General features: G+C 69.2%; 433 protein-coding genes, 11 tRNA genes, 7 pseudogenes and 2 riboswitches (1 of these 453 cut by a window edge). Of the genes and pseudogenes, 291 read left to right on the top strand and 160 right to left on the bottom strand.

Features of this window, described 5'->3' with window-relative positions; all coding sequences use genetic code 11:
* Together BJY20_RS06940 and BJY20_RS06935 are read left to right on the top strand one after the other, a co-directional pair.
* Nucleotides 1-374, top strand: the final stretch of a protein-coding gene (locus BJY20_RS06940) for a CDP-alcohol phosphatidyltransferase family protein (RefSeq protein WP_185990852.1). The gene continues 445 nt to the left of window position 1, outside the view; only the last 374 of its 819 coding nucleotides appear in the window; its start codon lies off the left edge, out of view; its stop codon occupies nt 372-374.
* Between the two features lie 85 nt (nt 375-459).
* Nucleotides 460-1,641, top strand: a complete 1,182-nt coding sequence (locus BJY20_RS06935; protein WP_185990851.1) for a hypothetical protein — start codon at nt 460-462, stop codon at nt 1,639-1,641.
* Between the two features lie 65 nt (nt 1,642-1,706).
* Here BJY20_RS06935 and BJY20_RS06930 read toward each other — a convergent pair whose 3' ends face one another.
* Nucleotides 1,707-5,105, bottom strand: a complete 3,399-nt coding sequence (locus tag BJY20_RS06930; RefSeq protein WP_246297125.1) for a CDP-glycerol glycerophosphotransferase family protein — start codon at nt 5,103-5,105, stop codon at nt 1,707-1,709.
* Between the two features lie 108 nt (nt 5,106-5,213).
* Nucleotides 5,214-6,782, bottom strand: coding sequence for a Stealth CR1 domain-containing protein (locus BJY20_RS06925; RefSeq protein ID WP_185990850.1), 1,569 nt, complete (start codon nt 6,780-6,782; stop codon nt 5,214-5,216).
* 301 nt (nt 6,783-7,083) lie between these two features.
* On the opposite strand from BJY20_RS06925, the gene BJY20_RS06920 reads away from it, so the two are divergent.
* A complete protein-coding gene (locus tag BJY20_RS06920; protein ID WP_185990849.1) occupies nt 7,084-9,693 on the top strand; it encodes a glycosyltransferase in 2,610 nt (869 codons plus the stop codon).
* Between the two features lie 44 nt (nt 9,694-9,737).
* A complete protein-coding gene (locus tag BJY20_RS06915) occupies nt 9,738-10,943 on the top strand; it encodes a hypothetical protein (protein WP_185990848.1) in 1,206 nt (401 codons plus the stop codon).
* 23 nt (nt 10,944-10,966) lie between these two features.
* Here the strand turns inward: BJY20_RS06915 and BJY20_RS06910 are convergent, their stop codons facing one another.
* Entirely contained in the window at nt 10,967-11,836 is an 870-nt protein-coding gene (locus tag BJY20_RS06910; RefSeq protein WP_185990847.1) for a glycosyltransferase family 2 protein, read from the bottom strand.
* A gap of 136 nt (nt 11,837-11,972) precedes the next feature.
* Between BJY20_RS06910 and BJY20_RS06905 the strand changes: the two genes are divergently transcribed.
* On the top strand, nt 11,973-12,434 hold the full coding sequence (locus BJY20_RS06905) for an FAD synthase family protein (RefSeq protein WP_185990846.1): 462 nt from the start codon (nt 11,973-11,975) through the stop codon (nt 12,432-12,434).
* A gap of 64 nt (nt 12,435-12,498) precedes the next feature.
* A complete protein-coding gene (locus BJY20_RS06900) occupies nt 12,499-14,424 on the top strand; it encodes a glycosyltransferase (RefSeq protein ID WP_185990845.1) in 1,926 nt (641 codons plus the stop codon).
* 69 nt (nt 14,425-14,493) lie between these two features.
* On the opposite strand, the gene BJY20_RS06895 is transcribed toward BJY20_RS06900, so the two are convergent.
* The 5 genes from BJY20_RS06895 to BJY20_RS06875 all read right to left on the bottom strand — a co-directional run bounded on the left by BJY20_RS06895 (nt 14,494) and on the right by BJY20_RS06875 (nt 17,402).
* Nucleotides 14,494-14,570 (bottom strand) — tRNA-Phe (locus BJY20_RS06895).
* 26 nt (nt 14,571-14,596) lie between these two features.
* Nucleotides 14,597-14,670 (bottom strand) — tRNA-Asp (locus tag BJY20_RS06890).
* 33 nt (nt 14,671-14,703) lie between these two features.
* Nucleotides 14,704-14,776, bottom strand: a tRNA-Glu gene (locus BJY20_RS06885).
* A gap of 135 nt (nt 14,777-14,911) precedes the next feature.
* Nucleotides 14,912-15,961, bottom strand: a complete 1,050-nt coding sequence (locus tag BJY20_RS06880; protein WP_185990844.1) for a PHP domain-containing protein — start codon at nt 15,959-15,961, stop codon at nt 14,912-14,914.
* Nucleotides 15,962-15,965: 4 nt separating this feature from the next.
* The gene (locus tag BJY20_RS06875) at nt 15,966-17,402 is read right to left on the bottom strand and encodes a GuaB1 family IMP dehydrogenase-related protein (protein ID WP_185990843.1); all 1,437 of its coding nucleotides are present in this window, start codon (nt 17,400-17,402) and stop codon (nt 15,966-15,968) included.
* Nucleotides 17,403-17,443: 41 nt separating this feature from the next.
* Here BJY20_RS06875 and BJY20_RS06870 point away from each other — a divergent pair, with 41 nt between their 5' ends.
* Nucleotides 17,444-18,700: a DUF445 domain-containing protein gene (locus BJY20_RS06870; protein WP_343062805.1), complete on the top strand. Its 1,257-nt coding sequence runs from the start codon at nt 17,444-17,446 to the stop codon at nt 18,698-18,700.
* Nucleotides 18,701-18,747: 47 nt separating this feature from the next.
* On the opposite strand, the gene BJY20_RS06865 is transcribed toward BJY20_RS06870, so the two are convergent.
* The 6 genes from BJY20_RS06865 to BJY20_RS06840 form a co-directional block, all read right to left on the bottom strand.
* On the bottom strand, nt 18,748-19,872 hold the full coding sequence (locus BJY20_RS06865) for an acyltransferase family protein (protein WP_185990842.1): 1,125 nt from the start codon (nt 19,870-19,872) through the stop codon (nt 18,748-18,750).
* A gap of 84 nt (nt 19,873-19,956) precedes the next feature.
* Entirely contained in the window at nt 19,957-21,213 is a 1,257-nt protein-coding gene (locus BJY20_RS06860) for an NAD(P)/FAD-dependent oxidoreductase (protein ID WP_185990841.1), read from the bottom strand.
* 145 nt (nt 21,214-21,358) lie between these two features.
* Entirely contained in the window at nt 21,359-23,023 is a 1,665-nt protein-coding gene (locus BJY20_RS06855) for an MDR family MFS transporter (protein WP_185990840.1), read from the bottom strand.
* On the bottom strand, nt 23,020-23,484 hold the full coding sequence (locus BJY20_RS06850; RefSeq protein ID WP_185990839.1) for a MarR family winged helix-turn-helix transcriptional regulator: 465 nt from the start codon (nt 23,482-23,484) through the stop codon (nt 23,020-23,022). The genes BJY20_RS06855 and BJY20_RS06850 overlap by 4 nt, the downstream gene beginning before the upstream one ends.
* Before the next feature lie 257 nt (nt 23,485-23,741).
* Nucleotides 23,742-24,263 (bottom strand): RDD family protein, encoded by a 522-nt coding sequence (locus BJY20_RS06845; protein WP_185990838.1) that lies wholly within the window; start codon nt 24,261-24,263, stop codon nt 23,742-23,744.
* 238 nt (nt 24,264-24,501) lie between these two features.
* Entirely contained in the window at nt 24,502-25,524 is a 1,023-nt protein-coding gene (locus BJY20_RS06840) for an MsnO8 family LLM class oxidoreductase (protein WP_185990837.1), read from the bottom strand.
* A 105-nt stretch (nt 25,525-25,629) separates the two neighbouring features.
* Between BJY20_RS06840 and BJY20_RS06835 the strand changes: the two genes are divergently transcribed.
* From BJY20_RS06835 to BJY20_RS06815, 5 genes are all read left to right on the top strand, one after another.
* On the top strand, nt 25,630-26,115 hold the full coding sequence (locus BJY20_RS06835) for a MarR family winged helix-turn-helix transcriptional regulator (protein ID WP_246297124.1): 486 nt from the start codon (nt 25,630-25,632) through the stop codon (nt 26,113-26,115).
* A complete protein-coding gene (locus BJY20_RS06830) occupies nt 26,112-26,606 on the top strand; it encodes a flavin reductase family protein (protein WP_185990835.1) in 495 nt (164 codons plus the stop codon). The genes BJY20_RS06835 and BJY20_RS06830 overlap by 4 nt, the downstream gene beginning before the upstream one ends.
* Nucleotides 26,607-26,783: 177 nt before the next feature.
* Nucleotides 26,784-26,856: transfer RNA gene (locus BJY20_RS06825), tRNA-Lys, on the top strand.
* An 85-nt stretch (nt 26,857-26,941) separates the two neighbouring features.
* Complete coding sequence (locus tag BJY20_RS06820; protein ID WP_185990834.1) at nt 26,942-28,144, top strand: MarP family serine protease; 1,203 nt, start codon at nt 26,942-26,944, stop codon at nt 28,142-28,144.
* A gap of 60 nt (nt 28,145-28,204) precedes the next feature.
* Entirely contained in the window at nt 28,205-28,879 is a 675-nt protein-coding gene (locus BJY20_RS06815) for a histidine phosphatase family protein (RefSeq protein WP_185990833.1), read from the top strand.
* Between the two features lie 38 nt (nt 28,880-28,917).
* Here the strand turns inward: BJY20_RS06815 and BJY20_RS06810 are convergent, their stop codons facing one another.
* The gene (locus tag BJY20_RS06810; protein WP_185990832.1) at nt 28,918-30,633 is read right to left on the bottom strand and encodes a S8 family serine peptidase; all 1,716 of its coding nucleotides are present in this window, start codon (nt 30,631-30,633) and stop codon (nt 28,918-28,920) included.
* Nucleotides 30,634-30,710: 77 nt separating this feature from the next.
* Nucleotides 30,711-30,886, top strand: a riboswitch (cobalamin riboswitch).
* Nucleotides 30,887-30,929: 43 nt separating this feature from the next.
* Between BJY20_RS06810 and BJY20_RS06805 the strand changes: the two genes are divergently transcribed.
* The 5 genes from BJY20_RS06805 to BJY20_RS06785 all read left to right on the top strand — a co-directional run bounded on the left by BJY20_RS06805 (nt 30,930) and on the right by BJY20_RS06785 (nt 35,047).
* Complete coding sequence (locus tag BJY20_RS06805) at nt 30,930-31,766, top strand: hypothetical protein (RefSeq protein WP_185990831.1); 837 nt, start codon at nt 30,930-30,932, stop codon at nt 31,764-31,766.
* A 55-nt stretch (nt 31,767-31,821) separates the two neighbouring features.
* Nucleotides 31,822-32,547, top strand: coding sequence for an enoyl-CoA hydratase-related protein (locus BJY20_RS06800; protein ID WP_185990830.1), 726 nt, complete (start codon nt 31,822-31,824; stop codon nt 32,545-32,547).
* Nucleotides 32,548-32,550: 3 nt separating this feature from the next.
* Nucleotides 32,551-33,153, top strand: coding sequence for a hypothetical protein (locus BJY20_RS06795; RefSeq protein WP_185990829.1), 603 nt, complete (start codon nt 32,551-32,553; stop codon nt 33,151-33,153).
* A 224-nt stretch (nt 33,154-33,377) separates the two neighbouring features.
* Nucleotides 33,378-34,037 (top strand): DUF47 domain-containing protein, encoded by a 660-nt coding sequence (locus BJY20_RS06790; protein WP_343062804.1) that lies wholly within the window; start codon nt 33,378-33,380, stop codon nt 34,035-34,037.
* Nucleotides 34,038-34,042: 5 nt separating this feature from the next.
* The gene (locus BJY20_RS06785) at nt 34,043-35,047 is read left to right on the top strand and encodes an inorganic phosphate transporter (RefSeq protein WP_343062803.1); all 1,005 of its coding nucleotides are present in this window, start codon (nt 34,043-34,045) and stop codon (nt 35,045-35,047) included.
* 86 nt (nt 35,048-35,133) lie between these two features.
* Here the strand turns inward: BJY20_RS06785 and pstB are convergent, their stop codons facing one another.
* From pstB to BJY20_RS06745, 8 genes are all read right to left on the bottom strand, one after another.
* Nucleotides 35,134-35,913, bottom strand: a complete 780-nt coding sequence (pstB, locus tag BJY20_RS06780) for a phosphate ABC transporter ATP-binding protein PstB (protein WP_185990828.1) — start codon at nt 35,911-35,913, stop codon at nt 35,134-35,136.
* 30 nt (nt 35,914-35,943) lie between these two features.
* Nucleotides 35,944-37,038, bottom strand: a complete 1,095-nt coding sequence (gene pstA / locus BJY20_RS06775; RefSeq protein ID WP_185990827.1) for a phosphate ABC transporter permease PstA — start codon at nt 37,036-37,038, stop codon at nt 35,944-35,946.
* Nucleotides 37,038-37,985: a phosphate ABC transporter permease subunit PstC gene (gene pstC / locus BJY20_RS06770; RefSeq protein ID WP_185990826.1), complete on the bottom strand. Its 948-nt coding sequence runs from the start codon at nt 37,983-37,985 to the stop codon at nt 37,038-37,040. The genes pstA and pstC overlap by 1 nt, the downstream gene beginning before the upstream one ends.
* 92 nt (nt 37,986-38,077) lie before the next feature.
* Complete coding sequence (pstS, locus tag BJY20_RS06765; protein WP_343062802.1) at nt 38,078-39,190, bottom strand: phosphate ABC transporter substrate-binding protein PstS; 1,113 nt, start codon at nt 39,188-39,190, stop codon at nt 38,078-38,080.
* A gap of 216 nt (nt 39,191-39,406) precedes the next feature.
* Nucleotides 39,407-40,366: an NUDIX domain-containing protein gene (locus tag BJY20_RS06760; protein ID WP_185990825.1), complete on the bottom strand. Its 960-nt coding sequence runs from the start codon at nt 40,364-40,366 to the stop codon at nt 39,407-39,409.
* Nucleotide 40,367: 1 nt separating this feature from the next.
* Entirely contained in the window at nt 40,368-42,650 is a 2,283-nt protein-coding gene (locus BJY20_RS06755; protein WP_185990824.1) for an RNA degradosome polyphosphate kinase, read from the bottom strand.
* 8 nt (nt 42,651-42,658) lie between these two features.
* A complete protein-coding gene (gene mshD, locus BJY20_RS06750) occupies nt 42,659-43,564 on the bottom strand; it encodes a mycothiol synthase (protein ID WP_185990823.1) in 906 nt (301 codons plus the stop codon).
* Nucleotides 43,561-44,271: a winged helix-turn-helix transcriptional regulator gene (locus BJY20_RS06745; RefSeq protein WP_185990822.1), complete on the bottom strand. Its 711-nt coding sequence runs from the start codon at nt 44,269-44,271 to the stop codon at nt 43,561-43,563. The genes mshD and BJY20_RS06745 overlap by 4 nt, the downstream gene beginning before the upstream one ends.
* A gap of 44 nt (nt 44,272-44,315) precedes the next feature.
* On the opposite strand from BJY20_RS06745, the gene BJY20_RS06740 reads away from it, so the two are divergent.
* Nucleotides 44,316-45,152: a hypothetical protein gene (locus BJY20_RS06740; protein ID WP_185990821.1), complete on the top strand. Its 837-nt coding sequence runs from the start codon at nt 44,316-44,318 to the stop codon at nt 45,150-45,152.
* A 22-nt stretch (nt 45,153-45,174) separates the two neighbouring features.
* Nucleotides 45,175-45,669: a heme-binding beta-barrel domain-containing protein gene (locus BJY20_RS06735; protein WP_185990820.1), complete on the top strand. Its 495-nt coding sequence runs from the start codon at nt 45,175-45,177 to the stop codon at nt 45,667-45,669.
* A 135-nt stretch (nt 45,670-45,804) separates the two neighbouring features.
* On the opposite strand, the gene BJY20_RS06730 is transcribed toward BJY20_RS06735, so the two are convergent.
* On the bottom strand, nt 45,805-46,812 hold the full coding sequence (locus BJY20_RS06730) for an LCP family protein (RefSeq protein ID WP_185990819.1): 1,008 nt from the start codon (nt 46,810-46,812) through the stop codon (nt 45,805-45,807).
* Between the two features lie 121 nt (nt 46,813-46,933).
* On the opposite strand from BJY20_RS06730, the gene BJY20_RS06725 reads away from it, so the two are divergent.
* The 8 genes from BJY20_RS06725 (at nt 46,934) to BJY20_RS06690 (ending at nt 52,094) form a co-directional block, all read left to right on the top strand.
* A complete protein-coding gene (locus BJY20_RS06725) occupies nt 46,934-47,371 on the top strand; it encodes a Fur family transcriptional regulator (protein ID WP_185990818.1) in 438 nt (145 codons plus the stop codon).
* Entirely contained in the window at nt 47,368-48,387 is a 1,020-nt protein-coding gene (ygfZ, locus tag BJY20_RS06720) for a CAF17-like 4Fe-4S cluster assembly/insertion protein YgfZ (protein ID WP_185990817.1), read from the top strand. Before BJY20_RS06725 ends, ygfZ begins: the two co-directional genes overlap by 4 nt.
* 180 nt (nt 48,388-48,567) lie before the next feature.
* The gene (locus BJY20_RS06715; RefSeq protein ID WP_185990816.1) at nt 48,568-49,209 is read left to right on the top strand and encodes a helix-turn-helix domain-containing protein; all 642 of its coding nucleotides are present in this window, start codon (nt 48,568-48,570) and stop codon (nt 49,207-49,209) included.
* Nucleotides 49,206-49,832, top strand: coding sequence for a hypothetical protein (locus BJY20_RS06710; protein WP_185990815.1), 627 nt, complete (start codon nt 49,206-49,208; stop codon nt 49,830-49,832). The genes BJY20_RS06715 and BJY20_RS06710 overlap by 4 nt, the downstream gene beginning before the upstream one ends.
* A gap of 132 nt (nt 49,833-49,964) precedes the next feature.
* Nucleotides 49,965-50,951: an asparaginase gene (locus tag BJY20_RS06705; protein ID WP_185990814.1), complete on the top strand. Its 987-nt coding sequence runs from the start codon at nt 49,965-49,967 to the stop codon at nt 50,949-50,951.
* On the top strand, nt 50,948-51,376 hold the full coding sequence (gene dtd / locus BJY20_RS06700) for a D-aminoacyl-tRNA deacylase (protein ID WP_185990813.1): 429 nt from the start codon (nt 50,948-50,950) through the stop codon (nt 51,374-51,376). Before BJY20_RS06705 ends, dtd begins: the two co-directional genes overlap by 4 nt.
* A gap of 9 nt (nt 51,377-51,385) precedes the next feature.
* Nucleotides 51,386-51,682, top strand: a complete 297-nt coding sequence (locus BJY20_RS06695) for a DUF2516 family protein (RefSeq protein WP_185990812.1) — start codon at nt 51,386-51,388, stop codon at nt 51,680-51,682.
* A gap of 46 nt (nt 51,683-51,728) precedes the next feature.
* The gene (locus tag BJY20_RS06690) at nt 51,729-52,094 is read left to right on the top strand and encodes a phosphomannose isomerase type II C-terminal cupin domain (protein WP_343062801.1); all 366 of its coding nucleotides are present in this window, start codon (nt 51,729-51,731) and stop codon (nt 52,092-52,094) included.
* On the opposite strand, the gene BJY20_RS06685 is transcribed toward BJY20_RS06690, so the two are convergent.
* Complete coding sequence (locus BJY20_RS06685) at nt 52,082-52,909, bottom strand: class I SAM-dependent methyltransferase (protein ID WP_185990810.1); 828 nt, start codon at nt 52,907-52,909, stop codon at nt 52,082-52,084. The two genes, BJY20_RS06690 and BJY20_RS06685, sit on opposite strands and share 13 nt — an antisense overlap.
* 70 nt (nt 52,910-52,979) lie before the next feature.
* Between BJY20_RS06685 and mshA the strand changes: the two genes are divergently transcribed.
* The 3 genes from mshA (at nt 52,980) to BJY20_RS06670 (ending at nt 55,582) form a co-directional block, all read left to right on the top strand.
* The gene (gene mshA / locus BJY20_RS06680) at nt 52,980-54,251 is read left to right on the top strand and encodes a D-inositol-3-phosphate glycosyltransferase (RefSeq protein ID WP_343062800.1); all 1,272 of its coding nucleotides are present in this window, start codon (nt 52,980-52,982) and stop codon (nt 54,249-54,251) included.
* Complete coding sequence (locus tag BJY20_RS06675; RefSeq protein WP_185990809.1) at nt 54,248-54,742, top strand: type III secretion system chaperone family protein; 495 nt, start codon at nt 54,248-54,250, stop codon at nt 54,740-54,742. Before mshA ends, BJY20_RS06675 begins: the two co-directional genes overlap by 4 nt.
* Nucleotides 54,743-54,850: 108 nt before the next feature.
* On the top strand, nt 54,851-55,582 hold the full coding sequence (locus BJY20_RS06670) for a phosphoglyceromutase (RefSeq protein WP_185990808.1): 732 nt from the start codon (nt 54,851-54,853) through the stop codon (nt 55,580-55,582).
* Nucleotides 55,583-55,588: 6 nt separating this feature from the next.
* On the opposite strand, the gene phoU is transcribed toward BJY20_RS06670, so the two are convergent.
* The gene (phoU, locus tag BJY20_RS06665; RefSeq protein ID WP_185990807.1) at nt 55,589-56,269 is read right to left on the bottom strand and encodes a phosphate signaling complex protein PhoU; all 681 of its coding nucleotides are present in this window, start codon (nt 56,267-56,269) and stop codon (nt 55,589-55,591) included.
* 152 nt (nt 56,270-56,421) lie between these two features.
* Here phoU and BJY20_RS06660 point away from each other — a divergent pair, with 152 nt between their 5' ends.
* On the top strand, nt 56,422-57,600 hold the full coding sequence (locus BJY20_RS06660) for an ATP-binding protein (protein ID WP_185990806.1): 1,179 nt from the start codon (nt 56,422-56,424) through the stop codon (nt 57,598-57,600).
* Nucleotides 57,597-58,277 carry a response regulator transcription factor gene (locus BJY20_RS06655; protein ID WP_185990805.1) on the top strand — a complete coding sequence of 227 codons (681 nt, stop codon included), beginning with the start codon at nt 57,597-57,599 and terminating at the stop codon, nt 58,275-58,277. The genes BJY20_RS06660 and BJY20_RS06655 overlap by 4 nt, the downstream gene beginning before the upstream one ends.
* An 86-nt stretch (nt 58,278-58,363) precedes the next feature.
* Here the strand turns inward: BJY20_RS06655 and BJY20_RS06650 are convergent, their stop codons facing one another.
* The gene (locus BJY20_RS06650) at nt 58,364-58,828 is read right to left on the bottom strand and encodes a hypothetical protein (RefSeq protein WP_185990804.1); all 465 of its coding nucleotides are present in this window, start codon (nt 58,826-58,828) and stop codon (nt 58,364-58,366) included.
* A 157-nt stretch (nt 58,829-58,985) separates the two neighbouring features.
* Between BJY20_RS06650 and BJY20_RS06645 the strand changes: the two genes are divergently transcribed.
* Complete coding sequence (locus BJY20_RS06645; protein ID WP_185990803.1) at nt 58,986-59,468, top strand: CarD family transcriptional regulator; 483 nt, start codon at nt 58,986-58,988, stop codon at nt 59,466-59,468.
* 68 nt (nt 59,469-59,536) lie between these two features.
* Nucleotides 59,537-60,202, top strand: a complete 666-nt coding sequence (ispD, locus tag BJY20_RS06640; protein WP_343062799.1) for a 2-C-methyl-D-erythritol 4-phosphate cytidylyltransferase — start codon at nt 59,537-59,539, stop codon at nt 60,200-60,202.
* Here the strand turns inward: ispD and BJY20_RS06635 are convergent.
* Nucleotides 60,144-61,241 carry an NAD(P)-binding domain-containing protein gene (locus BJY20_RS06635; protein WP_185992495.1) on the bottom strand — a complete coding sequence of 366 codons (1,098 nt, stop codon included), beginning with the start codon at nt 61,239-61,241 and terminating at the stop codon, nt 60,144-60,146. The two genes, ispD and BJY20_RS06635, sit on opposite strands and share 59 nt — an antisense overlap.
* 54 nt (nt 61,242-61,295) lie before the next feature.
* Here BJY20_RS06635 and ispF point away from each other — a divergent pair, with 54 nt between their 5' ends.
* On the top strand, nt 61,296-61,790 hold the full coding sequence (ispF, locus tag BJY20_RS06630) for a 2-C-methyl-D-erythritol 2,4-cyclodiphosphate synthase (protein WP_185990801.1): 495 nt from the start codon (nt 61,296-61,298) through the stop codon (nt 61,788-61,790).
* Between the two features lie 58 nt (nt 61,791-61,848).
* Here the strand turns inward: ispF and BJY20_RS06625 are convergent, their stop codons facing one another.
* Genes BJY20_RS06625 through BJY20_RS16430 form a run of 3 tightly spaced genes read right to left on the bottom strand, consistent with a single transcriptional unit; the run spans nt 61,849 to nt 65,581 of the window.
* Nucleotides 61,849-63,258, bottom strand: coding sequence for a YlbE family protein (locus tag BJY20_RS06625; RefSeq protein WP_185990800.1), 1,410 nt, complete (start codon nt 63,256-63,258; stop codon nt 61,849-61,851).
* Nucleotides 63,255-64,760: an AllF/FdrA family protein gene (locus BJY20_RS06620; protein ID WP_185990799.1), complete on the bottom strand. Its 1,506-nt coding sequence runs from the start codon at nt 64,758-64,760 to the stop codon at nt 63,255-63,257. The genes BJY20_RS06625 and BJY20_RS06620 overlap by 4 nt, the downstream gene beginning before the upstream one ends.
* Nucleotides 64,757-65,581 carry an oxamate carbamoyltransferase subunit AllH family protein gene (locus tag BJY20_RS16430; RefSeq protein WP_185990798.1) on the bottom strand — a complete coding sequence of 275 codons (825 nt, stop codon included), beginning with the start codon at nt 65,579-65,581 and terminating at the stop codon, nt 64,757-64,759. The genes BJY20_RS06620 and BJY20_RS16430 overlap by 4 nt, the downstream gene beginning before the upstream one ends.
* Nucleotides 65,582-65,680: 99 nt before the next feature.
* Here BJY20_RS16430 and BJY20_RS06610 point away from each other — a divergent pair, with 99 nt between their 5' ends.
* The 19 genes from BJY20_RS06610 to BJY20_RS06520 all read left to right on the top strand — a co-directional run bounded on the left by BJY20_RS06610 (nt 65,681) and on the right by BJY20_RS06520 (nt 89,971).
* Nucleotides 65,681-67,342: a PucR family transcriptional regulator gene (locus BJY20_RS06610; RefSeq protein ID WP_343062798.1), complete on the top strand. Its 1,662-nt coding sequence runs from the start codon at nt 65,681-65,683 to the stop codon at nt 67,340-67,342.
* Nucleotides 67,343-67,509: 167 nt separating this feature from the next.
* A complete protein-coding gene (locus tag BJY20_RS06605; RefSeq protein WP_185990796.1) occupies nt 67,510-68,508 on the top strand; it encodes a BMP family protein in 999 nt (332 codons plus the stop codon).
* Between the two features lie 3 nt (nt 68,509-68,511).
* Nucleotides 68,512-70,089 carry an ABC transporter ATP-binding protein gene (locus BJY20_RS06600; protein ID WP_185990795.1) on the top strand — a complete coding sequence of 526 codons (1,578 nt, stop codon included), beginning with the start codon at nt 68,512-68,514 and terminating at the stop codon, nt 70,087-70,089.
* A 77-nt stretch (nt 70,090-70,166) separates the two neighbouring features.
* Complete coding sequence (locus tag BJY20_RS06595; protein WP_221935256.1) at nt 70,167-71,192, top strand: ABC transporter permease subunit; 1,026 nt, start codon at nt 70,167-70,169, stop codon at nt 71,190-71,192.
* Nucleotides 71,189-72,121 (top strand): ABC transporter permease, encoded by a 933-nt coding sequence (locus BJY20_RS06590; RefSeq protein ID WP_185990793.1) that lies wholly within the window; start codon nt 71,189-71,191, stop codon nt 72,119-72,121. Before BJY20_RS06595 ends, BJY20_RS06590 begins: the two co-directional genes overlap by 4 nt.
* Nucleotides 72,122-72,411: 290 nt before the next feature.
* On the top strand, nt 72,412-73,740 hold the full coding sequence (locus BJY20_RS06585) for a uracil-xanthine permease family protein (RefSeq protein WP_246297122.1): 1,329 nt from the start codon (nt 72,412-72,414) through the stop codon (nt 73,738-73,740).
* A complete protein-coding gene (locus BJY20_RS06580) occupies nt 73,737-74,624 on the top strand; it encodes an FAD binding domain-containing protein (protein ID WP_185990791.1) in 888 nt (295 codons plus the stop codon). Before BJY20_RS06585 ends, BJY20_RS06580 begins: the two co-directional genes overlap by 4 nt.
* Nucleotides 74,621-75,133 carry a (2Fe-2S)-binding protein gene (locus BJY20_RS06575; protein WP_185990790.1) on the top strand — a complete coding sequence of 171 codons (513 nt, stop codon included), beginning with the start codon at nt 74,621-74,623 and terminating at the stop codon, nt 75,131-75,133. The genes BJY20_RS06580 and BJY20_RS06575 overlap by 4 nt, the downstream gene beginning before the upstream one ends.
* Nucleotides 75,130-77,535 carry an aerobic carbon-monoxide dehydrogenase large subunit gene (gene cutA, locus BJY20_RS06570; protein ID WP_185990789.1) on the top strand — a complete coding sequence of 802 codons (2,406 nt, stop codon included), beginning with the start codon at nt 75,130-75,132 and terminating at the stop codon, nt 77,533-77,535. The genes BJY20_RS06575 and cutA overlap by 4 nt, the downstream gene beginning before the upstream one ends.
* Nucleotides 77,532-78,185 (top strand): SRPBCC domain-containing protein, encoded by a 654-nt coding sequence (locus tag BJY20_RS06565; protein WP_185990788.1) that lies wholly within the window; start codon nt 77,532-77,534, stop codon nt 78,183-78,185. Before cutA ends, BJY20_RS06565 begins: the two co-directional genes overlap by 4 nt.
* Before the next feature lie 14 nt (nt 78,186-78,199).
* Nucleotides 78,200-79,615, top strand: coding sequence for an amidase (locus tag BJY20_RS06560; RefSeq protein WP_185990787.1), 1,416 nt, complete (start codon nt 78,200-78,202; stop codon nt 79,613-79,615).
* Between the two features lie 110 nt (nt 79,616-79,725).
* On the top strand, nt 79,726-81,822 hold the full coding sequence (locus BJY20_RS06555; RefSeq protein ID WP_185990786.1) for a hydantoinase/oxoprolinase family protein: 2,097 nt from the start codon (nt 79,726-79,728) through the stop codon (nt 81,820-81,822).
* The gene (locus BJY20_RS06550) at nt 81,819-83,759 is read left to right on the top strand and encodes a hydantoinase B/oxoprolinase family protein (protein ID WP_185990785.1); all 1,941 of its coding nucleotides are present in this window, start codon (nt 81,819-81,821) and stop codon (nt 83,757-83,759) included. The genes BJY20_RS06555 and BJY20_RS06550 overlap by 4 nt, the downstream gene beginning before the upstream one ends.
* Nucleotides 83,759-84,553 carry an SDR family oxidoreductase gene (locus BJY20_RS06545; RefSeq protein WP_185990784.1) on the top strand — a complete coding sequence of 265 codons (795 nt, stop codon included), beginning with the start codon at nt 83,759-83,761 and terminating at the stop codon, nt 84,551-84,553. The genes BJY20_RS06550 and BJY20_RS06545 overlap by 1 nt, the downstream gene beginning before the upstream one ends.
* Nucleotides 84,554-84,636: 83 nt before the next feature.
* A complete protein-coding gene (locus BJY20_RS06540) occupies nt 84,637-85,575 on the top strand; it encodes a carbamate kinase (protein ID WP_185990783.1) in 939 nt (312 codons plus the stop codon).
* A 41-nt stretch (nt 85,576-85,616) separates the two neighbouring features.
* Nucleotides 85,617-86,723, top strand: coding sequence for a barbiturase (gene bar / locus BJY20_RS06535; RefSeq protein WP_185990782.1), 1,107 nt, complete (start codon nt 85,617-85,619; stop codon nt 86,721-86,723).
* Between the two features lie 6 nt (nt 86,724-86,729).
* Nucleotides 86,730-87,941, top strand: coding sequence for a CaiB/BaiF CoA transferase family protein (locus tag BJY20_RS06530; RefSeq protein ID WP_343062797.1), 1,212 nt, complete (start codon nt 86,730-86,732; stop codon nt 87,939-87,941).
* Between the two features lie 29 nt (nt 87,942-87,970).
* Nucleotides 87,971-88,849: an AAA family ATPase gene (locus BJY20_RS06525; protein ID WP_185990781.1), complete on the top strand. Its 879-nt coding sequence runs from the start codon at nt 87,971-87,973 to the stop codon at nt 88,847-88,849.
* Between the two features lie 6 nt (nt 88,850-88,855).
* Nucleotides 88,856-89,971, top strand: coding sequence for a VWA domain-containing protein (locus BJY20_RS06520; protein WP_185990780.1), 1,116 nt, complete (start codon nt 88,856-88,858; stop codon nt 89,969-89,971).
* A 12-nt stretch (nt 89,972-89,983) separates the two neighbouring features.
* On the opposite strand, the gene BJY20_RS06515 is transcribed toward BJY20_RS06520, so the two are convergent.
* The 3 genes from BJY20_RS06515 to BJY20_RS06505 all read right to left on the bottom strand — a co-directional run bounded on the left by BJY20_RS06515 (nt 89,984) and on the right by BJY20_RS06505 (nt 92,573).
* Nucleotides 89,984-91,417 carry a carboxyl transferase domain-containing protein gene (locus BJY20_RS06515; RefSeq protein WP_185990779.1) on the bottom strand — a complete coding sequence of 478 codons (1,434 nt, stop codon included), beginning with the start codon at nt 91,415-91,417 and terminating at the stop codon, nt 89,984-89,986.
* Between the two features lie 102 nt (nt 91,418-91,519).
* The gene (locus BJY20_RS06510) at nt 91,520-92,224 is read right to left on the bottom strand and encodes a type 1 glutamine amidotransferase (RefSeq protein WP_185990778.1); all 705 of its coding nucleotides are present in this window, start codon (nt 92,222-92,224) and stop codon (nt 91,520-91,522) included.
* Nucleotides 92,225-92,234: 10 nt separating this feature from the next.
* Nucleotides 92,235-92,573 (bottom strand): transcriptional regulator, encoded by a 339-nt coding sequence (locus BJY20_RS06505; RefSeq protein WP_185990777.1) that lies wholly within the window; start codon nt 92,571-92,573, stop codon nt 92,235-92,237.
* Nucleotides 92,574-92,737: 164 nt separating this feature from the next.
* Between BJY20_RS06505 and BJY20_RS06500 the strand changes: the two genes are divergently transcribed.
* Together BJY20_RS06500 and BJY20_RS06495 are read left to right on the top strand one after the other, a co-directional pair.
* Nucleotides 92,738-93,823 carry an S-(hydroxymethyl)mycothiol dehydrogenase gene (locus BJY20_RS06500; protein ID WP_185990776.1) on the top strand — a complete coding sequence of 362 codons (1,086 nt, stop codon included), beginning with the start codon at nt 92,738-92,740 and terminating at the stop codon, nt 93,821-93,823.
* A complete protein-coding gene (locus BJY20_RS06495) occupies nt 93,823-94,458 on the top strand; it encodes an MBL fold metallo-hydrolase (RefSeq protein ID WP_185990775.1) in 636 nt (211 codons plus the stop codon). Before BJY20_RS06500 ends, BJY20_RS06495 begins: the two co-directional genes overlap by 1 nt.
* Before the next feature lie 6 nt (nt 94,459-94,464).
* Here BJY20_RS06495 and BJY20_RS06490 read toward each other — a convergent pair whose 3' ends face one another.
* On the bottom strand, nt 94,465-94,920 hold the full coding sequence (locus tag BJY20_RS06490; RefSeq protein WP_185990774.1) for a hypothetical protein: 456 nt from the start codon (nt 94,918-94,920) through the stop codon (nt 94,465-94,467).
* A 43-nt stretch (nt 94,921-94,963) separates the two neighbouring features.
* Between BJY20_RS06490 and cysS the strand changes: the two genes are divergently transcribed.
* The 3 genes from cysS to BJY20_RS06475 all read left to right on the top strand — a co-directional run bounded on the left by cysS (nt 94,964) and on the right by BJY20_RS06475 (nt 97,977).
* The gene (cysS, locus tag BJY20_RS06485) at nt 94,964-96,394 is read left to right on the top strand and encodes a cysteine--tRNA ligase (protein ID WP_185990773.1); all 1,431 of its coding nucleotides are present in this window, start codon (nt 94,964-94,966) and stop codon (nt 96,392-96,394) included.
* On the top strand, nt 96,394-97,338 hold the full coding sequence (gene rlmB, locus BJY20_RS06480) for a 23S rRNA (guanosine(2251)-2'-O)-methyltransferase RlmB (RefSeq protein ID WP_185990772.1): 945 nt from the start codon (nt 96,394-96,396) through the stop codon (nt 97,336-97,338). Before cysS ends, rlmB begins: the two co-directional genes overlap by 1 nt.
* A gap of 81 nt (nt 97,339-97,419) precedes the next feature.
* Nucleotides 97,420-97,977, top strand: coding sequence for a hypothetical protein (locus BJY20_RS06475; protein WP_185990771.1), 558 nt, complete (start codon nt 97,420-97,422; stop codon nt 97,975-97,977).
* Nucleotides 97,978-98,069: 92 nt separating this feature from the next.
* On the opposite strand, the gene BJY20_RS06470 is transcribed toward BJY20_RS06475, so the two are convergent.
* Genes BJY20_RS06470 through BJY20_RS06455 form a run of 4 tightly spaced genes read right to left on the bottom strand, consistent with a single transcriptional unit; the run spans nt 98,070 to nt 102,123 of the window.
* Nucleotides 98,070-98,627, bottom strand: coding sequence for an RDD family protein (locus BJY20_RS06470; RefSeq protein ID WP_185990770.1), 558 nt, complete (start codon nt 98,625-98,627; stop codon nt 98,070-98,072).
* Nucleotides 98,624-99,871, bottom strand: a complete 1,248-nt coding sequence (locus BJY20_RS06465; protein WP_185990769.1) for a DUF4032 domain-containing protein — start codon at nt 99,869-99,871, stop codon at nt 98,624-98,626. The genes BJY20_RS06470 and BJY20_RS06465 overlap by 4 nt, the downstream gene beginning before the upstream one ends.
* An 11-nt stretch (nt 99,872-99,882) precedes the next feature.
* Nucleotides 99,883-100,638, bottom strand: coding sequence for a trehalose-phosphatase (gene otsB, locus BJY20_RS06460; RefSeq protein WP_185990768.1), 756 nt, complete (start codon nt 100,636-100,638; stop codon nt 99,883-99,885).
* Nucleotides 100,639-102,123, bottom strand: coding sequence for an alpha,alpha-trehalose-phosphate synthase (UDP-forming) (locus BJY20_RS06455; RefSeq protein WP_185990767.1), 1,485 nt, complete (start codon nt 102,121-102,123; stop codon nt 100,639-100,641). It lies immediately after the preceding gene.
* Nucleotides 102,124-102,170: 47 nt separating this feature from the next.
* Between BJY20_RS06455 and BJY20_RS06450 the strand changes: the two genes are divergently transcribed.
* The 6 genes from BJY20_RS06450 (at nt 102,171) to BJY20_RS06425 (ending at nt 108,440) form a co-directional block, all read left to right on the top strand.
* Nucleotides 102,171-102,599 carry a CBS domain-containing protein gene (locus BJY20_RS06450; RefSeq protein ID WP_185990766.1) on the top strand — a complete coding sequence of 143 codons (429 nt, stop codon included), beginning with the start codon at nt 102,171-102,173 and terminating at the stop codon, nt 102,597-102,599.
* A gap of 69 nt (nt 102,600-102,668) precedes the next feature.
* The gene (locus BJY20_RS06445; protein ID WP_185990765.1) at nt 102,669-104,366 is read left to right on the top strand and encodes a serine/threonine-protein kinase; all 1,698 of its coding nucleotides are present in this window, start codon (nt 102,669-102,671) and stop codon (nt 104,364-104,366) included.
* The gene (locus tag BJY20_RS06440; RefSeq protein ID WP_185990764.1) at nt 104,363-106,165 is read left to right on the top strand and encodes a threonine/serine exporter family protein; all 1,803 of its coding nucleotides are present in this window, start codon (nt 104,363-104,365) and stop codon (nt 106,163-106,165) included. Before BJY20_RS06445 ends, BJY20_RS06440 begins: the two co-directional genes overlap by 4 nt.
* Nucleotides 106,166-106,296: 131 nt before the next feature.
* Nucleotides 106,297-107,076, top strand: a complete 780-nt coding sequence (locus BJY20_RS06435) for a transglycosylase family protein (RefSeq protein WP_185990763.1) — start codon at nt 106,297-106,299, stop codon at nt 107,074-107,076.
* A gap of 503 nt (nt 107,077-107,579) precedes the next feature.
* On the top strand, nt 107,580-108,296 hold the full coding sequence (locus BJY20_RS06430) for a transglycosylase family protein (RefSeq protein WP_185990762.1): 717 nt from the start codon (nt 107,580-107,582) through the stop codon (nt 108,294-108,296).
* A 71-nt stretch (nt 108,297-108,367) separates the two neighbouring features.
* Nucleotides 108,368-108,440 (top strand) — tRNA-Thr (locus BJY20_RS06425).
* Nucleotides 108,441-108,460: 20 nt separating this feature from the next.
* On the opposite strand, the gene BJY20_RS16425 is transcribed toward BJY20_RS06425, so the two are convergent.
* The 8 genes from BJY20_RS16425 to BJY20_RS06385 form a co-directional block, all read right to left on the bottom strand.
* A complete protein-coding gene (locus BJY20_RS16425) occupies nt 108,461-109,627 on the bottom strand; it encodes a tyrosine-type recombinase/integrase (protein ID WP_185990761.1) in 1,167 nt (388 codons plus the stop codon).
* 57 nt (nt 109,628-109,684) lie between these two features.
* Complete coding sequence (locus tag BJY20_RS06415) at nt 109,685-109,870, bottom strand: helix-turn-helix transcriptional regulator (protein WP_185990760.1); 186 nt, start codon at nt 109,868-109,870, stop codon at nt 109,685-109,687.
* Nucleotides 109,871-109,902: 32 nt separating this feature from the next.
* Nucleotides 109,903-111,396 (bottom strand): replication initiator, encoded by a 1,494-nt coding sequence (locus BJY20_RS06410; protein WP_185990759.1) that lies wholly within the window; start codon nt 111,394-111,396, stop codon nt 109,903-109,905.
* Entirely contained in the window at nt 111,383-111,793 is a 411-nt protein-coding gene (locus BJY20_RS06405) for a WhiB family transcriptional regulator (protein WP_185990758.1), read from the bottom strand. Before BJY20_RS06405 ends, BJY20_RS06410 begins: the two co-directional genes overlap by 14 nt.
* Nucleotides 111,790-113,226: an FtsK/SpoIIIE domain-containing protein gene (locus BJY20_RS06400; RefSeq protein ID WP_185990757.1), complete on the bottom strand. Its 1,437-nt coding sequence runs from the start codon at nt 113,224-113,226 to the stop codon at nt 111,790-111,792. The genes BJY20_RS06405 and BJY20_RS06400 overlap by 4 nt, the downstream gene beginning before the upstream one ends.
* A complete protein-coding gene (locus BJY20_RS06395) occupies nt 113,219-113,458 on the bottom strand; it encodes a hypothetical protein (protein WP_185990756.1) in 240 nt (79 codons plus the stop codon). The genes BJY20_RS06400 and BJY20_RS06395 overlap by 8 nt, the downstream gene beginning before the upstream one ends.
* Nucleotides 113,459-113,471: 13 nt before the next feature.
* Nucleotides 113,472-113,900, bottom strand: a complete 429-nt coding sequence (locus BJY20_RS06390; RefSeq protein ID WP_185990755.1) for a plasmid replication, integration and excision activator — start codon at nt 113,898-113,900, stop codon at nt 113,472-113,474.
* 93 nt (nt 113,901-113,993) lie between these two features.
* Nucleotides 113,994-114,734, bottom strand: coding sequence for a GntR family transcriptional regulator (locus tag BJY20_RS06385; RefSeq protein WP_185990754.1), 741 nt, complete (start codon nt 114,732-114,734; stop codon nt 113,994-113,996).
* 70 nt (nt 114,735-114,804) lie between these two features.
* Between BJY20_RS06385 and BJY20_RS06380 the strand changes: the two genes are divergently transcribed.
* The 3 genes from BJY20_RS06380 to BJY20_RS06370 all read left to right on the top strand — a co-directional run bounded on the left by BJY20_RS06380 (nt 114,805) and on the right by BJY20_RS06370 (nt 119,434).
* Nucleotides 114,805-115,878 carry a DUF1152 domain-containing protein gene (locus BJY20_RS06380; protein ID WP_185990753.1) on the top strand — a complete coding sequence of 358 codons (1,074 nt, stop codon included), beginning with the start codon at nt 114,805-114,807 and terminating at the stop codon, nt 115,876-115,878.
* A 56-nt stretch (nt 115,879-115,934) separates the two neighbouring features.
* Entirely contained in the window at nt 115,935-116,714 is a 780-nt protein-coding gene (locus tag BJY20_RS06375) for a restriction endonuclease (RefSeq protein ID WP_185990752.1), read from the top strand.
* Nucleotides 116,715-117,205: 491 nt separating this feature from the next.
* On the top strand, nt 117,206-119,434 hold the full coding sequence (locus BJY20_RS06370) for a hypothetical protein (RefSeq protein WP_185990751.1): 2,229 nt from the start codon (nt 117,206-117,208) through the stop codon (nt 119,432-119,434).
* Between the two features lie 1,243 nt (nt 119,435-120,677).
* On the opposite strand, the gene BJY20_RS06365 is transcribed toward BJY20_RS06370, so the two are convergent.
* Together BJY20_RS06365 and BJY20_RS06360 are read right to left on the bottom strand one after the other, a co-directional pair.
* Complete coding sequence (locus tag BJY20_RS06365) at nt 120,678-121,490, bottom strand: hypothetical protein (RefSeq protein ID WP_185990750.1); 813 nt, start codon at nt 121,488-121,490, stop codon at nt 120,678-120,680.
* A 616-nt stretch (nt 121,491-122,106) separates the two neighbouring features.
* The gene (locus BJY20_RS06360) at nt 122,107-122,649 is read right to left on the bottom strand and encodes a DinB family protein (protein ID WP_185990749.1); all 543 of its coding nucleotides are present in this window, start codon (nt 122,647-122,649) and stop codon (nt 122,107-122,109) included.
* Nucleotides 122,650-122,876: 227 nt separating this feature from the next.
* On the opposite strand from BJY20_RS06360, the gene BJY20_RS06355 reads away from it, so the two are divergent.
* Genes BJY20_RS06355 through BJY20_RS06345 form a run of 3 tightly spaced genes read left to right on the top strand, consistent with a single transcriptional unit; the run spans nt 122,877 to nt 125,313 of the window.
* Entirely contained in the window at nt 122,877-123,785 is a 909-nt protein-coding gene (locus BJY20_RS06355) for a glucosyl-3-phosphoglycerate synthase (protein WP_425484125.1), read from the top strand.
* Nucleotides 123,782-124,642 carry a dihydropteroate synthase gene (gene folP, locus BJY20_RS06350; protein WP_185990747.1) on the top strand — a complete coding sequence of 287 codons (861 nt, stop codon included), beginning with the start codon at nt 123,782-123,784 and terminating at the stop codon, nt 124,640-124,642. Before BJY20_RS06355 ends, folP begins: the two co-directional genes overlap by 4 nt.
* On the top strand, nt 124,639-125,313 hold the full coding sequence (locus tag BJY20_RS06345) for a class III extradiol ring-cleavage dioxygenase family protein (protein ID WP_185990746.1): 675 nt from the start codon (nt 124,639-124,641) through the stop codon (nt 125,311-125,313). Before folP ends, BJY20_RS06345 begins: the two co-directional genes overlap by 4 nt.
* 150 nt (nt 125,314-125,463) lie before the next feature.
* On the opposite strand, the gene BJY20_RS06340 is transcribed toward BJY20_RS06345, so the two are convergent.
* Nucleotides 125,464-126,540 carry a thermonuclease family protein gene (locus tag BJY20_RS06340; protein ID WP_185990745.1) on the bottom strand — a complete coding sequence of 359 codons (1,077 nt, stop codon included), beginning with the start codon at nt 126,538-126,540 and terminating at the stop codon, nt 125,464-125,466.
* Between the two features lie 228 nt (nt 126,541-126,768).
* Between BJY20_RS06340 and BJY20_RS06335 the strand changes: the two genes are divergently transcribed.
* Complete coding sequence (locus tag BJY20_RS06335; RefSeq protein WP_185990744.1) at nt 126,769-128,112, top strand: MFS transporter; 1,344 nt, start codon at nt 126,769-126,771, stop codon at nt 128,110-128,112.
* Nucleotides 128,113-128,219: 107 nt separating this feature from the next.
* On the opposite strand, the gene BJY20_RS06330 is transcribed toward BJY20_RS06335, so the two are convergent.
* Entirely contained in the window at nt 128,220-129,380 is a 1,161-nt protein-coding gene (locus BJY20_RS06330) for an acyl-CoA dehydrogenase family protein (protein WP_185990743.1), read from the bottom strand.
* A 100-nt stretch (nt 129,381-129,480) separates the two neighbouring features.
* Between BJY20_RS06330 and BJY20_RS06325 the strand changes: the two genes are divergently transcribed.
* Nucleotides 129,481-130,074, top strand: a complete 594-nt coding sequence (locus tag BJY20_RS06325; RefSeq protein WP_185990742.1) for a PepSY domain-containing protein — start codon at nt 129,481-129,483, stop codon at nt 130,072-130,074.
* A 37-nt stretch (nt 130,075-130,111) separates the two neighbouring features.
* A complete protein-coding gene (locus tag BJY20_RS15990; RefSeq protein ID WP_185990741.1) occupies nt 130,112-131,233 on the top strand; it encodes an LCP family glycopolymer transferase in 1,122 nt (373 codons plus the stop codon).
* On the opposite strand, the gene BJY20_RS06315 is transcribed toward BJY20_RS15990, so the two are convergent.
* The 6 genes from BJY20_RS06315 to BJY20_RS06290 form a co-directional block, all read right to left on the bottom strand.
* Nucleotides 131,230-132,297 (bottom strand): sulfate/molybdate ABC transporter ATP-binding protein, encoded by a 1,068-nt coding sequence (locus BJY20_RS06315; RefSeq protein WP_185990740.1) that lies wholly within the window; start codon nt 132,295-132,297, stop codon nt 131,230-131,232. The two genes, BJY20_RS15990 and BJY20_RS06315, sit on opposite strands and share 4 nt — an antisense overlap.
* Complete coding sequence (locus BJY20_RS06310) at nt 132,294-133,076, bottom strand: ABC transporter permease (protein WP_185990739.1); 783 nt, start codon at nt 133,074-133,076, stop codon at nt 132,294-132,296. Before BJY20_RS06310 ends, BJY20_RS06315 begins: the two co-directional genes overlap by 4 nt.
* Nucleotides 133,073-133,825, bottom strand: a complete 753-nt coding sequence (gene modA, locus BJY20_RS06305) for a molybdate ABC transporter substrate-binding protein (protein ID WP_343062796.1) — start codon at nt 133,823-133,825, stop codon at nt 133,073-133,075. The genes BJY20_RS06310 and modA overlap by 4 nt, the downstream gene beginning before the upstream one ends.
* Entirely contained in the window at nt 133,822-134,223 is a 402-nt protein-coding gene (locus tag BJY20_RS06300; RefSeq protein WP_185990738.1) for a TOBE domain-containing protein, read from the bottom strand. The genes modA and BJY20_RS06300 overlap by 4 nt, the downstream gene beginning before the upstream one ends.
* Nucleotides 134,224-134,287: 64 nt before the next feature.
* A complete protein-coding gene (locus tag BJY20_RS06295; protein ID WP_343062795.1) occupies nt 134,288-135,097 on the bottom strand; it encodes an SGNH/GDSL hydrolase family protein in 810 nt (269 codons plus the stop codon).
* Nucleotides 135,094-135,771, bottom strand: coding sequence for a uracil-DNA glycosylase (locus BJY20_RS06290; protein ID WP_185990737.1), 678 nt, complete (start codon nt 135,769-135,771; stop codon nt 135,094-135,096). Before BJY20_RS06290 ends, BJY20_RS06295 begins: the two co-directional genes overlap by 4 nt.
* 94 nt (nt 135,772-135,865) lie before the next feature.
* Between BJY20_RS06290 and BJY20_RS06285 the strand changes: the two genes are divergently transcribed.
* The 7 genes from BJY20_RS06285 (at nt 135,866) to BJY20_RS06255 (ending at nt 145,528) form a co-directional block, all read left to right on the top strand.
* Nucleotides 135,866-137,224 carry a pyridoxal phosphate-dependent decarboxylase family protein gene (locus tag BJY20_RS06285; protein WP_343062794.1) on the top strand — a complete coding sequence of 453 codons (1,359 nt, stop codon included), beginning with the start codon at nt 135,866-135,868 and terminating at the stop codon, nt 137,222-137,224.
* Nucleotides 137,225-137,638: 414 nt separating this feature from the next.
* On the top strand, nt 137,639-137,938 hold the full coding sequence (locus BJY20_RS06280) for a DUF3263 domain-containing protein (RefSeq protein WP_343062793.1): 300 nt from the start codon (nt 137,639-137,641) through the stop codon (nt 137,936-137,938).
* An 85-nt stretch (nt 137,939-138,023) separates the two neighbouring features.
* On the top strand, nt 138,024-138,488 hold the full coding sequence (locus BJY20_RS06275; protein WP_185990735.1) for a GNAT family N-acetyltransferase: 465 nt from the start codon (nt 138,024-138,026) through the stop codon (nt 138,486-138,488).
* Nucleotides 138,489-138,704: 216 nt separating this feature from the next.
* Nucleotides 138,705-140,336, top strand: a complete 1,632-nt coding sequence (gene groL / locus BJY20_RS06270) for a chaperonin GroEL (protein WP_185990734.1) — start codon at nt 138,705-138,707, stop codon at nt 140,334-140,336.
* A 128-nt stretch (nt 140,337-140,464) separates the two neighbouring features.
* Nucleotides 140,465-142,183 carry an alkaline phosphatase D family protein gene (locus BJY20_RS06265; RefSeq protein ID WP_185990733.1) on the top strand — a complete coding sequence of 573 codons (1,719 nt, stop codon included), beginning with the start codon at nt 140,465-140,467 and terminating at the stop codon, nt 142,181-142,183.
* A 73-nt stretch (nt 142,184-142,256) separates the two neighbouring features.
* Entirely contained in the window at nt 142,257-142,997 is a 741-nt protein-coding gene (locus tag BJY20_RS06260) for an ABC transporter ATP-binding protein (protein WP_185990732.1), read from the top strand.
* Entirely contained in the window at nt 142,997-145,528 is a 2,532-nt protein-coding gene (locus tag BJY20_RS06255; protein WP_185990731.1) for an ABC transporter permease, read from the top strand. The genes BJY20_RS06260 and BJY20_RS06255 overlap by 1 nt, the downstream gene beginning before the upstream one ends.
* A gap of 13 nt (nt 145,529-145,541) precedes the next feature.
* Here BJY20_RS06255 and BJY20_RS06250 read toward each other — a convergent pair whose 3' ends face one another.
* The 5 genes from BJY20_RS06250 to BJY20_RS06230 all read right to left on the bottom strand — a co-directional run bounded on the left by BJY20_RS06250 (nt 145,542) and on the right by BJY20_RS06230 (nt 151,558).
* Nucleotides 145,542-145,832 carry a WXG100 family type VII secretion target gene (locus BJY20_RS06250; protein ID WP_246297121.1) on the bottom strand — a complete coding sequence of 97 codons (291 nt, stop codon included), beginning with the start codon at nt 145,830-145,832 and terminating at the stop codon, nt 145,542-145,544.
* A gap of 43 nt (nt 145,833-145,875) precedes the next feature.
* On the bottom strand, nt 145,876-147,822 hold the full coding sequence (locus BJY20_RS06245) for a DUF2339 domain-containing protein (protein ID WP_185990729.1): 1,947 nt from the start codon (nt 147,820-147,822) through the stop codon (nt 145,876-145,878).
* A gap of 237 nt (nt 147,823-148,059) precedes the next feature.
* Nucleotides 148,060-149,277 (bottom strand): S1C family serine protease, encoded by a 1,218-nt coding sequence (locus BJY20_RS06240; RefSeq protein WP_246297120.1) that lies wholly within the window; start codon nt 149,275-149,277, stop codon nt 148,060-148,062.
* Nucleotides 149,278-149,370: 93 nt separating this feature from the next.
* On the bottom strand, nt 149,371-150,834 hold the full coding sequence (locus BJY20_RS06235) for a sensor histidine kinase (protein ID WP_185990728.1): 1,464 nt from the start codon (nt 150,832-150,834) through the stop codon (nt 149,371-149,373).
* 7 nt (nt 150,835-150,841) lie between these two features.
* Complete coding sequence (locus tag BJY20_RS06230) at nt 150,842-151,558, bottom strand: response regulator (protein ID WP_185990727.1); 717 nt, start codon at nt 151,556-151,558, stop codon at nt 150,842-150,844.
* A 195-nt stretch (nt 151,559-151,753) separates the two neighbouring features.
* On the opposite strand from BJY20_RS06230, the gene ehuB reads away from it, so the two are divergent.
* The 4 genes from ehuB to ehuA are packed head-to-tail and all read left to right on the top strand — an operon-like array spanning nt 151,754 to nt 155,115.
* Complete coding sequence (gene ehuB / locus BJY20_RS06225; RefSeq protein WP_185990726.1) at nt 151,754-152,686, top strand: ectoine/hydroxyectoine ABC transporter substrate-binding protein EhuB; 933 nt, start codon at nt 151,754-151,756, stop codon at nt 152,684-152,686.
* Nucleotides 152,687-152,691: 5 nt separating this feature from the next.
* Nucleotides 152,692-153,396 carry an ectoine/hydroxyectoine ABC transporter permease subunit EhuC gene (gene ehuC / locus BJY20_RS06220; protein WP_185990725.1) on the top strand — a complete coding sequence of 235 codons (705 nt, stop codon included), beginning with the start codon at nt 152,692-152,694 and terminating at the stop codon, nt 153,394-153,396.
* Complete coding sequence (locus tag BJY20_RS06215) at nt 153,393-154,313, top strand: amino acid ABC transporter permease (protein ID WP_343062792.1); 921 nt, start codon at nt 153,393-153,395, stop codon at nt 154,311-154,313. Before ehuC ends, BJY20_RS06215 begins: the two co-directional genes overlap by 4 nt.
* Nucleotides 154,303-155,115, top strand: coding sequence for an ectoine/hydroxyectoine ABC transporter ATP-binding protein EhuA (ehuA, locus tag BJY20_RS06210; RefSeq protein ID WP_221935255.1), 813 nt, complete (start codon nt 154,303-154,305; stop codon nt 155,113-155,115). The genes BJY20_RS06215 and ehuA overlap by 11 nt, the downstream gene beginning before the upstream one ends.
* Nucleotides 155,116-155,466: 351 nt before the next feature.
* Here the strand turns inward: ehuA and BJY20_RS06205 are convergent, their stop codons facing one another.
* Entirely contained in the window at nt 155,467-157,098 is a 1,632-nt protein-coding gene (locus BJY20_RS06205; protein WP_185990724.1) for a DNA repair helicase XPB, read from the bottom strand.
* Entirely contained in the window at nt 157,098-157,556 is a 459-nt protein-coding gene (locus BJY20_RS06200) for a hypothetical protein (protein WP_185990723.1), read from the bottom strand. Before BJY20_RS06200 ends, BJY20_RS06205 begins: the two co-directional genes overlap by 1 nt.
* A gap of 71 nt (nt 157,557-157,627) precedes the next feature.
* Here BJY20_RS06200 and BJY20_RS06195 point away from each other — a divergent pair, with 71 nt between their 5' ends.
* A complete protein-coding gene (locus BJY20_RS06195) occupies nt 157,628-158,569 on the top strand; it encodes a hydroxymethylglutaryl-CoA lyase (protein ID WP_185990722.1) in 942 nt (313 codons plus the stop codon).
* Between the two features lie 5 nt (nt 158,570-158,574).
* Here BJY20_RS06195 and BJY20_RS16420 read toward each other — a convergent pair whose 3' ends face one another.
* The gene (locus BJY20_RS16420) at nt 158,575-160,827 is read right to left on the bottom strand and encodes a helicase-associated domain-containing protein (RefSeq protein ID WP_185990721.1); all 2,253 of its coding nucleotides are present in this window, start codon (nt 160,825-160,827) and stop codon (nt 158,575-158,577) included.
* Between the two features lie 33 nt (nt 160,828-160,860).
* Nucleotides 160,861-162,183, bottom strand: a complete 1,323-nt coding sequence (locus BJY20_RS06185; RefSeq protein WP_185990720.1) for an MFS transporter — start codon at nt 162,181-162,183, stop codon at nt 160,861-160,863.
* A gap of 122 nt (nt 162,184-162,305) precedes the next feature.
* Between BJY20_RS06185 and BJY20_RS06180 the strand changes: the two genes are divergently transcribed.
* From BJY20_RS06180 to BJY20_RS06165, 4 genes are all read left to right on the top strand, one after another.
* A complete protein-coding gene (locus tag BJY20_RS06180) occupies nt 162,306-163,232 on the top strand; it encodes an aldose 1-epimerase family protein (protein WP_185990719.1) in 927 nt (308 codons plus the stop codon).
* 113 nt (nt 163,233-163,345) lie between these two features.
* On the top strand, nt 163,346-163,741 hold the full coding sequence (locus BJY20_RS06175) for a cold shock domain-containing protein (RefSeq protein ID WP_185990718.1): 396 nt from the start codon (nt 163,346-163,348) through the stop codon (nt 163,739-163,741).
* A gap of 2 nt (nt 163,742-163,743) precedes the next feature.
* Nucleotides 163,744-164,484, top strand: a complete 741-nt coding sequence (locus tag BJY20_RS06170) for a DUF3027 domain-containing protein (RefSeq protein ID WP_185990717.1) — start codon at nt 163,744-163,746, stop codon at nt 164,482-164,484.
* Nucleotides 164,485-164,585: 101 nt separating this feature from the next.
* A complete protein-coding gene (locus BJY20_RS06165) occupies nt 164,586-166,067 on the top strand; it encodes an NCS2 family permease (protein WP_185990716.1) in 1,482 nt (493 codons plus the stop codon).
* 293 nt (nt 166,068-166,360) lie between these two features.
* On the opposite strand, the gene BJY20_RS06160 is transcribed toward BJY20_RS06165, so the two are convergent.
* Complete coding sequence (locus tag BJY20_RS06160) at nt 166,361-167,275, bottom strand: type IV toxin-antitoxin system AbiEi family antitoxin domain-containing protein (protein ID WP_185990715.1); 915 nt, start codon at nt 167,273-167,275, stop codon at nt 166,361-166,363.
* Nucleotides 167,276-167,591: 316 nt separating this feature from the next.
* Here BJY20_RS06160 and BJY20_RS06155 point away from each other — a divergent pair, with 316 nt between their 5' ends.
* A complete protein-coding gene (locus tag BJY20_RS06155) occupies nt 167,592-168,038 on the top strand; it encodes a MarR family winged helix-turn-helix transcriptional regulator (protein WP_246297119.1) in 447 nt (148 codons plus the stop codon).
* Nucleotides 168,035-169,321, top strand: coding sequence for an MFS transporter (locus tag BJY20_RS06150; protein WP_185990714.1), 1,287 nt, complete (start codon nt 168,035-168,037; stop codon nt 169,319-169,321). The genes BJY20_RS06155 and BJY20_RS06150 overlap by 4 nt, the downstream gene beginning before the upstream one ends.
* Before the next feature lie 92 nt (nt 169,322-169,413).
* Here BJY20_RS06150 and serC read toward each other — a convergent pair whose 3' ends face one another.
* From serC to BJY20_RS06135, 3 genes are read right to left on the bottom strand one after another with little or no spacing between them, the layout of a single operon-like run.
* On the bottom strand, nt 169,414-170,535 hold the full coding sequence (gene serC / locus BJY20_RS06145; protein WP_185990713.1) for a phosphoserine transaminase: 1,122 nt from the start codon (nt 170,533-170,535) through the stop codon (nt 169,414-169,416).
* A 34-nt stretch (nt 170,536-170,569) separates the two neighbouring features.
* Nucleotides 170,570-171,439 (bottom strand): LppX_LprAFG lipoprotein, encoded by an 870-nt coding sequence (locus BJY20_RS06140; protein WP_185990712.1) that lies wholly within the window; start codon nt 171,437-171,439, stop codon nt 170,570-170,572.
* Between the two features lie 14 nt (nt 171,440-171,453).
* Nucleotides 171,454-172,563, bottom strand: coding sequence for a citrate synthase 2 (locus BJY20_RS06135; protein WP_185990711.1), 1,110 nt, complete (start codon nt 172,561-172,563; stop codon nt 171,454-171,456).
* A 166-nt stretch (nt 172,564-172,729) separates the two neighbouring features.
* Between BJY20_RS06135 and BJY20_RS06130 the strand changes: the two genes are divergently transcribed.
* From BJY20_RS06130 to pdxH, 3 genes are all read left to right on the top strand, one after another.
* On the top strand, nt 172,730-174,712 hold the full coding sequence (locus tag BJY20_RS06130) for an acyltransferase family protein (RefSeq protein WP_185990710.1): 1,983 nt from the start codon (nt 172,730-172,732) through the stop codon (nt 174,710-174,712).
* Nucleotides 174,709-176,754 carry an acyltransferase family protein gene (locus tag BJY20_RS06125; RefSeq protein ID WP_185990709.1) on the top strand — a complete coding sequence of 682 codons (2,046 nt, stop codon included), beginning with the start codon at nt 174,709-174,711 and terminating at the stop codon, nt 176,752-176,754. The genes BJY20_RS06130 and BJY20_RS06125 overlap by 4 nt, the downstream gene beginning before the upstream one ends.
* Before the next feature lie 100 nt (nt 176,755-176,854).
* The gene (gene pdxH / locus BJY20_RS06120; protein WP_185990708.1) at nt 176,855-177,559 is read left to right on the top strand and encodes a pyridoxamine 5'-phosphate oxidase; all 705 of its coding nucleotides are present in this window, start codon (nt 176,855-176,857) and stop codon (nt 177,557-177,559) included.
* Between the two features lie 280 nt (nt 177,560-177,839).
* Here pdxH and BJY20_RS06115 read toward each other — a convergent pair whose 3' ends face one another.
* From BJY20_RS06115 to BJY20_RS06105, 3 genes are read right to left on the bottom strand one after another with little or no spacing between them, the layout of a single operon-like run.
* On the bottom strand, nt 177,840-179,138 hold the full coding sequence (locus BJY20_RS06115; protein WP_185990707.1) for a hydroxyacid-oxoacid transhydrogenase: 1,299 nt from the start codon (nt 179,136-179,138) through the stop codon (nt 177,840-177,842).
* A 12-nt stretch (nt 179,139-179,150) separates the two neighbouring features.
* A complete protein-coding gene (locus BJY20_RS06110) occupies nt 179,151-179,888 on the bottom strand; it encodes an SDR family NAD(P)-dependent oxidoreductase (protein WP_185990706.1) in 738 nt (245 codons plus the stop codon).
* 26 nt (nt 179,889-179,914) lie between these two features.
* A complete protein-coding gene (locus BJY20_RS06105) occupies nt 179,915-180,673 on the bottom strand; it encodes a hypothetical protein (RefSeq protein ID WP_185990705.1) in 759 nt (252 codons plus the stop codon).
* Between the two features lie 133 nt (nt 180,674-180,806).
* On the opposite strand from BJY20_RS06105, the gene BJY20_RS06100 reads away from it, so the two are divergent.
* A complete protein-coding gene (locus BJY20_RS06100) occupies nt 180,807-181,520 on the top strand; it encodes an iron dependent repressor, metal binding and dimerization domain protein (protein WP_185990704.1) in 714 nt (237 codons plus the stop codon).
* 133 nt (nt 181,521-181,653) lie between these two features.
* A riboswitch (cyclic di-AMP (ydaO/yuaA leader) is annotated at nt 181,654-181,827 on the top strand.
* A gap of 1 nt (nt 181,828) precedes the next feature.
* On the top strand, nt 181,829-182,752 hold the full coding sequence (locus BJY20_RS16415; RefSeq protein WP_185990703.1) for an NlpC/P60 family protein: 924 nt from the start codon (nt 181,829-181,831) through the stop codon (nt 182,750-182,752).
* Between the two features lie 67 nt (nt 182,753-182,819).
* Here the strand turns inward: BJY20_RS16415 and mnhG are convergent, their stop codons facing one another.
* The 7 genes from mnhG to BJY20_RS06060 all read right to left on the bottom strand — a co-directional run bounded on the left by mnhG (nt 182,820) and on the right by BJY20_RS06060 (nt 189,153).
* Entirely contained in the window at nt 182,820-183,173 is a 354-nt protein-coding gene (gene mnhG / locus BJY20_RS06090; protein WP_185990702.1) for a monovalent cation/H(+) antiporter subunit G, read from the bottom strand.
* Complete coding sequence (locus tag BJY20_RS06085; protein WP_185990701.1) at nt 183,170-183,436, bottom strand: MrpF/PhaF family protein; 267 nt, start codon at nt 183,434-183,436, stop codon at nt 183,170-183,172. Before BJY20_RS06085 ends, mnhG begins: the two co-directional genes overlap by 4 nt.
* The gene (locus tag BJY20_RS06080) at nt 183,433-184,011 is read right to left on the bottom strand and encodes a Na+/H+ antiporter subunit E (protein WP_185990700.1); all 579 of its coding nucleotides are present in this window, start codon (nt 184,009-184,011) and stop codon (nt 183,433-183,435) included. The genes BJY20_RS06085 and BJY20_RS06080 overlap by 4 nt, the downstream gene beginning before the upstream one ends.
* A complete protein-coding gene (locus BJY20_RS06075) occupies nt 184,008-185,642 on the bottom strand; it encodes a Na+/H+ antiporter subunit D (protein ID WP_221935254.1) in 1,635 nt (544 codons plus the stop codon). Before BJY20_RS06075 ends, BJY20_RS06080 begins: the two co-directional genes overlap by 4 nt.
* Nucleotides 185,639-186,082, bottom strand: a complete 444-nt coding sequence (locus BJY20_RS06070) for a Na(+)/H(+) antiporter subunit C (protein ID WP_185990699.1) — start codon at nt 186,080-186,082, stop codon at nt 185,639-185,641. The genes BJY20_RS06075 and BJY20_RS06070 overlap by 4 nt, the downstream gene beginning before the upstream one ends.
* Nucleotides 186,079-188,901, bottom strand: coding sequence for a Na+/H+ antiporter subunit A (locus BJY20_RS06065; protein WP_185990698.1), 2,823 nt, complete (start codon nt 188,899-188,901; stop codon nt 186,079-186,081). Before BJY20_RS06065 ends, BJY20_RS06070 begins: the two co-directional genes overlap by 4 nt.
* A gap of 180 nt (nt 188,902-189,081) precedes the next feature.
* Nucleotides 189,082-189,153: transfer RNA gene (locus tag BJY20_RS06060), tRNA-Arg, on the bottom strand.
* Between the two features lie 162 nt (nt 189,154-189,315).
* Between BJY20_RS06060 and BJY20_RS16410 the strand changes: the two genes are divergently transcribed.
* Entirely contained in the window at nt 189,316-192,957 is a 3,642-nt protein-coding gene (locus BJY20_RS16410) for a DUF4011 domain-containing protein (protein WP_185990697.1), read from the top strand.
* Nucleotides 192,950-193,129, top strand: coding sequence for a hypothetical protein (locus BJY20_RS06050; RefSeq protein WP_185992661.1), 180 nt, complete (start codon nt 192,950-192,952; stop codon nt 193,127-193,129). Before BJY20_RS16410 ends, BJY20_RS06050 begins: the two co-directional genes overlap by 8 nt.
* Nucleotides 193,130-193,132: 3 nt before the next feature.
* On the opposite strand, the gene ctlX is transcribed toward BJY20_RS06050, so the two are convergent.
* Nucleotides 193,133-194,119, bottom strand: coding sequence for a citrulline utilization hydrolase CtlX (gene ctlX / locus BJY20_RS06045; protein WP_185990696.1), 987 nt, complete (start codon nt 194,117-194,119; stop codon nt 193,133-193,135).
* Nucleotides 194,116-195,144 carry an ornithine cyclodeaminase gene (locus BJY20_RS06040; protein ID WP_185990695.1) on the bottom strand — a complete coding sequence of 343 codons (1,029 nt, stop codon included), beginning with the start codon at nt 195,142-195,144 and terminating at the stop codon, nt 194,116-194,118. The genes ctlX and BJY20_RS06040 overlap by 4 nt, the downstream gene beginning before the upstream one ends.
* Nucleotides 195,145-195,286: 142 nt before the next feature.
* On the opposite strand from BJY20_RS06040, the gene BJY20_RS06035 reads away from it, so the two are divergent.
* On the top strand, nt 195,287-195,718 hold the full coding sequence (locus BJY20_RS06035; RefSeq protein ID WP_185990694.1) for an Lrp/AsnC family transcriptional regulator: 432 nt from the start codon (nt 195,287-195,289) through the stop codon (nt 195,716-195,718).
* A gap of 159 nt (nt 195,719-195,877) precedes the next feature.
* Here BJY20_RS06035 and BJY20_RS06030 read toward each other — a convergent pair whose 3' ends face one another.
* The gene (locus BJY20_RS06030; protein ID WP_185990693.1) at nt 195,878-196,240 is read right to left on the bottom strand and encodes an MscL family protein; all 363 of its coding nucleotides are present in this window, start codon (nt 196,238-196,240) and stop codon (nt 195,878-195,880) included.
* A 112-nt stretch (nt 196,241-196,352) separates the two neighbouring features.
* A complete protein-coding gene (locus BJY20_RS06025; RefSeq protein ID WP_185990692.1) occupies nt 196,353-196,784 on the bottom strand; it encodes a hypothetical protein in 432 nt (143 codons plus the stop codon).
* On the opposite strand from BJY20_RS06025, the gene BJY20_RS16405 reads away from it, so the two are divergent.
* Nucleotides 196,783-197,022, top strand: a complete 240-nt coding sequence (locus BJY20_RS16405) for a hypothetical protein (RefSeq protein ID WP_343062958.1) — start codon at nt 196,783-196,785, stop codon at nt 197,020-197,022. The two genes, BJY20_RS06025 and BJY20_RS16405, sit on opposite strands and share 2 nt — an antisense overlap.
* A gap of 62 nt (nt 197,023-197,084) precedes the next feature.
* On the opposite strand, the pseudogene BJY20_RS16400 reads toward BJY20_RS16405, so the two are convergent.
* A pseudogene (locus BJY20_RS16400) lies at nt 197,085-197,177 on the bottom strand (FmdB family zinc ribbon protein); the annotation flags it as partial.
* Between the two features lie 41 nt (nt 197,178-197,218).
* On the opposite strand from BJY20_RS16400, the gene BJY20_RS06015 reads away from it, so the two are divergent.
* Nucleotides 197,219-199,798, top strand: a complete 2,580-nt coding sequence (locus tag BJY20_RS06015; protein WP_343062791.1) for a penicillin acylase family protein — start codon at nt 197,219-197,221, stop codon at nt 199,796-199,798.
* Between the two features lie 3 nt (nt 199,799-199,801).
* Here the strand turns inward: BJY20_RS06015 and BJY20_RS06010 are convergent, their stop codons facing one another.
* A complete protein-coding gene (locus tag BJY20_RS06010; protein WP_185990690.1) occupies nt 199,802-200,374 on the bottom strand; it encodes a 5-formyltetrahydrofolate cyclo-ligase in 573 nt (190 codons plus the stop codon).
* 22 nt (nt 200,375-200,396) lie between these two features.
* Here BJY20_RS06010 and BJY20_RS06005 point away from each other — a divergent pair, with 22 nt between their 5' ends.
* Genes BJY20_RS06005 through BJY20_RS05995 form a run of 3 tightly spaced genes read left to right on the top strand, consistent with a single transcriptional unit; the run spans nt 200,397 to nt 203,358 of the window.
* Complete coding sequence (locus BJY20_RS06005) at nt 200,397-201,806, top strand: UTP--glucose-1-phosphate uridylyltransferase (protein ID WP_185990689.1); 1,410 nt, start codon at nt 200,397-200,399, stop codon at nt 201,804-201,806.
* Complete coding sequence (locus BJY20_RS06000; protein ID WP_185990688.1) at nt 201,794-202,462, top strand: GNAT family N-acetyltransferase; 669 nt, start codon at nt 201,794-201,796, stop codon at nt 202,460-202,462. Before BJY20_RS06005 ends, BJY20_RS06000 begins: the two co-directional genes overlap by 13 nt.
* A gap of 41 nt (nt 202,463-202,503) precedes the next feature.
* A complete protein-coding gene (locus tag BJY20_RS05995) occupies nt 202,504-203,358 on the top strand; it encodes a hypothetical protein (protein ID WP_185990687.1) in 855 nt (284 codons plus the stop codon).
* A gap of 130 nt (nt 203,359-203,488) precedes the next feature.
* Here BJY20_RS05995 and BJY20_RS05990 read toward each other — a convergent pair whose 3' ends face one another.
* Nucleotides 203,489-204,766 carry an AI-2E family transporter gene (locus tag BJY20_RS05990; RefSeq protein ID WP_185990686.1) on the bottom strand — a complete coding sequence of 426 codons (1,278 nt, stop codon included), beginning with the start codon at nt 204,764-204,766 and terminating at the stop codon, nt 203,489-203,491.
* 86 nt (nt 204,767-204,852) lie between these two features.
* Between BJY20_RS05990 and BJY20_RS05985 the strand changes: the two genes are divergently transcribed.
* A tRNA-Ala gene (locus BJY20_RS05985) sits at nt 204,853-204,928 on the top strand.
* A 58-nt stretch (nt 204,929-204,986) separates the two neighbouring features.
* On the opposite strand, the gene BJY20_RS05980 is transcribed toward BJY20_RS05985, so the two are convergent.
* The 8 genes from BJY20_RS05980 to cmtR all read right to left on the bottom strand — a co-directional run bounded on the left by BJY20_RS05980 (nt 204,987) and on the right by cmtR (nt 211,885).
* Nucleotides 204,987-206,069 (bottom strand): tyrosine-type recombinase/integrase, encoded by a 1,083-nt coding sequence (locus BJY20_RS05980; protein WP_185990685.1) that lies wholly within the window; start codon nt 206,067-206,069, stop codon nt 204,987-204,989.
* The gene (locus tag BJY20_RS05975) at nt 206,066-206,278 is read right to left on the bottom strand and encodes a helix-turn-helix transcriptional regulator (protein ID WP_246297118.1); all 213 of its coding nucleotides are present in this window, start codon (nt 206,276-206,278) and stop codon (nt 206,066-206,068) included. Before BJY20_RS05975 ends, BJY20_RS05980 begins: the two co-directional genes overlap by 4 nt.
* Nucleotides 206,275-207,819: a replication initiator gene (locus BJY20_RS05970; protein ID WP_185990684.1), complete on the bottom strand. Its 1,545-nt coding sequence runs from the start codon at nt 207,817-207,819 to the stop codon at nt 206,275-206,277. Before BJY20_RS05970 ends, BJY20_RS05975 begins: the two co-directional genes overlap by 4 nt.
* Nucleotides 207,820-208,213: 394 nt before the next feature.
* Nucleotides 208,214-209,191 (bottom strand): IS481 family transposase, encoded by a 978-nt coding sequence (locus BJY20_RS05965; RefSeq protein WP_185990683.1) that lies wholly within the window; start codon nt 209,189-209,191, stop codon nt 208,214-208,216.
* A 363-nt stretch (nt 209,192-209,554) separates the two neighbouring features.
* The gene (locus BJY20_RS05960; protein WP_185990682.1) at nt 209,555-210,145 is read right to left on the bottom strand and encodes a vitamin K epoxide reductase family protein; all 591 of its coding nucleotides are present in this window, start codon (nt 210,143-210,145) and stop codon (nt 209,555-209,557) included.
* 10 nt (nt 210,146-210,155) lie between these two features.
* Nucleotides 210,156-210,797, bottom strand: coding sequence for a thioredoxin domain-containing protein (locus BJY20_RS05955; protein WP_185990681.1), 642 nt, complete (start codon nt 210,795-210,797; stop codon nt 210,156-210,158).
* 81 nt (nt 210,798-210,878) lie between these two features.
* The gene (locus BJY20_RS05950) at nt 210,879-211,532 is read right to left on the bottom strand and encodes a cation efflux transmembrane domain-containing protein (protein ID WP_185990680.1); all 654 of its coding nucleotides are present in this window, start codon (nt 211,530-211,532) and stop codon (nt 210,879-210,881) included.
* Nucleotides 211,529-211,885 (bottom strand): Cd(II)/Pb(II)-sensing metalloregulatory transcriptional regulator CmtR, encoded by a 357-nt coding sequence (cmtR, locus tag BJY20_RS05945; protein WP_185990679.1) that lies wholly within the window; start codon nt 211,883-211,885, stop codon nt 211,529-211,531. Before cmtR ends, BJY20_RS05950 begins: the two co-directional genes overlap by 4 nt.
* Before the next feature lie 743 nt (nt 211,886-212,628).
* Between cmtR and BJY20_RS05940 the strand changes: the two genes are divergently transcribed.
* The 3 genes from BJY20_RS05940 to BJY20_RS05930 all read left to right on the top strand — a co-directional run bounded on the left by BJY20_RS05940 (nt 212,629) and on the right by BJY20_RS05930 (nt 214,720).
* The gene (locus BJY20_RS05940) at nt 212,629-213,708 is read left to right on the top strand and encodes an FUSC family protein (RefSeq protein WP_185990678.1); all 1,080 of its coding nucleotides are present in this window, start codon (nt 212,629-212,631) and stop codon (nt 213,706-213,708) included.
* Between the two features lie 88 nt (nt 213,709-213,796).
* Entirely contained in the window at nt 213,797-214,273 is a 477-nt protein-coding gene (locus tag BJY20_RS05935) for a pyridoxamine 5'-phosphate oxidase family protein (RefSeq protein WP_185990677.1), read from the top strand.
* A 48-nt stretch (nt 214,274-214,321) separates the two neighbouring features.
* Complete coding sequence (locus tag BJY20_RS05930; RefSeq protein ID WP_185990676.1) at nt 214,322-214,720, top strand: hypothetical protein; 399 nt, start codon at nt 214,322-214,324, stop codon at nt 214,718-214,720.
* Here BJY20_RS05930 and BJY20_RS05925 read toward each other — a convergent pair.
* The 3 genes from BJY20_RS05925 to BJY20_RS05915 are packed head-to-tail and all read right to left on the bottom strand — an operon-like array spanning nt 214,713 to nt 216,736.
* The gene (locus tag BJY20_RS05925; protein ID WP_185990675.1) at nt 214,713-215,687 is read right to left on the bottom strand and encodes an MsnO8 family LLM class oxidoreductase; all 975 of its coding nucleotides are present in this window, start codon (nt 215,685-215,687) and stop codon (nt 214,713-214,715) included. The two genes, BJY20_RS05930 and BJY20_RS05925, sit on opposite strands and share 8 nt — an antisense overlap.
* Nucleotides 215,684-216,490: an HAD-IIA family hydrolase gene (locus BJY20_RS05920; RefSeq protein ID WP_185990674.1), complete on the bottom strand. Its 807-nt coding sequence runs from the start codon at nt 216,488-216,490 to the stop codon at nt 215,684-215,686. Before BJY20_RS05920 ends, BJY20_RS05925 begins: the two co-directional genes overlap by 4 nt.
* A gap of 48 nt (nt 216,491-216,538) precedes the next feature.
* A complete protein-coding gene (locus BJY20_RS05915) occupies nt 216,539-216,736 on the bottom strand; it encodes a hypothetical protein (protein WP_185990673.1) in 198 nt (65 codons plus the stop codon).
* 27 nt (nt 216,737-216,763) lie between these two features.
* Between BJY20_RS05915 and BJY20_RS05910 the strand changes: the two genes are divergently transcribed.
* Nucleotides 216,764-216,925 carry a hypothetical protein gene (locus BJY20_RS05910; protein ID WP_185990672.1) on the top strand — a complete coding sequence of 54 codons (162 nt, stop codon included), beginning with the start codon at nt 216,764-216,766 and terminating at the stop codon, nt 216,923-216,925.
* Between the two features lie 81 nt (nt 216,926-217,006).
* Here BJY20_RS05910 and BJY20_RS05905 read toward each other — a convergent pair whose 3' ends face one another.
* Entirely contained in the window at nt 217,007-218,167 is a 1,161-nt protein-coding gene (locus BJY20_RS05905; RefSeq protein WP_246297117.1) for an MFS transporter, read from the bottom strand.
* Nucleotides 218,168-218,414: 247 nt separating this feature from the next.
* Between BJY20_RS05905 and BJY20_RS05900 the strand changes: the two genes are divergently transcribed.
* The 3 genes from BJY20_RS05900 to BJY20_RS05890 all read left to right on the top strand — a co-directional run bounded on the left by BJY20_RS05900 (nt 218,415) and on the right by BJY20_RS05890 (nt 221,019).
* Entirely contained in the window at nt 218,415-218,657 is a 243-nt protein-coding gene (locus tag BJY20_RS05900) for a heavy-metal-associated domain-containing protein (RefSeq protein ID WP_343062790.1), read from the top strand.
* 99 nt (nt 218,658-218,756) lie between these two features.
* The gene (locus BJY20_RS05895) at nt 218,757-218,993 is read left to right on the top strand and encodes a heavy-metal-associated domain-containing protein (protein ID WP_185990670.1); all 237 of its coding nucleotides are present in this window, start codon (nt 218,757-218,759) and stop codon (nt 218,991-218,993) included.
* A gap of 34 nt (nt 218,994-219,027) precedes the next feature.
* On the top strand, nt 219,028-221,019 hold the full coding sequence (locus BJY20_RS05890) for a heavy metal translocating P-type ATPase (RefSeq protein WP_185990669.1): 1,992 nt from the start codon (nt 219,028-219,030) through the stop codon (nt 221,017-221,019).
* On the opposite strand, the gene BJY20_RS05885 is transcribed toward BJY20_RS05890, so the two are convergent.
* The 6 genes from BJY20_RS05885 to BJY20_RS05860 form a co-directional block, all read right to left on the bottom strand.
* Entirely contained in the window at nt 220,923-221,636 is a 714-nt protein-coding gene (locus BJY20_RS05885; protein WP_185990668.1) for a Crp/Fnr family transcriptional regulator, read from the bottom strand. The genes BJY20_RS05890 and BJY20_RS05885 overlap by 97 nt on opposite strands.
* A 75-nt stretch (nt 221,637-221,711) precedes the next feature.
* Complete coding sequence (locus BJY20_RS15970; RefSeq protein ID WP_185990667.1) at nt 221,712-222,539, bottom strand: DUF3152 domain-containing protein; 828 nt, start codon at nt 222,537-222,539, stop codon at nt 221,712-221,714.
* 36 nt (nt 222,540-222,575) lie between these two features.
* Nucleotides 222,576-224,093 carry a TM0106 family RecB-like putative nuclease gene (locus BJY20_RS05875; RefSeq protein ID WP_185990666.1) on the bottom strand — a complete coding sequence of 506 codons (1,518 nt, stop codon included), beginning with the start codon at nt 224,091-224,093 and terminating at the stop codon, nt 222,576-222,578.
* A gap of 176 nt (nt 224,094-224,269) precedes the next feature.
* On the bottom strand, nt 224,270-225,826 hold the full coding sequence (locus tag BJY20_RS05870; RefSeq protein ID WP_185990665.1) for a dolichyl-phosphate-mannose--protein mannosyltransferase: 1,557 nt from the start codon (nt 225,824-225,826) through the stop codon (nt 224,270-224,272).
* A gap of 70 nt (nt 225,827-225,896) precedes the next feature.
* Nucleotides 225,897-226,628 carry a YcnI family copper-binding membrane protein gene (locus BJY20_RS16290; protein WP_185990664.1) on the bottom strand — a complete coding sequence of 244 codons (732 nt, stop codon included), beginning with the start codon at nt 226,626-226,628 and terminating at the stop codon, nt 225,897-225,899.
* A gap of 64 nt (nt 226,629-226,692) precedes the next feature.
* Nucleotides 226,693-227,286, bottom strand: a complete 594-nt coding sequence (locus BJY20_RS05860) for a hypothetical protein (protein WP_185990663.1) — start codon at nt 227,284-227,286, stop codon at nt 226,693-226,695.
* Nucleotides 227,287-227,327: 41 nt separating this feature from the next.
* Between BJY20_RS05860 and rsmI the strand changes: the two genes are divergently transcribed.
* Genes rsmI through BJY20_RS05825 form a run of 7 tightly spaced genes read left to right on the top strand, consistent with a single transcriptional unit; the run spans nt 227,328 to nt 233,244 of the window.
* Complete coding sequence (rsmI, locus tag BJY20_RS05855; RefSeq protein WP_246297116.1) at nt 227,328-228,185, top strand: 16S rRNA (cytidine(1402)-2'-O)-methyltransferase; 858 nt, start codon at nt 227,328-227,330, stop codon at nt 228,183-228,185.
* Nucleotides 228,186-228,203: 18 nt separating this feature from the next.
* Complete coding sequence (locus tag BJY20_RS05850) at nt 228,204-228,989, top strand: histidine phosphatase family protein (protein ID WP_246297115.1); 786 nt, start codon at nt 228,204-228,206, stop codon at nt 228,987-228,989.
* 9 nt (nt 228,990-228,998) lie between these two features.
* Entirely contained in the window at nt 228,999-229,589 is a 591-nt protein-coding gene (locus tag BJY20_RS05845; RefSeq protein ID WP_185990661.1) for a TlpA family protein disulfide reductase, read from the top strand.
* The gene (locus BJY20_RS05840; protein ID WP_185990660.1) at nt 229,589-230,374 is read left to right on the top strand and encodes a cytochrome c biogenesis CcdA family protein; all 786 of its coding nucleotides are present in this window, start codon (nt 229,589-229,591) and stop codon (nt 230,372-230,374) included. The genes BJY20_RS05845 and BJY20_RS05840 overlap by 1 nt, the downstream gene beginning before the upstream one ends.
* Nucleotides 230,374-231,957, top strand: coding sequence for a cytochrome c biogenesis protein ResB (resB, locus tag BJY20_RS05835; RefSeq protein WP_185990659.1), 1,584 nt, complete (start codon nt 230,374-230,376; stop codon nt 231,955-231,957). The genes BJY20_RS05840 and resB overlap by 1 nt, the downstream gene beginning before the upstream one ends.
* Entirely contained in the window at nt 231,954-232,910 is a 957-nt protein-coding gene (gene ccsB, locus BJY20_RS05830; RefSeq protein ID WP_185990658.1) for a c-type cytochrome biogenesis protein CcsB, read from the top strand. Before resB ends, ccsB begins: the two co-directional genes overlap by 4 nt.
* A gap of 7 nt (nt 232,911-232,917) precedes the next feature.
* Entirely contained in the window at nt 232,918-233,244 is a 327-nt protein-coding gene (locus BJY20_RS05825; protein WP_185990657.1) for a DUF4229 domain-containing protein, read from the top strand.
* A 246-nt stretch (nt 233,245-233,490) separates the two neighbouring features.
* On the opposite strand, the gene BJY20_RS05820 is transcribed toward BJY20_RS05825, so the two are convergent.
* The 4 genes from BJY20_RS05820 to BJY20_RS05805 form a co-directional block, all read right to left on the bottom strand.
* A complete protein-coding gene (locus BJY20_RS05820; RefSeq protein WP_185990656.1) occupies nt 233,491-234,381 on the bottom strand; it encodes a 1,4-dihydroxy-2-naphthoate polyprenyltransferase in 891 nt (296 codons plus the stop codon).
* A gap of 21 nt (nt 234,382-234,402) precedes the next feature.
* Nucleotides 234,403-235,551, bottom strand: a complete 1,149-nt coding sequence (menE, locus tag BJY20_RS05815; RefSeq protein ID WP_185990655.1) for an o-succinylbenzoate--CoA ligase — start codon at nt 235,549-235,551, stop codon at nt 234,403-234,405.
* Between the two features lie 157 nt (nt 235,552-235,708).
* Complete coding sequence (locus tag BJY20_RS05810) at nt 235,709-236,665, bottom strand: 1,4-dihydroxy-2-naphthoyl-CoA synthase (protein WP_185990654.1); 957 nt, start codon at nt 236,663-236,665, stop codon at nt 235,709-235,711.
* Nucleotides 236,666-236,692: 27 nt separating this feature from the next.
* The gene (locus BJY20_RS05805; RefSeq protein ID WP_185990653.1) at nt 236,693-237,526 is read right to left on the bottom strand and encodes an oxidoreductase; all 834 of its coding nucleotides are present in this window, start codon (nt 237,524-237,526) and stop codon (nt 236,693-236,695) included.
* Nucleotides 237,527-237,694: 168 nt separating this feature from the next.
* On the opposite strand from BJY20_RS05805, the gene BJY20_RS05800 reads away from it, so the two are divergent.
* The 7 genes from BJY20_RS05800 (at nt 237,695) to menD (ending at nt 244,688) form a co-directional block, all read left to right on the top strand.
* Nucleotides 237,695-238,567 carry a hypothetical protein gene (locus tag BJY20_RS05800; protein ID WP_185990652.1) on the top strand — a complete coding sequence of 291 codons (873 nt, stop codon included), beginning with the start codon at nt 237,695-237,697 and terminating at the stop codon, nt 238,565-238,567.
* A 67-nt stretch (nt 238,568-238,634) separates the two neighbouring features.
* Complete coding sequence (locus BJY20_RS05795; protein WP_185990651.1) at nt 238,635-239,627, top strand: GTP pyrophosphokinase; 993 nt, start codon at nt 238,635-238,637, stop codon at nt 239,625-239,627.
* Nucleotides 239,628-239,659: 32 nt separating this feature from the next.
* On the top strand, nt 239,660-240,064 hold the full coding sequence (locus BJY20_RS05790) for a VOC family protein (RefSeq protein ID WP_185990650.1): 405 nt from the start codon (nt 239,660-239,662) through the stop codon (nt 240,062-240,064).
* Nucleotides 240,061-241,044, top strand: coding sequence for an o-succinylbenzoate synthase (locus tag BJY20_RS05785; RefSeq protein ID WP_185990649.1), 984 nt, complete (start codon nt 240,061-240,063; stop codon nt 241,042-241,044). Before BJY20_RS05790 ends, BJY20_RS05785 begins: the two co-directional genes overlap by 4 nt.
* 94 nt (nt 241,045-241,138) lie before the next feature.
* Entirely contained in the window at nt 241,139-241,453 is a 315-nt protein-coding gene (locus BJY20_RS05780) for a hypothetical protein (protein ID WP_185990648.1), read from the top strand.
* On the top strand, nt 241,450-242,940 hold the full coding sequence (locus BJY20_RS05775; protein ID WP_185990647.1) for a hypothetical protein: 1,491 nt from the start codon (nt 241,450-241,452) through the stop codon (nt 242,938-242,940). Before BJY20_RS05780 ends, BJY20_RS05775 begins: the two co-directional genes overlap by 4 nt.
* Nucleotides 242,937-244,688: a 2-succinyl-5-enolpyruvyl-6-hydroxy-3-cyclohexene-1-carboxylic-acid synthase gene (menD, locus tag BJY20_RS05770; RefSeq protein ID WP_185990646.1), complete on the top strand. Its 1,752-nt coding sequence runs from the start codon at nt 242,937-242,939 to the stop codon at nt 244,686-244,688. Before BJY20_RS05775 ends, menD begins: the two co-directional genes overlap by 4 nt.
* Before the next feature lie 95 nt (nt 244,689-244,783).
* Here menD and BJY20_RS05765 read toward each other — a convergent pair whose 3' ends face one another.
* Complete coding sequence (locus BJY20_RS05765; protein ID WP_185990645.1) at nt 244,784-246,082, bottom strand: isochorismate synthase; 1,299 nt, start codon at nt 246,080-246,082, stop codon at nt 244,784-244,786.
* A 41-nt stretch (nt 246,083-246,123) separates the two neighbouring features.
* Here BJY20_RS05765 and BJY20_RS05760 point away from each other — a divergent pair, with 41 nt between their 5' ends.
* From BJY20_RS05760 to BJY20_RS05680, 17 genes are all read left to right on the top strand, one after another.
* Nucleotides 246,124-246,816, top strand: a complete 693-nt coding sequence (locus tag BJY20_RS05760; protein ID WP_185990644.1) for a demethylmenaquinone methyltransferase — start codon at nt 246,124-246,126, stop codon at nt 246,814-246,816.
* A gap of 264 nt (nt 246,817-247,080) precedes the next feature.
* Nucleotides 247,081-248,391 (top strand): geranylgeranyl reductase family protein, encoded by a 1,311-nt coding sequence (locus tag BJY20_RS05755; protein ID WP_185990643.1) that lies wholly within the window; start codon nt 247,081-247,083, stop codon nt 248,389-248,391.
* 81 nt (nt 248,392-248,472) lie between these two features.
* Nucleotides 248,473-248,835: an NADH-quinone oxidoreductase subunit A gene (locus BJY20_RS05750; RefSeq protein ID WP_185990642.1), complete on the top strand. Its 363-nt coding sequence runs from the start codon at nt 248,473-248,475 to the stop codon at nt 248,833-248,835.
* Between the two features lie 18 nt (nt 248,836-248,853).
* Nucleotides 248,854-249,441 (top strand): NuoB/complex I 20 kDa subunit family protein, encoded by a 588-nt coding sequence (locus BJY20_RS05745; RefSeq protein ID WP_185990641.1) that lies wholly within the window; start codon nt 248,854-248,856, stop codon nt 249,439-249,441.
* Nucleotides 249,438-250,316, top strand: a complete 879-nt coding sequence (locus BJY20_RS05740) for an NADH-quinone oxidoreductase subunit C (RefSeq protein WP_185990640.1) — start codon at nt 249,438-249,440, stop codon at nt 250,314-250,316. Before BJY20_RS05745 ends, BJY20_RS05740 begins: the two co-directional genes overlap by 4 nt.
* Entirely contained in the window at nt 250,316-251,671 is a 1,356-nt protein-coding gene (locus BJY20_RS05735; RefSeq protein WP_185990639.1) for an NADH-quinone oxidoreductase subunit D, read from the top strand. Before BJY20_RS05740 ends, BJY20_RS05735 begins: the two co-directional genes overlap by 1 nt.
* A gap of 80 nt (nt 251,672-251,751) precedes the next feature.
* Nucleotides 251,752-252,606, top strand: coding sequence for an NADH-quinone oxidoreductase subunit NuoE (gene nuoE / locus BJY20_RS05730; protein WP_185990638.1), 855 nt, complete (start codon nt 251,752-251,754; stop codon nt 252,604-252,606).
* Between the two features lie 5 nt (nt 252,607-252,611).
* Entirely contained in the window at nt 252,612-253,937 is a 1,326-nt protein-coding gene (nuoF, locus tag BJY20_RS05725; RefSeq protein WP_185990637.1) for an NADH-quinone oxidoreductase subunit NuoF, read from the top strand.
* Nucleotides 253,934-256,303 carry an NADH-quinone oxidoreductase subunit G gene (locus tag BJY20_RS05720; protein WP_185990636.1) on the top strand — a complete coding sequence of 790 codons (2,370 nt, stop codon included), beginning with the start codon at nt 253,934-253,936 and terminating at the stop codon, nt 256,301-256,303. The genes nuoF and BJY20_RS05720 overlap by 4 nt, the downstream gene beginning before the upstream one ends.
* Nucleotides 256,300-257,703, top strand: coding sequence for an NADH-quinone oxidoreductase subunit NuoH (gene nuoH / locus BJY20_RS05715; protein ID WP_185990635.1), 1,404 nt, complete (start codon nt 256,300-256,302; stop codon nt 257,701-257,703). The genes BJY20_RS05720 and nuoH (BJY20_RS05715) overlap by 4 nt, the downstream gene beginning before the upstream one ends.
* Entirely contained in the window at nt 257,696-258,328 is a 633-nt protein-coding gene (nuoI, locus tag BJY20_RS05710) for an NADH-quinone oxidoreductase subunit NuoI (protein ID WP_185990634.1), read from the top strand. Before nuoH (BJY20_RS05715) ends, nuoI begins: the two co-directional genes overlap by 8 nt.
* Nucleotides 258,325-259,140: an NADH-quinone oxidoreductase subunit J gene (locus BJY20_RS05705; RefSeq protein ID WP_185990633.1), complete on the top strand. Its 816-nt coding sequence runs from the start codon at nt 258,325-258,327 to the stop codon at nt 259,138-259,140. Before nuoI ends, BJY20_RS05705 begins: the two co-directional genes overlap by 4 nt.
* Entirely contained in the window at nt 259,137-259,436 is a 300-nt protein-coding gene (nuoK, locus tag BJY20_RS05700) for an NADH-quinone oxidoreductase subunit NuoK (protein ID WP_185990632.1), read from the top strand. The genes BJY20_RS05705 and nuoK (BJY20_RS05700) overlap by 4 nt, the downstream gene beginning before the upstream one ends.
* A gap of 9 nt (nt 259,437-259,445) precedes the next feature.
* Nucleotides 259,446-261,395 carry an NADH-quinone oxidoreductase subunit L gene (gene nuoL, locus BJY20_RS05695; RefSeq protein ID WP_246297114.1) on the top strand — a complete coding sequence of 650 codons (1,950 nt, stop codon included), beginning with the start codon at nt 259,446-259,448 and terminating at the stop codon, nt 261,393-261,395.
* Nucleotides 261,395-263,101: an NADH-quinone oxidoreductase subunit M gene (locus tag BJY20_RS05690; RefSeq protein ID WP_185990631.1), complete on the top strand. Its 1,707-nt coding sequence runs from the start codon at nt 261,395-261,397 to the stop codon at nt 263,099-263,101. Before nuoL ends, BJY20_RS05690 begins: the two co-directional genes overlap by 1 nt.
* Entirely contained in the window at nt 263,101-264,666 is a 1,566-nt protein-coding gene (gene nuoN / locus BJY20_RS05685) for an NADH-quinone oxidoreductase subunit NuoN (protein WP_185990630.1), read from the top strand. Before BJY20_RS05690 ends, nuoN begins: the two co-directional genes overlap by 1 nt.
* Nucleotides 264,663-265,676: a polyprenyl synthetase family protein gene (locus BJY20_RS05680; RefSeq protein WP_185990629.1), complete on the top strand. Its 1,014-nt coding sequence runs from the start codon at nt 264,663-264,665 to the stop codon at nt 265,674-265,676. Before nuoN ends, BJY20_RS05680 begins: the two co-directional genes overlap by 4 nt.
* Before the next feature lie 10 nt (nt 265,677-265,686).
* Here the strand turns inward: BJY20_RS05680 and rarD are convergent, their stop codons facing one another.
* Nucleotides 265,687-266,625 carry an EamA family transporter RarD gene (rarD, locus tag BJY20_RS05675; protein WP_185990628.1) on the bottom strand — a complete coding sequence of 313 codons (939 nt, stop codon included), beginning with the start codon at nt 266,623-266,625 and terminating at the stop codon, nt 265,687-265,689.
* Nucleotides 266,626-266,732: 107 nt separating this feature from the next.
* Between rarD and BJY20_RS05670 the strand changes: the two genes are divergently transcribed.
* Together BJY20_RS05670 and BJY20_RS05665 are read left to right on the top strand one after the other, a co-directional pair.
* Nucleotides 266,733-267,890: an alanine racemase gene (locus tag BJY20_RS05670; RefSeq protein ID WP_185990627.1), complete on the top strand. Its 1,158-nt coding sequence runs from the start codon at nt 266,733-266,735 to the stop codon at nt 267,888-267,890.
* On the top strand, nt 267,887-269,182 hold the full coding sequence (locus BJY20_RS05665) for a D-arabinono-1,4-lactone oxidase (RefSeq protein WP_185990626.1): 1,296 nt from the start codon (nt 267,887-267,889) through the stop codon (nt 269,180-269,182). The genes BJY20_RS05670 and BJY20_RS05665 overlap by 4 nt, the downstream gene beginning before the upstream one ends.
* Before the next feature lie 27 nt (nt 269,183-269,209).
* On the opposite strand, the gene BJY20_RS05660 is transcribed toward BJY20_RS05665, so the two are convergent.
* From BJY20_RS05660 to BJY20_RS05640, 5 genes are all read right to left on the bottom strand, one after another.
* A complete protein-coding gene (locus BJY20_RS05660) occupies nt 269,210-270,310 on the bottom strand; it encodes a 2-oxoacid:ferredoxin oxidoreductase subunit beta (protein WP_185990625.1) in 1,101 nt (366 codons plus the stop codon).
* Nucleotides 270,307-272,184, bottom strand: a complete 1,878-nt coding sequence (locus tag BJY20_RS05655) for a 2-oxoacid:acceptor oxidoreductase subunit alpha (RefSeq protein WP_185990624.1) — start codon at nt 272,182-272,184, stop codon at nt 270,307-270,309. The genes BJY20_RS05660 and BJY20_RS05655 overlap by 4 nt, the downstream gene beginning before the upstream one ends.
* A gap of 226 nt (nt 272,185-272,410) precedes the next feature.
* Nucleotides 272,411-272,914 (bottom strand): hypothetical protein, encoded by a 504-nt coding sequence (locus BJY20_RS05650; protein WP_185990623.1) that lies wholly within the window; start codon nt 272,912-272,914, stop codon nt 272,411-272,413.
* Nucleotides 272,878-273,495: a DUF4870 domain-containing protein gene (locus BJY20_RS15955; protein WP_246297113.1), complete on the bottom strand. Its 618-nt coding sequence runs from the start codon at nt 273,493-273,495 to the stop codon at nt 272,878-272,880. Before BJY20_RS15955 ends, BJY20_RS05650 begins: the two co-directional genes overlap by 37 nt.
* Nucleotides 273,496-273,659: 164 nt before the next feature.
* Nucleotides 273,660-275,345, bottom strand: a complete 1,686-nt coding sequence (locus tag BJY20_RS05640; RefSeq protein ID WP_343062788.1) for a M20/M25/M40 family metallo-hydrolase — start codon at nt 275,343-275,345, stop codon at nt 273,660-273,662.
* Between the two features lie 126 nt (nt 275,346-275,471).
* On the opposite strand from BJY20_RS05640, the gene BJY20_RS05635 reads away from it, so the two are divergent.
* The 11 genes from BJY20_RS05635 to htpX all read left to right on the top strand — a co-directional run bounded on the left by BJY20_RS05635 (nt 275,472) and on the right by htpX (nt 285,425).
* Nucleotides 275,472-275,828: an NADH-quinone oxidoreductase subunit A gene (locus tag BJY20_RS05635; RefSeq protein ID WP_185990621.1), complete on the top strand. Its 357-nt coding sequence runs from the start codon at nt 275,472-275,474 to the stop codon at nt 275,826-275,828.
* A gap of 4 nt (nt 275,829-275,832) precedes the next feature.
* Nucleotides 275,833-276,408 (top strand): NADH-quinone oxidoreductase subunit B, encoded by a 576-nt coding sequence (locus BJY20_RS05630; RefSeq protein ID WP_185990620.1) that lies wholly within the window; start codon nt 275,833-275,835, stop codon nt 276,406-276,408.
* A gap of 1 nt (nt 276,409) precedes the next feature.
* Nucleotides 276,410-276,964, top strand: a complete 555-nt coding sequence (locus BJY20_RS05625; RefSeq protein WP_185990619.1) for an NADH-quinone oxidoreductase subunit C — start codon at nt 276,410-276,412, stop codon at nt 276,962-276,964.
* A 166-nt stretch (nt 276,965-277,130) separates the two neighbouring features.
* On the top strand, nt 277,131-278,087 hold the full coding sequence (nuoH, locus tag BJY20_RS05620; RefSeq protein WP_185990618.1) for an NADH-quinone oxidoreductase subunit NuoH: 957 nt from the start codon (nt 277,131-277,133) through the stop codon (nt 278,085-278,087).
* Nucleotides 278,084-278,632: a NuoI/complex I 23 kDa subunit family protein gene (locus BJY20_RS05615; RefSeq protein WP_246297112.1), complete on the top strand. Its 549-nt coding sequence runs from the start codon at nt 278,084-278,086 to the stop codon at nt 278,630-278,632. The genes nuoH (BJY20_RS05620) and BJY20_RS05615 overlap by 4 nt, the downstream gene beginning before the upstream one ends.
* Nucleotides 278,629-279,162 carry an NADH-quinone oxidoreductase subunit J gene (locus BJY20_RS05610; RefSeq protein WP_185990617.1) on the top strand — a complete coding sequence of 178 codons (534 nt, stop codon included), beginning with the start codon at nt 278,629-278,631 and terminating at the stop codon, nt 279,160-279,162. The genes BJY20_RS05615 and BJY20_RS05610 overlap by 4 nt, the downstream gene beginning before the upstream one ends.
* Nucleotides 279,159-279,458 (top strand): NADH-quinone oxidoreductase subunit NuoK, encoded by a 300-nt coding sequence (gene nuoK, locus BJY20_RS05605; protein WP_185990616.1) that lies wholly within the window; start codon nt 279,159-279,161, stop codon nt 279,456-279,458. Before BJY20_RS05610 ends, nuoK (BJY20_RS05605) begins: the two co-directional genes overlap by 4 nt.
* On the top strand, nt 279,455-281,323 hold the full coding sequence (locus tag BJY20_RS05600; protein ID WP_185990615.1) for an NADH-quinone oxidoreductase subunit L: 1,869 nt from the start codon (nt 279,455-279,457) through the stop codon (nt 281,321-281,323). Before nuoK (BJY20_RS05605) ends, BJY20_RS05600 begins: the two co-directional genes overlap by 4 nt.
* Nucleotides 281,320-282,906 (top strand): NADH-quinone oxidoreductase subunit M, encoded by a 1,587-nt coding sequence (locus tag BJY20_RS05595; RefSeq protein WP_185990614.1) that lies wholly within the window; start codon nt 281,320-281,322, stop codon nt 282,904-282,906. The genes BJY20_RS05600 and BJY20_RS05595 overlap by 4 nt, the downstream gene beginning before the upstream one ends.
* Nucleotides 282,903-284,546 (top strand): proton-conducting transporter transmembrane domain-containing protein, encoded by a 1,644-nt coding sequence (locus BJY20_RS05590; RefSeq protein ID WP_185990613.1) that lies wholly within the window; start codon nt 282,903-282,905, stop codon nt 284,544-284,546. The genes BJY20_RS05595 and BJY20_RS05590 overlap by 4 nt, the downstream gene beginning before the upstream one ends.
* A gap of 24 nt (nt 284,547-284,570) precedes the next feature.
* Complete coding sequence (htpX, locus tag BJY20_RS05585; RefSeq protein WP_185990612.1) at nt 284,571-285,425, top strand: zinc metalloprotease HtpX; 855 nt, start codon at nt 284,571-284,573, stop codon at nt 285,423-285,425.
* A gap of 60 nt (nt 285,426-285,485) precedes the next feature.
* Here htpX and BJY20_RS05580 read toward each other — a convergent pair whose 3' ends face one another.
* The 3 genes from BJY20_RS05580 to BJY20_RS05570 all read right to left on the bottom strand — a co-directional run bounded on the left by BJY20_RS05580 (nt 285,486) and on the right by BJY20_RS05570 (nt 289,660).
* Complete coding sequence (locus tag BJY20_RS05580) at nt 285,486-285,962, bottom strand: (2Fe-2S)-binding protein (protein ID WP_185990611.1); 477 nt, start codon at nt 285,960-285,962, stop codon at nt 285,486-285,488.
* 10 nt (nt 285,963-285,972) lie between these two features.
* Nucleotides 285,973-288,297 (bottom strand): molybdopterin cofactor-binding domain-containing protein, encoded by a 2,325-nt coding sequence (locus BJY20_RS05575; RefSeq protein ID WP_185990610.1) that lies wholly within the window; start codon nt 288,295-288,297, stop codon nt 285,973-285,975.
* A gap of 142 nt (nt 288,298-288,439) precedes the next feature.
* Nucleotides 288,440-289,660 (bottom strand): PucR family transcriptional regulator, encoded by a 1,221-nt coding sequence (locus tag BJY20_RS05570; protein ID WP_185990609.1) that lies wholly within the window; start codon nt 289,658-289,660, stop codon nt 288,440-288,442.
* Nucleotides 289,661-289,760: 100 nt separating this feature from the next.
* Here BJY20_RS05570 and pepN point away from each other — a divergent pair, with 100 nt between their 5' ends.
* The gene (gene pepN / locus BJY20_RS05565; RefSeq protein WP_185990608.1) at nt 289,761-292,229 is read left to right on the top strand and encodes an aminopeptidase N; all 2,469 of its coding nucleotides are present in this window, start codon (nt 289,761-289,763) and stop codon (nt 292,227-292,229) included.
* A 298-nt stretch (nt 292,230-292,527) separates the two neighbouring features.
* Here pepN and BJY20_RS05560 read toward each other — a convergent pair whose 3' ends face one another.
* Complete coding sequence (locus tag BJY20_RS05560) at nt 292,528-293,517, bottom strand: NADPH:quinone oxidoreductase family protein (RefSeq protein ID WP_221935253.1); 990 nt, start codon at nt 293,515-293,517, stop codon at nt 292,528-292,530.
* 79 nt (nt 293,518-293,596) lie between these two features.
* On the opposite strand from BJY20_RS05560, the gene BJY20_RS05555 reads away from it, so the two are divergent.
* The 10 genes from BJY20_RS05555 to BJY20_RS16280 all read left to right on the top strand — a co-directional run bounded on the left by BJY20_RS05555 (nt 293,597) and on the right by BJY20_RS16280 (nt 302,271).
* On the top strand, nt 293,597-294,112 hold the full coding sequence (locus BJY20_RS05555) for a methylated-DNA--[protein]-cysteine S-methyltransferase (RefSeq protein WP_185990607.1): 516 nt from the start codon (nt 293,597-293,599) through the stop codon (nt 294,110-294,112).
* Nucleotides 294,099-294,581 (top strand): RNA polymerase sigma factor, encoded by a 483-nt coding sequence (locus BJY20_RS05550; protein WP_185990606.1) that lies wholly within the window; start codon nt 294,099-294,101, stop codon nt 294,579-294,581. The genes BJY20_RS05555 and BJY20_RS05550 overlap by 14 nt, the downstream gene beginning before the upstream one ends.
* Nucleotides 294,578-295,177: a methylated-DNA--[protein]-cysteine S-methyltransferase gene (locus BJY20_RS05545; RefSeq protein WP_185990605.1), complete on the top strand. Its 600-nt coding sequence runs from the start codon at nt 294,578-294,580 to the stop codon at nt 295,175-295,177. Before BJY20_RS05550 ends, BJY20_RS05545 begins: the two co-directional genes overlap by 4 nt.
* A 123-nt stretch (nt 295,178-295,300) precedes the next feature.
* Nucleotides 295,301-296,479, top strand: coding sequence for an XdhC family protein (locus BJY20_RS05540; protein ID WP_185990604.1), 1,179 nt, complete (start codon nt 295,301-295,303; stop codon nt 296,477-296,479).
* Between the two features lie 25 nt (nt 296,480-296,504).
* Complete coding sequence (locus tag BJY20_RS05535) at nt 296,505-296,972, top strand: (2Fe-2S)-binding protein (RefSeq protein ID WP_185990603.1); 468 nt, start codon at nt 296,505-296,507, stop codon at nt 296,970-296,972.
* Nucleotides 296,969-299,377, top strand: a complete 2,409-nt coding sequence (locus tag BJY20_RS05530) for a xanthine dehydrogenase family protein molybdopterin-binding subunit (protein ID WP_185990602.1) — start codon at nt 296,969-296,971, stop codon at nt 299,375-299,377. The genes BJY20_RS05535 and BJY20_RS05530 overlap by 4 nt, the downstream gene beginning before the upstream one ends.
* Nucleotides 299,374-300,228: an FAD binding domain-containing protein gene (locus BJY20_RS05525; RefSeq protein WP_185990601.1), complete on the top strand. Its 855-nt coding sequence runs from the start codon at nt 299,374-299,376 to the stop codon at nt 300,226-300,228. Before BJY20_RS05530 ends, BJY20_RS05525 begins: the two co-directional genes overlap by 4 nt.
* 3 nt (nt 300,229-300,231) lie before the next feature.
* Nucleotides 300,232-301,164 carry an SRPBCC family protein gene (locus BJY20_RS05520; RefSeq protein ID WP_185990600.1) on the top strand — a complete coding sequence of 311 codons (933 nt, stop codon included), beginning with the start codon at nt 300,232-300,234 and terminating at the stop codon, nt 301,162-301,164.
* Nucleotides 301,165-301,307: 143 nt separating this feature from the next.
* Complete coding sequence (locus BJY20_RS16285; RefSeq protein WP_281366021.1) at nt 301,308-301,700, top strand: phosphotriesterase family protein; 393 nt, start codon at nt 301,308-301,310, stop codon at nt 301,698-301,700.
* Between the two features lie 19 nt (nt 301,701-301,719).
* Nucleotides 301,720-302,271 carry a phosphotriesterase family protein gene (locus BJY20_RS16280; RefSeq protein ID WP_343062787.1) on the top strand — a complete coding sequence of 184 codons (552 nt, stop codon included), beginning with the start codon at nt 301,720-301,722 and terminating at the stop codon, nt 302,269-302,271.
* Between the two features lie 7 nt (nt 302,272-302,278).
* Here BJY20_RS16280 and BJY20_RS05510 read toward each other — a convergent pair whose 3' ends face one another.
* Genes BJY20_RS05510 through BJY20_RS05500 form a run of 3 tightly spaced genes read right to left on the bottom strand, consistent with a single transcriptional unit; the run spans nt 302,279 to nt 305,095 of the window.
* Nucleotides 302,279-302,878 carry a dienelactone hydrolase family protein gene (locus BJY20_RS05510; RefSeq protein ID WP_185990599.1) on the bottom strand — a complete coding sequence of 200 codons (600 nt, stop codon included), beginning with the start codon at nt 302,876-302,878 and terminating at the stop codon, nt 302,279-302,281.
* A gap of 31 nt (nt 302,879-302,909) precedes the next feature.
* Nucleotides 302,910-303,719, bottom strand: a complete 810-nt coding sequence (locus tag BJY20_RS05505) for an enoyl-CoA hydratase-related protein (protein WP_185990598.1) — start codon at nt 303,717-303,719, stop codon at nt 302,910-302,912.
* A gap of 44 nt (nt 303,720-303,763) precedes the next feature.
* Entirely contained in the window at nt 303,764-305,095 is a 1,332-nt protein-coding gene (locus tag BJY20_RS05500) for an MFS transporter (RefSeq protein WP_343062786.1), read from the bottom strand.
* An 82-nt stretch (nt 305,096-305,177) separates the two neighbouring features.
* Between BJY20_RS05500 and BJY20_RS05495 the strand changes: the two genes are divergently transcribed.
* From BJY20_RS05495 to BJY20_RS05480, 4 genes and pseudogenes are all read left to right on the top strand, one after another.
* Nucleotides 305,178-305,861: an HAD family hydrolase gene (locus BJY20_RS05495; RefSeq protein WP_185990596.1), complete on the top strand. Its 684-nt coding sequence runs from the start codon at nt 305,178-305,180 to the stop codon at nt 305,859-305,861.
* Nucleotides 305,862-305,919: 58 nt separating this feature from the next.
* Nucleotides 305,920-307,143, top strand: a complete 1,224-nt coding sequence (locus BJY20_RS05490; RefSeq protein WP_185990595.1) for an acyl-CoA dehydrogenase family protein — start codon at nt 305,920-305,922, stop codon at nt 307,141-307,143.
* A 24-nt stretch (nt 307,144-307,167) separates the two neighbouring features.
* A complete protein-coding gene (locus BJY20_RS05485) occupies nt 307,168-308,211 on the top strand; it encodes a phosphotransferase family protein (RefSeq protein ID WP_221935251.1) in 1,044 nt (347 codons plus the stop codon).
* Between the two features lie 115 nt (nt 308,212-308,326).
* Nucleotides 308,327-309,303 (top strand): annotated as a pseudogene (locus BJY20_RS05480) (IS481 family transposase).
* A 51-nt stretch (nt 309,304-309,354) separates the two neighbouring features.
* Here BJY20_RS05480 and BJY20_RS05475 read toward each other — a convergent pair.
* The 3 genes and pseudogenes from BJY20_RS05475 to BJY20_RS16610 form a co-directional block, all read right to left on the bottom strand.
* A pseudogene (locus BJY20_RS05475) lies at nt 309,355-310,639 on the bottom strand (IS256 family transposase).
* Nucleotides 310,640-310,849: 210 nt separating this feature from the next.
* Nucleotides 310,850-311,239: a transposase gene (locus BJY20_RS16615; RefSeq protein ID WP_425484175.1), complete on the bottom strand. Its 390-nt coding sequence runs from the start codon at nt 311,237-311,239 to the stop codon at nt 310,850-310,852.
* Between the two features lie 23 nt (nt 311,240-311,262).
* Nucleotides 311,263-311,598 (bottom strand): helix-turn-helix domain-containing protein, encoded by a 336-nt coding sequence (locus tag BJY20_RS16610; RefSeq protein WP_185990594.1) that lies wholly within the window; start codon nt 311,596-311,598, stop codon nt 311,263-311,265.
* 243 nt (nt 311,599-311,841) lie between these two features.
* On the opposite strand from BJY20_RS16610, the gene BJY20_RS05460 reads away from it, so the two are divergent.
* The 3 genes from BJY20_RS05460 to BJY20_RS05450 all read left to right on the top strand — a co-directional run bounded on the left by BJY20_RS05460 (nt 311,842) and on the right by BJY20_RS05450 (nt 314,128).
* Nucleotides 311,842-312,522: a TetR/AcrR family transcriptional regulator gene (locus BJY20_RS05460; protein WP_246297111.1), complete on the top strand. Its 681-nt coding sequence runs from the start codon at nt 311,842-311,844 to the stop codon at nt 312,520-312,522.
* Between the two features lie 104 nt (nt 312,523-312,626).
* A complete protein-coding gene (locus tag BJY20_RS05455; RefSeq protein ID WP_185990592.1) occupies nt 312,627-313,052 on the top strand; it encodes a hypothetical protein in 426 nt (141 codons plus the stop codon).
* 56 nt (nt 313,053-313,108) lie between these two features.
* Complete coding sequence (locus tag BJY20_RS05450; protein ID WP_185990591.1) at nt 313,109-314,128, top strand: DDE-type integrase/transposase/recombinase; 1,020 nt, start codon at nt 313,109-313,111, stop codon at nt 314,126-314,128.
* A 76-nt stretch (nt 314,129-314,204) separates the two neighbouring features.
* Here BJY20_RS05450 and BJY20_RS05445 read toward each other — a convergent pair whose 3' ends face one another.
* Nucleotides 314,205-314,990: an SDR family oxidoreductase gene (locus BJY20_RS05445; protein ID WP_185990590.1), complete on the bottom strand. Its 786-nt coding sequence runs from the start codon at nt 314,988-314,990 to the stop codon at nt 314,205-314,207.
* Between the two features lie 141 nt (nt 314,991-315,131).
* Here BJY20_RS05445 and BJY20_RS05440 point away from each other — a divergent pair, with 141 nt between their 5' ends.
* The 4 genes from BJY20_RS05440 to BJY20_RS05425 all read left to right on the top strand — a co-directional run bounded on the left by BJY20_RS05440 (nt 315,132) and on the right by BJY20_RS05425 (nt 317,655).
* Nucleotides 315,132-316,133, top strand: coding sequence for an NADP-dependent oxidoreductase (locus BJY20_RS05440; protein ID WP_185990589.1), 1,002 nt, complete (start codon nt 315,132-315,134; stop codon nt 316,131-316,133).
* Between the two features lie 64 nt (nt 316,134-316,197).
* On the top strand, nt 316,198-317,151 hold the full coding sequence (locus BJY20_RS05435; protein WP_185990588.1) for an NADPH:quinone oxidoreductase family protein: 954 nt from the start codon (nt 316,198-316,200) through the stop codon (nt 317,149-317,151).
* Nucleotides 317,148-317,420 carry a thioesterase family protein gene (locus tag BJY20_RS05430; RefSeq protein WP_185990587.1) on the top strand — a complete coding sequence of 91 codons (273 nt, stop codon included), beginning with the start codon at nt 317,148-317,150 and terminating at the stop codon, nt 317,418-317,420. The genes BJY20_RS05435 and BJY20_RS05430 overlap by 4 nt, the downstream gene beginning before the upstream one ends.
* Nucleotides 317,421-317,502: 82 nt before the next feature.
* Complete coding sequence (locus tag BJY20_RS05425; RefSeq protein ID WP_185990586.1) at nt 317,503-317,655, top strand: hypothetical protein; 153 nt, start codon at nt 317,503-317,505, stop codon at nt 317,653-317,655.
* An 88-nt stretch (nt 317,656-317,743) separates the two neighbouring features.
* On the opposite strand, the gene BJY20_RS05420 is transcribed toward BJY20_RS05425, so the two are convergent.
* On the bottom strand, nt 317,744-318,214 hold the full coding sequence (locus tag BJY20_RS05420; protein WP_185990585.1) for a MaoC family dehydratase: 471 nt from the start codon (nt 318,212-318,214) through the stop codon (nt 317,744-317,746).
* A 106-nt stretch (nt 318,215-318,320) separates the two neighbouring features.
* Between BJY20_RS05420 and BJY20_RS05415 the strand changes: the two genes are divergently transcribed.
* The 14 genes and pseudogenes from BJY20_RS05415 to BJY20_RS05350 form a co-directional block, all read left to right on the top strand.
* On the top strand, nt 318,321-319,082 hold the full coding sequence (locus BJY20_RS05415) for an SDR family oxidoreductase (protein WP_185990584.1): 762 nt from the start codon (nt 318,321-318,323) through the stop codon (nt 319,080-319,082).
* The gene (locus BJY20_RS05410; RefSeq protein ID WP_246297110.1) at nt 319,082-319,894 is read left to right on the top strand and encodes an SDR family oxidoreductase; all 813 of its coding nucleotides are present in this window, start codon (nt 319,082-319,084) and stop codon (nt 319,892-319,894) included. The genes BJY20_RS05415 and BJY20_RS05410 overlap by 1 nt, the downstream gene beginning before the upstream one ends.
* A complete protein-coding gene (locus BJY20_RS05405; RefSeq protein ID WP_185990583.1) occupies nt 319,894-321,414 on the top strand; it encodes a class I adenylate-forming enzyme family protein in 1,521 nt (506 codons plus the stop codon). The genes BJY20_RS05410 and BJY20_RS05405 overlap by 1 nt, the downstream gene beginning before the upstream one ends.
* 16 nt (nt 321,415-321,430) lie before the next feature.
* On the top strand, nt 321,431-322,648 hold the full coding sequence (locus BJY20_RS05400; RefSeq protein WP_185990582.1) for an acyl-CoA dehydrogenase family protein: 1,218 nt from the start codon (nt 321,431-321,433) through the stop codon (nt 322,646-322,648).
* Nucleotides 322,641-323,810, top strand: a complete 1,170-nt coding sequence (locus BJY20_RS05395; protein WP_185990581.1) for an acyl-CoA dehydrogenase family protein — start codon at nt 322,641-322,643, stop codon at nt 323,808-323,810. The genes BJY20_RS05400 and BJY20_RS05395 overlap by 8 nt, the downstream gene beginning before the upstream one ends.
* On the top strand, nt 323,807-324,877 hold the full coding sequence (locus BJY20_RS05390; protein ID WP_185990580.1) for an acyl-CoA dehydrogenase family protein: 1,071 nt from the start codon (nt 323,807-323,809) through the stop codon (nt 324,875-324,877). The genes BJY20_RS05395 and BJY20_RS05390 overlap by 4 nt, the downstream gene beginning before the upstream one ends.
* Nucleotides 324,878-324,921: 44 nt before the next feature.
* Complete coding sequence (locus tag BJY20_RS05385) at nt 324,922-326,118, top strand: acetyl-CoA C-acyltransferase (protein ID WP_185990579.1); 1,197 nt, start codon at nt 324,922-324,924, stop codon at nt 326,116-326,118.
* A gap of 158 nt (nt 326,119-326,276) precedes the next feature.
* On the top strand, nt 326,277-328,013 hold the full coding sequence (locus BJY20_RS05380; protein WP_343062785.1) for an AMP-binding protein: 1,737 nt from the start codon (nt 326,277-326,279) through the stop codon (nt 328,011-328,013).
* 375 nt (nt 328,014-328,388) lie between these two features.
* Nucleotides 328,389-329,816, top strand: a complete 1,428-nt coding sequence (locus BJY20_RS05375) for a sodium:solute symporter family protein (protein ID WP_185990577.1) — start codon at nt 328,389-328,391, stop codon at nt 329,814-329,816.
* Nucleotides 329,817-330,132: 316 nt separating this feature from the next.
* The gene (locus BJY20_RS15950; RefSeq protein ID WP_185990576.1) at nt 330,133-330,723 is read left to right on the top strand and encodes a thioesterase family protein; all 591 of its coding nucleotides are present in this window, start codon (nt 330,133-330,135) and stop codon (nt 330,721-330,723) included.
* A gap of 291 nt (nt 330,724-331,014) precedes the next feature.
* Entirely contained in the window at nt 331,015-331,329 is a 315-nt protein-coding gene (locus BJY20_RS05365) for a transposase (protein ID WP_185990575.1), read from the top strand.
* Nucleotides 331,329-332,021 carry an IS3 family transposase gene (locus tag BJY20_RS05360; protein ID WP_185990574.1) on the top strand — a complete coding sequence of 231 codons (693 nt, stop codon included), beginning with the start codon at nt 331,329-331,331 and terminating at the stop codon, nt 332,019-332,021. The genes BJY20_RS05365 and BJY20_RS05360 overlap by 1 nt, the downstream gene beginning before the upstream one ends.
* A 198-nt stretch (nt 332,022-332,219) precedes the next feature.
* Nucleotides 332,220-333,296, top strand: coding sequence for an IS110 family RNA-guided transposase (locus tag BJY20_RS05355; RefSeq protein WP_221935240.1), 1,077 nt, complete (start codon nt 332,220-332,222; stop codon nt 333,294-333,296).
* A gap of 16 nt (nt 333,297-333,312) precedes the next feature.
* Nucleotides 333,313-333,483: pseudogene (locus BJY20_RS05350) on the top strand (integrase core domain-containing protein); the annotation flags it as partial.
* A gap of 358 nt (nt 333,484-333,841) precedes the next feature.
* Here BJY20_RS05350 and BJY20_RS16395 read toward each other — a convergent pair.
* Complete coding sequence (locus BJY20_RS16395; RefSeq protein WP_185990572.1) at nt 333,842-334,003, bottom strand: transposase; 162 nt, start codon at nt 334,001-334,003, stop codon at nt 333,842-333,844.
* A gap of 350 nt (nt 334,004-334,353) precedes the next feature.
* On the opposite strand from BJY20_RS16395, the pseudogene BJY20_RS05340 reads away from it, so the two are divergent.
* A pseudogene (locus tag BJY20_RS05340) lies at nt 334,354-334,893 on the top strand (IS1634 family transposase); the annotation flags it as partial.
* An 85-nt stretch (nt 334,894-334,978) separates the two neighbouring features.
* On the opposite strand, the gene BJY20_RS05335 reads toward BJY20_RS05340, so the two are convergent.
* Nucleotides 334,979-336,226, bottom strand: a complete 1,248-nt coding sequence (locus BJY20_RS05335) for an IS256 family transposase (protein ID WP_185990375.1) — start codon at nt 336,224-336,226, stop codon at nt 334,979-334,981.
* A 690-nt stretch (nt 336,227-336,916) separates the two neighbouring features.
* Here BJY20_RS05335 and ltrA point away from each other — a divergent pair.
* The 3 genes and pseudogenes from ltrA to BJY20_RS05320 all read left to right on the top strand — a co-directional run bounded on the left by ltrA (nt 336,917) and on the right by BJY20_RS05320 (nt 340,961).
* Nucleotides 336,917-338,377 carry a group II intron reverse transcriptase/maturase gene (gene ltrA, locus BJY20_RS05330; RefSeq protein ID WP_185990570.1) on the top strand — a complete coding sequence of 487 codons (1,461 nt, stop codon included), beginning with the start codon at nt 336,917-336,919 and terminating at the stop codon, nt 338,375-338,377.
* 114 nt (nt 338,378-338,491) lie between these two features.
* Nucleotides 338,492-339,549, top strand: a pseudogene (locus BJY20_RS05325) (IS1634 family transposase); the annotation flags it as partial.
* Nucleotides 339,550-339,713: 164 nt separating this feature from the next.
* Nucleotides 339,714-340,961, top strand: coding sequence for an IS256 family transposase (locus BJY20_RS05320; RefSeq protein WP_185990375.1), 1,248 nt, complete (start codon nt 339,714-339,716; stop codon nt 340,959-340,961).
* 473 nt (nt 340,962-341,434) lie between these two features.
* Here the strand turns inward: BJY20_RS05320 and BJY20_RS05315 are convergent, their stop codons facing one another.
* Both BJY20_RS05315 and BJY20_RS05310 read right to left on the bottom strand, forming a co-directional pair.
* Nucleotides 341,435-342,070, bottom strand: coding sequence for a histidine phosphatase family protein (locus BJY20_RS05315; RefSeq protein WP_185990569.1), 636 nt, complete (start codon nt 342,068-342,070; stop codon nt 341,435-341,437).
* A 16-nt stretch (nt 342,071-342,086) separates the two neighbouring features.
* Nucleotides 342,087-342,758 carry a TetR family transcriptional regulator gene (locus tag BJY20_RS05310; protein WP_185990568.1) on the bottom strand — a complete coding sequence of 224 codons (672 nt, stop codon included), beginning with the start codon at nt 342,756-342,758 and terminating at the stop codon, nt 342,087-342,089.
* Nucleotides 342,759-342,823: 65 nt separating this feature from the next.
* On the opposite strand from BJY20_RS05310, the gene BJY20_RS05305 reads away from it, so the two are divergent.
* Nucleotides 342,824-346,051, top strand: coding sequence for an acetyl-CoA carboxylase family protein (locus BJY20_RS05305; RefSeq protein WP_185990567.1), 3,228 nt, complete (start codon nt 342,824-342,826; stop codon nt 346,049-346,051).
* A 93-nt stretch (nt 346,052-346,144) separates the two neighbouring features.
* Nucleotides 346,145-346,723, top strand: coding sequence for a leucine zipper domain-containing protein (locus tag BJY20_RS16605; protein ID WP_425484123.1), 579 nt, complete (start codon nt 346,145-346,147; stop codon nt 346,721-346,723).
* Nucleotides 346,724-346,930: 207 nt separating this feature from the next.
* On the opposite strand, the gene BJY20_RS05295 is transcribed toward BJY20_RS16605, so the two are convergent.
* Nucleotides 346,931-347,425 (bottom strand): YajQ family cyclic di-GMP-binding protein, encoded by a 495-nt coding sequence (locus tag BJY20_RS05295; protein ID WP_185990565.1) that lies wholly within the window; start codon nt 347,423-347,425, stop codon nt 346,931-346,933.
* A 68-nt stretch (nt 347,426-347,493) separates the two neighbouring features.
* Here BJY20_RS05295 and BJY20_RS05290 point away from each other — a divergent pair.
* From BJY20_RS05290 to BJY20_RS05250, 9 genes are all read left to right on the top strand, one after another.
* A tRNA-Tyr gene (locus tag BJY20_RS05290) sits at nt 347,494-347,576 on the top strand.
* 125 nt (nt 347,577-347,701) lie between these two features.
* On the top strand, nt 347,702-348,316 hold the full coding sequence (locus tag BJY20_RS05285) for a DNA-3-methyladenine glycosylase I (RefSeq protein ID WP_185990564.1): 615 nt from the start codon (nt 347,702-347,704) through the stop codon (nt 348,314-348,316).
* 1 nt (nt 348,317) lies between these two features.
* Nucleotides 348,318-348,761 carry an acyl-CoA thioesterase gene (locus tag BJY20_RS05280; protein ID WP_185990563.1) on the top strand — a complete coding sequence of 148 codons (444 nt, stop codon included), beginning with the start codon at nt 348,318-348,320 and terminating at the stop codon, nt 348,759-348,761.
* A 116-nt stretch (nt 348,762-348,877) separates the two neighbouring features.
* A tRNA-Thr gene (locus BJY20_RS05275) sits at nt 348,878-348,950 on the top strand.
* Between the two features lie 37 nt (nt 348,951-348,987).
* Nucleotides 348,988-349,061, top strand: a tRNA-Met gene (locus BJY20_RS05270).
* 171 nt (nt 349,062-349,232) lie between these two features.
* The gene (gene rpmG / locus BJY20_RS05265; protein WP_185990562.1) at nt 349,233-349,403 is read left to right on the top strand and encodes a 50S ribosomal protein L33; all 171 of its coding nucleotides are present in this window, start codon (nt 349,233-349,235) and stop codon (nt 349,401-349,403) included.
* A gap of 108 nt (nt 349,404-349,511) precedes the next feature.
* Nucleotides 349,512-349,958: an FAS1-like dehydratase domain-containing protein gene (locus BJY20_RS05260; protein WP_185990561.1), complete on the top strand. Its 447-nt coding sequence runs from the start codon at nt 349,512-349,514 to the stop codon at nt 349,956-349,958.
* A gap of 2 nt (nt 349,959-349,960) precedes the next feature.
* Nucleotides 349,961-350,395, top strand: a complete 435-nt coding sequence (locus BJY20_RS05255) for a MaoC family dehydratase (protein ID WP_185990560.1) — start codon at nt 349,961-349,963, stop codon at nt 350,393-350,395.
* Complete coding sequence (locus tag BJY20_RS05250; protein ID WP_185990559.1) at nt 350,395-351,468, top strand: UDP-N-acetylmuramate dehydrogenase; 1,074 nt, start codon at nt 350,395-350,397, stop codon at nt 351,466-351,468. Before BJY20_RS05255 ends, BJY20_RS05250 begins: the two co-directional genes overlap by 1 nt.
* A 79-nt stretch (nt 351,469-351,547) precedes the next feature.
* On the opposite strand, the gene BJY20_RS05245 is transcribed toward BJY20_RS05250, so the two are convergent.
* The 3 genes from BJY20_RS05245 to BJY20_RS05235 are packed head-to-tail and all read right to left on the bottom strand — an operon-like array spanning nt 351,548 to nt 354,455.
* Nucleotides 351,548-352,627: an adenosine deaminase gene (locus BJY20_RS05245; protein WP_281366073.1), complete on the bottom strand. Its 1,080-nt coding sequence runs from the start codon at nt 352,625-352,627 to the stop codon at nt 351,548-351,550.
* Nucleotides 352,624-353,145: a DUF5709 domain-containing protein gene (locus tag BJY20_RS05240; protein WP_185990558.1), complete on the bottom strand. Its 522-nt coding sequence runs from the start codon at nt 353,143-353,145 to the stop codon at nt 352,624-352,626. Before BJY20_RS05240 ends, BJY20_RS05245 begins: the two co-directional genes overlap by 4 nt.
* Nucleotides 353,146-353,159: 14 nt before the next feature.
* A complete protein-coding gene (locus BJY20_RS05235; protein WP_185990557.1) occupies nt 353,160-354,455 on the bottom strand; it encodes an aspartate aminotransferase type Ic in 1,296 nt (431 codons plus the stop codon).
* A 155-nt stretch (nt 354,456-354,610) separates the two neighbouring features.
* Here BJY20_RS05235 and BJY20_RS05230 point away from each other — a divergent pair.
* From BJY20_RS05230 to rplL, 8 genes are all read left to right on the top strand, one after another.
* Nucleotides 354,611-354,683, top strand: a tRNA-Trp gene (locus BJY20_RS05230).
* 63 nt (nt 354,684-354,746) lie between these two features.
* Nucleotides 354,747-355,004, top strand: a complete 258-nt coding sequence (gene secE, locus BJY20_RS05225; protein ID WP_185990556.1) for a preprotein translocase subunit SecE — start codon at nt 354,747-354,749, stop codon at nt 355,002-355,004.
* Between the two features lie 74 nt (nt 355,005-355,078).
* Nucleotides 355,079-355,984 (top strand): transcription termination/antitermination protein NusG, encoded by a 906-nt coding sequence (gene nusG, locus BJY20_RS05220; protein WP_185990555.1) that lies wholly within the window; start codon nt 355,079-355,081, stop codon nt 355,982-355,984.
* Between the two features lie 241 nt (nt 355,985-356,225).
* Nucleotides 356,226-356,657: a 50S ribosomal protein L11 gene (gene rplK, locus BJY20_RS05215; RefSeq protein WP_185990554.1), complete on the top strand. Its 432-nt coding sequence runs from the start codon at nt 356,226-356,228 to the stop codon at nt 356,655-356,657.
* Between the two features lie 92 nt (nt 356,658-356,749).
* Nucleotides 356,750-357,493 (top strand): 50S ribosomal protein L1, encoded by a 744-nt coding sequence (gene rplA / locus BJY20_RS05210; protein WP_185990553.1) that lies wholly within the window; start codon nt 356,750-356,752, stop codon nt 357,491-357,493.
* 362 nt (nt 357,494-357,855) lie between these two features.
* Nucleotides 357,856-359,013, top strand: a complete 1,158-nt coding sequence (locus tag BJY20_RS05205) for an IS30 family transposase (protein ID WP_185992422.1) — start codon at nt 357,856-357,858, stop codon at nt 359,011-359,013.
* Between the two features lie 310 nt (nt 359,014-359,323).
* Nucleotides 359,324-359,914: a 50S ribosomal protein L10 gene (gene rplJ / locus BJY20_RS05200; RefSeq protein ID WP_185990552.1), complete on the top strand. Its 591-nt coding sequence runs from the start codon at nt 359,324-359,326 to the stop codon at nt 359,912-359,914.
* A gap of 70 nt (nt 359,915-359,984) precedes the next feature.
* Nucleotides 359,985-360,374 carry a 50S ribosomal protein L7/L12 gene (gene rplL / locus BJY20_RS05195; protein ID WP_185990551.1) on the top strand — a complete coding sequence of 130 codons (390 nt, stop codon included), beginning with the start codon at nt 359,985-359,987 and terminating at the stop codon, nt 360,372-360,374.
* A 183-nt stretch (nt 360,375-360,557) separates the two neighbouring features.
* On the opposite strand, the gene BJY20_RS05190 is transcribed toward rplL, so the two are convergent.
* A complete protein-coding gene (locus tag BJY20_RS05190; protein WP_185990550.1) occupies nt 360,558-361,814 on the bottom strand; it encodes a phospholipase D-like domain-containing protein in 1,257 nt (418 codons plus the stop codon).
* Between the two features lie 360 nt (nt 361,815-362,174).
* Between BJY20_RS05190 and rpoB the strand changes: the two genes are divergently transcribed.
* The 9 genes from rpoB to tuf all read left to right on the top strand — a co-directional run bounded on the left by rpoB (nt 362,175) and on the right by tuf (nt 376,006).
* Nucleotides 362,175-365,657 carry a DNA-directed RNA polymerase subunit beta gene (gene rpoB, locus BJY20_RS05185; protein WP_185990549.1) on the top strand — a complete coding sequence of 1,161 codons (3,483 nt, stop codon included), beginning with the start codon at nt 362,175-362,177 and terminating at the stop codon, nt 365,655-365,657.
* Nucleotides 365,658-365,801: 144 nt separating this feature from the next.
* On the top strand, nt 365,802-369,683 hold the full coding sequence (locus BJY20_RS05180; protein WP_185990548.1) for a DNA-directed RNA polymerase subunit beta': 3,882 nt from the start codon (nt 365,802-365,804) through the stop codon (nt 369,681-369,683).
* Nucleotides 369,684-369,969: 286 nt separating this feature from the next.
* A complete protein-coding gene (locus BJY20_RS05175) occupies nt 369,970-370,245 on the top strand; it encodes an HU family DNA-binding protein (protein WP_185990547.1) in 276 nt (91 codons plus the stop codon).
* A 182-nt stretch (nt 370,246-370,427) separates the two neighbouring features.
* Complete coding sequence (locus tag BJY20_RS05170; RefSeq protein WP_185990546.1) at nt 370,428-370,706, top strand: hypothetical protein; 279 nt, start codon at nt 370,428-370,430, stop codon at nt 370,704-370,706.
* Nucleotides 370,706-371,236: a GNAT family N-acetyltransferase gene (locus BJY20_RS05165; protein WP_185990545.1), complete on the top strand. Its 531-nt coding sequence runs from the start codon at nt 370,706-370,708 to the stop codon at nt 371,234-371,236. Before BJY20_RS05170 ends, BJY20_RS05165 begins: the two co-directional genes overlap by 1 nt.
* Before the next feature lie 393 nt (nt 371,237-371,629).
* On the top strand, nt 371,630-372,004 hold the full coding sequence (gene rpsL / locus BJY20_RS05160) for a 30S ribosomal protein S12 (protein ID WP_185990544.1): 375 nt from the start codon (nt 371,630-371,632) through the stop codon (nt 372,002-372,004).
* Nucleotides 372,004-372,474, top strand: coding sequence for a 30S ribosomal protein S7 (rpsG, locus tag BJY20_RS05155; protein ID WP_185990543.1), 471 nt, complete (start codon nt 372,004-372,006; stop codon nt 372,472-372,474). The genes rpsL and rpsG overlap by 1 nt, the downstream gene beginning before the upstream one ends.
* A 113-nt stretch (nt 372,475-372,587) precedes the next feature.
* Nucleotides 372,588-374,705: an elongation factor G gene (fusA, locus tag BJY20_RS05150; protein WP_185990542.1), complete on the top strand. Its 2,118-nt coding sequence runs from the start codon at nt 372,588-372,590 to the stop codon at nt 374,703-374,705.
* A gap of 107 nt (nt 374,706-374,812) precedes the next feature.
* Nucleotides 374,813-376,006: an elongation factor Tu gene (tuf, locus tag BJY20_RS05145; protein WP_185990541.1), complete on the top strand. Its 1,194-nt coding sequence runs from the start codon at nt 374,813-374,815 to the stop codon at nt 376,004-376,006.
* A gap of 78 nt (nt 376,007-376,084) precedes the next feature.
* On the opposite strand, the gene BJY20_RS05140 is transcribed toward tuf, so the two are convergent.
* Nucleotides 376,085-376,747, bottom strand: a complete 663-nt coding sequence (locus tag BJY20_RS05140; RefSeq protein ID WP_185990540.1) for a helix-turn-helix transcriptional regulator — start codon at nt 376,745-376,747, stop codon at nt 376,085-376,087.
* Between the two features lie 16 nt (nt 376,748-376,763).
* Here BJY20_RS05140 and BJY20_RS05135 point away from each other — a divergent pair, with 16 nt between their 5' ends.
* The 30 genes from BJY20_RS05135 to meaB all read left to right on the top strand — a co-directional run bounded on the left by BJY20_RS05135 (nt 376,764) and on the right by meaB (nt 397,818).
* Entirely contained in the window at nt 376,764-377,333 is a 570-nt protein-coding gene (locus BJY20_RS05135) for a LuxR C-terminal-related transcriptional regulator (protein WP_185990539.1), read from the top strand.
* A gap of 163 nt (nt 377,334-377,496) precedes the next feature.
* Nucleotides 377,497-378,216: a hypothetical protein gene (locus BJY20_RS05130; RefSeq protein WP_185990538.1), complete on the top strand. Its 720-nt coding sequence runs from the start codon at nt 377,497-377,499 to the stop codon at nt 378,214-378,216.
* A gap of 133 nt (nt 378,217-378,349) precedes the next feature.
* Nucleotides 378,350-379,459, top strand: coding sequence for a YihY/virulence factor BrkB family protein (locus tag BJY20_RS05125; protein ID WP_185990537.1), 1,110 nt, complete (start codon nt 378,350-378,352; stop codon nt 379,457-379,459).
* A gap of 362 nt (nt 379,460-379,821) precedes the next feature.
* On the top strand, nt 379,822-380,130 hold the full coding sequence (rpsJ, locus tag BJY20_RS05120; protein ID WP_185990536.1) for a 30S ribosomal protein S10: 309 nt from the start codon (nt 379,822-379,824) through the stop codon (nt 380,128-380,130).
* A 17-nt stretch (nt 380,131-380,147) separates the two neighbouring features.
* Nucleotides 380,148-380,804, top strand: coding sequence for a 50S ribosomal protein L3 (rplC, locus tag BJY20_RS05115; RefSeq protein WP_185990535.1), 657 nt, complete (start codon nt 380,148-380,150; stop codon nt 380,802-380,804).
* Nucleotide 380,805: 1 nt separating this feature from the next.
* Nucleotides 380,806-381,447, top strand: coding sequence for a 50S ribosomal protein L4 (rplD, locus tag BJY20_RS05110; protein ID WP_185990534.1), 642 nt, complete (start codon nt 380,806-380,808; stop codon nt 381,445-381,447).
* On the top strand, nt 381,444-381,758 hold the full coding sequence (gene rplW / locus BJY20_RS05105; protein WP_422389000.1) for a 50S ribosomal protein L23: 315 nt from the start codon (nt 381,444-381,446) through the stop codon (nt 381,756-381,758). The genes rplD and rplW overlap by 4 nt, the downstream gene beginning before the upstream one ends.
* Nucleotides 381,759-381,781: 23 nt before the next feature.
* Nucleotides 381,782-382,618, top strand: a complete 837-nt coding sequence (gene rplB / locus BJY20_RS05100) for a 50S ribosomal protein L2 (RefSeq protein WP_185990533.1) — start codon at nt 381,782-381,784, stop codon at nt 382,616-382,618.
* Between the two features lie 15 nt (nt 382,619-382,633).
* Nucleotides 382,634-382,915, top strand: a complete 282-nt coding sequence (gene rpsS, locus BJY20_RS05095) for a 30S ribosomal protein S19 (RefSeq protein ID WP_166099941.1) — start codon at nt 382,634-382,636, stop codon at nt 382,913-382,915.
* A gap of 32 nt (nt 382,916-382,947) precedes the next feature.
* The gene (gene rplV / locus BJY20_RS05090) at nt 382,948-383,325 is read left to right on the top strand and encodes a 50S ribosomal protein L22 (protein WP_185992473.1); all 378 of its coding nucleotides are present in this window, start codon (nt 382,948-382,950) and stop codon (nt 383,323-383,325) included.
* A complete protein-coding gene (rpsC, locus tag BJY20_RS05085; protein ID WP_185990532.1) occupies nt 383,325-384,149 on the top strand; it encodes a 30S ribosomal protein S3 in 825 nt (274 codons plus the stop codon). The genes rplV and rpsC overlap by 1 nt, the downstream gene beginning before the upstream one ends.
* A gap of 1 nt (nt 384,150) precedes the next feature.
* A complete protein-coding gene (gene rplP, locus BJY20_RS05080; protein ID WP_185990531.1) occupies nt 384,151-384,570 on the top strand; it encodes a 50S ribosomal protein L16 in 420 nt (139 codons plus the stop codon).
* Nucleotides 384,570-384,830: a 50S ribosomal protein L29 gene (gene rpmC / locus BJY20_RS05075; protein ID WP_281366019.1), complete on the top strand. Its 261-nt coding sequence runs from the start codon at nt 384,570-384,572 to the stop codon at nt 384,828-384,830. The genes rplP and rpmC overlap by 1 nt, the downstream gene beginning before the upstream one ends.
* 23 nt (nt 384,831-384,853) lie before the next feature.
* Nucleotides 384,854-385,111, top strand: coding sequence for a 30S ribosomal protein S17 (gene rpsQ / locus BJY20_RS05070; RefSeq protein WP_185990530.1), 258 nt, complete (start codon nt 384,854-384,856; stop codon nt 385,109-385,111).
* A gap of 179 nt (nt 385,112-385,290) precedes the next feature.
* On the top strand, nt 385,291-385,659 hold the full coding sequence (rplN, locus tag BJY20_RS05065; RefSeq protein ID WP_185990529.1) for a 50S ribosomal protein L14: 369 nt from the start codon (nt 385,291-385,293) through the stop codon (nt 385,657-385,659).
* A gap of 3 nt (nt 385,660-385,662) precedes the next feature.
* Entirely contained in the window at nt 385,663-386,001 is a 339-nt protein-coding gene (gene rplX, locus BJY20_RS05060; RefSeq protein ID WP_185990528.1) for a 50S ribosomal protein L24, read from the top strand.
* Between the two features lies 1 nt (nt 386,002).
* Entirely contained in the window at nt 386,003-386,572 is a 570-nt protein-coding gene (gene rplE / locus BJY20_RS05055; RefSeq protein WP_221935249.1) for a 50S ribosomal protein L5, read from the top strand.
* A 1-nt stretch (nt 386,573) separates the two neighbouring features.
* Nucleotides 386,574-386,759, top strand: coding sequence for a type Z 30S ribosomal protein S14 (locus BJY20_RS05050; protein ID WP_068249681.1), 186 nt, complete (start codon nt 386,574-386,576; stop codon nt 386,757-386,759).
* 145 nt (nt 386,760-386,904) lie between these two features.
* On the top strand, nt 386,905-387,303 hold the full coding sequence (gene rpsH, locus BJY20_RS05045) for a 30S ribosomal protein S8 (protein WP_185990527.1): 399 nt from the start codon (nt 386,905-386,907) through the stop codon (nt 387,301-387,303).
* A 12-nt stretch (nt 387,304-387,315) separates the two neighbouring features.
* Nucleotides 387,316-387,852: a 50S ribosomal protein L6 gene (rplF, locus tag BJY20_RS05040; protein ID WP_185990526.1), complete on the top strand. Its 537-nt coding sequence runs from the start codon at nt 387,316-387,318 to the stop codon at nt 387,850-387,852.
* 3 nt (nt 387,853-387,855) lie between these two features.
* Entirely contained in the window at nt 387,856-388,230 is a 375-nt protein-coding gene (gene rplR / locus BJY20_RS05035) for a 50S ribosomal protein L18 (protein WP_281366018.1), read from the top strand.
* 34 nt (nt 388,231-388,264) lie between these two features.
* Nucleotides 388,265-388,921: a 30S ribosomal protein S5 gene (gene rpsE, locus BJY20_RS05030; protein WP_185990524.1), complete on the top strand. Its 657-nt coding sequence runs from the start codon at nt 388,265-388,267 to the stop codon at nt 388,919-388,921.
* Nucleotides 388,921-389,103 carry a 50S ribosomal protein L30 gene (gene rpmD / locus BJY20_RS05025; RefSeq protein WP_185990523.1) on the top strand — a complete coding sequence of 61 codons (183 nt, stop codon included), beginning with the start codon at nt 388,921-388,923 and terminating at the stop codon, nt 389,101-389,103. Before rpsE ends, rpmD begins: the two co-directional genes overlap by 1 nt.
* Nucleotides 389,104-389,105: 2 nt before the next feature.
* Nucleotides 389,106-389,594, top strand: a complete 489-nt coding sequence (gene rplO, locus BJY20_RS05020) for a 50S ribosomal protein L15 (RefSeq protein WP_221935248.1) — start codon at nt 389,106-389,108, stop codon at nt 389,592-389,594.
* A gap of 199 nt (nt 389,595-389,793) precedes the next feature.
* Nucleotides 389,794-391,119 (top strand): preprotein translocase subunit SecY, encoded by a 1,326-nt coding sequence (secY, locus tag BJY20_RS05015; RefSeq protein ID WP_185990522.1) that lies wholly within the window; start codon nt 389,794-389,796, stop codon nt 391,117-391,119.
* Nucleotides 391,119-391,682 (top strand): adenylate kinase, encoded by a 564-nt coding sequence (locus BJY20_RS05010; RefSeq protein ID WP_185990521.1) that lies wholly within the window; start codon nt 391,119-391,121, stop codon nt 391,680-391,682. The genes secY and BJY20_RS05010 overlap by 1 nt, the downstream gene beginning before the upstream one ends.
* 16 nt (nt 391,683-391,698) lie before the next feature.
* Nucleotides 391,699-392,547 (top strand): type I methionyl aminopeptidase, encoded by an 849-nt coding sequence (gene map, locus BJY20_RS05005; protein ID WP_185990520.1) that lies wholly within the window; start codon nt 391,699-391,701, stop codon nt 392,545-392,547.
* A gap of 189 nt (nt 392,548-392,736) precedes the next feature.
* Nucleotides 392,737-394,623 (top strand): methylmalonyl-CoA mutase subunit beta, encoded by a 1,887-nt coding sequence (locus BJY20_RS05000; protein WP_246297107.1) that lies wholly within the window; start codon nt 392,737-392,739, stop codon nt 394,621-394,623.
* Nucleotides 394,620-396,830: a methylmalonyl-CoA mutase gene (scpA, locus tag BJY20_RS04995; protein ID WP_185990519.1), complete on the top strand. Its 2,211-nt coding sequence runs from the start codon at nt 394,620-394,622 to the stop codon at nt 396,828-396,830. Before BJY20_RS05000 ends, scpA begins: the two co-directional genes overlap by 4 nt.
* The gene (gene meaB, locus BJY20_RS04990) at nt 396,823-397,818 is read left to right on the top strand and encodes a methylmalonyl Co-A mutase-associated GTPase MeaB (protein ID WP_185990518.1); all 996 of its coding nucleotides are present in this window, start codon (nt 396,823-396,825) and stop codon (nt 397,816-397,818) included. The genes scpA and meaB overlap by 8 nt, the downstream gene beginning before the upstream one ends.
* A 4-nt stretch (nt 397,819-397,822) precedes the next feature.
* On the opposite strand, the gene BJY20_RS04985 is transcribed toward meaB, so the two are convergent.
* Together BJY20_RS04985 and BJY20_RS04980 are read right to left on the bottom strand one after the other, a co-directional pair.
* Nucleotides 397,823-399,337 (bottom strand): CPBP family intramembrane glutamic endopeptidase, encoded by a 1,515-nt coding sequence (locus BJY20_RS04985; RefSeq protein WP_185990517.1) that lies wholly within the window; start codon nt 399,335-399,337, stop codon nt 397,823-397,825.
* A gap of 74 nt (nt 399,338-399,411) precedes the next feature.
* The gene (locus BJY20_RS04980) at nt 399,412-401,082 is read right to left on the bottom strand and encodes a BCCT family transporter (protein ID WP_185990516.1); all 1,671 of its coding nucleotides are present in this window, start codon (nt 401,080-401,082) and stop codon (nt 399,412-399,414) included.
* A 253-nt stretch (nt 401,083-401,335) separates the two neighbouring features.
* Between BJY20_RS04980 and infA the strand changes: the two genes are divergently transcribed.
* From infA to truA, 8 genes are all read left to right on the top strand, one after another.
* Nucleotides 401,336-401,557: a translation initiation factor IF-1 gene (gene infA / locus BJY20_RS04975; RefSeq protein ID WP_068249711.1), complete on the top strand. Its 222-nt coding sequence runs from the start codon at nt 401,336-401,338 to the stop codon at nt 401,555-401,557.
* A gap of 104 nt (nt 401,558-401,661) precedes the next feature.
* On the top strand, nt 401,662-401,775 hold the full coding sequence (gene rpmJ, locus BJY20_RS04970) for a 50S ribosomal protein L36 (RefSeq protein ID WP_007928044.1): 114 nt from the start codon (nt 401,662-401,664) through the stop codon (nt 401,773-401,775).
* 223 nt (nt 401,776-401,998) lie between these two features.
* Nucleotides 401,999-402,370: a 30S ribosomal protein S13 gene (gene rpsM / locus BJY20_RS04965; RefSeq protein ID WP_185990515.1), complete on the top strand. Its 372-nt coding sequence runs from the start codon at nt 401,999-402,001 to the stop codon at nt 402,368-402,370.
* 79 nt (nt 402,371-402,449) lie between these two features.
* Entirely contained in the window at nt 402,450-402,845 is a 396-nt protein-coding gene (gene rpsK, locus BJY20_RS04960) for a 30S ribosomal protein S11 (protein WP_185990514.1), read from the top strand.
* A gap of 30 nt (nt 402,846-402,875) precedes the next feature.
* Nucleotides 402,876-403,484, top strand: a complete 609-nt coding sequence (gene rpsD / locus BJY20_RS04955) for a 30S ribosomal protein S4 (RefSeq protein WP_185990513.1) — start codon at nt 402,876-402,878, stop codon at nt 403,482-403,484.
* 187 nt (nt 403,485-403,671) lie between these two features.
* Nucleotides 403,672-404,703, top strand: a complete 1,032-nt coding sequence (locus BJY20_RS04950; protein ID WP_185990512.1) for a DNA-directed RNA polymerase subunit alpha — start codon at nt 403,672-403,674, stop codon at nt 404,701-404,703.
* A gap of 62 nt (nt 404,704-404,765) precedes the next feature.
* Nucleotides 404,766-405,290: a 50S ribosomal protein L17 gene (rplQ, locus tag BJY20_RS04945; protein ID WP_185990511.1), complete on the top strand. Its 525-nt coding sequence runs from the start codon at nt 404,766-404,768 to the stop codon at nt 405,288-405,290.
* Between the two features lie 180 nt (nt 405,291-405,470).
* The gene (truA, locus tag BJY20_RS04940; protein ID WP_185990510.1) at nt 405,471-406,301 is read left to right on the top strand and encodes a tRNA pseudouridine(38-40) synthase TruA; all 831 of its coding nucleotides are present in this window, start codon (nt 405,471-405,473) and stop codon (nt 406,299-406,301) included.
* A 4-nt stretch (nt 406,302-406,305) separates the two neighbouring features.
* On the opposite strand, the gene lepB is transcribed toward truA, so the two are convergent.
* Both lepB and BJY20_RS04930 read right to left on the bottom strand, forming a co-directional pair.
* The gene (gene lepB / locus BJY20_RS04935; RefSeq protein ID WP_343062782.1) at nt 406,306-407,013 is read right to left on the bottom strand and encodes a signal peptidase I; all 708 of its coding nucleotides are present in this window, start codon (nt 407,011-407,013) and stop codon (nt 406,306-406,308) included.
* Between the two features lie 10 nt (nt 407,014-407,023).
* The gene (locus BJY20_RS04930; protein WP_185990509.1) at nt 407,024-407,626 is read right to left on the bottom strand and encodes an ArsR/SmtB family transcription factor; all 603 of its coding nucleotides are present in this window, start codon (nt 407,624-407,626) and stop codon (nt 407,024-407,026) included.
* A gap of 241 nt (nt 407,627-407,867) precedes the next feature.
* Here BJY20_RS04930 and rplM point away from each other — a divergent pair, with 241 nt between their 5' ends.
* The 3 genes from rplM to glmM all read left to right on the top strand — a co-directional run bounded on the left by rplM (nt 407,868) and on the right by glmM (nt 410,537).
* Nucleotides 407,868-408,311 carry a 50S ribosomal protein L13 gene (rplM, locus tag BJY20_RS04925; protein ID WP_185990508.1) on the top strand — a complete coding sequence of 148 codons (444 nt, stop codon included), beginning with the start codon at nt 407,868-407,870 and terminating at the stop codon, nt 408,309-408,311.
* A gap of 32 nt (nt 408,312-408,343) precedes the next feature.
* Nucleotides 408,344-408,856, top strand: a complete 513-nt coding sequence (gene rpsI, locus BJY20_RS04920) for a 30S ribosomal protein S9 (protein WP_343062781.1) — start codon at nt 408,344-408,346, stop codon at nt 408,854-408,856.
* 331 nt (nt 408,857-409,187) lie between these two features.
* The gene (gene glmM / locus BJY20_RS04915) at nt 409,188-410,537 is read left to right on the top strand and encodes a phosphoglucosamine mutase (RefSeq protein WP_185990507.1); all 1,350 of its coding nucleotides are present in this window, start codon (nt 409,188-409,190) and stop codon (nt 410,535-410,537) included.
* A 42-nt stretch (nt 410,538-410,579) separates the two neighbouring features.
* On the opposite strand, the gene BJY20_RS04910 is transcribed toward glmM, so the two are convergent.
* Genes BJY20_RS04910 through BJY20_RS04900 form a run of 3 tightly spaced genes read right to left on the bottom strand, consistent with a single transcriptional unit; the run spans nt 410,580 to nt 412,569 of the window.
* On the bottom strand, nt 410,580-410,933 hold the full coding sequence (locus tag BJY20_RS04910) for a nuclear transport factor 2 family protein (RefSeq protein ID WP_185990506.1): 354 nt from the start codon (nt 410,931-410,933) through the stop codon (nt 410,580-410,582).
* A complete protein-coding gene (locus BJY20_RS04905; protein ID WP_185990505.1) occupies nt 410,930-412,003 on the bottom strand; it encodes a Glu/Leu/Phe/Val dehydrogenase in 1,074 nt (357 codons plus the stop codon). The genes BJY20_RS04910 and BJY20_RS04905 overlap by 4 nt, the downstream gene beginning before the upstream one ends.
* A 50-nt stretch (nt 412,004-412,053) precedes the next feature.
* Nucleotides 412,054-412,569 (bottom strand): beta-class carbonic anhydrase, encoded by a 516-nt coding sequence (locus tag BJY20_RS04900; RefSeq protein ID WP_185990504.1) that lies wholly within the window; start codon nt 412,567-412,569, stop codon nt 412,054-412,056.
* A gap of 238 nt (nt 412,570-412,807) precedes the next feature.
* Between BJY20_RS04900 and BJY20_RS04895 the strand changes: the two genes are divergently transcribed.
* From BJY20_RS04895 to BJY20_RS04875, 5 genes and pseudogenes are all read left to right on the top strand, one after another.
* Nucleotides 412,808-414,118, top strand: a complete 1,311-nt coding sequence (locus BJY20_RS04895) for an extracellular solute-binding protein (protein ID WP_343062780.1) — start codon at nt 412,808-412,810, stop codon at nt 414,116-414,118.
* Entirely contained in the window at nt 414,115-415,056 is a 942-nt protein-coding gene (locus BJY20_RS04890; protein WP_425484121.1) for a carbohydrate ABC transporter permease, read from the top strand. Before BJY20_RS04895 ends, BJY20_RS04890 begins: the two co-directional genes overlap by 4 nt.
* A 1-nt stretch (nt 415,057) precedes the next feature.
* A complete protein-coding gene (locus BJY20_RS04885; protein WP_185990502.1) occupies nt 415,058-415,912 on the top strand; it encodes a carbohydrate ABC transporter permease in 855 nt (284 codons plus the stop codon).
* 29 nt (nt 415,913-415,941) lie between these two features.
* Entirely contained in the window at nt 415,942-417,195 is a 1,254-nt protein-coding gene (locus BJY20_RS04880; protein ID WP_185990501.1) for an ABC transporter ATP-binding protein, read from the top strand.
* 47 nt (nt 417,196-417,242) lie between these two features.
* Nucleotides 417,243-418,152 (top strand): annotated as a pseudogene (locus BJY20_RS04875) (IS5 family transposase).
* Nucleotides 418,153-418,218: 66 nt separating this feature from the next.
* On the opposite strand, the gene BJY20_RS04870 reads toward BJY20_RS04875, so the two are convergent.
* Complete coding sequence (locus BJY20_RS04870) at nt 418,219-419,175, bottom strand: PfkB family carbohydrate kinase (RefSeq protein WP_185990500.1); 957 nt, start codon at nt 419,173-419,175, stop codon at nt 418,219-418,221.
* A gap of 2 nt (nt 419,176-419,177) precedes the next feature.
* Nucleotides 419,178-420,200, bottom strand: a complete 1,023-nt coding sequence (glpX, locus tag BJY20_RS04865; protein ID WP_185990499.1) for a class II fructose-bisphosphatase — start codon at nt 420,198-420,200, stop codon at nt 419,178-419,180.
* Between the two features lie 76 nt (nt 420,201-420,276).
* Here glpX and BJY20_RS04860 point away from each other — a divergent pair, with 76 nt between their 5' ends.
* On the top strand, nt 420,277-420,948 hold the full coding sequence (locus BJY20_RS04860) for a DUF4245 domain-containing protein (RefSeq protein WP_185990498.1): 672 nt from the start codon (nt 420,277-420,279) through the stop codon (nt 420,946-420,948).
* Nucleotides 420,949-421,113: 165 nt separating this feature from the next.
* Here the strand turns inward: BJY20_RS04860 and BJY20_RS04855 are convergent, their stop codons facing one another.
* Together BJY20_RS04855 and xseA are read right to left on the bottom strand one after the other, a co-directional pair.
* Nucleotides 421,114-421,338 (bottom strand): exodeoxyribonuclease VII small subunit, encoded by a 225-nt coding sequence (locus BJY20_RS04855; RefSeq protein ID WP_185990497.1) that lies wholly within the window; start codon nt 421,336-421,338, stop codon nt 421,114-421,116.
* A 26-nt stretch (nt 421,339-421,364) separates the two neighbouring features.
* Nucleotides 421,365-422,597, bottom strand: a complete 1,233-nt coding sequence (xseA, locus tag BJY20_RS04850; RefSeq protein ID WP_185990496.1) for an exodeoxyribonuclease VII large subunit — start codon at nt 422,595-422,597, stop codon at nt 421,365-421,367.
* A 117-nt stretch (nt 422,598-422,714) separates the two neighbouring features.
* Between xseA and BJY20_RS04845 the strand changes: the two genes are divergently transcribed.
* Complete coding sequence (locus BJY20_RS04845; RefSeq protein ID WP_185990495.1) at nt 422,715-423,767, top strand: 4-hydroxy-3-methylbut-2-enyl diphosphate reductase; 1,053 nt, start codon at nt 422,715-422,717, stop codon at nt 423,765-423,767.
* Between the two features lie 39 nt (nt 423,768-423,806).
* The gene (locus BJY20_RS04840) at nt 423,807-425,531 is read left to right on the top strand and encodes an AMP-binding protein (RefSeq protein WP_185990494.1); all 1,725 of its coding nucleotides are present in this window, start codon (nt 423,807-423,809) and stop codon (nt 425,529-425,531) included.
* A 10-nt stretch (nt 425,532-425,541) separates the two neighbouring features.
* Here BJY20_RS04840 and BJY20_RS04835 read toward each other — a convergent pair whose 3' ends face one another.
* On the bottom strand, nt 425,542-426,282 hold the full coding sequence (locus tag BJY20_RS04835) for an IclR family transcriptional regulator (RefSeq protein WP_185990493.1): 741 nt from the start codon (nt 426,280-426,282) through the stop codon (nt 425,542-425,544).
* 255 nt (nt 426,283-426,537) lie between these two features.
* On the opposite strand from BJY20_RS04835, the gene hutH reads away from it, so the two are divergent.
* From hutH to hutI, 5 genes are read left to right on the top strand one after another with little or no spacing between them, the layout of a single operon-like run.
* Nucleotides 426,538-428,097 carry a histidine ammonia-lyase gene (gene hutH, locus BJY20_RS04830; RefSeq protein WP_185990492.1) on the top strand — a complete coding sequence of 520 codons (1,560 nt, stop codon included), beginning with the start codon at nt 426,538-426,540 and terminating at the stop codon, nt 428,095-428,097.
* A 42-nt stretch (nt 428,098-428,139) separates the two neighbouring features.
* Nucleotides 428,140-429,828, top strand: coding sequence for a urocanate hydratase (gene hutU / locus BJY20_RS04825; protein ID WP_185990491.1), 1,689 nt, complete (start codon nt 428,140-428,142; stop codon nt 429,826-429,828).
* A gap of 2 nt (nt 429,829-429,830) precedes the next feature.
* Nucleotides 429,831-431,114, top strand: coding sequence for an allantoate amidohydrolase (locus BJY20_RS04820; protein WP_246297105.1), 1,284 nt, complete (start codon nt 429,831-429,833; stop codon nt 431,112-431,114).
* Entirely contained in the window at nt 431,111-432,493 is a 1,383-nt protein-coding gene (locus BJY20_RS04815) for a formimidoylglutamate deiminase (RefSeq protein ID WP_185990490.1), read from the top strand. The genes BJY20_RS04820 and BJY20_RS04815 overlap by 4 nt, the downstream gene beginning before the upstream one ends.
* Nucleotides 432,490-433,677 carry an imidazolonepropionase gene (hutI, locus tag BJY20_RS04810; RefSeq protein ID WP_185990489.1) on the top strand — a complete coding sequence of 396 codons (1,188 nt, stop codon included), beginning with the start codon at nt 432,490-432,492 and terminating at the stop codon, nt 433,675-433,677. The genes BJY20_RS04815 and hutI overlap by 4 nt, the downstream gene beginning before the upstream one ends.
* A gap of 26 nt (nt 433,678-433,703) precedes the next feature.
* Here hutI and BJY20_RS04805 read toward each other — a convergent pair whose 3' ends face one another.
* From BJY20_RS04805 to BJY20_RS04795, 3 genes are read right to left on the bottom strand one after another with little or no spacing between them, the layout of a single operon-like run.
* Entirely contained in the window at nt 433,704-434,177 is a 474-nt protein-coding gene (locus BJY20_RS04805) for a MaoC/PaaZ C-terminal domain-containing protein (RefSeq protein ID WP_185990488.1), read from the bottom strand.
* Nucleotides 434,178-434,225: 48 nt separating this feature from the next.
* The gene (locus BJY20_RS04800) at nt 434,226-434,795 is read right to left on the bottom strand and encodes a mycothiol transferase (protein WP_185990487.1); all 570 of its coding nucleotides are present in this window, start codon (nt 434,793-434,795) and stop codon (nt 434,226-434,228) included.
* On the bottom strand, nt 434,792-436,003 hold the full coding sequence (locus BJY20_RS04795) for a DNA recombination protein RmuC (protein ID WP_185990486.1): 1,212 nt from the start codon (nt 436,001-436,003) through the stop codon (nt 434,792-434,794). Before BJY20_RS04795 ends, BJY20_RS04800 begins: the two co-directional genes overlap by 4 nt.
* Before the next feature lie 63 nt (nt 436,004-436,066).
* Here BJY20_RS04795 and BJY20_RS04790 point away from each other — a divergent pair, with 63 nt between their 5' ends.
* The 5 genes from BJY20_RS04790 (at nt 436,067) to BJY20_RS04770 (ending at nt 439,816) form a co-directional block, all read left to right on the top strand.
* Nucleotides 436,067-436,627 (top strand): NUDIX domain-containing protein, encoded by a 561-nt coding sequence (locus BJY20_RS04790; protein WP_221935247.1) that lies wholly within the window; start codon nt 436,067-436,069, stop codon nt 436,625-436,627.
* Complete coding sequence (locus BJY20_RS04785; protein ID WP_185990484.1) at nt 436,624-436,911, top strand: hypothetical protein; 288 nt, start codon at nt 436,624-436,626, stop codon at nt 436,909-436,911. Before BJY20_RS04790 ends, BJY20_RS04785 begins: the two co-directional genes overlap by 4 nt.
* A 12-nt stretch (nt 436,912-436,923) precedes the next feature.
* Entirely contained in the window at nt 436,924-438,009 is a 1,086-nt protein-coding gene (gene ychF / locus BJY20_RS04780; protein ID WP_185990483.1) for a redox-regulated ATPase YchF, read from the top strand.
* Nucleotides 438,010-438,087: 78 nt separating this feature from the next.
* Entirely contained in the window at nt 438,088-438,990 is a 903-nt protein-coding gene (locus tag BJY20_RS04775; RefSeq protein ID WP_185990482.1) for a hypothetical protein, read from the top strand.
* 172 nt (nt 438,991-439,162) lie between these two features.
* Complete coding sequence (locus BJY20_RS04770; protein ID WP_185990481.1) at nt 439,163-439,816, top strand: hypothetical protein; 654 nt, start codon at nt 439,163-439,165, stop codon at nt 439,814-439,816.
* Between the two features lie 172 nt (nt 439,817-439,988).
* Here the strand turns inward: BJY20_RS04770 and BJY20_RS04765 are convergent, their stop codons facing one another.
* The gene (locus tag BJY20_RS04765) at nt 439,989-440,954 is read right to left on the bottom strand and encodes an SPFH domain-containing protein (RefSeq protein ID WP_185990480.1); all 966 of its coding nucleotides are present in this window, start codon (nt 440,952-440,954) and stop codon (nt 439,989-439,991) included.
* 178 nt (nt 440,955-441,132) lie between these two features.
* Here BJY20_RS04765 and BJY20_RS04760 point away from each other — a divergent pair, with 178 nt between their 5' ends.
* Together BJY20_RS04760 and BJY20_RS04755 are read left to right on the top strand one after the other, a co-directional pair.
* Nucleotides 441,133-442,707, top strand: coding sequence for a cation:proton antiporter domain-containing protein (locus tag BJY20_RS04760; RefSeq protein WP_185990479.1), 1,575 nt, complete (start codon nt 441,133-441,135; stop codon nt 442,705-442,707).
* Between the two features lie 18 nt (nt 442,708-442,725).
* Nucleotides 442,726-443,115, top strand: coding sequence for a PIN domain-containing protein (locus BJY20_RS04755; RefSeq protein WP_185990478.1), 390 nt, complete (start codon nt 442,726-442,728; stop codon nt 443,113-443,115).
* A gap of 33 nt (nt 443,116-443,148) precedes the next feature.
* Here BJY20_RS04755 and BJY20_RS04750 read toward each other — a convergent pair whose 3' ends face one another.
* Nucleotides 443,149-444,282, bottom strand: a complete 1,134-nt coding sequence (locus tag BJY20_RS04750; protein ID WP_185990477.1) for a PLP-dependent cysteine synthase family protein — start codon at nt 444,280-444,282, stop codon at nt 443,149-443,151.
* A gap of 10 nt (nt 444,283-444,292) precedes the next feature.
* On the bottom strand, nt 444,293-445,888 hold the full coding sequence (locus BJY20_RS04745; protein ID WP_185990476.1) for a hypothetical protein: 1,596 nt from the start codon (nt 445,886-445,888) through the stop codon (nt 444,293-444,295).
* Between the two features lie 59 nt (nt 445,889-445,947).
* On the opposite strand from BJY20_RS04745, the gene BJY20_RS04740 reads away from it, so the two are divergent.
* On the top strand, nt 445,948-446,316 hold the full coding sequence (locus BJY20_RS04740; RefSeq protein WP_185990475.1) for a hypothetical protein: 369 nt from the start codon (nt 445,948-445,950) through the stop codon (nt 446,314-446,316).
* A gap of 2 nt (nt 446,317-446,318) precedes the next feature.
* Here BJY20_RS04740 and BJY20_RS04735 read toward each other — a convergent pair whose 3' ends face one another.
* Nucleotides 446,319-446,948, bottom strand: a complete 630-nt coding sequence (locus tag BJY20_RS04735; protein WP_185990474.1) for a histone deacetylase — start codon at nt 446,946-446,948, stop codon at nt 446,319-446,321.
* Between the two features lie 74 nt (nt 446,949-447,022).
* On the opposite strand from BJY20_RS04735, the gene BJY20_RS04730 reads away from it, so the two are divergent.
* The 4 genes from BJY20_RS04730 (at nt 447,023) to BJY20_RS04715 (ending at nt 451,559) form a co-directional block, all read left to right on the top strand.
* Nucleotides 447,023-447,661 carry an acyl-CoA-like ligand-binding transcription factor gene (locus BJY20_RS04730; protein ID WP_185990473.1) on the top strand — a complete coding sequence of 213 codons (639 nt, stop codon included), beginning with the start codon at nt 447,023-447,025 and terminating at the stop codon, nt 447,659-447,661.
* A gap of 14 nt (nt 447,662-447,675) precedes the next feature.
* Nucleotides 447,676-449,118 carry an MDR family MFS transporter gene (locus tag BJY20_RS04725; protein ID WP_281366017.1) on the top strand — a complete coding sequence of 481 codons (1,443 nt, stop codon included), beginning with the start codon at nt 447,676-447,678 and terminating at the stop codon, nt 449,116-449,118.
* A 153-nt stretch (nt 449,119-449,271) separates the two neighbouring features.
* The gene (locus BJY20_RS04720; RefSeq protein ID WP_185990472.1) at nt 449,272-450,696 is read left to right on the top strand and encodes an MmgE/PrpD family protein; all 1,425 of its coding nucleotides are present in this window, start codon (nt 449,272-449,274) and stop codon (nt 450,694-450,696) included.
* A 29-nt stretch (nt 450,697-450,725) separates the two neighbouring features.
* Complete coding sequence (locus BJY20_RS04715) at nt 450,726-451,559, top strand: phosphosulfolactate synthase (protein WP_185990471.1); 834 nt, start codon at nt 450,726-450,728, stop codon at nt 451,557-451,559.
* A 64-nt stretch (nt 451,560-451,623) separates the two neighbouring features.
* Here the strand turns inward: BJY20_RS04715 and BJY20_RS04710 are convergent, their stop codons facing one another.
* From BJY20_RS04710 to BJY20_RS04700, 3 genes are all read right to left on the bottom strand, one after another.
* The gene (locus tag BJY20_RS04710) at nt 451,624-451,833 is read right to left on the bottom strand and encodes a dodecin (protein ID WP_185990470.1); all 210 of its coding nucleotides are present in this window, start codon (nt 451,831-451,833) and stop codon (nt 451,624-451,626) included.
* A 100-nt stretch (nt 451,834-451,933) separates the two neighbouring features.
* Nucleotides 451,934-452,257 (bottom strand): SMR family transporter, encoded by a 324-nt coding sequence (locus BJY20_RS04705; protein ID WP_185990469.1) that lies wholly within the window; start codon nt 452,255-452,257, stop codon nt 451,934-451,936.
* Nucleotides 452,254-452,601 (bottom strand): SMR family transporter, encoded by a 348-nt coding sequence (locus BJY20_RS04700; protein WP_185990468.1) that lies wholly within the window; start codon nt 452,599-452,601, stop codon nt 452,254-452,256. The genes BJY20_RS04705 and BJY20_RS04700 overlap by 4 nt, the downstream gene beginning before the upstream one ends.
* Between the last annotated feature and the right edge of the window lie 47 nt (nt 452,602-452,648).

Below are 452,648 nucleotides of genomic sequence, written 5' to 3'. Positions count from 1 at the left end.
CCACGGTCGGCGCACTCACCGCGTGCGTGGTCCTGCTCAAGAAGTCCTTCGGCGACATCGTCCACGTCGCCCGCCACTACGCGGGCCTGCCGAAGGGGGAGGAGGACGCCCAGACCGCGGCCTCCCGATCGGCCGGGCTGCGGTCCGCGCGCAGCCTGCTGCGGTTCTTCCCCTTCTTCCGCGCGTTTGTGGCGATCGAGTTCTCCCTCATCACCCTCGTCGCCGCGACCCTCGGTCTCGTCCTGTCCGCGGTGGACGTCGTCGGCGAGGGCGTCGTCCTCCAGTGGTGGCTGCTCCTCTCGCTGCCCCTGGCCCTGGCGACGGCCGGAGGTTTCCTGCTGATGATCGTCACGTCGCGGCGGTTCGACGCCTGAGACGCACGGACGGGGCGCCCGGTACGACGACGGAGGGGGAATCCTGAACCGGTCGGGACGGACGCGGCTGTCGTAAGGTGACCCCGTGGCAGAGCGCGTATACCTACACATCGGCGCACCGAAGTCGGGGACGACCTTCCTGCAGACCACGGTGTGGAGCAACAAGCCCCTCCTGCAGCAGGCGGGCGTCCTCCTCCCCGGACCAACGCGCAGGACGCACATCGCGATGGCCGCGTGGGCCCGCACCGACTCCCCCAGCCCGGCGCAGCACAGGGGCTGGACGCAGCTGCGGAGCGAGATCGCTGCCTGGCCGGGCAACGCACTCGTGTCGTGCGAGTGGTTCACGATGGTTCCCGACGCGCTCATCGCGCGGTTGATCGAGGGGCTCCAGCCTGCTGAGGTCCACGTCGTCTTCACCGCGCGAAGCGCAGCGCGCACGCTCCCGGCCGCGTGGCAGGAGCGGTTGAAGCTCGGTGACTCGATCGACCTCGCTGACATGCTCGAGTCGATGGAGACCGCCGACAACGAACGTTGGAACTGGGCAACCCTGGACCCATCTCGTGTCCTGCCCCGATGGGGGAAGCACGTCCCCCACGACCGAATCCATCTCGTGACGCTGCCACCCAGCGGTACACCGTCCTCGGTGCTGTGGACCCGGTTCGCGCAGGCCTGCGAGATCCCGGAGACGGAGCTGACGCAGAACAAGGCCTTCGCCAACGAGTCGTTGACTGCGGAGGCCGCTCGCCTGATGCAGCTGATCGGGCCGCAGCTGCTGGAGGAGGTCGGCAGCGACGGGTACGACAAGTACAGGTGGATCAGGAACTACCTCAGCCACAACCTGCTCGCGCGGGAGGCCGGGCACAAGATCCGCCTGCTCCCCGATGAGCTGGCGGCCCTCGAGGTGCACACCGACGGTGCGATCGCGACACTCGAGGCGGGCGGCTTCGATGTGGTCGGCGACCTGGCTGATCTGCGGGACACGCCGGACCAGTCCCACGCTGTGCGACCGAGCGAGGTGAGCGACCAGGCCCTTCTGGCACTCACGTCCGCGGTCCTCCCGCCCGTGCTGGGTCGTTTGAGAGCGGAGTACGACCGCGCGAACCGTGAGCGGAGCCGAGCGAACCGTGCCGAGGAGTCTCCCGACCCCAGCACCCTCGACACAGTGCGCAGGAGGGTCCGGTCCGGCATCAGCTCCCGACTGCCCGTTCGCGCTCGCACCTGGATCAGGACCGCGATCTCACGCAGGACCCCGACGGCCCGCTCCTGACCACGAGATCTTCACCGGCGGCGGGGAAGGCTGACGGCGGCGAACACCGATGAGGGCCCCGCGAATCAGTACCGGGTCGAGCCGGGCCGCGGAGGGGGGAGTAGTGCGTCGACCACTCGCGCGGCCGCGTGACCATCGTCGTGTGGGGCGAAGCGGGCGATGAACGCATCGGTGGTCGACCGGTCGGCACCATCCACGGACAGGCTGTGGTGCAGGGCGCCGAGCAGCTCGTCCTCGGTGGTCGTGACTGGGCCGGGGACCTCTGCCTCGTAGTCGAGGTAGAAGCCGCGCAGGGCGTCGCGGTAGCTAGCGAGGTCGTACGCGTGGAAAACCATGGGGCGCCGAAGCAATGTGTAGTCGAAGAAGACGGACGAGTAGTCGGTCACCAGGACGTCGCTGACGAGCATGAGCTCTTGGATGTCCGAGTATCGCGACACATCGATGACCTGGTGCTTCAGCTCCGGAGGGACTGCCAGGCGGTCGGCGATGAGGACATGCATCCGCAGGAGGAGGACCACGTCGTCACCCATCTCCCGGACGAAGCGCTCGAGGTCGAAGGGCAGCTCGAAGGAGAATCCGCGTCCGTTCCGGCTGTCGTCACGGAAGGTCGGGGCGTACAGGACGACTTGCTTGCCCTCCGGCAGTTGCAGGCGCTGCCGCACCTGCTCGGCGAGCGTGGACGTGTCCGTCAGACACAGGATGTCGTTGCGCGGGTATCCCGTCTCGAGTACGTCCCGGTCGTAGTTGAAGGCGGAGCGGAAGGCCTGCGTGGCGTATGGGCTGGGTGAGAGGAGGGTGGTCCACTGGCCGATCGCCCTGTCGACGCGATCGACGTAGCCGTCGTCGCGACCGACGACCTCGTCGAGGTCGTGGAGCATGCGCTTCAGGGGCGTGCCGTGCCACGTCTGCACGAAGACGCCATCGCGGCGGCGGCGGATGTAGTGGGGGAAGTTCTGGTTGTTGACCCAGTAACGGGACCGTCCCAGGTGCCAGAAGTAGGCCGGGGACAGCCGCTTGACGACCACGAGGCCCGGGTCCCACACCGGGATGGACTTGTCGTGGACCCAGATCTTGCGCCGAGGGTCCTTGCGCCGGACCAGCTCCTCGTAGATGTAGCGAGGGCTGTCACCGTACTGACGGCCCAGGCCGCTCTCGAAGACGATGGCCTCCCGAGCCGGCAGCATCCGTGCCACGGCGATGAGTCGGCGCATGAGGGGGAAGTAGTACCGGTGGCGACGCGCACGTCGGATGAGCAGCTGCACGAGCTCGCTCTGCTCGACGGTCTGTCGCACTGACTGGTCCCGTCGTGCGGAGTGGATCGCCTCGACGATCCGCTCACTGTTCCGGCGGTCGCGGTGGGTGAGGAACCGGGACACCCTCGCGGCATACCTGGGCTCGATGCTCCCGCCTCGCGCGAGGGCATCGGCGAGCAGGTCGATGACGGTGTCGAGGTCGGAGGTGATGGGGCCGGGGAGCTCATTGCCCAGGTCGAGGTGGCTGCCCCAGCGCCCCAGGAAGCGGCGGACGTCGAACTGGAAGTAGATGACGGACTTGTCCAGGAAGGAGAAGTCGAACCCGGGACTCGAGTAGTCCGTGACCATGACCTCGCTCTGCTTCAGCAGGTGCTGGACGTCGACGGCACCCTGCTGGACCACGGTGACGCCCTCGACGTCGAAGTGTCGGCTGAACTGCTGCATGTTCGGGTGCAGGCAGAACACGACGTGGGCGCCCTGCTGCTCCAGGAGTGCCGCCAGACGGGGACTGGTGAGGAAGTCGTGCCACTGCTGGAAGTAGTCGGTGTCGGTGAAGGCAGCCGGGTCCTGCAGCCAGTCGCGCCACGTCGGGAGCACGAGGATCTGACCCGTGATCGGGGTGACTGATCCGTCGAAGAGGGCATCGAACCGGGCCAGCCCGGTGACGGCCACTTCGTCTGATCGGTAGCCGAAGTCCTGGACGATGTACTCCTTCTCGCGCTCGGAGGAGACGAGGAAGAGGTCTGTCTGGAAGGAACTGATCCGCTTGCCGTAGTTGGGGGCCATCCACTTCGTCCCCATGACGCCGTGCTGGAGGAACACCTTGGGCATCTTCATCAGACGGGCGAAGCCTGGCGTGCGCGTGGGATAGAGGAAGTTGGGGTGATGGGTCCCGATCAGACGGTCCGCGCGCAGACACACCGCGACGTGCTCGAGCGACTTGAACTCGAGGACGTGGTCCAGCCCCGCGAGGTTCTCTCGCTCCGGGGAATCCTTCTCGATGACGTAGTACGCGTCGATCTCGGGATGGTGGGCACGCAGATGACGAAAGAGGTGCAGGCCGTTGTCCTGGGCCTTGGAGGGACGCTCACCGACCAGCCAGACAGGCTTGGCGCCGGGGCGGAGACGCTGCAGCGACCGGGATCCGGGACGCATGAGCTTCTGCAGGTGCCGGTACGCATCCGCAGGGAACAGCTCCAGGTGCAAGGAGGGGTACTTGGCCTTGAAGGTGTAGTACGGCGTGATGGCCAGTGTGCTCTCGCCCGATGTCACCCAGCCGTCATTGGTTCCCCGCCGTACGAGATAGGGAGTGCGGCCGACCCGGCCCCACACGGTCTCGCCCTCGTCGGTGGTGGCCTCGACCCACAGGTCCGCAATCGTGTCGCTGGTGGCCAGCCCCCCCTCGAGGTCGCGGCGGAAGTCGTGCTCCGAGGAGAACTCGTAGTGGCGCGCGCTGAAGGTCCGCACGGTCCTGTCCGTGTCGAGGCTGATCGTCGCCGCGCTGCTCGACCGGTAGACGCCGTCCCGACCGACGAGGTGCAGCCGGGCCGTCGTCAAGGTGGCGTGCCGCGACGCAAGAGCGCCGGCGATCACCAGGCGTCCGGCGCTGACCTGCAAGTGGGCGACCTCGACGCGCAGCGTCGCGCGAAGGGGACGGTCGATGGCCAATGCGAGGTGGCCGTTGCGATTGACGTAAGGGAAGACGAACTGCCCGGCCGAGTTCGTCACGGGGGAGAAGCCGGGCAGCGGCGTCCGCCGGAATCGTCCGAGGGGAACGCGGTAGGACAAGGTCGTGTCCGTCGCGACGACCTCGGTCGCGTAGCGCGGAGGTCGCTGACGATCCTCCGTGACGGAGACCCAGACCGATGTGATCGCGCCGGGTTCGGCCTCGTCGGCGTCGGGGTCCGGGGGGGCCTCGGGCGCGATCACGTCGAGGTCGATGGTCGACCGGTGTCTCAGAGCCGGCTCTCCCGAGGACATGACGTCGCTGGACTCCCAGGAGCCGACTCGGATCCAGTCGTCAGCCAGGAGCAGCCACACGTCGTGGAAGTGCAGCATCGGCCCGGTGAGCGCCTCGAGGGTGAGCGTCCGGCCGGACTGGCGCATGTCCAGTCGGATCCGTGAGTACGGTCCGACGGGTGCGGGACGGGCCAGCCGGCGCTCGCGGCGGGCCCTCACGGCCTTCTGGGCGAGGAGGGCGACAGAGGGCATGTGGATCAACGTGGGTCTCTGCGCATCGGGCCAAATGTATCGCGGGGCAGCCCGTGCGGGTCCGACGACGGTGACCGACCGGGGGTTCCTGCCCCGGCCATACCGAGGTCACCGTGACGTGGCACCGTGGCCGTCCTTCTCGAAGGGAGAGACGAACGGCAGCAGGGTCGTCAGGACCCGGTTGACCCGGTCATCCGCGATCGACGCCTGGTCCGGGTCCGAATTGGTCTCGTTGAGGCAGTAGAAGTCCACGTCGTCGCGCGTGAGCAGGCGATCGATCCGGGCGTCGACGTCGGGCCCCCAGATGTCGAGGAACTCGTACGCGACGTCCATCGCCACAGCTCGGCCGGTAGCGGCGGCCCAGTACGACTGGAGCTGTGCCGCGAGCGAGATGTCCTCGACGGACCTGAACCGCGAGCGACGCGTCCGTGCCAGGAGGGCGGGTTCGGCGGTCTCGATCTCCTCGATCACCTGACGGTGCTGGGGGTGTGGGGTGTGTCGGGGGCGGGTCAGGGGGCGTCGTGCGAACCGGCGCTCGATCACGGCGCGGCCGTTCTTGAACGCGGACACGACCGGCAGGTCGGCGTCCGAGGTGTCCGAGTCGTCGATCGGGATCAAGGACGGGAAGTAGCGGATGAGACCACTGGCGCTGAAGAAGTGCTCAGGTCGCAGCGGCCGCGCCAGGAAGACGTCGTCGTTGAAGTACAGGTAGTGGTCGGAGAGCCCTGGTATTCGGTGCAGACAGGCCTCGATGGCGTGCGAGTTGAACGTCGGCAGGTCGGCGGGGTCGGGGAAGATCTCGACGTGGCTCACGACGTGTATCCGTGGGTCGGTGGTGTCGAGCCATGGCGGCACCTGGCCGTTCGTGACGATGTGGATGCGTCGGATCCAGCTGGCATACGCGACGAGGGAGCGAAGGGAGTAGCGCAGCTCGTCCCGTGAGGCGAAGCGAGATGGCGATCGGGACGTGGCCTGCACGTCGTCGGCGCCGTGGGAGTCTGCTCTCGCGAACTCTGCCTGCCACGCCGGGTCGCTGGAGTCGACCCAGGTGTAGACGGCATCGACGGGGAAGTTCACCTGCTCCAGTGGGACGGCGCGAACGGCGGCGGGAGGCGCCTGCAGGCCGCCCGGTGGCAGGAACCGCGCCCGTTGGTTGGCTCGGGGCGAGCGCAGGGTCCCGAAGGCATGCTCCCCTCCGTCGGGGGACGGGCTCGGCGCGTCGAGTTCGGTCCATACCTCGAGGTCGACCCCCAGCACCTCCGTGGGGAGTGGTCGTCCCGTCAGTGAGACCTGGGGCAGGTACAGGCGAACGACGGATCCCGGACGAAGTTCCGGCATGGTGGCGACGGGTCGGATGCGTCCCAGCCAGCGGCCGAGGTCGATGGCGTGGACATCGTCTGCCGGTGGAAGGTGACGCAGGGCTGCGTCGACGGCTCCGACGTCCGCGGACGAGACGACGATGCGATGCGGTTCGGCGCCGACCGCGGGCATCTCGAGGCCCCTGATGCCTGCCTCGGCGATCGCAGCGAGGACGCGGTCGCGGCAGTGGTCACGTAGCGCCCACGCGTCGAACCGGTCCGTGACGCGTGCGCGGACGCGTGACGTCCCTCGCTGGAGGTGCACGTGCCCATCTGCTCCCTGGCCCCGCAACGTCACCGGACGGGTGCCGTTGCGCATGCTCCGGACACGGTCCCGGGCGTGCCTGAGGAGGTCGAGTCGCACTACGGATGCGATCTGCAACGAGGGGTGAGGTGGCATCACGGGAGTCCTGGTGGGTTGGGTGGGATACCGCGGACTATAGTTCCGTGCGCGGACTCCAACGGCTAATTGCTACGTTTCGTCGTGGCGCTTGCGCTGTGGCCGAGGAAATCTCGCCACGCCGGTGGCAGTGATCTCGTCCACCGACCGGGCATGATCGTGGGGTCGATCAAAGACAATCACCACGGGCTGAGCGGGTCAGTGGTTCGTAGGAGGTTGGATGTTGCGCGTGACCGACGCGGTCAAGAGCATGCAAAGGGCACGCCAGAGGGGCTCGCAGGAGTGGCGGGCCTTCTGGCTGGAGCGGCCGGTGGACCCCAACCTCGTCGTGTACGAGTCCTTCGCGGGCAACGGCGTCCTGTGCAACCCGGAGGCGATCTTTCGCGCGCTGGTCGACGACCCTGAGTTCGCGCACTTGACCCATATCTGGTGCCTCTCGCGGGAGGCGTGGTCCTCTGGGGTCCGAGCGGAGTTCGCGCAGAATCCGAACGTGCGGTTCGTCCGGTACAAGTCGCCCCAGTACTGGCAGGCCCTGGCAACGGCCGGGTACGTGTTCAACAACACGAGCTTCCCGCCGGAGTTCACCAAGCGTGACGGACAGATCTATGTCAACACCTGGCACGGGGTGCCGCTGAAGACGATGGGCTATGACGAGCCGAACGGTGGGACCAGTGCCCGCAACGTCCTGCGCAACTTCCTCGCTGCGGACTACCTTCTCGCCGCGAACTCCTTCATGGCCGAGCGAATGTACGAGTCGGCCTACCGGCTGACCAACATCTACCCCGGTCACATCATCACGGAGGGGTCGCCGCGCGTCGACCGTCAGTTCTTGAACGATTCAGGGCGACGCCGGGTGCGCCGTCGGCTCCAGGACGCCGGCGTCCGGCTCGGCGACAACCAGAAGGTTGTCCTCTATGCGCCGACCTGGCGCGGTGAGTCCTTCCACAGGCCGACGAACGACACCGCGCGACTTGCCACCCGTGTGCGTGAGCTCAAGCGTCAACTGCCGGCCGATCAGCAGGTGCTGCTGCGGGTGCATCAGCAGGTGTACGACTTCGCCATCGCGCACCCTGAACTGGCCGACATCCTCGTGCCGAACGAGATCCCGAGCAACGAGGTGCTGGGGGTGACGGACGTGCTGGTGACGGACTACTCGAGCATCTTCTTCGACTTCCTCGCCACAGGGCGCCCGATCGTCTTCTTCACGCCTGACATGAGGGCATACGACGGCTACCGCGGCCTCTACCTCGACCCGAAGGACCTGCCCGGTCCGGTCGTGCACAAGGTGGGCGAGCTGGCTCGCAGTCTCGTGGCCGTGGGGACCGGCGAGGGCGATGACCCTGCCGTTTCACATCGACGTGCGTACCAGGAGGCCCGGGAGCGCTTCGCTGCCCTGGAGGACGGCGAAGCGACCCGTCGCGTGGTTGACATCGTCTTCCGCGGCAATACCTCCGGTCACGACATCCGACCGGCACGCTCGGACGGTCGTGCGCGCATCCTCATGTACCTCGGCGGGATGCGTTCCAACGGCATCATGACATCGGCGCTGAACCTGTTGAACAACATCGACCACGACCGCTTCGACGTCTCGGTGTTCTACCAGCACTCGTCATCGAAGCAGGTCCTGGGCAACGTGGCCAAGATCCACCCACGCGTCCGGCTCGTCCCGCGTGTCGGAGGAATGATCTGGTCCCTGCGATCGGAGGGGGAGCGCAGCAAGGCGCTCCACGGTGGTCAGGACGTGCAGGGTGAGTCCCTGGAGCGTGCTGAGCGCATGTTCGCGCAGGAGTGGCGCCGGTGCTTCGGCTTGGCGGAGTTCGACCACATCGTCGACTTCAGTGGCTACGCGGCGTTCTGGGCGCGCCTGCTGCGACAGGGGCCGGCGAAGGACTACTCGATCTGGCTCCACAACGACCTCATGGCCGACCAGATGAAGGTCGTGAACGGCAAGCAGCCTCACGTGGCGAACCTGGGCTCCGTCTTCAGCGCGTATGCCGGGTACGACAACCTGGTGTCCGTCTCCGAGGCCCTGATGGAGATCAACAAGGAGATCAACAAGGACAACTTGGCAGCGGCCGCGCCGAAGGCCAAGCACACCTTCGCCCGCAACACGATCGATGCCGATTACATTACGCGGATGGCCTTCGGCGACCTCGATGGCGATCGAGTGGAGTCCGCGTCGGAGGCAGTCCCCGCGGGTGACCTCCCGCTCGCCGTGCGGACGTTGTCGGAAGTGCATGGCATGGACCGCCTTGAAGGGGCCGTGCAGCGACGCCGGACGATCAGTGACGTGATCCCGCCCGCCGACGGTGTCCGGACATTCGTCACGGTGGGAAGGCTGTCGCCCGAGAAGAACCACGAGCGACTCATACGGGCCTTCGACATCGTGCACCAGGTGGACCCCAACACCCGGCTGGTCATCATCGGCGGCGGTCCCTTGGAGCACGATCTCGTGGAGTTGACGCACGATCTGGGTCTCGGGGAGGCGGTCACCGTCGCAGGGCAGCAGAGCAATCCGCACGTGATCCTGTCCAAGGCGGACGTGTTCGTCCTTTCCAGTGACTACGAGGGGCAGCCGATGGTGATCCTCGAGGCCCGGGTGCTGGGGTTGCCTGTGGTGGCCACGAACTTCGCTTCGGTCGGAGGTGCCCTTCCTCCGGGTGTCGGCCGCATCGTCGAGCGCGACGAGGAGGCGCTGGCGGAGGGGATGGCGGCTGCCCTGCGGGGTGAGGTGCCCAACCCGACCTTCGACGCTGTCGCGTACAACGCGGAGGCGACCCAGGACTTCTACCGGGTGATCGGGGCCGCGGGGTCTGTTGGTCGGGATTGATCCGCAGCCCCTGCGGCGCCCGAGGCGCTTGGTACGATCCGAACATGGCAAGCGACAGCGCACCCAGCGCCCTTCGCCCGATCCCTTCATCTGCTCGCCTGCTCCACATCGGCACCATGAAGTCGGGTACGAACTCCATCCAGCACGCGGCCAAGAAGAAGCGCAAGTCTCTCCTTGAGAAGGGAGTGCGTTACCCCGGAAGGGACGTGAATCACTTCACGGAGGCATGCGCATTCATGGGATTGTCCCGCGAAGGCGAGGTGCCGCCGTTTGACCGCTGGCAGGAGTTGGTTGATGAGATCAACTCTGATTCACGTCGCGCCCTCATCAGCCATGAGTGGATTTGCGAGGCGGACGACGAGCAGGCGCGTGGATTCGTCGAGTCCCTGGGGGAGAACACGCACGTCGTCATCACGCTGCGGCCACTGTCCGGGATGCTCGGATCGTATTGGCAGCAGATGGTCAAGACCGGCGTCGCGACCCTGACCTTCAACGACTGGCTGAAGAAGGTCCTCGCTGCGCCGCCCGGAACAACCCAGGGCTCGAAGTTCGACAAGCAGAGCGACCAGGCGAACATCGTGAGTAGGTGGGAGCGGGTCGTCGGTCCGGACCGCCTCACGGTCCTCATCGCCGACAAGAAGCGCCCGACGCTCATCTCCGACGCGTTCGAGCAGCTGCTCGCCCTTCCGCCCGGTTTCCTCGTCGTCGACGACGCGGACGGGACACAGTCGAACCGGTCCCTGTCCGTCTCGGAAGCCGAGCTCTTCCGGCGGCTCAACGTCATCTTCAAGAAGCACGAGGTTCCGTGGGTGGAGTACGCGACGGCTCCCCGTCGTGGGGCCGTCGCCCGGGTTCTCAAGGATCAGCTCCCCGGTTCCGACCAGAAGATCCAGCTTCCGGAGTGGGCAGCGGACGTGGCCAACTCCTACTCCGAGCGGATGGTCACCCAGCTGCGGGAGTCCGCGGCCACCGTGGTCGGGGATCTCGATGCTCTCAGCGCGCCGGTGAGCACCGCCCCGGACTCCCAGGACCCCATCGACACCATCTCCATGGATGTGGCAGTCGAGGCCATCGCCGGCACCGTGTCCGCGTCCTTGGGGCGGGGCCCGTTCTTCGGCAAGAGGAACCCGAACCACGGCCTTCGAATCGCCGGTCAGCAGTCGGGCGCGACATCAGTGCCCGCGGGCACCCCGAGCCTCGGGCAGCGGGTATCCGACTGGGGGCGCCGACTGGCCGCCAAGCGTGGCTGAGTCAGACACACCCCGAGCGGGTCTCAGAGCACTGGCGGGTGCCCCATCACAGTGAGCGTCAGGACGGTGCGCCACCGCATCGGGTGCCGCCCTCCCGGGTCCGTGTCGAGACCCTCGCGGAAGCCTCGGAACCAGTGCCTGAGATTACCGGGCTCGCGCCAGGTGCGGGCGACGGTGATGGCCGTCCAGACCCCGATGTAGAGCACCGCCAGCGGCCACGGGAGGTTGCGGCGGGCGACCCAGACACGGTTGCGGGCGTTCAGCCGCCAGAAGAGGGCGTGCCGGGTGGCCTCGGTGGCCGGGTGGTGAATGAGTACGGACGGGTCGTACGTCAGCTCCCAGTCGTGGTCGCGCAGCCGCCAGGCCAGCTCGATCCCCTCGTGGCCGAAGAAGAAGTTGCCGGGGAAGCCGCCCACCTCCTCGTATGCGGAACGCCGGAGGGTCACGACCCCTTCGCAGACGGAGAAGGCGGGGCCACCGACCGTCGGATCGCCCACTCGCGCTCGTGGTACCCAGCGCCGCAGGGTGACGCCGTCGGTGTCGGCGACACGAGCGTGGACCAGGCCCAGCCGTGGTTCGGCCCGGAAGCGCGCCACAGCGTGCGCCAGGGCGGTGTCGTCGGGCAGCCAGGCGTCGTTGTCGAGGAAGAAGACGAACTCGGACGTGCCGTGGGCCACGCCGATGTTGCGTCCCTCGGCGGGGCCGACGTTCTCGGGCAGGTGGACAGCGCGGACGTCGTCGGGGAACCCCACCGGGGCCCAGCCGTTGCCGACCAGGATCAAGGTGACGTCCACGTCGATCTGGACCCGGGCCGATTCCAGAGCACGCAGCGTCTCGTCCTGACGGTCGCCCTGGCTGAGGACGACGACATCGACGGACGGGCGTGGGGCCATGCGGGCTCCTCTTCGAAGGGGATGACCCTCGACCCTACTGTGAACTCGCCTCTGCGGCCGCGTACCGCGTCACGCGCTGAAGCGCCATAGACTGGGCGACTGCCAGCCCCGAGCGCCGTAGTGAGGTATTCATCCCATGGGCAAGACCGTCATCACGTATGGCACGTTCGATCTCTTCCACATCGGACACCTGAACATCATCAAGCGGTTGAGCGCTCTCGGGGACCGACTCGTCGTCGCCGTCTCGACCGATGAGTTCAACGCCATCAAGGGCAAGCGGCCCATCGTGCCCTACGAGCAGCGCCTGGAGATCGTCCAGAGCATCAAGTACGTGGATCTGGCGATCCCCGAGGACCGGTGGAGCCAGAAGCGTGAGGACATCGTCACCTATGACGTCGACATCATGGGCATGGGCGCCGACTGGGAGGGTAAATTCGACGACCTCTCCGACCAGGTGGAGCTGGTGTACCTGCCCCGCACCGACGGCATCTCCACCACGGAGATGAAGCGGGTGCTCAGCGCTTTCGACTCCCGGCACGTCGAGGAGCTGAAGCGCACCATCGACAACATCGGACAGATCGTCAAGGAACTCAGCTGACGTCAGATCCCGACCGGGATCCACGCAGGACGAACGGCCACGACGAGCCGCTATGGTGCCTGTCATGCCTTCCGGCCGCCGCTCCCTGCTCAGCTTGGTCGCCGGTGTCCGGAAGCGGGGTCGGAAACCCGTCTCCACACCCCCTGCCCCCACCGGAGAGTTCCCCGAGGGGCGCTACTTCGCCACCCTGGGTGAGCTGCCGAAGAACTACCGGGGTACGGCCGCCGTCGTCCTCCACCGCAGCTGCATGATCGCCGCGCAGACCGGCCAGCCGCTGGAGATCCTCACGTTCGGGCACCAGGTCGACTACGACGCACTCACCCGACAGATGCGGGCCGATGGTCGCCTCACCACCCAGGTGCGCTTTCGCAACATGTGGTCCGACCTCGCCCGCCTCCACCCGCACGATCCTGATCGGTCCGGGCCGACCTTCGATGCCTTCGCGCCCCTCGACGACAGGACGACCTCCAAGACCTTCCGGGGGAAGGGAGTGCCGCACCGTCGACTCCGTCAGGACGAGGCCGGCAGGAACCTCCAGATCGACTTCCTGAGGGCGGACGGCACGGTCATCGTGTCGGACCGTCGCGACGCCCCGTCGACGTCCGGCATGCACCGGTCGCTCGTGCTGTGCGATACGCAGAGCCGGCCGGTGGCCGAGTTTCCTTCGCCCGAGGCCCTGCACCGGTACTGGTTGGACAGCGTCATCGGTGCGGACCAGGCCTTCGTCTTTTCCGACACCTTTGGCCTGGCCGGGTTGATGCACACGTACAAGCGGCCGAATGTCGTGACCGTGCACACCTTCCACAACCACCACCTGGCCAGCGGCAGCGCCCGACGACTGGACACCAGTCAAAGGAGGTATCTGCCGTTCATGGACAATGTGGACGACTTCGATGCCACCATCATCCTCAGCGAACGCCAGCGCGAGGACCTCGACGCGTTGCTCGGCCCCAGCCCCACCCGGTGGGTGATTCCGAACTCCCGCAACGTCGATCCCCCCACGCCTGCGCCCGCTCGCGACGCGAACGCCGTCATGATGGTCGGCGGGCTGGTTCCCGGGAAGCAGACCGAGCACGGCATCCGGGCGGTGCACCAGGCCAACCAGCAGCTCCCCGAGCCGCTGACCCTGCGCATCTACGGAGCGGGTGGCTGCCACGACGACCTCCAGGCGCTCATCGTCGATCTGGGTGCGAGGACGATCACGCTGGCGGGATTCGACCGGACGGCACCGGACCGGTTCGCCCAGGCGTCCTTCTCGCTGCTGACCAGTCGGACCGAGTCATCATCGCTGGTGCTGCTGGAGAGCATGGCCCGTGGCTGCATCCCCATCGCGTACGACGTGCGGTACGGCCCCCGGGAGCTGATCACGGATGGGGTCGACGGGTTCCTCGTCCCACAGGACGACATCGAGGCGCTGGCCCGCACGCTCGTGCGCGTCCGGGACATGGGGGAGTCCGAGCTGGCCACGCTGCGTGAGAACGCCGCCCGTCGGGCGCAGGACTTCTCCGACGCGTCCATCGGGCCCCGCTGGGCTGCCATGCTCCGGGCCACGCTCGCTGCCAAGGTGCCTCCGCAACCGTTGGCCCTGAGCGACGTGACGAGTGACGTCACCGTTGACCCGCAGGGGCTGGCCGTCACGATGCACATGACGACCGACCGCCCCCTGCAGCGGCCGCGAGTACACCTGAGCATCGCGGGCCGCTCCGCGCCCGTGCGGATGCGCCGTCCGGCAACCCCAGTCGACGGCACGGGCCTCGGTCTGCGCGTCCGGGCGATCATCGGTCACGAGCATCTCGAGTGGGTCCGGACCACCTTCCTCGACGCCCACCTCGAGGTCCACGATGCGGCGGGGCGGGCCTGTGTCCGGCTGCCCGCGCCGGCATCGCTGGTCGAGGACGGGGCGCAGACGTTCGCCGGCTTCGACGTGTACGCCACCAAGCACGGCAACCTCAGCCTCAAGAAGGAGCCGGGCGCCGGCGCTCCCGTGTGAGGGAGGTGCGGAAGGGGAGATCGTCAGTCACGGTCGGCGGAGATGAACGCCGGACGACAAGCCGTGAGGTGGTGGCCAGGGGCGGGGTCGAACCGCCGACCTTCCGATTTTCAGTCGGACGCTCGTACCAACTGAGCTACCTGGCCGAGCCGGTCCGTGGTGGACCAGCGAGCGACCGCGACGGGACTCGAACCCGCGACCTCCGCCGTGACAGGGCGGCGCGCTAACCAACTGCGCTACGCGGCCTTGTGGTGCAAGGCACTGCAAGACTTGCTTGCGTATCCCCAACGGGATTCGAACCCGTGCTACCGCCGTGAAAGGGCGGGGTCCTGGGCCGCTAGACGATGGGGACCCGTACACGACGAACCCCTCGCTACGCGGCAGGCAGCACCGGAATCCGTCGAGGACTCGGAAAGCATACGAGAGAGATGGTCGATCGCCCAAATCGGCGGCCCCGAGGCGGTTTTCCGGGCCTCCGGGCAGTCGATCAGGCGCGTCGGGCCCACTCGCGCACGCGCTCGGCGTCCCAGGTCGTGACGATCCGCTCCAACGGCACCCCGAGTCGCTCGGCCCGCTGTGCGCCGTACGCCTTCATCTCCAGCTGCCCGGGCGCGTGGGCATCGGAGTCGACGGCGAAGAGGCACCCGATCTCCAGTGCCAGCTCGATCAGCTCGTCCGGCGGGTCCCGCCGTTCTGGCCGGGAGTTGATCTCCACGGCGACATCGTGCTCCGCGCAGGCCTCGAAGACCGCGCGGGCGTCGAACTCGCTCTGCGGCCGCGTGCCCCGCCCCCCGGTCACGAGACGCCCGGTGCAGTGGCCGAGGACGTTGACTCGTGGGTTGCTCACCGCAGCCACCATGCGTCGGGTCATCGCCCCCTTCGCCATGCGCAGCTTGGAGTGCACGGACGCGGTGACCAGGTCGAGCCGGCCGAGCATCTCCTCACTCTGGTCGAGCGTGCCGTCATCGAGGATGTCGACCTCGATGCCCGACATCAGGGTGAAGGCATCGCCCACGGAGGCGTTGATCCGCTCCAGCAGGTCCAGCTGCTGCGTCAGGCGCGCGGCGGAGAGGCCGTTGGCGATCCGTAGCCGGGGGGAGTGGTCGGTCAGGACCATCCACTCCTGGCCGAGCTCGACCGCGGTGAGGACCATCTCCTCGATGGGGCTGCCGCCGTCGGACCAGTCGGAATGCAGGTGGCAGTCGCCGATGATGGCCGCGGTGTAGTCCTCGCCGCCCTCGACGAGGGGTCCACCGTGCTCCTCCTGCTGGCGGGCGAGGTAGTCCGGCAGGTCCCCGCGCACGGCCTGCTCGATGACGCCGGCGGTGGACTTGCCGATACCGGCCAGCTCGGTCAGTCTGCCGTCCTCGACCCGCTGGGCCAGCTCCCCTTCGCCCAGGTCGCGCACGACACCGACGGCGCCCCGGAAGGCCTCCACGCGGCGGCTGTGCTGGCGGGAGCGTTCCAGGAGGAACCCGACGCGCCGCAGCGCCTCGACCGGGTCGACGGGCGCCTCGAGCGGAGGAAGGGAGCGCATCGGATCACCAGGACTGGTGGAGCGGTCGGCCCTCGGCGAAACCGGCGGTGGACTGCAGACCGACGAGGGCCCGCTCGTGGAACTCGTCCAGCGTCGAGGCGCCGGCGTAGGTGCAGCTGCTGCGCACCCCCGCGATGATCTGGTCGATGACGTCCTCGACGCCCGGACCGGCCGGGTCGATGTACATGCGGGAGGTCGAGATGCCCTCCTCGAAGTGCGACTTGCGCGCCCGGTCGAAGGGAGAGTCCTCCGCGGTTCGTCCGCGCACCGCACGGGCCGAGGCCATCCCGAAGGACTCCTTGTAGCGACGGCCGTCCGGGTCGGTGACGAGATCGCCGGGGGACTCGAGCGTCCCCGCGAACCACGAACCGATCATGACGTTGCTCGCACCGGCAGCCAGGGCGAGGGCCACGTCACGCGGATGGCGCACCCCACCGTCGGCCCACACGTGCTTGCCGAGCGCACGGGCGGCGGCTGCGCACTCCAGGACGGCGGAGAACTGCGGTCGGCCGACCGCAGTCATCATCCGGGTGGTGCACATCGCACCGGGGCCCACACCGACCTTGACGATGTCCGCGCCCGCCTCGATGAGGTCACGGGTGCCATCGGCGGAGACGACGTTGCCGGCGACGACCGGGACCTGCGGGTCGAGGGCCCGAACCTCGGCGAGGGCCTGGAGCATCCTGGTCTGGTGGCCGTGCGCGGTGTCGACGACGAGCACGTCGGCTCCCGCCTCGAGGAGAGCCCGGGCCTTGCCGGCCACGTCGCCGTTGATGCCCACGGCCGCGGCGACCCGCAACCGACCGTCCGCGTCGAGGGCGGGGGTGTACATGCTCGCACGCACCGCCCCCTTCCTCGTCTGGACGCCGACGAGCGCCCCGGAGGCGTCGACGACGGGTGCGACCCGACGCCGGGACCGGTGCAGCTCGTCGAAGGCCGCCCGCGGGTCGGCGTCGGCCGACAACGTCATCGGGTCGGGGGTCATCACGGTGCGGACCTGGGTGAAGCGGTCGACGTCGACGAGATCGCGCTCCGTGACGACACCGACGGGACGGCCTCCCTCGATGACGACGCCCGCGCCGTGGGCACGCTTGGGCAGCAGGGCGAGGGCCTCGCCGACGGTGACGTCCGGGTCGAGCGTGATCGCCGTGTCGTGCACGAGGTGGCGCGCCTTGACGAAGGAGATGACCTCGGCGACGACGTCGGCCGGAATGTCCTGGGGGATGATCGTCAGGCCACCACGGCGGGCGGTGGTCTCGGCCATGCGCCGGCCGGCGATCGCGGTCATGTTGGCGACGACGAGCGGCATCGTCGTGCCGGTGCCGTCGCTCGTGCGCAGGTCGACGCCGTGCCGGCTGGCGACCTCGCTGTGTCGCGGGACCATGAAGACGTCGTCGTAGGTCAGGTCGAACTGGGGCTGCAGGCCGTTGAGGAACTCCACGACGTGCAGTCTAGGGCCGCTGGTGAGGGAGGATCTGGGGCGTGAGCTTCTTCCAGGAGACCCCCGCGGATGTCCGGCGAAGGGCGGGACTGCGCCGGATGCGTTTGGTCGCCACCGGCCTGCTGGTCCTCGCCGCGATCATCTACGTGCTGACCGTGCGCCTCGACCACGACGGTGTGTGGGGCTTCGTCAACACGGCCGCCGAGGCCGGGATGGTCGGCGCGCTGGCCGACTGGTTCGCGGTCACCGCGCTCTTCCGCCACCCCCTGGGCATCCCCGTGCCCCACACGGCGCTGGTGAAGAAGCGCAAGGACGAGCTGGGGCGCAGCCTGCAGGAATTCGTCTCGCAGAACTTCCTCACCGAGGAGATCGCTCGTGAGCGGCTGGCCGCAGCGCACGTCGCCGAACGGCTCGGGCGATGGCTGGGAGAACCGGCCAACCGACAGCGTGTCCTCGGCGAGGTCGCGGCCGGCGGGACGCGTGCGTTGGAGCGGATCACCGACGAGGACGTCCACGACTTCCTCGCCCAGCTGCTCCTGCCTCGCCTGTCCCGGGAGCCGATCAGTCCGATCCTGGGGTCCCTGCTCGACGGCGTCGTCGCCGACGGCAACCACCGGGGCCTGGTCGACCTGGGCATCGACGAGGTCCACCGGTGGCTGCGGGACAACCCGGACCACTTCGCGGCCGTCGTCGGGGAGAAGGCCCCGTGGTGGTCACCGGATTGGCTGGACGATCGCGTCATCGCCTGGACCTACGACCAGGCCCTGGTCTGGTTGGCCGAGCTGCGCGCGGACAGCGCCCACCCGGCCCGGGTGGCGCTGGACGACCTGCTGCGGCGCCTGGCCGACGACCTGCAGCACGACCCGGAGGTCATGGCCAGTGCCGAGTCGCTCAAGGAGCGGCTCCTCGCCCACCCGCAGGTGCCGACGAGCGCCGTCGCCGTGTGGCAGTCGCTGCGCACCTCGCTGCTCGGGGCGATGGCAGACCGGGACTCCTATTTCTGGACCCGTGGGGACGAGCTGCTGGTCAATGTCGGGGAGCACCTCACCACGGACGGGGCGTGGCAGGAACGTCTGGAGACCCACCTGAGCGAGGTCGTCGCGTTCTTCGTCAACACCTACGGTGACGAGCTCGCCGAGGTGATCTCCGTGACCGTGGAGCGGTGGGACGCCGACGAGGCGAGTGAGCGCATCGAGCTCTTCGTCGGGCGTGACCTGCAGTTCATCCGGATCAACGGCACGGTCGTGGGCGCCCTCGCGGGCCTGGGCATTCACGCGGTCAGCCTGCTGATCAGCTGACGTCCCGCGAGCCGACGACCGGTCCTGCCCGCGGCGGCCTTGTCCGGTCAGCGGCCGACCAGGAGGGTCGAGGGCACGTGGTGGTCCCACTCGCGCTGGGCCAAGGCTCCGTCGGGGGCCGGCGTGGGAACCGCCGTGCTGACCTCCGGGACGCGGGTCGGGACCAGCCGCAGGGCCATGGCCGGCTTCTCCACGAGGCGCCACGAGGCGATCGCGAGCGGGAAGGCCAGCGCCATCGACACGATGGCGAAGGCCCAGACGGGGACGATTGCGCCCAGGCCGAGCATCGCGAGCACCTGCTGGACGGGGTATCCGTAGATGTAGAGACCGAAGGAGGCATCCTCCTTCGCCGCGAGCTGCGTGCGCCAGGTCGAGCCGATGTGCAGCAGCAGGTAGGTCAGCGGGATCGGCGTGATGGCGTAGAGGAGCGTCTCGGAGGTGAACCCGGCGGTGAGCACGGTGACCGCCGCGACGCCGGCCAGGGCGTGCGAGGTGCGGAGTCGGTCACGCAGTGCGTAGGCCAGGACGCCGGCGAAGTAGAAGGAGAGCAGTCGCAGGCTGTCGTTGAGCATGTGCGCCGGTCCGTCCAGGTCGGGGACGGCCACATAGGCCAACGGGAGGACGGCGACGACGATGCCGGCAGCCAGAGCGAGGTTGCGGCGCACCCACAGGACGCCGAGCAGGACGCCGCACACGATGTAGGCGATGAACTCGTGCATCAACGACCACAGGGACCGGTTCCAGTTGGCGCCCTCCGGGGAGGTCGTCAGGGTCTGCCCGATGTCCCGGTCGAAGATGACCAGGCTCGCGTTGTTGCGGATGTAGCCGAGGGCCTCGCCGGGGTGCCAGCTGACACCGCTGAGCAGAGCCCCGATCGGGGCGAAGACGAAGGCGATGACGACCAGGCAGACCCAGAATCCCGGAAAGATGCGCTGGGCGCGGCGGGTGATGTAGTGCCGGAAGTCGTGGCGCAGTCGGCTGCCGGCGATGAGGAAGCCGGACAGGGCGAAGAAGCCGTTGACGCTGTTGGCCCCGATCCAACGGAAGATGGTGTCGCCGTATCCGCCGATCGTCCACGAGTGGGCGAGGATCACTGCAGCCGCGAGCACCAGCCGGACGGCGTTGAGGGAGTTGTCGCGTCCGGCCAGCGCGGTCCCAAACGTGCGAGCCATGCCTTAACGATAACGAAAAGGTAACGGCCCGTCATTTCGGGAGAGGGTGGGCGCGCCCTTCCGGAGGCGGGTGCGTGTGCCGGATCAGCGCCGCGGGTCGAAGGGGGTCAGCTCGGGCGCCGGACGACCCGTCACGATGGTCTTGGCCAGGAGCTGACCGGTGGCCGGCCCCAGGGTCATGCCCCACATGCCGTGGCCGCCGGCGACGTGCACGTGCGGCGAGCTCGACGCGCCGATCAGCGGTAGCCCGTCGGGGGTGCAGGGTCGCGATCCGACCCACTCGTCCTGACGGTCGTCCAGGTCGACGCCGCTGAGGAAGGGGCGGGCCGCCTCGACGACCGCCTCGACGCGCCGCTGGTCCAGTGGCGCTTCCGGCGGGCGGAACTCCATCATCCCGGCCACGCGCAGCCGGTCGCCCAGCGGCGTGCAGGCCACCCGTTCGTTCGGCAGGTAGACCGGCCCGTGCGGGACGTGGTCGATCGGCACGCTGAAACTGTAGCCGCGGCCGGCCTGCACATGGGTGCGCACGCCGAAGGGCCGGACCAGGTCGTCCAGCCAGGTGCCCGTGGCGACGACGACCCGGTCGAAGGTCTCGCTGCCTCCTCCGGCGATGGCCAGACGGACCCCCTTCGCCTCGTCGGTGATGCCGGTGACGTCCGCGCCGTCGCGGATCTTGCCGCCCCTGGCGCGCACGGAGTCGGCCAGGGCATGGGTGTACTCGATCGGGTTGAGGTAGCGCTGACCGAGCAGGCGGATGCCGGCGCCGACCTCGGTGGAGAAGGTGGGCTCGATCTCGCGCACCTGCTCACCCGTGAGCTCCTCGAAGCCCATCTCCTGGCCGGAGGCGGCGATGTGCTCGAACTCGGTGCGCAGGAACTCGGTCTCGGCCCTGGTGCGGTAGCCCGCGATGAAGGACGTCGCCTCGTGGACGGGGGAGCTGACCCCGCCCGCGGTGAGCTCGTCGAAGGCCGGTAGCGCGCACTCGTTGATCGGCACGAGCGCGCGCATCGACTTCGACCACCGGCGCATCGTGCTGTTGCGGGTGAACTTCGCCAGGAAACGCAGCAGGCGCGGGTCCCCGGTCACCGGCACGTAGACGGGCGAGGAGGGGGAGACGACGGCCTTGATGCCGTAGGAGAGGACTGCCGGGTCCGGAAGGGGGGTCGACAGCCCGGGCGTGATCCACCCTGCGTTGCCCCACGAGGAGCCGGCGGCGACGCCGTCGCGATCGAGGACCTCGACCTCCACCCCGTGCTCCTGGAGGAACCATGCGGTGGAGAGCCCGACCATGCCGGCCCCGATGATGGCGACCTTGGTGGGAGGTGGAGTGGGATGGTTCATCGCGTCCTCTCGACAAGGGCCCCAGGGTCTCCGGTGGCCCACCGAACTACTGTGCCGCAGATCACTTCCCCGTGGCAAAGACGGACCTGATGAACCGCCCGGGCGACTCGGTCCAGCAGACTCGCCCCGGGCGGCCCACGGACGCCTAGTGCATGGAGGCCGGACTCGAGGGAGCCTCGGGGTGCGTGCCCTCCGACGAGTCGTCCTGCGGTGCCGACGGACCACTCGTTGACGTGACGGCGGCGGCAGCCGTGGGTGCCGGTGAGGCGGTGCTCGGCCGCAGCGCAACCGTCGTGCGCAGGGGCGTGCCACGCACGAGGAGGACAGCGACGAGCGTGATGACGGCGACGGCCGTGGCGATGAGGAAGACGTGCCCGAAGGAGTCGGCATAGGCGTCCTGGACCACGGCCCGGATCGGTGCGGGTAGCGCGCCCAGGTCGAGGTCGGTCTCCCCGGAGTCGCCGCCCATGGCGTCCGCGGGGACTCCCATCCGCGTGAGTCGCTCGCTGATCTCGCTGCCGACCTGGTTGGTCAGCACCGCGCCGAGTGCCGAGACGCCGATGGCGCCGCCCAGTGAGCGGAAGAAGGCGATGCTCGCCGACGCCGCCCCGACGTCGGTGACATCGACCGTGTTCTGCACGGCCAGCACGATGTTCTGGATGAGGGTGCCCACGCCGATACCCATCGTCGCCATGGACAGGGCGACCCAGGTGTATCCGGTCGTGTGGTCGACCATCCCGAGCCCACCGAGTCCGATGACCATGAGGAAGCTGCCCACCACCATGATGGGCTTCCACCGGCCGGTGCGGCTGACGATCTGTCCACCGATCGCGGACGATGCGGTCTGGGTGATGATCATCGGCAGGATGAGCAGTCCGGCCTGGGTGGGGGAGTAGCCCTCGCCGAGTTGGAAGTACTGGGTGAGGAAGACGGCCGGACCGAACATCGCGACGCCGACGGCGATGCTGGCCACGATCATCAGGGTTGCGGTGTTGTTGCGCAGCAACCGGATCGGCACGATCGGCTCGGGGGCGCGCAGCTCGACCACCACGGTCAGCGCGACGGCGACGAGGAAGCTGGCGACGTATGCGCCCGACTCCCACGAGATCCAGGCGAAGGAGCTGCCGGCGAAGGTCACCCACAGCATGGGCAGGGCGGCAGCGATGGTGAGCAGGACGGCGCCCGCGTAGTCGATCGTCACCTTGCGGGCAGCGACGGTCGGCAGGTGCAGCTTGCTCTGGATGAGCACCAGGGCGACGACCGCCAGCGGTACGGAGACGAAGTAGGTCCAGCGCCATCCCAGCCCGTCGGTGATCACGCCACCGAGCAGTGGCCCCGAGACGGTGGCGATCCCCATCACGCCACCCATGTAGCCGGCGTACCGGCCGCGCTGGCGCGGGGCGATGATCGTGGCCATGATCGACTGGACCATTGCCATCAGGCCGCCCATGGCAATGCCCTGGAACGCACGTGCTCCCATCAGCGTGGCGATGTTCGTCGACAGGCCGGCGACGATGGACGCCGCGACGAAGAGGATGATCGAGATCTGGACGAGGAGCTTCTTGTTGAACAGGTCCGACATCTTGCCCCAGATGGCGGTGCTCACGGTCATGGTGAGCAGGCTGGCCGTGATCACCCAGGTGTACTGCCGCTGGGTGCCGTTGAGGTCGGCCATGATCGTCGGCAGGGCCGTGGAGACGATCGTGTTGGAGATCAGGGCGGTGAAGAGCGCCGCCAGCAGGCCGGTCATGACCTGCAGGACCTCCCGGTGCGGGAGCGCCTGAGGGTCGTCGTGGGTCATGGTGCTCATTCGGTGGTGTCGCTCCTGGTGTCGGCGTCGAGGACGGCGGTGAGCTCGTCGAGGTGGGCGTTCAGGCGGTGCAGGAGATCGAGTGCCTGATCGCTCTCCTGGGGAGTCCAGTCGCCGAGCACCTCGGCGAACCGGTCGGCCATGTGTCGTTCCCGGGTCGCGACGACGTCCCGGCCGCGATCGGTGAGGGAGATGAGGAAGGCGCGGGCATCGGTTTCATCGGCTCGCCGCTCGACCAGGCCGCGCTCCTGCAGGGCGTCGACCGTCCGGGAGGCGACCGACGCCGAGATCGACAGCTGCCGGGCCAGGTCTCCCAACCGGGCGTCGCTGTACTTCAGCCGTTGCAGCACCCCGGTCTTCGTGCCGGCCAATGTCTGCTGCTGGTTGCCGGCCACTCGGAAGACCCGGGCCATCGTGACCATCTCGAGCAGTAGTTCTCCGGCACGTTCACGGGCGACCATTCCAACTCCTTACTTGTGGCAAGCAAATAAATATACGTAGTTCTGTCCGTGAAGACAAGCGCGACCACCCCGCGGTGCTCCGCGGCACACACCAGGACTGGGGAGCCTCGACGAAGGATCGACCAAAGGACGTGAGAACTCCGCCCCGACGAGGTTCGTCGGGGCGGAGCTCGTGAAGTACATCAAGGCTCGGCCTGCCGCAGCAGGCCGAGCCTCGATCTCGCCAGGTGCAGGCGGGTCGTGCCCCTGCCGTCCGGTCAGCCGATCTTGACGACCCGGGTCCCGCCGGCGAGCTGGTCGTGCCAGGCCTGGCGCTTGGCGGTGTCGTTGTTGATGCCCATGGCGATCGTCACCAGGGCAGCGATCCATGCCACTGCCTGGATCAGCCAGCCGATGAGCGGGATGATCCCGATCAGGGAGATCGCCATCCAGATGTTGCGCTTGAGGGCCTCCTCCGTGGTGGGCAGTCCTGCATCGGGGCCCATGACGCGCAACTTCATCACCATCTTGCCCACGGTCTGACCGCGGCTGGACTCCAGGAAGGTGAAGTAGCCCAGCTGCAGGGCGACCAGGATCACGGAGGTCACGACGCCGACGATCCAGCTCGAACCCGTACCGACCGCCACGGCGACGCCGATGATCGCGGCGATGATCGCGTAGACGACTCCGACGATCACGAAGTCGATCAACTTGGCCACGAACCGGTCGAGCAGCTCGGCCGGCCGCTCCTGACTTTGGGTGGGTGGGAGGTTGGGGTCGGATGCGTAGGCGTCAGTCATGGTCTCTCCTTGCGGTCGCGTGGCGTCGGCCACCGCGGGCCATGCTGGGAACGGGTGGCAATTCTGGGCAGGATAGGTCATCGGGGCCGTTTCGTCACGGGTCCTGCAGCGGGCCCTCGCGGGGGGCACGTAGCGCCCCGCCGCCCCGGCCTGTGGAACGTGTGCGTGGCTTCCTCGGGCTTGCTTCGCTGAAGTCCCCACGGAGACCGACGAGTCCGGTGCGCCGCACGGCGCGGTGTCACACGAGGTCGAAGGCCTGCGCGAGGAGCTCATGGGAACGGCGGCGCGCAGTGGGGTCGGCGATCATGTCCTGGATCATGATCTCGTCGGCTCCGCTCTCGTGGGCCATCTGCTCAAGCGTCGCGCGGACATCGTCGGGCCCACCGGCAACGAACTTGGGCCACCGACCGTCCTCGATGGTGACAGGCTCGTCCTTCTCGGCCCGCGTCATCTCGGGGGCGACCTCGTCGGGGAGCGGGACCGTGACCGAGCCGGCTTCACGGCCGGCTCGGGCCAGGCGGGAGTAGTAGCCCTTCGGGGAGTTCGCCAGATGCAGACCCTCAGCGGTGGTGTCACCAACGGTGACGTTGACCGCAAGGATGGCCCGCGGCGAGTCCAGCCCAAAAGCCTGGGGTTGAAACGCCTCGCGGTAGTTGCGCAGGGCCGGCGCCGCCCCCGTTGGGTTGATAAAACCGGCGAAGGTGTAGCCGATGCCCAGTCCGGCGGCCAGGTTCGATCCGTTCGGGCTGGACCCGAGGAGCCATGTCTGCGGGACTTCGGGGACACTCGTCATCAACGGGTGGCCAGCGAATGCGTGATCGTCGGGGAAGGCCTCGTACAGCCAGGCCATCGTCTCCAGGATCTGTTGCTGGTGGTCGACCTGGGCCGGGTTCTGCCGGTTCTGCTGCAACGCCAGGTCGAGCGTGGGGCCAGCGGTGGCTCGGCCCATCCCCAGGTCGATGCGTCCGGGGGCCATCGCCTCCAGCTGCTTGAACATCTCGGCCACCTTGAACGGGCTGTAGTGGTTCATCAGCACGGCCCCTGAGCCCAGCCGGATGCTGGAGGTGACCATGGCCGCGGCGGCGATCAGCAGCTCGGGGTGGTGCGAGGCCCCGGACCGGCTGAGGTGGTGCTCGGCGAACCAGTAGCGGCCAAACCCCCAGTCCTCGGCGTGACGCGCGCTCTCCAGCGAGTCCGCCAGAGCATCCTTTTCGGTCGTGCCGGGCGCGACCGTCCCGAGATCGACGATGGACAGTTTCACGTGTGAGCGCTCCTCGACGTTGGTGGGGATGAATCGGTCGACCGTAGCAGATAGTTGGTTGGCCCCAACTTGTTTAACGCTCACCGCATGGCTACCGTGGCGACCATGGCCGACAGCGCGACATTCGATGAGCCTTCCCTGACGGACGATCTCGAGCGTTCGCTCGCGACGGTGGTGCGTCTCCTGTCCGATCGCGCCATGGCCGGGGATGTGGCGGAGCGTTGTGGCTACGACTTGCCACCTGCGTCGTGGGCGCTGTTGGAGTACCTCGACGCGCATGGGGCCCTGCGTGTTTCGGACATCGCAGCCTGCCACGGAGTGGACGTCTCCTCGGTCACGCCGCGACTCAAGCGGTTGGAGAGCGTCGGGCTGGTGAGCCGAGAGCGCGTTGCCACCGATGCGCGTGCGTTCCTGATCAGCATCACCGGCGAGGGGGCCCATGCTCTCGAGAGCGTCCATGCGGCGCGGCGCGAGACCCTCCACCAGGCGATGGATGGGATCGACCCGTCGCGCGTGGCCAGCGCCACCGACGTCCTGGGCCGGATCGCGAACCACCTGTCCCCCGCCCCACTGACCCCGGCTGACCGATGACCTTCAAGCACACCACAACGCAGGTCCTCACCCAACGCTTCCGGGACGTCATGGCCCAGATCCCAGCGGCGGTCGCCGTCGTCACGACAGATGCAGGCGACGGGCCCCACGGGACCACTGTCAGTTCATTCATGTCCCTCTCGATCGATCCGCCCACGATGTTGATCTCACTCGACAACGATTCCTCGCTGCTGGCCAAGCTCCAGCGGGGGGTGACCGTCGGAGTCAATGCGCTCACCGTCGATCAGGGGGTCCTTGCCTCACGCTTCGCAGGCCAACGCAAGGACGATGCACCCGTGGAGTGGGAGCACTCCGACGGCACCCCGCCCCGCCTCGCAGCCGCCCACGCTTGGCTGGCGCTGACCGTCACCGAACTGATTGTCGTGGGCGATCACACCCTCGTCATCGGCGCCGTCGACGCAGCCCACGCCACGGCCGACGCGCCGCTGATCTACTGGCAGCGAACCTATGGGACGCACACCGCGACGTGATCAGGCTGAGCGCCCGGCCTGCGATGTCAGCGCGTCGCGGCGTCTGCAGTCACGGTCACCTGGCTGCGCCGAAGGCGCGGCCGGGCCGGTCAGGCAGGTACTGTTTCCGCGGGATCGGGTCAGTCAGTTCTCCCCAAGGTTCTTCCCAAGGAAGTTCCCACTGAATTCCCCACCCCCGGGCCTCTAGCTCAATCGGTAGAGCTGCGGACTTTTAATCCGTAGGTTGTGGGTTCGAGTCCCACGGGGCCCACAGGGATCTCGTCCCCAGTGCCCGGACGTGCTGGCACGCCCGGGGCCCGACCGACGGACCCTGCCACCGTGCCCGAGGAGCAGCCATGACCGGAGCGCTCGCCCTGGACATCGCGCTGCTCCTGGCGCTCGCTGCCTACGCGGTCCGCATGTACCGCACCGGCCTCGTCGCCGGCGTCTTCTCCCTCATCGGGTTCCTCGCCGGCGGCTTGCTCGCGCTGTGGGGACTTCCCGGGGTCCTGACCCGGTCGGACCTGGCCGGCGGAGACCCCCTTCGCAGCGGTGTCCTGCTCGTCGTCGGCGTCCTCATCGCTGCGGCTCTCGGACAGGCGATCGGCGCGATGGTCGGCCTCCGAGTGCGCTCATGGGTGCGCTTTCGTCCAGCCCGGGTCCTTGACTCGTTCCTGGGCGCCGTCGCGGCCCTCCTCGTCGGCGCGACCGTCGTGTGGCTGGCTGCCTCGGCCGTCGTGGGTGCCTTCCCCGGCGCTGCCCAACCCGTGGCCGGGTCGCGGGTCATCCAGGTGATCGACCAGGCGATGCCGGCGCCCGCGGACAGAGTGCTCGGTGGCGTCTACCGGGCGTTGGGCACCGACGGGTTCCCACGGGTCTTCACCGGCGTGCGGCCCGAGGCGATCCGTCCGGTCGAGCCGCCGCCGGCGGGGGTGACGAAGGGGCCCGGCCTCGAGCAGGCCGCCGGCTCCGTGGTGCTGGTCAGCGGTACGGCGCCCGGCTGTGGCCGCGGGCAGACCGGCAGCGGGTGGGTGGGAGCACCCCACCGGGTCGTGACGAATGCCCACGTCGTGGCCGGCGTCGAGCAACCCTCGGTCCAGGTCGGCGGGACCGGCGAGACCTACCCGGCGACGACGGTCGCCTTCGACCCGCGGCGGGACGTCGCCGTGCTTGCCGTGCCCGACCTGGCGGCCCCGCCGCTGCCCACCGGTGAGCGGCAGTCGCACGGCGACGAGGTGGTGGTCGCCGGATTCCCCCTCGGTGGTCCCTACGACCTCGAGGCCGGCCGTGTCCGTGATCTCATCACCGCACGAGGCGCCGGCATCGACGGCACCCCCGGTGTCGATCGGCAGGTCTACGCGGTCAACACCCGCGTGGAGCACGGCAACTCCGGCGGGCCTCTGCTGTCACCCTCCGGTCAGGTCGTCGGTACGGTCTTCGCGAAGTCACAGACGCACCGGGACACGGGGTACGCCCTCACGCTCCAGGAGACCCGGCCGGTCCTCGACCGGGCAGCACGGGCCACCGATCCGGTGTCCACGGGGTCCTGCGCCGCATAGACACCTCTGCGCACGGGGACGCGACGGTGTCCTGCGCGGGGCGCGTGGCACGATCGATCCGTGCGACTCCTCCTCATCCGTCACGGCCAGACGCCCCACAACGTCACGGGAGCGCTCGACACCGCCTACCCGGGGGCCGGCCTGACCGGGCTGGGCCGCGTGCAGGCCCACGCCGTGCCCGACGTCCTGGCCGAACCGGTCTCGGGCGTCTACGCCTCCCCGCTCGTGCGCACCCAGTTGACGGCCGAGCCGCTCGCCCTCGCTCGCGGCGTCGACATCCGGGTGCGCGAGGGACTGCAGGAGATCTCCGCCGGCGCCCTGGAACTGCGCTCGGACGAGCAGTCCCGCCAGGCCTACATCGCTGCCCTCGTGCGGTGGATGCGCGGCGATCTCGATCATGTTCTCGGCGGCGGCGAGAGCGGACGTGTCTTCCTCACCCGCTACACCTCGGCGGTCGAGGCGATCACGAGCGAGCACGCCGACGGTGACACGGTCGCGCTCTTCAGCCACGGCGCGGCCATCCGCGTCTTCGCGACGGTGGCCGCGGGCCTGGCCCGGGACACGGCCGCGGACCTGAGCATCATGAACACCGGCATGGGTGTCCTCGAGGGCGACCCGCGGTCCGGTTGGCGGCTCGCCGGCTGGTCCAGCGAGCCGCTCGGTGGCCTCGACCTTCAGGACCCGGACGCGCAGGACGTCACCGGGGACAGCGCAGAGGACGTCCTCGACGACTGAGGCGAAGGGGGCGCCCCACCCCGGTTCAGGTCGTCCGGTCAGCGCACGGCCGCGGCCGCGTCGAGGATGCCGTCACCGAAGAAGCCGTTGCGCTCCGGGGGGCCGGTGCACACCGCGCTGGTGCCACCACCGTCCGCGTCGCTGCCCAACGACGGGCACTCGTGGTCGCGGGCGGTGCGGCGCAGGGTCTGCACGACCTCGTCCGGAGCCATCGTGCCGCCGTTCTCGCTGATGACCAGGGCGGCGGTGCCGCTGACGTGCGGAGCGGCCATCGACGTGCCCATCAGCCACGTGTACAGCCCGCACTGCCCATCCGGGTCGGCTTCTGTCTCGCCGATGCCCTCGGGGCAGCTGCGCACGATCCCCTCCTGCGAGCCGGACACGGTCACCCGCCCCTCGTCGTCGACGTCCCCCCGCGTCAGCAGCAGGTCTCGGGATGCCGTGGAGAGGATGGGCAGGCCGCTCTCGGGGCCGGCTCCGCCCGGTGCCGCGATCGCGACGTCGTCCGAGGCGGGGTCGGACGTGTAGTTGGAGAAGCCGCTGCGCGTGAGGTCCTCGTCGACCGAGGAGACGCCGACGACGTGCGGCCCGTCGAGGGGCAGCAGCCGGCAGTCCTCGTCGAGCGTCCGCTCGTGCGTCGTGTCGCCGAAGTTGGGGCTCGTGTTGTCGATGCCCGGGTCGGCGAGGTCTCGGGAGTTGTTGCCGGCTGCCGTGACGAGTGTGACGCCCTGCTCGTGGGCGAGGTCGAGGGCGCGGTGCATCAGCTCGATGGTCACGTCCTGCGCGGCGGCCTGGGCGGGCGAGTCCTCCGGGGCACCGCCGGGGCAGGAGTAGAGCCAGGGGTCGACGTAGAAGCTCATGTTGACCACGTCGAGCTCCTGCTCGGCCCCGGCGGTGATCGCGTTGGCGACCGGGCCGAGGAAGAAGTAGCCGGAGTCCTGGCCCGCGCGCAGGTCGACGATGCCGACCTGCGGTGCGACTCCCTGCACGCCGATGCCGTTGGCCGAGGCGGCGATGGTCCCCGCGACGTGGGTGCCGTGCCCGTTGTCGTCGCTGCCGACCGGGTCGATGCACCCGTCGCGCTCGCACGCACCGTCCAGTCCGGGCATGTCGGTGACGAAGGATCGCGAGCGCTCCCCGTCCACGCGGTCGACGAGGTCGGGGTGGCTCGAGTCGACGCCCGTGTCGATGACGCCGACGCGCACGTCCGGGTCCCCGGCCGTCACCGACCGTGCCTGGGCGGCGTTGATCTCGGACATGCCCCACAACCAGCCGTCGAAGGGGTCGCCACCCTCCGGTGGGGGCGGGGGTTGCAGCGTGCCGGTCGCGGGGGAGGTGTCCTCGGCGCTGGGGGTGGGTTCCTCCTCGGGGGACCACCCGACGCTCTGGTCGCTCGCGGCGTGCACCACCCCGTCGACGCCCTCGGCCGTGGTCCGCACGTCGTCGTCGGTGCTGCGCAGCGTCACCATGCCGATGCCACGATTGACCGAGGTCAGCGCGAGGCCGGCCTGCCTGAGGTCGTCGGCGACCCGGTCGCTGTCCTGCGGGTCCTCGACGAGGACGACCCAGTCGCGCCCCTCGGCCGGCTGGGCGAAGGTCTCGACCAGGTCCCCTTCCGGCGAGCCGGACGAGGCCGTGGCCGACGTCGATCCCGAGGGCGAAGGGGCGTCCTCACCGAGGAGGGAGCAGCCGGCGAGGGAGATGGCCAGTGTGGCGACGAGCGCGCCCACGGCGCGGGTGCGTCGTCCACGCATCTGTGCTGCCCCCTTCTTCCGAGCCGGTCCGGAGGCAGTCTACGGATGGATCCGTCGTGGCGGGTGGTGCCGCTGCTATGGTCCATATCTGAGTCAGACGCACACCAGTGCAAGGGAATCCGGTGCGAATCCGGAACTGTCGCGCAGCGGTGAGGGTGACTGACGGGGTATGAACCACTGGGCTGCCAGCCCGGGAAGGAGCCCCGTCGGGACGATCCCGAGTCCGAAAACCTGCTGGCTCGCTCGACATTCGTTCGGGCCTCGCGACTTGGGCCCCTGATGCATCTTGGAGCTGCGTGGACTCATCGTCCCTGCGCGCCGCCCACGTGGCGGACGCCTTTCATCTCTTGCGTGGCGCGCCGACCCGCGCGCCGCTGACGCTGACGCCTGACCTCGATCCACCGACCGGCCTCGTCGGCTGGCATCCGGTCACCAGGCTGACCGAGACCCCCTTCGTGTCCGACCTGGTTGCCGCCTACAGCGCCGGCCTGTCCACGCGTCATCTCGCCGTTGGTGGGGCGTGCGGGCTACAGCACTACGCCGGCCGCTTCGTCCTGGCCGCCATCGGCGCATGGGTGCAGACCTCGACGCTGCCGGACATGGACCACTGCGCCTGGCGGGTCAAGCTCGACGAGTCCGGACACACGTTGAGCGTCGCGCCCCCGGTCACCGGCGCCACCCACATCGGCACTGCGCAGGATGCCGCCAGCGCGATCATCACCGCTCACCTGGGGCCGATCGTGGCTGCGGTCCGGGAGGTATCCCGGATCACCGAACGCGTCGCCCACGGGTGCATCGCCGCCTCCTGCTCCAGCGCCTTCGCCGCACTGCACCGCAGGACCCCACCCGAGCGCCAGAGCGAGCTCGCGGACCTCGCGGACCGCTTCATGACGGCTGCGGCCTGGCGGACGGACCGCCCGCTCGTCGACCTGCGCGAGGTCGAGGTGGCCACCGGGCGCTCCCTGGTCCACGAACGGCACGTCTGCTGCCTGATCCGGCTCGGCCGCTCCCGCACCGCCTGCGGCACGTGCCCGGACATCGACCCGCAGGAGCGCCTGCGTCGGATCACCCACCAGGCCACCGCAGCGGCGCGGGGCAGCGACCTGCCCCTGGGGGTGCGCCATGTCCCATGACGGCGCCGCATCAGGGGCGTGCGCGTCCGGGGCGACGGTGGCTATGGTTCAGGGTGTGGGAGTCACGTACGAAGCATCCAACCGCCTGGCCCAACTCGTCCTCGACCGGCCCGAGGCCGGCAATGCGCTCGACCTCGACATGGCACGCGAGCTGCACGAGCAGGTCCGGCGCGCCCTGGCGGACCCCTACGTCGACATCCTGACGCTGACCGCCAACGGCTCCGACTTCTGCGTCGGGTCGGACACGAGCGAGGCCGAGCAGTCGGATGACCCGACGACCGCCGTCTTCGAGCTCGCCGCTGCGCTGGAGGAGCTCTTCACCCTCCTCAACTCCTCCGCCAAGCTCGTCCTCGTCGGCGTCCAGGGCCTCGCGGCCGGGTCCGGCCTCGGGCTCGTCCTCGCCGGGGACCTCGCCTTCTCCTCCGGCGACGCCTCCTTCCGCGTCCCGCCGAAGGGAGGGACCGGCGCCCCCGACCCGGGTCTGGCCTGGCTGCTGCCCCGGGCCATCGGCCAGCAGCGCGCGCTCTCCTTCGGTCTGGGGGGCCGCACGCTCGACGCGGCCACGGCAGACGGCTGGGGCATCGCCGAGCTCGCGCCGGACGGCGACGTGCCGGCGGCCCTGCGCGATGCCGCCGAGAACCTCGGCGGCAAGCACCTCTGGGCCAACTCCGAGATGCGCCGCCTGCTGCACGCCTCCTGGGAGACCTCGCGCACCGAGCTGTCGCAGTCCGAGGCGGTCACGCTCGTGCGCGCACTGCTCAACCGGCAGCAGCGGCGCTGAGCCGTGGGCGACCCCGGCCGGCCGCGGCGCCCCCTCCACTTCGGCCCGGACGCCATGGAGGCGTACGGCGGCACGCTCCCCGACCCCGCCGAGGCGGCCGAGGCCGCCCACGCGGCCGCGGTGACCGTCGTCGAGGCCGGGCGCTGCGGAGCCGACCCGGCGACGACCGACCGGCTCGTGCGCCTCGTCGACGAGCTGGGCATCGACACCCTGGCCCACCTGTGGTCCGACCGGCCGGCGCGCAGCCTGCCGGGCGCGCTGTGGCGGATGTACCTGCTGCGCGAGTGGGTCCAGCGCCAGCCGGTTGAGGCTGCCCGGGAGTATGGCTCCGGCATGACCGCCGCCCCCGTCAGCCACGTCATCGCCGGCGTCGTCGAGCCACCGGGCGTCGACGAGATGCGCCAGCTGTCCGACCGGATCCTCTCCGGGGTCTTCGACGGGGACCTGGCGATCGCCCTGGAGCGGGCCGCCGCCTTCTGCCGGGTGATCGCGACCGGCCGGGCGCACCTGGAGGACGGCAACGTCTCCGCCGCCTCGGCGATGATCGGAACCGCCGAGAACCTCGAGGCCAGTGCGCGGCTGTGGCGCAGCGGCCACCTGGACTGACGAACCTGCGGACGACGATCGCCGGGCCGCTGCGGAACAAACGTGACCTTGGTCGCCGTTAGGGTGGGTGAGTGCGCCGGGTCGCGGCAGCCCCGGGTCCCAAAAAACGCCGCTACGAGCGGCCGTGCGCCGTGAGGCGCTCCCGGCCCGGCGCACTCTTTGACCTGCGGTGAACTCCCGATGGCGAAGAAGTGGCCCGACGGTTCTAGGCTGGGCCCGACAGCGTGACCCTCCCCTGGACCTGGAGACAAGACCGAGTGGGCTTCTTCCGAGCAAAATCCCGAGATGACAGCTTCTACCAACTCCTCGCCGACAGCGCCCGCCACGCCGTGGCCGCGGCCGAGATGCTCACCCAGATGTTGGGGACGAGCGCCCAGGAGCGCGAGGAGTTGGCACCCCAGCTCAAGGACATCGAGCACGAGGCCGACGAGGCGACCCACGCGATCATCCACAAGGTGAACTCCAGCTTCGTCACCCCCTTCGACCACAGCGACATCGTGGAGCTGGCCGCTGCCCTCGACGACTGCACCGACCACATCGAGTCCGTCGGTCAGACCGTGGTCCTGTACCGGATGAACGGCCTCATGCCCGAGATCACCGCCCAGATGGAGGTCATCGTGCGGATGGCCGAGCTGACCGCCGAGGCCATGCCGCGGTTGGCGACGATGAAGGAACTCAAGGACTACTGGGTGGAGATCAACCGTCTGGAGAACGAAGGCGATGCGATCTACCGCGGCCTGCTCCGCGACCTCTTCGGCGGCGCCGTGAGTGACCCCATCGAGGTGATCAAGCACAAGGACATCATCGAGCGCCTTGAGATGGCTGCCGACGCCTTCGAGAACGTGGCCCACCGCGTCGAGGGCATCGCCATCAAGGAAGCCTGACCGACGTGGAGTGGATTCCGGTCGCCCTCGTCACCCTCCTGGCGATGGGCTTCAACTACACCAACGGCTTCCATGACGCGGCGAACGCGATTGCCACGTCAGTCTCCACCCGGGCGCTGACCCCGCGGGCCGCCCTGGCCATGGCCGCCGTGGCGAACCTCTTCGGTGCCTTCTTCGGGGCCAAGGTGGCCAAGACCGTCGGGCAGGGCATCATCGATGCGCCCGACGGGCAGCTCGGTCTCGTGCTCTGCGCGGCCGCCCTGATCGGGGCCATCGGGTGGAACCTGCTCACCTGGTGGCTCGGGCTGCCGTCCTCCTCATCGCACGCCCTCATCGGCGGCCTCGGTGGCGCGGCGCTGGCAGCGGGTGCCGGCGTGCAGTGGATGGGCATCTTCGACAAGGTCATCATCCCGATGCTGCTGTCGCCGATCGTCGGCATCATCGTCGGGTACCTCGTGATGCGCCTGATCCTCAGGCTCTTCCACAACGCCAACCCGGGGCGCACCAAGCGGGGCTTCCGCTATGCCCAGACCGCCTCGGCCGCCGCGATGGCCTTCGGCCACGGCATGCAGGACGCCGCCAAGACGGCCGGTGTCGTCGTACTCGCCCTGACTGTCGCCGGCTACCAGGACGGCGGTGACCAGAGCATCCCGCTGTGGGTTCTCGTGATGTCCGCCGTCGTGATCTCGATGGGCACCTACGCCGGTGGGTGGCGGATCATGCGCACCCTGGGACGCGGGATCATCCACCTCGACCCGCCGCAGGGATTCGCCGCCGAGGTCACCGCCGCTTCGATCCTCTACGTCGCGACGGCGCTGCGGGCACCGATCTCGACGACCCATGCCATCACCTCCGCGATCATGGGCGTCGGTTCGACGAAGTCACTCAAGGCCGTCCGGTGGGGCGTGGCCAAGAACATCGTTGGCGCCTGGATCTTCACCTTCCCCGGGGCGGGGCTCAGCGCCGCGATCTTCATGTGGATCCTCACGCCGATCTTCTTCGGCTTCTGACCCACGCTTGTCACGACGAACGGCCGGTGGACCCCTGCGGGTCCACCGGCCGTCGTCTTCCCCCGTCCCCCCGGGGGGAGCCTGACTCAGCCGAAGCGCCCCGAGATGTAGTCCTCGGTGGCCTTCTGGCCTGGGTTGTTGAAGATCCGCCCGGTGTCGTCGAACTCCACGAGCTGACCGGGCTTGCCGGTGCCCTCGATGTTGAAGAACCCGGTCCGGTCCGAGCAGCGGGCAGCCTGCTGCATGTTGTGCGTGACGATGACGATCGTGTAGCTCTCCTTCAGCTGCTCGATCAGGTCCTCGATCGCCAGCGTGGAGATCGGGTCGAGCGCTGAGCACGGCTCGTCCATGAGGACGACCTCCGGCTCCACGGCGATCGTGCGGGCGATGCACAGGCGCTGCTGCTGGCCGCCGGAGAGCCCGGATCCGGGCTTGTCGAGCCGGTCCTTGACCTCGTTCCACAGGTTGGCGCCGCGGAGGCTGGACTCGGCGAGGTCGTCGGCGTCCGAGCGCTTGATCCGCTTGTTGTTCAGCTTGACACCGGCAAGGACGTTCTCCCGGATGGACATCGTCGGGAAGGGGTTGGGCTTCTGGAAGACCATGCCGACCTTGCGGCGCACGAGCACCGGGTCGACCCCCTTCGCGTACATGTCCTCCCCGTCGAGGACCACCTGGCCCTCGACGCGGGCTCCCGGGATCACCTCGTGCATGCGGTTCAGGGCCCGCAGGAAGGTGGACTTGCCGCAGCCCGAGGGGCCGATGAGGGCGGTCACCGTGCGGGGCTCGATGGTGACCGAGACATCCTTCACGGCGAGGAAGTCGCTGTAGTAGATGTCGAGGTTCGTCACGTCGATGCGCTTGGACACGTCAGCTTTCCTTGATCTGGTCTGCTCGGGTCAGCGACCGGTCTTGGGGGCGAAGAACTTGGAGATGAGGCGGGCGATGATGTTCAGCGCCATGACGATCAGGATGAGCGTCAGGGCAGCAGCCCACATCCGCGCGAAGTACGGCTCCTTGGGGATGCCGGGCGTCGCGTAGCTGTAGTAGGCGAAGATCGGCAGTGTCTGCATGCGCCCGTCAAAGGGATTGAGGTTCATCGAGTCCGTCGTGCCGACGGTGACCAGCAACGGAGCCGTCTCACCGATGACGCGGGCGATCGCCAGGGTGACCCCCGTGGCGATGCCGGCGATCGCGGTCGGCAGGACGACCTTGACGACCGTCAGCCACTTCGGCACGCCGAGTGCGTAGCTGGCCTCGCGCAGCTCGTTGGGCACCAGGCGCAGCATCTCCTCGGTGCTGCGGACCACGACGGGGATCATCAGCACCGTCAGCGCGACCGCGCCGATGATGCCCATGCGTACGCCCGGACCGAAGAAGAGGGTGAACAGCGCGATCGCGAAGAGACCGGCGACGATCGAGGGGATGCCCGTCATGACGTCGACGAAGAAGGTCAGGGCCTTCGACAGCGCGTTCCTGTTGCTGTACTCCACGAGGTAGATCGCGGCGAAGATCCCGATCGGGACGGAGATCAGCGTGGTCAGGCCGGTGATGATCAGCGTGCCCATGATCGCGTGGTAGGCGCCGCCGCCCTCACCCATGACGCCGCGCATCGACCACGTGAAGAACTGGGCGTCGAAGCGCTCGAGGCCCATCGAGGTGACCTCCCACACGACCGACACCAGCGGCAGGAGGGCGATGAGGAACATCGTCGTGACGACCCCGGTGACCACCCGGTCAACGGCATGGCGGTGGCCCTCGACGAACCGGGAGATCGTGTAGATCCCGACGAGGTAGAGCACCGCGCTGACGGCCCCGGCGGCGATGGCATTCCATCCCCACGCCAGCGTCGTGATGAGGATGCCCAGGACGAGGGAGGCGGCGAGCACGGCCCAGCGGGTCGCGTCGGTCAACGTGGTGTGGCCACGGGTGCTGCCCGGTCGAGTGCCGGGGGCCCGGTCCGGTGCCGGGGCCCGGGTGTTGGTCGCGGTCATCAGTTGGCCCCCGAGAACTCGGAACGCCGGGAGACGATCCAGCGGGCGAACATGTTGACCAGAAGGGTGAGGAAGAACAGCACCAGACCGCTCGTGACGAGGGTGTTGACGTCCATGCCACTCGACTCCGGGAACTGCAGCGCGATGTCGCCGGCGATGGTGCCGGGATTGGCCGAGCTGGTGATCACCGGGGTGAAGCGGGCGGAGGCCGACAGGATGATGGCCACGGCCATCGTCTCGCCGAGCGCCCGGCCAAGACCGAGCATCGCACCGGAGATGATGCCGGACTTGGCGAAGGGGATGACCGCCTGCTGGATCATCTCCCACCGGGTGGCACCGAGGGCCAGCGAGGCCTCCTCGTGCAGGCGCGGCGCCTGGAGGAAGACCTCACGGTTCACGGCGGTCATGATCGGCAGGATCATGATGGCCAGGACCAGGCCGGTGACCAGGATCGACTTCGGGCTGGCGGGCCCACCGAAGAGTGGGATGAACCCGAGGTACTCGATCAACCCCTGCTGTGTCGGCATCATCCACGGGCCGAAGACGTAGAAGCCCCACAGGCCGAAGATGACCGAGGGCACGGCGGCGAGCAGGTCGATGACGTAGCCGAGCAGCGCCGCGAGCCGGCGGGGGGCGTAGTGCGAGATGAACAGCGCGATGCCGATCGCCAGCGGGGTGCCGACGATCAGGGCAATGGCCGAGGAGACGACCGTGCCGAAGAGCAGGGGGGCGATGTAGTGGACGAGGCCCTGCCCGCCACGCACCTCCTCGGGTGCGGCGGTGAGGGCGGGCATCGCCTGCCACAGCAGGAACGCTGCGACGAGGAAGAGCACGACGAGGATGGTCACGCCGGCCGACAGGGAGAGACCGGCGAAGATCGCGTCGCCGGGGCGTCTCCTGGTGCTGGTGAAACCGGTGTCGCCGGGAGCTTGGGGGACTGAGCTCACGAGTGGGACTCCTGGGTGAAGGGGGACGGGCACGGCTGCGGCGGTTCACGATCGCTAGGGGCGATCATGAACCGCCAATGGCCGTCAGTGCATCACTTGGCAGAGATCGCCTCGATGGCAGCGGTGGCCTTCTCCTGCGTGGCCGCGCTGATCGGGGCCGAACCGGCCGTCTTCGCGGAGGCCTGCTGGCCCTCGTCGCTGGTGACGTGGGTCAGCCACGCCTTGACGAGGTCGGCGGTCTCGGCGTCGTCGTACTGGGCGCAGGCCAGCTCGTAGGACGCCAGCACGATCGGGTAGGTACCCGCCTCGGTGGTGTTGCGCTCGATCTGCGTGGCGTGGTCGAACTCGCCGCGGCCCTCGACCTGGGAAGAGGCCTCGATGATCTTGGCGGCCGCCTCGGCGCTCGGGCCGACCCAGTCCTGGCCGACCTTGACCTTCGTGGCCGGGAGGTCACCGATCTGCGAGACGTCGGAGTAGCCGATGGCGCCATCAGTGGCCTCGACGGACTGGACCACGCCCGTGGTGCCCTTGGCGGCGGTGCCGCCGGACACCGGCCAGTCACCGGAGACCTCGTGCGGCCAGGCGTCGCCGGCGGCCACGGAGAGGTAGTCGACGAAGTTCTCGGTGGTGCCCGACTCGTCGGAGCGGTTGACGACCGTGACCGGCGTCGACGGCAGGTCCGCGTCGGGATTGTCCTTGGCGATGGCCCCGTCGTCCCAGGTCGTGATCTGCTGGTCGAAGATCTTGGCCAGCGTCTCGGGGGAGAGCTGCAGGTCCTGGATGCCCTTGACGTTGTAGGGCACGGCGATCGGTGAGATGTAGGCGGGGATCTCGATGAGGTTGCCCTCGCCGCCGCAGCGCTCCTGCGCCTTCGTCAGCTCACCGTCGCTGAGGTAGGCGTCCGAGCCGGCCCACGGCACGGCGCCGGAGACGAACTGCTCCCGGCCACCACCGGAGCCGACCGGGTCGTAGTTGACCGTGGCGTCAGGGTTGGCCCGCAGGAAGCCGTTCTTCCAGGCATCGACGGCGGCGGCCTGCGAGGAGGCGCCGGCGCCGGAGAGTGTCCCGGAGGCGCCCGGGCTGCCGTTGCCCGAGTCGGCGGTCGCCGCCGACTCGTTGGCTGCGCCACAGGCGGCGAGGCTCAGGGAGAGTGCCAGGGCAGCAGTCGCGGTCAGGCCCTTGCGGCTGCGGGTGGAACGAATCACGTCTGTCAGACCTCTCTGGAGGGATGGCCACGATGCACGACGGGTTCTCCCGCCGCGACCGCCGTGGTCGTACACGAGAAAAACTAGGCGGCGAGGGTGACCGGACGGACCCCCCTTGGTGAACAGCGGGTGAAGTGCACCTGCACACTGCGTGGTGCAGCCGGGCGACCGGCGTGACGGCGGTAGGGGTGGACGGGTCGTGACGGGTGGCTGCAGTCAGGCCCGGTCGCGGGGGTGGTGGCGCTCGACCGCGATGACCCGGGCGTCCTCGCCGGTGCCGATGACGTGTGCGAGCAGCACCTCCCCCTTCGCCATCCCGTGGTCGAGGACGTCCTCGGCCACGGAGCGGGCCACGAGCCCGGGGGCGAAGGTGGGGTCGACCCGCTGCAGGAGGCAGGCCACGAGGTCGGGCAGGACGGGACCGTGGCTGCAGACGGCGGCGGGGACACCGCGCTCGAGGAGCTGCTCGACGTGGTGACGGGCCTTGCCCGGGTGCTGCGTGTGGCCCTCCTCGGACAGTCCCGGCTTGGACCGCAGGCGGCCACCGCTGGCGGTCGCGTAGGGAGCGAGGGTGTCGTTGGCCCGGGTGGAGGGACTGGTGACCAGACGGCTGATGCCATAGGCGCCGAGCACGGGGACGAGGTCCTGTGCCTGCGCGCGACCCGCGTCGTCGAGGGGCCGCAGTGCGTCCTCGCGCTGCCACTTCGAGCGGGAGCGCGCCTTGGCGTGGCGCACGATCGCCAGCGGCCACGTCGACAGCGTCCCCCGGCGGTCGACGGCGACGAGCTCCTGGAGCTGGGCACGGTCGTGTGCGTAGCTGAGCCGGTCGGCAGCCACCTCGACCTCGAGCCAGACGACCTCGTCGACCTCGTGGACGAGCCCACCGTCCCCGCCGGTCACCTCTGCGGCCCAGTACCGCACTTCCTTCACGGCGGGAGTGCCGCGCTGGGCGATGGTGTACGTCGTCGTCGGCAGGGGGTGGCCCAGGCGCACGCGCAGACCGGTCTCCTCGAGGGTCTCGCGTGCGGCGGCAGCGGGGAAGGCCTCGCCGGGATCGAGCTTGCCCTTGGCCCAGGACCAGTCGTCGTAGCGGGGACGGTGGACGAGAGCGACCTCGAGGCGGCCCCGACGGCGTCGCCACGGCAGGGATCCCGCGGCCAGGACGGTCACTGCCACGTCAGCGCCGTGCCTTGCGGCGACGCTTGGCGTGCATCGCGATCAATGCCGCCTGGATGTCGGGGAGGGGCTGGCCGTCCTCCCCCTGGTGGATCCGGGTCCAGCGACCGTCGCCGGCAAGCGACCAGTGCGTGTAGTCGCCGGACATCGCCCGCTCGAGCAGGTCGTGGAGCTGCTCGACGTGGCGCGGGTCGACCACCTTGACCAGCGCCTCGACGCGTCGGTCGAGGTTGCGGTGCATCAGGTCGGCGCTGCCGATCCACGCCTCGCGGTCCTTGCCACGGCCGAAGAGGAAGATCCGGGAGTGCTCGAGGAAGCGTCCGAGCACGGAGTGCACGTGGATGTTCTCGCTCAGCCCGACGATGCCGGGACGGATGGTGCAGATGCCGCGGACCCAGATGTCGATGTGGACCCCGGCGCGGCCGGCACGGTAGAGGGCGTCGATGGTCGCCTCGTCGACGAGGGAGTTGACCTTGATGCCGACGTAGCCGTCCCCCGAGCGTTCCTGCCGCTCGACCTGCTTCCCGATACGCTCGAGCAGCCCGTCGCGGGCCGTGCGCGGCGCCACCAGCAGGCGCTTGTACTTCGTGCGCGGCGCGACGCCGGAGAGCTGGTTGAACAGCCGGGTGAGGTCCTGGCCGACCTCGGGGTCGGCGGTGAGCAACCCCAGGTCCTCGTAGAGGCGCGCGGTCTTGGGGTTGTAGTTGCCGGTACCGATGTGGCAGTAGCGCTGCAGCCCGTCGGCCTCCTGGCGCACGACGAGCGCGAGCTTGGCGTGCGTCTTCAGACCGACGGTGCCGTAGACGACGTGGACGCCCGCGTGCTCGAGCTTGCGGGCCCATCCGATGTTGTTCTGCTCGTCGAAGCGCGCCTTGATCTCGACGACCGCCAGGACCTGCTTGCCCGCCTCTGCCGCGTCGATGAGGGCATCGACGATCGGGCTGTCGCCGGAGGTGCGGTAGAGCGTCTGCTTGATCGCCAGGACGTACGGGTCGGCGGCCGCCTGCTCGATGAAGGCCTGCACGGAAGTGGAGAAGGAGTCGTAGGGGTGCTGCAACAGCACGTCCTGCCGGGCGATCCGGCCGAAGAGGTCGGCCGCCTTGGACGATTCCGCCGGGGCGAGGTCGGCGCTGGTGCCGGCGACGAAGGGGGCGAAGTGCAGGTCGGTCCGGTCGATGTCCGCGATCTCGTTCAGCCCCCGCAGATCGAGCGGACCCGGGAGCCGGTAGATCTCGTCCTCGGTCACCCCGATCTCGCGGCTGAGCAGCTCCATGACGTGGTCGTCCAGGTCGCGCTCGACCTCGAGGCGCACCGGCGGGCCGAAGCGGCGGCGGGTCAGCTCCTTCTCCAGCGCGGCCAGGAGGTTCTCGGCGTCGTCCTCCTCGACCTCGACGTCCTCGTTGCGGGTGACCCGGAAGGAGTAGTGCTCGTGGACCTCCATACCGGGGAAGAGCTCGTCGAGGTGGGCCGCGATGACGTCCTCGAGCGGGACGAAGCGGGCTTCGAAGAGGTCCGAGGTCACCGTCGCGCTCGCCCGCCGCACCTGCAGGAAACGCGGGAGCGAGGGCGGCATCTTGATCCTCGCGAAGTGCTCCTTGCCCGTCTTGGGGTTGATGAGGATCACGGCGAGGTTGAGCGAGAGCCCCGAGATGTAGGGGAAGGGGTGGGCCGGGTCGACGGCCAGCGGCGTGAGCACCGGGTAGATCCGGTTGAGGAACATCTCCTCGAGGCGTTCCTTCTCCACCTGCTCGATGGCGTCCCAGCGCACGATGCTGATGCCCTCGTCCTCCAGGGCCGGACGCACGCCCTCCTCGAAGATCCGGGTCTGCATCCCGGTGAGGTCGTGGGCGATCCGGGCGACCTGCTCCAGCACCTCGCGCGGCTCGAGGCCCGAGGAACTGCGCACCGCGATGCCGGTGGCGATGCGGCGCTTGAGTCCGGCGACCCGGACCATGAAGAACTCGTCGAGGTTGCTCGCGAAGATCGCGAGGAACCGGGCCCGTTCGAGCAGCGGGACGCTCTCGTCCGCAGCGAGCTGGAGCACCCGTTCGTTGAACTGCAGCCAGCTGATCTCGCGGTCGAGGAAGCGGTCACCCGGCAGGTCGTCGGCGTCCTCGTCCTGGGTGCCGGTGGTCCGCACGAAGCGCCCGTTGGCCGCGCGAGGGCGCAACTGTGCAGTCGCGGCCGGGGATGCCGACGAGATCGTCACGTCACCGGTGTGGGCGGTGCCGGGGCGGCGCTCGGTGTCCTCGTGCGAGGCCTGGGCGGCGGACCTGTCGGACATGTCGGACATCATTCCACGGTGTGGTGAACCCCGCGTGAATACATGACGTGGACTGCCTTGCGCTCGAAGCCGGCTCGGCGATAGGTCGCCAGGGCAGGGTGGTTGTCGCCCTCGACGTACAACTCGACCTCGCGCACACCGCGTCGGGCCAGGTGGGCGAGCCCGAGCCCGGTGAGCGGCCCGCCGAGACCGCGCCCGTGCAGGTCCGGGCGCACACCGACGACGTAGACCTCGCCGACGTCGCCGTCCGGTGGGTCGACCTTGGTCCAGTGGAACCCGGCGAGGCCGTGCTCGGCCACGGAGCCGTCCGCTGTGCCTTCCAGCAGGATCAGCCCCTCGGCCTCGAACCACGGCTGCTCCATCCGCTCGGTCAGCCCGGCGGTGTCGAGATCGCCCTGCTCGGGGTGGGTGGCGAAGGCAGCGGCGTTGACCGCCAGCAGCGCGTCGTCGTCGCGACCGGGCTCGAAGGTCCGGTGGGCGAAGCCCTCCGGCAGTTCCGGGTCGACCTCGTCGCCGTCGACGACCGGCCGGGAGAGCACGAGCAGCTCGCGCACGGGCGCCAGGTCCAGCGACGCGGCGAGCGCCCGGGACCCGGGGAGGTCGCCGTGTGCCCACGGCCGGGCGTCGGGACGGTGCTTCAGGACAGCGGCCAACACGGCGGTGCCGACCCCCTTCGCCCGGGCGGACGGGACGACGAAGGCCTCGACCGAGCCGTCGTCGGCGATCTGCGCGTACCCGGCCAGGCCCCCTTCGTCGGTGGCCACGAGGTGCTCGCCCTCGCGGGGCAGGCCGAGCAGGAAGGCCTCGCTCAGCGGCGCGACGCCGTCGGCGGAGGTGGCCTCCTCGGCCGCCGCGCGCACCGAGGTGAGCAGGTCGGGATCGAGCCGGGCGAAGGGGGTGACCGCCGTCGTCATGCCGGCACCCCCGCTCCTTCGGTGGCCCCGACGCCCTCGTCGCGGGTGAGGACGAAGCGGTAGCCGACGTTGCGCACGGTGCCGATGAGCTTCTCGTGCTCGCTGCCGAGCTTGGCCCGCAGTCGCCGCACGTGGACGTCGACGGTGCGGGCACCGCCGTAGTAGTCGTAGCCCCACACCTCGTGGAGGAGCTGATCGCGGGTGAAGACCCGTCCGGGGTGCTGGGCGAGGTGCTTGAGCAACTCGAACTCCTTGTACGTGAGGTTGAGCACCTGCGACCCGAGTCGGGCCGAGTAGCTCGCCTCGTCGATGGTGAGGTCACCGGCGACGATACGGCCGTCCTCCTCGTCGGGCCCGACGAGGCGGCTCGTCACCAGGCGCAGCCGTGCCTCGATCTCGGCCGGGCCGGCGCTCTCGAGCAGGACGTCCTCGACGGCCCAGTCGGCGTTGACCGCGGCCAGGCCACCCTCGGTGAGCACGGCGATGACCGGCCGGGAGGTCCCGGTCGCGCGGATGACCCGGCACAGGGCGCGCGCCTGCGCCAGGTGGTGGCGGGCGTCGACGAGCACGACGTCGGCGTCGGGGGAGTCCAGCAGGACCGATGCATGAGGAGGCAGCGGGCGCACCTCGTGCCCGAGCAGGCCGAGTCCCGGCACGACCCGGTCGCCGGGCGCCGGGTCGTGCGTCAGGAGCAGGAGTCGGGCCATTGCCCCCAAGAATAGGGCGTCCGTGGCCAGATACCCTCTGCGTCGTGACCACCTCCGCATCGAACGAGCCGACAACGCGCGCTGCGCGGCACGCCCAGCGTGCTGCCGAACGCGTGGCCGACCGTGGTGCGCCGGTCCCCCGCCCGCGTCCCCTCGTCATCGCCGGGGTCGTCGTCAGCGCCCTGGTGCTGGCCGGGTCCGCCGCGAGCGGTCTGCGCGCCCTGGAGATCGCCGTGGTCGTGCTCGCCGGGCTCGTGGTCGCCGTCGGCTGGCCGCGGCTGGTCGACTCGCCGACGCCCGTGGGCTCCTCCGTGGTCCTCGCGGTCACGACGTTGGCGCTCGGAGCCGCCTTGCTGGCGAAGGGGGAGGAGCCCCTCCTCGAGCAGGTCCCCGCCGCCGTCGCGGCCGGGATCATCGCGATGTGCCTGCACCCGCTCGTCCAGGCCTCGGCGCGGGCCGATCTCGCCCGCGGGCTGGCCGGGACGGCCCCGGGCATCCTGGTCATCTCCTGCGGCGCCGTCCTGACCAGCACCGTGCCCCACAGCGCGAGCCCGGTCGTCATCGCCGGGATCGCGCTCGCGGTGGCAGGCCTGGTCGATCTGGCCACCGAGCGCGGTCGGCTCGTGAGGTGGATGCTGCCCATCGGCATGCTCGTCGGCGGGATCGCGGGTGTGGCCGCCCACTGGGTCCTCGACGCCCGGCTCGAGCCGTGGGCCGCTCTCGTCGGCGTCCTCGGGGCCGGCGTCGCGCTGTCCCTGCGCCGGGCGCTGTCTCAGCAGAGCGCCGTGGACGGGGCCCTCGGCGGGGTCACCTCCGGCGTGGCCTCGGTGCTCCTCGTCGGCCCGCTGCTGCATCTGATCTCGCGACTGCCACTCGGCTGACCCGGGCGCCTACGATGGACGGGTGTTCACTCTCGATCCCACGATCCACCCGGACATCGCCCCCCTCGCCTGGCTCGTCGGCCGCTGGGAGGGTGCCGGCGTCCTGGGCTACCCGACGATCGAGTCGGCCAACTTCGGCCAGGAGATCATCGTCAGCCACGACGAGCGTCCCTTCCTGCGCTGGGAGAGCCGCTCGTGGATCCTCGACGAGCAGGGGGAGAAGGTGCGCCCGGCCGGCACCGAGCTCGGCTTCTGGCGTCCCGGCGGCGAGGGCGAGGTCGAGCTGCTGCTGACCCACCCGACCGGCTTCGTCGAGATGTACTGCGGCAGCATCGAGCCGGGCCGGATCGAGATGGCCACCGACGGCGTCATCCGCAGCCCCCACGCCAAGGAGTACGCGGCCGCCGAGCGGATGTACGGCTTGGTCAACTCCAACCTCATGTGGGTCATGGACATGGCCGCAGTCGGCCAGCCGATGACCAGCCACCTGTCCGCGGAGCTCAAGCGCGTCGAGTGAGTGGCGTGTGCTGACCCGGTGTGGCGCCCGCTCACCCGGCGGACCTGACGGCGTTGTGCACGCCTGTCACTCGGTATTTCGGGACACGGGCGCGTGTAACGCCGTCAGGCCCTGTCGAGTGACGCGTTCCGGGGCCTACTCGGCGGACTCGGCGTAGCCGGCGAGGTCGTCGGTGCGCAGGGCGTCGCTGAGCGCGGCCATCCCCTGCTCGTCGAGGATGTCGATGGACGCACCCTCGGCGGTCGTCCCGTAGCCGCTGAAGGGCGCGGTGATGAAGCGGATGTTGTCGCCGCGCACCGAGCGCATCTTGATCGCCTCGCTGCGGATGACCCCGCCGGTGAGCTCGTCGTCGACGACCGTGTGCTCCGTACCGGCCTCGATGACGTCGTTCAGACGGCTGGGGTTGAGCAGCACCTGGGGGTCGAGGGTCTCGCGCATGATCGCCTTGAGCCAGGCCTGCTGGCGCTGACCGCGGGAGATGTCGCCCTCCTTCAACTGCTTGCGCTCGCGGACGAAGTCCAGCGCCTGCGTCCCGTCGAGGGCGACCTCGCCGGCCGGGTAGTCCGGGCCGGGCTGGGGATTGTCGACCGTCACGCCGCCGAGGGCATCGGTCAACTGCTTGAATCCCTCGAAGTCGGTCTTGGCGACGTGGTTGATCTTGACCCCGACGAGGTCCTGGACGGTCCGCACGAGCAGCGGCGCCTGGCCGAAGGCGTAGGCGGCGTTGATCTTGTCCTCGCCGTGGCCGGGGATCGGTACGTACAGGTCGCGGGGGAAGTGGATGATCCAGACGTTCTCGTGGTCCTCGTCGACGTGAACCAGCTGGATGACGTCGGCCCGGCTGGAGGTCTCGCCCGGTCGGGCATCGGAGCCGATGATCAGGTAGTTCTCTCCCGCGTCGTCGACGAGGTCCTTGCCCTTGGTCGTCGTCGTGTCGTCCTTGGAGTCGCCGAGGAGCTTCTCGTGGGTGAGGCCGTGGTCGACCTTGCTGCTGATGAACCACCCGTACCCGCCGACGCCGACGCACAGGAGCACGACGAGGGCGATCAGCGTGACGCCCACACGGCCGGCCCGGCCCATCCGCCGGCGCCGGCGCCGCGGAGCGTGCGAGGTGTCCGCGGCGTCATCGAAGTCTTCGAGCATGGGCACAGAGTACGGCTGCCGACCGGAAGAAGGCTGAAGGGTGCAGGAGCTCGGCGGGTGGCGACGGGGCACGGGCCGAAGGCCCCTGCCCGCGCCCGCATCGAGCCCGTAGATTGGGGGTATGGACGATCCGGGTGAGGTACTGCGCCGCCACGGGCTGCGCATGACCGAGCAGCGACGGCGCGTGCTGGGTGCCCTGACCCGGCGCTCGCACCTGACCCCCGATGCCGTCGCGGTCCTCGTGGCGGCCGACGGAGGGCCCGAGTTGCCTCCGTCGACCATCTACCGGACCCTCGACGCCCTCGAGGAGGTCGGCCTCGTCGAGCACACGCACCTCGACCACCGTGCGCCGACCTACCACCGGGCGGGAGGGCACGGTCATCTCCATCTGCGCTGTCGCGGTTGCGGGCGCGTGATCGAGGTCGACCCGGATCTGGCGACTCCCTTCGCCGACGCCGTGCGCGGCGCGACCGGCTTCGTCGCCGACCTGACCCACATGGCCATCCACGGTCGCTGCGCCGAGTGCGCCGGCGACACCGACACCGAAGGAGGGGCATGACTGCCTCACCACTGCTCCAGGCGCCCGGCGCCGTCTCCGGCGAAGGACTCGACGCGGGCGTCGCCGCCCACTACGGCGACCCGATGCGCGAGCAGCGGCTGCTCGCCGAGGGCCTCGCCGTCGTCGATCTCTCCCACCGAGGGGTCGTGACCGTCTCCGGTCCGGACCGGCTGTCCTGGCTGCACACGCTGACCTCCCAACAGTTGACCGATCTGCCGCCGCGCACCTCCGCGGAGTCGCTCGTGCTGACCCCCAAGGGCCACGTCGAGCACGCGCTGCACGTCGTCGACGACGGTGAGCGGACCTGGCTGTCGCTCGAGCCGGGCACCTCCTCGGACCTGGCCGCTTGGCTGGACTCGATGCGCTTCATGCTCCGGGTCGAGGTCGAGGACGTCAGCGACCGTTACGCCGTCCTCGGCGAGTGCGTGGACCGCGAGGGCGTCGAAGGGGAGCCGCCGACGTGGTTGGACCCGTGGCCGCGGGTGGTCGGGGACACCGCGACGTACGGCCCGCAGCCAGAGGAGCACCCCGGTCGGGATCGGCGCTGGCGGGAGGTCATCGTGCCGGTCGAGGAGATGACCGCCGCCGTCGGCGACCGCGAGCTCGCCGGGACCTGGGCCGCAGAGGCCCTGCGGGTCGCGGCCTGGCGTCCGCGTCTGGGAGCCGATACCGACCACCGCACGATCGCCCACGAGCTCGACTGGCTGCGCACCGCCGTGCACCTGCACAAGGGCTGTTACCGCGGTCAGGAGACGATCGCGAGGGTGCACAACCTGGGTCGCCCGCCGCGCCGGATCGCCTTCCTCCACCTCGACGGCTCGGGGCACGTCCTGCCGGACGCCGGAGCCGAGATCCGCTTGGGGGAGAAGGTCGTCGGCCGGATCACCTCGCGTGCCCGCCACCACGAGGACGGCCCGATCGCGCTCGCGGTGCTCAAGCGCAACACCGACGCCGAGGCCGACCTGCTCGTCGACGGGGACATCGCTGCCGCGCAGACGCAGATCGTCGCCCGCTGACCTGACCGTCCGCGGCGGGGCGGTGGGGCAAGGTCTCGCGACTACGCTCCTGCTCCATCTCGTGGGCCGCTGCCCGTGTGGTGGAGCAGGAGCGTAGTCAGCTGAGTGTGGGTGTGAGACGTCGCTCACGTGTGCTATCTCTGGCTTGCACCTGCTAACTGGAGCAAGCATACTTGAGGCATGTCCAAGAACCCGCTCGACGCACTGCCGGGCAACCTGGGGAACCACCTGGGTGAGTACCTTCGCGAGCAGCGTCTGCTCGCGAAGCTCTCCGTGCGGCAGCTCTCTGCGCTGGCCGGGGTCTCCAACCCCTACCTGTCGCAGATCGAGCGGGGTGTGAAGCGCCCGAGCGCCGACATCCTGCAGCAGATCGCCAAGGGCCTGTCGATCTCCGCCGAGACCCTCTACGTCCAGGCCGGTCTGCTCGACCCCAAGGACGCGGGTGCCGAGGCCGGGGACAACACCCGCTCGGCGATCCGGTCGGACCCGGCGCTCACGGCGCGGCAGCGGCAGACCCTGCTGGAGATCTACGAGTCCTTCGTCGGCGCCGACCGGGGCCGGACGAAGGACTCCACCCCGAAGGGATCCGCTTCGTCCTCCTCCGCCACGAGGACCACGTCCTCGAGGTCGGATGCGAAGCAGGCCACGAAGACCACTGCGAAGAAGAAGACCACTGCGAAGACGTCGGCCACCCCGAAGGCCTCGGCCTCCCGGGCGGCCTCCACCCAGGGCGGCGGCACCTCGTCGTCGGCCCGTACGAAGGGCTCGCCGAAGGCGTCGGGCTCGAAGAACTCGAAGTCCACACCAAGGAGAAACCCATGAGCGTCACCAACACCGTCAAGAAGGTCGTCACCGGCCAGACCTACGCGACCGTCGGCGCGACCGACCTCGCCGTCGAGACCTTCCGCGGCTACACCACCCAGATCTCTGCCCTCGGTGCCGAGCTCGAGCCGAAGAAGGTCCAGGCCCGCGTCAAGGCCGCTCCGGCCGAGGTCCAGGGCTACTACAGCGACCTCACCAAGCGCGGCGAGGACCTGGTCACCCGCGTGCGCAAGCAGAAGGCCACCCAGGACCTCGTCGGTCAGGCCGAGGCCACCGTCGCGCTCGGCAAGGGCCTGGTCACGACCGTCCGCAAGGCCGTCTCGGACGTCGAGGCGTCCGCCAAGCGCACGCTGACCATTGGTCGCAAGGAGGCCGTCAAGGCCGCCGACGCCGTCGCCGACTCGGTGGACGTGGACGTGGACGTGGACACCGAGAAGGCCAAGAAGGCCGTCGCCGGCTCCGCCAAGCGCACCACCTCCGCCGCCAAGGGCACCAGCACCACGGCGAAGAAGGCCGCGACGCGCACCCGCACCGCGACCAAGTCCACGTCGACCGCCGCGAAGAAGACGGCCACCAAGTCCGCGAAGGCCGCCGACAAGGCTGCTGACAAGGTCGGCGACTGAACTCTTCGAAGTTCCTCCGCCACACCTCGGAGCAGAACTTCTGACGTTCCGGGTGCTCCGGGGCGCGGCCGTTCGCAGCCGAGCCCCGAAGCGCACCAACCGATGCTGTGGTGAGGCGGTAGCCTGCGGCGGATGACCGCCCAGGCCCCTGACACCACCAGTCTCGACGAGGCCCCCGTGCTGGTCCACGTGACCCGCGGGGGCTTCATCGAGTCCGCCCAGCGAGCGACGCTCGTCGCGACCGACCCCGCGGGAGGGACCCCCCTTCGTCATGGAAGGGTCGACGACCCCGTCCTGCCACGCTCCTCGCTCAAGCCGATCCAGGCGCTGGCGATGGTCCGCGCCGGGCTTGACCTGCCGCCGCACCTGCTCGCTCTCGTGTGCGCGAGCCACTCCGGGCAGGACGTCCACCGCGAGGGCGTCGCCGAGGCGCTCGCGAGCGTCGGCCTCGACCTGTCCGCGCTGCAGAACACCCCGGCCCTGCCCCTGGGTGAACTCGAGCACGCCCGCTGGCTCGTCGCCGGTCGAGCGAGCGAGTCGGTCGCCCAGGACTGCTCCGGCAAGCACGCCGGCATGCTCATCACCTGCACGGTCAACGACTGGCCGATCGAGAACTACCTCGACCCACAGCACCCCCTCCAGCAGGCGATTCGAGACACCACCGCGCAGGTCGTCGGCCCGGTGGCCCACACGACCGTGGACGGGTGCGGGGCACCGCTCTTCGCCGTCCCGCTGCGTGGGTTGGCAGCGGCCTTCGGGGTCCTCGCAGCCGCGGACGAGGACACCGCCGAAGGGAGGGTCGCCACGGCCATGCGCACCGCACCGCACATGGTGGGCGGCACCGGCCGGGACGTCACGGCCTTCATGGAGGCCGTCCCCGGCCTCGTCGCCAAGGACGGCGCCGAGTCGGTCTACGCGGCCGGCCTCGCCGACGGCCGGGGCGTGGCGATCAAGGTCGCCGACGGCTCGTCCCAGCCCCGTGCCCGCCGTGGCCTGCTCGCGCACTCCCTGCTCGCCCTCGACCTCGACTCCGAAGGCCTGCGCGCCCTGGCCGACCAGCCGGTGCTCGGCCACGGCCGCCGGGTGGGCTCCGTCGAGGTCGTCGGGCTGACCTCATGAGGACGGTCGTGCAGCGGGTGAGCTCCGCCCGCGTGCGCGTCGGCGAAGAGACGGTCGGCGAGATCGGACCCGGCCTCGTCGCCCTGGTCGGCGTGACGCACGAGGACGGACCGCGGGAGATCGCGACGACGGTGCGCAAGATCGCCGAGCTGCGAATCATGTCCGGCGAGACATCGGTGACCGACAGCGGCGGCGCCGTGCTCGTGGTCAGCCAGTTCACCCTCCACGCGGACATCCGCAAGGGGCGCCGTCCGTCGTGGAACGCCGCCGCCCCGGGCCCGGTCGCCGAGCCGGTCGTCGACGCCGTGGCCGAGGGACTGCGCGAGCGCGGCCTGACCGTGGCCACCGGGCGGTTCGGCGCCGACATGGCCGTCGACATCCACGGTGACGGTCCGGTGACGCTCATCATCGACGCGCCCGCCTAGTCTGGACCCGTGCAGATCATCGGTCAGATCCAGGCGTGGATCATCCTCGGTCTGGGGCTGCTCGCCCTGGCCATGGAGGTCTACGCCCTCCTCCACGCCGTCCGGCAGCGCCCGGACGCCTTCACGGCTGCGGGCAAGCAGTCCAAGACCTTCTGGGTCGTGGCCCTGGCCATCGCGACGCTCCTGGGCTTTGCGGTGCTCGGCGGCGGGCTCGGCCTGCTCGCGATCATCGGGATCGTCGTCGCGGGTGTCTACCTCGCCGATGTGAGGCCCGCCATAGATGCTGTCATGGGCCGCCGCCGCTGAGCTGCGGCACAATGTCTGCTCCAGCATCCGTACCCGGGGAGAGTCCGTGAGCAACCCGCCTGACCCGAGACGCTCGATCTTCGTCTCGCAGCGCCCCTGGGGCCAGTTCGAGCAGTTCACCAGCAACGAGGAGACGACCGTCAAGGTCGTCACCGTCGAGCCCGGCCACCGGCTGTCGCTGCAGACCCACGAGCACCGGGGCGAGTTCTGGCAGGTCCTCGACGGGCCGCTGGACGTCACCGTCGGGCACGAGTCCTGGGCGGCGCAGACCGGCGAGAAGGTGTGGGTTCCCCCGGGCGCCGTCCACCGGATGGGCAACAGCGGCGACCGCCCCGCCCGGATCCTCGAGATCGGGTACGGCGCCTTCGACGAGAGCGACATCGTGCGACTCGAGGACGACTACCGCCGCTGAGGACGTGCCAGCGGGCCGGAGCGTGGCGCCACGAGCGACCACGGCACGGTCAGCTCACCCAGGCGCCACCGGTCCGACCGGCCGATGACCGGGACCTCCTTCGCGACCTCACCGATGGCCGCCACCGCGCGCTGCCGGGGCCCGTACGGGGCGAAGGGGGCCGACCACCGCCACGCGTCGTCGAGCCGCTCGAGCAGGTCGTGGACCGGCTCGCCCGGGATGTTGCGGTGGATCAGCGCCTTGGGCAGGCGGGCGGCGACGGCCGAGGGATTCCTCTGCGGGCCGAGGTCGCGCAGCCGCCACGAGAGGGTGAGCGTGCGCGGTCCCCCACGGTCGAGCGTGATCCAGCTGCCGAGCCGGCCGAGCTCGTCGCAGGTGCCCTCGACGAGGAGGCCGTGGTCGTCCAGACGGGCGAGCATCGTCGCCCAGGGTGCCTCGACCTCGCCCTCGTCGTACTGCCGAAGCACGTTGAAGGCGCGGATGACCCGGGCCCGCTGACCGTGGGGCAGGGGTACCTCGAAGCCGCCGAGGGTGAACTCCACACCCGGCCCGGCCCACGCCTGGGCGCTCATGACCCTCGCCGGGTCGATCTCCAGGCCCCGCACCCGCACGTCCGGCCGCACGCTGCGCACCCGCTGGGCCCACTCCGCCGTCGTCACCCCACTGGCGCCGTGGCCGAGGTCGATGATGACCGGGGGTCCCCCGACGCGCAGGACGCGACGGTGGGTCGAGGTCAGCCACCGGTCGCACCGGCGCAATCGGTTGGGATTGGTCGTTCCGCGGGTGATGCTCCCGACGGGACGCTGGCTGGACACCCACGCAGCGTAGGCCGACCCCGGGCACAACTACGCTGGCGGGGTGGACGAACGAGTGAAGGGTGATCCGGTGAGCGATCAGCCGATCCGCCGCGTGGCCATGATCAGCGTGCACACCTCGCCGCTGGCGCAGCCGGGCACGGGTGACGCCGGTGGCCTGAACGTCTACGTCGTCGAGTCCGCCCGCGAGCTGGCAGCGCGCGGGGTGGAGGTGGAGATCTTCACCCGGCGCACCGCGGCGGACCTGCCCGATGCGGTCGAGATGGAGCCCGGGGTGGTTGTGCGCCACATCGACGCCGGGCCCTATGAGGGTTTGCTGAAGGAAGACCTACCGGGCCAGCTGTGCGCCTTCGCCGCGGGGATGATGCGTGAGATCGCCCGGGTGCCGCACGGCCACTACGACTTGGCGCACTCGCACTACTGGCTCTCGGGTCAGGTCGGCTGGCTCGTCGCCGAGCGCTGGCAGGTGCCGCTGGTGCACACGATGCACACGATGGCTCGCGTGAAGAACCGCCAGCTCGCCGAGGACGACGTCCCCGAGCCCCCCGGTCGCGAGATCGGCGAGGCGCAGGTCGTCGACATCGCCGATCGACTCATCGCCAACACCCTGCAGGAGGGCGACGAGCTCATCGAGTACTACGACGCCGACCCGGACAAGGTCCAGGTCGTCCCGCCCGGGGTGGATCTGACCACCTTCGCCCCCGGGGACCGTGACGACGCACGATCGCGGATCGGCCTGCCCCAGGACGCGGTCGTGCTGCTCTTCGTCGGCCGGATCCAGCCGCTGAAGGGCCCGCACGTCCTCGTGCGGGCCGCGGCGGAGCTGCTCGGTCGGCGACCCGAGCTGCGTGGGCGTCTGGTCGTGGCCGTCCTCGGCGGCGCCTCCGGACGGGGCCTGGTGGCGCCGGACCGGTTGCAGCAGCTCGGCGAGGAGCTCGGCGTCACCGACGTGCTGCACCTGGCGCCGCCGGTGAGCCGGGCCGAGCTGGCCGACTGGTACCGGGCCGCGGACCTCGTCGCGGTGCCCTCGCACACCGAGTCCTTCGGTCTCGTCGCCATCGAGGCGCAGGCCAGCGGGGCGCTCGTCGTCGCGGCCGACGTCGGCGGCCTGCGCACCGCGGTCGGGGACGGTGGCGTCCTGGTCGACGGGCACGACCCGCAGGACTGGTCCCGGCAGCTGGAGGACCTCATCGACGACCCGGCCGGGGCCGAGCGGCTGCGCAGCAACGCCCGTGCGCACGCCAAGGCCTTCGGGTGGTCGGTGACGGTGGACCGTCTCCTCGATGTCTACGCTGGCGCCGTGGCCGAACGTCACAACATGCTCGTGGAGGTGCCTCGATGAACGACAAGGAACAGGCCCTCGAGGTGGTCCGCTCGGTCATCGCCGAGACCGGGATCGAGAGCGAGCCCGGGACGCGGGACGGCGAGCTCGTCGTCTCCCTCCCGGGGGAGAAGAAGCTGAAGACCGTCGCCTCGCTCGTCGTCGGCGAGCAGGCGCTGTCGGTCACGGCCTTCGTCATCCGCAACGCGGACGAGAACCACGGCGAGTTCTACCGGTTCCTGCTGCGTCGCAACCTGCGCATGCCCCTGCTCGCCTACTCCATCGACTCCTCCGGCGACGTCTACGTCAACGGGAGGATCCCCCTTCGCGCCGTGTCGCCGCAGGTGGTCGACCAGGTCCTCGGTGTCCTGCTGGAGGCTGCCGACGAGCCCTTCAACGAGCTGCTGCTCATCGGCTTCCGCAGCTCGATGCAGAAGGAGTGGGACTGGCGGGTCTCCCGCGGGGAGTCCCTGCGCAACCTCGAGGCCTTCCGCAGCGTGCTCGAGCATTGACGGGTGCACACCGATGAGCACACGGCCCTTGGTCGTTCGTTCCTCACTCCCTGAGTCGGGCCGCATACCCATCGGCCCGCCCCCTCGGCCGCAGCTACCCTTGGCCCCATGTCGACACTCATCCTGCTGCGCCACGGGCGCTCCGACTGGAACGAAAAGAACCTCTTCACCGGCTGGGTCGACGTCGACCTGATCGACCGGGGTCGTGAGGAGGCCGTCCGCGGCGGTCAGCTGATGAAGGAGGCGGGGCTCCTCCCGGACGTCGTGCACACCTCCGTGCTGCGCCGGGCGATCACCACCGCCAACATCGCGCTCGACGAGGCCGACCGGCACTGGATCCCGGTCCGCCGCGACTGGCGCCTCAACGAGCGCCACTACGGCGCGCTGCAGGGCCTGGACAAGGCGGCGACCCGGGAGAAGTACGGCGAGGAGCAGTTCATGCTCTGGCGCCGCAGCTTCGACACCCCGCCGCCGCAGATCGACACCGACGACGAGTACGCCCAGACCGGTGACCCGCGCTACGCCGACATCGAGATCCCGCGCACCGAGTGCCTCAAGGACGTCATCGAGCGCCTCATGCCGTACTGGGAGGGCCCGATCCGCGAGGATCTCGCCGCCGGCAGGACCGTCCTGGTCACCGCGCACGGCAACTCGCTGCGGGCCCTGGTCAAGCATCTCGACGGCATCAGCGACGAGGACATCGCGGGGCTGAACATCCCGACCGGCATGCCGTTGGTCTACGACCTCGGCGAGGACTTCATGCCCACCGGGCCGGCCGAGTACCTCGACCCCGAGGCCGCGGCCGCCGAGGCCGCGAAGGTCGCCGGCCAGGGCAGGTAGTCCGGCTCAGACTCCGTCGTCGACGTCGACCTCCTCGTCGTCGACCCCGTCGATCTCGCCCGTGACCAGGAAGCGCACGCGGCGCGCAACGGTGACGGCATGGTCGCCGAAGCGCTCGTAGTAGCGGCTGAGCAGGGCGACGTCGACGGCCGCGCTGCTGCCGTGCTCCCAGCGGCTGTCGGCCAGCCGGGCGAACATCGAGCGGTGCAGCTCGTCGAGCTCGTCGTCGATCTCCTCGATGGCGCGGGCCCCCTGGAGACTCTGCGACACGAGGATGTCGGCCACCTTGGCGACGATCCGCTCGGCGACGTGCCCCATCTGCAGGAAGGACGCGCGCATCTCGTCGGGCACGGCGCTCTCCGGGTAGCGCAGCCGGGCGACCTTGGCCACGTGACGGGCGAGGTCGCCCATCCGCTCCAGGTCGCTGGACATGCGCATGGAGGTGACGACCGCACGCAGGTCGCTCGCGACCGGGGCCTGGCGGGCCAGCAGGTCGATCGACTTCAGGTCGAGCTGGTTGCGCCGGCCATCGATCTCCTGGTCGGCCTCGATGACCTGCTCGGCGAGCTGGACGTCGGCATCGAGCAGCGCGGACGTGGAGCGGCGGATGGCCGAGCCGACGAGGTGGGCGAGCTCCACCAGGTCGGTGGACACCTGCTCGAGTTCGTCGTGGAAGACCTGACGCATGGGTCGCCTTTCGTGGTGGGTGTCGCTGTCTGAGGTGGATTGAACACTGCCTGCGTGAACGCCCTCGGGCCGGAAGATGAACATCGCGAGATGCACGCCGGACACGGTGTCCTGGTGCCAGCATGCCTGATTCGAGAAGTACTCTCGGTGTCGTGGAGCCAACGACCGCGGCAATTCTGGGTGGCCTGGCCGGCCTGCTCATCGGATTCCTCGTCTGGGCCGCGATCACCATGACCGACCGCGAGCGTGCCGTCGAGCCGCAGTCGGAGCCGGAGGTGCCCCGCGGTGTCGGAGACGTGCTCGCCGTGCTGCGCTCGTCCGGGGTGGTCCTCGATCCGACCGGTGGGGTCATCACCACGTCGCCGGCAGCCGTGACCTACGGACTCGTGCGCGCCGGGCGCCTCGCCCACCCGCAGATCCGCGAGATCGCGGAGAAGGTGGCCCGCGACGGCGTGATCCGCGAGGCCCAGCTCGAGCTGACCCGGCAGGGCCTGAGCTCCTCGGTGTACGTCTCGGCACGGGTGGCGCCCCTGGGTGCACGACACCTCCTCCTGCTCGTCGAGGACCAGACGCAGGGGCGGCGCGTGGAGGAGACCCGCCGCGACTTCGTCGCCAACGTCAGCCACGAGCTGAAGACCCCGGTCGGTGGCATCTCCCTGCTTGCCGAAGCCGTCATGGACGCCAAGGACGACCCCGAGGCCGTCTACCGATTCGCCCGCCGCATGCAGGGCGAGGCCACCCGCCTGTCCAGCCTGATCAAGGAGATCGTCGAGCTCTCCCGCCTGCAGGGCACACCGGTGCTGCAGGACCCGCAGCTGGTCGACATCGAGGAAGTGATCCAGCTGGCCCTGGAGCACGTGCACCTCGAGGCCGAGGCCAAGCGGATCACCCTGACCGACAAGGTCGCCGACGAGCTGTACGTGCGCGGCGACGAGGACATGCTCGTCACCGCCGTGCGCAACCTCGTCGGCAATGCCATCGCGTACTCCGACGCCGACACCTCGGTGGGCGTGGGTGCACGGCTGCAGGACGGCACGATCGAGATCGCCGTGACCGACCAGGGCTCCGGTGTCCCCGAGGCCGAGCAGGCCCGCATCTTCGAGCGCTTCTACCGCATGGACATGGCCCGCTCCCGCGCCACCGGTGGCACCGGGCTGGGCCTGTCGATCGTCAAGCACATCTGCGCCAACCACGGTGGCGACGTGCGGGTCTGGAGCGACGGCCAGCACGGTTCGACCTTCACGATCCGAGTCCCCGTCGCCCCTGAGACGCTCGAGTCGCCCGACCAGAGTCTTGACCCGACAACCCCCACAAAGGAGTTCCGCCGATGACACGCATCCTCGTGGTCGAGGACGAAGTGTCCTTCTCCGACCCCCTGTCCTACCTGCTGGAGAAGGAGGGGTACGAGGTCGCGGTCGCCGAGAACGGCCCCGACGCCGTCTGTGCCTTCGAGTCCGACGGTGCCGACCTCGTCCTGCTCGACCTGATGCTGCCGGGCCTGTCCGGCATCGACGTCTGCCGCACGATCCGGCAGCGCTCCAACGTGCCCGTGATCATGCTGACCGCCAAGGACGGCGAGATCGACAAGGTGGTCGGGCTGGAGATCGGCGCCGACGACTACGTCACCAAGCCTTACAGCTCGCGCGAGCTGCTCGCCCGGATCAAGGCCGTGCTGCGGCGCCGCGCCGAGCCGGAGGAGCTGTTGCCCTCGACGGTCGAGGGCGGGCCCGTGCGCATGGACGTCGACCGGCACGTCGTGGCCGTGCACGGGGAGCAGATCCAGCTGCCGCTGAAGGAGTTCGAGCTCCTCGAGATGCTGCTGCGCAACGCCGGCCGGGTCCTCACCCGGGTCCAGCTGATCGACCGGGTCTGGGGCAGCGACTACGTCGGTGACACCAAGACCCTGGACGTGCACATCAAGAGGCTGCGCGCCAAGGTCGAGTCGGACCCCGCCAAGCCGGTGCACATCGTCACCGTCCGCGGTCTGGGCTACAAGTTCGAGAGCTGATCACTGGACAACCCTGACGAAGGCGGTGTTCTGAGGTGCGACGAAGGGGTCCCACGTTCTGCGTGGGCGCCTCGAAGGGGGGCGGGTCACCCCTTCGGCGCGTACTCCTTGTAGTAGCCGGTCGGCGGGAGGACGGGGGCCTGCAGCGGGACGGTCTTGTCGCCGACGGTGACCTCGACGTCCGTCATGGCACCCGCGCCCTCCTTGAGTCCCTTGAGCATGAGGTCCTCGTCGCCGAGGGTGAGAAGCGTCCCGGGGGCGACCTTGGTCGATGCCTTGCCCGAGCCGCCGGCGATGGTGACGGTGATCGGATTCGTGCCGGCGTTCTCGACCGAACCGGTGACGACCGCGGTGCCACCGTCCTCGCTGCTGATCAGGGCGAGGTTCTCGAACTGGACGTGGTCGGGCAGTCCCTTGACGACGACGCCGTCGGTGATGGACTGCGTCTTCGTCGTCTGCAACGGGGAGTACACGGAGCAGCCGGCGGTGCTGGCGGCCAGGACCACAGTCAGGGCGAGGGCGCGGCCACGGGTGCGGAGATTGTGCTTCACGAGGCACATCGTAGCGGGGCGTCGGTGTCAGGAGGACAGGGGCGCCCGTCGGCTCCCACACACCGTGCGCGCGCGGGGCATTCTGTCGGTCAGGGTCGCCTGTGCGACTCACGACACGCCGTGTTAAACTGGAGGTCGCGAAAGGGGCAATCTCCACATGGATTTCAAGGTCGGCGAGACGGTCGTGTACCCCCACCACGGGGCTGCTTTGATCGAAGAGATCAAGTTCCGAAAGATCAAGGGCGAGGACAAGCAGTACCTCAAGTTGAAGGTGGCACAGGGAGATCTGACCATCGAGGTTCCCGCCGAGAACTGCGACCTCGTGGGTGTCCGCGACGTCGTCGGCAAGGAAGGGCTGGATCGGGTCTTCGAGGTGCTGCGCACGCCGCACGCCGAGGAGCCCACGAACTGGTCGCGTCGCTACAAGGCCAACCTCGAGAAGTTGGCCTCCGGTGACGTCATCAAGGTCTCCGAGGTCGTGCGCGACCTCTGGCGTCGTGAGAAGGATCGCGGCCTGTCCGCAGGTGAGAAGCGAATGCTGGCCAAGGCGCGCCAGATCCTCGTCTCCGAGCTCGCGCTCGCGGAGAAGACGGACGAGGACAAGGCCGAGGTCATCCTCGACGAGGTCCTGGCTTCCTGAAGGACAGGGTCCTGAACCACAGGCAGAACGACGACGCCCACACCGACTCCGGTGTGGGCGTCGTCGTCGTGGCAGCCGGATCCGGCACCCGTCTGGGCGCCGAGCGACCCAAGGCCTTCGTCGAGCTCTCGGGGATGACGCTGCTGGAGCATGCGCTGCGCGGCGTGGTCGCCACCGCCGGTGTCGACGAGGTGATCGTGGTCGTCCCGGCCGATCTGGTCGCCGGGGCGGAGGCGGTCGCGGCACCGATGACCGGCCCCACGGGTCCGACCCTGCAGGTCGTGCCCGGCGGAGCCGAGCGCACCGACTCCGTCGCCGCCGGGCTGGCGGCACTCTCCGGTGCGGTGCGAATCGTCCTCGTCCACGACGCCGCTCGGTGCCTGACTCCCGTGGTCGTCTTCGAGCGCGTGCTCGAGGCGCTGGACGGGGGAGCGGCGGGGGCGGTCCCCGGTGTCCCCGTCGTGGACACGATCAAGGTCATCGACGGTGAGGGGCTGGTGACCGGTACTCCCTCCCGGGACTCGCTGCGCGCCGTGCAGACACCGCAGGGGTTCCGGCGGGAGGTGCTCGAGCAGGCCCACGCCTGCGCGGTGGCCGCGACGGACGACGCCGCGCTCGTCGAGGCGCTCGGTCATCCCGTGCTCGTTGTGGAGGGCGACCACCGCTCGCTGAAGATCACGACACCCGAGGACCTCGAGCGCGCCGAGCGGCTGCTGCGGCTGACTGCCGGTTGAGGTGGCGACGCACGGCCACGGCAGCGGCCCGGCCGGCCCGGTTGCCGCCGATGGTGCTCGCGGAGGGGCCATAGCCGACGAGCTGCACCCGTGGGTCGACCGCGCTCGTCACCGAGGTCTGCACGTCCGTGCTCCCGGGCTGCAGGGCGATGCCGCCCTCGGGACTGCGCAGGCCGAGTGGTGCCAGGTGGCGCACCGCGGCGCGGAAGCCCGTGGCCCACAGGATCGCGTCCACCCGCTCGTGGTTGCCGTCGGCCCACCGAACCCCGTCCTGCTCGATCCGCTGGAACATCGGGCGCCGCCGGCCGTAGACGCCCGTCCGGGCCGCATCCATCTCCTGGGGACGTAGCTGCAACCCGGTGGCTGAGACGACGCTGGCCGGCGGGCGGCCCTCGCGCACCCGTTCCTGGACGAGCTCGATCGCCTCGCGGCCGGAGAAGTCCCCGTCGTTCCACACCGGCTCACGCCGAGTGACCCACGTCAGGTCGGCGATCGTCGCGATCTCGCCGATGAACTGCACGGCGGACGCACCGCCCCCGACCACGACCACACGCTTGCCGCGGAAATGCTCCGCCCCGGGGTAGGCGACCGTGTGCCACTGCTCGCCGCGGAAGTCCCGCTGGCCGGGGTAGCTCGGGACGAACGGGCGTGTCCACGTCCCCGTTGCGTTGATCAGCGTGCGCGAGGTCCAGGAGGACTCTCCCGCACGGACCACGAGCAGGCCGTCCTCGTCCGTGACCCGGTCGACGTGGACCGGCCGCAGCACCGGGAGCTCGTGGGTGTCCTCGTACTCGTCGAACCATCTGGCGATGACCTCGTTGGCCCGGTCGCCGGACTCGTCCGGAGCGCGAGCGTCGGGCAGGTCCGCGACACCGTGGACGTCGTCCATCGACAGTGAGTCCCAACGGTGCTGCCACGCGCCACCGGGTCGGGTGTTCGCGTCGAGGACCACGTGCTCGATACCGAGTCGGCGCAGGTGGAAGGACGCGGACAGGCCCCCCTGACCCGCACCGATGACGACCGACTCGTGGATCTGCACGGACGCCACGCTAGTCACCCTCCCGCGCTGGGCCGACCCTGCGAGACTGACGTCATGACTGCGTTGCCGCGGACCGGGATCGGTGTCGACGTCCATGCCTTCGCCGGGCCCGACTCCGGCCGAGAGCTGTGGGTGGGGGGCCTGCTGTGGCCGGGGGAGATCGGCCTCGAGGGCCACTCGGATGCCGATGTGGCCTGCCACGCTGCCTGCGACGCGCTTTTCTCGGCGGCCGGGATCGGTGACCTCGGAACCCACTTCGGTACCGGGAGGCCGGAGCTGGCCGGTGCGTCCGGTCTCGTGCTGCTGGCCGAGGCGGCGCGACTGGTGGGCGAGGCCGGTTTCGAGATCGGCAACGTCGCGGTGCAGGTCGTCGGCAACCGACCCAAGATAGGCCCCCGGCGTGGGGAGGCCCAGACGGCCATGTCGGATGCGTGTGGCGCGCCGGTCAGCCTGAGCGGCACGACCTCGGATGCGCTGGGCCTCACCGGCCGGGGCGAGGGTGCTGCCGCCATCGCCACTGCCGTGGTCGTCGCTGCCCCCGTCCGCTGAGACGAGACCGTCCTGCTCCGGGTCGGAGCAGGACGGTCTCGTCGGGCTGATCTGCTGGTCAGCTGGCGGCGCGGGCTCGGGTACGGGCAGCCAAAGCGGCAAGGGCCGACGGGAAGATCTCCCCGGGGGGCGTGACCAGGCCGGCACCCACTTGGCCGACGCCGGCGAGCCGACCGGCCATCCCGGTGTTGATCTGCGGCAGGATGCCCGTGCGGCACACCTTCGACACGTCGATGCCCGTGGGGGCGCCGAGGAAGTCGAGGACGGGGATGGCCCAGCGGCTGTTCTCGCCGAGGGTGATCTCACCCATTCGACGGGTGGTGGCCAGGGCATCGGGGACCGAGCCGCCCACGAAGCGGACGATGGCCGGTGCGGTGGCCATCGAAAAGCCACCGATGCCCGCCGTCTCCGTGATGGCGGAGTCGCCGATGTCGGGGTTGGCGTCCTCGGGGCCGAAGTCGCCGAGGAAGAGGCCGTCCGCGACCTGGGCTGGGCCGGTGAACCACTCGTTGTCGGTGCCGGCGACCTGGATGCCGAACTCGGTGCCGTTGCGCGCCATTGCCACGACCATGGTCGAGCCCTCGATCCCACGGGCGGCATCCATCTGCAACTTGCAGGCAGGCATCGCCACGTTCAGGAAGAAGTGGTCGTTGCCACCCATGAAGGCGAACGCCTCGGCCACGTCGGCAGGGTCGGCGCTGCTGCGTGCGAGGGCCGGGGCGATGTCCCGCAGCAGCATGAGCGTGCCGGCCCGGTTGCGGTTGTGGGCCTCGTCGCCCATCTGCAGCATCTGACCGAGGATGGCGGTCGCGTCGATGGGGCCCGTCGCGCGGACCGCCTCGGCCAGGAGCGGCCCGAGGGTCTCGGACATCCACCGCAGCCGCGTGAGGACTTCCGGCGAGTACGCCCCGTAGCGAAGCACCTTGCCCAGGCCCTCGTTGAGGGAGCAGTAGGTACGGCGGCCGTCCACGGGGTCCTCGAGCACCCACATCCACATGGAGGCGGAGATGACGCCGGCCATCGGGCCGACGGCCTGACGGTGGTGGCACGGCTCCATGCTCACCTGGTCACCGGCGGCGAAGAGTGTGGCGGCGTCCTCCGGGTCGTCCACGAGGCCCTCGAGGGCCGCAGCTCCCATGAGCGCACCGCGCATCGGGCCGGATGCGTTCTCCCACGCCAGCGGGGGGCCGGCATGCAGGAACTGTCCACGCTCGAGACCGAGGACCTCGTGGGCGGGGGCCACGTCGACCACCATGGCCTGGACGGCGAGCACGGCCTCGAGGGCGCGCTGGTTCGCCTCCTGACGAAGGGGGTCGGTCGCGACGGTCGCCAGGTCGGACTCGGTGCCCTCCATGGGAGGGCGCCAGTCGACCCGGGTGACGGGTACGGCCTGGGCGTCCAGGGCATCGGCGAAGATGCTGGCGCCGGCGGAGGCGACACCGGTCGTGGGGCTGTGCGTGGTCGTCATGCTGTGGCTCCGATCAGCGAGATCGCCCGGCCGGCGGCCCGGGCATTGGACAGGAAGACCTCCGCGCCGGCATCCGCCAGCGCTGCGGCCTGGTCGTCGAGGACCTGCGGGTCGCTGGCGGTCCCGACGCAGGCCACGAGCACGGCCAGCTCGCGGCCGTCGTCCCGGGCCGCAGCGATGGCAGCGCGGATCGCCGGGGCGGTCGTGGCGGCGGGGTCGGCGTCGGCACCGTGACCGAGGACGACGTCCATGAGCACGGCCGAGGTAGCGGGGTCCGCGGCCGTGCGGGCCAGGTACTCCAGGCGGATCGTCGGGTCGATCATCGGGTGCGGGCGCCCCGCCGTCATCGTGTCATCGCCGAAGTCGATCATCACGGTGCCGTCAGCGGTCAGTGTGGAGTCGAGCGCGTACTGCGGGTCCAGGGGGATGTTGCTGTGGACCGGGCCGAGCTGGTCGGTGGCCATGATCATCGCCTCGTCGCACAGCGTGCCACCGGCGAAGAGGCCGCGCAGGCGCCCGGGACTCACCGTGGCGGCGGAGGCGCCCCACGTCGGCCACTGCGGTACCGGTCGTCCCAGAGTCTGCAGGATCTCCTCGGCCGAGGCAGTCAGGTCCGGCTGGCCCGCCCCCAGGAGCGCGAAGTGCACGGGCGTGCCCAGTGTCTTCGCGAAGTCGCGCAGTTCGCTGGCGACCTGGGCCGCCGGCGGCTTGGACACGACGACGATCAGTTCCGTTGCCGGGTCCGCGTCGAGGCGCCGCATCGCCTGCCTGGTCGCCATGGCACCGACGTCCACGCTCAGGTCGCGCCCACCGACACCGAGTGCGGCCGTCATACCGACGCCGGCGTGGTCGAGGAGGCACATCAGCTGCTGGCAGCCGGTGCCGGATGCGGCAACCAGGCCGACGGGCCCGGGCTGGACCGTGTTGGCAAAGCCGAGTCCCACTCCATCCACCATCGCGGTGCCGCAGTCCGGCCCCATGACGAGCAGGTCGCGCTCTGCAGCGACCTGCTTCAGCGCGATTTCCTGGGCGACCGGGACGTTGTCACTGAAGACCATCACGTCGTGACCGGCGTCGAGAGCGTCCATGGCCTCGACCACTGCGTTCGCGCCGGGGACCGAGACCAGGCCCATCGCGGCCTCGGACCGCTTGATCGCGCTCGCGATGGTCCGGGGCGGCTCCTCGACGCTGCCGGCGGACTCCGTGCGCCGGGTCACGGCGACGAGTGCCGCATCGACCGCGGCGAGTGCGCTGTCGAGGTGCGACTCGGACTCGAGCCGGAGCGCCACGACCATGTCGTTGGGGGAGGTCTCGGGCAGGTCGAAGCCCATGGAGGCGATGACGTCGAGGTTCAACGGCGTTGCCATGGCGACCTGTGCTGCCCGGACGCCGTCGACGGCAGCGACGTCCTTGCTGACCTGCAGCAGGGCGACGGAGTCGGCGTAGGCGCCGGGACGACACTCGACGTGGTCGAAGTCGGTGTCGGCGGTAGAACGTGTCATGAGCAGGTACTCCTTGATCCGAGGTGGTCGAGGGCGAGCGCGAGTCCCAGCGCCAGGCCGAAGCCAGACGTGTGACCGATGCGTGTCAGGTCGTGCACGGCCGTGGAGACCGCGTCTGGTTGGACGGTGAGCGACCGCAGGAGCTCCGCGAACTGCGGGACCACCTCCGCGCGTGCGGCTCGGCGCAGTAGCGTTGCCGAGAGTGCGGTGGTGCGGTGGTCGGCCAGGGCGAGCGCCCGCTCGGCAACACCTGCTGAGCAGGGGTGTGCAGCGGCGACCATGACGGCCAGCCAGCCGCAGAGGACGTCGTCACCCAGTGGCGTCAGTCCACTGCCGAGCCCCAGCAGCACGTCCACTGAACGCGGGTCGGCTGCGACCAGTGCACCCAACCCCTTCGCCGGGAGCTCGGCACGGCCGGCGTCGTTCGGGTCGAGAGCGAGCGCCAGTCGCTGCGACATCAGGGGGGCGAGGGCGGGATCGATTGCCGGTGAGGTGTGGCTGACGAGGCGGCCGACGTGGACACTCGCTCCGGTGAAGTGCAGGCGTGCGTGGCTGATCGCCACCCGGTCGCCGGGAGTGGGCGGGCGCCGGTCGAGGGTCAGCTCCCCGGTGCCCGACAACTGGGTGCGTAGTGCGCAGGGGACCGCGATCGCGTGCCGTGACAGCACGGCGACGACGTCCTTGCGCGGCGGATCGCCCACCTGCAGGTACACCGCGTCGGACCCCGAATGCAGTACGAGTGCGTCCGTCGCCCCACTGGTGAGCAGGTCGCGAACCCACTGGGGAGCCGCGGCGGCGACGGCGTGCGTCGCGGCGCTCACAACAACATCCCTGGGGTCATATTGTGACCGTAGTCGCTCCTGCTAGCCTGAGTTAAGGCAGGAAGTGCCAATCATTTCTAGCAGAATTGACATCTTTTCGTGACACATGCGTACCGTGTTCCACTTCGTGATGTGTTGAAGATCGACACCATGGCCGACACCTCGGTCCTGGCCGGCCGGTCGGGTCTTGACCGGGTGGTCACGCGGTTGAACGTCATGGAGGTCCCCGACATCGTCGACTGGGTCCGCCCGCACGCCCTGCTGGTCACTGCGGGGTATCCGCTGGTCGGTCTGGACGAGGACCGGTTCATCGACTTGGTGCGCGCGCTGGACGAGCGCGAAGTCGCCGCGCTGGGGATCAAGGTCGGCAGGTACGTCGAGGAGGTCCCCGCACGGGTCCTCGACGTTGCCGACGACCTCGGTTTCCCGTTGTTGGACCTGTCCGTGGACATGGCCTTCGATGACCTGCTGGAGCAGGTCCACGTCCGTCTGACCGATGTGCAGGCTGACGTCCTGCAACGCACGGACGCCCTGCATGCCGCGCTCGAGGGGCTCGTCCTGGAGGGGGCGGGCCTGGAGCAGATCGCCACCCGTATCGCGGACGTGCTGGGGATCGGGATCCTCGTGACGACGGTCGACGGGCGTGAGCTCGCGGGCGCCCTGACGCAGGAGATGCGTCGGGCGCTCACGGAGTCGGACGCCTTCGACGCGACCGGGCGGTTCCGGGTCGAACGTCTGCGGGTGCGGCCGATGAGCATCGGCAGCGGGCAGGTGCTGGTCCAGCCGGTCGTCGCGGCGAGCAGTGACCTGGCGCGTCTCGTGGCCTTCGACCCGCAGCGGGTCGTGCCGAAGGACGATGTCTACGCCCTGCAGCGGGCCTCGGCGGTGGCGGCACTGCTGATCAGCCAGCAGCAGGCGGTCAGTGCGGTCGAGTCGAAGTACCGCGGCGACTTCCTCAGGGACGTCCTCAGTGGCCGGGCCGGCGACGAGGACCGGGTCCAGGAGTACGCGGCAGGCCTGGGGTGGAGCATCGACCTCCCGGCGATGGTGGTCACGGCCAAGCTCGATCCGCCGGCCGCGGAGGCGGAGCAGGTGCCGACGAGCATGCGAAGGGAGTGGCAGCAGCGGTTCTTCCTCGCCTGGAACAAGGTGGTGGCCTCGCACGGCGCCCAGTACCCATCGGCCGACTTCTTCGACGAGGTCGTCACCGTCCTCTCGGCACCCGAGGGGCTGCGTGGCCAGCCCAAGGCCGCGACGGCCCACCTGCAGGCACAGGTGGCCGACATCGTCACGGCTGTGGCGGGAGACCGCGGTGGGCGTCGGCGGCCCTTCTCCGTGGGCACCAGCCGTCTCGTGCACGCCTGGGAGGGTCTGCCTGCCGCCTATGGGCAGGCGCGTCGGGCGAACGAGGTCGGCTTTCGCTTCACCGGCGGTAGCGGGACCTCCCACTTCGATGACCTGGGGATCCACCGCCTGATCGGCCTCATCCCGGACCGGGATGAGATGGACGCCTTCGCCAAGGACGTCCTGGGGGACCTCGCGGACGAGGGTGCCGAGTCGCAGGACCTGCGCGAGACGCTGCAGGTCCTCCTCGACACCAACCTCAACGTCGCCGAGGCCTCCCGCCTGCAGTACGTGCACTACAACACGATGCGTTACCGGATCACGAAGCTCGAGCAGATGTTGGGCAAGTTCACCGTCGACCCGGCTCTGCGGCTCAACCTCGCGGTGGCCCTGCAGGTGCGCAGAATCCAGCTCTGAGTCAGGGCCTTTTACAGCAAACTTGGCCTGCGTGAACTGGCAACTTGTGCTGGAGGCTAGGCGTAAAGGTGGACCGTCTTGCTGGCGACAGCCTGCTTGACGTCTCTCTAGCGTTGGAGCCGCAATGGACGTGAGTGCTATCACACCACCAGCGGAGGTTCGCCGATATGCGCAGAACAACGAAGTTCCTTGTCGTCCCATCCATCCTAGGAGCGCTGGCGCTCAGCGCGTGTGGCGGCGACTCGGGCTCATCGGAAGGCGATCCCCTGCGGGTCGCAGGAATCTTCTCTGGCCCCACCACCGACGCCGACTACAACGCCCTGGGCCTCCAAGCTTTGGATGAACTGGAAGAAGACGGCGCTGAAGTGTCCTATTCCGAGAGTGTGCCGGTCCCAGACATCGAGAGGGTCCTCCAAGAGTACGTCGCGGATGGCTATGACGTTGTGTGGACCCACGGATCCCAGTTCTACGAGGCTACGGCGAAGATCGCCAAGCAGAACCCTGACGTTAATTTCATCGGTGAGTTCGATGGCGAACCCGAGGGCCAGCCGGACAACGTGTGGGTCCTTGATCGCAACTTCCACACGGTTTTCTATCCCATTGGCACTCTGGCTGCCAACCTGACTGACTCCGGGAAGGTCGGCTACCTCGGTGGGCTATCCCTTCCGTTCTCATATTCCGAGGTGCACGCCATGCGCCAGGCCATCAAGGACAGCGGCAAGGAGGTCGAACTCAACACGGTGTGGAGTGGTGACTTCAACGACACGGTCAAGGCCCAACAGTTGACGTCACAACTGCTGTCGCAGGACAACGACGTCATCGTGACTTCGCTGAACTTGGGTGCGGTCGGCTCGTTCAAGGCCATGAGTAAGGTCGACCCCGGTGACGCATGGCTGACCGTCAAGTACACCGACAAGTCCAAGAACGACCCGGATCACTACGCCGCGACCGTTCTGTACGACTTCAAGGCTCCCGTGAACGAGATCGTCACCGACATCAGCGACGGCACGACCAGCGGGTATTACCAGATCACCTTCGGCAAGGGCGCGAGCGTCGAGATGGCAGACGCGATCCCGAAGAACGTGCGCGCGAAGGTCGACGAGTCCGTTAAGGGCATCACCGACGGGTCGATCGAGGTCGAGCTCGACCAGTCTGAGACGAAGTAGGTGATGACTGTCGCGCACCCTCGGCTGAACATGGAGGCCGTTGAAAAGAGTTTCGGTCCGGTTCGTGCGCTGTCCTCTGTTGACCTGAAGGTTGAGGCCAACGAGGTCCACGGACTGCTCGGCGGCAACGGTGCAGGCAAAACGACACTCATGAACGTCCTTTACGGCTTGTACCGAGCCGAAGGCGGGACGATCAAGATCGATGGCGCAACGGTGGTCATCGACTCTCCGCGCGCTGCGCTCGAGGCCGGGGTCGGCATGGTTCACCAGACCTTTCTCCAGATCGACACCTACACCGTGCTGGAGAACATTGTCCTGGGAACGAGCGAGACCGGCAGTGCCTTCTCGATGGACCTGTCGGACGCTCGGTCGCGGGTCGTTGAACTCAGCGAGCACTTCGGGTTGTCGGTGGACCCTGACGTCGTCGTCGAGGACCTCCCCGTGGGTGTTCGTCAGCGAGTGGAGATCCTCAAGGCCCTCTATCGAGGGTCGAAAATCCTCATTCTCGACGAGCCGACGACCAACCTGACGCCCCAAGAGGTCGATGACCTTTTCGACTCGATTCGCACGATGGTCGATGAGGGTATGAGCGTCATTCTCATCACGCACAAGATCCGCGAGACCATGGGTGTGTGCGATCGGATGACGGTGATGCGCAATGGTAGGAATGTCGTCACTGTCGACAAGTCTGAGACTGATGCGGAGCAGCTCGCCTCGCTGATGGTCGGTGAATCAGTGGACACCCGTGAGTCGGACGTCGAAGCTGTCATCGGTCTGCAGGATGCAGTTGTCGCTCCCGAGAAGCTGCCAGTTGAAGTGAGTTCGCCCGGGTCGGGGCTCGCGGCTAGTGGCCTCGTCATCAACAATGATCATGGTGTCCGCTTGCTTGATGGCTTCGATCTCACTGTTCCCGAGGGTCAGATCCTAGGTGTGGCCGGGGTTGCCGGCAATGGTCAGGTTGAACTGGCTGAGGCATTGTCGGGGGTGCGCCCGATCGAAGAAGGGACCGTCACATTGGGCGGTACCGAACTCGCGGGCCAGGCAACAGCAAAGTGGCTCTCGGCCTTCGTGGCTTATGTGCCCGAGGACCGTCACCGTGACGGTATCCTCCCAACTTCCTCCATCACGGAGAACCTCCTCCTCGGCTCTCATCGGGATGCGGATGTCAAGAAATTCGGCCTCATCGACTGGGGGCAGGCGCGTCAGAGAGCGGCGGACGTGATCGAGCGGTTCTCCGTGCGGGCCAGTGGCCCCCAGGCGATGGCTGGGGACCTGTCCGGAGGCAACATCCAGCGGGTCATTCTCGCGCGAGCCTTCGCTCACCAGCCCAAACTCCTCGTGCTGCACAATCCCACCCGGGGGCTGGACATGGGCTCTACCCAGTTTGTGTACGAGCAGGTGCGTGCTGCGGCTTCCAAGGGCTGCGTCGTGCTGCTGTTGTCCGAGGACCTGGACGAGGTGATCGCGCTGTCCGATCGGATTGTCGCGCTCTACGCAGGTCGGCAGACCGGGGCTTGGAGCAGTGCAGCGGCAGACCCATACGACATTGGACGATCTATGACCGGATTGGCGCAGACATGACGACGCAGGCGGAAGAACTTCACCAAGGAGTCCCTCCTCCAACTCCACCGGAGGAATCGCAGCCACGGGGCAAGATCGTGGACCTGCTGGTCTGGACGGTGCTTCCCTACGTGTTGTCTGTCGTGGCCGCATTCGCTGTCGGCGCGCTCGTCATCTTGGCCCTGGGCCATGACCCGGTCAGGGCCTTGGAGTCGGTCCTGACTACCTCCTTCTCGACCAAGTTTGGCATCGTCGAAACGTTGCACAAATGGGTCCCCACCGTGCTGTGCGCTTTGGCGTTTACCATCCCGCTGGCTACAGGGAAGTTCAACATCGGCGCGGAGGGCCAGTTACTTGTGGGCGCTACCGCGGGCGTGGCCGTTGGCATCGTGTGGTCTGACCTTCCGATGGTTGCACTCCTGCCCGCAGTGCTGGTCGCAGGTGTGCTCGCCGGGGTCCTGTGGGCGGGGGTTGCCGCTTTCCTTCTGGTGCGATTCGGTGTCAATGAGATCCTCAGCACCGTTCTTTTGAATTTTGTGTCCTTCCAGATCGTCGACTACGTGGCCTCGCACGTGTGGCCGGACCGGGGAGCGGGCCACCCAGCTACGATCAGGGTGGGTGATGGTGCGCTTCTGCCGCATTTTGGTGCTGCGCCGAGCGTGCACCTCGGTGTATTGATCACGCTGGTCCTCTGCGTTGTTGTCGCTGTAGCCGTCCGCAGCACCTCCATGGGGTTCGAGATGCGTGCCGTGGGAGCGAATCTGCGTGCCTCACGAGTGCATGGTATTCGGACGTCACGTATGGCCGGCGCTGGTCTTGTGATCGGTGGCGGCATTGCTGGTCTGGCAGGCGCAATTGAGGTGGCGGGGGTCCACGGCAAGATGCTTGAAGGAATGTCCTCCAATTTCCTGATCCTCGGCATCATCGTCGGTCTGCTCGCACGCGGGAACAACTTCGCCGTCCTCTTCGTGGCATTCGGCATCTCCGTCCTCGAAGTGGGCGCGAGCTCGATGCAGCGCACGGCCCAGGTCCCAGCTGAAGTCGTGTTGATCATCGAGGCATTGATTCTGATCTTTGTCTTGCTTTCCGACGTCCTTCGTGCACGCTTGAGGAGCTCGCGATGAGTGCTGCTATTGATTTCCTCGCTCTGATGATCCCTGCCATGGTGCCGTTCCTCTTGGCCGCACAAGGAACTGTTATCAGCGGTCGAACTGGCGTGTTCAACGTGTCGCAGGAGGGCCTTATGGTTCTCGGTGCTTCGGTCGGCTTCCTCGTGAGCTTCAAGGTCGAGAGCAACACTGCAGGACTCGTCGCGGCGGCCGCCATTGGCGGGGTGTTCGGTCTGATCTTGGCCTACATGACAACTATGCTGCGGCTCGACCAGTTCGTCGTTGGGCTTGCCCTGTACTTTGCCTCGCTGGGGTTGGGCACCTTGCTCTACCGTGCCGTGGTAGGTGTGACTTTGGAACCACCGCTCATCCCAACTCTCGGGCAATACGCTATCCCGGGCCTGTCGAGCATTCCCTTCTTCGGTCCCGTCCTCTTTGATCATGACCTTGTCGTGTACTTCGCGTTCATCCTCTCCTTTGGTCTCTACTGGTTCATGTACCGGACGAATGCTGGGTTGCGGTTCCGTTCCGTCGGAGAAAGTCCCAAGTCGGCCGACAGTCTCGGGATCAACGTGATTTCCACGCGAATGTGGGCTGGTGTTGCTGGTGGTGCGCTAATGGCGATGGCAGGTGCATACCTGCCCATGGTCTACACCGGGACCTTCACCGAGGGCATGGTCGGCGGACGTGGATGGCTGGTCATTGCGTTGGCTTTCCTTGGTGGTTGGCGCCCGCAGTACGTCGTCGCGGGTGCGGCGTTCTTCGCAGGGATGGAAGTGCTGGCGTTGCGAGCGCAGGTCGCCGGTATTGGTATACCGCATCAATTCGTGCTGATGTTGCCGTACGTGGCAACACTCGTCGTCATGATGTTTGCCTTTCGGTGGGCTCGCCAGCCCAAGTACCTGGGACTTAACTACAACCGAGAGAGCCGCCTCTCAGGCTGATTCCCGCCACGATCGGCCGTTCAGGGATCCACCCAGCAGCGCGACAACGCGCTGCTGGGTGGATCCATGTGCCCAGCATGCTTGTGGATGTGAACTTTACATAGTATCGCCGACTCCCTTGTCACCAATCGCCAATGAGTCACGTGACGCCTCACACTAGGCTCTGGCTACTGCGGGGGTAACTTCCGCTCACGACCTAGGAGCTTTCAATGGCGAACATGTTCAAGTGGACGGTGGTCCACGGAGGCAAGACGCCTCCACCCGGAGAATCGGTGGGACCCCACGAGCGCATGAGCTGGGGACGCACCATCGGTATCGGTGCCCAGCACGTGGTCGCGATGTTCGGCGCGACCTTCGTCTTCCCGGTGGTCATGGGGCTCGACCCCAACCTCGCCATCCTCTTCTCGGGCTTGATGACGATCCTCTTCCTCGTCATCGTCAAGAACTGGGTCCCCAGCTACCTCGGCACCAGCGCTGCGTTCGTGGCCGTCGTCGCGGCGATCCGGTCGCAGGGCGGTGACTCGGCAGACGTCACCGGCGCGATCATGGCCGCTGGTGTCGTGATGCTGCTCGTCGGCGTGGGTGTCCACTTCGCCGGCCCGAGAATGCTGAAGAAGGTGTTGCCGCCTGCGGTCACCGGTGGCGTCGTGATGCTCATCGGATTCAACCTCGCTCCGGTGGTCGCCAACGTCTACTGGCCGCAGGATCAGTGGATCGCCATTCTGACCACGCTGTTCCTGGTGGTCGGTGCGGTGCTGTTCCCCGGCTTCTGGGCCCGTATCGCGGTCTTCCTCGGTCTGGTATTCGGCTTCGCCCTGTCCTGGATCACCGACCTGGTCTTCGGCCAGATCACCTCGGTCACCCCCACCAGCGGCGGTGAGGCCGTTGCCCACGACAGGGTCAACCTGGCGGGTCTGGGCGACGCAGCCTGGTTCGGGCTGCCCAGCGGGCAGCTGGCCGACGGCGTCTCGGCCATCCACGGGCCCAGCTTCTCGTTCGTCTTCGTCCTGCTGGCGCTGCCGGGTGTGATCGCCCTGATCGCCGAGAACACCGGCCACGTGCGGGCCATCGGTGAGATGACCGGCGACGACCTCGACCCCTACATGGGGCGGGCGCTGGGTGCCGACGGTCTGGCCACCGTTATCGCGAGCTCGGTCGGTGCCTCGCCGACGACGACGTACGCCGAGAACATCGGTGTCATGTCGGCCACGAGGATCTACTCGACGGCTGCCTACTACGTCGCCGCGATCGTGGCCATCATCCTCGGACTCGTGCCCAAGTTCGGTGTCATCATCAACGCCATCCCCGGCGGAGTCCTGGGCGGCATCACGGTCGTGCTCTACGGAATGATCGGTCTCATCGGCGCCAAGATCTGGGTGGACAACCGGGTCGACTTCGGCAACCCCGGCAACATCGTCCCGCTGGCGGCCGGCCTCATCGTCGGTATCGGTGACGTGACGCTGAAGATCACCGAGGACTTCCAGCTCGGCGGCATCGCCTTCGGCACCATCCTCGTCGTCGTCCTCTACCACTTGGTCAATCGCAAGGATGACTCCGTGGACTCGGCAGACCGCGACGACACCCGCACCATCGACGAATCGGACCCGACCTACACATGAAGCCAGCCCCCTTCCGATACGAACGCCCGGAGACCCTGGACCGGGCTCTGGCCGCTCTCGCGGCCGAGCCCGGGGCCAAGGTCCTCGCGGGCGGACAGAGCCTCATCCCGTTGATGTCGATGCGGCTGAGCTCCGTGCCCCTGCTCATCGACATCAACGGGCTGTCGGACCTGGCCCACATCACCGTTGACGAGACGGGGGTGAGGTTCGGCGCGATCGTGCGGCACAGCGACCTGCTGGAGCACGGTGGCGCGCGGGAGGTCCAGCCGCTGATCGCGGCGGCCCTGGCCCACGTGGCCCACCCCACGATCCGCAACCGCGGCACCACGGTGGGCTCGATCGTCCACGCGGATGCCTCGGGCGAGATGCCGATGATCCTGTGCCTGACGGGTGGGAGCCTGACGGTGGCCTCGACGCAGGGACGGCGCGAGATCGCCGCGACCGACCTCTTCATCGGACCGTTGGAGACGAGCCTCGAGGCGGAGGAGATCGCCGTCGAGGCGTTCATGCCGGCGCTCGCCGCAGGCAGTGGCATCGCCTACGACGAGATCGCGCGCCGACACGGTGACTATGCGCTGTGCGGTGTCGGGGCGGTGGTGACCCTCGACGAGCAGGGACGGGTCACGCATGCCCGCACCGGGTACGTCTCGGTGTCGGAGACGCCGGTCATCGTCGACGTCACCGAGTGCTTCGACGAGGGGCAGGTCGACGAGCGGTCGCTGACTGCTGCCGGTGAGCTGGCCCTGGGGCAGCTCGACCCGGAGACCGACATCCACGGCACGTCCGACTACCGCGCGCAACTGGCGCGCTCGCTCACGGCTCGCGTGCTGCGGACGGCGCACGAGGACGCACGCGCCCGTGGGGCGCAGAAGGTGAGTGCATGAGCATGACCGATCCGATCAGTGAAGAGACCCACCCCGTCCGGCTACGGGTCAATGGCATCAGCTACGACATCGACATCCCGCCGCGACGTCTGCTGAGTGACGCCCTGCGTCACGACATCGGGTTGACCGGGACCCATGTGGGCTGCGAGCACGGCGTGTGCGGAGCCTGCACGATCCTCGTCGACGGCAAACCGACGCGAGCATGCCTGATGTTCGCGATCGGCGCCCAGGACGTGGAGATCACGACGGTCGAGGGGCTGACCCGTCAGGACGGCACCCTGGCGCCGGTGCAGCAGGCCTTCAAGGACTGCCACGGTCTGCAGTGCGGCTTCTGCACCCCCGGCTTCCTCACGACCATCGCCGCCGGGATCAGCGACAACCCCGACCCCGATCAGGAGCAGGCGCGCGAGATGATCGCCGGCAACCTGTGCCGGTGCACCGGGTACCAGAACATCGTGGCCTCGGTGCTGCGCGCGGCGGAACTCCAGCGAGAGGAGGACGCATCATGACCACGAAGATGATGGGCGAGCGCGTCCCGCGGGTCGAGGACGACCGCCTGGTGACCGGCAATGGCCGCTACTCCGATGACCTGGTGCCCGGCGCCCTGGAGATGGCCGTCCTGCGCAGTCCGCATGCGCACGCGCAGATCGTCTCGATCGACGTCGAAGCGGTACTGGACCTCCACGGGGTGCATGCGGTCTACACCTACGAGGATCTGACCGGCGCCCTGGCCGAGCCGCTGCCGTTGCTCATCCCACACCCGACACTCACCCACGGGCGCACCCAGTACACGCTGGCCAAGGACGAGGTCAACTACGTCGGCGAGGCGATCGCCGTCGTCGTCGCCGACAACCGGTACATCGCCGAGGACGCGGTCGACCGCATCGAGGTCGAGTACAAGCTCCTGACTCCGGTCGTGGGTATCCCAGCGGCTCGCGCTGCGCGCGACCTGGTCCACGCGGACGTGCCGGCCAACAAGGCCGCCACGATGCACCAGTCCTTCGGTGACGCCGACGCGGCGATCGACGCGGCGCCCCATCGTCTGAGTCTGGACTTCACCATCGAGCGCAGTGCGTCGATGCCTCTGGAGGGGCGTGGGACGGTCGCCCGGTGGGATGAGGACCTGAACCGCATGAGCGTGTGGACCTCGACCCAGACGTCCACCGGAGTGCGCGCGGCCGTCGCGTCCAAGCTCGGCCTCGACCTCGGTCAGGTCGATGTGGTCACCCCCGACGTCGGCGGCGGATTCGGCGTCAAGATCATGCACCCGTGGCCCGAGGAACTGCTGGTCCCGATGGCTGCCAAGGCACTACGCCATCCGGTCAAGTTCATCGAGGACCGGCGTGAGCACTTCATCTCCGCTGCCCACGAGCGCGGCCAGGAGCAGCACATCGAGGTCGGATTCGATGACGAAGGGCGGATGCAGGGCCTCTCGGTGTACTTCTGGCACGACAACGGTGCCTACACCCCTTATGGCCTCATCGTCCCGATCATCACCTCGACCCAGCTGCTCGGGCCGTACAAGCCGCCGAACTACTCGGTGACCTTCGAGAGCCTGTACACCAACACGGTGATCGTCACCCCCTACCGCGGCGCCGGCAGGCCACAAGGCGTGTACGCGATGGAGCGCACGATGGATGCCATCGCCGCTCACCTGGGCAAGGACCGTGTCGCGGTGCGCGAGGCCAACTTCATCCAACCCGAAGACTTCCCGTACGCACAGGGCGATCTGCTCTTCCAGGATGGCCGGCCGCTGATCTACGACTCCGGCGACTACCCGGAGCTGATGAACAAGGCCAAGGCCCTCATCGACTGGGAGGACTTCGAGGCATATCGCGAGGAGGCACGAGCCGCTGGCCGCAAGGTCGGCATCGGGATCGCCTGCTACGTCGAGGGCACCGGTGTCGGACCCTACGAGGGCGGACACGTGCACGTCGAGACCACCGGCAAGGTCAAGGTCTCCACCGGTCTGACCAGCCAGGGGCAGGGCCACCAGACCGCGTTCGCGCAGATCGTCGCGGACGAGCTCGGGGTGCCCTTCGAGAGCGTCGAGGTGGTCACCGGTGACACCCGACGATCCCCGTACTCCGTGGGGACCTTCGCCTCCCGAGCGGCCGTCATGAGCGGCTCGGCCATCGCGTTGGCCGCTCGCAACGCACGGGAGAAGGCGTTGCGGATTGCTGCGGAGGCCCTCGAGGCCGACGTCGACGACCTGGAGATCGCCGACGGCATCGTTCGGGTCAAGGGCGCGCCGCAGAGCCAGATCGAGCTGGGCACGTTGGCCGTGCTCTCCAACCCGCTGCGCTACGCCTTCGACGAGGCATCCAGTGCCGCGACCCAGTTCGCGGTGGGTGACCCGAACAAGCCACCGGTCGATGAGGACGACGAGCCGGGGTTGGAGGGCAAGGACTACTACTCGCCGATGCGCTGCACCTTCGCCAGTGGGATCCACGCCGTGATCGTGGAGACCGATCCCGAGACCGCCGAGATCAAGATCCTGCGGTACGCGGTGGTCCACGACTGCGGCACGCTGATCAACCCGAAGATCGTCGAGGGACAGATCCACGGCGGCGTGGCCCAGGGCGTCGGTGGCGCCCTGTACGAACGGATGGCCTACGACGAGTACGGCCAGCTGCAGAACGCCTCGTTCATGGACTTCCTGATGCCCTACGTCACCGAGGTGCCCGACGAGATCGAGGTCGACCACCAGGAGACTCCTTCCCCGCTGAACCCGCTGGGGCTGAAGGGTGCCGGGGAGGCCGGGGTCATCCCCACCTCCGCGGTCTTCGCCTCTGCGATCGAGGACGCCGAGGGCTTCCCGATCACCGCGATGCCCATCTCCCCGTCGGAGCTGTACGCGCTGCGACTCGAACACGAACACGACAAAGACGTTGAAAGGCCCGCCAAGTGAAGCTTTCCGGATCAGCACAGCTCGAAGCCCCACCGGAGAAGGTCTGGGACGCACTGCTGTCGCCCGAGGTCCTCATCCGAACGATCCCCGGCTGTGAGTTGCTGGAGTCCACCGGGGAGAACGCCTACGCGTTGACCGTCACGGCCGGAGTGGCCTCGATCAAGGGCACCTACAAGGGGAAGGTGCAGCTGACTGATCTGGAGCCGCACTCCGCGTTGACGATGCGCGTCGACGCCGCCGGATCGGCCGGCACCATCGGTGTGACGGTCCTGGTGCGCTTCGAGCCCGGCGAGGGCGGGACCACCGCTCTCAGCTATGACGCCGATGCGGCCGTCGGCGGCATGGTCGGCGGAGTCGGTCAACGGATGCTGACCTCGGTCAGCAAGCGCCTGGCCGGAGAGTTCTTCGGTTCCATCAACAAGGTGCTCACGGGCACTGAGGCCCCGGCTGCGGTCGTCGAGCCCACGGCCGCGGGCGCCGAGACCCCTGCTGCACCGCAGCAGGTCGCCGGTGTGGGGGCCACCTACGCGCCTCCGGCGAAGGCTGCGCCGGCCGGGTCCACCGACGACTTCCTCAAGGGTGTCGTCGTGGGTGCCGCTGTCATGTTGGCAGGCGTCGTGGCGGGTGCGCTGACGTCGCGCCGCCGCTGAGAGAGGACGAGTCCATGAGTGAGCCCATCGACCACTTTTCCAGCGCGCGAGCGATGCGTGACGCGGTACGGGCCAAGGAGGTCTCTGCCCGGGAACTGCTCGAGCTCCACCTCGATCGCATCGAGCAGACCAATCCGCGCGTCAACGCCATCGTCAGCGCGGATCCCGAGCGCGCCCGGGCGGCAGCGGCGCAGGCGGACGAGCAGCTCGCCCGCGGCGAGGACGTGGGGCCGTTGCACGGACTGCCCTTCGCGGTCAAGGACACGCACGAGGTCGGCGGTTGGTTGTCGACGTCCGGGTCGCCGGTCCGCGCCGACCATGTGCCCGAGCGCGATGAACTGCTCGTCGAGCGGGTCAGGGCCGCCGGTGCGATCACCGTCGGGAAGACCAACACACCGGAGTTCGCGTCCGGATCCCATACCTTCAACCCGTTGTTCGGTACGACCTACAACCCCTACGACCTCAGTCGATCCGCCGGAGGGTCGAGCGGGGGTTCGGCCGCGGCCCTGGCCAGCGGCATGGTCCCGCTCGCCGATGGCAGTGACATGGGCGGTTCGCTGCGCAACCCGGCGTCGTTCTGCAATGTCGTCGGGATGAGGCCCTCGTTCCAGCGGGTGCCGCAGTGGCCCAACCCCAATCACTGGGAGGCGATCTCGGTGCAGGGGCCGCTGGCTCGCAGCGTCGACGACCTGGCCCTGCTGCTGTCCGTCATGGCGGGGCCCACCGAACGGGTACCGATCTCCCAGCAGGCGCCGGGGGAGGTCTTCGATGTGATCGACCCGATCGATCTCGGCGACCTGCGGATCGCGATGTCGATCGACCTGGGTGGCGCCTTCGAGGTCGATGCGGACGTGGCGGCGATCGTGCGGGCCCAGGGGGAGGCCCTCGAGCAGGCCGGCGCCCGGGTCGCTGAGACGGCGCCGGACCTGCGCGAGGCCGAGGACACCTTCCGCACGCTGCGGGCCTGGCACTTCCAGGCGTCCTACGGTCAGCTGCTGGCCGAGCATCCCGGGAAGTTCAAGGAGTCCTTGGCCGACAACATCCGCGCCGGCGAGGCGCTCACCGGAGCAGACATCGCCCGCGGGTACCGGCAGCGCTCGACCCTGGCCGAGCGGATGCGGCTGTTCTTCCAGGAGTACGACGCCCTGGTGCTGCCGGTCAGCCAGGTGCCGCCCTTCCCCGCCGACCAGGAGTACCCGGCCGACATCAATGGTCAGGTGCAGGAGACGTATCTGGACTGGATGCGCTCGGCTTTCCTCATCACGGTGACCGGGTGCCCGGCCATGTCGGTCCCAGCTGGATTCACCGCGCAGGGATGGCCGGTCGGACTGCAGATCGTGACATCTGCCAACAGTGAGCGACGGCTGTTGTCGATCGCTCACGCCTATGAGCGTCTGACCAATGTCGGAGCCCGACGCCCCACGCTGTAGTTGTCGATAAATGACAGCAATACTACGATTCGTCGTCATTTCCTGTCATGGCTTGTCGCATGCTGACGCGATGAAATGTGACGGCAACGACACAACCAGGAGGCCCACAGGTGCCACGCGACAGCCATATCAGGATCGGGATCGACACGGGCGGGACGTTCACGGACGTCGTCGCCTTCGATGAGTCCACCGGGACGACGATCACGACGAAGACCCCTTCGACGCCGGGGGATCCGGCCGACGGCTTCTTGGCCGGGATCTCCAAGGTGCTGGAGACGCTCGCCCTCGACGTCAGTTCACTCAGTGCCATCAGCCACGGCACGACCGTGGCCACGAACCAGTTGCTCGAGGGCAAGATCGAGCGGATGGGCTTCATCACCAACACCGGCTACGAGTCGGTGCTGGAGATCGCCCGCCAGTCCGTGCCCGACGGGTATGGCAACTCCTACTTCTGGGTCAAGGACGAGCGGATCGTCCCGCGACACCTGGTCAAGGGCGTCACGGGACGGATGGACTACACCGGGGCGGAGATCGCCCCCTTCGACGAGGAGCAGGCCCGCGAGGTGGCTCGCTGGTTCCGCACGCACGAGGTGAACACGCTCGGCGTCTGCCTCATGCACTCCTACGCCAACCCAGCCCATGAGCAGCGGATGCGCGAGATCCTCGCCGAGGAGCACCCGGAGGCGATCATCTCGGTCTCCTCCGAGGTGCTGCGCGAGTACCGCGAGTACGAGCGTTCGATGACCACCCTCGTGGACGCTGCGGTCAAGCCGAAGCTCTCGCGCTACGTCGACAACATCAAGAACCGCCTGGACGAGCTCACCTCCGAGGGCGCGGGCGCGGTGCCCTTCTACGTGATGAAGTCCAACGGTGGCGTGCTCAGTGCCGACGAGGTCGTCCACCAGCCGATCACGACGGTGCTGTCCGGCCCGGCGGCCGGCGCGCTCGGTGCAGCCATGATCGGGGAGATCGCGGGCTTCGACCGTGTCCTCACCTGCGACGGCGGTGGTACCTCCACGGACGTCTCGGTCGTCATCGACGGTGAGCCCACCCTGACCACCGAGGGTTCCGTCGGGGTGTTCCCGAGCAAGATCCCGATGATCGACGTCGTCACGGTTGGTGCCGGGGGTGGCTCCATCGCCTCCCTCTCTCCCGAGGGCACCCTCAAGGTCGGTCCTGCCTCGGCAGGTGCCGACCCGGGGCCGGTCTGCTACGGCAACGGGGGCACCGAGGTGACGATCACCGACGCACACGTGGTCCTGGGACGCATCCCGGCGCACCTGCTCGGCGGCGAGATCGGCCTGGATGTCGACAGCGCCCGCGTGGCCCTGACGCGGCTGGCCGAGACCCTCGACATGTCGGTCGAGGACTGCGCCACCGGGGTCCTGGAGATCTCGGCATGGAACCAGGCGAACGCGCTTCGGCAGATCACCGTCAAGCGCGGCCTGGACGTGCGCGACTTCGCGCTGACCACCTTCGGTGGCTCGGGTTCGCTGCTCCTGTGCCGCCTGATGGACATCCTCGACATCTCCACGGTGCTGGTCCCCCTGAACCCCGGGAACCTCTCCGCCTTCGGGCTGCTGACCGTCGACGTGAAGAACGACTACGTGCAGACCTCGGTCACCTTGCACGACTCCATCCAGGTCGACCAGCTGGCCTCGATCTACGACGAGCTGGGCGAGCGGGCGGTCGACGCCCTGACCCGAGAGGGCTTCGCCCCCGAGACCCACCAGCTCGTGCGCACTGCCGACCTGCGCTACTTCGGCCAGGCCTTCGAGGTGCGGGTGGCCGTTGATGACGGACCGATCACTCGTGAGCTGGTGGACGCGGTCGCCCAGCGCTTCCACGCCGAGCACCGTGCCCTGTACGGCTACGACTTCGACGGCAACCCGGACCAGCAGGTCGAGTGGGTGAACCTGCGGGTGTCGGGCATCGGCCCCATCCAGCGGCCGGAGCTGCTCCGGGAGGAACTGCAGGAGAACCCGCGGTCCGAGCCGATTTCACACCGACAGGTCTGCTTCGACGCCACCCTCGGGCGCGTCGAGACGCCGGTGTACTGGCGCGAGGACCTCGCCCCCGGGACCACGCTCGCCGGGCCGGCGATCATCGAGGAGTTCGGCTCCACCGTGCCCATCCACCCCGGCTTCGTCGTTCGCGTCGACGAGTACCGGAACATCATTGTGACCCGCGAAGGAGCCGACTCATGACCACCTCGAGGCTTGCCCCGACCGACTTCCCCTTCGACTCGCTGACTCCCGACTCCGGCGCGGGCGCCGACCCGGTTCTCGTGGAGATCGTCCAGGGCAGCCTGGCCGCCGTGGAGATGGAGGTGGAGACCGCGATCGGACGCACATCGCGCTCACCGATGATCCGCGACGCCCATGACTTCCGGGCCGGTATCCACGACCGCAAGATGCGCAAGCTCACCGGTCGCTCGTACAGCGCCCTGGTCCACCCCGTGGCACGCGACTTCCCGCTCGAGGAGATGGTGCCGGGCGACGTCTTCTTCCACAACGACGTCTACGAGTCCGAGGGAGGCATCGGACACCTGCCGGACCTGTGCGTCACGGTGCCGGTCTTCCACACCTCTGCGCAGGGCGGCAAGCCCGAGGTGGTGGCCTTCGTGCAGGCCTTCGGGCACCACGACGACATCGGCGGTGCCGTGCCGGGTTCCATGCCCAGTGGTGCCACGAGCGTCTACGAAGAAGGCCTGATGGTCCCGCCGATCAAGCTGTGGGACGCGGGTACGCCGGTCCAGTCCGCGCTGCGGATCATGACGCGCAACTCGCGTATGCCCGAGGCGCTGGCCGCCGACCTGGATGCCGAGTGCTCGGCCTGCCTGATGGGGGCACAGCGCTTGGGCGAGTTGTTCGACCGCTACGGCCGTGAGTCGGTCGAGTCCGCCTTCGACGCGATCATCGACAACACGACGAAGACCTACCGCCGAGAGATCCTCAGCCAGATCCCGGTCGGGACGTGGGTGTGGGAGGACTACGCCGAGCACGACGGGGTCGACGAGCCGAAGCTGCACACGCAGCGGATCACACTGACGAAGACTGCGGCCGACGACCCGGAGGGGGAGCGCCTGATCTTCGACTTCGCCGGGACATCACCCCAGGCGAAGGGCCCGATCAACCACTGCGGCGACTACTCCGACGGCGTTTTCCTGAAGAAGTGGCTCGCGCCCATCCTGCGGAACCTGGCGGAGACGCCCGAGCGGATGGCCGAGCTCGACGTCAACGAGGGCATCGTGCCGCTCATCGAGATGCGCTTCCCGCCGAAGGGGACGCTCCTCACCCCGGAGTTCCCGGCACCGACCAACGCGAGGACCTTCGTCATCCTGCGCCTGCTCGGGGTGCTCTCCGGGGTGATCGCCAAGGCCGTCGACGGTCGGATGCCGGCGGACCAGGAGACCATCCGGTACACGGGTGTCTACGGCAAGGACCTCGAGGACCGCTCCTACCTCATGCGCGAGGTGCTGGGCGGCGGGTCCGGTGGTCGGTACTACGCGGACGGTGAGGACACCATCCACGTCGTCCCGGACTCGCGCAACCTGCCGACGGAGTTCACGGAGTCGCGCTTCCCGTTCATCGTCGAGAGTCTCGGTCTGGCCGTGGACTCCGGAGGCGCGGGCCAGTTCCGTGGCGGGCTGGGCTACGAGAAGCGTCTGCGGATGCTCAAGGACGCGCACTTCATGTCCATCGCCGACCGTTCCATCCTCGCGTGCTGGGGGGTCAAGGGCGGCAAGGCCGGATCCCCCTTCCAGGTGATCATCAACCCGGACACGCCGCAGGAGCGACGGGTCGACGCGCTCGCCGACGACGAGTTCGTGGCCGCCGGGGAGGTGATCTGCATCCGCACCACCGGTGGTGGTGGCTGGGGTGACCCGCTCGAGCGTGACCCCGACCTCGTGGTGCGCGATGTGACGTGGGCCAAGGTCTCCACCGATGCGGCACTGGATGACTACGGCGTCGTCCTGACCGGGTCGGTCCGGACCGATGACCTCGCCCACGACGCGGACGCGACCGAGCGTGAGCGCCAGCGGATCCGCGACGCTCGGCCCGAGGAGCCGTTCTTCGACCGCGGCCCGGGGTACGAGCGGCTCAGCGGCGGCAGCCTCAGCGCCGAGGTCGACTGGCTCTGATGTCGACGCACGCCGAGGTCGCCGTACTCGGCGGCCGGGGAAAGACCGGTCGTGCGGTGATCTCGGCGCTCCAGGGCGCGGGCAGCAGTGCCCGCGCCCTGGGCCGCGCCGAGATGGCCGACCTGCCCGCAGCCCTGTCCGGCTGCCGTGCGCTCTACCTGATGGCGCCAAACATGGCGGCTGATGAGCCGGGGCTGGCGCGTGCTGTGCTGGACGCCGCCCGCGCCGCCGGGGTCACCCGCGTCGTCCACCACTCGGTGGCTGCTCCCTACGCCCCGGACATGCCCCACCACCTCAACAAGGCCGTGGTGGAGGACCTCGTGCGACGCAGCGGCGCCGACTGGACCATCCTGCAGCCCTGCGCCTACATCCAGAACGTGCTGCCCGGGCTGCAGGGTGAGCGCCCGGCCATCGACATCGCCTACGACCCGGACCGCGTCTTCGGACTCGTCGATCTCGAGGACGTGGCGCAAGCGGCAGCCACGGTGCTGCTTGCTGATGAGCACGTCGGGGCGACGTACGAGCTCGGCGGACCGGACCAGGTCAGCATGCGCACCGTCGCGGCGATCGCCGAGGAGGTCCTGGCGAGGCCGGTCCGGTTGGGTCGGCTCACGACCGGGCAGTGGTCGGCCGGACCAGGAGCCGACCTCGACCCGCGCGAGCGGGAGTGGCTGCTGGCGATGTTCTCGTACTACGACGCCTACGGATTGCCCACTGGGGGCGGCCCGTTGAGGGCCCTGCTCGACCACCCGCCGAGCGACGTCGGGACAGTCCTACGACGGGAACTGGCCTGATTGTCACGTGCTGCCCCACAGCGCATTGAATACGTGGGGTATTGACAATGCACGGTCGTGGGTCGGCTCGTAAGGTTCATCACATGCGCTTCGTGATTGCTCTGGGCGGTAACGCCATGACCTCCCCGGACGGCAGTGCTCGGCCCGAGGACCAGCGGTCGGCCATCCGTCAGGCGGCCGGACCGATCGTCGATCTGGTCGCGGCGGGTCACGAAGTCCTCGTGACGCACGGCAACGGACCGCAGGTCGGCAACCTGCTGGTGAAGAACGAGCTCACCGCAGCGCACGTCCCGCCCGTCCCCCTCGACTGGTGCGGTGCCCAGACCCAGGGGACCATCGGGATGCTCCTCATCAATGCCCTGGACGAGATCCTCGCGGCGCGCGACATCGCCAAGCGCAGCGCCGCCCTCGTCTCCCGCACGCTCGTTGACCCGGGTGACGCACACTTCATCGATCCGACCAAGCCGATCGGTCGCTACCTCGGTCAGGACGAGGCGCAGCCCTTGATCGAGCAGGGGCAGCACTTCATCGAGGTGCCCGATCGGGGATGGCGCCGCGTCGTGGCCTCCCCCGCCCCGGTGGAGAGCCTGGACAGTCCGGCCGCCGACGCGCTGATGACGGCGGGCTTCGTCGTCGTCTGCTCCGGAGGAGGCGGGATCCCGACGTTGAAGGACTCCGACGGGGTCTACTCGGGCGCCGAAGCCGTCATCGACAAGGACCTGACGGCCGCGCTGATCGCCCAGCAGGTGGGTGCCGACTACCTCGTGATCGCCACTGACGTCGAGGCCGTCGTCGCTGACTGGGGGACCCCCTCGGCCCGGCCGATCGGTGAGGTCACGGCCGGGCAGATGCGCGAGATCGCGGCAGACCAGGGCTTCGCGTCCGGGTCGATGGGCCCCAAGGTCGACGCGGTGACCGCCTTCGCCGAGTCCGGCACGGGGACCGGCGTCATCACCTCCCTCGAGCGCATCACTGCGGCCATCGAGGGGCGGGCAGGCACGCGGGTCGTCCGCGCCGCATAGCCCACCACGAACCACAGTCACCACTACGGAAGGAACTGCCAGTGCCGTCAGCAATCGAAGTTCGCAAGGTCCCGATCCACTCCGTGGCCGACGCCAGTGAGCTCGCCAAGCTCATCGACGACGGTGTCATGGAAGCCGATCGCGTCATCGCCATCATCGGCAAGACCGAGGGCAACGGTGGAGTCAACGACTACACCCGGATCATTGCCGACCGCGCGTTCCGTGAGGTCATCCAGGAAAAGGGCACCCGTCCGATGGAGGACGTGCGCCAGATCCCGATCGTGTGGTCCGGTGGCACCGATGGTGTCATCAGCCCCCACGCCACGATCTTCGCGACGCTGCCCGAGGAGAAGACGACCACGACCGACGAGCCGCGGCTCAGCGTGGGCTTCGCCATGAGCGATCAGCTGCTGCCCGAGGAGATCGGCCGCACGCCGATGATCGAGAAGGTTGCCGTTGCGGTCAAGGAGGCCATGGGCCAGGCCGGCATCACCGACCCCGCGGATGTGCACTACGTCCAGACGAAGACTCCGTTGCTGACGATCGACACCATCCGTGACGCCAAGAGCCGCGGCAAGACGGTCTGGACCGACGACACCCTGAAGTCGATGGATCTGTCCAACGGCGTCACCGCTCTCGGTATCGCCGTCGCGCTCGGTGAGATCGAGATGCCCACCGACGCAGACGTGCTGGAGAACCGCGACCTCTACTCGGCCGTCGCCTCCTGTTCCTCCGGTGTCGAGCTGGACCGGGCGCAGATCGTCGTGGTCGGCAATGCCCGGGGCGTCGGCGGCAACTACCGCATCGGCCACTCGGTCATGGACGACGCCCTGGACGCCGATGGCATCTGGGACGCGATCAAGGACGCCGGTCTCGAGCTGCCTGAGCGTCCGCGCCCGTCGGACCTGGACGAGCGCCTGGTCAATGTCTTCCTCAAGTGCGAGGCCAGCCAGAACGGCTACGTGCGAGGACGGCGCAATGCCATGCTGGACGACTCCGACGTCCACTGGCACCGTCAGATCAAGGCCGCGGTCGGCGGTGTGACTTCGGCGGTGACCGGTGACCCGGCCGTGTTCGTGTCGGTCTCTGCCGCCCACCAGGGACCCGAGGGCGGCGGTCCGGTCGCGGCGATCGTGGACCTGGGCTGAGCGAGCGTGACTGACGGCGACACCACCGCGGGCACGGCGGGCGCCGGGCCATTGGACGGGACCCTGGTCCTGGACATGACCCGGGCGCTCGCCGGGCCCCATGCGGGCATGATGCTGGGTGACCTCGGCGCCCGGGTGATCAAGATCGAGAGTCCGACCGGTGACGACAGCCGCGGGTGGGGCCCGCCCTTCCTGGGCGAAGGGGATGAGCGTGAGTCGACGTACTTCATGTCGGCCAACCGCAACAAGGAGTCCATCACCCTCGATCTGAAGTCCGAGGACGACCGCGACCTGATGACCCGTCTGGTGCGCCGCGCCGACGTGTTGATGGAGAACTTCCGGGTCGGTGTCCTGGCCCGGCTCGGGTTCAGCGTCGAGCACCTGCACGAGCTCAACCCCGGGTTGGTGATCCTGTCGATCACCGGCTTCGGCCACGACGGCCCCGAGGCCAGCCGCGCCGGATACGACCAGATCGCGCAGGGCGAGGCAGGACTGATGAGCCTGACCGGCATCGATGAGCCGACGAAGGTCGGCGTGCCGATCGCGGACCTGTTGGCGGGGATGAACGGAGCCTTCGGGACGGTCGCCGCGCTCTACGAGCGTGAGCGCACCGGACGCGGACGCGTCGTGCGTACATCCCTCATCGCGAGCATCATCGGGATCCACGCCTTCCAGGGCACGCGGTGGACCGTCGGTGGGGAGGTGCCCGGATTGTCCGGCTCGCACCACCCGTCGATCGCGCCCTACGGGTTGTTCCACACCGCCACGTCGCCCATCCAGCTGTCGTGCGGTTCGGAGACGCTGTGGCAGCGGTTCGCCCCGGCACTGGGCCTCGACGCCGACGAGGCGCGGTTCGCGACGAACGGCGACCGGGTCGCGCACAAGGACGAGCTCATCGAGGTACTCGGGGCCATCTTCGCCGAGAAGCCGGCCGAGCACTGGCTCGAGTTGCTCACCGAAGCCGGTATCCCCTCGGGCAAGGTCCGCACCATCGACGAGGTCTACGACTGGGACCAGGTGATCTCCCAGGGGCTGAAGGTCGAGGTGGACCACGCGACGAAGGGGCGCCTGGCCCTTCCGGGTCCGGTGCTGCGGTTGGACGACAACGACTATGCCGGTGCGCGACGCGAGCACATCGCGCCGCCGACCCTGGGTCAGCACAACGAGTCCATCCGTCGCTGGCTCGACGAGACCGAGGCCGACGGACCGGGCCGATAGCAGGTGGGATGTCGTAGCGTGGTGACGTCATGAGCAGTCTCGACAGCGTTGAAGGGTTGCGGTCCCGGCTCGGGGAGGTCGGGTACCTCGCCGACGACGGACTGGCCACCGTCGCCCACCTCGCCATGGCGATGCAGCGTCCGCTGCTGCTCGAGGGCGAGCCCGGCACCGGCAAGACCGCGCTCGCCGAGGCCCTGGCCGAGTCCTTCGAGCTGCCCCTGATCCGCCTCCAGTGCTACGAGGGCATCGACGCCAGCCAAGCGCTCTACGACTGGGACTTCACCCGCCAGATCCTCCATCTGCGCACCCTGGAGGCCACCGGTGGTGCCGTGGACCCCAAGGCCGTCGAGGAGTCACTCTTCGACGACCGGTTCCTCATGTCCCGCCCGGTCCTGCGCGCCCTGCGGGAGAGCCCGGCCGTGCTGCTGGTGGACGAGATCGACCGTGCCGACGACGAGTTCGAGGCCTTCCTGCTCGAAGTGCTCTCGACCTACCAGGTCTCCATCCCGGAGCTGGGCACGGTGCGGGCCGTCGAGCCACCCATCGTCATCCTCACCTCCAACCGGACCCGGGACCTGCACGACGCGTTGCGGCGGCGGTGCCTCTACCACTGGCTCGAGCACCCCGACATCGAGCGGGAGACCGCGATCGTGCGGGCGCGGTTGCCTCAGGCGAGTGCGGCGCTGACCGACCGGGTGGTGCGCATCGCGCAACGACTGCGCCACGAAGGGGTCCTGATGAAGCCGCCCGGCGTCGCCGAGACCCTGGACTGGGTCCGGGCCCTGCACGAGCTCGGACGCACCGATGTCGACCTGGCGTCGGCCTCGGCCACCATCGGCGCGCTGTGCAAGTACCGCGAGGACACCGATCGGGTGCGTTCCCTGCTGCCCGAGCTCGTCGGCGGGTGAGCCCGCGTGGCACCGGAGCCCGAGCCGGTCGCTGACCCGATAGCCGGGCTCGTCGGCTTCACGGGGGCGTTGCGCGCCGCAGGAGTCCAGGCCCACCGGGCGAAGGACTTCATCGAGGCGGTCGAGCACCTCGATGTCACACGGCGTGAGGACGTCTACTGGGCCGGCCGGGCGACGTTGTGCGACGAGCCGGAGGACATCCCCATCTACGACCGTGTCTTCGCCAGGTGGTTCGCCGCCGAGCTGGTGGACGCGAGGCAACTGCCCACCACCACTGCGGAGCAGGTGAGTGTCGCGCCCCTCGACGCCGATCCGCAGGGTGGTCAGCAGGAGTCGGAGGAGGACGTGGTCGCCGCGATGGCCTCGTCGGTGGAGCAGCTGCGGCACCGGGACGTTGCTGAACTGAGCCCTGGCGAGCGGCAGCGCCTGAATGCTCTGCTCGAGGGGCTGGACGCCCGGGGCCCGGTGCGTCGGTCACGGCGCCGGTACGTCTCCTCCCGCGGTGACATCGACATTCCCCGAACGGTCCGTGAGCAGCTGCGGCGGGGTGGTGAGCCGGGGCCGCTGCGACATCGTCGGCGTCGTGACCGCCCCCGTCGGGTGGTGCTGCTGATCGATGTCTCCGGATCGATGAAGCCGTACGCCGACAGCCTGCTGCGGTTGGCCCACCGGGCGGTGTCGGCAGCGCCGAGGACGACCGAGGCCTTCACCTTGGGTACGCGCCTGACCCGGGTCACGCCGGCCATGCGCCACCACGACCCGGACGTGGTTCTCTCCGAGGTCGGCTCGATGGTGCCGGACTGGTCGGGAGGGACGCGGCTGGGCGAGGCGCTGCAGGCCTTCGTGGACCGCTGGGGGCAGCGGGGGATCGTGCGCGGCGCGGTCGTGGTGATCGCCAGTGACGGGTGGGAGCGCGGCGGGGCGGAGCTGCTCGGGGAGCAGGTCGCCCGGCTGCGACGTCTGGCGCACGCGGTGGTCTGGGCCAACCCGCACCAGGGCAAGCCCGGCTACGCGCCGGTGCAGAGCGGGATCGTGGCTGCCCGGCCCCACCTGGACGGGATGGTGGAGGGGCACTCGGTGGCAGCCTTCGACGAGCTGCTGCAGGTCGTGCGCTCAGTCTGAGTTCTTCGCCGGTCAGCCTGCGAGGAGCTCGCGCAGCCGGGCGCCGATCGACGCGGCCATGGCGTCGGCGAAGGCCTCGGGGGTGTCGCCGTCGGGCTCCGCGACGAGGTGGCTGACGGTGCCGTCGGCCAGGAGGTCGAAGGCCGAGACCTGCTGCTGCTCGACCATCAGCGGTGCGTGCTCCACGTCGCCGTACATGATCGCGCTGGCACCTTCCGGGGGCAAGGGCGACAGCCACGCGTTCTCGGCAGCGATCGTGCGGTCTGCGGGCAGCAAAGCCAGCGCTCCTCCGCCGCAGCCCTGCCCGATCAGGACGGACACGCTGGGGACGGTCAGCGAACTCATCTCTGCGATGCACCGCGCGATCTCCCCGGCAACCGCACCCTGCTCGGCCTGCGGGGACAGCTCGGCGCCGGGCGTGTCGATGACGGACACGAGGGGAAGCCGCAGCTGGTTCGCCAAGTGCATGCCGCGGCGCGCCTCGCGCAGGGCGGCCGGGCCCATCGGTGTCGTCGGGGACTGGCGCGTCCGGTCCTGTCCGACGAGGACGCAGGGCATGCCGTCGATGCGGGCGACCGCCATCATCATCGCGGTGTCGTTCTCGCCCTCGTCCGTGCCCTGCAGTCGCACGGTGGCGTCGCTGCCGTGTCGCAGGAGGTCGCGCACCCCGGCTCGCTGTCCGTGGCGGGTGATCTCGATCGACTCCCAGGGCGTTCGGCGCTGCTGCGGGGGGACCTGCCGCTCCTGACGGGATGAGGTGGTGGCCGGGTCGAGCAGGAGTGCGAGTGTGCGGTCCAGGACCTCGGCAAGATCCTGCGTCGGGACGACGGCGTCGATGACTCCGTGCTTGACGAGGTTCTCGCTCACCTGGACCCCCGGGGGGAAGGGTGTGCCTTCGAGGAGCTCGTACACCTTCGGTCCGAGGAAGGCGACCAGCGCCTCCGGCTCGGCGACCGTGATGTGGCCGAGTGAGCCCCAGGAGGCCAGGACGCCGCCAGTGGTGGGGTGGCGCAGGTGGACCAGGTACGGCAGGCCGGCCGCCTTGTGGGCCACGAGGGCGCGCGAGATGCGGATCATGTGCACGAAGGCCGGCGTGCCCTCCTGCATCCGGGTGCCACTGGAGGAGGTGGAGGCCACCAGTGGCAGCCCCTCCGCCGTGGCGCGCTCGACGGCCCGGGTGATCCGATCAGCGGCAGCCGCGCCGATGGAGCCCCCCAGGAAGGAGAACTCGTTGGCGATGACGGCCAACCGCCTGCCGCGGACCCGGGCGCTGCCGGTCAGGACCGACTCGTCGGTACCAGCGCGCTCAGCTGCACGGCGCAGTGACGCCTGATAGTCCTCGGGGTGGCCACTGATGTCAATGGGCTCGTCCCACGACTCGAAGGTCCCGCGGTCGAGCACCGCGTTGAAGAGGTCGTGGACGGTCAGCCGTCGAGATGAGGACATGCTCGCACGCTAGTCAGGGCCGCTGCCCAAGACGATGTCAGAAAATGCCGAACATGCCGCTCGTGGGAGTCATGAACAGACAGTGGTCGTGCCGACAGGCGGTCACCGTTGCAACAGCGCAGCGAAGGCGGCCGCCACCGGGCGCCACGCAGCCTCGACGGCGGGTCCGGCACCCTCGATCTCGGCCAGGACCGCGGGGACGTCGACGTCGGCCAGCTCGTGGGTGTCCGCGTCCTTGCTCGCCCAGTCGGAGACGATCGTGTGGTCGGCCTCGGGGTGGCCCTGCACGCCCCACACGGTGGGTGCGAGTCGGGCGAGCAGTAGGTCCCCGTGCTCATTGGTCGCGAGAGCCGTTGCGCGGGAGGGTAGTTCGGTGACGATGTCGTCGTTCCACTGCACCACGGGAGCGGCATCGGCAGCGTCGAGGACGGGGTCGGTGGACAGACCCTCGGAGCCGAGCACCGAGAACATGCCCAGGGTGCGGCCCCGGGGGTTGCGCCCGACCGTCCCGCCCAGCGCCGAGGCGGCCAGCTGGTGTCCCAGGCAGATGCCCAGGGTGGGGAGCGATCCCTTCGCCGCCGTGCGGATCAGCCCACGCGTGGTGGGCAGCCACGGGGCGACCTCGTCGTCCGCGAACCCCATCTGTCCGCCGAGGACGAGCAGTCCGTCGTGGCCGGCGAGGTCGTGCGGCAGGACGTCCCCGGCATACGGGTGGCGGACGTCGAGCTCGACGCCCGCCTCGGTGAGCCAAACGCCCACACGACCGGGCGGGCAGGTCTTCTGGTGTTGGACGACGAGGACGGCCATGCATTTGAGGCTATCCCGGCGTCCTCGGTTCCCGCTGCGAAGGCAGGCGCACCCGTGGTGATGCGAGACGTGCCAGCCGCTGCAGCTCGGAGACGTGTCCGCAGAGGGCTTCTCGGCCCTGCTCGGTGAGTTCCACCCGGGTCGAACGTCGAGCGTCGACCGTCTGTCGGGAGAGGACCACGTACCCCTCACCCTCGAGGCTGCTCAGGTGCTTGCTCAACGCCGAGTCCGACAGGTCGACCTCGTCGCGGATCCGGGCGAAGGGCAGCCCGCGGGTCGGTGCGAGGATCGCGCAGATCTGCAGCCGGTGCGGCTGGTGCACCACCGGGTCGAAGAGCGGGCGTGGCATGGCCCCAGAATAGGTGACTTGCCTGCGTGGAAAGACCGACGTCGCGCGCCCCGACGGCCGCCCGAGCGCCGACTCGTGCTGCCAGGGTGTTCCCCCCTTCGCTCGTGGGTCAGGATGGAGGCCTCACCACAGGGGTCATCCCCATCAGCGAAGGGAGTCGCGTCGTGTCGCAGACCGTCAAGGCAGTCATCGCCCGCTCGAAGGGGGCCGAGGTCGAGCTCGTCGACATCGTCGTCCCCGACCCGGGGCCGGGCGAGGCCGTCGTCACAGTGCAGACCTGCGGGGTCTGCCACACCGACCTGCACTACCGCGAGGGCGGGATCAACGACGAGTTCCCCTTCCTCCTCGGCCACGAGGCCGCCGGCACCGTCGAGGCCGTGGGCGAGGGCGTCACCGACGTCGCCCCCGGTGACTTCGTCATCCTCAACTGGCGCGCCGTGTGCGGCCAGTGCCGCGCCTGCGCCAAGGGCCGGCCGCAGTACTGCTTCGACACCCACAACGCGACGCAGGCCATGACCCTGACCGACGGCACCGAGTTGACGCCGGCGCTGGGCATCGGTGCCTTCGCCGAGAAGACCCTCGTCGCGGCCGGCCAGTGCACGAAGGTCGACGGCGATGCCGACGCGGCGGCCGTGGGCCTGCTCGGCTGCGGTGTCATGGCCGGCTACGGGGCAGCGGTCAACACCGGCGGCGTCACCCGCGGCGACTCGATCGCCGTCATCGGCTGCGGCGGCGTCGGCAACGCGGCCATCGCCGGTGCGCACATCGCCGGGGCCACGACGATCATCGCCGTCGACCTCGACCCGAAGAAGCTCGAGGCCGCGAAGACCTTCGGCGCGACGCACACCGTCGACGCGAGCAGCGAGGACACCGTGGAGCGCATCCGTGAGCTGACCGGCGGCTTCGGTGCGGACGTCGTCGTCGAGGCGGTCGGCCTGCCGCAGACCTACGAGCAGGCCTTCTACGCCCGCGACCTCGCCGGCACCCTCGTCCTCGTCGGGGTGCCCACCCCCGAGAAGGAGGTCACCCTGCCGATGATCGAGATGTTCGGCCGTGGGGGCGCCCTGAAGTCCAGCTGGTACGGAGACTGCCTGCCCAGCCGCGACTTCCCGATGCTCGTCGACCTCTACCGGCAGGGGCGTTTTGACCTCGACGCCTTCATCACCGAGCGGATCGGTCTGGGCGATGTCGAGGCGGCGTTCGAGAAGATCCACTCCGGTGAGGTGCTGCGCTCGGTGGTGATCCTCTGATGGCCGCCCGCATCGACAAGGTCATCACCTCGGGCACCTTCGAGCTCGACGGTGGTTCCTGGGAGGTGGACAACAACGTCTGGATCGTCGGTGACGACCACGAGTGCATCGTCCTGGACGCCGGTCACCAGTCCGCCCCGATCCTCGAGGCGATCGGGGAGCGCACCCTGCTCGCGGTCGTGTGCACGCACGCGCACAACGACCACGTCAATGCCGCCGCCGACGTCGCCGACGCCAAGCAGGCGCCGATCTGGGTGCACCCGGACGACGCCCCGCTGTGGCGGATGACCTACCCGGACCGTGCGCCCGACGGCGCGCTCGCCCACGGTCAGGTCATCACCGTTGCCGGGACCGAGCTGCACGTGCTGCACACGCCCGGCCACGCGCCCGGCGGGTGCTGCCTGCACGCGCCCGAGCTCGGCGTCGTCTTCTCCGGGGACACGCTCTTCAACGGCGGGCCGGGAGCGACGGGGGGCCGCTCGTACAGCGACTACGACCGCATCGTCACCTCGATCCGGGAGAAGCTGCTGACGCTGCCCCACGAGACCGTCGTGCACACCGGCCACGGCGACGACACCACCATCGCCGCGGAGGCCGCCCGCGAGCCGGGATGGGAGCGCCCCGAGGGGGCGTAGACCCCGTCAGGGGGCGAGCGCCAGGAACCCACCGGCGAGCCCGAGCACCACTTCGATGACGGCGAAGGGGAGGCCCACCCAGCGCGTGGCATGGGCCTCTCCCTTCGTCATACCCGCGGCGGTCAGACCCGCGCGAGGGAGGGAGCCCGCGCTGGAGGGGAGGAAGTGGGCGGTGACCGGCGCGGCCGGCAGCACCGCGACCAGCGTCAGCGCGCCCGCCGCCCACGTCGTCGGACCGGCCAGGTCCCGGACCGCGGCGGCCGCGGCCGTGAAGCCGGCCAACCAGACGCACAGCCCGAGGTGCAGGACAGCCGTGCGCGCGGCCGCCCCACCGCGCCGCCCCCGAGCCCGCGGGACCAGCCACCCGTCCAACGGCTCGGCGATGAAGAACCTCACGACCACGGTCACGATCAGGAGCGCCGCCAGGAGGCTCAGCGTGAACCACTGGGGCATCTCTTCCATCACGGCTCCAACTTAACCCGACCCGCCGGTTAGCCTTGAGCGCGTGACCCTGCAACTGTTCGACTCCGCCACACGCACCCAGCGGGACTTCGTCCCCGTCACCCCCGGTCGGGTGGGGATGTACATCTGTGGGCTGACGACCCAGGGCGCCCCGCACATCGGCCACCTGCGTTTCGCCGTGGCCTTCGACGTGCTGCGGCGCTGGCTCGTGCGCGGGCACGACTACGACGTCTCCCTCGTGCGCAACGTCACCGACATCGACGACAAGATCCTGCGCAAGGCGGCCGAGAGCGGCGAGGACTGGTTCGCCCTCAGCTACCGCAACGAGCGCTACACCACCGAGGCGCTCGACCTGCTCGGCGTGCTCCCGGCGACGTACGAGCCGCGCGCCACCGGGCACATCCCCGAGATGGTCACCCTGATCGACACCCTCATCGAGCGCGGGCACGCCTACCCCGCGCAGGACGGCAGCGGCGACGTCTACTTCGACGTGCGCAGCTGGCCCGACTACGGCGAGCTGAGCAACCAGGGCCTCGACGACATGGTCGCCGCCGACGACGCGGACCCGCGGGGCAAGCGCGACCCGCGCGACTTCGCCCTGTGGAAGGGACGCAAGGCCGACGAGCCGGCCAGCGCCAACTGGCCGACGCCCTACGGCGAGGGTCGTCCCGGCTGGCACCTGGAGTGCTCCGCGATGTCCCGCAAGTACCTCGGTGACACCTTCGACATCCACGGTGGCGGCATCGACCTGCGCTTCCCGCACCACGAGAACGAGCAGGCCCAGTCCCGGGCGGCCGGGCTCGACTTCGCCAACCACTGGCTGCACAACGGCTGGGTGACCGTCAAGGGCGAGAAGATGGGCAAGTCCCTCGGCAACGCCCTCGAGGTCCAGCACCTGGTGCGTGACCACGACCCGCTGACCGTGCGCTACTTCCTCACCGCCGCGCACTACCGCTCGATGATCGAGTACCACCACGGTTCGCTCGACGAGGCGGGCTCCGCAGTCGAGCGCATTGCCGGCTTCCTGCGGCGGGCGCTGCCCGGCCGGCCGGTCGTCGAGGCCGATCCGCAGGTGGAGATCCCCGAGGAGTTCGCCGAGTCGATGGACGACGACCTCGGTGTCGCCGGCGCACTGGCCGTGATCCACGAGACCGTCCGCAAGGGCAACACCGCGCTGGACGAAGGGAGCCGGGGCGAGGCCGCGGAGATCGCCGCCACGGTCCTGGCGATGACCGACGTCCTCGGGATCAACCCGTTGTCGGCCACCTGGGGCGGCGCCAACGGCAGCCGCGAGGAGGAGCTGCACGAGGCCCTCGACGCCCTCGTGCGCCTGCAGGTCGACGCGCGCGCGGATGCCCGCGCCGCGCGCGACTTCGAGACCGCGGACCGGATCCGCGACGGCCTCGTCGGGGCCGGGATCACCGTCGAGGACACACCGGGCGGCGCCCGGTGGAGCCTGAAGAAGGAGTACTGATGGCGGGCAACAGTCAGCGACGTGGTGCCGTGCGCCGGTCCGGGTCGAAGAAGGGCATGCAGGTCGGCACGGGCGGCCAGCGCCGCAAGAGCCTCGAGGGCAAGGGACCGACGCCCAAGGCGAGCGAACGCCCGAACCACAAGGCGTACAAGCCCAAGACGGAGCAGAAGCGCCCCGCGAAGCCTCCCCGCAAGAAGTCCGCCTCCACCGAGGTCGTCGCCGGGCGCAACTCCGTCCTGGAGGCCCTGCGCTCGCAGCTGCCGGTGACGACGATGTACGTCGCGCACCGCATCGAGAGCGACGACCGGGTCAAGGAGACGCTGCAGATGGCCGTCGCCGCCGGGACCCCGATCCTGGAGGCGTCGCGCCAGGAGCTGGACCGACTCACCGACGGCGCCGTGCACCAGGGCATCGCGATCAAGGTGCCGCCGTACGAGTACGCGCACCCGAAGGACTTCATCGACTCCTCACTGCCGGGCGTCCCACTCGTCGTCGCGCTCGACTCGATCACCGACCCGCGCAACCTGGGTGCGATCGTGCGTTCCACGGCCGCCTTCGGTGGCCACGGGGTCGTCGTCCCGCAGCGGCGCAGCGCCGGCATGACCGCGTCGGCATGGAAGACCTCCGCCGGTGCTGCCGCGCGCCTGCCGGTAGCGCAGGCCGCGAACCTCACCCGTGCGCTCGAGGACTACCGCAAGGCCGGTTTCTTCGTCGTCGGGCTCGACATGGACGGGGACGTCGAGCTGCCCGGTCTGGGCCTGGCGACCTCGCCGCTCGTGGTGGTCGTCGGCTCGGAGGGCAAGGGCCTGACGCGCCTGGTGCGCGAGACGTGCGACCAGATCGTCTCGGTCCCGATGAGCAGCGCCGTGGAGTCCCTCAACGCCGGCATCGCGACCAGCGTGACGCTCTACGAGATCGCCCGTCTGCGCAACGCCGAGGCGTAATTGCCCGAACACACCTCGCATGATGGGGTTGGGGCAGAGCGGGGGTCGCAGGGGTCCTCGCCATGCCAGAAGGGATTCTCGATGTCAGCCATGCCTCCACCCCCACCCTCCGACGGCGGCGAGGCGTCCGGATTCCAGCCGGCGCCCGAGTTCGCGGCCCCGGGAGGATCGGGCCCGGTGATGACGACGGCGCCTCCGTCGATCGTCCGCGCCAAGTACGCGATGTGGGCCGGTGCCGTGCTGCAGCTGATCACGATCCTGACCTCGTTCGTGGGGATGGGTGACATGCGCGCGCAGGTCAGGGAGGAGCTGGACCGGCAGGGAGTCTCCTACACCGACAACACGGTCGACGCGGCGGTGGCCCTGGGGATCGGGTTCAGCGTCTTCGTGGGTGTGGTCGGGGTCATCCTGTGGGTGCTCATGGCCTGGCTCAACGGCAAGGGCAAGAGCTGGGCGCGCGTCGTGGCGACGGTGCTCTTCGCGTTCTACATCATCTCCTTCCTCATCAGCCTGGCGCAGCCCACGCAGGCGCTGACGCTCGTCATCAGCCTCCTGGTCCTGATCGCCGGTGCGGCGGCGACGTTCTTCCTCTGGCAGAAGGACTCCACGGCCTGGTTCCGGGCCCACAAGCGGGTCTGACCACCCGGGTCACGAGGTGAAGACGTTGTCCTGAGGTGCGACGCAGGAGCCTCGAAGGGGAGGGTCACCCATGCGGGTGCCCCTCCCCTTCGTCATCGCCCTGACCGTCCGACGTCGTGGATGACGTGGGTCCGACCGGCCACGTCCCCCAAGCTGCGGCCGGAGGGGTCGAGCAGCAGGGAAATGAGGGACAAGGGCCCGGCGGCGTGCAGGATCAGCTCGCGGAAGCACGTCTGCACGAGCCCCGGGTCGGCCCCGGTGGCGGCGTCGACGACGCGCAGATCGGCAAACTTCTTGCCCAGGCTCGCACCGGTGCGCACCACACGCCACACGCGGTTGAAGAGGACGAATCCGACCATGCTGACCATGGCCACCAGGAACATCAGGGCACCCACGAGAATGACTAGGGGATGCCCGCTGTCGGGGACGTTGCACGTGTCCGTGCCCGCCGGCCCGCACGCGTAGCCGTCGGGGGCGCCGAGCGCGACGAGGCCGATGCCGATGCCGAAGGGGAGCGCGAAGGCGAGCGCGGCCAGGCCGAAGTCGATGAGGGCGGGTACGGCCCGGTCGGCGAGCCCGGCGACGCTGCCGCGTCGTGGGTGGACCCGCGCCATCGACTCCGGCGTGGCCTGCGGTGGTGGCTGCGTCACACGTCCTCCTGGTTGATCACGTGCTGCTCCTGGGTGTCCGTCCCCAGCACGGCGCGTTCGTCGGGCTTGCCGGGCAGGACCTCCCGGAGGTAGTCGGCGAGCGCGTCCTCGATGGGGATGTCGTGGCCGGCCCGCTCGGCCATGTACCACCGGTGCTCGAGGATCTCGTGGAAGACCTCGGCCGGCTCGAGCTTGCCGCGCATCTCACGCGGGACCGCACGCGTCGTCGGTTGGTAGATGTGGGCGAGCCAGTCGTGGGCGACGATCGACTCGTCGTCACCCTGCCGGTCGGTCGCCGCCCGGTAGGAGTCGAGGTCGTTGAGCAGGCGACGGGCCTGGTTCTCCTCGACGTCGAGCCCGGTCAGGCGCAGCAACCGGCGGCTGTGGTGCCCGGCATCGACGACCTTGGGCTCGATGTGCACGTGGGTACCGTCGAGGTCGGTGGTGATGGCCAGCTCGTCGACGTCGAAGCCCAGGGAGTTCAACCGGCGGATCCGCTCGTCCACCCGCCACCGCTCCCCGGCCTCGAACCACTCGTCCCCGGTCAGCTCCTGCCACAGCGCCCGGTAGCGCTCGATGATCTCGTGCGCGACCGCGATGGGGTCGAGTCCCTCGGGGAGCAGGCCGGCTGCGGCGAGGTCCATCATCTCCCCGGCGATGTTGACCTGGGCGAGGTCGAGGTCGTGCTCGCGCTGCCCGGTGCTCAGCGTGTCGTGCAGCTCACCGGTCTCGGCGTCGACGAGGTAGGCGGAGAACGCGCCCGCGTCGCGCCGGAAGAGCGTGTTGGACAGGGACACGTCACCCCAGAAGAAGCCGGCCAGGTGCAGCCGGGTGAGCAGCACGGCGAGGGCGTCGGCGAGCCGGGTCGTGGTGTCCGCACGCAGGTGCTGGCTGAACAGGGCGCGGTAGGGCAGGGAGAACTGCAGGTGGCGGGTGACCAAGCACGCGTCCAGCGGGTGACCGTCGGCGTCGCTGCGCCCCGAGACGACGGCGAGCGGCTCCACGCACGGCAGGTCGAGGCGCTGCAGCGTGCGCAGCATCTGGTACTCCCCGCGCGCGAGCTCGGCCTTGATCTCCTTGACCGCGACGATGCCGCCGGAGAGGTGGGCGAAACGTACGACGTGCCGGGAGATGCCACGGGGGAGGGCCGCGAGGAGGTCAGTGGGCCACTCCTGCAGGGGGAGTGACCACGGGAGGTCGAGCAGTGCCGGGTCGGGACGTGCGGCGGAGATGTCCAGGGGCACGTCTGTCCTCCTCAGTCGGTCCGGGCGGCGGCGAGGGCGGTGAGGACCGCCGGGACCTCGGTGCAGTCGTCGAGGCGGGCCCGGGCAGCGGTCTCGCCGGGCCCGACCTTGATGGACAGATCCTGCTGGCCGAGCACCGTGAAGACGTGCTCGTCGGTGACGTCGTCGCCGAGGTAGACGACCGCGTCGACGCGGAGGTCACCGGCCAGGGCCCGCAGGGCGGTGCCCTTGTCCGCGTCCACCACGCTCAGCTCGTGCACGCCCTTGCCGGTGAGCAGGTGGACGCCGGAGATCCGGGCGGCCTCGGTGGCGACCTCCTCGGCGATGCGGACCGCGTCCGCGGGCAGCTCGCGGGTGTGCATCACGAGCGCGGTCGGCTTGTGCTCCAAGCGGATCCGCGCGTCACGTGCGGCGACGGTGGGCTCGACATAGGCACGCAGCGCAGCCAGGCGGGCGTCGTACTGGTGGCTGCTGGGCCGCTGACGGGTGCGACTGGTCTCCGCGCCGTGGCTGCCGATGAGCGTCGTCGCGGACCCGCCGAGACCGGTGAGGTCGGTGAGGGTGGCGAGGTCGCGCCCGGAGACGACCGCGGTCCACGTGTCCGCGGCTGCGGACAACGTGGTGATCGTCTCGATCGTGCCGGGTTGCGGTCGGGCGTCCAACGGATCGAGGACGAAGGGGGCGAGGACCCCGTCAAAGTCCGTGGCCACGAGCAGTCGGGGACGCGCGGCGACCCTCGCGATGGCTTCGCTGATCCCGGGGCGCACTCACGCCCCCTTCGTCGTGGCACGGGAGGGCCGCTCCGGCGCCGTCTCGAGGTTGGCCAGGAAGGTGTCGGCCCACCGCTGCACGTCGTTGTCGGCGACCCGCCGGCGCAGCGCGCGCATGGCCCGGCGCTTGTCCTTGGCCGGCAGTGACATCACGCGCAACATGACCTGCTTCAGGCCCTCGATGTCGTGCGGGTTGCACACGAAGGCCTGCCGCAGCTCGTGCCAGGCCCCGGTGAACTCGCTGAGCACGAGCGCGCCACCGTCGTCGTGGCGGCAGGTGACGTACTCCTTGGCCACGAGGTTCATCCCGTCGCGAAGGGGGGTGACGAGCATGATGTCGGCCGCCTGGAAGAGCGCGGCCATCTCCGCTCGTGGGTAGCTCTGGTGGAGGTAGTGCACGGCCGGTGCGCCGATGGCGGAGTAGGCGCCGTTGATGTGGCCCACGACCGTCTCCACCTCGGTGCGCAGACGCTTGTAGGCCTCGACGCGCTCCCGGCTCGGGGTGGCCACCTGCACGAAGGTCACCTTCGGTGAGGAGATCGTGCCGTCGGCGAGCAGCTCCTCGTAGGCCTTGAGACGGTGACGGATGCCCTTGGTGTAGTCGAGACGGTCGACGCCGAGCATGACCACCTCAGGGTCTCCGAGGGAGGCGCGGATCTCCTTGGCGCGCTCCTGCACCGACTCGGTGCGGGCGAGCTCCTCCAGGCCCTGGTGGTCGACGCTGATGGGGACGGCGGAGGCGCGGACCCGTCGGCTCGTGCCGTCCGGGTCCTGCGTGGTGACCAGGTCCCCCTTCGTCGTGCGGCCGTCGAGCTGGCGGCAGGCGCGCAGGAAGTTCTGCGCGTCGGGGGTGCGCTGGAAGCCGAGGTAGTCGGCGCCGAGGAGGCCCTCGAGGATGCGCGAGCGCCACGGGAGCTGGGCGAACAGCTCGACGGGTGGGAAGGGGATGTGGTTGAACCAGCCGATCCGCACGTCGGGGCGGCGCTCGCGGACCATCGCGGGCACGAGCTGGAGCTGGTAGTCGTGGATCCACACCTTGGCGCCCTGCGCCGCCACCTGGCACACGGCGTCGGCGAAGCGCTCGTTGACCGTGCGGTAGGAACGCCACCACTCGCGGTGGAAGTGTGCCGGGACGATGACGTCGTGATAGATCGGCCACAGCGTGTCGTTGCTGAAACCCTCGTAGTAGGTCTCGCGCTCCTCGTCCGACAGGGCCACGGGGTGCAACCACATCCCGCCCTCCTCGAAGGGGGCGGGGGCCTCGCCGGTCTCGCCGGCCCAGCCCACCCAGGCGCCCTCGCGGTGACGCATCACCGAGTCCATCGCGGTGACCAGGCCCCCGGGGGAACGGTGCCACTGCGAGGTTCCGTCGGCGCCGACGACCCGGTCCACGGGGAGTCGATTGGCGGCGATGACCAGATCGAACACGCGCTGGGTAGCCACGAAGAACTGCACCTCCTGGGTCGACAGTCCTCCCACCATATGGCGCTGCCCTTCCGCTGGGGTGCCGGGAGCACTACCGTCAGTACATGAAGATCTCGGATGTTCTGCGCAACAAGGGCTCTGATGTCGTCACGATCGCCCCGGACGACACGGTCGCCACCCTCATCACGCTCCTCGCCGACCACGGCATCGGGGCCGTCGTCGTCTCCGGTGGGGACGGTGCCGTCGACGGCATCGTCTCCGAGCGCGACGTCGTCCGCCGCCTGCACAGCGCCGGCCCCGCGGTCCTCGACGAGCCGGTCAGTGCGATCATGACCGCCGATGTGCACACCTGCACCACCCAGGACGAGGTGAGCGACCTCGCCGCCCGGATGACCGCGCGGCGCATCCGCCACGTCCCGGTCGTGGAGGAGGACACGCTCGTGGCCATCGTCAGCATCGGTGATGTCGTCAAGCACCGCATCCGCGACCTGTCCGCCGAGCGGGACCACCTGGAGGCCTACATCACCCAGTGACTGCAGGTCTCAGCCACCACACAGGCATTTCTCCGCAATCATCCATGCACGGCCTTCTAGGCTGGTGTCATGACGACACAGGTGCTCGGGGACGAACCGTCCCCACGGGAGCGTGGTGAGGCCACGGTGTCGCACTTCGAGACCATCGGTCGCTACCGCGTGCTGCAGGAGCTCGGGCAGGGCGGCATGGGCATCGTCCACCTGGCGCTCGACGAGCGCGGACGCGCAGTCGCGGTCAAGGTGCTGCGCCCGCACGTGGCCCACGACGAGGACGCCCGGTCCCGGCTGGCGAGAGAGGTCGACACGCTCGCCCGCGTGCGCTCGGACCGGATCGCCCCGGTCTTCGACGCGGACCTCGAGGGCGAGCGCCCCTACATCGTCACCCGGTACGTCCCCGGTCCGAGTCTCGACCAGCTCGTGCGCGACGAGGGCCCGCTCGATCCGCAGGCGCTGCTCTCCCTCGCGCGTGGCCTCGTCGACGCCCTGCGCGCGATCCACGGCGTGGGTGTGATCCACCGCGATCTCAAGCCCGGCAACGTCCTCATGCTCGACGGCGACCCGGTCGTCATCGACTTCGGCATCGCCCACGTGGCGGAGGGCTCGCGGATGACGATGACCGGGCTGGTCATGGGCACCCCCGGCTACCTCTCGCCCGAGCTGGTCGAAGGGGGTGACGTCACCGCTGCCACGGACTGGTGGGGGTGGGCGGCCACCCTCGTCTTCGCGGCGACCGGGCGACCCCCCTTCGGCCGGGGCGGGATGGAGGCCGTCCTCGCCCGGGTGTGCCGTGGTGACGCGGACCTGCGCGACGTCGACCCCGGGCTGGCCCCACTGCTGTACGCCTGCTTCGACCCGGACGCCTCCCGCCGACCGGACTCGCAGGAGGTGCTCACCGGACTCGATGCCTGGGCCAACGGCCGTCCGGTGACCGAGGTCCTGCCGCAGCGCACCCGCACCCTCGAGCAGAGCTCGACGAGTGTGATGGCGCCCGCGGCTGTGCCGGTCCAGCCGGTCGAGCCGCCCTCCCCGTGGGGTCAGGGCGACTGGCGTGACCCGAACCCCCTTCCTCCTGCTCCGGCCCCGATGGGTGCGCCCCAGCAGGCCTACAACCCTTGGCCCGGCTCGGCCGGGACCGATCCCGGTCGACCGGGCGACCCGCGCATCAGCAGACCGCGGCGCTCCGATGTGCTCGCGGCCCTGCTGGCCGCGTGCGTCGCGCTGTTCGCCGCCGCTCCGTGGGTGGGTCTGGGAGCTGCCCTCGTCTGGTCGTGGCTGGCGCGCACCGTCGACAAGTCGATGACGGGCACCGTGCGGCGACGCCATGTTGCCGGACGTCGCCGCAGCGACGGCGTCGTCGCCGCGCTGGCCAGTCCCTGGCACCTGTTCGTCGCCGCCCTCCAGGCAGTGGTGACGGCACTACTGCCCCTGGCCGTCGGTGCCGCGGGACTGCTCGCGGCCGCGTTGGGGCAGAGCGCCCTCGACGGACTCGGCGTGCGGCTGGAGTCGACGCTGCCACTGGCCGTCGGCGGGCTGCTCGCACTGCTCGTGGGGTGGTGGGGGCCGGGGGGGCCCAGCCTGCGCCGCGGTAGCCGCAGCCTCGCCCGCAGCGTGACCGGCATCCCGGTCGTGCGTCTCGTGGTCATCGCGGTGCTCGTCGTCCTCGCCGTCGGGGTGCTCGGAGCCCTCGTGGCCGGTGCGCTCGACATCTCGTGGTGGCCCGGTCCCGTCTCGCCCCTACCGAGCCCGGAGCAGCTGCCCACCCGATGATGACGCCCGTCCCACCCCCACCCCCGAGGCCACGTCGCAGCGCCGGCGACTCCGCGCCCCCGCAGGACAGCACGCGTGACGACCTGACGCCGCAGGCGCCGCCCGTTGCCGGGCCATCGGCCGCGGACGCCGCCACGTCCGAGGAGACGGCGATAGCCGTGCCCGTGGGCAAGCGGCGCCGGGGGACGGGCTTCCGACCCGCGGTGAAGACCGAGCCGGTACCGCGGCCACGCCAGGAGCCGGGGCCCGAGCCGCTGAAGGACAAGCCCGGCCGGGAGAAGCCGGTGCCCCGGCCGACGTCCAAGCCGAAGCGGGAGAGGACGGCGCCCACACCGCGGCGGGAGCACCGCCCCCGGTTGCGCCCGCTGCTGCGCGGCGAGGAGCCGACCCAGACGATCCCGCTGCGCGGCACCCTTCGCGGCACGCCCTACCGTGACCCCCGAGTCACGCGCGCGGTCGCGGAGGAGCAGGCCGCGACGAATGCCCTCGACCTCGCCCTGCGCGTCGCCGAGCTGATGCTGCGCTGTGGCTCCGGCACCAGTGGTGTCGAGACCGCCGCGATCGCCGTCGGCGTCGCCGCGGGGCTGGAGGACCTCGACGTCGACCTGACGATGCAGTCCCTGCACATGCAGTGCCGCACGCCATCGGGGCAGACCATCTCTCGGCTGCGCGTGGTGCGCCAGCCACGGCAGGACTTCGCCCGTCTCGCGCTCGTGCACGCTCTCGTCGACGAGCTGATCTCCGGGGACGTCGACATCGAGCACGCGGACGCGAAGATCAAGGAGATCAGCTCCACGCGGCGGACGTGGTCGCGTTGGGTGGTCGCCCTCGCCGAGGGGGGCGTCGCCGGCGGCATCGCACTCATCCTCGGCGCCAGCATCCCGGCGGTGATCCTGGCGATGCTCTCGGGTGTGCTGATCATCATGCTCGCCGGGTGGGTCGCGCGGATCGACCTGCCGGACTTCTACCTGGGGGCGCTGGGTGGCGCCCTGGCCACGGTCATCGCCTTCCTCGCCTACGTGTTCGGGCCGATCGATGGAGTGGACTTCGCCTTCGTCGTCGCCGGTGGGATCGTCGCGCTGCTGCCCTCACGCACCCTGACCTCGGCCACGGAGGACCTGCTGTCGGGGTTCCCGGTGACCGGTACGGCACGGCTGTTCGCCGTCATGTTCCACACCCTGGGTCTGATCATCGGTGTCGCCAGTGGCCTGGGGATCAGCCTGCAGCTGGCCGTCACGTTCGAGCTGGGTTTCACGCCTCCGGGTATCGACAAGCTCGCATGGGCCCAGGCCCCCGTGCCGGTCGTCATCATCGGAGCGGTCTTCATCGGCTTCGCCGGTGCCCTCACCCTGCAGAACAACCCACGCATGCTCCCGCCCGCCGGCGTGTTGTGCGCGCTCGGGGTCACCGTCGCGCTGGCCTCCACGCACGCGGGCCTGGGCCGGGTGACGGCCACCGGGATCGCTGCCGTGGTCATCGGCTTCTTCGCGCGGCTGATCGCGCTGCGCATGGACTCCCCGTCCATCACGCTCTTCGTGCCGGCGTCCTTCGGCCTGTACCCCGGTCTCGGGATCTTCGTCGGCCTGTACCACCTGACCAGCTCCGCGGGCGGGTACGACCTCGAGCGGGGGCTGGTCTCGGTCTTCTCGTCCCTGGGTGTCATCATGGCGATCGCGACGGGAGCGACGTTGGGAGACAGGCTTGCTGCTCCTCTCGACGCTCCGGTGGCACAGCGAAGGAAGCAGGCCGTGGAGGCCGAGAGCGACCGGCGCACGGACGACGGCTGGGAGATCGTCTAGCGTTACTTGGTAACGAGGTTTGACCTGTTTGGTCACAGGACGGTAACGTTCCAACGTCCGCGATTGAGCCAGACCTTCTGGCAGCTTCACCACGAAGCCCCCTGAACTCCGTGGAAGGAAAACCCACCAGCATGTTCTACTCCCCCAAGCACGTCACGGCCGTTGCCGCCTCCCCGACCCGCCGGCGGATCGCCGGTGTCGCGGTTGCAGGTGCCACCGCAGCCGTCGGCTCCATCGCCTCCGCCTCCACCGCGAGCGCCTCGACGTCCAGCGGCGTCTGGGACGCAGTCGCACAGTGTGAGAGCGGCGGCAACTGGTCCATCAACACCGGCAACGGTTTCTACGGTGGCCTCCAGTTCACCACCCAGACCTGGCAGGGCTTCGGTGGCGGCAAGTACGCCGCGCAGGCGAACCAGGCCACCAAGGGCCAGCAGATCGAGATCGCGCAGAAGGTCCTGCAGACGCAGGGCCCCGGCGCTTGGCCCGTCTGCTCGCAGAAGGCCGGCCTCACCACGGCCAACGGCATGACCGGCGGCTCCTCCGCTCCGGCCCCGACGCAGGAGTCGGCTCCGGCCCCGGCGCCCGAGCCCGCCGCTCCGCAGCAGACGCAGGAGCGCTCCGCTGACCAGGGCGCCTCCCGCAGCGAGGCCCGCTCCGGTGGGCTCGCCGTTGACGGCATCTTCGGCCCGAACAGCAAGGCCGCCGTCGAGAAGTGGGTCGGCGGCAGCGTCGACAGCAACCTGAGCTCCAGCGACATCAAGGCCCTCCAGGCCAAGGTCGGCACCGCCCAGGACGGCGTCGTCGGCCCGGTCACGACCAGCGCCCTCCAGGGTGTCGTTGGTGCGACGCAGGACGGCATCTGGGGTCCGAAGACCACCGCTGCGCTGCAGACGTACCTCAACAACAACTGAGCCTGACTCAGCACCCTCGAAGGGGGCGTCGCACCTACGGGTGCGGCGCCCCCTTCGTCATGTCCGGGCGGTGTGATGCGCGGGGGTGCGTGGGGGCGCAGGTCGCCCCGCGACCGTGAGCCCCTGCGAGTGGAGTGTGATGCGCGGGGGTGCGTGGGGGCGCAGGTCGCCCCGCGACCGTGAGCCCCTGCGAGTGGAGTGTGATGCGCGGGGGTGCGCGGGGGCGCAGGTCGCCCCGCGACCGTGAGCCCCTGCGAGTGGAGTGTGATGCGCGGGGGTGCGCGGGGGCGCAGGTCGCCCCGCGACCGTGAGCCCCTGCGAGTGGAGTGTGATGCGCGGGGGTGCGCGGGGGCGCAGGTCGCCCCGCGACCGTGAGCCCCTGCGAGTGGAGTTACAAGTCTGTATTTATGTGGCAACTGTTGTTTGTGTGACTCATGAGTCTCTAGCGTCGCTGACGGACCTGTGCGGGACCCCTGCCCGCGCTCTGCCTGAAGGGACTTTCCATGTTCAGCACCAACGACTTCCCCGATCAGCCGGCGTCGCGCCGTGGCCGTCGGCTGAAGATCACCGGCGCCACCCTGACCGTGGGTGCGCTCGCGGCCGGAGGAGTCGTCGTCGCCAGCGGTGCAGGCGCTTCCGGGACCGTCTGGGATCGCGTGGCCAAGTGCGAGTCGACGAACAACTGGAGCATCAACACCGGCAACGGCTACTACGGCGGCCTGCAGTTCTCCTTCCAGACGTGGAAGGGCTTCGGTGGGCAGAAGTACGCCTACACCGCTGACCGTGCCACCAAGGGCCAGCAGATCGAGATCGCCCAGGAGGTCCTCAAGGTCCAGGGCCCGGGCGCCTGGCCGGTCTGCTCGGTGCGGGCCGGGCTGACGGTCGCCAACGGCCTCGCGGTCGACCCGCACACCGGCCAGGAGCGCGCGTCGCGTGACTCCGGCCGCACCACCGTCAGCGGCGCGCTCGCCGTGGACGGCGTCCGTGGCCCGAAGACCAACGCCGCGATCCAGAAGTGGGTCGGACAGCCGCAGGACGGCCGCCTCAGCGCCCGCGACCGCTCCGCCCTCCAGGGCAAGCTCGGCGTCAACCGCGACAGTGTCATCGGCCCGATCACGACCAGCGCCCTGCAGCGCAAGGTTGGCGCCAGCGTCGACGGCATCTGGGGGCCGCAGACGACCACGCGCCTGCAGAGCTTCCTCAACCGCCACGTCCTCTGACGAGACTGACTCGGTGAAGGCCGGGGCCGCGGGCTACGATGCCGCGGTCCCGGTTTTCATCCGCCGGGCACGCTGGCGTGGCGCAATTGGCAGCGCACCTGTCTTGTAAACAGGTGGTTGGGGGTTCGAGTCCCCCCGCCAGCTCTCTGAGCAGGGCAGACACGTCAGTCACCGCCCTCTACGTCGTCCAAGCCTCCACTTTGGCCTCCACTTTGGGGTAGCGAAGGGGGCCGTGGGTTCGCCGCTTCGAGCGCCGCGAGCACCCGAGGATCCTGCTCGCCGCGCCCGAGGTAGACGTCCTGGGTCATCGACACCCGCGAGTGGCCGAGCTGGTCGGCGATGATCCGCGCGGTCACGCCCGACCCGTCGAGGATGCTCGCCGTCGTCTTGCGCCATGCGTGCGAGGTCACCCACTCCAGGTCACTGTCCGCGCGGACCTCGTGAAGCCAGCGGCTGACCGTACGCGGCTCACGAAAGCCCCCGTCGATCGTGCCGAAGACCGGCTCATCCGGGCCGACCCCGACCTCAGCACGCCGCCGCAGCATCGCCACGCACCACCGCGGAAGGGGGAGGCGGCGCTGCCCCGCGGACGACTTCGTGGCCTTGCGGATGACGCCCTGCCCGGTCACCCGGATCAATGTCGAGGTCACGTCCACGGCACCCTCCTCCAGGTCGATCTCCGACCACAGGACCGCGACGACCTCGCCGAGCCGCAGACCCGTGGCCAGCATGAAGGCGCACAGGTCCGGCAGGTCACGCGAGACCGCACGTGGGTCACGGGTCACCGCGAGGAACCATGCCGCCCGCTCCTGCTCGGTCAGCGCCCGAGGCCGACGACGCGGAGCAGTGCTCAGGCGGCGAACCTCCCGAGTGGGGTTGAAGCGAATCGCGCCCTCACGCACCGCACGGCCCATCGCGCCGGAGATCACCGCACGGGCCGTGCGCGAGGTCGCCGGCCCCACCCGCTCGTGCAGATCGACCAGGAAGCGATCCACGACCGGCGTGGTCACCTCACCCAGCCGCAGATTGCCCAAGGCCGGAGAGACACTGCGCTTCCACTGCCGCCGATAGGTCTGCACCGTGCCCGGTGACCGCTGATCCATCCGCACCAGCTGCTCCAGATCGTCCAACCACTGCCGCACCGCCTCGTCCAAGGTGTCTCGCGCGGTCAGCCGACCCACGCCCGCCGTCGCGGCATCCTGCAACGCGGTGGCCAACGCACGCTGCGACGCCGCTTGCGAGGTACCCCAACGCTCCATACGACGGCGACGACCGTCGAAGCCCCGGAACCATGCGCGGCTCTTGTAGGCCGTCCCGGAGGCAGTGATCACCCGTACCGTCGATATCGAGCCCCACTCACCAGGGGCCAGTCCCTGACGTCCCACGGCTCACGCTGCCGTCTGCTCTTCGAGCCACGCGAAGACGTCGGTCTCGCGGTAGCGCAGCCGCCGACCGACCTTGAAGGCGGGCGGTCCCTCACCACGGCAGCGCCAGTCGTAGAGCGTGCCCACGGGTATCCCGAGGAACGTCGCCACGTCCTGAATGGTCCACAGCGGGTCATGTCGATTGCACATCTGACTCTCCTTCTCTCGTTCTGTCCTGCTGGTTATGCCGTCCTTGCGGTCTCGGCTCGCCACTGGTCATAGGCGCGGGCACGATCAGCCGCGGCAAGCGCGAGGGCGGTGTCCGCGTCGGTATCCCAGCCGGTGCCGACGTAGTTCCAGGAGCCGACGACGAGCGTGGTCTCCTCCTCGTCGTCGGCGATGAGGTCGGCGAAGTCCAGGACCGGCATCTCCCGGCCGTCACGAGCACTGTCGGCGGCGATCCGTTGCCACCGCTGCCGCGCCCGGCGAAGGGCGCCCAGCGTGATCGAGTAGCACCGCGACTTGCTGGAGAAGTGCCCCCGGAAGCCGAGCATGTGCGCCCACTTGCCCATCAGCCCGTAGTCATCGCCCGCCACCCGCTCGTCGGCGAGGTCAATGATCGTGGCCCGCAGCCGCCGGTAGTGCCAGGACTCACGCCGCTTAGCGCTGGTGTCCGCGGCCGCCTTCGTCGCGTACTTCGCCAGATAGCCGGCGACCTGCTCACCCACCAGCGGAGCGTCAGGGTCATCTCGTCGTGTCGCGGTCACCGAGCGAGCGTCGACCTGGGCGCCGAAGCGCAGCCGGCCCGCGTCATGGCCACCGCACGGCGGAGCGTCGAAGTGCACCCGCTGGGCAGCGTCCTCGAGCCACCCGGCCAGGACGGATGGAGTGGCCGAGGCGGGGGCAGGCGCGAACCCCTCCAGTGCCTTTGGCCCGTCGAGCCGAACCAGAGCGTGGAAGTGGACCACACCCCGTGCTTGGTACTCGGCGACCTTCGCGTACTGCAAAGTCGCGACCTCTCGCAGCCGCGAGTCCGGAACCCCCATCGCCCGAGCGATCACACGACGGGTCGTGATCGTGAAGCGCCGCCACAGCTCGGGAGCCCACCACTGCCAGATGGCATGCGCCTCGTAGTCGTAGCAGTCCGAGCAGATCGGCGTCCCCACGTCGAGGTCGTCGCTCTCGTGCGCCTGCCAGCACGCCACCGGACGATCGTGCTCGCACACCGCGTGCCCATCCCGAGGACGGCACCGCTGCCCGCCCTTCGCCGTGTGCACCGGACCGAAGGAGGGAGCCGTCAGGGTGAAGAAGACCAGCGGGTTGCCACTGACCTGTTCCGGCACGCTCTTGCCGCCGACCACCCCGGCCCGGATCATCTCGAAGGTGTCGCGGGCGTAGATCCGCGAGCACGCCGGGCAGACACTCGCACGCCGGTTGCCGCACCGCACGTACGTCACCCCGAAGGGCTCCTGCGCCGAGGAGTAGCTGGAGACCACCTCGCCCGTGGCCCGGTCCACCCGACTGGAGGATCCGACCAGCTTGATCGGTTGCGCGCAGTGGCCCACCCGGGAGGCCACATCCGCCCAGGCATCGAAGGTGCCGCCCACGAGGCGGTCCACCATCCCCTGTCGCGCCGCTGCCCCGAGGTGGTCGAGGTCGAGGGGTGATGCCTCGCTGTACCCCGGGAACCCGGCATGCGAGGTCCCGACCGAGGGCGCAGTGTCAGGCCGTTGCATCCCGGTCCTCGTCGATGCCCCACCTGACAACACCGTCGAGGGATTCTCCGCGAAGGAGCCGCGTGGTCATCGCCTCCCGTTGCTCCGGGGTGGTGCCACCCCAGATGCCGTACTCCTCGCCGAACCACAACGCCGACGCCAAGCACACCCGCTGCACCGGGCACGACCGACAGGCCCGCCGAGCAGCACGGGAGGCCAACGAGCCGTCCTGGGCGAACCATGCAGCACCGTCGTCCGCAGCGTCCGTGCACACCCCGTCGACGCGCCATCCCCACGCATCGAGCCGTGATGCCAGAGAGGGCGATGCCGTGACCCCGTCAACCGGCGTGCCGTAGACACGCTGCCGCACGTCGCGACTCACGCCGTTGCCGATCTGCGTACCCCGAGCCCGGCTCATGCCGCCTTACCACCCTCGTCGGTCTCCTCGCCCTGGCCGAGAGGCGCGTGCGAGGGAATGCTGTCCGACAGCTCCACCACGTCGTCATCGGCGAGGTACGCCGCCCGCACACGACGGATCGCGCGAGTGCCCTCGACCCGGACGTACCCGACACCGGGCATCAGCTCGCTGATCTCGTCGGCCCGGGCACCGCTGTCCCGCGCTCCTTCGCCGAGCACCATGTCGACCTGGATCGGGTTGTCCACCCTCAGCGCGATCCGGGTCGGGAAGAGGTCCCGCCACGTCACCACGTCCTTGCCGGGGTCCTGCACCGCCGCCACGACACTGATACCGACCGCGCGGCCCTGCGTGAGCAGGAGACCCATCGCCTGATCGATGCGGCGCGTCACGGCCCGCTCGGCAAAGGCGGTCAACGTCGCCAGCTCGTCCACCACGATCACCAGATGCGGGTCATCCGGCGTAGGGGAGTGCAGCCGCTGTCCTCTGTCCGCCAACCGAGCCGCCCGCTCGCTCTTGACCTTCACCGCCTCCTCGAGGAGGTCGCACATCGCCTCCGCGTCGCCGCCCTCGAACCGCGCGAAGCAGCCCCGCCCGAGACCAAGCTCCATTCCGCCCTTCGGGTCGATGGCCCACACCTGCGCCCAGCCATCCCGCAGCGCGGGGGCGAGACCCGCCATCAGCGACCACAGCACCGAGCCCTTCCCGGAACCCGTGGCCCCGGCGATCAAGGCGTGCGTGCCCGACAGGCGCATCCGCCACGCGCCGCCGTCATCGGCCAACCCCACCGGCAGCCCCGCGAGGTCCGTGCCCGACGAAGCGATGGGCGAGACCACGCGTGCCAGCACGTCGCGACGAACCAACTCGATCCACACCCGCCCAGGACGAGCACGCACCACCCGAGCCGACCGCGAGCCGAACGCCTGCCCAACCGCCTCGACCCGAGCCGCCACGTCATCGAAGGTCAGACCCACCGGCACCTGGACCAGCAGCCGCTCAATCCCGGCCGGAGTGACCTGGAGGCGACGCAGCTTCGCCACCTCGCACTCCGTGCGCTCCTCGCTCCGAGGGGTCACCACCAGCCCGCACCGACTGGCCACGTGCGGCCAGTACAGCCGATAGGCCGGCATCCGCCACGCCTGCGAGAGCCGAGGACGAACCAGACGCCCGAACGACGCCGGGTACACCATCCGCCACACGACGAGCCCCAGCGCGGCAGCGACGACGAGGGCCACGACGAGGGTCGGGCTGACCATGCGCCAGAGCAGCACCCCGAGCACGGCCACGACCGCCGCCGCCGGGTGACGCACCGCCGATACCGCCAGCCACCACGCCGTGCGCACGAGGAGCCAGCACGCACGCAGGGCGGCCTCCACGACAACGGAAACCACGTCATCGCCGAGACCGCCCTGTGCCCGCTGCGGGTGCTCACGCATGGCGCACGACCTCCCGGTGCGCGTCCTCGACCTGAGCGGTGGCCTCGTGCGTTGCCCGCTCCATCACGAGCAGTGCGGTGTCCAGATCGGGGTCCGGACCCGAGTGGACGAGGCTGCGCACCTTGATCACCTGCTCATCGATGCCCCGCAGCGCACGCACCAGGCCGAACAGCACGCCCGGCACGTCGTTCTCGTGCACACCCAGCGCGTGCGCCCACGCCGCTGCACCCACCGGCCGTCCCATCTCAAGCCGCCTTCTCCGCGGACGAGCCGGAGGCGGCAGGCTTGCCCGGAGCCTTCAACGACTCCGCACGGAAGGACCACGCCAGCCGAGGCCGATTGCCGTTGTCGTCCACGTACGCGAGAGCCGTCAGGCCCACGAACTCCACCGGAGTCCACGGGAACGGCGTCGTGTTCTCCGGAGGGACCGGCTGCACCTTCGCCGCGATCTTGATCGAGATTGCCGTGTCCTTCTTGCCGGCCTCCTCGTCCGCGTCCAGGACCATCACCTGCCACATCGGCAAGCCCGTGTCCTTGTCCAGCTGCTGCGGCCTCGACCCGTCCGCACGCCGCTCCGCGTTGAAGTCCGCCACCGGCTCCACACCTCCCTTCAAGAACGCACCCGCGGGGAAGACGTCCGCGTGACCGACCGGGAAGCGACGTTGCATTGCCATTCGACTCACTCCTAAGTGGTATGTGCCAGTTAGTCCAAAGTGGCATATACCACTTAGGAGTACAAGCGATGTCGCGGTGGATGCTGGGCTTCGCTAGGAGAGGCTGTAGCGCTGCTCGGCCGTGAAGCGGCCAGGTGGGTAGATGGCCTCGGCGAATTCGATGGGGAAATCGGCCTCGTCGTAGACGGTGTGCTCGACGAGGAGCACAGGCGTCGAGGAGTCTTTGAGCCCGAGGTCGCGGGCGTCCTGATCGCCAGCTGCTCGTGCGGTCATGCGGTCGCGGGCGTACTCCGCGGTGCGCCCGGTCTGCTCCTCGACGTACGCCACCGTGCCCGCTCGGATGCGCTCAGTCGACAAGAGTCGAGGGGCGGGTGCGGCCAGCTCCGCACTGAACCATGACGTGGAAACCTCGGTTCGTTCTTCGCCGTCCCACGTAATGCGCCGACGGCGAATTGCAGCCGTTGACTCCGGGAGCGCGAGACCCCGCGCCACGTGCGAAGGGGGGTGCTCCACGACCTCCGCAGCGACGATCTCGGCTCGCTCATTGCCGCTGTAGATCCGACCGGCCCGCTTGGCCCTCGCGTAGCGATCACGTGGACGGCGACTGACATTGAGGTCGGCAACGAACGTCCCTGAGCCCTGGACCGAGGTGAGGAAACCCTCCGTGCGGAGCAGTGCCAGGGCCTTGGTCGCCGTGGGTCGAGAAACGTCGTACTGGGTCGCCAGAGCGCGTTCGCTCGGCACCTCGTCGCCCGCACGAAGTTCCCCGCTGAGGATCCGCGTGCGGAAGTCGCCGGCGATGCGTCGGAACTTCGCAGGGGTCTGGCTGGTCATCACTCACACCTCATCTGGCTAATACCACTTAAGGGTAGAGGTTGCAGCGGCCCCGAGACACAATCGCCCCATGAGGACTCTCTACGTAGCAGCTGGCGGCGGTGGCGATGCAGTCGGTGCACTGCTTGCCCGACGCGCCCTCGGGGACACCGACGAGCGTCCTGCTCTCGTCTCTACCTGCGCATGGGAACGCCTCCGGATCGATCCGATCCCCGGCCCCCGGGCTCGTGCCGACTTCACTGGACTGGCGCTCGTCAACGGTGAACCCGCGGAGATCACCCCCCGTGCGGACACAGTTCCACCGGGAAGGTCCGTGCTGCCTCGACTGGCCGAGACGAGCGGGGCCCGGATCTTCTTGCACGATCTCGACAGCGGTGCGGTCGGGCTTAGAGACCAACTCCGGCGACTCTCATCATCATTGGACGTCGACAAGATCGTGCTGATCGACGTCGGTGGGGACATCGTGGCGCGAGGTCGGGAATCGGGTCTCCGAAGTCCGCTCGCCGACTCACTGACCTTGGCAGCTACTCTTGGCACTGGCATCCCAACGTCCGTGGTGGTCCTCGGTCCGGGTGCTGACGCAGAGCTGCCGGAGGGAGAGGTGCTCGAGCTCCTAAAAGACATTGAGGCCGAGGTGGTCGGTCACGTCAGTTCGGATGATGTGCGGTCGCTTGCGCCAGTCCTGTCCTGGCACCCCACCGAGGCGACGGCCTTGGTGGCAGCAGGAGCGGGAGGTATGAGGGGATCCGTCGCCATGCGACGAGGGCGAGACCCTGTCCCGGTCACTAATCGCACTCCAGAAGTTTGGGTGGTGTCCCATCCTGCCTTTGAGTCGTTTCCTCTCGCTCAATTGCTTCAGGGGACCACGATTCTGTCCGAAGCCGAAGAAGTCATGCGCACCGCAGCTATCGATGAGATCGACTTCGAGCGGAGGGTGGCGGCGGAGGCGTCCTCGCATCGGCGCCGGATGCCCCTTCCGGACGTCATGTTCGAGATGGAGGCAGTCGGGGCAACACACATCACGGGGCGGCGAGTCTCCGAGATCCTGAGTCTCGGTCAAGGGGACGAGGTTCCGTCGATCACTGCGGGGGGTCTGTGGTCGAGGGGTGACCTTATGCGCCTCGCAGAGTCGACGAAGCATTAGCCAGTTCCGAGGCGCCGCACCCGTAAACGCCCGGGAGAATCACCTAGATTGGCAGGGTGAGCGATCCCGCTGTTGAGCCTGAGAGTAATGACGAGGCCGATCCATCGGCTCCTAAGTCTCTCGCAACCACCGATCCTGAGTGGCTGACGTTCGAAAAGGACGTTAAGGACCTCCTAGCGAGCAAAGACCCGAACGCGACGGTTGAGCACAACGTCAAACGGGTCGGTAAGAGCGGGCGAACTCGGCAGATTGACACCCTCGTCACCGGCGAGGTCTGTGGCGAGCGCGTGGAGATTGGCGTCGAAGCTAAGCGATATAAGGGCAAGGTCGGCCTCGGAGTCGTTGACGCCTTCGTGGGGAAGTGTCTGGACACGGGTGTCGATAAGGGCGTTCTCTATTCCCACCGAGGCTTCGATGAGGGCGCCGTCGCACGAGCAGCCATCGCGGATCATCCGAAGGTCGTGCTACGTGAGTTGCCCGAAGCCACCGACGCGGACCATCTTGAGGACTTGCTTCCTCCCTGGAGCGACTTTGTCGAGGAGTTTCTCGGGGTCGAAGCATGCACGGTAGGCGAGTGCTATGGAGAAATCTGGGTTCGTGACGACCTCGGTTGGAGCGGCGGGGTGTGTGATTCCTGTGGCACGGCGGCGGGCTACTGCAAGGACTGCGGCGGCTGGTCATCGCTGTTGGAAGACGTGCAGCCTTGCGACAACTGCGACACCGGAGCATTTGAGGTGGACCGCGACCATGACACTCAAGAGGCAACTGACGTGCGATGGGTCTCGATGGTGGCCTGGGACCACGCAGACCTCATGAACTCGAAGAGGCTGACTTAGCTAGCCTTTCGTCAACCCTCTTAAAAATGTCCTTGCGCGTGCGCTGGAAGCACGCAGCATGGCGACCGTCCCAACGAAACGGAGTAACTTGGATGCGTTCCCGTATACTTGCCGCACGGGTCAGAATGCTTTCGCATCCCACCTATTGGAAACTCCGCAGCCGCTGGCTCCACTGGAACGCCAAAACGGCCGCGCTCCTGGTCAGAATCGCGCAAAGTTCGCGCCGAACAGCCCGCGTGGCAACAATAATACTTGTTTCTCTCCTGCGCGCTTTCATCGCACTTCTCGTGGCTCTTGGAAGTGTTGCCGTAACCCAGTCCTTCGCCCAATTCTTACGGCAAAGTGTCCGCTCGTGGACTTGGATGCCAGCGCAAATGGAAATAGCTTCTGCATGGCTAGGCTCCGCGCCTCCACGAGGCACCCAGTATCTGGATCTGGTCGCCGCAACATTGGCCGTAACAGGAACGCTCGCTAGCGTCTATTTCGCAACCGTGGCCTTTGTCGTCTCGACCACATACCGCGATGCCACCTCAAGAGTCAGGTCTCTTGTGACGCGGATTCCAAACGGGCGGGCCTACGCCGTGCTCTACGTCTACGCCGTTCTCTTTGGACTGGCGATCCTTGTACTCCCACTCTGGGGTGAGGAGCCCACCAGACTAACCCTGTTGATCCTGTCTCTGCTACTTGCCTTGGTTGCAACATCCTTTGGTCAACTAAGGACACAACTGTACGGACTGCTTGAACCTGTGAAACTCTTGCCTGTCATACAGCGTGACATGGCCCGCTGGATAAACTACGCGCTTCGTTCGGGCAGTTCGTCCCAAAGGCAACGAGTGGCAATCAGTCGTAGGAGAGCCCTCGACTCTATTGAAACACTTCGTGACCTAGGTCGCCTTATTCGAGCCCGCGAACAACAGTCATTTAGCCATGACTCCAAATATGCGTCAATAGATCCCCGCGCCCTCACAATAGTCCACTCGATAACTTCAATTTGGATAGCATACGCGACAAAGAAGCAAGAGCTCAGCCGGGTCGAGGAATGGGGTGTTCCCCGAGAGCAACATAAAGACTGGCTCACCGCCAGTACGTTTGAGGTCGATACGGCGCTCAATACCTCTACGACGCTACAGCCAGACAGCCCCACCGATGGCATGTGGTTCGAGAGGCACCTGTCATCCATATTGGCGGACCAGTTCGACGATCGAGCACCGGCTCAACTGGACGACCTTGTTGGACGTCTAAGTCCGATTCCCAGATACTTGGCAGCGCAAGGCCAGTTTGAAGAGGTTCGACTCTGGTCTGATGTCGTGGTTGCGACAGCTATGGATGCCATCACACCTCGCGCCTCGGATGGTCCTTCCAGTAAGAGCACGTCGTCCCTGCAAGTCACGGTAGCCCGCCAACACAACCTCATTGACTTCTCCATTCTCGCATATGCACAAACAGTTCTAGGTCTATACGATTACGTATCGACGCTACGGAAGGGATTTCCTGAATGGATGGTTCATCAGGCTCAGGGCGAAGATAAACGCAGAATTGGCCCCCAAGCGTTGGATCTTTTTCATGAACTAAGAGACGCTTTGACCTTCGAGTATAACGTGGAAGGGAGGCGGATAACTTCAAACGCCAATCTATATCAACTTGCCGCACGATCCATAGCAAGTGAAGTGGTTGATCAGATCGACCTCATTATCGAACAGCTCGAAGGAACTCTGCTTCCCTGGGTGCTGGGTCTCAGCGAGACGCCTGAGCTCCCAGCGGCAGCCGCGCTCAGTCGGATGGACGAGCTTCTCCACAAACTAGACGGGGTGCTTGTTTCAAGCGCTGAAGAACTATTCGATGCCTGTGAATCGGTCCATCACGATGTGGACGATAAGTGGCCAGAACTATCTATGGTTGCCCAGCGGGAGAAGATTGACGCAATGACGCAGCAAATGCGCCTTCCTATCGCGCGTATGAGTGCCAGGGTCGATCTCGAGTTGGACTCGGATCGTCCGGATGCCTTTGGATGGGCATTTTATCGCGCCCATGACGATCTCCTGGGTGATGTTCTTGAGCAGGGTCGGCCTTCCGAGTTGCAACAACGGCTGCGTTACCTTGCTACAGCTACAGACCGTGCTGCGCACCGGCTGCGATCTACTGTTCGGAGAACACATGTCTCGATCGCGTACTCGTATCAAGCCGAGCCGTTCCTTCTCTTCTTGCAAGTATCAGGTATCGCTTATGCGCAGGCGCGTCTTAATGGGAGAAGTGAACTCTTCCGTGACTTTGCTGAAGTATGGTCTGACATACTAGACTCCAAAACTCAAGCCGCCGTTGATCTCCTTCTCGGTGTACTCGACGCTGACCAGGACCATTTAGGCATTGCGCCCGGTCGCGTTCGCCGTTTGAGTCGATCTCAAAGGGCAAAGTCGCACTTTGACTCTCTGCGTCGTAAGGATTTCGCGGAGATGTTCGAGCACGGTGAGGATGAGCATGATGGGAAGACCATGGACGCGGCGAGTGTTGAGATTGCGAACCACCTCCACCTTGACGGGGGCTTTGAACAGGTCTTTGTCGCCGCTTGGCTTCTGCCGGAAGCACTCGCGCGTGGGGCAGACATCCACCATGGTGAAGTAGCAGGTCAAAGGTTCTGGTCCTTCTACGAAAGGCTCTCGTCCAACGTGACTGACACGGGTGGGAATCGGCCGGGCGAGACTCGGGGGGGTGTCTCGGAGTGACTATATCCCAGCGATATTCACGGACGACATACGATATCTATGGTGATTCGTCCTTAGCCGAGATCCGCGAGAAGCTTAACTCTAAGCCGATGTCTGCGATGTTTGTACAAGACCTAATGCATCGCCACTACCAATATATGTGGAAGCTGGAAGTTTCCGGGCAGGAAAGGGGAGCCGCGACTGCGTACCTCGCGGCGTTTCTGTCCGACATATCCTACCGTCAAATTGGTGACGCGGGCATGATGTTCTGGGAGTTATTCGACAGAATCCTGAGTGAGTACGTCGAGAGCGGCTCTTGTTACGGTGAGGTCTACCTAGCGGACCTCGATGATGAAGGCGACTTGGATTTTCAGACGACGAAATGCCGCTTTGACATCGTTCCTGGGTGGTCTGTGCGGCGAAGGCCGATTGGCCTTGTCCAGCTCGATGGAAGCGCACGTGGGGGATGGCGTCATCTGGAACGAGCTCAGCTCGTGCAGGTTTCGGCGCCTCGCCATTTGGTGAGCACGGTCAATTCTAGTCTGCGAGACTTGGATGCAATACATCCTGAGGGGCTAGTTGGCGGATTCGAGAAGTTTCTTGGACTACCGGCCTATGACATGAAGCTTCACCAGCGAAGGTTGAACGAGATGAGCGCCCGTGCCACGACTCCTGTGGGTTGGAGTGGTCGTGGGCTCTTTATGGACAGAGCGACCAATAGTTACAGGGTCTATCGCGAACTTAGATTCACTAAGATTTGGCTGCAATTCGTGCGCGTGGCAGTCGAAGGCCTGAATGCTGCCCTAGCGCGTGCGGAGACCGACTCGGGAGGGTTCTCTGTGAGAATTGATGGATTGCCGTCAATTTCTGACGTTGAAACGGCTATGGCTTCTGTAGAGCATGGAAGCGAATCCTTAGACTCAATAAATCGCCGGATTGTACGGCCCAGGTACTCCTAGTCTTGACCAGTGGAAAGAAGTCTGTCCCGCGATGACGACAGCCCAAGGTCTCACGAAAGTGGTCCGTGAAGAATTTCCTTACTGACTCAAGCGCGCCTCCGGCGCGAGCCGGCGGGCCTTCGGCCCGCCGCCGTGCCGGGCATGCGGCCTCCGGCCGTTCCGGGCTCGGCGTCGGACCTTAGCCCGCACGGCACAACAGAAGGAGCGGCGCCCAGGAAGTCATCCCGAGCGCCGCTCCCTTCGCCGCGCAACTCGATGGTCGCCAACGCAACCACCGCTTCCCATTCGAGGTTCGAGAGCCGCGATCAGCTCCTGGCGCCAGCGAGGTCGAGGATCTCGTCCTCATCCGGGACAGAGACTTCCACCGGCTCGTTGTAGTCACCGAGCGTGAACTCGTCTGACTCGGCGCCTTCGCGCACCACCTTCAGGACGTGATTGTCCTGGCCAGTCGAGACCCACATCCGGGTGGTGCCTTGCTCGTTCTCAGCGATGAGCTCAAGGGCCGGGTCGCCGTCGACCTCGGTGGTTTCGCCCTTGGTCACGGCATCCCAATCGGCGTCGGTGAAATCGACCATGAAGGACTCCAGGTCACACATACCCCCATACTCCGACTTCGGCTCGGCGGGTACGCCACCCTCGACGGTCTCCTTGCCAGCGGTCGCGAAACCCATGAAGGACTCCACGGTGCAGGTGCCGTCAATGCCGGCGGCATCGTTGCCCGCCCGGGGCCCGCCGGGAAGTGCGACCCACATGCCCGCAAGGGATCCGGCCATCTGGTCGTCGGCCGCGAGGCCCGTCTTGGACCAGAACTCTTCCTCGCCCTGGACGAAGAGACGGTGGTCAACGATCAGGACGTCGGCCTCGACCTCGTCGAAGGAGATCGTGCCCTCGTAGTTGCCCTTCTCATCGAGAGCCAGATCCAGCTCCCGGGTGGCACTGTCCTGCTCGACCTCACCCGCGATGCTCACCGAGCTGACCGCGCCCATGTCCTCCTGGACACGCTCCATGATTTCCGGTCCGGACTGACCCTCCAGACTGTCCTCTGCGCCCCCACAGCCAGTCGCGACCACGATCATGGCGACCCCCGCGAGGGAGGCGGCGATCCGATTGCCTCTCATGAGAACCTCACATTCCTCTCTGCATGACTGCCCACCGTCACACAACAGACGGCAGCGTGCAGTGTGGTGTCGATTGCCTCGCTTGGCCTACGCACCAACCGTCCGTCATCTCCGACATCCGCACCGAAACACTCACGCTGGCCAAGGACGCAATTAGGACAGACCTGCCATGCGAGGAGACAGAAGTGCCACGAGTCAACGATCACGTCACCTTCACGCCTTCGACCCTCCGCTCCACTCTCCGCCCGCCTCCGGACCGCATCAAGGGCGCTTCGCGTCACTGCGTGATGGACTGCGTCCACCCTTGACCCGGCCACTCCGGCAGGCTCCTCTGCTCCGCTACAGGGTCGGCGGCTAGAACCGGCCAGCCCTCCACTTTGCCCTCCACTTCGGAACGCAGGCTTGCCGAAACAGGCCGAACCAGCCGCGCTCGATGTCAACGAGAAGCCCGGAATGGCGGGCGAGCGGGATCTCAGGAGCAACCACCAGAGAAGACAGAAAGGCAAACAGGTGGTTGGGGGTTCGAGTCCCCCCGCCAGCTCTCTGGAGGCCCGGTCGAGGTGAAAGTGCGCGAATGGACGCTCGGTTGCACCTCGACCCGCATCGCCGAGGATGACTACTCGCCGACGAGGCCGTCGATCGACTCGCGGATCAGGTCAGCGTGACCATTGTGTCGTGCGTACTCCTCGATCATGTGGGTGAGGATCCAGCGAAGGCTGGGTGCGTTCCCGTCCGGCCAACGTTGAGCCGCCGTGCGTCCCAGGCCGCCGTCCGAGACCGCCCGCTCCGCGGACTCGCGGGAACGTTCGATGCCGGATGTCCAGAGTTCGTGGAGCTGCTCCGGTGAGTCATTGGCAGCGGAGTGCCAGTCCCAATCATCGTCGGCATCCCAGTCCACCGAGGCCCAGGGCTCGCCGTCCTGCTCGTCCCACAGCCATCGCCCGAACCACGCATCCTCGACGTATGCCATGTGCTTGATGAGGCCGCCGAGCGTCATGGTGGTGGCTGCGACCGATCGGTTGAGCTGCTCAGCGTCCAGGCCGTCGGTCTTCCAGGCGAGCGTCGCCCGCTGGTAGTCGAGGAAGCCGGTCAGCGTCTCCCACTCCGAACCGTGCAGTGGCGGCTCGGGGCGGCTGTGCTCGTCGATAGCGTCGGTCATGGTCGTCAGGCTATGGGCGCTGACGGTCAGTGCACAGCGGATTTGCGGGACTCAACGGAGGTGGTGTGCCACCCAGCAGCCCGGTTGGGAGGGCAGCCATCTAGTCTCGGGAGCGTGACCGCGCGCCCCGCCAACCCCGTTCGCAACTGCTCAGGCTCTTGCGGAGCTCTGGGGCACTGATGGAGCAAGGCACGAGTCAGTGGCTGACCGCACATGGACACACCCACGTGGACTTCGTAGCCGAGGACCTCGCTGCCCTTTTGCGGGAGCGCCACCAGACCGTCAGCGTCGTCATCCCCGCCCGCAACGAGGCCGCCACCGTCGGGGACGTCGTCTCCGTGCTCCGACGGCAGCTGGTCGACGACGTCCAACTCGTCAGCGAGCTCGTCGTCGTCGACTCCGACTCCACCGACGAAACGGCAGCCATCGCGGCGGACGCCGGAGCGATCGTCCACCGCTCGGCCGACATCGCCTCGCACCTGGGCAGCCACCCCGGCAAGGGGGAGGCGCTGTGGAAGTCCCTCTTCGTCACCACCGGTGACCACCTCGTCTTCGTCGACGCCGACCTCACGTCCTGGGGCCCCCACTTCGTCACCGGACTCGTCGGGGCCCTCACCGCCGACCCGGCCACCCAGCTGGTCAAGGGCTGGTACGACCGCGTCCTCGACGTCGACGGTCGTCCGAAGAGCACCGAAGGGGGCCGGGTCACCGAGCTCGTCGCCCGACCCGTCCTCGACCTGTGGTGGCCCGATCTCGCCGGTGTCGTCCAACCCCTCGCGGGGGAGTGGGCTGCGACCCGCGCGCTCATGGAGTCGATCAGCGTGCCCACCGGCTACGGTGTCGAGATCGCCAGCCTCATCGACACCCACACCCGCCACGGGCTCGACGGCATCGCCCAGGTCGACCTCGGTGCCCGTGCCCACCGCCACCAGAAGGACCACGACCTCGCCGTCATGGCGGCCGAGCTCCTCGCCGTCGTCGACTCGCGACGTGCTGGCGAGCCGCGTCCGATCGACGTCGCGGCGCAGGAGCTGCAGCAGTTCACGCGGGAGGACGGTTGGCGCACCCGACCCGTGCCGCTCGTCCAACGACCGCCGGCGCGCGAGCAGGTGGGCTACCCGGCAGGAGCGCGATGAGGCTCGGCCGGCACACCTTCGCCGACGACGCGATGCTCGTCATGGCGATCGTCAACCGCACCCCCGACTCGTTCTACGACAAGGGCGCCACGTTCGCCGAGGACACGGCCATGGAGCGCGTGGACCTCGTCGTCGCGCAGGGCGCCGACATCGTCGACATCGGTGGGGTCAAGGCCGCACCCGGTGGCGACGTCGACGTCGTCGAGGAGATCGAGCGCGTCGGCGGACTCGTCGCCCGCGTCCGAGCGAAGTACCCTGACCTCGTCGTCTCCGTCGACACCTGGCGCGCACAGGTCGGCGAAGAGGTCTGTCGTGCAGGGGCGGACGTGCTCAACGACGCCTGGGGCGGAGCCGACCCGGAGCTCGTCGACGTCGCCGCCCGCCACGACACCGCGATCATCTGCACCCACACCGGCGGCGTCACGCCCCGCACCCGTCCGTTCCGCACGGGTTTCGAGCGCGACATCATGACCGAGGTCCTCGACGGCGTGCTCGGGTACGCCGAGCGCGCTGCCGCCGCCGGCGTCGCCCGGGAGTCGATCGTCATCGACCCGGCGCACGACTTCGGCAAGAACACCCACCACACCCTCGAGGTCACCCGCCGCCTGAACGAGATGGTCGACACCGGCTGGCCGGTCTTGGTCTCCCTGTCCAACAAGGACTTCGTCGGCGAGACGCTTGACCGTCCTGTCGACGAGCGCCTCATCGGCACCCTGGCCACCACGGCCGTCTCCGCGTGGCTCGGCTCCCGGATCTATCGGGTGCACGAGGTGGAGGAGACCCGTCAGGTCCTCGACATGGTCGCCACCCTCCGCGGTGAGCGACCGCCGGCACGCACGATGCGGGGGCTGGCATGAGGGCACTCGTCGTCCCCGCGGCACCTGCGCTGCTGCCGGGACTCGGCGGAGCGGCTGACCCGCTCGCCGACCTGCGGGAGCGGGCCCGTGCCCTCGTCGCCGAGACCATGACGAAGGGGGTCACCCGCGTCGTCGTGATCGGTGCGGGGGAGTCCACCCGCACTTGGCCGACGGATGCGCCCTCCGGCACTGCCCGCTTCACCACCGGTCGCGTCCCCGAGGGTGCCCTGCCCACCGACGTCGAGATCGGGCGGCTGCTCGCCACCACTGGCGAGTTCGCCCCCTCTGCAGGGGGCGAACTGGTGCTGCAGTCCGTCGCCGCCGACGCGCACCCGGCGTCGTGCCTCGACCTGGGCCGGTCGCTGGCCGCGGATGGCTCCGACCTGTTCGTCGTCGCCGCCGATGGCCCTGCCACCCTGACCGAGAAGGCGCCTGGCCATCTCCAACCGGAGGCGGCCCCCTTCGCCGAAGGGCTGGCCCGCGCGCTCGACGAGGCGGACACCACCACCCTGGCCACCCTCGACCCCGCCACCTGCGATCGGCTGTGGATGCGCGGCCGCCCGGCACTGCAGGTCCTCGCTGGTGCCTTTGAGCACCACGAGGTGCACGGTGAACTGCTGGCGGAGGAGTCCCCCTTCGGCGTGCAGTACCTGCTGGCCCGCTGGGCCTGACCGCAGAGGCAGAGCGTCGACCCCTCGAGGGCGGCGGAGTGGCCCAGCCGCCCTTGGCGCCGACGCACGTCCTCGCGGCGCGTGCTGCTCGTCAGCTGGGCGAGGACGGCGCCGCGGGGCGGCCGGCGATGTCGCCCATGGGTTTTCGGGTCACAGGGGCAGCTTGGTGTCGCAGTCGATGTAGGTGAAGGTCTTGCCGCCGGGTGCGTAGCTGCGGCACGGTGCGGCGTTCTCCGGTCGCGGCTGGCTCGGCTGCGGCACAGGCGTGCTCGTGGTGCGGGGCGCCGGCGGGGCCGACGGGGTCGTGGGCGCCGGCGCGGGTGTGGTTCGTGGTGCGGGAGGCGGCGTCGAGGTGCGTGGCGGTGCAGGGGCCCTGGTCGCGGGCGGCGTCGTGGTGGTTGTTGGCGCCGGCGCCGGGCTCTTCGACGGAGATGGCTTGGGGGTGGGCTTCTTCGTGGGCGTGGACTTCGCGGACCTCCTCTTCTCGGGTGTGGCCTTCGCCGTCCTCTGCTTGCCGGGTGCGTGCCCGTCGACGACTGTGGTGAGACGACCGAGCGCGGCCGTGCGTTCGGTGTCGGTCATGATCCGGGAAGCGAAGCTGTCCGGGTCCGTCAGGAGGGAGTGCAGGGCGGTCGCCTCCGCGTAGGCGTCGGCTCGATCGCCATCCTGCACAGCGTCGTTGACGCGGTCAGTCCGGGCCGCGAGAGTGCAGGTCCGCGCAGGGTCGAAGAGGCCCTGCCCCGATCGTGTCGCCGCGGCGTACGCGTCGTCGATCCGACGCCTGAAACGATCGTTCGGCTCGATGTGCATCGGCACGGCGAGTCCGTTGCGCACGACGTCGGCGTTGACGAATCCCTCGTCGTCGAAGACTCCCCGGAGCTGGCGGCCGTACCTGTCCTCGTGATCACTGTCCCACTCCAGGTCCACCGACGACCCCACCGGTAGCCGCTGTTTCAGGAACTGGGTCGCTTCGTCGGCGAGGCACTCCCCGTCCTTGCCGTTCCCGCCAATCTCCGGCGTGTCGATGTTGAGCAGGCGCACGCGGTGGGTCTCTCCGTCGTAGCGCACGTCGAGGGTGTCACCGTCGACGATCCTGGCGACGGTTGCCGTCGTGTCCGGCCCCGCCGACATGACTGCCCCGAGCCCCGCCAGGCCGACGGCAGCTGACGCAACGCCAGCGACGGCGGTCGCAGTGACGGCGGCAACCACGGTGAGGGCGGAGGGCATGTGCGAAATCTAGCTCCTGCGTCACCCCGCGTGCCCGGGGCATCCTCCGATGGCCGGGAAACCCCACGAAGGCCGCGCCACGAGGCGGCCGTGTACAGGGAGCCCGGCGGATCCACGGTGACACGGCCCGGGCATCTCGTGCCTCCGTCGCGGCGGCGGATGTCGAGCGCGTTGCCCCCACCGGTTGGTGGATGCTGCCGGTACAGCGTCGATCAATAGCATGTGTCCGTGACCGGGACCCGACAGCTGCACAACATCGGGCGTAGACGCGCCTACGCCATCTGGGCGACCGCGCTCGCCGTCTACGTCCTCGCGGTCTTCCACCGCACCTCGCTCGGCGTCGCCGGGCTGATCGCGGCCGACCGGTTCGACATCAACGGCAGCCAGCTGGCGACCTTCACCGTCCTCCAGCTCGCGGTCTACGCAGCCATGCAGATCCCGGTCGGGGTGATGCTCGACCGGTTCGGGTCCAAGGCCCTGATCGTCGGCGGACTCATCGCGATGACCGTGGGCCAGCTCTGGTTCTCCGTCACGGACAGCTACGGCCTCGCCCTCTGTGCCCGAGCGCTGCTGGGGGCCGGTGACGCGATGCTCTTCACCTCGATACTGCGCCTGATCGCCCTGTGGTTCCTCGTCCGTCAGGCGCCGGTCATCACGCAACTGACCGGCATGGTCGGCCAGATGGGTGCCGTTGCCGCCGCGATACCACTCAGTGCGGCGCTGCACGCGTGGGGCTGGACGATGACCTATGCGAGCGCTGCCTTCCTCGGGGTCATCGCGATCGTGGCGATCCTGGTTGTCGTCAAGGACTCACCCTACGAGCGTGGCGCCGTCGAGAAGATCAAGATTCGCGCCCTGCGCAACAGCCTCGGCGAGATCTGGCGCGACCCGGGTACGCGGCTCGGACTGTCGGTGCACTTCACGACGCAGTTTGCCCCGACGGTGTTCGCGCTGCTGTGGGGATATCCCTTCCTCGTCGCCGGGCAGGGGCTGACGCCGGGGCGGGCGTCGGCGCTGCTGACGTGGATGACCTTCGTGGCGCTGTTCGCCGGACCAACGATCGGTCGCTGGACGAGCCGCTACCCCTACTACCGATCCGTCATGGCGCTGTCCGTCGTCGGCGCCATCTCCTTGGTCTGGGCGATCGTCCTTGCGCGACCGACCCAATCACCGCTGTGGCTGCTGATCATCCTCGTCTCGGTGACCGGCTTCGGCGGGCCGGGGTCGATGATCGCCTTCGATCTGGCCCGAAGTTTCCACCGCAGTGAGCGCTACGGACGGGCCTCGGGCATGGTCAACATGGGTGGCTTCATCGCGTCATTGACCACGATGGCACTCGTGGGGATGATTCTCGACCGCTTGGCGCCCGGCGGCCCCGACACATACACGCTGGACGACTTCCGGGTCGCGATGAGCTCGCAGTTCCTGCTGTGGGGTTTCGGCGCGTGGATGATCTGGCGATACCGGCGACACAGCCTGCGTCGAGCGGCGCGCGTGCCCGGTGCCTTCGAGGCGCTACGCGATGGCTCCACCCTGCTGCCGGGGATCTCCCGCGACCGCGACGACGACTGAGCCGAGAGCCAGCCGCAGTTCGTTGAGCCAGCCGCACCACGTGGTGCGGCCGACCATACGAACTAGAGCCAGCAGCACTTCGTAGGGGGCGAAGGGGGAAGGGGGCGTCAGAGGGAGGCGAGCAGCTGGCGCGAGATGACCAGGCGTTGGATCTGGTTGGTGCCCTCGAAGATCTGGGTCACCTTCGCCTCGCGGAAGTACCGCTCGACCGGGAAGTCCTGCGTGTACCCCGCGCCGCCGAGCACCTGGATCGCGTCGGTGGTCACTCGCATCGACGCGTCGGTCGCGACGAGCTTGGCGACGGCAGCCTCCTTGCCGAAGGCCCGCCCGGCGTCACGCAGCCGCGCGGCGTGCAGGTAGGTCGCCCGCGCGCTGGTGACCGCTGCCTCCATGTCCGCCAGCAGGAAGGCCAGACCCTGGTTGCTCGCGATGGTCCGGCCGAACTGCTCGCGCTCGGTGGCGTACTTCGCCGCGACGTCGAGCGCCGACTGTGCCAGTCCGGTCGCCACGGCCGCGATGCCCAGGCGCCCCGCGTCCAGCCCGGCGAGGGCCATCGACACCCCACGGCCGGGGTCACCGACGAGGCGGTCACCCGCGACCGGCACGTCGTCGAAGATCACCTCGCGCACCGTGTCGCCGTGCAGGCCCATCTTCTTCTCCGGCGCCCCGAAGGTGATGCCCTCCGCATCGGCGGGCACGACGAAGCAGCTGACACCGCGGGCGCCGTCGTCGCTGGTGCGGGCGAAGGTCGTGTAGTAGTCGGCGTGGCCGCCGTGGGAGATCCACGCCTTGCGACCGCGCACGCGCCAGTCGTCGCCGTCGGGGGAGGCCTTGGTGGTCATCGCCGCGATGTCGGACCCGGCCAGCGGCTCGGACAGAGCGTACGCGCCGAGCGTCTCCCCGGAGAGCATGTCGGGCAGCAGGGCCTCCTGCTGCGCCTGGCTGCCGAAGGTGTGCACCGCGTAGGCGGTGAGCGAGTGCACCGAGACCCCGACCGCGACGGACGCCCACGCCGAGGCGATCTCCTCGACGACCTGCAGGTACACCTCGTACGGCTGTCCGCCGCCGCCGAGCTCCTCCGGGTAGGGCAGGGAGAGCAGGCCGGCCCGACCCAGAGTGCGGAAGACGTCGCGGGGGAAGGCGTCCTCGGTGGCCGCTCGGGCCTCGACGTCGTCGACCTGCGGTCGCAACGTCTTGTCGCAGATCGAGCGGGTGAGCTCGATCAGGTCGTCCCCGATCTCGGTGGGCATGAGCCTCGTTGCTGCCATACCGACCACTGTAGTGAGGAGAAGTGAGAACTCGGTGTCAGCCCCGTTCGACGGCGCCCTCCGCTTGGCCTTCCTCCCCCGTCCCGGCGATCATGGGTACATGAAGAAATCACGTATCGCCCTCACCGCCCTGGCCGCGGCGACCGTCCTCGGGGTTGCCGCGTGCGGTTCCGACGCGGAGACCGGATCCTCGCAGGACACCGGGACCACGAGCTCCTCGCAGTCGAGCCCGTCGGATCCCTCCCAGTCCTCGGACGAGACCGCCAGCGAGTCGTCGACGCAGTCCCCGGAGTCCGGCAAGGATGCGTCCGCGGTCATCTCCGCGATCGACGCGGCCGAGTCGCAGACCGGCGGCACGGCCTACGAGGTCGACGACGAGAACGGCTCCTGGGAGATCGACCTGGCCAAGGACGGCACCAGCATCGAGGTGGAGGTCTCTCCGGACGGCACGGTCACGCGGCAGAAGAAGGAGGACCTCGACGCGGATGACCGCAAGGGTCTGGCCGCCGCGAAGACCACCATCGCCCAGGGCATCGAGAAGGCGCTGGACGAGGTCGACGGCACCTTCGACGAGGCCGAGCTCGAGGAGGAGGGCGGCACGTACTACTGGGAGGTCGAGATCGTCACCGGCTCCGAGGGCGACCGCGAGGTCCTCGTCGACGTCGCCAACGGCAAGGTCAGCGTCCAGAACTGACGAGCACGCAGTGAACCCCGCGACCTACGGTGGAGGGGTGAGACCTCCCTTCGCCCGAGCCGCGGCGATCGCCGCCGTGGCCGCGCTGACCCTGACCTCCTGCTCCGGCGCCCCGGACGAAGGGGGTGACGCCACCTCGGCGTCCACCTCCACCTCGACCAGCTCCACCACCTCGTCGTCGTCGACCACGCCGAGTCCCACCGTGGAGGTCGACGGGGCGGGGAAGGGCCTGACCGATGCGGTGACGAAGAAGTACGGTTCGCAGTCGGTCACCGGCACGGCCACCGCCGGCCGGTGGCGCGGCGCGAAGGTCGCGGTCGTCACCTCCGACGACGACGTCACCCTGGCGGTGCGCCCGAAGGGCAAGCAGTGGCGGGTCGTCGGCGGGTGGTGGCCCTCGATGGACGAGGGCCCCGACCTGGGCAAGGGGCCCCGCCACGTCCTCGTCCTCGGCAGCGACGCCCGCCCCGGGGAGAAGGTCACCCGCCTGCGGGCCGACGCGATCCAACTGCTCGGTGTCGACGGGTCCGGGGGCGCCGGGGTCATGGGCTTCGCCCGGGACCTGTGGGTGCCGATCCCCGGCCACGGCCACGGCAAGCTCAACGCCTCGATGGTCTACGGCGGCCCGGGGGCCACGGTCGGTGCGGTCTCGCGCACCAGCGGTATCGACGTCGACGGCTACGTGGTCACCGGATTCACCGGCTTCCGCGCGATCGTCGACGAGCTCGGCCCGCTGTCCTTCGACGCCCCGATGGCCGTGCGATCCCACCTGCCAGGCGGGGTGATCCCCAAGGGCAAGAGCAGGCTGGGCGGCCGCAAGGCCCTCGCGTACGCCCGGGAGCGCAAGACGCTGCCCCACGGCGACTTCGATCGTTCCCGCCACCAGGGCCTGCTACTCCTCGCCGCCGCGATCCAGGCGCGCGTCCAGGGTCCCGACTCGCTGCCCCGGGCGCTGACCGTCATCGACGAGCACGCGAGCAGCGACCTCACGGCGACGCAGATGCTGCGCTTCTCGGCGAGCTTCTACCGGGTCAACCCGCTCAAGGTCGGCCACGAGGTCGCCCAGGGCCCGACGGGTATGCAGTCCGGGCAGTCGATCGTGCGCCTGGGGCAGGGGTCGAAGCAGGACCTGCGCAGCTTCCGCGACGGTCGCCTCTAGCCGACCGGGTCCGTGTGGGCCGGGTGCACCCGCACCTGGCTCGCCTTGACCGAGGCCCACACCCGATCCCCGGGGCGAAGGGGGAGTGCCGCCAGGGCCGCAGGAGTCACCTCGGCGCTCATCGGCAGCGGCGTCGACAGCCACACCCGCGCCCGGCCGGCATGTGCCTCCACGCGGGAGACCCGGCCGTGCCAGACGTTGCGCGGGGACCCCTCCGGCTGCTCCCGGTGCAGTGAGACCGCGTCCGGGGCGAAGGTCACCCAGCACGCGCCCGTGACATCGTGCGGGCCGGTCGCGATCTCCAGTGGGCCGTCCGCGGTGGGGGTGCGTGCTCCCGAGCCGGACAGCGCTGCCGCGTGCACGAGGTTGACCCCGGCCAGGCCCGCGGTGAAGGCGCTGCGCGGGTGCTCCAGCACCTGCCGCACCGGCCCGTGCTCGACGCGCTCCCCGAGGACGGTCATCGTGTCGGCGACTCCGTCCGCGACGGTGAGCACGTCGAGCACGTCGTGGGTGACGAGCACGACGACGAGGTCCTCGCGGGCGTGGGTGACGTCGGCGAGGACGGCCCGCATCGCCGGAGTCGCCTCGACGTCGAGCGCGGCGAGGGGCTCGTCCAGCAGCAGCGCATCCGGCTCGGCCGCGAGCGCGCGGGCGAGTGCCACCCGCGCGGCCTGGCCGCCGGAGAGCTGTGCCGGCCGACGGTCGGCGAAGGAGCTCATGCCGACCACCTCGAGCCAGTGGTTCGCGGTGTCGCGGGCCCCCCTGCGCCCCCGTCCGGTGCTGCGGGGGCCGAAGGCGACGTTGTCGCGCACGTCGAGGTGGGGGAAGAGCGCCGGTGCTTGGCTCATCAGGCCGACCCGGCGGCGGTGCGGCGGGACCTCGTCGAGGGCCCGGCCGTCGAGGACGACGCGCGCGCGGTCGGGTCGGGACAGGCCGGCGATGACCGACAGGAGCGAGGACTTGCCGCTGCCGTTGGGGCCGGTCACCGCGTGCCGTCCGGCGGGCAGGTCGAGGTCGACCGCCAGGCCCCGCTGCGCCCAGTCGGCGCGCACCTGCAGGCTCATGCGACCCGCTCCGGGCGGATGGTACGGGCGTACACCGTGCCGACGATGACGGTCGCGAGGACGACGAGGACGAGTGCGAGCGCCACCGCCGCGTCGGGGTCGGTCTCGCGCTGCAGGTAGATCTCCAGCGGCAGGGTGCGGGTGCGTCCCTGCGCTGACCCGGCGAAGGTGAGCGTCGCCCCGAACTCGCCGAGAGCGCGCGCGAAGGCCAGGACGCACCCCGACATCAGCCCCGGCGCGACCAGCGGCAGCGTGACCCGCGTCAGGCGCCGCCACGGGCTCGCACCGAGGGTGGCCGCGACCTCCTCGTGGCGCTGACCCAGACCCCGGACCGCGCCCTCGAGGGAGAGGACGAGGAAGGGCATGGCGACGAAGGTCTGGGCCAGCACGACGGCCGTGGTGCTGAAGGAGATCGAGATCCCTGCGGCCTCGAGGTGCTGCCCGATCAGGCCCCGACGACCGAAGGTGTAGAGCAGCGCCAGGCCGCCGACGACGGGGGGCAGCACCAGCGGCACGAGCACGAGGGCGCGCAGCACCGACTGACCCGGCCAGCGACCGCGGGCGAGAAGCAGTGCCAGGGGAGTGCCCAGCAGGAGGCAGATCACCGTCGTCGCCGCGGCCGTGCGCAGCGACAGCAGGAGGGCGTCCACGGACGCCGGGGACGTCAGCAGCGGCCACAGCTGCGCGGGCTGCACCTGGGCGACGAGCCCGGCGATCGGGACGACGACGAGCAGGACGGCCGCGGCGGCCGGGGCCCAGAGCCAACGGGGCGGCCTCACGGGGACTGGAAGCCGTCGTCTCCCAGGACCCGTTGGCCCTGCGTCCCGGTGACGAGGTCGATGAATGCCTGGGCCTCCTCGCTCTCGGCGCCCGTGAGCATCGCGATCGGGTACCGGTTGACCACGGCGTCCGCACCGTCCGCGGGGACCGTGGTCACGTCATCCCCGGCGCCGGTCGCGTCGGTGACGTAGACCAGCCCGGCATCGGCCTCGCCGGAGCTGACCTTGGCCAGGACGTCGGTCACCTGGGACTCCTCGCTTGCTGGCGTCAGGGTCACGTCCTGCTGATCGGTCAGCGTCTGTGTCGCCGTCCCGCACGGAACCTGGGGGGCGCAGATGACGACGGCGAGGTCGGGGTCGGCCAGGTCCGCCAAGGAGGTGATGTCCTCGGGGTTGCCCGGCTCGGTGACGATCGTGAGGGTGTTGGTCGCGAAGATCGTCGGCTCGCCGGCGATGCTGTCGGCGACCTTGTCCATGTTGGGCTCGTTCGCGGAGGCGAAGACATCGAAGTCGGCGCCGCCGTTGATCTGTGCGGCCAGGTCCGAGGACCCGGCGAACTGCAGCTCGACGGTGACACCACGGTTCTCCGCCTCGAAGATCTCGGCGATCTGCTCGAAGGAGTTGGTCAGCGACGCGGCTGCGCCGACCCGCAACGTCTGCCCGTCCTCGTCCTCGTCCGAGGAGGAGCAGGCGGTGAGGGACAGGGTCAGGGCGGTCAGCGCCGCGATGGCCGTGCGGTGGTGTCTCACGAGGATCCTCCGGAGGTGCCGATGATGACGTTGGTGGACTTGATGGAGGCCACTGCGACGCTGCCGGGCGCCAACCCGAGCTCGTCGGCGGCCTCGCGCGACATGAGGGAGACCACGCGGAAGGGCCCGGCCTGCAGGCTCACCTGGGCCATCACCCCGTCGCGCTGCACGTCGGTGACGATGCCGCGCATCCGGTTGCGGGCGGACTCGTCGTGAACCGGCCCGACCGCCGGCGGCGCGGCTGCCTCCTGGGCCAACCGGGCGAGATCGGCCCCGTCGACGAGGGTTCGTCCCTCTCCCTTCGTCGCGGTCAGGCGACCACCCTCGATCCAGCGCCGGACCGTGTCCGGTGAGACCGCGAGCAGCTCCGCTGCCTCAGAAACTCTCATCTGCGTCATAAAATGACAGTATCAGCCGCAACTGCAACTGTTTGCTTCGGTTGGGCTCGGTAGTTGCGAGGCCTCAGGCGTCTGGCAGGTCCGCCGGGCCGAAGGGGGTCAGTTGCGCCCGCTTGGCCGTCACCGAGTCGCCGGAGGAGCGACCGGTGAGGCGCCGTTGCACCCACGGCGCGGCGTGGGTGCGCGCCCAGCGCACGCGCTCCGCGCGCGCCCGGCCGCGGGGCCTCGGCGCTGCCGGGGGAAGCGGCTCGTCCCAGTCCGGGGGCACCGCCAGGCCGAGCGCCTGCATCGCCGCCCAGCTGACCCGGCGGTGACCCCGGGTGCTCAGGTGGATCCGGTCCTCACCCCACATGCGCGGGTCACGGACGGACTGCATGCCCCAGAGGCCGAGCACGTGCGCACCGTGACGTGCCGCGATCGAGTACAGGTTGGCGGTGTGCACGGCGTGCCGGGTCAGCAGCGCGCCGAACAGGCCGGCCCCGCGCGGGTCGGTCGGTGTTGCCAGGAGGACGTCGGCGCCGGTGTCGCGGATCCGTACGACCGCCTCCTCGAGTCGGGCCGCGATCGTGTCGAGATCGACGCTCGGGCGGAGGATGTCGTTGCCACCGCCGACCATCGAGACCAGATCGGGGCCCAGGCCGACGGCCTCGTCGAGCTGCCGCCCGACGACGTCGTCGAGCTTGCGGCCGCGGATGGCGAGGTTGGCGTAGCGGAACTCCTCGCCGCCGCTGGAGCGCGCGAGCTCGGCGGCGAGCCGATCGGCCCAGCCGATGAAGCCCCCTTCGCGACGGGGGTCGACATCGACCATCCCCTCGCTGAAGGAGTCGCCGATCGCGACGTAGCGACGCCACGGGTGTGCGGGGGCAGTGGTCACGGGAGTCTCCAATCGATGGGAGCGGCGCCCTGCTGGACGAGCAGGTCGTTGGCGGTGCTGAAGGGACGCGACCCGAAGAAGCCCTTGTACGCGGACAGGGGTGAGGGGTGCACGCTCTCGACGCACCGCTCGCGGCCGAGCGCCGGGGCGAGCCTACGGGCGTCGGCGCCCCACAGGATCGCCACGAGCGGACCGGCACGCTCGGAGAGGACCTCGATGGCCCGGTCGGTCACGGCCTCCCAGCCCCTGCCGCGGTGGCTGTTCGGGGTCCCGGGAGTGACCGTGAGGCACCGGTTGAGCAGCATGACCCCCTGCTGCGCCCACGGCGTGAGGTCGCCGTTGCTCGGTGGCGGGACCGCGAGGTCGTCGACGAGCTCGCGGTGGATGTTGACCAGCGACTTCGGCAGCGGGCGCACATCCGGGGCGACCGCGAAGGACAGCCCGATCGCGTGACCCGGGGTGGGGTAGGGGTCCTGCCCGACGACGAGGACGCGCACCTCCTCGACGGGGATCGTGAAGGCGCGCAGGACGTTCGCGCCCGCCGGCAGGTAGCCCCGGCCCTCGCTGACCTCGCTGCGCAGGAAATCACCCATCGCGGTGATCGTCCCCGCGACCGGCTCGAGGGCCTGCGCCCACGACGGATGGATCAGCTGGGACAGGTCCTGGGGGCTCACCGGGGCAATGTACCTGCGTGCTTGGCGGCCCAGGAGACTCCTGCCCGGAGGCGCTCGTACCTCCACCCGTCGGCAGAGCCCTAGAGTGCTCGGCGTGCATGGATTCCCCGACGACAACACCTCGCTGGACGACCTCGAGCGCCTGATCCTGGACTACTCCGCCGAGCGGATGCGCTACGACCCGCCCCCGCTCGACCGCGCCCTGACGCCGGAGCAGCTGCAGGAGGCCGCCGGCACGACGATCACGCCGCAGGGGCTCGGTGGCCAGGCGGCGATGGACCTCTTCGCCGACGTCCTCGCCCCGGCCTGCCTGTCGGTCGACCATCCGCGCTACCTGTCCTTCATCCCGTGCGCGCCCACCGAGGCCGCGGCGATGTTCGACCTCGTCGTCGGTGCGAGCTCGATCTACGGCGGCTCGTGGCTCGAGGGGTCGGGTGCCGTCTACGCCGAGAACCAGGCACTGCGGTGGGTCTGCGACCTCGTCGGCCTGCCCGAGGGCGCCGGCGGTGTCTTCGTCCCCGGCGGCACGATCGGCAACCTCTCCGCGCTGGTCGCCGCCCGCGGTCGGGCGCGCCACGAGGCCGCGCAGGGAACGCGGCCCTTCCGCGTCGCGACGACCAGCGGGGCGCACAGCTCGATCGCCTCCGCCTGCGAGGTCATGGACGCGGAGCTGACGCCGGTCGAGCCGGATGGGCGCGGGCGTCTGAACGGGCCCAGGCTGCGGGAGGTGCTGCTCGAGCACGGACCCGAGAGCTACTTCGCCGTCGTCGCCACGGCGGGCACGACGAACTTCGGCATCGTCGACGACCTGACCTCGGTGGCGCAGGTCTGCCGCGAGTTCGGGATCTGGCTGCACGTCGACGGCGCCTACGGCGGTGCCGGCCTGGCCGCGCCCTCGGTGCGCCACCTCTACGAGGGCATCGAGCAGTGCGACTCCTTCATCGTCGACCCGCACAAGTGGCTCTTCGCCCCCTTCGACTGCTGCGCCCTGGTCTACCGGGAGCCGGGGTACGCCCGGGCCGCGCACACCCAGAAGGCCGGCTACCTCGATGTCCTCACCGAGACCTCCGACTGGAACCCCACCGACTACTCCGTCGGCCTGACCCGGCGAGCGCGGGGGCTGCCGTTCTGGTTCTCCCTGGCGACCCACGGCACGCAGGCGTACACGACTGCGGTGGAGAAGACCCTCGCGGTCGCCGCCTTCGCCGAGGATGAGATCGCTCGGCGCGAGGAGTTCGAGCTCGTCGGCGAACGCACCCTCTCGATCGTCGTCTTCCGCCGGCGGGGCTGGTCCGCAGCCGACTACCAGGCGTGGTCGGACCGCATCCTCGACCAGGAGTTCGCCTTCGTCGTCCCCACCACGCACGAGGGGGAGACGCTCGCCCGATTCGCGATCGTCAACCCGCAGACGTCCACCGACGACATCAGCGCGATCCTCGACTCGATGGGCTGATCGCTGCGAGGTCACCCCGAGACAGGGCCGTGCCCCGGACAGAGGGGGGATGGTTGTCCGGGACACGGCGGATCAGTGGGTCGGGCAGATGCGGTCGGCGGCTCACTCCATCGCGGGGCTCCGCAACAAGCCGTGTCGGGTGACGGTCGACACGCCGCCGAGGATGGGCTCCTTCATGGCATCGTCCTTCCCCCGAGGGCACGCCCGCTCGCCTTGGGAACCGGGTCGCGGCACCGGCACGCAATAATCCATAATTTTACTCTTCACTTACTGTTCGGGGGCGACTTTGCGCCCAGCGGTCGCGCGATGTGACGGGTGGGGCTCAGGGGAGTCCAGTGATCTCGTGAGGCGTCGTGTCCAGCCGACACGCCGAGGTAATGACAGGCGTGTGATTCGCTCGGTACGCTGCCGAACGTGAACTCCGCCAACCAGGTCAATCCGTCCAGTCAGCCGACCCCCTCGGTCCCGCTCACGGACCGTGACCGCGAGATCCTGTCCTTCGAGCGCCAGTGGTGGAAGTACGCCGGCTCCAAGGAGCAGGCGATCAAGGAGCTGTTCGACATGAGCTCCACGCGCTACTACCAGGTGCTCAACGGCCTGATCAACAATCCTGCGGCGCTCTCCGAGGACCCGATGCTCATCAAGCGCCTGCGCCGGCTGCGTGACCAGCGCCAGCGCACCCGCAGTGCACGGCGTCTGGGTTTCGAGGTCTGAGCCCTCGAGGGCTGGGCCCGGTGGCTCCGGTGTCCCGGCCCCGACCGAACCCCCCCGTGGCGCGCTCTCGTGCCACGATGAGGGCGTGAGCCTGCGAATCGTCCGGGCCCGGCCCGAGGACGCCTTCATCGTCGCCGCGCTGTCGCTGCAGTTCGCGATCGCGGTCGACGGGTCCCGCGAGGACGGCTACCTGGATCGGGCCGCCGAGCACTGGGTGCGCCATCGTGGGCAGCTGCCGACATGGTTCGCCGAGCGCGACGGTGCCCACGCGGGCTACCTCCAGGCGAGCCTTTCGCCGACGACGACGTGGCCGGGGGTGGCGGACGGAAGCCGCGGCCAGCTGTGGATCCACTCGATGTTCGTCGCATCCGACCATCGCCGCGCCGGAGTCGGTTCCGCACTCCTGTCGGCCTGCGAGATCTGGGCGAACGAGGCCGGCATCGGGGTCATCCGCCTGCGGTGCGAGGCCGGGGCCGAGCAGTTCTACGACGCGGCCGGTTATGCGAGCGCCCGTGAGGTCCGCGAGAAGCGGCTGCGCCCCCTTCGCTGACCTGCCCCCTCGAACGACGTGCTGCTGACCCCGGCGTTTGCACTCTCGGGTGGAGAGTGCCAATAATGGGCGTTAGCACTCTCCCTGTGAGAGTGACAGTCCTGACCGGTCAGGTGAGGGGCGAGACCACACGGTGACGTGAGCCGAGTGGGAGCGTCCCGTCCGTCGCGGGCACCCCCGGTCGCACCCTTCGATTCGCGTGGAGGAACCACCCGAATGGCAAAGCTCATTGCTTTCGACGAGGAGGCCCGTCGCGGTCTCGAGCGGGGTATGAACACCCTCGCCGATGCCGTCAAGGTCACCCTCGGTCCCAAGGGCCGTAACGTCGTGCTGGAGAAGAAGTGGGGAGCCCCCACGATCACCAACGACGGCGTGTCCATCGCCAAGGAAATCGAGCTCGACGACGCCTACGAGAAGATCGGCGCCGAGCTCGTCAAGGAAGTCGCCAAGAAGACCGACGACGTCGCCGGTGACGGCACGACGACGGCCACCGTGCTCGCCCAGGCCCTCGTCAAGGAGGGCCTGCGCAACGTCGTCGCGGGCGCCAACCCGATGGCCCTCAAGCGCGGCATCGAGAAGGCCACCTCGGCCGTCTCGGAGGAGCTGCTCGTGATGGCCAAGGAGATCGAGACCAAGGAGCAGATCGCTGCCACGGCCTCCATCTCCGCTGCTGACGAGGAGATCGGCGCCAAGATCGCCGAGGCCATGGACAAGGTCGGCAAGGAAGGCGTCATCACCGTCGAGGAGAGCAACACCTTCGGGCTCGAGCTCGAGCTCACCGAGGGCATGCGCTTCGACAAGGGCTACATCTCCGGCTACTTCGTCACCGACACCGAGCGCATGGAGACGGTGCTCGAGGACCCCTACGTCCTCATCGTCAACTCCAAGATCGGCAACATCAAGGAGCTCCTGCCGATCCTGGAGAAGGTCATGCAGTCGGGCAAGCCGCTGATGATCATCGCCGAGGACCTCGAGGGCGAGGCGCTGTCCACTCTCGTGGTCAACAAGCTCAAGGGCACCTTCAAGTCCGTCGCCGTCAAGGCCCCGGGCTTCGGTGACCGCCGCAAGGCGATGCTCGCCGACATCGCCATCCTCACCGGTGGCCAGGTCATCTCCGAGGAGGTCGGCCTCTCCCTCGAGACCGCCGAGCTCGACCTGCTCGGTCGCGCCCGCAAGGTCGTCGTCACCAAGGACGAGACGACCATCGTCGAGGGCGCGGGTGACCAGGAGCAGATCTCCGGCCGCGTCAACCAGATCAAGGCCGAGATCGAGAACTCCGACTCGGACTACGACCGCGAGAAGCTCCAGGAGCGCCTCGCCAAGCTCGCCGGCGGCGTTGCCGTCATCCGTGCGGGTGCGGCCACCGAGGTCGAGCTCAAGGAGCGCAAGCACCGCATCGAGGACGCGGTGCGCAACGCGAAGGCCGCAGTCGAGGAGGGCATCGTCGCCGGTGGTGGCGTCGCGCTCCTGCAGGCGACCAAGGTGGCCTTCGAGAAGCTCCAGCTCGAGGGTGACGAGGCCACCGGTGCGAACATCCTTCGCGTCGCGGCCGAGGCCCCGCTGAAGCAGATCGCGGTCAACGCCGGCCTCAACGGCGGCGTCGTCGCGGAGAAGGTCGGCAACCTGCCGGCCGGCGAGGGCCTGAACGCGGCCACCGGCGAGTACGTCGACATGATCGCCCTGGGCATCATCGACCCCGCCAAGGTGACCCGCAGCGCGCTGCAGAACGCCTCGTCCATCGCGGCGCTCTTCCTCACCACCGAGGCGGTCATCGCCGACAAGCCCGAGAAGTCGGCGCCGGCCATGCCCGGTGGCGACGACATGGGCATGGGCGGCATGGGCTTCTGATCCCAGGCCTCCACGCCTCGAAACCGAAGGGCGGTTCCCCACGAGGGGGACCGCCCTTCGTCGTCCCCGGTGGTCTCGAGGCCCCGTCGCGCAGCGATCTCACAGGAATCGGGACCATGATTGGCAGGATGCCTGCTGACACCTCCCCCCTGCTCCTGGGCCCCTTGCTGCGCTTCGTCGGTGAGCACGAGGCGACGATCTGGGTCGAGACGACCCACGCCGCCCGCGTCGAGGTGCACCTCGACGAGCGCTCCTGGTCGGCGGCGACCTTCGTCGTCGAGGACCACCACTACGCGCTCGTCGTCGTCACCGACCTCGAGCCCGGGCAGGAGTACGAGTACACGGTCACCGTCGACACCGAGCCGGTGTGGCCGATGCCCGACTCGCCCTTCCCTCCCTCGAGCATCCAGACCCTGCAGCGCAGCCGACCCACTCGGCTGGCCTTCGGCTCCTGCCGCACCAGCGTCCCGCACGACGAGGAGTACCACCGCAGCCACGGCGTCGACGCGCTGCGGACGATGGCGTTGGCCATGGCGAAGGGATCCGCGGAGCGTCCCGATGCCGTTGCCCTGCTCGGGGACCAGGTCTATGCCGACGAGACCAGTCCCGCGATGCTCGACTTCATCACCTCGCGACGCGACACCAGCAAGCCGCCGTACGAGGAGATCAAGGACTACGTCGAGTACGCGCACCTGTACCGCCTGGCGTGGAGCGAACCGGCGATCCGGTGGGTGCTGTCAGTGCTGCCGAGCGCGATGATCTTCGACGACCACGACATCCGTGACGACTGGAACAGCTCGTGGGCGTGGCGTCAGGAGATGAACCGGACCTCCTGGTGGCACGAGCGCCTCGTGGCCGGCCTGTCGTCCTACTGGGTGTACCAGCACATCGGCAACCTCGCGCCGGAGGAGCTGGCGCAGGACGAGGTCTGGCGGCTCGTCGGGGACAGGACGGACGCCGCGCCGGGCGAGGCCGACATCACCCAAGAGCTGCGCGCGCTCGCGGTCAGGGTCGACCAGGACCCGACGGCCTACCGGTGGAGCTACACACGCGCACTCGGTGAGTCGAACCTGATCATGCTCGACTCACGCGCCGCGCGGGTCCTGGAGCCCGACCGGCGCTCGATGCTCGACGTCGACGAGCTGGCGTGGCTCGACGAGCAGCTCGTCGGCGGCGTGCAGCACCTCTTCATCGGTACCTCCGTGCCCTACCTCCTGCCGCCCGGCCTGCACGACGCCGAGTCGATCGGTGAGTCGCTGGCGGGCCCGGGCCGCGGCGCACTGGTGCGCAAGGGCGCCGAGGCGGTTCGCCGGACCGTCGACCTGGAGCACTGGGCCGCCTTCCAGTCCGGCTTCCAGGAGGTCTTCGACCTCGTGCTGTCGGTGGCGAAGGGGGAGCGGGGCCCGGCGCCGAGCACGATCACCTTCCTCTCCGGGGACGTGCACCACTCCTACGTCGCCGAGGTCGACACCTCCGCCGCGGACGTCCGTAGCCGGATCGTCCAGGCGGTGTGCAGCCCCATCCGCAACCCCATGCCCCTGGGTATCCGGATGCTCATGTCGCAGATGGCCAAGAGCCTGGTGCGTCCGATGCGGTGGTGGGCGCACCGCACCGCGGGGGTCGATGATCCGCCCTTGACGTGGCAGCTGACCGCCGGCCCGTGGTTCGACAACAACCTCGCTGTGGCCGAGGTCGACGACGACGGCCGGGGACTGGCGCTGAGCTGGTTCACCGGTGACCTCGTCGAGGGGGGTGACCCGGTGGTGCGCACGGTCTCCTCGGTCCGGGTGGACGGGTTGACCGCACCGACCGGCTCCCGTGACCCGCAGGGGGCGTCCGGGGGCTGACCCCAATGACCGCGACTGCGCACGACCTCTAGATTTGTCCGCGACACACGGACACCACCAGGGGAGTTTCGCCATGAGCACGCCGGTTGCTGCGAGCACGCACGCACTACGCAAGGTCTACGGCAAGGGAGAGGCCTCGGTCGCCGCCCTCGACGGGATCGACCTCGACATCGGCGCCGGCCAGTTCACCGCGATCATGGGCCCGTCGGGCTCGGGCAAATCGACGTTGATGCACTGCCTCGCCGGGCTGGACGAGGTCACCGACGGGCGCGTGGCCATCGGCGGGACCGACCTGACGCGGCTGAAGGAGAAGGCCCTCACCCGCTTGCGCCGTGACCGGGTGGGCTTCGTCTTCCAGGCCTTCAACCTCATCCCGACCCTGACGGCGAAGGAGAACATCCTGCTGCCGCTCGCGATCGCCGGCCGGCGGACCGACGACGAGTGGTTCGACCTGGTCATCCGCACTGTCGGTCTCGAGGACCGCCTCGCCCACCGTCCGAGCGAGCTCTCCGGCGGCCAGCAGCAGCGCGTCGCCTGTGCCCGCGCGCTGGTGTCGAAGCCCTCGATCATCTTCGCCGACGAGCCGACCGGCAACCTCGACTCCACCTCCGGCGCCGAGGTGCTCGGCTTCCTGCGGCGCTGCGTCGACGAGTTCGAGCAGACGATCGTGATGGTCACCCACGACGCCGTGGCGGCCGCGCACACCGACCGGGTCCTCTTCCTCGCGGACGGCCGGATCGTCGACGAGCTGTGGGAGCCGGACCGTGAGCTCGTCCTCGAGCGCATGCTCGCGTTGAGCGACGGGACCCGCTGATGCTCAAGGCGAGCATCAAGAGCCTCCTGGCGCGCAAGACGCGCCTGCTCATGTCCGCGATGGCGATCATCCTGGGCACGGCCTTCGTGGCCGGGTCGCTGGTCTTCACCGACACCCTTGAGCGCACCTTCGACGGCATCTTCGCGGGCACGGTCGGTGACGTCGTCGTCCAACCCGAGCAGGTCGACGACTTCGGTGGATCCACTGGCGCCACCCTGACCGGAGATGAAGTGGCCGCCTTCGCCGACCTGCCCGGTGCCGCGCGGGCCGACGGCACCGTCGAGGCCATGGGCGTCTTCGTCGTCGGGGAGAACGGCAACGTCGTCGGCGGGCAGGGCGCGCCGGCGCAGGCCTTCAACTACAACGACGCGCCCAACCAGTTCGGCGAGCCTCCGATCACCGTCACCTCCGGTCGCGCCCCGACCGCCGAGGGTGAGGTCGCGGTCGACGAGGTCACCCTCGAGCAGGCCGGATACGAGGTCGGTGACGAGATCACTCTCGTCTCCGCCGGTGACCGGCCGCAGATCACGGCGACGGTCGTTGGTGCGTTGACCTTCGGCGAAGGGGGAATGGCCGGCGCCTCGATCAGCGTCTTCGACACCAAGACGATGCAGTCGTACTTCATGGACGGCAAGGACGAGTACACCAGCGCGTGGGTCACCGCGAAGGACGGGGTCGACAACACGGATCTGGTCGAGCAGGCCGAACCGCTCACCCCTGATGCCTACGAGACCCTCACCGGCGCCGATCTGTCGGACCGGAACGAGAACTCGCTGGAGCAGGCACTGGGGTTCATCACGACCTTCCTGCTCGTCTTCGCCGGCGTCGCCCTGTTCGTCGGGTCGTTCCTCATCGTCAACACCTTCGGCATCCTCGTCGCCCAGCGCGGGCGTGAGCTGGCGCTGCTGCGGGCCATCGGCGCCAGCCGACGACAGGTCACCCGTTCGGTCCTGGTCGAGGCCCTCGTCATCGGGGTCATCGGGGCAACGCTGGGACTGGGGCTGGGTGTGCTCCTCGCGCTGGGCATCCGCTCCCTCTTCGCCACGTTCGGGCTCGACCTGAGCGGGACCGGGCTGGTCTTCAAGCCGCGGACGGTCATCGCGACGTATGTCGTGGGGATCCTCGTGACCATGCTCGCGGCCTGGCTTCCGGCGCGACGCGCGGGTTCCGTTGCGCCGGTGGCCGCCATGCGGGACACCGTGGAGACGGCGAGGAGTCACCCGATCCGCAGCGTCCTGGAGGTCGGCGTGCTGGTTCTCGGGCTCCTCGCCTTCCTCTTCGGCCTCTTCGTCGCCGAGACGAGGGAGCTGTGGTGGATCGGCGGCGGCATCGCCGGCCTCGTCCTGGGCACGGCCTTCCTCGCCCCCTTCGTCGGACGCCCGGTGATCTCCGGTCTCGGCTGGGTCTACCGCCGCCTCTTCGGCAGCATCGGGCGGATGGCCGAGCAGAACACCGTGCGCAGCCCCGGCCGCACGGCGGCCACCGCGTCCGCGCTGATGATCGGCATGACCCTCGTTGCGCTGATGGGTGTGATCGCCTCCAGCGCGAACGCGAGCATCGACAAGCAGATCGAGGAGAGCTTCCGGGCGGACTACGTGCTCAGCAACGCGATCGGCCAGCCGTACTCGTCGCAGATCACCGCCGAGGCCGCGAAGGTCGACGGGGTCCGTGCGGTCTCCCCGATCCGCGAGGTCCGCGCCACCGTCGACGGGGGCCAGCTGTTCTCCGCCGCGATCGATCCGAGGAGCTTCGACGAGATCGAGGAGCTGGAGATGGCCGCTGGTTCCGCCGACATCGACGCGGACTCGATCCTGCTGTCGACGAGGCACCAGCCCGGCCGGCAGGTCGGTGACACGGCCGAGGTGACGATCGGTGGGCAGACTCGGGACCTGGAGATCGCGGGGTTCTTCGGGGACTCGCCGATCCTCGGCTCATCCGACGTGATCCTCTCCCTCGACACGGTCGAGGCGATGGGCGGTCAGGACGCGGACCGCATGGCCTTCGTCTTCGTCGAGGACGGAGCCGACAGGGAGGCGGTCGCGCAGGACATCAAGGAGCTCATCTCGGCCCAGCCCCTGGTGACCCTGAAGGACCAGGACGCCTTCGCCAATGAGCAGCGCGGTTTCATCAACCAGCTGCTGTACCTCATCTACGCGCTGCTGGGGCTGGCGATCGTCATTGCCGTCCTGGGCATCGTCAACACCCTTGGGCTCTCCGTCCTCGAGCGCACCCGTGAGGTGGGGCTGCTCCGCGCAGTCGGGCTCTCGCGCCGACAGCTGCAAGGCATGATCTGGCTGGAGTCGATCGCCATCGCGCTCCTCGGCGCGCTGCTGGGCATCGTCCTGGGTGTCGTCTCCGGCGTCGCGATCCAGCGGGCCCTCGCCGAGGACGGCATCACCGAGCTGGCGATCCCATGGGCGCAGCTGGCGCTCTTCGTCGGGCTCGCCGGGATCGTCGGGGTGCTGGCCGCGGTCATCCCCGCCTGGCGGGCGTCCCGGATGGACGTGCTCGAGGCCATCGCCACGGAGTGAGGTCGGCCGATCCTCAGCGCCCCATGGACGCCTTGACCCCGTCCTCGGTGGAGGCGTAGGTCTGGCCGGCCTCGGCCAGGACGCGGGAGATCTCGTCGAGGCTCTCCTTGACCGTGCGCTGCGTGGCGCGCCAGTCGCTGACCAACTCCTGGAAGGAGCCCGAGGCCGCGCCGGTCCAGTCGCTCTGCAGCTGGGTCAGGCGGGTCATCATCGCGGCGACGGAGCTCTCGACCTCCTCGGAGATCTGCGAGATGTCGGAGGCGCTGCCCGCGATGCGCTCGGTGTTGACGGTGAAGCTGCTCATACTGTCCCCTTCGGTGATCAGGGCCGGTCGATCCGGCGCTCCCTCAGACCGTATGGGCATCACGCGGATCGCTCTCGGAGTTGTCCACAGCACCCGGCTCCCGACGCGACCGCTCGAGTGCTTGTGCATAGCCGGCGCCCATGCCGAGCACGATGAGACCGCCCACGATGAAGCTGAGCACCCGGGGGACACCGTCGAGGAAGGACAGGTCGAAGAAGAGCAGCTTGCCGACGCTCAGGGCCGTGATGGCCAAACCCGCCGGGACGGCGACGGCCGAGCCGCGCAGGCCACGCAGCAGGAGCACGGCAGCCGTCGACAGCCACAGGACCGTCGCGCCGGTCTGGCCGGCCGTGAAACCACCCTGCGGGTCCTCGGCCAGGCTGCCCACCAGGGCGCCGGCGATGATGACGGCACCGCCCGCGCCGAGGAGCGCCCCCGCGAGCAGGGCCCGCACCGCGACCGTCACCCGCGGGTGGACCTTGGCGAGGGTCTGGGCAAGGAGGAGCAGGAGGACGACGGCGAGCGCGGCCGCCGCGAGATGGGCGGGCTCGACCTGCCTCGCCAGGCCGCGGTCGATCGCGTAGGGCACGAGGGCCGCTGTGAGCAGCAGCGGCAGGACGCACGTCAGCAGGGTGGCGCCCAGGACGGTGCGGTCGCGGAGCGCGAGTGCGGCACCGGCCCACAGCACGCAGACCACGAGCAGCGCCGGGGTGACCCAGCCGCTTCCGTCCGTCAGGAGTGCCGCGGACACCAAGGACGTGACCCCCGCCGTGTACAGGCAGCACCCGGCCAGGAGCAGCGTGTCCGAGCCGACGCCCTCCCTCCTGCGACGTCCCGCCGTGACGGCCGCGACGACGACGAGTGCGAGGGTCAGCCCGATCATCAGGGTGGCACCGGTCGCCCGCTGCGATCCCAGGGCGGCGGAGAGCACCGGCACGGCGACGATCGGGACCGCGATCCCGGTCTGTGCCGGAATCCTGTCGACCTTCACGCCCGCAAGGCTGGTCGCGAGGACGAACCCGGCCAGTACGACGGCGAGCAGGATGACCGTGCCGATCGGCTCGGCGAAGGCCGGCAACAGGGCGATGACGGTCGCGGTGGGGATGATCCGGACCAGCTCGAGCACGTGCCACCGCCGCGAGATCTGGGCCGGCCACGAGGCGAGCGTCAACACCAGGAGGAACTGCCCCACGAGCAGCATCTGGTCGTGGGCGATCCCCGGTGCGAGCGCGGCCACGCCGAGGACGGCGATGCCACCGAGCAGCTCGCTGTCCCAGGCCCGGGCGAGCAGGAGGCCGCCGATCGCGACCAGACCGGCGATGATGAGGCCGACCGCCGCGGGTACCCACTCGTAGACGGCGGTGATGGCGATGACGTCGAGGTAGGCCGTGGCGATACCGGTCGCGGCCAGGCCGAGCGCACCGGCCGTGCTGGCCTGGCGTCGACGCACGATGATTGCGGCGATCACGAGACCAGCGGCCAGGAGCGTTCCGCTGACGACCCGGGCCAGGGGCCCGAAGAAACCCATCTGGATCGCCAGCGCCAGCAGGAAGGCCACCCCGATGAGCGTGATGCCGGTGCCGACGACGGCCAGCAGACGGGCGACGAGGCCATCACGCTGCCACCACGGGGTGGCTGGGAGGGGTGGACGCCCGGGTGGGGCCTTGGGCGGCTGGGCTCCGGCGAAGGGGGCGTGGGCCACCGGTGGTGCCGTCACCGTGCCGGGCGCAGCAGGAGCAGCGGGTACACCTGCGCCGGTCGCGACGGGCGCCGCCGGTGGGGCCACGTGCGGTACCGCTCCGGTCGGCCCTCCGATCGGTACTTCGGCCTCCGCGGCAGGTACCCACTGCTGCGGTGAGACCTCGTGGTCGAGGCGGGCGCGCAGCCGGGCGAGGTCGTTGCCGACGACGTACATGCGCGACATCGCCTCGGCGAACTGGTCCTCGAGGGCGCGCACGGACTGGAGTGTCGAATCGCCGGACATGCTCATGCCCCCAGTGTGCGGATTACGCACACCGGGGGCATGAGTCCGGCTACTCAACACCGCCTTCAGACGCCACACCCAAAGGCGGGGGAGTACCCCTGCAGGAGCGAAGGAAGCCGGCCCCGAGTCGGGGGAGGGAACGATCGGGGCGGCCTGACTTCCGTCTTCTGTGCTCCTGTGTCCCACTGTGCACCTTCGCCCTTGGGAGGTGCTGATATCGGACTGGGAGTCCGCTGTGATTGCTCAGGCGTTGCGCTCGGGCGCCGTCCCGAGGGTGACGTCGATCGTCTTCTTCTCACCGTCGCGGATGATGGTCACCGGGGCCTGCGAGCCGATCTTGCGGGCGTGGATGAGACCGACGAGGGACTCGGCCCCGCTCACCTGGGAGTCGCCGACGGCGACCACGAGGTCGCCGTCCGTCAGGCCGGCCTCGTCGGCCGGGCTCCCGTCGCTCACCTTGCTGATCTGGGCGCCGCTGTGGGTCGCGGCACCCTCCTGGGCCTTCCCGTCCGTCGGTACCACACCGAGGAAGGCGTGCTCGGCCTCGCCGTCCTCGATCAGCTGCTCGGCGATCCACGCCGCCTCGTTCGCAGGGATGGCGAAGCCGATCCCGATGTTTCCGCTCTGGCCGGATCCGCCCACGCTGGCGATCGAGGAGTTGATCCCGACCAGCCGTCCGGAGGCGTCGACGAGGGCGCCGCCCGAGTTGCCCGGGTTGATCGCGGCGGAGGTCTGGATGGCAGCGGTGACCACGGGCTGCTCCTGCTGCGCGAAGGCGGAGCTCTCGCCCCCTTCGCTCCGGGCGGTCGAGACCGGACGGTCGAGGGCACTGACGATGCCGGTGGTGACCGTCCCGGCGAGGCCGAGCGGGTTGCCCACGGCCATGACCGGGTCACCGACCTGCAGGTCCTTCGAGGACCCGACGGTGATCGGGGTGAGGTCCTTCGGGGGGTCGGCGATCGTCAGCACGGCCAGGTCCGTCGAGGGGTCGGTCCCCGTGATCGTCGCGTCGTAGGTCGCGCCGTCGGCCAGTGTGACGGTGATCTTCGGGCTCGGTCCGGCGCCGGTGACGACGTGGTTGTTCGTCAGCACGTGCCCCTGCGCGTCGAGGACCACCCCGGACCCCTCGCCGCCGGCCCGCTGTCCGCGGACCCCGACGGCGACGACGCTCGGGGTGACTGCGTCGGTGACGGCATTCCAGTCCGGGGACTCCTTGGCCCCGGTGCTGACCGGTACGGCCTGGGACGTGGTCGACGACGAGGACGAGCCGGCGGCAGCCTCGGTGCCGGACGAGCCCGGGCCCTGGTCGGTCACCGAGATCACGCCCCAGGTGCCACCGGCGGCCAGGGCGGCCGAGAGGACGGAGACGGTCGCCAGCTCGCCGAGGCGTCGCCCACGACGGCGCGGGCGCGGAGGCTGGGGCTGATAGGGCATCTGTGGTGTGGTCGGCTGCTGGTCCATCGCGAACTCCTTGGTCGTGGCTTCCCCTCCACAGTGCCTCGCGTAGTTCGGATGTCCCTTGGCATTTGCTGACCGGCCGCTGGGTGCGACGCCTCAGCGGCGGGACGGGCGCGGTCCCGTCGCGGTCGGGATCTCGACACGGAAGGTCGCTCCACCCCCGGGAGTGGCCCCTGCGCTCACGGTGCCGTCGTGCTGGTCGACGATCGCCGCGACGATCGCCAGGCCGAGACCACTGCCACCCCGGGCCCGGGAGCGGGCCTTGTCGACGCGGTAGAAGCGCTCGAAGACCCGCTCGGCCACCTTCGGGTCGATGCCCGCGCCGTGGTCGCGGACCTCGAGGACGGCTGTCTCCCCTTCGAGGCCGGTTGCGACCTCGACCGGGACGTCCTCGTCCGTGTGCATCAGGGCATTGGCCAGCAGGTTGCCGAGGACCTGGCGCAGCCGGCCGTCGTCCCCGCGCAGCGTGACCGGCTCCAGCTCACCGTCGAGGCCGACGAGGGAGATCGAGCGTTCCGGCATGCGCACGCGCGCGTCGTGGACGGTCTCGGCGGACAGGACGACCAGGTCGATGTCGGCCCACTCCAGCGGGCGCTGGTCGTCCAGGCGGGCGAGGACCAGCAGGTCGTCGACGAGACCGCCCATCCGCCGGGCCTCACCCTCGATGCGGTCCATCGCCTGCTCGACGTGCTCGCGGTCCTGGACCGCGCCCTGGCGGTACAACTCGGCGTAGCCGCGCACCGTCGCCAGGGGAGTGCGCAGCTCGTGGCTGGCGTCCGCGACGAACTGGCGCATCTTCAGCTCCGAGGCCTCCTGAACACCGAAACTGCGCTCGATCTGCACGAGCATCGAGTTCAGCGAGTCGCTGAGGCTGGCCACCTCGTCACGGCTCGACCGCACGGGGACGCGTCGGGTCAGGTCGCCGGCGGCGATGGCAGCGGCGGTGTCCTCGATCCGACGAAGGGGGCGGAAGGCCCGTCGGGTCGCGTACCACCCGAGGACCCCACCGGCCACGACCGCGACGAGACCGACCACCGTGGAGACGATCTTGAACCACCGCACCGTCTGGTTGACGCCGGCGAGGGACATCCCGACGGCGAACGTCGAGTTGTCGGTGTAGCGCCCGGCGATGACCCGCCACCGCATGTCACCGTCGACGGACTCGACGGTGAAGGGCGCCCCGGTCTGCACGAGTCGGCTGTCCGGTGACAGCGGCGGGACGTCGGGGTGGATGTGCATGCCGGTGGGCCCCTGGTACTGCCACGACGAGCCGTCCGCGGGTTGGTGCAGGAGGAAGAAGTTGGTCGGGCCGGACCGGGCCCTGCGCTCGTAGAAGGCGGGGTCGCGGGGGGAGGAGACGTTGTCCTCGGCGAGGGGGATCGCGACCGCGCGCAGTTGCTCGTCGACGTTCTGCTCGAGATCACGCTGGAGCAGGAAGGCCGTCGCCACCGCCGTCGTCGTCAGCGCGGCCAGCAGGATGGCCAGCAGGATGGCGATCAGCCGCCAGGTGAGGGGCATCCTCTCCAGGCGGCTGACGACCAGCTCGCTGATCCTGTGCATGGCGTCCTTACTCCGGGGGGAGACGGAGAACGTACCCGAAGCCGCGCTTGGTGTGGATCAACGGCGGTAGGTCACCGGCGTCGATCTTGCGGCGCAGGTAGGAGATGTAGGACTCGACGATGCCGAGCTCGCCGCGGAAGTCGTAGTCCCAGACGTGGTCGAGGATCTGGGTCTTCGACAGCACCCGGTTGGGGTTGAGCATCAGGTAGCGCAGCAGCTTGAACTCGGTCGGGGAGACGTCGATCGAGACGCCGGCGCGGCGCACCTCGTGGGCGTCGTCGTCGAGCTCGAGATCGGCGAAGCTCAGGATGGACTCGGAGGAGGGCACGTCCGTGGTGCGACGCAGGATCACCCGGATGCGGGCGATGACCTCCTCGAGGGAGAAGGGCTTGGTCACGTAGTCGTCACCGCCGACGGTCAGGCCCTTGAGCTTGTCGTCGAGGGAGTCGCGGGCGGTGAGGAAGAGGATCGGTTGATGACGCTCGCTGGTGCGCAGGGTCGAGGCGATCTCGAACCCGTCGGTGTCGGGCAGCATGACGTCCAGGACGATCAGGTCAGGCTCCACCCGGTGGACGATGTCCAGCGCGGTGGCCCCGTCGCCGGCGACGTCGACCTCGAAGCCGGCGAAGCGCAGGGAGGTCGCGAGGAGCTCGCGGATGTTCGGCTCGTCCTCCACGACGAGCAGTCGTGGACTCTCTCCGGGGGCGGTCTCGTGGGTACTCACACCCTCGAGTGTGCGCCTGAATTCTGAGTGTCCGCTGACAGCAACCTGTGACGAGTCCACTCCCCGACCCGTTCTGTGCAGGGACCAAACAGGTTGCAGTGCCGTAACGAAGGCCGTGATGCGGGCCGCGGTGCTTGTGGGGGCGAGGTCGGACCTGTTGAAGTCAAGAGAATGTTCAGACGGAGGAGGAGCAATATGCGCAGCACACGAATGCTGGCAGGGACCGCTGCCGCGGCGCTGGCCCTGACGATGGCCGCCTGCGGTGACGGGGGATCCGACGGATCATCCGACGACGGGGGCAGCAGCGACAAGGGTGGCGACACCCTGGCCAAGATCAAGGACGACGGCGTGATCACCGTCGGCATCGCCGGAGAGGAGCCCTACTCCTTCAAGAAGGACGGTGAGCTCACCGGCGCGACGATCGCGATCCACAAGAAGGTCTTCGGTGAGATGGGCGTCGACGAGGTCAAGGGCGTGCAGACCGAGTGGGGCTCCCTCATTCCGGGCCTGAACGCCGGACGCTTCGACATCGTCTCGGCGGGCATGTCGATCCTGCCCGACCGGTGTGAGCAGGCCGCCTTCGGCCACCCGGAGATCATGTACACGACGGCCCTGATGACGCCCAAGGGCAACCCCGAGGACGTCAACGACATGCACGACGTCGCGGACGCCGACCTGAAGCTCGCCGTCATGAGCGGCGCCATCGAGTCCGGCTACTCCGACGATCTCGGGATCAACAAGATGGAGGTCGGCAGCCCGCAGGACGGCATGGACGCGGTCCTGCAGGAGCGCGCCGACGCCTTCGCCCTGACCGGTATCTCGCTGCGCACCATGGCGGAGAACAACCCGGACGCGGACGTCGACGTGACCGATCCGTTCACCGCCATCGTCGACGGAAAGAAGCAGGTCGGTGCGGGCGCGACCGTCTTCCGCAAGGGCGACGACGAGCTGCGCGAGGCCTACAACAAGGAGATCGACAAGATCGTCGGCGACGAGCAGACCTTCCTCGACGTCGTCGGTGAGTTCGGCTTCACCGATGCCGAGCGTCCCAAGGGTGAGATCACCACTGAGCAGCTCTGCAAGGGCGAGCTGCCCGACGCCACGCAGTCCGAGGCCGTCTCGGACTGATCCAGGTGAACGACGAATTCGAAGCGCTCAAGGGTGCCCTGCCCTATCTGAGTGACGGTGTCATCACGACGCTGCAGCTCAGTCTGGGCGGGGCCCTCTTGGCCTTCGTCGCCTCCGTCACGCTCGGGCTGCTGAGCATCTCCCCCGTCGGTTTCGTCCGCTGGGTGGCGACAGTCATCGTCGAGTTCTTCCGGGGCACCTCGCTGGTCGTCCAGCTGTTCTGGCTGTACTTCGTGCTCCCGATCCTCTTCGACATCAGCATGGATGCCGTGATCACGGGCATCATCGCCCTGGGCCTGAACTACGGTGCCTACGGCGCCGAGATCGTGCGTGGCTCGATCAACTCCGTGGACAAGGGCCAGTGGGAGGGCGCGACCGCCCTGAACATGTCGCCGCTGACCCGGATGCGCCGCGTGATCTGGCCGCAGGCCTGGGCGCTCATGCTCTCCGGGTACAACAACCTGCTCGTGATGCTCATCAAGGGCACCGCGGTCGCCCTCTTCATCTCCCTGCAGGACTTGGCCTACCAGGTCGATGAGCTGCGCCGGGACGCCGGGTCGACGCTCTTCGCCTACGCGATCGGATTCCTCATCTACTACCTGATCGCCCTGCTGGGCTCCCAAGGTGTGCGTCTGCTCGAGAAGCGGGCAAAGCGCAAGCTCGGGATGCCCGTGGGTAGTGCGCACGCCGGAGCGGGGGCGAGCCTGTGAGTACCACGACCACCACCGCCGGCACGACCCGCGAGTCGGTGCCGCTGACTCGGTCCCACATCACCCTGCTCGTCTGCTCCGTCCTGCTGACGCTCGCGGCCGGCCTTGGCCTACCAGCGCTCGTCGTGGGGATCCTCGCTTGGCGCAAGAACGCCGAGGACCACCCCGCGGCCAAGCGCCTGACCCGCATCGGTTGGTACGTCTTCAGCGTCTTCGCCGTCATCGGCGTGCTCCTGGCCCTCCAGTTGTGGTCGATGACCGACTCCTTCGACCAGTTCTGGAGCTGGGAGGCAGCGGCAGAAGTCTTCCCGCAGCTGCTCGAGGCCTTCCTCAAGGTCACTCTGCTCATCACCGTCATCGGCACGGCGATCGCGGCGATACTCGGTCTGATCCTGGCGGTGGCCACGGAGAGCATCCCGCGGTTCCTGTCGGTGCCGTTGCGATGGCTCATGGACGTCATCCGGATGACGCCGCTGATCGTGCAGTTGATCTTCGTGTTGTACATGGTCCCTCCGGACTGGCCGCCGCTGTGGATCGGTACCGTCGTCATCGGCGTGCACTACGCGATGTACATGGCGGAGTCCTACATCGCCGGTATTGCCTCGGTCGACCCGGGCCAGTGGGAGGCCGCCAAGGCCCTCAGCTTCTCGACCGGTCGCACGTGGGGGGCGGTGGTGCTGCCGCAGGCGCTGCGAGCGACGCTCCCGTCCCTGGGCAACTGGGCGATCTCGATGTTCAAGGACACGCCCTACCTCTTCGGCATCTACGTCGTGGAGATGGTGCGCGTCGCCTACCAGTACGGCGGCAACACCTTCCGTTACAACGAGGCCTTCACCCTGGCTGGTCTGATCTTCCTCGTCGCGAGCCTCATCACGGCCGTGGCCGTCCGAAAGTTGGAGAAGTCCCTTGTCTACTGAGTCCGAGACCGCTGCCACGCCCACTCCGCCGACGGGTGGCACCCCGGTCATCCGTTTCGAGGACGTGGAGAAGAAGTTCGGCGAGACGACCGTGCTGTCAGATCTCAACTTCGATGTCGCCCCGGGTGAGCGGGTGACACTCATCGGGCCCAGTGGTTCGGGCAAGACGACGATCCTGCGCCTGGTCATGACGCTGGAGCACCTGACCGGCGGCTACATCTGGATCAACGGCGAGCCGTTGACCCACGACCGCCGCAACAACCAGCGGGTGGAGCTGCGTCCGAAGGAGGTCGCCAAGACCCGCAAGAAGATCGGCATGGTCTTCCAGCACTTCAACCTCTTCCCGAACATGACGGTCCTGGAGAACATCACCGAGGCACCGATCAACGTGCTCGGTCGGAACAAGAAGCAGGCCAGGGACCGGGCGCAGGAGCTGCTCGACCAGGTCGGTCTGGGTGACCGCTCCGGTGCCCGTCCGAGCCAGCTCTCCGGTGGCCAGAAGCAGCGCGTGGCGATCGCCCGTGCGCTCGCGATGGACCCGGAGATCCTGCTGCTCGACGAGGTCACCTCTGCGCTCGACCCCGAGCTCGTCGGTGAGGTGCTCGGCGTCCTGCGCAAGGTCGCCGACGAGACGGACATCTCGATGCTCATCGTCACCCACGAGATGCAGTTCGCCCGGGACGTCTCGCACAAGGTGATGATGTTCGACGGCGGTCAGATCCTCGAGCAGGGCAAACCCGACGACCTGCTGAGCAACCCGCAGCACAAGCGCACCCAGCGTTTCCTCGAGTCGATCCTCTGACCATTCCACGCGCTGGCCGAGGTGTGACGAGCGTCAGCGAGGAGCCTCGAGGCCACGCCTGACCATTCCACGCGCTGGCCGAGGTGTGACGAGCGTCAGCGAGGAGCCTCGAGGCCACGCCTGACCATTCCACGCGCTGGCCGAGGTGTGACGAGCGCCAGCGAGGAGCCCTCGAGTCGATCCTCTGACCATGCCTCGCGCTGGCCGAGGTGTGACGAGCGTCAGCGAGGAGCCTCGAGGTCCCGCCCTTCGTGACGCTTGCTGGGCAAGCGCCTCAGGGGCTCGCCCTCGTCTGCCAGACGCTCGCTGCGCAGGCCGCCAGTGGCCGAAGCCTCGAAACGACGCCCGCGCTCAGAGGTCGTCGGAGTCGACGATCCGGTAGGCGTAGCCCTGCTCGGCGAGGAAGCGCTGGCGGTGCGCGGCGAACTCCGCGTCGACGGTGTCCCGGGCGACGACGGTGTAGAAGTGCGCGGTGCGGCCGTCCTCCTTGGGGCGCAGCAGCCGGCCCAGGCGCTGGGCCTCCTCCTGGCGCGAGCCGAAGGTCCCACTGACCTGGATGGCCACGGTCGCCTCGGGCAGGTCGACGGAGAAGTTGGCCACCTTGGAGACGACGAGCAGGTTGGTGCGGCCCTCGCGGAAGTCGGCGAAGAGCTCCTGGCGCACCGTGACCGAGGTCTCGCCGGTGATCAGGTCCGCGTCCAGCTGCTCGGACAGCTCGTGCAGCTGGTCGAGGTACTGGCCGATGACCAGGGTCGGCTCGCCCTGGTGCTGGTCGACGATCCGGCGCACCACGCCAGGCTTGGCCGGTGAGCACGAGGCCAGCCGGTACCTGTCCTCGGCCTCGGCGGTCGCGTAGGCCATCCGCTCGGCATCGCTGAGGGTCACCCGCACCTCGACGCAGTCGGCGGGGGCGATGTATCCCTGTGCCTCGATGTCCTTCCACGGCGCGTCGAAGCGCTTGGGCCCGATGAGCGAGAAGACGTCCGCCTCGCGGCCGTCCTCGCGCACCAGCGTCGCGGTCAGCCCGAGACGGCGGCGGGCCTGCAGGTCGGCGGTCATCCGGAAGATCGGCGCCGGCAGCAGGTGCACCTCGTCGTAGACGATCAGGCCCCAGTCGCGGGCGTCGAGCAGGTCGAGGTGCGGGTAGGCGCCCTTCCGCTTGAGGGTGAGCACCTGGTAGGTCGCGATGGTCACCGGGCGCACCTCCTTGCGCGCCCCGGAGTACTCGCCGATCTCGTCCTCGGTCAGCGTCGTGCGGGCCAGCAGCTCCTCGCGCCACTGCCGTGCGCTGACGGTGTTGGTCACGAGGATCAGGGTGGTGGCCTTCGCCGCGGACATCGCACCCGCGCCGACGAGCGTCTTGCCTGCGCCGCAGGGGAGGACGACGACGCCGGAGCCGCCGTCCCAGAACCCGTCGACCGCGTGCTGCTGGTAGGGCCGCAGGCTCCAGCCGTCCTCGGTGAGCGCGATCGGGTGCGCCTCGCCGTTGACGTAGCCGGCGCGGTCCTCGGCGGGCCAGCCGACCTTGAGCAGCTCCTGCTTGAGGGTGCCCCGCTCGGAGGGGTGGACGACGACCTCGTCGGGGGAGAGCTGCTCACCGACGAGCGGCTTGATCTTCTTGTGCCGCAGGGCCTCGGTGAGCACCGCGCGGTCGGTCGTGCGCAGGACGAGCTGGTCGCCGTCCTTCTCCAGCACGAGGCGCCCGTAGCGATCCATCGTGTCCGCGATGTCGACGAGCAGCGCCTGCGGGACCGGGTAGCGCGAGTGGGTGACCAGGGCGTCGACGACCTGCTCGGCGTCGTGGCCGGCAGCGCGCGCGTTCCACAGGCCCAGTGGGGTGACCCGGTAGGTGTGGATGTGCTCCGGGGCGCGCTCCAGCTCGGCGAAGGGGGCGATGGCCCGGCGTGCATCGGCAGCCTTGTCGTGGTCCACCTCGAGCAGGAGGGTCTTGTCGCTCTGGACGATCAGAGCGCCGTCGGTCATCACAGCGATGTGTACCCGTCGGTCGAGGGTCCCCCCATGGTCGCGAAGAGGACGACCCCGATGATCGCGACGAGGACCACCAGGCTGAGCAGCACGAGGGTGATCCAGCCGATGCGGGTCATCTTCTTCGCGTGCTCGGGGTCGCTCGCGTTCTGGGTGAGGCCCAGGATGCCGAAGATCAACGGGATGAGGCCGACGAGGCAGCAGATGCCCGAGAGGGTCAGGACCCCCGAGATCACGCTCAGCACGACCGCGGAGGTGTTCGTCGGAGTGGGGTTGCCGTACTGGCCGGGGCCGGGCATCTGGCCGGGGGGCATCGAGCCGGGGGGTACCTGACCGGGACCGCCGGTCGCGGCTGGCCGGTAGTCCGGCAGCTGACCGCCGGTGGCGTCCGGCCGGGATGGCTGCGAGGCGCCGTACGGGTCCGACGCTCCGCTCTGGTGGGGGTCCTGGGTCATGTCCTCGTGTCCTCTCGGTCAGCCCTGCACTGAGCCGCTGACCACGGTACGGGATGCGTCACAATGGACCCATGTCGTCCATTGCACTGCCGCAGTCGGAGCCGATGACGGGTCTGCCGCCGAAGGTCACCGTGTACGAGGTCGGGCCGCGGGACGGCCTGCAGAACGAGAGGGACACCGTCCCGACGCAGGTGAAGGCGCAGTTCATCCGCCGTCTGCTCGACGCAGGCTTGGAGACCGTGGAGACGACCTCCTTCGTCCACCCGAGGTGGGTGCCGCAGCTCGCCGACGCGAGTGAGCTGCTGGCCGACCTCGACGAGGTGGGCCGCAGCCCCCTTCGTCCCGTCCTCGTGCCCAACGAGCGCGGACTGGACCGCGCCATGGAGGCCGATGTCGAGGCCGTGGCGATCTTCGGCAGCGCGACGGAGGCCTTCGCGCAGAAGAACCTGGGCCGCTCCCGCGAGGAGTCGGTCGAGATGTTCGCGCCGGTCGTGAAGCGCTCGCAGGACGCCGGAATGTGGGTGCGGGCCTACGTGTCGATGTGCTTCGGCGACCCGTGGGAGGGCCCGGTGCCCGTCGACCGGGTGGCCGACGCGTGCGCCGAGCTGATGGATCTGGGCTGCGACCAGCTCTCCGTCGGCGACACGATCGGAACGGGCACGCCCGGCCACGTCGAGGCACTGCTCGCCGCGCTCGAGCAGCGGGGGATCGGGATGGACCGGATCGGCGTGCACTTCCACGACACCTACGGTCAGGCCCTGTCCAACACGCTGACCGCTCTGCGCGCCGGCGTCAGCGTCGTCGACGCCTCCACCGGTGGCCTCGGCGGCTGCCCCTACGCCAAGTCCGCGACCGGCAACCTCGCGACCGAGGACCTCGTCTGGATGCTCAACGGCGCGGGCGTGGAGACCGGGCTCGACCTCGACAAGCTGGTCGCCACGAGCGTGTGGATGGCCCAGCAGCTCGGCAAGCCCTCCGCCTCGCGGGTGGTCAAGGCACTCTCCGGCGCCTGATCGCCTCAGCCGTCGACGACCACGCCGGTGATCCGGTGCAGTGAGTAGACCTGCGGCTTGGCGTCGACCTCGCCGATGACGCGACCACCGTCGACGGCGACCGGGTGGAAGAGGAGGTGCTTGGTCGCGCCGACCGAGTCGGTGAGGCCGATCCACGCCGGCAACCGGTCCGCGGCGGCCTCCCGCAGCAGGGCCGAGGTGCTCGCCGGGTCCAGCGCCGGGATGACCGGTGACCCGTCGCCGGGTTGGGCACGCTGGCGCTCGGCCGCATCCTCCCCCTCGCGCAGCCGGGCGAGGACGATCGGTGCCGGGTCGGGTTGGACGTCGGTGACCGGACGGTCCCGACGCGGACTGACCCGCGAGGCCGTCGGCGTGGTGGCGACGACGCCGCCCGAGCCCTCCAGTGCCGGGGTCTGGCCGGCCTCGCGCAGGGCCTCGATGAGCACGGCCGGCCCGACGGGCGAGATGAGCACCGTGGGCGCGATCTGGCGCAGCTGCAGGTGGCTCAGATCGCGGTGCGCGAGCAGTGCCTCCAGGTGCGTCGGGTCGTCACCGCGCAGATAGCTGCCCGCGGCCCCGCCCCGCAGCTGGCCGTGCCGGCGGGCGACGTCGCGGACGAGGTAGTCCAGCGGTTGTGGGACCTCGGTCGCGCTGAACCGAGCCAGGGCCTCCAGCAGGTCGTCGGCCGTCCATCCCGAGTCCAGCGCCCCGCGCAGACTCTGCTCGCTGAACCGGTGCACCCCGGCGCCTCCGCGGGACTCGAGCACGGCGCTGCGACGCAGCAGGGCCGCCAGCTCGGGGACGGGCGTGCCGGGCACGATCGCGGTGAGGTCCGCCTGGAGCAGAAGCCGGTCGACGGGGTCGGGCACGAAGTCGGTGAGGACCCCGGCCGCCCGGTCCGAGCTCTCGAGGAGGGTCCGACCCGCGGTGCCGAGGGCGTGCCGCCCGGTGACCCCGAGCACCTCGCCCTCGCGCAGCAGTCCGGCGACGACGCTCTCGACGTCGTGGGGCATCCGTCGGGGACGCCGTCGGCGCAGCAGATCGACGACCCGGTCGGTCTCGGGGGCGCAGCCCTCGGGCAACTCCGCGAGGATCGTCAGCACCTCGCGGCGCAGCGGCCGGATCGGCGGCCAGACGTGGCCCTCGGACAGGGCATTGACCCGGCCACCATCGTCGGGGGCCGGGACGACGCAGGAGCGAAGGGAGGTCAGCCACGGCTGTGCGAGAGCCACCCAGCGGTGCGCCGGGTCGAGGGAGCGCCAGGCCTCCACCTCGGTGGTCAGCCGCCACGTCGGCTCCAGGGCCCGGTCGTCAGCGACCAGCGCGGCGCCGAGGGCCAGCTCGAGCAGGAGGGTCGCACTCGCCTCGTCGAGGTCCATGCGGGAGGCGAGGGTGCGCAGGTCGCGCACCGCCAGGCCGCCGCTGCGCAGGACGCGAGGACGCATCGCCTCGACGCGGTCCAGCAGCTCGTCGACGAGGGCGACCAGCTCGGTCGCGGCAGCGGTGGCTGCCCGGTCGACGTCCTCGAGCGCACGGACCGGGGCGGGGTCAGCCCCCTCCGGTGCCCCGTCCCGCCGCCCACGCTGGTGATGGGACCCAACGACATCGCCTTCGTCCAGCGGGCCATCGAGGAGACGGCCCCCGCGTACGGCCAGACCGACCTCGCGGGGGGCAGTGACGTGCTCGGCGTCGACGGCGACGAGCAGTCCCGCGTCGAGGAGGCCCCCGACCGCCTGACCCGTGCGGCTGGTCGTGTCCGAGGGCCGGGCCGCGGTCGGACCGTGCCAGGCGATCCGGTGCAGGACGCGCTCGGCCTCGGTCCCGACGGACTCGATGGCGCCGGGGAGGTCGTCCGGCAGGGTGTGTGCGAGTGAGCCGGCCGGGGCGCCGAGCCCGGCAGGGTGTGGACCCAGGACCTCGACCACACTGCCGGCGACCTGCCGACCGGTGGCCGATTCCCAGAGCAGGGCGGCCCGGGCGAGGTCCTCGACGAGCTCGGCGGCGCGCGACTCGTGCGTGCCCAGCAGGCCGGCGACGGCAGGGGCGTCGACCCCGACGACGAGGCAGGCCTGCAGGGCGCTCAGGTGCGGCAAGTCGAGGTGGTCGATGGCACGGGCGGTGCTCGCCCGGGTGCTGGCGCGCGCGGCGAGTGCGGTCAGGTCGGCGGGCTGCGGCCGGGCCAGGTCCGGGCGCAGCTCCAGCAGGGCCACCAGCTCCTCGTCGGTGCGGTGGCGGATGTCCTCGGCGAGGGAGCGCACCGATCCACGGTAGTTCACCCCGACGCGCCGGGCCTACGGGGCAGCGCTCGGGCTCACCGGCTGTCGCTCGGTGGTGGGCGCGATGCCGTTGACCTCCGGGGAGATCAGGTGCTCCAGACGCAGCATCAGCCAGGCGACGAGGAGCAGCCCGGCGACGATCGCGGCGAGGAAGAGCGTCGCCAGCCCGCGCTCGAGCAGGACCCCCGCCACGACCGGACCGATGACGCCGCCGGACATGAAGGCGGCGGACTGGATGGCGTTGACCCGTCCGCGCAGGTGGTCGGGGGCCAGATCGTTGGCCATGACGGGCAGAGTCGGTTGCAGCAGCGTCTCGCCGAGACCGAAGAGGCCCAGGAAGGCGACGACCAGGACGGCGGCGGTCAGCGTGCCCGGCAGCAGACCGCTCGCGCCGAGGGCCAGCCAGGCCAGGAGCCAGATGCCGAGCATGACCAGACCGACCCGGGTGCGCCGGTGGCCCTCGATCCGCTGGAGGACCCAGAACTGCAGCAGCACGATCACAGCGGTGTTGACGGCGAAGGCAACTCCGATGGCCTCGGTGCTCACCTGCGAGACGCCGCGGGCGAACGCGGGGATGCCCGCCTCGAGCTGGCCGTAGCCGACGAAGCTCGTGATCAGGCCGATGAGCAGGATCCACCGCATACCGGGCAGTCGCAGCACCGTGAGGTAGCTGGCAGGAGCGGCGTCCTCGGCCGGGTGCGCGGAGCGGGCGGTGACGTGCCGCAGCGGCCCGAGCAGCCAGATGCCGGGGATGAGGATGAGGACGGCGTCGACGAGGTAGATCGCCTCGAAGGTCACCGGACGCGAGACCTCGACGAACATCCCGGCGAGGAGCCCGCCCGCACCGATGCCGAGGTTGAGCAGAGCGAAGTTCACCCCGAAGTAGCGCTGCCGCAGGGGCCCGCGCACGAGCGCCGAGATGAAGGTGTTGCCCGCGGCCCAGCCGATGCCGGCGGACAGACCCATGAGCGCGGCGGCGGCGAAGGCCACGGCCGCACTCGTCGCGAAGGCCATGACGAGCGCCCCCAGGCTCTGGGCGACCCCGGCGATGATGAGCATCCAGCGTGCCCCGATCGCGTCGGTCAGGCTGCCCATCGGTCCGGACATGACCGCCGCGACGAGCGCGAGGACGGCCATGACGGTGCCCGCGGTGTCGAGCGAGAGATGGCGCACCTCGTGGAGGTAGATGACGGTGAAGGGCAACGTCATCCCGCGCCCCAGGTGCTGCAGGGCGACCGTCGACAGCAGGAAGCGTCCCTCGCGGGGCAGGGCCCGCCAGAAGCCGGGCAGGCCGCGGCCGATCTCGTCGGCGCGGACATCACGGGGGAGGGCACTCACCGGCCCATCCTCTCCCGGGCGAGCGACAGCCGACGACCCGATCCGGGTACCCGGGAGTGCCCCATCCTTCGAGGCTGCCTGCGTCGCGCCCCACGACGATCTCGTCGGCCTATGTTGGAGTCATGGCACTCCCCCCGACAGGTACCCAGTGGCAGCTGACCAGCGGTGACGTCGAGGCCGTAGTCGTCGAGGTGGGCGGTGGGCTGCGCACGCTCACCGTCGCCGGGGTCGACGTCGTGGCCGGGTACCCGGTGGGTGACATGGCGCCGGCGGGGCGCGGGCAGCTGCTCGTGCCGTGGCCCAACCGCATCCGCGACGGGCGATACCGCTTCGACGGGCGCGAGCACGAGCTGCCGATCACCGAGCGGTCCACCGACAACGCCAGCCACGGACTCGTGCGGTGGGAGGCCTTCCGCCCGACCGAGCGTGATGAGGACCGGGTCGTGCTGGTGCACACGCTCCACCCGCGGCCGGGCTACCCCTTCGCCCTCGAGGCGCGGGTCGCCTGGCAGGTCGACCCACGCGGGTTGACCTGCGCCACGACCATCACCAACGTCGGCCACGACGCCGCGCCCGTCGGGTACGGCGCCCACCCCTACCTCGCCCTGGGCTCCACCCCGGCATCGCAGGCGCGACTGACCGTGCCCGCCGACCGGGTCGTGCTCGTCGATCCCGACCGGAAGCTGCCGGTCGGGACGCACGAGGTGGCGGACTCCCCCTTCGACCTGCGCGGTGGGGAGCCACTCGGCGACCGGGACATCGACAACGCGTACACGGGTCTGGAGCGCGGACCCGACGGCTGCTGGACGGTCACCCTCGAGGGTGGGCCCGCTGGCCGCACCACCCGCCTGTGGGGTGGGCCCGGGCTGGACTGGGTGCAGGTCTTCACCGGGCGCTCCACCCCGGCGAGCCTCGGCGAGGGACTGGCGACCGGCATCGCCGTCGAGCCCCTGGCCTGCCCGCCGGACGCCTTCAACTCGGGCGAGGGCGTCATCGACCTGCAGCCCGGGGCCACGTGGACGGGCCAGTGGGGCATCGAGATCGGCTAGGAACCCTCGCCGTTGGGGCCGGGCGCGCCCCACGGGTTAACCTTGGTCCGGGCGTGCGTTGTCGCACGCCCGTTGAAACGAGTACGAGCAACTGTCGAGCAACGAGGTGCACGGTGCCCACTGGCAAGGTCAAGTGGTACGACGCGGAGAAGGGCTTCGGCTTCATCTCCGGGGACGACGGCGAGGATGTCTTCCTGCACGCCAATGCCCTGCCCGAGGGCGAGTCGACCATCAAGGGCGGCACGCGCGTCGACTACGGAGTCGTCGAGGGACGCCGCGGCGCCCAGGCGCTGTCCGTGACCATCATCGACGCCCCGCCGAGCGTGGCCAAGAACCTGCGCCAGCGTGATCGCAAGCCGGCCGACGAGATGGTCGGCATCGTCGAGGACGTCATCAAGCTGCTCGACAACGTCTCCAACGGACTGCGTCGCGGTCGATACCCGGAGAGGGCCCAGGGCGCCCAGCTCGCCCAGGTCCTGCGTCGGGTCGCCGACGACCTGGAGGGCTGACCATGCCACCGCGCACCAAGACCGATGCCGTCCTCGCGGCGGCCGTCGAGCCCGCTCGACGTGAGCTCCTCGAGGCGACGAAGGGTGAGGGTGTCGGCGAGCACGTCGGCTTCACCCTCGATGCCGATCGCCTCGGCACCCACTGGTTCGAGGCCACCCTGCCCGGCTACGGCGGCTGGTGCTGGGCCGTGACCGTCACCCGGGTGCCGCGCGCCAAGGCCGCGACCGTCTGCGAGTCCCAGCTGTTGCCGGGCGAGGGCGCGGTCCTCGCCCCGGAGTGGCTGCCCTGGTCGCAGCGGCTCGCCCCCGGCGACGTCGGTCCCGGCGACGTCACCCCCAAGGTCGACGAGGACCCCTACCTCGAGTGGGGCTTCGAGGCCACCGGCGAGGAGGACGTCGACGCCGTCGCGCTCTGGGAGCTGGGCCTGGGCCGCACCCGCGTCCTCTCCGCCGAGGGGCGCGACGCCGCTGCCCAACGGTGGTACGACGGCAGCCACGGCCCGAAGGCCGAGGTCGCGCTCAAGGCCCCCGCGCCGTGCGGTGAGTGCGGTTACTTCCTGCCGATGCCGGGCGAGCTGCGCCGGGTCTTCGGTGTCTGCGCCAACGAGTGGAGCCCCAGCGACGGCGGTGTCGTCAGCAAGGACCACGGCTGCGGCGCGCACTCCGAGATCGACATGCCGGCCCCCGAGCCGGAGAAGGTCGGGACCCCGATCCTCGACGACGGGGTCGTCGAGGCCCTCTGAGGACTGCTCGGCGCCGACCGGCCCGGTGAGCCGGGGGTGGGTGCTGGTGAGCGGCAACCCGGCGCGCGCCCCCCTCGCGGGCGCGCTTACGATTGGCGCCCATGAGCACTCCTGCGCGCCCTTCGACCGAGGGCTCCGTCCTCGAGCGCCATTTCAAGATCGCCGAACGCGGTTCCACCGTCGCTCGCGAGGTCCGCGGCGGCGTCGCGACCTTCTTCACGATGGCCTACATCGTGGTCCTCAACCCGCTGATCATCGGCACCCAGGCCGACTCGACGGGCGGATTCCTCGGCGGCGGTGACGAGCCGAACCTCGCGATGGTCGCCGCGACCACCGCGCTCGTCGCCGGTGTGATGACCCTCCTGATGGGGGTCGTGGCCAACTACCCGCTGGCCCTGGCCGCCGGACTGGGCCTGAACGCCTTCGTCGCCTTCGGTATCGCCAAGCTGCCGGAGATGACCTGGGCGGACGCCATGGGGCTGATCGTCCTCGAGGGCCTGATCATCCTGGTGCTGGTGCTCACCGGCTTCCGCAAGGCGGTGCTGCACGCCGTGCCCCCGCCACTGAAGACGGCGATCAGTGTCGGCATCGGCCTCTTCATCACCGTCGTCGGCCTCGTCGACGCCGGCTTCGTGCGCAAGGCCGAAGGGGGACCCCTGGGTGAGCTGGGCGTCGGAGGCTTCCTCGCCGGCTGGCCACTCCTCGTCTTCGTCATCGGCCTCTTCATCATCGTCACGCTGCACGTGCGCGGCGTGCGCGGCGCGATCCTCTACGGGATCCTCGGTACGACCGTGCTCGCGATCGTCGTCGAGGCGATCTTCTCCATCGGCAGCCAGACCAACGCCGAGGGCGAGATGGTCAACCCGACCGGCTGGGGGCTGAACGTCCCGACCATCCCGAGCCAGGTCTTCGAGATGCCGAACTTCGGCCTGATCGGTGACTTCAGCCTGCTCGGGTCCTTCGACAAGATCGGCATCGTCTCCGCCTCGCTGCTCGTCTTCACGATCCTGCTCGCCGACTTCTTCGACACGATGGGCACGATGGTCGCCGTCGGTGCCGAGGGCGACCTGCTCGACGAGGAGGGCAACCCGCCCAACTCGCAGCGGATCCTCGTCGTCGACTCGCTCGCCGCGGCGGCCGGTGGTGCCGCCTCGGTCAGCTCCAACACCAGCTACATCGAGTCCGCGTCCGGTGTGGGCGAGGGCGCCCGCACCGGTCTGGCCTCGATCGTCACGGGCATCCTCTTCCTGCTCGCGACCTTCCTCTCGCCCCTCGTCTCGATCGTCCCCTACGAGGCCGCGACGCCGGCGCTCGTGCTGGTCGGCTTCCTGATGATGCAGCAGGTCAAGGAGATCGACTGGGACGACCTGGAGATCGCGATCCCGGCGTTCCTGACGATCATCCTGATGCCCTTCACGTACTCGATCACCGCCGGTATCGGCGCCGGCTTCGTCACCTACGTCTTCATCAAGATCGTGCGCGGCAAGTTCTCCGCGATCCACCCGCTCATGTGGCTCGTCGGCGTACTCTTCGTCCTCTACTTCGCGATCGACCCGATCAAGGACGTCCTCGGCGTCAGTTGAGTCCCACGATTCCCGGGTGACCCGAGAAGCCCCGGCTCCGCATGAGTTTCATACTCCTGCGAAGCCGGGGCTTCTCTTGTCGAGCACTCCGGCTGGCGGGGCGAAGGGGGCGTGGCCGGCGAATCTCGAAGTGGCCGGGAAGTCTCGGGGTGGCCGGGACATCCGAGATCGGCTGCGTCGTGTCCCGGCCATGCCGAGGTGTGCCGGTCGGTCCTGGTGGACCCGGCCACGACAGTCCCCGGACCCACGGCCGCTCCAGTCGTCTGCTCGGTCAAGTGCGCCTGGTTGCCGGGTCAGGCTGCCCGGCGCATCGCTCGCTGGACGAGGTCGAACACCCGCTCGGGGTTGTCGAGGTCTGCCCACACGAGGCGCACCACGATGTATCCCGCGGCACGCAATCGGTCCTCGCGCGCCTTCTCCTGCTGCAGCGCCCGCCGTCCATCCGCTCCCGCGTACTTCACCATCCCGTCGAACTCCACGATCACCCGATCGCCCACGAGGAAGTCCACCCGCCCGACGAACCCTGTCGCGTCATGGATGTCGACCTGGCTGCGGACATCCATCCCGAGATCGGTGAGCAGGACACGCGTGCGGGTCTCGCCGACGGACTCGCACGCGGCGTCCGAACCCTCGATGACGAGTTCGAGTCGACGTCGGGCCCGTGGACCCAGTGCCAGGTCGTCACCAGCCTTCGCCACGGTGTCGGTGGTCACGCGCCCTTCGTGCAGCGCGCGATCAAGGCACACCAACCCCGGGAGCACCCCGTGCTCGACGACCAACTGGACGATCGCGACGGACACGGGCATGACGGACCTGTCATCGACCACGACAGGAGTGACGCCGGCAGGCCATGGGTGGAGGCCGATGCCGGAGCGGAGCCGGCGGCGTGGGGTCGAGCACACGACGTCGACCCTGGCGACCGGGCCTCCCCACGCCGGCAGCCCGTGCAGGACCGCGGCGCTCATGTGTGAGGCAGCCGCCCCGGGACGGTCCACGAGCACGGCCCGGGTGCACAAGCCCAGTCGCTGCTCAGGGGTGGCCTCGCGCCAGACCGATCCAGCGGCGAAGAGTCCACGCCGTATTCGCACCAGAATGCCCCTCCGGACCAGCCGAGCCACCGTGAGCTCGTCCACGTCGGCCTCGCCCAGCTGACTCGTCGTGCAGATCTGGCCATTGGCGGTCAACAGGGCCCGGGTGCGTGCGTCCACACCGCCATGGTGGCGCGATTCCCCCCTTCGCGCGGTGGGGTCATCCACAGGCTCGCGGTGGAGGTCGCCGGGTGCGTCCGGGCCGGCAACTCCCGTCGTGGCCGGGAAATCTGACGATGCCCGGCTCACGACCCGGCCATGCGCGGATGACCCGGTCGTCCTCGGGCAACGCGGCCCGGGAAGGCTGAAGGGAGGGGAGGGTCACGTGGCTCGTCGCAGCGCGGACTCCCACCCCGGACTGCTGCTGGCCGGTCCTCACGGAATAGTTAGCACAGGTAATGAGTTGTGCTAACGTGATTCCCGCGAAAGGAGCCTCTTGACCCAGACCCCCACCCGAGCCCTCACTGCGAAGAAGGTCGCCGCCCTCAGCGAGGACCTGCGGTTGGCGTGCATGCGCATCAGCCGGCGCATCCGCTTCGAGGGCGCCGATGAGATCGCGCCCCACCAGTTCAGTGTGCTGGCCCGCCTCGAGCGTGGAGCGCTGACACCCCGAGCCCTGGCCGACATCGAGAAGGTCTCCGCGCCGAGCATGACCCGCACCGTCGGCTGCCTCGCCGACGAGGGCCTGGTCGAGCGGCACGACGACCCCGACGACGGCCGCCGCGTCCTCGTCGAGCTGACCGCCACGGGCCGCGCTTCCCTCCTTCAGATCCGTCGCCAGCGCGGCCGCTGGATGTCCGAGCGCGTGCAGGAGCTGACCGCGCACGAGCAGGCCACCCTCACCGACGCCGCCGAGATCCTGACGAGGATCGCCGCCCGATGAGCCCGACCTTCGCCTCCCTGTCCGTGCGCAACTACCGCGTCTACGCCACCGGTGGGATCGTCTCCAACACCGGCACCTGGATGGGCCGCACCGCCCAGGACTGGGTCGTGCTCACCATGCTGACCGACCACTCCGCGACGGCACTGGGCATCGTCACCGGCCTGCAGTTCCTGCCGATGCTGGCCCTCGCCCCGTGGGCCGGCTCGGTCATCGACCGCGTGCCCAAGCGGGCGCTGCTCATGGTCAGCCAGGCGATGCTCGGTCTGGCCGCCCTCGTGGGTGGCGTGCTCGTCGTGACCGGCACCGCCCAGCTGTGGCACTTCTACCTCATCGCCCTCGCGACCGGTCTGGCCACCGCCTTCGACAACCCGGCCCGCCAGTCCTTCGTCTCCGAGATGGTTCCGATGAACCGCCTGGCCAACGCCGTCGCGCTCAACAGCGCCTCCTTCAACCTCGGTCGCCTGGCCGGCCCGGGTGTGGCCGGCCTGGTCATCGCCGCCTTCGGGTCCGGCCCGGCGCTGCTGCTGAACGCCGCGTCCTTCGGTGCGGTGATCTTCGCGCTGACCCTCATGCGCACCAGCGAGCTGAGCCCGGCGCCCCGCGCCACCGGTCGTGGTGGCGTCCGGGAGGGGCTGCGCTACGTGCGCGGACGCCCCGACATCCAGCTCGTGCTGCTGCTCGTCTTCGTGCTGGGCACCTTCGGCCTGAACTTCCAGATGACGATCGCCCTGATGGCCACCGAGGTCTTCGACCGCGACGCCCAGGGCTACGGACTGCTCGGCACGATCCTGGCCATCGGCTCACTCAGCGCGGCGCTCTACTCCGCCCGGCGCAACCAGCCCCGCCTGCGGGTGCTGCTGATCTCGCTGACCGGCTTCACGATCGCCGCGACCGCAGCAGCCCTCGCCCCCACCTACTGGACCTTCGCCATCGCCCTCGCCGCATGCGGGGGGACGGCGCTCAGCGCGACGACCACCGCGAACGCGATGGTGCAGATGCGCTGCGACCCGTCGATGCGCGGACGCGTCATGGCGTTGTACATGGCGCTCTTCGTCGGAGGTAAACCGCTGGGCGCCCCGATCATCGGCGTCGTCGGCGACGTCCTCGGCCCGCGCTGGACAGTCGGCGTCGGTGCGATCGCGGTCGGCATCACGCTGGCCGCCGTCGCCCGCTGGATGATCAGGCACGAGAATGTCCGGGTGAGCTACTCCTACAGCCAGCGACCGCACCTGCGGGTCACCCGCCCGGCTCCCGAGGCCCAGGCCGAGGTCGCGGCCCGATGACCCCGCGCTTTCGTCGCAACATGACGCTCTTCGTGCTCTTCGCGCTCGTCATCGTCGCGGCCATCGCCGCGCTGGTCTAGGGTCCAGCGGCGTCAGAGTCGCTCGGCCACGTGGTCGATGCAGGCCAGCAGAGCGGAGACGTCATCGGGGTCGACCGCCGGGAAGGTCCCGATCCGCAGCTGGTTGCGTCCCAGCTTGCGGTAGGGGTCGACGTCGACGACCCCGTTGCGGCGCAACGTCGCCGCGATGGCGGCCGCGTCGATCTGCTCGTCGAAGTCGATCGTGGCGACCACCCGTGAGCGGGCCGCCGGGTCCGTGACGAAGGGGGTGGTGTGCGCCCCCTTCGCCGCCCAGTCGTAGATGCGGGCCGAGGAGTCGGCGGTGCGGGCAGTGGTGAAGCCCAGCCCACCCGACTCGTTCATCCAGCGCACCTGCTCGTCCATGAGCGCCAGCGTGGAGATCGCGGGGGTGTTGAGGGTCTGGTCCTTGCGGGAGTTGTCGATCGCGCTCGTCAGGGACAGGAAGGCCGGGACCCACCGGTCGGTGCCCGCGAGCTCCTCGGCCCGGGCGATCGCCGCCGGGCTGAGCACGGCGAACCACAGCCCACCCTCGGAGGCGAAGGACTTCTGCGGGGCGAAGTAGTAGGCATCGGTCTGCGTGATGTCCACGGGCAGGCCGCCGGCGCCCGAGGTCCCGTCGACGAGCACCAGCGCGTCGGGGTCGGCGCCCTCGGGACGCACGACCGGGGCCATGACTCCGGTCGAGGTCTCGTTGTGCGGCCAGGCGTAGGCGTCGATGCCCGCCTCGGCGAGGGGATGGGTCAACGACCCGGGCTCGGCCGAGCGGATGCTCGGCTCGGCGAGGAAGGGAGCGCGGGTGGCAGCAGCGGCGAACTTGCCGGAGAACTCGCCGAAGACCAGGTGCTGGGAACGCTCGCGGACGAGCCCGACGGTGGCGATGTCCCAGAACGCGCTCGCCCCCCCGTTGCCGAGGACGACCTCGTAGCCGTCAGGGAGGCCGAAGAGCTGCGTCAGCCCCTCGCGCAGGGAGGCGACGATCGAGCGCACCGGCGCCTGCCGGTGGGAGGTGCCCATGACACTGGTGGCGATCTGCTGCAGGTGCTCGACCTGCTCGAGGCGAACCTTCGAGGGGCCGGAGCCGAAGCGTCCGTCACGGGGGAGGAGGCCGATGGGGATGCGGATCTGGTCGCTCACGCCACGGATTGTCCCCCACGAGCGGCCGAGCCGGTCAGGGCGTCCCGGAATCCGGCACCTGGGCGATCTCGGAGGACTTCGGCTCGCTGATGTCCACCGGCTGACCCCACTCGCTGGCCGTCACCTCCGCGGAGACGTCGTTGGCCGAGAAGGACATCTTGCGGATGAGGTCGTCGCCATCGAGCCAGACGTCGTAGAGGATCTTCTCGGCCGTCCCGGGGGCCTTCTCCATGCCGAGCTCGGCCAGGGCCCGCTGCGAGTCGACGCTGGCGGTGTAGTGCGTCGTCTGGATCCCGCCGACCTTCTCCTTGCCCTTGATCCCGGCCTTCTCGAGCCCGGCCACGAAGGCATCGAGCTGGTTGCGCATGCTCAGGATCTGGATCTGCTGCAGGGTCTGCCCCACCATGGGGTTGTCGGAGTCCTCCTCGACCGGCACCCACTTGGGCGGCTGCGCGAGATAGTACTGACCGTCGACCAGCAGGTAGCCCAACTGCTGCCCACCCAGGTCGACATCCATGTCGAGGGCGTTGCGCGACAGGTCCTGGGCACCGCTGGCCGTGGCGTTCGTGGACTCGCCCATCCGGACCTCGACGTCGATGTGCACGGTCGGCGTCTCGTCGACGGCCGCCTCGAGCTTGCCGGTGAACTCCTCCGGGTCGAAGGGCTTGCCCGTGTCGGTCGGCGTCGATGACGACTCCTGGGGGGAGGTCGTCGAGGAGTCGTCGTCAGCGGATGAGCCGGACTGCGTGGCCTCGTCCTTGGACGTGGCCACCGACGACGTGGACGGCGCCGCCGGCGTGGACTCGTTCTGCGGCGCGGTCGGTCCCGGACCCGCACCACCGTCCGCGCACCCGGCGATGGTCAGGGCCAGGGCGGCGGCGAGCAGGGGCGGGGTCAGTCGCACGGTGTTCCTTCGGGTCAGGCGGTGGGCAGCTGGTCGAAGCCGGCGACGTCTGCGACCGCACGCGGGCCGGCTCCCACGTAGTTGCTGCTCGGGCGGATGAGGCGACCGGTGCGCTTCTGCTCCAGCACGTGCGCGGACCAACCGGCGGTGCGGGCGCAGACGAAGAGCGGGGTCATCATGTCGCCCGGGACCTCGGCGAAGTCCAGCAGGACCGCCGCCCAGTAGTCGACGTTCGTCTCCATCGTGCGGTCCGGGTAGCGCTCGGCCAGCTCGGCGATGGCGGCCTTCTCCAGCTCGAGGGCGACCTGGTAGCGGGGCGCGCCCAGACGCTTGCAGGTCTCACGCAGGACGGCGGCGCGGGGGTCGTAGGCGCGGTAGACGCGGTGCCCGAAGCCCATCAGGCGCTCCTTGTTGTCCAGCGCGTTCTTGACATACGTCGTGGCGTCGCCGGTGCGCTCGACACCCGCGATCATGTGCTGGGCGCGTGAAGGGGCGCCGCCGTGCAGCGGGCCGGACATCGCGCCGACCGCGCCGGAGAGACAGGCAGCAGCGTCGGCGCCGGTGGAGGCGATGACGCGTGCGGTGAAGGTGGAGGCGTTCATCCCGTGCTCGGCCGCGGACGTGAAGTACGCGTCGATCGCCTCGACGTGCTTCGGGTCCGGCTCGCCGCGCCACCGGATCATGAAGCGCTCGACGATGTTCCTGCCCTCGTCGACCCGTGCCTGCGGGACCATCGGCTCGTCCTGACCGTGCGCGGACTGGCCGATGAAGGACAGCGCCATGACCGACGCGCGGGCAAGGTCATCGCGCACCTGCGTGTCATCGACGTCCAGGAGCGGACGGAAGCCCCACAGCGGCGCGAGCTGGGCGAGTGCGGACTGGACGTCGACGCGGATGTCACCACTGTGCACCGGCAGGGGGAAGGGCTCGGCGGGCGGTAGCCCCGGGTCGAAGGAGTCGTCGACGAGCAGGCCCCAGACCCGACCGAAGGAGACCTTGCCCACGAGGTCGTTGATGTCGACGCCGCGATAACGCAGGGCGCCACCGGCCTTGTCGGGCTCGGCGATACGGGACTCGAAGGCGACGACGCCCTCGAGCCCGTGCTTGACATCGGTGTCGGACATTGTTGTGCCTCCAGTTCAGCGTCTGCAGCGCCCATTGTGCACTCTCGCCGCTGTGACGCACGCCCCTGTCCCTCTCGGAACCGACGGGTAGCATTCCCCGAGCCCCAACACACGGCGCGCCGCGACGGTCGGCGGAGGACGACGCACGAGACACGACAGGAGCGCGGTGGCACGCTCACGCCTTGGATACAGCCCGGCGCTGGACGGCGTCCGTGGCCTCTTCATGCTCTGCTTCATGGCCTACCACTTCGGAGTGGACCAGCTCGCGGGCATGTGGGTGTGCATCAACCTCTTCTTCGTCCTGTCCGCCTTCCTCATCACCCGGATCCTCGTGGAGGAGAAGGTCAGCCGCGGCGACATCGACGCGATCGCCTTCTACAAGCGCCGCGCCCGCCGACTGCTGCCGGCGCTCTTCCTCGTCCTCGGTTTCATCGTCACCTACGCCTTCCTCTGGGCCGACGAGACCGTGCGCCGCACCATCGGCGGCGACGTGCTGGCGACGCTCGGCTACGTCATGAACTGGCGCCTCATCGCCGAGGGCGACCAGTACTTCGGCACCCAGGGGGGCGCCTCCCCCCTTCGCCATGCCTGGACGCTGGCCATCGAGGAGCAGTTCTACGTCCTCGTCCCCTTCGTCATCCTCGCCCTCATGGTGCTCGCACGCTCGCGCCGCCTGATCACCCTCGTGCTGCTGCTCGGCGCAGTGGTGAGCGCGGTGTGGACCGCGGTGCTCGGCTTCCACGACGCCAGCGACTTCCCGCGCGTCTACTACGGGACCGATGCCCGCGCGCAGGCCCTCTTCATCGGTGCGGCCCTGGGTGTGTGGCTCGCCCCGGGCGCGAACGGCCGCGTCCCCACCTTCTCCCGGCCCGTGGTCACCGGCGCCGGGATCGTCGGCGTGGTCTCCAGCGTCGGTTCCTTCCTCCTCGTCGGGCCGTACTCGGGGTGGATGTTCAACGCCGGCGGCATGTTCTTCTTCGCGCTCGGCTCGGCGCTGCTCGTCATCGCCTGTGTCGACGCGCGCCCCAGCTGGGTGCACACGGTCTTCGGTTGGCGACCGCTGGCCCATGCCGGGCGCATGTCCTACGGGCTGTACCTGTGGCACTGGCCGATCTGGCTGGCCTTCGGCAACGGCCGTCTCAGCGACAGCGCGGTCGTGAACTTCGCGGTGTGTGCAGTGCTGACGGTGGGCGTCGCCCATCTCTCCTACACCTACGTCGAGCGTCCCATCATCGCGAAGGGGGTGCGTGGCCTCTTCCCGTCCGTGCGGTCCACGTCGGGCGCCACCGCGGCCGTCGTGACGCCGATCGTCGTCCTGGCCGGCACCGGCTTCGCCGTCGCGCAGAGCGCACCCGAGACCGCGGGCTCCCCACCGGTCGCCGCCGCGCCGGCCGGCCCGCCACCGACGGTCGTCGAGGGCCAGGCCGAGTACGCGCCGAAGGACCCGGCCCGCGTGGGCGTCTACGGCGACTCCGTCCCCTTCTACCTCGCTGACCGCTTCCCGGCGGGCGCCTTCCCCGGCGTCACCGTGCACAACTACGCCAAGGAAGGCTGCGACCTGCTCGCCGAGCCGATGAGCTGGGCGCCGGGCTTCCAGATGGGCAACCAGCCCGAGTGCGTCGCGCTGAAGGAGGAGTGGCCGCAGCAGTTCGAGCAGTCCGATGACGACGTCCTGCTGGTCTTCGCCTCGCCGCTGCTGGCCGTACCGCACGTCGTCGACGGCGAGCGGCTCTGGCTCGACGACGACGACTACCTCCAGCTGATCACCGACCGGCTCGACACGGTGCACGACGAGGCGATGGCTGCCGGCGCCGAGCAGGTGCAGCTCGTCAACGTCCCCTGCCGCAAGCCGGTCAAGGAGTCGATCCCCGAGGAGTTCCGCGTCGTCTTCGACTCCAGCCCGAAGATCGTGCAGGAGTACAAGGAGCCGGTGATGATCAACACCCTTGTCGAGGACTGGGCCGCGGGGTACGACGACGTCGAGCTGATCGACCTGCACCGGGCGCTGTGCTCGCAGGGCTACCAGGAGGAGATCGACGGCATCGAGGTCTTCAACGACTACCTGCACTTCTCGCCCGAGGCGACCCCGATGATCTGGAACTTCCTCCTCGGCCGGGTCAGCGAGAACTACCAGCAGGCGGGTTCATGAGCCTGACCCGCATCACCGGGGGGCTGACCACCTCGGCCGGTACGCAGCGGCTCGCGGCCCTGGACGGGTACCGCGGACTGTTCGTCGTCCTCGTGCTGCTCTACCACTTCGGGGTCACGGCGCTCGTCGGCGGCTGGGTCGGCATCAACCACTTCTTCGCCTTCTCCGGGTACCTGATCACGCGGCTGCTCATCTCCGAGTTCGCCAAGAACGGCACCATCGACGTCCTGCGCTTCTACCGACGGCGGGCCGAGCGCCTGCTGCCCGCGCTGCTCGTGACCTGCTCGGCGATCCTCGTCTCCGGCCTCTTCGCGGGGTCCGCCAACCGGCACCGCGACGCGGGCGACGTGCTCGCCACCCTGGGCTTCGTGCAGAACTGGCGCCTGGTCAGCCTGGAGGACACGTACTTCGAGCAGGTCGGCAACCCCTCGCCGCTGCGCCACGCGTGGACCCTCGGCGTGGAGGAGCAGTTCTACCTGCTCGTCCCGGCGCTCGTGGCGCTGCTCTTCCTTCTCTTCCGACGCAGTCGCACCGGTCGTCTCGTCGTCGTCGCCGCGCTCGCCCTGGCCTCCGCCTGGTGGAGCGCCCATCTCGCCGGCTCCGGGGTCGACTTCTCCCGCCTCTACTACGGCACCGATACGCGCGCGCAGGCCCTCCTCGTCGGCGCGGGGATGGCCGTTCTCCTGGGGCGGGACCATCGCGGACGACTGGGGCGGCGCCCTTCGCTCCCCGTGACGCAGGCGGTCGGCCTGCTCGGGTTCGTCATCTCCCTGTCCGCCTTCTTCATCGTGGGCCCGCGCAGCGAGTGGCTCTTCACCAGCGGCGGGATGCTCCTCTTCGCGATCGGCGCCGGGATGATGGGGATGACTGCTACCGACCCGCGCCCGATGCTGATCAACCGCATCGCCGGATGGCCACCGGCCGTGCTGCTGGGCCAGATGACCTACGGCCTCTACCTCTACCACTGGCCGATCCATCTCTGGCTGGGTCCGGTCCTGGAGGGGCTGCCCCTGGCCGTCTCGGTGGTCGTCCAGCTCGCGGTGACGGTCGGTGTCGCGTTCGTCTCCTTCAGGTGGCTCGAGGTGCCGGTGCTCCAGCACGGCTTCGGGGTGCTCCTGCCCGCCGGTCTACGCCGGCGCCCGGCTGGTCGTCGGGTGCGAGCCCGTCGCCGTGCCGGCACGCCCGTGTGGGCGGTCCCGGTGGCTGCGACCGCCGTGGTGGCAGTGCTCGCTGGGTTCACCTTCACTCGGCCGGTCAGCACGGCCGACCTCGACGTGCCGCCGCTGCTTGCCTCCGACGGCGAGTTCACGCGGGCCGACCCGCCGGTCGACATCGCCCTGCTCGGCGACTCCGTGGGGGTCTCCCTGGCCAAGGGCTGGCGAGGCGAGGACTATCCCGGCGTGGCCCTGAGCAACCAGGCCCGGATCGGCTGCGACCTCATCGACGCCCCGCTCATCGCGAACGGTGAGCCGATGCCGCAGTTCGATGGCTGCGACGAGTGGCGCGACGACTGGCCCGGGCAGGTCGAGGAAGCCGGCTCCACGAGCCTCCTGGTGCTCCCCGGCGTCCAGTTCATCGGCGAGCACGAGGTCGACGGCGAACTCGTCGAGTCGCGCAGCCCGCAGGCTGCCCGGCTGATCAAGCGCACCCTCACCGACATCGAGCAGCAGGCGAAGGGGGCCGGTGTCACCCACGTGCAGATCGCCACGATGCCCTGTCGGCAGGTCGACCCCAACAAGCTCGACCCCGCCCTGCGGCAGTTCGCCGGTCCGATCTCCGACCCGGCCAACATTGCCTGGGTCAACGAGACCGTCACCGCGTGGGCGAAGGGAGAGGGAGAGGGCGCCGACCCGACCGAGGGCGTCGAGCGCGAGCTCCTCGACCTGCACGGCGCGCTGTGCTCCGAGGGCTACACCGAGGAAGTCAACGACATCCCGCTGTACAAGGACACGGTGCACTTCTCACCGGCCGGTGCCGCGACGGTGTGGACGTGGCTGACGCCCAGAGTGGTCCGGGCGTCCCACCCCACCCACGCCGGCTGAGGGGCGTCTGGACCCACGTTGGCTGAGGGGCGTCTGGACCCACGTTGGCTGAGGAGCTTGCGCAGCAAGCGTCTCGAAGCCACAGCCGTACGCTGACGCCATGAGCGCTTCCCCCGACGGGATCATCCCGCGCACCCCGCCGAGCCCGGACCACGTCGACTACCCCGGCGAGGGCCTGGCCGAGGAAGAGGTGCCGGCTGCTCCCTTCGCCCTGGTGACGACGTGGATCGACGCCGCCCGCGCGCGGCAGGCAGGCCGCGGTGACGTCCCCGAGCCGCTGTCCATCGCGGTGGCGACGGTCGACTCGCACGGCCGGCCGGACGTGCGCACGGTGCTCATGCGCTTCCTCGACCCGACCGGTCCCGGCTTCGTCACCAACCTCGACTCGACGAAGTCCCGCCAGCTGCAGACCGCGCCGGTCCTCGCCGCGACGCTGACCTGGCCGTCGATGTTTCGGGCGATCCGCTTCCGTGGGCGGGCCGAGCAGGTCGGCGAGAGCGAGATCGACGCCTACTTCGCCGAGCGTCCGCGCGGCTCCCAGCTCAGCGCGTGGGTCTCGCACCAGTCCGCGCCGATCGAGGGCCGGGAGTCGCTCGAGCGGGCGTGGGCCGAGGTCGAGGCACGTTTCGAGGGCCAGGAGGTGCCACGGCCGCAGTTCTGGGGCGGCTGGCGGATCGTCTGTGACGAGCTCGAGGCGTGGGCGGGCCGCAGCAACCGCCTGCACGACCGCTTCCGCTGGACGCGCGTGGGTGACGGTGGCCTCGACGACGCGAGCGCCTGGCGGGTCGAGCGCCTGCAACCCTGACGCGGTCCGGCGCGTCCGCGGGCGACGGATGGTGCCCGTCCTTGGCGCGAAGTCCGCACGAGCAGGTACATCCGTCGCGTGAGTGCAGAGTGCGGACTTCGGCCTGAGTCGGACGGACACCACACATCGCCCGCTACCACTGGAGCGGGTGGAGGGTCGGGTTCGTCCGACTCAGGCCACCGCCCGGACCGTCACGACAAGGCTCGGGCCAGACCAACGAGTCCGGGCGGTGCGCCAAGGACGAGCGCGATCCTCCACCCACGGTCTACGAGCAGGCCACCTACCAGTGGTGCATCGACGCCCGGATGACTCCGGCGATGTCCTCCTCGGTGACCTGGCGCGGGGCGGTGGCGAGCAGGCGCTGCTGCTGCATCGTCCCGGAGACGATCCCGTCGACGTCCGCGTCGCCGTAGCCGATCTCCGCCAGGCCCGAGGGCTGGTCGATGTCGCGCATGAGCCGCCGCAGCACGGCCGACAGCCGCTGGGGAGCGGCGACGTGCGCATCGAGTCCCTGCGGGTCGAGCCAGGCCGCGGCCGTGAGGTGCCGCTCCGGGTTGGCGTCGAAGGTCATCTCGAAGGCCGCCGGTGCCGTTGACGCGACCGCCATCCCGTGCGGGACCATCGCCTCGCTGGCGTCGTACCCCGCGGGTCGGAAGTCGGAGCCGATGTCGTGGACGCGACCGGCGACCGGGTAGGCGTTGGCGTGCGGCACGTGCACGCCCGCGTTGCCGAAGCCCATCCCCGCGAAGGTCGCCGCCAGCGCCATGTCGGTCCGCGCCGAGTCGTCACCCGCGACCGCGGACCGGAACGCCCCGGCGAGCAGGCGCATCGCCTTCTCCGCGTACATGTCCGCGATCGGGTTGGACCCGCAGTAGGGCACCCGCTGGTCGGCGCTCTTGTGCTCGTAGCTCGAGTACGGCCGGGCGGTCCACGACTCGAGTGCGTGGCAGAGGATGTCCATCCCGGCCGAGGCGGTGACTCCGGGCGGCTGGGTCGCGGTCAGCTCCGGGTCGACGACCGCGAGGACCGGGCGCAGGCGCTCGTGGCTGATGCCGGTCTTGACCTTGGCTGCGAGCACGTCGAGGACGCAGATGGTCGTCGACTCGCTGCCCGTACCGGTCGTCGTCGGGACCGCGACGACCGGCAGCACCGGGCGCTGCGGTGCACGGCCACCCCCGACGGGTGCGTTGACGTAGTCCATCAGCTCGCCGGGGTTGCTGAGCAGCAGGGACACCGCCTTGGCCGTGTCGATGCTCGACCCACCACCGACGGCGACGACGACGTCGGGGCGGGGACCCCCCTTCGCCCGCTCGACCGCCGCGGCCAGTGAGGCGTCGCTCGGCTCGACCGCGGCCGAGTCGTGCACCTGCGCCGACAACCCGGCCGACCGCAGCGCCTGCGCCACCCGTTCCGGGTGACCGGTCGCGACCAGCTGGGGGTCGGTGACCACGAGGACGGTGCGGGCGCCGAGGGCGGCGATGTCGTGGCCGATCTCGTCGACGGCGCCGGGCCCGAACTTCAGTTTCGGTGCGGCATAGGTGAAGACGGACTCGGGGACCTTCGGTGACTGCAGTTGCATCTGCGTTCCTTCCTACTCCCGGTGGACCTTGTGCTGGGCGGCCTGCGCACGTGGCTTGATCACCATCAGGTCGACGTTGACGTGCGGGGGGCGGGTGGCCATCCAGGTGATGGCGTCGGCGACGTCCTGCGCGACGAGTGGCTCGGCGACGCCGTCGTAGACCCTCTCCGCGCGCTCGGCGTCGCCCTTGAAGCGGGTGAGCGAGAAGCCCTCCGTGTGGACCATCCCCGGCGCGATCTCGGTGATCCGCACCGGTTGGTCGACCAGCTCCAGGCGCAGCGTCTCGGTCATCGTGGCCAGGCCGTGCTTGGCGGCGGTGTACCCGGCCCCGCCCTCGTAGGAGATGCGGCCGGCGGTGGAGCCGACGTTGACGATGATCCCTTCGCCGGCGACGAGCGCGGGCAGCAGCGCCTGGACCATCCGCAGGGTGCCGATGACGTTGATCTCGTACATCGTGCGCCAGTCCTCGATGTCGGCCGTGGCGACCGGGTCGAGGCCGTACGCGCCGCCGGCGTTGTTGACCAGGACGTCGAGCCGGTCGCCGACCTGCGCGGCCAGCGCCGTCACCGAGGCAGGGTCCGTGACGTCGCAGGTGACGGCACGACCGTCGATCTCGTCGGCGAGCTCGGTGATCCGGTCGGTGCGGCGGGCGGCGCAGACCACTTCGTGGCCGGCGGCGGCCAGGGCGCGTGCGGTGGCGGCGCCGATGCCGGAGCTGGCGCCGGTGACGAGGGCGAGCGGACGGGGCATGGGGTCTCCTCGATGGCGAAGGGGGTTCAGGCTGCCGGGGCGGTGCCGGGGATGAGGTCGCGGGGGACGGCGATCCATGTCGCGGCAGCGCTCGCGAGCAGCCGGTCGCCGTCGTAGAGGGCGGTGCCCGACCAGCGCTTGCGTCCCTCCCGGCCGGTCGACCAGGCCAGCACGACGAGCTCGCGGTCCCGGGGCACCTCCTCGTGGACCGTCGTGACGAAGGTGCCCAGCAGCAGCGGGTCCTCATCGATCCCGCAGGCGAAGGCGCCCGGACAGTCGAGCGCGGCGAGGACGGGCGGCAGACCCCCTTCGTCCAGGGTCACGGGGGAGGCGAGCAGGCCGGGGCGCGAGTCGACCGGGCTGGCGTAGACGTGCAGGCCGTCGGGGGCGTCGGGGCCGCACACGTAGCAGCCGGTGAAGGGGTGCCCGGTGGGGTCGAACGCGGCGGCGGCGGTGCGGGCCTCCTCGAGGGTGACCGGGGCGGGGACGGCGAGGCCGGAAGGGCCTTCTGAGCGGTGCGCGGTCCCGAGCAGGGTCTCCTCGTGCAGCAGGTGGACGGCGAGCTCGTCGGGGTCGGTGACGTCGCCGTCGACCTCCCAACGCAGCGGGTGGTTCACGGGGGTGGGGGCGGTCAGGCGCACCGTCGCCGATAGCGCACCCCCCTCCGCCGGGACGAGGTCGTCGAGGCGCTCGACGAGCAGCCCGCAGACCCACCCACCGTTGCCGCACCCCGGAGGGCCGGCGCGGTGGTCGGAGACGGTCGTCGACAAGGATGTGGTGTGCACCACGCCAACCTATCGACCCGCCGAAGGGAGTCCAGCTGCCGGTGGCCGGCCCCGACGGCTCTGGCCGGCGCGGATGGCCGAACCGGTCTGCGGTCCGGGCCGAAGGCTGGACGGACAAGGCATGATGGGCCGTGTGAAGGATCTCATCGACACCACGGAGATGTACCTCCGCACGATCTTCGAGCTCGAGGAGGAGGGCATCCCTCCGATGCGGGCGCGCATCGCCGAGCGCCTGGGCCACTCGGGCCCGACCGTCTCGCAGACGATCGCGCGCATGGAGCGTGACGGACTCGTCAGCCTCGGGGCCAATCGTCAGCTCGTGCTCTCGGAGGAGGGCCAGAAGCTGGCGACGCGGGTCATGCGCAAGCATCGCCTGGCCGAGCGCCTGCTCGTCGACATCATCGGCCTCGACTGGGAGTTCGTCCACGAGGAGGCCTGCCGGTGGGAGCACGTGATGAGCGAGCGGGTGGAGCGCAAGATCCTCGGGATCCTGCCCGACCACCGCGAGTCGCCCTACGGGACCCCGATCCCCGGTCTGGACGAGTTGCTCAGCGGCGAGGACGAGGTCATCGACTACCTGGAGGGTCTGTCCAGCCTGAGCGAGATCGTGGAGCAGGACCTCACGGGGGACTTCCGCGTGCGGCGCATCGGCGAGACGGCGCAGGTCGACACCGACGCCCTGAGCCTGCTCACCGCTGCCCAGTTGCACCCCGGAGTGGTCGTCCAGGTCTCGGTCGACGACGAGGAGCGGGTGGTCGTCCAGCGTGACGGGGCGGACGCCGCCGACGCGGTCTCGCTGCCGCGTGGCGTCGCCGATCACGTCTTCGTGGAGTCCGTTGCACGGTGACGTCATGACCTCGCCCGGTGACTACCGTGACCTTGGCGTGACATGTCCGTGATCTCCATGTACCGTCGGGTCGTCCGCCTCCCCTGGGCGGATCCGTCGAGCGGCGCCGAGTCCTGCCACCGCGACTGACGGGCTTTGACGAACACCGCTTGGCAGGAGCGGGGGACCCACACCGGGGCATCGCAGATGCTCCTTGGGGTGAAGTCCCGCGGAGACACATCACCTCGGTGATGTGCCGCCACGGGACCGGGCCGCACCTCTGGCCCGAACCCGACAGCTGACCTCGTAGGCGGGAGAGGTAGAGAACTGTGTCCCACAACGTCGGGCGCCACCGCGCCCCCGGTCGCTACAACCCGGCCACCGAGCTCGGCCAGATCATCACCGAGGCCGGCACGCCGCTGGCCAAGGGTTCGGCCGTCCTCGCCGCCTCCGGTGGTCTCGTTGCCGCGATCGCCATCCCCGCGCAGGCCAGCCCCGTCGACACCACGGAGAGCGCGTCGCAGGTCGTCAGCGCAGTGCAGACCGGCGGGTCCGACCAAGCCGTCGTGGCCCTGGAGCAGAGCACTGCCGTGACCGCCCCGGCGGCGAAGTCCTCCGCGAAGGCGACCAAGTCCTTCGGCAAGGTCGGCGTCGAGCCGGTCGCCAAGCCGACCGGCCCCACCGAGGCGGAGCTGCGTGAGCGCGCCGAGCGCCAGGCCGCCGAGCGCGAGGCCGCCGAGCGTCAGGCCGAGGAAGAGGCCACCCAGACCGAGGCAGCTGCCCAGAGCGGAGCCGACGAGCAGGCCGAGGCGCGCCAGGAGTCGTCCCCGAGCCGTTCACAGGAGCGCCAGGCCCCCTCGGAGAGCAGCTCGTCGCAGTCCAGCACCTCGGCGCCCGCCCCTGCCTCGGCTCCGGCCCCGTCCTCCGGTGGCGTCATCGGCATCGCCAAGCAGTACGTCGGTACGCCCTACGTCTACGGCGGCAGCACTCCGTCCGGCTTCGACTGCTCGGGCTTCACCCAGTACGTCTTCGGCAAGGCGGGGAAGTCCCTGCCCCGCGTGACCACCGCGCAGCAGGCCGCCACCACCCCCGTGTCCAACCCGCAGCCGGGTGACCTCGTCTTCTTCGGGTCGCCCGCCTACCACGTGGGTATCTACCTCGGCAACGGCATGATGATCGACGCGCCCAGCAGCGGCAAGTCGGTCTCCGTCCGCCCGGTCTTCGGCGGGGTCTCCGGCTACGGCCGCGTCTGATCGACCTCCATGAAGGGGGCGAAGGGATACTCTCCCTTCGCCCCCTTCGTCGTGTCCGGGCGGGCGCTCATCGCTGCATGCGGCGGTAGGCCTCGCCCAGCTCGTCGATGTGGAGTAGGTCCTCCTCGGTGGTGCCGCTGCGGTAGCCGGCGCGGCCGAGCATGTGGGCGGCGACGGGGGCGGTCAGGCCCTGGGCGCCGATGACGATCAGCAGGGTGGCCACGGCGCCCCAGGTGCGCACGGTCAGGGCCAGTCCCAGGAGGATGAGCAGCAGGCCGAGGGTCTGCGGCTTCGTGGCGGAGTGCATGCGGGCGAAGAGGTCGGGCAGGCGGACCAGACCGACCGCGCCGATGAACGCGAGCAGGGCGCCGAGCAGCAACGAGATGGCGCCGGCGATGTCGAAGAGGGCGGTCCAGTTCACTCCGAATCCTCCTTCCGGCCCATGAAGCGGGCCACGGACACCGAGCCGACGAAGCCGGTGAGGCTGAAGACGACGAGGATCGGCAGCGAGGAGGCGTCCTCACTGCGCACGATCTGGGTGGCAAGGATGCCGGTGATGATGACGATGACGACGTCCAGGCACAGGGCCCGGTCGAGGTTGGTCGGGCCGAGTGCGACGCGGGTCAGGGCGAGGCCGGCGGCCGCGAGGAGCAGCCCCATGGCGATGCCGAGGATGATGCTCATGCGCTCTCCTTCCTGCTCGTGCCCATGACGGCCTCGAGCTCCTCGGCGGACCCGAGCGCGCGCACGACACGGGTCTCGACGTCGAGGACGTCCTGGCGCAGCTCCTCGAGCCCCTCGGGGGTGGTGACGTGGAAGCCGTGGACGTAGAGGACGTTGGCCGTGCGACGAGCCTCGACGACGATCGACCCGGGCACCAGGGAGACGAGTGCGGAGATGATCGTCATGTACAGCTCGTTGCGCACCCGCAAGTGCACCTCGACGATCGACCCGCCCCTGGGCGGACGGTGGTCCACCGTGGCGATGCTGACCTCGATCGCCGCGCTGACGAGGTCGACGAAGAAGCGGGCGGTCAGCACGAGGAGACGCCAAGGGTGGATCCGTCCGAAGTACTGGATCGACGGCAGCGGGAAGATCTGGGTGATCACCGCACCGATGATCAGGCCGTTGATGGCGTTGCCGAGGGAAATCCGGTCCCACAGCAGGACCCAGACGAGGGCGAGCGCGATGATCGCCCGTGGCTGGAATCCACCGCGGGTGCGCGAGGAGATGTGCTGGCCGATCCGGCGGGGGCTCATCGTCCCTCCTCCATCGGCAGCACGACCTGGACGTAGGAGTCGCGGGTGATCATCTGCTCCGCGGCCGCGTCCGTGTAGCGGAAGAGCGGCCCGGCGAAGAGGGAGAGCCCGATGCTGAAGGCGACCACGGCGGCTGCCCCGCCGAACATCGCCGGTGGCATGTCGCGGCGCACGGGGACGGCCTTGGTCGGGGGAGTGATCGGCGTCTGGGGGCGCTGGGCAACGACCGCGGCTCCGATGGCGTCACTGAGGCGACCCCAGGACGGGGTGAGCGCCGGCATCTCGAGCGTCTGGTGTTCCGTGCCCTCCTGGCGTGGCCGCCAGAAGGCATAGCTCCAGGTCTTGGCGATGGCGTAGAGGGTCAGCAGGGAGGTGACGACCGAGCCGATGATGAGCAGCCATGCCGCCGCCCCACCGACCTCGACACCGGCCTGGATGAGCGCGACCTTGCCGACGAAGCCGGAGAAGGGCGGGATGCCGGCAAGGTTCATCGCGGGGACGAAGAAGAGGAAGGCCAGACCGGGCGCGCCGGCCGCCAGCCCGCCGAGCCGGTCGATGATCGTCGACCCGCCGGCGCGCTCGATCAGACCTGCGATGAGGAAGAGCGCGGTCTGCACGGTGATGTGGTGGGCGACGTAGAAGACCGCTGCCGACAGCCCCGCCTCGGTGGCCAGCCCGATGCCGAAGAGCATGTACCCGATGTGGCTGACGAGGGTGAAGGAGAGCATCCTCTTGATGCCCGGTTGGGCCACGGCCCCGAGGATGCCGACGAGCATCGTCACCAGGCCGGCGCCCATGATCAGGTGCTCCAACGGGGAGTCGGGGAAGAGCAGGAACTGGGTCCGGATGATCGCGTAGACGCCGACCTTGGTCAGCAGGCCGGCGAAGACCGCGCTGACCGGGGCGGACGCGGAGGGGTAGCTGTCCGGCAACCATGCGGACATCGGGAAGATCGCGGCCTTGATCCCGAACACGGTGAGCAGCAGCAGCTGCAGGGCCAGCGCGACTCTCGAGTCGATGTCGGGCAGACGCACGGACAGCTGTGCCAGGTTGACCGTGCCGGCGGCCGCGTAGACGCCGGCGACGGCGACGAGGAAGAGGAAGGAGGAAACCATCGAGACGATGACGTAGGTGGTCCCCGCGCGGATCCGCGTGCCACTGCCCCCGAGGGTGAGCAGCACGAACGAGGCGAAGAGCAGCATCTCGAAACTGACGAAGAGGTTGAACAGGTCCCCGGCGAGGAAGGCGTTGGACACGCCGGCCGAGAGGACGAGGTAGGTGGGGAAGTAGATCGCCAGCGGGGAGTCCTCGTCACCGTCGGCGACACCCTGTCCGATGGCGAAGACCAGCACGGTCAGGATGACGAAGCTGCTCACGAGCAGCATCAGCGCCGAGAGCCGGTCGGCGACGAGGGCGATGCCCAACGGCTCGCTCCACGCTCCGAGCCACAGCGCCATCGGCCCGTGGGTGTGGGTGTGCCACATCAGCAGGATGGCGACGGCGAGGCTGGCGCTGAGCACCAGGAGGCTGATGGCGACCTGCGCCCGTGGGGAGCGACGGGCCACCAAGGCCAGGGCCGCGCCGAGCAACGGAAGCAGCACGGGCAGGGGGAGGGCGTTGACCATGCTCATGCGGTGGCGTCCTCCTCGTCTGCCTCGGTGGTGGACTGGGTGTCCGGGTCGTAGGTGCTCGACGTCTGGTCACGCTCCGCGAGCCGCTTGATCAGCTCGTCCTCGGCGTCGTCGGGCACGTCGTCGCTGCCGGTGATGCGCCACTGCCGGTAGGCCAGCGACAGCACGAAGGCGACTGATGCCAGCGCGATCACGATCGCGGTGAGCACCATCGCCTGCGGGAGGGGGTCACTCATCTCCTCCGGTGGGCGTGCGCCGACGAAGGGTGCCCCCTTCGCCGGGCCGGAGGCCACGAGATACAAGGTGGTGACGCCGTTGCTGGCCAGGACGAGGCCGAGCAGGACCCGGGTCAGGGCCCGCTCCAGCAGGAGGTACGCCCCGGCAGCAACGAGGACTCCGCCGACGATGACGAGGGTGAGGCTGGGTTCGATGGCATTCATGCGGCGATCCGGTCCTCCTCGGTTTGGCGGTCCACGCCGGAGCCGAGGGAGCGCACGACGTCGAGCGCGAGCCCGGTGACGATGAGGTAGACGCCGATGTCGAAGATCAGCGCGGTGACGAAGGTGACCTCGCCCCAGATCGGCAGGGTCACGTCCACGACGTAGGACTGCAGGACGGTCCCACCGAAGGCGAGGGGGAGCAGCGCGGCGATCGCGGACACGGCCAGGCCGGCCCCGAGCACGGCGCCGGCGTCCACGGGGGCGGCGTGGTCGAGCTCGTAGCGGCCACCCGCGAGGTACCGGGCGAGTAGTGCGAGCCCGAGGGTGAGGCCTCCCGCGAAGCCACCACCGGCTTGGTTGTGCCCGGCGAAGAGCAGGTAGAGCGACAGCGCGATCATCACGTGGAAGACCAGTCGGGTGGCGGTCTCGAGGATGACCGAGCGGCGCTCGCGGGAGACGGTCGAGGCGACCGTCTTCTCGTAGTCACCACGCCGGGTCCAGGTGCGCTCGATGTCGTAGGAGCGCAGGAAGACGAGGCTGGCGATGCCGGTGGCTGCGGCGACCAGGACGGTGATCTCGCCGAGGGTGTCCCAGGCGCGGATGTCGACGAGGGTCACGTTGACGACGTTGCGGCCGTGACCGAAGTCGTAGGCCGCCTTCGGGAAGGCCGTGGAGATCGGCGCCTCGAGCCGTGCGTTGGCGGCGACGACGGTCAGGATGCTCACTGCGGCGCCGAGGCTGCCGGCGAGCACCATGCGCCAGTACCGGCGCCAGGGGTGGCGGGTGCTGCGGGGGCGGGGCCGGAAGTTCGTGGGCAGCTTGCGCAGGACGAGGACGAAGAGCACGAGCGAGAAGGTCTCGACGAGGATCTGCGTCAGCGCCAGGTCCGGTGCGCCGTGCACCTGGAAGAGCACCGCGAGCCCGTAGCCGGTGAGCCCGACGAACATCACCGACTGCAGGCGGTTGCGCGAGCGGACCGCGAGGATCGTGGCCGCGATGATGAAGAGCGCGACGACAGCTTGGGTGATGGTGTCCCACATCCGCACCGACGAGCCGGACAGGGTGGTGGCGGCGACGATGCCGGGCAGGAGGATGACCACGCCGAAGATCGTGCCGAGGTAGGTCGGCAGTGACCCGCCCTGCGAGAGAGCGGTGACCTCGACGGCGAAGCGGTCGAGGGCACGCATGAACCGCTGATAGACCCGCTCGGCGTCGACGATGCGCGGCAGGGCGGCTTGCATGCGGGCGAAGGGGGCTCGCCAGACGAAGAGGAGCGCACCGCCGGCGATGGCCAGGGCGGACAGCCCGAGGGCGGGGGTGAAGCCGTGCCACAGGGCGAGCTCCTCCGGCGTGCTGCCGGGCAGGGTCTCGACGTGCGGAGCGAAGGTCTCGGTGAGCCAGCCGCCCATGAAGCCCTCGACGACGGTCAGGGTGGCGAGGACCACCGGGGCGATGAGGAGCGCGTTCGAGGCGGCGAAGGGGGTGGGGCTGGGGGCGGCGCCCGTCGTCGACTTCGTGATGAACGCGCCCCAGAGGAAGCGCAACGAGTAGGCGGCGGTCAGGATCGAGCCGAGCCCGAGGCCGAGGACCAGGAAGGCGCCGCCCCAGGCGCCCAGGGGAGAGTCGATGGATTCGACGGACGCGGCGAGGGCGGACTCCTTGGCGACGAAGCCGATGAGCGGCGGCAGACCCGCCATCGAGGCCGCCGAGATCGTGGCCGCGATGGCCAGCACCGGCAGGCGCCGGCCGAGGCCGTGCAGCTCGGTCAGGTCACGGGTCCCGGTTCCTTTGTCGATGATGCCGACGGTGAAGAAGAGGGTGGACTTGAAGAGCGCATGCGAGAGGACGAGTGCGACCGCGGCCAGCGCCGCGGCCTTGCTCCCCACTCCCGCCAACGCGGTCATCATGCCCAGCTGGCTGACGGTGCCGTAGGCGAGCAGGAGCTTGAGGTCGTCCTGCCGCAGGGCGCGCCAGCCGCCGATGAGCATCGTGCCGATGCCCAGTCCGATCGTCAGGACCCGCCATCCGGGGGTGGCGGCGAAGACCGGGGCCAGCAGCAGGATCAGGTAGATGCCCGCCTTGACCATCGAGGCCGCGTGTAGGTACGCGCTGACCGGAGTCGGTGCGGCCATCGCGCCGGGCAGCCAGAAGTGGAAGGGGATCTGCGCGGACTTCGTCAGGGCACCGACGAGGACGAGCAGGACCGCGGTCGTCGTCAGGGTGTCGGCAGCGGGCGGGTCGGCGAGCAGATCGCTGATCGTGTAGGTGGAGGTCTCGCCGAGGATGATGGTGCCGACGAGCATGGCCAGCCCGCCGAAGGTGGTCACGAGCAGTGCCTGCGTGGCCGAGCGACGGTTGGCCGAGCGCACCGGGTTGTGTCCGATGAGGGTGTAGCTGAAGATCGTCGTCAGTTCCCAGAAGACGTACAGCGCCAGCAGGTTGTCGGCGAGGACGAGGCCGAACATCGCGCCGGCGAAGGCGATGAAGACGCCCGTGAATCGCCAGAGGCTGGGGTCGTCACGGCGGAAGTACCAGGCGCAGTAGATCAGGGAGAGGGCGCCGACCCCGGTGACGAGCAGGCCCAGCAACCACTGCAGGATCCCGAGCTGGAGGGTGAAGTCCATGCCGAGCGAGGGCACCCACTCGACGTTCTCGGTGATGACGCCGCCGTCGGAGATGGTCGATGTCTGGGCGAGCAGCCACGCGAAGGCCACGCCCGGCACGAGCGCCAGAACCAGGAAGGAGCGCCGGTCGATGAGCTTGGCCAAACCGGGCGCCACCACTGCCGCCACGAAGTGGGCGAGCAGCAGCAGGGTCACGAGGGCCTCTCGAGGCGGTCCGGGGACGGGATCCCAGTTTACTGGCTGGCGACTTGGTTCTTGAGGTCGGTGCTCACGAAATTCTCCGCCCGGCACGCAGGGTGACGGCGTTCAGTGTGCCTGGCCCCCGAAATTTCGTTGGTCAGGTGCGCACAACGCCGTACGCACTGCTGGGTGCGGCGCCCCCGGCTGGAATCGAACCAGCGACACCTTCTTTAGGAGAGAAGTGCTCTTCCCCTGAGCTACGGAGGCCTGACGCCGAAGCGCCTGAGACAGGGTAACTGCCCTCGGGGTGGTCGTGGGCACCGCCGAGGCCGCTCCCGTCGCCGTCGAGGCGGTTCCGCTGCGGCGAGGCCTGCTTCATCGGTCTCGTCCTCCCGATGAATCGACCCGGTCGTTGTTAGCGTTGCCTCCGTGACCGAGCAGCCGACGACCCCCGCCCCGGTCCCGGCCGCCCTGACCTCACTGCGCCGGGAACTCTCCGATCTCGGCGGGCCCAACACCCTCATCTGGCCCGCCCGCGACCCGCACGTGGTGGACCTGAGCGCCGCCCACCCGGGCGGCGTCGCCATGCTGCTCGCCGGCCGCGACGCCCGCCTGTCCGACCTCGTGCGCGAGCCGGGTGCCCTGCTGCGTGCACAGCGCCACGCGGCGCGGCTCAGCGAACACGTCGACGCGATCGAGGAGGAGCACGGGGTACGTACCTGCTTCCTGGCGATGGGCTCGGCCTCCTGGGACGTCCCCGGACAGGACGAGCAGCCGATCGCTCCGATCCTGCTGCGTCGGGCCGCCCTGCGTCGTCTGCGCCCCGGTCCCGACTTCGCCCTCGACCTCGCCGACCGTGTCGAGCTCAACCCGGCCCTGCTGGCCTATCTGCGCGGCTCGCTGCGCCTCCACCTCGATGGCGACGAGCTCGTCGCCCTCGGTCGCGGTGATGGCCCCGGATTCAACCCCACCCCCGTCTACGATGCCCTGCGGGAGCACTGCGCCGACCTGCCGGGGCTGCAGATCACCCCACGCATCGTCATCGGCTCCTTCCCCTACGGCAAGGCCGAGGCGCTCGCCGACATCACCGCACTGTCCGAGCCGGACCGCCTGACCGAGACCGCCCCCCTTCGCGCGCTGCTGACCGGGCGGCCGATCACGCCGGCGCGCGAGCCCCGCAGCACCGCCGACACCGCGGTCAGCGACGTGACCGCCGACCAGCAGGCCGTCCTCGACCGGGTCGCCGCGGGGGAGAGCCTCTTCGTCGACGCACCTCCCGGCACCGGCGCCGCCCGCCTGGTGGCCGCCACGATCGCCGCTGCCACCGCCCGCGGCCGCAGCGTGCTGCTCCTGAGTGAGAAGACCGCGCCGATCGGCGGCGTCCGCGCTGAGCTGGAGCGTGTCGGCCTGTCCGACCTGCTGCTCCAGGTGAGCGATCCCGCTGCCGAGGTCGATCCGACCGCGGTCACCACCCGCTGGCCGGCCCGCCCGCCGGAGGGGGAGGGCCACTTCGCCGCGCCCGGCCGTCGTGCCGGCGAGGCCGCCCGACTGCTCGAGGGCCACACCGAGGCGACCCACACCAAGCGTGAGCCGTGGGGTGTGTCCATCGCCGACGCCCACGACGCGATGGTCACGCTGGGCACCCGCCGCCCGGCACCGCGCTCACGCGTCCGCCTCACCGGGGCGACCCTCGAGGCCATCGACCCCGCCGGTCGTGACGCGCTCGTCGTCCAGCTCACCGGCGTCGCGAAGCGCCGTGCCTGGCGACCCGGTCGTCAGGAGCAGCCGTGGGCCGGTGCCCGCATGCACACCCACCACGACGTCGACGACGTGCTCGCCGCCCTCGAGCGGCTCCGTGGGGACGAAGGGGGCCTTGCCCGCCTGCGCAGCACCGTCCGCACGGTCTTCGCGGACATCGCCGAGCCCCGGGCGGCCTGCCCGGCCGACTACGGCCGATTCCTCTCCGGCATCGAGGAGATCAGCGACACCCTCGAGGTCTTCCGCGCGGAGGTCTTCGACACCCCGCTGGACGACCTGCTCGCGGCGACCGCCCCCGCCGGGTCGGCCAGTGGCCGCGAGCCACTCGGCGTCTTCGAGCGGCGACGTCTGCGCCACCAGGCGAGCAAACTCCTGCGCCCGGGACGACCGCCTGCAGACGTGCACGCTGCCCTTGCTCTGGCAGCTACGCAGCGGCGCAGCTGGTCGCGCCTGACCGGTGGCGGTGGCCGACCGCGGATCCCGACCGACATCGACCGGGCACACGGGGCCTACGAGCGCGTGTACGCGGACCTGACCCACCTGGGTGCGGTCCTCGCCGACACCCCGGTGGGTGGCCGGTTGCTCGACACCCCGTGGGATGAGCTGGAGCGGCGCCTGGACGATCTCGCCAAGGACACCATCGGTGCCCGCGCCATCCCCGAGGTCATCGACGACCTCGATGACCTGCGTGCGCGCGGTCTGGGCGAGCTCTTCGACGACCTGGCCGCCCGACGCGTCGATCCCGCCGATGTCGGCGACGAGGTGCGATTCGTCTGGTGGGGCTCCGTGCTCGCCGAGGCCAGTCGTGACGAGCGCTACGGCGAGGTCTCCGGCGACGACCTCGACAACGCGCTGCGCACCTTCGTCGAGGCCGATCGGGCGAGCCTGGGTGCCAACGCCGCCCGTATCGCCCTGCGCCAGCGGGAGCACTTCCACCGGGTCGGTCGCGGGATGCGTCCCGTGGCCCGCGAGGTGGCCGCCGTCGAGGCGGGCACGTTGCCCGGCCCGCCGTGGAATGCTGTCGTCGAGCGCTGGGGCGGCCTGCTCCGGGCCGCCGCACCCGCGTGGGCCATGGCCCCCTTCGTCGTCGGACAGGTGTTGCCGCTGCGCGAGCGATTCGACCTCGTCATCGTCGACGACGCCTCCAGGACCACGCTGGCCAGGGCGTTCTCCGGCGTCGCCCGCGGCAGCCAGCTGCTCGTGATCGGTGATCGCGGCCAGCTGCCGCCGCGGGTGTGGAGCGCCGACGGCGGAGTGGCTGTGGCCGCCGCGCCGAAGCAGTCCCTCGCCGACCTCGCCGCGCAGGTCCTGCCGACGCAGCCCCTGCGCGACAGCGCCTACCCGCGTCCGCGGGTGACGCCCCGACTGGGCAGCTCCGCCGCCGGAGAGGTCGTGCACCCGCCCACGCCGCGTGGGCGCGAGGACGTGCATCTCGTCCACGTCGACGGCAGGGGCGTCCTCGACGAGCGCACCGGGCTCGTCGAGACCACCACCTCGGAGGTCGAGGCGGTGCTGGCGCTGGTACGCACCCACTTGCAGAAGCACTCGCGCCGCTCGCTGGGCATCGTCGCCTTCTCACGACGCCATGCCGACGAGATCGTCCACGCGATCGCCGAGCTGCTCGCCTCGGACCGGGCTCTGGCCGCGGCGGCAGCTGCGCTCCCGGAGCCGCTGATCGCCAAGAGTGCCGATCGGTGGCAGCGGGAGCAGCGTGACCGGGTCATCGTCTCCGTCGGCTTCGGCCGCACCCCCCAGGGGGCGCTCGTCAATCACCTCGGTGCCCTCAGCGGGCCGCTCGGGGAGCAGCTCGTCCTGCTCGCCGCGACCCGCGCGCGGCGCACCGCGACGTGGGTGACGACGTTCTCCCGGAGCGATTTCAAGGACAACCCCGACCAGGCCGGCCACCGCGCACTGCGTACCCTGCTGATGAGCATCGAGGAGGATGAGCCCCGGCCCGAGGCCGCCGCCGACGAACTCAGCCCCCTGCTCGCGGGCTTCGTGGAGCGCCTGCGCGCCAGCGGACTGGTCGTCCACACCGATGTGGGCGAGGGCGAGCACCGGATCGACATCGCTGTCGCGGACCCCCGGGACACATCACGGCTGCTCGTCGCCGTCGACGTGGACGGACCCGGCTACGCGGGACTGGCATCCACCCGCCAGCGCGACCGGATCCTCGTCGAGCGCCTCCTCGACCTGGGCTGGCACCACCTGCGGCTGTGGGCGGTCGACATCTTCGCCGACCCCGCCCGACAGGAGGCACAGGTGCAGCGGACCGTCCGCCGGGCGATCGAGGATGATGAGCAGCATGGGTGACGAGGACACGACCGGCGCGCAGGAGCCGACCGAGCGCGCGAAGCCGCGTGTGCGGCGCCGACGCCCGGACCAGACGAGCGACGACACCGATCGTGGCTGGGGCGAGGTCCCGGTCGACGACGACGCGCATGACCGCTGGCTGCGGGAGCAGCGGCCGCCGCACTGGGAGTAGCTCTCAGCGTCCCCGGGGCCGCAGGTGGTTGCCGGCGATCATGCAGCGCACCGACCCACCGGCGCCTTCGACCGTCGGGATCGGCACCGTCAGCACCCGGCAGGAGCGCCGGACGGCCTCCAGCTGGTCGGGGCGAAGGGAGTCGGCCGCCGTGGTCGACATCGCCAGGAGCCGGTCGGCGTCGGCCAGGTGGCGCCGACGCCCGGTCACCTCGAGGCAGTTGCCGGCGAAGCGGTGGACCTGCTGCGAGGTGAGCTCGACGACGGTCTTGCCCGAATCGCGCAGACGATGCAGCACGCTCGCCCGCTGCTCGGGGTCGGGGATCAGCCCGGAGCCGATGAGGGTGAGCCGCGTGCCCACCGACATCAGCACGTTGGTGTGGTAGATCGGCACACCTCGCCCGTCGACGGCGTCGAAGAGCACCGGCTCGTAGTCGTGGTCGGCGCAGAAGTGCGCGAGCAGCTCGGGGGAGAGCCGGTTGGACCGGCACGCGTAGGCCAAGCGCGCGTCGTGGTCGAGGACCATCGCGCCCGTCCCCTCGAGGAACTGCTCGTCGTACTCGGCCGCGGAGTAGTCGATGACGCGGCGCACGACGAACTCGCGCTTGAGGGCCTCGATGATGTCGGCGCGACGCTCCCTGCGGCGGTTCGTGGCGTACATCGGGTACAGCGCGACCGACCCGTCCGGGTGGGTGGAGAACCAGTTGTTCGGGAAGACGCTGTCGGGCGTGCGTGTCGTGCGGTCGTCGAAGAGAGACACCTCCACCCCGGCGCCCGTCAGGGCCCTGGCCAGGCCGGTCACCTCGTCGTGGGCCCGCGCGGCCAGGACCCTCGCGTCCACGTCGAAGGTCGACTGGAAGGCGTTGTCCCCGGCCGTCATCGGGTTGGGGGTGAAGTGGTGGGGCCGCACCAGCACCACTCGGGACGGGGCCTGGACGCTCGCCGTCGGCGAGGTCGTGGCCGCCTCGTGCAGCTCGGTGGCCACGCTCATCCGACCGGCTTGAGCGAGTTGACCAGGGAGAAGAGGTCCTTCGGGTCCTGCGGGTCGGCGACGAGGTCGATGGTGACCTGCAGGTCGGTGCCCGCGGTCGCGTCACGCGCGCACCGCAGCGCGGCGAAGTCGGCGATGGCGAAGCCGACCGAGTCGAAGATGGTGATGTCCTGCGCGGAGCGTCGACCCTCGGCCTCGCCGGTGAGCACCTGCCAGAACTCCACGACCGGGAAGTCGGGGTCCATCTGCTGGATCTCACCCTCGATGCGGGTCTGCGGCGGGTACTCGACGAACACCCGGCCACGGGTGAGGATGCCTGCCTCGAGCTCGGTCTTGCCGGGGCAGTCGCCGCCGATGGCGTTGATGTGCACGCCGGGCCCGATCATGTCGCCGGTCAGGATCGTGGCCATCTGCTTGTCGGCCGTGCAGGTGGTGATGACGTCGGCACCCCGGACGGCCTCCGTGGTCGAGGCGGCTTCGGTGATCCGGAAGCCGAGCGGCTCGAGGTTGCGACGCAGCTTGGCCATCGCGGCGGGGTCGGTGTCGAAGATCTGCAGGTCCTCGATGCCCATGGCGGCGCGGAAGGCCAGCGACTGGAACTCCGCCTGCGACCCGGTCCCGATGAGGGCCATGACGCGCGAGTCGGGACGAGCCAGGGCCCGCCCGGTCAGGGCCGACGTCGCGGCGGTGCGCAACGCCGTCAGCAGCGTCATCTCCGAGAGGAAGACCGGGTAGCCGTTGTCGACGTCGGCGAGCATGCCGAAGGCGGTCACGGTCTGGAAGCCGCGGCTGGGGTTGAGTGGGTGACCGTTGACGTACTTGAAGGAGTAGGTGACGTCGTCCGACGTCGGCATCAGCTCGATCACGCCGAAGGGGGTGTGGCTCGCCACCCGCGGCGTCTTGTCGAAGCTGGGCCACCGGGAGAAGTCGTCCTCGACGTATCGGGTCATCGTGCCGAGGACGTTCTCTGCGCCGTCGCGCTGGATCCAGCGGCTCATGTTGGGCACATCGAGGAACTGCGTCATGGTCTCTCCTTCGTCCGCCCGGGGTCTCCGGCCTGTCGAGGAATCAAGCCTAGAAGTCCCGGTTTGCAGGCGAAAGATGAGAAGTGGTCGACTTTTGTGAAGAAGGTGCGTACTTTGTCGTAGCCGGATTAGCATTATGTGCATGTATCGCCCGACGGACCTCGACAAGCGCCTGATCTCGGCCCTGCGCAAGGACGGGCGAGCGCCCGTCTCGTCGCTGGCCGAGCAGCTCGGGGTCTCCCGCGCCACGGTGACCGCGCGCATCGACAAGTTGACCACCCACGGCGTCATCGTCGGTTTCACCGTGCGCGTGCGTGATCCCGCGGAGGCGTCCGAGGTACGTGCCGTCTGCTCCATCGAGGTCGAGGGGCGCACGACCGACCGGGTGATCCGCGAGCTGCGCGGCTTCCCGGAGATCCAGGCCCTGCACACGACCAACGGCGGCTGGGACCTCGTCGCCGAGATGTCCTGCGCGGACCTGGCCGCCTTCGACGACGTGCTGCGCCGGATGCGCGGCATCCCCGGCATCGTCAACAGCGAGACGAGCCTGCTGCTCAGCTCCGTCGTCCGCTGACGTGGACAAGGCGAAGGGGTCGGTCACCGAACGGTGACCGACCCCTTCGGTCCGGCGTGGTGCCTCTGGCGCAGGATGTGGCCCGACTCAGGGCCTGAGCTTGCGAAGGCCCAAGGGCCGCGTCCTGTGGCGGAGGCGACTGTGCGAGAAGGTGGTGGCTCAGGCGCCGTCGGCCTTGAGCGAGTCGCGGATCTCCTTGAGAAGCTCGATGTGCTCGTCGACCACTTCCTCCTCCTCCGTGGTGAAGCGCTCGCGCAGGTGGGTGTAGGGCTTGATGACACCGAAGTACACGACGGCGGCGAGGATGAGGAATGCCACGCAGGCCGTGACGAACTCACCGACGGGGAGCCCAGCGGGCCGGAAGTCATCGAAGTTGGGGTTGGCGCCGATGACCTTCGCGATGACGGCGAGCAGCAGCTTGGTGAAGGCCGCGACGACGGTCGCGAACGAGGTGGCGATGACCAGACCGACGGCGATCTCGACGAGATTGCCGCGGAGCAGGAACTCCTTGAAACCCTTCATGGGCGTTTCCTCCGCAGGTGGTGGGTGATGGGTTGTGATCGAATGATCAACCTTGGTTGATTCTGACGCAGAGTCGTCGCTCCCGCCTGCTGATCCGGCCGTGTCCTTGCACTCACCCGTCCCGGACGACGACGAAACCCGTGCGTCCGCCGACGTCGGCTGCCATCTGCTGCACCAGCTGTCCGACATCGCGCGCCGCCAGGGTCACCTCCACCGTCGGGACGGCACCGGAGGTGACCGGGGTGGCGAGCACTCTCGCCCCGGTGACCACGGGGTCGGCACGGCCGGGCAGGTAGACCTCGGCGGCATCGCCCGGCTCGAGGTGGCCCGCCGGTGCCGCCAGGGGCAGGGTCAGCGCCGGGCCGCTCGCGGTGGCCGGTTCCCGGGACGTCTCGGGAGGCCGGGCAGCGCCGAGGGTCAGCTGCAGCGCGAGCAGGAGAGCGACGGCGGCCAGGCTGCGACGCACGAGTGAGAGTCGCCAGACCGCGCGCCGGGACGTCCCGAAGAGGGAGGGCAGGTGGGCGGCGAGACGCGAGGTGGCCATGACGACGACGCTAGGAGCGTCGCGGGCAACCGGGCGGGGGCGTCAGTCTGCGGTGGAGGAGGCGCTCGACGTGGTGGGGCTTGTGGACGAGCTACCGTTCGACGACGACGACGGCGCGGACGAACCCGACGAGTCGCTCGACGACGTCGAGGAGGCGCTGGCCGAGTCGCTCGACGTGCTGCTGTTGTCCTTCGAGGAGGCGGAGGACTCCGAGCCCGACCGCGAGTCGGTCTTGTAGAAGCCACCGCCCTTGAAGACCACCCCGACCGCGTTGAACTGCTTGCGCAGGCGGCCAGAGCACTCTGGGCAGGTGGTCAGCGAGTCCTCGCTGAAGGACTGCACGACATCGAACTGGTGGCCGCACTCGGTGCAGGCGTAGGCATAAGTAGGCATTTCAGGACGATTATAGGCTGGTGCTGGCATACGCTCGCACCGTGACCACGACCACCGTCCGCAGGCTCCGGCGAACTCTGATCGGGCTCCTCGCCCTCATGGTCGTCGTGGCCGTCGTGCTCACGGTCGTCGTCATCGGTCAGGGGCGACGTCCGCTCCCGCAGACGAGCGGGACCATCGAGGTCCCGGGCCTCGACGGCGAGGTCGAGGTGCTGCGTGACGAGCGGGGCGTGCCCCACGTCTACGCCGACACCATGGGCGACCTCATGCGCGCGCAGGGATACGTGCAGGCGCAGGATCGCTTTTTCGAGATGGACCTGCGTCGCCACATCACCGCCGGTCGTCTGGCCGAGCTCGTCGGCGAGCCCGGCGTCGAGACCGACAAAGTCATCCGCACCATGGGGTGGCGCCGGGTCGCCGAGCAGGAGCTGGCGATGCTGGACCCGGACACCCGGCGGGCCCTTGGTTCCTTCGCCGACGGCGTCAACGCCTGGCTGGACGACAAGGGCTCGACCTCTGCCATGGCGCTGGAGTACACGATCCTGGGCATGTCCCTGCCGAAGTACCGGGTCGAGGACTGGACGCCCGTCGACTCCCTTGCCTGGCTGAAGGCGATGGCCTGGGACCTGCGGGGCGACTACACCGGTGAGCTCACCCGCGCGGCCCTCGATGGCAAGGTCGCCACGTCGATGATCGAGGATCTCTACCCGAAGTACCCGACCGACCGCCACGCGCCGATCCTCTCCGGCAAGGAGTGGCGCCCGGGCGCGAAGGGGGCGACACCCCCTTCGTCATCCTCCCTGTCGGCGCCTGAACGGCCGGCCACGACGCCCCGGGTCCGCTCGGCTTTGACCGACACCGCGAGGGCGATCGAGAGCATCCCCGCCCTGCTGGGCAAGGGCCAGGGGGTCGGCTCCAACTCCTGGGTGGTCAGCGGGGAGCGCTCCACGACCGGCAAGCCGCTGCTCGCCAACGACCCACACCTCGGGGTGAGCATGCCGGGGATCTGGTACCAGATGGGCCTGCACTGCCGGGAGGTCACCGATGAGTGCCCGATCGACGTCTCCGGGTACACCTTCGCCGGGATCCCCGGGGTCGTGATCGGTCACAACCAGTCCATCGCGTGGGGCTTCACCAACCTCGGCCCGGACGTCACCGACTTCTACCTCGAGGAGATCAGCGACGATCGCTACCTGCGCGACGGTCATCTGGAGCCGCTGGAGACCCACACCGAGACGATCAAGGTCGCCGGCGGGACGGACGAGGAGATCACCGTCCGGTCCACCGGCCACGGACCGATCCTGTCCGATGTCGTCCCCGCCGCCGCGGCCGCCGGGCAGGACGTCGAGGTCAAGGGCCGGGCCACGAGCAGCTACGCCGTCTCCCTCGCGTGGACGGCGCTGACCCCGAGCAACACCGCCGACGCGATCCTGGGGCTGAACGCCGCCACGGACTTCGAGCAGTTCCGTGCCGCTGCGAAGGACTTCGCCGTCCCGAGCCAGAACCTCGTCTACGCCGACACCGAGGGCAACATCGGCTACCAGGCGCCGGGGCAGGTGCCCATCCGCAAGGGTCTGGGGACCAACCCACCGGGCTGGTTGCCGGCCCCGGGCTGGAACTCCGACTACGACTGGGACGGGTACGTCCCCTTCGAGGACCTGCCGTGGGCGCTGAACCCGGACGACGGTTACATCGTCACCGCCAACCAGCAGGTCACGGCCAGCGGCAAGCCCTTCCTCACCACCGAGTGGGACTACGGCTACCGCTCCCAACGCATCGGCGACCTGCTCACCAGCGAGGAGAAGGTCTCGCCGAAGAAGATGGCCCGCATCCAGCTCGACACCCACAACGGGCTCGCCGACACGCTCGTTCCGGCCCTGCTGGAGATCGAGGTCGACGACTTCACCCGCGACGGGCAGGACCTGCTGCGCGCGTGGGACCAGAGCCAGCACGGCGAGGGTGACCACAACGCCGCAGCCGCCGCGTACTTCAACTCGGTGTGGCGTCAGATCGTCGAGGTCACCTTCAACGACGACCTGCCCGCGGACCTGCAGGCGGCCGGCAGCTCGCAGTACTGGATGGCGATCGAGGGGCTGCTGGAGAACCCGACGAGCCCGTGGTGGGACAACCGCACGACTCCCGGCGTCATCGAAAGCCGGGACGAGGTGCTGCGTCAGGCGCTCGTCGACGCCCGTCTGGAGCTGACCCGCTCGATGGGCAAGAACCCCGAGGGCTGGGATTGGGGGCGGCTCCACGGCGTCACCTTCGCCCACCAGGTCCTCGGCGGCGAGGGCATCCCCGGCCCGGTCCGCTCGCTGGTCAACGCAGGGCCCTACCCCGTCGGGGGCAGCTCGTCGACGGTCAACGCGACCTCGTGGGACGCCTCCGAGGGCTTCGCGGTCACGGCAGCCCCGTCGATGCGGATGATCGTCGACCTCGGTGACCTCGACAACTCGCGCTGGGTGAACCAGACCGGCAACTCCGGCCACCCCTTCAGCAGCCACTACGACGACCAGATCGACGACTGGCTCGAGGGGCGCACCTTCGCGTGGCCGGCCAGCCGGGAGGCCGTCGTCGAGTCGACCGAGGACACCCTGACGCTCGCGCCGGGGACGGACTGACGCTCAGGGACGAAGGGGGGTCCCCGCCTCGGTGACCCCGGCGGCGGTGACGACGGTGGTCACTGCGACGTCGTGCGGGTCCCTCGGGAGCGACGCGCTCGTGTGCTCGCCGGGGTGGAGCAGGACGAGCACCGGCGTGCCGGCCGGGAGCATCGGCAGCACCCGGTCGTAGCAGCCGCCGCCCTGCCCCAGCCGTGTGCCGGTGGTGTCGACGGCCAGCGCCGGGATGACGGCGACGTCGGCGGCTGCCGGGGCGTCGATGCCCAGCGGGGACCGCTCCGGGTCGCTCAGATCGCACCACTCCAGCCGCCGGTCCGGCAGCGTGGTCGGTACGAGTACGCGGTGGCCGGCAGCCTGCAGGCACGCGTTCAGGGCCGTCGTCGGGGGCTCGTGGGGGAGCGACTCGTAGGACAGGACGGTGCCCGGGCTACTGGTGCCGCCCCGAGGCGTCGCCCCGACGATGGCGTCGGCGATCGCCTCGGCGTCGGCACCGAGGTCGCGGGAGGCGGCCAGGTGACGCCGGTGCGCCCGCAGGCGGCGGCGGGTCTCCCCCTTCGTCTGCCCGGCGAGGTCCATGTCTGCATCGTAGGGTGGCGCCATGCGAGTCGAGGGACGTGACGAGGCCGTTCGCCGGATGAGCGAGCGTGGGATCGATGCTCGGGCGATCGCGGTCTTCGAGGACTACTGGCAGCAGCTGGCCGACGGCGCCCAGGGCACCATCCCCGAGTCGACGATCGAGCCGCTCGTCGACGTGCCGGAGCTCGCCGCCATCGAGGTCGACGACGACGAGCGCCGTGCGGCCCTGGCGAAGGTCGCCGTGGTCAAGCTCAACGGTGGCCTCGGCACGAGCATGGGGATGAGCGGGCCGAAGTCCGCGCTCGTCGCCCGCGACGGACTGACCTTCCTCGACATCATCGCCTCCCAGCTGGTCGGCCTCGAGGAGCGCTACGGCTCCCGTCCGCCGCTGGTGCTGATGAACACCCCTCGCACCCGTGAGGAGTCGCTGGCCGTCCTCGAGTGCTACCCGCAGCTGGCGCAGCAGGACCTGCCCCTGGACTTCCTGCAGAGCATGGAGCCCAAGCTCGACGCCGAGACCCTCGAGCCGGTGTCCTGGCCGCAGGACCCGGGGCTGGAGTGGTGCCCGCCCGGCCACGGCGACGTCTACGTCTCGCTCGCCGCTTCCGGGCTGCTGCAGCAGATGCGCGGGGCCGGGTACCGGTACGCCTTCATCTCCAACGCCGACAACCTGGGCGCCACCTGCGACCCCGACATCGCGGCCTGGCTGCTCGCGGAGGGCATCCCCTTCGCCGCCGAGGTCGCCGAGCGCACCCTCAACGACCGCAAGGGCGGGCACGTCGCCGTGCGCAGGAGCGACGGGCGGATCATCCTGCGCGAGTCGGCGATGGTGGCCGACGACGAGCAGGACCTGTTCCAGGACACCGGCCGCCACGGGTGGTTCAACACCAACAACCTGTGGGTGGGGTTGGACGAGCTCGACGAGCTGATGCGCCAGCGCGACGGCGTGCTCGGGCTGCCGATCATCGTCAACCGCAAGACCGTCGACCCCAGGCGCCCGGACAGCCCCGAGGTCATCCAGGTCGAGTCGGCGATGGGGACCGCCGTCGAGGCCTTCGAGGGGAGCGTCGCGCTGCGGGTGCCGCGCACCCGGTTCCGTCCGGTGAAGACGACCAACGAGCTACTGCTCCTGCGCTCCGACGTCTTCGAGCTCGATGAGCAGTCACGGATCGTCTCCCGGATCGAGCACGCGGAACCTAGGGTCTCCCTGGATGGCAGCTACAAGTTCGTCGCCGACTTCGACGAGCGTTTCCCGCACGGCCCGCCCTCGCTGCGGGAGTGCACCTCCTTCGGTGTCGAGGGGGACGTGACCTTCGGCGCGGACGTCACGGCAGTCGGCGACGTCGAGGTCGTGGCGGCCGAGCCAGCGCGCGTCGAGGACGGCACCCGCCTGACCGGCCGGGCGGTACTGTCCGCTGAATGTCCCGCGTGACCCGTCCGAGTGACCGGACTGTCGTTCTCACCGGGACCACTCCCCAGGGGGAGTCGGTGACCCTGCGCCCCTTGCGAAGGGGGGATCGCCGCGACTTCATCGACCTGCGCTCGCGCAATGCCACCTGGTTGGCGCCGTGGGACCCGACGACCCCGCCGGGTGGTCGGCCGCGCCGGGATCTCGGGCGTGACTTCCCCGGCTACGTGCGGGCACTGGCGCGGGAGGCCAAGGAGGGGAGCGGGCTGAGCCTGGTGATCGTCGTCGAGGACGAGATCGTCGGGATGGTCGCCGCCAGCAGCATCGTCGAGGGAGCTCTGCGCTCGGGCAGCATCGGGTACTGGATCGGGCGGGAGGTCGCGGGACGCTGGATCGCACCGACCGCGGTCGCGATGCTCGGCGACCACCTGATGGACCCGAAGGGGCGAGCGCTGCACCGGATCCAGATCGAGATCGTCCCCGAGAACGCCGCCAGCCTGGCCGTCGTGGCCAAGCTGCGCATGCGTGAGGAGGGGACCAAACGGGCCTACCTGCACATCGGGGGCAGCTGGCGCGACCACCGCTCCTTCGCCGTCGTGGCGGAGGAAGTCGGTGTCGCAGGGCTGACGGCACGTCTGTCACACCAATATCAGCAGTCACAAGCGCGACACACCGAGTAGCCTGCGCCACACTGCGCGACTTCCTGCCTAGCGTTGTCCTCGTGCAGCCAAGCAGCCTCATCTTCGTGCTCGTCGTCGCGATCTGGGCTGTCTATCTGCTCCAGTACTGGATCAAGCGCCGCGACCACCTCTCCACCGTCCGGTCGGTCGACCGGTTCTCCGCGGCCATGCGGGTCCTGGACGACCACCGCATGGGGCGCGGGGTCGCCGAGCCGACGCCACGCTCCTACTCCGTCGCGCCGACCCGGGCCGCTCGTCCGGAGGTCACCGTCAAGCATGCCGAGGCCACGCCCGCTCGGGTCGAGAAGGTTGTCGATGTGCCACGTCGACTGCGTGGGCTGGCGCTGCTGGGGATGATCGTGCTACTTCCGGTGGTCGCGCTCGTCGCAGCCTTCGGCCCCCTGCCTTGGTGGACGGTTGCCGTGCCGGTGGTCGGCGTCGTCGTCGCCTTCGCGTGGCTGCGGCAGGCGGTCGTCGCCGAGCGCTCCGCCGCCCGTCGGGTGCGCGTGGAGCGTCGCCGTGCGGCCGCGCCGCGAGCCGAGCGCCCGGTTGCGCCTGCTCGCACCGCAGCTCGCGCTGAGGCCTCCCGTGCCACCGCTCCTGCTGCGGCCCGGCCTGCCGCGCGCAGCACCCGCGTCTACGACGTCGTCGAGGAGCAGGCTCCGGTGGCCGACGAGGTCATCGAGCCGGTCGCCCAGACGCCGGTCGCCGAGCCGGAGCCGGGTACCTGGCAGCCGACGCCCGTGCCGCGTCCGATGTACACGATGAAGGCCAAGGCGGAGCGTCCCGCACCTGCCCCCATGCCGGCCACCCCGGCCCCGGCGCCCGCTGGTGACGTCCCGCAGGTCATCGAGGTCGAGGACGAGGACCTGCCGGCCATCGCCGGCTGGGCCTGAGCCCCTTCGCCCCTTGTCGGCGCGTGTCGCGCGGCAGTTCGCCCTCTTCCCGACGAGGCCATGCGGTGTCTGGGCCCACTTGGCGTGAACTGCAGCGCGACACACCATGGGTCTGTCCCGGCCTCTGGGGTCAGGTCGGGTAGATCGGGTCCCCCGGGTCGAGGTCGGAGCGCTCCTGCGCGCGAGCGACGTCCTCGTGGATCTCCTTCTGCTCCTCATCGGTCGTCAGTTCTTCCGGTCCGTCCACGTCCTCGGGTGTCGGGTCGAGGAGGTTGTGGCCGACGGCATTGAGGACTGCCACCGTGGGGACGGCGATCAGCGCGCCGATGACGCCACCGAGAATGATGCCGGTGGTGATACCGAGGATCACCGCGAGCGGGTGGACCCGGACGGCACGCCCCAGGAGCAAGGGCTGGAGCAGCTGCTGCTCGATCTGCTGCACGGCGATGACGACGCCGAGCATGAGTACAGCGGTGATCGGTCCCTTGGCGACGAAGGCGAGCAGGACGGCGATGAATCCGGAGACCAGTGCTCCGACGATCGGCACGAACGAGCCGATGAAGACGAGTAGGGCGATACCCGAGGCGAAGGGGACGCCGAGGGCCAGGGCGCCGAGTCCGATGCCGATCGCGTCGACGCCCGCAACCAGGACTGTGGCCCGCGTGAATGCCTGCAGCTGGCGCCACGCGATCGCCCCGGAGGACAGGACCTTTGCCCTGGCTCCGCGCGGAAAGAGCCGAACGACCCAGACCCAGATGCCGGGACCGTCGTAGAGGAAGAAGAACAGGGTGAACATCGCCAGCAGGAATCCGGTGAGCCCCTGGCCCAGCGCGGAGCCGGCCTGGGTGGCCATGTCGGACAGGCGGTCGCCCCGGGAGATCGTGGCCCACTGGTCGGCGAACCACCCGGTCAGCTGCGCTTCGCTGAGTCCGAGCGTGCTCTCGACCCAGTGCCGTGATTGGGCCAGGCCCTTGGTGACCTGGTCGACGATGTCGCCGAGCTGGGTGGCGAACTGGTTGCCCACGTAGCTGAAGAGAGCGACGATGGCCGCCAACGTCCCGATCACGGTGATCAGGGCCGCCACACCCTTGGGCATGACGACGCGCAGGCGGCGGAAGAGTGGCTCGAGCAGGGCAGCGAGCAGCAGCGCGACGACGACCGGGATGACGACCTGGGCCAGGATCGTGGCGAGTTTGAGCAACGCGACGAGGGCGACCGCGATGACCAGCGAGCGCCATGCCCACTCCGACAGGGCCCGCACCGTCGGGGGGAGGGCGGTGACGCCATCCGAGGACTCTGGCGCCGTCCGGATGACGATCGGCGCCTCTTCGCGGGGTGCGGGAAGGCTCGGCAGCCACCGTGATGGGCGTGGCAGCCGCCGTCCTCCCCGACGACGCTTGACGGACATGAGGCTCCTCGGCTCGGGTTGGCCCGACTCTAGTCGGCCGAATTGCTATACCCGGCACCGCCGGTGTTATGGTTACCGACGTTCTTGGGGCTGTGGCGCAGTTGGTAGCGCGTCTCGTTCGCAATGAGAAGGTCAGGGGTTCGAATCCCCTCAGCTCCACCACCGGAGATCCCCGGCACAGCAGCGGAAACGCTGGTTCTGTGGCCGGGGTTTCTCTTTGTCATTCCGACCTCACCTCCCGACCTGCCCCCCGGGTGCCCCCCGACGGTGCGTTGAGCCGCTCCAGGCCGGCCCGATCGGCACCCGTGCCCAGGAAGTGCAGGTACCGGTTCGTCGTGGCGATCGACTCGTGCCCCATCCACGCCTGCACCGTGCCCGGGTCCACGCCGCGGCTCAGCCAGAGGCACGCAGCCGTGTGCCGCAGGTCGTGCACCCGACGGCCCTGGCCGCTCGTCGGCCACTTCAGGCTGCGGAGCACCGCCGAGCGGTGCAGCTGGGCGCCGCGCTCGGTCGTGAAGAGCAGATCCCGCTGGTTCTTGCCCTCGCTCAGGTGCTGGACGATCGGCAGCACCCGGTTGGCCAGCGGGACCCGTCGGGACCGCTGGCCCTTGGTGCCCTTGATCGCGTGGCCCTCCGGCTGGGATCGCCGCACGAGCAGACCCGGCGTGGGTACCTGCATGACGTCCTCGACCCGCATCGCCCGTGCCTCGGCCCAGCGCAACCCGGTCCACGCCAGCACGAGCATCAGGTCGGCCAGGTGCGGCGAGATCGCGGCCCACTGGGCATGGGCCACCTCCAGCGCCTCCTCGCTGAACGGGTCCATCTCCTCGACCTCGCCGGACTGCTTGGGTACGCGCACCCCCATGACCGGGTTGGCCACGACGATCTTCTCCCGCACGCACCAGGCGAAGAACGAGGACAGGCTGGCCCGGAACCGCCGCACGGAGCTCTCCGCGAGACCGTCTGCGAGGAGCGCCTCGAAGGAGCGCGCGACCTCCCGCCCGGACACGGCGGACACGTACAGCGCCAGCATGCTCGTCGGCATCAGGCGCAGCAGGTCCTGGTCGCTCCGGTACGTCTTGGCCGCGACGGTCGTGGACCGCACCCGAAGCCACTGGACGACCAGGACGCGGACGCGCTGCCGGCCGGCCCGGGGGTCGACCCCACCCGCCAGTGCCGCACGCTCGCGGGCGAGCCATCCCTTGGCCTCCCGTTGGGTGTCGAAGACCTTGCTCGCCACATCGACCCGACCGCTCTTCAGCTTCGCGCGGAACCGACCGTTCGCTAGCTTCTGCACGCTCACGCCGCGCTCCGCTTCACCCAGGCAGCCACGTCCTCCCGCTGGTAGCGCGGACTGAAGGGGGTCAGCCACGTCACCCGTGGACCGTGGCCCACCTGTCGCCACCGGCACAGTGTCGACGGCGAGATCTGCAGCGCCTCTGCGACCTCCGCGGTGGTCAGCAACCGCTCGAGCATCGGTGTTGTTTGGTCCTGCATCTGTTGCTCCATCATCGTCCTCTCCTGTCTAGCGCATCTCGGTCCTTGCGGCGTTCGGCTTTCCACAGGTCGTACTCGCGGCTGCGGGCTGCGACCGCCAGGGCGAGGGCTTGTTCGAGGTGGTCGCGCCAGCCGGTGCCGATGTAGGTCCAGGTGCCGATCACGTGGGTGGTCTCGTCTGCGTCGTCGGCGAGCAGCCGTGCTTCGAGGTCGCGGGTGTCGAGGGGTTGCCCGGTGCGGCGGGACTCGGCAGCCAGTGCCTGCCACCGCGAGCGGGCACGACGCAGCGCGCCGAGGGTGAGGGAGTAGCGCCGGGACTTGGTGCCGAAGTGGCCACGGAAGCCCAGACAGTGCACCCACTTGCCCATCCGTTGGTACTCGTGGTCCCGGTCGTGGAAGATCGCGGCCCGGGCAGCCATCTCCGCGCACTGCCGGCGCAGGGCGAGGATGTGCGGGCGCCCTTGACCGCGGCCGTGCAGGCCGGAGGAGTCCTTGGTGGAGTACTTGGCCAGGTAGCCGGCGACCTGATCGGGGGTCAGCGGGCCGGCCGGGTCGTCGGTGCGCGAGCCGGCCCGGACGGTACGCACGTCGACCTGGGCCCCGAAGGCCAGCACCCGTGGGGTGTCCTCGAAGTCGACCGGCTCGGCGATGGTCGTCACGGTCGGGACGACCTGTCGGACGAGGGCTGCGAAGGTGTCGCCGTCCAGCGATGGGGGAGCGGGCGAACCGGTGCCGCCGCTGGCTGGCCCGTCGAGGCGGATCAGGGCGTGGAAGTGGATCAGGCCGCGTGCCTGGTGCTCGGCGACCTTGGCGTACTGGATCGACGCGACCTCGCCCAGCCGCGAGTCGGGGACGGCCAGGTGGTGGGCGAGGGCGCGGCGGAAGGCGATGGTGAAGCGTCGCCACAGCTCGGGGGCGTGCCACTGCCACATCACCGCCGACGCGGTGTCATGGCACTCGGCGCACAACGGCGCCCCGTTGATCTCGTCGTCCCGGTCATGAACCCGGGTGCACCACAACGGCCGACCGTGGGGGCAGCGGGCGCGGTCGTCGCGTCGCCGAGGCCGACAGGCCCTCCCGCTGCGGTGGCCGTGGACGGGCCCGAAGGATGGCGCGGTGAGGGTGACGAACAGCAGCGGGTTGTCCCGCACCCGGTCGGGGACGCTCTTGCCGCCAGCGACCCCGGCATGGATGAGGGCGTAGGTGTCACGGGCATAGGTGCGTGAGCAGGACGGGCACACCGAGGCACGGCGGTTACCGCACGCGCGGTGCAGTACCCCGAACGGCAGGTCACCTGCGTCGAAGGACGAGACGATCTCGCCGGTCGTGGTGTCGACGGTGACCGAGGACCCGGCCAGCCGGACGGGGTGGGCACAGTGGTGCGTAGCGCCGAGTGCCTGGGAGAAGTCGTCCATCGTCCCGTCGCGCATCCGGTGGGCGATGAGCTTGGCGTTCTCGGGGTGATTGAGATCGGGAATGTCCAGCGGTGCGTCCTCACCGAAGCCGGGGAAGCGGTCCTCGCCGGCGGTAGGGGCGTGCGTGTCTGTGGTGACCACGGTCCCCTCCCAACCAAAGAGGGTGTGCCACGCGGACCGGAGTGCGGCTCTGGGATCCGCGCGGCACACCCAGACTGTGGGGTGAGCGGCGATACGTGGTCACCGACGTTCCAGAACCGCTCAACGCCGGGCACACCCGAAAAGGGTGCGGGTGCGGATCCAGTCAGTGAATCTCTGTCGCGGCGATCAGTGTGTACGAGCCGTTAGGCCCGAGTGGGGAGCCGACCCCCGGGGGCATTCCCGTCCCATGTGTGTGCGCCTGTGGTTGATCCGCACCACCCACGCTGCCGCTCGGAAGAGGGCTGTTCCACTATTCGCGGACTCCTGACGAAGTCTTGACACTCCCGTTCGCGTTGAGCGTCGCCTCAGGCTCCCTGGGCGGTGCGGTGACTGGCTAGATGTTCTGCCCACTCAGGTTGGGTACGCGGTCCGCGGGTGAGGAGCCCTTGAGTGCGGTGTGGCCGCGGTGATGATTGTAGTGATGGAGGAACTCGGGGAAGGCTGCGACGCGCTCGGCCTCGCTGCCGTAGGCGTGGGCGTAGGCCCACTCCTCGAGCATGGTGCGGTTGAACCGTTCGACCTTGCCGTTGGTCTGCGGCCGGTAGGGGCGGGTGAACTTGTGTTTGACGTCCTCGCCGAGGGCCTCGTTGAAGGCGCGTGAGCGGTAGCAGGACCCGTTGTCGGTCAGCACCCGTGTCACAGTGATCCCGGCCGCGGCGAAGTAGGCGTTCGCGCGGGCCCAGAAGGCCGAGGCGGTCTCCTGGCGCTCATCGGGCAGCAGCTCGCTGTAGGCCAGGCGGGAGTGGTCGTCGACGGCGTTGTGGATGTGCCAGTAGCCCGGGCGGGTGGCCCCGGAGTTGCGCTTGCCTCGCTGACGTCCGTGCACCTTGTGTCCCCCACCGTCGGGGATGCGCCCGAGCTTCTTGATGTCGACGTGGACCAGCTCACCGGGGGCCTCGTGCTCGTAGTGGCGGACCTTGCGCCTTTGCGCCCGTACGGGCGCGCCGGTGGCCGGGTCGGTCCACGACAGGCGCAGGCACTGGTACCGGGTGAGGATCTTGTGCACGGTCGAGGGGGGCATGCCCAGGTGGTAGGCGATCCGGGCCGGTCCCCACCGGCGCTTCACCCGCAGGCCGACCACCCGTCGCTCGCGATGCCGGGACGTGCGGTGCGGACAGGTAGCTGGCCGGCTGGAGCGCTCGACCATGCCGGCACGGCCTTGGGCGCGGTACCGCTCGGCCCACCGTCTGGCCGTGGTCACCGAGACGCTGAACCGCTCGGCCGCGCGTCGCAGCGGCCAGCCGTCCTCGACGACGCACCGGGCCAATCGCAGGCGACCGGTAGGAGACAACGGGGCGTTAGCGTGGGGCATTGAAGACCTCCGGGTTGAGGAGCGGTTCCTTGACAGCTCCACACCTCACCCGGAGGTCTTCCTCATGTCACGTCGACACCCCGGACCGTGTGCCTAACCTCCGTGGTCAGTACAGCTAGACACCGCCACCGTTCACCGTCCAGGGGCTCAGCTCATGGATGACACGAGCAGAGGATGGGGACTTTCACTTGGCCACCAGCGGTGACCTCACCTGGCCATCAGTGGGGACTTTGCCACGGTGCACGAGGATCCTCTGCCGGAGCGTCGGACCTGCCGCTCTGGTTCGCGTCGGCGGTTAAGGGCCCAAGCGGCGGTAGGCAGTACGGGGTCAGACCGACTGTTGCTTGCCTATCGCTACGTTCCTCATGTGAGCGTGATCCAGTAGTCCCAAAACCGTTGTGCGATGAGGGCGATGATCACGAGGTGCCAGGCGGTGAGGACGGCTCCGCGGTACTCGGCGAGGGTGCGGGTCGCGCCACCGGGGCGGAAGCGGTGCAAGGGGTGGACGGTGGTGTACCAGAAGGCTGCGATGGTCACGACCCAGACGGCCATGCAGTAGGGGCACAGCGCGCCGATGACGTAAAGGCTCTGGTAGATCAGCCAGTGGATGAAGACCGCCGCGAGGGTGACCGCGACTTGGGCGGCCGCCATGAGCCACGGCTGGACGGAGCTGCCCGTCGCCAGCACCACGCCGAGCATCGCGAGGGCGGCGAAACCCACGACGCCAATGATCGGGTTGGGGATGCCGAAGGCCTCAGCCTGAGGTGTGGACATCACCGATCCGCACGACAGGATCGGGTTGATGCTGCACGTGGGGACGTGCTCAGGGTTCTTCAGGAGTGCGATCTTCTCGATGAGCAGTGCGAGGGCCGCGATGAGTCCGATCAGCCCGGTGACGAGGTAAAGCCGGCCCAGCCCGCGATGGCTGCTGGGCAGGGTGGTCGCTGCGGTCACGGGTGGCTAGTCAGTCCTGGATGGCGTCATCGAGCGCGGTGTCGAACTCGCCGATGCTGCTCGGCTCGAACTCCTCGCCGTCGAGGAAGAAGGTCGGGGTTCCGGTGACGCCCAGGGCCTCGGCGTCGTCCTGGCTCTGCTCGACGCGCTTCTTGATGGCTGGGTCCTCGACGTCGGCGCGGTACTGCTCCATGTCCAGGCCGAGGTCCTTGGCGTACCCCTCGAAGGTCTTGGCCTGCGAGTCCTGTTGGTGTCCCCACTGGTCCACGGTCGCGAAGAGCTTGTCGTGCATGGCCTCGAACTCGCCCTGCTCGGCCGCGGCCTCGGAGGCCAGGGCGGCATTCATCGAGTTGCCGTGCAGGGGCATGTGGCGCACGACGAAGGTGACTTGGTCGCCGTACTCCTCGCGCAGGTCCTCGATGACCGGGTGGGCGGCCTTGCACGCCTCGCACTCGAAGTCGAGGAACTCGACGAAGACCGCCTCCTTCCCCGAGGACAAGCGAGGACTGTCGTCGCGCACGAGAGGTTCGGACGAGCCGTCGGTGGATGCCGGTGTGTTCTCGTCGTCGGTGCGGGTGAGGACGAACGCTGCGGTCAGCGCGACGGCGACGGCCACGATCATGGCCACGGACAGTTTCAGACTCTTGCTCACGGGGTTCCTTCGAAGGTGCCGGGTGTGCTGGACGCAGGAAGCGGCCTGGGTGTCAGATGGGGCCGACGGTCGGGACAAACGCTACTCGTCGTCCTTGTCGAGCTCGTCCAGCACCTCGAACGGGGACTCGACGTCGCCGCGCCAGGCCTCGATGCCCTCGCGGACCGCGAGACCTGCGACCACGAGCGCCGCGGCGGAGTCGGCCCACGCCCAGCCGAACAGGGAGTTCAGGAGGAGCCCGACGAGCACCGTGCCTGAGAGGTAGATGCACAGCAGCAGTTGCTTTGCGTCGGCCTGGACGCTCTTCGAGCCCAGCTCGCGGCCGGTGCGGAATTCCAGCCACGCCAGCGCCGGCATCACGACCAGGCTGAGGGTGGCGATGCCGATCCCCAGCGGGCTGTGTCCGACCTCCTCGACGCCGGCGAGACTGAGTACTGCATCGAGGACGACGTACCCGGCGAGAGCGAAGAATGCGATCCCGATCGCGCGAACGGTGGCCTTCTCCCAACGCTCCGGGTCCTTCCGGGTGAACTGCCAGGCCACCGCGGCGGCGGAGAGGACCTCGATCACGGAGTCGAGCCCGAACCCGATCAGGGCCGCCGACGAGGCGGCCGAACCCGCCCAGATCGCGACGGCCGCCTCGATGACGTTGTAGGTGATCGTGAACGCGACGATCAGGCGTACTCGGCGGTGCAGCCGTGTGCGGCGATCGACGGACAGGACGGTGGCCGTCATCGGCAGACCTCGTCGCGACACCCCGGCACGGTGCAGCTGACATCCATGCAGGTCGCGCCCTCGTCGACCGCGAGGGTCACCTGGAGGAGTCCAGTCAGGGCCTGCGCCAGGTGGGCGTCGGCGATCTCGTACCGGGCCCGACGACCTTCGACCTCGGCCACGACGATCCCGCAGTCACGCAGGCAGGCCAGATGGTTCGACACGTTCGAACGAGTCAGGTCCAGCTCGCGGGCCAGCACCCCGGGATAGCTCGGTCCGTCGAGCAGGGTGATCAGTATCCGTGATCGCGTCGCATCCGCCATCGCCCGACCGAGTCGGTGCATCACATCAAGTCTGGTCGCAATAGTCAGCATCCGCTGACCATACAGCAGGGGCTGACCAATGGGGGTAGTGGACCGAACTCGCGCACACTCGTCGACAGTCGACGCTTCCTCTCAAGGGATGCCTCAGTGACCACGGGAATCGTGAATCTCGATCCCAGTGTCGACATGGTGAGAACTTTCTCTACTGACTCAAGGCGGCGACTCCGTCGCCGCTGGCCGCCCGCTTCGCGGGCGTCCGCTGCGCATGCGGCCTGGCGGCCGTTCTCGCGGCCGCCCACTCACCAGCGGCCAGACATGCCGAAGGCGCCCGGTCCAGTACCGAGACGCCCTCACCCTCCGATCCGTCGACCCGCCGCTACACGATCCGTCCTCCACGGTCACGGCTCAAGCGGCCGGGAGTCCCTCCACCCGGGACGCGCTCCGCGCCTGTGGTCCACGCCTTCTCGAGTCGATTTGCCGCTTGATCCGAGCCCGCTCCGGCCGGTCCTGCTCCGCTATCGGGTCGGCGGCTCTTCGTGCCCCCCGGATGCCCCCCGAGCGAATTGCGCCCGCGACCGGGCGCAACGGAACGCAAGCAACCGTGACAGGTTCTCGGGGCCGGACAACCCCGGATGCCTTCGCAATGAGAAGGTCAGGGGTTCGAATCCCCTCAGCTCCACCACCGAAGATCCCCGGCACAGCAGCGAAAACGCTGGCTCTGTGGCCGGGGTTTCTTCTGTCCCGGCGTGGGCGCTCCGGTCTCCGCCCAAGGCGGAGTCGTGCACAATCGGTGCATGAATCGAGTGCGTGAGGTCGTGCGACGTCCTGAGTTCACCACCGACCTGCTGCAGATCGTCAAGAGTGTGGTCGCAGCCACCCTGGCGTGGTGGATCTCGATCAAGATCCTCAGTTCCCCGTTGCCCTTCCTGTCGCCGTGGACCGCGCTGTTGACCGTCCACGCCACGGTGCACCGGTCGCTGTCGCGCGGGATGCAGACGACGGTGGCGTCCACGATCGGGGTCGGTCTGTCGTTCGTGATCGGGGCCTACCTCGGCGTGAGCGTGTGGACCTTCGCCCTGGCACTGTTCGTCGGCCTGGCCGGGGCCAGGATCTCGTGGATCCGCGACGAGGGAGTGGCGATCGCGACCACGGCGATCTTCATCCTCGGCAGTGGCTTCGAGCAGCAGCAGCCGTTGCTGCTCGACCGGCTGATCGAGGTGGGTGTGGGTGTCGTGATCGGGGTGGCGGTCAACCTGTTGTTCATCCCACCGCTGCGTGACCAGCAGGCTGCGCGCTATGTCGACAGCATCAACCGCCGCATGGGTGACGTCCTGGTCGACATGGCCGACGAGTTCTGCTCGTCGTGGGAGACCGACCAGGCCGATGCGTGGCGTCGCGAGACCGAGTCGATGAGCGACGAGCTCGCGACCGCTTGGCAGTCGGTGAGATTCGCCCGCGAGAGCAGGCGGGCGAACCCCCGGTACCGACTGGGTCTACGCAGGGGCAGCCGGCAGGCAACGGGTCGCGACGTCAGCTACGAGGAGATCCTGACCCGCGTCGATGAAGGGATCTCGCACCTACGTCACCTCGCCCGGACGTTGCACGAGGCCGCGTACGCCGAAGGTGCCTGGGACGAGCGGTTCAGGGAGCGCTGGACCGACATCGTCGGGGACGCGGGCCGGGCCATCGCTGATCCTGACGCGGACGTCGAGCCGGTCCGCGACCGGTTGACCGCCTTGGCGAGGCAGATGTCGGACGACGCAGACCTGCCGCAGGAGACCTGGCCGCTCTACGGCTCTCTGCTGACGAGCATGCAACACATCGCAGTCATCGTCGACGACGTCGCGTCGGATCGTGAGGCGCGTGAGGGCTGACGCTGTGGTGACACTCGCCGACGTTAGAGCCGCAGCGGACCGGGTAGATGGGTATGACGCAAGTAGTGCGAGCGACGGGAGTAGCACCATGAATGAGGAACAGCAGACGGTTGCCGACATCATCACCTCGACGAAGATCGCCATGATGACCCACCACAGCGCAGACGGGGCGTTGATCGCGCACCCGATGGCCACTCAGGATGTCGATTTCACCGGGACCGTCCTGTTCATCGCCGAGCGTGGCAGCGACAAGGTCAGGGACCTCGTGGCCGACCCGCGCGTGAATCTTGCGTACTCGGGCAAGGGCTCTTGGGTGTCACTCGCAGGCAAGGCCCGCATCGTCGATGACGAGGCACGACTGCGCGAACTGTGGGGCACCTTCACCGGCGCCTGGTTGGAGGGTGGACCGGACAGCCCGAACAACATCCTCATCGAGGTCGAGGCGGAGTCCGCGGAGTACTGGGACGCCCCGGGCAGCAGCAGGACCGTCCAGCTGGCGAACCTCGCCAGGTCGGCCATCAAGGGTGAGCGCATCGAGGGCGACCATGACGTCGTCGACTACTGAGCCGGGCACAGCGACGCACGGCCCACCACTGATGGCCGGTGTGCTCCCGTGACTCGCTTCGCGTTCGCCTTCAGCCGCGCCTACCGCGTCGCCGGCCTGCCCTTCGGCGTCACCCCGAGGACAGCCTGGGCCGCCATCGATGAGGATCAGCTGTTCGTGCACTTCGGTCCGTGGCGGCTGAGGACAGCGCTGGGCAACATCGCCCAGGCAACCACCAGCGGTGGTTTCGCCTTCCTCAAAACGGCCGGCCCAGCCCACCTGTCACTGGCAGATCGCGGCGTCACCTTCGCGACGAATGGCGACCGCGCCGTGTGCCTGCAATTCCACACCCCGGTCACGGCGATCGACCCGATGGGTCTGCTCACGCATCCCAACGCCACCCTCACCCCGTCTGACCGCGAGGCGTTCCTGCTCGCGCTGGGAGGGGACCACCCTCCGGTCAGCTGACCGGAGCCATCGCTGCCAGTGCGGCCTCGCTGCCGCCCTGGGCCTCGCGGTCGTGCGTCGAGATCCAGGCCATGATCTCGTCGGCCCCGGTCCGCCGGGTCAGCGCAGTGAGGTCCTCGAAGACCTTGTCCGATGTCCCGTGGACCGATCGCGCCAGGTGTTCCTCGATCTTGGCCTGCTGCCGGTCCGTGAGCGTCATCGCCGGCTGCGGACGAAGGGGAGGAAATGCGCCGGTCGTGCGGGACTCCACCATGGCCCAGGCCTCCGGCAGCGCGAGCTCCCGCGCCCGTGCCGACGTGTCGGCGATCATCACATCGGCGCTGACGACGACGTACGGCTCCGGGCAGGCCGGACTGGGCACGAATCGGTCCCGGTAGCCCTGCAATGGCGCAAGATCACCCCACAGCACCGGCCCACCCACGACGACGGGCAGCCCGCGCTCCGCAGCGGTCGCCAAGCCAGATCCGGTGGCCAGGACGAAGAGCGAAGGCGACGGCGCCCCCTTCGGCATCGCGGTGACCGGGCCGGTGTCGTCGAGGAAGTCCGCGAGGGCGGTCAGGTCCTCGGCGAACCGCTCCGGCGAGTACTCGTGCACGCCCAGGGCGTCGCGCACGGGAGCGGTGAAACCCAGCGACCGGCCGACCCCGAGGTCGACCCGTCCCGGGTGGAGCGCAGTGAGCAGCCGGGCCTGCTCAGCGACGACGATCGGCCTGTGGTTGGGCAACATCACGCCGCCCGAGCCGACCCGGATGCGCTGCGTGCGAGCAGCGATCGCCGCCATCAGCAGCGGTGGGCTGCCGCTGGCGATCCCCGGTACGGCGTGGTGCTCGGCCACCCAGAACCGGTGGAAGCCCAGCTGCTCCGCCCGCCCCGCACGCTCGACCGTGTCCCGCAGGGCCGTCTCGCTCGGCTCGCCCGCCCGGGTGCGCGAGCGGTCCAGCAGTGATATCGGGACGGGAAGCGTCATCCTCGGGCGAGCTCCTCGACCATCGGTACGACATCGGCGATCGAGTCCACCACCCACGTGGGACGGAAGGGGTGGCGGGTCACCTCATCCCGCTGCGTGACCCCGGACAGGACCAGCGCCGAGCGCATTCCCGCCTCGATGCCCGCGACGATGTCGGTGTCCATGCGGTCACCGACCATCGCCGTGGTCTCGGAGTGCGCCCCGATCGCGTTGAGGGCCGATCGCATCATCAGCGGATTGGGTTTGCCGACGTAGTACGGCTGCACACCCGTGGCGGCCGTGATCAGAGCGGCCACGGACCCGGTTGCCGGCAGTGGGCCGTCCGGCGAGGGACCGGTGGTGTCGGGATTGGTCGCGATGAACCGTGCGCCGCCGAGGACGTGGCGGATCGCCTGCGTGATCGAGGTGAAGGAGTAGGTGCGGGTCTCGCCGAGCACGACGAAGTCGGGATCGCGCTCGCTCAGGACGAACCCGGCCTCGTGCAGCGCGCCGGTGAGGCCGAACTCACCGATGACGAAGGCGGTGCCCCGGCGCCCTTCGCCTGTCGTCTGCTCGGCCAGGAACTGGGCGGTGGCCAGTGCCGAGGTCCAGATCCGCTCCTCGGGCACGTCCAGGCCGGAGGTGAGGAGGCGGGCCCGCAGGTCGCGGCGCGAGTAGATCGAGTTGTTCGTCAGCACGAGATAGGGCAGGCCGAGCCGCTCCAGCTCGGTGAGGAACTGCGACGCCCCCTCGATGGCGTGCTGCTCCTGCACGAGCACACCGTCCATGTCGGTGAGCCAGCTGTCGACGGGATGGTCGGTCATGACCACAGGCTAGAGGTCGGCGTCGACCCCGTGCGAGGTTTCCCGGGATCACGACCGTCGGCGCCGTGGGGTGCCGCGTTCCCACCAGTCGGTCGGTGCGTCGCCGTCACCGATCCAGGAGGCCTTGAACTCGACATCGCCCCCAAGGTTGCAGAACTTCCACAGTTCCTTCGCGGCCCGGCTGTACTGGAAGATCACCTCGTCGACCTCGAACGCGTCGAGCTCGCCCACGCGGAACCGGTCCACCGCATCACCGACATGACGGACCAGCTCGTGACCTCCGTGCCGTTCCCCGTCCCCGTCCCCGTCGCCGTCGATGAGGACGAGGACGAAGGGGGATCCCCGCCACCCGTGCAGCCAGCCAGCAGGGCGACGACGGCCACGGCGGCCGTGGTGCGCTCAAGAGAGGTCATGACTCCACGGTGTCACCGCTGATGGTGCGTGGGAACCTTGGATGGATGCCAACTCGCTGGTGAATCATCCGCGCGTCCACCTCCACCCGGGGCGGGCATCACCTCAGTGTGCGCCGGCCTCCGCCGCGAGCCGTCGCACCGGCCCGAAGGTCAGCGCCAGCGTGAGCGCCGCGGCGATCGCGAGCAACCACAGGCCGATCGCGAAGGAGTCGAAGCGGCCGTAGACGTAGCCCATGATCAGCGGTGGGACGAAGCCGCCGAGCCCACCGGCGGCGCCGACGATGCCCGTGACACCACCCACCCGGGCGGGGTCGGTGACCTGGGCGATGAGTGCGAAGACCGCACCGCTTCCGGCGCCGAGGGCGGCGGCCATCGCGAGGAAGGCCACCGTGCCACCGGCGTGCAGCGGCGGGTTGCCGGCCACCATGGCGGCGCACACGGCGGTGACCGCGAAGACGACGCCGAGCACGGGGATCGAGCCGACCTTGTCGGCCACCGCCCCGCCGATCGGACGGGCGATCACCGCGACGACGACGAATCCGGCCATCCGCATGGACGCGTCCGCCGGGTCGAGGCCGTGCTCGGTGATGAGGTACGCCGGCAGGTAGACCGAGAAGGCCACGTACCCACCGAAGGCGATCGAGTAGAGGATGCCGGCCTGCCACGTCACGGGGAGGGTGATGTTGGCCCGGAGACGCTGCATCATGCTCGTCGTCGGCACGACCCGACCGGGGGCGTCGCGCAGGATCAGCCACGCGGCGACGGTGTAGACCGCCAGGAGCGCGGCAGTGATGAGGAAGGGCAGGGCTGCGTCCTTCTCAAACAGGCGCACCGTGGTCAGGGCGCTGATCGCGGTACCGCCCATACCGGCGCCGAAGATACCGATGGCCAGACCGCGCTGGGCCGGCGGGAACCACGAGTTGACGAAGGGGACGCCGACGGCGAAGACGGTGCCGGCGATCCCCAGGAAGAAGCCGGCCACCAGCAGCAGGGCGTAGGAGTTCAGCGCGAAGAAGCCGATGAACAGCACGGGGAGGATCGTCAGGCCCGAGATCACCGGGAACATCACACGACCGCCGAAGCGGTCGGTCATGGAACCAGCGATGATCCGGCCGAGCGAACCGACGACGACCGGCACTGCGACGAGCAGCGAGACGTCGAACTCGGTCAGCTCGCCGAGCTGACCGGAGCCGCGAAAGAGGGGCCCGAGCGGGCTGATCAGGGCCCACGCCCAGAAGTTCACGGCGAAGCCGATGGTGGCCATTGCCAGCATCAACCATGGGACGCCGGAACGTGTTGCTTCGTGGTCGTGGTCAACCATCGCCTACCCCAAGGTGTCGTTGGTTCCGGGCCTGTCTGCCAGGAGCCGTTGAGGACATCTTGGTCCACCACGAGCGCGAACTCGAAACCGACGCGGCGAGGACTTGATCCGGGTCAAGGAGGAGTCCTTCGGTTCTGCCTAGCGTCATGGCTGACGGCCCCGCCCGCAGGTCCGGAGGAAAGGAATCGCTGTGATCGCCACATCCGCCAGCCCGAGGACGCTGACCGTCCTGCACGTCCGAGGTCTGTCGAGCCCCTCGAGCGTGGAGCAGATCCAGCAGGAGCTGGGCCGGGTCCCCGGCGTCGCATCGGCGCGGGTGAAGCTCGCCTCCGCACGCGTCGAGGTCATGCACAGCCCGGCCGTGGCCAGCACCCAGGACCTGGTCGCCGCCGTCGCCGCGGCCGGGTACACCGCCCGCCCGTCGCCCTTCTGAGCCTGCTTGACCCGAGTCAAGGACGGTTTCGTCTCCCATCCGTAACTTCGAGAGTGACAAGCCCACCGGGGCTGGTCCCACAGGAAAGGAAGCATCACGATGACTGCCACGACCAACACCACGACCACCACCCTTCGCGCGGAGGGCTTCTCGTGCCCCTCGTGCGTGGCCAAGATCGAGAAGCAGGTCGGCCGCCTCGCGGGAGTCGAGTCCGTGAAGGTGCACTTCGCCACCGCCCGTGTCGTGGTCGTCCACGACCCTGCCGTCGCGTCCACCGACGACCTCGTCGCAGCGGTCGCCAAGGCGGGTTACACCGCCCGCCCGTCCGCCTTCTGATAAGTATCCCGACTCACGGAGAGAAAGACAGACGATGAACCCCCTCACCTGGCTGCAAGGACGCTGGAGCGTCCCTGCGGTCTCGGCAGTGCTGATCGCGGCGTCCTATGCCATGGCGCAGACCGCAAACCCGCAGCTGTGGGCCGACGCCCTGATGATCGCTGCCGCGGTCGTCGCCGGCGTCCCGGTCCTGGTCAAGGCCTGGCGCGCACTCACGGCCAAGATCGTCGGGATCGACCTGCTCGTGTCGGTCGCCGCCATCGGTGCGGTCCTCGTGGGCAACTACTGGGAGGCCGCCGCGGTGACCTTCCTCTTCGCCATCGGGCACTCGCTCGAGTCGGCGACGCTGAACCGCACCCGAGCGGCCCTGGCCGAGCTGATCGCCGTGGCCCCCGACGTGGCCGTCGTCATGCGTGACGGGCAGCAGGTCGAGGTCCCTGCCAGCGAGGTGGCGCAGGGGGAGAGCGTCCTGGTCAAGAACGGCGCCAGGGTGCCCGTGGACGGCGTGGTCTCCGGGGGCACGGGCGCTCTCGACGAGGCCTCGATTACCGGTGAGTCGATGCCGGTGGAGAAGATGAGCGGGGATCAGGTCTTCGCCGGCACGATCTCCACGGGCGGCTTCCTGCAGGTGACGGCGACCGGTGTCGGTGCCGACACCACACTCGCCCGGATCATCCACCGCGTCGAGGAGGCCCAGGAGGCCAAGGCCAGGACGCAGGACTTCATGGATCGCTTCTCCGCCTGGTACACGCCGGCCATCATCGTGCTGGCGGTTGTCGTCGGACTGATCACGGCGGACATCGTGTTGGCCCTGACCCTGCTGGTCATCGCCTGCCCCGGTGCGCTGGTCATCTCCATACCCGTCTCGATCGTGGCCGGTATCGGTCGCGGCGCGAAGGACGGTGTCCTCATCAAGGGTGGCGAGTTCCTCGAGACGTCAGCGAAGATCGACGTCGTCGCGGTCGACAAGACGGGCACGCTCACCGAGGGGCGCCCACGCCTGACGGACGTCGTCGCGCTCCACCCCGACATCGACGAGTCCGAGGTGCTGCGGATGGCCGCCCGCGCCGAGGCCGGGTCCGAGCACCCCCTGGCCCGCCCCATCCTCGAGGCGGCAGCCGAGGCGGGCCTGCCCGTCCTTGGCCTCCCTTCGCACACCGAGCCGGTACCCGGCAAGGGGATTGTCGCCTCGCTGGACGGCCACCGCATCGCCGTCGGCAACCTGCCTCTCATCGAGGCCGAGAACCACGACGGCCACGACATGGACGAGGCGCACGAGGTGGTCGCCCAGCTCGCCTCGGCCGGTCGCACACCGATGCTCGTCTCCTGCGACGGGCGGGTGATCGGTGTCGTCGCCGTCGCGGACCGGGTCCGTGACGACGCTCCCGAGATGGTCGCCCGCCTGCACGCCGCCGGAGTGCAGAAGGTCGTGATGATGACCGGTGACATCGAGCCCGTGGGGCGTGCGGTCGCTGCCCGGGTCGGCATCGACGAGGTCCTGGCGGGGCTGCTGCCCGAGGAGAAGCTGCGGGCCGTGGAGGACCTGCAGCGACAGGGACACGTCGTCGCCATGGTCGGTGACGGTGTGAACGACGCGCCGGCCCTGGCCACCGCTGACATCGGTGTCGCCATGGGCGCCGCCGGCACCGGCGTCGCGATCGAGACGGCCGACATCGCCCTGATGAAGGACGACCTGCTCAAGCTGCCCGAAGCGGTGTCGCTGGCGCGGCGCACGGTCAACAACATGCGCCAGAACATCGTGGTCGCCCTGGGCACGGTCGCCGTCCTGGTCGCCGGGGTCCTCTTCGGCGGCGTGACGATGGCCGTCGGGATGCTCGTCCACGAGGTCTCGGTCCTCGTGGTGATCGGCAACGCGATGCGCCTGCTGCGCCGACGGGCCGACGGCCGTCGCGTCGGACAGCAGGCAGCTCAGCTGCCGGAAGCGAGTTCCATCAGGGCATCGGTGTCCCGGATGAGCAGCCCACGGGGCCCGCGGGGGGTTACGACCCCGGACTCCTTGAGGTGACGCAGCTGTCGGCTGAGGGACTCGGGAGTGGTGTCGAGCAGCGAGGCGATGTCCTTCTTCGCCAGCGGCAGGGCCACCTCGAGTCCCTCGCCTGTCGCGGTCCCGCGCAGGGAGAGCAGGTAGTCCGCCAGCCGGGAGGTGACGTCGCCGGAGATGAGTGAGACCAGCCGCGACTCCGTGTCCTGCAGCCGGCCGCTGACGTCCTGCAGCATCCGCAGACCGATGGAGGGGTGGGACCGCACCAGCTGAGCCAGGTCGGCGTGCTGGAAGGTGCACAGACTGCTCGGCTCGGCCGCGATCGCGTAGTGGTTCGGCGCACGACCGCTGAGGAAGGCCGACTCGCCCACGAAGTCACCCGGGCCGAGCACCCGGATGAGGTGCTCGTGGCCGCTGGGCTCGGGGCGGGCGACCTTCACCGCGCCGGTGTGCACCACGAGCAGTTGCGAGGTGCCTGCCCCGGCCGCGTAGACCTGCTCCCCCTTCGTCAGCTGTCGGGGCCGGGCCAGCTGGGCCACGTCGAGCAGCTCCTGGTGGCTCAGCCCCTGGAAGAGCGGCACTCGCGCCACGCACAGGTCGTGGGGCGAGTCCTGGATGACGGGCAGCTGGGTATGGGACATGTCCACCTCCACGTCGATCATAGGCAGCGGAAGGGGAGGGGCCGGGCCCGTGCAGCCATGCGGGTGGGTGTGTCGTCAGTCGGTCGGTGGCCCGGTGATCGGCTTGCCCTTGGGGTCGCGGGGCCAGGCGTTGGCCACGCAGCCGTCGAGGTCGAGTGTCTGCTGCAGCATGACGGGGGCGGCCTCACCCTTGCCGGGGCAGGCCTGGTGCCCCTTGCCCAGCGCGTGCCCCACCTCGTGGTTGATCAGGTAGCCGCGGTAGAGGTCCAGGTCCCTGATCTGTGGGACGCCCAGGAACCACCGGTCGAGGTTGATCAGGATGTACCGGCCAGTGCGGCAGGAGGTGTAGCCACGGGTGTTGGCGCCGGCTGCAGCGCACTGCTCGTCCACGCTGTCGGGGGTCGCGAGTCGGATGATCAGGTCCGACTGGCCCCCGGGCACCCGCTGGAACTGCCAGTTGCCGCCAGCGGTCCAGCCGCGGGGGTTGCGCAGGGTCGCGTCGATGGCGCCGGCGAAGGCCTTGGTGGACACGCCGGAGCCCTTCTCGACCTCCACCTCGTAGGTCATCAGTCGACCCGACGTGCCACGGATCCGGTCCGACCCCTTGGCTACCTCGAACTCCCCGGTGCTCCGGTAGTCCGGCAGCGTGGGACTCGGGCTCGAGGACGTCGACGGCGTCGACGGGTGGGAGGCCGGCGCCGGCGGGCCGGTCGTGGGGCCGGCGTCAGCCGACGCCGAGGTCGTGGTCGTGGTCGACGTGGCAACCGGAGCGGCGCCGGAGTCCGGCCCGGGGCGCAGGACGATCAGCAGCAGCCCGATGACGGCGAGCGCCCCCACTGCGGCGCCCACCCTGCGACGGTGTGCCTGCCCACTGTCCTTGGGCGCGAGTTCGGACGAGTCCACGGCATCAGGGTAGAGGTCGTGGCCGGGTGGTGAGGCTCATGCCGCGTGGTCGAGCAGCCAGTCGCGCAGCCGCAGCGTGGAGAGGCAGTCGTACTCGTTGTACTCACGCAGGTCGGTCAGTCGCTCAGCGGCCCCGGCGGCGTCGCCCCGGGTCACGGCCTCGCGGTAGCGCTGGTACTCGACGATCGACTCACCGCCGCCGGTCACGCCGTCGGGGTCGCGCAGGTCGGCGCCCATGTAGAGCGGCTCGAGGCGCTTGATGGAGTAGGACGGGCTGCCGACGCGCACCGAGGACCTGACCACGGCGTACAGGTCGACGAGCACCTCGTCGGCGATCAGGGCGGCGACCTCGTCCCGGTAGACGTCATGGCGGGAGGCCAGACGGGTCAGGGCCGACTGCTCGTACCGGGCGTAGTGGTAGACGTGCATCCCGGGCCAGCGTCGACGCCGCTGCGCCACCCAGTCGACGAAGTCGACGAGGGCTCGGCGCTCCGCCGCCCGGTCATGCGCCCAGAACGGGGTGAAGCGCTCACCCTCGTCCGTGGTCAGGCACCCGAAGAGGTACTCCAGGCCGGGGTCGTCGTCGAAGTCGTCGCGCCACATCGGGTCGCCCTCGAAGTCGAAGAAGACGTCCCCGGGGCTCGGCTCCGGCAGGACCGCCGGGGTGTGCACCTCGAAGGCGAGCGGTGCCTGTGGCGTCGGCTCGACGAGCTGCAGCCGGGCCTGGGCGCTCATCACGGCCAGATCCTCGGGCTCGACCCCCTCGACCGGATCGGTCCGCTGGGCGAGAGCGGAAGCCGTGGGGACACCGGCCTGCAGCAGCAGGCGTCGTCGGTAGGAGGAGACGCCGGCGACGAGACCGACGTCACCGGATGCGGCGAGCTCGGCCCGGCAGGCGTCGCACCGCAGGCAGGCCCGCCACCGCGGGTCACCCCAGGCCACCGGGACGCCCTCGCGCAGGTGGGTCTCGAGCACCTCGAGGACCCGTGACCGGACGATGGCCAGGTCCTGCGCGACGTCCTCGAGCGCAGTGTCGACGACCGACCCGTCGCCGAGGTGGAGCCGCACGAAGGGGGCGACGTCCACCTCGGCCTCCAGCAGCGCCTCGGCGTAGGCCGCCACCTGCGTGAGCGCGTGCGCGTGGGCGGACCGGGCCAGCTTGGTCTCCGCGACGATCCATCGGCCGTCGTCGTCGCGCACCAGGTGGTCCGCCCGGCCGGTGAAGCGGTCTGCGCGCACGGCGGCCTGGTGCACCAGGCGCACACTCGGGTCGGTGAGCAGCCGCAGGGTCGCCTCGCTGTCGAGCCCGCGGGCGTCGCGGACGCCGTCGTCGTGCTCGTGGGTGAGCCGTTCGGTGACCTGCGCCTCCCACTTCCGGCCGGCGGCCCCGAACCGGTCGCGCACCGCGTCGGGCGTGCTGGGCACTGCCTCCCGGCGCCCCAGCCGCACGTCGGCCTCGACGAGGAGGTCGAACTCGCAGCGCCGGCCGGCACGCAGGTCACCCGCCGTGATCGTCGGGGGGCCGGGGACGCCGTCCAGGAGGGGATAGTGCATGCCAGCAGGTTACGGACCGCCCCCGACAGCAGTCGGGGGCGCAGGTCGCTCTGCGACCGTGAGCCCCTGAGCGTGGTGGGGATCGGGGGTACTCGGGGGCGCAGGTCGCTCTGCGACCGTGAGCCCCTGCCCTTCGAGGCTCGCGCCCGGGGGCGCTCACACCTCAGGACCCGCGTTCAGACCCAGCTGGGGAACCACATCCGCCACTGCCAGTGGTCGTAGGGGATGACCTGGGCGGTCCAGACCGGCCAGAAGAACGCGAAGTTGGCCAGGACGAGCAGGCAGTAGGCGCCGACGACGAGGTGCCCGATCCGGCGCCGGCGCGCGCTCGCGCCCCTCGGACCGAGGGCCAGCCCGAGCATGAAGACGACCGCGAGGATCACCCAGGGCTCGAAGGCGATGACGTAGAAGGTGAAGATCGTGCGGTGCTGGATGAAGAACCACGGCAACCAGCCGCCGACGAATCCGGCGAGGATCGCCCCGGCACGCCAGTCCCGTTTCAGTGCCCAGTGGTACACGAGGAAGAACAGCGCGATCGTGGCCAGCCACCAGATCGAGACCGAGCCCAGGCTGGTGATGGCCTTCGAGCACGACTCGACGTCGCAGCCGTCGACTCCCTTCGCCGGGGACTCGTAGAAGAAGGACGTGGGTCGGGCCTGGACCATCCACGACCACGGGTTCGACTGGTAGGTGTGCTCGGAGGTCAGGTTCGTGTGGAAGTCGTAGGCCTGCACGTGGTAGTCCCAGAGCGAGCGAATGGCGGGGGGCAGCCACTGCACGCCCTCACCCGGGTGGTCCGCGGCCCACGAGCGGTTGTACCCGTACGTGCTGGTGAACCACGACGCCCACGAGGCGAGGTAGGTGCCCAGGACGACCAGGCTCATCGAGATCCCGGCGAAGACCCCGTCCTTGACGATCCCGGCACGCACCCAGTGCCGGGCACCCACCGCCCTTCGCGCTCCGATGTCCCACCAGACGGTCATCAGACCGAAGATCGCGAAGAAGTACAGGCCCGACCACTTGGTGCCGCAGGCCAGGCCCAGGCTCACCGCGGCCACGAGTCGCCACGGGCGCCACAGCAGCCACGGCCCGGTCCGCATCCGCACCCCCACGGGGAGTGCGGCGACCTTGTCCGCCAGGCGCGCTCGTGACCAGTCGCGGTCGATGAGCAGCGCACCGAAGGCCGCGAGCGCGAAGAACATCAGGATCAGGTCGAGCAGGCCCGTGCGGGACTGGACGAAGTGGTGCCCCTCGAAGGCCATGAGGAAGGAGGCGATGGTGCCGAGCCAGCTGGAGCGGAAGAGGCGACGGGCGATCAGGCCGACCATAAGGATCGAGAGCATCCCGAGCAGCGCCACCGAGAAGCGCCAGCCGAAGCTCGACGTCGGCCCGAAGACCCACTCGCCGAAGGCGATGATCCACTTCCCGACGGGCGGGTGGACGACCATGTCCCCCTGGGTGCCGATGAAGACATCGGTCGTGCCCCGGGTGAAGGTCGGGTCGACCTCCTCGCCGTCCCCCTTCCACTTCATCTCGACGCCGTAGTCGAGCATCGAGACGCCCTGCTTGACGTAGTAGGTCTCGTCGAAGACCAGCTGGTGGGGGCGCCCCAGGGCCCAGAAGCGCAGGAGACCGCCGATGACGGCGAACAGCAACGGACCCAGCCAGCCCCACAGCACGTCGCTGGGGCGGAAGCCGAGCAGCCGGGCACGCAGCTGCTCACGGCGGTCCATGGCCGTCATCGTAGGCGAGCCAGCGGCCGTGGGGGCGTGGGCCGCGGCCCACGCCCCCACGGCCGGTCGGTCAGGCCCGGCGTCGAGAGATCAGCGCGAGAGCTGCGCCTGCGAGAGCCACGACGAGGGCGAGGCCACCGAGCACCCGGGCGGGTGTGTCGGAGGGGTCGCTCGCCTCGGCGGGGGCTGCGGCGGCGTCGGCCTCGCCCCCTTCGTCGGTGGTGGCCTGGTCATCGTCGGTGGTGGCCTGGTCACTCTCGGTGGCCGCGGTGACCTCGAAGGAGGGTGCCGGGTGCTCCGGCTCCTCCTCGCCCTCCTCGGCGACGTCGGACCAGTTGGCCACCTCGCCGTCGGAGTAGACCTGCTTCGTGGGCAGCACGAGGGTCCCGGGCTCGGGCAGCGGACCGGCGCTGATGGCGAACTCCTGGTACTCGCCGGGCGCGATGCCTGCGTCCTCGGCATCGGCGGTCCACGTGATGGTGCGGGGAGCCTCGGTGAGCGTCAGGTTGTTGGTGTTGACCGGCTCCGGGAGCTTCTTGGTCGTGACCTCGGCGCTCCAGCCGGGGACGGGACGTACGGAGACGCTCGCCAGCGGCCGGTCCTGGGGGAGGGTGACGACCAGCTCGGTGGTGGATGCGCTGTCCGACTCGTTGGGGACGCGGAAGGTCAGCGCCGCGTACCCGCCGGACTCGGTGGCGTCCGGGTGCACGTGCACGTGAGCGGACGCGGGCAGGGTGGTCGCGACCACGGCAGCGGAGGCGATGGCCAGGGCTGCGCCGGAGCGCAGGACGGTGCGGTTCATCAAGGGTCCTTCTGTGTGTGGGGGTGCAGGATCCGCCGGCCCGCGCCCACACGAAGGGCGCCGGTCAGGCGGTGACGGGGGTGGGCTGCACCGGTGGGCCCCGACGTCCCACACCGCCGAGCAGGGGGACGGAGGGGACGAGCCCGTCGACGTGGGACGGCGTGATGGCGCTCTGGTTGAGCGAGGGGAGGGCCGGCTCGCGGGGGTGCAGCGGCCACAGCCGGCCGGCGAGCAGCCACAGGGCTTCCTCTCCGCGGGCCATGAGCAGGGCAAGCAGGAGCGTGGCCGCGACGTGGGCCAGGAGCATGGCGGCGCCGTTGTGGTGGTGCGGTGCCGGCGTGCCGGTCGCGCAGGCCAGGACCACCTCGTGGTGCCCACCGCTCCCGCGGCAGGCCACGCTGACCTCGGTGGCCGTCAGGATCGAGTGCAGCAGCACCTGGGAGGCGCCGAGGCTGAGCACCAGGCTGATGGAGCCAAGTCGCCACCGGGTGAGCATCAGGCCCGTCCACAGCAGCGCGATCACCATGAGCAGGGCACCGCCGGCCGAAGGGGGCTCCCCGCCACCGATCACGTGGGCGCCCACGGAGAGGACGAAGGCCGCGCTCGTCCACGCGATGGCGCGTGCGACGCGCACCGCGCCCCTGCTCGGCGAGACCATGCCCTGATCCTAGGCCCCGGGGTATTGGGATGATGGTGGGCATGCCACTCGTCCTTGCCGCCACGCCCATCGGTGACCCGCGCGATGCCAGCGCCCGCTTCCGGGACGAGTTGGTCGGTGCCGACGTCGTCGCCGCGGAGGACACCCGACGGCTGCGCCGCCTCGCCGGTCAGCTCGGGGTCGAGCTGCCGGGACGGGTGGTCAGCTACCACGAGCACAACGAGGCCACCCGCACCGTGGACCTGCTCCAAGCGGTGGCGAAGGGGGAACGGGTCGTGCTCGTCACGGATGCCGGGATGCCCTCGGTGTCGGACCCCGGGTACCGCTTCGTGCGTGCCTGCATCGACGCCGAGGAGCACGTGACCTGCGTCCCGGGTCCGAGCGCGGTGCTCGTCGCCGTGGCCCTGTCCGGGCTGCCCGTGGACCGGTTCTGCTTCGAGGGATTCCTGCCGCGCAAACCGGGGGAGAAGCGCCGGGTGCTCGAGGAACTCGTCCACGAGCGGCGCACGATGGTCTTCTTCGAGGCGCCGCACCGGATCGCGGCCAGCCTGGCGGCCATGGCCGAGCTCTTCGGGGCCGACCGCCAGGCCGCGGTCTGCCGCGAGCTGACCAAGACCTACGAGGAGGTGCGCCGCGGCGGGCTTGCCGAGCTGGCCGAATGGGCCGAGGAAGGCGTCAAGGGCGAGATCACGATCGTCGTCGGTGGCGCGCAGGAGGCCAGCGTCTCCCTCGAGGACGCCGTCGCCGAGGTCCTCGCCCGGCACGATCGTGGCACCCGCCTGAAGGACGTCTGCGCCGCGGTCGCGACCTCGACCGGCCACGGCAAGAAGGCCCTCTACGACGCCGTCGTCGCCCACCGGAGCCTGCGGGAGCGACCTGAGCGAGACCACTCAGACTGACCTGAGAGAATCCGGGCCATGACCGAGCCGATGCCTGACTCCGGCACCGACCTGCCCCTCGACCCCGAAACCAGCGAGTCCAGCGACACTGCGGCCCGCGCTGCCGAGAAGGCGGCGTCGGGTGCACGCGAGGCCCGTGCCGAGCACGTCGACGCCGGGGAGCCGGGAGCGCAGGAGCGCACCGTGGTGCACCTGATGCGTCACGGCGAGGTCGACAACCCGCACAAGATCCTCTACGGCCGGCTGCCGGGCTACCACCTGTCCGACCTCGGCCGCCAGATGGCCGAGGTCGTCGCCGAGCACCTCGCCGACCACGACCTCTCGCTCGTCGTGCATAGTCCGCTGGAGCGCACCGCCGAGACCGCCGCGCCGACCCTGCAGCGGCACGGCCTGACGGCGGTCGTCGACCCGCGCGTCATCGAGGCCGGGAACAAGTTCGAGGGGACGCGCTTTCGCAAGCGGCTCCTGCTCGACCCCAGGCGCTGGTGGTGGGTGCGCGACCCCACCGTGCCCACGTGGGGCGAGTCGTACCACGCGATCAGCAAGCGGATGATGGCCGCCATCGAGGACGCCCGGGACCACGCGCGCGGCCACGAAGCGCTCATCGTCAGCCACCAGCTGCCGATCTGGACCATCCGCAGCGCCCTGGAGAGCCGTCGCCTGTGGCACGACCCGCGCCGGCGCGAGTGCAACCTCGCTTCCCTGACCACGGTGACCTTCGTCGGTGACGACGTCGTCGACGTGGCCTACACCGAGCCCGCCGCCCACCTGTACGCCCGGGCCGCGAAGACCCCTGGAGCCTGACCCCCTTCGATGACCAACCACCGCCTCACCCGCACCCTCGCCGCCGCGGCGAGTGCGCTCGCCCTCCTCGGCGGCGCCGCGGCCTGCTCGACCTCCGATACGCAGGAGGCCGCCCAAGACGCCGGCTACCGCTCCGGTGACGGCACCCTGCACCTCATCCCCGAGGACGACCGCGACGAGCCGGTCGAGCTGGCCGGCGAGACCATCCGCGGCGAGACGTGGGACTCCGCGGACCACCGCGGCGAGGTCGTCGTCGTCAACCTCTGGGCCAGCTGGTGCGGACCGTGCGCCAAGGAGGCCCCGGACCTCGTCGACACCCACGAGGCGACGAAGGGGGAGGACGTCACCTTCGTCGGCATCGACTACCGCGAGTCCTCCGTGGACACCGGTCTGGCACAGGCGAAGACGTGGGGCTTCACCTGGCCCTCGATCTACGACGAGACCGGCACCACCGCCTTGGACATGCAGGGCAAGATGACCACCCAGCCCTCGACCGCGGTCCTGGACCAGCAGGGTCGCATCGCTGCCGTCGTCCTCGGCCCGGTGACGCAGAGCACGCTCACCGGCATCATCGAGGACACCTTGGCCGAAGCCGGATGATGACCGCGCTCTTGCCGGGGCTTGCCTCCCCCACGACGGTTCCTGCTGGGCTGAGCGACCAGATCGCCGGTGGAGCCCTGCCGCTCGCCGTGCTCGTCGCCGCCCTCGCCGGGCTCGTCTCCTTCGCCACCCCCTGCGTGCTCCCGCTGGTGCCGGGCTACCTCGGCTATGTCACGGGCCTGTCCGACGTCGCCTTGGAGGAGCGCAGCCGCGGCCGGATGGTCCTGGGCACGCTGCTGTTCATCCTCGGCTTCACCGCCGTCTTCGTGCTCGCGTCGATGTTCGTCGCGACCGCCGGGCGGATCTTCGTCGAGCAGCGGGAGCTGCTGATGCGCGTCGGTGGGGTCCTCGTCATCCTCATGGCCGTGGTCTTCCTCGGCGCCGGCTCGCAGCGGACCTTCCGCCTGCCCGTCAAGCCCGCGGCCGGCCTGGCCGGCGCGCCCGTCCTCGGGGCGGTCTTCGGCCTCGGCTGGGCGCCGTGCATGGGCCCGACCCTCGGCGCCGTGCTCGCGCTCAACTTCGCCGGCGACGCCTCGACGACGCGCGCGGTCATCCTCGCCGTCGCCTACTGCCTCGGGCTGGGGCTGCCCTTCATCCTCATCGCCGCGGCCTACGAGCGCTGGGCCCCGGTGTCGGCGTGGCTGCGCCGGCGCCAACGGATGATCCAGGTCATCGGCGCCGTCCTGCTGATCATCATCGGTCTGCTCCTGCTCACCGGTGGCTGGGACGCGATCAACCAGTGGCTGCAGATCCGACTCATCAGCGACGTGGAGGTCCTCATCTGATGGCCCGGCGCAACCAGGGCGAGGCCCCGCCGCAGCAGAGCGTCACCCAGCCCCGGCTCGGTGTCGTCGGGTACCTGCGCTGGGGCTGGCGCCAGCTGACGAGCATGCGCACCGCGCTCTTCCTGCTGCTCCTGCTGGCCATCGGTGCCGTGCCCGGGTCGGTCTTCCCGCAGCGCAGCATCGACCCCAGCCGCACCGCGGACTGGCTCGCCCGCCACACCACGACCGGCCCGACCCTCGACAGGCTCGGGGCCTTCGACGTCTACAGCTCGCCGTGGTTCTCCGCGATCTACCTGCTGCTGTTCATCTCGCTCATCGGCTGCATCATCCCGCGCACCGGGGTCCACCTGCGGGCCCTGCGCGGGCGCCCGCCGCGGGCCCCCCGCCGTCTCGCCCGCCTCGAGGCGCACGCCGAAGGCGAGGTCGACGGCAGTCTCGAGGAGGTCCGTGCAGCCGCCACGCGGGCGTTGCGCAAGCGCCGTTACCGTGTCGCCAGCCACGACGAGACCAGCGTCTCCGGCGAGAGCGGGTACCTCAAGGAGACCGGCAACCTCATCTTCCACACGAGTCTGGTCACGCTGATCATCGGCGTCGCCATCGGTCACCTGTGGGGGTGGAAGGCCGACATCGTCGTGCCCACCGGGGAGTCCTTCGTCAGCACCGTCACGCGGTACGACACCTGGGCGCCGGGACCGCTCGTCGACGAGTCCTCCCTCGCCCCCTTCTCCGTCACGGTCGATGAGATGACGGCCGACTTCAACGACCGGGACCCGGCCGCACGGAGCTTCGGCCAGCCGCGGGACTTCGAGGCGCACGTCTCGGTCAAGGACGTCGAGGGCAACGAGTTCACCGACACCGTCAAGGTCAACAAGCCGCTGGACATGGAGGACTCGACCGTCTTCCTCCTCGGCAACGGCTACGCGCCCGTCGTGACCGTCAAGGACGACGAGGGGGAGGTCCTCTACAAGGGGGCGACCCCCTTCCTCGCGCAGGACGGCAACTACCGCTCCACCGGTGCGATCAAGGTCGGGGCGGCCACGCAGCCCGAGCAGTTCGGCTTCGTCGGGCTCTTCCTGCCCACCGCGACGATCGACCCGGAGCAGGGGCCGATCTCGGTCTTCCCCGACACCCGGGCCCCCGCGCTCGCACTGAGCCTCTACACCGGCGAGCTGTACCCCGGTGGCCGTCCGCAGAACATCTTCACCCTCGACACCGAGTCGATGGACAAGGTCGTCACCAGCGAGGGCACCGACCAGCTGCGGCTGTGGCTGACCCCCGGGGACACCAAGACGCTGCCCGACGATCGCGGCACGATCACCTTCGACGGCATCGAGCGCTACGCCGGCTTCTCCGTGCGCAGCGACCCCGGCAAGGAGCTGACGCTCGTCTCCGCGTTGCTGGCGCTCGGTGGCCTCATCGCCACCCTCGTGATCAAGCGACGGCGCGTCTTCGTGCGCCTGACCGAGGTCGAGGGCCGGGTGCGCGTGGAGGTCGGCGGGATGAGCCGCGACGATGACGAGGGCCTGAGTGAGGTGGTCGAGCACGTGCGTGACCAGCTCGTGGGAGAATCGAGGACATCATGAACAACGAGATGCTGGCCCAGTACGCCAACTACGCGCTGGCCTCCGCCGCGCTGGTGGTCACGGTGGCGATGCTCTGCTACGCCCTCTACCTCGCGCAGGCGGTGCCGGTGCGTGAGCAGGTCGAGACGGACACGAAGGTCCCGGCGACCGTGGGTGGCCCGTCGCAGGGCGACACCTCTGAGGCGACCGGTGACGGGGCTGCCGTCGAGACACCGATGAAGGCGCGCAAGGCCGCCGGTATCGCCGGCTCCCTGTCGTGGCTCGGTGCGGGGCTCCTCCTGCTCTCGTTCGCGCTGCGCGGGTTCGCCGTCGGGCGCTTCCCGCTGGGGAACCTCTTCGAGTTCAGTACCGCCGGCGCCTTCTTCGCCCTGGCCACGTTCGGCGTGGCCTCGCTGCGCCGCGACCTGCGCTGGCTCGGCGTCTTCGTGACCGCCTTCGTCACGCTGCTGCTCATGGTCGCCTCGACCGCGTGGTACGTCGAGGCCGACGAGGTCGTGCCCTCGCTGCAGTCCTACTGGTTGCCGATCCACGTGACCGTCGCGACCCTGTCGGTCGGGGTCTTCACCGTCGGCGCGATCGTCAGTGGGCTGTACCTGCTCAGCGACCGCGGGGTCGGTGGCGAGCGCTTCTGGCGCAAGCTGCCCCCGGCGCGTTCGCTGGAGAAGTTCTCCTACTCGCTGCACATCATCGGGTTCCCGCTGTGGTCCTTCACGCTCATCGCCGGCGCCATCTGGGCGCGCGAGGCCTGGGGTTCCTACTGGAACTGGGACCCGAAGGAGGTGTGGACCTTCGTCATCTGGACGGTCTACGCCGCCTACCTGCACGCCCGGGCGACGAAGAACACCTCGCGGCGCTCGGCGAACTGGATCGCGATCGCCGGTTTCGCCTGCATCATCATCAACTACACGGTCGTGAACTTCTACTTCATCGGCCAGCACAGCTACGCCCAGTGAGGCCGTCATGATCCGCTACACCCTGCTCCGGTTCCTGATCTTCTTCGGCTGCCTCGCGCTGTTCTGGCTGCTCGGGCTGAGGGACGGCAACGAGCTGCCCTGGCTGGCCGTCCTCGCCGCCCTGGCGTCGATGGTCATCTCGGCGGTCGTGCTCAAGCCCTTCCGCGCGGACATGATCACCCAGATCGAGGCGCGTCGTGAGGCCAAGGCCCGGGCGCACGCTGCCCGGACCGACACCGACGAGGCCGTCGAGGACCGCGCGCAGGGCGGGAGCAAGTCCGCTGCGCGCGAGGCCGACGCCCCTGCAGAGGACGAGGAGGAGACCTACCGCTGAGTCGGCCGGCGGGGCTCTGCGTCGTCTCCAGTTTCTCGGGTGATCCGATATTCATGTGACGAGCGGGTGCCGGATGGCTGCGTAGTCTCCAGTTGGCCGGGAAATCCTGTGCTGGCCGCGTCATGACCCGGCCACGGACTGTTACGGCGGCCTCGTCAGGGATGCCCGGCCAGATGATGGTCGGCGTGGGCACCAGGCCACCGTCACTTTCGCCGTCACGCCCGGAGCGCGTTGGCCCGGCGGGACTCAGACGGCCAACGGGACGATGAGCAGGACCGCCCACAGCAGCTCGGCCAGGCCGGTCAGCGCCAGTGCGGGGATCAGTGCCCGGCCGGTGGCTCCGTCCTTGACGGCCTTGATGCCCGGCCAGGCCATGAGCAGCCCCAGGATCGCGACCGGCGCCCAGATCTGCCAGATCGCCATGAGCAGTGTGCACACGGCGGCCACCGCGAAGAGCGCGAGGTAGAGCCGGCGGGTGCGTGCATCGCCGAGGCGCACCGCGAGCGTCGTCTTGCCGGTGACGCTGTCGGAGGGGATGTCACGCAGGTTGTTGGCCACGAGGATCGCGCTCGCCAGCGACCCGACAGCGATCGCGCCGAGCACTCCGACAAGGGTGATCGTGCCGATCTGGGCGTAGAGCGTGCCGAGCGTGGCGACGAGGCCGAAGAAGATGAAGACGTACACCTCACCGAGCCCGCGGTAGCCGTAGGGGTTGTCGCCGCCGGTGTAGCGCCAGGCCGCGAGGATCGCGAGCGCGCCGATCGGCAGCAGGATCCACGCCGCACTCAGGGCGACGAGGGCGAAGCCGAAGAACCCCCCGAGCCCGAAGAAGGAGAAGGCCATCGTCTTGACGTTTGCCGGATCGGCCAGGCCCTGCCCGACGAGGCGGACCGGGCCGACGCGCTCCTCGTCCGTGCCGCGGATGCCGTCGCTGTAGTCGTTGGCGTAGTTGACGCCGATCTGCAGGCAGCAGGAGACGAGCAGGGCGAGCAGGGCGAAGCCGAGCACGGCGCCCGGCTTCTCCTCCTCGAGGTCCAGGTGGGCTGCGGCGGCAGCCGTGCCGACGATCACGGGAGCGATCGCTGCAGGGAGGGTTCGCGGGCGGGCGCCGGCGACCCAGTCGGAGAGTGAGGCCACGATGGTTGATCCTACGAGCGATCAGGCTTGCAGCAGACGCGCCACGGCGGTGCGGTCGGGCTTTCCCGGGCCGCGCAGGGGCATCTCCGCCACCACCAGGACCCGTCGGGGGAGCGCGTGGGCGGGAAGGTGGGGGCGCAACATCTCGCGGATCTCGGTCAGGCCGACCTCGGGCACGAGCCCCTCGGGGGGGCCGCCGGGCGAGGTCACCGCGGCCAGCGCCACGATCTCGCCCCACTCCGCGTCGGGGACACCGACGACGACGGCCCCGGTGACCGCCGGGACATGGGCCACCACGGCCTCCTCCACCAGACGGGGGGCGACCTTCATCCCGCCGCTGTTGATCACGTCGTCGGCCCGACCGAGGATCGTGACCCTCCCTTCGCCGTCGACGGAGCCGAAGTCACCGGTGCGGAACCATCGTTGACCGCCCTCTGCCACAAAGGAATCCGTCTGCAGGCCGAGGTAGCCGTGCGCCACGACGGGGCCACCGAGGTGGATCACGCCGGAGTCATCGGCACGCACGTCGACCCCGCGCAGTGGCTTGCCGTTGTAGACGCACCCGCCGGCGGTCTCGGACATGCCGTACGTCGTGACGACCCGTACACCGAGTGAGCGCGCGCGATCGAGCAGCGGTGCGGGAGTGGCGGCCCCGCCGACGAGGATCGCGTCGAAGCGGCGCAGTGCCTCCAGCCCGAGCGGGTCATCGACGAGCCGAGCGAGCTGGGTGGGCACGAGGGAGGTGTAGCGCCGCTCCGCGGACATGCCGGCGGTGGCCTCGACGAGGGCGAAGGGGGTGACCTCCGACGCCTCGATGACCACAGGGGTCGTCCCCGCCGTGATGCTGCGCAGGAGGACCTGCAGGCCCGCGATGTGGTGCGGCGGGAGGGTGAGCAGCCACTGCCCGTGGCCACCGAGCCGCTCGGCGGTCGCCTCGGCGCTCGCGATGAGATTCGCCGCCGTGAGGAGGGAGAGCTTGGGTGTCCCGGTCGAGCCGGAGGTGGCGACCGTGACGGCGAGGTCCTGCGGGATCGTGCCCTCGGGGATCGCTGGTGACTCGTCCGACGCGTGCGGGTGGATCGGCGCGGTGCCGGTCAGCGCGCGCTCGAGGACCGGTAGGGCCTCGAGCACGGCGGGACCTGCTGGCAGGGGGAGCGGGGTGATCGGCACGCGTCCATCTTGGCGGACACCAGAGCCGACGTGGTCGAGGGGGCGGAGCCTGTGGACGGTGGGATGGCCCCCGTCGACCACCGGGACGCGGTGACTACTCTTGAACGCAGGGAACCAGTGCGACGAAGATCGAACTCCGGCAACGGTGCACCTGCCATCAGAAGTACCAGGGGAAGGGCGACCAGTCCGGCTCACGCTTGTCGAGGAACTGGTCACGCCCCTCGACGGCCTCGTCGGTCATGTACGCCAGCCGGGTCGCCTCGCCGGCGAAGACCTGCTGGCCCGTGAGCCCGTCGTCGGTGAGGTTGAGCGCGAACTTGACCATCCGGATGGCAGTCGGCGACTTGGCCATGATCTCGCGGGCCATCGTCAGCGCCTCGGTCTCGAGCTCCGCGTGGTCGACGACCGCGTTCACCGCGCCCCACTCGTAGGCATCCGCAGCGGTGTAGGCGCGGCCGAGGAAGAAGATCTCGCGGGCGCGCTTCTGGCCGACCATCTTCGCCAGGTAGGCGCTGCCGTACCCGCCGTCGAAGGAGCCCACGTCGGCGTCGGTCTGCTTGAACCGGGCGTGCTGGCTGGCGATCGTCATGTCGCACACGACGTGCAGCGAGTGCCCACCACCGGCGGCCCAGCCACCGACGAGGGCGATGACGACCTTGGGCATGGTGCGGATGAGGCGCTGCACCTCGAGGATGTGCAGGCGGCCCCCTTCGGCCTTGACCCGCCGCTCGTCGATGCCCGCGACGGAGTCGTCACCGGTCGGGTCGGACGCGTACTGGTACCCCGAGCGGCCGCGGATGCGCTGGTCGCCGCCGGTGCAGAACGACCAGCCCTGTGTCGTCGCACTGCTGCCCTCGCGCGGGGTGGGGCCGTTGCCGGTGAGCAGGACGACGCCCACGTCGGGGCTCTGGCGGGCGTGGTCGAGCACCCGGTAGAGCTCGTCGACCGTGTGCGGCCGGAAGGCGTTGAGGATCTCCGGGCGGTCGAAGGCGATCCGCACGCAGCCGAGCTCCTTGGCGCGGTGGTAGGTGAGGTCGGTGAGGTCCTCGAAGCCGGGGACCACCTCCCAGGCCTGCGGGTCGAAGGTCTCGCTGACGTTGTCCAGTGCACTCACGGGGCCGAGCCTATGCCGAGCACAGGATCAGGTCCGGCTGGTCCCGAACATTCGCCCCATCGCCGCGTCCATGACCACTGTGGGGGTCACCTTCGTCGCGGCCACCATCGCCCGCGCACTCGCCGGCACCTGGTAGCGCGCCCGGGGCCGCGTGGCGGTGGCCGCGTGGAGGATCGCCTTGACGACCACGGAGACGTCCGCGGCATCGACCCCGAACATCCGCTCGTGCGCCCGGGCCATCCGGCGTGCCTGCGCGGCGTAGGCCCCGGAGCCGGAGTGCTCGGCGAGGGAGTCCGCGGCGATGTCACCGAACTCGGTGCGGATGGCGCCCGGTTCGATGATCGAGACCTGCACCCCGTGCGGGGCCAGCTCCATGCGCATCGCGTCGCTGAGGGCCTCCACGGCGTACTTGCTCGCGTGGTACCAACCGCCGAGCGGCTCACTCACCTGACCGGCGACCGAGGCGATGTTGATGATCCGCCCCGCACCGGCGGCGCGCATGTACGGCAGGACGAGCTGGCTCATCCGGGAGACCCCCAGGACGTTGACCTCGAGCTGGCGACGGGCGACGTCGACGGGGACGTCCTCGACCGCGCCGAAGACCGAGTAGCCGGCGTTGTTGACCAGCACGTCGATGCGGCCGTGGTCGGCGATGACGTCGTCGACGAGGGTGACCATCGACGCGTCGTCGGTGACGTCGACGCCGTGGGGGACGACCCCCTTCGCCCGCAGGGGCTCGAGGCGGTCGAGGCGTCGGGCCGCGCCGACGACCGTCCATCCCGCTGTGGCGAGGGCGATGGCGCAGGCTTCGCCGATGCCCGAGGAGGCGCCGGTGACCAGGGCGACGGGGGAGGTGCTCATGGGTCCATCCTCGCGGATGATCCCCGCCCCGCGGTCCGTCCACAGCCCCGGCACGCGCGGTCGCGCTCTCCACAGCAGGCCGAAGGGGGTCCCCCTCGCCTGCCGCAGCCGGTGGGCTGGGCGCATGGCCGATCGCAGGGACCGGCCAGGGACGAGAGGACGGGACCGATGGGCGAGCGCTGGTTGTACGGAGTGGACGGTGGACTGCTGGAGCCCGAGGACGAGTGGGGTCGTGACCCGTGGCTCGACGGGGTCCCGACCTCCCGGGACGTCGGTCGGGCAGCGGGCGCCCCGGGCACTCTGACCGAGATCGTGCTCATCGACGGCCACGTCGTCGACTCGGTGAGTCGGCCGGTCTCCGGGAGCGGGTACGAGTGCGCTGCCCTCGAGGTGGCGCACCTGCGCGAGCCCGTGCCGCCCCCACGGGTCGAGCGCGTCATCGTCCGGGAGGAGCCGCAGGAGGAGATGCTCCACTGGTTGGAGCGGGTGGTCGGGGGAGCGGAGGTCCTGGCCGTGCTCGACGACGACCCGCTACCCCTGGCAGAGCCGCTCGAGCTCGATCTGCTGCCGCTCGGGAGCCGGGACCTGGCGAGTGCCGTCGACGAGCACCTCGATCTGGTGGACCCCGCACCGATCCTCGCGGGTCAGCTGCTCACGGCCTATCGCCGGCTCCTGGCCACGGCCGCGCACGAGGGGATGCTCCACCTGTGGCGGGACGTCCCACCCGAGCGGACAGCGGCCGCGATCATCCACTGCGTCATCAAGGCCAACGCACTCTCCGGCGCCGGAGCGCCCTTCGGCGTCGCGACCTTCCTGCGGGGCCTGGGGGTGGGATCCCCACCGACCTCGCGGTCGCGCAGCCTCGCCCTGGTCATCGGTGGGACCCAGTGGCCGCACGGACGCAGCCCCTCGCAGGCTCCGGAGGTTTACGTCCTGGGGGACACAGGACTGCTCGTGAGTCGTTTCCGCAACGAGCTGATCACCTACCGCGACCTCGCGCACACGGCCCGAGCCGCTCTCGGGGGCGTGGCCACGGGGTGAGTTCACGGGGCGAGGTCACGGGGCGAGTTGCGGACGTCGCGAGGGTGGTCTGAGGCAGGCTGTCCCCATGGCGAGCAAGCAATCGACCCGGGTCCGCAGGGCCGTCCAGCGGTATGCCGCCGGCTACGACACGCTGAGCGGCGTCACCGACGCCAGCGTCGCCCTGGTGACCAGGATGCTCGACGACGCAGGTATCAACTACCTCGCGGTGACCGGACGCACCAAGTCCGTGGAGTCCTTCGCCACCAAGGCAGCGCGGCGACTCCCCGGTGGCCGGCTGGCGCACCCGAAGCCGCTGACCGACATCACCGACCAGATCGGGGTCCGCGTCATCACCTACGTGCTCTCCGACGTCGACGCGGTCGCCCAGCTGCTGTCCGCCCAGCTCGAGGTGCGTGAGGACCGGGACATGGGTCAGGAGACGGCGGAGGCCGGGCGGTTCGGCTACTCCAGTCGGCATCTCCTGGTCGCCCTCGACGGGGATCGCGAGGAGTCGGGGATCCCCGTGGGGACCCAGGCATCGGTCCAGATCCGCACCGTCCTTCAGCACGCCTGGGCGGAGTTCGAGCACGACATCCGCTACAAGGGGTCCGTCAGTGCGGAGCACGGCCCCGACTTCGATCGCCGATTCACCCTCGCGGCGGGACTCCTCGAGCTGGCCGACCAGCAATTCACCACCATCCGTGACCACCACCGCGAGGAGCTGACCTCGCCTGCCGAGGCCGCCGACGATGACCCGCGGATCAGTGCCACCGACCTCGCCGCCTTCCTCGCGGGCCAGTTCACCGACGCCGGCTGGTCCCGCACCGATCACTACGCGTGGATCAGCAGCCTGCTGCTCGAGCTGGGCATCACCTCGCTGTCCGAGCTGCGTGAGCTCCTGCGGGACGTCGATGTCGAGTCCATCGAGTCACGGATGGGATATCGCTACCCGCCGGGCGCGGTCCGTCGTCTCGATGACGCCCTCCTGTCGGTGTACGGCCGGCGATACGTCGAACTCCACGGCAATGCCCACCGGGTCGGCCTGCTCACCGCGCGGCTGATGAAGCTCACCGGCTGACCGGAGCGCGGTCTCGGGCTACCGTGCGACGCATGGCACTGCGCTGGTACCAGATCTCCGTGGACTCCCGGGATGCCGCGATGCTCGCCCGGTGGTGGGCCGACGTGCTCGACTGGGAGCTCGGCTTCGAGGACGAGTACGAGGTCAACGTCGTCCCTCCGGGGACGAGCGAGGACCCCGTGGACACCGTCGAGACGTGGCGCGCGATGCCACCGACCTTCGTCTTCGCGCCCGTGCCCGAGGGGAAGAGCGTGAAGAACCGCCTGCACATCGACCTCGCCCCGCACATCGACCAGGACCGGGACGAGCTGATCGAGGAGCTGCTGACCAAGGGCGCCTCGCGCGTCGATGTCGGCCAGGACCCCGACGTCACCTGGACCGTGCTCGCCGACCCGGAGGGCAACGAGTTCTGCGTGCTCTCCAGCCGCGACCGGTGAGCGCCCCCGCCCTGGGCGAGCTGCTCGACGGGCTGCACGTCGTCACCCTGCCGCTGCGCACGAGGTTCCGCGGGATCGCCGAGCGGGAGATCGCGCTGGTGCGCGGACCCCACGGGTGGGGCGAGTTCTCCCCCTTCGTCGAGTACGGCCCCGCGGAGGCGTCCCGGTGGTTGGCCGCGACCATCGAGGCCGCCTGGACGGGGTGGCCGGACCCGGTGCGTGACGCGGTACCCGTCAACGCGACCGTCCCCGCCGTCCCACCGGCCGAGGTGGCCGACGTCCTCGCCCGTTACGACGGCTGCACCACCGCCAAGGTGAAGGTCGCCGAGGCCGGCCAACGGGACGCGGACGACATCGACCGGGTCGCCGCCGTCCGTGACGCGATGGGACCGCGCGGTCGCATCCGCGTCGACGCCAACGGTGGCTGGTCCCTCACCCAGGCGCATGACATGCTCGCGGCCCTCGCTCCCTTCGAGCTGGAGTACGCCGAGCAACCCTGCGCGGACGTGCGCGACCTCGCCCGGCTGCGGGTGGGTCTGGCGCGCAGCGGCATCGACGTGCCGGTCGCCGCCGACGAGTCGATCCGCAAGGCCGAGGACCCACTCGAGGTCGCCCGGCTGGGCGCCGCCGACCTCGTCGTCGTCAAGGTCGCCCCCCTCGGCGGAGTGGCCCACGCCCTCGAGGTCGTCGCCGACTGCGGAATGCCGGCCGTCGTCTCCTCCGCCATCGACTCCAGCATCGGCCTGCGAGCCGGCGTGGCACTCGCCGCAGCGCTGCCCGACCTCGACCATGCCTGCGGTCTGGGCACCGGGGTGCTGTTCGGCGCCGATGTCAGCGCCGACCCGCTCCTGCCCGTGCGGGGGAAGCTGCCCGTGCGCGACGTGGTGCCCGACCCCGACCTGCTAGCGGTCCACGCCGCCCCCGCGGATCGGCTCGAGTGGTGGCGTGACCGCCTCGACGCAGCCTTCGCGTACCTGTGACCCGGACGTCCACAGCCCGCTCCGCCTGAGGGGCCACTCCACAACCCGGACGAAGGGGGCGCCCCGTCACCCAGCCAGCCGGTGGGCTGTGGGCATGGACATCCCGCCCCTGACCACCGACGATCTCGAGGTGCTCGCCCTGCGGCTGGAGCGCGTGGCCGAGCGCATCGACGAGCTCGCTGCGCGGACCCCGCGCGGCACGAGCCGGTCGTGGCGGGGAGAGGCGGCCGAGCGTCACCGCGAGATCGTCGCCGAGCACGCCGCCGACCTCACCTCCCTTGCCGCCGGGATCAGGGACGCGGCCACCGCCGTGCGGGTGCTCGCGGCGACGGCACGGGAGCACGCGGCACTCCTCCACGACGCGGCCGAGCTCGCGGCGACGGTCCACCCGATCCTGCTGCTGCCGTGAGCGGCGAGCTGACGGTCACCGGAGGGAAGTACGGTCTGGCCGTCTCCCTCGAGGAGCTGGAAGAGGGCGCCCATGTCCTGGAGACCGTCGGCCGGGACGTGGCCGAGACCGCCGTGCACGTGGGCGCCACGGCCATCGACCCCGCGCTGGCGCTCGCGGGCATGCTCGCCCCGGCCGAGTACCTCGGCGCGGAGGCCGCGATTCTCGACTGCGCCGGCTCCCACGGTGCCGCCGGGGTCTCGGCCCGGGTGCTCGCGACCGCCGAGGCGACCCGGGCAGCGGTGCTGTTCTACCGCGAGGGTGAGCGTGCCGTCGAGGAGCTCTTCGACCTCACGGTCACGTCGGTCGGCGTCACCGTCGGCGCATCCGTGCCCACCCCGGCGCTGGCCATCGGGCTGCTGGCTCCGCTCGTCCCGCAGCTGCCGATCGTCGGCGATCCGATCAGTGCAGCCGCGCTCGGCGTCGGGCTCGGTCTCGGTCAGGAGGTCGACGAGCTCCTCGTGGACGTCCCCGGGCTCGTCCCGGCCGTGGCGGACGGCTTCGACGGGCTGATCATCGGTCTCGGGTTGGGGACCCCGGCGCTGGGCACGTGGCTGCGGTGGCGGTCGGGCCGGCTGGGAGCGGCGTACCCGCCGCGGACGCAGCAGGAGGCCCTGCAGGTCGTCCTCGCCGCGACCGACGGGATCGCCCTCGACGAGTCCGACCACGAGGTGCGGGTGGTGCCCCACCCCGTCGAGCGCGGGCGGGCGCCCCGCGGCGTCGCCGACCTCGTCGACGACAGTGGCCCGACCTCGGGAGGGTCGCGGGTGCGGGTCATCGGCGTCCCGCGTCCCGACGACTCGTGGACCTGGGTGGTCGACGTCCCCGGTACGCAGACCTTCACGCCGCAGGCGGGGAAGACCCCGTGGGACCTCACGAGCAACGTCCTGCTCGCGGCGGGGCGACAGACCCTGACGACCAAGGCCGTCGCCCGGGCGCTCGACGACGCCCAGCAGCGCACCGGATCCGCCGGGCGCAGCCGGGTGCTGCTGGGCGGTCGCAGCCAGGGTGGTCTCACCGCTGCCGCGCTCGCCGCGGACCCGGCCTTCCGCCGACGGTTCCACGTCACCCACGTCGTCACCGCCGGAGCCCCCGTCGCCGGTCTCGACGTCCCCGAGGAGGTGTCGGTCCTCAGCCTCGAGCACACCGAGGACCTCGTGCCCGGACTCGACGGCGCGGACAACCCCGACCGGGAGAGCTGGGTGACCGTGGAACGCGAGGTGGGTGACGTACTCGGACCCGATGACGGCGCAACGGATGCCCACGCGTCCGAGATCTACACGCAGACCGCCCACCTCGTCGACGAGAGCGATGACCCCTCGCTGGTGGCGTGGCGCGAGGACGCGGGGGACTTCATCGACGGCGCAGGGGGTGAACCGGTCGTCATCGACTACGCCGTCGATCGGGTCCCGATCACGTCGCCGGCAGTGGCAGGATCGTCCCCGTGAACCCCTCGACGACCGGAGCCCGCGTGCTGCTCGACGAGCTCGTCCGGCTCGGCGTGCGCGAGATCGTCCTGTGCCCGGGGTCGCGATCGGCGCCGCTGGCCTATGCCGCGCACGACCTCGACGTGTCCGGCCGGGCCCGGCTGCACGTGCGCGTCGACGAGCGCAGCGCCGCCTTCCTCGCCCTCGGCCTGGCCAAGGAGAGCCGGCGTCCGGCAGCCGTCATCACCACGAGCGGCACCGCCGTCGCCAACCTCCACCCGGCCGTCCTCGAGGCGCACCACGCAGCCGTCCCTCTCCTCCTGCTGACCGCCGATCGGCCTCCGGAGCTGCGGGGCGTCGGCGCCAACCAGGCGACTGACCAACCCGGCCTGTTCGGGGAGCACGTCCGACTCGCCCTCGAGCTGGAGACGCCGCACAACCCGCCCCGGCAGGCTGCCGCGTGGCGCACGGCTGCCGCCCGCGCGTGGTCGGCGGCCACCGGTGCGCTGGTCGGTGCCGGGTTCGCCGGGCCGGTGCACCTGGACCTGCCCTACCGTGACCCGCTCGCGCCGGACGCCGCGTCCACGGTTCGAGGTATCCGCGAGCGCTCGGGCGCGCTCGAATACCTCGAACCATCGGACCCGATCGAGGGCCGCCCGGACGGCGCGCCCTGGGTATCCCTGCCCGAGTCCTCTCCGGTCGCCGCCGGCGCGGTGCCGCCGATCGATCACGACCCGGACACCCTCGTCGTGATCGGCGAGCTGCCCACCGCCCAGCACCGCAGCACCGCTCTGGCCTGGGCGGTCCGCCACGGCGCCCCCGTCATCGCCGAGCCCGGCCCGGGCACGCACGAGCTCGTCCTGCCGCACGGCGCCCAACTGCTCGCCGCCACCGACTGGGTCGACGCGAACCTGCCGGAGCGCCTCCTGGTCGTCGGCCGACCGACCCTCGGCCGAACGATCCCCGCTCTGACCCGGCGTCGCGGCGTGCGCGTCGAGGTCGTCACTCCCGGCGAGCCCGGCGCCACCGGCTGGGCCGATGCCACGCACACGGCCGCGGCCGTCCACCCCTTCGCCGCCCTCGTCGGTGACGGGGAGGGGCGGGAGGCCACCCCCTTCGCCCGGACCTGGCTGGAGGCGGCCGACCGGGTGGCCGACGCCCTGGCCGACCCCGCCGGCCTCGATGGACCAGCCGTGGCGCGGACGCTGCACGACGCGGTGCCGGGGGAGAGCCTGATCCTCCTGGGCAGCAGCAGCGTCGCCCGTGACCTCCACGTCGGAGTCGCTCGGCCGCGGCCCGACGTGCACCCGGTGACCAGTCGGGGCCTCGCCGGCATCGACGGCTGCGTCTCGACGGCGATCGGTCTGGCGCTGGCCCGCCCCCGACCCACCTGTGCGCTGCTCGGTGACCTGACCTTCCTCCACGACGCCAACGGCCTGCTCATCGGCCCCGACGAACCCGTGCCCGACCTGACGATCGTCGTGGTCGATGACGACGGGGGCAGCATCTTCGACACCCTCGAGTACGGGGCGGTCGAGCACTCCGGGCCGATGCGGCGGATCTTCACCACGCCGACCGGCACCGACATCGAGACCCTCTGCGCGGCCCACGGGGTCCCCGCCACGAGTGCGCACACCCGAGCCGAGCTCGCCCATCTCGTCGAGCGACCCGGCGCAGGGATCCGCGTCATCCGGGTCCCGGTCGACGGCAGTACCCGACGGGCGGCGGGCCAACGGACCCGCGAGGTCGTGGCCGCAGCTCTGCGCTGAACTCATCGCCGGTCGGGGCCACCGCCGATCACGCGGTTCGAGGGGCGGCCGAGCGGTGGGCGCACGATCGTCCTCGACGGAGGGCTCGCGACGGCTCAGCCGCCCAGGGCCGTGCGCATCGGCAGCAACTTGGCCACCGACTCGGCGACCTCGTCCTGCGCCCGGGAGCCGGCGACGATGCCGCACCCGGCGTAGAGACGAAGGGAGTTGGGTGCGTCGTAGGAGCCGCACCGCAGCGCGATGCCCCACTCTCCGTCACCGGAGGCGTCCATCCAGCCGACCGGTCCGGCGTACCGGCCGCGGTCCATCTGCTCCAGCTCGGCGATGACCCGGTCGGCGTGCGTGGTCGGGGTGCCGCAGACCGCAGCGCTGGGGTGGAGCGACGCGGCCAAGGCGAGCGAGGTGGAGCTGTCGTCGACGACGCCCGCGACGTCCGTGGCCAGGTGCATCACGTTGTTCAGGTGCAGGACGAAGGGGGAGTCCGGCACGTTGATCGAGGAGGTGTGGTCGGTCAGTGCGTCGGCGACCGAGCGCACGGCGTACTCGTGCTCCTCGAGGTCCTTGCTGCTGCGGGCCAGTGAGCCGGCGAGTGCCAGGTCGTGGCTGTCGTCGCCGGTGCGCTGGATCGTGCCGGCGAGCACGCGGGAGGTGACCAGGCCGCGCTCGAGGCGCACGAGCATCTCGGGGGTGGCTCCGACGAGCCCGTCGACGGCAAAGACCCACGTCGTGTCGTAGTCCTGGGTCAGGCGGGTCAGCAGCCAGCGGGGGTCGATGCGCTCCTCAGCGGTCGCCTGCACCGAGCGCGCGAGGACGACCTTGTCCAGGTCACCGCCGTTGATCCGCGCGACGGCCTCCTCGACCGCGTCGGCCCACCGCTGCTTGGTCAGATCGCGGTCGGCGAAGGTGACCACGCCGGGGTCCGCAGGCGCGGGCTGGGGCTCCAGCGGCTCGTCGGCCGCCGGGACCGCTTCGGTGGTGGTCGTCGTCACCCAGGCCAGACCGCCGCGGCGACCGACGACGACCTCGGGGACGACGAGCACGGACTCGGTCTGCGAGTCGGCCGAGTAGGCCATGGAGCCGAACGCGATCGGCCCGGTGCCGGGCTCGTCGACGTCGTCGCGCACGATCGCCTCCGCCGTGATGGTGCGCCACCACTCCTGCGCCCGGGCGAAGCGGTCCGACCCGCGAGAGCGGAAGGTGGTCACGGTGCCCCACCCGACCAGGCCTTCGCCCTTGCGCACCCACGAGACGATGTCGCCCGCGTCAGCCGGTGGTGGTAGCAGCCCCAGCAGGTCGTCGACCTGCGCCGCGGGGACGGAGATGGTGCGTACGACCAGGGCGGGTCGGGAGAGGCCCAGCGGCCCCGGGACGTCGTCGGGTGATGGAGATGTCATGGCCGCAACAGCCTACGAGAAGCGGGTGCGAAGATGTGCGCATGAGTCGCGCCACCCTCCAGAAGGACCCCAAGGCCGTCGCTGCGATGTTCGACGACACCGCAGCGAAGTACGACCTGATGAACGACGTGATGTCGCTGGGCCAGACCCGCCTGTGGCGCCGGGCCGTCCTGCAGTCGCTCGAGCCGAAACCCGGCGAGCGCATCCTCGACATCGCCGCGGGCACCGGGACCTCTTCGGTGCCGCTGCGCAAGGCGGGCGCCGACGTCGTCTCGGCGGACTTCTCGCTCGGGATGCTCCACCAGGGTCAGCGCCAGTACCCCGACCTGGACTTCTCCGCGGCGGACGCGACGCGGTTGCCCTTCGCCGATGACGCCTTCGACACGGTGACCATGTCCTTCGGCTTCCGCAACGTCGTCGACAGCGCCGCGGCGCTCGGTGAGTTCCTCCGCGTGACCAGGCCGGGTGGCCAGCTGCTCATCTGCGAGTTCAGCCAGCCGGTCAACCAGCTCTTCCGCACGGTCTACTCGGAGTACCTGATGGCGGCCTTCCCGCCAGTGGCCCGCACGCTCAGCTCCAACCCCGATTCCTACGTCTACCTCGCCGAGTCGATCCAGGCCTGGCCCGCCCAGCGCGAGCTCGCCACCACGATCGGCGCGGCCGGGTGGAGCGATGTGCAGTGGCGCAACCTGACCGGCGGCATCGTCGCGCTGCACCGAGCGGTGAAGCCCTGAGCGCGGCTCGTCCCGGCAGCCCCGAGATTATCGGGTGACCCTAGAAACCCCCGCTTCGCAAGGGTTGGATACTCATGTGGACCCGGGGGAAGTCTTGCAGAGCGCGAAGGGGGGCGCGCCTGCGGCGGCGGGTCCCCCCCTTCGACTCCGACCGCTCGGGTTGATCGCCGCGGGTTAGGTTTACCTGTGTCGTCCGTATCGTGAACGAGGGGTAGGCTTCCCCGCGATCGTGAAATCCTTCACAAGCCTCCGAGGAACCAATTCGTGACCAGTGCACTGCCCGCGGCCGGTGATGGCCGCACCGCCGACGTCATCGTCGTCGGGGCCGGCCCCGGTGGGTCCGCGACAGCGGCATGGTTGGCCAAGGCCGGCAAGGACGTCGTCCTGCTGGAGAAGGCGCTCTTCCCCCGCGACAAGATCTGTGGCGACGGACTGACCCCGCGAGCGGTCCGCCAGCTGATCAACCTGGGGCTGCCCATGTCGGAGACCGACGGGTGGGCCCACAACAAGGGGCTGCGGATCATCGGCGGCGGCATGACCCTCCAGCTCGACTGGCCGGACGTCGCCTCCTTCCCGGGCCAGGGCATGGTGCGGGCGCGAGCCGACCTCGACGAGGTGCTGGCCCGCCACGCCGCCTCCAGCGGCGCCACCCTCCTGGAGGGCCGCAACGTCGCCGAGCCGATCCTCGACGAGCAGGACCGCATCATCGGTGTCACCGCCAAGGTCGTCGACCAGCGCGGCCGGGCCACCGGCGAGCGAGAGGCCTACTACGCCCCGGTCGTGGTTGCCGCGGACGGTGTCTCCTCCCGGCTCTCGGTGAAGATGGGGCGCGAGAAGCGCGAGGACCGGCCGATGGCGGTCGCCGTGCGGGCCTACTACGAGACCCCTCGCCACGACGACGAGTACCTCGAGAGCCACCTCGAGCTGTGGTCGACGACGCCGAAGGGGGAGAACATCCTCATGCCCGGCTACGGCTGGCTCTTCGGCCTCGGTGACGGTCGTAGCAACGTGGGTCTGGGCGTGCTCAACACCTCGGAGGCCTTCGGCCGCACCGACTACAAGGACGTCATGCGTCGTTGGGTCGAGACGATGCCGTCCGAGTGGGGCATCAACGCCGACACGATGTCCGGTGACATCACGGCGGCTGCGCTGCCGATGGCCTTCAACCGCCAGCCGCTCTACGACCGCGGCCTGATGCTCGTCGGTGACTCCGGCGGCATGGTCAACCCCTTCAACGGCGAGGGCATCGACTACGCCCTGGAGGCCGGCCTCGCGGCTGCCGAGACCATCCTCCAGGCGCTGGCGCGCCCCACTGCGGCCGAGCGCGAGCGCGTCCTGCAGTCCTACGTCACCCGGATGAAGAGCATGCACGGCGGCTACTTCCGGCTGGGTGCGCAGTTCGCCAAGCTCATCGGCAAGCCCGAGATCATGCGCCTGGCGATGAAGTACGGGCTGCCTCGGGAGACGCTGATGAAGTTCATGCTCAAGCTCATGGCCAACCTGCCCGAGGAGAAGGGCGGCGGGGTCGACGACCGACTCGTTCGCCTGATGACCCGGATGGCCCCCAATGCCTGAGGGCACTGCAGGCAGCGCAAACATCTGCCCTAGGATCGTCAGTGGCGTGCATCACAGATCAGAAAGCGAGGTTGCGCAGCGATGAACCCCTACATCCCGCTGCTGATCCTCTTCGCGCTCGGCCTCGGCTTCGCGCTCGTCTCGGTCGGCACGAGCCTGGTCGTGGGACCTGCTCGCTACAACGCCGCCAAGGCGCAGGCCTACGAGTGCGGCATCCAGCCGACTCCCCAGGCCGCTGAGGGCGGCAAGTTTCCGGTCAAGTACTACCTGACCGCAATGCTGTTCATCATCTTCGACATCGAGGCCCTGTTCCTCTACCCCTTCGCCGTCGCCTTCGACGAGCTCGGGGCCTTCACCCTCGGTGCCGTGGTGCTCTTCCTGTTCAACGCGTTCTTCATCGCCGACGCCTACGTCTGGCGTCGCGGCGGGTTCGAGTGGGACTGACGAGGACGGAGACGAAAAATGGGACTTGAGGAGAAGCTGCCGTCGGGCCTCGCGCTCACGACGGTGGAGAAGCTCGCCGGCTACATGCGCAAGTCGTCGATGTGGCCCGCCACGTTCGGCCTCGCGTGCTGCGCCATCGAGATGATGGCCGTCGGCACACCGCACTACGACCTGGCGCGCTTCGGCATGGAGCGCTTCGCGGCGACCCCGCGCCAGGCGGACCTGATGATCGTCGCCGGCCGGGTGAGCAACAAGATGGCCCCGGTCGTGCGCCAGGTCTACGACCAGATGGCCAACCCCAAGTGGGTCATCTCGATGGGTGTGTGCGCCAGCTCCGGCGGCATGTTCAACAACTACGCGATCGTCCAGGGCGTCGACCACATCATCCCGGTCGACATCTACCTGCCGGGGTGCCCGCCGCGGCCGGAGATGCTCCTCAACTCGATCCTCACGCTCCACGAGCAGATCCAGAACACCCCGCTGGGCGTCAACCGTGAGGCAGCGGCCCGCGCGGCCGAGACCGCCGCTCTCGGAGCGACCCCGACCGAGCTGCAGGCCCCGACCCACGACCACGAGGCCCTCCTGGGAAGGAACCTGCTGGCATGACCGAGGAGAACAAGCCCGAGGAGACGCAGGGCAAGGACGTCGCGGCCTCGGCCAAGGACGTCGACGCCCCGCGGCCCAAGGGCGTCCACCCCCAGGGCCCGGGCCTGGGCGGGACCGCCCACGAGGACTACCCCTCGACCGAGGGCCTCGCCGGTGACCAGCGCCCGGTGGAGTACACCAACGTCGGCGGTTCGCCCGAGAGGGGCAAGTTCGACCCGGAGCAGGTGCCGGCCGTCCGCGGTCAGCGTCAGGGCATGTTCGGCGTGCGCGAGGGCGGCTCGGACACGTCCGGCTACGGTGGTCTGCAGGCCCCGATCGCCTTCCCGGGTGCCGCCGAGCGTCCCTACGGCAACTGGTTCGACGCGGCCGTCGACACTCTCGCCGAGGTGACCGGCTCCGACCTCGTCGAGCGGGTCGTCGTCCACGCCGACGAGTTGACCCTCCACGTCGCCCGTGAGGACATCGTCCCCGTGATGCGCGCGCTGCGCGATCAGAGCGACCTGCGCTTCGAGATGTGCATGTCCGTCTCCGGCGTGCACTTCCTCGAGGACACCGGCCGGGAGCTGCACGTGGCCTACCACCTGCTCTCGATCACCCACAGCGGTCGGCGGCTGCGCGTCGAGGTGACCGCCCCGGACGCGGACCCGCACATCCCGAGCATCGTCGAGGTCTACCCGGCTGCCGACTGGCACGAGCGGGAGACCTGGGACATGTTCGGCGTGATCTTCGACGGCCACCCCGCCCTGACCCGCATCCTCATGCCTGATGACTGGGCGGGCCACCCCCAGCGCAAGGACTACCCGCTGGGTGGCATCCCGGTGGAGTACAAGGGCGGCACCGTCCCGCCGCCCGACGAGCGGAGGGCGTACAACTGATGGCAGCCACCGACACCAACACCTCCGGGGTGCACTCCACCCCCGGCGCCGACGACCTCGCCGAGGGCCACGTCGTCAACGTCCAGGGAGGTGACTGGGACCAGGAGATGGGCGAGCTCGGGATGAACCCCGAGGAGCGGATCATCCTCAACATGGGTCCGCAGCACCCCTCGACGCACGGCGTCCTGCGCCTGATCCTCGAGCTCGACGGCGAGACGGTCACCGAGGCCCGTGCCGGTATCGGCTACCTGCACACGGGCATCGAGAAGAACATGGAGTTTCGCACCTGGACCCTGGGGACGACCTTCTGCACCCGGATGGACTACCTGACCCCGATGTTCCAGGAGGCGGCCTACTGCCTCGGCATCGAGAAGATCCTCGGGATCACCGATGACATCCCCGAGCGGGCCAGCGCCATCCGCGTGCTGATGATGGAGCTCACCCGCATCTCCAGCCACCTCATCGGCATCGGTACCGGTGGCATGGAGCTGGGCGCGACGACGGTCATGACGATCGGCTTCCGCGAGCGCGAGCGCGTCCTGTCGATCATCGAGATGATCACCGGCCTGCGGATGAACAACGCCTACATCCGTCCCGGTGGTGTCGCCCAGGACCTGCCGCACGGCGCGATCGACAAGATCCGCGAGACGATCCCGATGCTGCGCAAGGGGATCGCCGAGCTCTCGGCGATCCTCCTGGAGAATCCGCTCTTCAAGGGCCGGACCAAGGACGTCGGCGTCCTGTCCCTCACGGGTTGCACCGCCCTGGGCATCACCGGACCGGTGCTGCGCTCGACCGGGCTGCCGCACGACCTGCGCAAGCTCGACCCGTACTGCGGCTACGAGAAGTACGACTTCGAGGTCATCACCCGGACCAACGCCGATGCCTACGACCGGTGGGCCATCCGCATCGACGAGATGCTGGAGAGCCTGAAGATCATCGAGCAGGTGACCGACGAGCTGCAGCGCGACCCCGGGGAGACGATGGTCGCCGACAAGCGCATCGCGTGGCCGGCGAAGCTGGCGGTCGGTGGCGACGGCCAGGGCAACAGCCTCGACCACATCCGCGAGATCATGGGCACCTCGATGGAGTCACTGATCCACCACTTCAAGCTCGTCACCGAGGGTTTCCGCGTCCCGCCGGGCCAGGCCTACGTGGCCATCGAGTCACCCAAGGGCGAGCTGGGCTGCCACGTCGTCTCCGACGGCGGCACCCGCCCCTACCGGGCCCACTTCCGGGACCCGAGTTTCAACAACCTGCAGGCCGTCGCGGCCATGTGCGAAGGGGGCTTCCTCGCCGACGTCATCGTCGCGGTCGCCTCGATCGATCCGGTCATGGGAGGGGTGGATCGATGAGTTCGCAAGGGAGCGAGCACACGAGTGAGCGCCAGCGAACTGGTGGCGCAGTGACCGTCGGTGAACGGCAGGAGGCATAAATGTCCATCAAGTTCGGCAGGCAGACCGAGTTCGGGCACCTGTACGTCTCCTCGGAGAGCAAGGAGCCCTACACCGCCGAGGTGCTCGAGCAGCTCACCGCGGACTCGCAGGAGATCATCGAGCGCTACCCGCAGAAGCGCTCGGCGCTCCTACCGATGCTGCACCTGGTCCAGAGCGTCGACGGCTACGTCACGGGGCGCGGCATCGAGTTCTGCGCGGGACTGCTCGACCTGACCTCCGCCGAGGTCTCGGGAGTGGCCACCTTCTACACGCAGTACAAGCGTCACCCCAGCGGCGAGTACAACGTCGGGGTCTGCACCAACACCCTGTGCGCGATCATGGGCGGCGACCAGATCTGGGACACCGTCAGCGAGCACCTGGGCGTCGGCCACGACGAGACGACGCAGGACGGCTCGATCACCCTCGAGCGCCTCGAGTGCAACGCCGCGTGCGACTTCGCGCCGGTCGTGATGACCAACTGGGAGTTCTTCGACAACCAGACGCCCGAGTCGACGGTCGAGCTCGTCGACGACCTGCGTGCGGGCAAGCAGGTCAAGCCCACTCGGGGCCCGGACCGCGTGTGCAGCTTCAAGGAGACCTCCCGTCTCCTGGCCGGCTTCGCCGACGGACGTGCGGACGAAGGGATCGGCGCCGGCCCCGCGTCCCTGCGCGGCGTCGACGTGGCCCAGCGCGAGGGATGGACGGCGCCCGGTGACGAGCCGAGGCCCACGACCACGCCCGACGAGGCGGGCGAGCAGGTCGAGGGCCTGGCGCCCGGTCGGCACGTCCCCGCCGACGAGGACAACGCCTCTGACCAGACTCCGCCGGACACCACTGGCGAGAAGGGGGAGTGACCGGGATGTCGACGCAGCTGACCCCGATCCTGACCAAGTTCTGGGACCACCCGCAGTCCTGGACCATGGCCACCTACGAGGACAACGGTGGTTACCGAGCCCTGCGCTCGGCCCTGGAGATGGACCCGGTCGACCTGGTGCAGGTGACCAAGGACTCCGGCCTGCGCGGCCGCGGTGGCGCCGGGTTCCCCACGGGCATGAAGTGGGGCTTCCTGCCACCGCACGACGGTGGTCCGCGCTACCTCGTCGTCAATGCCGACGAGTCCGAGCCGGGCACGTGCAAGGACATCCCACTGATGATGGCCGCCCCGCACTTCCTCATCGAGGGCTCGATCATCACCTCCTTCGCCATCGGGTCCGACACGGCCTTCATCTACGTGCGCGGCGAGGTCGCCCACGTCTACCGCCGCCTGCTGCGCGCGGTCGAGGAGGCCTATGCGGCCGGCTACCTCGGGAAGGACATCCTCGGCACGGGCTATGACCTCGACATCGTCGTCCACGCCGGTGCCGGCGCCTACATCTGCGGTGAGGAGACCGCGCTGCTGGACTCCCTCGAGGGGCGCCGTGGCCAACCACGCCTGAAGCCCCCCTTCCCCGCGGTCGCCGGCCTGTACGCGCGTCCGACCGTGGTCAACAACGTCGAGAGCATCGCCTCCGTCCCGTTGATCGTGGGCAAGGGAGCGGAGTGGTTCTCCGACATGGGGACCGAGAAGTCCCAGGGCTTCGGGATCTTCTCCCTGTCCGGCCACGTGAAGCACCCGGGGCAGTACGAGGCTCCGCTCGGGATCACCCTGCGCGAGCTGATCGACATGGCTGGTGGCATGCGGCACCCGAACCATCCGCTGAAGTTCTGGACGCCGGGGGGCTCCTCGACGCCGATCTTCACCGACCAGCACCTGGACGTGCCGCTCGACTTCGAGTCGGTCGCCGCCCACGGGTCGATGCTCGGTACCCGCGCCCTGCAGATCTTCGACGACACCGTCTCGGTCGTGCGCGCGGTGACCCGGTGGAACGACTTCTACATGCACGAGTCCTGCGGCAAGTGCACCCCGTGCCGTGAGGGCACCTACTGGCTCGCCCAGATCCTGCACCGCATCGAGGAAGGGCGGGGCACGAGTCAGGACATCGACATGCTCGTCGACATCTGCGACAACATTCTCGGCCGCGCGTTCTGCGCGCTCGGCGACGGTGCCACCAGCCCGATCACCTCGGCCGTGCAGTACTTCCGTGAGGAGTTCGAGGCCGGCTGCCACACCCCGGCCAGCGAGCTCTTCCCGCACGCAGCCTCGACGCTCTTCGCCAACCAGGAGACTGTGCAGGTGACAGCATGACCGCCACGAGTGACAAGCAGACGCCCGAGGCCGAGCCCAAGCCCGACCTCGTCACCGTCACCATCGACGGGGTGGAGGTGGCCGTCCCCCGCAGCACCCTGATCATCCGTGCGGCCGAGCAGGCCGGGATCGAGATCCCGCGCTTCTGCGACCACCCGCTGCTGGACCCGATCGGTGCCTGCCGCCAGTGCCTCGTCGAGGTGGCCACCCCGGACCGTGAGGGCAACGTCAAGCCGATGCCCAAGCCCCAGCCGAGCTGCACCATGACGGTCAGCGAGGGCATGCAGGTGCGCAGCCAGCACACCTCCCCGGTCGCCGACAAGGGCCAGCAGGGGATCATGGAGATGCTCCTGATCAACCACCCGCTGGACTGCCCGGTCTGCGACAAGGGCGGGGAGTGCCCCCTGCAGAACCAGTCGATGAGCAACGGTCGGCCGACCTCGCGCTTCGACGACATCAAGCGCACCTACCCCAAGCCGATCAACATCTCCTCCCAGGTGCTGCTGGACCGCGATCGCTGCATCCTGTGCACTCGCTGCACCCGGTTCTCGTCCCAGATCGCCGGTGACCCCTTCATCGAGATGGGGGAGCGCGGTGCCCTGCAGCAGGTGCTGATCTACCAGGAGCAGCCCTTCGAGTCCTACTTCTCGGGCAACACCGTCCAGATCTGCCCGGTGGGTGCGCTCACCGGTGCGGCCTACCGCTTCCGCTCGCGTCCCTTCGATCTCGTGTCGACCCCGGACATCTGCGAGCACTGCGCCTCCGGCTGCTCCATCCGTACCGACCACCGTCGCGGCACCGTCCTGCGCCGGATGGCCGGCAACGACCCGCAGGTCAACGAGGAGTGGAACTGCGACAAGGGCCGGTGGGCCTTCACCTGGGCCTCCCTGGGTGACCGCTTCGAGTTCCCGATGGTCAGGGACGAAGGGGGCGACCTCCAGGTGGTCTCCTGGCGGGAGGCCCTCGCCGCCGCCGCGGACGGTCTGCGTGCCGCCGAGGGCCACGGTGTGCTCACTGGCGGCCGGGTCAGCATCGAGGACGCCCACGCCTATGCCACCCTCGCCCGTGAGGTCCTGCGGACCGAGAACATCGACATGCGCGCGCGGCCGCACTCGGCCGAGGAGCGCGACATCCTCCTGCGTCACGTCGCGGGCACGACCCCCCAGACGGGTGGCGTGACCTACGAGCAGCTGGAGAAGGCCGGCTCCGTCCTCCTCGTCGGCTTCGAGCCGGAGGAGGAGAGCCCCATCGTCTTCCTGCGGCTGCGCAAGGCCTACCGAAACAACGGTCTGAAGGTCCACGCGGTCGCGCCGCTGGCGACCCGCGGACTGGACAAGATGGGCGGCAGCCTCCTCCCGTCGGCTCCCGGCACGGAGACCGAGGTACTGACCGCGCTGGCCGGCGACGATGCCCCCGAGCCACTGGCGCAGGCCCACGCCGCGCTGCGCGAGGAGTCCGCTGTCATCCTCGTCGGTGAGCGCGTGGCGAGCGTGCCCGGTGCGCTGACCGCCGCCGTCCGTCTCGCCGAGACCACCGGCGCCCGGCTGGCCTGGATCCCGCGTCGCGCGGGGGAGCGCGGTGCGATCGACGCCGGCTGCCTGCCCAGCGGTGACGGCCTCGACACCGCGGGGATCCTCGCGGCTGCTGCCGCCGGATCGATCGGTGGCCTCGTCGTCGGTGGTGTCGACGCCGATGACATCGGTGTCCCCGGAGCCCGGGAGGCCCTCGAGCGTGCGTTCGTCGTCTCGCTCGAGGTGCGCCCGAGCAACGTCACCGAGCACGCCGACGTCGTCCTGCCGGTTGCCCCGCACGCGGAGCGCGCGGGCAGCTTCATGGACTGGGAGGGACGGGTGCGTCCCTTCGAGGTCTCCCTCGAGACCAATGCCGTCCCCGACCACCGCGTGCTGCACATGCTCGCCGACGAGATGGGTGCCTTCCTCGGCACCCGCACCGTGGCCGAGGTACGCCGCGCCATCGAGGCCACCGCAGCGCCGACGGCGAGCGGTCCGACGACCGACGTCGCGGCGCGCGCGCTGCCCGAGCCGGGAGTGGGCGAGGCCGTTCTGGCGACTTGGCGTCCGCTGCTGGACAAGGGGACGATGCAGGACGGCGAGCCCTTCCTTGCCGGGACCGCGAAGGCGCCGCGTGCGGCCCTCTCGCCGCTGACCGCGCAGGCCCTGGGGGTCGTCGAGGGTGACCTGGTCACGGTCTCCGCCGACGACGTGCGGATCACGCTGCCGGCCGACATCCGTGCGATGGTCGACCACGTGGTGTGGCTGCCGACGAACTCCGAGAGTTGCGACGTGCGCAGCCTGGCCGGACGAGCCGGAGCGATCGTCTCCGTGACGAAGGGTGGTGCCGCGTGAACAGCCTCGCGATCCTGGCCACTGCGGCCGAGCAGCCGGTGGCGGCCGACTTCAGCGACACCCCGGTGTGGCTCTCCCTGGTGAAGGCGCTGATGCTCTTCGTCTACCTGCTCCTCAGCGTCCTGCTGATGATCTGGTTCGAGCGACGCATGATCGGCCGGATGCAGCAGCGTCCCGGCCCCAACCGAGTGGGTCCCTTCGGCCTGCTGCAGTCCTTGGCCGACGGCATGAAGTCGATGCTCAAGGAGGACGTGCGACCCAAGACGGCCGACGCCCTGATCTTCACCATGGCGCCGGTGGTCTTCGCCTCCGCGGCCTTCATCTCCTTCGCCATCGTCCCGATCGGTGGCGAGGTGGCGATGTTCGGTCACACCACGCCGCTGCAGCTGACCGACCTCCCGGTCGCGGCGCTCCTCGTGCTCGCGGTCGCCGGCATCGCCGCCTACGGCATCGTCCTGGGTGGCTGGTCGGCCGGCTCGACCTACCCCCTGCTGGGTGGTCTGCGCGCGACTGCACAGATCATCTCCTACGAGATCGCGATGGGCCTGGCCCTCGTGGCCGTCTTCATGTACGCCGGGTCGATGTCGACGAGCGAGATCGTCGCCGCCCAGTCCGACCTGTGGTTCATCATCCCGGCCTGCGTGTCCTTCGTGCTGTACGTGATCACGATGGTCGGCGAGACCAACCGTCTGCCCTTCGACCTCGCCGAGGGCGAGGGCGAGCTCGTCGGCGGATACTTCACCGAGTACTCGGGCATGCGCTTCGCCATGTTCTTCCTCGGTGAGTACGTCAACATGTTCACCGTCTCGGCCCTGGCCACCACCTTCTTCCTCGGTGGGTGGCAGGCGCCTCCCGGCATCGCGGCGATCGGCGACGGGATGCTCAACACCGGTTGGTGGGGCGTGCTGTGGTTCACCGCGAAGATGTGGGTCTTCATGTGGGGATTCGTCTGGCTGCGCGGCACCCTGCTGCGCACCCGCTACGACCAGTTCATGGCCCTGGGCTGGAAGTTCCTCATGCCCGTCGCCGTGGCCTGGGTCATCGTCGTGGCCTTCATCCGTGGCGCCGACGCCGGCTTCTTCGGGGAGCGCACCATCAACATCTTCGGTCGGGCCTTCCCGGTCTCTTCGCTGATCATCATCGTCTTCCTTGCCGCGCTCGTCTTCGGGGTCATGTGGATCTGGGAGACCCGCGCGGAGAAGAAGGCCGCTGAGCTCGAGGAGGCCAGCGTCCTGGCCGACGAGGTCGACCCCTTCGCCGGTGGGCACCCCGTCCCGCCGATGCCGGGCCAGCGACTCGTGGAGACCCCCCGGGACGGGACCACGATCGACACCAAGCCGGCGCGCACCCAGCAGACCAGCGCACCGCTCGCCGAGCAGGAGGAGCACAACCGTGGCTGATGACGAGACCAAGGGCGGGTTCTTTGCAGACCTCTTCGCCCCCGTTGCCGGATTCGGGGTGACCTTCTCCACGATGTTCCGCAAGGTCGCCACGCAGGAGTACCCCGAGGTGAAGTGGCCGACCCAGCCACGGTTCCACGGGCGTCACCAGCTCAACCGTCACCCCGACGGTCTGGAGAAGTGCATCGGCTGCGAGCTGTGCGCCTGGGCGTGCCCTGCGGACGCGATCCTGGTCGAGGGGGCGGACAACGACGACGAGCGGGGACTGCGCTTCAGCCCCGGCGAGCGGTACGGGCACATCTACCAGATCAACTACCTGCGCTGTATCTTCTGCGGCCTGTGCATCGAGGCGTGCCCGACGCGTGCGCTGACGATGACCAACGAGTACGAGCTGGCCGACAACAACCGCGCCGACCTGATCTTCACCAAGGAGCAGCTGCTCGCGCCACTGCAGGAGGGCATGATCTCCGCGCCCCACCCGATGGCCGAGGGCATGGACGAGCGTGACTACTACAACGGCAAGGTGGCCTCGGCGACCGACGAGCAGCGTGAGTGGGTCAACCGGCACGCCGTCGACGAGACCGGCGCGACCACGACGGACGAGCACTCGGAGGACGTTCGATGACCGGCACCGGTGAGGCCGTCCTCTTCTGGCTGCTCAGCGCCGTCGCCGTCCCGGGGGCACTCGCACTGCTCTTCGCCCGCAAGGCGGTGCACGCGGCCATCGGCATGGTGACGACCATGATCGTCGTCGGGGCGTTCTACCTCCTGCAGGAAGCGCCCTTCCTGGGCATCGTGCACATCTTCGTCTACACCGGCGCCGTGATGATGCTCTTCCTCTTCGTCGTCATGCTCGTCGGCGTCGACCACTCGGACTCGCTCGTCGAGACCCTCAAGGGCCAGCGCCTGATGACCGTGCTGCTGTCCCTCGGCCTGGTCGTCCTGCTCGTCGGGGCCATCGGTCGTGTCACCTACACCGGCGACCCGAACCTGACCGCGGTCAACACCGACCCGGGCAACGTCGAGGCCATCGCCTACCTCATCTTCGGCAAGTACGTCTGGCTCTTCGAGGTCACGGCCGCCCTGCTGACCATCGCCGCGCTCGGCGCGATGACCTTCGCGCACCGCGAGCGGATCATCGCCAAGCCCACGCAGAAGGAGTGGATGGAGAGGCGGTTCCGCGAGGGCGAGCACCTCGCCGGCCTTCCCGTCCCGGGCGTCTACGCCCGCCACAACGCGGTCGACACCCCGGCGCTGCTGCCCGACGGCAGCATCTCCGAGTTGTCGATCAACCGCGTTCTGGCCGCTCGTGAGCAGGTCACGGCGCCGACCCGTTACACCGAGATCGACGAGCGCGAGAGCCTCGTGGACGACGAGTCGACCGAGTCCCTGGGCCGTACGGCCTCCAAGGGCACGCCCGAAGGGAGGCAGCAGTGAGCCCGCTGAACTACATCTACCTGGCGATCATCCTCTTCACGATCGGCAGTGCGACCGTCCTGCTGCGGCGCAACGCGATCATCGTCTTCATGGGTGTCGAGCTCATGCTCAACGCAGCGTCGCTCGTCTTCGTCACCTTTGCCCGCATGCACGGCTCGGTCGAGGGACAGGTCATCGCGATGTTCGTGATGGTCGTCGCCGCGGCCGAGGTCGTCGTCGGTCTGGCCATCATCATGGCCGTCTTCCGTGCCCGCCGGTCGGCTTCGGTCGACGACGCCAACCTGCTGAAGCTGTAAGGAGCCACCTTGCTCACCGCACTGTCTGCGACGGCTGCCCAGGGGAGCGCGGTCGCCGCGCCCGGGCCGGCCTCGGGGGTCACCGCCCTCGGCTGGTTGCTCGTCGCCCTGCCACTGCTCGGTGCTGCGCTGCTGCTCCTCGGCGGCCGGCTCACCGACTCCTTCGGTCCCCTGCTCGCGACCGCCCTGTCCTGGGCCTCCTTCGTCGTCGGGGCCGCGATCTTCGTGGCGCTGCTGGCGAAGGACCCCTCCGAGCGAGCCGCGTCGATCGAGCTGTACAACTGGGTCCCCGCCGGGTCGATCGACGTGACGGCCGGACTGCTCATCGACCCGCTGTCGGTGGCCTTCGTCCTGCTGGTGACCTTCGTCGGGTCGCTGATCCACGTCTACTCAATCGGGTACATGGAGCACGACCCGGACAAGCGTCGCTTCTTCGCCTACCTGAACCTCTTCGTGGCGTCGATGCTCCTGCTCGTCCTCGCCGACTCCTACCTCCTGCTCTTCGTCGGCTGGGAGGGCGTCGGCCTGGCGTCCTGGCTGCTCATCGGCTTCTGGAACCACAACCCGGCCTACGCCACTGCCGCGAACAAGGCCTTCGTCGTCAACCGTGTCGGTGACGTCGGGCTGATCCTGGCGATGTCGATGATGTTCGCGACCTTCGGCACCGCCGACTTCGGCGCGGTCAACGAGGGAGTCTCCGGTGCGAGCGAGGCCGCGGCCACCGGTATCGGCCTGCTCCTGCTGCTCGCCGCGTGCGGCAAGTCGGCGCAGTTCCCGCTGCAGTCCTGGCTGGGAGACGCCATGGCCGGCCCGACCCCGGTCTCGGCCCTGATCCACGCGGCGACGATGGTCACCGCAGGCGTCTACCTCATCGTGCGCAGCCACGTCCTCTTCGACGCCGCGCCGAACGCACAGCTCGCCGTCGTCATCGTCGGCGCGATCACCCTCGTCTACGGAGCGATCGTCGGGTGTGCGAAGGACGACCTGAAGAAGGCCCTCGCCGCGTCCACGATGAGCCAGATCGGCTACATGATGCTCGCCGCAGGCCTCGGTCCGGTCGGCTACGCCTTCGCGATCTTCCACCTGATCACGCACGGCTTCTTCAAGGCCGGCATGTTCCTCGGCGCCGGTTCGGTGATGCACGGGATGAACGACCAGGTCGACATGCGCCGCTTCGGCGGCCTCTCCGGGATGATGAAGATCACCTGGATCACCTTCGGCCTCGGCTGGCTCGCGATCCTGGGTGTTCCCCCCTTCTCCGGCTTCTGGAGCAAGGACAAGATCATCGAGGCCGCCTTCATCGGTGAGGGCTGGCGCCCGTGGGTCTTCGGTCTGGCCGCACTCATCGGTGCCGGCATCACCGCCTTCTACATGTCGCGCCTGTTCTTCATGACCTTCCACGGCAAGAAGCGCTGGAGCGATGACGTCGACCCGCACGAGTCGCCGCTGACGATGACCATCCCGATGATGGTCCTCGCCGTCGGTTCGGCGTTCCTGGGTCTCGTCCTGGCGACGGTCGCGCCGATCTCCACGTGGCTGGAGCCGACGCTCGGCCACGCCGACCACGACGAGCCGGTGCTGCCGGTGGCGGTGCTGATCATCGCCACGATGGTCGTCGTCGCGATCGGTGCCGTCTGGGCCTGGCTGGTCTACGGCCGGGACGAGGTGCCCACCGTGGCCCCCGTCGGTTCGGCCCTGACCCGCGCGGCCCGCAAGGACCTCTACCAGGACGACCTCAACGAGATCCTGCTCATGGGCCCGGGCATCAAGCTCACCCGTGGTCTGGTCGAGGTCGACCGTGACGTCGTCGACACCGGCGCGGTCGGCGGTCTGTCCCGCACGATCGCGCGCAGCGCGAACTGGTTGCGGCGGGCCCAGAACGGCTTCGCGCGCTCGTATGCCCTGACGATGCTCGCGGGCGTCGTCGCCTTCCTCGGAGCACTGTGGGTGATCAACTGATGGACAACATGCCCTGGCTCTCCCTGCTGATCGTCGTGCCGCTCGTCGGCGCGGGCGTGGTCGCGGCGCTGCCCTCACGCAACGCCGCGCTGGCCAAGCCGGTCGCCCTCGGAGTCTCCTTGCTCACCCTGCTGCTGGGTGTCGTCGCCACGGCGACGAGCTTCACCCGCGGTTCCAGCGAGCAGTTCCAGATGGTCGAGCAGCACGAGTGGATCCCGCAGCTCGGGGTCAGCTACGCGCTCGGCGTCGACGGCATCGCCATCGCCCTGATCCTCATGGCGCTCGTGCTCACCCCTGTCTGCCTGCTCGCCGCCTGGCACGACATCCCCGAGGGTGGTTCGCGGGAGAAGGGGTACTTCGCCCTTCTACTGCTGCTGCTGCCCTTCATGGTCGGTGTCTTCGCCGCGACCGACGTCTTCCTCTTCTACGTCTTCTTCGAGGCGATGCTCATCCCGGTGTACTTCCTCATCGGGATGTTCGGCGGGGACAACCGTCGCGGTGCGGCGCTGAAGTTCCTGCTCTTCAGCCTCGCCGGCGGACTGATCATGCTCGTCGGTGTCATCGCCCTCTACGTCCAGGGACCCGGTGGTGCGGACGGCTTCCTCGTCGAGAACCTCACCGGTCTGCAGATGAGCACGACGACCGGCCGCTGGTTGTTCATCGCCTTCTTCATCGCCTTCGCGGTCAAGGCGCCGATGTGGCCGGTCCACACCTGGCTCCCGGACGCGGCCGCCGCGTCCAAGCCGGCGGTGGCGACGCTGCTCGTCGGTGTGCTCGACAAGGTCGGCACCTTCGGGATGATCCGCTTCTGCCTCCAGCTCTTCCCGGAGGCCAGCCAGTGGGCCAGCCCGGTGGTCATCGTCCTCGCGGTATTCTCCGTGCTCTACGGCGCGATCCTGGCCATCGGCCAGGAGGACATGATGCGCCTGATCGCCTTCACCTCGATCAGCCACTTCGGCTTCATCGTGCTGGGCATCTTCGCCTTCACGTCGGCTTCCCACGCCGGCAGCAACCTGTACATGGTCAACCACGGCTTCGCCACGGCAGCGCTCTTCCTTCTCGCAGGGATGCTCATCGTGCGTCGTGGCAGCCAGCGCATCGACGACTACGGCGGCTGGCAGCGGGTCACCCCCGTGCTCGCCGGGCTGTTCCTGCTCGCCGGCCTGGCGAGCCTGTCGCTGCCGGGCCTGTCGCCCTTCGTCTCCGAGTTCCTGGTCATCGCGGGTACGTGGGGACGCCACCCGGTCGCGACCGCGTTCGCCGTGTGGGCCGTCGTCCTCGCGGCCCTGTACATCCTGCTGATGTACAAGCGGATCTTCACCGGTCCGCCACCGGTCATCGGGGAGTCGGACGAAGGCGATGTCCTGAGGAGCGACGAAGTGGGTCCCACGCACCGCGTGGGCGCCTCGAAGGGGGTCGAGTCGCCGGCCCCCGCGGACGTGCAGTACGTGCGTGCGGACGTCGACGCCGCCCGCCCGGCCCGTCGCCTGCCCGCAGCGGTGGCGGACCTCGGCCTGCGGGAGAAGGTCGTCATGGCTCCGATCGTGGCTTCGCTGGTGCTGCTCGGGTTCTTCCCCGCGCCGGTGCTGGACACGCTCAACCCCGCCGTCGAGCGCACCCTCGAGATCGTCGGTGTCTCAGACGTGGCCCCGACCGCACCCTCTGGGCCGGCCGATGCCAGCTCGACCTCCGGGAGTGACCACTGATGCCCTTCGTCCTGCCCATCGCCTTCGAAGCGCCCCAGATCAGCTACTGGGCGCTCTCGCCGATGATCGTGCTCCTCGTGGGCGCCTTCGTCGGAGTGCTCGTCGAGGCCTTCGTCCGCCGCCCGAGTCGCCACCTGACCCAGGTGGTCGTCGCGCTGGCCACGGTCGTGCTCTCCTTCGCCGCCCTGGTCCTGATGACCGGTGACCAGGTCGGGGTGACCGTCGGCGGCACCGTCGTCGTCGACGAGACCACCCGCTTCTTCCAGGGTGCGCTGCTCGTCCTGGGCCTGCTCGGACTGCTGGTGATGGCAGACCGCCTCGGTGGTGAGACCGCCGATGCCTTCACCCCGATGGGTGCGGCGAGCCCGGGGTCCAACCTCGAGGCACAGGCGGCCCGCAGGGGCTGGGGGACCACCGAGGTCTTCCCGCTGACGCTCTTCGCGCTGGCCGGCATGCTGCTCTTCCCGGCGTCGAACGACCTGCTGACGATGTTCGTCGCGCTGGAGGTCCTGTCGCTGCCGCTGTACCTGATGTCGGGCCTGGCCCGGCGTCGCCGGCTGCTCTCGCAGGAGGCCGCGATGAAGTACTTCCTGCTCGGCGCCTTCTCCTCCGGTTTCTTCCTCTTCGGCGCAGCACTGCTCTACGGTTACGCCGGATCACTGCACCTGGCCGACATCGCCGAGGCCACGAGCACCTCGAACGGCAACTTCGAGGGCCTGCTGCTGCCCGGCGTCGCCATGGTCATCATCGGCCTGCTCTTCAAGGTCGGGGCCGTCCCGTTCCACTCGTGGACCCCGGACGTCTACCAGGGCGCGCCCAGCCCCGTCACCGGTTTCATGGCCGCCGCGACCAAGGCCGCTGCCTTCGGTGCGCTGGTCCGGCTGCTCTACGTCGGGTTGGAGACCACCCGGTGGGAGTGGCACATGGGTGTCGTCGTCATCGCCGCCCTGACCATGGTCGTCGGTGCGGTCCTGTCGGTCACCCAGACGGACATCAAGCGACTGCTCGCCTACTCGGCGATCTCGCACGCCGGCTTCATCCTCGTGGCCCTGATCGCCTTCGACGTCACGGCCATCACGGGTGTGCTCTTCTACGTCGTCTCCTACGGCATCTCGACCATCGCGGTCTTCGCCATCGTCCACCTCGTGCGCGAGCGTGAGGCCGAGGCGACCCACCTGTCCCAGTGGGCCGGGCTGGGTCGTCGGCACCCGTGGATCTCGGCGGCCTTCTCGCTGCTGATGTTGGCCTTCGCCGGAATCCCGCTGACCTCGGGCTTCACGGCCAAGGTCGCGGCGTTCATGCCCGCCCTGGAGCACGGTGGTCTCTCCGGGACGGTGCTGGTCGTCATCGGTGTGCTGGCCTCGGCCGTCACGGCCTTCGTCTACGTGCGCCTGATCGTGCTCATGTACTTCACCGAGCCCACGGGTGAGGTCGTGGTCGCGACGCCGGCCACGATGTCGCTCCTGGTCATCACCGTCGGCGTCCTCGTGACGATCGTCCTGGGTGTCTACCCCGGCCCGCTGCTCGAGCTCGCCGAGCAGTCCAGCGTGCTCATCACGCGATGACGGACGCGACCAGCACGACGCCGCCCCTCCTCGCGCTGCCACGCACGAGCGAGGAGCTGAGCACTCGCCTCGCGGCCGGTCTGGAGCGGGTCGAGCGGATGATCATCGATCGCGCGCAGAACGAGAGCGATTTCATCACCGAGGCGAACCTGCACCTCGCGAAGGCGGGAGGCAAGCGCTTCCGTCCGGTCCTGACGATGCTCGTCGCCGAGCTGGGTGACGGGATCGACGACAAGGTCGTTGCGGCGGCCGCGGGCGTCGAGCTGACCCACCTGGCCAGCCTGTACCACGACGACGTCATGGACGAGGCCGATCTGCGTCGGGGTGCGCCGAGCGCCAACGCGCTGTACGGCAACTCGACGGCGATCCTCGTCGGCGACCTCCTCTTCGGCACCGCGTCGGACATCATCGCCGACCTCGGTGCCGACGCGGTGAGGATCCAGGCGCGGACGTTCATCCGCCTGTGCTCGGGGCAGATCCGCGACGACCGTCCCTGCCCGCAGGGCCAGGACCCTCGTGAGTACTACCGCGGGGTCCTCGCCGACAAGACGGGGGTCCTCGTCGCCACCGCCGCCCGCTACGGTGCGATGTACAGCGGCTGCTCGGACGACGTCGTCGCCGCCGTGACCGAGTACGGCGAGCGGCTGGGAGTGGCCTTCCAGCTGGCCGACGACCTCATCGACATCGCGAGCGAGTCGGGGGAGACCGGCAAGACCCCGGGTACCGACCTGCGCGAGGGCAAGCGCACCCTCCCCGTGCTCAACGTCCTGGCCTCCACGGACCCGGCCGATGCCGAGCTGCAGGACCTCCTGCGCTCGGACCTGAGGGACCAGGACCGTCTCGACCGGGCCCTGGAGCTGCTGCGGGCCCACTCCGCGATGGCGCAGGCCCGCGATGAGACCCTCGCGGTCGGCCGCGGGGCCGTCGAGGCCCTTGCGCCGCTGCCGGACAGCGACGCCAAGGCGGCGCTCATCGCCCTGATGGACGGCGTCGTCCACCGCGTCGGCTGACGCCGTCCGGTCACAAGGGCTCGACCGGCTCCAAGGACTCGGCCTCGTCGGCAGGTGGACGGCGGCGGCGACGGGCGGTGGCCAGCGAGTCGATGCTGAGGAAGATCAACGCGACCCAGACGATCGCGAAACCGACCCAACGCTGCGTGCTCAACTGCTCCTGCAGGATCGTGACGCTGACAATCAGCTGCAGCACGGGGGTGATGAACTGGATCAGCCCGATCGTCACGAGCGGGATCCGTCGGGCCGCCTCGGCGAAGAGCAGCAGCGGGATCGCCGTGACCACGCCGGCCGAGACGAGCAGCAGCAGATGCCAGGTGCCCTCACTGGTGAAGGTCGACTCGCCGGTCGCCGAGAGCCACCACACCAGGCCCAGCGCGGGAGGGGCGAGGAAGATCGTCTCCGCGGACAACGAGCTGAGTGCCGGCAGGGTGGCGCCGAGGCGCTTCTTGGTCAGGCCGTACCCGCCGAAGGAGCAGGCGAGCACGAGCGAGATCCACGGCAACCCGCCCCCGGCGAGGGTGAGGTAGAGGGCGGCCAGGGCGCCGATGCCCACGGCGACCCACTGCAGCCGCCGCAACCGTTCGCCCAGGACGAGTACCCCGAGGGCGACGGTGACGATCGGGTTGAGGAAGTAGCCCAGAGCCGCCTCGTTCGTGCGTCCGGTACCGACGGCGTAGACGTAGACGAACCAGTTGACGCCGATGAGGTAGGCCGCGATCCCGACTCCGAGCGCCAACCGACCGCGCAGCTGCCGCAGCAGGTCGAGCAGCTCGTGACGGAGCACGAGGATGAAGGCGCAGAGCACGAGTGTCCACAGGATCCGGTGGGCGAGGATCTCGTCCGCGCCGGCGGGGCGCAGGGCGTGGAAGTACAGGGGGAAGAGTCCCCAGATGCCGTAAGCGAGCCAGGCGGCCACGACGCCGAGCCCGTGGCGTTCACGAGTCACCTGCTCGAGGCTACGCGCCGGGGACCGCGGCGACGCCGACAGCAGGTCATTGCACCCGGCCGCATGGTTCCTGCCGGATGTATTGACTCCCGGGTAACGTTGGGTTGATGAACCGAGCCACTGCCTGGGAGAGGGCGACGCAGGGGCGGGCCGCCCCCTTCGCCGTCGTCGATCTCGATGCCTTTGACACCAATGCTGCCGACCTCGCCCGTCGTGCCGCCGGGCGGCCGATCCGGGTGGCGAGCAAGTCGATCCGGGTGCGCCACCTGCTTCAGCGGGCGCTGGAGCACGAGGGTTTCGCGGGAGTGATGTCCTACTCGCTGCGCGAGGCGCTGTGGTTGTCCGGGACCGGGGTGAGGGACCTCTTCGTGGCCTACCCGACGACGGATCGTGGCGCCCTGGAGATGTTGGCTCACGACGAGCAGGCGCTGGAGGAGATCGCGATCGCCGTCGACTCCGCCGAGCAGGTCGACGCCCTGCAGCGCTGGCTACCCGCCGGCGCCCCCGTGCGCGTCGTCATCGACGTCGACGCCTCGCTGCGGGTCGGCCCGGCGCACCTGGGCGTGCGCCGCAGCCCGATCCGCTCCCCGCGCCGCGCGGCCGCCGTCGCAACGGCCGCCCGTCGGGCGGGGCTGCGGGTCGTGGGGCTGATGTTCTACGACGCCCAGATCGCCGGGCTGCCGGACAGCTCGGCGGCGGTGCGCTTCGTCAAGGCACGCAGCGATGCCTCCCTCCAACGGCGACGCGGCGCCGTGCGCAGGGCGGTCGAGGAGGCGGTCGGCCCCCTTCGCATCGTCAACGGTGGCGGCACCGGCTCGCTCGAGGTGACCGGCACCGACCCCGCCCTCACCGAGCTCGCCGCCGGCTCCGGCCTGGTCGGCCCGACACTCTTCGACGGCTACGACGCGTTCAGCCCGCAACCGGCGGTGGCCTTCGCGCTGCCCGTCGTCCGGCGCCCCGCGAAGAACATCGTCACCGTCTTCTCCGGCGGGTACATCGCCTCCGGCCCGGCGGGGGCGAACCGGGTGCCATCCGTGCATCACCCCCGGGGGCTGGACCTCATCAGCTCCGAGGGTGCCGGTGAGGTGCAGACGCCCCTGCGCGGCAAGGCCGCTCGAGACCTCGACCTCGGGGACCGCGTGTGGTTCCGGCACGCCAAGGCGGGGGAGCTCGCCGAGCGGTTCGACGAGTACGTGGTGGTGCGCGGTGACGAGGTCGTCGACGTCGTGCCCACCTATCGCGGCGAAGGGAAGAACTTCGGATGAGCAGCTGGTCGAACTGGGCCGGAAACGTCGACATGACCCCGGTCGGCGTCCTGCGCCCCCACACCCCGTCCGAGCTCGCCGATCTGGTGGCGGAGGCCGCAAGAGCAGGAAGACGGGTGCGTCCGGTCGGCTCGGGGCACTCGTTCACCGCGATCGCCGCCCCGGCCGACCTGCAGCTCAGCCTCGAGCACCTCAGTGGCGTGCTGTCCGCCGACCGGGAGACCGGGCGGGTCAGGGTGCTCGCGGGGACCCCCCTTCGCACGCTGACCCGGGCACTCGACGCGCTCGGGCTGGCCATGCCCAACCTCGGGGACATCGACGCCCAGACCATCTCCGGCGCGCTGTCGACCGGGACCCACGGCACCGGGGCGGCCCTGCCGGGACTGGCCGCGGCCACGGTCGGTCTGCGCCTGGTCACCCCGGACGGGCGGGACTGCTGGGTCGACGCCTCGGACCCCGAGCTCTTCGGTGCCGCCCGACTCGGTCTGGGCGCCCTCGGCGTCGTGACCGAGATCGAGCTCGCCTGCATCCCGGCCTACCGACTGCGAGCCGTCGAGCGGCCCGACTCACTCGACGCGGTGCTCCCGCGGCTGCAGGAGCACTTCGACGCCCACCGGCACTTCGAGATGTACTGGTTCCCCGGCACGCGCCGGGTCAACACCAAGGCCAACGACCTCGTCGCCGACGAGGTCGACGAGCCGCTGGCGACCTGGCGGTACAAGCTCGACGACGAGTTCCTGTCCAACACCGTCTTCGGCGCGGCCAATGCGGTGGTGACGAAGTTCCCCCGAGCCGTGCTGCCCTTCAACGAGATCGCCGCGCGCGCCCTGACGGAGCGCTCCTACACGGGTCCGTCCTACGAGGTCTTCTGCACGCCGCGCACGGTGCGCTTCGTCGAGTCCGAGTACGCCGTTCCCAGGGAGGCCGCCGAGAGCGTCATCAGCGACCTGGCAGCCTGGGTGGAGCGGCGTCGGGAGCCGATCTCCTTCCCGGTCGAGGTGCGGGTCGCCGCTCCCGACGACATCTGGTTGTCGACGGGGCACGAGCGGGCGAACGCCTACATCGCGGTGCACCAGTACCATGCCGGCGCCTACCGGGACTACTTCGACGCCTTCGAGGAGATCGCCGCGGCCCACGGCGGCCGGCCGCACTGGGGCAAGATGCACACCCTCGGTCTCGAGGAGCTGAGTGCTCTCTACCCTCGGATGGACGACTTCCGCGCGGTGCGCGACCGGCTCGACCCGGACCGCGTCCTCGCCAACGACTACCTGGAGCGCGTCCTCGGCCCCTGACCACCCGTGCGCACGGTGGGGGAGGTCCTACTCGACGGTCCAGGTGTCGTTGCCCAGGAGCAGGTCCTGCAGGGCGGCGTCGTCGGCGGGGCCGCCGGCGAGGTCGATCGCGGACTCGACCTGCGCACGGGTCTGGTCGTCGTAGGTCGGGCGGTCGAGCGAGCGGAAGATGCCCATCGGTACGTGTGTCATCGACTCGGAGTCCAGCCGGCTGATCGAGAAGGCCTGACTGGGGTCGGACAGGGCCACGTCGTGGACGACGACGTGGTCGGCCAGGCCCCGTGAGGACACCTCGTCCTCGGGGACGAAGGTGACCGAGCCCCCTTCGCCACGCACGAGGACCTCGCGCTCGCCCTCGTCACCGATGGTGACCGGCTCGCCGTCGACGAGGTGGACCAGGCGGGCCTTCTTCTGCTCGACGTCCTTGATCAGCTCGAAGGCGCCGTCGTTGAAGATCGGGCAGTTCTGGTAGATCTCGACCAGCGACGTGCCGCGGTGGGCCGCGGCCTGCTTGAGCACCTCGGTCAGGTGCTGGCGGTCGGAGTCCATCGTGCGCGCGACGAAGGTCGCCTCGGCACCCAGCGCGAGGGATACCGGGTTGAAGGGGGCGTCGACGCTGCCCATCGGCGAGGACTTGGTCACCAGGCCGGGCTGCGACGTCGGGCTGTACTGCCCCTTGGTCAGGCCGTAGATCCGGTTGTTGAAGAGCAGGATCGTCAGGTTGACGTTGCGGCGCATCGCGTGGATGAGGTGGTTGCCGCCGATCGACAGTGCATCGCCGTCACCGGTGACGACCCACACCGACAGGTCCTCGCGGCTGGTCGCCAGCCCCGTCGCGATCGCCGGGGCGCGCCCGTGGATCGAGTGCATGCCGTAGGTGTCGAGGTAGTACGGGAAGCGTGAGGAGCAGCCGATCCCGGAGACGAAGGTGATGTTCTCCTTGCGCAGCCCGAGCTCGGGCAGGAAGCCCTGCACCGCGGCGAGGACCGCGTAGTCGCCGCAGCCGGGGCACCAGCGCACCTCCTGGTCGGACGCGAAGTCCTTGCGGGTCTGCTTCTCGCCATCAGCGGCCGCGGGCACGCCGGCGGTGCCGGAGGCGACGGTGGGGATACCGAGATCCATGGTCATGCTCGAACCTCCATCAGAGCTGCGTCGATGACTTCGACGAGGTCGGCGACCTTGAAGGGCAGGCCGCGCACCGAGGTGTGGGAACGGATGTCGACGAGGTACTCCGCGCGCAGGAGCATCGCCAGCTGGCCGAGGTTCATCTCCGGCACGATGACGCGCTCGTAGCGTCGCAGGACCTCACCGGTGTTGGCGGGGAAGGGGCTGAGGTGGCGCAGGTGCGCGTGGGCGACGGACTCGCCGCGGGTGCGCAGTCGGCGCACGGCCGCGAGGTTGGGCCCGTACGTCGAGCCCCAGCCCAGGACGAGGACCGAGGCGTCGCCGGTCGGGTCGTCGACCTCGAGGTCACCGATCCCATCGGCGACCTTGGCGACCTTCTCGGCGCGGGTGCGCACCATCAGGTCGTGGTTGTCAGGGTCGTAGGAGATGTTGCCGGTCTTCGAGTCCTTCTCGATGCCGCCGACGCGGTGCTCGAGGCCAGCGGTGCCGGGCACGGCCCACGCCCGGGCGAGGGTCTCCTCGTCGCGGACGTAGGGGTGGAAGACGGCGTTGCCCTTGGCGTCCTCGCCGTTGGTCTCGGTGGCCAGCTGGACGGGAAAGTGTGGGAGGTCCTCGACGGCGGGCACCTGCCACGGCTCGGAGCCGTTGGCCAGGTAGCCGTCGGAGAGCAGGAAGACCGGGGTGCGGTAGGTCGTGGCGATCCGCACCGCCTCCAGTGCCGCGGAGAAACAGTCCGCGGAGGTCTGCGGGGCGATGATCGGCACCGGGGACTCGCCGTTGCGCCCGAACATCGCCTGCAGCAGGTCGGACTGCTCGGTCTTGGTCGGCAGACCCGTGCTGGGGCCGCCGCGTTGGACGTCGACGATGACCAGCGGCAGCTCGAGGCTGACGGCCAGACCGATGGTCTCGGACTTCAGCGCCACTCCGGGGCCGGAGGTCGTCGTCACGCCGATCGACCCGCCGAAGGAGGCGCCCAGGGCCATGCCGACGGCCGCGATCTCGTCCTCCGCCTGGATGGTCGTCACGTTGTGGCGCTTGAACCCGGACAGAGCATGCAGCACGTCGCTGGCCGGGGTGATCGGGTAGGAGCCGAGCACGAGCGGACGACCGGCCCGGTGCGCCCCGCTGACCAGCCCGAGGGCCAGCGCGGTGTTGCCGGTGATGTTGCGGTAGGTGCCCGGCGGGGTCGGAGCCGCCTCGACCATGACCGGGACGGCGAAGTCCTCGGTGGTCTCGCCGTAGTTCCACCCCGCGCGCAGCGCGGCGAGGTTGGCGGCGAGGATGTCCGGCTTGGCGCCGAACTTGCTGGTGAGGAACTCCTCCGTGGCACTGATCGGCCGGGAGTACATCCACGACAGCAGGCCGAGGGCGAACATGTTCTTCGCCCGCTGCTTCTCCTTGCGGGTGAGGGAGTCGAACTCGGCAAGCGCCTCGACGGTGATCGAGGTCAGCGGCAGGGGATGCACGTGCCACGAGTCGAGGGAGTCGTCGTCGACCGGGCTGCTCGTCCACCCGACCTTCTTGAGGTTGCGGGTGGAGAACTCGTCGGTGTTGACGATGATCGTCGCGCCGCGCGGGACGTCGGCGAGGTTGGCCTTCAGGGCCGCGGGGTTCATCGCGACGAGCACGTCGGGGGCGTCGCCGGGGGTGAGGATGTCCCAGCTGGCGAAGTGCAGCTGGAAGGAGCTCACCCCGGCCATCGTCCCCTGGGGGGCACGGATCTCGGCCGGGAAGTTCGGCAGCGTCGACAGGTCGTTGCCCAGTGCCGCGCTGTCGGCCGTGAACCGGTCACCGGTCAACTGCATGCCGTCACCGGAGTCGCCGGCGAAGCGGATGATGACACGGTCCCTGGTCTCGGTCGGCGTGCTGGTGCTCATGGTGGCTGGTCGGCCCCTTGCGGAAAGTCGGTACTCGTCCGGGATCCCGGACGTTCTTCCATGGTAGGTCGTGGAAAATCCCGAAACCCAGTGGTTCACGTTATGAGATGCATAACTTTAGATTATGTAAGGCGCAGGAGGGGCGGGTTCGCGGACGATCGCGGCGCCATACGACGTGTGGACACCTGTGTCCGGGTATTTCTCGTGCCTGATAGGTCCAACGCCATCAGGCTCTGATGTATGCCTGATCATCGGGGAGGGCCACCTCCAGTGCCTCGCCCACGGCCAGGTCCGGCAAGGGCGGGAGCAGCAGCTCGACCACTGTCGAGGGCTGCTGGTGCATCGGCTTGGTCTCCGGGTGGGGGAGGTGGACGAGCCCCTCGTGCTCCTTCTCGTTCCGCCGTACCCGGCACTCGAGGAAGGAGAAGGTTTCCGGGCCGTGCACCTGGGTCCACTCCACGTCGGGGAAGGTCCACCACGGTATGAGTGGCTGCAACCGGTACGGAGCGAGGTCTGGGTCCCACGCTCCGCGTGGGCGGTTGACCGTCGCCATGACGAAGGGGGTCAGGTCCAGTCCCCGGGCCGCGAAGTGCGGCGCCTGCAGAGCGATCGTCCCCCGGGCGAAGGGGGAGTCGCTCGCGCGACCGGAGGCGACCCCGTGGCCGGCGACGACGACCCCCTTCGCCCGGCAGGTCACCTGACGAACTGCGGCGTCAGCGGTGGTGCCCACCACTCACCGTTGTTGGCCTTGACGGCACCGACGACGTGGATGATGACCGCGACGATGATCACGATCGGGTAGAAGAGGAAGCCGATCAGCACGAACATCAGCAGCGAGGACAGGATCAGCAGGATCGCGGTGATGATCTGCACGTTGAGGCTGTTGGCCGCGTGCTGGCGCACGAAGGGGCCACGGTCCTTGTACAGCAGGAAGATCACCAGCGAGCCGACGAAGCCCAGGGTCCCCACGCTCAGCGGCAGGAGGATCGCGGGGACGAGGTGGGAGAGCATCCCGAGGTTGCGCTCCTCGGCGGGTGTGAGCGGTGTCTTGGTGTCCCAGACCCCGCTCTGGGGTGGGAACTGGCGCTGCGGGTTGCTGTACGGGTCCTGCCCCTGTGCGGGCGGCGGCGGCCCCTGCTGACCGCCCTCCTGGGGCTGCCCCTGCGGTGCCGACCCGCCCTGCTGCTGGCCCTGCGGCGACTGGCCCTGCGGCGTCGTGCCGGGCGGCGGCGGAGGCCCCTGTGGGCCCGGGGTCTGCGAGTGCTGCCCGTGCGTGTCCGGGTCCTGCGGGTGCTCTGACGGGGTGCTCATGTGTGTCCTCCTGTGGAAGTCCTACCCCTGACTCTGCCCTCTGAAGCGGGGAGAGTCCATGAGGCAGCCCGCCCGGACGCGGGTGGGGGCAACCCCCCTTCGCCATGACCGCATGCGAAGGGGCGGTCGGCTGCAGCCGACCGCCCCGTCACCGGTGACTTCTCTCAGTCCATCGTGCTGCGACGCCTGATGGCGACGACGGCGCCGGCGGTCATCCCGGCCAGCAGCAGGCCGCCCAGGGCGGTGCCACCGGCCACGTCCGAGCCGAAGCCGTCGGTCTGCACCACCTCCGGGATCTCCGGCTCGTCACCCGGCTCCTGAGGGGACTCCTCGTCACCCGGCTCCTCGGGGGACTCCTCGTCACCCGGCTCCTCGGGGGACTCCTCGTCACCCGGCTCCTCGGTGCCGGGCTCCTCCGGGGCGACCGGCTCGGCGAGCGTGATCGTCGCGTGGGCGATCGCGTCGCTCATGATGCCCAGCGCCTCGGTGTTGATGTTGCTCAGGTCGTCCCCGACGGAGTGGTAGTTCGGGTCGTAGGTGATGCCGGCGGTCCCGCCGAACATCTCGACCTCCTCTGCCGTCTTGGTGCCGTCGGCACCGGAGAACAGGCCCGATGCCGGGACCCCGGCGTTGATGAAGGCCGAGTAGTCGCTGCGACCGGAGAACTCCGAGTCGACCCACGGCTGGCCCGATGCGTCGAAGTAGTCGGTGAAGACGTCCTCGATCGCCGTGGAGCCGGCCGGCACGTCGACGGGAGCCTCGTACGTCGACTCGTCGGCGTCGTAGACACCGACGACGTAGTTCGGCGAGCCGATCATGTCGAAGTTGAGGTAGGACGAGATGCTGTCCAGAGCCGCGGGGTCGTTTGCCTGGAGGTCCGCGACGTAGTGGTCGGACCCGAGCAGCCCGAGCTCCTCGGCGCCCCAGAAGGCGAAGCGCACCTTGTTCTTCAGCTCGTCGACCTTCGCCAGCTGGACGGCGGTCTCGAGGATGCCGGCACTGCCGGAGCCGTTGTCGTTGATGCCCGGGCCGTCGTGAACGCTGTCGAGGTGGGCGCCGAGCATGACCACGTCGTCATCGCTGCCGGTGCTGGTCTCGGTCAGGATGTTGAACGTCTCACGCTGCTCCATCGTCTTGTCGAGCGCGAAGGACATCGTCACCGTGCCGTTGTCCATCTTCGCCAGCAGCGCCTCGCCCTCGGCCATGGTGATGCCGGTCGCGGGTGCACTCGTGGGCTCGACGCCACCGAGGGTGCCGTTGAGCTCGCCCTCCTCGTTGTTGTAGATGATCACGGCCTCGGCGCCGGCCTCACCGGCGGTGACGGCCTTCTGCCCGAACGAGCACTCGCCGCGGCTGACGAGGGCGATGTCGCTGTCTCCGCTGAGGTCGACCCCGTCCCACGCGGTGGCCTCGCAGCCGATCGCGCTCGTCGGGGCGACCAAGGCACCCTCGATACCGCCTTGGGGCGTGGGCTGGCTGTACGACATCGGTGCCTGCTCGACCTCCCGTGCATCCGGGGAGACCTCGGTCAGGCTCGTGGAGTTCACCACCTCGTACATGAAGGTGAACGGCTGGCGCGTCGTCTCGTATCCGGCTGCCTGCAACGTCTGCTCGACGTAGGCGGCGCTGGCCTCGTAGCCGGCCGTGCCGGCCCCGCGATTGCCGTCGTTGGCGTCGGCGATCGACTGGAGCTGCTCCAGGTGGCCGAAGACGTTGTCGACGGTGACTGACTCGGTGAACTCCGGCGAGTCGCCGGGAGCATTTGCGTGGGCAGATCCGGCCGTGACGGTCGTCAGGGCCAGCGCTGCCGTGGCTGCTGCCGCGGTGGCGGCTGCGGTACGTGAACGCACGTGTGTCCTCCCAGAGTTTCGGATGTGCCCCGTTGCACATCCGCGCCCGAGGGTAATGGTGATTGCGGTCATATGCAGGATGAGCGGCATCCATGTCCTGACCGGTGTCGACAGTAGGCTGGCGGGATGGATGGATACCTCGTCGTCGCAGGGGTCCTCGCCGTCGGCGTGCTCCTCGTCGTCGCGGGGTACACGGCCCGTCGGCTGCTCGCCCCGTCGGACCCGAGCCGGGCCAAGTTGGCCACCTACGAGTCCGGAGTCGACCCGGTCGGCGAGCACTGGGCCCAGACCCGGGTGCGCTACCTCGGCTACGCCTTCCTCTACGTGATCTTCGCGGTGGACGTCGTCTACCTCTTCCCGTGGGCGCTCGTGCTGCGCACCGACCTGGGGCCCGCGAGTCTGGTCGAGGTCGCGATCTTCATCGGCGTCGTCCTCCTCGGACTCGTCCACGCGCTGCGTCGTGGGCTGCTGCGATGGACGTGACGCGATGACGCCACGCACGACGACCGATCTGCCGATGCCGCGGGTGGGCCCCGCGGCCGCCCACGCGCCCCGACCCATGAAGGTCGTCCTCAACTGGGGCCGTCGGTACAGCCTGTGGGTGTTCAACTTCGGGCTCGCCTGCTGCGCGATCGAGTTCATCGCCGCGTCGATGGCCCGGCACGACTTCATCCGTCTCGGCGTCATCCCCTTCGCCCCCGGCCCGCGGCAGGCCGACCTCATGGTCGTCTCCGGCACGGTCACCGACAAGATGGCGCCCTCGATCCGCCGCCTCTACGACCAGATGCCCGAGCCGAAGTACGTCATCTCCTTCGGCGCCTGCTCCAACTCCGGTGGCCCGTACTGGGACTCCTACTCGGTGACCAAGGGCGTCGACCAGCTCATCCCCGTCGACGTCTACGTCCCCGGCTGCCCGCCCCGGCCCGAGGCTCTGCTCCACGGGATCATCGTCCTGCAGGACAAGATCGCTGCCGAGACCCCGGGGCGGCCCCGCAGCGGCCGGTCGGTCAGCGCCGGCTCCGTGCGGCGCGGCCTCCTGCGACGCCCGACGAAGGGGGAGTGACGTGCCCCGGGAGCAGCTGACCATCGCCCCGCAGGAGTGGGTCCGCGCAGTGCGCGACGCCCGGGAGAGCGGGTACACCTTCTTCGACTGGCTCTCCGCCGTCGACGAGAGCGACCGCGAGGTGGACCCCGGCCTCGACGTCCTCTGCCACCTGCTCGACCCGCATCCGGGGCCGGAGCGGGACCTGCGCACACTGCTGCTGCGCACCCGCGTCCCGGTCGGGGCGCCGCTGGCCAGCCTGACCGGCGTCTTCGGCGGGGCAGCCTGGCACGAGCGCGAGACGCACGAGATGTTCGGGCAGGAGTTCACCGGCTTCGACGACGGCACCGGGCTGGGTCTGCGGCCCCTGCTGCTGCCGGACGGGTTCGAGGGCACGCCCCTGCGCAAGTCCTTCGTCCTCGCCGCGCGGGCGACCAAGCCGTGGCCCGGCGGCAAGGAGCCGGGGGAGGGCCACTCCGGCACGACGAAGCGGTCGCCCGGCCGTCGTCGCGTCTCCGCGCCCGGCGTCCCGGGACCCGACTGGGGCCCTCGTCCGGCGGGTGAGCGCGATGCGTGAGGTGGCTTCGAGGCTCCTTCGTCGCACCTCAGCCAGCGTCCCGGCGGGTGAGCGCGATGCGTGAGGTGGCTTCGAGGCTCCTTCGTCGCACCTCAGCCAGCGTCCCGGTGGTTGAGGCGGGAGGCCGTCCGCGGCTGACCCTCGAAACCACAGGCGGGGAGTCGCGGTGAGCCTGCTCGAGATCACCCTGCGCTCCCTCGCCGCGCTCGCGGCCGTCCTCGTCCTCCCGCTGGTCGCCGGCCAGACCGAGCACAAGGTCATGGCGCACATGCAGGGGCGCCTGGGCCCGATGTACGCCGGTGGCTTCCACGGCTGGGCGCAGCTCGTCGCCGACGGGGTGAAGTTCGTCCAGAAGGAGGACATCACCCCCGCGGCGGCGGACCAGCGCATCTTCCGCCTCGCCCCGGCGATCGCCCTCATCCCCTACGTCGTGGCCATGGCCCTGCTGCCGATCCACCCCGGCGTCGTCGCGGCCGAGGTCCCGGCGAGCCTGCTGCTCGTCCTCGCCGTCATCGGGGTCGGCGTCCTCGGGACCCTCGTCGCCGGCTGGGCCAGCGCCAACAAGTACGCGCTCATCGGGGGGATGCGCGCCGCCGCACAGCTGCTCGCCTACGAGCTTCCGCTCGTGCTGTCCGTGGCCTCGATCGCCATGGCCGCCGGCACCCTGTCCCTGGCCGCCGTCGTCGAGGCCTGGTCCCCGTGGTGGCTGCTGTGGCAGCTACCCGGGGGCATCGTCTTCGTCGTGGCCGCCACCGCGGAGCTGCAGCGACCCCCCTTCGACGCCCCGATCGCCGACAGCGAGGTCGTCATGGGCCCGCTGACGGAGTACACCGGGCTGCGCTTCGCCTTCTTCATGCTCGCCGAGTACGCCGGCATGGTCGTCATGGGGCTGCTCTTCGGCATCCTCTGGCTCGGTGGGTGGCAGGGCCCCCTCGCCGAGCACCTCGGCTGGCTGTGGACCCTGCTCAAGGGATCGCTCGTCGTCCTGCTCATCATCTGGATGCGGGTCTCGTGGCCGCGGCTGCGCGAGGACCAGCTCCAACGCCTGGCGTGGACGGTCCTCGTCCCGCTCGCCCTGGCCCAGATCGCACTGACTGCCGTAGGAGTGGTGATCGTCGGATGACCCGGCACGAGCACATGGACAGCAGAGGGGGCGGCTTCGTCCCGGGGCTGGTCTCCGGGATGGCCGCGACCGCGAAGCAGCTGGTCAGGCCACCGCACACCGCCGAGTACCCCGACGTCGCGCCGGAGCTGCCCGCGCGATCGCGCGGGGTCATCGCGCTCATCGACAACAACTGCACCTCGTGCATGCTCTGTGCCCGCGAGTGCCCCGACTGGTGCATCTACATCGAGTCGCACAAGGAAGAGGTCCCGCCGACGACAGAGGGGGGACGCACCCGTCAGCGCAACGTCCTCGACAACTTCTCCATCGACTTCTCGCTGTGCATGTACTGCGGCATCTGCGTCGAGGTCTGCCCCTTCGACGCCCTCTTCTGGAGCCCGCAGTTCGAGTACGCCGAGACCGACATCCGCGACCTGCTCCACGAGAAGGACCGGCTCGGGCAGTGGGTCGAGGAGGTCCCGGCCCCACCGGAGCTCGACCCTGCCGCTGCGGACGCACCCGAGGTGACCGCCGCCAACCGCCCCACGCGTCGGGGTCGCACGTGACGGGTCTCGATCTCGCCTTCGCCGCCACGGGTCTGATCACCGCCGCTGCAGGTGCGATCGCGGTGACGACCCGCCAGGTCGTCCACTCCGCACTCTGGCTCGTCGTCGCGCTGCTCGGCCTCGCCGGCTGCTACCTCGTCCTCGGCGCCGAGCTCGTCGCCCTGGTCCAGGTGCTCGTGTACGTCGGAGCGGTGGTCGTCCTCGTGATCGTCGCGCTGATGCTCACCCGGGCACCGATCGGCCCGCGGGCCGAGCACTCCACCTCCCGCGGGCACCGGGCGCTCGCGGCCCTCGTCGGGGCCGGGACCGGCGGGCTGGTCGCCGCGGTCCTGCTGCCGACGGCCGCCCGTGTCGAGGTCCGGCCCGGTGGCACCGCCGAGCTCGGCCGGCAGATCTTCTCCACCTGGGTGTGGCCCTTCGAGCTGCTGTCGCTGCTCCTCCTGGCTGCCCTCGTCGGCGCCTTCGCCGTCTCGGGCCTCACCGGGGAGCAGGCGGGCGAGCAACCGGCGAAGGGGGAGGCGCGGCCATGATCCACGCCGCCGGCCCGTACCTGCTCGCCAGCGTCCTCGTCGGCCTGGGGCTCTACGGGATCCTCGCCCGCCGCAACGCCGTCCTCGTCCTCGTCGGCACCGAGCTGCTCATCGCCGGAGGCAGCCTGCTGCTCGTCACCGCCGGGGCGCTCGGTCGTGACGAGGTGTGGGCCGGTCAGGTGCTCGCCCTCTTCGTCATCACCATCGCCGCCGCCGAGGTGGTCATCGCGCTGGCCGTCGTCGTCGCGGCCTACCGGCGCCGCGGCAGCATCGACCTCGCCGAGGACGCCCTGTGACCGCGACGACGACGGCCGTGCTGCTCATCGCCCTCCCCGCAGGCACCGCCGCCCTCGTCCTCGGCCTGGCGCGGTACGCGACCCTCGCCGGCCTGGTCGCGATCCTCGGGTCCGTGGCCTCCCTCGTCGTCTCGGTCGTCGCGCTCGCCGGCGCCGGCGCGGGGCCGGCCGGGGACCCCTTCGCCGACGGCCGTGCCACCGGGCAGGATCTGGCGATCGGCGGGGTCGACCTGCCGCTCACCCTGGGTCTGTCGAGCACGAGCGTCTTCCTCGTCCTGACGGTCTCCCTCGTCGTCGCGGCCGTGCAGACGTACTCGGCGTGGTTCCTCGCCGACGACGACCGGCGCGGGGTCTTCCACGCGACCACCGCGCTCTTCGCCGGGGCGATGAGCCTCGTCGTCCTCTCCTCGGACCTCGTCCTGACGATCGTCGGGTGGGAGGTCATGGGGTGGTGCTCCTACCTGCTCATCGGCCACTGGTCGCGACGACCCGCGCCCCGTCGGGCCGCGCACACCGCGTTCATGGTCACGCGTACCGCCGACACCGGCCTCCTCCTCGGCATGGCCGTGCTCATCGCCGGCGCCGGCACCACCGGCCGTGCGGAGGTCGTCGAGTACTGGACCTCCGCCGGCGACCCGACGCTGCGCTCGACCGCGCTCGTCCTGATCGTCATCGGTGTCTTGGGCAAGTCCGCCCAGCTGCCCTTCCACGACTGGCTGCTTGACGCGATGGCGGGCCCCACGCCGGCCTCCGCCCTGATCCACGCCGCGACGATGGTCGCCGCCGGCACCGTCGTGCTGGGGCAGCTCTTCCCGGTGCTCGTGCAGGCCGACGCGGCCCGCGCGGTCCTGGGCGTCTCCGTCGCGGTGACGATGCTCCTCGCCGCGCTGCTCGCCCTGGTCGAGCCGGACTTCAAGCGCCTGCTCGCCTGGTCGACGATCAGCCAGATCGGTGTGATGCTCGCCCCGCTCGCCGCCGCCGGGTCCGGACCCGCGGTCGGCAGCGCCCTCGGTCACCTCTACGGGCACGCGATCTTCAAGGCCCTGCTCTTCCTGACCATCGGCTGGCTCGCCGCGACCGGCGGATCGACCCGCTGGGACGCTCTCGTCGGCAGCGCCCGCACCCACCGCGTGGCGCTCGTCGCGTGGGTCGCCGGCCTCGTCTCCCTCGCGGGTGTGCCGCTCGTGCTCGGCGGCGTCACCAAGGAGCACGTCATCGCCGCGGTCGCCCAGGACTCCGACGCGCGCGGCGGGGTGAGCGACCTCGTCCTGACCAGCCTGCTGGTGACCGCCGTGGTCACCGCCGCCTACGCGACGCGGGCGCTGCTCGTGGCCGTCCGAGGTGTTGGGAGGGGCGGCCCCCGTGCCGTCCGTGCCCGGGCGGTCATGCCCGGCGCCGTCGCCGGCGTCCTCGTCGTCCTGGCGGTCGTCAGCATCCTCGGTGCGATCGTGCTGGGCGTGCGTCTGCCGCTGGCGGGCGAGGTCCCGCTCCCGCTCTTCATCGGCGTCCTCGCGCTGGTCCTTCTCGGCATCGCGGTCGGCTACCTGCTCGACATCAGCGGCGTGCAGGCCCGACTGGTCGAGGGGCGCCTCGGGACCCTCGTGGGGCAGGGGCTGCACGTGGGCCGGCTGCAGCAGGTGCTCGTCGTGCGACCGGTGCTCGCCCTGGCCCACTTCGTGGCCTTCCTCGATCGGGAGGTCATCGACAGCTACGTGCGCGCCGTTGCCTCGGGAGTGCTCGGGCTGGGTGAGGTCGGCACCCGCGCGCACGCTCGCTCGCGCCCCACCTCCGCCCTGGCCCTCCTCGGGGTCGGCGTGCTGCTCGTCGTCGGCATCGGCGTCCTCGCCGTCGGGGGGACCTCGTGATCGCACTGGCCTGCGCCCTCCCGCTGCTCACGGGCGTCGTCCTGCTCGGCGGCGGAAGGCAGATGCCCACCCGCACCGCCGCCGCCGGGACCGGGATCGGGGCGTCGCTCGTGACGCTCGTCCTCGTCGCCGTCGCCTGGACCACCGACGCCGTCGTCGACATCGCCTGGCTGCCTGCCCTCGGCCTGCGACTGCACCTCGGTCTCGACGGCATCAGCGCTCCCCTGGCCGTGCTGGCGGCGCTGGTCACCGCAGCCGCGTGCGTGACCACCCTCGCCGAGAGGCCCCGCAGTGGCAGTGCGTCGACCTTCGTCGGGTGCATCATGCTCACCCTCGCCGGTGCCGTGGCGACCTTCGCCGCCAAGGACGCCCTCCTCTTCGTCGTCGCCTTCGAGTTCGTTCTCGTGCCGGTGTGGGTGCTCATCACCCGCTTCGGCGACGAGCGCGACCCGCAGGCCCGGCGGGAGGCGGGCGCGCGCTTCGTCCTCTACACCGGGACCGGATCCACGCTCATGCTCCTCGGTGTGCTGCTGCTCGTCGCCCGGGCCGGCACCGCCGACCTCGCTGCCCTCGGCGCCGCCCGGGGCGACGGGCTCGACGCCGGCCCGCAGCTGGTCATCGCCGTCCTGCTCACCCTCGGCCTGGCGGTCAAGATCCCCGTGTGGCCGCTGCACTCGTGGCTGCCGCTGGCCCACACCACCGCCCCGACGGCGGGCTCGATGCTGCTCGCCGCGGTGCTGCTGAAGATGGGGACCTACGGGCTCGTCCGACTGCCCCTGGCGACGGTGCCCGACGGCTTCGCCCGCATCGCCCCCGTGCTCGCGGTCTGCGGGGTCATCGGCATCGTCTGGGGCGGTCTCGTCTGCCTCGTCGAGCGGGAGCTGAAGCGCCTGATCGCCTGGTCGTCGATCGCCCACATGGGCTTCGTCGCCCTCGCCCTGGCCACCGGGACGGCCACCGGCGTGACTGCCGCGTTGTACGGCAACCTTGCCCACGGCTTGATCTCGGCGCTGCTCTTCCTCGTCGTCGGGGGGCTGAAGCACCGCTGGGGCGGTGACGACCTGCGCATCCCGCGCCCGGCGCTGCGCGAGCACGCACCCCGGACCGGGTTGCTCCTGCTCACCGGTCTGGCCGCCGGCCTCGGTCTGCCGGGTCTGGCCGGCTTCTGGGGTGAGTACCCGGCCATCATCGCCGCGATGAACCCGGGCGCCGGACGTTCCACCGCACTCTTCGCAGCCTGTGCCGCGGTCGCCGCGGTCGGCGCGGTACTCGCCGCCGCCTACGCCCTGCGGGTGGCCCGTCTCGTCTGGCTCGGTGAGGGGTATCCCGAGGCGCCGACCGGACCGGAGACCGATGCCGGGCCTGCCACGCGGTCCGACGTGGAGTCCGGTGGTCCGGCGCGGACACGTGCCCTGCCCGTCGCCGAGTCCGACATCGCAGGTGCCGGTCAGCACGGCGAGCTCAGTCGGGCCGAGTCCGTCCCCGGCGCCGTCCTCGCCCTCGCCGTCCTCGTCCTCGGCATCGCGCCGGTGCTCGTGCTCGTCGTCACCGAGCCCGCCCTGGCCGCGGTGGTGACCCGATGATGCCGAGCGCCACGCCCCCGCAGATCGACGTCCTGGTCGCCGGACCGGTCCTCGCGCCGGCGATCGGCGCCGTGCTCGTCCTCGCACTCGACGCCCTCTGGCCACGCCGCCGCACCCCGGCCCTGCTCGTCGGCGTGCTCGCGCTGCTCCTCGGGCCCGGGGCGGCGATCTCCCTTCGCCTGCGGGTCGCGACCGAGGGGACACTGGGCACGGTCTGCCTGCCCGGCGACCCTGCCCTGCACGTGAGCGCCCCCGAGAGGGCCGACATCGGTCACTGCCTGCTCCACGTCGGCCCGTCGGATGCGCTCCTGCAGGCGCTCGCCGCAGCCGCAGGGCTCGCCGTGCTCGCGGTCCTGGGTGGCCCGATGGCTTCGAGGCTCGTCGCTGGCGCTCCTCACTCCGCCCACGCGGAACGTGGGACCCAAGCCAGCGTTCCGGTGGTTGAGGCGCGAGGCCGTCCGCGGCCGAGCCTCGAAACGACGGGGCGTCCCTTCGAGGCTCCTTCGTCGCACCTCAGGGACCGGGGCGGAGGAGGGGCCGATCTCGGGGTCGAGACCGCACTGCTCCTGGCCACCGTCACCGGTGCCACCACCGTCGCCGTCGCCGTCGACCTGGGCACCTGGCTCGTCGGGCTGGAGCTGGCCACGCTCCCGGTCGTCGCGCTCGCGGTCCTGCGCGGGAACCCTCGCGACAGCGGGGCCGTGCCGCTGATCATGACCTCGATCAGTTCCTTCGGCATCGCCGTGGTCGGAGCCGGGCTCTGGGTGAGCGCCACCGGCAGCATCCGCCTCGGGGGAGGAGCAGCCTGGGCCGCATCGCAGGAGGAGCAGACCCGCGCCGTGCTCACCCTCGGTCTGGTGCTGCTGCTCGCGGCGCTCGCCTTCAAGCTCTCGCTCGTGCCCTTCCACGCCTGGGCCCCGGCCACCTACCCGCGCGCCGGTGCCAGCGTGACGATGCTCCTGGCCAGCGTCTCGGCCATCGCGGCGCTCGGGGCGCTCATCGCCGTCATGGAGGGCGCCGCCGGCGTGCTGCCCGAGCTCGCGCCGGTGGTGGGCGTGCTGGCCGTGACCTCCATGCTCGTGGGCGCCGTCCTCGCGCTCCGGGCGAGCGACCCCCTTCGCCTCATCGCCTGGTCCGCCGTCACCCAGGGGGGCTGGGTCGTCGCCCCACTCGCCGCCGGCGACACGGACGCGGCCATCGGCTACCTCGCCGTCTACATCGTCGCGGTCACCACGGTGCTCGCGGTCGTCGCCGATCTCTCACCCCGTGGTGGGCGGACCCTGCTCCAGGACCGCGGGCTGGCGCGGCGTCGCCCCGTCCACGCCACCCTCCTCGGGATGGGTCTGCTCACCCTCGCCGGGCTGCCACCCGGCGTGGCCGGCCTGCTCGCGAAGTTCGTCGCGCTGCGCCCCCTCGCGGATGCCGGGCTCTGGTGGATCGCGCTGCCTGCGGTCGTGGCCGCCGCGCTCGGTTTCGTGGTCTACCTGCGTTGGCTGGCGCTGGTCCTGCTGCCCGAGGACGTCCCGCGGGAGCCGGAGACCGTCACGCGGACGGGCACGGTGGTCGCCGTCGTCGCCGGCCTGGTGCTCCTGACCGCCACCGTCCTGCCGGTGCTGCTGCTGGGTGCGGGAACGAGATGACCCTCCTTCGACGTTGGGACTGACATGCACAACCACTTCAACGGGCTGAAGACGGCAGCGCTCTTCGGCGGGATCTTCACGCTGCTCCTGCTCGTGGGCTATGCGCTCGGCGGCAGCATGTTCATGTGGCTCTTCGGCCTCGTCGGCGTCGGGATGACCGCGTACTCGTACTGGAACTCCGACAAGCTGGCGATCAAGGCGATGCGCGCCCAGCCGGCCGACCCGATGCAGTTCCCGGGGATGTACCGGATCGTGCAGGAGCTGAGCCAGAAGGCGGACCAGCCGATGCCGCGCCTGTACGTCTCGCCCACGCGGGCACCCAACGCCTTCGCCACCGGCCGCAACCCCGAGCACGCCGCCGTGTGCTGCACCGAGGGGATCCTCGAGCTGCTCGACGAGCGCGAGCTGCGCGGCGTCCTGGGCCACGAGCTGATGCACGTCTACAACCGGGACATCCTCACCAGCTCGGTCGCCGGCGCGATCGCCGGTGTCATCTCCTCGGTCGCCTCGATCGGCCTGTGGTTCGGCGGGCGCGACCGCAACCCGATCGCCGCCATCGCCGTGGCACTGCTCGCGCCGGTCGCGGCGATGGTCATCCAGATGGCGATCAGCCGTACCCGCGAGTACGACGCCGACGAGGACGGTGCCGAGCTCACCGGTGACCCGCTGGCGCTGGCCTCGGCGTTGAACAAGCTCCAGCACGGGGTGGCCAAGGCGCCGTTGCAGCCCACCCAGGAGCTGCAGAACACCTCGCACATGATGATCGCCAACCCCTTCAATGCGAAGGACGTCTCGAAGCTCTTCTCCACCCACCCGCCGATGGATCAGCGGATCGAGCGCCTGCAGGCGATGGCCCGCGGGCCGCAGAGTTCTTCCTGATGCCGATTCATGGCGAGGGGCGGCAGTCCTGATCGGGATGCCACACCTCGCCATGTCTCGTCACATGTGCTGCTCGCCGGTGCGGATCGCCTCGCGGATGCGGGTGTAGGTGCCGCAGCGGCAGATGTTGCGGATGCCGTCGAGGTCGGCCTCGCTGATCGCGCGACCCTCCTCGCGGACCTTGCGCACGAGGGCGACCGCGGCCATGATCTGGCCCGGCTGGCAGTAGCCGCACTGCGCGACGTCGTGCTCGATCCACGCCTCCTGCATCGGGTGCAGGTCCTTCTCGACGGTGTCGGCCAGGCCCTCGATCGTGGTGATCTCGTCGTCGGGGGAGATCTGGTCGACCGGGACCGAGCAGGGATTCATCGCCTTGCCGTTGACGTGCGACGTACAGGCCTTGCAGACGTTGATGCCGCATCCGTACTTCGGGCCGGTGACGCCCAGGACGTCACGCAGGACCCACAGCAGGCGTACGCCGGGCTCGACGTCGACCGTGACCTTCTCGCCGTTGAGGACGAAGGTGTGACTGGACATGGCAAGCTCCTCAGTAGGTGTAGTTCAGGCCATTGGTCGGCGACTGCGGGACCGAGGGCACGAAGGGCTTCGGCTCGAAGGCGACCGGGTCGGCGTGATTGATCGGGAACTCGGTCGGCATCCTGCCGGTGGCCCGCGCGTACGCGCAGGCGATGGCCGCGAAGCTCGCCGCGACCCCGGCCTCGCCGGCACCGCCGGGCTGGCCCTCCTGGGAGGGCATGATCTCCACGCGCAGCTCCGGCGGGGCGTTCCACTGGCGCGTGTAGAAGTAGTTGTCCCAGCTGGCCTCGAGGAAGTGGCCCTCATCGAAGTGGCAGCTGGAGGTGAGGGCGAGCGCGATGCCGTCCATGACCCCGCCGAGCATCTGCGCGTCCAGCCCGGTCGGGTTGATGACCAGACCGGCGTCGACAGCGAAGACGACCTTGGTCACCCGCGGTCCCGTGACGGCTGCGCGGATGTCCCGGTTGACCGTCTCGGGTCGCATGTCGAGCTCGACGAGGCACGCCGTGACGCCCTTGTACTCCTTGTGGATCGCCACACCCTGGGTGACGCCCTCGGGCAGGTCCCGGCCCCACTCGCCCACCTCGGCGACCCGGTCCAGGGCGGCCCTGGCCCGGTCGTTGCGCAGGAATGAGCGGCGGAAGGCGACCGGGTCCTTGCGCATGCTGCGGGCCAGCTCGTCGACGACGAGCTCGTTCGCCACGCGCACGTCGGGGGAGTAGATGTTGCGCATGCTGCCGGTGTTGAAGCGGTCGTCGGTCTCGTTGAGCAGCTGGGTGACGACGCCGAAGTTGTAGGGGATCTCCTGGGTGAGCGTGAAGATCGTCTGCGAGAAGGTGAGGTCCCCGACAGGCAGCTTCGCGACCTGCCCGGTGATGATCTCGCCCAGGCCGTGCCCGAAGTCGGTCTTGACGCTGGTGTGCCGCTGCTCGAAGGAGAGCACCTGACCCAGCAGGTGGGTGGCCCGCACCCGGGAGGTGCACATCGGGTGCAGCCGCCCCTGGCGCGGCTCGTCCGCCCGGTGCCACATCAGCTTCACCGGTTTGCCCATCGCCTTCGAGATCCGGGACGCCTCGAGCGCCGCGTCGTGGAAGAGCTTGCGGCCGAAGGACCCCCCACCCTGGGTGACCTCGACGTTCACCGAGGAGATGGGCAGGCCGAGCTCGGCGGCGATCTCCTCCTGGGCGACGACCGGGGACTTCATCGATCCCCAGATCCGCGCCGAGCCGGACCGCACGTCGGCGATGGCGCAGTTGGGCTCGAGCGAGGAGTTGCTGCGGAAGCGGAAGGTGAACTCGGCGTCCACCTGCTTGGCAAGCAGGGGCACCTTCGGAACCGCCATCGGCAGCTCGGCGTTCTTGAGGTTCGCGAGGACCGAGGCGTCGTCCTCGCCGGCCAGCTTCCCCCCTTCCCACTCCACGTCCATCTCGATGACGGCGTCGATGCACTGGCCGAAGGTCTTGGCGCGCACCGCGACCCCGGTGGGGACCACGGCGACGTCGGTGACCCCGGGCATCGCCGTGATCGCGGACTGGTTGCGCAGGCGGACGGGGGCGCCGTTGTGTGTCGGCGGGCGGGCGACCATCGTCGGAAGGGCGTCGGGCACGTCGAGGTCCATCGCGAAGACCTTGGCTCCGGTCACCGCGGCGCGGGCATCGGTGCGACGTTGCGGGGTGCCGATGACCGTGTGCTGCGAGCGGGACTTCAGGTTGACCTCGGCCCGGACGGTCTCGGCGACCGCGGCCTTCGCCGACAGCTCGCCGTAGCCGATGCTGGCGCCGGTGCTGTCGGTGATCAGGCCGCCCTTGGCCACCAGCGCGTCGACGGTGTCGCCGAGGACGGTCGCGGCCGCCTCGAGGAGCCGCTGTTTGGCGAGCGCGGCCGCCACGCGGATCGGGGTGTAGGTGGAGATCGTCGTGTTCGACCCACCGGTCAGCTGGTTGAACACCAGCTCCGGGCGGGCCTGGGCCAGGGTGACGTCGACCTTGTCCACCGGCAGGTCCAGCTCCTCGGCGATCATCATCGCGCTGGAGGTGACGATGCCCTGACCGACCTCGGCGCGTGGCAGCGCGAAGGAGGCGCGACCGTCCTCGCCGATCGTGACGGTGATGAGGTTCGCGGTGGGCTGGGCCGCCAGGGTCAGCAGGTCGTTGAGGTCCATGACCTCGGGTATCTGAGGCGGCGTGGGGATGGCGGCATCCGCGGGCTCGCTGCCCAAGGTCATGTCTGCGGCTGTCGCGAGTGTGGCACCGGCCATCACGTAGCCGATGAAGGCGCGGCGGCTGGCCCCGGGGGTGGATGGCTCGCGCGGATTGGTGGGTCGGACGTCGGTCATGCAGTTCTCCCGATCTCGACGGCGCTGTCGTGTGCTACCAGCAAGTAGACCGCGTGACGGCGCCCCTTGCCATGCGGCGCGGCCCACGATGCGCAGGACAACTGTGTGCGTTCTGCACAACGAGGGCCCTGACGTGTCGGGCTCAGGCGATGTCGAGCGAGTGGGCCTGCAGGGCCAGCGACAGACCCACTGGCGGTGGGGTGTCCAGGAGCCGGTGACCGGTCAGGGCCGAGATCCGCCGCAGGCGATTGAGCACGGTGTTGCGGTGACACGGCAACGCCAGGGCGGCACGACTGGTCGACCCACCTGCCTCGGCCCATGCCGCCAAGGTCAGCACCAGCTCGGCCCGCTCCGCGTCGGGCAGGTCGAGGAGGGGCCCGAGCCAGTACGCGATGAGCCGGCGGGTGATCTGGGGCGAGCTGAGCAGCAGGGCGGGCACGAGCCGCTCGTCGTAGGCAGCGATGCCACTGCCCGAACCGAGCCCCTCGGCCGCCACCCGAGCCTGCTCGAAGGCATCGTCGACGTCGGCCAAGCCGTGACAGACGCCGGATACACCGCCATCGACGCCGGACAGCCCGGTCAGCGCATCGAGCACAGGGCGGTGATCGCCCTGCGCGGACAGGGTGACGAGGGCGATGACGTCACCCCCGGCCCGCCCCTGCCACACGGCCCCCGCTCCGAGAGGCTGTACGACGGGATCGACCGCACCGGCTGCGTCCTGTGGGGTGCTGTCGTGCACCAGCAGCACCAGCAGCGCAGAGGATGCCGGCACGTCCATGGCGCGGGCCGCCTCGTGCGCAAAGGCCTGCTCCCGGGCGCGACCGCTGAGCAGGCCTTCCCACAACGCTGCCATCCGCTGTGAGTCGGCGTGCAGCATCTGCTGCTCGACTCTGCGGTAGGAGCTGGCCACCTCGGCCGAGGACTTGTCGACGCTGGCCCAGAGCCACACACCGAGATCGCGGAAGCTCTTGGAGTCGAGCGGCGGGTCGGCGCGTTCGACGAGGTCCTCCCAGATCAGGCGGCCGCCGATGCGGTAGGACCGCAGCACGTCGTCGAGGGGCAGGCCCTGCTTGGCGCGGCGTCGACCGGTGGCTCTGGCCGCGTCGAACAGCAGATCCATGTCCTCGACCGACGTCAGGCTGCCGTCGGGTCGGACCGCGACGACCAGCATGTCCAGCACCCGCTCGACGTTGTCGTGGCAGGAGCGCCACAGGTCGCCGTCGGGGACGACCCCGCTGAAGTCGTAGGCGAAGTTCTCCCGCGCGATGGACGCGACGAGACGTTCGGTGATGGGCTCCACACGCTCCGCGCGGGCACTGGTGAGCAACTGTGACAGCAGACCGTGCTCCTCGCTGGTGTCCATGTCGCCTCCATCCGCTGCCGTCGACCTCCTCGCCGCCGTGTGCCGCCAGTCTAGGCAGCCGGAGCAGTCGCGCCGGCGACAACGGTGACAGGATGCCCGTGTGCCCTCCCTGACCCGTGACGAAGCCGTCCACCGCGCCGACCTGCTGTCCGTGACCCGGATGGAGGTCGAGCTCGACCTCGACCGGGGGCCCGAGACCTTTCGCTCCCGCACCCGCATCCACCTCACCGCCCGCGGTGACGGGACGACCTTCCTCGACTGCAAGCCGGTCACGCTGCACTCGGCCACCCTCGACGGACAGCCGCTCGACGTGGCCTCCCTCGAGCAGGGGCGACTGCCGTTGACGGTGACCGCCGGTGAGCACGTGGTAGAGGTCGAGGCGACGATGGGTTTCAGCCACGACGGCGAGGGCCTGCACCGGGCGACCGACCCCGCCGACGGCGAGGACTACGTCTTCAGCCACCTTTTCCTCGACGCCGCGCCCGCGGTCTTCGCCTGCCTCGACCAGCCCGACATCAAGGCCCCCTACGCGGTGTCCGTCCAGGCTCCGGAGCAGTGGAAGGTCATCGGCAACGGTGCCTCGACGGTCAGCGAAGGGGGCGTGTGGCACCTCGCGGAGACCAAGCCGCTGTCCACGTACTTCGTCGCGCTGTGCGCCGGGCCGTACGTGTCCGTGCACGACGAGCACGACGGGATCAACCTCGGCTTGTGGGCGCGTGCGTCGATGGCCGGGCAGCTCCGGGAGCACGCGGACGAGATGCTCGCGGTGACCCGGGCCAGCTTCGACTACTTCCACTCGATCTTCGGCATCCGCTACCCCTTCGACGACTACGACCAGGTCTTCGTCCCGGAGTTCAACGCCGGCGCGATGGAGAACCCCGGCTGCGTCGTGCTGCGAGACTCCTACCTCTTCCGCGGGGCGGTGGGGCGCGACGAGCTGCTCACCCGCGCCAACACGATCAGCCACGAGATGGCGCACATGTGGTTCGGCGACCTCGTCAGCCCGCAGTGGTGGGATGACCTGTGGCTCAACGAGTCCTTCGCCGAGTACATGGCCCACCGCTGCCTGGTGGAGGCCACGGAGTACACGGAGGCGTGGATCGACTCGACGATGTCGCGCAAGTCATGGGGTTACTCGGCCGAGCGCAAGCCCTCGACCCACCCGGTCGCCGGCTCACCCGCACCCGATGCGAAGTCCGCCCTCGCCAACTTCGACGGCATCTCCTACGCCAAGGGCGCCGCGGTCATCCGCCAGCTGATCGAGTTCATCGGGGACGACGCCTTCCTCACCGGTATCCGGGCGTACCTGAGCGCGCACTCCTTCGGCAACGGCACGCTCGCGGACTTCCTGCGCGCGATGGAGGAGGCGAGCGGGCGCGAGCTGGACACGTGGAGCCGCGGCTGGCTCGAGACCGCCGGTGTCGACGCCCTCGAGGTGGCCCGGATGGCCGGGACGCTCTGCCGTACCGCTCCGGAGGAGTACCCCGCGGAGCGTCCGCACGTCCTCGACATCGCGACCTACGAAGGGGGCGTGCAGACCTCCCGCGTCGACCTCACCCTCGAGGGAACCGAGGCCACCGTGCCCGGCGTCGACATGGAGGCGCCCCTCGTGCTGCCGAACGCCGGCGACCGTACGTGGGCCACGCCCATCCTCGACGAGCAGTCCCTCGACGCCCTGCGCGGCCAGCTGCCGATGCTGTCCGACGCCCAGGCGCGGGCGGTCATCTGGATCGGGCTGCGGGATGGCGTTGCCATGGCGCGCGTCGACCCGCGCCTGCTGGTCGACCTCGGCGAGGACGCGCTGGTCACCGAGGACAACGACTCGATCTTCTCCCGCGCCGGGATGCACCTGACCGGTCGCGTCATCCGCGTGCTGCTGCCGGACGAGGAGGAGAGCGCCGCAAGGGCGCGCATGGCCCGCGTCGGTGAGAAGGTCCTCGCCGCTGCCGACCCGGGGTCCTCACGGGCGCTGCACGCCGCCCGCCTGATCGCCCGCACCACGGACGACGTCGAGGGCCGCTTGGTGCCCTGGGCCGACGGGCGCGACCTGCCCGCCGGCCTCGAGGGCGATGCCGACTTCCGGTGGATCCTGCTGGGGCAGCTCAGCCGCCGTGGTGTCATCGGCGCCGAGGAGATCGACCGTGCACTGGCCGAGGACAGGACGATGACCGGGCAGCTCGGCGCGCTGACCGCCCGCGCCGCGATCCCCACCGCTCAGGCGAAGGCGCAGGCCTGGGCGGACCTGACGACCAACCGGGAGCGCAGCAACCACGAGCTCGTCGCCATCTCGGCCGGCTTCTGGGGGCCGGAGGACCTCTCGCTCGTCGAGCCCTACGTCGAGCGGTACTTCACCGAGGTCCCGCGGATGACCGCATGGCTCGGCGAGGACGCCCTCTCGCAGGTGACCGCGATGAACTACCCCTCACGCTTCGTCAGCGAGGAGACGCTCGCGCTGTCGCGGTCCTGCCTCGCCCGCGCTGACCTGCAGCAGGGGGTGCGCCGCAAGATGGTCGACGCGCAGTCCGAGCTGGAGGAGGCCCTTGCCTCGCGGAGGGCCTTCCCGGGCTGACTCCTCCGCCGCCGGGACGAGGAAGGGGCACGCCCTGGGTCGTTCGTTCCGGGTCCTGAGGCGTGAGTCCGCTCAACGGGCGAGCCTCGAAGGGGCACCCCTGAGCCGGGCGCACTCGCGTCCTCGCACTGGCCGTTCTTCGTTCGCTTGGCCGGGAAATGTCGAGCTGGCCGGGACGTCGGCCCCTGACCGCGACACAACCCGGTCAGGATCAGATGACCCGGCCGAGCCGCGCTGTCGCGGCCGAACCGCGGCTTTCCCGATCAGACCGATGCCTGCGCCCCGGGGCGCAGGCGCCTCAGGCCGTGATGACGATCCGGCCGGTGCTCGAGCCACCGGCGATCCGAGTCAGCGCGGCGGGGGTGTCCGCGAAGTCGAACCGCTCCGCCACGAGCGGCTCGATCTGGCCGGCGTCGGCCAGGCGCACCAGCTCGGCATGGCAGTCCTGCACCGACTGCGGGTCGTGCTGCTCGTACAGTCCCCAGTGCAGGCCGAGGATCGTGTAGTTCTTGACCATCGCGTGGTTCAGGCGCGGCTCGGGGATGCGCCCGCTGGCGAAGCCGACGATGATGATCCGTCCCTCGAAGGCGATGCACTTCGTGCTCGCGGTGTAGGCCGAGCCGCCCACCGGGTCGTAGACGACGTCGGCGCCGTGCCCCTGGGTGACCTCCTTGACCCTGGTGATGATGTCCTCGGCCTTGCGGTCGATGACCACGTCGCAGCCCATCCGTTCGGCGATGGCGACCTTGTCGGTGCCGCCGACGACGCCGATGACCCGCGCTCCTGCGGCCTTGCCCAGCTGGACGGCAGCCGACCCGACGCCACCGGAGGCAGCGTGGACGAGGAGGGTCTCCCCTTCGTGCAGGGCGGCCCGCCGGTGCAGACCGAACCAGCCGGTCTGGTAGCTGATCATCAGCGCGGCGCTGGCCGCGTCGTCCAGGCCCGCCGGCGCGGGGTAGGTCTTGATCGCCTCCATGAGGCACTCGCTCGCGAAGCCGCCGTGCGGCACCGCGGTCCCGCCGAGCACCCGGTCGCCGACGGCCACGTGGGTCACGCCCTCGCCGACCTCGAGCACGTCACCGCACACCTCCAGGCCGGGGACGAAGGGGGGCTCGGGCCTGACCTGGTACTCGCCGGCGCACATGAGGGTGTCGGCGAAGTTCACCGCGCTCGCGCGCACCTGCACGCGCACCTGCCCGGGGCCGGGCGTCGGGCTGGGGGCCTCGACGAGGGTGAGGACGTCGGCCGGGGTGCCGAGCTGTTGGGCCTGCCACGCGCGGATGCTCATGCCGGGGAGGGTACTGACCTCACGGATCCGTGCGCCCGTGCGTTCACATGGTGTGACGACATCCACCATGATCGGATCCATGACCACTCGGCACGCGCTGCTCCCGACAAGCATCGGCGAGCTCACTGCCGTCCTCGATGGGGCCCCCGGTGCACCTGTGCTGGTCGGCCTGTACTTCCCGGGGCACTGGACGCTGCCGGACCCGGACACCTTCGGGCGGCGTACGGGCACGGACGAGCCGGTCCTGACCGCTCTCGCGACCCAGCTGGGGGAGTACCTCGACGGGGAGCGACGCGATTTCGACCTGCCGCTCGACCTGCGCGGCGGCGAGCACCACCGACGGGTCTGGCAGCGGCTGACCCGCATCCCCTACGGCGAGACCCTCACCTACGGCGAGCTCGCCCATGAGCTCGGTGGCGCCGCCCAGTCGGTCGGCCGGGCGGTCGGTGCCAACCCGATCTCGATCGTCGTGCCCTGCCACCGTGTCGTCGGGGCGGACGGCTCACTCACGGGATATGCGGGTGGGATCGAGCGCAAGCGAGCGCTGCTCGCGCTCGAGGAGCCGGCGGCCCAGGAGCGCGATGCCCTCTTCTGAGGTGGGACTGCCTCCCTTCGAGCTCGTGGTCACCGAGCACGGACCGCGGGTGCTCGCGATCTGCCGCTCCCGCCTCGACCCGGCGGACGTCGACGACGCGTGGAGCGAGACCTTCCTCGCGGCGCTGTCCGCGTGGCCGGACCTGCCGCCGGACCTCGACGCCGCGGCCTGGCTGGCGACCGTCGCCCGTCGCAAGTGCACCGACGTCCACCGGGCCCGCGCCCGTCGTCGCGCCGATCCGGTCGCCGAGCTACCGGACGTCCCGGGCGAGGACGACCCGCACGACGACGAAGGGGTGTGGCGGCACGTCGCCGAGCTGCCCACCAAGCAACGCCAGGTGATCACCTACCGGTACCTCGGCGGGTTGTCCCACGCCCGGGTCGCCGAGCTCGTCGGCGGCACCGAGGCGGCCGCCCGTCGCGCGGCCAGCGACGGGCTGAAGACCCTGCGGGAGAAGGAGATCCGATGAACGACCTCGACCATCTGCATGCTGCCCTCGTCGAGCATGCCGCCGCCGCGGACCTGCTCGACGTCGCCTACCGCGTCCTCGACTCGCCGCTGGGGCCGCTGCTCGTCGCGGCGACGGGTGCGGGTGTGGTCCGGGTGGCCTTCGCACTGGAGGGCCACGACGCCGTCCTGGCCGACCTGGCCGACCGCGTGAGCCCCCGGGTGCTGCGCGCCCCCGCACGACTGGACACGGCCGCGCACGCGCTCACCGACTACCTCGAGGGTCGCTCGCAACGGGTGGACGTGCCCGTCGATCTGCGCCTGCTCAGCGGCTACCGCCGTCAGGTCGTCGACGCCCTGCCGACGATCGGGTACGGGCGCACCGCGACGTACGCAGAGCTGGCGGCCGCCACCGGACGACCGCGGGCCGTCAGGGCGGTCGGCGGCGCCTGCGCCAACAACCCGGTCCCGCTGGTCCTGCCGTGCCACCGGGTGGTCCGCAGCGACGGGAGCGAAGGGGGCTACCGCGGCGGGCCCGAGGCGAAGCGGTTGTTGCTGGCCCTGGAGCGCCGCGGCGCGTCGTCGTCACCGCACCCCCCCTTGCCGTGGCCGCAGTGATGGACGATGATCCGACCATGGACCCGACAGTGGCGTCGGTGGATGTTGTGACCGACCGTCTCGCCGCACCCGGGCCCCCCTGTGACTTGACGCGAACCGATGGGCCCATGGGGGTGGCGTGCCGTGCGTGACGTGCTCGAGGAACTGGTCCAGTGGTGGCGTGCCGGCGAGGACGTCGCCATGGGCACGGTCGTGGCGACCTGGCGCTCATCGCCCCGGGGGCCGGGCGCCTCGATGCTCATCGGACCCGGCGGCCAGGCCGTGGGATCGGTCTCCGGAGGGTGCGTCGAGGGTGCGGTCTACGAGGTCGGCGAAGAAGTCCTCCACGACGGCACACCGCAGCTGCATCGGTACGGCGTCAGCGATGACGACGCGATGGCGGTGGGCCTGACCTGCGGTGGGATCCTCGACATCTACGTCGAGAAGGTCTCCCCGACGACCTTCCCCGAGCTCGAGGGCGTCGCCGAGGACATCGACGGTGGGCGACCCGTGGCCGTCGCGACGGTCGTCGAGCACCCCGACCCCGCGTGGGTGGGGCGTCGGATGGTCGTCCACCACGAGGACCACTCCGGGGCCATCGGCAGCGACCGTGCCGATGCGGCGGTCCTCGACGACGTGCGCGGACTGCTCGCCGGAGGCCACAGCGAGACCCTCACCTACGGCCCCGACGGTGAGCGACGGGGGGAGGGCATGCGGGTCTTCGCCGCCGTGTACGCGCCTGCCCCGCGGATGCTCGTCTTCGGCGCGATCGACTTCGCTGCCGCCTGTGCGCGGATCGGGTCCTTCCTCGGCTACGAGGTCACCGTGTGCGACGCGCGCCCGGTCTTCGCGACGCGGACCCGCTTCCCCGAGGCCGACGAGGTGGTCGTCGACTGGCCGCACCGGTACCTCACTGCCCAGCTGGAGGCGGGGCGCATCGACTCGCGCACGGTCATCTGCCTGCTCACCCATGACCCGAAGTTCGACGTGCCACTGCTCGAGGTGGCGCTGCGTGCCCCGCAGGTCGCCTACGTCGGCGCCATGGGCTCGCGCCGCACGCACGACGACCGGATGGCCCGGCTGCGGGAGAGCGGCCTGACGCAGGAGGAGCTGGACCGGTTGTCCAGCCCGATCGGTCTGGACCTGGGCGCGCGCACTCCAGAGGAGACCGCGGTGAGCATCGCCGCCGAGATCATCGCCCACCGCTGGGGAGGGCAGGGCCAGCCCCTGACCGACACCCGCGGACCGATCCACCACACGAACCGTGACGGGGCACCCGACGAAGAAGCCCCGGCACTCCTGGACCACCAGATCATGACCTGACGGCACACCAACGAAGGAGTCAACGATGACCCGGATCAGTGTCCAAGTCGACGGTGTCGAGTACACCGACGACGTCGAACCACGCACGCTGCTGGTGCACTACCTGCGCGAGCAGCTCGGCAAGACCGGGACGGTGGTGGGGTGCGACACGAGCAACTGCGGCGCGTGCACCGTGCACCTCGACGGGTCGAGCGTGAAGTCCTGCACCGTGCTGGCCGTCCAGGCCGACGGCCAGGCCGTCGACACCGTCGAGGGCCTGGCGAAGGACGGCGAGCTGCACCCCATGCAGCAGGCCTTCACCGACTGCCACTCGCTGCAGTGCGGCTACTGCACGCCGGGGATGATCATGGCCTCCATCGACCTGCTCAAGGACAACCCCGACCCCACCGAGGAGGAGATCCGTACGGGGCTGGAGGGCAACCTCTGCCGGTGCACCGGGTACCAGAACATCGTGCGGGCCGTGCAGCAGGTCGCGGGGAGTGAGCGGTCATGACCGCCGTCGACGACAAGCCGACCAGCACGACCTCGCAGATCGGTGTCTCGCGCAAGCGTAAGGAGGACCGCCACCTCGTCACCGGACGCACCACCTGGGTGGACAACATGATCCTGCCGGGCATGGTCCATCTGGCCATCCTGCGCAGCCCGATGGCCCACGCGAAGATCGCCTCGATCGACGTCAGCGGCGCTCGCACGGCGCCCGGTGTCCTCGGCGCGTGGTCGGGTCGCGACTTCGCCGACGTCCAGGGAGACCTGCCCTGCGCCTGGCCGGTCACGCCCGACATGGTCAACCCGGGGGCGCCGTCCCTGGCCGTCGACCAGGTCAACTTCGCCGGTGACGCGGTCGCCGTCGTCGCCGCCCGCACCAAGGGCGAGGCGGTCGACGCGCTCGAGGAGATCGACGTCGACTACGAGCCCCTGCCGGCGGTCCTCGACCTCGAGGCCGCGCTCGCCGACGGTGCCGACCTCGTCCACGAGTCCGCTGGCACCAACAAGTCCTACTCCTGGGAGCTGGACTCCGCGGCCGCCGGCTCCGGCGGGTCCGTCGAGGACGCGGCCCGCGACGCCGAGGTGACGGTGAAGCGGCGCTTCATCCAGCAGCGCCTCAGCCCCGGCTTCATGGAGCCGCGCTCGGTGGTCGTCCAACCGGCCGACGAGGCGGTGACGATCTGGTCGAGCACGCAGATCCCACACATCCTGCGCACGATGCTCGGCCTGACCCTGGGCATCGACGAGCACAAGGTCCGGGTCGTCGCGCCCGACGTCGGAGGTGGTTTCGGTGGCAAGATCACCATCACGCCGGAGGAGGTCATCGCGACCCTCGTGGCCCGCGAGCTGGGCCGCCCGGCCAAGTACACCGAGTCGCGCTCGGAGTCGATGTCGGCCGCGCACCACGGTCGCGGCCAGATCCAGGACCTGACCATCACCGCCACCCGGGACGGGAAGGTGACCGGTCTGGACGTCCACCTCATCGCCGACATGGGTGCGTACCTGCGGTTGCTCACACCGGGCGTCCCGGTGCTCGGGGCCTTCATGTTCCCCGGCATCTACAAGTTCCCGTCCTACCGCTTCCGGTGCGACGGGGTCTTCACGACCAAGGTGCCCACCGACGCCTACCGCGGCGCCGGCCGGCCCGAGGCCACCTTCGGCATCGAGCGGATCATGGACGAGCTCGCGGCCGAGCTGGACATGGACCCGCTCGAGCTGCGGCGCAAGAACTGGATCACGCACGAGGAGTTCCCCTTCACCACCGTCGCGGGGCTCACCTACGACTCCGGCAACTACGAGGCGGCGACCGAGAAGGCCCTCGAGCTCGCGGGGTGGGAGGAGCTGAAGGCAGAGCAGGCCCGACGGCGCGAGAGCAACGACCCCGTCCAGCTCGGGCTGGGCATCTCGACCTTCACCGAGATGTGCGGTCTGGCACCCTCACGTGTCCTCGGGTCGCTCGACTACGCCGCAGGCGGCTGGGAGAGCGCATCAGTTCGGGTCCTGCCCACCGGCAAGGTCGAGGTCGTCACCGGCATCAGCCCGCACGGCCAGGGGCACGTCACCGGCTTCAGCCAGATCGTCGCCGACCGGCTCGGGGTGCCCTTCGAGGACGTCGAGATCATCCACGGCGACACCCAGAGCTCACCCAAGGGACTGGACACCTACGGGTCCCGGTCGTTGACGGTCGGTGGTGTCGCGGTCGTCCAGGCGGTCGACAAGGTGATCGAGAAGGCACGCAAGATCGCCGCGCACATGATGGAGGCCAACGAGGACGACCTCGAGTACGCCGACGGGAAGTTCTCCGTCGCCGGCGCCCCGAGCTCGTCGGTGCCCTTCGGGGACATCGCCTTCGCGGTGTTCTCCGCGCACGACCTGCCCGAGGGCATGGAGCCGACGCTGAACTCGGAGGCCACCTACGACCCGGGCAACTTCTCCTTCCCCCACGGCACCCACCTGTGCGCCGTCGAGGTGGACACCGAGACCGGGCACGTCGCCATCCGCACCTACGCGTGCGTCGACGACATCGGGACACCGATCAACCCGATGCTCATCGACGGCCAGGTGCACGGCGGACTCGCCCAGGGGATCGCCCAGGCGTTGTACGAGGAGGCGGTCTACGACGACGACGGCAACCTCGTCACCGGTTCCTTCGTGGACTACACCTTGCCCACGGCGGCGGACCTGCCCACCTTCCACACCGACCGGACGGTGACCCCGTCCACGGACAACCCCTTGGGGGTCAAGGGTGTCGGCGAGGCCGGCACCATCGCCTCCACCCCCGCGGTCGTCAACGCCGTCGTCGACGCGTTGCGGCCCCTCGGCATCAACGACATCACGATGCCATGCACCCCCGAGAGGGTGTGGCGGGCGATCCAAGACCACGCCAACGGTTCTGAAGGAGCAGCCCGATGATCCCCTCCCAGTTCGACTACGTGGCACCACGGACCGTCGAGGAGGCTCTGGCAGCGCTCGCCGAACACGGCGACGACGCCAAGGTCCTCGCCGGTGGCCAGAGCCTGCTGCCGATCCTGCGGCTGCGGATGAACAGCCCGGAGACGGTGATCGATCTGGGGCGCATCCCGCAGCTGCGGGAGATCACCGATGATGGCGATGCCATCGTGGTCGGCGCCATGGCCACCCACGACGAGGTGCGCAAGAACCCCCTCGTCAGCGAGCATGCCCGGCTGCTGTCGGTGACGCTCGCGGAGGTGGCTGATCCGCAGGTGCGCCACCGCGGCACCCTCGGCGGTGCGCTCGTACACGCCGACCCCGCCGGGGACGTCGGCGCACCCGCCCTGGCGCTCGACGCCGAGATGGTCGTCGTCGGCCCGAACGGCTCGCGCACCATCCCGGCGGAGGACTTCTTCGTCGGGCTCTTCACCAGCGCCGTGGGGGAGGACGAGCTGCTCACCCAGATCCGCATCCCCAAGCACACCGGGTGGGGAGCCCATTACGAGAAGTTCGTCCGCCTGGTGCACCAGTGGTCGATCGTCGCGGTGGCTGCCACCCTCAAGGTCGAGGGCGGCAGCATCGCCGATGCCCGGGTGGCGCTGACCAACATGGGGGCCACCCCCCTTCGCGCCCGATCCGTGGAGCAGGCCCTGATCGGGCAGGCTCCCACTGCCGACGCCGTCCGCGAGGCGGCGGCGAAGGCGGCCGAGGGCACCGACCCACCCTCCGACCTCAATGGCGGAGCCGACTACCGGCAGCATCTGGCGGGCGTCCTGACGCGCCGCGCCGTCCTCGCTGCAGCAGGAGCGTGAACCATGGATCTGGAGCACCAGTTCACCGTCAGCGCGCCCATCGACACCGCCTGGGCCACGATGATGGACATCGAAGGGGTCGCGGAGTGCTTCCCCGGAGCCACCCTGACGTCCGCGGACGGTGACTCGTTCGAGGGCACGGTCAAGGTCAAGCTCGGGCCGATCGCCATGGTCTACAAGGGCAGCGGGGCCTTCGCCGAGCGGGACGACAGCGCCCACCGGGCCGTCATCGAGGCCAAGGGCAGGGACAAGCGCGGTAACGGCACGGCCGGGGCCACGGTGACGATGAGCATGACCGAGTCCGGCTCGGACACCTCGGTGACCGTCGTGACCGACCTCAACGTCACCGGCAAGCCCGCGCAGTTCGGCCGGGGCGTCATGCAGGACGTCTCCGACAAGCTGCTCGGGCAGTTCGTCGACTGCCTCGCGACGAAGGTGGCGGGCCCGGCCGCGCAGGAGTCGGCAGCACCGGCGGCGGAGACGCCCGCATCGGCGGACACGCCCTCTGGTGGGTCCGCTGCCGACGCAGGCGCCGGCGCGGCTCCTGCGACGAGCTCGGACTCCGGAACCGACTCCGGGGTCGCCGCAGCCCCTGCCGCCGCAGCCATGCCCGCGGCGGCCGTGACGGGGGCTGCCGCATCCTCGGGCCGACCTCCCGAGTCGGCGTCGCCCGCCCAACCCGCTTCCACGGGCGCGGCGGCGCCCGCGTCCGGAAGTGGGTCCCGAGCCTCGACCGGCAGCGCCGGCGCGAGGTCCGGCGGTGGCTCCAGCGATTCCCTCGACCTCGGGGCCGCGGTGATGCCGGCGATCCTGCGCAGCTACGCCCCGTACGCGGCCGTCGGGGTCGCGGGTCTCGTGCTCGGGTGGCTGCTCGGGCGTGGTCGGCGTCGTCGCCGGGCGGCGGCCCGCTGCTGCTGCCGCAAGGGTGGGGCCTGACCACCGGACACTGGCCGAGGTGCTCGCTCGCGGCTCGGGGCCGTCCTCCAGGGATGGCCCCGGGCCGTTGACGCACCGTAGCTCTTGAAACCGGGTTCAGGTGTCTCTAGTCTCCGAGGACACGACTCGAAGAGGAGCTTGACATGGTGGCCGTACCGACCGTGACCGGAAGCATCGACTCCGCCGACCTGGGCCGCGTGCTGGCCCACGAGCACGTCTTCGTCCTCGGCGAGGAGTACCGGCAGAACTACCAGGACGACTGGGACGAGGACACCAAGGTCGCCGAGGCGGTCGAGGAGCTGGGCGCGCTTCCGTCCCTGGGCATCGACACCATCCTCGACCCCACCGTCCTCGGGCTCGGGCGCTACCTGCCACGAGTGCAGCGCGTCGCCGAGCAGATCGACCTCAACATCGTCGTGGCGACCGGCCTGTACACCTACAACGAGATCCCATTCCAGTTCCACTACAGCGGTCCGGGACTGCTCTTCGACATGCCGGAGCCCCTCACCGAGCTCTTCCTCAAGGACCCTGCGTGAGGGGATCGCAGGCACCGGTGTGCGCGCCGGTTTCCTCAAGTGCGCCATCGAGGAGCAGGGCCTGACCCCGGGCGTCGAGCGGGCCATGCGCGCGGTCGGCCAGGCGAGCGCACCGAGCGGGGCTCCCATCACGGTCCACACCAACCCGCACACCGGGTCGGGCCTCGTCGCCCAGCGCGTGCTCGCGGAGGAGGGGGCCGACCTGTCGAAGGTCGTCATCGGCCACTCCGGCGACACGACGGATCTCGACTACCTGATGAAGGTGGCCGACGCCGGCTCCTATCTCGGCATGGACCGCTTCGGCCTGGACGTGCTGCTGCCCTTCGAGGACCGGGTGGCGACCGTCCTGGAGCTGCTGCGGCGGGGATACGCGGAGAAGATGGTGCTCGCGCACGACGCCGCGTGCTTCATCGACTGGTTCGACCCCGAGGCCAAGCGGCAGGCCGTGCCCCGGTGGAACTTCCGCCACATCAGTGAGGACGTCATCCCCGGCCTGCTCGAGGGCGGTGCCAGCGAGCAGGACATCGAGACGATGCTCGTGAGCAACCCGAGAGCGTACTTCGAGCGGTAGTGCCGGCTCAGCCCAACGAGTCGACGAGCTCCACGACCCGACGGGTGAAGATCCGCGCCTCCTCAGGCTGGTACTCGCCGAGGGAGGGGTCGCTGAAGAGGTGCCCCTCGCCCTGGTACTCCACGTAGGCGAACTCGCCCCCGGCCCGCTCGACGTCCTCCTGGAGCTGCTCGTCGATCATGGCGTCGAACTGCCGGTCCTCCTCGTGGAAGGGGTCGCCGGCGGTCACGTGGACCTCGCCGGCGACGCCGGCGGGCCACGTCGCCCCCAGATGGTGCATCGGGATGCCGCCGCCGACCATGACGACCGCCCGGGCGGTGTCGGGACACTGGGCGGCCACCCACTGGGCGATCGCTGCACCGACGGAGAAGCCGACGGCGACGAAGGGGGCGCCGACCCCCTTCGCCACCTCGAGGCCGCGGACCTGCAGGGTCTCCTCGCCGATCTCCTTGGTGCGGGCCATGCCGCTGGGGTAGTCGTCGAAGGTCTGACCGTCGTACGGGTCGACGGTCGTGACGTCGTGGCCGGCGTCGGTCAGGGTGTTGGCGAGATCGGTGATTCCCTGACGGACACCGAGGATGGACGGGAAGAGCAGGACGTGGGCCATCTCGCCACCCTAGGGCCGGGCCGCGACGCCGTCAGCGGGCGAAGACCGGTGTTCGCTTCTCGACGAAGGCGCTGGCGGCCTCGACGTGGTCCTCGGTCAGGCCGCACTCCTTGTGCCGAGGGACCTCCGCACGCATCGCCTCGGACAGGGTCTGGAACGGCACCTCGCGCAGGTTCTGCTTGATGTGCGCCAGCGCCAGGGCAGGCCCGTCCGCCAGCCGTCGAGCCATCTCGTGGGTGCGCTCCGCGAGCTCCTCCTCGGGCGCCATCTCGTTGAGCAGCCCGAGATCGAGGCAGGCCTGACCGTCCAGGCGCGGGTTGAGCAGGAGCAGTTCGCGGGCCCGGGCCGGTCCGACGAGCTGGTGGAGGAACCACGCCACGCCGAAGTCCCCGGACAGCGCGACGGTGGCGAAGGCCGTGGCCATGACGCAGCGCGGTGTGCCGATGCGCAGGTCCGCGGCGAGGGCCAGACCCAGACCGGCGCCCGCGGCAGCGCCCGGGAGCGAGGCGAGGACCGGCTTGGGGAAGGTGTGGATCCGACCGACGGTCAGCTCCTGGTGGTGGACCTGCTCGGCCACCGCCGCGGGATCCACCTCGCTGGCGCCGCCCCCTTCGCCGCCATCGGCATCGAACTGCTGGACGTCCCCACCGGCGCAGAAGGCACGCCCGGCGCCGGTGAGGACGAGCGCCCGGACCCGGGAGTCGTCGGCACTCTCCTGCAGCAGCTCACCGAGCCGCTCGATCATCGGCTCGGACATGGCGTTGCGGCGGTCCGGTCGGTTGAGGGTGATGGTCGCCACCCCGTCGGTGAGGTCGTGCAGGACGTGGTCGGTGTCGGTCATGGGGAGCTCCTCGGGTGTGGAAGGGGGTGGGTGGACACAGTGGGTCAGCGGCGGGTGAGCACGGACGGGATGAAGGCGACGGCTGCCGCGAGGGGAAGGACGACGAGCGTCAGCATGGCGCGTGCCAGGCCGATCTGGGCACTGAGCCCGCCGACGGTCGCTGCCCCGAGGCTGCCCCCCATGAGGAAGACGAGGGTGAGCAGACCGAGGGCGCCACCCCTGGTGTGGACCGGGACGGAGTCGGCGACGAGTGCCGTCATGGCGGGCTGCCCGAGGCCGAAGGACAGCATCAGCGCGAGCGTCGCGAGGACGAGCAGGGGACCGGAGACCAGGGCCACGCCGCACGTGGCCAGGCTGAGTGCGAGGGCGGTGCCCAGGGTCGCGAGGAGCTGGCTGCGGGCGGGGCCGAGGCGCACGAGTGCCGGCCCGTTGACGCGGGGGGCCACGATGCCCAGAGCCGCACACGGGATGAGCAGCAGGCCGATCTGCACGCCGGTCCACCCGTGGGTGGTCAGCGCCGTCGGGATGGCCACGAGCATCCCGAACCACGCCGATGGCAGGCTCACGGCCGTCAGAAGGCTCTTGCGGGCGCCGGAGTCCCCGATGAGCGCAGCTTGCACGATGCCGTCCGGATGCCGACGTGAGCGCAGGACCGCAACTGGGGCAGCGGTGGCCAGGGCGAGGAGCCCGATGACGGCCGGGAGGGGCCCCAGGGTGGCCCACTGCAGGGCGATGACGGCCCCCGTGGCCGCGACAGCGATGAGCGCGGCACCGGGCGCGTCGAGGGTGGCGCCGGTCTGGCGCCGGGTCGGCAGATCACCCCACAGCAGCGGCATCACGAGGAGAGCAGCGAGGGGGATGGCCACCACGGGACGCCACCCGAGCGGTTCGACGAGCATGGCACCGATGACCGGGCCGAGGGCGTTGACGGTGGCCCCGACGCCGGCGTACGTGGCCATCGCCCGCGCTCGTGAGTCGCCCTCGAAGACGGCCTGCACGGCCGCCAGCGTCAGGGCCGGGACGGCCGCGGCGCCGAGCCCCTGCAGGGCGCGGGCGGTGATGAGCGCCGGCAGGTTCGGGGCGAGCGCGCCGGCGCAGGCGGCGGCCACCATGATCGCCAGCCCGAGCGCCAGGGGCGCCCGGATGCCGAAGATGTCGCCGAGCCGGCCGAAGACCGCGCTGCCGACCGCCAGGGCGAGGGAGTAGCAGCTGACGACGAGCGCGGCCCGACCCGTGGTGACGTCGAGATCTGTCGCGATGGTCGGCAGGGCGACGGCGACCGCTGCGCTGCCCAGGCCGGTCACGCCGAACAGGACCGCCAGGCCCGTGGCCACGACGCCACGCACCTCGGTCCGGCTGGACGTCAGTTCTGCCACGGGGCCTCGATTCGGACTTGAATATGAATCAGAGTTCAAGTATACATTCCTCAACACGTTCTTGCTCGAGGAGGAGAGCCGCATGAGCTCACCATCATCGCCCGAGGCGCCGGAAGTGGGCGCGGGCGCCCCGCTGTCGGCTCTGCTCATCGACTTCGGTGGCGTGCTCACCACCCCGATCTCCGACGCCTTCGGTGCGCTGAGCGCCGAGGCCGGACTGGCGGCGGGTGAGGCGCTGTCCCTGCTCGCCGGTCACGAGGGTGCCCGCACGGCGCTCCGCGAGCACGAGGAGGGCCGCCTCGACGACGAGGGCTTCGAGGATGCCTTCGCGCAGGCGCTCGCCGAGTCCGGTGGCCGGATGGAGGCTCGTGGGTTGCTGGCGCGCATCGAGGCGCGCATGCGGCTGGACGAGCCGATGGTCGAGCTGGTCCGCGAGGTGCGCCGACAGGGCGTCCCCGTGGCGCTCGTGTCCAACTCCCTGGGACGTAACTGCTATGCCCGGGTCGACCTCGACGAGCTCTTCGACGTCACCGTGATCTCCGGCCGGGTGGGCGTGCGCAAGCCCTCGCGGCGCATCTACGCCATGGCCTGCGAGCAGCTCGGTGTCCCGCCGGAGCAGTGCGTCCTCGTCGACGACCTCGAGCACAACCTCGTCGGCGCGGCACGTCTGGGCATCGTCGGGATCCACCACCGGCAGGCGGGCGAGACCGCGGACCGCGTCCGCGAGCTGCTCGACCTCCCCGCCACGACGACCGCCACCCCGTGACCCAGTGCCCCCCCACCCAGCCAAGCCACATCAGCAAAGCCAACCAAGGACGGTTCAGATGTTCGATCTCAGTGAGCGTGGTCAGGAGTACCACGACAAGATGCTCGCCTTCATGGACGAGCACGTCTACCCGGCCGAGTCGGTCTACCGGGAGCAGATGGCTGCGGCCGGCGACCCCAACCACCACCCGCAGGTCCTCGAGGACCTGAAGGCGCAGGCACGCAGCCAGGGTCTGTGGAACCTCTTCCACCCGCACCCGGAGTGGGGCCCGGGCCTGACCAATCTCGAGTACGCGCACCTGGCCGAGATCACCGGCCGCAGCATCGAGATCGCCCCCGAGGCGATCAACTGCAACGCCCCCGACACCGGCAACATGGAGGTGCTCACCCTCTTCGGGACCGACGAGCACAAGGAGAAGTACCTCAAGCCGCTCCTCGCGGGTGAGATGGCCTCCGCCTTCGCCATGACCGAGCCGGCCGTCGCCAGCTCGGACGCGACGAACGTCGAGACCCGGATGGTCCGCGACGGGGACGAGTACGTCATCAACGGTCGCAAGTGGTGGACGTCCAACGCTCTGCACAAGAACTGCAAGGTCATGATCGTCATGGGCAAGACCGACCCGGACGCCCCGACCCACCGACAGCAGTCGATGATGGTCGTGCCGATCGACACCCCGGGCGTGACGATCGAGCGTGGTCTGCCGGTCTTCGGCTACATGGACCGCGAGGGCCACGCCGAGGTGACCTTCACCGACGTGCGCGTGCCGGTCGATGCCCTCCTCGCCGGTGAGGGGGACGGCTTCATGATCAGCCAGGCCCGCCTCGGGCCGGGGCGCATCCACCACTGCATGCGCGCCATCGGCGTCGCCGAGCGGGCCCTTGACCTGATGATCGACCGGGCGCAGAGCCGCACGGCCTTTGGTGAGCCGATCGCCAACCGTGCCAACATCATGGACTGGGTGGCCGAGTCGCGCATCGAGATCGAGATGGCCCGGCTGCTCACCCTCAAGGCCGCGCACATGATGGACACGGTCGGCAACAAGGTGGCCCGCACGGAGATCGCGGCGATCAAGGTCGCCGCTCCCAATGTCGCACTGAAGGTGATCGACCGGGCCATCCAGGTGCACGGCGGAGGCGGCGTCAGCGATGACTTCCCGCTGGCCATGTGGTACGCACACATGCGTACGCTGCGTCTCGCGGACGGGCCCGACGAGGTGCACAAGATGACCATCGCCCGTCGCGAGTACCGGCGGCGCAGCCCCGAATGGGGCAAGAAGAAGTAGAACGGTCGGGACGAAGGAGACGCGATGCAGGATGCGAGCGACGGCAACGACGTGACCGAGGGACTGGACCCGCAGGCCATGTCGACCTGGCTGAAGGATCTGGGGATCGGCATCGAGCCGCCCCTGACCTTCGCCAAGGTGGGTCTGGGCCAGTCCAACCTCACCTATCTCGCGACGGACGCGAAGGGGGAGCGGCTCGTCCTGCGTCGTCCGCCCCTGGGTGAGCTGCTCGCCTCCGCGCACGACGTGGCGCGGGAGCACCGGATCCTCTCGGCGCTGCAGGGGGGCGACGTCCCACTGCCGGTCGTGCACGGGCTGTGCGAGGACCCGGCCGTCACGGACGTACCCGTGCTCGTCGTCTCCTTCGTCGACGGCGCGGTCCTCGACGAGCGCGCCGACGCCGAGATGCTCTCCCCCGACGCCCGTCACCGGGTCGGCTTCTCCCTCGTGGAGACCCTCGGGCACATCCATCAGGTCGACCTCGAGGAGGTCGGCCTGACGGACCTGGCCAGCCACAAGCCCTACGGCGCCCGGCAGCTGCGCCGGTGGTCGCGCCAGTGGGACCTGTCGAAGACCCATGAGCTGCCCGAGCTGGAGCGGCTGACCGAGCGGCTGAGAGCGCTCGACCCCGGACCGGGCGAGATCGCCCTGGTCCACGGCGACAGCCACCTGCGCAATGTCATCATCGACCCGCGGGCGGCCACCGTCCGCGCCATCCTCGACTGGGAGCTGTGCACGCTCGGGGACCCGCTCGCCGACCTCGGTACCCTGCTGGCCTACTGGCCGCAGCCGGGGGATCCGCCGTCGATGCGCTTCGACGCCTCCATGGTCGCCGGATTCGCCACTCGCTCGGAGCTCGTCGAGCACTACGCGAGCGTCACCGGTCGCGACGTCTCGGCAGTGCCCTTCTGGCACGCGCTCGGTCTGTGGAAGCTGGCGATCATCCTCGAGGGCGTGCGCCGGCGGCAGCAGGACGACCCGCGCAACCTGACCGCAGTGGGTGCCATCCCGGCCTCGGCGGTCGACGAGATCGTCGTCTGCGGGCATCGGGTGGTGGACGGGGGCTAGATGTACTGACCACGGAGGTTAGGCACACAGTCCAGGGTGTCGACGTGACATGAGGACGACCTCCGGGTGAGGTGTGGAGCTGTCAAGGAACCGCTCCTCAACCCGGAGGTCTTCAATGCCCCACGCTAACGCCCCGTTGTCTCCTACCGGTCGCCTGCGATTGGCCCGGTGCGTCGTCGAGGACGGCTGGCCGCTGCGACGGGCGGCCGAGCGGTTCAGCGTCTCGGTGACCACGGCCAGACGGTGGGCCGAGCGGTACCGCGCCCAAGGCCGTGCCGGCATGGTCGAGCGCTCCAGCCGGCCAGCTACCTGTCCGCACCGCACGTCCCGGCATCGCGAGCGACGGGTGGTCGGCCTGCGGGTGAAGCGCCGGTGGGGACCGGCCCGGATCGCCTACCACCTGGGCATGCCCCCCTCGACCGTGCACAAGATCCTCACCCGGTACCAGTGCCTGCGCCTGTCGTGGACCGACCCGGCCACCGGCGCGCCCGTACGGGCGCAAAGGCGCAAGGTCCGCCACTACGAGCACGAGGCCCCCGGGGACTTGGTCCACGTCGACATCAAGAAGCTCGGGCGCATCCCCGACGGTGGGGGACACAAGGTGCACGGACGTCAGCGAGGCAAGCGCAACTCCGGGGCCACCCGCCCGGGCTACTGGCACATCCACAACGCCGTCGACGACCACTCCCGCCTGGCCTACAGCGAGCTGCTGCCCGATGAGCGCCAGGAGACCGCCTCGGCCTTCTGGGCCCGCGCGAACGCCTACTTCGCCGCGGCGGGATCACTGTGACACGGGTGCTGACCGACAACGGGTCCTGCTACCGCTCACGCGCCTTCAACGAGGCCCTCGGCGAGGACGTCAAACACAAGTTCACCCGCCCCTACCGGCCGCAGACCAACGGCAAGGTCGAACGGTTCAACCGCACCATGCTCGAGGAGTGGGCCTACGCCCACGCCTACGGCAGCGAGGCCGAGCGCGTCGCAGCCTTCCCCGAGTTCCTCCATCACTACAATCATCACCGCGGCCACACCGCACTCAAGGGCTCCTCACCCGCCGACCGCGTACCCAACCTGAGTGGGCAGAACACCTAGACGGCACCTCTCTGGGTGTGTCCGGTGAACGGTGTAACCGGCATCTTCTTGTTAGAGGTTCTCCGCGGCCGGCATGCGGTCGGCGAAGGTGACGGCGAAGGCGTTCAGGGCTGGCTTCCACCGGGTGACCCAGCGTGCCTGCCCGGTGCCCCTGGGGTCCAGTGACCTCGTGACCAAATACAGCGTCTTGAGCGCTGCCTGTTCGGTCGGGAAGTGACCCTTGGCGTTCACCGCCCGCCGGTAGCGCGCGTTCAAAGACTCGATCGCGTTAGTCGAACAGAGCACTCGGCGGATCTCGACGTCATAATCCAGGAACGGGATGAACTGCTCCCACGCGTCGCGCCACAGTCGGGATATCGCCGGGTAGGCCTTGGCCCATTTCTCCTCGAACTCCTCGAACGCGGCCCACGCGGCCTGCGGTGAGGGCGCCGTGTAGATCGGGCGCAGGTCGCGGGCGATGTGGTCCCAGTACTTCTTCGAGGCGTACCGGAACGTGCCTCGGATGAGGTGGATGATGCAGGTCTGGACCGTAGCCAGTGGGAAGACCTGGTTGACCGCGTCCGGCAGGCCCAACAGGGGCGTCGCAGACGATGAAGAACACATCGCCCACGCCGCGGTTCTTGATCTCGGTGAGCACGCTCATCCAGAACTTGGCGCTCTCGCCGTGCCCGGCGGTACCGGCCCACAGCCCGAGCACGTCTCGTCGACCCTGCAGGTCGACGCCGATCGCGGCGTAGAACGGCCGGTTACCGACCTGCCCGTCACGGACCTTGACATGGATCGCGTCGATAAAGATCGCGGCGTACACCGGCAGCAGCGGCCGGGCGCACCACGCCTGCATGTCCTCGAGCACCCGGTCGGTGATCACACTGACCCGATCCTTGGACACCGAAGCGCCGTAGACCTCGGCGAAGTGGGCGCTGATCTCTCCCGTGGTCAGGCCCTTGGCGTACAACGAGAGCACGACCGTGTCCACATCGCCCAAGCGGCGTTGCCGCTTGCGGACGGTCTTCGGCTCGAAGCTGCCCTCGCGGTCACGGGGGACCTCGATGTCGACGGCTCCGACGTTGTCGGTGGTCACCGTCTTCGTGCGGGTGCCGTTGCGGGAATTGCCACTCCCACGACCTTCGACGGCGTGCTTGTCGTACCCGAGGTGATCGTTCATCTCCTCATCGAGACCGGTCTCCAGGACGGTCTTGGTCAACGTCTTCAACAGCCCCTCTGGCCCCGTCAGGTCCTCACCACGAGCACGGGCGGCCTTGACCAGCTCACGCACCGCGGCCTGCTCAGCCTGGGCTGTTTGGGACTTCTGCACGGTCTTCTTCAGCGAGCTCATGCCCGCAAGGTTCTCGGTCATCACGACCCCTTCCCGCCGACCTACGTCGGCGTGTCGGGCCGGTTACACCGTTATCCGGACAGTCCCGCCGGTTACACCGTTATCCGGACAGTCCCACCTCTCTGTGTCAAGTCGTCTCGAGTGGTCCGGTTGCAGGGTCGGTCATGGCGGGTTTGGGAAGTGACTTGTCCGAAGGCCGGTGGTAGGGGTTTAGCCGGCCGCGCTGGAGTTGAGAGCCGCCCCCTGGTGTCCTCCTGGACCCGCCGCTTGGGTTTGGCTGTTTGCGTCGAGGAATAGGCGTCGATAGACAGCGTCGGACAGTCGTCGTTTCAGGCATCGCAGCGCTTTTTTGTGGCTCTTCCCGGCGGTCCGTTTTCGCTGGTAGTAGGCCCGGCCGGGTGCATCGTGTCGGATCTGGGTGATGGCCATGGTGTGCAGGCAGCAGTTGAGTTGCCGGTCCCCGGCGCGTGAGGGACGGTGACCCACGACGTTTCCGGATGACACCTCGATGGGTGCGGTGCCGGTGTAGGAGGCGAACGCCGCGGCGGATCGAAACCGGTGGATGTCTCCGACGCGGGCCAGGAACTTGGCCGCTGTCAGCGTGTCGATCTCTCGCCTTTCGGTCAGTGTGGTCTGGCTGTCTTGGACGGCCTGGGTGATCTCGGTGTCCGCTGCCGCAATGCGTCGGTCGAGGTGTCGGACCTCGGCAACGAGTTCAGCGGCGAGTTTGCGCGGTAGGGCACGCCATGACGTCGTGGGACCCGAGCGACGGTGCGGGCGGGCACCTCGAGCTGTGAACCGATCCAGTCCTGACCACGACGCTCCCGCCGGCGTGTGGCCACGATCGCTTCCTCGACCTCCACCCGAATCTGGCGCGGGCAGTGGTGCGGACGCGAGGAACGCCCCCACAAGCCGTCGTGGCCCTCTTGACGGAACCGGTTGATCCACCGGTGGCGCACTGCCGGGAGATGCCTTGAGACTTGGCAGCGTGGGCCACGGCCCAGTCTTGCTCGCAGACCCGCTCGATGAGCAGTTGACGGCCACGCACGTTCAGGCAGGCACTACGGTGAGACACGAGGACCTCCGGTCGGTAGGCGACTCAGACATCACCCACCGCACCCGGGAGTCCTCCCCTACATCAACGACTCAACCGGAGTGTCACCAACCTCTCGGTCGAGTACAGCACAGCTAGAATGTCCACCATGCCGAGCGAGAGCACAACCGTTACCACCGAGACCCCGGACCTCGTCGACGCCGCGAAGCTCGGGACGCAACCCCAGACCGCGCGCGGCAAGCGCACCCGTGACGCGTTGATCGCGGCAGCCCGGACGGTCTTCGAGCGGGACGGGTACGTCGACTCGCGCCTCGTCGACATCGCGGCCGAGGCGAAGTGCTCGATCGGCAGCTTCTACACGTGGTTCGACAGCAAGGACGAGGTCTTTGCCGCGGTGCTCCACGAGGCCCAGAGCGAGATGCTCCACCCCGGGACGGGACGCATCGAGACATCGGATGACCCGGTGGCGATCATCGGGGCGAGCAACCGCTCCTACTTCGAGGCGTACCGGCGCAATGCTCGGCTCAATCAGCTGCTCCTGCAGGTGGCTGCGGTCGACACCCGCTTCCGGACGATGCGACAGGCCCGCGCCAGCGCCTTCGTCTCGCGCAACGCCCGGGCCATCTCCGAGCTGCAGCAGCGGGGGCTGGCCGATCGTGGTGTCGATGCGACGATGGCGGCGATGGCCCTCTCCGGCATGGTCTCGCGATTGGCCCAGGATGCCTACAACGCCAGCGTGGACGTCCCGGTCGACGACCTCGTCGAGACGGCCACCCGTCTGTGGACCAATGCGCTCGGACTGACCACCCCGGAGCTGCGGGCCGACTGATCCCACCGGACCCACGATGATCGGGCCACCCGAGAAACCCCGGCTTCCCCTGTGTGCCAGCCTGTGTGTGAGTCAGTCGTTCTTGGAAGAGAGCGATGTGTCTGATGACAGCGAGCAAGATCTTCACGGCCGAGCAGAAGCGTGAGCTTGTGTACGCGTATGTGCGACTGCCTCATGGCAGCAAGGGGAAGTTCCTGACGGATCGGGGTATCAAGTGGCACTCGATGAGTCGCTGGCGTTCGCAGGTCTTTGCCGACACGCTGGAGGTGGATCTGGTGCCCCGGGGAGGTTCGGTGGTCAATGTGGAGGAGTCAGCAGCGCTAGCGCGGCTGATTCGGCAGAACGAGGCGCTGCAGCAGCAACTCGAGGCCGAGCGGGCCGAGCGCGAGCAGCAGGTCGCGGGCAAGGAGGCCGAGCTGGCGGTGCAACGCCGCACGATCAACGCGCTGGGAAAAGCTATCGAGTTCTTGCGTCCCGACGGCGAGGGCAAGAACTCGACCCAGCGGGCCCCCGCCGACCAGCAGCAGTAGGAGCCACTGGTTCACAGCAAGGCTTGGACCCGGATCTGGCAGCCGCCGCCACGGTCGTGGACGTGACGGTCTGGCTGGTCACCGCGTTGACCGTTGCGGGCCTGTCCCAGCGTGCCGCGCTTTCACTAGCAGGCATGTCCCGCTCGAGTTGGTACTACCGCGCCCATCCGCGCCAAGGGGTGGCTGACCCGGTCCCGCACACCCAGCGTCGAGCCGCCTCATGGCTCTCCCCGCCGGAACGGGCCGCGATCGAGGGAAAGCTGTCCGTCGCATTCGCGAACGGGCGCTCGGTCTACCACGGGTTCTACAGCGCGCTGGATTCCGGCGACCCGGTCGCCTGCCTGTCGAGCTGGTATCGCATCGCCCGCGGCATGGAAGAGGCTCCTCCCGTGCGTCGTCGCGCCCGGCATCGTTCCAGTGCGATCCCTTCGCTGGTAGCCAGCGCACCGCTGCAGGTGTGGTCCTGGGACATCACCAAGCTCAAGGGCCCCTATCGGGGCGTGACCTACGAGCTGTACGTGGTCATCGACGTCTTCTCCCGGATGATCACCGCCTGGCGCCTGGAAACCCACGAGGACGACGACCTGGCCAAGGAGATGTTCCAAGACGCGTTCGCCCGGGCCAGCGCTTACCCGCATGTGGTGCACTCCGATGGCGGATCGTCGATGAAGTCCAAGACCCTCACCGGGCTCTTCAGCGAGCTCGGCGTGGAAGTCTCTCGCAACCGGCCCCGGGTATCGAATGACAACCCCTACAGCGAGTCAGCGTTCAAGACCGCCAAATACGCCCCGACCTACCCGGCCTACTTCACCTCGATCGAGCAGTCCCGCACCTGGGTCGAGGACTTCGTGACCTGGTACAACCACGAGCACTACCACTCAGGACTGGAAGGACACACCCCCGCCAGCGTCCACGCCGGCACCTGGACCGAAGTCCATCACCAACGCGTAACCACGATGGCGGCACTGCACACCGCTCACCCCGAACGCTTCACCAAACCACCGGTCATCAAGACCCCCATGGCCCACGTGGCCATCAACCACGAAATCAGCGACGACCGACTCCAAACAGGTTGACAGGTTCCGTTCGCAAGAGTCTCCAACTCCTGCGAAGCCGGGGTTTGTCATGCAGAGCCGGGCGAAGGGGGTGGGCTCACCGGGCGATGGTGACCCCGCCGTCGACGGTCAGGGTGGTGCCGACGACGTAGTCCCCGGCGGCGGAGGCGAGGTAGACGGCCGCGGCAGCCATGTCCTGCGGGCGGCCGATGCGACGGGAGGGGATCTGGGCGCTGACCTCGTCGGAGTTGTCGCGGGCGTCCTTGTTCATGTTCGAGGCGAACGCGCCGGGGGCGATGGCGCTGACGACGATCCCCTCCGGGGCCAGCTGCACGCCCATCCGCTTGGTGAGGTGGATGATGCCCGCCTTGCTCGCGTGGTAGGAGTACGTCTCCAGCGGGTTGAGGGAGAGCCCGTCGATGGAGCCGATGTTGATCACCTTGGCGGGGTTCCCGCCTCGCTCGTGGCCGGCCAGGAGGAGTCCCTTGGCGGCCTGGGTGAGGAAGAAGGGGGTCTTGACGTTGAGGTCCATGACCTTGTCCCAGCCGTCCTCCGGGAAATCGTCGAACGACGCCGCCCAGGCTGCGCCGGCGTTGTTGACGAGGATGTCGAGGTGGTCCTCCTGTGCGCGGAAGGCGTCGAGCAGCGTGGTGATGCCGCCGGTGGTCGAGACGTCGACCGGGAGCGCCACGCAGCGGCCCTGCCCGAACTGCTCCGACAGCTCGGTTGCGGTGGCCTCGCACGCCTCGGCCTTGCGGGCGGTGATGTAGACGCGGGCGCCCTGGCTGAGCAGGCCCTCGGTGATCATGCGGCCGATGCCGCGGGAGCCGCCGGTGACGAGCGCGACACGTCCGTCGAGGGAGAAGAGGGAGGGGATGTCCATGTGCAGTTCCTTGGGTCGGAAGGGGTGCGTCGGTCTCGACCGTATCGATACTTGAATTCAGGTTCAAGACTTACTTGAGGTGGGATTCATGTTGTGGGATGGTGACGGCGACCATCCACCACATCATCGGCAGGAGTTTCCATGAGCTGGTCGTCGCAGGAAGTACGTCTGGCCCAGCGGCCGCAGGGTCGACCGGATGCGAGCACGTGGCAGCTGGCCACGGCCGAGGTCCCCGAGCCCGGGCCGGGTGAGTTCGTCGTGCGCGTCGAGCTCGTCTCGCTCGACCCGGCGATGCGTGGCTGGCTCAACGACGCGCGCTCCTACATCCCGCCCGTCGGTATCGGCGAGGTCATGCGCGCCTTCGCCGCCGGCGAGGTCGTCGCCTCCCAGAACGAGGACTTCGCGGTCGGTGATGCGGTCAGCGGGACCTTCGGCGTGCGTGAGCACGCGCTCTCCGATGGGGAGGGCGTGACGAAGCTCGACCTCGGCGTCGCCCCGATGGCCACCTGGCTCGGTGCGCTCGGTATGCCCGGGATGACGGCCTACTTCGGTCTCGAGGACGTCGGCCGCGCGCAGCCGGGGGAGACCGTGCTCGTCTCGGCCGCAGCCGGTGCGGTCGGCAGCGTCGTCGCCCAGCTGGCCAAGGCGAAGGGGTGCCGCGTCATCGGCGTCGCCGGCGGGCCCGACAAGGTCGCCTGGTTGCGCGAGCTCGGGCTGGACGAGGTCATCGACCGCAAGGAGGGCGACCTGCTGCGCCAGGTGCGCCGGGCCGCGCCCGACGGGGTGGACGTGTACTTCGACAACGTGGGCGGTGAGCTGCTCGACGCCGCCCTGGCCAGCCTCGCCCGTGGTGCCCGGATCGCGATCTGCGGCGCCATCTCGACCTACAACGACGAGACTCTGGCCGAGGGGCCGCGGCGGTACATGGCCCTGCTCGTCTTCCGCGCGAGGATGCAGGGCTTCCTCGTCATGGACTACCTCGACCGCTACCCCGAGGGCATCGCGGCGATCTCCCGGCTGATCCAGCAGGACCGCCTCGTCGCCACCGAGACGGTGCTCGAGGGGGGCGTCGCCGGCTTCCCGGACGCCCTGCTCGGCCTCTTCGACGGGGTCAACACCGGCAAACTGCTCCTGAAGGTCTGACCACAACTCGGCTTCGAGGCTCGTCGCAGAGCTCCTCGCACCTCAGCCAACGAAGGGAACCACCATGCGCGCCATCCACATCTCCACCCTCGAGGGTCCCGACGCCATCGAGCTCGTCGACGCCCCGGAGCCGTCCGACGACTCCCTGGTGACGATCGAGGTGAAGGCCGCCGGCGTCGCCTTCCCCGAGCTGCTCCAGACCCGGGGCCTGTACCAGATGAAGCCCGACCTCCCCTTCGTCCCCGGGGCCGAGGCCGCCGGTGTGGTCGAGAGCGCTCCCGAGGGGAGCGGCTTCTCGCCGGGTGACCGGGTGGCCGCGCTGACGCTGCTCGGGGGCTTCGCGGAGAAGGTCCAGGCGAAGCCGGACCTGACCTTCCCCCTGCCGGACGGGGTCTCCTTCGAGGAGGCGGCGTCCTTCACCTTCAACTACGCGACCGTCTACTTCGCGCTGCTCGAGCGCGGTGGGCTGGCCGAGGGCGAGAGCGTGCTCGTCCACGGCGCGGCCGGTGGCATCGGGACCGCGGCCATCCAGATGGCCAAGGCCTTCGGTGCCGAGCGCGTCATCGGGGTGGTCTCCACCGAGGCGAAGGGGGAGGTCGCCCGGGCCGCGGGCGCCGACGAGGTCGTCCTGGCCGACGGCTTCCTCGAGACGATAGGCAAGGCCTGCGTCGACATCGTCGTGGACCCGGTGGGTGGGGACCGGTTCACCGACTCGTTGCGCTCGCTGAAGGAGCACGGCCGGCTGCTCGTCATCGGCTTCACCGCCGGCGAGATCCCCACGGTCAAGGTCAACCGGCTGCTGCTGAACAACATCGCGGTCGTCGGGGTCGGGTGGGGGGCTTTCGCGATGAACCGTCAGGGCCACGTGCGCAAGGAGTGGGAGGCGATGCTGCCGCACCTGCGCAGCGGTGCCCTGCGCCCCGTCGTCGGAGCCACCCACGCGCTCGAGGACGCAGCCACCGCGCTGAAGTCCCTCGAGGGGCGCACGGTCACCGGCAAGGTCGTGCTGGTGCCATGAGCGCACTGCCCACCCTGCGCGAGGTCACCCAGATCCCTGCGGCCCGTCGCACCGTGGCCGGACCGGAGTGGGAGGACGAGAACGGGCACGTCAACGTCCTGCACTTCTACGGCTTCCACAGTCGTGCAGCCGACGACGAGTTGGCCCGGCTCGGCGTCGACGACGACTACCGCGCCTCCCGCGGGTGCGGGGTGTTCAGCGTGGAGCACCATCTGCGCTTCTTCGACGAGGTGCGCATCGGTCAGGAGGTCTCGGCCCACCTGCGGTGACTGGAGCGCGCCGACAAGGTCCTCCACGCGGTGTCCGTGCTCGTCAACCACACCACCGGTCGGGTCGCCCAACACGCTCGAGGTGCTCGAGGCCCACGTCGACCTGACGACCCGGCGGGCGCGCAGCATCCCCGACGACCTCGCCGCACGCATCGACCAGGAGTTGTCCGCCCATGCCGGCCTGGCCTGGCAGGTGCCGCTCAACGGCAGCATGGGTGTGCGCGCACGACCCTGACGGCCCCACCGCCGTGGCGCGCCGTCACGAGAGCTCGGGCCCCACGACCGGCGCGGTCGTGGGGCCCGAGTCGTGCGTTGCCGACCGGTCAGCTGCTGAACCGGCCGATCGACTCCGCCACGAGGATCGGCTTGTCGATGCCCTCGGCCTCGACGGTCAGCTCGGTGACGACGTTGACCTGGCCCGGCTTGGTCTCCTCCACCTTGGTCAGACGGGCGCGCAGCCGGATGCGTGAGCCGACCGGCAGTGGGTGGATGAAGCGCACGCGGTCGTATCCGTAGTTGAGGCTGTGCGCGAAGCCGTCGAAGGCCATCAGCTCCTCGAGGAAGGCCGGTGTGCGCGACAGGCTGTACAGGCCGTGCGCGATGGTCGACCCGAAGGGGCTCTGCGCGGCCTTCTCCGGGTCGACGTGGATCCACTGGTGGTCCCCGGTGAGGTCGGCGAAGCCGTCGATCTTCGCCTGGTCGACGAGGTGCCACTCGGTCGGGCCGAGCTCGACCTCGAGGAGGTCCGTGAGGTCCTCGACCGAGGTCGGGCGGTGCGGGGTCGTCTGGGTCATGGCGATCTCCTGTGGTCGTGAAGTGATGCCTCGAACCTAATTGAACATGAAGCCGGGTTCAAGTATGGTTGCGGTGTTCGCCGAGCCGAGACCGAAGGAGTTCTCCATGACCACGAACCAGCAGCGTGTCGCCGTCATCACCGGCGCCGCACGCGGGATCGGAGCCGGTGTCGCCCGGCGCCTCGCCTCCGACGGGATGGCCGTCGCCGTGCTCGACCTCGACGAGTCGGCCTGCGTGCCCCTCGCCGAGGAGATCACGGCCGCCGGTGGTCGCGCCCTGGCCGTCGGTGCGGACGTCTCGGATCCGGAGCAGGTGGAGGCGGCCGTGCGTCGTGTCGCCGAGGAGCTGGGGGCCCCGACGGTGCTGGTCAACAACGCCGGGATCATCCGCGACAACCTCATCTTCAAGATGGACGTGGCCGACTGGGACGCCGTCATGGCCGTGCACCTGCGGGGCGCCTTCCTGATGACCAAGGCCTGCCAGGCGTACATGACCCAGGAGAAGTTCGGCCGTGTGGTCAACCTGTCCTCCACGTCCGCCCAGGGCAACCGCGGACAGGTCAACTACTCGGCGGCCAAGGCCGGGATGCAGGGCTTCACCAAGACGCTGGCCATCGAGCTCGGGAAGTTCGGTGTCACCGCCAACGCGATCGCCCCCGGTTTCATCGAGACCGAGATGACCGAGGAGACCGCCGCCCGGATCGGGGTCGGCTTCGACGACCTGAAGAAGATGGCCTCCGAGCAGGCCGCGGTGGCGCGGACCGGCAAGCCCGAGGACATCGCCCACGCGGTCTCCTTCTTCGCCAGCGAGGGGGCCGGCTTCACCACCGGTCAGGTCCTCTACGTGGCCGGCGGGCCGTGCGACTGATGGCGGGCATGCAGGTCAAGGACGCGGTCGCCGTCGTCACCGGTGCCGCGGGAGGCATCGGCGCCGCGCTTGCGCAGGCACTGATTGACGGCGGTGCCCACGTGGTGGTCTCCGACCTCGACGAGGAGCGCCTGACGGCGACGGCCGAGCGGCTCGGGGCCGTCGCCGTGGCAGGCGACGCCGCGAGCGACGAGGTGATCGCCGCGATGGTCGCGGCCGCGGAGGAGCACTTCGGCCCGGTCGACCTCTTCTTCGCCAACGCCGGTGTCGGCGATGGCTCCGGCCTGGCGGCCGACGACGACCAGTGGCAGCTCGCCCTCGACGTCAACCTCATGGCGCACGTGCGCGCGGCCCGCCGGCTCGTGCCGGGATGGGTCGAGCGCGGGAGTGGCTACTTCGTCTCCACCGCCTCGGCCGCCGGGCTGCTCACGCAGATCGGCTCGGCCACCTATTCGGTCTCCAAGCACGGCGCCGTGGGCTTCGCCGAGTGGCTCGCGGTGTCGTACGGCGACGAGGGGGTCGGCGTCAGCTGCTTGTGCCCGATGGGGGTCGACACCGACATGCTCCGCTCCGGGATGACCTCGGCGGGTGGCGAAGGGGGGAAGGTAGCCGCCGCGGCGGTGACCGGCGCCGGCGAGGTGCTCGCTCCCCATGACGTGGCCGAGCAGGTGCTCCGGGCCGTCGAGGAGGGCACCTTCCTCATCACGCCGCACACCGGTGTCCATGAGTTCCTCCGGCGCAAGGTCGACGACCACGACCGGTGGATCCGCGGAATGCAGCGATACCAGCGACAGCTGAAGGAGAACTCCTGATGGACAACGCGGTCCGCCTAGTCTGGGACCGGGCCGAGCAGGCACCCGACGCCCCCGCCCTGCGCGAGGGTGAACGCTCGTGGACGTACGCCGAGCTGCGCTCCGGCGTGCAGGGCGCGATGGAGCAACTGCACGGGCGCGGGATCGCCCCGGGGGACCGCGTCCTGGTCGTGATGCCCACAAGCGCCGAATTCGTCCTAGCCTATCACGCGATCCTGGCGTTGGGTGCCACGGCGGTCACCGTCAACCCACTGTGCACCGCGCGCGAGCTGACTCACTTCGTCGAGGACGCCGGGTGCTCCACCGCGCTGGGGTGGCACGAGGGCGAGGCAGCGGTTCGGGCCACCGCTACGGACTGCGGGATGGACCTGTGGACCCTCCACCCCGGGGCGATCGCGACATCGGGCGACGGGCAGCCGGCCGAGGTCGCCGCTCGCGATGCGGCCGTGCTGCTCTACACCTCGGGGACGACGGGCGCGCCCAAGGGGGCGGTCCTGACCCATGAGAACCTGGTCTCCTGCGGCGTCGCACTCAACGAGGCGCTCGACCTCAGTCCCGACGACTCCATGGGGACGGCGCTGCCGCTGTTCCACGTGTTCGGCCAGGCCGCGGTGATGTTCACCGCCTACGCGGCCGGTGGCTGCCTCAGCCTGCAACACCCCTTCGACGCGGCCGGCCTGCTGCAGATGGCCGCTGACCAGCAGCTCACCGGGATCGCCGGCGTGCCGACGATGTGGAACGCCATGCTGCACGCGCAGACCGACCTGACGGCGGCAGACCTGGCGCACCTGCGTCTGGCCTGCTCCGGCGGTGCCGCGCTCCCGCTGGAGGTGGCCAAGGCATTCAAGGACCGGTTCGGCGCAGTGGTCCTGGACGGGTACGGGCTCAGCGAGACCACCGGGGCCGCGACCTTCAACAGCCTTGCGAACCCGCGCAAGGAGATGAGCGTCGGTCGGGCCCTTCCCGGCGGCCGGCTCGCGATCCTCGACGAGGACCGGCAGCCGCTCCAACCCGGCCTCGCCGGTGAGGTCGCGATCAGCGGGCCCTTCGTCATGCGTGAGTACTGGAACCGCCCCGAGGCCACCGCAGCGGTGCGCGAGGGGGAGTGGTTCCTCACCGGTGACATCGGGCGGATGGATGAGGACGGTGACCTGTGGATCGTCGACCGGAAGAAGGACCTGGTCATCCGCGGCGGGTACAACGTCTACCCGCGTGAGGTCGAGGAGGTGTTCTACGGGCATCCCGACATCCGGGAGGTGGCCGTCATCGGCGTACCCGACAACCGGCTCGGCGAGGAGATCGCTGCGGTGGTCTCGCCGCAGCCGGGGGCCGACATCGACCCGGCAGAGCTGCGAGCCTGGCTCGAGGAGCGCCTCGCGGCCTACAAGGTCCCCCGCGTCTACCAGCTCATCGACGAACTGCCCAAGGGCCCGACCGGGAAGATCCTCAAGCGAGGGCTCGACCGGGAGTCCATCTCGACCGCCGGTGACCGCCCGCCGCGAGTCACTTCCACCCACTGACCGACAGGAGCGAGACGTGGACTTCGCACTGGACAGCAGGACCCTCGAGCTGCGCGAGCAGCTCACCGCCTTCATGGACGAGCACGTCTACCCGATCGAGGCGACCTACCAGGAGCAGCTCGACGCCGCTCCGGAGCGGTGGTCGCCGCCACCGGTCATCGAGCCGGCCAAGGAGGCCGCCCGCTCCCAGAACCTGTGGAATCTCTTCCTCCCGGGGGAGGACGGCGCCGGCCTGACGAACCTCCAGTACGCCCCCCTGTGCGAGGTGCTCGGGCGCAGCCTGCACATCGCCCCGGTGGCGACGAACTGTGCGGCGCCGGACACCGGCAACATGGAGGTGCTGCACATGTTCGGCACCCCGCAGCAGAAGGAGCAGTGGCTCCAGCCGCTGCTCGACGGGCAGATCCGTTCGGCCTTCGCGATGACGGAGCCGCGGGTGGCCAGCTCCGACGCGACCAACATCGAGACCTCGATCGTGCGCGACGGCGACGAGTACGTCATCAACGGCCGCAAGTGGTACATCTCCGGTGCGATGAACCCGAATGCGCAGGTCCTCATCGTCATGGGCAAGACCGACCCGTCCGCGGACCGGCACCGCCAGCAGTCGATGATCCTCGTGCCGCGGGACACCCCCGGCGTCCAGGTGCGCCGGGGGCTGAAGGTCTTCGGCTACGACGATCGTGACCACGGCGGGCACGCCGAGATCGACTTCACCGATGTGCGCGTCCCCGCCAGCAACCTCATCGGTGAGGAGGGCGGCGGCTTCGCCATCGCCCAGGCCCGCCTCGGCCCGGGGCGCATCCACCACTGCATGCGCCTGATCGGCATCGCCGAGCGTTCCCTCGAGCTGATGATCGAGCGGGCAGCCAGCCGTGTGGCCTTCGGCAAGGCACTGTCAGAGCAGGGCGTCATCCGAGACTGGATCGCCGAGTCCCGGGTGCGCATCGAGCAGCTGCGGCTGCTGACCTTCAAGGCGGCCTGGCTGATGGACACGGTGGGCAACAAGGGTGCCCACACAGAGATCCAGGCGATCAAGATCGCCGCGCCGAGCGCCGTGGAGTGGATCCTCGACAAGGCCGTCCAGGTCCACGGTGCCGGTGGCCTCAGCCAGGACTTCCCGGTGGCGGAGTGGTACGCCCAGGTGCGCACCCTGCGGTTCGCCGACGGCCCCGACGAGGTCCACAAGAACGCCCTTGCCCGACACGAGATCCGGAGGCTGAGCGCACGTGCCTGATCTGCAGCAGCGGGTCGACGAGCTCCTCGAGAGCCACGACCCCGAGACGACACCTCGTGCCATTTTTCTTGGTGCCCAGTACGACGCCGGCCTCGCGTGGGTCCACTTCCCCGAGGGGCTGGGCGGACTGGGCCTCTCCCGAGGTCGCCAGAGCGAGGTCGACGACCGGCTCGAGGCCGTCGGTGCACCGCGACCCGACGTGGCACGCAATGCCATCGGTCTGGGCATGGCCGCGCCGACGATGGTGGCCTTCGGCACGCCGGAGATGCAGCAGCGCTACCTGCGGCCGCTCTTCGCCTGTACCGAGATCTGGTGCCAGCTCTTCAGCGAGCCCGGTGCCGGCTCCGACCTGGCCGCCGTCGCGACCCGTGCCGTCCCCGACGGTGACGAGTGGGTCGTCGACGGGCAGAAGGTGTGGACCTCCGGCGCCCACAACGCCGACTTCGCCATCCTCGTCGCCCGCACTGACACCTCGGTGCCCAAGCACGCCGGCCTGACCTACTTCGTCCTGGAGATGAACGTCCCCGGGATCGAGATCCGCCCCCTTCGCCAGATCACGGGCGAGGCCGAGTTCAACGAGGTCTTCCTCTCCGGGGTGCGCATCCACGACCGCAACCGGGTCGGCGCCGTCGGTGAGGGATGGAAGGTCGCGACGACGACCTTGAACAACGAGCGCGTGGCCATCGGCGCCGGGAACGAGCGCGAGGCGGGCCAGATCGGTGTGGTCACCCAGCGGTGGCGCCGCGACCCCTGCGTGCGCACCCCCGGCAACCACGCCGAGCTGATGCAGTGGTGGGTCGAGACCGAGGTGACCCGTCTGGCCGGCGAGCGCCTGCGCCAGGGCCTGGAAGTCGGCCAGCCCGGTCCGGAGAGCTCGGCGATGAAGCTCGCCTTCGCCCAGCAGGCACAGCAGGTCAGCGGCTTCGCCCTCGAGCTCGCGCCCGAGGAGGGTCTGACCTACCACGACTGGAGCATGGTCCGACCCGAGACCGGGTCCCTCCTCGGCCATGGCCCCGGCTTCCGCTACCTGCGGGCCAAGGGCAACTCCATCGAGGGAGGCACCAGCGAGATCATGCGCAACATTATTGCCGAGCGGGTGCTCGGCCTGCCCCCGGAACACCGCCCCGACAAGGGGATTGCCTTCAAGGACGTGCCCCGATGACCGACCTGCTCTACACCGACGTCGAGGAGTCCCTGCGCTCCAGCGTCCGGTCCACCCTCCAGCGCTCCCTCGACGAGGGCCTGGCCGCCCGGCTCTACGACGAGCCGGACACCGACACGAGTCCCATCTGGCAGGCGCTCGCCGGCCAGATCGGCCTGGCCGGTCTGCTCGTCCCCGAGTCGCTCGGCGGCGTCGGGGCCGGTCCGCGCGAGGCGGCCGTCGTGCTCGAGGAGCTCGGGCGCACCGTCGCACCGGTGCCGTTCCTCACCAGCTCCGTCATCGCCACGACCGCGCTCCTGACCGCCGGCGACGAGGAGCACCTGCCCGCCCTGGCCGCCGGTGAGCGCACCGCCGCGCTCGTCCTGCCCTGGACCGCTCGGCGAGGGACGTGGGCGTGCGTGCAGGGCAGCGTGGAGCCGGTTGCCGGTGCGCTGGGCGCAGACCTGCTCGTCGTGCCCACCACGGGCGAAGGGGGAGTGACCTCCCTTCGTGCGTACGAGTCGGGGGAGGTCGAGGTGGAGGCGATCACCTCGCTCGACATGACCCGCCCGCTCGCCCGCGTGACCGTGCGGGGGGAGGGGGTGGAGATCGCCTCCGGCCCGACGGCCGAGGCCGCAGTCGATGCGGCTCTGGCCGCCGGTGCCGCGCTCCTGCCCTCCGAGCAGCTCGGCCTGGCCCAGTGGTGCCTCGAGACGACCGTGGAGTACGCGAAGACGCGCGTGCAGTTCGCGCGGCCGATCGGCTCCTTCCAGGCGATCAAGCACCGTCTGGCCGACCTCTACCTGCTCCTCGTCAACACCCAGGCTGCCGCCCGCCACGCCGCCGGTACCCTCGCCGACGACGACCCCGACCAGCACGTCGCCCAGGCGGTCGCCCAGGCGTTCTGCGGCGACGCCGCCGTGCGCGCGGCGGAGGAGGCCCTGCAGTTGCACGGCGGGATCGGCATGACGTGGGAGCACCCGGTGCACACCCACCTGAAGCGGGCCAAGTCCGACCAGCTCGCGCTCGGGACACCGGAGCGGCACCGTGCCGACCTCGCCGGGCTGGTCGACCTCCCCGCGAGCTGACCACCCGCCCCGACCCACCCACCCGAATCACAGGAGTGACCACCATGCGCGAAGCAGTCATCGTCTCCACCGCCCGCACCCCGATCGGGCGCGCCTACCGCGGCGCCTTCAACGACACCCAGGCCCAGGAGCTGATCGGCCACGCGGTCCGGCACGCCGTCGAGCGCTCTGGCGTCGAAGGCGGCCAGATCGAGGACGTCGTCATCGGCGCCGCTCTCCAGCAGGGCTCGACCGCGGCGAACATCGGCCGTCAGGCCGCACTGCGGGCCGGGCTCCCGGTCACGGTCGCCGGCATGTCCGTCGACCGGCAGTGCGCGAGTGGCCTGATGGCCATCGCCACCGCCGCCAAGCAGGTGGTCTTCGACGGCCAGCAGGTCGCTGTCGGCGGTGGCGTCGAGTCGATCTCGCTCGTGCAGAACGAGCACATGAACACCTACCGCGCCCAGGACCCGTGGCTCGTCGAGCACGTTCCCGCGACCTACATGTCGATGCTCGAGACCGCGGAGGTGGTCGCGAAGCGCTACGGGGTCTCCCGCGAGCGGCAGGACGAGTACGCCCTGCAGTCCCAGCGTCGTACCGCGGCGGCGCAGGAGGCCGGTGCCTTCGACGAGGAGATCGTGCCACTGCCGTCGACGCAGCTGACCAAGGACAAGGCCACCGGCGAGGTCGGCTCGCAGGAGGTCACCCTCGCCAAGGACGAGGGCAACCGGCCCGGGACGGCGATCGAGGACCTGGCCAAGCTGAACCCGGTGCTGGCCAAGGACGGCACCGAGGGCTTCGCGATCACGGCCGGCAACGCCTCCCAGCTGTCCGACGGCGCATCCGCTGCCGTGGTCATGGAGGCGCAGGAGGCTTCCCGGCGCGGCCTGACCCCGCTCGGTGCCTTCCGCGGGATGGCCGTTGCCGGGGTGGAGCCGGACGAGATGGGCATCGGCCCGGTCCGCGCGGTGCCGAAGCTGCTGGAGCAGCACGGTCTGACCGTCGACGACATCGACCTGTGGGAGCTGAACGAGGCCTTCGCCGTCCAGGCGCTCTACTGCCGTGACCACCTGGGCATCGACCCCGCGAAGTACAACGTCAACGGTGGTGCGATCTCCATCGGCCACCCCTACGGCATGAGCGGTGCACGGATGGCCGGACACGTCCTCATTGAGGGCAAGCGCCGTGGCGCCCGCTACGGCGTGGTGACCATGTGCGTCGGGGGTGGGATGGGCGCCGCGGGTCTCTTCGAGATCTTCTGATGCACCGGCTGCCCCTAGCTGCCAAAGCTTGCCGAGTGTCCAGTACGGACGTCCGCCGGAATACATCGCGAAACGGGGGTGGTCAAACTTCAAACTGTCCAATAGCCTGAGATCGAATTCAGGTTCATGTATGTCCAGTTCATATAGGAGTGACAAAGATGTCGCAGATGTCGGCCACGTTCCGGAGTCAGATCGACTCGTACCTAGACCGCCTCGGCACGCGGCAACGAGCGACTTGGCCATCAGGGGTAGCGCGAGAACTCTCGTACCCCTTCGGTGAGGTCCCTCTGACCGAGTACCTGCGCAGATGGGCTCATGAGCGGCCCGAGCACCCCGTCATCACCTGGCACGGCTATGACATGAGCTACACCGAGCTAGACGACCTGAGTGACCGTGTGGCCTCCCGGCTTAATGCTCTAGGCCTGATGCCTGGCGACAAAGTCGCGGTGATGATGCCTAATGTTCCACAATTCATCGTCGCCTTCTTCGGAATTTTGAAGGTGGGCTGTGTTCATGTCCCAATCAACCCCATGTTCAGGCGCCAGGAAATCAGGTACGAGCTGGAGGACACGGGTGCCAAAGTCGCCTTCTTGCTTGACGATTTTGCCGAGGAGTTCGAGAGGGGAAGTAAGGGGACGAGGGTCGAAGTCGTGATCGCAACCTCCGTAGAGGACCTCCTTCCGCAAGGGGCAGATATGCCCTCTGGCGCCCAGAGCAATGTGCCACCAGCAGCCGGCGCAGAGCGACTTATGAACGTATTCTCGGAGCCCACGGGCAGCGTCCCGCAGGATCCGATGGACATTCATGCACTAGCAGCCCTCAACTACACTGGGGGAACGACTGGAATGCCGAAGGGCTGCAAGCACACACAAGCAGACATGCTTTACACGGCAGTCGCGGGCGCAACCCATGTTACGTCCCTCGATCGAAACTCGGTTACCCTGCTGTACCTTCCCATTTTCTGGATTGCAGGCGAGGACGGCTTCCTAGTCACCTTCGCATGCGGAGGCACAGTCGTTCTCCAGTATCGATACGACGCCTATGAGGCTGCGCAGGCTATTGCTCGGAACGGTGTTACCGCCTTTATCGGCACAGTCGATAACGCGCTTGAGGTCCTAGAAGTCTCCAAGCGAATCGATGTCAGCCTCGCAACAATAGAGACCGCAACCGTGATGTCATTTGTAACAAAGTTGTCTTCTGATGTCCGCGAGCGTTGGCGACTCGAAAGTGGTTCCGCTGCAATCCTACGTGAGAGCTCTTATGGATTGACGGAAGATCACACAATGGACACATTCACTCTTGGGCTCGACGACATTGACTTGGAGGGTCGACCAGGCTTTGTCGGCCTGCCTGTGCCAGGCACTGACTTTGCAATTATCGACTTTCTCACTGAGGAATTGAACCCAATTGGCGTTGAAGGGCAGATCATCGTCAGATCGCCCAGCATGATGGCGGGGTATTATGAGAATGAGGAAGCGACCTCCGAGACACTCCGAGACGGCTGGCTTTTGACGGGAGACAGTGGAGTCATTGATGAGCGCGGCTGCCTCCACTATTTGGGAAGACGTAAGGAAATGCTGAAGGTAAACGGCATGAGTGTTTTTCCATCAGAATTGGAATTTCAACTCAGCCTGCATTCAGATATCGCTGCAGCGGGAGTGATTGGACAGCCTGATGAGGCGAAGGGAGAAGTGCCCGTGGCGTTCGTCGAACTCCGCCATGGATGCGATCTTGAGGCAAAGGATATTGAGTCTTGGTGTAGGCAGAATATCGCCCCCTACAAGGTGCCGCGGGTTCGCGTCATCGCGGAGATGCCTATGGCTCCGACCGGTAAGGTCATGAAGAGCGAACTCGTACGCTATGCAGATGCTATTAAAGTCTCTTCGTCAACCTAGACCGAATGGGGGCATGCTCACAGACCCAGGCGGATATTCCTCTGTGACTGCACCAATTTCAAGGAACTCTAAAAGACCAGCCAATGAACCGTCAGAAATACGAGAGGATATTTATGTCACAGCAAGACAGGCAGGCCTCAGCCGCGCGATTCTCACGCGCTGACGCTTTCGCGCTCATCGCGATAGGAGTCTTCGGGGTCGTTACATTCCTCCCTTGGTCTTACAGCTCCTCGTTTCTTGGCGTCGGGATAATCGCATGGCTAATGGCCGCATCAATGGTTGTAATGCCTGCAGTCGGGTTGGTTCTCGCGTTGCTAGAGCCCGAAGAGTCCAACTCAGAGCCTCAAACTCACTCCTCACGGTGAAGGATGACACATGACTTTACTAGTAATTGCCCTATACTTCGTTTTTCTTAGTGTGATTGGTTGGCTTGCCTATAGGCGCGTCAAAGGGTCGACAGATCAGTTTTTCGTGGCCGAAAGGAGCCTCGGGACGTTCGTTAACTCTTGGGCCTTTCTCGCCTCCTTGGCGAGTGGTGGATCAATGCTGGCTGGTGTTGGTACGGCAATGGCCTTAGGGTTTCCATACATTGCGGCCACAACTGCGGGCGCGGTAGTTGGATTCGTGGTCGCTTCGATTGTGGTCGCCAAGCCACTGCGCGCTTTAGGCGAATACACTGTCCCTGACTATTTTCGCGCACGGTTTCAAAGTAGAATAATTGCTTGGGTGGTTCCACTCATCATTCTCGTTGGAAGTATGGCTTACTTGGTGGCGCAGCTCAAGGCGGCCTCAATTGTTACAGAGTATGCGCTGGGATGGGACTACAGCGTAGGAGTCATCGTCACTGGTCTGCTTTTCACAGCTTACGTCTCGGCCGGAGGGTTCCTGGCGGTTTCTTGGAACGATGTTTTCCAAGGAATTTTGATGTTCGCCGGGCTGGTTGGACTCATCATTGCAGCTTTGGGGACGATCGATGGCTTTTCGGGGTCCTTCAATATGGCCCTCACGGACTATCCGGCGCTGGGCACCGGCAGTGGAACCGACGTGTCTCCGGCGACATACGTGGGTGCGTTCATCACGGGTGTAACAGTCATGTCGGTTCTTCCGCACGTCATTATGCGCGTGTTCTCAGCGAAGAGTGTGAAGTCAGCAAAGGTGTCACTTAACGTTTCAATGCTGATATACGCCGCGATGATGCTGGGGTCAGCAACGGTGCTGACCGTGGCGGCAACCACTATTCCAAGCGTTACATCGGAGAGTGGTGACGAGGCCTTTCTCCTCATTGTGGAGAAGGTCCTTGGGCCGGTTGGCCAAGGCGTTATAATGGCGGCAGTGCTTGCCGCTATTATGTCCACGACAGCAGGATTGCTGATGGTCTGCAACGCTGTCGTAGCAAACGACATCTTCTCTCGAGTGCTTAGGCCCGAGGCGCCTCAGCGTACGATAGTCCGAGTAGCCGGGGGCGCGACTTGGATAGTTGGGGTCCTCGCAATATTGCTGGCCCTCAACCCCCCAGATCTCCTGATTGTTTTGTACATCGCGGCGCAAGGGTTCATCGCGGCGTCACTCTTTTTTCCCATGGTGCTTGGGATGTGGTGGAGTCGGTGCACGACATCCGGCGCTATCGCGGGTGTTATCGGAGGTGCGGTGATATTCGCTATTATGTTCGCCTGGGGCGGTCTTGGGACGTCCGCGGAAGTGGTTGTCGCGCTTCCAGCGTCACTCATCTTGACCGTTGTTGTGAGCCTAATGTCGGGGGAGTCGAAAGTCGGGCGAACGGAACAGGTCGAACGGGTTGTCTGACAAACAATCGAGGGTGCAGTGCCGCCAACAAGCGCATCCCCTGTGTGCCTGCCATATTGGTCGTTTCGCCTCAGACCTTGCCGAAATGGTTGTTTGCTAATGGTCCATCGAGGATTCGACGACTAGGCTAGAGGTCAATGTTGTATGGAATTTTCTTGCTTCGTATTGGAGGCTATGGCCAACTGAGTGTCCGGAATCGGCTTACCGAAGCCAGAGGAGAGCCACGCTTCGCACCCTCGTCCGACTCAGCGAGTTGCGTTGTCGGCCGCGGGTTTCGAGAGTGTGGTGATCAGATAAGGGAAGGACTCTCGATATTGTGCTTGATTTTGACGGATTTGAGCAGGTCCCTGCCGTTCGCGGTGATGGTGCCAGTGGCTTTAAGAGAGAAGGTATCGTGAGCTCGGAAACTAGACGTGGAGTTCCCGGAGTAGATGATGTTCTGACACTAAACGAGATTGCTAGGGAAATGGCGCCCCAAGAGTGGGAGGACGAAAACGGTCACGTCAACGTAGCGGCCTACTATCGATTTCATATGGAATCAGTGGCCTTGGCATTGGAGGGGCTTGGATGGACTGAAGGTCATCGACAGACGACGGGCCAGAGTGTGTTCAGCGTCGAACAGCACCTACGCTTTTACGACGAGGCCTTGGTGGGGCATGATGTAAGCATCCACCTCCGCTTGCTGAACCGCAATGAGAAAATGTTCCATGCGGTTTCGATGTTGCTTAACCGAAGCACTGGTCGCCTAGCGAATACGTTGGAGTTCGTTGAGGCTAATGTCGATTTGAGGAGTCGGAGGATGGTGCCATTCAGTTATGAGTTTGGTTCAAAGCTAGACGGAGTAATTGTGCGGCACAACGAATTGCCGTGGGCGGTGCCGCTCAATACGGGGATGGGGCTGAGGTGAACGCTGGCAGTTGTGGCCTGACTTGGGTTAGGTTTGTCGGAGTTTATGGTTTGCATGCCTGTGACCTGCGATAGCGCGTACGTGGACGCTGTCATGAGTCACTAATTGGTGCTCTACGCTCGCTGGGATAGCGTGGATTCGGTGGGTGCGTACGGCCTCGGGGGCGACGGGGGTGCAGATCGCTGAGTCGGTCGAGGGTCGCCCCTCGGCGGGGTTGTCCGCCTTGTAGGCCGAGCGCAGCTGTGGCCTTGGCCCCTGAAGGTGGACACCTCGTAAGAGAGGATCTGCATCATGGGAAGACAGCGTCGGGAGTTCAGCCCGGAGTACAAGGACGAGGCCGTGGGGTTGGTGCTCAACACCGGCCGGACGGTGGCTGTGGTCGCTCGCGAGCTCGGTATCAACGAGGCCACGCTCGGTCGGTGGGTGCACCTCCACAAGGACCGCCAGGGTGTTGGCGAGGCGCCGCTGAGCGAGTCCGAGCGGGTCGAGTTGGGCAGGCTCCGCAAGGATGTTGCTGAGCTGAAGCTGGACCGGGCGTTCCTGAAAAAAGCGTCACTCTTCTTCGCCCAGGAAGCATCAGATACGAACGTGAAGCGTTCGAACTGATGCACGCGGAGAAGAGCCACTTCAGCGTTGTTCGGATGGCTCGTCTGCTCGGCGTTTCGAGGTCGGGCTACTACGCCTGGACCAAGCGAGGGCCCTCGGCACGGGCGATCCGGTCACAGCGGATCGAGGCGAAGGTGGCCTGGTTCCACGGTGACTCCGACGAGGTTTCGGGGGCGCCCCGGATCTTGGCCGATCTACGCGAGGACGGCGAGATCATCTCGCGCAAGACCGTCGCCAAGATGATGCGCCGCCTCGGCCTGCGTGGCGTCTGCCCCAAACGGTGGAAGACCACGACGATCAGCGACAGCAACGACACCTACCCGCCTGACGCGGTGCAGCGACAGTGGGACACCGGCACCCTGAACGCCGTCTGGGTTGGCGACATCAGCTACCTGAGGACCTGGGAAGGGTGGCTCTACCTGGCGACCGTGATCGACGCCCACTCTCGCCGCGTGATCGGGTGGGCCATCGCTGACCACATGCGCACCGATCTTGTCGAGGACGCGTTGAAGATGGCGATCGTCCTGCGGGGCGAACTGCCGGGGAAGGTCGTGTTCCACGCGGACCGAGGAACTCAATATGCCTCGGATCAGATCACCCGGTTCGCGGCGACCAACGGGATCACCAGGTCGATGGGCCGGACCGGGGTGTGCTGGGATTGTGAGAGTCTCAATCACCATCAGGCGGCCTGACTCTTGCTTACGACTGACCCCGAAGTCTGGGTGTCCTGGCTGTTGATCTGTCGTCCGCTTGGTGGTGCACCACCACATGGTGCTGGCCGGGCGGGCGTGACCTCATAGGAGCCTGATTCAGCAGTCTCATCACAGTCCCGTCCACCCGACCGGCCAGCGTCACTCGCCCTGTCCCTGGTCTGGTTGGAGCAAGTACTGATGAGCATGCAACAGGTCCCCGCACACCGTCGAGTCGTCATCGGCGTCGACACCCACAAACACGTCCACGTCGCCGTCGCGATCGACGAGCTCGGCGCCACCTTGGGCAATCGCTCATTCGCAGCCGATACAGGCGGCTACCTCGAATTGATCGACTGGGCACTGGCCTTCGGCGGCAAGCCCACTTTCGGCATCGAGGGAACCGGCTCTTACGGCGCCGGTCTGGCTAGCGCGGTGCGCCGCCGCGATATCGGCGCTATAGAGGTCGTGCGTACTGACCGGCGCGATAGGCGCCTGCGGGGCAAGTCCGACTCCATCGACGCTGAGAACGCTGCCCGCGCTGTTTTGGCCGGGCAGGCCACCGCGATCCCGAAGACCGCCGACGGCACCGTGGAGATGATCCGCCAGGTCAAGGTGGCCAAGGACATCGCGGTCAAGGCACGCACTGCGGCGATGATCAGCCTCAAGCAGGTCATCGTCAACGCTCCACCGCAGCTGCGTGAGGATCTGCAGCCGCTGTCGAAGATGGCGCTGATCAACCGGTGCGCCGCACTGCGACCCGGCCAGGTCACCACGATCCTGTCGTCCTCGAAGTACACCCTGCGTGCGATCGCTCGACGGTGGCAGCACCTGAACGAGGAGATCAGCGGCCACGAGAAGGTCCTGGAACAGCTGACCACCCAGGTGGCGCCGGACCTGACCGCAGCGTTCGCGGTTGGTCCCGACACGGCAGCTGAGATGCTCATCGTCGCTGGCGACAACCCTGAGCGGATTCGCTCCGAGCCGGCCTTCGCACGACTGTGCGGCGTCGCCCCGATCCCGGCCTCCTCCGGTATGACCAACCGACACAGGCTCAACCGCGGCGGCCACAGGCAAGCAAACGCCGCCCTCTATCGCGTCGTGATCGTGCGGATGCAACACCACGAGCCGACGAAGGCCTACGTTGCTCGGCGCACCGCGGAGGGCAAGACCAAAGCCGAGATCATCCGATGCCTGAAACGACTCCTCGCCCGCGAACTCTGGGCCGCAATGCGACCCCTGCGCCAGCCCCGCGAAGCATCACCCGAAGCCGCTTGACAGATATAGGAGCATCAACGCGATGGCTGAGTCGTTCTTCGCAACGTTGAAGACCGAGTTCTACTACCGCCGCGTCTGGCCCACCAAGGCCGGCGCGAGCAAGGCTGTCGGAGCATGGATCGAGGATCGGTACAACCGTCGCCGTCGACACTCCGCCCTCGGCCAGATCAGCCCCGTCAGCTTCGAACTGCAACACTGCAACCAGCCCGCGGCAGCACTTCAAGCCGCATAGCCCGGTGTCCACGAAACGGGGTCATGGCCAGCTGCTGAGCACACTGCCAGGCGATGTCGACCTCGTCGTGACGCTCATCGGCGGCGATCGCGCGCTCCAGTCGGGCGCGATGCCGGTCGGTGAGGTTTTCTCGCCCGGTTCGCAGGATGGTGCGGATCCCCATACAGCGGGTCGTCGGTGCGGCCGCGGTGGCCGCGGGTCTGTTGCTGGACGCGCCGGCGCACTAGTCAACGGCCTGGGTTCCGAGCTTGACCACGTGGAAGGCATCGACGATGGCGACGGTGTCCTCGAGCTGGTCGTCGATGGCGTTCCTTTACCCCTGGAACGGGTCCATCGTCGCCACCTGCACGCCGGCGCGGAAGTCTTCGCCGCGCTTGGTGAGCCAGTCACGGTAGACCTGCCCTGACCGGCCGGGGACGAGGTCGAGCAGCCGGGCGCTCACCTTCCCCTGCGCGTTGCGGGTCAGGTCGACCATCCCGATCAGCTCCTTCGGCCCGCGGCCGCCGTCCTGGGGCGGCTTGGTACTGACTTGGTGCCAGATGATGGAGCCACCGCATCAGACGCGTAGCGGCGGGGGAGTTGTCCACACCGTGCGCCAGGTCGTGCCCAGTTGTCTGGCCAGCCTCTGCACGGAGGCGTTCTCCCGTCGCATCCGCCTGATCGCCCACCAGCACGCTCGCGTCGACAACATCGCCCGCGAGGGCGCGATCTGGCCTGACTCGTGCCACTTGATGCCCGGATGACGCTTGGGGTCGACTTTTCGGCCATTTCTCGGGGTGCTGGCGGGCTGAGTGACACACCCCGGCCCTCGGTAGGGTCGAGGTCGTGGTGTTCGTGCGGAAGTCTCCAGGGCGGTCGGGGAGCACGAAGGTGCAGATCGCGGAGCGCCGAGCCGGGCGGGATGTGGTGCTGGAACACGTCGGCACCGCTCGTGGGGAAGCCGAGCTGGCGGTACTGATGGCGCAAGCGCGCCGACGACTGCGGCCCGGGCAGGAGGTGCTCGACCTCGATGTCGGTCCCGCCGGCGAGGAGGAGGGTTTCCCCGAGCGGCCGGGGATGATCACGGGCAAGAGATCCGCGCTGCTGTGGCACGTTCTGTCCACCGTGTACGACCGGCTCGGGTTCGACGTCGTGGCTGATGACGCGTTCAAGGAGTTGGTGCTGGCTCGGATCATCGAGCCGACGTCGAAGGCGGACTCGTTGCGGGTGCTGGGCGAGGTCGGGGTCGAGCACGCGTCGCTGCGCACGATGTTCCGCTCGCTGGGGCGGGCGCAGGAGCGCGGCTATCGCGACCAAGTCGCGGCCGCGTGCTTCACCCACGCCGCCAGCAGTGGCGATGTGTCCCTGTGCCTGTATGACGTCACCGTGCGCCGTGAGGCGCTTGTTGTTCGAGTGGAGGTGGTCAAGTCCCCGGTAGTGGTGTAGCGCTGCGTGATCCTTCGGGGTGGGGTTAGGCGGTCAGGGCGGGCATGGTTTCGGCTCCGATCTCGGGGTCGGTGGTGGTGATGAGAGTGACGCGGCAGCGGGCCAGGACGTCGAGGCCGAGGTAGCGCCGTCCTTCGGCCCATTCGTCGGTCTGTTCGGCCAGGACGGCTCCGACCAGACGCACGATGGCGTTGCGGTTGGGGAAGATCCCAACGGAGTCGGTCCGGCGTCGGATCTCGCGGTTGAGGCGCTCCTGGGGGTTGTTCGACCAGATCTGGGTCCACACGTCCTTGGGGAAGGCTGTGAACGCGAGGATGTCCTCCCGCGCGCCGGCGAGGTGCTCGGCCACCTGTGGGAGCTTCTCGTCGACGTACTCGATGAGCCGGTCGAACTGGGCCTGCACGCTGGGTGCGTCGGGCTGGTCATAGACACTGTGCAGCATCGCCTTGACGGCCGGCCACATCGACTTGGGCGTGACGTCCATCAGGTTCGCGGAGTAGTGGGTGCGGCATCGCTGCCACGCGGCGCCGGTCAGGTTCGCCGCGATCGCTTCCTTCAACCCTTGGTGGGCGTCGGAGGTGACCAGACGTACCCCGGTCAGGCCGCGGGCGGTCAGGTCGGCGAAGAACTCGTTCCATGCGGACCCGGTCTCGGAAGTGGCCACGCGCAGTCCGAGGACTTCGCGGTGCCCGTCGGCGTTGACCCCGGTCGCGAGCAGTACCGAGGTGGCGACCACGCGCCCGCCCTCGCGGACCTTCATCGTCAGCGCGTCGGCGGCGACGAAGGTGAACGGTCCCGCCTCGTCAAGGGGGCGGTGGCGGAAGTCCTCGACGATCTGGTCCAGGTCGGCCGCCATCCTGCTGACCTGCGACTTGGACAGGGAGTTGATGCCGAGGGTCTTGACGAGCTTGTCCATGCGGCGGGTGCTGACGCCGGCGAGGTAGCAGTCGGCGACGACGGTGATCATCGCCGACTCGGCCCGCTTGCGGCGCTCGAGCAGCCACTCGGGGAAGTAGCTGCCGGTGCGCAGCTTCGGGATGGCGACGTCGACGGTCCCCACGCGGGTGTCCAGGTCGCGGTGGCGGTACCCGTTGCGCTGCGCCGAGCGGCCCGGTGTGGGGCGGCCGTACTCGGCGCCGACGACGGCGTCGGCGTCCGCGGACAGCAGCGCGTTGATCATCGTCTGCAACAGCGAACGCATCAGATCCGGGCTTGCTTCGGTCAGGGCTTCACTCAGCAGGCCCGCAGGGTCGACAATGTGTGGTGCGGTCATCGTGATGACTCCGTTCGAGGATTCGGTAGAAGGTTGACTCGAAGGATCACACGGTGGCCGCACCTATGCCCTCAGGGGCACCTAGTCTGCCACCGCGCTACACCACTATGCGGGACTCAACTGTGGAGGTGAGAGACCTTTGCCTGATTCCCTGCCGTAGCAGGGGGTCCGTAGCTGGGGGCAGCCTGATCGCAGGGACGTGCGGGAGGGCGGGAGCAGCCCCGACAAAGCCGTGTCGCGTCAGCACCGTTGGATGGCGTGGGCGCGGCGAGCAAGCCGGAGAGGTATACGCGAGGAACCGGTGTCATCACCTGTCTTGACGTATTACCGCCTCGAACCCAGTGGATATGGGGCGGGCGCGGCCAGCCACTTGCCGGAGTGACGGGCGGTGGACCGCCCGGGGCACGAGTTGCATGTCCCGGGTTGGGTCGGCGGTGAAGGACTACGGAGTAGTCGCCGATGAGTGCTGCAGGCAGATAGCCGGGTGCCTCCTTCGGTCAGCGGACAGCAAGTGAACACGGGAAGGTCCCCGGGCCTGCCCTGTCGGCCGTGCAGCCAGCGCGGGCCGGGGGGCTGGGTGCGTCGCCTGCCGATCGGCGCGGGGGCTGGCGGAGTCGCCGTAGTACTGCGAGTCCGGGAGAGCCGGACACATCGGGAAGGGCGGCAGCGAGATGGATAGGAGGTACTGCGATGGCGCAAGAGGCGTTGGTGAACTCCGACGCTCGGGCCTTGATGGACGCTGTCAGGGAGCGGGTAGCGCGGACGCAGATCAAGTATCACCGGTGGGCCAAGACCGACCGCGACGAGCGGTTCGGGGACTTGTTCAACCTCGTGTCACACCCGGACTACCTGCGGGTGGCCTGGCAGCACGTGGCACGCAACAAAGGGGCTCGCACCGCGGGGGTCGACGGCGTCACTGTGCGTCAGATCGCCGCGCGGGGCGAGGTCGCGGAGTTCCTGAATGGGGTCGCCGCGAGCCTGAAGGACGGCACGTATCGGCCCTCGCCGGTGCGGCGGGTGCTACTCCCCAAGCCGGGCGGCAAGTCGCGTCCGCTGGGGATCCCGACCGTGACCGACCGGGTCGTGCAGCAGTCCTTGAGGATGGTGCTGGAACCGATCTTTGAGGCCGACTTCCAGCCGGTCTCCTACGGGTTCCGACCCAAGCGGCGCGCCCATGACGCGGTCGCCGAGATCCACCACTACGCCACCAGCGGGTACCGGTGGGTGTTGGACGCAGACATCGAAGGATGTTTCGACCACATCGACCACACTGCCCTGCTGGCACTGGTGCGGGAGCGGATCAAGGACAAGAAGACCGTGGCATTGGTCCGGGCGTTCCTCAAGGCCGGAGTTCTTGACGAACTCGGCCTGCAAGCCACGACCAGTGAAGGGACGCCGCAAGGCGGGATCATCTCACCGCTGCTGGCCAACATCGCCTTGTCCGTGCTGGACGAGGCGATCATGGCCCCATGGGCTGCGGGAGGCGACCAGTCAACCCAGGCTGCACGCGCCAAACGTCGCTACCACGGGTTGGGCAACTGGCGGATCGTGCGCTACGCGGACGACTTCGTCATCATGACCAACGGCAGCAAGGATGACGCCCTGGCCCTGAAAGAACAGGCCGCCGAGGTGCTGGCCGGGATCGGGCTGAGGCTTTCTGAGGCCAAGACCCGCGTCACGCACCTACGCGAAGGGATCGACTTCCTCGGCTTCCACATCCAGTGGAGGAAACGCCGAGGAGGCGGCAAGTGGTGCTGCATGGTCTTCATCAGCGACAAGGCGTTCGCGAAGATCAAGCAGACCATCCGCGCTCTGACCCCTCGCCGGTCACCACGGCCCATGACGGACGTGATCATCGAGGTCAACGCGGCGCTGCGCGGGTGGACGTCCTACTTCCGCCACGCTATCGCCGGGCGACGATTCAGTTTTCTGCGGTACTTCACCTGGAGACGCTTCGTGGCTTGGCAACGCGAGCAGCACCGCTGGAACTGGTCGAAGGTCAAACGATGGCTCCGCCGCCACAACGGCAGCTGGAAACCCATCGCGACCAACGATGTGGTCCTGTTCGACCCCACGAAAGTGCGGGTGCGACGGTACCTATACCGCGGGAACAGGATCCCCAGTCCCTACGATCCGGCCACGGCCGCCTGACGGCGACACCTCGTGGAGAGCCCGTTGCGTTGAAAGGCGCACGGCGGGTTCGGCGGGCGGTCCGGGGAAACGGAGCAGCAGCAATGCCGCCACCGGCCCCCGGACCGACCCAACACTTTGTACTTCGAGGCAGAGCACGAGGACGAGTTGCGCAAGGTTGGTTTCAGCAAGGAGCGACGGGTGGACCCGCAGGTCGTGGTCGGGCTGCTGGTCGACCGCAACGGCTTCCCCCTGGAGATCGGCTGCTACGAGGGCAACAAGGCCGAAACCACAACGATCATCCCCATCGTCCAGCAGTTCCAGGCCCGGCACGGGCTGAGCGACATGGTCGTCGTGGCCGATGCCGGGATGCTGTCGACGGCGAACCTGACCGCTTTGGATGAGGCCGGCCTGCGGTTCATCGTCGGCTCCCGAGCGGTCAAGGCGCCGGGGGACTTGCCGTCCCACTTCCGCTGGCACGGCGACGCGTTCGCTGATGGGCAGGTCATCGCTCCCCCAAGCACTCCGTGCAGGGCGGCACCCCCACCATCACTCCCAAGCGAGCCACGAGCGCAGCTCGCGCTGAGAACGATTCGGCCAAGCGTGCCGAACCGATCTGGAACCCGGCCGGGCACCCGGGGTCGTGGCGGGCGGTGTGGGCCTACTCCCGCAAGCGAGCCGTGCGCGACCGGAAGACGTTGACGTTGCAGGAGAACCGCGCCAAGGCCGTCATCGCCGGCGAGAAGGCCTCCCGCCCACCCAGATTCGTCAAGACCACCGGCGGCAACCGCGTCCTGGACCAGGCCTCCCGGCTCGTGGGCTTGAAGGGGTACGTCAGCAACATCCCCGTCGAGGTGATGCCCGCTGGTGAGGTCATCGCCAGTTACCACTCGTTGTGGCAGGTCGAGGCCTCGTTCCGGATGAGCAAGACCGACCTGCGTGCCCGGCCAATCTTCAGCCACACCCGTGAAGCGATCGAAGCGCACCTGACCATCGTGTTCACCGCTTTGGCCCTCAGCCGCGAGGTCCACAACCGCTCCGGACTGGCCATCCGCAACGTACTGCGTCAACTTCGGCCACTGCGCTCAGCGACCGTCGCGATCAACGGCTCCCAGCAGACCTTCCCGCCCGATGTCCCTGCCGAAAAGCAAGCCATCATCGACGACATCCAGGGCAACGACTTCAGGCACTAAGGCAAATGGCAGAAGTCAGGAGCGACAGCGACCGTGGAAGGCAGTTGAGTCCCGCATAGTGGTGTAGCGCGGTGGCAGACTAGGTGCCCCTGAGGGCATAGGTGCGGCCACCGTGTGATCCTTCGAGTCAACCTTCTACCGAATCCTCGAACGGAGTCATCACGATGACCGCACCACACATTGTCGACCCTGCGGGCCTGCTGAGTGAAGCCCTGACCGAAGCAAGCCCGGATCTGATGCGTTCGCTGTTGCAGACGATGATCAACGCGCTGCTGTCCGCGGACGCCGACGCCGTCGTCGGCGCCGAGTACGGCCGCCCCACACCGGGCCGCTCGGCGCAGCGCAACGGGTACCGCCACCGCGACCTGGACACCCGCGTGGGGACCGTCGACGTCGCCATCCCGAAGCTGCGCACCGGCAGCTACTTCCCCGAGTGGCTGCTCGAGCGCCGCAAGCGGGCCGAGTCGGCGATGATCACCGTCGTCGCCGACTGCTACCTCGCCGGCGTCAGCACCCGCCGCATGGACAAGCTCGTCAAGACCCTCGGCATCAACTCCCTGTCCAAGTCGCAGGTCAGCAGGATGGCGGCCGACCTGGACCAGATCGTCGAGGACTTCCGCCACCGCCCCCTTGACGAGGCGGGACCGTTCACCTTCGTCGCCGCCGACGCGCTGACGATGAAGGTCCGCGAGGGCGGGCGCGTGGTCGCCACCTCGGTACTGCTCGCGACCGGGGTCAACGCCGACGGGCACCGCGAAGTCCTCGGACTGCGCGTGGCCACTTCCGAGACCGGGTCCGCATGGAACGAGTTCTTCGCCGACCTGACCGCCCGCGGCCTGACCGGGGTACGTCTGGTCACCTCCGACGCCCACCAAGGGTTGAAGGAAGCGATCGCGGCGAACCTGACCGGCGCCGCGTGGCAGCGATGCCGCACCCACTACTCCGCGAACCTGATGGACGTCACGCCCAAGTCGATGTGGCCGGCCGTCAAGGCGATGCTGCACAGTGTCTATGACCAGCCCGACGCACCCAGCGTGCAGGCCCAGTTCGACCGGCTCATCGAGTACGTCGACGAGAAGCTCCCACAGGTGGCCGAGCACCTCGCCGGCGCGCGGGAGGACATCCTCGCGTTCACAGCCTTCCCCAAGGACGTGTGGACCCAGATCTGGTCGAACAACCCCCAGGAGCGCCTCAACCGCGAGATCCGACGCCGGACCGACTCCGTTGGGATCTTCCCCAACCGCAACGCCATCGTGCGTCTGGTCGGAGCCGTCCTGGCCGAACAGACCGACGAATGGGCCGAAGGACGGCGCTACCTCGGCCTCGACGTCCTGGCCCGCTGCCGCGTCACTCTCATCACCACCACCGACCCCGAGATCGGAGCCGAAACCATGCCCGCCCTGACCGCCTAACCCCACCCCGAAGGATCACGCAGCGCTACACCACTACCGGGGACTTGACCTGGAAGGCTTCGACGCCCCCGAGATCGCCACCGCTGGGTCGACTGGTACAACCGCCGCCGACCGCACAAGTACTGCGACGACCTCACCCCCGTTCAGGCCGAGCAGGCTCACTACGTTCACCACCAGGCCCAGAAACCCGGGAGTCTCAAACTAGAATGTCCCGGACACGATGGGGCGGTTCACGCGCAGGAGGTGCCCCCACGGAGCATTCGACTCGCGAAGGCAAGATCTACTGCTGCGCCATCTTGGACACCTACTCGCGCCGAGTAGTCGGCTGATCGACTCCTCACCCACGGCGGCACTGGTGACGAACGCGTTTGGGATGGCAATCGACAGCCGGCTCGGAAAGAGGACCGACTCGGGGACGATCATCCACTCGGACACACGCAAAGTCGTGCCCATCGATACTGGAATCACTCACGTCAGCGGAAGGTGACATGACTTTTGGGTAGGTGGCCGTGGTCGTTGAAGGTGAGGAGCCGTGGTCCAGTGCGGCCGACGATCACGGTCGTGATGCTAGCGTTTATCAGGACGTCGTTGAGGCGCAAGAAGAGGCTGGCGTCGCCGCTCAGCAGATGGGAAGCGACGAGCGCGATGGGTCCAGCGGAGGAAAAGATGGTCGCGACACTGCCTGAGCCTGCTTGTGTGGTTGCGTCCTCGAATCCGGCAAGCACCCGGTCCTGAAACCCGATGAAGCTCTCACCGTGGCTGTCGGCACCTTTGGCTATCCATTCGCTCAGCGCGAGGTTGAGCCTCACTTGGAATTGCTGGGTTGATAGGTCGTGCCGCTTGGGTGGCAGCCACGACAGTAGGCTGGCTTCATCGAACTCGTTCCATCGTTCGTCTTCGACGACGTTGAGACTGTGCAGTGCCGTTCGCGCGGTGTTCATCTGACGGCGCAAGGTGCCGGTTGCAGCCCAAAGTGAACGAGGTAGCGAAGGGGTGGCCCAATGCTTGCGCAGGATTTCGGCCTGCTTGTGCCCTCTGAGTGAGAGCACATCATAGTCGTCGGCGCCGAAGGACGCTTGTGCGTGACGGACAAGTCGGATCGAGCCCATCGGTGTCCTAGCCTTCCTACTGATCAAACGTGGTGCCGTGCTTGTTTTCGGCTTCCTTTGTTGCGTCTCTTTCAACTATTATGCCTAACCCCAATGCGGAGCCCGTAAGGGCGAGGATCTGGGTTAGTGCATAACTGACCGATGTCGACCCGTCACGGATTGCGGGTGCATACATTTCATTCATGCCGGCCGCCATCTGGGCGACAGCCTCCGTGTCTGCTGCCGGTTGGACGATCCCTGAGGCTTTGAGCCGGTCATAGTACTTCGCGGTTCTGCGAACCGATCGTCGTCGGATACCCGCCCACAAGATTCGGATCTCGTTGTCGGAGAGCGCCTGGTGATCAAGTATCCGCATGAGCTCGAGGTTATGGACCACGGCGCGCAGCGAAGCCTCGGAGGTTACGCGCAGCACTGCGACCACGTCGTCATGCTCCAGTCCGTCGATCGACTGCGCGGCCAAGAAGGTGTCGCGCACCTGTTTAGCGAGAGCGGCGAAGACGTCCTGCTTGGAGGCGAAGTAGACGTAGAAGGTCGCACGGCTGACGCCTGCCTCATCGGTGATGTCGGAGACGTTCGTGGCGCCGAAGCCTTGCTTGGCGAAGGCAGCCCGGGCAGCGGCCAACAACTCGTCGCGGCGGGCGGAGCCTTGCCGATCGTGCGCGACACGCGTCGCCCATCCGTTCTTCACGGGGGTCAGACTATCGGACCTGTTGACACGAGTGCCAATCCAGTGCAACTATTGCGTTGACACTGATGTCAACGAATTTCTGGAGAGGTCTCCCTGTGAAGGTCCTTGTGGCTAACCGTGGTGAAGTGGCGGTGCGAATCGAGCAGGCAGTGCGTTCGCTAGGATGGTCCGCACAGCGGGTTCACGTATCCGAGGAATCGGCAAGTGCAACTGAGAGCTCAGTGCTCCTGCCAAAGGCTGGCGTCGCAGGATACCTAGATGCAGACGCGCTAGTGCAGGCAGCAGTCCAAACTGGCTGTACGATGCTGCATCCTGGTTATGGCTTCCTAAGCGAGAGTGCCGAACTCGCTGGGGCCTGTGCTGACAACGACATCATCTTTGTCGGTCCCTCTATAAAGGATTTAAAGCTCTTTGGTGACAAGTCCTCAGCCCGTGCCCATGCTGTGTCGGTCGATGTTCCGGTGCTTGCCGCCACAACGTCGCCGACTAGTCTTCAGGAGGCAGAGCAGTTTCTCCGCGCTCACTCAGCAGGCTGCATGGTTAAAGCCTCTGCCGGGGGAGGGGGCCGGGGCATGCGCGCGGTTACGGACCTTGCAGGTCTCTCAGAGGCATTTGAACGCTGCCGCTCGGAGGCCAGACGCGCCTTCGGAGATGACTCGGTTTACGTCGAGGAGTTGATGCCCCGCGCCAAGCATCTGGAAGTCCAAATCCTAGGGGACGGCATGGGGCAGGTGGTGAGTTTGGGGGAGCGTGAGTGCAGCATCCAGCGGCGTCATCAGAAATTGGTCGAGTGGGCGCCTAGCCCTGTGCTGAACTCGCATCAGCGTGATGCACTCAGCCGCGCGGCTGTTGCGTTGATGGCTCCTTTGGAATACCGGGGCCTCGGCACGGTGGAGTTTCTGGTGGATCCCGATACTCTGGCTGCTGGCGCAGAATTCACCTTCGTCTTCATTGAGGTCAATCCCAGACTCCAAGTCGAGCACACCGTAACCGAACAGGTCACCGGCCTTGACCTGGTCGCGTCCCAGCTGCGGGTAGCGGTTGGGGAGTCTTTGGACGATCTATCTCTAGAAGGGGGTAGTTCCCCGGTCCAAGACACGTTCGCGATCCAGGCTCGGGTCAATGCTGAGCACACGGTGGGTGCGGTCACCACTGCGGCCACCGGAACCGTCACCGACTTCGTGGTACCGGCCGAGGCGCGGGTCGACACCTATGCTCGACCCGGCTTGGTGGTAGACGGCACCTTCGATTCGCTTTTGGCGAAGGTGGTGACTAGGACCCAAGGGTCGTTCGCCGAGGCGGCCGCGGACGCGGTGAGTGCACTTAGTGAACTGGTCATCTCCGGGGTGGATACCAACGTCGACCTGCTGCGGTCGGTCCTCACCCATGAGGAGTTCATTAGCGGCCAGGCCACGACTAGCTTCCTGGACGAGCACGAGAGCGTATCTGGGCAGTTCGAGGCCGCAGGTGACCCCTCGCAGGTGACCGCCGCGTTCGCCGCTGCGGTGGTCTCAGTGGACGTGCGGCCTGGCCAAGCGATCGGCCCTGGCACCGCACTGGTGACCTTAGAGTCGATGAAGATGGAGCACCCGTTGACGGCCGGTGTGAGCGGCACTGTCGATCAAGTACGGGTGGCTGTGGGCGATCAGGTGCGCGTCGGTCAGGTGATCGCCGAGATCACGGTTCATGCTGGAAATTACGGTGAAGAGGAGTTATCCGACCAAGTCGACTTGGACTACGTTCGTCCAGATCTCGAAGAACTGTTGCGGCGGAGGGCGGCCGTCACCGACGAAGCGCGACCTGAGGCCATGGCCAAGCGGCACCGTACCGGTCATCGCTCAGCACGCGAGAACATCTCGGCTCTCGTTGACGACGACTCCTTCCTCGAGTTCGGAGCCTTGCCGGTCGCGGCACAGCGCAGTCGTCGGGATATGCAGGATCTGATTGCTCGGACCCCAGGCGACGGGATCGTCACTGGGCTCGCGAAGATCAACGGGGCAGAATTTGGTTCGGAGGTGAGCGAGGCGGCTGTACTCGCCTACGACTACACCGTGCTGGCTGGCACTCAAGGCTACTTCAACCACAAAAAGACTGACCGGATTCTCTCCATCGCGAAGCAGAAGAAGGTGCCGATCGTCTTCTTTGCAGAAGGGGGTGGCGGTCGGCCCGGGGATACTGACGTCAATCACGTCTTGGGCTCGGGGCTCAACGTCACCACATTCACGATGATGGGTTCGCTCAGCGGGGTGGTTCCTACTATCGGAGTGCTGACAGGGCGCTGTTTCGCTGGTAACGCAGCCCTTCTGGGCTGCTGCGACGTCATTATCGGAACACGCGACTCCAACCTCGGTATGGCTGGTCCGGCGATGATCGAGGGCGGAGGCCTGGGGCGGTTTACGCCCGAGGAGGTTGGACCGATGGACGTTCAAGGGCCCAACGGAGTGGTCGACATCGTGGTTGAGGACGACGAGGAAGCCGTCTTGGCGGCCCAGCGGTACCTTTCCTATTTCCAAGGCCCGGTTTCTCAATGGTCGTTTTCCGATCAACGACGGTTGCGCCACCTAATTCCGGAAAATCGCAAGGCTATCTACAACATTCGTGAGGTGATCGATAACCTTGTGGACGAAGGGTCAGTTTTAGAGTTGCGCCGTGAGTTTGGCATTGGGGCTGTCACCGCCTTGGTCCGGGTCGAAGGCAAGCCTATGGGGCTGGTGGCAAACAACCCCGCACACTTGGGTGGCGCTATCGACTCGGAGGCCGCGGACAAGATGGCCAGGTTCCTCCAACTCTGCGACGCGCATGGGCTCCCCGTCGTATCCCTCTGCGATACCCCGGGCTTCATGGTTGGGCCGGAGTCGGAAGGAACCGCGACCGTCCGACACTTCTCACGACTCTTCGTGATCAGCGCTCACCTCAGGATCCCAATGATTACCGTGATCCTGAGGAAGGGCTATGGGCTCGGCGCGCAGGCAATGGCAGCAGGTGGGTTCCTTGAGCCTCTAACAACCATCGCTTGGCCAACCGGCGAGTTTGGGCCAATGGGGCTGGAAGGGGCTGTCCAGCTTGCGTATAGCAAGGAACTTGCGGCGATCGCCGACGATGGCGAACGGGACCGGCGCTATCGCCAACATCTTGACGAACTCTATGATGCAGGCAAGGCGATCAATAGCGCGATGAAGCAGGACTTTGATGAGGTTATCGATCCGGCGGAGACGCGGAGATGGGTGGCGTCGACGCTTCGCTCATTCCCGACCTACGAGGGGGAAGCCACGCGGTACGTCGACACTTGGTGAGCTCAGGCGATTGAACGTCTGGGGCTTCTGCCGGGCGTCGTCGGCGTCGTAGTTGACAAAGCGTGGACGCGCAGGCGGCCGGCCCGGTCAACGATGAGGTGCAGTCACGCCATACCGTTCCGCGTTTTAGGTGTTGCAGCGCATGAGGTTGGTGACACGGCTGTGAGTTTGATGGCGGGCAGATCCCTGCGGCGACAGGATGAAGGTGTCAAGCCGTTCATCACGTCGAGTCAGCCGGAGGAGCCTGCCCTATGCCCCACGATAATGCCGCGTTGTCGTTCCAGGGTCGTCGTCTCGTGCGCCGATGCCAGCACCGTCCACGAAGCATCTGTGACGCGCCAGTGTCTGTCCGAGTGGGTCGCCCGATGGCGCGGGCACGGTGATGAGGGCCTGCACGACCGTGGTAGTCGGCCGCGTAGGTCGCCGACCGCGACGCCCCAGGTGGTGGTGGTGAAGCATCCCGGCATGTCCCGAGACTGTCTCAAACGGTCAGCTCCACGGGCTGTGCTGCTGTCTCACGAGAAGAGTAGGCCTCCTCCAGCTCCTCCGCTGGGACGTCGCCGCAGTACTCATAGAGGCGGCGGTGGTTCAACTATCGACGCCTCCACGGCGAGATCGGACTCGTCCCACCGGTCGAGCTCGAAGAGCAGCACTACCGGCACAACCCCGTAGCGACTACCGTCGCCACGTCAGTTCAGAGTCTCCACTGAACCCGGCACGCGACACTCCGGGCACGCCGGGGCGGTTCACTCCCATTTGAGGCACGGACTCACTTTCGCGGGCACCTTGACGTGAGGCACTACGTCCCCCAAAGGGGTGAGTTGTGCACCATGAGTTCCTGCGGACTCATGGTGCTTCTGTCCCATGGAGTAGCGGGTTCTAGCGGTAGTTGGTGTACTGCAGCGCGACGTCGAGGTCCTTGCCCTTCAGCAGGGTGATGACCTCCTGCAGGTCGTCGCGCGACTTGCCGGTCACGCGCAACTCGTCACCCTGGATCTGCGGCTTGATGCCCTTGGGTCCCTCGTCGCGGATGATCTTGGAGATCTTCTTCGCGTTGTCCTGGTCGATGCCCTCCTTGGTCGGGCCGGACAGGACGTACTCCTTGCCGGAGGCCTGCGGCTCCTTCTCGCCGAAGTCGATGTTCTTCAGCGAGACGCCGCGCCGGACCAGCTTGGACTCGAAGACGTCGAGTACGGCCAGGACGCGGTCGGCGCTGCTGGCCTTGATGGTCACGTTGTCGCCGCTCCACTCGATCGACGCACCGACACCCTTGAAGTCGTAGCGCTGGGAGACCTCCTTGGCGGTCTGGTTGAGCGCGTTGTCGACCTCCTGCCGATCGACCTTGCTGACGATGTCGAAGCTGCTGCTGGCCATGTTTTCGGGCTCCTCACAGGTGGATTGCGCTGATGGGGGTTCTCCTTGCTACCCTTTCATGCGCACACGGCAGGTTGTCCGAGCGGCCAATGGAAACGGACTGTAAATCCGTCGGGTTATCCCTACGAAGGTTCGAATCCTTCACCTGCCACCCAGTGCGGAAGGCCCCCGGGAGTGACTCCCGGGGGCCTCCATCGTGAGCCGCCCCCGGTGGTTGAGGTGGGAGTCCGTCCCGCGGGCGACCCTCGAAGCCACCGCTGGTGGCACCATGCGGGCATGGACGTGATCGTGGGCGAGGACGGACTGGCCCGACCCCCGTGGGCGAGCAGCGACCCACTGCTGCGCGAGTACTACGACACCGAGTGGGGCATGCCCGTGCACGACGAGCGTGGGCTCTTCGAGCGGCTGAGTCTCGAGGCGTTCCAGGCAGGACTGTCGTGGGCGACGATCCTGCGCAAGCGGGAGAACTTCCGTGCGGCCTTTGCCGACTTCGACCCCGACACCGTGGCAGCCTTCGACCACGACGACCGGGCGCGCCTGCTGCAGGACGCGGGGATCATCCGCAACCGGGCCAAGATCGAGGCGACGATCCGCAATGCCGCGGCGACGATCTCCCTTCGCGGTGAAGGGGGCCTGCCGCACCTGATCTGGTCCCACCGCCCGGAGTCGACCCCCCTGCCGCGCACGATGGCCGAGGTTCCCACGACCTCGCACGAGTCGCGGGCGATGGCCAAGGAGCTCAAGCGCCGCGGCTTCTCCTTCGTCGGGCCGACGACGGCCTTTGCCCTGATGGAGGCGGTCGGCATCGTCGACACCCACCTCGTCGACAGCCACCGGCGGGGAGCCTCGGGCCTGTGGCGGCCCGACGGGAGGCCGGTGCAGGATGGCTGACATGAGCCAGGCCTTCGCACGCGAGTCCTACCCGTACTGGGTCACGGTGCCCACGAGGTGGAGCGACAACGACCAGTTCGGCCACGTCAACAACGCCGTCCACTACTCGGTGATGGACACCACGATCAACAACTGGCTCAAGGCGCACGACTTCGACGTCGCGCAGGGGGGCGAGACCATCAACCTCATCCCCGAGACCGGCTGCCGTTACCTGGCCGAGATGTCCTACCCCGATGCCTTCGAGGTCGGCCTGCGGGCGCTGTCGGTGGGCCGCTCCAGCGTGCGCTGGGAGTGCGCACTCGTGCGACAGAGCGACGGTGTCCTCGTCGCCGTGGCCACCTCCGCCCACGTCTTCGTCGACGCGACGACCCGCCGCCCGACCACGATCCCGGACCCGTTGCGACGGCACGCGCAGGAGCTCGTCACCGGCGTCCCCGGGGCGTGAGATGCCGGCCCGACCGTGCGGAGCGTGACGGCAGCGGCCCGATTTCATGAGTTGAGGGTGGGCCGTGTAATCTCTCCCGAGGTCGTTGACTGCAGCGCAGACGCCGCAGACGACATGCCCCCTTAGCTCAGTCGGCAGAGCGTTTCCATGGTAAGGAAAAGGTCGTCGGTTCGATTCCGACAGGGGGCTCGGGTCCGGCCCGTGCCCTGCACAGGTCGACCGCCACGGCGGGGTAGCTCAGCTGGTTAGAGCGCACGACTCATAATCGTGAGGTCGGGGGATCGAGTCCCCCTCCCGCTACGCAATCCCACGGTGCGCCTCGAACTCGATTTCCGGTCGGGGCGCATCGTGGATTAATCTTGTGCGTCGATGTGTTGTGTCCGCTGACGTGGGCATGCACCACGTACCTCCCGCCAGCGCAGACCGGCGCAGGCGAGTACCACCGATGAAGTGTGAGAGCAGGTTCCTACCGTGGCCACGAAGAGCGCCGACGTCCGCCCGAAGATCACCCTGGCGTGCACTGAGTGCAAGGAGCGGAACTACATCACCAAGAAGAACCGCCGCAACAACCCCGACCGGTTGGAGCTGGCGAAGTTCTGCTCGCGCTGCCGCACCCACACCCCGCACCGCGAGACCCGCTGAGGTCCTTGCGCCCCGCACCACCACGTCGCGGCCGTCGAGCACACGCTCGGCGGCCGCTCGTGTGTTGGTCCGCGCCGTCGTGCCCACCCTCGCCCCTAGACTGACCGCATGGCCGTGAACGAGGACTTCCTGGGTCGGAGCTACCCGCCCACCCCACCCTTCGCCGTCGGGCGCGAGCACGTCCGCGACTTCGCGGAAGCCGTGGGCGCGAGCGACCCGGTGCACCACGACGTCGAGGCGGCCCGTGCCGCCGGGTACGCCGATCTGGTGGCGCCGCCGACCTTCGCGGTCATCCCGGGCCAGCGCACCGATCGGCAGTTCGTCGCCGACCCCGAGGCGGGCGTCGACTACACCCGCGTCGTGCACGGCGAGCAGCGCTTCACCCACCACCGTCCGATCGTCGCCGGTGACGAGCTGCGGGGGATCCTGCACATCGACGCCGTCCGCGCCGCCGGCGGCCACCAGATGATCACCATGCGCAGCGAGATCGTCGACGCCGACGACCAGCCGGTCTCGACGAGCCGGTCGACGATCGTCGTCAGGGGAGGGGAGTGAGCATGAGCGAGCAGACCGTGCGCCGGTTCGCCGACGTCAGCGAGGGCGAGGCCCTCCCCGCCCGCAGCATCCCGGTCACCCGGGCCACCCTGGTCCACTACGCGGGCGCCTCCGGTGACCGCAACGTCATCCACTGGGACGAGCGGACCGCCAAGGCCGTCGGCCTGCCCGACGTCATCGCCCACGGGATGTGGACGATGGGGGCGGTCATCCAGCTCGTCACCGACTGGGTCGGGGACGCCGGCCGGATCCTCGACTACGGCACGCGCTTCACCAAGCCCGTCGTCGTGCCCCACGACGGCGGCACGAGCATCGACGTCACCGGCACGGTGAAGTCCCTCGACGCGCAGACGAAGCAGGGCGTCGTGGAGCTGGTCGTGACCAGCTCGGGTGAGAAGGTCCTCGGCCGCTGCCGCGCGACCGTGCAACTCGACTGATGCCTGCACCCGAGCACGGCGCCGAGCTGGCGCCGCTGACGACCATGCGGGTCGGCGGACCCGCCAGCGTGCTGGTCACCGCCGGGACGCCCGAGGAGGTCGTCGAGGCGGTGCGTGCGGCGGACGAGGCGGGGACCCCCCTTCTGCTCGTCTCGGGAGGGTCCAACCTCGTCATCGCGGACGAGGGCTTCGACGGCACCGCCGTGCGCATCGCGACGAAGGGGGTCCGTGCCGCGCCCGCGGACGACGGCACCGTCGAGGTGACCGTCGCCGCCGGTGAGGTCTGGGACGACGTCGTCGCCCGGGCGGTGGCGGAGGGCTGGTCCGGCATCGAGGCGCTCTCCGGGATCCCCGGGCTCACCGGGGCGACGCCCGTGCAGAACGTCGGCGCCTACGGCCAGGAGGTCGCGCAGACGATCTCCCGCGTCGTCACCTGGGACCGCGAGGAGATGCGTGAACGCACCTTCACCAACGACGAGTGCCGTTTCACCTACCGCAACTCGGTCTTCAAGGCCACCGGTCGGTACGTCGTGCTCGAGGTGACCTTCCGGCTGGACCCGGGTGACCTGTCCGCGCCGATCGCCTACGCCGACCTCGCCACCCACCTGGGGGTGGAGCAGGGCGAGCGCGTGCCGCTGGCGCACGCCCGCGACGCTGTGCTCGCCCAGCGCCGCAAGCGCGGCATGGTCCTGGACGCCGACGACCACGACACGTGGAGCTGCGGGTCCTTCTTCACCAACCCGATCCTTGCGTCGCAGGAGATGGACGCGCTCCTGGCGCGGGCCGTCGAGCGACTCGGGCCAGCGGGCCCGGTGCCACCGACCTTCCCCGCGGGCGAGGGCCGGACGAAGACCAGCGCGGCCTGGCTCATCGACAAGGCCGGCTTCACCAAGGGCTACGCGATGCCCGGCCCGGCCGCGCTGTCGACGAAGCACACGCTCGCGGTGACCAACCGCGGAGACGCCACCGCAGCGGACGTCGCGGCACTGGCTCGGGAAGTCCGCGACGGCGTGCAGGCGGCCTTCGGCGTCACTCTGGTCAACGAGCCGGTCTTCGTCGGCCACTCGCTCTGAGTCTGCGCGCGACGGGCAAGCGTGGTTTGAGGTAGTAGGGGGCACTCGAACGCGCGGTGCTACCTCGAGTCGCGGTGGCCTATGCGCGCGGAGACACCTCGACCCGAGGCGCCGACGAAGGGGGTGCCGCCAGCCACGCGTCGATGTCGGCCATGGCCGTGGTCACCACGTCGGCCGGGGCCGCGCTGGCGCGGAATGAGCTGCGGGCCAACTCCGCGATCCGGGCGTCGTCGAGGCCGTGGACCGCGCGTGCGGTCTCGTACTGCTCGAGCAACCGTGAGTCGAAGAGCAACGGGTCGTCGGCGCCGAGAGTGATCGTCGCTCCGGCATCGAGGAGCGTGCGCAGCGGCACCTCGCCCAGGGCGTTGTAGACACCCAGCGAGACGTTGGATCCGGGGCAGACCTCCAGGGCCACGCCCGCGTCGATGACGGCCGCCAGGACCCGAGGGTCCTCCACGCTGCGCACCCCGTGCCCGAGGCGGTGGGGGCGCAGTGCCGCGAGGGTCTCGGCCACCGCGTCGGCACCGAGCAGCTCACCACCGTGGGGCACGAGCAGCAGGCCGGCATCCTCGGCGATGCGGAAGGCCTTCGTGAAGTCGGTCGTGTCCCCCCTTCGCTCGTCATTGGACAGGCCGAAGCCGAGCACCCCGCCGGTGCCGGCCATCTTCTTGGCCAGGCGCGCGAGGGTGCGTGCCTCGAGCTGGTGACGGGTGCGGCTGGCAGCCATGAGCACCCCGACCCGGGCCGAGCCGGTCTCCTCGGCGGTGGCGTTGACCGACGCGGCCTCGTCGAGGACGATCTCCATCGCGGGGGTGATGCCGCCGACGAAGGGGGCGTAGGACGTCGGGTCGACCTGGATCTCCAGCCAGCGGGAGCCCTCCGAGCCGTCGTCCAGGGCCGCCTCGCGCACGACCCTGCGCATGGCCTCCTCGCCGCGAACGACGTGCCTGGCCGAGTCGTAGAGGCGCTGGAAGCGGAACCACCCGCGCTCGTCCGCCGCGGACAGCTGCGGCGGGTACCCCTCGTAGAGCACGCGCGGCAGGCGCACCTCCTGCTCGACGGCGAGATCACGGACGGACTCCACGCGCATCGAGCCCGTGAAGTGGAGGTGCAGGTGGGCCTTGGGCAGTGCCCGCAGGTCCCGCTCCGCGGCGCTCAGCTGCCGTCCCCGCGGTTGCGCGAGTCACCGTCGATGACGTGGACCGCGGCCTCCTCGGCCGAGGCCGCCCCACCATCGACCCCGGCGTCGGTGGCCCAGGCCTGGTCCTCGCGGTCGTCGCGCGAGCCCTCGTCGGGACTGACGAGGCGGCCGGCGCGCTCGTCGCCGATCTGGGCGTCGCCGAGCCAGTCGTCGTCGGCATCGATCGAGTCCCGGTCGTCACCGCCGGATCGCTCGCGATCGAGCCCGGACTCGTTGTCCGGGGCGCCGTAGGCCGAGTTCGGGTCGGGGACCTCCTGCTTGACCCGCTCGTCGATCGTCTCCTCGTAGCCCTGCTCGTGGGCGGTCACGCCGTGGGCGTAGGAACCGCGGGCGGAGTCGGGCGGGGAGTACCCGGAGTCGAGCGCGTCCTCGCCCGGCTCGCCCGATCCGGTGAGAGTGTCCTCCGGCTGGAGCTGGTCCTCGTCATCGAGGCTGTAACTCGTCAGGTCGGTGTCGAGGTTCTCGGGCTCGGACATGCGGCGGCTCCTTACTAGTCGCGTGCGGTCAGCTTCTCGGTCGCCGCGAGGAGCACGCAGGTGGCGACGGTCTCCATCGCCTCGGTCAGCTCCTCCATCGGCGGCATCGTCGGGGCCAGTCGGATGTTGGTGTCGTCGGGGTCCGTGCCGTAGGGGAAGGACGCGCCCGCCGGCGTGAGCGAGAGCCCGGCTTCCTTGGCCAGGGCCACCACGCGCGAGGCGGTGCCGGGCAGGACGTCGAGGTTGACGAAGTAGCCACCGGTCGGGGCGTTCCACGTGGCCACCTCGCGACCCCCGAGACGCTCGGCGAGCACCCGGTCGACCTCGGCGAACTTCGGCGCGAGGATCTTGCGGTGCTTGTCCATGTGCGCCCGCACGCCGTCGGCGTCGCCGAAGAACTCGACGTGGCGCAGCTGGTTGACCTTGTCGGGGCCGATCGACCCCTTGCCGAGGTGGGCGAGGTACCACTTCACCTGCTGAGGCGAGGAGGCGAGGAAGGCGACGCCGGCTCCGGCCCAGGTGACCTTGGAGGTGGACGCGAACATCACCGCGCGGTGCGGGTTCCCGGCGGATGAGGCCAGCGACAGGATGTCGGCGCTCTTGGTCTCGTCCGGCGTGAGGTGGTGGATCGCGTAGGCGTTGTCCCACAGGATCTTGAAGTCCGGGGCCGCGGTCTCCATCGCCGCCAACCGGCTGGCGACCTCCTGGGTGCAGGTGGCGCCGGTGGGGTTGGCGTAGGTGGGCACGATCCACATCCCCTTCACCGACGGGTCGGAGGCGGCGATCCGCGCGACCTCGTCGACGTCCGGGCCGTCCGGGGTCATCGGGACGGTCACCATCTCGATGCCCAGGTCCTCGAGCAGCCCGAAGTGGCGGTCGTAGCCGGGGACCGGGCAGATGAAGGTGATCTTCTCCTCCTGCGACCACGGACGCGGGGAGTCGATGGCGCCGAAGAGGAGCAGGTCGACCAGGACGTCGCGCATCATCGTCAGGGAGGAATTGCCGCCGGCGATGAGCTGGTCGACGTCGACCCCGAGCAGCTCGGCGAAGATCTGGCGCAGCTCGGCGAGGCCGTTCAGGCCGCCGTAGTTGCGCACGTCGGTGCCTGAGCGGTCCCTCGTCGACCGGGGGAGCGAGAGCATCTCGTCGGCCAGGTCGAGCTGGGCCGCGCTCGGCTTGCCGCGCGTCACGTCGAGCGTCACGTCCTTCGCGGCCTGGGCGGCGTGAGCCTCGCGCAGGCTCGTCGCGAGGGAGTCGAGCTCCTCGGCGCAGAGTTCGGGCAGGGGGCGAGCGTCTTTCGCGGAAGTCACGCCGTCAGTCTTCCACTTCTGCCGAGTTCGCGGTGCGGGTGTTCGGTGACGTACAGTTGTTCCTCGGTTGACTTCGGCCAGACTATCCGTCGTGCCCGCACGCGGACGTCGACCCGAGACAGCCGCGGATCGTCGCCCCAACCGTGGCGGTCCGAAGGGCAGTGGCTCAATTGGTAGAGCACCGGTCTCCAAAACCGGCGGTTGGGGGTTCGAGTCCCTCCTGCCCTGCGTTGCACGTCTGGCAACCGCAGACGTGCGGAGCACGACGTAACCCGGACGAGAAGAGATGACGTGAGCCAGCTCGGAGCGCAGCCGACCAACGCGCGGCGCGGTCAGAAGGGCGGCAACCCCATCTCGCGGTTGTTCGGTTCGATCGGACTCTTCATCGCACAGGTCCTCGACGAACTGCGCAAGGTCGTCCGGCCCACGCGGTCGGAGCTGATCAACTACACCTTGGTGCTGATCGTCTTCGTCGTGGTGATGATCGCCTACATCTCTGGCTTGGATGCGGTGTTCACCCGGGCCGTGCTCTGGGTGTTCGGCGGCTGACGCCGCCACCGACAAGCCGCAATACCGGGCGCCCCGAGCGCCGTCGATCGAAGTCGAAGTGAGGAATTCAGGTCATGTCCGACCAGGCTCAGACCCCCGATCCCCAGGAGACCGAGGGCTCGAGCGCGATCGCTGCCGAGCAGGCCGAGCGAACCGCTCAGCCCCCGGCTGACCTGCCCACCGCGCAGGAGGCGGACGACGCCCGTGCTGCCGAGGAGTCCCTCGAGGAGGTCTCCGAGCAGTCCGCCGACGCAGACGACGTCGATGCCGCCGCGGGCGAGGACCCGCAGGGTGAGGACGCAGCCGAGGCCGCCGCGCCGGCGACCGAGGACGAGGACGGCGACCTGCTGCCCGAGGACACCGAGGACCCCGTCCAGGCATTCAAGGACGACCTCGCCTCCAAGTGGGGTGACTGGTACGTCATCCACACCTACGCGGGCTACGAGAACCGCGTGAAGCACAACCTCGAGACGCGCATCGCGAACCTCGACATGGAGGAGTACATCTTCGAGGTCGCGGTGACGATCGACGAGGTCACCGAGATCAAGAGCGGCCAGAAGAAGACGCGCAAGCAGCCGCGTATGCCCGGCTACTGCCTCGTGCGCATGGACCTCACCGACGAGTCGTGGGGCGCTGTTCGGCACACGCCGGGCGTCACCGGCTTCGTCGGCAATGCCCACAACCCGGTGCCGCTGGGCCTCGACGAGGTCTTCACGATGCTCAAGCCCGCCGACCTCGACAAGCCCGCCGCTGCGGCTGCCACCGGCGGCCCGGCCAAGGACGGTCAGGCCGCATCGGCTCCGATCGACGTCGACTTCGAGGTCGGGGAGTCCGTCACCGTCATGGAGGGACCGTTCGAGACCATGCCGGCGACGATCTCCGAGATCCTGCCCGAGGCCCAGAAGCTGAAGGTCCTCGTCTCCATCTTCGGCCGGGAGACCCCGGTCGAGCTCGGCTTCAACCAGGTGGCCAAGCTCTGACGCAAAGAGCGAAGTTCCTTCTGCGTCAGAGCTCATGGCGCAGAACAACAGAACAACTCCTGAGCAGGCCCGACGCGGGCGTGTAACCGACAGGACAAGCCCAAGATTTCCTCGGAGCCCGGATTGCGGGTGTTCGAGGGGACTCGGGGGCGCAGGCCCGCCAGGGCCGTGAGCTCCCGAGAGATTGCAATCGGGTCATCGCCCACGGCGTGGGCCCACACAACGAAAGTAGGAACGCAGCATGCCTCCCAAGAAGAAGATCGCCGGCTACATCAAGCTCCAGATCCAGGCGGGCGCGGCCACGCCGGCCCCGCCGGTCGGTCCGGCGCTGGGCCAGCACGGCGTCAACATCATGGAGTTCGTCAAGGCGTACAACGACGCCACGGCGGACATGCGCGGCAACGTCGTCCCGGTCGAGATCACCGTCTACGAGGACCGGTCCTTCTCCTTCATCACGAAGACCCCGCCGGCCGCCGAGCTGATCAAGAAGGCCGCGGGCGTGAAGAAGGCCTCCGGCGAGCCGCACAAGACCAAGGTCGGCAAGCTGACCAAGGACCAGGTCCGCGAGATCGCCGAGACCAAGATGCCCGACCTCAACACCCTCGACCTCGACGCCGCGATGAAGACCGTCGCCGGCACCGCGCGTCAGATGGGCATCGAGACCGAGGCCTGAGCCTCCACCAACTCGGGTCCGACTCCTGTCGGGCCTCGTGGGAGGGCCGGCGCTGGCCCCGACCACACCTCCATCACCACCAAGGAGCACTCATGAAGCGCAGCAAGGCCTACCGCGCCGCAGCGGACAAGATCAACGAGGACGCCGTCTACGCTCCCCTCGAGGCCATCCGCCTCGCCAAGGAGACCACACGCACCTCCTACGACGAGACCGTCGAGGTCGTCTTCCGCCTGGGTATCGACCCCCGCAAGGCCGACCAGATGGTCCGCGGCACGGTCAACCTGCCCCACGGCACGGGCAAGACCGCCCGTGTCCTCGTCTTCGCCACCGGCGACAAGGCCGACGCGGCCATCGCGGCCGGCGCCGACCACGTCGGTTCCGACGACATGCTCGAGAAGGTCCAGGGCGGGTGGATGGACTTCGACGCCGTCGTCGCCACCCCGGACCTCATGGGCAAGGTCGGACGTCTCGGCAAGGTCCTGGGCCCGCGCGGCCTGATGCCGAACCCGAAGACCGGCACCGTCACGATGGACACGGCCAAGGCCGTCGCCGACATCAAGGGTGGCAAGATCGAGTTCCGCAACGACAAGCACGCCAACCTGCACTTCATCATCGGCAAGGCGAGCTTCGACGAGAAGGCGCTGGTGGAGAACTACCAGTCCGCCTTCGACGAGATCATGCGACTCAAGCCGTCCGCCGCGAAGGGACGCTACGTCTCCCGCGGGACCCTGAGCACGACGATGGGCCCGGGCATCCACCTCGACACCTCGCGCACCAAGGACCTCCTCGAGGAGTCCGCGCCGGTGATCCTCGACTCGGCCGTCACCGCTGAGTGAGACCAGGTCGACCCTGACGAAGGCGCCGTCCTGAGGCGCGACGCAGGAGCCTCGAAGGGGGGGGGCCGCTCCCGTGCTTCGGTTCACATGGTCCTCGCAACACCTCGATCTGAGGAGTTGCGAGGACCATGTCTGTTTCCCAGGGGCGAGGACGTCCTGTTGAGGTCACGCCGGAGCTGATCGCCCAGGTGGTGACCGTCTTCGAGCGAGAGGGATCGATCGGTGCGGCTGCGCGCGCAGTGGGCCGATCGCACGGGTTGGCTCGTCGATTGTTGGTAGGGGCCGGCCTTGTTCCGGCTGCGCCGTTGCCGTTGGGCAAGCCCAAGGCCCGGGCAGAGTTCGACCGACTGCTGGCCGAGGGCATGCACCACTCCCTCGCGGCCCGCCGAGTCGGCGTGTCCCTCGATACGGGTCGGTACTGGAAGCGCGGGGTCCGGCGCAGCCACGGTCGAAAGATCTATCCCGATGGGCGCGTCACCGGCCCACCGGCCAAACGCCCGGCTATGAACAAGCCCATGGATCAAGTGGTGGGCACGGGCCGGCTGTTGTCGCTGCAGGAGCGGCTGGCCATCGCCGATGGGGTCAAGCAGGGCGTCTCGATGCGTTCGATCGCGGTGGGTCTGGGCCGGGCGCCCTCGACGATCACTCGGGAGGTCGCCGCCCACCGTGACGCCACGGGCGGGTACTCGCCCTACCAAGGGCATCACCAGTCGATGAACGGGCGTGTCCGGCCCAAGCCTTCGAAGCTGGCCGCGCCGGGTCGGCTGCGTGAGTATGTCGTTGCCGCGCTGGCACGGAAGTTGTCCCCGGAGCAGATCAGTAACAGGCTCAAGATCGACCATCCCGACGACGAGAGCATGCGCGTGAGCCACGAAACGATCTACCAGGCCTTGTACTTCCAGGCCCGTGGTGGACTCAAACGCGAGGTCCAGGCCGCGTTGCGCACCGGGCGGGCGATGCGTAAGCCACAGGACCGTGGGGTGCGTCGTCCGCGGTTCGTCGACGAGATGGTAATGATCAGTGACCGGCCGGCGTGCATCGCCGACCGGGCGATCCCGGGCCACTGGGAGGGCGATCTGATCATCGGCAAAGACAGTGGCTCAGCGATCGGGACACTGGTCGAACGCGCCACCCGGTACGTGATGCTGCTGCACCTACCTGAACGTCATGACGCGCTCACCGTGCGTGACCAGCTCGTGGCAGCCGTGAACGACCTTCCGGGGCATCTACGTGGGTCATTGACCTGGGACCAGGGCGCCGAGATGGCCGCACACGCCTCGTTCACGATGACCACCAACATGCCGGTCTACTTCTGTGACCCGGCCTCACCCTGGCAGCGCGGCAGCAACGAGAACACCAACGGGCTGCTGCGCCAGTACTTCCCCAAGGGCACCGACCTGAGCGTCCACGGCCCTGAAGAGCTGGAGTACGTCGCCCAAGAACTCAACGCCAGACCACGAAAGACGCTCGACTGGGCAACCCCAGCCGAGCGTCTTCGTGATCTACTTCAAAGCGCCTAACCACCAAGACAAAAACACACGGTGTTGCGAGCACCCCGTGAATCCGCCGTGACCGGGGGCGGCCCCCTTCGTCGTCTGCGGCGATTTGGTCGGCGTCCCCGACCTGCCGTATATTTCTAGATGACCACTGACCGCCGGTTGTTCCTGCCCCCGGGCACGAACTAAAGGTTCCGCGAGAGCGGGCGACCAGCGCAGGCCACGATTCGCGAGCCACGCCATGCGTGTGCGCCGTGCAGCCCCGTGCCCTGTGCCGGGGCTCTTCTCTTGTCCGGGCCCGACCCGGTGGCACCACACGAGAAGGGAGGCCCGCATGGCGAACGCTCAGAAGGACGCCGCCATTGCCGAGCTGACGGAGAAGTTCCGCAGTTCCGGTGCGGCCGTTCTCACGGAGTACCGCGGTCTGACCGTGGACCAGCTCGCGCAGTTGCGCAAGAACCTCCGTGGCAACGCCACCTACTCCGTGGTGAAGAACACGCTGACCGCGCGCGCTGCCAAGGAGGCGGGCGTCGAGTCCGCTTTCGAGGGCCAGTTCGTCGGCCCGAACGCGATCGCCTTCGTCGAGGGCGACCCCGTCGAGGCTGCCAAGGGTCTGCGTGACTTCGCCAAGGAGAACCCCCTCCTGGTGATCAAGGGCGGGATCTTTGACGGGAACCCGCTCTCGCCGGAGCAGATCAACCAGCTCGCGCAGCTCGAGTCGCGCGAGGTGCTCCTGGGCAAGCTTGCTGGCGCCATGAAGGCCCAGCTGTCCCAGGCGGCCCAGCTCTTCAATGCACCGCTGTCGCAGACCGCTCGGGTCGTCGACGCGCTGCGCCAGAAGGTCGAGGAGCAGGGACCGCAGGCATCGGCCGACGAGGCCGCGCCTGCCACCGAATCCACCCCCGAGGGTGGCGACGAGGCCTGAGGCTTCACGCCTCGAGCCCAACCACATCACGCCACTCACGGCGGAAAACTCAGCAGAAAGGACGCCCATCATGGCGAAGCTCAGCACCGACGAGCTCCTTGAGGCCTTCAAGGAGATGACCCTGATCGAGCTCTCCGAGTTCGTCAAGCAGTTCGAGGAGACCTTCGAGGTCACCGCCGCGGCCCCGGTTGCCGTTGCGGGTGCCGCCCCGGCAGCCGGTGGCGACGCCGGTGACGACGCCGAGGAGCAGAGCGAGTTCGACGTCGTCCTCACGGCGGCCGGCGACAAGAAGATCCAGGTCATCAAGGAGGTCCGCGCGCTCACCAGCCTCGGCCTCAAGGAGGCCAAGGACCTCGTCGACGGCGCCCCCAAGCCCGTTGTGGAGAAGGTCGACAAGGACGCCGCCGAGAAGGCCAAGGAGGCCCTCGAGGGCGCCGGCGCCACCGTCGAGCTCAAGTGATCCCTCCCCGTCAGTGACGGGGAACCACGGATCTGCCGAAGGGCGGGTCGCACCTCACGGTGCGGCCCGCCCTTCGCGCGTGCGCTCGTGTCCCTGTGCGGTGCGGGCCCGATGGGGATGCGCCCGACTCAGGGTCCGAGGAACGAGGATCCCAAGGGCGCGCCCCATCGGCCGTACCGGCGATCAGAGCAGTGGCCGCCAGGGCGAGAGGATCCCCTCGGTGACCCGGTTGATCAGGGGACGCTCCGTCCACTGCTGCAGGGTCAGCTCGGTGCAGTTGCCGGAGTCCAGCTCGAAGACCCGCTCGAGGTGCGCAGCGACCTCCGGGTCGAGGATCTCCATGTTGACCTCGAAGTTGCCGGCGAGCGAGAGGCGGTCGATGTTGGCGGTGCCGATGGTCGACCACACCCCGTCGATCGTGGCGGTCTTCGCGTGGACCATGGCGTTCTCGAAGCGCAGCAGCCGCACGCCCGCCTCGAGGAGTTTGTGGTAGCTCACCCGGGAGACCCAGTCCGCGAGGATGTGGTTGCTGTAGTGCGGGACGATGATCTGCACGTCCACGCCGCGGAGGGCCGAGTTGACGAGGCTGCGGGTGAACGCGGCGTCGGGGATCAGGTACGCCTGCGTCAGGTAGATGTGGTGCTGGGCCCGGTCGATCGCCTCGAGGTACATGTTGCGGATCGGGTAGACGTGGTCGACCGGCACGTTGCGCTGTACGCGTGTCGTGTGGCTCCACGTGCGTCGGCGGGGCTGGGGGAGTACCGGACGTCCACCCTGGTCGTTCCAGTAGTCGACGAAGGCGTTCTCGAGCTCGACGACGATCTCGCCGGCGAAGCGGGCGTGGGTGTCGCGCCACTTCGTCGCGTAGAGCCCACCGATGTTGTAGCCGCCGACATAGGCGGCCGTGTCGTCGACGACGAGCAGCTTGCGGTGGTTGCGCCCCCAGTTGTGTGGCATGAAGAAGGTCGGCCCACCGGAGACCAGGGGGTGACGCAGGACGTGGATGCCGTCGGGCAGCGAGGCGTAGAACGAGCGCGGCACGACCAGGTTGGCGAACTCGTCGAAGACCACGTACACCTCGACGCCGCGCTCGTGTGCGGCGACGAGGGCATCGCGGAAGCGCTCTCCGACGGCATCCCCCTTCCAGATGTAGGTCTCGAAGAAGACGCGGTGCTTCGCCGCGGCGATGTCGGCGAGCATGTCCGCGAAGAGGTCCTCGCCGTAGGTGAAGACGCGCACCTCGCCGCCCGGGACGGGCAGCGCACGAGCCGGAGCGCGTGGGAACTCGCGGTCCGGGCGGTCGCGGCGGCGGATGGTGTCGAACGCGAGCAGCCCTGCGGCCGTGGCCAGCTGGGTCCCCAGGACGGTTGCGGCCGTGCGACGCACCAGGCGGCTGGCATTCCGGCGGCGACGTCGACGGAGGGCGGCGCGGGGGTTCATGGGTGCCACCCTAGGTGGAGGGCGAAGGGGGGTCGTGCGCCCGATCGTGGCCGCGACCCGCCGCGCGCTCCCTTGACGTCGCCCCCGTCGTCGTCCATTCTCATGGCGTCGAATCATCTGGCGAGGCGCCGTCCAGCGCGCACCGCCGTGGACCACCCTCGAGCCGTTGGCTCGACCGGGTTGGACACCCGTGCACTTGTGCATCTAGACTGTCGCTTTGCGCTGCCCTTCTCCTGTCGTGGCCCCCGTCGGATCGCTCGAATCCCCTCAGCGCTGAGGTGTGTGGAGTGGCCGATCGAGGTCGCGGTTGGTGGCTGTGCACCGTCGCCCGACTCTCTCGGCCCGTGGAAGGATCCATCCTTGGCTGCCTCGCGCACCGCTTCCCCGATGTCCACCGCACAGACTGCCAGTGGCCGTCTGTCCTTCGCGAAGATCCGCGAGCCCCTCGAAGTCCCCGATCTCCTTGCGCTGCAGACCGAGAGCTTTGACTGGCTCCTCGGCAACGAGAAGTGGCAGGAGCGTGTCGCCGAGGCCATCGAGGCCGGGCGTCGCGACGTGCCCGAGCGCTCGGGTCTGGAGGAGATCTTCGAGGAGATCTCGCCGATCGAGGACTTCTCCGGCTCGATGAGCCTCTCCTTCCGGGAGAGCCGCTTCGAGGAGCCGAAGTACTCCGTCGATGACTGCACGGAGCGCGACCAGACCTACTCGGCGCCGCTCTTCGTCACGGCCGAGTTCATGAACGCCGAGACCGGCGAGATCAAGAGCCAGACGGTCTTCATGGGCGACTTCCCGCTGATGACCGACCGCGGCACCTTCATCATCAACGGCACCGAGCGCGTCGTCGTCTCGCAGCTCGTGCGCAGCCCGGGTGTCTACTTCGAGAGCACCCCGGACAAGACCTCCGACAAGGACATCTACTCGGCGAAGGTCATCCCCAGCCGCGGTGCCTGGCTGGAGTTCGAGATCGACAAGCGCGACATGGTCGGCGTGCGCGTCGACCGCAAGCGCAAGCAGTCGGTCACCGTCCTGCTGAAGGCCCTGGGCATGACCTCCTCGGAGATCCTCGAGGAGTTCGGCGACTTCGAGTCGATCCGCGCCACCTTGGAGAAGGACACGGTCGAGGACCAGGACGCCGCGCTGCTGGACATGTACCGCAAGTTGCGTCCGGGCGAGCCGCCCACCCGTGAGGCCGCGCAGAACCTGCTCGACAACCTCTACTTCAACCCCAAGCGCTACGACCTGGCCAAGGTCGGTCGCTACAAGATGAACCGCAAGCTCGGGCGCCAGGTCGACCTCGGCGACTCCGTGCTCGCGCTCGACGACATCGTCGCGACGCTGAAGTACCTGGTCGCCCTGCACGCCGACCAGCCCACCCTCCCGGGTGTGCGCGACGGCGAGGACGTCGACGTCCCCGTCGAGGTCGACGACATCGACCACTTCGGCAACCGTCGCCTCCGCAGCGTCGGCGAGCTCATCCAGAACCAGATCCGCACGGGCCTGTCCCGGATGGAGCGCGTCGTCCGCGAGCGGATGACCACCCAGGACGTCGAGGCGATCACGCCGCAGACCCTGATCAACATCCGGCCGGTCGTCGCCTCCATCAAGGAGTTCTTCGGCACCAGCCAGCTGTCGCAGTTCATGGACCAGAACAACCCGCTGTCGGGCCTGACGCACAAGCGTCGCCTCTCGGCGCTGGGCCCGGGCGGCATCAGCCGTGACCGCGCGCAGATGGAGGTCCGTGACGTCCACACCTCGCACTACGGCCGCATGTGCCCGATCGAGACCCCTGAGGGCCCGAACATCGGTCTGATCGGTTCGCTCGCGAGCTACGGACGGATCAACGCCTTCGGCTTCATCGAGACCCCGTACCGCAAGGTCGTGGCCGGTCGCGTCACCGACGAGATCGTCTACATCTCCGCGGACGAGGAGGACAAGGTCGTCGTCGCCCAGGCGAACGCCGTCCTGCAGGACGACGGTCACTTCCGCGAGGAGCGGGTCCTCGCCCGTACCCGTGGCGGTGAGGTCGACCAGGTCCCGGCCGAGGACATCGACTACATGGACGTCTCCCCGCAGCAGATGGTCTCTGCCGCGACGGCGATGATCCCCTTCCTCGAGCACGACGACGCAAACCGTGCCCTCATGGGCGCGAACATGCAGCGTCAGGCCGTGCCGCTCGTCCAGGCCGAGGCCCCCTTCGTCGGGACCGGCATGGAGCACCGCGCCGCGCTCGACTCCGGTGACGTGGTCCGCGCCGAGCAGGCCGGTGTCATCACCGAGGTCTCCGCCGATCTGGTGACCGTCCTGCAGGACGACGGCGGCAGCAGGACCTACAAGATGATGAAGTTCAACCGGTCCAACCAGGGGAACAGCTACAACCAGCGCGTCATGGTCTCCGAGGGTGACCGGGTCGAGGCCGGCCAGCTGATCGCCGACGGTCCCGCGACCGACGGCGGCGAGATGGCCTTGGGCCGTAACCTGCTCGTGGCGTTCATGCCGTGGGAGGGCTACAACTACGAGGACGCGATCATCCTCAGCCAGCGCCTCGTCCAGGACGACGTCCTCTCCTCGATCCACATCGAGGAGCACGAGGTCGACGCCCGCGACACCAAGCTCGGCCCGGAAGAGATCACCCGGGACATCCCGAACGTCTCCGACGACGTCCTCGCCGACCTCGACGAGCGCGGCATCATCCGCATCGGTGCCGAGGTCCGCGACGGCGACCTCCTCGTCGGCAAGGTCACCCCCAAGGGCGAGACCGAGCTGACCCCGGAGGAGCGCCTGCTCCGTGCGATCTTCGGTGAGAAGGCGCGCGAGGTCCGCGACACCTCGATGAAGGTCCCGCACGGCGAGACCGGCACGGTCATCGGCGTCAAGGTCTTCGACAAGGACGAGGGCGACGAGCTGCCCCCGGGCGTCAACCAGCTGGTCCGCGTCTACGTGGCCAACAAGCGCAAGATCACCGACGGCGACAAGCTCGCCGGCCGCCACGGCAACAAGGGCGTCATCTCCAAGATCCTCCCGGTCGAGGACATGCCCTTCATGGAGGACGGCACACCGGTCGACGTCGTGCTCAACCCGCTCGGTGTCCCCGGTCGCATGAACATCGGCCAGATCCTCGAGCTGCACCTCGGCTGGGCAGCCAGCCGCGGCTGGGAGATCGCGGGCAACCCCGAGTGGGCCGACATGATCCCCCAGGACGCGCGCCAGGCCCCGCCGAACACCCGCGTTGCCAGCCCGGTCTTCGACGGTGCCGAGGAGGAGGAGATCACCGGTCTTCTCGACTCGACGCTGCCGACCCGCGACGGTGACCGGCTCATCGGCGCCTCCGGCAAGGCCAACCTCTTCGACGGCCGGACCGGCGAGCCCTACGAGGACCCGGTGTCCGTCGGCTACATGTACATCCTCAAGCTGCACCACCTCGTGGACGACAAGATCCACGCGCGCAGCACGGGGCCGTACTCGATGATCACCCAGCAGCCCCTCGGCGGTAAGGCCCAGTTCGGTGGCCAGCGCTTCGGCGAGATGGAGGTGTGGGCCCTCGAGGCCTACGGCGCCTCCTACGCGCTGCAGGAGCTGCTGACCATCAAGTCCGACGACGTGACCGGTCGCGTCAAGGTCTACGAGGCCATCGTCAAGGGCGACAACATCCCCGAGCCCGGCATCCCGGAGTCCTTCAAGGTGCTCATCAAGGAGATGCAGTCCCTCTGCCTGAACGTGGAGGTGCTCAACTCCGAGGGCGGCACCATCGAGATGCGCGACAACGAGGACGACGTCTTCCGCGCCGCGGAAGAACTCGGCATCGACCTGTCCCGGCGCGAGCCGAGCAGCGTCGAGGAGGTCTAAACCTCCGGGGAGCTCACGGCCCTGGCGGGCCTGCGCTCCCCGGATCCCCCTCGAAATACCCGTGGGGTCGAGTTAGCACTCGGACAGCGGGAACTGAACTTATCGAGAGCCATCCTCGAGAGAACGAGAGTAAGGAAGCACATAGTGCTGGACGTCAACTTCTTCGACGAGTTGCGCATCGGTCTCGCCACCGCGGAGGACATCCGCGCCTGGAGCCACGGCGAGGTCAAGAAGCCCGAGACCATCAACTACCGCACCCTCAAGCCGGAGAAGGAGGGGCTCTTCTGCGAGCGCATCTTCGGCCCCACCCGGGACTGGGAGTGCTCCTGCGGCAAGTACAAGCGCGTGCGCTTCAAGGGCATCATCTGCGAGCGCTGCGGCGTCGAGGTCACCCGCGCCGGGGTTCGCCGTGAGCGCATGGGCCACATCGAGCTCGCCGCTCCGGTCACCCACATCTGGTACTTCAAGGGCGTCCCCTCGCGTCTTGGGTACCTGCTCGACCTCGCTCCGAAGGACCTGGAGAAGGTCATCTACTTCGCGGCCTACATGATCACCAGCGTCGACGAGGAGCAGCGTCACACCGACCTTCCCTCGCTCGAGGCCCAGATCGAGGCCGAGAAGAAGGAGCTGGAGAACCGCCGCGACGCCGATGTGGAGAAGCGCGCGCAGAAGCTCGAGAAGGACATCGCCGACCTCGAGGCCGAGGGCGCCAAGTCCGACGCCAAGCGCAAGGTCCGCGACTCCGCCGAGCGCGAGATGAACCAGATCCGCAAGCGGGCCGACCAGCAGGTCGAGCGCCTCGCCCAGGTGTGGGACCGGTTCAAGAACCTCAAGGTCCAGGACCTCGAGGGCGACGAGATGCTCTACCGCGAGATGCGTGACCGCTTCGGTCTGTACTTCGAGGGTGGCATGGGCGCCGCTGCTCTCCAGAAGCGTCTGGAGACCTTCGACCTGGAGGCCGAGTCCGAGAAGCTGCGCGAGATCATCGCGACCGGCAAGGGCCAGAAGAAGACCCGTGCCCTGAAGCGACTGAAGGTCGTCACGGCCTTCCTCACCACGGACAACAAGCCGGCCGGCATGGTCCTGGGCGCCGTCCCGGTCATCCCGCCGGACCTGCGTCCGATGGTCCAGCTCGACGGTGGCCGCTTCGCCACCTCCGACCTGAACGACCTGTACCGCCGCGTCATCAACCGCAACAACCGCCTCAAGCGCCTGCTCGATCTCGGTGCGCCCGAGATCATCGTCAACAACGAGAAGCGGATGCTGCAGGAGTCGGTCGACAACCTCTTCGACAACGGTCGTCGTGGTCGTGCGGTCACCGGCCCGGGCAACCGGCCGCTGAAATCCCTGTCCGACATGCTCAAGGGCAAGCAGGGTCGTTTCCGCCAGAACCTCCTGGGCAAGCGCGTCGACTACTCCGGCCGTTCGGTCATCGTCGTCGGCCCGCAGCTGAAGCTGCACCAGTGCGGTCTGCCCAAGGCGATGGCGCTGGAGCTGTTCAAGCCCTTCGTGATGAAGCGACTGGTCGACCTCGACCACGCGCAGAACATCAAGTCGGCCAAGCGCATGGTCGAGCGTCAGCGCTCGGTCGTGTGGGACGTCCTCGAAGAGGTCATCACCGAGCACCCGGTCATGCTCAACCGTGCGCCCACGCTGCACCGTCTGGGCATCCAGGCCTTCGAGCCGCAGCTGGTCGAGGGCAAGGCCATCCAGATCCACCCGCTCGTGTGCACCGCCTTCAACGCGGACTTCGACGGTGACCAGATGGCGGTCCACCTCCCGCTGAGTGCAGAGGCACAGGCCGAGGCCCGGATCCTGATGCTCTCGAGCAACAACATCCTCAAGCCGGCCGACGGTCGCCCGGTCACCATGCCGACCCAGGACATGGTCATCGGTCTGTTCCACCTCACCTCCGAGGTGGCGCAGGAGGGCGAGCACCTGCGGTCCTTCACCTCGACCGCCGAGGCCCAGATGGCCATGGACGCCGGGGAGATCAAGGTCGGCAGCCCGATCCGCATCCGTCTGGAGGGCATCGTGCCGACGCCGGGTGCACAGCTGCCGGAGGGTGCCGAGCCGAACGAGTCCGGACAGCTGGCGACGTGGACGACGGAGACGACCCTGGGGCGCGCGCTCTTCAACGCCACGCTCCCGGTGGACTACCCCTACGTCAACGAGCCGGTCGACAAGAAGCAGCTCTCGACGATCGTCAACAGCCTCGCCGAGCGGTACACCAAGGTGCAGGTTGCCGCGTCGCTGGATGCCCTCAAGGAGGCCGGCTTCTACTGGGCCTCCCGGTCCGGCACGACCGTGGCCGTCTCCGACGTCGTCACGCCCGAGCGCAAGCCGGAGATCCTCGCGACCTACGAGGAGAAGGCGACCAAGGTCCAGAAGCAGTACGAGCGCGGTCTGATCACCGACGACGAGCGTCGTCAGGAGCAGATCGAGATCTGGACCCAGGCGACCAACGAGGTCGCCGCGGAGATGCAGAGCAACTTCCCGACGGACAACCCCATCTACCGCATGGTCTCCTCGGGTGCCCGAGGCAACTGGTTCCAGCTGCGGCAGATCGCCGGTATGCGAGGCCTCATGGCCAACCCGAAGGGCGAGATCATCCCCCGACCGATCCGCACGAACTTCCGTGAGGGCCTGTCGGTGGTCGAGTTCTTCATCTCCACGCACGGCGCCCGCAAGGGTCTGGCCGACACCGCTCTGCGCACGGCCGACTCGGGGTACCTGACCCGTCGTCTGGTCGACGTCTCCCAGGACGTCATCGTGCGCGAGGAGGACTGTGGCACGGCCCGTGGCCTGGCCATGCCGATCGCGCAGTTCGACGAGCTCACGGGCACGCGTCGTCTCCACGACGACGTCGAGTTCACCGCCTACGGTCGGTGCCTCGCCACGGACGTTGAGCACGAGGGCACCGTCCTGGCCGAGGGCGGCTCGGACCTGGGTGACATCGTCATCGACCGCCTGTACGCGGCCGGGGTCGACGAGGTCAAGATCCGCTCGGTCCTCACCTGCGACTCCAAGGTCGGCACCTGCGCCAAGTGCTACGGGCGTTCGCTGGCCACCGGTCAGCTCGTCGACATCGGCGAGGCCGTCGGCATCGTCGCGGCGCAGTCGATCGGTGAGCCCGGTACCCAGCTGACGATGCGCACCTTCCACACCGGTGGTGTGGCCGGTGACGACATCACGCAGGGTCTGCCGCGTGTCGTCGAGCTCTTCGAGGCCCGCACGCCCAAGGGCGTCGCGCCGATCGCGGAGGCCGACGGCCGGGTGACCATCGAGGAGACCGACAAGGGTCGTCGCATCCTGCTCGTCGCCGACCGCGACGGCGAGGAGCACGCCTACCCGGTGACCAAGCGCTCGCGCCTGCTCGTCGAGGACGGCCAGCGCGTGCCGGTCGGTACCCAGCTGGTCCAGGGCGCCATCGACCCGAAGCAGGTCCTGCGCATCCTCGGCCCGCGCCACGCGCAGAAGCACCTGGTCGACGAGGTCCAGAACGTCTACCGCCAGCAGGGCGTGTCGATCCACGACAAGCACATCGAGGTCATCGTCCGGCAGATGCTGCGCCGGATCACGATCCTCGAGTCGGGTGACACCGGTCTGCTCCCGGGGATGCTCGCCGAGCGTGGGCACTTCGAGACCCAGAACCGCCGCGTCGTCTCCGAGGGCGGTCGCCCGGCCTCGGGTCGTCCGGAGCTGATGGGTATCACCAAGGCCTCGCTGGCCACGGACTCCTGGCTCTCCGCCGCCTCCTTCCAGGAGACGACCCGCGTCCTCACCGAGGCCGCGATGGAGGGTCGCAGTGACCCGCTGCTGGGTCTGAAGGAGAACGTCATCCTCGGTAAGCTCATCCCGGCCGGCACGGGGCTGCCCCGCTACCGGAACGTGGACGTCGAGCCCACCGAGGAGGCCAAGGCCGCGATGTACTCGCTGCCGAACTACGACGAGTACGCCTACCCGGTCTTCGGTCCCGGCTCGGGCGAGGCGATCCGCCTCGACGACCTCGACCTGGACGTCTGAGGCCGTTCGAAGGCGCTGTCCTTGGGTCCCACGCTCCGCGTGGGCGGAGCTTGCCCAGCAAGCATCTCGAAGGGGGGGCCGGTCGCCGTGACCGGTCCCCCTTCGTCATGCCCGTGCGGGGTCGTCGTGGTACTGGTGTGACGGATGAGGCTGCCGCAAGGGGGTCTTTGCCCGGGATCGCCGGAAAATCAAGGCAAACACGCCGTCTGCGAAGTCGACGCCGGGCCCGGGTTCATGGTTGATTGGACCCTGTTCGAGACCACGAACTTCACAGATGGAGAACCACATGAACAAGTCTGAGCTCGCCAGCGCCGTCGCCGAGAAGGCTGGCGTGTCCGCGTCCTCGGCCTCCGAGGTCATCACCGCCCTCCAGGCGGTTCTGTCCGAGTCCGTCGCGAAGGGCGAGAAGGTCACGGTTCCCGGCTTCTTCAGCCTCGAGCGCGTCGAGCGCGCCGAGCGCAAGGGCCGCAACCCGCAGACCGGCGCCGAGATGACGATCCCGGGTGGCTACGCCGCCAAGCTCTCCGCCGGCAGCGCCCTGAAGACCGCTGCCAAGGGCTGAGCGACACGAACGCCGAAGCGGCGTCCTGAGGTGTGCGGGCCCCGGCCCGCGACCTCGAAGGAGGGGCCGGTCACCACTGCGGTGACCGGCCCCTCCTTCGCTCATCCGCCGTGCCTGTGGACCACACCTTGGTCGGTAACGGTGGTGTGGTGATGCCCGGTGACGATGAGAGGATGGCGCCCGTGCCCGACTCCGATGACCGACCCATGACCCTGCGGGCCACGGTCGCCCGCTGGTCCCTGGGTACGCTCCTGGCGGTCGGCGCCGTCGTGCTCCTGCTCAAGCCCGGTGGCATCAGCAAACTGCTCGCCCTCGTCCTCGCCGGCGCGGCCGTGGCGACCTTCGCCCGGCGCTCCCGCTCGGACGCGGCCATCATCTCCGTCGTGCTGCTTGCGATCGCGGCCTTCTTCCTGTTCGCCTTCCTCAGCGGCAACAGCGAGTGGATCACCGAGCGCTACTGATGCGCGACGACCTGATCATCCGCCGGGAGGACCCGGGCGACGTGGTACCCACCGAGGCGCTCCACGACGCGGCCTTCGGCATGGCGCAGGGGCGAAGGGAGTCGCTCGAGCGTGAGCTGCTGCGTGGTCTGCGTGCGGACGGCTCGCCCATCGAGGAGCTGACCTTCGTGGCCGAGCTGGAGGGGGAGGTCGTCGGGCACGTCGTGTGCAGCCGCGCCACCATCGGTGCGGCCGACTCGGTGGGCCTGGGGCCGCTCGCCGTACTGCCCGCTCACCAGCGGCAGGGGATCGGGGCCGCCCTGCTGATGTCCGTCGTCGCCAGCGCCGAGCGTCTCGCCGAGCCGGCGCTGGTGCTGCTGGGGGACCCGGAGTACTACGGCTTCTTCGGGTTCGTCCCGGCCGCACGACACGGGATCGGCTCTCCCGGGCCCTGGAGCGAGGAGTCCTTCCAGGTGCTGACGTTGCGCGCCTGGCGCCCCGAGATGGCAGGTCCCTTCCGGTACGCGCCCGCCTTCGAGCGGCTCGGCTGACCTGGCTAGAAGGAGGCTGGGAAGGCGTCGGGGGCACTCGGGTGCCCAGGTCGCCCCGCGACCGAGAGCCCCCGAGCGTGGGTGCAGGTCGCCCCGCGACCGTGAGCCCCCGAGGGTTGCGATTTGTGACGCTTTCGACGCCCCGGTATCGTTGATCCGCGTGCGTGGCATGACCGTGTCGTGACGCGCATGAGGACGGCCGACGACGGTCGGTCTCGAACCTCTCGCCGGGCGTCCGGTTGCGGTCCTGACAGGGTCCGTGACGGGGAGTGCAGGGGGGAGCACCGTTCAGGACACACCCGAGTGCGGGGGTCAGGGACGGCATCCAAGGAGCGTCGTCCGGGTCTCGACCCGGCGGGCGCAGACAACATCACCGAAGGTACGGAGTACAGGTTGCCCACGATCAACCAGCTGGTCCGCAAGGGCCGGCACGACAAGACGACGAAGAACGCGACGCCTGCGCTCAAGGGCTCGCCGCAGCGTCGTGGGGTGTGCACGCGTGTGTACACCACCACCCCCAAGAAGCCGAACTCTGCCCTGCGCAAGGTCGCCCGTGTGCGCCTGACCAGCGGCATCGAGGTCACGGCCTACATCCCGGGCGTCGGTCACAACCTGCAGGAGCACTCGATCGTGCTCGTGCGTGGTGGCCGTGTGAAGGACCTCCCCGGCGTCCGTTACAAGATCGTGCGCGGCTCGCTCGACACCCAGGGTGTCAAGGGTCGCCAGCAGGCTCGCAGCCGCTACGGCGCCAAGAAGGAGAAGAAGTAATGCCTCGCAAGGGTCCCGCTCCCAAGCGCCCGCTCGTCATCGACCCGGTCTACCAGTCCCCTCTGGTGACCCAGCTGGTCAACAAGATCCTCACGGACGGCAAGAAGTCCATCGCCGAAGCGATCGTCTACGACGCGCTCGAGGGCTGCCGTGAGAAGACCGACACCGACCCGGTCCAGACGCTCAAGCGCGCCCTGGACAACGTCAAGCCGTCCCTGGAGGTCAAGTCCCGCCGCGTCGGTGGTGCCACCTACCAGGTCCCGATCGAGGTCAAGCCCGGCCGCGCCACGACCCTGTCGCTGCGCTGGCTCGTGGGTTACTCGCGCCAGCGTCGTGAGAAGACGATGACCGACCGCCTCATGAACGAGATCCTCGACGCGAGCAACGGCCTGGGTGCCGCGGTGAAGCGTCGCGAGGACACCCACAAGATGGCCGAGTCCAACAAGGCCTTCGCGCACTACCGCTGGTGACAGCTGGTCGGGGCCGGCCGCACCGTCGGCCCCGACCCACCCGCCCGATCCGGGCGAGGGACAACCCGCCCGACCGGGCAGACACGACCGTAACGAGCGAGATGAGATAACGAGTGGCACAGGACGTCCTGACGGACCTGACCAAGGTCCGAAACATCGGCATCATGGCGCACATCGACGCCGGCAAGACGACGACGACTGAGCGCATCCTCTTCTACACCGGGGTCAACCACAAGCTCGGTGAGACCCACGACGGTGCCTCCACCACCGACTGGATGGAGCAGGAGAAGGAGCGCGGCATCACGATCACTTCCGCCGCGGTCACCTCCTTCTGGGACGACACCCAGATCAACATCATCGACACCCCCGGCCACGTCGACTTCACCGTCGAGGTGGAGCGCTCCCTGCGCGTCCTCGACGGCGCCGTCGCGGTCTTCGACGGCAAGGAGGGCGTCGAGCCCCAGTCCGAGACGGTCTGGCGTCAGGCGGACAAGTACGACGTCCCCCGCATCGCCTTCGTCAACAAGATGGACAAGCTCGGTGCCGACTTCTACTTCACCGTCGACACCATCAAGGACCGCCTCGGTGCGGAGCCGCTGGTCATGCAGCTGCCGATCGGCGCGGAGAGCGACTTCATCGGTGTCGTCGACCTGATCACCATGAAGGCCTTCGTGTGGGAGGGCGACGCCAAGGGCGATGTCAGCCTCGGCGCTGCCTACGAGATCCGCGAGATCCCCGAGGACCTGCAGGCCAGGGCCGAGGAGTACCGCAACCTCCTGGTCGAGCGGGTCGCCGAGTCCGACGACGAGCTCATGGAGAAGTACCTCGGTGGCGAGGAGCTGACCAACGAGGAGCTCAAGGCCGGCATCCGTGAGCTGACGGTCACCTCGCAGCTCTACCCGATCTTCTGTGGCTCCGCCTTCAAGAACCGCGGTGTCCAGCCGATCCTCGACGCCGTGCGCGACTACCTGCCGAGCCCGCTGGACGTCCCGCCGATGGAGGGCCACGCCCCCAACGACGAGGAGACCGCGGTCCTGCGCAAGCCGAGCACCGACGAGCCGTTCTCGGCGCTGGCCTTCAAGATCGCGGCGCACCCGTTCTTCGGCACGCTGACCTTCATCCGCGTCTACTCGGGCAAGATCGTCCCGGGTACGCAGATCATCAACTCCACCAAGGGCAAGAAGGAGCGCATCGGGAAGCTCTTCCAGATGCACGCCAACAAGGAGAACCCGGTCGAGGAGGCGATGGCGGGCCACATCTACGCCGTCATCGGTCTGAAGGAGGTCACCACCGGTGACACCCTCAGCGACGCCGCCAACCCGGTCATCCTCGAGTCGATGTCCTTCCCCGCGCCGGTCATCCAGGTGGCGATCGAGCCCAAGACCAAGGGTGACCAGGAGAAGCTGGGCAGCGCGATCCAGCGTCTCGTCGCCGAGGACCCGACCTTCCAGGTCTCCCTCGACGAGGAGACCGGACAGACGATCATCGCCGGCATGGGCGAGCTCCACCTCGACGTCTTCGTCGACCGGATGAAGCGCGAGTTCAAGGTCGAGGCGAACATCGGCAAGCCGCAGGTCGCCTACCGCGAGACCATCCGCAAGGTGGTCGAGAAGTTCGACTACACGCACAAGAAGCAGACCGGTGGGTCGGGCCAGTTCGCGAAGGTCCAGCTGACCTTCGAGCCGCTGGACACCACGGAGGACGGCGAGCTCTACGAGTTCAAGAACTCCGTCACCGGTGGTCGCATCCCGCGTGAGTTCATCCCGAGCGTCGACGCCGGTATCCAGGACGCCATGCAGTACGGCATCCTCGCCGGCTACCCGGTCGTGGGCGTCAAGGCGACGCTGCTCGACGGGCAGTTCCACGACGTCGACTCCTCGGAGATGGCGTTCAAGATCGCGGGTTCGATGGCCTTCAAGGAGGCCGCCCGCAAGGCTGATCCGGTCCTGATGGAGCCGATGATGCGCGTCGAGGTGCGTACGCCCGAGGACTACATGGGTGACGTCATCGGCGACATCAACTCGCGTCGCGGTCAGGTCCAGTCCATGGAGGACGTCAGTGGTGCGAAGGTCGTCACCGGCCTCGTCCCCCTGTCCGAGATGTTCGGTTACGTCGGTGACCTGAGGTCGAAGACCCAAGGCCGGGCGAACTACTCCATGGAGTTCGACTCGTACGCCGAGGTTCCCAAGAGCGTCGCCGAGGAGATCATCAAGAAGGTTCGTGGTGAGTGACCGGTAGTATTACCGGCAATTCATCCCGATAGCACGACCAATCGCAATCCACGCCACCCTGCCGGGCAAAGGCGTAACCAAGAAGAACGTCCTGAGGAGGACACACAGTGGCGAAGGCAAAGTTCGAGCGGAGCAAGCCGCACGTCAACATCGGCACCATCGGTCACATTGACCATGGCAAGACGACGCTGACGGCTGCGATTTCCAAGGTGCTCGCGGACAAGTACCCGGACCTGAACCAGGTCGCGGCGTTCGACAAGATCGACAACGCGCCCGAGGAGAAGCAGCGCGGGATCACGATCAACGTCTCGCACCAGGAGTACCAGACCGAGTCGCGCCACTACGCGCACGTCGACGCCCCTGGGCACGCTGACTACGTCAAGAACATGATCACCGGCGCGGCCCAGATGGACGGTGCGATCCTCGTGGTCGCGGCGACCGACGGGCCGATGCCGCAGACGAAGGAGCACGTCCTCCTGGCCCGCCAGGTCGGCGTCCCCTACATCGTGGTTGCGCTGAACAAGTGCGACATGGTCGACGACGAGGAGATCCTCGAGCTCGTCGAGATGGAGGTCCGCGAGCTGCTGTCCTCCTACGAGTTCCCCGGTGATGACGCACCCGTCGTCAAGGTCTCCGCGCTCAAGGCGCTCGAGGGTGACGACACGTGGGCAGACTCCATCATGGAGCTGATGAACACGGTCGACACCTACATCCCGACCCCGGACCGCGACCTCGACAAGCCGTTCATGATGCCGGTCGAGGACGTCTTCACGATCACCGGTCGTGGCACCGTCGTGACCGGCCGCATCGAGCGCGGCATCCTCAAGGTCAACGAGGAGGTCGAGATCGTCGGTATCCGCGAGCAGAAGACGACCACCACGGTCACGGGCATCGAGATGTTCCGCAAGCTCCTCGACGAGGGCCAGGCCGGTGAGAACGTCGGTCTGCTCCTGCGTGGTACCAAGCGCGAGGACGTCGAGCGCGGCCAGGTCGTCTGCAAGCCGGGCTCGATCACGCCGCACACCCAGTTCGAGGCGCAGGTCTACATCCTCTCGAAGGAGGAGGGCGGCCGTCACACGCCGTTCTATGACTCCTACCGTCCGCAGTTCTACTTCCGCACGACCGACGTCACCGGCGTCGTGACGCTGCCGGAGGGCACCGAGATGGTCATGCCGGGTGACAACACCGACATGACGGTCGACCTGATCCAGCCGGTCGCCATGGAAGAGGGCCTGCAGTTCAACATCCGCGAGGGTGGCCGTACCGTCGGCGCCGGTCGCGTCACCAAGATCCTCAAGTGATCTTGGGCTGACCCCGGTCAGCACACCGAAGGGCCCGCTTCCCCGTCAGGGGAGGCGGGCCCTTCGCCGTGCCCGGCGTCAGCCGCGGGCGGCGGCCGTCCACACGACCGGGTCGAGGAGCCAGCCATCCTCGACGAGAGCAGCCCGCAGGGCCGCACGGTCATGCGTGGGGCGGCCGAACGCCCGGTACCGGGCGCGACCCCGCTCGAGGTGGCTGCGCACGGTCTCGGTGCGCAGGGAGAGTACCCGGCCCAGATCGGCGGGGGAGTGCCCTCGGGCGGAGGCGAAGAGGCAGAGCACCTGCAGCTCCCGGTCGGTGAGCTCGGCCTGACCCGGGGCAGCGGGGGCGGTCCGCGCGTGCTCGGGGACGGTGCCGGAGGCCACCTGGCGGATCGTGCGGGCGGTCGCGACCAGTCCGTTGGTCGGCTCGATCCACGCGCCGGCACCCTGCGCTCCGCATCGTCGGGCGAAGGGGGACTCCCGCTCCGGTCCGAGGACGACGGCAACGGAGCCGAGTCGGTGCAGCGCCCGGATCTTCAGCGGGAGCGGCACGTGGTCGTCGAGGAGTGCGTGGAGCACGACGACATCGCCGGCGAAGTCCCACTCCCTGCGGAAGTCCGACCACGAGTGCACCGTGGTATCCACGCGCACCGGGGCCGGACCGCTGCGTAGCTCGTGACGCAGGGCTGTCGTCACCACGGGTGACGTGTGCACCAGGTCGACGCGCGGTGGGGTGGTCATCGGGCACGATATTCCCATGCCCCAGCCCTTTCCGCTCGCCGTCTGGTCCTCGTCCCCGCTGCACGCGGACTCACTGGTGACCGTCCTGCAGCAGGCGGGGGAGCGGGTCGGCGTCATCGTCGAGCCCAATGGTGCCGAGGGGGTCCTCGTGGCCACCGTCGAGACTCCCGGGCTGGGAGGCGTCCTCCGTCGTCGTTCCCGGGCGGGGCGGCAGACGATCGTCTGGGGCGGCACGCTGCCGGTGGGCCGGGTCGCGGCACTCCGGGACGCCGGAGCGAGCGCCTACGTGAGCGTGCTCGCTCTGCCGCGGGAGCTCATGGACGTGGTGCATCGGGTCCGGCAGGGCGAGGACGTGCCGTGGCCGGAGTCGGGGTCGGAGGCACTGACGGCTCGGGAGCGCGAGGCAGCACGTGCATACCTCGTCACGCAGGCGGGGTGCTCCAGGGCCGAGGTGGCGCATGGCCTTGGCATCAGCGAGCGGACGTTGAAGGTACACATCGGCCGGGTTCGGGACAAGACGGGTCACGTGGGGACCTCCACCAGGGAGGGACTGCGCCACGAATTGGACATGCGTGGGTGGCTCTGACTAGTCCTTTTGGGTGCATCCAATCGTGTGATGCTCAGGAAACCCTAGGGTAACTTTCGGCGGTTGGACAGGCAGCCGTCAGGGAGGAATCCCGCACCCGACGCGCCGTCGCGACCGAGCACGGCGACTGACGACCGCGCCTGTCCGCAGAAGGAACCGCCACGTGACCTCTGAGATCACCAGCCCGTCCCGCCGCTCCGTCGCGAAGGGTGCCGCCTGGGCCGTCCCGGCCGTCGCCGTCGCCGCAGCTGCCCCGTCCCTCGCCGCGTCGACCAACTACTGTGGCACGTCGCCCGGCTTCACCGTCGAGGCGGTTTGTCCCCCGATCGACATCGACGTGCTGGACGGAAACAGTGACTCGCTGTACTTCGAGATCACGAACAGCAGCAACGACTGCACGGTCGAGGCTGGTCAGACGTTCACCTTGGCGAGCACCAACTTCGTAGGCGCCACTGTCGAGGGTCTCAACGCCCTCCAGGTCGACGCAGTGGTCTTCGGTGACGACATGCAGACTGGCACCATCGGTAGGGACATCCCGCCGGGCGAGGCCGTTCGCGTGAACGTATTCCCCGTGGCTCAGCTCGACGTCAACGGGCAGGTCGCCGGCACGACCACGCTGACCATCGAGGGCATGCCGACGACGCAGGACTACACCCTGGTCGAGCTCGATGCGTTCGGGCTCGCCGGCCTCACCTTGGCCTTCTGTGGCGAACCCCAATTCATCCTCACCACGCTCCTCGAGAGCCTCGGTGAGGAGGTCCAAGAACTCCCCGCCGAGACAGTGGAACTCTTGGACGCCCTCTTGGGTGACGCCGGCCTCTCGCTGGACAACCTCCTGGAGGGGCTCGGGCTCGGGGGTATTCTTGGAGGGATCTTGGGCTGACCGGCCCTTCCAGACGTTGCGCCCGCTGTTCGATTCGGACGGCGGGCGCTCGCGTGTGCGCGGGGCGGGGGAGCCCCCTTCGCCGTAGGGTGAACTCGCACGCCGCACCCGAGCACGGAGGTCTGAGTCGACCATGGCCACCGAGGTCCCCACCCCCGAGACGGGGGGTGATGTCGTCGTCAGCTCCGAGCTGCCCGAGCGCGCACCCCTGCGCAAGCTGCCCCTGCGTCACTGGATCTTCGCGGGCAAGCGGGCGCTGAAGGAGTTCACCAGCGACGGGTGCACGGACCTCGCGGCGGCCCTGACCTATTTCTCGGTGCTCTCGATCTTCCCGGCGATGCTGGCCCTGGTCTCCATCCTCGGCGTGGTCGGCGAGCCGGAGCAGACGAAGAAGACCGTCCTGGACGTCATCGGACAGCTCACCCAGGGCAACGGCGGCAAGGCCATCGAGACGATCTCCGGCCCGTTGGATCAGATGGTCAACTCCTCGGCAGCCGGCATCGGTCTCGTCATCGGTCTCGGTGGTGCCCTGTGGACGGCCTCCGGGTACGTCGGCGCCTTCGGCCGTGCGCTGAACCGGGTGTACGGCGTGGCGGAGGGCCGTGGCTTCATCAAGTTGCGTCCCGCCCGGCTGGGCATCACGGCCGTGCTGCTGATTCTGGCGGCCTTCTCCGTGCTGGCCATCGCCGTCAGTGGCGACCTGGCCCGCGTCATCGGCGAGACCATCGGTCTCGGGGAGGCTGCGGTCACGGCGTGGAACCTCGCGAAGTGGCCCGTCCTGCTGCTCATCGCGATCTTCATGACCGGCCTGCTCTACTTCGCGACGCCGAACGTCAAGCGTCCCTTCCGCTGGCTCAGCCCGGGGGCTGCGCTGGCGATCATCGTGGCGATCATCGCCTCGATCGGCTTCTTCTTCTACGTCTCGAACTTCGCCTCCTACAACGCGACCTACGGCTCGCTGGCCGGCGTCATCATCTTCCTGTTGTGGCTGTGGATCCTCAACAACGTGCTGCTTTTCGGAGCGGAGTTCGACGCCGAGCTCGAGCGCTCCCGGCAGCTGCGCGTCGGGGAGGCGGCCGAGGGGGGCCTGGTCCTCCCGGTGCGTGACTCGACGAAGTCCGACGCAGCGGCCAAGAAGTACGAGGCCGACCTCGAGCAGGCCCGCTCGCTACGGATCAAGGGGCTGCACGACTACGGCAAGTCCGCGGCCGATCTGGCCGACGAGGAGATCCGCCGGGACTGAGGGCCCGAGGTGCGTCCCCGCCCCTCACTCAGGGGGTGCGAACCTCGATTTGGACTGCGGTCCCACGCTCTGGCACACTGTTCAGGTTGCTTGTTGAGCGGTGACGCCATGACCGGATTTGCCCTGGTCGCGGAGGTCGCCGACACCCCGATGACAACGCATCGAACCGCGTACTGCGTGGGGCGACACATCGGACGAGAGCAAGATCCGGTTCGACCGGGTCACTGACCAGACCGCACGACATGGCCCCAGGGCCCGTCGTCGGGCCGCGGAGCGGGTGCGACACACCCGACCGCGTGGGTCGGAGACCGGGTTGGCCCACACAGACCAGGCAAGACGGCGAGAGAGAGACGGAAGCACAGATGGCGGGACAGAAGATCCGCATCCGGTTGAAGTCGTATGACCACGAGGTCATCGACAACTCGGCGCGAAAGATCGTCGACACCGTGACCCGTGCCGGCGCGACGGTTATCGGCCCCGTGCCGCTGCCGACGGAGAAGAACGTGTTCTGCGTCATCCGGTCGCCGCACAAGTACAAGGACAGCCGCGAGCACTTCGAGATGCGCACCCACAAGCGCCTCATCGACATCATCGACCCGACGCCCAAGGCCGTCGACTCGCTGATGCGTCTCGACCTCCCGGCTGACGTCAACATCGAGATCAAGCTCTGATCCGGGAGAGACGAGACATGACCACCACCATGACCAAGACCGTCAAGGGCGTCCTCGGCGAGAAGCTCGGCATGACGCAGGTCTGGGACGAGGAGAACCGCCTCGTCCCCGTGACCGTCGTCCAGGCCGGGCCCTGCGTCGTCACCCAGATCCGCACGACCGAGACCGACGGCTACGAGGCCGTCCAGCTCGCCTACGGCGCGATCGACCCCCGCAAGGTCAACCAGCCCACCAGCGGTCACTTCGCCAAGGCCGGTGCCACCCCGCGCCGTCACCTCGTCGAGCTGCGCACGAGCGACGCCTCCGAGTACACCCTCGGCCAGGAAGTCACCGTCGAGCTCTTCGAGGCCGGCCAGGAGATCGACATCACCGGCACGACCAAGGGCAAGGGCTTCGCGGGCGTCATGAAGCGCCACGGGTTCGCCGGTGTCAGCGCCTCCCACGGTGCGCACCGCAACCACCGCAAGCCCGGCTCGATCGGTGGCTGCGCCACCCCGGGTCGCGTCTTCAAGGGGAAGCACATGGCCGGCCGCATGGGCGGCGAGCGCCAGACCACCCAGAACCTCACGATCCACGCGATCGACGCCGACAAGGGCCTCCTGCTCATCAAGGGCGCCGTCCCCGGCGCCCGCGGTGGCATCGTCCTCGTCCGCGCCTCAGCGAAGGGAGCCTGACGTGCCGACCATCGACATCATCAGCCCGCAGGGCTCTGCCTCCGGCACCGTCGAGCTGCCCGCCGAGGTCTTCGACGTGGAGGTCAACGTCCCGTTGATCCACCAGGTCGTCGTCGCCCAGCAGGCCGCTGCCCGTCGGGGCACGCACAAGACCAAGACCCGCGCCGAGGTCCGCGGCGGTGGCATCAAGCCATACCGCCAGAAGGGGACCGGCCGCGCCCGTCAGGGGTCGATCCGTGCGCCGCAGTTCGCCGGTGGTGGCACCGTCCACGGCCCGCAGCCGCGTGACTACGGTCAGCGCACCCCCAAGAAGATGAAGGCCGCCGCCCTGCGCGGAGCCCTCTCGGACCGGGCGCGCCACGGCCGCATCCACGTCCTCAGCACGCTGGTCGAGGGCGACACCCCGTCGACGAAGGGCGTCACGTCCGTCCTCGGCGGTCTCACCGAGCGCAAGAACCTGCTCGTCGTGATCGAGCGCGGCAACGAGACCGCGTGGAAGTCGGTGCGCAACCTCGCCGACGTCCACGTCATCTTCGTCGACCAGCTCAACACCTACGACGTGCTCTGCGCCGACGACATCGTCTTCACCCAGACGGCGCTCGAGGGCTTCCTCGCGCCCAAGACAGAGGGGACTGCCAAGTGAGCCAGATCAGTTCTGCGTCCCAGACCAAGGACCCGCGCGACATCCTCATCCGTCCCGTGGTGTCCGAGAAGTCCTACGGCCTGCTCGACGACGGGAAGTACACCTTCATCGTCGACCCGCGGGCGAACAAGACGGAGATCAAGATCGCCGTCGAGCAGATCTTCGACGTCAAGGTCGACTCCGTGCACACCATGAACCGAGTCGGCAAGGCCCGACGCACGCGGTTCGGCACCGGTAAGCGCAAGGACACGAAGCGCGCGATCGTCACCCTCCGCGAGGGCACGATCGACATCTTCGGCGGCCAGGGCTGACGGAGAGGACAAGGAAGAACCAAATGGGTATCCGCAAGTACAAGCCGACCACTCCCGGTCGCCGCGCCAGCTCCGTCGCAGACTTCGTCGAGGTCACGCGTGAGACGCCGGAGAAGTCGCTGGTCCGTCCGCTGAGCAAGTCCGGTGGCCGCAACGCCTCCGGTCGCATCACCAGCCGTCACATCGGTGGTGGCCACAAGCGTGCCTACCGCGTCATCGACTTCCGTCGCCACGACAAGGACGGCGTCCCCGCGAAGGTCGCGCACATCGAGTACGACCCGAACCGCACCGCCCGCATCGCGCTGCTGCACTACGCCGACGGGGAGAAGCGCTACATCCTGGCGCCGAACAAGCTCGGTCAGGGTTCGGCCGTCGAGAACGGCCCCGCCGCTGACATCAAGGTCGGCAACAACCTGCCGCTGCGCAACATCCCGAACGGTACGACCATCCACGCGGTCGAGCTGCGTCCGGGAGGCGGCGCCAAGCTGGCCCGCTCCGCCGGCGTCAGCATCCAGCTGCTGGCCAAGGAGGGACAGCTCGCGACGCTGCGCATGCCCTCCGGTGAGGTCCGCCGCGTCGACGCGCGCTGCCGCGCCACGATCGGTCAGGTCGGCAATGCCGAGCAGACCAACATCCGTTGGGGCAAGGCCGGCCGCATGCGGTGGAAGGGCAAGCGCCCCACCGTCCGCGGTGTCGTGATGAACCCGGTCGACCACCCGCACGGTGGTGGCGAGGGCCGCACATCCGGCGGTCGTCACCCCGTCTCGCCCTGGGGCCAGCCCGAGGGTCGTACCCGGCGTCCCGGCAAGGCGAGCGACAAGCTCATCGTCCGTCGCCGCCGCACCGGCAAGAAGCGCTGATAGGAGCATTGGGACATGCCTCGTAGTTTGAAGAAGGGCCCCTTCATCGACGACCACCTCCAGAAGAAGGTGGACGCTCAGAACGAAGCGGGCAGCAAGAACGTCATCAAGACCTGGTCGCGTCGTTCGGTGATCTCGCCGGACATGCTCGGCCACACTCTCGCCGTGCACGACGGCCGCAAGCACGTCCCGGTGTTCGTCACCGAGGCGATGGTCGGCCACAAGCTCGGTGAGTTCGCCCCGACCCGCACCTTCCGCGGCCACGTGAAGGACGACAAGAAGGGACGTCGTCGCTGATGCCTGCCACCGAGACCACCGAGCAGGAGGCACTGGTCGCCCGGGCCTCCGCACGCCACGTGCGCATCACGCCGATGAAGGCGCGCCGCGTCGTCGACCTGATCCGCGGGAAGGACACCCGGACCGCGATCGCCACGCTCCAGTTCGCCCCCCAGGGTGCGGCCGAGCAGACCCTGAAGGTGCTGCAGAGCGCGATCGCCAACCTGCGCGTCAAGGCCGACGAGGTGGGGGAGCCGTTCGACGAGCGCAACCTCATCATCACCTCGGCCTACGTCGACGAGGGTCCGACGATGAAGCGTTTCCGTCCGCGGGCCCAGGGCCGCGCCGGCCGGATCAACAAGCGCACCAGCCACATCACCGTGCTCGTGACGAGCAAGCCTGAGAAGGCCGCGAAGGGAGGGGCCCGCTGATGGGTCAGAAGATCAACCCGCACGGCTTCCGTCTGGGCATCACCAACGACCACAAGAGCCGCTGGTTCGCCGACTCCAGCAAGGAGGGTCAGCGTTACCGCGACTACGTCAAGGAGGACGTGGCGATCCGCAAGCTCCTGTCCACGGGCATGGAGCGCGCCGGGATCGCCCGCGTCGAGATCGAGCGCACCCGGGACCGCGTGCGGGTGGACATCCACACCGCGCGTCCGGGCATCGTCATCGGTCGCCGTGGCGCCGAGGCGGACCGCATCCGCGGTGAGCTCGAGAAGCTCACCGGCAAGCAGGTCCAGCTGAACATCCTCGAGGTGAAGAACCCCGAGATCGAGGCCCAGCTCGTCGCCCAGGGCATCGCCGAGCAGCTCGCTGCTCGCGTCACCTTCCGTCGCGCCATGCGCAAGGGGATGCAGTCCTCCCTTCGCGCCGGCGCCAAGGGCATCCGGATCCAGTGCTCCGGTCGCCTCGGTGGTGCCGAGATGTCCCGCTCCGAGTTCTACCGCGAGGGCCGCGTGCCGCTGCACACCCTCCGCGCGAACATCGACTACGGCTTCTACGAGGCCCGCACGACCTTCGGCCGCATCGGCGTCAAGGTCTGGATCTACAAGGGCGACATGACCGAGAAGGAGTTCGCGGCCCAGCAGGCGTCCGCTGCTCCCCGTGGTCGTGGCCCGCGTCGCGACCGCGACGACCGTCCCGCCCGCGCCCGGCGTGGTGGCGACCGCAGCAAGGACGCGCCGGCCCAGGCCGCCGCTCCGGCTGAGGCACCCGCCGCCGAGGCTCCGGCCAAGACCGAGGGAGAGTCCTGAGATGTTGATCCCCCGACGGGTCAAGCACCGCAAGCAGCACCACCCGAAGCGCTCGGGCATGTCGAAGGGCGGCACCGCCGTCTCCTTCGGTGACTACGGCCTCCAGGCGCTGGACCCGGCCTACGTCACGAACCGTCAGATCGAGGCGGCTCGTATTGCCATGACGCGTTACATGAAGCGTGGCGGCAAGGTCTGGATCAACATCTACCCAGACCGTCCGCTGACCAAGAAGCCGGCTGAGACCCGCATGGGTTCCGGTAAGGGCTCCCCCGAGTGGTGGGTGGCCAACGTCAAGCCGGGCCGGATCATGTTCGAGATCTCCGGTGTCGACGAGGACGTTGCGCGCGAGGCGATGCGCCTGGCGATGCACAAGTTGCCGATGAAGTGCCGCTTCGTCGCGCGTGAGGGTGGTGACAACTGATGGCAGTCGGATCGAAGGACCTGACCCCGGCGGACCTGCGTGAGCTGACCGATGACCGTCTGGTCGACGAGCTGCGCAAGGGCAAGGAGGAGCTGTTCAACCTCCGCTTCCAGTCGGCGACCGGCCAGCTGGACAACCACGGGCGGCTGCGTGCGGTCCGCAAGGACATCGCCCGGATCTACACCGAGATGCGCGAGCGGGAGCTGGGAATTGGAACCAGTATCGGTTCCACCTCGACGGGTTCCGGTGAGGCGAAGTGAGCGAGAACGTGAAGGAAGACACCGTGACCACCCGTAACGACCGCAAGACGCGGCGCGGATACGTCGTCAGCGACAAGATGGACAAGACCGTCGTCGTCGAGGTCGAGGACCGCGTCAAGCACGCCCTGTACGGCAAGGTCATGCGCCGGACCGAGAAGGTCAAGGCGCACGACGAGCAGAACACCGCCGGCATCGGCGACCACGTGCTCATCATGGAGACCCGGCCGCTGTCGGCCAGCAAGCGCTGGCGTCTGGTCGAGATCCTGGAGAAGGCCAAGTAAATCCACGTTCGGGGGGCTCCCGGTCGCTGAGCGACCTACACCCCCCGAATTTCCCCTGAACGCCCGCTTGGCCCAGTGCCGTAGCGAGAACCAGGGGCCACAGACCGAAAGTCCAGTTCGGCAAGGCTCCACCCGGGCGCGCTCGGGCAGGAGAACCAGCACGACGACAGGAGTGAGAAGTGATCCAGCAGGAGTCGCGACTGCGCGTCGCCGACAACACCGGTGCCAAGGAGATCTTGTGCATCCGCGTGCTCGGTGGCTCCGGCCGCCGGTACGCCGGCGTCGGCGACACCATCGTCGCCACCGTCAAGGACGCCATCCCGGGCGGCAACGTCAAGAAGGGCGACATCGTCAAGGCGGTCATCGTCCGCACGACCAAGGAGAGCCGCCGCGTCGACGGTTCGTACATCAAGTTCGACGAGAACGCTGCCGTCATCCTCAAGGCTGATGGCGAGCCGCGCGGGACGCGCATCTTCGGGCCGGTCGGTCGCGAGCTTCGCGACAAGAAGTTCATGAAGATCGTCTCGCTCGCACCGGAGGTGATCTGACCCATGAGCAAGCTCAAGATCAAGAAGGGCGACCTCGTCCAGGTCCTGTCCGGCAAGGACAAGGGTCTTCAGGGCAAGGTCATCTCGGTCAACACCGAGACCCAGCGCGTCGTGGTCGAGGGTGTCCAGCGGGTCACCCGCCACACCAAGGCCGGCATGGGCGGCCAGGCCGGTGGCCTGGTCGTCACCGAGGCGCCGATCCACGTGAGCAACGTGGCCATCGTCGACCCCGAGGACAACAAGCCGACCCGCGTCAAGACCCGCGTCGAGTCCGTCGAGCGCGACGGGCGCACCAAGGCGAGCCGCACCCGCGTCGCGGTGCGCTCGGGCAAGGACCTCTGAGATGACTGACACCATGACCAGCACCACGATCCCGCGACTGAAGACCAAGTACGCCGAGACGGTCGTCTCCTCGCTGGAGGAGCAGTTCGGCTACACCAACCCGATGCAGGTTCCCCGCGTCGTCAAGGTCGTCGTGAACATGGGCGTCGGTGACGCCGCCAAGGACAGCAAGCTGATCGAGGGCGCCATCCGCGACCTGACCGCCATCACCGGTCAGAAGCCGCAGGTGACCAAGGCCCGCAAGTCCATCGCGCAGTTCAAGCTGCGTGAGGGCATGCCGATCGGTACGCACACCACCCTGCGTGGCGCGCGCATGTGGGAGTTCCTCGACCGGCTCACGTCGGTCGCGCTGCCCCGCATCCGTGACTTCCGTGGCCTGAACCCCAAGCAGTTCGACGGCAACGGCAACTACACCTTCGGTCTGACCGAGCAGTCGATGTTCCACGAGATCAACCAGGACAAGATCGACCGCGTCCGCGGCATGGACATCACCGTGGTCACGACCGCGACGAATGACGACGAGGGCCGCGCGCTGCTGAAGGCGCTGGGCTTCCCCTTCAAGGAGAACTGAGATGGCCAAGACCGCCCTGATCAACAAGGCGAACAAGAAGCCGAAGTTCAAGGTCCGCGGGTACACCCGGTGCCAGCGCTGCGGCCGGCCGCACTCGGTCTACCGCAAGTTCGGCCTGTGCCGCGTGTGCCTTCGCGACATGGCGCACCGCGGTGAGCTTCCCGGCGTGACCAAGTCCAGCTGGTAATCGTTCGCCCGGGGGGCTCCGCTCCCCACGGACCCCCACAAACCCGCGTGGTGGCCTCTCCCGAGGCACCACATCCAAGAACTCCTACATCGAAGGTCGCCCCGTCCAGGGGTGAAACCGCGATGAGAGAGGGCAGGCAGAGCCCATGACCATGACCGACCCGATTGCGGACATGTTGACCCGCGTGCGGAACGCCAACTCGGCGCACCACGACGAGGTCTCCATGCCGTACTCCAAGCTGAAGTCGCACATCGCGGAGATCCTCCAGGCGGAGGGTTTCATCGCGGGGTGGACCGTTGAGGAGGCCACCGTCGGAAAGACGCTGGAGATCTCCCTCAAGTACGGTCCGAACCGTGAGCGTTCCATCGCGGGGGTGCGCCGGGTGTCCAAGCCCGGTCTGCGCGTCTACGCGAAGTCCACCAACCTGCCGAAGGTTCTCGGCGGCCTGGGCGTGGCGCTCATCTCCACGTCATCCGGCCTCCTGACCGACAAGCAGGCCGCAACCAAGGGTGTGGGCGGGGAAGTCCTCGCCTACGTCTGGTAGGGGGAAGCAGACATGTCGCGTATTGGACGACTCCCGGTCGCCATCCCCAGCGGTGTCGACGTCACCATCGATGGCCAGACCGTCACGGTCAAGGGCCCCAAGGGTGAGCTGCGCACGAGCGTGACCGAGCCGATCACGGTCGCCCAGACCGAGGACGGTGTCGAGGTCTCCCGCCCCGACGACGAGCGCGAGTCGCGTTCGCTCCACGGGCTCTCCCGCAGCCTCATCAACAACATGGTCGTCGGTGTCACCGAGGGCTACGAGAAGAAGCTCGAGATCCATGGCACCGGTTACCGCGTGCAGGACAAGGGCGGCTCCCTGGAGTTCGCGCTCGGGTTCAGCCACCCGGTCGTCGTCGAGGCGCCCGAGGGGATCAGCTTCACTGTCGAGAACCCGACCCACCTCGCCGTGCAGGGCATCGACAAGCAGCTCGTCGGTGAGACCGCTGCCAACATCCGCAAGCTCCGCCGCCCCGACCCGTACAAGGGCAAGGGTGTTCGGTACGAGGGCGAGCAGATCCGTCGCAAGGTCGGAAAGGCTGGTAAGTAAGCCATGGCAATGATCGTCAAGCGAGCCAAGGGCAAGAGCGCCGCTCGTGGTCGTCGCCACCTGCGCGTGCGCAAGAAGGTCACCGGCACTGCGGTACGTCCGCGTCTGGTGGTCAACCGCAGCAGCCGCCACGTCTTCGTCCAGGTGGTCGACGACACGGTCGGCAAGACCGTCGCGTCCGCGTCGACCATGGAGGCCGACGTGCGTGCACTGGACGGTGACAAGACCGCGCGGGCCAAGAAGGTCGGCGAGCTCGTGGCCGAGCGGGCACAGTCCGCCGGCATCGAGGCCGTCGTCTTCGATCGCGGCGGCAACCGGTACCACGGACGCGTCGCCGCGATCGCCGATGGTGCCCGCGAAGGGGGTCTGGCGCTGTGATGCAGACCCAGAACGTCGAGAAGAGGAACATCTGATGCCCGGACCCCAGCGTCGAGGCGCCGGTGCCGCTGGCACCAATGAGCGCTCCAACAACGACCGTCGCGACAACCGTGGCGGAGGCCGCGGCGGAGGCCGCGACCGCAACGAGAACCAGTACCTCGAGCGGGTTGTGACCATCAACCGCGTCGCCAAGGTCGTCAAGGGTGGTCGTCGCTTCAGCTTCACCGCCCTGGTCGTCGTCGGTGACGGTGACGGCACCGTCGGTGTCGGCTACGGCAAGGCCAAGGAGGTCCCCTCCGCGATCGCCAAGGGTGTCGAGGAGGCGAAGAAGAACTTCTTCACCGTGCCGCGCATCCAGGGCACCATCCCGCACCCGATCCTCGGTGAGGACGCGGCCGGTGTCGTCATGCTCCGGCCGGCATCGCCCGGTACCGGTGTCATTGCCGGCGGTTCCGTGCGTGCTGTCCTCGAGTGCGCCGGCATCCACGACGTGCTGAGCAAGTCGCTCGGCTCGGACAACGCGATCAACATCGTCCACGCGGTGGTCGCGGCCCTGAAGGGCCTCGAGCGCCCGGAGGCCGTCGCGGCCCGCCGCGGCCTGCCCCTGGACGAGGTGGCCCCGGCCGCCATGCTGCGCGCCCAGGCCGCTGGCCGCGCGGAGGCTGCCGACAAGGCGAAGGCGGGTGCCTGATGGCTCAGCTGAAGGTGACCCAGACCCGTTCGGAGATCGGTGGGACCCAGCGTCAGCGTGACACGCTGCGCAGCATCGGTCTGAAGCGCATCGGCGACGTCGTCGTCAAGGAGGACCGCCCGGAGTTCCGCGGCATGGTCCAGACGGTTCGCCACCTGGTGACCGTCGAGGAGGAGGACTGATCATGGCTGACTCCAAGGCCAACCCCACGTCGGGGGAGAAGGCGGACGCACCCGCGCTGAAGGTGCACCACCTGCGCCCGGCTCCGGGATCCAGGACCGCCAAGACCCGTGTGGGTCGCGGTGAGGCCTCGAAGGGCAAGACCGCCGGGCGCGGTACCAAGGGCACCAAGGCCCGGTACCAGGTGCCGGAGCGCTTCGAGGGTGGCCAGACGCCGTTGCACATGCGTCTGCCCAAGCTCCGCGGCTTCAACAACAAGTTCAAGACCGAGTACCAGGTCGTCAACCTCGACCGCATCTCGGCGCTCTTCCCGGAGGGTGGCGCCATCGGCGTCGACGAGCTCGTGGCCAAGGGAGCCGTCCGCGACGGCCAGCTGGTCAAGGTGCTCGGCTCCGGCGAGATCTCGGCGAAGGTCGACCTCACGGTCGATGCCTTCTCCGCGAGCGCCAAGGAGAAGATCGAGTCGGCCGGGGGCAGCGTCACCAAGCGCTGACCTCCTTCGGTCCCTGCCCGAGGCCGCCCCGTACGCGGGGCGGCCTCGAGGCGTCTCCACCCATCGTGTCCTGCACCACCCGGGTCCGCGCGCGACCCCCCGACCCGCGGCAGGTATCGTCTGTCAGGTTGTGCCGCTGTACGGCGGTGCATGCCCGCAGCTCACATCTGCACCCACGGCACCGTCCTGGAGGATCCACGTGCTCTCCGTCTTCACTCGGGCGTTCAAGACGCCCGACCTGCGGCGAAAGCTGCTCTTCACGTTGGGCATCGTCATGCTCTTCCGCCTCGGCACCTTCGTGCCGACGCCGAACGTGAACTACACAGCCGTCCAGGAGTGCATCGCCGGCGCCCGCCAGGGGGACGCCGGCAACCAGCTGTTGGGTATGGCCAACCTCTTCAGCGGGGGTGCGCTGATGCAGCTGTCGATCTTCGCGCTGGGGATCATGCCCTACATCACCGCGAGCATCATCGTGCAGCTGCTCACGGTCGTCATCCCCCGCTTCGAGGCGTTGAAGCAGGAAGGGCAGCAGGGTCAGGCCAAGATGACCCAGTACACGCGGTACCTGACGATCGCGCTGGCCGTCCTCCAGTCGGCGACCTTCGTCACCTTCGCGCAGAACCCCTCCGCGCTCTTCGGCAACGCCAACTGCACCCAGATCCTCTACCGCGACACCATCGTGGACACCGTCTTCATGGTCCTGACGATGACCGCCGGCACCGGCTTGATCATGTGGCTCGGTGAGCTGATCACGGACAAGGGCGTCGGCAACGGCATGTCCCTGCTGATCTTCACCTCCATCACCGCGACGTTCCCCGGTTCGCTGTGGGCCATCCAGCAGCGTGACGGACGCTGGGACCTGTTCATCCTGGTCATCATCATCGGTCTGCTGATCATGACCGCCGTCGTCTTCGTCGAGCAGTCGCAGCGACGCATCCCCGTCCAGTACGCGAAGAAGATGGTCGGGCGCCAGATGTACGGCGGGACCTCGACGTACATCCCGATCAAGGTCAACATGGCCAACGTCATCCCGATCATCTTCGCCAGCTCGATGCTCGCGCTGCCGCAGATGGTCGCCCAGTTCCAGTCCGACCCCCAGGGCAACAACCCCGCCTACATCGACTGGATCAACACCTACCTGGTGCAGGGCGACAGCCCGATCTACATGGCCGTCTACACGATCCTGATCCTGTTCTTCACCTTCTTCTACGTCTCGATCACGTTCAACCCGAACGAGGTCGCCGACAACATGAAGAAGTACGGGGGATTCATCCCCGGTATCCGGGCCGGGCGACCCACGGCCGAGTACCTCAGGTATGTCATCACCCGCATCACCGTGCCGGGCGCCATCTACCTCGCCCTGGTCTCACTGATCCCGCTCATCGCCTTCGTGCTGATCGGGGCAAACCGCGACTTCCCGTTCGGCGGTGCGTCTATCCTCATCATGGTGGGCGTCGGTCTCGACACGGTGAAGCAGATCGAGTCCCAGCTCCAGCAACACCACTACGAAGGATTCCTGCGCTGATGCGTCTGATCATTCTGGGCCCCCCCGGGGCCGGCAAGGGCACCCAGGCCAGCCGGATCGCCGAGCACTACGAGATCCCCGCGATCTCCACCGGCGACATCTTCCGGGCCAACATCAAGAACGAGACCGACCTCGGCAAGCAGGTCAAGGAGATCCTCGCTTCCGGCGGTTATGTCTCCGACGAGATCACCAACGCGATCGTCGCGGACCGCCTGCAGGAGGAGGACGCCGCCGGTGGCTTCCTGCTCGACGGGTACCCGCGCACCACCGCGCAGGTGGCCGCGCTCGACGAGATGCTCGCCCAGTCCGGCTCGGCACTCGACAAGGTGCTCGAGCTCGTCGTCGACGACGAGGTGGTGGTCGACCGGCTGCTCAAGCGGGCCGAGGTCGAGGGCCGCTCCGACGACAGCGAGGAGGTCATCCGCGAGCGGATGGCGCTCTACCACCGCGAGACCGAGCCGCTGTCCTCCGCCTACGACGAGCGCGGGCTGCTGGTCACGGTCGATGGTGTCGGCGGGGTCGACGAGGTCGCCCAGCGCATCGTCACCGCGCTCGGCTCCTGAGGGCTGGGGCACCCCCATGGGTCTCTTCGCACGCGAGCGGGTCCGCGCACGCACCCCGCAGCAGTTGCGGGCGATGCGCGTGGCGGGCCTGCTCGTCGGCCGAACCCTGGCCATGCTGCAGGAGGAGGTCCGGCCCGGCATGACCACCGCGCAGCTCGACGCCCTCGCGGAGGACCACATCCGCAGCGGCGGCGGGATCCCCAACTTCCAGCTCGTGCCCGGTTACGAGCACACGCTGTGCGCCTCGATCAACGAGGAGATCGTCCACGGCATCCCCGGCGACCGGGTCCTGCGCGAGGGCGACCTGCTGAGCATCGACTGCGGCGCCGAGGTCGAGGGCTGGAACGGCGACTCCGCGATCACCCTCGTCGTCGGTGGTGCGCAGGCCGGCGACCCGGCTGCCCTCCGCCTGTCCGAGATCACCCGCCGTTCGCTGTGGGCCGGCATCGCCGCCCTTCGCCCCGGTGGGGACCTCAACGACGTCGGCGGCGCGGTCGAGGACTCGGTCCTCGCCGATGCGCAGGCGGACGGTGTCGAGTACGGCATCGTCGAGGACTACACCGGCCACGGCATCGGTGAGCAGATGCACCTGCCGCCGATGGTGCCCAACTATCGCGTGCGTGGCCGCGCCCCGGCCACACCCGTGGGTGGCACCATCGCCATCGAGCCGATGGTCACCCTCGGCCCGGAGGCCAACCACGTGCTGGCCGACGACTGGACCATCGTCACCGACTCCGGCCGCCCCGCCGCCCACTGGGAGCACTCGGTCGCCCTGACCGAGTACGGCATCTGGGTGCTCACCGCACTCGACGGCGGCGAGGCCGAGCTGACCGCCCGCGGCGCCCCCTTCGGCCCGCTCGACTGACCGGGCCCCACTCCTGGCGATGGTCCCGGTGCGCTCTGGGTGGCACGTCCTGGCCGCGGAGCGTGGCGGGAGGGTGTTGCTCGCGACGCGGACAGCCGGTCACTGCGGCGACGCCGATCGGTAGGGTGCGAAGTCAGTCATGCCGTCCGCAGAGCGGATGGTGTCGTGTCGATGAGGAGCACCCCGAGGATGACCATGCCCCCCGAAAGTCCCTCCGGAGCTGATGACGTCCTGAGTCTGGCCGCGGGCTTCCCGCAGGTCGAGCCGGATGCCTGGGCCGACATGGCCGCAGCGGTGGTCAACAAGTCCCGGGCCGACGACGCCAAGGTCGATGGGCCCGGAGCGGTCGAGATCCTCACCAGCGAGCTGCCCGGTGGTCTGGGCGTCGACCCCATCTACTGGTCGCGGGAGCGCAGCCTGGGGCTGCCGGGGGCGATGCCCTTCACCCGTGGCCTGGGACCGCGCGACCCGGACCTGCCGTGGCACGTGTGCCAGTTGCACGACGACCCGGATGCCGCGACCAGCCGCAAGGCCGTCCTCGACGACCTCGAGCGGGGCGTCAGCGCCGTCTGGTTGCACGTCGGTGACGACGGCATCGCGCCCGGTGACGTTGCCGAGGTCCTCGGTGACGTCATGGTCGACCTCGCCCCGGTGACGGTCTCCTCGTGGACGGACCAGGCCGGCGCCGCGGGCGCACTCATCGCCGCGTGGGAGGCGAAGGGGGTCGACCCCGCCGTCGTGGGCGGCAGCCTCGGCCACGACCCGATCGGTCTGGCCGCCGCGGTGGGTGGCACCCCTGATCTCGCCCCGCTCGCCGACGCGGTCGACCTCTGCACCAATCGTTGGACCGGCGTGCGCGCGATCACCGTCGACACCCGCGTCCACCACGACGCCGGAGCCAGTGATCAGGACGAGATCGCCCTGGCCCTGGCGACGGCGCTGGACTACGTGCGCCACCTGACCGACGCTGGTGTCGTGGCCGCCGAGGCCTTCCGCCGGATCGAGTTCCGCATCGCGGCGACCGCCGACCAGTTCGTCACCATCGCCAAGCTGCGCGCGTTGCGCCGCACGTGGGCCCGGATCGGCGAGGTCCTCCAGGTGCCGCAGGCCGACCGCGGCGCACGGGTCCACGCCGTCACTTCCTGGCGCATGCAGACCCGCACCGACCCGTGGGTGAACATCCTGCGCGACACGATCGCCTGCCTCGCGGCCTCCGCAGGCGGCGCCGACGCCATCACCGTGCTGCCGTACGACCACGTGCTCGGGCTGCCGACCCCCTTCTCCCGGCGGATTGCCCGCAACACCCAGTCGATCCTCGCGTCGGAGTCGAACGTCGCCCGGGTCGCCGACCCGGCCGGCGGCTCCAACTACGTCGAGACGCTGACCGACGATCTTGCCCGCGCCGCGTGGAGCTGGTTCGGCGAGCTCGATGCCGCCGGCGGTGCCGCGGCCGGCCTGTCCTCCGGGGCGATCGCGGAGCGCCTGGCGCGGGCCCGCGCGGCGCGGGACACCGACCTGGCCACCCTCGAGCTGCCGCTGACCGGCACCTCGACCTTCCCGCTGGCGGGAGAGAAGCTGCTCGAGCGCACCCCGCGTGCCCGGGTCGCCGCACGGGGGCTGCCCCGCTCGCGCGACGGGCAGGTCTTCGAGGATCTGCGCGCCCGCACGGCCACGGGTGACGTGAGTGTCCCCGTCTTCGCGCTCGGCTCGCCCCGCGAGCACACGACCCGGGTCAGCTTCGTCGCCAACCTCCTCGGCGTGGCCGGTGTCCGGCCGGAGACCCACGTCGTGGCCACGGCCGAGGACGTGGCCGCCGCCGTCGAGGGGGCGAAGGGGGCGAGCGTGGCCATCCTCGCGTCCTCGAAGAAGGGCTACGAGGCGCTCGCCGAGCCGACCGTCGCGGCGCTGCGCGCCGCGGGCGTGGACCGGGTGCTCGTCGCCGGCTCCACGTCGGAGGTCGGCGACGTCCCCGTCGACGGCGAGGTCCGTTCCGGCATGGACGTCGTCGCCTTCCTCGACGAACTTCTCGACCTCCTCGATCAAGCCGGTGCCCAGCAGGCAGGAGCGAACGCATGAGCGACGCGCACACCACCATCCCCACCTTCGACACGGTCGAGCTCGGCGACGGCGCTCCGGCGGCCGACGCGCAGCAGCGCTGGCAGGAGGTGCTCGACTCGACCCCGGGCGCCGCCGACGGCTGGACCACCCCGGAGCACATCGAGGTCGCCCCGGTGTACACCCAGGAGGACACCGACGACCTGGACTTCCTGCGCACGGTCCCGGGCAAGGCCCCTTTCCTGCGTGGCCCGTACCCGACCATGTACGTCAACCAGCCGTGGACGGTGCGGCAGTACGCGGGCTTCTCCACCGCAGAGGAGTCCAACGCGTTCTACCGTCGCAACCTCGCGGCCGGGCAGAAGGGCCTCTCGGTCGCCTTCGACCTCGCGACGCACCGCGGCTACGACAGCGACCACCCACGCGTCTCGGGAGACGTCGGCATGGCCGGGGTGGCCATCGACTCGATCTACGACATGCGCACGCTCTTCAGCGGCATCCCGCTGGACCGGATGAGCGTGTCAATGACGATGAACGGCGCGGTGCTGCCGATCCTCGCGCTCTACGTCGTCGCGGCCGAGGAGCAGGGGGTGAGCCCGGAGGAGCTGAGCGGAACCATCCAGAACGACATCCTCAAGGAGTTCATGGTCCGCAACACCTACATCTACCCACCGCAGCCCTCGATGCGGATCATCTCCGACATCTTCGCCTACACCAGCACGAAGATGCCGCGCTTCAACTCGATCTCCATCTCCGGTTACCACATGCAGGAGGCCGGGGCCACGCAGGACCTCGAGCTGGCCTACACCCTGGCCGACGGCATCGAGTACATCCGGGCGGGCAAGGAGGCGGGTCTCGACGTCGACGCCTTCGCGCCGCGACTGTCCTTCTTCTGGGCCATCGGCATGAACTTCTACATGGAGATCGCCAAGCTGCGTGCGGCCCGCCTGCTGTGGGCGCGTCTGGTCAAGGAGAACTTCGGCCCCGAGAACCCGAAGTCGCTCTCCCTGCGCACGCACAGCCAGACCTCCGGCTGGAGCCTGACTGCCCAGGATGTCTACAACAACGTGGCTCGCACCTGCGTCGAGGCTATGGCTGCGACCCAGGGGCACACGCAGAGCCTGCACACCAATGCACTGGACGAGGCGATCGCGCTTCCGACGGACTTCTCGGCGCGCATTGCCCGCAACACGCAGCTGGTGCTCCAGCAGGAGTCGGGAACGACACGGGTCGTCGACCCGTGGGGCGGCAGCGCCTACGTCGAGCGCCTGACCCACGACCTGGCCCAGCGCGCACTCGCGCACATCGAGGAGGTGGAGAAGGCCGGCGGCATGGCCAAGGCCATCGAGGCCGGCATCCCCAAGATGCGTATTGAGGAGGCGGCGGCCCGCACCCAGGCGCGGATCGACTCCGGCCAGCAGCCGCTGATCGGGATCAACACGTATCCGGTGGACGAGGACGAGGACATCGAGATCCTCAAGGTCGACAACGCCGCGGTCCGCAAGTCCCAGATCGCCGGGATCGAGCAGCTGAAGGCCGAGCGCGACGAGGAGCAGACGCAGGCCGCGCTGGCTGCGCTCACCCGTGGCGCGAAGGCCGACGGCGGCACCATGGAGACCAACCTGCTCGCACTGGCCATCGACGCCGCGCGCGCCAAGGCCACCGTCGGGGAGATCTCCTCCGCGCTGGAAGAGGTCTACGGGCGCTACACCGCGCAGATCCGTACGATCTCGGGTGTGTACCGGGACGAGGCAGGGGCGGGCGGAGCCGTCGAGGAGGTCCAGGGAAAGGTCGAGGACTTCGAGCAGGCAGAGGGGCGTCGTCCGCGCATCCTCGTGGCCAAGATGGGCCAGGACGGCCACGACCGCGGCCAGAAGGTCATCGCGACCGCCTTCGCCGACCTCGGATTCGACGTCGACGTGGGCCCGCTCTTCCAGACCCCCGCCGAGGTGGCGCGTCAGGCCGTCGAGGGGGACGTGCACGTCGTCGGGGTGTCCTCGCTCGCCGCGGGTCACCTGAGCCTCGTGCCGGCGCTGCGGGCCGAGCTGGACGAGCTGGGTCGCCAGGACCTGATGATCGTCGTCGGCGGGGTCATCCCGAAGCAGGACTTCGACGAGCTGCGGGCCGCCGGCGCCGACGACATCTACCCGCCGGGCACGGTCATCGCCAATGCAGCCGGCAGCCTGGTCGACCAGCTGCGGGAGCGAGCTGCCGCCGCCCATGGTTGAGCCGGTCGCCGACCTCGCGGCGGGAGTGCGTGATCGTTCCCGGGCACACATCGCCCGGGCGATCACCCTCGTCGAGTCCTCACGTCCGGACCACAGGGAACGCTCGAAGGCGCTGCTCGCGGAGCTCGCGCCCGACACCGGCCGCGGGCTGCGGGTCGGGGTCTCCGGCATCCCCGGAGCCGGCAAGTCGACCTTCATCGACGCGCTCGGCACACGACTGATCGAGAACGGGCACCGCGTCGCGGTCGTCGCCGTCGACCCGAGCAGCGCCCGCACCGGGGGCTCCGTGCTCGGTGACCGCACACGGATGGCCCAGCTGACCGCCAGCGAGGACGCCTTCGTGCGGCCCTCACCATCGGGGGCGCACCTCGGGGGAGTGGCCCGCGCGACGCGCGAGTCGATGCTCGTCCTCGAGGCAGCGGGTCACGACGTCGTGCTCGTCGAGACGGTCGGTGTCGGCCAGTCCGAGGTGGCCGTGGCAGAGATGGTCGACACCTTCCTGATGCTGGCGCTGGCCCGCGGTGGGGACCAGCTCCAGGGCATCAAGCGCGGCATCCTGGAGATGGCCGACGTCATCGCGGTCAACAAGGCCGATGGTGAGCACGCCGGGGACGCCCGTGTTGCTGCACGTGAGCTGTCCGGCGCGATGCGCCTGATGAACCCGGACCCGCACGCCCGCCGCCCACCGGTCCTCACCTGCAGCGCATACACCGGTGACGGACTCGACGACGTGTGGGACGCCGTCCTGGAGCACCGCGCCTGGCTGGAGGAGCAGGGCTCGCTGCAGGGTCGGCGCGCCGAGCAGCAGCGCGAGTGGATGTGGGCCATGGTCGACGCCGAGCTGCGGGATACGGTCCGGCACTCGCCCCGGGTGCGGGAGCTGCTCACCGAGATCACCCCCGGCGTGCGCTCCGGCCAGATCAGCGCCGTCGACGGCGCCGAGCGGATCATCGCGGCCTTCTCGGCCGAGCTCGCCGAGCGCGACTGACTCCTCAGCCCGTGGCCGGGGCGCCGATCTTCTTCGGCGCGATCCCGGCGCGGCGGGCCTGCCACAGCAGGATCACCATCATCAGCAGCGTGGCGAGACCGCCGATGCCGCCCGCGGCGGCGTCACCGGTCGATGACTCGGTGATGTAGGCGCCCTGGAGCCCGCCGACGAGGGTCAGCAGGAGGATGATCACGACGTTGTTGACCGTGTGCAGCACGATCGCCGCCTCCAGCCCGCCGGTGCGCCAGGTCAGGTAGCAGGTGGCCACGGCCATGGATCCCAGCTGCATCAGCACCCACGGGTCCAGGGAGCCGTGGGCCAGGGAGAAGAACACTGTGGACAGGACCGTGCCGACGACCAGCGCGACGACGGGACGCTTGATCCAGGCGCCGACCCCCTGCAGCAGCCCGCCGCGGAAGGCGATCTCCTCGGCCGCGGCCTGCAGCGGCGTGGTCAGCACGGTGATGACGATCAGCCACGGCCAGTGCTCGGGGCGGTCGCCGACCTCTCCTCCCTCCAGGAGCCACCCGAGGACGATGTAGGCCCCCCAGATGACCCCGGTGACCAGGCTGGCCCGTCCCATCCACCGCCACCGGATCCGGCCGGTCACCGACAGCAGCTTGCCCATCGGTCGCCAGTGCCCCAGGCGGGTCGCGACGAGGGCGGCGGGGATGAGGGCGATCAGCATGAGGTTGCCCACGAGCATCGTCACGGGCGCGGTGAGGTCGATCTCCGACACAGTCAGGTTCGGGTCGCGCATCGCGGGGTCGAGCACCATCCACGCGATGGTGAGCACGAGCATCTCGAAGATGAAGACACCGATGCCCAGGGCCATGGCGAGCAACGGCCGCCACCAGCGGTAGCCCCGCGTGCGCATCTGGTGGACGTAGCTGCGTGACTCGTCGTCGGGCAGCGCGGCGAAGGAGGAACGGTGCCGCACGGGCGGACCGCTCGTCCACGGGGTGTCTTGCCGGCCGGCCGCGTGCTCCCGGGCGGCGGACGCAAACGCCGGCAGGAGCGGGTGGACCCCGGCATCCGTGGCCAGCGGGTGGTCGACGAGCGTGGCGAAGGGGGCGCCGCCCGCGGACACGACAGCGGGTACGCCGTCGCGGTGGGCCTGGGCGAACCAGATCGTCCCGGCCGGGGCGAGGTACTCGGCTCCGTCACGGGCGCCGCTCGCCTGCGCGGGCAGCTCGAGCGGAAGGGTGCCGAGCCGGGCGGCGAGGCTGCTGCCCGGGACGGCCCGGACGAGGGGGGCGCCCCCCTCGCCTCTCCCGAGGGGCCCGACGAGGGGGATGCCCAGATGGAGGGCCCAGCTGATCGTCAGGTCGTGGCTCGTCGGATCGCTGCCCACGGGCGGCGGCAGGAGCCAGACGCCGTCGAGGTCCTGGGTCGGGACGCCACCCGTGGGCAGGTGGTGGATCTGGGCCTGTGGAGCCAGGGCGAGCAGGGCACGCCGGGCATTCACGGCGCCGGCCCAGTCCGGGTCCCCGACGAGGGCGAAGCGGATGCCGGTCATGGGGCGATCGTACGTTCCCGAGGGCGGGCACCCCGTGGGTGCCCGCCCTCGGCGACGGTGCTTCTCAGCGGCGCTCAGCCGGACTTGACCTTCTCGTCCTTCTCCGTCACCGGCAGCTCCCCGGTGATCTCACCGCGATCGAGCGCCTCCTTGCCTGCGGAGACGGCTTCGTCGGGGACACCGCGAACCCTCGTGACGTACTCCAGGTTCTCCTTGCGCAGGGCGATGAGGAAACTGATTCCGGCGAGGAACATCAGGGTGAACATCGGTAGCCCGATGACCGTGATGACCTGTTGCAGGGCGTTGAGGCCCTCGTCGCCGGCCAGCACGATGAGCAGCGCGGCCAGGAGCCCCTCGCTGACGCCCCAGAAGACGCGCTGACGGGTCGGGCCGGCGTCGCCGTCGCCGGTGCACAGCATGTCGACGACCAGGGACGCGGAGTCGGAGCTCGTCGCGAAGAAGATCGCGACGATGACCACAGCGAAGCCCTGGATGAAGGTCGTCAGCGGGTAGTTTTCGAAGAAGGCGAACATCGACAGCGGGATCGACTCCGCGACAGCCGAGGCAATCGGCCCCTCCGAGCCGTCCATGCCGTCGATCCGCATCGCGGACCACCCGAAGACGACGAACCAGATGATGGTGAAGATCGTCGGTGCGAAGAGGACGCCGAGGACGAACTCACGGACCGTGCGTCCCTTGGAGATGCGGGCGAGGAAGATGCCCATGAACGGTGCCCAGCTGACCGTCCAGGCCCAGTAGAAGACGGTCCAGCCGCCCTGCCAGCCCCAGCCCTCGTCCTTGGTGACGTTGGCCAGGGCGTCGTTCCAGAGCATCAGCTCGGGCAGCGACGAGACGAAGTTGCCCGTGGTCTCGAAGAGCTCGCGGAGCAGGAAGAGCGCCATCCCGCCGGTGAGGAAGACGAAGATCATCAGGCCGATCGCCATGACGATGTTGATGTTGGACAGGAACTTCACGCCCTTGTCCAGGCCGCGGACGATCGAGGTGACGGCCACCGAGGTGAGGACGATGACGATGATGACCTGCAGCGTCGTGTCGTTGGCCCATCCGAAGAGCTCACCCAGACCGGCGCCGATCTGCGAGGTGCCCAGACCGATGGACACGGCGACGCCGAAGAGGGTGCCGAGGATGGCGAGGATGTCGATGGCCCGCCCGATCGGCCCGTAGATGCCGTCCTTGAGGAAGGGGTAGAACACGGAGCTGACGCGCACCGGCAGCTCGTACCGGTGGATGAAGTACGCGAAGGCGAGGCCGGGCAGGCAGAAGATGGCCCAGGTGTGCAGGCTCAGGTGGTACAGCGCGAAGTTCATCCCGTCCTGTGCGGCCGCCACGCTGTACGGCTCCACGCCGGCCTTCGGGGGGTTCGAGTAGTGCGAGACCGGCTCGGCCACGCCCCAGAACATCAGGATGGTGCCGATGCCACCGGCGAAGAGCATCGCGAACCACGAGGGGAAGCTGTACTGCGGTGGCTCGTCCTTGCGGCCGAGCCGGACCTGGCCGTAGGGGCTGATGGCCACGCCCAGCAGGATGATCACCCACGCGGTGACGCCGAAGATGAAGTACCAGCCCAGGTTCGTGACGATCCACTCCCGGCCAGCGCCGAAGCTGCTGTTGAGCTGATCCGGGAAGAGCAGCAGCACGATGAGGAAGAGGACCATCAACCCGGCGGAGGTGAAGAAGATGGTCGGCTGGGTGCGTAGCCCCAGTTTACGAGCAAGGGCATCCATCGCTCTGCCTTCCGTTCGCAGTGGCACGTCACCCCCAGGACGAAGGTGTGTCTGGTGTTGGGTGACCCTAGTCCTGATGTGATGCGCGTGGCGTGCCGAGACGCTGACGATTTCCCTACGGAGACGCCCGTGCCGTACTCTTGACTGTCGGTCACGTCTGTCCTGCCGTCCCGCTGTGCGGGGAGGCGGACCGGGTGTGACCGGACGAGGGTCGACCCCATCCGGGGGACGACCACAGACGGATTGAGAGGGTATGGCCAAGAAGGACGGTGTCATCGAGGTCGAGGGCACGATCGTCGAAGCGCTCCCGAACGCGAACTTTCGGGTCGAGCTGACGAACGGTCACAAGGTTCTCGCCCACATCTCGGGCAAGATGCGGCAGCACTACATCCGGATCCTCCCCGAGGACAAGGTCGTGGTGGAGCTCAGCCCGTACGACCTGACCCGCGGCCGTATCGTCTTCCGCTACCGCTGATCGAGGCGGCCACGCATGCCGGTGGCCGACGAGAGAGGCACCACGAGCACGACCCGTCGCCACGCACCGGGGGCGGGACAGATCGAGACAGATGCGAGACGGCAATGAAGGTTCAGCCGAGCGTCAAGAAGATCTGTGACAAGTGCAAGGTGATCCGCCGCAACGGCCGGGTCATGGTGATCTGCGACAACCTGCGCCACAAGCAGCGCCAGGGCTGATCGCGGTCCACCAGGACCGGTGAGGCGGGGAGCCGGGTACTTGCCCAGATCCTCGAGCAACGCCAAGAAGAAGCACGCACCACCCGGCCCCTGCCCGCACCGCGGGCAGGATGTCACCCCCGGCTCGGAGGCCGGGGACCGAGCGGCCCGCGACCATACGTGGGACGACCCGCCGGACTGGTGGTGTACCAGACCTCCGAACAGAAGATAAGGAAGCCATCACATGGCACGTCTTGTTGGAGTTGACCTCCCGCGCGAGAAGCGCGTCGAGGTCGCCCTGACCTACATCTTCGGTGTGGGCCGCACGACTGCGCAGAAGGCAGTCGCGGCAACCGAGATCGACCCGGCCACTCGCGTGAAGGACCTCGGTGACGACCAGCTCGTCGCCCTGCGTGACTGGTTCGAGGAGAACGTCCAGCTCGAGGGAGACCTCCGCCGCGAGGTCGCTGCCGACATCCGCCGCAAGGTCGAGATCGGCACCTACGCGGGCCTGCGCCACCGCCGTGGCCTCCCGGTGCGCGGTCAGCGCACCAAGACCAACGCGCGTACCCGCAAGGGCCCCAAGCGCACCGTCGCAGGCAAGAAGAAGGCCTGATCCCTCACCCGCTCGCTCAGGGCGTGTCACGCCCTTGAGCCGGTGAGCACCACACACCGAAGTACTTCGTAGGAGAAACATGCCCCCCAAGACCCGCGCCACCAAGGTGCGTCGCAAGGTCAAGAAGAATGTGTCCGTGGGCCAGGCCCACATCAAGAGCACGTTCAACAACACCATCATCTCGATCACCGATCCCACCGGTGCCGTGATCTCCTGGGCCTCCGCCGGCCAGGTCGGCTTCAAGGGCTCGCGCAAGTCGACCCCGTACGCCGCCCAGATGGCGGCCGAGGCCGCTGCCCGCCGCGCCATGGAGCACGGCATGAAGAAGGTCGACGTCTTCGTCAAGGGCCCGGGTTCCGGTCGTGAGACCGCCATCCGTTCCCTGACCGCCACCGGCCTCGAGGTCGGCGCGATCCAGGACGTCACGCCCAGCCCGCACAACGGTGTGCGCCCGCCCAAGCGCCGTCGCGTCTGAGCAGCAGAGATACGGGAGACTAGATAACACATGGCTCGTTACACCGGCCCCATCACCAAGAAGTCCCGTCGGCTCAAGCTCGACCTCGTCGGCGGCGACAAGAACTTCGAGCTCCGTCCCTTCCCGCCCGGCCAGCACGGCCGTCGGCGGATCCAGGAGAAGGAGTACCTGACCCAGCTGCAGGAGAAGCAGAAGGCACGCTTCACCTACGGCGTCATGGAGAAGCAGTTCCTCCGGTACTACAAGGAGGCGGCCAACCGCCCCGGACAGACCGGTCACAACCTGCTGCAGATCCTCGAGACCCGTCTGGACAATGTCATCTACCGCGCCGGACTCGCCCGCACGCGTCGTCAGGCCCGTCAGCTGGTCACGCACGGCCACTTCGAGGTCAACGGCAAGCGCACCAACGTGCCCAGCCAGCGTGTCGAGCAGTACGACATCATCACGGTCCGCGCGCAGTCGGTCGAGGCCTTCCCGATCCAGCTCGCACGCGAGACCTTCGGTGAGCGCCCCGTCCCGGCGTGGCTGCACGTCGTCCCGGGCAGCCTCAAGGTGCTCGTGCACCAGAAGCCGACCCGCGAGCAGATCGACATCCCGCTCACCGAGCAGCTGATCGTCGAGCTCTACTCCAAGAACTAAATCGTCCAGGGGGACTGCGTCCCCCCGGACGCCCCCCTGAATGCCCGCGTGGCCACGTCTTCATCGTGGCCACGCGGGATGGCGGGGAGAGCACGTCGCGTGGACAGATGCGCGACGTGCTGCCGGATCATGACCGGCGCTTTCACGAGGCGTCATATAGCGGTCGCCCGTGGGAAGGAAGAACACCGTGCTCATCGCACAGCGCCCGAACCTCAGCGAAGAGGTCCTCGCCGACAACCGTTCGCGGTTCGTCATCGAGCCCCTCGAGCCCGGCTTCGGCTACACCATCGGCAACTCCCTGCGTCGCACCCTGCTCTCGAGCATCCCGGGTGCCTCGCTGACCTCGATCCGGATCGACGGCGTGCTCCACGAGTTCTCCACGATCCCCGGGGTCAAGGAGGACGTCACGGAGGTCATCCTCAACATCAAGTCCCTCGTCGTCTCCAGCGAGAACGACGAGCCGGTCGTGATGTACCTGCGCAAGTCGGGCGCCGGCGCGGTCACCGCTGCCGACATCAACCCGCCGGCCGGTGTCGAGGTCCACAACCCGGACCTGCACATCGCCACGCTCAACGACAAGGGCTCCTTCGAGATGGAGCTGACCGTCGAGCGCGGTCGCGGGTACGTCTCCGCCCAGCAGAACAAGTCCGGTGACCAGGAGATCGGTCGCATCCCGGTCGACTCCATCTACTCGCCGGTGCTCGCCGTGACCTACAAGGTCGAGGCGACCCGTGTCGAGCAGCGCACCGACTTCGACAAGCTGGTCGTGGACGTCGAGACGAAGCACTCGATGGCACCCCGGGATGCGCTGGCCTCCGCCGGCAAGACCCTCGTCGAGCTCTTCGGCCTGGCCCGTGAGCTCAACGTCGAGGCCGAGGGCATCGACATGGGTCCGTCGCCGACCGACGCCGCGATCGCCGCAGACATGGCGCTGCCGATCGAGGACCTGGACCTGACCGTCCGCTCCTACAACTGCCTCAAGCGCGAGGGCATCCACACGGTGGGTGAGCTCGTCGGGCGCAGCGAGGCGGACCTGCTCGACATCCGCAACTTCGGTGCGAAGTCGATCGACGAGGTCAAGGCGAAGCTGCACGAGATGGCGCTGACCCTCAAGGACAGCCCTCCCGGGTTCGACCCGACCGCCGTCCCCGGCTACAACGACGAGTACGACGAGTCCGGTGACGAGGACGCCTCGTTCGCCGAGGACGAGCAGCTCTGACCCACCGTTATTCGTGACCTGACCGCCGTACGCGGTGAGGTCAGACCTCCAAGGAGAACACCATGCCCACCCCGACCAAGGGTCCCCGTATCGGGGGCGGCCCGGCCCACGAGCGCCTCATCCTGGCGAACCTGGCCACGTCGCTCTTCGAGTTCGACCAGATCACGACGACCCAGGCGAAGGCCAAGCGGCTGCGTCCGCTCGCCGAGCGCTTGGTCACCTTCGCCAAGCGTGGCGACCTCGCCGCGCGCCGCAAGGTGATGACCGTCGTCAAGGACAAGGGCGTCGTCCACCGCCTCTTCGTCGAGATCGCGCCCGACGTGGCCGACCGGCCCGGCGGATACACCCGCATCACCAAGATCGCCCCGCGCAAGGGCGACAACGCTCCGATGTGCGTCATCGAGCTCGTCCGCGAGCCGGTCAACGCCAAGCCGAAGCGTGCCGTCGTCGCCGAGGCGGAGGGCGCCACCAAGCGCTCCGCCAAGGATGAGGCCGCTGCCGAGGCTCCGGCCGAGGAGAGCGCGCCGGCTCCCGCCGAGGACCCGGCGGAGGAGCCCACCGAGGCGGAGTCCGAGGACAAGGCCTGACGGGACCTCACCCGCGCACGACGAAGGGCGGTGCTCACCGACGAGGTGAGCACCGCCCTTCGTCATGACCGGAAAGCCGCGTGGTGACCGGCTTGCCGTCGAATGACCGCACCACGTCCTGGCCGGCGTCGGTCTTCCCGGCCGTCCTGGGGCAACCCGGCCTCGCCTACGCTGATCCCCATGCGGCTGCGACTCGATCTCGCCTACGACGGCAGCGACTTCCACGGCTGGGCGGCGCAGCCGGGACTGCGCACGGTCGAGGGTGAGCTGACCGGTGCCATCACGCGGATCCTGCGCCTGCCCGAACCGATCAAGGTCACCGTCGCCGGCCGCACGGACGCGGGGGTGCACGCCCTGGGGCAGGTTGTCCACCTCGACGTGGACCCGGGCGATCTGGCGCGGGTGCGTGGCAACTCCGACCGGCCGATGCTGGCCACCCTGCTCACCCGGCTGCGCGGCGTCCTGCCCGACGACGTCGTCGTGCGCTCCATCGCCGAGGCGCCCGAGGGCTTCGACGCGCGTTTCTCCGCGACGAGCCGGCGCTACCGATACGTCCTGGCCGACGACCCGGCGCGGCTGGACCCCCTTCGCCGACGTGAGGTGGTCGCCCTGCGCACGCCGCTGGACGTCGACGCGATGAATGCCGCCACGGCCCGCCTGCTCGGTCTGCGCAACTTCGCGGCGTTCTGCAAGAAGCGCGAGGGCGCGACGACCACCCGCACGCTGGTCCGCTACGACTGGCAGCGTCGCGAGGACGGTCTGCTGGAGGCGAGCATCCTCGCCGACGCCTTCTGTCACTCGATGGTGCGGGCGCTCATCGGCGCTCTCGTGCCGGTCGGCGCAGGGGACCGGGGGCCGCAGTGGCCCGAGCAGGTGCTCACCGACGGCGTGCGCGACCCACGGGTGAAGGTCATGCCCGCCCACGGGCTCACGCTCGTCGAGGTGACCTACCCGGCGGCGGAGCAACTCGCCGAGCGCGCGAGCCGGACGAGGGCGCGCCGGGAGGAGTGAGCGCTCAGTCGCGCAGCGCGTCGCCCGGAGGCAACGGCCACCACCGCGTCCACAGCGTGCCGACCACCTGGTCCCCGCGCACGAAGCGGGCGGTGCACTCCTGCTCACCGGTGCGCCCGCGGCACGCGGCGACGGAGTCCGCGCTGTTGGACCGGTTGTCGCCCATGACGAGGTAGGAGCCCTCGGGGACGGTGATCTCGGGCAGGCAGCGGGCCGAGAGCGGCCCGTCGTCGGTGCAGTCCCGCTCGCCCTGCACGAAGGGGATCTCGTGCTCGACGTACGGTTCGTCCAGGGGCTGGCCGTCCACGAGCAGCCGGCCCTGCTCGTCGCAGCAGGAGACTCTCTCGCCGGGCAGGCCGATGATCCGCTTGACGGTGTGCGCGTGGTGGCTCGGCCCGATGCCGAGGACGTCGCCGACGGTGCGCACGGCATCCTTGAGCGCGTCCGGCTCGTGGATGCGCTCTGCCTGCCACGTCTGCCCGTGGGCGAAGGCGATGACCTCACCGCGCTCCAGGTCGTCGCCGTCGACCCCGACGATCTGGGCCACCACCCGGTCGCCGGTCATGACCGTCGGTTCCATCGACCCGGACGGGATGACGAAGGGGCGCGCCAGGGTGTGGGTGACGACGGCAAGGACCGCGAAGGCGATGAGGAGCCGGACGACGATGCCCAGGGCCAGGGGGAGCTCACGGCGTTCGCGTCGGGGACTCACGGTGGTCAGCCTAGTTCCCGGGCGGTCGGGCCCGGCGGGGGAGCGGGGTCAGGCCGACCACCGCCGTGACCCGCCGCGCGCCGGGTGTGCCGGCGCCGCGCCGCCGGTAGCGGTCCAGCACCGCGCCGAGCTCCGCGCGCAGGGCCGCCAGCTGGGTCTCGTCGACGAGCACCTCGCGCTCGTCCAGGCCGCACTCCTCCTGCCAGACCATCGGCCACGAGACCTGCGCGTCGATCCATCCGTGGAGCCGGTGGGCGTGGTGGTCGACGTGGTCGTGGGCGAGCCACAGGGCATCGGCGAGCTCGTCGGCATCGGAGATCGAGCTCACCGCGACCGAGGTGTCGACGTCCTCCTCGTCCGCCGCCGCGGCCCACACGCGCGAGCGGCCGTCGCCCAGACCGGTGTCGACGAGCAGGCCTGCGTCCGCCAGCACCCGGGAGTGGTAGCTCGTCGCGCCGGTGTTGCTGCCCAGGGAGCGGGCGAGGTCGGCGGCGGTCGCCCCACCGTGCAGGCGCAGGTGGGCGAGGATCCGGGAGCGAAGGGGGTGGGCCAGCAGCCGCCACGCGGCCGGCGTCGAGGTGACCCGGGTGCCCGGTCCATCGCGATCAGCCATGGCCCCGATGATTGCACAAGTATTGTGCAAACGCCGTGGGTGGCGTCGTCGGGCCAGTGCTGACCGCGTCGACAAGCCCATGAAATCAAGGGTTTCGTCGCTCCTTGCCCGATTTCTTCGGAGACTTCACCGGTCCGTAGAATGGTGTGCAGCGACGCCCCGCCACCACGTGGCCGGCGGTGTCACCCCCTTCGTCCGACGACGGGGGCCGGAGCACCAACGAGAGCAGAAGGCATCACTCATGCGCACGTACACCCCCAAGGGTGGTGAGATCACCCGTCAGTGGCACATCATCGACGCCACCGACGTCGTGCTCGGCCGCCTCGCGAGCCAGACCGCCACGCTGCTGCGCGGCAAGCACAAGCCGACCTTTGCCCCGCACATGGACATGGGCGACTTCGTCATCATCATCAACGCGGACAAGATCGCGCTGACCGGCGCGAAGGCCGAGCAGAAGCGCGCCTACCGCCACTCGGGCCACCCGGGCGGTCTGTCCTCGATGAACTACACCGAGCTGCTCGAGAAGCACCCGACCCGCGCGGTCGAGAAGGCCGTCCGCGGCATGCTCCCGCGCAACAGCCTCGGCCGTGAGCAGCTGGGCAAGCTCAAGGTGTACGCCGGTGCCGAGCACCCGCACGCCGCCCAGCAGCCGACCCCCTACACGATCTCGCAGGTCGCGCAGTAAGCGCTGCCGAGAAGGAATCAGAGGCATTTATCGTGGCTGACACCACCGACAACCCAACCGAGGTCCTCGAGGGCGACGAGCCCGAGCTGAGCTCCTACACCTCCGAGTCCGACGGTCCGGTCGCCGCCGGCGAGCCCGTGGCCCGCCCGACCGCGTCCGCACCCGGCGCCGGGACCGGCCGCCGCAAGCAGGCCATCGCCCGCGTTCGGATCGTTCCGGGCACCGGCGAGTGGAAGGTCAACGGGCGTTCGCTCGAGGAGTACTTCCCGAACAAGGTCCACCAGCAGATCGTCAACGAGCCGCTGACCGCGCTCGAGCTCGACGGCGCCTACGACGTGCTCGTGCGCGTCCACGGCGGTGGCCCCTCCGGCCAGGCCGGTGCCGTCCGTCTCGGCGTCGCCCGCTCGCTCAACGGGGTCGACCCCGAGCTGAACCGCGCGACCCTGAAGAAGGCCGGCTACCTCACCCGGGACGCGCGCGTCCCGGAGCGCAAGAAGGCCGGTCTGAAGAAGGCCCGCAAGGCGCCGCAGTACAGCAAGCGCTGATCTGCAGCTCTGCACGCGAAGGGCGGTTCCCACCTGGTGGGGGCCGCCCTTCGTCGTGCTCGTCTGCCGACGGTGGTCACGTGAGGACACGCACACCCCGACACGACCGGGAAGTGCGGGTATGGCCGGGAAACCTGAGCATGACCACGCCACAACCCGGCCCTCACGCCACTGCCCGGCCCGCACGCCACGACCCGGCCCTGGGGTGACGGCCGTTCCTGGGCCTGGTCCGGTTCGACCTACCGCGGTCCGGCCCGCCGGCCGGGTATCGTGACGAGCCTGCCCGCAGACCCTGATCCAGGATCTTTTTCCCACGGAAGGTAGCCCGACCATGCCCCGACTCTTCGGCACCGACGGTGTGCGCGGACTCGCCAACGGCGAGATCATCACCGCGGACTTCGCCCTCCGACTCGCCCAGGCGGCCGCGCGTGTCCTGCGGGACCCCGAGGGTACGGAAGGCAGGCGCCCCGTCGCCGTCGTCGGACGGGACCCGCGGGCCTCGGGGGAGTTCCTCTCCGCGGCGGTCGTGGCCGGTCTGGCCAGCAGCGGCATCGACGTCTTCGATGCCGGCGTCGTGCCGACTCCCGCGCTGGCCTTCCTCACCGCCGAGATCCACGCCGACTTCGGGGTCATGCTCTCCGCTTCCCACAACGCCATGCCGGACAACGGCATCAAGTTCTTCGCAGTCGGCGGACACAAGCTCCCCGACGCTGTCGAGGACGACATCCAGAGGGCCATGGACGAGGAGCCGGACCACCCGACCGGCATCGACGTGGGTCGGGTGACCTTCATGGAGGACGCCGGGGCCCGGTACGTGCGCCACCTTCTCGACGCCGTCGAGCCGGACCTGAAGGGCCTCACGGTCGTCATCGACGCCGCTCACGGCGCCGCCAGCGAGGTCTCGCCGGAGGTCTTCCGCCTGGCTGGTGCGCAGGTGCACGCCATCGGTTCCCGTCCCGACGGGTTGAACATCAACGACGGCTGCGGCTCGACCCACCTCGAGGAGTTGCAGGCCGCCGTCGTGGAGCACGGAGCCCACCTGGGCATCGCCCACGACGGCGACGCGGACCGGTGCCTCGCCGTCGATGCGAGCGGCGAGCCGATCGACGGGGACCAGATCATGGCGATCCTCGCGCTCGCGCTGAAGGAGCAGGGCGAGCTCGCCGGGGACACCCTCGTTGCGACCGTCATGAGCAATCTCGGACTCATCCGCGCCATGGAGGCCGCCGGCATCGACGTCAAGCAGGCCGGGGTGGGCGACCGCTACGTCCTCGAGGAGATGCGTCGGGGCGGCTACTCCCTCGGTGGGGAGCAGTCCGGCCACGTCATCATGCTCGAGCACGCGACCACGGGCGACGGTGTCCTGACCGGTCTGATGCTCGCGGCGAGGGTCGCCGAGACCGGTCAGTCGCTGAGGCAACTCGCGGCCGCGATGACCCGGATGCCACAGGTCCTGATCAACGTCAAGGACGTCGACAAGGACCGCGTCGACGGTGACGCGGGTGTGCGGTCGGCCGTCGCCGACGAGACCTCCTCCCTCGGTGAGGAAGGGCGGGTCCTGCTGCGCAAGTCCGGCACCGAGCCGGTCGTGCGGGTCATGGTCGAGGCAGCGACCGAGGAGCGCGCCCGGACCACGGCCGATCGTCTGTCCCTCGTCGTCCGGGAGCGCCTGGCCCTGTGACGGGACCGGCGGGGCCGCGTCCGCCGGCGGTGGCCCGCCGGATCAGACTGCCGGGACGTCGAAGTAGGAGTGCCGGGTGAGTGCTCGGTCGTGCTCGTCGAGGACGAAGAAGTCGCAGAAGCCGACGCGCGCCGCACTGCCGTCCTTGAGCGTGCCCTCGAAGCGGCCCCGGACCGCGACCTGGTCGCCGTCGACGAGCAGGGCATCCAGGATGTGCTGACCATCGGCGATGACGCGCTCGCCCCCGTAGAAGGCGGCGAGTGAGTCACGCCCGACCATCGGGGCGTAGCCGGGCCGGTGGTAGACCGCGTCGTCGGTGAAGCAGTCGAGCACCCCATCGACGTCTCCGGCGTCGACGCGCTCGTAGTAGCGACGGACCGCGTCTGCGGCGCTCATGCGACGACCTGCCGACCCAGGGCAGCGGATGCCCGTTGGAGGGCCGCGGCCAGCGGCGTGATCTCCTGCGTCTGCGCCGTGGCGAGGAGCTCGCCGACGCGCTCGCCGATCCGGTCGACCGCAGCCAGGGTCTCTCCCTCGCTCCAGCCGGAGACGCCGCCGTGGACCTGGACGACCCCGCCGGCGTTGGCGACGAAGTCGGGGACGAAGGTGACGCCGGCCTCGCGCAGGGCCTGCGCACATCCCGGCTCGTCGAGGGTGTCGTTGGCTGCTCCGGCGATGATCCTGGCGGGGATGCGGGCGACGTTGTCGCGGGTGACCACGCGGGCGACGGCACACGGTGAGAAGACGTCGGCGGGGTGGAACGGGGCCTGCTCCGGGTCGATCGCGGCGCCGCCCAGCTCGTCGGCCAGCGCCTCTGCGCGGGCGGTGTCGACGTCGGCGACGGTCACCCGGGCCCCGTCCGCGTGGGCCAGGCGCGCGACCTCGGCGCCGACGCTGCCGACGCCCTGGACGACGACCTGCGCCCCGGCCAGACCCCCTTCGCCGTGGTGGTGGACGGCTGCAGCCCGCATGGCGGCGTGGACGCCCCGGGCGGTGAAGGGGGAGGGGCTGACCTCGTCGCAGAAGGCGCGGGCACCACCCTCGTCGCGGATGGCCTGCATGTCCTCCAGGAGGGTGCCCATGTCGACGCCCGGGATGTACGTCCCCGCTGTACGGGCGATCATCTCGCCGAAGCGGGCGAAGAGGGCGCGGCGCTGCGGCGACCCGGGGGCGGGAGCCTCGCCGTCGAGCATGACGACCGACTTCCCGCCGCCGTAGGGCAGCTCGGCCAGAGCGTGCTTGAGAGTCATCGCGGCCGCGAGGCGCTGTGCCTCCCGCGCAGCGGCGGTGGTGGAGGGGTAGGCGCGGTAGCGCACTCCACCGAAGCCGGGGCCCAGCGTCGTGTCGTCGATGGCGATGATCGCCCGCAGGCCGGTGCGCTCGTCGCGGCAGGTGATCGTCTGCTCGCTCGCCCACGGCTCGGCGATGCCGTCGGATGTCGGGGTGGGGGTCGTGACTGTGGTCATGGACCCATGGTGGCAGGGGTCGTGTGACCCCCATCACGAGGGTCGGTGGCTCAGAACTTCTGGTTGAGCAGGCCGGTGTCGACGTCGTAGACGAAGCCCCCGACCTTCGCGCGCTCGCCGATGAGCGGGTGGGTCCGGACCCCGGCGACATCCTGACGCAGCGCGTCGACCTGGTCGTGCACGACGTGGAATCCCTGCCACGAGGCGTCCTGGCCGGCGGAGGCGCCGACCTTGGCCCGGAACTCGTCCTCGGTGGCGCTGCCCATGGCGCACCGGGTGTGCGGGATGATGAGGATCCGCTCGACCTTCAGCAGGTGGACGCCCAGGACGAGGGCCTCGAGCGCGGCGGAGGTGACGCGTCCACCGGGATTGCGGAAGATCTTGGCGTCCCCGGGCTTGAGGCCGAGCATGCCCAGCGGGTCGATCCGGCTGTCCATGCACGTGACGATGGCGACACCGGCGTGCGCGATGCCATCGAAGCCGCTGAGCTCGAAGTGCTCGGAGAAGGTCTGGTTGGCCGACAGCAGGTCGGCGAAGTCCTCAGGTGCGGAGGCGGTTGCGGGCATCAGATTCCTTTCGACGTTGTCCTTGCACAGTAGTCCCGACCCGATGACCGTCGCCGGGGCGTTCGTGAGCGCTTCGTCACCCAGAACTCGCCCTGACGTCGTGCGGAGCCCGTCACGGAATCGTCCCGACACGAAATCGTGAGGCTGTTGGTGTGTCATGGACCACTCCGGCGGTGTAGACAGTCTTGTGGGAGGCGACGTTCAGCGACTCGTCGCGTCCGCGGACGAAGGGAGCGACGTGGAGACACGACGAGGACGCCGGGTCGCCTTCGCGGCCGCCGTCGCCACCGCTGTGGCACTCGGGGTCTCGGCCTGCGGCGGGGGCAGCAGCGCCAGCGGCAACACGCAGGTGACCTGGTGGATCAACCCCGACGGTGGCGGTTCCGACCCCGAGGGCGGTGGGCAGGTCCAGCTGGCCAAGGAATGCACCGACAAGGCCGACGGTGCCTACACGATCGACTTCCAGCAGCTTCCCAACAGCGCCAGCGACCAGCGCCAGCAGCTGTTGCGCCGGCTCGCCTCGAGCGACGAGGGCGTCGACATCATGTCGATCGACCCCGTCTTCGTCGCGGAGTTCGCCGAGGCCGGGTTCCTGGCCGAGGTGCCGACGGACTTGAAGTCTGAGTTCACCGAGGGCGTGGTCCCCCCGGCGGTCACCAACGCGAACTGGAAGGACACGATGTACGCGGCGCCCTTCTGGGCGAACACGCAGTTGCTCTGGTACCGCAAGTCCGTCGCCAAGGAGGCCGGGCTGGACATGAGCAAGCCGGTCACCTGGGACCAGCTGATCGAGGCCGCCAAGAAGACCGACTCGCAGATCGGCGTGCAGGCCTCTCGCTACGAGGGCTACATGGTCTGGATCAACGCCTTGGTCGAGGGGGCCGGCGAGCACATCGTGCAGAACCCCGGAGCCCCGGGGGAGGAGTTGGAGTTCGGGCTCGACACGGAGGGTGGCAAGGAGGCGGCCGCCGTCATCCAGAAGCTGGCGGATGCCAAGGTCGGGGGCCCGGCGCTCGGCTCCACCGACGAGACGACCTCGCTGGACATGTTCCAGAACGAGCAGGCCGGCTTCATGCTCAACTGGCCCTACGTCTACGCCGCGCTGAAGGGTGCCGAGGTCGACTGGATCGACGACTTGGCCTGGACCCGCTACCCGCAGACGGTTCAGGGCGAGGAGTCCAAGCCCCCGCTCGGCGGCATCGAGATGGGCGTCAACGCCGCCTCGGACGACAAGGACGCCGCGTGGGACGCGGTCGCGTGCCTCACCTCGGCGGAGAGTCAGAAGACCTACATGCTCGGCACCGGCAACCCAGCGGCCCGGACCGAGGTGTACGACGACTCGGAGATCCGCGAGCAGTTCCCGATGGCCGACCAGATCCGCAACTCGCTGGCCGACTCGGGCCCACGTCCGCTCACCCAGTACTACGGTGACGTCTCCTCGGGGATCCAGCGTGTCTACAGCCCACCCGGGTCGGTCGACCCCGACACAACGCCGCAGCGGGCCGAATCGCTCCTGCAGGCCGTGCTGAAGGGAGATGCGTTGCTGTGAGTGCCTCGACACCCACCCAGGAGCGGGCGAAGGGGGCGAAGGCTCGCCTGTCCGACCGCTCCCGCAGCGAGCAGCGTCTGGGCTGGAAGCTGGCGATGCCGGCCTTCGTCGTGATGGTGCTGGTCACCGGGTACCCGATCCTCCAGGCCGTCTGGAACAGCTTCTTCGCCTACCGGCTCACCGACCCGGACAACCGTCACTTCGTCGGCCTGAACAACTACCTCGTCTCCCTCACCGACCAGGTCTTCTGGTCGGCGATGTGGATGACCATCCTCGTCACGGTGATCACGGTCGTGGTCGAGCTCGTGCTGGGATTCATCATCGCCCTGACGATGCACCGCATCGTCATGCCGCGGCGCACCCTGCGCACGCTGGTGCTCATCCCGTACTCGATCATCACGGTGGTCTCCGGCTTCACCTGGCTGTACGCCTTCAGCACCGGAACCGGCTTCGTCAACCAATGGATCCAGTGGATGCCGGGGATCGACGCGAGCTACAACTGGTTCGGTGGTTTCTGGTCATCGCTCTTCGTCATCTCCCTCTCGGAGATCTGGAAGACGACGCCCTTCATGTCGCTGCTCCTCCTGGCGGGCCTGGCGCAGGTCGACACCTCGATGGAGGAAGCGGCCAAGGTCGACGGAGCATCGTGGTTGCAGACCCTGATCAAGGTCATCCTGCCGAGCATGAAGGCGGCCGTCATGGTCGCGCTGCTCTTCCGCACCCTCGACGCGTTCCGCATCTTCGACAACATCTTCATCATGACCGGTGGAGCCAACGACACGAGCTCGCTGTCGATGCTCATCTACCGCCAGACGATCGACCGCACGGAGATCGGGTTGGGATCGGCCCTGTCGGTGATTCTCTTCCTCTGCGTGCTGGTCATCGCGGCGGTCTTCGTCAAGGCCTTCAAGGTCGACCTCGCGGAAGGGAGGGGCTGACATGAAGCAGTCGGCCAAGGGAACCGGCATCTGGAGCGTTCTGGCCATCCCGATCATGCTCTGGACCGCGGTCCCGCTGCTGTGGATGCTCTCGCTGTCGCTGAAGAGCGCCGATATGCTCGCTGACCCTGACGCGAGCGTCCTGGGCAACTTCTGGCCCAAGGACCCGACGCTGGAGAACTACAAGCTGATCTTCAGCGGCGGCGCGAGCGACCTGTTCATGCCGGCGTTGCGCAACTCGCTCATCGTCTGCCTGCTCGCGACCCTCATCTCGGTCGTCCTCGCGATGTTCTGCGCCTATGCGATCTCCCGGCTGGAGTTCAAGGGCAAGAAGATGATCCTGGTGACCGCGCTCGCGGTCAGCTTCTTCCCGGTGGTCGCCATGGTCACGCCGTTGTTCGAGATCTGGAGCAAGACCGGGCTCTTCGACACGATCCCGGGCCTGGTCATCCCGTATCTCGCGCTGACCCTTCCGCTGTCCATCTGGACGATGTCGGCCTTCTTCCAGCAGATCCCGTGGGAGATGGAGCAGGCCGCACAGGTCGATGGCGCGTCGAGTTGGCAGGCCTTCCGCAAGGTCATCATCCCGCTGGCCGCCCCGGGGGTCTTCACCACGGCGATCATCACCTTCTTCATCGCGTGGAACGACTTCGTCTTCGCGATCTCGCTCACCTCGGACCGGGCGCGCACCGTCCCTGCCGCGCTCGCCTTCTTCACCGGGGCGAGTCAGTTCGAGCAGCCGACGGGCGCGATCATGGCGGCCGCGGTCGTCGTGACCATCCCCGTCGTCATCCTCGTCCTGGTCTTCCAGCGCCGCATCGTCGCCGGCCTGACCTCGGGCGCCGTCAAGGGCTGACCCCCGCCTTTTCGAAACAGGAGAACCCCATGGCTGAGATCACCTTGAACAACCTCGTGAAGAAGTACGGCGACGGCTTCCCCGCGATCAACGACGTGAGCCTGGACATCAAGGACGGCGAGTTCATGATCTTCGTCGGACCGTCCGGCTCCGGGAAGTCGACCCTGCTGCGGATGGTCGTGGGGCTCGAGGACATCACCAGCGGTGACCTGCACATCGACGGCAAGCGGGTCAACGACCTCTCGCCGAAGGACCGCAACCTGTCGATGGTCTTCCAGAACTATGCGTTGTACCCACACCTGACCGTCTTCGAGAACATCGCCTTCCCCCTTCGCCTGGCCAAGGGCAAGCACCCCGAGAGCGAGATCAAGGAGAAGGTCAACAACGCCAGCGCCCTGCTCGAGCTCGACGAGCACCTTCAGCGCAAGCCGAGCAACCTCTCCGGTGGCCAGCGCCAGCGCGTGGCGATGGGGCGCGCGATCGTGCGCGACGCGGACGCCTTCCTCTTCGACGAGCCGCTGTCCAACCTCGATGCGAAGCTGCGCGGCCAGATGCGCACTGAGATCGCCCGGATGCAGCGACGACTGGGGACGACGACGATCTACGTCACCCACGACCAGACGGAGGCGCTGACCCTGGGTGATCGGGTCTCGGTGCTGAAGAAGGGCGTGCTGCAGCAGGTCGCGAGTCCTCGCGAGCTCTACGACCAGCCGCTCAACCTCTTCGTCGCCGGCTTCATCGGCACGCCGCCGATGAACTTCATGCCGGCGGAGGTGCGCGGCGACGAGCTCGTGCTGCCCTTCTGCACCGCGCCGTTGCCGGCGATGGCCAAGGAACGACTCACCGATCAGGACCTGCTCATCGTCGGCATCCGGCCGGAGCACATCAAGGACGCCGATCTCGGTGACGCCACGGCCGACGGCGTGCGCTTCGACGCGGTGATCGACCAGACCGAGTGGTTGGGCAACGAGCAGTACGCTTACGTCCCCTTCGACGTCGAGGGCAACGTCAAGGCCAAGCTCGACGAGCTCGACAAGGACCTCGACGGTGAGGGCATGCGCACCCAGATGGTCGTCAACCTCGACCCGCGCTCGCGGGTGCGTGAGGGCGACGTCGGGCACTTCGTCTTCAACCCGTCGCTGATGCACGTCTTCGATCCGGAGTCGGGGGACTGCCTCACCCGTGACGACGAGGCCGCCGCGGAGATCGCCCGCCAGTCCGAGGAAGACCGCCAGCGGGCGCTGCGTCGCGCCCGTGAGCGCGAGGCGGAGGCAACCGCCTAGGGCGTGTCTGCCAAAGATCGGCGTTCGGGTGCGTCAGCGTGGATCTCATGGTTCGTGATGGCGTGATCAGCAACGAGTTGTGGGATGTGGTGGAGCCGGTTCTGCCGACGAATGTGGGCAGGCGGGGACGTCCGTGGAATGACCACCGCACGACGCTGGAAGGCATCATCTGGCGTTTCCGTACCGGGTCGCCGTGGCGCGATCTGCCGGCAGAGTTCGGGCCGTATCAGTCTGTGTGGCAACGGCATCGGTTGTGGTCGATCGATGGGACGTATGAGGCGATGGTCGCTGCGGTCCACGAACACGCGGGGCTCGGCCACGAGGACCTGGAAGCGATTCTCTCGATCGACTCCACCAGCGTGCGAGCCCACCAGCACGCGGCCGGCGCCCGCCATGACTCGGTCGTCACGGACGCGCAGGAGGACACAGGGGGGTCATTCGAGTTACACGAATTCTCGGATCGTGCCCGGGGAGCCGCCTGACCATGCGCTGGGTCGTTCTCGTGGCGGGTTGACCACGAAGATCCACGCGCTGTCGGACCTGACATGCACTCCGGTGATGGCGCTGCTGAGCGCGGGACAGGCTGGGGACAACCCGATGCTCACGCCGCTGATCGACGCCCTGGCCGAAGCCGGGCACGGGATGGACTTCCGGCTGCTGGCGGACAAGGCGTACTCACACCCGAGCACCCGGGCCTACCTGCGAGACAAGCGGATCAAGCACACCATCCCTCAACGGCGCGACCAGATCACTCAGCGCAAGAACAAGGGCAGCAAAGGCGGACGACCGCCAGGCTTCGACGCCGGAGCGTACAAGCAGCGCAACACCGTCGAGCGATCCTTCAGCCGGGCCAAGCAGTGGCGCGGACTGGCCACCCGGTACGACAAGTACGCCGTGACCTACCTCGGCGGCGTACTCCTGGCCATGGTCATCCTGACCCACCGGGCAGCGAGATAGCAGACACGCCCTAGGCGGATCGCACGAGCCCGGGCCGTGGCGAAGGGAGAGTGCTGCGGGAGCAGGTCAGCGAGCGGGGCCGATACCCAGCTCGACCCGGGTCGGCGGTTGGGCGCCGACCCGCGTGACCGTCACTGCAGAGGCGTCGATGCCGCGCTGGATGGCAGGCACGAGAGTGCTGCTCCGGGCCTTCCGCAGCCGAGAGCGGGCTCCCGGGCCGCCGAGCAGGCCGGCATCGAGCAGGCCGGACAGCAGGCCGGACATGAAGGCGTCCCCGGCGCCGACCGTGTCGGCCACCTCGACGTCGGTGCCGGGCAGGGAGACCAGACGACCGGAGGGCAGCACGGCCACGGCGCCGCTCTCGCCCCGGGTGCAGACGACCAGTGGCGGCCCCAGGTCGCGCCAGGCACGCAACCACTCGGCGAGATCGTCCTCGTCGAGCGGCCGCCCGGCGAGCCACTCGAGGTCCGCGTCGCTGGCCTTGACCACGTCGCTGACCAGGACGCGTCGCTCGACCTCGTCAAGGGCCCGGTCGTGGTCGGGCACCAGCGAGGCGCGGATGTTGGGGTCGTAGGAGACCGTGCCGAACTGACGCCCACCACCCATCGCCGCGAGCACGTCGAGCCCGCCCGGGCGCATCAGCGCACCGTAGGACCCGGCGTGCAGGTGGCCCGTCCGCTCGGGCAGCTCGGGCACCCGCCAGGTGACCTCGAACTCGTACTCGGCCTGACCGTGCTCGTCGAGGGTGGCGGTCGCGACCGGGGTGTCCTCGGCGCGGTCGCTGTCGGGGACCAGGGTCACTCCGGTATCGGAGAGGCGCGCCCCGATCGCTGCGCCGTGCCGGTCACGACCGATGTGCGTGGCCAGGGAGACGGCATGGTCCAGCCGGGCGAGGCCGACGGCCACGTTGAGGGGGCTGCCACCCACGTGCTCGGCGCTCGCGCCGTCCGGGCCACGGAAGACGTCGATGAGCGCCTCGCCGATGACCAGCGTCGGTCCTGTGGCTCCGCGACGTCCGGGCATGGTCAGGCGGACAGCTGCGGGGAGAGTCGCTGGACCTTGGTCAGGTTGTGGTGCGCCTCGACGATCCTGGTGGTGCCGGACTTGCTGCGCATGACGAGGGACTCGGTCGTGGCGCCACCGGGGCGGTACCGGACGCCACGCAGCAGCTCGCCATCCGTGATGCCGGTCGCGACGAAGAAGCAGTTGTCGGTCTGCACGAGGTCGTCTGTCGTGAGGACCTGCTCCAGATCGTGGCCGGAGTCGATGGCGTGCTGGCGCTCGTCGTCGTCGCTCGGCCACAGGCGACCCTGGATGACGCCCCCGAGGCACTTGATCGCGCACGCGGTGATGATCCCCTCGGGGGTGCCACCGACACCGAGCAGCATGTCGATGCCCGTCTCGGGGCGGGCGGCCATGATGGCGCCGGCAACGTCACCGTCGGAGATGAAGCGGATGCGGGCACCGGCGGCACGCACCTGCTCGGCGAGCTCGGAGTGTCGCGGACGGTCGAGCATGACGACGGTGACGTCCGCTGGCTGGGTCGACTTCGCCTTGGCGATCCGCCGGATGTTCTCGGCGACGGGCAGACGGATGTCGACGGTGTCGGCCGCGGCGGGGCCGGTGACCAACTTGTCCATGTAGAACACGGCGCTGGGGTCGTACATCGTGCCGCGGTCGGCGACGGCCATCACGGAGACGGCGTTGGTCATCCCCTTGGCCGTGAGGGTGGTCCCGTCGATCGGGTCGACGGCGACGTCGCAGGCGGCGCCCTGGCCGTCGCCGACGTTCTCGCCGTTGTAGAGCATCGGGGCCTCGTCCTTCTCGCCCTCGCCGATGACGACGACGCCGGACATGCGCACGCCGGAGATCATCGAACGCATGGCATCGACGGCGGCGCCATCGGCGCGGTTCTTGTCGCCGCGGCCCACCCATCGCCCTCCGGCGAGGGCGGCGGCCTCGGTGACCCGGACCAGCTCCATCGCCAGGTTGCGATCGGGGTGCATGACTCCGGTGCTGGGGGCGGCGGGCGTGCTGGTCTGGTCCATGGTTCTCCTCCGGCGTGGTCCTCGTCGCGAACGAGCCTATCTGTCGCTCCGAGAGGGGCGTGCGACCATGTCATCCATGAGTTCCACGCCCGGCGAGCACGCCGAGTCCGCCCACCAGTCGCAGCGACCCGTCGAGCCGACGCCGGCCGAGATGGCTGCGCAGCAGGGCGTCCCGGCACGTGGGGCGAGCCACTACGCCAAGGGCACCGCGGCGAACATGATCCGGTCGATGGCCGTCATCATCGCGATCGCGTTCGCGCTGTACTTCATCTCGGGCCGCACCAACGGCGAGGCACCCGACACCGTCGACGTCGTCGGGACGGCCCAGCACCATGCCCAGCAGTCGGGTCACCCTTTCGCCTACCCCAAGGGCCTTCCGGACGGCTGGGCCCCCAGCACCGTGCGGTACGCGGGCGCGTCGGGCGCCATGACCTGGAACGCCGGGTACACCACTCCCGACGACGCGTTCGTCTCGGTCAAGCAGGCTGCCGACCCCGGTGAGGAGTGGCTCGCGGCCCAGACCCACGACGGCGGGGCCGCTGGCCAGCTGACGACTGACGACGGCCGGGAGTGGGGCAAGCGCACCGCCGACGGCTCGGCCCAGCGCAGCCTCGTGCTCGAGCCGAAGTCACCCGACGGTCTGACGACGGTCGTGACCGGGTCCGGCAGCTGGTCGCAGCTCGAGGAGTTCGCCGAGCACCTCGTCCCCGCGAAGGTGACCAAGGCCAGCACCTCACCCGCCACCTGATTCTCGGGTAGCCCGGAAATCCCCCTCTTCGCAAGAGTCTTGAACTCATGCGAAGTCGGGGTTTGTCTTGCTCAGCGGTCCACGCAGCGGTGACGGCACTACTCGACGGTGGGGTGGTGCCCTCGGCGACGGAGATGCGCACGGCGACGCGGTGCAGGCGACCGGTCACTGCTCGGTGTCGGATGCTCCCTCTGGCGAGAGACTCGCCTCGGCCTTGTCGAGCCAGGCCTCGCAGTGCGCGGCGAGCGACTCGCCCCGCTGCCACAGTCGCATCGACTCCTCGAGGCCGGCCTGGCCCCCTTCGAGCCGGGCGACGAGGTCGATGAGTTCCTGGCGCGCCTCCTCGTAGGTGAGGTCGGCGACGTCGGTCTGCTCCTGCTCTGCGGCCATGGCGCCCACTCTAGGCGCGGCGGCCGTCACGAGTCGGTGACCCGCACCGCGAAGTCTCCGTCGGCCACCGTCACGCGCAGCAGGTCGTCGACGACGAGGGGCCCGCGAGACGCGACGACCTCACCCTCGGGCCGTTGGACGATCGCGTACCCGCGCTCGAGCGTGGAGGCAGGAGAGAGGACCCGGACCTGTGCGCCCAGGTGGGTGACGCGGTCACGCTCGCGGTGGAGTTGTCCCTCCACCCGGCCGTGGGCACGCCGGTGGAGGGACTCGATGACCTCGCGCTGGGCCCGCACGAAGGCGGTGCGGTCCGCGAGCACGGGCCGGGAGGTCAGCTCCGCGAGGCGGTTGCGCTCATGTTGGACGAAGCCCGCGAGACTCCCCCGCGCGCGGGACCGGGCGTCCGCGATGCCGGCGCGCTCGGCAGCGGCATCGGGGCAGACCAGCTTGGCGGCGTCCGTCGGCGTCGAGGCGCGCACGTCGGCCACCAGGTCGAGCAGCGGGGTGTCGACGTCGTGGCCGATGGCACTGACGACCGGGGTCCGAGCGCCGGCGACCGCGCGGACCATCGCCTCGTTGCTGAAGGGCAGCAGGTCCTCGACGGAGCCGCCGCCCCGCGTGACGATGATGACGTCGACGTCATCGATGGCATCGAGCTCCGTGATGGCGGCGCTCACCTCCGCCACGGACTGAGGACCCTGGACCGGGACCTGCCGGATGGCGAAGGGCAGCCCGGGCCACCGGCGATGGGCGTTCTCGATGACGTCACGCTCCGCGGCGCTGGCCCGTCCGCAGACGAGACCGACGCGTCGTGGCAGGAAGGGCAGGGGGCGCTTGCGGGAGGCGTCGAAGAGGCCTTCCGAGCGCAGGTTCTGCTTGAGGTACTCGATCCGGGCGAGCAGCTCGCCGACTCCGACGGGGCGCAGCTGGCGCACGTCCATGGTCAGTGAGCCGCGTTGCGTCCAGTAGTTCGGCTTCGCCTGGACCACGACCCGGGCGCCCTCGGCCAGCGGGGTGGGCATGGCGTCCAGGGCGGTGACCCGCACCGAGCAGGAGAGGGACATGTCGACGTCGGGGTCGCGCAGGGTGAGGAAGGCGGTGCGGGCTCCGGGGCGCACCCGCAGCTGGACCACCTGCCCCTCGACCCAGGTCGTCGACATCCGGTCGATGTACTCGGCGATCTTCATGCTGAGCACACGCACAGGCCACGGGGCCTGGGCAGTGGTGTCGGCGGCCTTCTCAGGCAGCGGTGTGCTCATGATCGCCCTCCTGTCCCTGACACTGTCCGGGACAGTCAAACAGGTCACCCCGACGGCGGTGCGGGGGAGGAGCCCACCATCAGGGGGTGTTCAGGGCTCTCGCCTACCATGGCTGACATGACCACCAGTGCATCCACGTCCGCCGCCTCCGACGCCGGGCAGAGCACCAAGCGAGTGCTGCTGGCCGCCCCCCGCGGGTACTGCGCCGGAGTCGACCGCGCCGTCGTCTCCGTGGAGCGAGCTCTCGAGCTCTACGGCCCGCCGGTCTACGTGCGCAAGGAGATCGTCCACAACAAGCACGTCGTGACCACGCTGGAGAAGCGTGGCGCCGTATTCGTCGAGGAGACCGACGAGGTCCCCGAGGGCGCCACCGTCGTCTTCTCTGCCCACGGCGTCGCGCCCGTCGTCCACGACGAGGCCAAGGCCCTGAGCCTGAAGACCATCGACGCGACCTGCCCGCTGGTGACCAAGGTGCACCGCGAGGCGGTCCGCTTCGCCGATGGCGACTACGACATCCTGCTCATCGGCCACGAGGGCCACGAGGAGGTCATCGGGACCTCCGGTGAGGCCCCCGAGAACATCACCCTCGTCGAGAGCCCCGACGACGTGGCCAATGTCGAGGTCCGCAACCCGGACAAGGTCGTCTGGCTCTCCCAGACGACGCTCTCGGTCGACGAGACGATGGAGACCGTCCGCCGGTTGCGGGAGAAGTTCCCCGCGCTGCAGGACCCGCCGAGCGACGACATCTGCTACGCCACCCAGAACCGCCAGTTGGCGGTGAAGCAGATGTCCCCGGACTGCGACCTCATGCTCGTCGTCGGCTCGCGCAACTCCTCCAACTCCGTGCGCCTCGTCGAGGTCGCCATCGACCACGGGGCCCAGGACGGGCACCTCGTCGACTACGCGGACGAGATCGACGAGGCATGGCTCGAGGGAGTACGTACCGTCGGTGTCACCTCCGGCGCCTCGGTCCCCGAGATCCTCGTGCGCGGTGTCCTGGACTACCTCGCCGAGCGCGGGTACGCCGACGTCACTGCGGTGAGGGCGGCCGAGGAGTCGCTGATCTTCTCGTTGCCGAAGGAGCTGCGCAAGGACCTCAAGTCGGCCGGCATGGACGACAAGATGAAGCACGACGCGGCATCGACCGAGGACGCCGGGCAGTTGCACTAGGGGATGTGCCCTCGCTCACGTCCGTGAGATGTTGGGTCCATGAGCCTCGCAACCGATCGTTACCGTCAGGCCCGTGACCACCTGCTCGACCTGCGTGGTCGGGCAGGTGAGGCGCGGGAGCAGTTCGTCTTCCCCGACGTGGGGGAGCAGTTCAACTGGGCCGTCGACTGGTTCGACGCCGTCGCCCGGGGCAGCCGTCGCCCGGCTCTGGTCCTCGTCGAGGAGGACGGCTCGTCCGTCGAGGTCACCTTCGACGAGATGGCCGTCCGCTCCGACCGGGTCGCCGCTTGGCTCGCCGGGCAGGGGGTGACGAAGGGCGACCCGGTGATCGTGATGCTCGGCAACCAGCTCGAGCTCTGGGAGACCATGCTCGGTCTGATGAAGCTCGGGGCCATCGTCATGCCGACGACCACCGCAGCCGGGCCGGCCGATCTGACCGACCGGATCACCCGCGGCGGTGCGACCTTCGTCATCGCCAACGCGGGCGATGCCGCCACCTTCGCGGACGTCCCCGGAGAGTACGGCCGGATCAGCGTCGGAGATGCCGAAGGCTGGTCCGACATCCGCTCCGCGCAGGAGAGCGACGCCCCGCCCGCCGAGCACCCGGGCACCACCCCGGGTGACCCGCTGCTCTACTACTTCACCTCGGGGACCACCTCCCGGCCCAAGCTGGTCGAGCACACCCAGGCCTCCTACCCGGTGGGGCACCTGACGACGGCCTACTGGCTCGGTCTGCAGCCCGGGGACGTGCACCTGAACATCTCCAGCCCGGGTTGGGCCAAGCACGCGTGGTCCAACTTCTTCGCGCCGTGGATCGCCGAGGCGACGATCTTCGTCTACAACTACGCCCGCTTCGACGCGTCGGCGTTGCTGCAGCAGCTCGTCGAGCGTGAGGTCACGACGTTCTGCGCCCCGCCCACCGTGTGGCGCATGCTCATCAACGCCGACCTCTCCGCGGGTCGTCCGAAGGCGCTGCGCGAGGTCATCGGGGCCGGTGAGCCACTCAACCCCGAGGTGATCTCCCAGGTGGACAGGCACTGGGGCCTGCCACTGCGCGACGGGTACGGGCAGACCGAGATGACGGCGGCCGTCGGCAACGTCCCCGGCACCAAGGTCGTCCCCGGGTCGATGGGCCAGCCGTTGCCGGGCTACCCGATCGTGCTGGTCGACCCGATGTCGGACGCGGTGGTCGATGGCGTCGGCGAGGGCGAGATCTGCATCGACCTCGCTCGGCGGCCCGTCTCCCTCATGAAGGGCTACCTCGGGGACGAGGAGCGCAACGCCGAGGCGACGAAGGGCGGTTTCTACCACACCGGCGACGTCGCCTCCCGTGACGAGGACGGCTACATCACCTACATCGGGCGGACCGACGACGTCTTCAAGGCCAGCGACTACAAGGTCTCGCCCTTCGAGGTGGAGTCGGTGCTCATCGAGCACCCTGCCGTCGCCGAGGCCGCGGTCGTGCCGGCCCCGGACGAGGTGCGCCTGGCCGTGCCGAAGGCCTACATCATGCTGGCCCCCGGCCACGAGCCCGACGAGGAGAGCGCCAGGGCGATCCTCGCCCACGCCCGCGAGCACCTCGCTCCGTGGCAGCGGGTGCGCCGTCTGGAGTTCGCTGAGCTGCCCAAGACGATCTCCGGCAAGATCCGGCGGGTCGAGCTGCGGCATCGCGAGGAGGGCCTGGCCACCGGCGCCGACGACGTGGAGGTGTACGGGGACGGTCGCGAGTGGCGCGACGACATGTTCCCGGAGATCAAGGGCTGACGCCCCCGGGTCACAGCCTCGAGCCGATCGCCTCGGCCACCCTCTGGGTGGCCGAGGCGAGTTCGGCCTGGGCCACCTGATCGATCTCCTCGTTGCGGAACGTGATCGCGACCGCGGCGACGGGGTGACGATCGCGGTCGCGTACGGCGGAGGCCACCGACGACAGCTCCGGCTGAATGCTGCCCACCTCGAGTGCGTACCCGCGCGCCCGCGTCGTGACGAGCTCACGCCGCAGCGCCGAGGGGGTCTCCGGTCCGCCATCGACCATCACCGCGGCCGAGGGGTAGAGCGCCGTCACCTGGCGTCGGGGAAGGGCGGCCAGCACGGCCAGACCGCTCGCGGTGAGCGTGGCCGGCAGGCGCACCCCGACGTCGGTCACCAGCGACGGGCGGCCGGCGGCGCGCTCCTCGATGACGTACAGCACGTCACGGCCGGTGAGCACTGCCAGGTGGGCGTTGTGCGTCGTGGTGTCGACGAGGCGCTCGACGTGCGGTCGGGCGAGCCGCTGCAGCGGGTCCTGCCGTTGGTACCCGGCACCGAGCTCGTGCACCGCCGACCCCAGGCCGTAGGCACGGTCCTCCGCGTAGTGCACGACGTAGCCGTGCTCCACGAGCACCGTGAGCAGGTGGTACGTCGAGCTGCGCGGCAGCCCGAGCGCCCGCGCCAGGTGCGCTGCAGGGACCGGCTCGGCGCGACTGGCCAGGTGCGTCAGGGCACGAAGGGCGTGACCCGCCGCCGTTGCGTTGGCCATGAACGGTCCTCCTTCGTTGCGTTCGGGCGTTCGGGTGCGGTGCCGTGAAGCGGGCGAAGGGAGGGGTTTGGCCCGACTCAGGCCACAGTCCGCACCGTGCACCTGGGCGAGCGGTGCACCCGGTCGTGCGGACTGTGCGCCAAGGGCCATCCCCTTCCTTCACCCGCGGCGACCAAGGGAGCATTGTCTCGCATTCCAGACACTAACGTCTCCGGTGTGGTCCCGCACGGCCTGCTCAGCGGGTTGCATGGGGACATGACGACGCAGAACCAGAGCACCGTGACCATCGGCGACCGGCCCTTGACCGTCGAGGAGGTCGTGGCGGTTGCCCGCCACCGGGCGCCGGTGGCCATCAGCGATGCCGCCTGGGAGCGGGTCCGGGCCGCGCGGGCGATCGTCGAGGGTCTGGCCGAGGACACCGTGGCGCACTACGGCGTGTCCACCGGGTTCGGTGCGCTGGCGACCAAGCACATTCCGCACGAGAAGCGCGCGCAGCTGCAGCGCTCGCTCGTGCGCAGCCACGCCGCGGGCAGCGGGCCCGAGGTCGAGGAGGAGGTCGTGCGCGCGCTGATGCTGCTGCGCATCCAGACCCTGGCCACCGGCCGCACCGGCATCCGCGAGGACACCCTGCGCCTCTACCTCGCCCTGCTGACCGAGCGGATCAACCCCGTCGTCCACGAGTTCGGCTCCCTGGGGTGCTCGGGTGACCTGTCGCCGCTGAGCCACTGCGCGCTCGTCCTGATGGGTGAGGGCAGCGTCCGCGTCGCCGGCGGTGACGTGGTCGACGCCGCGCAGGCACTCTCGAGCGCTGGCCTCGCGCCGGTCGAGCTCCTCGAGAAGGAGGGCCTGGCCCTGATCAACGGCACCGACGGCATGCTCGGGATGCTGTGCCTGGCCATCGACGACCTGCGCACGCTGCTGACCACCGCCGACATCTCCGCCGCGATGAGCATCGAGGGCCTGCTCGGCACCGATGACGTCTTCGCCGCGGACCTGCAGGCCTTGCGCCCGCACCCCGGCCAAGCCCGTGCTGCGGAGAACATGCGCAAGGTCCTCGCCGACAGCCCGATCCGGGAGAGCCACCGCGATCCGCAGGCCTGCACCCGCGTCCAGGACGCGTACTCCCTTCGCTGCTCCCCGCAGGTGCACGGCGGTGCCCGGGACACCGTCGAGTACGCCGCGACCGTCGCCGCGCAGGAGCTCGCTGCTGCCATCGACAACCCGGTCGTCACCCTCGATGGTCGGGTGGAGTCCAACGGCAACTTCCACGGCGCTCCGCTCGCCTACGTCCTGGACTTCCTCGCGATCGTCGCCGCCGACGTCGCGAGCATGAGCGAGCGGCGCACCGACCGATTCCTCGACCCGGCCCGCAACCACGGCCTTCCGCCCTTCCTGGCGCACGACCCGGGCGTCGACTCCGGGCTGATGATCGCCCAGTACACCGCCGCCGGCATGGTCAGCGAGATGAAGCGCCTGGCCGCCCCGGCGAGCGTCGACTCCATCCCCAGCAGTGCGATGCAGGAGGACCACGTGTCGATGGGTTGGGGCGCCGGCCGCAAACTGCGCCGCAGCGTCGACGCGCTCTCCCGGGTCGTCGGGATCGAGCTCTACACCGCAGCACGGGGGATCGCGCTGCGGGCCCCCCTTCGCCCTGCTCCGGCCACGGGGGCCGTCATCGCGGCTCTTGCCGAGCGCGGGGACGTCGCCCCCGGTCCGGACCGCGTCCTGGCGCCCGAGCTGGCGGCCGTCCACGGCGCCATCGTGGACCGCACCGTCGTCGCCGCCGCCGAGTCGGCGACCGGTTCCTTGAACTAACTCGGCACTGACCTCACCAACCATCACGAAGGAGTGAGCCCCATGGACGGAGCCCGCCTGGTCCGCGCCCCGCGCGGCACCGAGATCACCGCCAAGAGCTGGCAGACCGAGGCCCCGCTGCGCATGCTGCAGAACAACCTCGACCCCGAGGTGGCCGAGCGCCCCGACGACCTCGTCGTCTACGGCGGCACCGGTCGCGCGGCCCGGTCCTGGGAGGCCTTCGACGCGATCGTGAAGGTGCTCACGGACCTCGAGTCCGACGAGACCCTCCTGGTGCAGTCGGGCAAGCCGGTCGGTGTCCTGCGCACCCACGAGTGGGCTCCGCGCGTGCTCATCGCCAACTCCAATCTCGTCGGTGACTGGGCCAACTGGCCGCACTTCCGCAAGCTCGAGGCCGAGGGCCTGATGATGTATGGCCAGATGACGGCTGGGTCGTGGATCTACATCGCGACCCAGGGCATCCTCCAGGGCACCTACGAGACCTTCGCCGCGGTCGCCCGCAAGCGGTTCGGCGGCACGCTCGCCGGCACCATCACCCTCACCGGTGGCTGCGGTGGCATGGGCGGCGCGCAGCCGCTCGCCGTCACCCTCAACGGCGGTGCCTGCATCGTCGTCGACGTCGACGAGACCCGTCTGGAGCGTCGACAGTCCAAGCGCTACCTCGACGAGGTGACCACGGACCTCGACGACGCCCTGGCCCAGGTCGTGGCGGCGAAGGGGGAGGAGCGCGCCCTGTCCGTCGGTCTCGTCGGCAATGCCGCCGAGGTCTTCCCCGAGATCCTGCGGCGTCACCGCGCCGGTGAGGTCGAGATCGACGTCGTCACCGACCAGACGAGCGCGCACGACCCGCTGAGCTACCTGCCCGCCGAGATCGCTCTCGAGGACTGGAAGCGCGAGGCCGAGGCGGACGAGGACGGCTTCACCAAGAAGGCCCGCGAGGCGATGGCCGCCCAGGTGAGCGCGATGGTCGAGTTCCAGGATGAGGGCGCCGAGGTCTTCGACTACGGCAACAGCATCCGCGACGAGGCCCGGCATGCGGGCTACACCCGGGCCTTCGAGTTCCCCGGCTTCGTCCCGGCGTACATCCGCCCGCTCTTCTGCGAAGGTATGGGCCCCTTCCGCTGGGTGGCGCTGTCCGGCGACCCGGAGGACATCAGGGTCACCGACGAGGCGCTCAAGGAGCTCTTCCCCGACAACACGCACCTGCACTCGTGGCTGGACGCCGCGGCCGAGCACGTGGAGTTCGAGGGGTTGCCCGCGCGCATCTGCTGGCTCGGCTACGGCGAGCGGCACCGGGCCGGGATGCTCTTCAACGAGCTCGTGCGTGATGGCAAGGTCACGGCGCCGATCGTCATCGGTCGCGACCACCTCGACTCCGGCTCCGTCGCCTCGCCCTACCGGGAGACCGAGGGCATGCTCGACGGCACCGACGCCGTCGCCGACTGGCCACTGCTCAACGCGCTGACCGCGACCTCCTCGGGCGCGACCTGGGTGTCGCTGCACCACGGTGGCGGCGTCGGCATGGGCCGCTCCATCCACGCCGGCCAGGTCGGTCTCGCCGACGGCACCGACCTCGCGGCGCAGAAGCTCGAGCGCCTGCTGACCAACGACCCCGGCATGGGCGTGCTGCGGCACGTCGACGCCGGATACTCGCGGGCCGCGGACGTCGCGCAGGAGCGTGGTGTGCGTGTGCCGATGAAACCGACCATCCGCGACGGGGGCGGGGCCTGACCATGGCGGGATCCCCCTTCGCCTCGATGTGGGCCGACCTGGATCCCGTCGGTCGTGACGGCCGGACCGGTGGGTACCGCCGGTACGCCTGGACCCGCGAGGACGCCACGCTGCGGGAGTGGTTCGTCGCTCAGGCGCACGCCCGTGGACTCGACGTCCTCGAGGACCGCGTGGGCAACCAGTTCGCCTGGTGGGGTGACGTGGACGCGCACGTCACCGCGACCGGGCAGGGTGGCGTCGTCACCGGCAGCCACCTGGACTCGGTGCCCGACGGCGGTGCCTTCGACGGCCCGTTGGGTGTCGTCTCCGGCTTCGCTGCCGTGGACGCCCTGCGCGCGAAGGGGGTGAGACCGGCCCGTCCGTTGGCGGTCGCCAACTTCGTCGACGAGGAGGGGGCACGGTTCGGCGTCGCCTGCGCCGGGTCGCGCGTCCTCAGCGGTGCCATGACTGCCGAGCGGGCTCTTGGCCTGACCGACGTCGACGGGGTGTCCATGGCCGACGCCCTGCGCGCGAGCGGGCGCGACCCGGGTGAGTACGGCGCGGACGAGGACATGCTGCGCCGGATCGGTGCCTTCGTCGAGCTGCACGTCGAGCAGGGACAGGCGCTCGGTGACCCAGGTCGTCTGGCCCGGCTGCGACTGGACGAGGCGTCAGCGGGTGTCGATGCCTGGGGCGGTGCCGTCGCCGTGGGCGCCTCGATCCACCCGCACGGCCGGTGGCGCATCGACCTGCCCGGCACGGCCAACCACGCGGGCACGACCGCGATCGCCGACCGCAGCGACGCGATGCTGCTCGCGGCCGAGGTGACCCTCGCGGTGCGGGCCGCGGCGGAGCGCTACGGGTGCGTCGCCACCGTCGGACGGCTCGAGGCCACCCCGAACGGCATCAACGCCATCGCCAGCCACGTACGGCTGTGGCTCGACGCGCGCGGCGCGGACACCTCCGCGGTCCGGGCGACGGTCACCGAGGTCTCCTCGCGCGTGGCCGACCTGGGCGGTCAGGTCGCCGAGCAGTCCTGGACGGACGACACCCCCTTCACCGCCGATCTCACCTCGCGGGTCCACGCCGCCGTGCGCGGTGGGCAGGACGTGCCGCTGCTGTCGACGGGCGCCGGCCACGACGCGGGCGTGCTCGCCGCAGCGGGCGTGCCCTCAGCGATGCTCTTCGTGCGCAACCCGACCGGGATCTCGCACAGCCCGCAGGAGTTCGCCGAGGAGGCCGACTGCCACACCGGCGTCGATGCGCTCACGTGCGTGCTCGAGGACCTGGTCGCGGTGGAGCCATGAGCGCGGTGACCGCAGCTGGGACGACCAGCTGGCACGCCCCCTTCGCCATGCTGCCGGAGGGCATCCGCGCGCAGGTGCGGATCACCACGAAGGCAGGCCGGATCCACGCCGTCGAGCCGGACATCGAGCCCGCGCAGACGGATGTGCGCCTGCCGGGGCTGCTCCTGCCCGGGCTGGCCAATGCGCACAGCCATGCCTTCCATCGGGCGCTGCGTGGACGCACCCATGGCGATGGCGGCAGCTTTTGGACCTGGCGCGAGCGGATGTACGAGGTCGCCGCGACGCTGACACCGGAGCGCTACCTCGACCTGGCGAGGGCGGTCTTCGCGGAGATGGTGCTCGCCGGGTTCACCGTCGTCGGGGAGTTCCACTACGTCCACCACGCGCCGGGCGGGACGCCCTACGAACACGATGCCATGCGTGAGGCCGTCGTCACCGCCGCGGCCGAGGCGGGAATCCGGCTGACGTTGCTCGACACCATCTACCTCACCGGAGGACTCGACGCGCACGGCTACCGATCGCTGGACGCCCTGCAGCAGCGATACGGCGACGGGAGCGTGCAGGCCTGGGCCGCAAGGGCTTTCGCTGATCGCGTCGAGACCGGGACCGCGCGCGTTGGCGCAGCGGTGCACTCGGTGCGGGCCGTGCCCGCCGACGACCTGGCCGCTGTGCGCCAGGCCCTGGACGCCCACGGCATCGACGTGCTGCACGCGCACGTGTCCGAGCAGGTCGGCGAGGTCGAGGCCACGCAGGCGGTGCACGGGTGCACGCCCGTGCAACTGCTGTCACGAGCCGGGCTGGTCGACTCACGCTTCACCGCCGTGCACGCGACGCACCTGTCCGAGGAGGACATCGCCGGTCTGGGGCGGGCGCGGGCCTTCGCGGCCTTCTGCCCGATGACCGAGCGCGACCTGGGTGATGGGATCGGGCCGGCGCGCGAGCTGCTCGACGTCGGGGCACGACTCTGCCTGGGAACCGACCAGCACGTGACCATCGACCCCTTCGCCGAGCTGCAGGGGCTCGAAGGCCACGAGCGCCTGCGCAGCCTCGAGCGTGGGCGCTTCACTCCTGCAGAGCTGCTCGCGTCGGCCACGTACGAGGGGTACGCCTGCCTCGGCTGGGACGGCGGACGGATCGCGCAGGGGGCGCTCGCGGACTTCGTCGCCGTGCGCACCGACAGCGTGCGGACCATCGGCTCGGCACCGGAGCAGGTGCCCCTGACCGCCTCGGCCACGGACGTCACCGACGTCGTCGTCGCGGGCGAGCACGTCGTCGCCGAAGGGATGCACCGCCTGGGCGACGTGGCTGCCCTGCTGCAGCGCGGACTGGCACCGTGGAGCGGGCAGGCAACGAACGACACGGGAGGATCGACCCCATGACCAGCACCCTCATCACCGACATCGGCGAGCTCGTCACCTGCGACGGCACGGGCGAAGGGGGCATCGGCGCCCGGTCCGGCCAGGCCGTCGTCGTCGAGGGGACCGGGCCGGGTCCGGGCACCATCGTCTGGGTCGGTCCGGCGTCCTCGGCGCCGGCCGCGGACGAGGTCCTCGACGTCGGGGGGCGGTGCGTGCTCCCCGGGTTCGTCGACAGCCATGCGCACCTCGTCTTCGACGGGGACCGCTCCGCGGAGTTCGCCGCACGGATGGCGGGGCAGCGCTACGACGGTGGCGGGATCGGCGTGACCGTCGCGGCTACCCGGGCGGCCGGCGACGAGCGGCTTCGAGCAGCACTGCAGGCGCGGGTCGCCGAGATGCGCGCCCAGGGGACGACGACGGTCGAGGTGAAGTCCGGCTACGGACTCGCCGTCGAGCACGAGGTCCGCGCCCTGCAGTTGGCCGCCGAGGTCACCGACGAGGTGACCTACCTGGGAGCCCACTTCGTCCCGCCCGAGATGCGCGAGGACCGTGACGGCTACGTCGACCTCGTCGTCGGCGAGATGCTGCAGGCGTGCGCACCGCACGCGCGCTGGATCGACGTGTTCTGCGAGCCGGCCTCACCCCATGCCTTCACCGGTGAGGAGTCGCGTCGGGTCCTGGCCGCCGGTCGCGACGCCGGACTGGAGCTGCGGGTGCACGGCAACCAGATCGACCACGGTCCCGGGGTCCGGCTCGCCTGCGAGATGGGTGCGGCGAGTGTCGACCACTGCACGTACCTGTCGGACGCCGACGTCGACGCGCTCGTGGACAGCGCCGCGACGACCACCGCCACCCTGCTGCCCGGTGTGGAGTTCTCGACGAAGTCGCCCTACCCCGACGCGCGGGCCCTCCTGGACGCCGGGGTATCGGTCGCCATCGCCAGCGACTGCAACCCGGGCACCTGCTTCAGCAGCTCGATGCCCTTCATGATCGCCCTCGCCGTACGGGAGATGGGGATGACACCCAGCGAGGCAGTCGTCGCCGCGACCCGCGGTGGTGCGCGTGCCCTGCGTCGCGAGGACATCGGCCGCATCGAGATCGGCGCGCGTGCCGACCTGGCCGTCCTCCAGGCCCCGAACCACCTGCACCTGGCCTACCGCGCCGGTGTACCGATCGCGCGGGCCCTGGAGGTCGCAGGGGACTGAGCAACCGCGAAGGGGTGTCCCGGAAGTCAGGCAGCGGGTCGCCGCGAGACCATCAGCCCGATGGCGCCCTGCTGCACGACGGTGCCGTCCTGGTTGGTCAGGACGAACTGCCGGTCGAGGATCCCGGCACGACCGTTGCTCGTCGCACGCACGCCGGTGATGTGGACCGCGCAGCTGACGGTGTCCCCGGCGACGACCGGGTGGGTGAAATGCCAGCCCTCGATGCCCAGCAGCGCGATCGAGCAGCGCTCGAAGATGCCCAGGCGCGAGGCCAGACCCATGGCGACCGACAGCCCGAGCACGCCATGGGCGATCGGCTGGCCGAAGCGCCCTGTGCCAGCCAACTGGGCATCGGTGTGCACCGGGTTGGTGTCCCAGCTCCATCCGGCGAAGGAGACGATGTCCGCCTCGGTGATCGTGCGCCCCTGCGTACGGAAGACCTGACCGACCTCGAAGTCCTCGAAGTACCAGTCCGCGGGCGAACCCTGCTCAGTTGTCATGAGGTGAGTTTGCCAGTGCGCGAGCACCCCGGTCCTGGAAGAATGGGCTCAGTACCACGGAGGCACCCAGCCCTCGTCAGGATCCTCCCCGACCCGGCCGTCGACGGCCTCACGCAGGAGGTCGGCGTGCCCCGTGTGGCGGCCGTACTCCTCGAGGAGGTCGAGGAGCAGCCGGCGCAGGTTGGCCTGGCCCACGTCGGGGATGCCCATGTGCGTCGGCTGCTCGAGGTCACCCTGCACGAGAGCTGCGGCGATGCGCTCGCGTGAGCGGGCCACTGCACCGTCGTAGAGGGCGTAGAGCTCCTCCGGCGTGGCGTCGGGGCTGAAGTGCGCTGTCCATCCGCCCTCCTGCTGGAGGCTGTGCCACCGAGCGTCCACGTCGGTGCCCGAGAGCTCGTGGCCGGAGTAGAGGTCCTCGACGAAGGCGAGGTGGTTGAGCAGGCCGGCCAGCGTGAGGGACGACGCGCCGATCCGCTGGGTGAGGCCGTCGGCGTCGAGGCCCTCGGCCTTCCACCGGAAGGTCGAGCGCTGGCGGTCGAGAGCCGCGACGACCTGCTCGGCGTCGGTGCCAGTCAAGGGTGGTTCCCAGTCGGGCGGGCTCCCGTGGGTGTTGGTCATGACGACTCCTCGCGTCGGCTGGTCACCCCATCCTTGCGGTGACGGTCGGGGTGCGCCACCCCCTCGAGGTCCAGGTCGGGTCGGGCGTCCGCTGCGGTGACCGCATCGATGAGCTCGGGTGCGGTGAGTGGGCGGGGCGTGGTGGTGACCGCCGGTACCTCGTCGATCTCGTCGGTCGTGACCCCGATCTCCCCCATCCGCCGGGCGCTGACGAGGACACGCGACTCGAGCGATCCGACGAGTCGGTTGTAGTCCTCGACGGACCGCTGCAGTGAGCGCCCCATGCGCGTGGCGTGCTCGCCGAGGATCCCCAGGCGGGCGTACAGCTCGCGGCCGACCGTGAGCAGCTCGCGGGCATCCCGGGTGACGGCGTCCTGCTGCCAGGTGAAGGCGACGGTGCGCAGCAGGGCGAGCAGTGTGCTCGGGGACGCCAGGACGACCTTGCTCGCCATCGCCTCCTCGTGCAGCCCGGGAGCCTGTGCGAGCGCAGCCGCGAGGGTGGCATCGGAGGGGACGAAGCACACGACCATCTCGGGGGAGGGGTCGAAGGCCGTCCAGTAGGCCTTGCTCGCCAGGGTGGCGACGTGGCCGCGCAGGGCAGCGGCGTGACCCTCCATGAGGCGGGACCGCTCGTCAGGGTCGATGTCCTCCGCCTGGGCCTGCAGCCACTGGCTCATCGGCGCCTTCGCGTCGACGACGAGATTCTTCTCGCCTGGCAGGTGGACCACGACGTCGGGGCGCACGTCCAGACCGGAGGGGGTCGTCCCCTTCGCCTGCTCCTCGAAGTCGCACCGCGCCATCAGCCCGGACACCTCCAGGACCCGCCGCAGCTGTACCTCGCCCCACGCGCCACGCACCGACGAGACGCGCAGGGAGGACGCCAAGGACGCGGCCTCGTGGCCGACCCGCGTCGTGGTCTGCTCCACCCGGCCCAACGCGTCGCGCACGGTCGCGAACTGGTCCACCCGGTCCCGCTCGAGCTGCTCGACCTTGCGCGTGACCCGCCGGAGCGCCTCGCCCATCGGGGCCAGCGCGGCCGCGGTCTCGGTGTCCGCACCGAGACTCGCCTCCATGTCTGTCATCCGCTCGCGCAGGCCGTCGCGCTCGGCGCCCAGCCCCACGACCCGGGCGCGCGCCGCCAGCCACGCGAGCAGGCCACCGAGGAGGGTGCCCACCAGCAGTCCGGTGATCAGGCTCGTGATGTCCATGTGGTCACCCAACCAGCGACCACTGACAGCGCGGGGGCGCGGCCCGCGGGTAGCCTCGTGACCATGTCGTCAGAGGAGCCCACCGAGGACGAGGTCAAGGAGGCCAGCAAGCGCACCGACCTCGGCACCGAGAAGGGGCGGCTGGCCTTCATCAAGGTCCTCAACGCCCGGATGCCCAAGAAGCGCCTCATCGCCCAGGGCATCCTGCGCACCGACGGGGACCGGATCGCCCTGTGCGAGCTGACCTACAAGACGGACTGGGACCTGCCCGGCGGGATCGTCGATCCCGACGAGTCGCCCGCTGACTGCGTCGAGCGCGAGGTCCACGAGGAGCTCGGCCTCGATCTGCGCGTGCAGGGCCTGCTCGCGGTCAACTGGCTGCCGCCCTACCGAGGGTGGGACGACGCGCTGCTGTGCCTCTTCGACCTCGGCCACGTCCCGGAGGACACCCTCGAGCGGGCGGTGCTGCAGCCTCGTGAGATCACGGCAGTGCACTGGGCGGACCAGGCGACGATCGCCGAGCACACCGCGGGATACACCGCCGAGATGCTCGCCGGGGTGGCCCTCGACGGGCGTGAGGACACTGCCTTCCTGGAAAATTCCGCCCGCCGGGACGGCATGTGAGCGACGGGCTGCCCGATCCGCGGCCACCCCGACGACCACCCCCGTCGCTGTTCAGCCTGTGGGGGCGCGAGACGGTCAAGGACATGATCCTGCTCGTCGCGGCCGTGCCCGTGCTCGTCTGCCTGCTGCTCGTCCCGGTCGTCGCGACCTCTGGAGGGTCCTGGCCGGGGCTGCTCGGGCTCCTTCTTCTCTTCGCTGCCAGCTGGTGGATCGTGCGCCTCGTCCTGCGCCGCTGGGTGGCCGCGGGAACCGGCCGGGGTGAGTCGCCCCCTTCGCACCGGTAGACTCTCGTCCCCGTGGCACTCTCCATCGGAATCGTCGGTCTCCCCAACGTCGGCAAGTCGACGATGTTCAACGCTCTGACGAAGAACAGCGTCCTCGCCGCGAACTACCCCTTCGCGACCATCGAGCCGAATGTCGGCGTCGTCCCGCTGCCGGATGATCGGCTGAAGCGGCTCGCCGAGATCTTCTCCAGCGAGAAGATCCTCCCCGCGACGGTCTCCTTCGTCGACATCGCCGGCATCGTGCGCGGCGCGAGCGAAGGGGAGGGGCTGGGCAACAAGTTCCTCGCCAACATCCGTGAGTCGGACGCGATCTGCCAGGTGGTGCGTGCCTTCGTCGATGACGACGTCACCCACGTCGACGGGACCATCGATCCGGCCTCGGACATGGAGACGATCGACACCGAGCTCGTCCTCGCCGATCTGCAGACCCTCGAGAGCGCGGTCCCGCGTCTGGAGAAGGAGATCAAGGGCAAGAAGACCGACAAGGCAGTCCTCGACACCGCCCTGGCCGCGCAGGCAGTGCTCGAGGCGGGCGACACCCTCTTCGCGAAGGGGGAAGCAGCCGGGGTCGACATGGAGATCGCCCGTCAGCTCGGGCTGCTGACGACCAAGCCTTTCCTCTACGTCTTCAACGTCGACGAGGACCAGCTGACCGACACCGACTTCCAGGACCGGATGCAGGCCCTCGTCGAGCCGGCCGAGGCGATCTTCCTCAACGCCAAGCTCGAGTCCGAGGTCGCCGAGCTCGACGACGAGGACGCCCGCGAGCTCCTCGAGGCCGTCGGCATCGACGAGCCGGGCCTGGACCAGCTGGCCCGCAAGGGCTTCAACACCCTCGGGCTGCAGACCTACCTCACCGCCGGGCCCAAGGAGTCGCGCGCGTGGACGATCCACCGCGGGGACAAGGCGCCCCGAGCGGCGGGGGTCATCCACACCGATTTCGAGCGCGGCTTCATCAAGGCCGAGATCGTCTCCTTCGAGGACCTCGACACCCACGGTTCGATGGCCAAGGCCAAGGAGGCCGGACGGGTGCGTATGGAGGGCAAGGACTACGTCATGGCCGACGGCGACGTCGTGGACTTCCGCTTCAACGTGTAGCCGGCCACGACCGAGGTTGCCAGCTGCGCGGGAGTGCGGCGGGCGATGTGGCCACCTGTCCTTGTCTAGGGTGTCGGCATGTCTCACGGAACGAGCCGAGCCCGCGCGAGCCTTGCCAGAGCGCTGTCCGGCACGACGATCCGCCGTCGCCTGATGATGCCCGAGGACATCGCCGACCAGCTCCTCGACCCGGACGAGGAGGTGCTCCTCGCGCTGCCCGGCATCCCGGACGACAAGCCGCGGATCGTCCTCGTCACGCGCGACGAGGTGATCCTCGGTCGGTGGAACGCCGTGGGGTATGCGCCGAAGGACATCAAGCGGAAGCGCGCGGTCCCGACCGGCGACGTGCGGGGAGCGTCCTATCGCCCCGGCCTGTACTACAAAGTCGAGATCGATGTGCGCTCCGCCTGGGACCTGTCGATCGAGCCGTGCACGGTCGAGGACGGGATCCGCTTCGCACACGCGCTCCAGGCCCTCGCCACGACCGGACGGGTCCCCGCACCGATGCCACCCGCAGACGTGGTTGCGGCGCGGCATGCACGGGGGACCTACTCTCCGGACTCCGTCGAGAACCGGATGCGCGCAGCATGGGACCGAGCCATCCTGGCCTCCCGTCATCTGTGGAACTGCGAGGAGGTCCATTCGGGGCCCGCACTCGGCTGGCTGTATCCCGGGGAGCACACATTCCTGGTGCTCATCGACCCGGTCGAGGTCAGCACCGCGTACCTCGCAGTCACGGACCGGCGGGTCATGTGGGGCAGGGCCCCGGGGCAGCGAACGAAGGACCGGGCCCCATCGGACGTGCGCGAAGCGGTGTACGAGAAGAGGTTCTTCCGCGATGTGGTGCGGATCAAGATGCACGATGGCTCGTCCCTGAAGCTCAGCCCGAAGAACTCGGACGAGGGCCACGAGTTCGTCGACGCCCTGAACACCCTCCTCGCCACCGGATCCCTCCCACAGGAGCTGCTGCCGTTTCGCTGAGAACGCGATGACGAGATGGGCGAACGCTTAGGGTCCGGGCCCGAGGAGGGCAAGAGCAGGAGCTGGCCACCGTCCTCGCCGCCACGTCATGAAGGCATGCCGAAGGCCTGACTGCATCCGTGACCTCGGTCAAATGGTGGGGCACGACGGAGCCACAGATAGGGTCGGCCACATGCAGGCGACCGTGACACGCCAGTCGGCCATGCGTGAACTCCGCGACACCGGCCGTGTGCGGCTGCCGGGACGCCCTGCGTTGTGGTCGCGTTGGACGCGCGGCCTCACTCTGGTGCTCCTGATCATGATCGGCGTGGCCGGTTGTGCTGGGTTGGTCACCGTCATCGTGGCGGCCGTCAATGGCTCCTCTCGGATCACTGCGGCCACCGTGGTGGGCATGGCCATGGTGGCCGCGATGCTGGCGGGCCTGGTGGCACTCGTTCTGTGGTGGCGCCGCAGCCTGAGCCGGCACGTGGGCGTGGAGCACTCCCCGGTGGTGCTCGAGGCATCCGGTCTGACGCTCAGGGGTGTCGGACCGATCCCGTGGCGGGACTTCGGGCCGGCGAGAAACATGATGGTGCGCGCGGAGTACAGCAGTGGGTGGACGTTACGGGCCGTGATGCCGCTGACTCCGTCAGGGCTCGTCAACGTGAACGAGCGCACGTCGGCGCATCTGCGCAGGCGCATCTCGCCGTCCACGGGTCCGGCCTGGAATCGTGGGCACCGTTGGATCTACGTTCCGGGTGTGGAGGGGATGCGGCAGGCCGATGTGATGCAACTGATCAACGTCGCACACCAGATGTTCGGACACCCCAGTCGCACCCAGCGATGACCGGGGTCGGTCAGCAACCCCACCCCCACGACGTCCCGTTCGCGGTTCCGCGAGGATCGTCCCACGAGCAGTACCGCAGATCGACGCCTTGCTGGCCGGGGGCGCACACATGGCGGCGCCGCCAGGTGTGACTTCACGCCGACGCCGCGGTCCGGGCCCCGGCCCGCGGCGGTTACTCCTGGGGGGAGCCGGGCCCGAAGCCGGTGTCGACAGAGTTGGCGGCCCGGTCTGCCTCCTGGGCCGACAGCAGTGAGTTGCGAACCTCCTGGAAGAGATCTCCCAGGGATCCCGGGTTCGACGGCAGGAAGAGGACGTTCGACCGGCCGTTGCGGGCGACGTCCCCCAAGGTGTCGAAGTACTGGGTCATCAGCAACAGCTGCTGGGCGGTGTCCTCGATGCCGGCCTGCTTGAGCATCTCGTACTGCTCGGCGATGCCGGTGGCGATCGCCTTGCGCTGCGCGGCGACGCCCTCACCCTGCAACCGGCGGGAGTCGGCCTCGGCCTCGGCCTGGGTCACCCGCTTGATCTTGTCCGCCTCGGCCAGCGACTGGGCGGCGACGCGGTCCCGCTGGGCGGCGTTGATGGAGTTCATGGAGTCCCGCACCTTCTGGTCGGGCGAGATGTCGGTCACCAGCGTGTTGACGATCTGGAAGCCGTAGCGCGCCATGGATTCCGACAGCCGGTACTCCACAGCCGAGGCGATGTCGTCCTTGGACTCGAAGGAGGTGTCCAGGGTCATCGTCGACAGCGATGACCGGACGGTGTCGAAGACGTAGGAGCGGATCTGCTCCTCCGGGTTGTCCAGCTTGTAGTAGGCATCGACGACGTTCTCCTCGCCGATGACGTACTGCACGGCCACCGGGATGGTGACGAAGACGTTGTCCTGGGTCTTGGTCTCGATGTTGACCTCGAGCTGTCGCACGCGCAGCGAGATCGGTTTCGTTGTCGTCTCGACGAAGGGCGTCTTGATGTTCAGCCCCGGCTTGGCCACCTTCTTGAACTTGCCGAACCGCTCCACGATGACGTTCTCCTGCGTCTTCACCGTGAAGAAGATGCTGGTTCGCAGGCCTCCGAAGACGAGGGTCACCACCGCCACCACGACGATGGCGATGACGGCAAGGGTGATCAGTAGTTCCATGGCGGACTCCGTAGGTTGGAAGGGTCGTGCTCCTGCACGCTAGCGACGGGCACCATTCGTAGCCAGCGGCGCACTCGCGCGGATCGCGCGAGAGGCGTGCGCCGTGCTCTCGTGGTGACGGCAAGCACGTGCCCAACAGCTGCCGCTAGAGTCCGCTCGGGAACGAAGGAGAGCCGCTGTGAACGACATCGCCCTGACGCTGATCGCTGCCACGGCGTTCGGCACGGTCGCTCACGTTCTGCGTGTTCCGGCGCTGGTCGGCTTCCTGGCCGCGGGTTTCGTGCTCGGTGCCATGGAGATCGCGCCCTTCCCCGGGTTGGAGCAGTTGGCCGGTATCGGCGTCACGCTCCTGCTGTTCACCATCGGTCTGAAGTTCAACGTCCGGTCCCTGCTGCGTCCCGAGGCCTATGGGACCGCTGTGGTCCACATGGTGTTGAGCGTTCTCGTCGGTGCCGGCACGCTCGGGCTGGCGGGCGCACTGGGGCTCACCGTGCTGGACGGCTGGCACACCGTGGTGCTCATCGGGTTCGCGCTCTCGTTCTCATCCACCGTGCTGTGCGTGAAGGTGTTGGAGGAACGTTCCGATGATGGCTCGTTCTACGGGCAGACCGCGATCGCGATCCTGGTGATCCAGGACCTGCTGGCGGTCGCGTTCATCTCGGCGACCAGCGATGAGCCGCTGAGCCCGTGGGCCTTCGGCCTGGTACTCCTCCTGCCCGCCGCATGGCTGCTGCGACGGGTCCTGGACCTTGTCGGGCACGACGAGCTCCTGGTGCTCTTCGGCGTCGCCATGGCGCTCGGCCCCGGGTACTTTGCTTTCGAGGCCGTGGGTATCACGGGTGATCTCGGCGCCCTGGTGATGGGGCTGTTGTTCGCGAGCCATCCTCGCGCGATCGAGATGTCGAAGACGCTGTTCAGTCTCAAGGAACTGTTCCTGATCGGGTTCTTCCTCACCATCGGCATGGGCTCGGCGCCGACCTGGGCGGATGCCGGACTGGCCGTGCTGTTGTGCCTCGTCCTGCTGCCGCTGACCTTCATCGGGTACGTGTTCCTCGGTCGGACCTTCGGGATGCGCAACCGCACCACGATCCGAACCGGGCTGGTGCTCAGCAACTTCTCCGAGTTCTCCATCATCGTCACTGCGGTCGGCGTGACCGGTGCGTTGCTGCCCGAGCGCTGGCTGACGGTCGTGGCGATTGCCGTCGCCGTGAGCATGGTCGGGTCCTCGTTGGCCAACGCTCACGGACTTCGGCTCACCTCTGCGCTCAGTGCCAGGCTCCCTGACCAGGACACGGCGAAGCTGCGACCGTCCGACCGTCCGATCGACACCAGCGGGTCCGATGTGGTCGTCCTCGGCATGGGCCGCGTGGGCCGGGCCGCGTACGAGCGACTGGCCCACGAGAGGCAGCTGTCGGTTCTGGGCATCGACAACGACCACGCGGTGATCACCCGACTGGAGGATCACGGGCTCAACGTGCTGGAGGGGGACGCGACCGACCTGGAGTTCTGGACCCGACTGGTCTCGGGTGGATTTGTCACCACCGTCGTGCTGGCGATGGCCTTCCACGACTCGAACACCTTCGCCCTCGAGCGGCTCCACGATGCGGGTTTCGATGGCCGAGTCGTCGCGGTGGCGCAACATCCGGACCAGGTCGAGCACTTGGCTGCCCACGGCGTGCATGCTGTGCTGAACATCTATGCGGGTGCTGGGCACTCCTTGGCGGGCCTCGCGGTGAGCCCGCCGGACCAGTGACCCGACGAAGGGGTAGCGATGTCTGGATCCGTGCGCGTGACCGTGGTGGTGGACGCAGCCAACTGCGTCGGCAGCGTCCCGGATGGCTGGTGGCGGGACCGGGTCGCAGCGACGAGACGGCTGCGTGACTCCATCTCGCCGGACGACCTCCGCCGTGCTCTGGACCTGGATGAGACCCCGCTGGTGGTGCTCGTCGTCGAGGGGCGTGCCCGAGGCGTCGAGTCCTCCGAGGCGGTGCGAGTGGTCGATGCTCCCGGCATCGGGGACGACTGCATCGTGGAGGTCGCTGAGCAGTCCACTGCACAGGGCGAAGGCGTGGTGGTCGTGACCGCGGACCGGGGTCTGCGGTCACGGGTGGTCAGTCTGGGAGCTCGCGTCGTGGGGCCCCGGGTCGTGCGATCGAACTGAGGTCAGGCGCTCGGTGGCCGGCTGGTTGACCCTTCAGGGCAGGACGCCGGTACGCATGAAGTCCTCCAGTCGCCGCTGGTAGGGCTCGATGTCGATGTCGTTCTCCTCGAGCCACTCCTGCGAGTAGTACTTGTCGAGGTAGCGCTCGCCCGGGTCGCAGATCAGGGAGACGATGCTCCCCTTCGTGCCTGCCTCGACCATCTCGGACACGATCCGCAGCGAGGCCCACATGCTTGTCCCCGTCGAGGCGCCCGCCCGGGCCCCGATCAACTCCTCCAGCAGCAGGATCGAGGCGACGGCAGCCGCATCGGGCACACGCACCATCCGGTCGATGCTCGAGGCGATGAAGCTCGACTCGACCCGCTGCCGTCCGATGCCCTCGATGCGTGAGCCGATCTGCGTCGTGACGAAGGGGTCGTGGTCGCGCCACCCGGGGAAGAAGGCGGAGTTCTCCGGGTCAGCGACGCAGATGCCCGTCGACCGACCGGTGTAGCGGACATACCGGGCCAGGGTCGCGGACGTACCGCCGGTGCCGGCGGTCGCGACGACCCAGGCGGGCTCGGGGTGCTCCTCCATGGCCATCTGGTCGAAGATCGACTCGGCGATGTTGTTGTTGCCGCGCCAGTCGGTGGCCCGCTCGGCGTAGGTGAACTGGTCCATGTAGTGCCCACCGCGCTCCTCGGCGAGCTGGGCGGCGACCGCGTAGACCTCGTCGGCGTTGTCGACGAAGTGGCAGGAGCCGCCGTGGAACTCGATGAGGTCGACCTTCTGCCGGCTCGTCGAGCGGGCCATGACCGCGCAGAAGGGGACGCCGATCAGCGAGGCGAAGTAGGCCTCGGACACCGCGGTCGATCCGCTGGACGCCTCGATGACGGGTCTGTCCGGGTGGATCCAGCCATTGCAGAGGGCGTGCAGGAAGAGGGAACGAGCCAGCCGGTGCTTCAGCGAACCGGTCGGGTGCACTGACTCGTCCTTCAGGTACAGGTCCACGCCCCAGTGCACCGGTAGCGGCACCTTGACCAGATGGGTGTCGGCCGAGCGGTTGGCGTCGCTGCGCACCTTCCGGATGGCGGACGCGAGCCACTGTCGGTGGTGGGGGTCGTACCGGTTGACGTCCTCCTCGGCGGCGACGGCCGGCGTGGGCGGCTGGGCGGAATGACTGGTCATGGGGCTCCTCTCAGGACGTGGCGCCGAGGACCAGCGCACGCCACTCGTCGTCATCCTTGCCCGTGGCGACCAGGGTGTCCGGGGACTGCTCGCTGCGGACGAAGGCGTGGCAGTCACCGCCCTCCTGGGCCAGGACGAGGTCCGTGCTCGTGTGCGCACCGGACTCGTCCCACCGGTTGACCGTGACCAGGGCGGTGTGTGGGCTGCGCTCGAGGAGAGCATCCGCATCGGCGTCCGCGGGCCCGCGACCACCCGAAGGCAGGCGCTCCCACAGTCGTTCGATCGCCTGCTGGTGGTCACGCAGGGAGTAGGAGTGGATGCCGAGGGCATCGATGAGCACCTCGAGAGTGATCCCTTCCGGCTGCGGCATGAGGATGAATCGCCACGGCTGGTCCGGCTCCGTGCCGGTGACGCGGGCATCGATGGCCACCCGGGAGCGGTGCTGGACCGCGGTGGCGATGCCGAGGTCGCCCCGCACCTTCAACTCGTCACAACCCCGGTCGGTGGAGATGAGGTTGCGGGCGGCGAGGGAACGCACGGCCTCGGCGATGAGCGCGGGGGCGGGCTTCTCCTCGAAGAGGTGCTCGATCGCCCCGACGGCGTCGATCTCCGCCAGAGTGTATGCCCCGAGCAGGACCGGGCCCGTCTCGACGAGGTCCACCAGGTTCGCCAAGGTCTCGGCCGGGATGTCGGCGCTCGTCGGGGCGTTGGTCATGCGTCCTCCTGTGGGTGCGGTGGGCGGCAGGGTCCACCGGGGTGGCTCGGCTGCGCGGGCCTCGTCGAGCGCTCGTCGGGCGTCGTGGACCTGCCCCTGGTGGACGTGGATGTCGGCGGCACCGAACATGCCGCGTCCGTTGCGGGTCCCGGGGTCGAGGACCAGCTCTGCTGCCGTACTGCTCCGGTTCGGCGGCGGGAAGTGCCGCGCGAGATCGGGTGAGGCGGACGTGGTGTCGTCCGCGTCCTCGACCCGCTCCAGTGCGGCGGTCAGCTCGTCGAGGGCCGCCGGTGGCACCGGGACCGACGAGGCGATGGCCGGGGAGAGGTACATCGGTCGTCGCTCGGTCTGCCGGGACAGTCCCCACGGCCCGACGTTGCTCTTGGTGATGCGGTACACGACGTAGTCGCACAGGTGGAGCACGTCGTTCCACGTCGGGAGTCGGAAGCCGTGCCCCATCGCCGCCGGGGTCTTCTCGAACTGCAGCCACGTCCCCGTCTTCGTGCGGCCGTGCAGCTTCTCCCGCACGAGCGGACCCTTGAGCCCGAGATCGGGGAACTGCCGCTTGTCCACGTTCTTGTGGTGACTCGAGAGGCGCTCGCGCGACGTGGGGAAACGCCACTGCTCGTAGAGATCGGGGTCGTCGATGAGGACGTGCCCGCCCCAGAGGACCTCCCTCAGCTGCAGCACGTCCAGCCCGTGTCGCTCGAGGCCCTCGATGATCGCCGCCTCGTGGTCGGTCAGGCGCGCGGCTGCGGGTGTCAGGCCGTCGCGGTACTCACCGACCCGGGAGGTGATGTCGACGAGCAGCTCCACCCGTCGTCGGACGCGGTCTCCCTCGGCGCGCTCGTGGCTCACCTGCGTCGTCGCGGGCTGTCGTTGGATGCTCACTGTGGCACCGTAGCGGGCGTGGAGATCCGGGGGAGGGGATGGCACATAGACTCCCGGCCATGCAGCCAATGACCATCGCGTCCAACCGATTCCTCGCCATCGCCCTCATGGTGATCGGTGCCCTGCTCCTGATCATCTCCCTGCTCGATCAGCAGTGGATCTCGGTCGTTGCGGGGGCCGTGCTGGCACTGCTGGGCGTGCTCACGTTCATCAACCCCCTGATCAAGGTCGAGCCGGACGAGGTGCAGGTGCGCAACCCGCTCGGCATGACGCTCAAGCGCTTCCCGGTCACCTCGCCGGCGGACCTTGCGCTCGAGGGCAAGACGCTGCGCCACGTGCCCACGGGCAAGCGGATCACCTCGCTCGGTTTCGGTGTGCACGGCCCGGACGCGGACGCCCTGCGCACGCAGCTGTCCGGCCAGAGCTGACCTCATCTCCCCCGGGAGGGCGAAGGGGGTGTGTCCCCGCCCCCTTCGCCCGCGCCCACGGAGGCGAAGTAGTCCGCGATCCGAGCCTCGCTCCAGCCGTGTGCCTCCCCCAGTCCCTCCGCGAGCATGGCGAGGTAGGCCGGGCGGGGTCGCGTGTGCACCACCGCGTCGGCTGCGTGGGGAGCGGTGAAGGTGAGCATCGGCAGGCCTTCGTGGCGGCCCACCTCGATGAGCGTCTCGTAGTGGCCCGGGCCTGCGCGGTGGCGCGCGTCGGGCAGGCCGGCGAGGAGCACCTCCTCGAGCGGGTCGTGCGGGCCCGGGTCCCGGTGCATCTCCTGATTCGCGATGTCGACGAACTGGCCGACGGTGATCCGGTAGGCCCGCGCCGGCGTCCCGCGGGGCGCGTCGTGGTCGTAGAAGGCGACGCCGCCACCCCAGGTGGGCGACTCGCCCGCGAAGTACAGGCTGCCGGGAAGCGTGACCGGCAGGTCCGCCGCCGGCATCGTGGCGTCCCGGGCACCCACGCAGGTGACCGTTGCGCCGGGCGGTCGACCTCCTTCGAGGTAGCAGCCGAGGCGCTGGCGGGACATGTTGGAGCCGTAGCTGACGTACCAGAGATCAGATGCAGACATCGCCGCCCATTGTGCGCCAGCACAGTACGCGCATGTTTGCACACTGTGCAAACATGCGCGTACTGTGTTTGCTCGTGCCCACTGCTGAAGACACCATCGCTCCACTCGGACGGCGCGAGCGCAAGAAGGCCGAGACCCGCCGCGCCATCCGAGGTGCCGCGCTCGAGATCGCCCTCGAGGTGGGGCTCGACGGGTTGACCGTCGCGCGGATCAGCGAGGTCGCCGACATCGCACCGCGGACCTTCTTCAACTACTTCTCGTGCAAGGAGGATGCGCTCGTCACCGATGGGGTCGGCGCAGCGCCGCAACTGCGCGCGGCGCTCGTCGCCCGGCCCCACGGCGAGGCGCCGATCGACTCCCTGCGCGCCGCCATCATCGACAGTCCCCTTGTCGCCGGGATGGAGGCCAGTCGTGGTCAGGCGCTCCAGCGCCAGCGCCTCATCCAGGCCGACGTCGGCCTGCTCGCACGGCAGCTCGCGCAGTTCTCGACCGTCGAGCGCGCCTTCGCCGAAGGCATCGCCGAGCGCATGGACGTCGACCCCGGAGACCTGCGTCCTGCCACGCTCGCCGCCATCGCCCTGGGGATCGTGCGCGTCGCCATCCGTCGCTGGGTCGCCGATGACTCCCACCCGCTCACCGACCTGATCGCCTCGGGCTTCGACCTGCTCCAGCAGGGCGTCCTCACCGAGGCGACCAACGCGCCCAGGCGCTGAAGGAGAACCCCCGCTTGACGAAGGACGCCACCCGCCCCGCCCCCGTCGCTGACAGCAGCGCGGAGGAGGTCACCCCTGCGCTGCCGGTCAACCGCAACGTCGTGCTCGCCGTGCTCGTGTCCGGCGCATTCGTGATGATCCTCAACCAGACGCTGCTGAACACGGCGCTGCCGGCCTTCATGGCGGACTTCGGGATCACGGCCAGCACGGCCCAGTGGCTGACGACGATCTTCATGCTCGTCAACGGCATCATGATCCCGGTCACGGCGTTCCTGATCAACAAGTTCACTACGCGTGCCCTCTTCCTCACGGCCATGGGGCTGTTCATCGCGGGGACTCTCGTCTGCGCGATGGCACCCACCTTCCCCGTGCTCGTCCTCGGGCGGATCATCCAGGCCAGCGGCGCGGGCATCATCATCCCGCTGATGCAGACGATCCTCTTCGCCATCTTCCCGCTGGGCAAGCGTGGGCAGGCGATGGGCACCTTCGGTCTGGTCATCGCCTTCGCGCCGGCGATCGGGCCGAGCCTGTCGGGGTGGATCGTCGACCACTTCGAGTGGCACATCCTGTTCTGGATGATGCTGCCCTTCGCGGTCGTCGACGTGGTGGTCGCCTACTTCATCCTGCGCAACGTCACCGAGCAGACCCATCCACGGCTCGACGTCGCCTCGATCGTCCTCTCCTCGGTCGGTTTCGGCGGGCTGCTCTTCGGCCTCGGCGGGGCCGGGAACTCCAGCTGGACCAGCCCGCAGGTCTACCTTCCGCTGCTCGTCGGCATCGCCACGCTCGTGGTCTTCATCCACCGGCAGCTACGGCTGCCGGAGCCCATCCTGGAGTTCCGCGTCCTGCGTTACCCGATGTTCACGCTCAACACCGCGCTGGGCATGTGCGTCTTCATGGTGATGATCGGTGGGATGCTGATCCTGCCCCTCTACATGCAGAACATGAGCGACTACACGGCGATGGAGTCCGGTCTGGCGCTGCTGCCGGGGGCCGCGGTCATGGGCCTGATGTCTCCGATCACCGGCCGGATCTTCGACCGGTTCGGCGCGCGGTGGCTGGCCGTCCCCGGCTTCGCGCTCGTGACTGCGACGACCTTCATGTTCGCGCGCCTGAGCGTCGACACGTCCTTCGCCTACATCGCGATCGTCAACTCCGTGCGCATGTTCGGCACCGCGATGATCATCATGCCGGTGACCACGGCCGCGCTGAACCAGCTGCCGTCCAGGCTCATCCCGCACGGCACCGCGCTGAACAACACCTTGCGCCAGATCGCGGCCGCCGTCGGGACAGCCGTCCTCGTCACCGTCATGGCCACGGCCGCCCGCGACCCCGAGATCTACGGGAAGGCAGGCCTCATCCACGGCGCGAACGTCTCCTTCGTCGTCGCGGGGTTCCTCGGCGTCGTCGGGATCATCGGCTCCTTCTTCATCAGGGAGACCTCCCGCCGATCCTGATCAGGGGCCGGGGCGAAGGGGGAGGGGTTGCTCTGCTGAGTTGCCCTGAAGTCTCTTGACATCAAGATAAATCGGCGTAAAGTCGGAGGCAGGTAAGGGAAGCCTTACTTGAAGCATTGGTTAGTCACGGACCGCACAGGAAAGGACGATCCCATGACCACCTCCACCACCACCTCCACCCGGCGCACCGAGGTCCAACAGCTCGCCGAGTTCGTCGACCGGGCGGCTTTCGAGGACATCAGCCCCGAGGCGCTCGAGCAGCTGAAGATCCGCGTGCTCGACACCCTCGGGGTTGCCATCGGTGCACTCGACGCCGAGCCGATCCGCGCCGTGCGCGGCCTGCTGGACGACCTCGGCGGGGTCCCCTCGGCGACGATGATCGGGGGTGGCCGCACCGCGCCCGACCGCGCCGCCTTCTTCACCAGCGCCTTGTCCCGCTACCTCGACTTCATGGACTCCTACCTGGCGAAGGGGGAGACGGGTCACCCCTCCGACAACCTCGGCGCAGTCCTCGCCGCCAGCGAATCCGTCGGTGGCACCGGCAAGGACATGCTCACCGCGCTCGCGGTGGCCTACCAGGTGCAGTCGCGCTTGTCCGACGAGGCGCCGGTCCGCCGGGCCGGCTTCGACCACACGACCCAGGGCGCGTACGCCGCAGCCGCATCGGCGGCCAAGGCACTCGGCCTGCCCGCGGAGCAGATCGCACACGCGGTCGCGATCTCGGGGACGGCCAACAACGCCCTGCGCGTCACGCGTACCGGCACCCTCAGCCACTGGAAGGGTCTGGCCTACCCCCAGGTCGCCAAGGAGGGCACCTTCGCCGCGCTCCTCGCCGGTCGCGGCATCACCGGTCCCGAGGAGGTCTTCGAGGGCAACAAGGGTTTCAAGCAGTCCATCGCCGGTGACTTCACGATCGATTGGTCCACCGAGGACCTCGAGGCCGTGCTCCGCTCGATCATCAAGCGGCACAACGCCGAGATCCACTCCCAGTCCGCGCTCGACGCGGCCCAGGAGATCCGCTCTCAGAGCGGCTTCGACGCCGATGCGATCGAGTCGGTGCGTCTGACCACCTTCGACGTGGCCCACTCGATCATCGGCGGCGGGGAGGAGGGTGACAAGCGCACCGTCCGCACCAAGGAGGAGGCTGACCACTCCCTGCCGTGGATGCTCGCGGTCGTCCTCCTCGACGGCGAGCTGAACCCGGGCCAGTACGAGCCCAGCCGGATCACCGCCGAGGACGTCCAGCAGCTGATGACCAAGGTCGAGGTCACTCCGGACGAGGGCTTCTCGGCCCGGTTCCCGGACGAGATGCCCGCCGACCTGAGCGTCACCCTGACCGACGGCACCAGCTTCCACGCCTCGCGGAGCTCCTACGAGGGATTCCACTCCGACCCGCTCGACTGGGACGGCGCCCGGCGAAAGTTCGACCTGCTGGCTGCCCCCTTCGCCGCTGCCGACCTGCGCGACGAGATCGCCGGCGTCGTCCACGTACTGGAGTCCCACGCCGTCGCGGACCTGACCGCGGCCCTGGCCCGGGTGCGTACCACCCGTGTGCACGCGAGCGACACCGCCGCCTGACCAACCACGCACGAGAAGGAGAAAGAGCCATGACCAACCAGATTCCCTTCGACACCGCATTCAACTTCGTGCCCCGGGCGGCGCGACCGACCAAGCCCCGCACCCACGGCATCACCGAGATCCGGGCGCCGTACTACTCCACCTTCGGCACCCGTCACATGCAGGACGTCATGGACGTCGCCGGCCAGTGGGTCGACGGCATCAAGTGGGCCGGGGGTTCCTTCGCCCTCGTCCCGCCGGAGCAGGTGCGCGCCTTCAGCGACATCGCCCACGAGCACGACGCCTACGTCTCCTCGGGAGGCTGGATCGAGACCGTGCTGCGCTATGGCGACGACGCGGTCGACCAGTACCTCAAGGAGGCCAAGGACGTCGGCTTCGACGTCATCGAGATCTCGACCGGGTTCATCATGCTGCCGACCTCCGGCCTGCAGCGCCTGGTGGAGAAGGTCACCAAGGCGGGCCTGAAGGCCAAGCCCGAGCTGGGCATCCAGATCGGCTCCGGCGGCGACTCGAGCGAGGCGGAGCTGGCCGCCGAGGGCGCCAAGGACATCGGTGACCTGATCGACCGGGGCAGGAAGGCTCTGGAGGCCGGCGCCGAGATCATCATGATCGAGTCCGAGGGCATCACGGAGAACGTGGGCAGCTGGAACACCGGCGCCGCCGCGTCGATCATGAACGGCCTGGGCATCGAGAACGTGATGTTCGAGGCCGCGGACGGCCCGGTCTTCGAGTGGTACGTCAAGAACTACGGCAACGAGGTCAACCTCTTCGTCGACCACAGCCAGATCCTCCAGCTGGAGGGGCTGCGGCAGAACATCTGGGGCAACAAGTCGACCTGGGGCCGCATCATCAACCCGGCCTGACCGGGCTCACTGCGAGGGTCGGACTCCACGACGGAGCCCGACCCTCGATCCGTGTCCGGGTCGGTCAGCCGTCGTGGCGGAAACCGAGCTTGATCGTCACCTGCCAGTCCGCGACGGCGTCACCGTCGACGTGCCCGCGGATCGACTCGACCTCGAACCAGTCGAGGTTGCGCAACGTCCGCGACGCCTCGCCGATGGCGTTGTTGACCGCCGCCTCGACGCCGTCGGGCGACGTGCCGACGATCTCGGTGATGTTGTACGTCCTGTTCGCCATGAGTACCTCCTGGTCGACCCGGCGAGGGCGCCGGGAGCCATCACGCTAGTGGAGGAGGGCGCGGACGTACACGGGTGCGCGCAGGAGTCCTGGCCGCCCGTCAGTGCACCGACCCGAGCTCGACGAGGAGGACGCCGGTCATGATCAGCGCGATCCCCAGGAGCATGACCCGGGTGAGTGGCTCGCCGAAGAACACCTGCGAGCCGATCGCGGTGAGGGCGACGCCCGCGGCGGCCCAGATCCCGTAGGCGACGCCCAGCGGCATACCGTGGGCCAGGGTCGTGGCGAGCCCGGTGAAGGCGACCAGGTAGCCGGCGGCCACGGCTGCGTACCAGAGCGTCGCGCCGGTAGCGGCGAGGCGGAGGGAGAGGGTCCCGGCGACCTCGGCGACGACTGCCACCGCCAGCAGGAGCCACGCGGTCACGAGGTCGTCTCCGGTACGGCGTCGATCTCGTGCGACCCGAGCTCGACCAGCAGGACGCCGGCGATGATCAGCGCGATGCCGATGCCCATCAGGCCGGTGAGGCTCTCGTCGTAGATCACCGACGACAGCGTCGTCGTCAGCACGACGCCGGTCGCCGACCAGATCCCGTACGCCACCCCGATGCCCATCCCGCGGCGCAGCACGGCAGCCAGGAGGGCGAAGGCCGCGGTGAACCCCGCGGCGACGACGAGGTAGAGCACGGGCCGATCGAGGGCGGCCTTCAGCGAGAGGGAGGCCGTCACCTCGCACACGATCGCGGCGGCCAGCAGGAGCCACTTCCTCACGTGCACTCCGATCCGGCTCTCGACATGGTCGCGACCCTACCGGCGTC

This window comes from Janibacter cremeus (genome assembly GCF_013409205.1).
Taxonomy (GTDB): Bacteria; Actinomycetota; Actinomycetes; order Actinomycetales; family Dermatophilaceae; genus Janibacter; species Janibacter cremeus.
Note: the sequence above shows the minus strand (reverse complement) of the source record. Positions and strands in the feature narration are given on the sequence as shown.

Coding starts and splice junctions, on each gene's coding strand:
- BJY20_RS06930 (WP_246297125.1), bottom strand. CDS start 5,105: ATGCCCTCTGTCGCCCTCCTCGCCCAGAAGGCCGTGAGGGCCCGCCGC.
- BJY20_RS06925 (WP_185990850.1), bottom strand. CDS start 6,782: ATGCGCAACGGCACCCGTCCGGTGACGTTGCGGGGCCAGGGAGCAGAT.
- BJY20_RS06920 (WP_185990849.1), top strand. CDS start 7,084: ATGTTGCGCGTGACCGACGCGGTCAAGAGCATGCAAAGGGCACGCCAG.
- BJY20_RS06915 (WP_185990848.1), top strand. CDS start 9,738: ATGGCAAGCGACAGCGCACCCAGCGCCCTTCGCCCGATCCCTTCATCT.
- BJY20_RS06910 (WP_185990847.1), bottom strand. CDS start 11,836: ATGGCCCCACGCCCGTCCGTCGATGTCGTCGTCCTCAGCCAGGGCGAC.
- BJY20_RS06905 (WP_185990846.1), top strand. CDS start 11,973: ATGGGCAAGACCGTCATCACGTATGGCACGTTCGATCTCTTCCACATC.
- BJY20_RS06900 (WP_185990845.1), top strand. CDS start 12,499: ATGCCTTCCGGCCGCCGCTCCCTGCTCAGCTTGGTCGCCGGTGTCCGG.
- BJY20_RS06880 (WP_185990844.1), bottom strand. CDS start 15,961: ATGCGCTCCCTTCCTCCGCTCGAGGCGCCCGTCGACCCGGTCGAGGCG.
- BJY20_RS06865 (WP_185990842.1), bottom strand. CDS start 19,872: ATGGCTCGCACGTTTGGGACCGCGCTGGCCGGACGCGACAACTCCCTC.
- BJY20_RS06860 (WP_185990841.1), bottom strand. CDS start 21,213: ATGAACCATCCCACTCCACCTCCCACCAAGGTCGCCATCATCGGGGCC.
- BJY20_RS06855 (WP_185990840.1), bottom strand. CDS start 23,023: ATGAGCACCATGACCCACGACGACCCTCAGGCGCTCCCGCACCGGGAG.
- BJY20_RS06850 (WP_185990839.1), bottom strand. CDS start 23,484: ATGGTCGCCCGTGAACGTGCCGGAGAACTACTGCTCGAGATGGTCACG.
- BJY20_RS06845 (WP_185990838.1), bottom strand. CDS start 24,263: ATGACTGACGCCTACGCATCCGACCCCAACCTCCCACCCACCCAAAGT.
- BJY20_RS06835 (WP_246297124.1), top strand. CDS start 25,630: ATGGCCGACAGCGCGACATTCGATGAGCCTTCCCTGACGGACGATCTC.
- BJY20_RS06830 (WP_185990835.1), top strand. CDS start 26,112: ATGACCTTCAAGCACACCACAACGCAGGTCCTCACCCAACGCTTCCGG.
- BJY20_RS06820 (WP_185990834.1), top strand. CDS start 26,942: ATGACCGGAGCGCTCGCCCTGGACATCGCGCTGCTCCTGGCGCTCGCT.
- BJY20_RS06810 (WP_185990832.1), bottom strand. CDS start 30,633: ATGCGTGGACGACGCACCCGCGCCGTGGGCGCGCTCGTCGCCACACTG.
- pstA (WP_185990827.1), bottom strand. CDS start 37,038: ATGACCGCGACCAACACCCGGGCCCCGGCACCGGACCGGGCCCCCGGC.
- BJY20_RS06755 (WP_185990824.1), bottom strand. CDS start 42,650: ATGTCCGACAGGTCCGCCGCCCAGGCCTCGCACGAGGACACCGAGCGC.
- mshD (WP_185990823.1), bottom strand. CDS start 43,564: ATGACGACGGCGGTCACCCCCTTCGCCCGGCTCGATCCCGACCTGCTC.
- BJY20_RS06745 (WP_185990822.1), bottom strand. CDS start 44,271: ATGGCCCGACTCCTGCTCCTGACGCACGACCCGGCGCCCGGCGACCGG.
- BJY20_RS06730 (WP_185990819.1), bottom strand. CDS start 46,812: ATGCTCGAAGACTTCGATGACGCCGCGGACACCTCGCACGCTCCGCGG.
- BJY20_RS06725 (WP_185990818.1), top strand. CDS start 46,934: ATGGACGATCCGGGTGAGGTACTGCGCCGCCACGGGCTGCGCATGACC.
- ygfZ (WP_185990817.1), top strand. CDS start 47,368: ATGACTGCCTCACCACTGCTCCAGGCGCCCGGCGCCGTCTCCGGCGAA.
- BJY20_RS06715 (WP_185990816.1), top strand. CDS start 48,568: ATGTCCAAGAACCCGCTCGACGCACTGCCGGGCAACCTGGGGAACCAC.
- BJY20_RS06710 (WP_185990815.1), top strand. CDS start 49,206: ATGAGCGTCACCAACACCGTCAAGAAGGTCGTCACCGGCCAGACCTAC.
- BJY20_RS06705 (WP_185990814.1), top strand. CDS start 49,965: ATGACCGCCCAGGCCCCTGACACCACCAGTCTCGACGAGGCCCCCGTG.
- dtd (WP_185990813.1), top strand. CDS start 50,948: ATGAGGACGGTCGTGCAGCGGGTGAGCTCCGCCCGCGTGCGCGTCGGC.
- BJY20_RS06675 (WP_185990809.1), top strand. CDS start 54,248: ATGAACGACAAGGAACAGGCCCTCGAGGTGGTCCGCTCGGTCATCGCC.
- BJY20_RS06670 (WP_185990808.1), top strand. CDS start 54,851: ATGTCGACACTCATCCTGCTGCGCCACGGGCGCTCCGACTGGAACGAA.
- phoU (WP_185990807.1), bottom strand. CDS start 56,269: ATGCGTCAGGTCTTCCACGACGAACTCGAGCAGGTGTCCACCGACCTG.
- BJY20_RS06655 (WP_185990805.1), top strand. CDS start 57,597: ATGACACGCATCCTCGTGGTCGAGGACGAAGTGTCCTTCTCCGACCCC.
- BJY20_RS06645 (WP_185990803.1), top strand. CDS start 58,986: ATGGATTTCAAGGTCGGCGAGACGGTCGTGTACCCCCACCACGGGGCT.
- ispF (WP_185990801.1), top strand. CDS start 61,296: ATGACTGCGTTGCCGCGGACCGGGATCGGTGTCGACGTCCATGCCTTC.
- BJY20_RS06625 (WP_185990800.1), bottom strand. CDS start 63,258: ATGACGACCACGCACAGCCCCACGACCGGTGTCGCCTCCGCCGGCGCC.
- BJY20_RS06620 (WP_185990799.1), bottom strand. CDS start 64,760: ATGACACGTTCTACCGCCGACACCGACTTCGACCACGTCGAGTGTCGT.
- BJY20_RS06605 (WP_185990796.1), top strand. CDS start 67,510: ATGCGCAGAACAACGAAGTTCCTTGTCGTCCCATCCATCCTAGGAGCG.
- BJY20_RS06600 (WP_185990795.1), top strand. CDS start 68,512: ATGACTGTCGCGCACCCTCGGCTGAACATGGAGGCCGTTGAAAAGAGT.
- BJY20_RS06590 (WP_185990793.1), top strand. CDS start 71,189: ATGAGTGCTGCTATTGATTTCCTCGCTCTGATGATCCCTGCCATGGTG.
- BJY20_RS06585 (WP_246297122.1), top strand. CDS start 72,412: ATGAGCTGGGGACGCACCATCGGTATCGGTGCCCAGCACGTGGTCGCG.
- BJY20_RS06580 (WP_185990791.1), top strand. CDS start 73,737: ATGAAGCCAGCCCCCTTCCGATACGAACGCCCGGAGACCCTGGACCGG.
- BJY20_RS06575 (WP_185990790.1), top strand. CDS start 74,621: ATGAGCATGACCGATCCGATCAGTGAAGAGACCCACCCCGTCCGGCTA.
- cutA (WP_185990789.1), top strand. CDS start 75,130: ATGACCACGAAGATGATGGGCGAGCGCGTCCCGCGGGTCGAGGACGAC.
- BJY20_RS06560 (WP_185990787.1), top strand. CDS start 78,200: ATGAGTGAGCCCATCGACCACTTTTCCAGCGCGCGAGCGATGCGTGAC.
- BJY20_RS06550 (WP_185990785.1), top strand. CDS start 81,819: ATGACCACCTCGAGGCTTGCCCCGACCGACTTCCCCTTCGACTCGCTG.
- BJY20_RS06545 (WP_185990784.1), top strand. CDS start 83,759: ATGTCGACGCACGCCGAGGTCGCCGTACTCGGCGGCCGGGGAAAGACC.
- BJY20_RS06540 (WP_185990783.1), top strand. CDS start 84,637: ATGCGCTTCGTGATTGCTCTGGGCGGTAACGCCATGACCTCCCCGGAC.
- BJY20_RS06525 (WP_185990781.1), top strand. CDS start 87,971: ATGAGCAGTCTCGACAGCGTTGAAGGGTTGCGGTCCCGGCTCGGGGAG.
- BJY20_RS06515 (WP_185990779.1), bottom strand. CDS start 91,417: ATGTCCTCATCTCGACGGCTGACCGTCCACGACCTCTTCAACGCGGTG.
- BJY20_RS06510 (WP_185990778.1), bottom strand. CDS start 92,224: ATGGCCGTCCTCGTCGTCCAACACCAGAAGACCTGCCCGCCCGGTCGT.
- BJY20_RS06505 (WP_185990777.1), bottom strand. CDS start 92,573: ATGCCACGCCCGCTCTTCGACCCGGTGGTGCACCAGCCGCACCGGCTG.
- BJY20_RS06495 (WP_185990775.1), top strand. CDS start 93,823: ATGGCCGCCCGCATCGACAAGGTCATCACCTCGGGCACCTTCGAGCTC.
- BJY20_RS06490 (WP_185990774.1), bottom strand. CDS start 94,920: ATGGAAGAGATGCCCCAGTGGTTCACGCTGAGCCTCCTGGCGGCGCTC.
- rlmB (WP_185990772.1), top strand. CDS start 96,394: ATGGCGGGCAACAGTCAGCGACGTGGTGCCGTGCGCCGGTCCGGGTCG.
- BJY20_RS06475 (WP_185990771.1), top strand. CDS start 97,420: ATGTCAGCCATGCCTCCACCCCCACCCTCCGACGGCGGCGAGGCGTCC.
- BJY20_RS06455 (WP_185990767.1), bottom strand. CDS start 102,123: ATGGTGGGAGGACTGTCGACCCAGGAGGTGCAGTTCTTCGTGGCTACC.
- BJY20_RS06450 (WP_185990766.1), top strand. CDS start 102,171: ATGAAGATCTCGGATGTTCTGCGCAACAAGGGCTCTGATGTCGTCACG.
- BJY20_RS06445 (WP_185990765.1), top strand. CDS start 102,669: ATGACGACACAGGTGCTCGGGGACGAACCGTCCCCACGGGAGCGTGGT.
- BJY20_RS06440 (WP_185990764.1), top strand. CDS start 104,363: ATGATGACGCCCGTCCCACCCCCACCCCCGAGGCCACGTCGCAGCGCC.
- BJY20_RS06435 (WP_185990763.1), top strand. CDS start 106,297: ATGTTCTACTCCCCCAAGCACGTCACGGCCGTTGCCGCCTCCCCGACC.
- BJY20_RS06430 (WP_185990762.1), top strand. CDS start 107,580: ATGTTCAGCACCAACGACTTCCCCGATCAGCCGGCGTCGCGCCGTGGC.
- BJY20_RS06415 (WP_185990760.1), bottom strand. CDS start 109,870: ATGTGCAATCGACATGACCCGCTGTGGACCATTCAGGACGTGGCGACG.
- BJY20_RS06410 (WP_185990759.1), bottom strand. CDS start 111,396: ATGCAACGGCCTGACACTGCGCCCTCGGTCGGGACCTCGCATGCCGGG.
- BJY20_RS06405 (WP_185990758.1), bottom strand. CDS start 111,793: ATGAGCCGGGCTCGGGGTACGCAGATCGGCAACGGCGTGAGTCGCGAC.
- BJY20_RS06400 (WP_185990757.1), bottom strand. CDS start 113,226: ATGCGTGAGCACCCGCAGCGGGCACAGGGCGGTCTCGGCGATGACGTG.
- BJY20_RS06390 (WP_185990755.1), bottom strand. CDS start 113,900: ATGGCAATGCAACGTCGCTTCCCGGTCGGTCACGCGGACGTCTTCCCC.
- BJY20_RS06385 (WP_185990754.1), bottom strand. CDS start 114,734: ATGACCAGCCAGACCCCTGCGAAGTTCCGACGCATCGCCGGCGACTTC.
- BJY20_RS06380 (WP_185990753.1), top strand. CDS start 114,805: ATGAGGACTCTCTACGTAGCAGCTGGCGGCGGTGGCGATGCAGTCGGT.
- BJY20_RS06365 (WP_185990750.1), bottom strand. CDS start 121,490: ATGAGAGGCAATCGGATCGCCGCCTCCCTCGCGGGGGTCGCCATGATC.
- BJY20_RS06360 (WP_185990749.1), bottom strand. CDS start 122,649: ATGACCGACGCTATCGACGAGCACAGCCGCCCCGAGCCGCCACTGCAC.
- folP (WP_185990747.1), top strand. CDS start 123,782: ATGAGGCTCGGCCGGCACACCTTCGCCGACGACGCGATGCTCGTCATG.
- BJY20_RS06345 (WP_185990746.1), top strand. CDS start 124,639: ATGAGGGCACTCGTCGTCCCCGCGGCACCTGCGCTGCTGCCGGGACTC.
- BJY20_RS06340 (WP_185990745.1), bottom strand. CDS start 126,540: ATGCCCTCCGCCCTCACCGTGGTTGCCGCCGTCACTGCGACCGCCGTC.
- BJY20_RS06330 (WP_185990743.1), bottom strand. CDS start 129,380: ATGGCAGCAACGAGGCTCATGCCCACCGAGATCGGGGACGACCTGATC.
- BJY20_RS06325 (WP_185990742.1), top strand. CDS start 129,481: ATGAAGAAATCACGTATCGCCCTCACCGCCCTGGCCGCGGCGACCGTC.
- BJY20_RS06315 (WP_185990740.1), bottom strand. CDS start 132,297: ATGAGCCTGCAGGTGCGCGCCGACTGGGCGCAGCGGGGCCTGGCGGTC.
- BJY20_RS06300 (WP_185990738.1), bottom strand. CDS start 134,223: ATGACGCAGATGAGAGTTTCTGAGGCAGCGGAGCTGCTCGCGGTCTCA.
- groL (WP_185990734.1), top strand. CDS start 138,705: ATGGCAAAGCTCATTGCTTTCGACGAGGAGGCCCGTCGCGGTCTCGAG.
- BJY20_RS06265 (WP_185990733.1), top strand. CDS start 140,465: ATGCCTGCTGACACCTCCCCCCTGCTCCTGGGCCCCTTGCTGCGCTTC.
- BJY20_RS06260 (WP_185990732.1), top strand. CDS start 142,257: ATGAGCACGCCGGTTGCTGCGAGCACGCACGCACTACGCAAGGTCTAC.
- BJY20_RS06255 (WP_185990731.1), top strand. CDS start 142,997: ATGCTCAAGGCGAGCATCAAGAGCCTCCTGGCGCGCAAGACGCGCCTG.
- BJY20_RS06250 (WP_246297121.1), bottom strand. CDS start 145,832: ATGAGCAGCTTCACCGTCAACACCGAGCGCATCGCGGGCAGCGCCTCC.
- BJY20_RS06245 (WP_185990729.1), bottom strand. CDS start 147,822: ATGAGCATGTCCGGCGATTCGACACTCCAGTCCGTGCGCGCCCTCGAG.
- BJY20_RS06240 (WP_246297120.1), bottom strand. CDS start 149,277: ATGGACCAGCAGCCGACCACACCACAGATGCCCTATCAGCCCCAGCCT.
- BJY20_RS06235 (WP_185990728.1), bottom strand. CDS start 150,834: ATGCACAGGATCAGCGAGCTGGTCGTCAGCCGCCTGGAGAGGATGCCC.
- ehuB (WP_185990726.1), top strand. CDS start 151,754: ATGCGCAGCACACGAATGCTGGCAGGGACCGCTGCCGCGGCGCTGGCC.
- BJY20_RS06205 (WP_185990724.1), bottom strand. CDS start 157,098: ATGACCGACGGCGCTCTGATCGTCCAGAGCGACAAGACCCTCCTGCTC.
- BJY20_RS06200 (WP_185990723.1), bottom strand. CDS start 157,556: ATGACCCAGGACCCCCACCAGAGCGGAGCGTCGGACCCGTACGGCGCC.
- BJY20_RS06195 (WP_185990722.1), top strand. CDS start 157,628: ATGTCGTCCATTGCACTGCCGCAGTCGGAGCCGATGACGGGTCTGCCG.
- BJY20_RS06180 (WP_185990719.1), top strand. CDS start 162,306: ATGGCACTCCCCCCGACAGGTACCCAGTGGCAGCTGACCAGCGGTGAC.
- BJY20_RS06170 (WP_185990717.1), top strand. CDS start 163,744: ATGCCACCGCGCACCAAGACCGATGCCGTCCTCGCGGCGGCCGTCGAG.
- BJY20_RS06165 (WP_185990716.1), top strand. CDS start 164,586: ATGAGCACTCCTGCGCGCCCTTCGACCGAGGGCTCCGTCCTCGAGCGC.
- BJY20_RS06150 (WP_185990714.1), top strand. CDS start 168,035: ATGAGCCCGACCTTCGCCTCCCTGTCCGTGCGCAACTACCGCGTCTAC.
- BJY20_RS06135 (WP_185990711.1), bottom strand. CDS start 172,563: ATGTCCGACACCGATGTCAAGCACGGGCTCGAGGGCGTCGTCGCCTTC.
- BJY20_RS06125 (WP_185990709.1), top strand. CDS start 174,709: ATGAGCCTGACCCGCATCACCGGGGGGCTGACCACCTCGGCCGGTACG.
- pdxH (WP_185990708.1), top strand. CDS start 176,855: ATGAGCGCTTCCCCCGACGGGATCATCCCGCGCACCCCGCCGAGCCCG.
- BJY20_RS06115 (WP_185990707.1), bottom strand. CDS start 179,138: ATGCAACTGCAGTCACCGAAGGTCCCCGAGTCCGTCTTCACCTATGCC.
- BJY20_RS06110 (WP_185990706.1), bottom strand. CDS start 179,888: ATGCCCCGTCCGCTCGCCCTCGTCACCGGCGCCAGCTCCGGCATCGGC.
- BJY20_RS06085 (WP_185990701.1), bottom strand. CDS start 183,436: ATGAGCATCATCCTCGGCATCGCCATGGGGCTGCTCCTCGCGGCCGCC.
- BJY20_RS06080 (WP_185990700.1), bottom strand. CDS start 184,011: ATGAGCCCCCGCCGGATCGGCCAGCACATCTCCTCGCGCACCCGCGGT.
- BJY20_RS06075 (WP_221935254.1), bottom strand. CDS start 185,642: ATGAGCATGGTCAACGCCCTCCCCCTGCCCGTGCTGCTTCCGTTGCTC.
- BJY20_RS06070 (WP_185990699.1), bottom strand. CDS start 186,082: ATGAATGCCATCGAACCCAGCCTCACCCTCGTCATCGTCGGCGGAGTC.
- BJY20_RS06050 (WP_185992661.1), top strand. CDS start 192,950: ATGGGTGACGAGGACACGACCGGCGCGCAGGAGCCGACCGAGCGCGCG.
- ctlX (WP_185990696.1), bottom strand. CDS start 194,119: ATGAGCGTGGCCACCGAGCTGCACGAGGCGGCCACGACCTCGCCGACG.
- BJY20_RS06040 (WP_185990695.1), bottom strand. CDS start 195,144: ATGACGCAGTTCCTCGATGTGCCCAACATGAGCCGCTGGATCCAGCGC.
- BJY20_RS06035 (WP_185990694.1), top strand. CDS start 195,287: ATGTATCGCCCGACGGACCTCGACAAGCGCCTGATCTCGGCCCTGCGC.
- BJY20_RS06030 (WP_185990693.1), bottom strand. CDS start 196,240: ATGAAGGGTTTCAAGGAGTTCCTGCTCCGCGGCAATCTCGTCGAGATC.
- BJY20_RS16405 (WP_343062958.1), top strand. CDS start 196,783: ATGACGACGACGCTAGGAGCGTCGCGGGCAACCGGGCGGGGGCGTCAG.
- BJY20_RS06025 (WP_185990692.1), bottom strand. CDS start 196,784: ATGGCCACCTCGCGTCTCGCCGCCCACCTGCCCTCCCTCTTCGGGACG.
- BJY20_RS06010 (WP_185990690.1), bottom strand. CDS start 200,374: ATGGACCTCGCCGGGCAGACGAAGGGGGAGACCCGCCGCCGCCTGCGG.
- BJY20_RS06005 (WP_185990689.1), top strand. CDS start 200,397: ATGCGAGTCGAGGGACGTGACGAGGCCGTTCGCCGGATGAGCGAGCGT.
- BJY20_RS06000 (WP_185990688.1), top strand. CDS start 201,794: ATGTCCCGCGTGACCCGTCCGAGTGACCGGACTGTCGTTCTCACCGGG.
- BJY20_RS05990 (WP_185990686.1), bottom strand. CDS start 204,766: ATGTCCGTCAAGCGTCGTCGGGGAGGACGGCGGCTGCCACGCCCATCA.
- BJY20_RS05975 (WP_246297118.1), bottom strand. CDS start 206,278: ATGATGGAGCAACAGATGCAGGACCAAACAACACCGATGCTCGAGCGG.
- BJY20_RS05965 (WP_185990683.1), bottom strand. CDS start 209,191: ATGCCCCACGCTAACGCCCCGTTGTCTCCTACCGGTCGCCTGCGATTG.
- BJY20_RS05950 (WP_185990680.1), bottom strand. CDS start 211,532: ATGACGGCCACCGTCCTGTCCGTCGATCGCCGCACACGGCTGCACCGC.
- cmtR (WP_185990679.1), bottom strand. CDS start 211,885: ATGCTGACTATTGCGACCAGACTTGATGTGATGCACCGACTCGGTCGG.
- BJY20_RS05940 (WP_185990678.1), top strand. CDS start 212,629: ATGAATCGAGTGCGTGAGGTCGTGCGACGTCCTGAGTTCACCACCGAC.
- BJY20_RS05935 (WP_185990677.1), top strand. CDS start 213,797: ATGAATGAGGAACAGCAGACGGTTGCCGACATCATCACCTCGACGAAG.
- BJY20_RS05925 (WP_185990675.1), bottom strand. CDS start 215,687: ATGACGCTTCCCGTCCCGATATCACTGCTGGACCGCTCGCGCACCCGG.
- BJY20_RS05920 (WP_185990674.1), bottom strand. CDS start 216,490: ATGACCGACCATCCCGTCGACAGCTGGCTCACCGACATGGACGGTGTG.
- BJY20_RS05905 (WP_246297117.1), bottom strand. CDS start 218,167: ATGGCCACCATCGGCTTCGCCGTGAACTTCTGGGCGTGGGCCCTGATC.
- BJY20_RS05895 (WP_185990670.1), top strand. CDS start 218,757: ATGACTGCCACGACCAACACCACGACCACCACCCTTCGCGCGGAGGGC.
- BJY20_RS05890 (WP_185990669.1), top strand. CDS start 219,028: ATGAACCCCCTCACCTGGCTGCAAGGACGCTGGAGCGTCCCTGCGGTC.
- BJY20_RS05885 (WP_185990668.1), bottom strand. CDS start 221,636: ATGTCCCATACCCAGCTGCCCGTCATCCAGGACTCGCCCCACGACCTG.
- BJY20_RS05875 (WP_185990666.1), bottom strand. CDS start 224,093: ATGCACTATCCCCTCCTGGACGGCGTCCCCGGCCCCCCGACGATCACG.
- BJY20_RS05870 (WP_185990665.1), bottom strand. CDS start 225,826: ATGGACCGCCGTGAGCAGCTGCGTGCCCGGCTGCTCGGCTTCCGCCCC.
- BJY20_RS16290 (WP_185990664.1), bottom strand. CDS start 226,628: ATGAACCGCACCGTCCTGCGCTCCGGCGCAGCCCTGGCCATCGCCTCC.
- BJY20_RS05860 (WP_185990663.1), bottom strand. CDS start 227,286: ATGGTCTCGCCGAGCAGGGGCGCGGTGCGCGTCGCACGCGCCATCGCG.
- rsmI (WP_246297116.1), top strand. CDS start 227,328: ATGCCACTCGTCCTTGCCGCCACGCCCATCGGTGACCCGCGCGATGCC.
- BJY20_RS05850 (WP_246297115.1), top strand. CDS start 228,204: ATGACCGAGCCGATGCCTGACTCCGGCACCGACCTGCCCCTCGACCCC.
- BJY20_RS05845 (WP_185990661.1), top strand. CDS start 228,999: ATGACCAACCACCGCCTCACCCGCACCCTCGCCGCCGCGGCGAGTGCG.
- BJY20_RS05840 (WP_185990660.1), top strand. CDS start 229,589: ATGACCGCGCTCTTGCCGGGGCTTGCCTCCCCCACGACGGTTCCTGCT.
- resB (WP_185990659.1), top strand. CDS start 230,374: ATGGCCCGGCGCAACCAGGGCGAGGCCCCGCCGCAGCAGAGCGTCACC.
- ccsB (WP_185990658.1), top strand. CDS start 231,954: ATGAACAACGAGATGCTGGCCCAGTACGCCAACTACGCGCTGGCCTCC.
- BJY20_RS05825 (WP_185990657.1), top strand. CDS start 232,918: ATGATCCGCTACACCCTGCTCCGGTTCCTGATCTTCTTCGGCTGCCTC.
- BJY20_RS05805 (WP_185990653.1), bottom strand. CDS start 237,526: ATGAGCACCTCCCCCGTCGCCCTGGTCACCGGCGCCTCCTCGGGCATC.
- BJY20_RS05800 (WP_185990652.1), top strand. CDS start 237,695: ATGGGCGAGCGCTGGTTGTACGGAGTGGACGGTGGACTGCTGGAGCCC.
- BJY20_RS05795 (WP_185990651.1), top strand. CDS start 238,635: ATGGCGAGCAAGCAATCGACCCGGGTCCGCAGGGCCGTCCAGCGGTAT.
- BJY20_RS05790 (WP_185990650.1), top strand. CDS start 239,660: ATGGCACTGCGCTGGTACCAGATCTCCGTGGACTCCCGGGATGCCGCG.
- BJY20_RS05780 (WP_185990648.1), top strand. CDS start 241,139: ATGGACATCCCGCCCCTGACCACCGACGATCTCGAGGTGCTCGCCCTG.
- BJY20_RS05765 (WP_185990645.1), bottom strand. CDS start 246,082: ATGACATCTCCATCACCCGACGACGTCCCGGGGCCGCTGGGCCTCTCC.
- BJY20_RS05760 (WP_185990644.1), top strand. CDS start 246,124: ATGAGTCGCGCCACCCTCCAGAAGGACCCCAAGGCCGTCGCTGCGATG.
- BJY20_RS05750 (WP_185990642.1), top strand. CDS start 248,473: ATGAACCCCTACATCCCGCTGCTGATCCTCTTCGCGCTCGGCCTCGGC.
- BJY20_RS05745 (WP_185990641.1), top strand. CDS start 248,854: ATGGGACTTGAGGAGAAGCTGCCGTCGGGCCTCGCGCTCACGACGGTG.
- BJY20_RS05740 (WP_185990640.1), top strand. CDS start 249,438: ATGACCGAGGAGAACAAGCCCGAGGAGACGCAGGGCAAGGACGTCGCG.
- BJY20_RS05735 (WP_185990639.1), top strand. CDS start 250,316: ATGGCAGCCACCGACACCAACACCTCCGGGGTGCACTCCACCCCCGGC.
- nuoE (WP_185990638.1), top strand. CDS start 251,752: ATGTCCATCAAGTTCGGCAGGCAGACCGAGTTCGGGCACCTGTACGTC.
- nuoF (WP_185990637.1), top strand. CDS start 252,612: ATGTCGACGCAGCTGACCCCGATCCTGACCAAGTTCTGGGACCACCCG.
- BJY20_RS05720 (WP_185990636.1), top strand. CDS start 253,934: ATGACCGCCACGAGTGACAAGCAGACGCCCGAGGCCGAGCCCAAGCCC.
- BJY20_RS05705 (WP_185990633.1), top strand. CDS start 258,325: ATGACCGGCACCGGTGAGGCCGTCCTCTTCTGGCTGCTCAGCGCCGTC.
- BJY20_RS05690 (WP_185990631.1), top strand. CDS start 261,395: ATGGACAACATGCCCTGGCTCTCCCTGCTGATCGTCGTGCCGCTCGTC.
- nuoN (WP_185990630.1), top strand. CDS start 263,101: ATGCCCTTCGTCCTGCCCATCGCCTTCGAAGCGCCCCAGATCAGCTAC.
- BJY20_RS05680 (WP_185990629.1), top strand. CDS start 264,663: ATGACGGACGCGACCAGCACGACGCCGCCCCTCCTCGCGCTGCCACGC.
- BJY20_RS05670 (WP_185990627.1), top strand. CDS start 266,733: ATGAACCGAGCCACTGCCTGGGAGAGGGCGACGCAGGGGCGGGCCGCC.
- BJY20_RS05665 (WP_185990626.1), top strand. CDS start 267,887: ATGAGCAGCTGGTCGAACTGGGCCGGAAACGTCGACATGACCCCGGTC.
- BJY20_RS05660 (WP_185990625.1), bottom strand. CDS start 270,310: ATGACCATGGATCTCGGTATCCCCACCGTCGCCTCCGGCACCGCCGGC.
- BJY20_RS05655 (WP_185990624.1), bottom strand. CDS start 272,184: ATGAGCACCAGCACGCCGACCGAGACCAGGGACCGTGTCATCATCCGC.
- BJY20_RS15955 (WP_246297113.1), bottom strand. CDS start 273,495: ATGAGCACCCCGTCAGAGCACCCGCAGGACCCGGACACGCACGGGCAG.
- BJY20_RS05635 (WP_185990621.1), top strand. CDS start 275,472: ATGGATGGATACCTCGTCGTCGCAGGGGTCCTCGCCGTCGGCGTGCTC.
- BJY20_RS05630 (WP_185990620.1), top strand. CDS start 275,833: ATGACGCCACGCACGACGACCGATCTGCCGATGCCGCGGGTGGGCCCC.
- BJY20_RS05615 (WP_246297112.1), top strand. CDS start 278,084: ATGACCCGGCACGAGCACATGGACAGCAGAGGGGGCGGCTTCGTCCCG.
- nuoK (WP_185990616.1), top strand. CDS start 279,159: ATGATCCACGCCGCCGGCCCGTACCTGCTCGCCAGCGTCCTCGTCGGC.
- BJY20_RS05590 (WP_185990613.1), top strand. CDS start 282,903: ATGATGCCGAGCGCCACGCCCCCGCAGATCGACGTCCTGGTCGCCGGA.
- htpX (WP_185990612.1), top strand. CDS start 284,571: ATGCACAACCACTTCAACGGGCTGAAGACGGCAGCGCTCTTCGGCGGG.
- BJY20_RS05580 (WP_185990611.1), bottom strand. CDS start 285,962: ATGTCCAGTCACACCTTCGTCCTCAACGGCGAGAAGGTCACGGTCGAC.
- BJY20_RS05575 (WP_185990610.1), bottom strand. CDS start 288,297: ATGACCGACGTCCGACCCACCAATCCGCGCGAGCCATCCACCCCCGGG.
- BJY20_RS05570 (WP_185990609.1), bottom strand. CDS start 289,660: ATGGACACCAGCGAGGAGCACGGTCTGCTGTCACAGTTGCTCACCAGT.
- BJY20_RS05560 (WP_221935253.1), bottom strand. CDS start 293,517: ATGAGCATCCGCGCGTGGCAGGCCCAACAGCTCGGCACCCCGGCCGAC.
- BJY20_RS05555 (WP_185990607.1), top strand. CDS start 293,597: ATGACCACTCGGCACGCGCTGCTCCCGACAAGCATCGGCGAGCTCACT.
- BJY20_RS05550 (WP_185990606.1), top strand. CDS start 294,099: ATGCCCTCTTCTGAGGTGGGACTGCCTCCCTTCGAGCTCGTGGTCACC.
- BJY20_RS05545 (WP_185990605.1), top strand. CDS start 294,578: ATGAACGACCTCGACCATCTGCATGCTGCCCTCGTCGAGCATGCCGCC.
- BJY20_RS05535 (WP_185990603.1), top strand. CDS start 296,505: ATGACCCGGATCAGTGTCCAAGTCGACGGTGTCGAGTACACCGACGAC.
- BJY20_RS05530 (WP_185990602.1), top strand. CDS start 296,969: ATGACCGCCGTCGACGACAAGCCGACCAGCACGACCTCGCAGATCGGT.
- BJY20_RS05525 (WP_185990601.1), top strand. CDS start 299,374: ATGATCCCCTCCCAGTTCGACTACGTGGCACCACGGACCGTCGAGGAG.
- BJY20_RS05520 (WP_185990600.1), top strand. CDS start 300,232: ATGGATCTGGAGCACCAGTTCACCGTCAGCGCGCCCATCGACACCGCC.
- BJY20_RS16285 (WP_281366021.1), top strand. CDS start 301,308: ATGGTGGCCGTACCGACCGTGACCGGAAGCATCGACTCCGCCGACCTG.
- BJY20_RS05510 (WP_185990599.1), bottom strand. CDS start 302,878: ATGGCCCACGTCCTGCTCTTCCCGTCCATCCTCGGTGTCCGTCAGGGA.
- BJY20_RS05505 (WP_185990598.1), bottom strand. CDS start 303,719: ATGACCGACACCGACCACGTCCTGCACGACCTCACCGACGGGGTGGCG.
- BJY20_RS05495 (WP_185990596.1), top strand. CDS start 305,178: ATGAGCTCACCATCATCGCCCGAGGCGCCGGAAGTGGGCGCGGGCGCC.
- BJY20_RS05490 (WP_185990595.1), top strand. CDS start 305,920: ATGTTCGATCTCAGTGAGCGTGGTCAGGAGTACCACGACAAGATGCTC.
- BJY20_RS05485 (WP_221935251.1), top strand. CDS start 307,168: ATGCAGGATGCGAGCGACGGCAACGACGTGACCGAGGGACTGGACCCG.
- BJY20_RS05460 (WP_246297111.1), top strand. CDS start 311,842: ATGCCGAGCGAGAGCACAACCGTTACCACCGAGACCCCGGACCTCGTC.
- BJY20_RS05455 (WP_185990592.1), top strand. CDS start 312,627: ATGACAGCGAGCAAGATCTTCACGGCCGAGCAGAAGCGTGAGCTTGTG.
- BJY20_RS05445 (WP_185990590.1), bottom strand. CDS start 314,990: ATGGACATCCCCTCCCTCTTCTCCCTCGACGGACGTGTCGCGCTCGTC.
- BJY20_RS05440 (WP_185990589.1), top strand. CDS start 315,132: ATGAGCTGGTCGTCGCAGGAAGTACGTCTGGCCCAGCGGCCGCAGGGT.
- BJY20_RS05435 (WP_185990588.1), top strand. CDS start 316,198: ATGCGCGCCATCCACATCTCCACCCTCGAGGGTCCCGACGCCATCGAG.
- BJY20_RS05430 (WP_185990587.1), top strand. CDS start 317,148: ATGAGCGCACTGCCCACCCTGCGCGAGGTCACCCAGATCCCTGCGGCC.
- BJY20_RS05420 (WP_185990585.1), bottom strand. CDS start 318,214: ATGACCCAGACGACCCCGCACCGCCCGACCTCGGTCGAGGACCTCACG.
- BJY20_RS05415 (WP_185990584.1), top strand. CDS start 318,321: ATGACCACGAACCAGCAGCGTGTCGCCGTCATCACCGGCGCCGCACGC.
- BJY20_RS05410 (WP_246297110.1), top strand. CDS start 319,082: ATGGCGGGCATGCAGGTCAAGGACGCGGTCGCCGTCGTCACCGGTGCC.
- BJY20_RS05405 (WP_185990583.1), top strand. CDS start 319,894: ATGGACAACGCGGTCCGCCTAGTCTGGGACCGGGCCGAGCAGGCACCC.
- BJY20_RS05390 (WP_185990580.1), top strand. CDS start 323,807: ATGACCGACCTGCTCTACACCGACGTCGAGGAGTCCCTGCGCTCCAGC.
- BJY20_RS05385 (WP_185990579.1), top strand. CDS start 324,922: ATGCGCGAAGCAGTCATCGTCTCCACCGCCCGCACCCCGATCGGGCGC.
- BJY20_RS05380 (WP_343062785.1), top strand. CDS start 326,277: ATGTCGCAGATGTCGGCCACGTTCCGGAGTCAGATCGACTCGTACCTA.
- BJY20_RS05375 (WP_185990577.1), top strand. CDS start 328,389: ATGACTTTACTAGTAATTGCCCTATACTTCGTTTTTCTTAGTGTGATT.
- BJY20_RS05365 (WP_185990575.1), top strand. CDS start 331,015: ATGGGAAGACAGCGTCGGGAGTTCAGCCCGGAGTACAAGGACGAGGCC.
- BJY20_RS05360 (WP_185990574.1), top strand. CDS start 331,329: ATGCACGCGGAGAAGAGCCACTTCAGCGTTGTTCGGATGGCTCGTCTG.
- BJY20_RS05355 (WP_221935240.1), top strand. CDS start 332,220: ATGAGCATGCAACAGGTCCCCGCACACCGTCGAGTCGTCATCGGCGTC.
- BJY20_RS16395 (WP_185990572.1), bottom strand. CDS start 334,003: ATGGTCGACCTGACCCGCAACGCGCAGGGGAAGGTGAGCGCCCGGCTG.
- BJY20_RS05335 (WP_185990375.1), bottom strand. CDS start 336,226: ATGACCGCACCACACATTGTCGACCCTGCGGGCCTGCTGAGTGAAGCC.
- ltrA (WP_185990570.1), top strand. CDS start 336,917: ATGGCGCAAGAGGCGTTGGTGAACTCCGACGCTCGGGCCTTGATGGAC.
- BJY20_RS05320 (WP_185990375.1), top strand. CDS start 339,714: ATGACCGCACCACACATTGTCGACCCTGCGGGCCTGCTGAGTGAAGCC.
- BJY20_RS05315 (WP_185990569.1), bottom strand. CDS start 342,070: ATGGGCTCGATCCGACTTGTCCGTCACGCACAAGCGTCCTTCGGCGCC.
- BJY20_RS05305 (WP_185990567.1), top strand. CDS start 342,824: ATGTCAACGAATTTCTGGAGAGGTCTCCCTGTGAAGGTCCTTGTGGCT.
- BJY20_RS16605 (WP_425484123.1), top strand. CDS start 346,145: ATGAGGTGCAGTCACGCCATACCGTTCCGCGTTTTAGGTGTTGCAGCG.
- BJY20_RS05295 (WP_185990565.1), bottom strand. CDS start 347,425: ATGGCCAGCAGCAGCTTCGACATCGTCAGCAAGGTCGATCGGCAGGAG.
- BJY20_RS05285 (WP_185990564.1), top strand. CDS start 347,702: ATGGACGTGATCGTGGGCGAGGACGGACTGGCCCGACCCCCGTGGGCG.
- BJY20_RS05280 (WP_185990563.1), top strand. CDS start 348,318: ATGAGCCAGGCCTTCGCACGCGAGTCCTACCCGTACTGGGTCACGGTG.
- BJY20_RS05260 (WP_185990561.1), top strand. CDS start 349,512: ATGGCCGTGAACGAGGACTTCCTGGGTCGGAGCTACCCGCCCACCCCA.
- BJY20_RS05255 (WP_185990560.1), top strand. CDS start 349,961: ATGAGCGAGCAGACCGTGCGCCGGTTCGCCGACGTCAGCGAGGGCGAG.
- BJY20_RS05250 (WP_185990559.1), top strand. CDS start 350,395: ATGCCTGCACCCGAGCACGGCGCCGAGCTGGCGCCGCTGACGACCATG.
- BJY20_RS05240 (WP_185990558.1), bottom strand. CDS start 353,145: ATGTCCGAGCCCGAGAACCTCGACACCGACCTGACGAGTTACAGCCTC.
- nusG (WP_185990555.1), top strand. CDS start 355,079: ATGTCCGACCAGGCTCAGACCCCCGATCCCCAGGAGACCGAGGGCTCG.
- rplK (WP_185990554.1), top strand. CDS start 356,226: ATGCCTCCCAAGAAGAAGATCGCCGGCTACATCAAGCTCCAGATCCAG.
- rplA (WP_185990553.1), top strand. CDS start 356,750: ATGAAGCGCAGCAAGGCCTACCGCGCCGCAGCGGACAAGATCAACGAG.
- BJY20_RS05205 (WP_185992422.1), top strand. CDS start 357,856: ATGCACCACTCCCTCGCGGCCCGCCGAGTCGGCGTGTCCCTCGATACG.
- rplJ (WP_185990552.1), top strand. CDS start 359,324: ATGGCGAACGCTCAGAAGGACGCCGCCATTGCCGAGCTGACGGAGAAG.
- rplL (WP_185990551.1), top strand. CDS start 359,985: ATGGCGAAGCTCAGCACCGACGAGCTCCTTGAGGCCTTCAAGGAGATG.
- BJY20_RS05190 (WP_185990550.1), bottom strand. CDS start 361,814: ATGAACCCCCGCGCCGCCCTCCGTCGACGTCGCCGCCGGAATGCCAGC.
- BJY20_RS05175 (WP_185990547.1), top strand. CDS start 369,970: ATGAACAAGTCTGAGCTCGCCAGCGCCGTCGCCGAGAAGGCTGGCGTG.
- BJY20_RS05165 (WP_185990545.1), top strand. CDS start 370,706: ATGCGCGACGACCTGATCATCCGCCGGGAGGACCCGGGCGACGTGGTA.
- rpsG (WP_185990543.1), top strand. CDS start 372,004: ATGCCTCGCAAGGGTCCCGCTCCCAAGCGCCCGCTCGTCATCGACCCG.
- BJY20_RS05140 (WP_185990540.1), bottom strand. CDS start 376,747: ATGACCACCCCACCGCGCGTCGACCTGGTGCACACGTCACCCGTGGTG.
- BJY20_RS05135 (WP_185990539.1), top strand. CDS start 376,764: ATGCCCCAGCCCTTTCCGCTCGCCGTCTGGTCCTCGTCCCCGCTGCAC.
- BJY20_RS05125 (WP_185990537.1), top strand. CDS start 378,350: ATGGCCACCGAGGTCCCCACCCCCGAGACGGGGGGTGATGTCGTCGTC.
- rpsJ (WP_185990536.1), top strand. CDS start 379,822: ATGGCGGGACAGAAGATCCGCATCCGGTTGAAGTCGTATGACCACGAG.
- rplC (WP_185990535.1), top strand. CDS start 380,148: ATGACCACCACCATGACCAAGACCGTCAAGGGCGTCCTCGGCGAGAAG.
- rplB (WP_185990533.1), top strand. CDS start 381,782: ATGGGTATCCGCAAGTACAAGCCGACCACTCCCGGTCGCCGCGCCAGC.
- rpsS (WP_166099941.1), top strand. CDS start 382,634: ATGCCTCGTAGTTTGAAGAAGGGCCCCTTCATCGACGACCACCTCCAG.
- rpsC (WP_185990532.1), top strand. CDS start 383,325: ATGGGTCAGAAGATCAACCCGCACGGCTTCCGTCTGGGCATCACCAAC.
- rplP (WP_185990531.1), top strand. CDS start 384,151: ATGTTGATCCCCCGACGGGTCAAGCACCGCAAGCAGCACCACCCGAAG.
- rpmC (WP_281366019.1), top strand. CDS start 384,570: ATGGCAGTCGGATCGAAGGACCTGACCCCGGCGGACCTGCGTGAGCTG.
- rplX (WP_185990528.1), top strand. CDS start 385,663: ATGAGCAAGCTCAAGATCAAGAAGGGCGACCTCGTCCAGGTCCTGTCC.
- rplE (WP_221935249.1), top strand. CDS start 386,003: ATGACTGACACCATGACCAGCACCACGATCCCGCGACTGAAGACCAAG.
- BJY20_RS05050 (WP_068249681.1), top strand. CDS start 386,574: ATGGCCAAGACCGCCCTGATCAACAAGGCGAACAAGAAGCCGAAGTTC.
- rpsH (WP_185990527.1), top strand. CDS start 386,905: ATGACCATGACCGACCCGATTGCGGACATGTTGACCCGCGTGCGGAAC.
- rplF (WP_185990526.1), top strand. CDS start 387,316: ATGTCGCGTATTGGACGACTCCCGGTCGCCATCCCCAGCGGTGTCGAC.
- rplR (WP_281366018.1), top strand. CDS start 387,856: ATGGCAATGATCGTCAAGCGAGCCAAGGGCAAGAGCGCCGCTCGTGGT.
- rpsE (WP_185990524.1), top strand. CDS start 388,265: ATGCCCGGACCCCAGCGTCGAGGCGCCGGTGCCGCTGGCACCAATGAG.
- rpmD (WP_185990523.1), top strand. CDS start 388,921: ATGGCTCAGCTGAAGGTGACCCAGACCCGTTCGGAGATCGGTGGGACC.
- rplO (WP_221935248.1), top strand. CDS start 389,106: ATGGCTGACTCCAAGGCCAACCCCACGTCGGGGGAGAAGGCGGACGCA.
- BJY20_RS05010 (WP_185990521.1), top strand. CDS start 391,119: ATGCGTCTGATCATTCTGGGCCCCCCCGGGGCCGGCAAGGGCACCCAG.
- map (WP_185990520.1), top strand. CDS start 391,699: ATGGGTCTCTTCGCACGCGAGCGGGTCCGCGCACGCACCCCGCAGCAG.
- BJY20_RS05000 (WP_246297107.1), top strand. CDS start 392,737: ATGACCATGCCCCCCGAAAGTCCCTCCGGAGCTGATGACGTCCTGAGT.
- scpA (WP_185990519.1), top strand. CDS start 394,620: ATGAGCGACGCGCACACCACCATCCCCACCTTCGACACGGTCGAGCTC.
- meaB (WP_185990518.1), top strand. CDS start 396,823: ATGGTTGAGCCGGTCGCCGACCTCGCGGCGGGAGTGCGTGATCGTTCC.
- BJY20_RS04985 (WP_185990517.1), bottom strand. CDS start 399,337: ATGACCGGCATCCGCTTCGCCCTCGTCGGGGACCCGGACTGGGCCGGC.
- BJY20_RS04980 (WP_185990516.1), bottom strand. CDS start 401,082: ATGGATGCCCTTGCTCGTAAACTGGGGCTACGCACCCAGCCGACCATC.
- infA (WP_068249711.1), top strand. CDS start 401,336: ATGGCCAAGAAGGACGGTGTCATCGAGGTCGAGGGCACGATCGTCGAA.
- rpmJ (WP_007928044.1), top strand. CDS start 401,662: ATGAAGGTTCAGCCGAGCGTCAAGAAGATCTGTGACAAGTGCAAGGTG.
- rpsM (WP_185990515.1), top strand. CDS start 401,999: ATGGCACGTCTTGTTGGAGTTGACCTCCCGCGCGAGAAGCGCGTCGAG.
- rpsK (WP_185990514.1), top strand. CDS start 402,450: ATGCCCCCCAAGACCCGCGCCACCAAGGTGCGTCGCAAGGTCAAGAAG.
- rpsD (WP_185990513.1), top strand. CDS start 402,876: ATGGCTCGTTACACCGGCCCCATCACCAAGAAGTCCCGTCGGCTCAAG.
- rplQ (WP_185990511.1), top strand. CDS start 404,766: ATGCCCACCCCGACCAAGGGTCCCCGTATCGGGGGCGGCCCGGCCCAC.
- truA (WP_185990510.1), top strand. CDS start 405,471: ATGCGGCTGCGACTCGATCTCGCCTACGACGGCAGCGACTTCCACGGC.
- BJY20_RS04930 (WP_185990509.1), bottom strand. CDS start 407,626: ATGGCTGATCGCGATGGACCGGGCACCCGGGTCACCTCGACGCCGGCC.
- rplM (WP_185990508.1), top strand. CDS start 407,868: ATGCGCACGTACACCCCCAAGGGTGGTGAGATCACCCGTCAGTGGCAC.
- glmM (WP_185990507.1), top strand. CDS start 409,188: ATGCCCCGACTCTTCGGCACCGACGGTGTGCGCGGACTCGCCAACGGC.
- BJY20_RS04910 (WP_185990506.1), bottom strand. CDS start 410,933: ATGAGCGCCGCAGACGCGGTCCGTCGCTACTACGAGCGCGTCGACGCC.
- BJY20_RS04905 (WP_185990505.1), bottom strand. CDS start 412,003: ATGACCACAGTCACGACCCCCACCCCGACATCCGACGGCATCGCCGAG.
- BJY20_RS04900 (WP_185990504.1), bottom strand. CDS start 412,569: ATGCCCGCAACCGCCTCCGCACCTGAGGACTTCGCCGACCTGCTGTCG.
- BJY20_RS04885 (WP_185990502.1), top strand. CDS start 415,058: ATGAAGCAGTCGGCCAAGGGAACCGGCATCTGGAGCGTTCTGGCCATC.
- BJY20_RS04880 (WP_185990501.1), top strand. CDS start 415,942: ATGGCTGAGATCACCTTGAACAACCTCGTGAAGAAGTACGGCGACGGC.
- BJY20_RS04870 (WP_185990500.1), bottom strand. CDS start 419,175: ATGCCCGGACGTCGCGGAGCCACAGGACCGACGCTGGTCATCGGCGAG.
- glpX (WP_185990499.1), bottom strand. CDS start 420,200: ATGGACCAGACCAGCACGCCCGCCGCCCCCAGCACCGGAGTCATGCAC.
- BJY20_RS04860 (WP_185990498.1), top strand. CDS start 420,277: ATGAGTTCCACGCCCGGCGAGCACGCCGAGTCCGCCCACCAGTCGCAG.
- BJY20_RS04855 (WP_185990497.1), bottom strand. CDS start 421,338: ATGGCCGCAGAGCAGGAGCAGACCGACGTCGCCGACCTCACCTACGAG.
- xseA (WP_185990496.1), bottom strand. CDS start 422,597: ATGAGCACACCGCTGCCTGAGAAGGCCGCCGACACCACTGCCCAGGCC.
- BJY20_RS04845 (WP_185990495.1), top strand. CDS start 422,715: ATGACCACCAGTGCATCCACGTCCGCCGCCTCCGACGCCGGGCAGAGC.
- BJY20_RS04840 (WP_185990494.1), top strand. CDS start 423,807: ATGAGCCTCGCAACCGATCGTTACCGTCAGGCCCGTGACCACCTGCTC.
- BJY20_RS04835 (WP_185990493.1), bottom strand. CDS start 426,282: ATGGCCAACGCAACGGCGGCGGGTCACGCCCTTCGTGCCCTGACGCAC.
- hutH (WP_185990492.1), top strand. CDS start 426,538: ATGACGACGCAGAACCAGAGCACCGTGACCATCGGCGACCGGCCCTTG.
- hutU (WP_185990491.1), top strand. CDS start 428,140: ATGGACGGAGCCCGCCTGGTCCGCGCCCCGCGCGGCACCGAGATCACC.
- BJY20_RS04820 (WP_246297105.1), top strand. CDS start 429,831: ATGGCGGGATCCCCCTTCGCCTCGATGTGGGCCGACCTGGATCCCGTC.
- BJY20_RS04815 (WP_185990490.1), top strand. CDS start 431,111: ATGAGCGCGGTGACCGCAGCTGGGACGACCAGCTGGCACGCCCCCTTC.
- hutI (WP_185990489.1), top strand. CDS start 432,490: ATGACCAGCACCCTCATCACCGACATCGGCGAGCTCGTCACCTGCGAC.
- BJY20_RS04805 (WP_185990488.1), bottom strand. CDS start 434,177: ATGACAACTGAGCAGGGTTCGCCCGCGGACTGGTACTTCGAGGACTTC.
- BJY20_RS04800 (WP_185990487.1), bottom strand. CDS start 434,795: ATGACCAACACCCACGGGAGCCCGCCCGACTGGGAACCACCCTTGACT.
- BJY20_RS04795 (WP_185990486.1), bottom strand. CDS start 436,003: ATGGACATCACGAGCCTGATCACCGGACTGCTGGTGGGCACCCTCCTC.
- BJY20_RS04790 (WP_221935247.1), top strand. CDS start 436,067: ATGTCGTCAGAGGAGCCCACCGAGGACGAGGTCAAGGAGGCCAGCAAG.
- BJY20_RS04775 (WP_185990482.1), top strand. CDS start 438,088: ATGTCTCACGGAACGAGCCGAGCCCGCGCGAGCCTTGCCAGAGCGCTG.
- BJY20_RS04770 (WP_185990481.1), top strand. CDS start 439,163: ATGCAGGCGACCGTGACACGCCAGTCGGCCATGCGTGAACTCCGCGAC.
- BJY20_RS04765 (WP_185990480.1), bottom strand. CDS start 440,954: ATGGAACTACTGATCACCCTTGCCGTCATCGCCATCGTCGTGGTGGCG.
- BJY20_RS04755 (WP_185990478.1), top strand. CDS start 442,726: ATGTCTGGATCCGTGCGCGTGACCGTGGTGGTGGACGCAGCCAACTGC.
- BJY20_RS04750 (WP_185990477.1), bottom strand. CDS start 444,282: ATGACCAGTCATTCCGCCCAGCCGCCCACGCCGGCCGTCGCCGCCGAG.
- BJY20_RS04740 (WP_185990475.1), top strand. CDS start 445,948: ATGCAGCCAATGACCATCGCGTCCAACCGATTCCTCGCCATCGCCCTC.
- BJY20_RS04735 (WP_185990474.1), bottom strand. CDS start 446,948: ATGTCTGCATCTGATCTCTGGTACGTCAGCTACGGCTCCAACATGTCC.
- BJY20_RS04720 (WP_185990472.1), top strand. CDS start 449,272: ATGACCACCTCCACCACCACCTCCACCCGGCGCACCGAGGTCCAACAG.
- BJY20_RS04715 (WP_185990471.1), top strand. CDS start 450,726: ATGACCAACCAGATTCCCTTCGACACCGCATTCAACTTCGTGCCCCGG.
- BJY20_RS04710 (WP_185990470.1), bottom strand. CDS start 451,833: ATGGCGAACAGGACGTACAACATCACCGAGATCGTCGGCACGTCGCCC.